The sequence below is a fragment of the Variovorax sp. V116 genome, assembly GCF_041154435.1.
GTDB lineage: Bacteria > Pseudomonadota > Gammaproteobacteria > Burkholderiales > Burkholderiaceae_C > Variovorax > Variovorax paradoxus.
Genome location: NZ_AP028661.1, coordinates 2,356,128 through 2,795,769 on the forward strand (window position 1 = coordinate 2,356,128; position 439,642 = coordinate 2,795,769).

The window sequence follows — 439,642 nt, forward strand, 5'->3', positions numbered from 1 at the left end:
AAGCCGTGGGCGCGTGCCAACGAACTGCCGTACTTCCTTCGCGATGCCTTCCAGTTCAGCGAACTGGAACTGCTGGGGCAGCCCATTGTCCTGGCGATCGGGCGCGCGCAGGCCAAGCAGTCCCTCAGCGAAGTCCGGACTTGGCTGGACAAGGTCCAGGCCTTGGCCGGTCAGCCGGCGGTCTACGTCACCGATGCACTGGCCTCCTACGACCGTCGACGCTTGATCGAGCAAAAAGTCCCGTTCATCGTGCCGGGCAACCAACTCTATCTGCCGGACCTGGGTCTGGACCTGCGCGAGTATTTTCGGCGGCGCACGCCGGCCACGGAAGCGCTGAGCCCTTCCGCGCAAGCCATGCTGATCACTGCCTTGCTGCGCCAGCCATGGCAATCCGATTGGCAGCCCTCTGAGATCGCAGTCGCCTTAGGCTACACGCCCATGACACTGTCACGCGCGGTCAAGGAACTGACTGCGGCCGGGCTGGCGACGGCATACACGGTCGGCCGCTCGCGCTGGCTGCGAATGGAACTCCCGCCGGGGCAGGTCTGGGAGCGTGCGAAGCCCGCACTGCGGACGCCGGTCAGGCGTACGGTCTGGGTGGCCGCCCATGGCACCGTTGCGCACCGGCCCAGCCGCCTCGCGGGTCTGAGCGCGCTCGCGCGCTATTCCATGCTGACCGAGCCGAAATGGCCGGTGTTTGCGTTGGCCGCCGCTGACTGGAAGGCTGCGACGGATGCCGGCGTTCGCGAGTTGCCTGAGCCCGAAGCGGGCGCCCAAGAATGGCAGCTGTGGAGCTACAGCCCGGCGTTGGTGCCAGACGCCGACACCGTGGACCCGCTCTCGCTGACGCTCAGCCTGCAGGAGAACGCCGACGACCGAATCCAGCTCGCACTGGATGAACTGAAAGGACGACTTCCATGGTGAGAGGCTTGGACATTTTCCGGGAGCGCTTTGCGGCATACGTCGACCAGTACGTCCTGATTGGCGGCACGGCCGCGACCTTGACGATGGAGGAGGCCGGGCTGGAATTCCGCGCCACCAAAGACCTGGACATCGTCCTGCATGTGGAGGCGCTGACCCCGGCATTTGGCGAGGCCTTCTGGAAATTCGTCGAGGACGGTCGCTATGAAATCCGCCAGGGCAGCGACACCGGAAAACCAATCTTCTATCGGTTCCAGAAGCCCGCTGATGCTCGCTACCCGGCGATGGTCGAGCTGTTCGCGAGAGCCCCCGACGGATTGCAACCGGCTGATGGCAGTCAGCTGACACCCATACCGCTCGACGAAGCCGTCTCCAGCTTGTCTGCCATCTTGCTGGACGAGGTCTACTACGCATTCATCATGGCTGGGCGCCGCGAAGTCGATGGCCTGCCCTGGGTCGGCGAAGACCGCCTGATCCCGCTCAAGGCCATCGCGTGGCTGGAACTCACGGCGCGAAAAGAGCAGGGCGCTAAGGTGGACGCCAAGGACGTGCGCAAGCACCTCAACGATGTTCTGCGCCTTTCACAACTGCTCGCACCCGCCACACGCATCGCGGTCGATGAAAAGATCAGCGCCGACATGACGCGGTTCCTTGTTGCCGTTGCTGCGGACACATCCGTCGACCCGAAAACGCTGCAGCTCGGCAACGTCGCCGTCGCCGAATTGGTAGCCCGTATCGCCCAAGCATACGAAATTGAACTGCCTGCGCAGGCGGCGGGATGACGGACGAGAAGTCAAGCGGAGCGGGTCGGTGGGCAGCCAGTCTGACCGGAACTCACAAAGAACGGAGGAGGAGACATGGCATTGTTCAAGGCTTGGTGCGCTGGCACTGAGGACAAAAGCAAGAAGAAGACATTCCGAACGTACTTGGAAAAAGATGGCGGCCGTGCAGCCGCTCTTACGCAGCCGGGCGAAACCGTCAAGACGCACTATGGCCAGGCTGACCCGATCGCTGACGATGTTGCCCGCCTCGGATACGACGGCGCCTCCGAAATTCTGAGGGGCACTGCTGCCTCAGTCGAAGCGCGCGCGCTCCGGTGATCTCGGCGAAATCCTGGCCTCTGAACTGGTCGAGGAGGACATGGGCTTTCGTGTTCCCGTTTGGCGGATGCGATTCAAAGATGACGGCGAGACCGCCCATCGCGTTGCGGCTTGAGGCTATGCCAACGCACATGCAGCGCAGGGGCGGGCCCGGTTTGACGGCAACCCGGCGTTGCTGGCTTGACGCCGATTTTTTACTGCCATTTGCTTGTGCAGAACGAGGCCGCGTGCTGGCCCTGGAGGATGCCGCCACGAAACTACTGAAGCCGGAGAATGCGTGAGCATGGGTACGAGGAAAGCGCTGAGTTGGAGCGACGTCAAGGACAAGCTTGCCGACTTCGACCGCCCGGGCTTGCGGAGGTGTCTGGCGGTGCGCTGGCGAAGGCGTCGGGGATTTCTGCTTCGATGCTTTCCCGGATCGAGCGCGGTTTGGTCTCGCCTTCGGTGGAGACCTTGGAGCGTCTCGCGCAGGGCCTGCATGTGCCGACCTCGCGCTTCTTCAGTGACCAGGCGCGGCGCACGGACTTCTGCCACGTGCGTGCAGGACACGGTGTTTTGGTCGATCGAGTCGGTGCCGTTTCGGATTACCGCTACGAACTGCTGGGCCACCTGCTGTCGGGCAACCTGTTCGTCGAGCCCTACCTGGTCACGCTGCTGCCCGGCGCGGATCCCTACGTGACCTTTCAGCATCCAGGTCTCAAGTTCCTGTACCTCCTGTCCGGAGAGGTCACCTACCGCTACGGCGCGAAGTCGGTTGCGGTGAGGACAGGGGACTCGCTGCTGTTCGATGCGACCGCGCTGCATGGGATCGAGACCATTCAGACCCAGCCGGTCTGTTATCTGTCAGTGGTGTTCACGCTGCGAGAGTAGGCTGTTCTTGGCGGCCTTGCCGCGCAGCGCGCGGCGATGCGGATGCCCATTCGATGGTTCCCCCCCGAATTCGCTGCGTGCCGAGTCCACCTCTGTGCCCGGCTCTATTTCTAGGTGTTCGGCGTGCCGAACACCTAGAAAGCCTCGAACGGTAGCAACAGCGGGGGTCTTCCACTTGATGAGCTGTGAGGAAATTTATACAGCGGCCGTGTGGGCTTGCTCTGCGAGCGGAATGAACTTTCGATTTCGGTAGCCTGGACGCGGCGGTCGCAGGACGACGTCGAAACTTCGAGGGCAAAGTCCTTGTACGGCCATGAGGGCGGGATCGTCCCGTCTACCTCCGCAATGTTCGGCATGCCGAACATCGATGGAGGGCGCCGAACTGACCATCGACCGCAACGCTCCGGAATCGGCGAAACGGCGAGGCGAGCTCGACGCTGGAATTCCGAGGGCAACGTCCTTGTGCGGCCATGAGGGCGGGATCGTTCCGTCTACCTCCGCAATGTTCGGCATGCCGAACATCGATGGAAGGCCCGAACTGCCGATCGACGACAACGCTCCGGAGCCGCGAAACGGCGAGGGGAGTTCGACGCTGAATTCCGAGGGCAAAGTCCTTGTGCGGCTATGAGGGCGGGATCGTTCCGTCTACCACCATCAATGTTCGGCATGCCGAACATTGATGGTGGTCTTCGAGCTGTCGATCGACGGCAACGCTCCGGAGCCGCGAACCGGCGAGGTGAGCTCGACGCTGGAATTCCGAGGGCAAAGTCCTTGTGCGGCTATGAGGGCAGGATAGACTGCCGTCAGACATTGTTAACAGCGACGGCGTTGCAATGACCAAGACCTCTCGATCGAGCCGCGTGATCGCCACCCGGGTGCCGCCCGAGACGAGGGCGCGCTTCGCCGCGCTGGCTGCCCGTCATCATCTCAGTGCGTCGAGCCTGCTCGCGAAGATGGTCGACCAGGTCCTCAAGACCCACGGCGACATCTCGCCGGGCTCGGGCGCACAGCGATTCCCAGACGAATCGGAATACCGCCCCAGCGTGGCGGATCGCATCACGCTGCGGCTTCGCCAAGGCGATCGCGCGCTGGCGACACAGCGAGCCCGCGTCCGTGGAATGAAGACAGCCAGCTACCTCGCCCTGCTGATCCACAACCATGTGCGTGACGCGGCCGTGCTGCCGCCGAACGAACTGGACCAGATCAAAGTGACCGGCGCCCGACTGGCTGCGCTGCAACGACAGCTTCGAATGTTCGGCATGCCGAACACACTGCCCGGGCCGGTGGCGTCGGACCTCGGCGAAGCGATCGCGTCGGTCCGGCGGGACGTCGAGGCGGCACGCGAAGCCACGGCCGCCCTCGTGCGGCGCAACCTGATCAGCTGGGAGACCGGCGCCGGGAGTGCCCATGCCTGAACAGAGCGTGCGCGCAGGCAAAAGCGGCCGCGGCCCGGCCGGTGCGCCGCGCGACATGACCCTGGACATCGTGAGCTACGGCCGGCGAGGACCGGGCGGCCAGTTGCGCTTCGGCACCGAGCAGATCGCGCAGATCCAGCGCACCGTGGGGCGCACGCCCGAGGTGATGGTGAAGGTCTCCGGCGGCGGGCGGGACATCGGCGGCGTCGAGGCCCATCTGCGCTACATCGGCCGGCACGGCAAGCTGCCGATCGAAACCGACGAGGGGCTGATGCCGCAGGGCCGGGGCGCTCCCAAGGAGATCACGGCCGACTGGCAGCTGGAGCTCTGCAGAAGCCAGTACAAGCCAAGACCCGCGCCGGGGCAGAAAGACACGCGTGCGAAGCTGGTCCACAACATCGTCCTGTCCATGCCCGCCGGCACGCCGCCGGACAAGGTACTGGCGGCAGCCCGCGTCTTTGCGCGCGAGAACTTCGCGCTGCAATATCGCTACGCCATGGTGCTGCACACCGATCAGCCGCACCCGCATGTGCATCTGGTGGTCAAGTGCGAGCACGAGTTCGAGCCCGGCAGGCGCCTCTACATCCGCAAGGACACGCTGCGCCAGTGGCGGGAGCAGTTCGCCACGCTGATGCGAGAGCAGGGCGTGGCGGCCAATGCCACGCCGCGCCAGGTGCGAGGGCAGACCCGCAAGCCCTACAGGGATGCGATCCATCATCGGCTCCGCGCGCTGCGGGCATTCGGCCAACTGCCGCCCAGCGACCGGACCGGGCTTCGACCGCCGAAGACCTCGACCTTCATGCGCGCCAAGCTGGAGAGTGTGCTCCAGGCCTTACAGACCAAGCGAGGCACCCTGGATGCCGGCAAAGACACCATGCAGCGCACGCGGGAGGAGGTGGTGGCGGGCTGGCACGCAGTTGCGGATGCGCTTCGAAATCAGGGCCAAGCCGAGGCGGCCAATCGGGTGGAGCGCTTCGTCGCGCGCATGCCGGCTGTGCAGACTGATGCGCGGCGAATGGCGGATCGATGGAGGGAGACAGAGAGAAGTCGAACGCCGGAGCGCGCGGATGCCCACTCGTCTGGACCACGTGTCCGATGATGCTTGCGGCGCCTGCCGAGCAGCACCCCCAGTTCCGAGCTCGTAGCATGTTCGCGCCGGCAGGCTTCTGCGCCGCGTGGGATGGCGATTTTTACTATTCCGTCCATCCGTTGCCGACGTGGAGTGGATGGATTTGCAAGTCGCGTCTTCGACCTGGCTGCGCGACACCCTGCGCCGCCACGGCATCCCGTTCTCACTTGAGGCTGGCGTTGCGCGTTTGGAGTTACACGCGACCCGGTCTACAACCAGAATGGCAGTAGGCATCCGCGATCTTGACGCTGCGTCATACCGAGAGAAGTGGCGGCTCAAGACCTCTCGCCAAATAACCCGTAGCTTCTGGTGGGATTGACTAAACAAACGCAAGTTGCGCTGGATAGGTTGGTTGAACCGTAGGCCGGCATTGCGTCAAGCCCAACCACGAAGGTGTTCCCGGCCTGGTTGCCATGTGGCGGTTCTCCGAACAAATTCGTCGAGGCTGCTATGGTTGCAATTATCAGTGGGAATAGTCTGGGTCTGAGCTTGGGCTCGTTGGCTGCGTTGGGCCAACGCGGTCAGGTGGGGACGGCAGGGCAAGGCCGAAGCGGTGAGCAGTCCTTCGTCAACATCGCCAACGGCAACCTCGTGCTGCAAGGTCGCGACGACGTCCTGATCGGTCGCGGGCTCGACGTCCAAGCCGTACGCACCTACAACAGCCAGGGCCTGCTCACCGACGATAACGGCGACAATTGGAGCGTCGGCGCCTTTGGCCAGAAGGTCGTCCTGACCTCCGGCACCGTGGGCACGGCCGGCAGCACCCTGATGCGCACCGACCGCGACGGTGCCCAGGCCATCTACACCTGGGATGTCGGCCGAAACGGCTATGTCAGCCCCGCCGGCTCCGGCGCTTTCGACACCATCGCCTACAACAATGGCGCCGCACAGTTCATCTGGACCGACGGCGACACCGGCCGTGTCGAACGCTATCAGTCCAGCGGCGTCGGCCGCCTGATCTCCATCACCGACGCGGATGGCAACACAGTCAGCTACGCCTACAACGCCAACGGCACCGTGTTGTCCGTCACCGATGCCAATGGCGACATCACCTACTACGACTACAGCGGCACGAATCTCACCCAACTGCGTACCGTCGCGAAATCGACCGATGGCCAGACCAACGTCACGCTCACCCGGGTGCGGTATGCGTACGACAGTTCCAACCGACTGTCGACGGTTATCGTCGACTTGAGCCCCGAAGACAACGCCGTCGCAGACGGCAAGACCTACGTCACCACCTACACCTACGACGGCACCAGCAAGCGCATCGCCTCGGTCACGCAGGGCGATGGCACCAAGCTGAGCTTCACCTACGTCCAGGCGGGCGGCAGCTACAAGGTCGAGACCGTGACCGACGCGCTCGGGCAGGTCACCCGCTTCACCTACAGCGCAACGACCGGCACGACCACCGTGACCGATCCGCTGGGCGCGCAGAGCACTTATCTCTACGACGCCCAAGGCCAACTACTGCAGATGCACCAGGGCGTCACTGCTGGCAATCTGTCGGGGCTGTCGCAGGTCAGCTACCGCTACGACGACGCCGGCAACGTCACCGGCGTGACCGATGGAGAAGGCCGGGAGGTCGCCTACGAGTACGACGCCAATGGCAACCTGCTGAAGGAGACCGACTCCGCCGGCAACCTCCACACCCGCACCTACAACGCCGCGAACCAGCTGCTCACCGACACTGTCTACGCCGATGCGGCGGTCAGCCGTGGTGTCTTCAGCAAGGAAGCGTCGTTGGCAGAAATCACCCGCTACGTCTACGCACAGGGGAACCCCCGGCTGTTGCGCTTCAGCATCAGCGCGCAGGGCGACGTCACCGAGCATCGCTACGACAGCTATGGCCAAGCGGTCACCACCGTCCGCTACACGGGCGGTGGCTACAACGTCTCCCCGCTCGGCGCGACCGCCGTGCCCACGGAAGCGCAGATGACCACCTGGGCTGCTAGCAGCAGCACCCAGGACCTGCGCCGCACCGAGCGCACCGACCGTGTCTATGACGCGCGCGGTGCGCTGAGTTCCTCCACGACCTATGGCGAAATCGACGCGACCGGGGCGGGCATCGCCGCCTCGGCGGCGAAGACCCAGTACGTGTACGACCAGCATGGCTGGCTGCTCAAGACCATCGAGCCGACCGGCGGCGGCACCACGACCTATGTGTACGACGGCTTGGGCCGCGTGCTCAGCGTCAGCGCGCCCTCGCTCGACGGCGGGACCACGGCCAACACCACCGTCACGAGCTATGACGATGCGGGCGGCAAGACCAGCGTGACCATCGCCACCGGGCTGGTCACCGTCTCGGCCTACGACAAGGCCGGACGTCTCGTGAGCGCCACCCAGCAGAGCACCGGCACCGGCGTGCTGGGCACCACCATCTACGCCTACGATAAGGGCGGCAACCTGCTGATGACGCAGGACCCAACGGGCGTGCGCAAGTGGATGCTGTATGACGAGGCGGGTCGCAAGATCGTGGACATTGATGCGACCGGGGCGGTGATCGAATACGTCTACAACGCCAGCGGGCAGTTGCGCCAGACCGTGGCCTATGCCACGAGGCTCACAGCCCCGAAGCTCGCGCAATTGGTAGATGGGGCGGGTCTGCCGACCACGGCGTGGAGTGCGACGAACACGACGACTAGCCTTGCGGGGTTGCGGCCGGCAGCCAATACGGCGCAGGACCAGAAGGTTTGGCGCTTCTACGACAACGCGGGGCGCCTGGCCTGGCAGGTGGATGCGTTTGGGTATGTGACGCAGACGACTTATGACGGGGCCTCGCGCATCCTTTCCGTCACGAAGCTGGCCAAGCCGATCGATGTGGCGCCACTACTCAATGGAGCGGATGTCAACCTGGGGGTGGATCCGAGCACGCTCGGGGGAATTGCGTTGAGCTTGAATGATCCTGGACCTACAGCCTTGGCGCGTTTGGCAGTCCTGACGGCCGCAGTCGAAGGCGCTGAAAACGGAGGCATGGTCACCTTCTTCGATGGCGAGACGGTCATCGGCAGTGCCTTGGTCATCGATGGCAAGGCCGTATTTGCGCTAGATCGATTTTCTGTGGGAACTCACAGCTTGCGCGCAGCGTACTCGGGCGATCTTTGGCGGCCGGCCAGCGTCTCTAAGGCTGTTCAGAAAATCATCACTCCAGCGACAACCGCTGCCACGTTGAGTGCACAGCGAAACCCGACTGCTGGTGCTCAAGCGGCAATTCTTTCGGTCGGATTGACTACTCCGGAGAGGACGGATCTGGCATTGGCCTCTGGACTGGTCACGTTCTACAACGGAAGCAAGGTGCTGGGAGTTGGAATTGTCATTAATGGAGTGGCAACATTGGCGGTGAATGAACTGCCCAAAGGCATATTGGCACTTCGCGCCGAATATAACGGCGATGCAACGCATATAAAAGCGACATCATACTTGGAGTGGTCCACAGACGGGCTAATTCCGACAGCGACGACGCTGAAGATTGCGGGGATTCCAAGTACGCGAATTGGATTCTTGGGGCAATTTGACTCCTATACGTTAAGCGCATTTGTCACGAATGTTGGAGGAGCATCATCAGCTGTTCCGGCCGGGACTGTATCTTTCTATAACGGAACGGCCTTCATTGGTAGCGCTGCGGTGGTCAATGGCGTTGCCACGCTTCAAATCAGCAGTTTCTCTGCAAATCCCCTGAGAGCAGTGTATTCCGGAGGTGGCGGCAATGCCGGCAGCAGTACTCCGATCGACCAGTACGGGAGTGCAGTTCCATCCCCCACCAATCTCACATTGACGGCCCAACCCTATTTCAATTCGTCAGGATTGTTCTACTTGACAGCGCGTGTGGCGGGAGCGATCCCCACTGGCGTCGTGACTTTCTTTGCAGGAACACAGCTGCTGGGTAGTAGTAATGTGGGCTCTAGCGGCGAGGCCCTCCTCCCGACCACTTTTTTGCCACTTGGGACTAGCACTGTGCTGAAGGCGGTGTATTCGGGAGATGCAAACAATGCGAATTCCATCCTCAACGAGGGGGCGGCCGTAGCAATCCCCTCCACCAAAACATCATTGCCTCGAGGCGATTACCTGTCGCCTGATGGCCCTGTAACATTCATCCATTCACCAAATGGGCGTTTTATTTTTGGCGTGGGATATGGAAGTGTTGGTGTTAGTGGCGTCAACGAGCAAAGGACGTATCAAAGTAATTGGGCTGTAACTGCACCAGTAAATCCTGCGGACGAGGGAAATGAGCGTGAGCATTACTCATTTCGCTTCGATAGCGACGGAAGGCTCGCAATCTATACGGACGGTGGCATGGTGGCGGTGGACTTCGGCACTGCTGGCAAGGGCGGTCAGTCTCTGGAATTGCAGGATGATGGCAATTTGGTGCTGTACACCTCCGACAGAAAAGTCGTGTGGTCCACAGGCCCGGCCACTGCCCCGTTCCAGCCGACGCAAAAGGAGCCCAGAGAACTGACCAATGCGGTCGACTTACTTCTCGCGCAGGAAGCGGTGGTGGGGCTGCCAATGCCAGCGAGCATTTCCTTGGTTGCGCCTCCGAATGTTCCTTCCCCCTCGGCGACTCTCAGCGTCTTCGACGGGCAGAAGTTGATTGCCAGCTTCTCAAATCCCTACGCAAATGGGTTCAGCCTTCCGCCGATGTCTTTGGGCATTCATCCACTCAGGCTGGTGTACGTGAACGGAGCCTTCGCTGCCTCGCGCACGATTGAGTTGAACGTGAAGCCTGCGGTTAGCGAAATTGTCGTGAATGCTTCGAAGTCTGTTGTCCCCTTCGGCTCGCCGGCGGTCTTGACCGCTCAAGTCGCGCTTGCGGCGGCTCTGAGATCCGACGCGTTCGTGGGCCGCATGGCTACTGGAGTCGTGACGTTCTATCGCAATGGCGTAGCGCTGGGAACGGCCCAGGTGGTCAACGGCGTAGCCACGCTTTCCATCAGCGATCTTCCAGCGGGGGTGGCCAGTTTTACTGCCAGTTATGGGGGTGATGAGAATTACCGGAGTTCGCAAACATCCAGTGACTCTTGGGTGAAGATGGAGGGCTTTTCCGTCAGCCTGATCAACCTGACGACACCAACGATTGCGCAAGACGGCGGCTTGTCAGTCCAAGTGACGGGCAAAACTCCTACCGGCTTGGTGAGCTTCTACAGCGGCACGACTTTGCTGGGCACGGTAGCGGTGAGGGAAGACGGCACGGCCATCTTGCGTGGCGTCCCCATCCCCGTTGGTACTCACACTTTCAGTGCCGTCTATTCGGGCGACGAATCCAACGCCGACGGCGCGATCACTTTTACGCAAAGCGTCACGGGCACATCCATTCCCACCGTACTGGTCGGCCTTGATGCGGCGCAGGACCGCACCACCACCCAACTGTACAACCGCAACGGCCAACTCCAGGGCACGCTGGACGCCGAGGGCTACCTCACCGAATACAAGTACAACGCAGCCGGCGAGCGCATCGAGACCATCCGCTACGCTGATCGTGCAGCCAACTTCACCAGCGTGTCGGTACGCATGGCGGCGGTGGCCATCGCGCGCGCCAGCGGCGACCTCAAGGGCCTGCGCCCTGTCGGCAGCAACCCCGACGACATCCGCACCTACGCCTTCTACAACGCCCGCGGCCAGCTCGTGGGCCAGGTGGACGGCGAGGGATATCTCACCGAAACCATCTACGACGCACGCGGCAACCTCGCGCAGACCAAGCGCTACTACAACCTCGCCAAGACCCCGGGCAGCGCCACCGCAACCCTTGCGACCATTCGCCCGGATCTGCACGCGCAGGATCAAAGCGTCACCCAGACCTGGAGCGCCGCGAACCAGTTGCTCAGGGTGTGGGCATCGCTCTGGGTATTCAGGATTCGTTCAATTGGAAGGGGGTTGCGCTCGGAGCGCTTGGCGCGGGCGTGGGTGCCAGCGTGGGCGCCTTGCTCAATGTGCCTGGCGGTTTGCTGGAGGGGTCTGGCAAATGGGCCACCGCCGGGCGCATGGCCGTGGGCAACGTCGCCACCCAGGGGTTGAGCATCGTCACCGGGTTGCAAAAGTCCTTTGACTGGCGGGGCGTCGCGGCAAGCGCGGCTTCGGGCTATGTGTCGGCATCCGCCGGCGCTTGGACCAAGGGCCTGGATTGGAGTCCGGCGGGCCAGAGCTTGGCCAGCAGCATGGCCGGAGGCATGGCAAGCGCTGTGGTGCGTGGAGGCAGCATCGGACGCGCATTGCCCGGCATTATTGGCGACGCGCTGGGAGCGGCTTTGACCGTGGGCAACCAACTGGGGGGCGACATCGCGGCAGGCAGTCGCATCGACCCTGCGAACCCTTATGGATATCAGGGCGCTGGCGGCGGTATCTCCAACTGGCGAGACAGCGCACCTGCGACCATCCCATCGAACGCGCAGCTTTCCAATGAAGACGTGGCTTGGCTGTACGCCGAAAACAGTTGGCTCGGGCTCGATGCGCCTCCATCGGGCGTGCAGTACGCCGATTCATCGAAGGTTCTGAATACCGGGGTGGCGACGGATGCTGGTCCCACGAGCCTCGCCGATCCTGGCCGCAAGCTCATCACCCCTCTTCGGACAGGCGTCGGAATACGTCCAAGCGTCTCTGCGGTAAGTGACTTTACCGATGCCATCGATCTGACGTTGGATATCGCGCAGGACGCCGCCGAGGCGCCCAGTAGCATGCGCCGAGTAGATTACAGCCTGCTTCCGCAGGGCACTTCGATTCGCTGGCTACCTGAGGGCCGCCACTCGGCTGGAGAGGCGGTCTGGGATAGCGTCAAAGCAGGTTGGAATAGCGTGGTAGTCAGCACGGTGCAACTGGGCGCCGACGTGTTTTCGGCTTATGCCCGAACCTCGGCCAATTACCAGGAAACCTTGGGTGCTGGCTGGATCGGTCCTCGCATGGCCGCACCCTACAGCAGCGAAGGCGCGTTCAAGCTGAGTGTGCCCGCCGCAAACTACGACACGCCCTATGGTCCGACAGTCGAGCGGCTGGCCGATGTGGCACAACTCTTTATGGGCGGCTACGGCGGGTTGAAGTGGGCCGGTCTTGGCGCAAAGACGCTGACTGTGGGGACTGGTCTCGCCTACTCCAGCGATGCCGATGCCAGCCTGTTGGGGAGTACGCGCAAGCTGCTGATACCCGCGCTCGGCGATAGCGTAGTCTTGGAGCGCATGACCAACTCGGGCGATGCCATAATTCGCACTGCCGAGATGTCGTATGCTCAACTTGGACGGAAATCCCTAACGCAGGATTACCGTAATTCGCTTGCAGAACTCCGCGATCTGGACCCTTTGGCTCAGAGATTCCAAGCTGCGGTGCAGAACATTCGAGATCGATTGACCTTTAATGATTTGTCAGAACAGTGGCGAACTACCATCACCGAAGCACGCCTAACGCGGCCCAAGGAACCCTGGATCGCGAATCGGTGGGAGGCCGCCGCCTTTGGAACGGAAACGCACGAAGGATTCGCCAGAATGCTTGGCAAAATTCCTGACGGGCACCTTTACGAATACAAGCGAGTCGGCCCAGATCTGGTCCCAAAAAATCCATTAGGACTGAAAATGGAAATAACGAATTACACCCCAAGCCTGAACGCCGTAGCAGCACACGCGCAAAAGTATTCCGCGCAAACATTGCGTTTTATTCTCTACAAAAGCCGTTAAAAATGCTGATTTCTGACGATGACGCAATTATTCGAGAGCGTCATTTGAAAAATGAGACGCTTAAAATTGATGGTCGGCATCTGCTTTCCATTGTCAATTGCCAGCTAGAAAACTGCAATATTTTAATTGATTCGCCAAATGGCGAAGACGGATTTCTAGATTGTCAACTGGATAATTGTGTCATTGAAGTCAATAAAAAAAGAAAACGCTCGGTGTTTTTTGGATCTGAATTTGAAAACTGCATTTTTAAAGGGGGAATAAAAGATGCAGATTTCGGACGCAGTCGTCCCGATCATCCGGTGTTTGAAAAGTTCAATCGGCTAGGCAGCATCGTGGATTGCGATTTCACGCAGGCTACGCTAGACATGTGTCGATTCTTCGAAGTGGATCTAAGTCGCCAGAAGTTCGCGCCATGGCCTCAGTTTGTGGTGCCACATGAAAAGAGACTGACCGCCGCCAAGTTGCAGAAGTCTTGGCCCGGCAAGATCGGGCTGTATCTTGCGGTTGCGGCGCAGGACCAGCGAACGACATTGTCTGGCGTAACAGGTACCGTGGCCTACTTCAAGAAGCATTACGCCGTCACCGAAGACGAACTGCGGCAGGTGCTAGACGAACTCGGAGTAGCGATGCCGTTGAAAGATTAAGAGGAGCACCGATCGAAGGTCATTGGAGTGGGCCGGAGGCCGAGACGATGACCGACGCTGGTGTGATGCGAGCAAGAGCCGCCGCGATAAAGTCCCTCCGGCGCCGTCTTTGCGGCTTTTACAAGCCGTCCCGATGCCAAGCAGAAACGCAGATCATGCTGCAGCTTGAGGTGCCGATCCACGTTCTGCTGGTCTTATTCCAGGCCATGAAGCACTGCGGGCACGCCTTGCCGACGATCTCTGAAGACGTCCAGGAAACCTGCTTGCAGCGGCTGACGGCGACGATGCAGTTCACCGGGGGCGTGCCACCAGACTTCGTTGCGCAGATGATCACAAAGTTCTGCGTCGACCACCCCGAGCGCTACTTGTTGGCGTTCGTGTACGGCCACCTTGGCCAGCACGACCTGCTGCGCGTGAGAACTGACGCCGAGAAGTTCTTGTTGCTGGCCGCCCTTAACCTCGTAGAGTGCGTTGCCTACGTTGGAGCGCAGTTGCAGTCCAAGTGACCCGCTTGCGGCCGGTCAAGATGGGATGACTGGACGCTCACGACTGGTTGAACAGATCGGCGATGCTCAGACGTCGAGCACTTGGCGCAGCGCATGGAATGGGACCCGCCAAGTCACCCCATCACCGGTGGCGAGGGTGGCCGTGCGTTGGTTAATGCGCACGATCACTCCGGTGATGTTGCGACCGTCTCGGTCGTCGAAGGTCGCGGTATCTCCGCGTTGGAACTCGCGCGCATGGCTTGTCGCCCGGGTGGCGCGGTCGGCGTCGGCCAGATCCTCTTGCCGACATCTTTGACGCCGAGGTCGTACCGCTGCTCGAATCGGCTCCCGGAATTCGGCCTGTCGCGATATTCGACCAGTTGAAGCGGCGCCACCAAGATCTGGCAGCCGGGGTTCGTCGAACGCTGGAGCGCCGGAGTCGAGCGTGGCGCGCATTGCACGGTGAGGAACGCGAAGTGATCTTCCGGCAGGTGCACGAGGCGGGCCGTATGGGACTGTCGGACTTCACCGAGATGGGCGACCTCGTCATCACGGTGGCCGGCGTGCCGTTGGAGCATCGCCTCTACTACTTCCGGCTGGCCTGCTCAGGCTTCGAGCATGCCCACGTGATCCTTGGTGGCGAGAGCTATGTCGCGCTGGCCGGGGGGCTGCAGAACGCGCTGTGGATCCTTGGCGGCGCACCGCGCGAGCATCGCAGCGACAGCCTGTCTGCGGCGTTCCGCAACCTGGACCGGCATGCACGCGAGGACTGACCACGCGCTATGACGCGCTGTGCGCTCACTACCGGATGGAGCCGAGCCGCAACAACCGTGGCGTCGCGCACGAGAATCCGTTCCCGTTGCCAGAGTCCTCTCGCGAGGAATAACGGGAATCTCGATCATTCCGTGCACCGCCGAGACGCCAGACTTGTGGGTAATTGAAAGCTTGAGGCCACGCTTACCCACCAACCGCTGTTCCGGTTGGAGGCCATCATGAGCCTGATGCAAACGGCTCGGCTCAACGGGCTGGAGCCCATGCGTATCTCAAGGATGTGCTGGAACGACTGCCGACGCAGACCGCGTCGGCAATGACGGACCTGCTGCCATACCGCCGATCGGCCGCGACCTGAACGCTGACGCCCGGCGTCGAGGGGAGTTATTGGACGCATAAGCCCAAAACCTCAGGGCAGCACCGCTCGCGGCAATGATTGACTTCGAGCTTCTAAAGGCTGCGCTTCAATTGCTGCCTTGTCAACGACGGACCAGACCCGAGCGATCTTGTCATCGCGAAGTTCGTAGAACACGTTCTCCGAAAATACGACCCTCTTGCCGTTGACGGGCAGACCCAAGAACTTGCCTCGAGGCGAGCAGTCGAATCGAAGTCGGCCGCCCACGCAGTTTGTATTGACGACCAATAGCTCAACCTCGTAGCGAAGATCAGGAATATTTGCGAAGTCGTTTTGAAACATCACCCGATAGCCCGCCACACCGAGTGGGCGGTCGTTGTGACGCACATCGACCTCAACGAAGTCGGCAAGGCGAGACCAATCTTGCGCATTCAGACAAGCGATATACGCGAGGTAAAAGTGTTCGATCTCTGTTGCCTGCATTTCCGTTCTCCAAAGCATCGGCGCTCGCCCCACCGGCCCATCTTCGCGGAGCATCTTACGGCGCTCCGGTCAATTCAAGATGGCTTGGGCGGACGCATACCGAAACATCAAACAATCGAGATCCACATCGGCTTCGGGCTCGGCCCATCGCAGGTTCCCACACACCCTGTCGGAACTGACAGTTGACCGCCCGTGGACTTGATTGCACGCTCGCCGAACCCTGCCAAAAAACACCACCCGGGACGGGGAAGGCAGCGGAATGCTGGTGACGTGTGGCGGAATGGCGCTGCTGCGCTGCCCTCTGCACGAGCGTTTGTGCTCCGCCCGAGTTCTCCAAGGAAGGCATTCCTCTTCAAACGCAAGCCGCCTTGAGGGTCGGGCTCTTTTTCGAGGATTTGTCATGCATATCGAACCCCATGCCAACCGCGGCGATGTTGATGTTCAGTCGGCGGCCGGCCCTGCATTCTTTCGCATGGCCGATGTGATCCGGATCACTGCGCTGAGTCGTACCACCGTGTACCGGCGGATCGCCGAGGGCAAGTTCCCGCCTCCCGTGCATTTGGGAGGGCGCGCCAGTGGATGGCCGCGAGCCGCGCTTCAGCGGTGGATCGATGACCCGGACGGCTACTCGAACTCGCCCGTCACGCACCTGCGCCGAATGAACTGAGCGGAGCGGGGCGCTCCGGGGCCTTCCCGCGGGACCCGGATGCCTTCCGATCCTCGCCCTGTTGGATTTCGCCGACCTCTGTCTCCCTTCAATAGAGACGCGGCAGGGTGGACTTCTGGGGTGCGTTCGTCGAGATGAGCTTCTCAGGACGGAAGTCATGGATGAAGAGGGGCAATCTTCGCGACGCGCCACTGGACAGGAGCGCTTCGCCCCGTAAAGTCAGGAGCAGCAAACAGACGCGGGCCACCCCTTGCACGAGTCAGGGCTCGCGGTCGCAGCAGATGGCCGCCAGAGGTGCAGCAGCGGCTGGTCGAGATCCTGTGATCGTCGTCGATGGGCCGCGCGCGCCGGCCCGTCGGCGTCACGCAGCAGCGCCACCCGGCGCTTCGGGCTGCAGCCGACGGACCTGACCATGGCGCGCATCGTCTGGTCGCCCAAGGGGTGCGCCGGCGCGAACGCCGGCATCTCGGCAGGTGGACCGCTCGTGGTGTACGGCGGCCGCTTGATCGCGTCGTGCATCCATCCGGAATGGCTTGGCTCACAGCTGCCCATAGCGGCTTCCCTCGGCTCGTGCAGGCCGCGCGGCCGCTGGGTTGACAAGCGGTGGTGGTTATCGGTTCCCGCCTCCGGCGGCCGATCAGCGGCTGTGCCGGTGGATGGTGTTTTCCCCCGAGATCGAGCACCACCTGGCCAGGCCGCGTGCCCCCTGAGAGTTGCACGCGCGAGAGGCGCAGGCTGCATGAGCGCGCCGGCGACGGCCGAGCGGGCACGCTCACGCGTGGCGCCGTTGTCGGGCTGGTCGATCAGCTCGGGGAACTGGCTGCCGTAGGTGCGCCGCATCAGGCGGCTGTCGATGGGCATGCCCAGGATGTCGGCCGCGCTCTGGCGCAGATGCTCGATGTCGTCCAGCGGCTTGCCAGTGGGCGAGTGGGCGCGCTGATGGCACACGCGCGTCGCTGAGGTCGTCACCCTTGAGGACGCCGGACGTCCGGCGGTGCAGGAGGCTGATGTTGCCAGCGACGATGGGCCGCCGTCCGTCGCCAGGCCGTTGCCGTTGATGAACACCATGTCGCCGTTGATCTGCGCGGTCTTGCCGCCAGGTCGGCGCCGGAGCCAGCCATGCCGACCGTGTCGGTGAGCTGCGAGTGCACCTTGGCGTTTTCGCTGGCCGTCGCATCGGCGGTCTTGCAATGCACCCTGACCGAATCGGGCACGGTGATGTCAGCGGGGCCGCCGCCGGGCAGCGTGGCTTTCAGCGCATGCGCCGCATGGTCGTATTCGATGATCGCGCCATCAGGGTAGGTGGTGCGCTCAACGTCGCCGCTGCTGCCATTGGCGGGGACCGTGTCGCGGAAGATGCCGACCAGTACGAAGGCGGAAGTCATGTGCCGCCGAGCGAGAGCACCACGCATTGCTCGCCGGCCATGCTGCTTGACGCTATCCAAGTACAAGCGCGCCGAAGTCATGCTGCGCACCGAGGACGGCGACTGAATGATTTCGCCTTCATCGTTGTGTTTCTTGCTTCAGTTCGTTTGGGAGTTTGGCGGATCCTCTGCGAGGCCCACGGGCGGAGGCCACTGCAGCCATTGGGCTGGAAATTCTGGAGTGGTGCGACCCGAGCATGCGCCATTCAATACGCATGTTCGCTATGAAAGTGGAACTTACTAAAAAAGCATTAAATCAATGCAAGGAACAGGAGCATGAATCCCTCTCATTAGGGACTTATTTGGCAAAAAAGAGACTTATGTGAGTTCTTTTTTCCGCTCCCCGGCTGCAACTGAGCATCCTGGTGCCGTTTCCCCATAGACTTGTATCAATACTTTTCAATTGTGAGGGCTCTGTGCCCTAAAGCTTGAGTTCCGGGGGGCGCATGCACGCTGATTTGGCCTTGAAGATGATGTCCGATCTGTTCTGGACAGGGCTTCTGCTATGCCTTCCCGTGCTCGGATTGACGATGCTGGTAGGGGTGGCAGTCAGCGTGCTGCAGGTCGTGACCCAGATCCAGGAAATGTCATTGACATTCGTCCCCAAGCTCTTTACCGCAGGCGCGGTAATGATTCTTGCCGGACCCTGGATGCTCCGTAAGCTGACTCAATTCACCGTGCAGCTCTGGAGCGGCATTCCTTCGATGTTCTGATTTGCGAACTCGTTGTGAACCCCCTGCAATTGCAATCTGCGGCCGCAGTCCTTGCGCCCGAGATCGGTGGCACATGGCTGGCCTTTGTCGGGCTTTTGGCCTTGCGCGTGGCTGCAACGTTTGCCATGACACCCATTTTCTATGCGGTGCCGCTGCCGGCTTCGGTGCGCATGCTGCTGGTCCTGGGGTTGTCTATAGCGCTGGCTTTCGGTCTTTCAGCCCCGGTTGGCGCATGGATGGGCTGGAGCGAACTGCTGTTCTCAGCCCTGGCTGAGCTTGCGCTGGGCGCCACGCTCGGCCTCGGGATCCTGCTGGCCTTTGGGGCGTTTTCCATCGCGGGGCAGTTGCTGGACGTTCAATTGGGTTTCGGCATTGCGCAAGTCATCGATCCGGTGACGCAGCGCCCCATTCCGGTGCTGACGTCGGCCTTCAACTACCTCGCGGTCCTGGTGTTCTTTCTTCTCAACGGGCATCACGCGCTGCTGCGGGGCATCAGCTACAGCCTGGAGCGCTTCCCCGTGGGCGCTTCCTGGTCTATCGGACATGCGGTTGCTCCGGTGCTGAAGCAGGCGGCGGGACTCTTCAGCCTGGGCTTTGCGCTGGCGGCACCGGTGGTGTTCTGCATCCTGCTGGTGGAGTTTGCTTTGGGCGTTGTGGGCCGCAACCTGCCGCAGATGAACATGTTCACCATGGGCATTCCGGTGAAGATCCTGGTTGGCCTGGTGGCGCTTTCATTCTGGTTTGCCGGCATCGGCTCGGTCATGACGCGCGCCTAGGGGCTATTGCCGTTGGGGCTACAACGCTGCTTGGAGGGGATGCGCGGGCGCAGCAAGCCGCGTTGGGGTTGGGGACGGCTGCCGATGGCTTGCTCGTGGCTCGAGCGGGCCTCGCTGGGCGCGTCACGGCGTATTCAGGAGCACAAACTACTGTTGCACCTGACAACGTAATCGTCTATCGGGCAGAGGGAAAAACTCCTGGCGCTCGCTCACAGAGAGTATTTATCGATGCCGAGAATAATGTGACCATTCCTGAGGCACTTACTCAAAAAGGACGTGGCGCAGAGAGGAACTTATACGTTGGATTCGATGCTGCGAGAGCTACTAAGAAGCGCTACCCCGTATGAGCCAGTACAGGGACCTCGCAGCCGAGATCTTGAAGTCGTTTCATGAGGCGACGGATGGTTTTGGTGCGATCCTGGCGGTCGAAGTGCTCGCAGCCGAGGTCGTTGTACTCGGTGCCGTCACGAAGCATGTGGTACGCGGCGGTGAGCATCGAGGCGGCCACCGCGAGGATGGCCTTCTTGGCTCCGCGACGTGCCTTGATACGCAGGAACTGCGCTCGCAGGTAGCTGGACTTGACGCGCACCGCGGCCCAGGCGGCGGTCACCAGGGTGGTCTTGATCCAGGTGCCACTCTTGCGAACGCGGGTGGATCGGCGCTTGCCGGCGCTCTCGTCGCTGCGCGGGCACAGGCCTGCCCAGGAGATCAGATGCCCGGCAGTGGGGAAGCGCGACATGTCCACGCCGATCTCCGCCACCACGACACTGGCCGTCAGGTCACTGACCCCGGGCATCGTCGTGAGCAGGCGGGCGCGCTGCCGGATCGGCGCCAGCGCTTTTCCCACGGCCGCATCCAGTTCGGCCAACGTGTGGTGCAAGGCGTCGATCACCTGCAGGTGCAGCCGCAGCATGGTCCGGTGGTGCTCGGTGATGCGCCCGCGCAGTGCCTCGCGCAATTCGGCGCTCTTGTTGCGCGCCGTGCCCTGAGCCAGCGCAGCCAGTTGCGCCGGATCGCTCTGGCCGGCCACGATGGCATCGAGCATCGCGCGGCCGCTCTTGCCCAGCACGTCCGACAACACACTGCCCAGCTTGAGGTTAGCGTCCTCCAGCACCTTCTGGATGCGCAGCGAGTGCTGGGAGAGCTCCCGAACGAGTTGCTTGCGGGTGCGCGTGAGGTCGCGCAGCTGCTGGATCGCCTGCGGCGGCACGAAGCTGGAGCGGATCAGGCCGTGCGCCAAGAGATCGGCAATCCACATCGCGTCGTTGACGTCGCTCTTGCGGCCGGGCACGTTGCGGATGTGCGCGGCGTTGGCCAGCACCAACTCGAACTCAGCCTCCAGCACGTGCCACACCGGCTTCCAGTACACGCCGGTGGCCTCCATCGCCACATGGGTGCAGTCGTGCTCGGCCAGCCAATCGCCCAGCGCGAGCAATTCGGTGGTGGTGGTGCCGAAGCTGCGCACCTCCTGATGCATGGGCGGGGAGACGCATCGCACGCAGGCCACGATGGTGTCCTTGTGCACGTCCAGGCCCGCACAGCGCGGATAAAGCACTTGCATGAGAACCTCCTGACGGTTGAGGGGCACCGCAGGCAGTCCTCGTCGTCGAACTCTACTAAGCGTGCTTCGGGGCGTCGCCGCCCTCTGCCACATTCCGGGGTGCTCGCAGGACTGCGGGTCCAACTACTGAACGGGTTCGCAACACCAAGCAAACGCCGACCTCGTCAGCAGTGCCGAGCTCCATCCTATGACCATGCGTCATCGATCGCCAGCCACGACCCACGCTTCATGCCCCGGGGTCGGGCCTGCCCGATGACAAACTACTGAGTTTATGCAGCAGAGAATAAATAGAACAGGCGATGGGACGGTGAGGTCTTTTGAGGTTCCGCGCTCTTTTCTTAATGAGCTAAGGAAGACGGCTGTGCCAGAGGATTTGCGCGGACAGTACCCTGATCGGCCAGTAATTGCGGACCCGACAAAGGCCCCAGATCAGTATGGGCTAGGGCCGAAACAAATAGAGCAAATAAGAAGTATGATCATCCCTGCTTCAGGAAAGACTATTTATTGAATATGAATAATGAAAATAATCTATACGAAGTCCCGCTTCGAGTATTGAACAGCGAAGGCTGCGGATTGCCCAAAGAACTGGCGGGCGCAGTTGTCGCATGTTACGTCAGTGCTCCCGATTTTATGGCGGCAGTAAAAAGGGCAAAGCTTACCGTGGAAAGTCTCGGCTATAAATTTGATGATCTTGTCGGGAATAGCGTAAAGGAAATTCCAATTGAAGAATGGAGTTCCTATATTGCCGCTGCATGGCCTGAAGATGTCGACTCCTTCCCCACTCAGGAGGAGCTTCCAGATTTAATTGAAAAAGGAATTTCCTTTTTGGGTCCCTTGGTCGGATTTTTAGAATAATTGATTGGTTCTGGGGTGAGCTGTTTGATCTCGTCAAATTTCCAATCTGATCTGGCGTTTTTCTGTAATTCCCGTTGCAACTAACGCTGCAAGACAGCTGAGATGCCTTTGGCAATGCGTTGGGGGACTCCATCGCAGCGGCGAATGGGCAGAGTTCGGGCAGCAGTGGGGGCCAAGGCGACAACGAGCTTGACGCGCTCTTCAGGCGGAACAACAACTGGGCTGGGGTATCGGCCTCGCCGGCCCTGTCTGTCAACCAGTCGCCCGACTTCAGCTGGATCACTGCGGGCAACGCGCCTGTCAATCCGTATGCCAATCTGTCGATGGCAGGTGGCGTGCAGTTGGCCGCCGGGCCGGGCTACAGCGGCGGTGTGGACTCGAACAGGTTGAGCCTTGACATGCTCAATCCGAACGACCAAGTGCCGGCTGGAGGCTCGTTTCGCGGGATGACGAAAGAGGAATTGCTGGCACGGGGCAATGCGTTGCTCGCAAGCGGAAATTCCTCGATGCCGCTTGGTGGCCCTGTGGTCGACACAGGGATCACTCTACGTGAGATCACAGTCGATGCTTCGGCCGAGGACGACGGTTCATACGACGCCAGCGAAGCGGCACGGCTGTCCAACTACCCGGCGCCAAGTTCTGGAAACTCGTATCCCTTCGCCAACATTGACTTCATGGCGGCGTCGAGGACAAGCGTAGAAGCAGACAAGGCGTATGCGGTCAGCGAACCCCGTCCTTGAGCCGCAGGCTGTGACCTGACAGGCTACGTTCCCACGTAGATGAACGCGGGAACGTAAATGACAGACGATTTGGAAGACCTCAAGCGCCGGCTGGTGGTGGGGCACAAGAGCGACGGACGCAGCGTGTATGACGAAGCCGCGAAGTCGCAGTTGGTGGCACGGTGCCTGCAGCCAGGCGCCTCGGTGTCGCGCCTGGCGCGCGAGTGCGGTGTCAACGCCAACCAGGTAAGTCGGTGGCTTCGCGAGCATGGCCACGGTGGTCGTGCGCGCAAAGCCGTTGCCAGCGTGGTGCCGGCGCCTGCGGCGTTCGTGGCGGTCTCGGTCCCACCGACGGTGCCAATGGGGATCCCAGGCGGCGGCGACATCGTCGCCGCGATGGACGTTCAGGCACGCTTGCCCAATGGCGTGGCGATCGACCTTCGCGGTGTCCAACTGCGCCACGTCGGCGAAGTGATCGAGGCGCTTGGGAGGCTGCGGTGTTCCGCTTCGACGAAGGGTTGAAGGTCTACCTGCATCGCGAGGCCATCGACTTCCGGATCGGTCTCAACGGTCTGGCGATCCTGGTCGAGCAAGCCCTCGGGTTGGATCCGTTTGCCGAGGCGCTGTACGTCTTTAGGAATCGGCGACGTGATCGCGTAAAAATTCTGGGCTGACAGCGAAACGGCTTCTGGATGTTGATGAAGCGTCTCGAGCAGGACAGGTTCATCTGGCCCGATGTCGCCACCGTGCCCACGTTGACGGTGGAGCAACTGCACTGGTTGCTCGATGGCATTGATCTCGCGGTGGTCCAGAAGCACCCCCGTCGCTTCTACGAGCGAGTGGCTTGAGTGCTCACTGGCAGCTTGAAAAAATAGTTGCCAGAATCTTCCTCGACAATGCGATGTTCGAGGAACGCCTGCACGTCATGTCGATCGAAGCAGGCAATGGTTCAGATGCCTACCGCCGAAGAATTCGCAGCCCTGCAGCAAGCCCTGGCCGAGGCCACTCGGCGCAGCGAATCTCTCGCCGGCGAACTGCGCGTGGTGACCACCGAACGGGACCTGGCGCTGGAGCGTTTGCGAGCGTTGCAGCGCCAGCTCTTCGCCGCCAAGAGCGAGGCCCGCAGCACCGACCAGAAGGACCTGTTCCTCAACGAGGCCGAGGCGCTCGCGCCGACCGCGCAAACACTGCCGGCCGAAATCGATGATGAAGACTCGACGCCGGTCGCTGGCCACCAGCGCAAGAAGCGCGGCCGCAAGCCGCTGGATCCGGCGCTGCCGCGCGACATCGTGCGCCACGAGCTTCCCGAGTCCGAGCGTGTCTGCGCGCACGACGGCCACGCGTTGGTCGAGATCGGCGCCGAGGTCAGCGAGCAGATGCACGTCATCCCGGAGCAACTGCGCGTGCTCCAGCACCACCGCATCAAGTACGCGTGCCCTTGCTGTGTAAGCCGTCAATAAACCACGCCCTTGCACGCGGCGCCGGAATCGATGCGCGCGCAGACCGTCGACGACTACGAGGCGCTGTTGCCCTGGAACATCGCGCTGCCAACCTCGTAGCCCAACCCCTGCACATTGATGGCCTCCCATGAAGCTGTCCCGCGCCAAGCTTCGGAAACTGATCGAGGACGCGATCGTCGACGCGTACAACGACTCCGAGCAGCGTGTCGGCTTCCTGACCATGATCCAGGAAAACCTCCAATTGCCGTTCAAGACCCATGTGCTCGGTATCGAGGTGCTCGTCGAACGGGTCGACATGACCGCGAGCGAGCAAATCGTCGCGGTGTGCCGCAATGGGCGGACGCGGCAGCGAATTGCGATTCTCGACCTACCACTTCCAAGTCCATTGCCCCATGGCGTCGAATGGATCGAGGCCTACCGTCATTGGGACCGCAGCGTCAACTAGACCCCTTCGCCAAGCGGCGCAAGGACGGGGTTCACTGATCGCGTACGACAAGGCAACGACGCTCATGAACTTAAGGCGCGCATCGCTAGGGATGGTCTGCAAAACAGGCCCGGGCCTTGCATGATCTGAACCCATGATTGCCAAACGCGTAGTGCCGCCGAGTCAACTCGGCCTGGGCCTGAATCTGTCGACGAAGAAGACGCGCAAGCGCGAGTTCCTCGATGAGATGGATCGGGTGGTTCCGTGGGGCGCACTGGTGCAGATCGTCCAGCCCCACAGCCCGCGGGCCAAGACGGGGCGCCCGCCCTTTGCCATCGAGACGATGCTGCGCATTCACTATCTGCAGCAATGGTTCGGGCTGAGTGATCCGGCCATGGAAGAGGCGCTGCACGACGTACCCCTGTACCGCGAGTTTGCGGGTCTGGGTGACGGCGTGAGCCGTCTGCCCGACGAGACCACCATCCTGCGGTTTCGTCACCTGCTGGAAGCCCATGACCTGGCTGTCGACATGCTGCGCGTGGTCAACGACATCTTGCAGGCCAAGGGCCTGATGTTGCGCACGGGAACGGCTGTGGACGCCACCTTGATCGCGGCGCCCAGCTCGACCAAGAACGCCGAAGGCGAACGTGATCCCGAGATGCATCAGGTCAAGAAGGGCAACCAGTGGTACTTCGGGATGAAGGCGCACATCGGTGTGGATGCCGCGTCGGGCTTGGTACACACGGTAGTGGGGACAGCGGCGAACGTCAGCGACATCAACGTCGCTGGCGCGCTCTTGCATGGGCAGGAGCACGCGGCGTTCGGTGACTCGGGCTACCAGGGCGTACACAAGCGAGCGGAGGCTGCGGGTCCGACCTGGCACGTGGCGATGCGCCCGGGCAAGCGCAGGCTGCTGAATCCGTTCATCGAGCCTGAGTTCATGGCTGAGCGAGTGGAGAAGATGAAGGCCAGCATCCGAGCCAAGGTCGAGCACCCGTTCCGAGTGATCAAGCAGCAGTTCGGGTTCACGAAGGTTCGCTACCGAGGCTTGATGAAGAACACGGCGCAGATCGTCACGCTGTTTGCGCTGTCGAACCTGTGGATGGCGCGCAAGCGGTTGATACAGGCCGGGGGATGAGTGCGCCTGCAGCACTCGAATCGGGCTCGCCAAGCCCGCGTGATGAGCGTCTGACGCAGCAGATCGATGCTGGGGCTGCCCGATCTGATCGCCGCAATGGCTCGCCACCACACTATTCATTCAGCCGCGATCGCAAATCGCGTTTTGCAGACAATCCCTAGAGGTCCGGTTCTGACGCCAACAAGAGGCTTGCCAGCACGACAACTCACCGCCGGAGAAGTGGCGCGCGCAAACAGCTTCCAAATGCAGGCTGGGCGCAGCACGGCTCAAGCGATCGAGCTGGGGGCGATGGCCTCGCCGCCAGGACTTGTAGCCAGGACGGGCGTGGCGGCCTTCGGTGCAACGACCAACTTGCAGCAGGGCAACTATGGCGCTGCTGCGTGGAATGCGGCCGAGATCGGCATGAACTTCGCTGGTGCGGGAGTGCTGAGCAAGATCGGCAAGCCCGCCGCGCTTGGCGACAGCCCTGAGACGGCATTGAGTTCGCTGCTGAGAAGTGGGACTGTTCCGGAGTCGCTGGGGCGCACAACCATTGCGCCTACTGCACAGACTGCTATTGGTGTGCTTGTGACTCGATCGGCTAACCCTCTGAGTCCCGTGCGGGAGTTCGATGCATTCGGCAATGAGATCATTTACCGGTCGATGTCGCGGCCGGACTTCGAACACTTAGAAAACTTTGGCGTCTTACGTCCAACTAAGGAAACCTTCATCTCGCCTGACTTCGGTTATTCGTCGAAGTACACTGACAACAAGAGCGTGACCGTGCGCTTTGCCACCGAGCCGGGTACCTCGGCTGCATTGCAAGAGATAGGGATTGCTGCTGGTCCGCGGGCAGCGCAAGAACTGGGTTTGGTGGAGCGTAGCGGCGATTGGATGCAAACCAACACGCGTTTTAAGGTGGAAAAGGGCGTGATGAATACTGGACTTGGTCAAGGTCCAGGCATCACAATCTTCAACCGCGGCATCGTTGACTTCGAGCGTGTGCGCTAAAGGAAAGACTCATGTTTCTACAGCTCGATCAATCCGGCGTTCCAATGAAGCGTGTGTACCTGCTCTCAGAGGAATTAAAGGCAGACCCTGATCGAATCGCTTTGGCGCAAGCCTTGACCCTAAATGCCGCCAAGCCACGGATGGGCCTAAAAGGCACGCTGGGACTCTTCGGATCGCCCGAGTGGTGGGCCAACATAGAGCAACGGAAGATGCCCGTGCGATTCCTCTCTGGCGTGATTCAACGTGCGTATGTTGTGGGTCAAGACGAATCCGTGGTGATGAACAACGAGATCGAGCTGCGGCTAGATGATGGCTCTGTGCAGGCAGAAGGCATTTACGTCAGCAATGAAGACGATGTGAACCTGTTTCGTATGGGCCATCTGGTCGAAGTCGCCTACGCGCTGGATGAATTGAAGCGGCAGCCAGCAGCTGATGGTGGAGTAAATTATTCACGAGTCACTCTCGAAATGGCCGTCTCCCTGGAGCCCGTCAAGTAGCCTGCTGACCAGGATAGGCCCGCTCCATCGGCAGCTTACTGGCAGCTTTTTGAAGCTGCCCCTGCTGCACCAATGCCTGCACCTCGTGCGCCAGCGCCGTCATCTCCGTGATCTTGCACGTCCACTCGTTCACATACAGCCGCACAGCCTCCCTGCTCAGCCCAATCTGAATGGCCCGATGTGCCAGCGGCTGCAAATGCAAATCGCGCTCCGGGTCCCATTGCACGCGCACCGGACAGCGTTGTTTGAGCGCGGCGTATTCTTCGCCCGACATACCTTCTGGCGAGTGGCTCGGACAGCTATGCGCCAGCGCCCACTCGAAGCCTTCGCGCGTGATGTCGATCGCCAGAATGCGCTTTTGGCCTTCGTCCTTCAATCCCCACCCGGCGCGGTACATCATCCACAGAAAAGACGGTTTGATCCACGTCATGCGCTCCAGCTTGAACGGAGGCGAGACGAGGCGGCCCTGCGCCAGGGCCGAGTCGGCAATCGCATCGCTGTACGCCTGATAAACCCGAATGGTGTCGGCGTCGTACATGGCGCGGATTTGGTTATGGGGAATCACGTCGGTCTTCATGCGTGCCTGTCTCAATCTCTAGCTCACCACCCCGACCACTGCGGCCGCGATTCGTGAGGGCTTCTTCGTTGCGGTGCTGCGCGTTCAGCCGGCCGCTCTGGTCCGTCGCTCGTCCTGTGCGCCTGCCCGGTTCATGTCGGCCAGCAAGGTCCTCATGTCCTCATAGCTGATGCGATTGGTATTGAACACCGCGTAAGTTGGTGTGCCGGGGTGAGTGCCCTCGCTGCTGGCAGTCGTCATCAGTTCGATGTCATTGAGCCGACCGGGCATCAGCAATTTGAAGAGCGCATCGAAATCTTCTCGGCGCGTTTGGTTCACGCTTGATCGAATGAAGCCCAGGCCTTCTTCGTGGTCCACATCCGTCACATAGCCTCGCTCGGACAGCACCTCCACCAACCGCTCAAAGTTCAATTCACCGCGGCGCACACGGCCGATCAGGCTCAGGTCGGAGCGATCCATCACGTTCTCGCCTCCTGCTTGGTCAACACCGTCTCCAGCATCTCGCTGGCGAATCCCTGCCTGGCTTTGGGCAGTTGCGCAATCGCCTCCATCTGCTGCTCCCACTTGGGCACCGGCCCGCGCCTGGTACGCGCCGCCTGCTGGCCTTTGCCGAACAGTTCCTCCAACGTCACCGACAGCGTGCGCGCCACCGTGGGCAGCGCCGACACTGGGATGCGCCGCGTGCCGGCCTCGTAGGCCTGCAGCGTCTGCTGCGCCACGCCCAGGGCCTCGGCCAGCTGAGTCTGGGGCAGGCTGCGCGCTTTGCGCAGCTGAGCGATGCGCTCGCCCATGGCCACAAAAAATTGGCGCTCTTCAGTGCTGATGGTCACGGCTGGTGGAGACAGGGTCGATGGAAAGAGAGCCACAACGATATCCAAGGGTGTTGCGGAACGCTGTCAAGATTACCGCATAGCAACCTGATACAGATAGTCTGCCCAGCGCTGCATCATGTCCTTGCGCTTGTCCATGAACTCCGCGCGGTCGTAGGCCGCACCCAGCGGCCCGCTCTTGCCATGGGCAAGCTGTGCCTCGATGACGTCGGGCGAAATGCCGTGCAATTGCTCCGCCATGACCGTGCGGGCCATTGCCCGAAAGCCATGGGCGGTCATCTCGTCGTTGGTGTATCCCAGCCTTCGCAACGCCGCGTTCACGGTGTTTTCGCTCATGGGGCGCTCTCCCGTGCGGATGCTGGGGAACACGTATCGGCCATGGCCGGTCAATGGCGCAATTTCCTCCAGTGTCTGCAGTGCCTGCTTCGCCAGCGGCACGAAGTGGGGACGGCCGTTGCGCTTTTCATGGAGCCTGCGCTTCATGTCCTGCGCCGGGATGGTCAGCATCGCCTTGTCGAGGTCGATCCAGGCCCATTCCATCGCACGGATGTTGCCGGGGCGCTGGAAGAGCAGGGCGGACAGGAGGAGGGCGGCGCGGGTGATCGGCTGTCCGCTGTAGCCGTAGATGGCGCGCATCAGTTCTCCGACCTTCTGCGGCTCCAGAACGGCGGCCATGCTCTTGGTGATCACCGGTCGGAGCGCCCCGTGTAGGTCGGGCGCCGGATTGCTCGCGCAACGGCCTGTCTGCACACCGTAGCGGAACACCTGTCCGGCGCACTGGCGCAAGGTGTGGGCCGTCTCGATGACGCCTCGGCTTTCGGCGCGCTTGAGCGCGTGCAGAAGATCCTTGGCCTGGATCGTGGCGATCGGCAGCTTGCCGATGTAGGGGAACAGGTCCTTGTCCATGATGCGCATCCAGCGCTCCGAATAGGACGCACTCCAACTGCTGGCCTTGGTGGCGTGGAATTCCCGCGCCAACGCCTCGAAGGTGTTCGCCGCTTCCACCGCCCGGGACAGTTTCTCCGCGCGCTTCGCGAGGCCGGGATCGACGTTGTCGGCAAGCAGCTCGCGGGCCTTGTCGCGCCGCTGCCGTGCCTTCGCGAGCGAGACCGCGGGGTAGACGCCCAAAGCCAGCGTCTTCGCCTTGCCGTTGAACCGGTAGTCCATGCGCCAGTACTTGCCAGCGGCCTTGACGCGCAGATACATGCCGCCACCATCCGCGTAGCGCTCGCCGATCTCACTGCCCTTGTGCTTCACTTGCCTCACGAAAGTGTCTGTCAGCATTGGATTTTTCTCCTTGCTGTCGGTACCTGGCTTTGGCAGCCGGGCAGATACCTGCAGAAGTACCGACAAAGTACCGACAAGACATGCTATGCCCCGATCTGTCGTGGCACAAAGAAAAACCCGCTTCTCCTCGAAGGAGAGCGGGTTTCAGGATGGTTCTGAGCTACTTGAAACTGGAAATTGGCCTGCCCGGAGGGGATCGAACCCCCGACAACCTGCTTAGAAGGCAGGTGCTCTATCCAACTGAGCTACGGGCAGATTCCGGGCCGAACGGAGCCCCGGATTCTACCCACATCCACCCTGGAGCCCGGCGTGCCGGAGGGCGCTCAGATCTGGACGAAATCGCCGACCGGCTCGAAGTTCTGGGCGGCCCATGCGCGCAGCAGATCGAGCGTCTGCGCTTCCGAGGGCCCGTAGGTCTGGTGCTGTGCCAGCGGCGTGGAATTGATCTCTTCCGTGGCGCGCAAGGGGCGGCGGCGGGGCATCCAGTACAGCGTGGCAGTGTGCGAGACGAGGTCCTGCGTGACCTGGACCAGGCCAGTCTGGTTGCCAATCTTCAGTTCGTAGTAGGACACGCCAACCCCGGTCAGTGATGATGTTGAATCGACTGTACGCGAGGAATTCACCGCAGGCTTTGTTTTTGCCGCGGCCGAAAAACAAGATGCCTGCAACAACGTGAGTCATTGCAGGCATTCGTATTTTTCTTGGTCGGGGCGAAAGGATTCGAACCTTCGACCCTCTGGTCCCAAACCAGATGCGCTACCAGGCTGCGCTACACCCCGACAAGCCTTCTATTCTAGCCCGAATAACTGCGCCCTCAGCGCTTCGCGTATTGGGTCTTGCCGAAAAGGATCTCGCGCTCCTTGTCGCCGGTGATCGGCTGGCGCAGGTCGGCCAGCACTTTCACGCCGCGCTGCACGGCGGGGCGCGCGGCAATGCCGTCGAACCATGCCTTCAGGTGCGGGTAGTCGGTGAGCGTGATGCCCTGGTTTTCCCAGCTGCGCAGCCACGGGAAGATCGCGATGTCGGCAATCGAATAGGTCTTGCCGGCAATGAACCTGTTCTTCGACAGCTGCTTGTCGATCACGCCGTAGAGGCGCTTGGCTTCGTTGCTGTAGCGCTCGATGGCGTAGCCGATCTTTTCGGGGGCATACATGCGGAAGTGATGCGCCTGGCCGAGCATGGGGCCGACGCCGCCCATCTGGAACATGAGCCACTGCAGCACGTCGTAGCGCTCGCGGTCGGTCCTGGGCAGCAGCTGGCCGGTCTTGCCGGCCAGGTAGACGAGGATGGCGCCCGATTCGAAGAGCGAGATCGGCTTGCCGTCCGGACCATCGGGGTCGGTGATGGCGGGGATCTTGTTGTTGGGACTGATCTGCAGGAACTCGGGCGCGAACTGGTCGCCCTTGCCGATGTTGATCGGGCGGGCGTTGTACGGCAGGCCGCACTCCTCCAGCATGATGTGAATCTTGTGGCCGTTGGGCGTGGGCCAGGAATAGACCTCGATGGGCGATGCAGGCATGTCGCGGGCTCTCCGTTGTTGGGGTTGGTCGTGATGCGAGGCAGGCAGCATATACGCGGCCATCCGCACGTGTGCAGCGCCGGGAATTACGGGCGCAGCGCGGTCATGCAACGGCCGAGTTGGACGACAGGTGCTGGTGGATCAGCGCGACCACGGCCGCGCCTTCGCCGATGGCACCGCCCACGCGCTTGACCGAACCCGAGCGCACGTCGCCCACGGCAAAGACGCCCTGCACGCTGGATTCCAGCGCAGTGGAGGGTCGGGCCGGAAAGCCGCTGCTGGCCGCATCGCCCGTCAGCACGAAGCCATGCTTGTCGACCGAGACGCCGCAGCCGTCGAGCCAGCTGGTCTCGGGCTCGGCGCCCACGAAGAGGAAGATGTTGCGCGCATCGCAGTCGTGCTCGTTGCCCGTGGTCTGGCAGCGCCAGGTTGCACCGGTCAGTCCTTCGCCGGAATCGCCGTTGAGCTTCACCAGCTGGGTATGCGGATGCAGTTCGATGTTGGGCGTGGCCTCGATGCGGTCGATCAGGTAGCGCGACATGCTGGCCGCGAGCGACGGGCCGCGCACCAGCACGTTGACCTTGGCCGCATGGCGCGACAGGAACACCGCGGCCTGTCCGGCCGAGTTGCCGCCGCCGACCAGCGCAACCTCCTGCTGCGCGCAGAGCTTGGCCTCGATGGCCGAGGCCCAGTACCAGATGCCGCGGCCCTCGAACTCGGACAGCCTCGGCACGTCGGGCCGCCGGTAGCGTGCGCCGCTGGCAATCACCACCGTGCGCGCGTTGATGGTGCGGCCATCGGCCAGTGCGATGCGCAGCGCGTCCATGGGGTTGTCGCGCGAGCAATCGAGCGACGTCACCTTGGCCGGGATCAGCATCTCGACACCGAACTTCTGGGCCTGCACGAAGGCCCGGCCCGCGAGCGCCTGGCCCGAGATGCCGGTGGGAAAGCCCAGGTAGTTCTCGATGCGCGCACTCGCGCCGGCCTGCCCGCCGAAGGCGCGGCAGTCGAGCACGATCACGCGCAGCCCTTCGGAGGCGGCATACACCGCGGTGGCGAGGCCGGCAGGGCCGGCGCCGACCACCGCCACGTCGAACAGCTCGTTGTGCTCCGCGGTATCGACCATGCCCAGGCAGCGGGCCAGCGCGTCTTCGGCGGGGTTGACCAGCACCGAGCCGTCGGGGCACACGGCCAGCAGCTTGCAGGTGCCGTACTGTTCCAGCAGCGCGGCGGCGCCCGGGTCTTCGGCCGCGTCGACCAGGTGGTAGGGATGCCCGTTGCGGCGCAGGAAGTTCTCCAGCCGCGCCATGTCGGGCGATTCCGGCCGGCCGATCAGCACCGGCCCGCTGGCGCCGGATTCGATCAGCGCCACGCGCCGCAGGATCAGCGCGCGGGTGATGCGCTCGCCAAGGTCGGCCTCGGCCACCAGCAGCGCGCGCAGCTGCGCGGGCGGCACGATCAGCGCTTCCACTTCTTCCTCGGCATGGCCGTCGACCAGGGCAGGGCGGCCGCTCAGTTGGCCGACTTCGGCAAGGAACTCGCCCGGGCCCTGGCGCACGATGGGCACCACGTGCCCGAGCCCGTCGCGCTGCGTGACCGCCACCACGCCCTTGAGCAGAACGAACATGCCGGGGCCCGTTTCGCCGGCGGTGAACAGCCGCTCCCCGCGGGCGAAGCGCTGCACGGTGCCGAAGTGCGCGATGCGCGCGATTTCGGTATCGCTCAGGACGGGAAAGGTCTGGTGGAGGCGGTTGTCGAAATTGCTGCTTGCGGCTGTGGCCATTTGAGAAAACTCCATGTCGCGACCCACCGCATTAGACATCCAGGAAGCCTCAAAACACGCGGTAACACCGTCATGCAACTGCAATGGCGCTGACATACCCGTTTCACCGCGGGTGCAGAGACTCCTTCAGCAGAAAGGGTCTCCATGAAAGAACTGCCCAACCCGACGTTCCCGCTGTCGCAGCTCGGCCTGCGCGCCGCCCTGTGGCCCGTCCCTGCGGCCACGCCCGCATCGGCGCCCGCTGCCGTGCTCGCGCCGCCGGCCATCGTCGATGCCAGGCAAGGCATCACCGTGAGCTGGGCCCGCCACCTGGACGACGTGCGCGCAGCACAGCGCCTGCGCCACGAGGTGTTCGTCGGCGAAATGGGCGCCCGCGTGAGCACGCCGCTGGCCGGCCACGACATCGATTTGTTCGACGACTTCTGCGAGCACCTGCTGGTGCGCGAGGAACGGACCGGGCAGGTGATCGGCACCTACCGCGTGCTCACGCCGGCCCAGGCCCGGCGCGTGGGCAGCACCTACAGCGACACCGAATTCGACCTGACCCGGCTGCGCGACCTGCGCGAGCGCATGGTCGAGCTGGGCCGCAGCTGCGTGCATCCCGACCACCGCCAGGGCGGCGTGATCCTCGCGCTGTGGGGAGCTCTTGCGGGCTTCATGCACCGCAACAAGCTCGACACCATGATCGGCTGCGCGAGCATTCCGATGTCGCACAACGGCGTGACCAGCGGCGATGCGGCGGCCAGCATCTGGCGGCAGCTGTCGGCCAGCCACATGGCGCCGATCCAGTACCAGGTGCAGCCGCGCCTGCCGCTGCCGGTGGAACGGCTCGACGGCGCGCTCGACGTCGAGCCGCCCGCGCTCATCAAGGGCTACCTGCGCTTGGGTGCCAAGGTGCTGGGCGCGCCGGCCTGGGACCCGGACTTCAACACGGCGGACCTGCCGATGCTGATGCGCATCGACGACCTGCCGCCGCGCTACCGCAAGCACTTTCTGGGCGCATGAAGCCAGCGGCCGCCCGGCCCGATGCCGGGCCGTCCGCCTCTTCGCCCGGCACGGGGCTGCCCAAGGGTGGCCCGCAGGCGTCACACGGCGGTCACGAAAACGTCACAAACGAGGGCGACACTGTCATATTTCAGCCTACATGTGCTCCCGTGCCGCTTGCCCCAGAATCAGTGCCCATGCAACCTGCTCCCGCTGACCGCACGCCCGCGGTCGCGGCAACGGCCCTCACGCTGCTCGACCGCGATCACAGCATCCTGTCGTTCAACGAGCGCGTGCTCGACTGGGCCCGCAGGCCTGAAGTGCCGCTGGTCGAGCGCCTTCGCTACCTCTGCATCGTTTCATCGAACCTCGATGAATTCTTCGAGGTGCGCGCCGCGCCGCACCTGATTGCCAGCAGCGCCGGCGACCAGAAGGGCGCCTACACGATCGAATCGTTCGAGCGCCTGGCCGAGGCCGCCCATGCGCTGGTGGCGCGCCAGTACGCGCTCTACAACGACGAGCTGATGCCGACCTTCGCAAAGCACGGCATCCACATCATTTCGCACGGTGAACGCAATCCGGCGCAGCGCAAGTGGGTCAGCGAATATTTCGAGCGCGAAGTGCGCCCGCTGCTGATCCCGGTCGGGCTGGACCCGGCGCACCCGTTTCCGCAGGTGGCCAACAAGTCGCTCAATTTCATCGTGCGGCTCGGCGGCAAGGACGCCTTCGGGCGCGAGAACCCGATCCAGATCGTGAAGGTGCCGCGCGTGCTGCCGCGCGTGATCCGCATGCCGGCCAAGGTGTCGGACGGCAAGACGCTGTTCGTGGCGCTGTCGAGCGTGGTGCGCGCCCATCTGTCGAGCATGTTCCCGGGGCGCGAGGTGGGCGATTTCTCGCAGTTCCGCGTCACGCGGCATTCCGACCTGGCGGTCGACGAGGAAGACGTCAAGAACCTGCGCACCGCATTGCGCCAGGGGCTGCAGCACCGGCACTACGGGCAGGCCGTGCGGCTCGAGGTGTCGGCCAGCTGCGCGGAGTCGCTCGCGAGCTTCCTGCTGGCGCAATTCAACCTGCCGCCGCAGGCGCTCTACCGCGTGCACGGCCCCGTCAACCTGGCCCGGCTGACCCAGCTGATCGACCTGCTGGAGGAGCCGCAGCTGCTGTTTCCGCCGTACTCGGCCTCCTACCCGGTCACGCTGTCGCCGGCGCAGTCGTTCTTCGAGCGGCTGCAGCACGGCGACGTGCTGATCCACCAGCCCTTCGAGAGCTTCGACGGCGTGCTCGCGTTCCTGCGCGAGGCTGTGCTGGACCCGCAGGTGCTGGCCATCAAGCAGACCATCTACCGCACGGGCACCGATTCCGAGCTGATGGACCTGCTGCGCGAGGCCGTGCGCCGCGGCAAGGAAGTGACGGTGGTGGTGGAGCTCAAGGCCCGCTTCGACGAAGAGGCCAACATCAACTGGGCCGAAATGCTCGAGTCGATCGGCGCGCAGGTGGTGTATGGCGTGGTGGGCCTGAAGACGCACGCCAAGATGCTGCTGGTGACGCGCCGCGAGGGCAAGCAGATGCGCCGCTACGGCCATCTTTCCACCGGCAACTACAACCCGCGCACCGCCAGGCTCTACACCGACATCAGCCACCTGACGGCCGATCCGCTGCTCACGGCCGACATGGAGGCCGTGTTCGTGCACCTGGCAAGCCAGAGCCGGCTGCCCAAGCTCAACCGCATGTGGCTCGCGCCGTTCGACCTGCACAAGAACCTCATTGCGCAGATCGACGCGCTCAGCCTGGCCGCGGCCACCGGCGAGCCGACCCGCATCGTCGCCAAGATGAATGCGCTGACCGACGACGCCCTGGTGGCCGCGCTGATGCGCGCCGGCCAGAACGGCGTGAAGATCGACCTCATCGTGCGCGGCGCCTGCACGCTGCCCGCGCAGGTGCCGGGCCTGACCGACAACATCCGCGTGCGTTCGGTGATCGGGCGTTTTCTCGAGCACTCGCGCGTTTTCTACTTCCGCAATGGCGAGGACGAGTCGCTCTACCTGTCGAGCGCCGACTGGATGAACCGCAACATGATGCGGCGCATCGAGCTGGCCTGGCCGGTGACCGACCCCGGCCTGCGCCAGCGCCTGATCGACGAATGCCTGGTTGCCTACCTGCACGACGGCCGCGACGCTTGGGACCTGGGCGGCGACGGCATCTACACGCGCGTCGACCACGACACCCACGCCGGCGAGGCGGGCGCGTCGCGCGCCGTCGAGGCGCACGGCGCACAGGCGGCACTCATGAACCGGTATGCATCGCGAGGCCATCACGCCGATGCACCCAGCAACTGACGACCGAAAGACGACAACCATGGACTTGATCTTCTGGCGCCATGCCGAAGCCGAGGACTGGACCGAGGGCTGCGACGACCTGCAGCGTTCCCTGACCGCGCGCGGCGAGAAGCAGGCCAAGCGCATGGCCAGCTGGCTCGACCGGCAGCTGCCCGACGGCACGCGCATCATCTGCAGCCCCGCGCGGCGCTGCGAGCAGACCGCGCTTGCGCTCGGCCGCAAGTACAAGCTGCGTGCTGAACTCGCCCCAGACACCACCGCCGAGGCCATGCTGGCTGCGGCCGGCTGGCCCAACGGCAAGTCGGTGGTGTTGATGGTCGGGCACCAGCCTTCGGTGGGGCAGGCGATTTCGCTGCTTCTTGGCCTGAAGCAGGACAGCTGCCCGGTGCGCAAGGGTTCGCTCTGGTGGATTCGCACGCGTGAACGCGATGGCGACGTGCAGACCGTCGTGGTGACGGTGCAGTCGCCCGAGCTCCTCTGAGCTGAAGGATCCAGGGGCTGAAAATTTGCCCGAATCTGTAAACTAATTGACGAATTCGGTGGGGCGCGGCAGTGCCATGTAGGCACAATGATTGCGTGAGATGCATTTAGACACAAATTGCATCTTTAACTTACATCCGCCCCCATGAAGACGCTTGTTTCGCTGCTGATCTCTGCAGCTCTGCTGGCCGGCTGCGCCACGAGCCCACCCGAACCCGCGCCGCAGGCTCGCCGCGATGCCACCCGCTCGATCACCAGGATCGAACTCGTCTACAACGAGCAGGACCAGCTGTCCGTGATGGATGGCGGTGGCTCGGCGATCGTGGGCTGGGCCGGGATCTTCGGGCCTGTCGGCACGCTGGTGGCCCTTGGCGTGGAGGTCGGCACCCGGGTGACGCTGGCCAGCCGCACCGAGCGGCGCAGCAAGGAGTTCACGGCCGCCGTGAAAAGCAGCGGGGCGATGCCGCTCAACAGGCAGTTCGCGGAGCAGCTGGCGGCGCGCCTGCGGTCCGGCGGCCGCGAAGTGAAGCTGACACCCGCCGCGCGCATGGACGGCGAGCTCGCCCAGATGAAGGCGCCCGGCTTCGAACCCACCCCGGGCTACAGCACCTTGCTCGTGCGGGTCACCACGACCTACGGGGCTCCCGACATGACGTCGAGCTTCAAGCCCTTCGTGGCGATCGAGCAGTCGCTGCAGGACGAACAGCAGGCCGTTCTTCACCAGACCACCCACACCTCCGACCTGGAGGAGCCGGCCTACCTGGCCTACGACGGCCTGCTGCAGGACACGGCCAGGGCGCAGGACGGCCTGCGGCAAGGCCTTGCCCGGATCGTCCAGCCTGCCTACGCCGGCATGTTCGGCGAAGACGCGCCGCCGCGCCTCGCCAGTTCGGACACCACCCGGACCGCCAGCCTCCTCGCCAAGTGAAGCGGCCCTGCTAGCCGCAGCCAGAGGCCGCGGGCAGGCGCTTTGTCATGGCCGCGCGCAGGGGTGGCGGGGCGCTTGTCTCCCGGCAAAAAGTGCGCACCGCTCATGTGCGCGGGCGGCGCGATTCCTACAGTGGTTCACATCGGCCAAACCACTGGGGAACACGCATGAAACTGCCCAACCCGCTGCCAAGAAGCTTCATGGACCTGCTGCGCCTGGACGCGGGCATGTCGTTGCAGAAGCTGACCTCCCTGATCGTCGCCACCGCCCTCCTGGCGGGGTGTGCGGCCGATGCGTCCAAACCCACGCTGCTGGCGCGCCAGGAAGCCACCCGGTCGGCCGCAAAGGTCGAACTCATCTACAACGAGGAAGACCAGCTGATCGTCACGGATGGCGGCGGCTCGGGGCTCACCGGATTTGCCGGGCTGCTCCTGGGGCCCATCGGCGCGCTGCTCGCCCTCAGCATCGACACCAACAGCCGGATGACCATGGCCGCCCGCACCGACCAGCGCAGCAAGGAGTTCACGGCGGCCGTCAGGAACAGCGGCGCGGCCATGACGCTCAACAGGCAGTTCGCGGAGCGCCTGGCGGCGCGCCTGCGCGAAAGCGGCCGCGAAGTGAAGCTGACGCCCTTCATGCGCGCCACCGGACCGGCCGGCGAGATGAAGGTGCCGGAGCTCCAGCCCACGCCCGGCTACAGCACCTTGATCCTGCGGATCACCACGGCGTACGGCGCGGCCGATGCAACCTCGAGCTTCAAGCCCTTCATTTCGGTGGAGCAGCTGCTCAGGGACGAGCGGCAGTCCGTCGTGCACCAGACGGCGCATACCGCCGACGTGACCGAGCCCACCTATTTCAGCTACGACGGCCTGCTCAAGGACACCGCGATGGCCCACGAGGGGCTGAAGCAGGGGCTGGACCGCATCGTGCAGCCCGCCTACGCCGGCATGTTCGGGGGCGACCAGCCGCGCGCGATTCCTGCGGAAGCCACCCGCACTGCCGGCCTCGACGCGAAGTAGTCCGAAATGAGGCGAAGTGGGCCGAAGTGAGGCGGCTCAGGCCCCGCTGAGCTCCACGCGCCAGCTGCTGGTCTTCTGCCAGGCCAGCACTTCCTCGCGCAGCAGGTGCGCGGACTGCGGATAGGCTTCGGCCCAGTCGGGCGCGCAGGCAATCGTGAAGGCCCTGGCGCCCAGCGCCGCAAGGTGCAGCGCCTGTGGATCGGGATCGCGGCGCGCATGGCACAGGATCACCGCCAGCCGCAGCGACAGCAGCTGCGTCACGAAGGTCTCGTCGTCGAGCGCGGCGTCGAGCTTGCGCAGCTTCCCGCGCTGGCCCAGCACCAGCTGGCCGAGCGCATGCAGTTCGTTGACGGCAAAGCCCGGGGCGTCGGTGTTGTCGAGGATGTAGGCGCCGTGCTTGTGATAGTCGCTGTGCGAGACCAGCGTGCCGATCTCGTGCAGCTGCGCGGCCCAGCCGAGCTTGCGCAGCGCCCGCCCGGCGCGGCTGCCGGGGCTGCCGCCGCGCGCTGCCGGGGTGAGCTGCACGAACAGGGCCGCCGCGGTGTCGCCCACCCGCCTGGCCTGCGCCGCATCGACCGCGAACCGGCTCGCCAGCCGCGCCACGGTGGCCGTGCGCATGTCGGCCACGCTCTCGTCGCGCTCCAGCAGTTCATAGAGCACGCCGTGGCGAAGCGCACCCTGGGCGACTCGCATCTCCTCGATGTCGAGCAGGTCGAACACCGCGCGCAGCACGCTCACGCCGCCGCCGATGACCGGCTTGCGGTCTTCGCGCATGCCGTCGATGCGCAGCTTGTCGGTGCTGCCGGCCTTCAGGAGGCGGTCGACCAGCCAGTCGAGGCCGTCGCGGGTGATGAGCCCTGGCTCGCCGCCCGCCGCGGCCAGCACGTCGCCCACGGCGCCGATGGTGCCGGAGGCGCCATAGGCCACGTCCCACTGGTCGCGGGTGTAGCTGGACAGCGCGTCGTCCAGCACCGCCTTGGCGGCCACCTCGGCGGCGCGGAATGCGCCCTGGGTGAAGAGGCCTTCCCCGAAGTGCTTCATCGACCAGGCGACGCTGCCCACGCGGTAGGACTCCATCAGCTCGGCGTCGAGCGCGCGGCCGATGATCATTTCGGTGGAGCGCCCGCCGATGTCCACCACCAGGCGGCGCTCGCGGTCGGAGGCGTCGGTGTGCGGCAGCATGTGCGCCACGCCCTGGTAGATCAGGCGGGCTTCCTCCCGGCCCGGGATCACGTCGATGCCGAAGCCCAGGATGGTGCGCGCGCGCAGCAGGAATTCCTCGCGGTTGCGTGCCTCGCGCAGTGTCTGGGTGGCGACGGCGCGCACCTGCGAGCGCTTGAAGCCGGCCAGCCGCTCGCCAAAACGGGCGAGCGCGTCCCAGCCCCGCTGCATGGCCTCGGCCGTGAGATTGCGGGCGCTGTCCAGGCCGTTGCCCTGGCGCACCGTTTCCTTCAGGTACTCGGTGCGGTGGATCTGGCCGTGGTCGACCTGTCCGATCTCGAGCCTGAAGCTGTTCGAGCCGAGATCGACGGCGGCGAGGCGGGTGCCGTTTTGCATGTAGTTGTCGTGGAAGAAGGCGGGTGGCTTCGATCGTAGCGCCGTGGCGGGCGCGCGGCCTTCCGGATCGCCGGTGGCGAGGCTCGCAAGGCTAGGCGCGGCGAATGACGGTTGTGTGACAGCGTCACACGAGCCGCAGGGGAAAGGGCGGCATTTTCCCTCGACAGCGGGGTGTCACACCGATGTCACACAAGCTTTCTAGAGTCCGTTCCAAGCCCGAAAGGGACTACTTCTTACTTCTAAAGGAAGCCTCCATGAAAACGACTTTCAAGTTTGCAGCCGCCGGCCTCGTGGCCGCGGTGTTTGCCCAAGTTCCTGCCTTTGCACAAGACGTGACCGGCGCCGGCGCCAGCTTCCCGGCACCGCTGTATGCCAAGTGGGCCTCCGATTTCAACAAGGCCACCGGCGTCAAGATCAACTACCAGTCGGTCGGCTCGGGTGCCGGCCTCAAGCAGATCGAAGCCAAGACGGTCGATTTCGGCGCGTCCGACGCGCCCCTGAAGGACGAAGAACTCCAGGCCAAGGGCCTGATGCAGTTCCCCACCGTCATCGGCGGCGTGATTCCCGTGGTGAACATCCCCGGCATCAAGCCCGGCGAGCTGAAGCTCAACGGCCAGGTGCTGGGCGACATCTACCTGGGCAAGATCACCAAGTGGAACGACCCCGCCATCAAGGCGCTGAACGGCTCGCTGGCCCTGCCTGACGCCGCCATTGCACCGGTTCGCCGCGCCGACGGCTCGGGCACCAGCTTCCTGTTCACCAACTACCTGAGCAAGGTCAACGCCGAGTGGAAGACCAAGGTCGGCGAAGGCACGGCCGTGAACTGGCCCACCGGCGCGGGCGGCAAGGGCAACGAAGGCGTCGCAGCCTTCGTGAACCGCCTGCCCAACTCGATCGGCTACGTCGAGTACGCCTACGTCAAGCAGAACAAGATGACCTACGCCCAGCTGCAGAACGCGGCCGGCAACTTCGTCTCGCCCGAGGACACGGCCTTCAAGGCCGCCGCCGCCGCCGCCGACTGGAACAAGAGCTTCTACCAGGTGCTGACCAACCAGGCCGACAAGGGCGCATGGCCCATCACCGGCGCGACCTTCATCCTGATGCACAAGGTGCAGGACAAGCCCGCCAATGCCACCACGGTGCTCAAGTTCTTCGACTGGGCCTACAAGGGCGGCGACAAGACGGCCGACGACCTCGACTACGTGCCGATGCCCGATGGCGTGAAGGCCACGATCGCCAAGGCATGGGGCGAAGTGAAGGACGCGTCGGGCAAGCCGGTCGCGTTCAAGTAAGCAACCCCATCAAGCCCAGGACGGCGCACCCATGAGCAGCACTTCGCTCGAGGATGCGCCGCTTTCGTCATTGCCGGAGCGACCCGTGTCATCCACCTATCCTGCCTCCGCATCCACGCTCGACCTCGCGGCCGAACGCGGCCGCGCCACCGCACCACCGCCCGCCAAGGCACCGCGTTCGGGCCCCATGGCCGACCGCCTGTTCGGCTGGGCCGCCAAGGGCGCCGCGCTGCTCACGCTCGCGATGCTGATCGGCATCCTGCTGTCGCTGATTGCCGGCGCATGGCCCGCCATCTCGAAGTACGGCCTCGGCTTTCTGACCAGCAGCGTCTGGGACCCGGTGCAGAACGAGTACGGCGGCCTGGTCATGATCTACGGCACGCTGGCCACCTCGGTCATCGCGCTGGTGATCGCGGTGCCGGTGAGCTTCGGCATTGCGCTGTTCCTGACCGAGCTCTCGCCCAGCTGGCTCAAGCGTCCGCTGGGCACGGCCATCGAACTGCTCGCCGCCGTGCCGTCGATCGTGTACGGCATGTGGGGCCTGCTGGTGTTCGGGCCGATCCTTTCCACCTGGGTGCAGCAGCCGCTGCAGAAGCTGCTTGCCGGCGTGCCGTACCTTGGCGCGCTGGTGTCCGGCCCGCCCGTGGGCATCGGCATTCTCTCGGCCGGCATCATCCTCGCGATCATGATCATTCCGTTCATCGCCTCGGTGATGCGCGACGTGTTCGAAGTGACGCCGCCGCTGCTCAAGGAGTCGGCCTACGGCCTGGGCTCCACGACCTGGGAAGTGGTGTCGAAGGTCGTGCTGCCCTACACCAAGGCCGGCGTGATCGGCGGCATCATGCTGGGCCTGGGCCGGGCGCTGGGCGAGACGATGGCGGTCACCTTCGTGATCGGCAACATGAACCAGCTCAACTCGCTTTCCGTGTTCGAGGCGGCCAACAGCATCACCTCGGCACTGGCCAACGAATTCGCCGAGGCCGGCGCGGGCCTGCACCAGGCCGCGCTGATGTACCTCGGCCTGGTGCTGTTCTTCATCACCTTCGTCGTGCTGACGCTGTCGAAGGTGCTGCTGGCCCAGATGAAGAAGAGCGAAGGGACCAAGGCATGAGCACCGCTCAAAACCTGCTGAATGCGAAGGCGCTCGCCGAAACGCGCCAGGCCAAGTTTGCCGCGCGCAACCGCGTCAACAAGATCGCGCTCACGCTGTCGCTCGCGGCGATGGTGTTCGGCGTGTTCTGGCTCGTCTGGATCCTGTGGGAAACGCTGCGCCTGGGCCTGGGCGGCCTGGCGCTCGCCACCTTCACCGAGATGACGCCGCCGCCGAACGAGGCGGGCGGCATCGCCAACGCGATCTTCGGCTCGTTCGTGATGGTGGCGCTGGCCACCTTCGTGGGCACGCCCATCGGCATCATGGCCGGCATCTACCTGGCGGAGTACAACCCCAAGGGCTGGCTGTCGTCGGTGACGCGCTTCGTCAACGACATCCTGCTGTCGGCGCCGTCGATCGTGATCGGCCTGTTCATCTATGCGGTGGTGGTGGCGTACTTCAAGACCTTCTCGGGCCTGGCGGGTGCGCTGTCGCTCGCGCTGATCGTGATCCCGGTGGTCATCCGCACCACCGAGAACATGCTGCAGCTGGTGCCGCCGGGGCTGCGCGAAGCGGCCTATGCGCTCGGCACGCCCAAGTGGAAGGTCATCCTGAGCATCACGCTGCGCGCGGCGCGCGCCGGCGTGGTCACGGGCGTGCTGCTGGCGGTGGCGCGCATCGCGGGCGAAACCGCGCCGCTGCTCTTCACCGCGCTCAACAACCAGTTCTGGACCGCCGACATCAGCCAGCCGATGGCCAGCCTGCCGGTGACGATCTTCAAGTTCGCGATGAGCCCGTACGAGAACTGGCAACAGCTGGCCTGGGCCGGCGTGTTCCTGATCACCGTGGCCGTGCTCGCCCTCAACATCCTGGCGCGGGTCCTCACGCGCAACAAACTCTGATTCAAGAAGAAGTAGCAACCATGCCAAACATCGCCGCACAACCGTCGCGCTCGAAGATCTCGGTCAAGGACCTGAACTTCTACTATGGCAAGTTCCATGCGCTCAAGGGCATCAACCTCGAGATCCCCGAAAACAAGGTGACGGCCTTCATCGGCCCGTCGGGCTGCGGCAAGTCGACGCTGCTGCGCACCTTCAACCGCATGTTCGAGCTCTACCCCGAGCAGCGCGCCGAGGGCACCATCGCGCTGGACGGCGAGAACCTGCTCACCTCCAAGCAGGACGTGGCGCTGATCCGCGCCAAGGTCGGCATGGTGTTCCAGAAGCCCACGCCGTTCCCGATGTCGATCTACGACAACATCGCCTTCGGCGTGAAGCTGTTCGAGAACCTGAGCGCGAGCGAAATGGACGACCGCGTGGAATGGGCGCTCAAGAAGGCCGCTCTCTGGACCGAAGTGCGCGACAAGCTGCAGCAAAGCGGCTCGGGCCTCTCGGGCGGCCAGCAGCAGCGCCTGTGCATTGCACGCGGCATTGCCATCAAGCCCGAGGTGCTGCTGCTCGACGAACCCTGCTCCGCGCTCGACCCGATCTCCACGGCAAAGATCGAAGAGTTGATCGCCGAGCTGAAAAACGAGTACACCGTGGTCATCGTGACGCACAACATGCAGCAGGCTGCACGCTGCAGCGACTACACCGCCTACATGTACCTGGGCGACCTGATCGAGTTCGGCGCGACGGAACAGATGTTCTTCAAGCCGCAGCGCAAGGAGACCGAGGACTACATTACCGGCCGTTTCGGCTGATGCCAAGGAGGCACACATGACTGAAAAACATCTCTCCAGCCAGTTCGACAGCGAACTCAACGGCGTCTCGTCGCGCGTGATGGAGCTCGGCGGCATGGTCGAGGCGCAGATCCACCAGGCGGTGTATGCGCTCTTGCAGTTCGACCCCGACGCTGCCGACCGCGTGATGGAAACCGAGACGCGCGTCAATGCGATGGAGATCGAGATCGACCGCGAGCTGTCGTCGATCATCGCGCGGCGCCAGCCGACGGCGCGCGACCTGCGCCTCTTGATCGCCATCTCCAAGACCACGGCCAACCTGGAGCGCGTGGGCGACGAGGCCAACAAGATCGCGCGCATGGTCAAGTCGATCATCGAGAGCGGCTCGGCCCGCGCGCTGCCCTCGAACGAGCTGCGCATCGCGGCCGACCTGGCCTCGGGCCTGCTGCGTACCGCGCTGGACGCGTTCGCTCGGCTGGACACGGCCGCGGCGCTGTCGATCCTGAAGGACGACGACCTGATCGACAAGGAGTTCGACGGCTTCGTGCGCAAGCTGGTCACCTACATGATGGAAGACCCGCGCACGATCTCGGCCAGCCTCGACCTGCTGTTCCTGGCCAAGGCCATCGAACGCATCGGCGACCACGCCAAGAACATCGCCGAGTTCATCATCTACATCGTCAAGGGCGCCGATGTGCGGCACACTTCGATGCAAGAGATCGAATCGGCGCTGCAGTAACAGAGCGAGCGCAAGTCTCCCAAAGAAAGCATGAAGAAACCCCGAGTCCTGATCGTCGAAGACGAGTCCTCGATCGCCGAGCTGATCGCCGTCAACCTGCGCCACAACGGCTTCGAGCCGATCTGGTCGGAAGACGGCGCGGCAGCGCAACGCGAGATCGACGCCTTCCTGCCGGACCTGATCCTGCTCGACTGGATGCTGCCCGGACAGAGCGGCCTGCAACTCGCGCGCCAGTGGCGCAAGGACCCGCGCACCAAGGCCATCCCGATCCTGATGCTCACCGCGCGCGGCGACGAGCCCGACAAGGTGGCCGGCCTCGATGCGGGCGCCGACGACTACATCACCAAGCCGTTCTCCACCCAGGAAATGCTCGCGCGCATCCGCGCCGTGCTGCGCCGCCGCGCGCCCGAGGTGGTGACCGAGCGCGTGGAGATCGGCGAGCTCGCGCTCGACACCGCCACGCACCGCGTCACCTGGCAGGGCAATGCGCTCAAGGTGGGGCCGACCGAGTTCAAGCTGCTGGCCTACCTGATGCAGCACGCCGAGCGCGTGCACAGCCGGGCGCAACTGCTCGACAAGGTCTGGGGCGACCACGTCTACATCGAGGAACGCACGGTCGACGTGCACGTCAAGCGCCTGCGCGAATCGCTGGGCGCCGCCTCGCCGATGGTCGAGACGGTGCGCGGCGCGGGTTACCGCCTGACGGCCCAAGTCACGGTTTGAGCCCCGCTGCTTTCACGGGCCGCGGGCGCGGATAATCGCCCGCCATGCCTTTCCGTATTGCTACTTTTCTAATAGCGTCCCTCGTAATGGGAGTGGGCGCTGCAGCCATTTTCGGCTGGAAGTTCGGATGGCTGGGCGCCTGGCTGGGCGCGGTGCTGTGGCTCGCGCTCGACGCCTGGCGGGCCGAGCGCCTGCTCAAGGTGCTTCGCAACAACGCGGCGGGCCTGCCGACGCGCGGCGCCGGCGTGTGGGGCGAGCTCGCGGAGCGCATCCGCAAGCTGCTGCGCGACCGCGAACAGCAGACCCGCCAGGCCGAAGACCGCCTGCAGGAATTCCTGGCCGCCATCCAGGCCTCTCCCAACGGCGTGATCCTGCTCGACGAGCAGGGCCGCATCGAGTGGTGCAACCAGACGGCAGCCGGCCAGTTCGGCATCGATGCCGAGCGGGATCTGCTGCAGCATCTTGCGAACCTGGTCCGCGACCCGGCCTTCGTGGCCTACCTGGCCTCGTGGAACTACAGCCGCGATGTGGTCATCGATGCCTCAGGCCCCGGGCAGGGGCACCAGCGCAGCCATCCGGTGCGCCTGTCGGTGCAGGTGCATCCCTATGCGGGCAACCGCCGCATGCTGCTGACGCGCGACATCACGGCGGTCGAGCAGGCCGAAGCCATGCGGCGCGACTTCGTCGCCAACGTGTCGCACGAGATCCGCACGCCGCTCACCGTGCTGGCGGGCTTTGTGGAAACGCTGCAGAACCTGCCGCTCGATGCGGACGAGCGCGCGCGCTACCTCTCGCTCATGAGCCAGCAGTCGCATCGCATGGAAACCCTGGTCAACGACCTGCTGACGCTGTCGCGGCTCGAGGGCAGTGCGGCGCCATCGGGCAACCAGTGGATCCGCATCCGTGCGCTGCTCGCCCAGTGCGAAGACGAGGGACGGGGGCTGTCGGGCCGGCTCGCGCCGCAGGGGCATCGCCTTTCCTTCGCGATCGAGGCCGAATCTGAAATCTCGGGCGCCCCGACAGAGCTGCAAAGCGCCATGTCGAACCTGCTGAGCAACGCCATCCGCTACACGCCCGGCGGCGGCGAGGTCGCGGTGAGCTGGCGGCTGCTGCCCGACGGGCGCGGCGAATACGCGGTGCGCGACACCGGCCCCGGCATTGCTGCCGAGCACATCCCGCGCCTGACCGAACGCTTCTACCGCATCGACCGCAGCCGCTCGCGCGAAACCGGTGGCACCGGCCTGGGCCTGGCCATCGTGAAGCACATCGCGCAGCGGCATGGCGCCGAACTGCGGATCCAGAGCACGGTGGGCAAGGGCTCGCGTTTCGCGCTGGTGTTCCCGGCAACCCGCGTGCGGGAAGCGCGGCTGCTAGCGAAGTGAGCGGCGCATCGTCCAGCGCAGCAGCGCTCCGAACAGCAAGGCCGTGAGCGCGAGCGCTCCGGCGCTCATGAGCCAGAACGCCAGCGGCGACTGCATGGCGGGCCAGGGCCCCAGCCCGCGGTAGGCCAGCAGGTAGCTGCCGCCCAGGCCCACTCCCCAGAGCAGCGTGCAATAGACCACCAGCGGCACCAGCGTGACGCGGTAGCTGCGCAGCACGAACACGCACAGCGTCTGCAGCGCATCGGCAAAGTGATAGGCCGCCACCACCAGCAGCAGCGCCGCGGCCACTGCGATGACGGCCGGATTGTCGGAATACACGTGGGCCAGCCTGAAGCGCAGCGCCACCATGGCGCCCGCGAAGAACAGCGCGCAAAGGGCAGTGAGCTCGAAGCCCAGGCGGCAGGCGCGGCGGGCCTTGGCGGCCTTTCCGGCGCCGAGCCAGAAGCTCACGCGCGCGCTGGTGGCAATGGCCAGCGAGAGCGGCACCATGTAGGCCACCGCCAGCAGGTTCGAGGCGATCTGGTGCGCGGCGGCGGCGGCGGTGCCCAGGCGCGCAATGAACAGCGCCATCAGGGTGAACGAGGTCACTTCCACCAGCACGGCCAGGCCGCCGGGAATGCCCAGGCTCGCGAACTGGCGGATCTGCCGCCAGTCGGGCGCTTCGATGCGTTCCCAGAGCCGGTAGTCGCGGTAGAAGGCGCTGCTGCGCAGCAGCCACACGGCGCAGGCCAGCATGGCCCAGTTCACGCACAGCGTGGCCCAGGCGCAGCCCACCAGGCCCATGGCCGGCAGGCCCGCGCCGCCGAAGGCGAACCAGATCGACAGCGGCAGCTTCACGCACAGCGAGCCCAGCTGGAGCCAGGTCACCACCTGCGGCTTGCCCAGGCTCTGGTTCAGGGTGCTGAACAGGCGGAACAGCAGGGCCGGCGGCAATGCGAAGGCGAGCACCCCCAGATAGGTTTCCACTTCGCCGCGCATCGCGGGCGGCACCTGGGTCCAGCGCAGCACCGCGCCCGGCAGCAGCAGCACGGCCATGCCGACGGCAATCGCGATGGCAGCCAGGTAGAGCGACTGCCGCACGGAGCGGCCGACTTCGCTTCTGCGGTCCGCGCCGTGCAGCTCCGCCCAGACCGGCAGCAGCGCCTGCAGCACGCCCATCAGCGAGACGAACACGCTGATGAAGACGGCCGCGCCCACCGACAGCGCGGCCAGCGCGTTCTCGGAATAGCGGCCGGCCACGATGGTGTCGGTCACGCCGAACGCCATCACGGCCAGCTGGCCCACCAGCACCGTGCCGGCGTGCCGCGCAATCAGGCCTCGTTCGCCGCTCACTTGCTAGGGCGCAATCTTCTGGTAGAGCAGCAGGTCGTCGCTCGCGCTACTGGGCCGCCGCAGCGTGCCGCTGAAACGCCAGTGCTCCAGGCGGATGATGGTGTGCAGCCGCTCGATGGTTTCGGGGCTGACCAGCAGCCAGGGGCAATCGGTGCCGAGCAGCAGCGGCTGCAGGTTGAACTGGCCGTGATGCCGCAGCGCCGCAATGTGCGCGCGGCTCAGCGCAAGCTCGGCGATGCAGCTCGGCTGCCCGACCCGCTCGGCCACCGCCCGCACCTGAGGCGCGTAGCTGCGCGCGTAGTCGATCGGAGGCAGCCACAGCGTCATCAGCAGCATCCAGCACAGAGCGGTGCCGCCGGCCGGCAGCACCAGCGTTTTCCAGAGCGCCGCGCGGTGGCGCCCGGTGCGCCAGCGCACCACCCAGCACCAGGTGATGGTGGCGGCCAGCGCCAGCGCGAATGCGGTGGGCGAGAACCCTGGCACGAACCCGGGCACCAGCCGTGCCACGCTGGCGGCCGGCTTGGTCGGCACGCCGGTCTGCATCGCGATCCAGTAGATCCATCCGAGCACGGCCAGTCCGCTGAAGAACAGCACGTTGAACCAGTCGATCAGCGCCGCCGCGCTGCGCCGGAAGGTCGGCAGGGCAAAGGCGGCCAGCGTCGCGAGTGCGGGCAGCGCCAGCAGCAGCGAGCGGTCGGAATAGTCGGTGGTCCAGGTCGCGGCCAGCGGCACCAGCGCAAACCAGAACGGCAGCGCCACATGGCGCGCGGTGAGCTGGCGGCGCCAGCGCCACAGCGTCCAGATCGCGAGCGGCCAGACCGGCCAGGTGAACCACACCAGCAGCTTGGCCTGGCTGCGCACGTCGCCCAGCACCGAGGTGCTGCTCGGATGATGGCCCGGCAGCTGGATCTTCCATTGCAGCAGGCCCAGCCCGAGCGCCAATGCCGCGGCCACCAGCGCCACCGCGCTCATCGTGGCGAGCGCACCGCGGGTGTAGCCGGGGCTTTCGTCGGAATCGGCGCTGGCGGTGCGCCGCTCGTAGGCGATGAATAGCGCGCTGCCCACCGCCAGCGCGAGGCCGACCGTGGGACCGCCGCTCAGGGTCATGCCGATGGTGCCGACCAGCAGTGCGATGACCGGTCCGGTGCGCCGGTAGGGCAGTGCCGCCACGCCATAGAACAGATGCGACGCGAAATACAGCTGTGCCAGCGCCGGCGTGGTTTCATGGCCCAGCTGGGCGAGGCCCAGGCAGGCGATCAGCGCCAGCAGGCCGCCGTCGGCAATGGCGCGGGCGTAGTCGGTGGGCCGCGCCTCGCCGCCGAAGGCGAACGCCACCGGCTGGGCCCGCGAGGTGCGCGCGAGGTAGTAGACCGCGTACCAGGTGGCGGTGAAGGTGCCCCAGAGCAGCAGCGCAAAGACGATGCGCACCGCCAGGTCGGGGTTCACCCAGGAGGGCGCGATCTTGATGGCCCAGGCGCCGATCCAGTAGGGAAGCAGCGCCGGCGTTTCAGGGCGCAGGCCCAGCAGCAGGGGATCGAACCAGCGGGAGATGCCTTCGGTGTTGCGCGCCAGTTCGGCCATGTAGCCGAAGGAGGTGATGTCGGCGCTTTTCCAGGGGCCGCGCCCCACCAGGCCCGGCAGCAGGTAGGCGGCGCACAGCAGCAGCAGTGCCAGGCGCGGCAGCCGGCGCACGGCGCTCTGGGCAACGATCGCGGGAGTGGGCTGATTCACAGGGTGGGAATGAACGTCGGTCTTGGGAAAGAAAAAAAGGGCAGCGCGGTAAACCGGGCTGCCCTCGATGCGAAAGCGCGTGCTTTACTTGGAAGCAGCGCCGGTGGTCTTGCCGAAGCGGTTGCGGAACTTCTCGACGCGACCGCCCATGTTGTCGACCGACTTTTGCGTGCCCGTGTAGAACGGATGCGATTCGCTCGTGGTGTCGAGCTTGAACAGCGGCAGCTCGCGGCCGTCGTCGGTTTTGCCCATTTCCTTGGTGTTCGCGCACGAACGGGTCACGAACTTGAAGCCGTTCGACATGTCGACGAACAGGATTTCGCGGTAGTTCGGGTGGATGCCTTCTTTTGCCATGGTCTTTCCTTTGGGGTCGATGCGAGAGCCACAAGCGTGCCCAAGAGGGGCAAGCCGTTCCCAGGAGGGAATTCGCAGGGCAAGACGCCCGGCTGCACTTTTCGCGGAGCCGGCGATTATCGCATACTGTCCTGATTTGAGCGAAGGACGGCCCTCCAGATGACCTCCAGAACCCTGCGCGCCGGCCTCGTCGGCTATGGCTTTGCCGGCCAGACCTTCCATGCGCCGGTGCTTTCGGCCGTGCCCGGGCTCGAACTGGCGGCCGTGGCAAGCTCCCGCCCGCACAAGGTCCACGCCGACTGGCCTGGCGTGGCCGTGGTGCCCGATGCGGCCGCGCTCGTGGGCCGGCCGGACATCGACTTGGTGGTGGTGGCCACCCCCAACGCCCAGCACCATCCCGTGGCCAAGGCGGCCCTGGAGGCCGGCAAGCATGTGGTGGTGGACAAGCCGTTCACGCTCGACGTGGCCGAAGCCAGGGAGCTCGAATTGTTGGCTCGGCGCAACAATCGTGTGCTGGCGGTCTATCAGAACCGGCGTTTCGACGCCGACTACCTCACGCTCAAGGACCTGCTGGCGAGCGGAGAACTCGGCCGGCTGGTGTACCTGGAATCGCATTTCGACCGCTTTCGCCCCGAGGTGCGCGACCGCTGGCGCGAGCAGAAAGTGCCGGGCGCGGGCCTTTGGGTCGACCTGGGCGCTCATCTGGTCGACCAGGCGGTCCAGCTGTTCGGAAGGCCCGACACGCTGCAGCTCGACACCGCGGCCTTGCGCGACGGCGCGCAGGTCGAGGACTATTTCCACGCCGTGCTGCGCTACGAAAGCGGCCCGCATGCACCGCTGCGCGTGGTGCTGCACGCCACCACGCTCGCGGCCCATGCCGCGCCGCGCTACATCGTCCATGGCACGCGCGGCAGCTACATCAAGCACGGCGTCGATCCGCAGGAAGACGCGCTGCGCGCCGGCCAGCGGCCGCCGATGGCGGGGTGGGGCGCCGATCCGCAGGACGGCGAACTCGTGGTGCCCGCCAGCGACGGCGGCGAGCCGCAGCGCCGGGTCTGGCCCACGCGGGCCGGCAACTACCTCGACTACTACGCCGCGGTGCGCGACGCGATCCTGGGCAACGGCCCGAACCCGGTGCCGCCCGAGCAGGCTGTCGCGCTGATGGAACTGCTCGACATCGGCCAGCAGAGCGCGGCCGAGGGCCGGGCGATCCGCATCATCGACCGCCCATGAAAAAAGCGCGTTGACCCGAGGGCCAACGCGCTTTTGCGGCGAGCGTGGTGCTCAGCCTCCGCGACGCATCATGTCGAAGAATTCGACATTCGTTTTCGTCGCCTTCATGTTCTTGAGCATGAGCTCCATCGACTCGATCTCGTCCATGTTGTACATGAGCTGGCGCAGGATGCGGGTCTTCTGCAGGATCTCGGGCGCCAGCAGCAGCTCTTCGCGGCGCGTGCCGCTGCGGTTGAGCTGGATCGACGGGAACACGCGCTTTTCGTACAGGCGGCGGTCCAGGTGGATTTCGGAGTTGCCGGTGCCCTTGAACTCTTCGAAGATCACTTCGTCCATGCGGCTGCCGGTGTCGATCAGCGCGGTGCCGATGATGGTCAGCGAGCCGCCTTCCTCGACGTTGCGCGCGGCGCCCAGGAAGCGCTTGGGGCGCTGTAGCGCGTTGGAGTCGACGCCGCCGGTCAGCACCTTGCCCGACGAGGGCACGACATTGTTGTAGGCGCGCGCGAGGCGGGTGATCGAGTCGAGCAGGATCACCACGTCCTTCTTGAGCTCGACCAGGCGCTTGGCGCGCTCGATCACCATTTCGGCCACGTGCACGTGGCGCGCAGCGGGCTCGTCGAAGGTCGAGGCAATGACCTCGCCCTTCACGGTGCGCTGCATTTCGGTCACTTCTTCGGGCCGCTCGTCCACCAGCAGCACCATCATGTGCACTTCGGGGTAGTTGGCGCTGATCGCGTGGGCGATGTGCTGCATCATCACCGTCTTGCCGCTCTTGGGCGGCGCCACCAGCAGGGCGCGCTGGCCCTTGCCGATGGGGGCGATGATGTCGATGATCCGGCCCGTGATGTTCTCGTCGCTCTTGATGCCGTCGCGCTCCAGCTTCATCTGCTCCTTGGGGAACAGCGGCGTCAGGTTCTCGAACATCACCTTGTGCTTGTTCTGCTCGGGCGGACCGTCGTTGACCTTGTCGAGCTTGGTCAGCGCGAAGTAGCGCTCGCCGTCCTTGGGCGTGCGCACTTCGCCTTCGATCATGTCGCCGGTGTGCAGGTTGAAGCGGCGCACCTGGCTCGGCGAGATGTAGATGTCGTCGGTGCTGGCCGTGAAGCTGGTGTCGGGGCTGCGCAGGAAGCCGAAGCCGTCGGGCAGGATTTCGAGCACGCCGTCGGCAAAGACCTGTTCGCCGGCCTTGGCGCGCTTCTTGATGATCGCGAACATCAGCTCCTGCTTGCGCATGCGGCCGACGTTTTCGATCTCAAGCGCTTCAGCCTGCTTGAGGACTTCAGACACGTGGAGTGCCTTGAGTTCGTTTAAGTGCATGGAATGACCCCTTGCGGGGCAATCGATCGGAAAAACGGGGGGAGGTTTGATGTGAGGCGAGAGCTGCCTCACAAACCGGGGAACTCGAACCGGTTACCTCGAAGGGGCCGGTGATCTGTGGGAGATTATGACAGCAAAAAACCGTCCGGCCAACGCATTGCGCGCTGGCCGGGTGAAATGCCTCAGGCGAGCTGCTGGTCGATGAAGGCCGTGAGCTGCGCCTTGCTCATGGCGCCGACCTTGGTGGCGGCCAGCTGGCCGTCCTTGAACAGCATGAGCGTGGGGATGCCGCGGATGCCGAACTTGGCCGGGATGTCGCGGTTCTCGTCGACGTTGAGCTTGGCGATCTGCAGCTTGCCTTCGTAGGCGGTCGACACTTCGTCCAGGATGGGTGCGATCATCTTGCAGGGGCCGCACCATTCGGCCCAGTAGTCGACCAGCACGGGCTGGCTGGACTTGAGCACGTCGGCTTCGAAGGAAGAATCGGAGATGTGTTTGATCAGGTCGCTGGCCATGTGATGTGTCCTTGTGCGCGGAGAGTTTCGGTGCAGCTAAAGTGCTGGTCATTGTGACAGAAACCAAGGGGTGGGGTGCCATGCGGGAACGCTATGGCGCCGATAGCAAAAGCCCTTTGCGCGTTGCGCCTCCACGCCCTCCAACCCCTCGATAGAACATGAACGAAGGCCACCCCGTCCAGGCCCTGTGGTGCGACCCCGCCGAGGGCGTCGTCGCGCGCATTGCCGGCGCCGTTGCGCAGCACGGGCTGCATGCGGCGCGCACCGTGGTGCTGGTGCCGTACGCGCAACTGATGGGTGTGGCCCACGGCATGTGGTCGCGCTGCGGCAGCCCCGGCTTCGCGCCGCGCTTCGAGACCACGCGCAACTGGGCACGCAGCGCAGGGGGCTTCCTGCCCACGGGCTACGACATCGCCTTCGACATGGCGCGCGACCTGGTCACGGCCCAAGCGCTGCTGTCGCAGGCCGGCTTTGCCGCCGAACGCTTCGCGCTGGCCGGGCGCGTGGTCGAGCTGGCCTACCAGCTGGCGCCCCTGGCGGCCGCCGCGCTGCCCGAGGTACGCGGCGGCGAATGGGCGCAGCGCGCGGCCCAGGTGGCCGATGCGGGCAGCGAGTCGGAATGGTTCCGCATTGAAAGCGCGCTGATCCGCGTCGCGGTGGCCTGGGCCGCCAACTCGGGCTATGCCACCGATGTGCTGCTGCGCGACACGGTGCGTGCGCAGGTCGATGCGCTGATCGTGCTCGAAGGCTTCCAGGCCGATCCGCTCACGCAGACGCTCTGCAGCCTGTGGGGCGACCGCGCCATCCATCTCTCGCTGGTGCCCGTGAGCCCTGCGGCCATCACGGCGGCCGCGCATGTCGCCGCCGACCCTGAAGACGAGGCGGAACTGGCCGCCGCCTGCGTGCTGCGGCACCTGGCCGAGGGCCGCGCGCCGGTGGCACTGATCGCGACCGACCGGGCGCTCACGCGGCGCATCGGCGCGCAGTTGCAGGCGCAGGGTGTCACGGCGCACGACGAAACCGGCTGGAAGCTTTCCACCACGCGCGCCGCCGCCACCGTGATGAGCGCGCTGCGCGCCTGCGCGCACGACGCCGGCAGCGACCAGGTGCTCGAATGGCTCAAGAGCGGCGCCGACGGCGATGCGCTCGCCACCCAGGCCCTCGAAGCCCGGCTGCGGCGCGAAGGCGTGCGCGAGTGGTCCGCCTGGTGCGGCCAGGCCGCGCGCAGCGAGAAGCCGCAGGACATCGCGCTGCTGCCTTTCACCGAAGCCGTCGAAGGCCGCCGCATGGCCATGGCCCGCTCGCGGCCCCTGGCCGACTGGCTGCGCGCGCTGCGCGAACTGCTCGAGGCCGGGGAGCAATGGGAGCCGCTCGCAGCCGACATGGCCGGCGCCAAGGTGATCGGCGCCTTGTGGCTCGATGCCGATGCCCACGGCGACGACGACGAATTTCCCGGCGGACGCCACACGCTGGCCGAGTTCACGGCCTGGGTGCGCGACGTGCTGGAGGACGCCAGCTTCGTGCCGCCCGCCGGCAACGAGGCGCCGCAGGTGGTGGTGCTGCCGCTGCACCAGTTGCTGGGCCGCGCGTTCGGCGCCGTGGTCATTCCCGGCTGTGACGACCGGCGCCTGCCCGCATCGCCCGAGCCGCCCGGCAACTGGAGTGCCGCGCAGCGCGCCGAACTGGGCCTGCCCGCGCGCGAAACGCTCGAGGCCGCGCAACGCTCGGCCTGGGCCGCGGCCTTGTGCAACCCGCGCTGCGAAGTGCTGTGGCGCCAGTCGGATGCGAGCGGCGAGCCGGTGCGTCCGAGCCCGCTGGTGCAGGCGCTGCAACTCGACCACGCCTTGCAGATGGCGGCGGACCCGCGCACGCCGCGCGAGGTGGCGCTGCAGCCGACCGCCTACCCGACGCCGTCCGGGGCGCTGCTGCCACTGCGCAACATCTCGACCAGCGTCTATGAAGACCTGCGCCGTTGCCCCTACCGCTTCTTCGCGCTGCGGCAGCTGGGCCTGCGAAGTGCCGACGAGCTCGATGCCGAAGTCGACAAGCGCGACTTCGGCAACTGGCTGCATGCCGTGCTGGGCCATTTCCACGAGGCGCTGAAGGAGAAGCCGACCAGCGATGCCGCCGAGCGTGTGGCGTACATCAGTGCAGCGGCCGAGCGCGCCACACGCGAGTTCGGACTGTCCGATGCCGAGTTCCTGCCCTTCGCCGCGGCATGGCCGGCGGTGCGCGACGGCTATCTTCAATGGCTTGCCGGACACGAGGCGAGCGGCGCCGTGTTCGCCGAATCCGAGCCCTGGATGGAACAGCCGCTGGGCAGCCTGCAGCTGGTCGGCCGGCTGGACCGCATCGACCGCATGCCGGACGGCCAGGCCTTCGTGATCGACTACAAGACCGAATCGGCCGCTGTCACCAAGGAGCGCGTGAAGGACCCGACCGAGGACACGCAGCTCGCCTTCTATGCCGCGCTGGTGGCCGACGACACGCTGCGCGCGGCCTACGTCAACGTCGGCGAGAAGTCGTCCGGCACGCAGACCGTCGAGCAGCCCGTGGTGGTGGAGGCGCGCGATGCGCTGGTGGCCGGCATCCTCGACGACTTCACCCGCATCGCCGAGGGCGCGGCGCTGCCGCCGCTGGGGGAGGGCGCCGTCTGCGACTACTGCGCGGCGCGCGGCCTTTGCCGCAAGGATTTCTGGGAGATCGAACAGGCCCCGCTTTCGTCTTTGGCCGAGGGAGGGCCCGCGAAATGAACGGCGCCGCCTACGAACACAACGGCCGGCACGTCACGCGCGAGGCCTTCTATACCGTCGCCTGCGATCCGCGGCGCTCGGTGGCCGTCGAAGCCTGCGCCGGCGCGGGCAAGACCTGGATGCTGGTGTCGCGCATCCTGCGCGCGCTGCTCGAGGAAGGCGAATCCGCCTGCGAGCCGCACGAGATCCTGGCCATCACTTTCACCAAGAAGGCCGCCGGCGAGATGCGCGAGCGGCTCGACCAATGGCTCGAGCAGTTCGCCGAACGCAGCCCCGAGGAGCTGGTGCGCGAGCTCGTGATCCGCGGCGTCGGGCCCGATGCCGCGCTGGCCGCCGTGCCGCGTCTGCAAGGCCTCTACAGGCGCCTGCTCGAAGGCGGCCGGCCGGTGCAGTTCCGCACCTTCCACGCCTGGTTCGCGGGCCTGCTGCGCAATGCGCCGCTGGCGGTGCTGCGCGAACTCGGCCTGCCCGCGAACTACGAACTGCTCGAGGACGATGCCGAGGCGCGCTCGCGGACCTGGCGCCCCTTCTTCGAAGCGGTGACGGCCGACAAGGAAGCGCTGGCCGACTACTACGCCGTCGTCGCCACCTACGGCCGGTCGCAGACCGCCAAGGCCCTGGGCGAAGCGCTCACGCGCCGGGTCGAGTTCTCGCTGTCCGATCCGGCGTCGGCGGTGCAGCATTTCAGCGCCATGCATCCGTCGCTCGAAGGCCTGGACGAACCGACCGAGGCACTGCGCGGCGAGCAGGCCCGGCGCCGCTGGCTCGACCGCGCCGCCGCGCTCGGCCGCGAAGCCAACAAGACGCCGCAGAAAGCGGCCGATGCGGTCATCGACGTGTTCGGCACCGGCGAGCCGCCGCAGGAGTCGCTCGCGTCCGCGCTGGCGCACCTGCGCAAGAACTTCTTCGTCGCGACCGAAGACCGGCTCAACAAGAACCTGCAGAAATATCCCGCCGCGCAAGAGGCCGAGGCCGAGCTGCAGACGCTCTGCGCCGCGCAGGCCCAGCACGCGGCCTGGCTCTACCAGCAGCGCATGACGCGACTCACGCGCCTTCTGATCGCAGCCTTCGCCGAGGTCAAGCGCGCCCATGGCTGGGTCGACATGAACGACGTCGAACAGGCCGCACAACTGCTGCTGGGCCAGTCGGCGCTGTCGGGCTGGGTGCAGGAGCGGCTCGATGCGCGCATCGCGCACCTGCTGATCGATGAGTTCCAGGACACCAATCCGCTGCAGTGGCAGGCGCTCTACGGTTGGCTCAGTGCCTACACCGGCGCGGGCGGCAAAGCGCCGCGCGTCTTCATCGTGGGCGACCCGAAGCAGAGCATCTACCGCTTCCGCCGCGCCGAGCCACAGGTGTTCATCGCCGCGAAGAAATTCGTGCGCGAAGGGCTGGGCGGCGAGCTGCTCAATTGCGACCACACCCACCGCAACGCGCGTGCGGTGGTCGGCCTCGTCAACCAGGCGATGCTGGCCGCGCAGGACGCCGGCGAGTTCGACGGCTACCGCGCGCACACCACCGAACGCAACGACCAGGGCGAGCTGCTCAAGCTCCCGCCCATCGATCGCGGCGCCCTCGATACCACCGCCGAGGCCGCGCCCGCGGACGACGGCATGCTGCACTGGCGCGACAGCCTCGTCACGCCGCGGGTGCTGCCCGAAGAGCAGCTGCTGCAAAAGGAATGCGAACAGGCCGCGCGCTGGGTCGCGCAGCGTATTGCCGATGGCACGCCGCCGCGCCAGATCATGGTGCTGGCGCGCCGCCGCAACCGGCTGTCCGCCATGCAGGACGCGCTGCGCCAGCGCCACATTCCCGTGCAGCAGCCCGAGAAGAACGAATTGCACGATGCCCCCGAAGTGCAGGACGTGGTGGCGCTGATCGATGCGCTGGTGTCGCCCGCGCACGACCTCTCGCTGGCGCGCGCGCTCAAGTCGCCGCTCTTCGGCATTGGCGACGATGCGCTGGTGCAACTGGCGCTGCGCCAGCGCGAGCACCCGTCGTCGAGCTGGTTCGCGCTGGTCCAGAAAGGCGAGGGCCTGCCGGCGGAACTGGCCGCGGCCGGCGCCAGGCTCAAGCAGTGGCAGCGCTGGCTCGCCGCACTGCCGCCGCACGACGCGCTCAGCGCGATCTTTCACGATGGCGATGTGCTGGCCAGGTTCGGCGCCGCCATGCCTTCGGCCATGCGCCAGAGCGCGCTGGCCAATCTGCGCGGGCTGCTGGCGGCCTCGCTCGAGATCGAGGGCGCGCGCTTTGCCACGCCCTATGCGCTGGTGCGCGCGCTGCGCGCCGGCGGCGTCAGGGCGCCATCCGTCGCCGTGCCCGATGCAGTGCAACTGCTCACCGTGCACGGCGCCAAGGGCCTGGAGGCCGACACCGTGCTCATGCTCGACTGCGACGCGCCGCCGCCGCGCGCCCAGACCATGGGCGTGCTGGTCGAATGGAAAGGCAGCGACAGCGCGCCCACGCGCTTCGTGTTCCTGGCGAGCGAAAAGACGCCGCCGGGCTGCGCGGCCACGCTGCTCGAGGAAGAGCAGCGCGCGCGCCATCGCGAGGAGCTCAACGGCCTCTACGTCGCAACCACGCGGGCACGCGAGCGCCTCGTGCTGTCGTCGGTGCAGCCGGCCCGGGCCAACGAGGGCAGCTGGTGGTCGCGGCTCGAATCGATGTGCGAACCCGTCGAAGCCGATGAGCCGCTGCTCGCGTTGCCGGTGGAGACCGGGGGCGGCAGTTTCTCGATGAAGAAGATGCCCGTGCTCGCGCCTGCGGCCAAGGAATCACCGGCCACCAGGAAAGCCGCAAGCGCTACCGTCGATGCGCGGGCTGCCGCCTTCGGCCAGGCGATGCACCGGCTGCTCGAATGGGCGCTGCCGGGCGAGGCGCTGCCGCCCGCGCATGTGCGCGCCGCGGCCCGTGAATTCATGCTCGACGCGCAGCAGGCGCGCGGCGCCGCGGTGCTGGCCGAGCGCATCCGCGCGGGCGCCGGCGCCTGGGCGTGGGATGAGCGCATGATCGACTGGCACGGCAACGAAGTGACGCTGGTCCACGAAGGCGAGACGCTGCGCATCGACCGGCTGGTGCGCGAGCGCGCCAGCGGTGCCTGGTGGATCCTCGACTACAAATCCGCTGCGCGCCCCGAACGGGACGCGGAATTGATCGCACAGATGCAGCGCTATCGCGCGGCCGTGCAACATGCCTATCCCGGTGCCTTGGTGCGCGCCGCGTTCCTGACCGGGCAGGGCGAACTGGTAACTCTCGAATGACTCTTTCCCAAACCGTCGCCGTGATCGGCGGCGGACCGGCCGGCCTGATGGCGGCCGAAGTCCTGAGCGCGTCCGGCGTGCAGGTGCACGTCTACGACGCCATGCCCTCGGTGGGCCGCAAGTTCCTGCTGGCTGGCCGCGGCGGGCTGAACCTCACGCACTCGGAGCCCTTCGATGTGTTCATGAGCCGCTTCGGCGAGCGCCGTGCGCAGCTCGAACCGATGCTCGCCCGCTTCGGTCCGCAGCAGGTGCGCGAATGGGCGGCCGGCCTCGGCATCGAGACCTTCGTCGGCACCTCGGGCCGCGTGTTTCCGACCGACATGAAGGCCGCGCCGCTGCTGCGCGCCTGGCTGCACCGGCTGCGCGCGGCGGGCGTGCAGTTCCACATGCGCCACCGCTGGCTCGGCGATGCATCGCTGGCCGCCGCCTCGCTGCGCTTTGCCACTCCGACGGGCGAGGCCCTCGTGAAGGCCGATGCGGTGGTGCTCGCGCTCGGTGGTGCGAGCTGGGCGCGGCTGGGTTCCGATGGCGCATGGGCGCCGTGGCTGCAGGCGCGCGGTATCGATGTCGCGCCGCTGCTGCCTGCCAACTGCGGCTTCGACGGGGCAGGATGGAGCGAGCATTTCGCGAGCCGTTTCGCGGGCCAGCCCTTCAAGTCGGTCGCGATTTCGTTCACCGACAGCCAGGGCCGCCGCTTCGCGCGCAAGGGCGAATTCGTTGCCACCGCCACCGGCATCGAAGGCAGCCTGATCTATGCGGCTTCGGCCCTGCTGCGCGACGAGATCGCCGCGCACGGCAGCGCCACGCTGCTGCTCGACCTGCTGCCCGACCGCAGCGCCGAGCAGGTGCTGGCGGCCGTGAAGCATCCGCGCGGCGCCCGCTCGCTCAGCAGCCACCTGAAGAGCCGGCTCGGACTGGAAGGCATCAAGGCCGGCGTGCTGCACGAGGCGCTGGGCCGCGAAGCGATGCAAGACCCGGCGCAGCTGGCGGCAACGATCAAGGCCCTGCCGCTGCGGCTGGTCGCAACCCGGCCCATCGACGAAGCCATCAGCACCGCAGGCGGCGTGCGCTTCGAGGCGCTCGACGAAGTGCTCATGGCCAGCGCGGTGCCGGGCGTGTTCGTGGCGGGGGAAATGCTCGACTGGGAGGCACCGACCGGCGGCTACCTGCTGACGGCGTCGATGGCCAGCGGGGCGGCCGCGGCGCGGGGCGCGATCAAGCAGCTGGGCCTTTGAAGGTATAACTGAATACTTTTGTATTGTTTATTGCGCGTACAAGGAATAAGCTGCGACCTGACAAAAATAAAGGAGCAGCGATGACCAGCGTTCCATCGCCGCGCGCCGCGCGCGGGCTTGCTTATGCATCCCTGGTGTTCCTGGTCTGGTCAGGCGGTGACGCAGGAGGCGGCGCCCGCGCGCAGGGCGCAAATCCGAAGCTGGCGGGCACGTCCTCCGCATCGGCAAGCAAGCCGGTGCCACCAGACGGACAGCCGGCGTCCCTCACCAGTCCGTCCCCCGGCACCAAGTTCGCCACCCGCAGCGCGACCTTCGTCTGGAACAACACGGGTGCCACCCAGTACGGCTTGACGATCCTGTCGGCCTCCTCGGCGACACCCGTGGTGGACACGTCGACAAGTGCGACAACGCTGACGGTGAACAACCTTCCCATCGACGGCGCGGGGCTCGTGGTCCGGCTGCGCTCCCGATTCAAGGGGAAGTGGCTGCCGGCCAACGAGTACCTGTTCACGGCAGCCGGATACACCGCGGCGCAATCGACCGCCGCGGTCAAGCCCTGGTCCGATCTGATCGCGCTGCCACTCGTGCCCGCATCGGCCGCCAACCTCCCCGATGGCAAGCTGCTGCTGTGGGCAGCCCGCTCGCCCACCAGCTTCAGCACGAACAGCAGCGAGGCGTACACCTACACCTCGGTGTTCGACCCCGTCACGCGAAGCGCCAGCCCGCTGGTGGTCACGGCCACAGGCCACCAGATGTTCTGCCCTGGCCTGAGCATGCTGGCCGATGGCAGCGTGCTGGTCAGCGGCGGCAGCGATGCGACGAAGACCTCGATCTACGACCCGGCGCTGGGCGGCTGGGTGACGGGTGCGCAACTCGGCATTGCACGTGCCTACCAGGCGAGCACGACGATGTCCGACGGCTCCGTGTTCACAGTCGGCGGTTCGTGGAACGGCGGGCAGGGCGGCAAGTACGGCGAGGTGTGGTCGGCCGCCACCAAGACCTGGCGCACGCTGTCCGACGTACCGGCCAACATGCCCGATGCGAGCAATGTCTCGGACCCACCGCTGGCCGGCCCGGACGCGGCCGGGGTCTACCGGGGCGACAACCACATGTGGCTGTTCGGCGCCGCCAACGGCTGGGTATTCCACGCCGGGCCTGCTGCCGCAATGCATTGGATCGACACGCGCGGCAGCGGCGCCATCCTGCAGGCCGGGCTACGCAGCGACGACCCCTATGCCATCACCGCCAGCGCCGTGATGTACGACATCGGCAAGATCCTCAAGCTCGGCGGCGCGCCCAACCACGACAGCGGCGACGCCTTCAAGACCGCCTACATCATCGACATCAGCGCTGGCGCGCCGGCGGCGCCCACGGTGCGCAAGCTTTCGCCGATGGCCTATGCCCGAACCTTCGTCAACAGCGTGGTGCTGCCGAACGGCGAGGTGTTCGTGATAGGCGGACAGACGCAGCCCGTTCCGTTTTCCGACTCCTACAGTGTGCTGGCGGCCGAGCTGTGGAGCCCGGTGCTGGAGAGCTTCATCACGGTGCCGCCGATGCAGAAACCGCGCAACTATCACAGCGTGGCCCTTCTGCTGCTGGACGGACGCGTGCTGGCGGGCGGCGGCGGGCTGTGCGACTGTGCGGGCGACCACCCGGATGCGGAGATCTACACGCCACCGTACCTGCTGGCGAGCGACGGTTCGCCGGCGTCCCGCCCGGCCATCACGGCCGCGCCGGCCAGCGCCACATGGGGGAGCCAGATCACCGTGGCGACCGACCGCGCGGCGGCCCAGTTTGCGCTGGTGCGCATGGCATCGGCCACTCACTCGGTCAACACCGATCAGCGCCGCATCCCGCTGTCATTCACGGGCACGGCAGGCAGCTACCAGCTGGGCATTCCGACCGATCACGGGACCGTGCTGCCGGGCAACTACATGCTGTTCGCACTCGACAGCAGCGGCGTGCCGAGCGTGGCGCGCACCATCAACATCCGGTAGCGGCCCGGCGCTTCGCGAAGCCGAGGCTTTCGATGATGATGATGCTGGTACTCGCGCTCGGAACCGCTCTGGCCGTTGGTCCGGAGCGGTCCGCAAAGCCGGAAGCCGCCGTGCCTTCCTCCGTGGCGCGTGGCGCCCGCCTGTTCGACGGCACCGAGCCGCTCGCCGGCACGCTGTCCGGCCACAGCGCGCCGCTGCCGGGCGCAGCGACGCGCTGCATCCAGTGCCACGCGGGCCCCGGCAAGTCCACTGCCGCTGTCTCCGGTTTCGCGCCGCTGCTCGACCGGCGCCAATTGCGCGAAATCCTCCCGCGCCGCGGCGGCCCGCCTGTCGCGTACGAGCGCACATCCTTCTGCCGCACGCTGCGCACCGGCATCGACCCGGCCCATGTCACGCTGCCCCGAGCCATGCCGCGCTTCGATGCCGACGAAGACCAGTGCGCGGCGTTGTGGGACTACCTGACGCAAGCCCTTTCTCAATGAACCCAATGAACGCGCGGGGCCCCTTCATATCCTCGCGGGTTGCATCCCGCGGGCGCCGGCGCCTGCTTGCCGCCGGTGCACTGGCGTGGCTGGGTGTGCCTGCGGCGCGCGCAAACACCAGCATCGGACCGGTGCTGCCGGCGGTGTCGGTTCCGGCCCTGCCGCTGCGGCGCCACGACGGCGCCACACCGATGCTTGCGGCGCAGTTACGAGGCGCCCCAACCGCCGTTCAATTGATGTTTACCGGATGCAGCACGGTCTGCCCGATCCAGGGAGCCTTGTTCTCGACGCTGCAGGCGGCATTGCTGTCGGAGCGCTACACGGCGGTGCGCCTGCTGTCGCTGAGCATCGACCCGCTGGCCGACGACCCTGTGGCACTGAGCGCCTGGTTGCGGCGCTTCGGCGCAAGGCCAACGTGGAGCGCGGCGGCGCCAGCCCCCGAGGCGCTTGAGTCGATGTTCTCGCTGTTCACGGGAGGCGCGGCAGCGGGCGACCGCCATACCGGCCAGGTTTATCTGTTCGATCGTCAGGCCCGGCTGGTCTGGCGAACCAGCGAGTTGCCGCCGGCCGAAGAGGTCATGGCCGGACTGCGGCAGATGGGCTAGCTGGATGCGGCGGCTGAGGACTCAGCGCCGGTGAGGTGGCTGCCTGCCATGCCTCGTATCTTTGATGTTAGGTTGACGAGCCTTACCCCTGGCACTGACTACGCAGTTAGGGCTGCTTGGTTCCCCACCTGACCCGGTTGGCCACTTCACCATGCAGGGAGGCCCGTCAGCACGTATTGTAACCCCCCAGGCTGCGCGCACTTCGTGTCGCTTCGCCCACCCCCCTGCTGGGGGCGACACCAGAGGCCCGGCGAAGCCGGTTCCTCGGTGTCCCACGAAAAGTCAGGTCTTTTTTTGATCGGGGGGTGAAGGCGAGGCCGGTGCAGCGCCTTTTAGAATGCCCGCAATGTCTTATCTCGTGCTCGCTCGCAAGTTCCGTCCGAAAACCTTCGGTGAGATGGTTGGCCAGGGGCATGTGGTGCAGGCGCTCGAGAACGCGTTGACCACGCAGCGCCTGCATCACGCCTATCTTTTCACCGGGACGCGGGGCGTGGGCAAGACCACCGTCTCACGCATCCTGGCCAAGTCGCTCAATTGCCAGGGCCCGGACGGGCAGGGCGGCATCACGGCCACGCCTTGCGGGGTGTGCCAGGCCTGCAAGGACATCGATTCGGGCCGCTTCGTCGACTACACCGAGCTCGACGCGGCATCGAACCGCGGCGTGGACGAGGTGCAGTCGCTGCTCGAGCAGGCGGTCTACAAGCCGGTGCAGGGGCGCTTCAAGGTCTTCATGATCGACGAAGTGCACATGCTCACCAACACCGCGTTCAACGCGATGCTGAAGACGCTCGAGGAGCCGCCGGAATACCTCAAGTTCGTTCTGGCCACCACCGATCCGCAGAAGGTCCCGGTCACGGTGCTGTCGCGCTGCCTGCAGTTCAACCTGCGGCCGATGGCGCCCGAGACGGTGCTGGAGCACCTCACGGGCGTGCTGCAGGCCGAACAGGTGCCGGCCGAGCCGCAGGCGCTGCGCCTGCTGGCGCGTGCGGCACGCGGCTCGATGCGCGACGCGCTGTCGCTCACCGACCAGGCCATCGCCTTCGGCAACGGCGAACTGCTCGAAGCCGGCGTGCGCCAGATGCTCGGCAGCGTGGACCGTGGCCATGTGTTCAAGCTGATCGAGGCGCTGGCGCTGGGCGATGGCAGGACGGTGGTCGACACCTCCGAGGCGCTGCGGCGCGACGGCATGTCCGCCGCGTCCACGCTGGAAGAAATGACCGCGGTGCTGCAGGCCATGGCCGTGCTGCAGGCGGTGCCGTCGCGGGCGGAATCGGCCGATTCGGCCACCGATCCCGACGCGGCCGATACGGCGCGCCTCGCGTCGCTGATGCCGGCCGACGAAACGCAGCTGCTCTACAGCCTGTGCCTGCACGGGCGCAGCGAGCTGGGGCTGGCGCCCGACGAGTACGCGGCGCTGACCATGGTGCTGCTCAGGCTCCTGGCCTTCAAGCCTTCCAACGCGGCCGCTTCTTCGGCCTCCGCGGAAAAAAAAACTCTGAATGAAGCCGCCCGGGCGGCTTCGGTCCCTGCGCCCGTAGCGCCGGCTCATCAAGACACGGCGGCGATCGTCGCGCCGCCAGCGTCGATTTCCGTCGCTGCGCCGGTGCCTCCTCGATCCAATCCGGCGCCGGCCGGCCAGCGCCTGGCCGTGGTCAACGAGCCCGTGCGGCCAAACGGGCCCAGGCCTTCCGCAGAAATTGAGCCCTCGCCGGCTGCCGAGGCGCCCCGGGTGCTTGCCGTTCCCATGCGCGTGCAGCCGCCGCCGAGCCAGCGCGACGCGCCGCGCCCCGATGAGCAGCGCGGCCCGGCACCGCCCATTCCGCCGAGCGAGGACGGCGACTTCTGGCACGCCACGGTCACGCAGATGATCGCGGCCGAGAGCATCAACGCCCTCGCGCGCGAACTCGCGCTGCAGTCGCAGCTGGTGGCGCGCGACGTCGACCAGTGGATACTTCGCGTCGAGCGCGAGCTGCTCAACCAGCCTTCGGCCCGCGAGAAGCTCACGGATGCACTGGCCGCGCTGGGTCACGGCGTGAAGCTCGCCATCGAGATCGGCGCCGTGGTCGACAGCCCCGCGCGCCGCAACAAGCAGGCGGCCGACGAGCGCCAGCGCGTGGCCGAGGAGGCCATCCGCAGCGATCCCGAAGTGCAGATGCTGATGCGCGAATTCGATGCGAAGATCGTGCCTGGAACACTCAAGCCCGCCTGACGGAACGCCACTGAAAAACCGTGCCGGCTCCTGCGGCATTCGGCATCGGCCGCCATCTCTCTTATCCTTCCCCCATTCCAACCAATCAGGACCAACGATGTTCAACAAAGGACAACTGGCCGGCCTCATGAAGCAGGCGCAGGCAATGCAGGACAACCTCAAGAAGGCCCAGGAAGAACTGGCCACCATCGAGGTCGAAGGCGAGTCGGGCGCGGGCCTCGTGAAGGTCGTGATGACCTGCAAGCACGACGTCAAGCGCATCACCATCGACCCGAGCCTCCTGGCCGACGACAAGGACATGCTCGAAGACCTGGTGGCCGCCGCCTTCAATGCCGCGGTGCGCAAAGCCGAGGAAACCAGCGAGCAGAAGATGGGCAAGCTCACCGCAGGCATGCCGGGCCTCCCGCCCGGCATGAAGCTGCCGTTCTGAGCCATTGATGGCCGACGCCAGTTCGCTCGATGCGCTGGTCGATGCGCTGCGCCGCCTGCCCGGCGTCGGCGTCAAGTCGGCCTCGCGCATGGCCTTCCACTTGCTGCAGCACGACCGCGAGGGCGCGCAGCTGCTTGCGCGCGCGCTGCAGCAGGCGGCCGGCAACGTGCGGCATTGCGAACGCTGCAACACCTTCACCGAAGCACCGGTCTGCAGCGTGTGCCTCGACACGCGCCGCGACGCAAGCAAGCTCTGCGTGGTCGAGACGCCGGCCGACCAGGCCGCGCTCGAACGCACCGGGGCCTTCCGCGGCTACTACTTCGTGCTGATGGGCAAGCTCAGTCCGCTCGACGGCATCGGACCCAAGGACATCGGCCTGCAGAAACTCTTCGACCGCGCACTGGACGGCACCGTGAGCGAGGTCATCCTGGCCACCAACTTCACGGCGGAGGGCGAAGCCACCGCGCACGTGATCGGCGAAGCGCTCCGGCAGCGCGGCCTCAACGTGACGCGCCTCGCGCGCGGCGTGCCTGCCGGCAGCGAGCTCGAATACGTGGATCTCGGCACCATCGCGCATGCCCTGGTGGACCGCCGATAGCGCGCGGCGTTCGTTCGCTGCGCCAGCTCTCCATCGAACGTAGACAACCCGCATGACTCTTTCCTTGCTCACCGTCGCCTACTGGTGCGTGTTCATCGCCTGCGGCCTGCCGTATCTCGCGGCATGGATCGCCAAGGCCGGCAGTTTCGGTCCGCGCGACAACGTGCAGCCGCGCGACTGGGCCGCAAAGCAGAGCGGCTGGCGCGCGCGCGCCAACAGCGCGCAGGCCAACAGCTTCGAAGGCCTTCCGTTCTTCATCGGCGCGGTGATCATTGCGCACCAGCTCGGCGCCAATCAGGCGCGGCTCGACATGCTGGCGGCGGCCTATGTCGTACTGCGTGCGATCTATATCGCGGTCTATATCAAGGGCATCGGCTCCGTGCGCAGTGCGGTATGGGCGCTCGGTTTCGTGGTCAATATCGCGATCCTTTTTATCGCGCGCTAAGAGCGATAAAAGCCTCTGCGCCAGTGCGCAGCAGGCCATTCGGCACAGGCCTCGTGGAGGCCTTCATGCTTACGTGGAAACCCGCACGGGATGACCCCGATGCAGGCAACGGGGGCGCACCCCTAAGCTCGATTCAGTCCACCAGAATCAAGCGCCCGCAGGATTGCTCCATGCTCCACCGCAGAACCCTCATGACAGTCTCCGCAGTCGCTGCGGCAACCATTGCGTTGCCGCGGGTCTTTGCGCAAGCCAAGCTCGAGAAGACGAAGATTTCCATTGCAGTGGGCGGCAAGGCGGCGTTCTACTATTTGCCGCTCACCATCTCCGAACAGCTCGGCTACTTCAAGGCCGAAGGCCTCGACGTCGAGATCTCCGATTTCGCAGGCGGCGCACGCGCGCTGCAGGCCGTGGTGGGCGGATCGGCGGACGTGTGCTCCGGCGCCTACGAGCACACCATCAACCTGCAGGCCAAGAACCAGTTCTTCCAGGCCTTCGTGCTGCAGGGCCGTGCGCCGCAGATCGCGGTGGGCGTGTCGACCAAGAACATGGCGGGCTACACTGGAATTTCCGATCTCAAGGGCAGGAAGATCGGCGTCTCGGCGCCGGGCTCCTCGACCAACATGGTGGCCAATCTCGTGCTGTCGCGCGGCGGCCTCAAGGCCAGCGACGTGAGCTACATCGGCGTGGGCGTGGCGGCCGGCGCGCTCACGGCGCTGCGCTCGGGCCAGATCGACGCCATCAGCAACACCGACCCCGTCATGACCATGCTCGAGCAGAAGGGCGACGTGAAGATCATCAGCGACACGCGCACGCTCAAGGGCACGCAGCAGGTGTTCGGCGGACCGATGCCCGCGGCCTGCCTCTACGCGCCGGTCGACTTCATCCAGAAGAATCCCAACACCTGCCAGGCACTGGCCAATGCCATCGTCCACGGCCTCAAGTGGCTGCAGACAGCCGGCCCCGGCGACATCATCAAGACGGTGCCCGAGACCTACCTGCTCGGCGACCGCGCGCTGTACCTCGCGTCCTTCGACAAGGTGCGCGAATCGATCGCCACCGACGGCCTCGTGCCGGCCGACGGTCCCAAGACGGCGCTCACCGCGATCTCGAGCTTCGACACGGCCGTGAAGCCCGACAAGATCGACCTCATGAAGACCTACACCAACGATTTTGCTAGGCGCGCGAAAGACAGGTTCAAAGCCTGACTCCGAACGTCCCCGCGACCCGGCTTCGGCCGGGTTTTTTCTTGTGGCGGCCAATGCCAGAATTCTCGCCAGACATGTCCGACTACGCACTCGAGCTTCTCTCCATCAGCTGCACCTTCCATTCGAAGGACGATCCGGGCCAGCGCTACACCGCGGTGGCCGACACCACGCTGCGCGTGCGGGCTGGGGAATTCGTCTCGGTGGTGGGCCCCACGGGCTGCGGCAAGTCGACCTTGCTGAACGTGGGCGCGGGCCTGCTCGAACCTTCGTCGGGCACCATCAAGGTCTTCGGCCAGACGCTGGCGGGCGTGAATGCGCGCGCCGGCTACATGTTCCAGACCGAGGCGCTGATGCCGTGGCGAAGCGCCATCGACAACGTGATGGTGGGGCTGCAGTACCGCGGCGTGCCCGATGCCGATGCACGCGGGCAGGCCGAGGCCTGGCTTTCGCGCGTGGGCCTCTCGGGCTTTGGCGACCGCTATCCGCACCAGCTCTCGGGCGGCATGCGCAAGCGCGTGGCGCTCGCGCAGACGCTGGTGCTCGACCCCGACATCATCCTCATGGACGAGCCCTTCAGCGCGCTCGACATCCAGACGCGCCAGCTGATGGAGAACGAGGTACTCGACATCTGGAGCGCGCCGAGCCGCGCAGCGCCCGGGGGCTCACAAGGTCGGAAGGCCGTGCTCTTCATCACGCACGATCTCGACGAAGCCATTGCAATGAGCGACCGCGTGGTGGTGCTGTCGGCTGGCCCGGCCACGCATCCGATCGGCGAGTTCGCCATCGACCTGGCGCGGCCGCGCGACGTGGCCGAGGTGCGCACGCAGCCGCGCTTCGTCGAGCTGCACACCCAGATCTGGGAGGTGCTGCGCGACGAAGTGCTCAAGGGCTATGCGCAGCAGCTCAGGAAGGCCGCATGATGCCGCGCCTGAACGAACGCAATGCGCGCTTCTGGCAGCTGGTGCTGCTCGCGATCATCCTGGTGGGCTGGCACCTGGCGTCGCGCAACCAGCAGATCGCCTTTTTCCTGGGCGAGCCGATCCAGGTGGCGGGGCGCATCTGGAGCTGGTTCCTGCCGTTCGAGGTGCCGCCGAACCTGCTGTTTCCTGAAGGCCTGAAGGGCAATGCCGACATCTACCGGCACCTGGGCACCACGCTGCTCGAGACGGTGCTGGCCTTCGGCATCGGCACCGTGCTGGGCCTGGCCTGCGGGCTCTGGCTGGCGCTGGCACCCACCGCGAGCCTGATCCTCGATCCCTACATCAAGGCCGCCAACTCGATGCCGCGCGTGATCCTCGCGCCGATCTTCGCGCTGTGGTTCGGCCTCGGCATCTGGAGCAAGGTGGCGCTGGCCGTCACGCTGGTGTTCTTCATCGTGTTCTTCAACGTCTACCAGGGCGTGCGCGAGGTGAGCCCGGTGGTGCTGGCCAACGCGAAGATGCTCGGCGCCAACCAGCGGCAGCTGCTTCGCACGGTCTACCTGCCGAGCGCGACGAGCTGGGTGTTCTCGAGCCTGCACACTTCGGTGGGCCTGGCCTTCGTCGGCGCCGTGGTCGGGGAGTACCTGGGCTCGGCGCGCGGCGTGGGCTACCTGATCCTGCAGGCCGAGGGCACCTTCGACGTGAACACCGTCTTTGCCGGCATCGTGGTGCTGACGGCCTTTGCGCTCTTGCTCGACGGCCTGGTCGGCCTCATCGAGAAGCGCCTCATGAAGTGGCAGCCGCGCAGCGGCGAAACCGAAAAGCTCTAGCGTCCGCGCTTCGGTTGCCGCCGGCTCGCGGGCAAGGCTCAGCGCTTTTTCTTCGACGGCGTGCCGCCGCGCTTCTCGCGCACCACCTGCTTGCCTGCCGGCGTCTTCACCACCACCACGTTGCGGCCGCGTGCGGCAACCGCCTTCACGGGGCCGCCGCCGCGCTTGTCGGCAACGGCGGTGCGGCCGTGCGCCCGTGCCGCGCCCGTGCCGACGCGCGCTTCGGGTGCAGCGCGGACCGGCAGGTACACCACCACGCTGTAGCCGCGCTTGAACGAATGGTTGAGCTTGACGTCGTTCCACTCGGCCACGCTGTCGGGCTTGAGCTTGTAGCGGCGCGCGATGCTGGCCACGCTGTCGTTGCGTCCGGCCTTGACGGTGGTGCGGCGATTGACGATTTCGGGCTGGAAGCTCAGGTGGCCGCTGTCGGCCACCAGCGCCGTCACGTCTTCCTTGACGCGCGCGCCGCGCGGCACGATGAGCGTGGAGCCGGCCTTGATGAGCATGCGCGGCGGAATGCTGTTGAGTGCGCGCAGGTCGGCTTCGCTCATGCCCGAGCGCTGGGCTGCGTCGGCCACCGTCATCGTGTTGGGAACCACCCATGCCGTCCAGCTGGCGTACTGGCCTTGCGAGTACGCATCGAAGTTGCGCTGGAACACGGCCGCGTTGTCCCAGGGCAGGAGGATCTGCGGCGTGCCGGCCGCCAGCAGCACCGGCTTGTGCGCGGCCGGGTTGAGGGCGCGGAAGTCCTCGAGGCGGATGTCGGCCAGCTTGGCCGCCAGTTCGACGTCGAGGTCGCGCGTGAGCGTTACGGTCTGGAAGTACGGGTGGTTCGCGATCAGCGGCAGCTCGGTGTTGAACGCCTGCGGATTGGCCACGATGTTCTTCACCGCCTGCAGCTTGGGCACGTAGAGCCGCGTTTCGGCCGGCATGGAAAGATCGCTGTAGGTGGTGGGCAGGCCCAGGCGCTGGTTCTTGGCGATGGCGCGGCTCACGCTGCCTTCGCCCCAGTTGTAGGCGGCCAGCGCGAGCTGCCAGTCGCCGAACATGCCGTAGAGCTTTTGCAGGTAGTCGAGTGCGGCGCGCGTCGAGGCCACCACGTCGCGCCGGTCGTCGCGGAAGATGTTCTGCTTGAGGTCGAAGTCGGTGCCGGTGGCGGGCATGAACTGCCACATGCCCGCGGCGCGTGCGCTGGAAATGGCCTGCGGATTGAACGCGCTCTCGATGTACGGCAGCAGCGCGAGTTCGGTCGGCATGTTGCGCCGCTCGAGTTCTTCGACGATGTGGAAGATGTACTTGTTCGAGCGCTCGGTCATGCGCTGGATGTAGTCGGGCCGGGTGGCATACCACTGCTCGCGGTCGCGCACCAGGTCGCTTTCGAGGTTCGGCATCTTGAAGCCGCGGCGGATGCGGTCCCACATGTCGGCGGGCGGCGCCAGCGTGACGACGCTCTGCGAATGGGCTTCGCTGCTGGTGATGGGGGTGAGCGGTCCGCCCGGGTAGACCGGCGCCGCGCTGCCGGAAGCCTTGGCGCCGGTGCCGCCGGCGGTGGATTGCGCGGATGTGGTGGTGGAGGAGGAAGACGGGCTGTTGGTGCCCGCGCAGCCCGCGAGCAACAGTGAGCCTGCAAGGCAGACAGCAGCGATAAGTTTCATCGGAAGTCGTTTTTCCATTGGCGCAGCGCAGCGAACACCTCGGCTTCGGCCGCATCGGCGGAAAGCTCGGCGTGCTCGCGCACCGCTCTAAGGACAGTGGCTTCGCGGCTGCGAAGAAAGGGGTTGATCCGGCGTTCGGTGGCCAGTTGCGAGGGCAGCGTGGGCCGCCCCTGCGCGCGCAGGCTTTCGCAGTGCGCGCTGTACTGAGTCAGATCGGCATTGCCGGGTTCCACCGCGCGGGCGAAACGCAGGTTAGCAAGTGTGTATTCGTGCGCGCAGCACACGCGGGTGTCGCCCGGCAGCGCCGCCAGCGCATCGAGCGAGGCCAGCATCTGCGCTGGCGTGCCTTCGAACAGCCGGCCGCAGCCGCCGGAGAACAGCGTGTCGCCGCAAAAAAGAAGCGGCGCCCGGCCTGCGCTTGCGGGCAGGAAGTAGGCGATGTGGCCGGCCGTGTGGCCAGGCACGTCGATGACCGAAAAGCGCAGCCCGAGCACCTCGGCGGTGTCGCCATGCGACAGCGGCTTGAAGGGCTGCGGAATGCGTTCGCGTGCCGGACCGAAGACCGGCGCGCCGGTGGCGGCATGGAGCGCGGCCACGCCGCCCGTGTGATCGGGGTGATGGTGCGTGACTAGAATCGCGGCGAGCTGCAGCTTGTCGCGCGCCAAGGCGTCGAACACCGGTTGGGCGTCGCCCGGGTCCACCACGATCGCGTTGGACCCGTCCTGCAGCATCCAGATGTAGTTGTCAGCGAAGGCGGGCAGCGGAACAAGGGTCATGAGCGGTCAAATTATAGGTTTGCAGGATTGGTTCGCGACCCCCCCCGGCCGCTACCTGCTCGCGTGGGAGCAGGCCCAGTTCGACGAAGCCGTGGCGGATGTTTTCGGCTACCACGCGCTGCAGCTCGGCGCTGCCGGGGTCGATGGCCTGCGCACCAACCGCATGCCGCACCGTTGGCTGGCGCTGCCCGACCCCGGCCAGCCGTCCGGCAGGGCTGCGCTGTACACCGATTTTGCGGCGCTGCCGTTTGCCGCCAACAGCCTCGACCTGGTGGTGCTGCCGCATGCGCTGGAGCTGAGCCAGGACCCCCACGCGGCCCTGCGCGAAGTGGAGCGGGTGCTGGTGCCCGAGGGCCGCGTGGTGATCTGCGGGCTCAATCCGGCCAGCCTCTGGGGCATGAGGCAGCGCCGCGCGCACTTGTACCGCCGGCTCGGCCTCGGCGATCTCTTTCTGCCCGAGGGCGGCGAGTTCATCGGCTACTGGCGCATGCGCGACTGGCTGCGGCTCCTGAGCTTCGAGGTGGAGTCGGGGCGCTTCGGCGTCTACCGGCCCGCGGTGCGCAGCGAGGCATGGCTCGAGCGCTGCCGCTGGATGGACGCCGCCGGCGAGCGCTGGTGGCCCATCTTCGGCGCGGCGTACTTCCTGGTGGCCGTCAAGCGGGTGCGCGGCATGCGCCTGCTGAGCGCCGATTGGCGCCGCGCGGCGGCGCGCGCCACCGCGCCGGTACCCATTGCAGGCAAGATGCACAGGGCCAAGGCCGACCGCGCCGATTGAACATTGAATATTGAATATTGAATATTGAATATTGAAGAAGAAGGAAAAGAGCGTTTTGAACGAAGTCGTGATCTACACCGATGGTGCGTGCAAAGGCAATCCCGGCCCTGGCGGCTGGGGCGCGTGGCTCAAGTCGGGCGCCACCGAAAAGGAACTGTTCGGCGGCGAACTCAACACCACCAACAACCGGATGGAGCTCACCGCCGTGATCGAGGGCCTGGCCGCGCTCAAGCGGCCCTGCAAGGTCATCCTCTACCTGGACAGCCAGTACGTGCGCATGGGCATCACCGAATGGATCCGCGGCTGGAAGGCCAAGGGCTGGCGCACCTCGACCAAGCAGCCGGTCAAGAACGTCGAGCTCTGGCAGAAACTCGACAAGCTGGTGGCCGAAGGAGGCCACGTGATCGAATGGCGCTGGGTCAAGGGCCACTCGGGCGACGTCGGCAACGAGCGTGCCGACATGCTGGCCAACAAGGGCGTGGACAAGGCGCTGGGCCGGATCTGAGCCGCTGCCTGCCGAGTGCGCGGCCCGTGGCGGGCTACGCCTCCAGCATCATCACGTCGACTTCGTCGCCCGCGGCCACATTGCCCTGGTCGTGGTGCAGCACCACGAGCCCGTTGGCCTCGACCATCGAGCTCAGCACGCCGGAGCCCTGGTTGCCGGCAATGCGGACCTCGGGCAGCGCACCGGCCACGGCCCGCACGAAGCCGCGCTGGTATTCGGTGCGGCCGGGCTTCTTGCGGATGGCGCTCGCGGCGCGCGCGCGCAGCAGCGGCGCCGGCGCGGCGGCAATCTCGTGGCAGCCCATCATGCGCAGCAGGGCGGGCCGCACGAAGGCGAGGAAGGTGACCATGACGGCCACCGGATTGCCGGGCAGGCCGAAGAGCACCGCCGAGCCTGGCGCGGCCTGCTGGCTGCGAGGAACGAGCCCCACCGCCATCGGCCGGCCGGGACGCATCGCCACGCGCCAGAAAGCCATGTCGCCGAGCTGCTGCATCACGGCGCGCGTGTGGTCGGCGGCGCCGACGCTCACGCCGCCGCTGGTGATGATGGCGTCGGCCTGGCCCGCGGCATGCTGCAGCGTGGCGGCGAGCGTGGCCGGGTCGTCGCGCACCAGGCCCAGGTCGATCACTTCGCAGCCCAGCCGCGTGAGCAGGCCGAACACGGTGTAGCGGTTGCTGTCGTACACCGCGCCTTCGCGCGGCGGCTCGCCAAGGCTCAGGATCTCGTCGCCGGTCGAGAAATAGGCCACGCGCAGCCGCCGCAGCGCGGGCACCGAAGGCAGGCCCAGGCTGGCGACCATGCCCAGCGCGGCAGGCGACAGGCGCTCGCCGCGGCGCAGGGCCGGCTGGCCCTGCATGAGGTCTTCACCCGCGAAGCGGCGGTTGTCGCCGCGCCGAAGCACCTTGGCGGGAAAGCGCACGCGGTCGCCGTCGACCTTGCAGAATTCCTGCGGGATCACGGTGTCGAGCCCTTCGGGCATGACCGCGCCCGTCATGATGCGAACCGCGTCGCCGGCGGCGAGCACGCCGCGCCAGGCCGTGCCGGCCAAGGCAGTGCCCACCACGCGCAGCTCGATGGAGGCGTCGGTCGGCGAATCGTCCCGCAGGATCGCGCCGTCGAAGGCAAAGCCGTCCATCGCGGAGTTGTCGTGCGGCGGCACGCTGACCGGCGAGATGATGTCTTCGGCCAGCACACGGCCGAGCGCTTCGCGCAGCGCGACTTCCTCGCGCTCGGCCACCACGGCGGGTGCTACCAGTTGCGCCAGGAAGGCCTGCACGCCCTGGACGCTCAGCGCCTGGGGGTCATAGCCGGCAAGGGCGGCGGCAATGTCGGCGATGCGGCTCATCGGTTTTCCAGCGCGTGCAGTTCGGCCAGCGTGTTGGCATTGAAGAAGGCGTCGGGGGCGTCGCCGGGGCGGTCGAAGGGCACGAGCACCGTGCGGTGCTGCGCGGTCCAGGCGTCGATCTTGCGTCCGCCGGACTGGGTGAAGTTCACCAGGCTTTCGAGCAGCGTGGTGTGCAGCAGGCAGAACACCGGCTGCGGCCGCAGCACCGGCGCTGCGCCGGGCTCGGCGGCGGCCTCGGGCGCGCTCACCATGGCGATTTCCGCGTTGTCGGCCACCAGGGCCTCGGCCAGCCGGCTCGCCAGGTCGAGCGGAAACAGCGGCGTGTCGCAGGGCACTGTGAGAAGGTAGGGCGTTTCGCAGCGTTCGAGCCCGGTCAGGAAGCCCGCGAGCGGGCCGGCATAGTCGGCCAGGCTGTCGGGCCACACCGGAACGCCGAAGGACTCGTAAGCCGCCAGGTTGCGGTTGGCATTGATCATGACCTCGCCCACCTGCATGCCCAGGCGCAGCACGGCATGCATGGCAAGCGGCGAGCCGTTGAAGTTCTGCAGGCCCTTGTCGATGCCGCCCATGCGGGAGCCGCGGCCGCCGGCCAGCAGCAGGCCGGTGATCTCGCCGGGGGAAATGGAATCTTGTGTTTTGGGGGTCATCCGCCGATGTAGCTCATTTCGACGCGGCGCGGCGCGGGGTTGTTGGCGTCGTGCTCGCCGCTGTCGGGGCCGCGCAGCGCGCGCAGTTCGGAATAGCGGTCGGCGCGGCCCTGCCAGATGTGGCCGATGGCGGAGCCGATGTCCTCGTCGGTGGCGGTGCCGCGCAGCAGGGGGCGCAGGTCGTGGCCCGCGCTCGCGAAGAGGCAGAGGTAGAGCTTGCCCTCGGTGGACAGGCGCGCACGGCTGCAGTCGTGGCAGAAGGCCTGGGTCACGCTGCTGATCACGCCGATTTCCCCGCCGCCGTCGGCGTAGGCCCATCGCTGGGCGGTTTCGCCCGGCGCGCTGGGCTCGAGCGGCACCAGCGGAAACTCGGCGCCGATGCGCGCAATGACCTCGGCCGAGGGCAGCACCTCGTCCATGCGCCAGCCGTTGGTGGCGCCCACGTCCATGTATTCGATGAAGCGCAGCACCACCTTGCCGCCGTGGTGGTCGCGGAAGTAGCGCGCCATCGGCAGGATTTCCTGCTCGTTGGTGCCGCGCTTGACCACCATGTTCACCTTCAGCGGACCGAGGCCCGCGGCCAGCGCCGCCTCGATGCCGGCGAGCACGTCGGCCACCGGAAAATCGACGTCGTTCATGTGGCGGAAGACCGCATCGTCCAGGCTGTCGAGGCTCACGGTCACACGCTGCAGGCCGGCGGCGGCCAGCGCGGCCGCCTTGCGCTGCAGCAGCGAGCCGTTGGTGGTGAGCGTGAGCGCGAGCGGTTCGCCGCCCGGGGTGCGGATTTCAGAGAGCTGCGCGATCAGCGCCTCGATGTTCTTGCGCAGCAGCGGCTCGCCGCCGGTGAGGCGGATCTTGCGCACGCCATGGGCCGCGAACAGGCGCGCGAGCCGGGTCATTTCCTCGAAGCTCAGCAGCGCGCTGTGCGGCAGGTACTGGTAGTCCTTGTCGAACACGTCCTTCGGCATGCAGTAGCTGCAGCGGAAGTTGCAGCGGTCGGTCACGCTGATGCGCAGGTCGGTGAGCGGCCGGCCCAGGCGGTCGAGCAGCCGCCCGGTGGCGGGCACGGCCACCTCCGGAACCGCCACGGCGGGGCGCGCGCGGCCGACCTCGGAGAGCGGAATGACGGTGGTGCTTTTGCGGTTCATGGACAGCGGCCAATTTACTCCATCGGGCGCGGGCCGATTCCGAAAAGGGCTACTCCTCGGCGAGCGCCGCCCGGAACCCGGCCCTGCACGCGGCGCGCGCCTCAGCCGTGCTTGATGGCCACCGTCTTGAGCGTGGTGAAGCCGTAGAGCGCTTCGAAGCCCTTTTCGCGTCCGTAGCCCGACGACTTGACGCCGCCGAACGGCAGTTCCACGCCGCCGCCGGCGCCGTAGTTGTTGATGAACACCTGGCCGCTGCGAACCCGCTTGGCCATGCGGAACTGGCGCGCACCGTCGGTCGTCCAGACGCCGGCCACAAGGCCGAACTGCGTGGCGTTGGCGAGCGCCACCGCTTCGTCCTCGTCGGCGAACTGCATCGCGGCGAGCACCGGGCCGAACACCTCTTCCTGGGCGAGGCGGTGGTTCACCGGCACGTCGCGCAGCAGGGTGGGGGCCTGGTAGAAGCCGGTTTCGGGCGCCTCGTCGACCACGATGCCGTGGGCCACCATCGGGATGCCCGCCACCTGGGCGTCGCTCAGGAAATCCCACACGCGCTGCTGCTGTGTCTGGCGGATCAGCGGGCCGACGTCCAGGTCCATGGCCGCGGGGCCGACGCGCAGGGCCTCGAAGGCACGGCCGAGGCGCTCGAGCAGCGGCTCGTAGATGCCGCGCTGGATCAGCACGCGCGAGCCGGCCGAACAGGTCTGGCCGGCGTTCTGCACGATGGCGTTGATGATCACCGGAATGGCCGCGTCGAGGTCGGCGTCGGCAAAGATGATCTGCGGGCTCTTGCCGCCGAGTTCGAGCGTGACCGGGCAATGCCGCTCCGCCGCCACCTGCTGGATCAGCGTGCCGATCTTCGGGCTGCCGGTGAAGCTGATGTGGTCGATGCCTTCGTGCCGCGCGAGCGCGTCGCCCACTTCATGGCCGTAGCCTGTCACGATGTTGAGCGCGCCGGCCGGAAAGCCGACCTCGGCCGCCAGCTGCGCCACGCGAATGAGGGAAAGGCAGGCATCCTCGGCCGGCTTCACCACGCACACGTTGCCGGCCGCCAGCGCGCCGCCCACGCTGCGCCCGAAGATCTGCATCGGGTAGTTCCACGGAATGATGTGGCCGGTGACGCCGTGCGGCTCGCGCCAGGTGAAGACGCTGTAGCCGTCCTGGTAGGGAATGGTCTCGCCGTGCAGCTTGTCGCAGGCGCCGGCATAGAACTCGAAATAGCGCACCAGCGCGAGTGCGTCGGCGCGGGCCTGCTTCACCGGCTTGCCGCAATCGCGCTGCTCGATGAGCGCGAGCTCGTCGACGTGCTCGGCAACCTTCTGCGAGAGCTTGTAGAGCAGGCGGCCGCGGTCGGCCGCGCTCACCTTGTGCCAGACGCCCTCGAAGCAGTCGCGCGCCGCGCGCACGGCGGAATCGATGTCGGCGGCATTGCTGCGCTGGATTTCGTCGAAAGGCTGGCCGTCGGAGGGGTCGAGCACCTGCAGGGTGCGGCCGGAGGATGACGGGACGTCGGCGTTGGCGATGAAGTTGAGTTGCATGGGACGGGATTTTGCACCCGCTACCGGGGTGCGCCTGCGCCCGGCCGCGGCAGCGCCCGGACCGCGTTGAGCATGCGCTCCACGTGCTTGTCCGGATTCAGGTTCTGGTAGTAATAGGCCACCTTGCCGTTCGGCGCGATCACGTAGGACAGTCGGTTGGCGAAGTCGGGCCGGGTCTGCATCAGGGCGTCGAAGCCGTTGATCACGGATTTGGATTCATCCGAAGCCACGGGAAAGCGGCTCTGGCACGACTTGACCGAGAACTTGGAGAGGGTGTCGATGTCGTCGGCCGACACGCCGATGACCGTGGCGCCGAGCGCGGCGAACTGGTCGACGGCTTCGGCGAAGGCATGCGCTTCGATCGAACAATCGCTGGAGTCGGCCGCCGGAAAGAAGTACACCACCACCGGGCCCTTGGCCAGCGCCTCGGCCAGCGAATAGCGGAAGGTCTTGCCGCCGAGCGCGGCGTTGGCGGTGAACTTGGGCACCGGATCGCCGATGTCCAGTGCAGCCCAGGCGGGCAGTGCCAGCCCGGCGGCGACCGACATCAGGGCAATGCGTGAGAGGATCGGTCTTGCCATGGTGTAACTCCGAGCAGGGGTGAAACGAATTCTAGGATGCCATCATGAACCTCTGGACCCCACTTCTGCGTATCTGTCTTGCCGGCGCCATGGCTGCGGCGCTGGCGGCGTGCGGCTCGCTGCCGCCGGCGCGCGAGCGGGCGGCGGTGAACGCCGCCGCGGCCGATCCGTCCACCACCCTGGCACGCATCGCAGCCGCCTCGACGCCGCCGGGCGAGCATTCGGGCTTCCGGCTGATGCCGCTCGGCGTGTATTCGCTCGACGCGCGCGTGCAGCTTGCAGAGCGCGCCCAGCGCTCGCTGGTGGTCCAGTACTACCAGTTCGAGAACGACGCCACCGGCCGCCTCCTGATGCGCGCGCTGCGCGAGGCGGCCGGGCGCGGGGTGCAGGTGCGGCTGCTGGTGGACGATCTCTACACAGTCAAGAGCCAGCAGCCGCTGCTCGCGCTTTCGGCCACGCCCAATGTGCAGGTGCGGCTGTTCAATCCGTTCTGCTGCGGACGCGGCGGTTTTCTCTCGCGCTTCGCGGCCTCGCCGCACGAGATCGGGCGGCTCAACCACCGCATGCACAACAAGCTCTTCATCGCCGACGGCGTCATGGCGGTGGTGGGCGGGCGCAACATCGCCGACGAGTATTTCGTGCTGAGCGAGGCGCAGAACTTCATCGACATGGACGCGCTGGTGGTGGGCAAGGTGCTGCCGCAGCTCGAATCGATCTTCGACGCCTACTGGAACAGCGAGCAGGTCTGGCCCATTGCCGACATCGTGCGCGGGGAGGGCGGCCGCACGCCCACGGCCGCCGACTTCGACGCCTGGATCGGCATGGCCGCGCCGCCGCCGAAGATCGTGCTGCCGCCGTCCGACGTGCTGGGCTACGGGCCGATCGCGGAAGAACTCGACGGTGGCCGCATGGGCCTGCTGTGGGGCGAGGCCCGCGCGATTGCCGATCCGCCCACCAAGCCCGCAACGATGACCGAGGACGAGGCCATTGCCACCAGCGTGACCATGAAGGTCTGGACGCTGCTGATGGACGCCAAGGTCGAGGTCGACCTGACCTCGCCCTACCTGGTGCCCGGCGAGCGCGGCATGGCGGCCTTCGAGGACCTTGCCAGGCGCAAGGTCAAGCTCACGCTCTTGACCAATTCGCTGGCCGCCAACGACGAGCCGCTGGTGCACACCGGCTATGCGCGCTACCGCGAGCGGCTGCTCAGGAGCGGTGCCGACCTGTACGAGCTGAGCCCGCAGCGCACCACCGCGGGCGAGCGCTTCGGCATGTTCGGCAAATCGCTGGGGCGGCTGCACTCCAAGACCGCCGCCATCGACAAGACCCGCATCTTCATCGGCTCGATGAACCTCGATCCGCGCTCGGCGAGCCAGAACACCGAGATGGGCGTGGTGGTCGACAGCCCGCAGCTGGCGCGCGAGATGCTGCGCGTCATCAACATCAGCAAGCTGCAGAATTCGTACCGGCTGCGCATTGCCAAGGACACCGGCACGCTGCAGTGGCTCACCACCGATGGCGAGAAGGAAGTCATCCTCACGTCGGAGCCGGAATCGAGCTTCTTCCAGCGCCTCCACAACCTGATCATTGCACCCCTGGTTCCCGAAATGCTGCTGTAGCCTCGGGGGATGGCGCAAAGCTTCATTTCGTTGTCGGCCCTCCAGGTGATGTGCTGGGGGCTGATCTTTTTCGGCGGCATCTACCTGGGATTCGGTGTCCTCAACTGGCTACTGGCCCGGCGGGTGCTGCCCGCGCTCGGCATCGGGCGCGTGCTCGACCCGCGGCCGCTGCAGCCGGGGCAGCTGCGCCGCGAACTGGCGCAGTCGGGCGTGTCGGTGCTCGTGTTCGGGCTGGGCATGGTGTTTCCGTGGGGCTTGCTCCAGCTGGGCTGGGCGCGGCTCGATGCCGACGCGGGCTGGCGCCAGGTCGCGGCCGAAATCCTGGTGCTCGCGATCTGGAACGACGTTCATTTCTGGTTCAACCACCGGCTGCTGCACACGCGCTGGCTGCGGCGCTTTCACGGGCCGCACCACCGCTCGGTCGTGACCACGCCATGGGCGACGTACAGCTTCCATCCGATCGAGGCGGCCATGCTCGGCAACGTGATCCTGCTGCCGATGCTGCTGCACGACTTCAGCTTCTGGTCGCTCGCGTCGGTGCCGCTGTTCAGCCTGTTCTTCAACAGCATCGGGCATTCGAACTACGACTTCTTTCCCCGGGCGTCGTACAGCCACTGGTTTGCCGCAAGCCGCCGGCACCATTTGCACCACGCCTGCCACAGCGGCAACTACGGCTTCCAGTTCACTTTCATGGACCGGTTGTTCGGCACGCGCATTGCCGCCGACGCGGCCGAGCCGCAGTTCCTGGCCTTCCGCGAGAAGCAGCAACGCCAACCGCAGCATGGCACGCCGGCCTGAGGCGCCGCGCCGGCCGGCGCGCCTTCGCCATGGGCGCGACTGGCAGAGCCTGGCGTACCTGGCGGCGCTCCCGGCGCTGGCGGCATGGCAGTGGATGCACGGCTTTGCCGTGCTGCTCTATGCGCCGATGCTGTTCCTGACGCTGGGCGTGGGCGTGATCCACCACAACCATGTGCATCTGCGCATGTGGCGCGGGCGGCGCATGAACCGGGTCACCGACTTCTGGATCACGCTGCTGCAGGGCCATCCAACCTTCGTCTTCTGGCCGGCGCACGTGGCCAACCACCATCGCCACCGGCACGGGCCGCGGGACGTGGCGCGCACCTACCGCTTCGGCGGCGACACCAACCATCTGCGGGGCTACCTGCTGCATCCGTTCCAGGCCGTGTGGGTGCTGGTGCCGGTGTTCTTCGGCTGGCTCGCGCGGCTTCGCAGGCGCCGGCCGGGACCCTGGCGCTACTGCATGGCGCAGTACGCCCTGTGGCTCGGCAGCTGGAGCGCGCTGCTGCTGCTCGACTGGCGCAAGGCCCTTCTGCTGGTGATCGTGCCGCAGCTGCACGGGCTGCACTGGCTGCTGGCCACCAACTATCTGCAGCACGCACATGCCGACGGACGCCGGCCCGTGCCGGATGTGGAGGCGCGGCGCGATACCGCGGGTACCCGCCTGAACTACGCGCGCAATTTCGAGGGGCTGGTGAACCCTTTGCTGTTCAACATCGGCCTGCACACCGCACATCACGAGAACCCGCATGTCCACTGGTCCGAGCTCACGCAGCTGCACCGCACGCGCTACCGCGCGCAGGTCGATCCTGCGCTCAACGAGCAGGGACTGGTGCCCTACATGGTTCGCGTGTTCGTGCTCGGAGCGCTGTGGCCGCGTTTTCGCAGCCGCCCGCTGATGCCGTCCGTGCCCGTGCCGCCCGAGTCTCCAACCCACTGAACCATGCCCGTCCCATTCCAACGCGTCTATATCGAGAGCGCCGGCTACTTCATGCCCGGCGAGCCCATTCCCAACGAGCGCATGGATGCCTACATCGCACCGCTCAACCGGATGTCGGAGCGCATCAAGCGGCGCATCCTGGCCGAGAACGGCATCCTCACGCGGCACTATGCGATCGACGAGGAGGGCATGACGCGCCACACCAATGCGCAGCTGGCGGCATGCGCGATCCGCGACTGCCTGCAGCGCGGCGGCGCCGAGCTGTCGCGCGTGTCGCTGCTGGCCAGCGGCTCTTCGGGCGGCGACACGCTGATGCCCGGCTTTGCCAACATGATCCAGGGCGAACTGGCGGCGCCGCCCATGGAGACGCTGTCGGTGCACGGCATCTGCGCTGCGGGCGTGTCGGCTATCCAGTCGGCCGCGCAGGGCATCGAGCTGGGGGCACACCGCAGCGCGCTCGCGGTGGCCAGCGAAATGCCCTCGCGGCTTTTCAAGCGCTCGCGCTTTGCGGCGCGCGGCTACGAAACCGACTTCGATTCGCACTTCCTGCGCTGGATGCTTTCCGACGGCGCGGGCGCGCTGCTGCTGTCGGACGGCGCGCCCGCGCTGGCCGGCAATCCAGGGCTGCGGCTGCGGCTCAAGTGGGTGCACCAGCGCGCGTTCTCGGGGGACTATCCGGTCTGCATGCAGCTGGGCCTGACCGAGGACCGCGCGCGCGGCCATCTGGACTTCGGCTCGTGGGCCGAGGCGGAGGCGGCGGGTGCCTTGTCGCTGCGGCAGGACATCCGCCTGCTGCCGCATCTGTTCGACATCGGCATCCATGAATACGCAACGCTGGTGCAGGGCGGATGGCTCGATCCGAAGCGGATCGACCACTTCCTGTGCCACTACTCGTCGGAGAAATTCATTCCCGTGGTCGAGGACCTGATGGCCAAGGCCGACCTCGCCATTCCGCGCGAGCGCTGGTGGAGCAACCTGGCCTGGCGCGGCAACACGGGGGCCGCGTCGATCCTGATCATGCTGTCGGAGTTCCTGCACACCAAGGCGTTGAAGCCGGGCGAACAGATCTTCTGCTACGTACCGGAATCGGGACGCTTCATGGCCGCCTACATGCTGCTGGAGGTCGAGGCCGCCGAGGCGCCCGCCCAGGCGCTGGCCGTTCCGCGCACCACGGCCGACGCGGCCCCGGACGACGAAGCCGCGATCGCTCCGCCGCACGACCCGGCCGCCGCGCCCGAAGGCCTCGGCGCGCTGCTGACCGAACTGGCCGGCATCTGGCACGACTACCGCTCGCGCGCCTGGCGCACGCCGCTGATCCGCCAGATCCGCGAGCGCCGCCTTGCCTTGCCCGACTACCTGAACTGGATGGAGCAGTGGATCCCGCAGGTGCGCGAAGGCAGCCGCTGGATGCGCGAAGGCGCCGCTTCGCTGACCGGCCCGTACCAGGCGCTGGCCGCGCTGATCGACGTGCACGCGGGCGAGGAGCAGGACGACTTCAACATTCTCTTCAGCGACTACCGCAAGGCCGGCGGCACCGTCGAGCGGATCGACGATCTGCGCCGCAACCCTGGCGGAGAGGCGCTCAATGCCTACCTGCACGGCCTGGCCGCCACGCGCAACCCGATCGGCCTGCTGGGCGCCATCTACATCATCGAGGGCACGGGCCAGCGCATCGTTCCCGCGCTGCTGCCGCTGATCAAGGCCGGCCTGAAGCTGCTGCCCGACGCCTTCCGCTTTCTCGAATACCACGGCCACAACGACGAGAACCACCTGAACCGCTGGCTCGCCGCGGTGGAGATGGTGATGGCCGTGGAAGGCGGCGAGGGCGCCGAAGGCCGGGGCCGGGCGGCCCGCCAGATCATCGATACCGCGCGCCACACGGCCGCGCTGTACCTGATGCAGTTTCAGCACATTACACAGCGGATGCCCCATGAGCCGAACGCCTGACTTTCTTGCGCAGGAACACGACGAGCGCGATCCCAGTCCCTGGCTTGCGCTCTACCTGGACCAGAGCACGCCGCTGCCCGACGAGGTCAAGGCAGCGTGGCTGGCCGATTCGAGTTCGGGCTCGCGCCAGTACCTGCTGCCGTTCCTGCGGCCAGTGGCGCGGCTCACGATCATCCTGATCCAGGTGGTGAAGGTGTTCGTGCCGCGCAACTGGTCGCACTCGAAGCTGCTGCACCGGCTGCTGGCCTGGGGACTGAAACGCTTCGTCTCGCCGGAAGCGAACTGGCTGATCCTGCGGCATTTCCACCTCGGCTCGCAGGTGCTGGGCTTCATCGGCCGCAATTCGCCGGTACCCGTGGGCACCTCGCCGCTGGAGCCGGCCGACATCGATGCGCTCAAGGACGAGACCTTCCTGAAGCACGACCTGAATCTCTTCAACTTCGTGATCCGGCTGAACCAGGCGCTGCGCGACAAGGGGCTGGTGCTGGCCAAGGCGCCCGAGGTCGATTTTTCGATGATCAGGGACCCGGGCCTGCGGCTTTCGGACATGCCGCGCGGCAGGCTCAACTTTCTCGACCTGCAGAGCGCCATCGAGCTTTTCACGCCGCTGTACCAGCTGATGCTGACCGACAACGACTTCTGGCGCGCCGCCAATTCGCTGCAGCTGGACGAAACCATCGGCATCTACGCGGCCACCTTGCTGGGCGCCCCCGAGCACCTCATCCTGGTGAACAACAAGCATCCGCTGGTGCCGCTTTCGACCCTGCGGGCCGGGCACCGGCTGGTCATTCACGGGCTGTCGACGGAGATGCTGCACAGCCTGCTGCGGCGCATGCAGGCCGCGCAGGGGGCAACCCCCACGCCGTAGCAGCCACTTGCATAAGCGTATGCTGCCCCCAGATGCAATCCATGAACACGACCCATAATCCGTCTTCCAAGACCGATCTGGCAGTGACCCACGTGCTGGCTCAACTGCTGGAGCGGCTTGAGCACAGCGCCGTCCCCGTAGGCGCCGAGCAGTACCGCTCGGTGGTAGAACACCTGGTGCACGAATTCAACGACGTTGAGCCGGGCGCCGACCTGGGGCGTCTGCTGGACGCCTATCCTGCCGCCGCCGAGGTCTACGAAAACCTCAATTACCAACATGCCGGCCTCTGCCGCTCGGCGCTCGACACGGCGCTTGCGGCCGAAGTCAGCGCGAGAGAAGCCATTGCACGCGCCATGCGCAACACCGAACCGAAAAAGGACAAAGCCGATGGCCAAAGCTGAGGTCAAGACCGCCGTTGTGGCCGATGGCCTGCGTTACAAATCGAAGGCACCGGGCTCGCCGTTCCGCGCTTCGGCGTCGTTCAGCGGGGCGACCATGTCCTGCTTCATGTGCGGAAAGCACCGCGTACGGTCGCAATTGCGCACCCGCCAGGTGCTGGGCAAGTCCCAGACCGTTTGCGCGCCCTCGTGCAAGGCGCTCGACGAATCGCTCGAATAAGCCGGACTCGCGGGCCTAGCATGGCGGCGCGACGCCTTGGCGACATGCCCGAGCGTGAGAATTGCAGATTTTCTTTCCAAATCGCCTGCAATAGATATACAGTTAGACACAATTGATGCATTTATTGCGTTAGTCAAAAGTTCTAATTTGTAGTCGACGGCAAATGATTTTGTGTATGTGCAATAACGCCCAGCGCCGGGCGATTTGCGGAAGGAATCTGCAATGAACAAGTCGCGCCACGTGGTCATGCAGGTGGTCAAGCGTTCCTCCGGCAGTGCGACGCACCATGTGGAATTCCTCATGGACAACATCTTTGCGGAGCGCCTGCGCCAATTGCGCTCGCTGGTTCCGCCGCTGGGCAGCCTCAACAAGCAGCGCGACCTGGTGATCGACAAGGTGCGCGCGCGCCTTCCGAACGCCGTCTGGCGCACCGGAAGCCATGTCGACGAGGGCGTGGAGGGCTCCTGCATCGTCATTGCTGCGGAAGGCTCGTTCAATTGCGGCGGCAAGGACCGCCTGACGCGTGAAAAGCTGGTGACCTACAACTTTTCGATTTCGCGCCTGATCGAATTGCACGCCGAACGCCCCGACGGCGAAACCCTCTACATCCGCGACGGCACCTTTGCCAACGACGAGCCCGCCGACTCGGCCGCGGGCCTCTGGGTGGCCTCGCTGACCGAGCAGGAAACCGTGATGCGCATTCCGGATGCCCCTTCGGACTTCGACACCCTGCACGACCTGGCAATGCGCCCCGAACAGCGGGCCGCCGCCACTCCCCCCAGCCACAGGGCCAGTTTCTACTGAAGAGCCTCGGCCGCCGCGCCTACCGCCGTGTAGTGTGCGCGGTTGTTCTCGAGCCAGCGTGCCGACAGGCTGCTGTCCTGCTGCGCCGGATGGAAATCGGCGCGAAAGTAGCTGCGCCAGGCCTGCCGGTTGCCTCTGAGCAGGCCGCCTTTGCCAAGCAGGATGCGCGCGGCGCTCTTCCAGGTCGCCCATTTCCACAGCTGGCCTTCGCGGCGCAGGTTGTCGGCGGTCTGGCGCATGAGGTCGCCCAGGAACATCAGCGTCACGCGCCGGAACCAGCGCCTGCGCCAGGCGTCGGACCCTTGCGCAGCCTGGTAGATGTCGAACGCCACGGCCTTGTGCTCCAGCTCTTCGGCGCTGTGCCAGAGCCACATGGTGCGCAGCCGCGGCTCGGCGCCGTCGAGCACCTGGGGGTGGGCGAGCAGCCATTCGGCGAACATGGCGGTGAAGTGCTCCGTGGCTGCGGTGGCTGCCAGCGCATGGCGCGGATCGGCGCCCTCCAGCAACTGCATGCGCCTGGCGGCGCGGGGAGTCCAACCGTCCACCAGGCCCTGGTCCTGCAGGTGGGTGTTGAAAAGCGAATGAATGCGCCGGTGCGTAGCCTCCTGGCCGATGAAGCCGCGCACGTCGGCGCGAAGCGCTTCCTGTGCTTGCGCCGGCAGCGTGGCCGCGGCGTCGCGCACGGCATCGATGAAGAACTGCTCGCCGAACGGAAAGCTCATCGACAGCGCATTGAAAAAGGCGGTGGAGAATGCGTTGCCGCCGCACCAGTTGCGGCCGAACGGCGTTTGCAGGTCGATCAGAAGGCGGCGCACGACAAGGTCGGCCATGGCGGATGTTCCTTGGAAAATGCGATGCGGTACACATTCGTACCAATTTCCTGGAATGGTGCGCGCCACGGCTGGTACCGTCAAGTACCAATGCGGAGGACAATGTCTTTTCCATGAGCATCGCGACTGAAAAACCAGCCCTTGAGGCCGCCTCCGCAGAGCCGGCCCACGAGCACTACGCCCGGCTGCTGGAAGGCATGGCGCGCGCCGTGGCCGCCAAGGGCTACGCGGACACCACCATTGCCGACATCGTGCGCGAGGCCGCCGTGTCGCGCCGCACCTTCTACGAGCATTTCACGACCAAGTCGGAGTGCCTGATCGCGCTGTACGAGGCAGCCAGCAAGCTGGCGCTGCGCGCGGTGAGCGAAGCCTTCGATCCGGCCCAGCCCTGGCATGCGCAGGTGGAGCGGGCGATCACCGCGTATTTCGACTACCTTGCGCAGGATCCGGCGCTGCTGCGCACACTGTTCGTCGAGATCCTCGGCCTGGGCATGCCGGGGCTGGCGGCGCGGCGCCGGGTGAACGGCGAAATCGCCGGCTTCATCCAGGCGGCCATCAACAACGGCCCCGCGGCGCACCTGACGAGCGAAATGGCGATGACCGTGGTGGGCGGCATCAACGAACTGGTGCTGCAGGCCATCGAACAGGACCGGGTGGGTGAGCTCGGCCAGCTGGTGCCGCCGGCCACGCGCCTGGTGCGCGCGGTGGCGGCGGAGAGCGCCAGGTAGTACCAGCTAGCAAAGAGCGTCAGGTGGGCCTGGCCTGCGCCGGATCGTAGAAGAACTCTTCCTGGGCGATGCGCTCGCCCTCCCAGCGCTGCCAGGCGAGTTCTTCCATGCGCATGGCCTTGCCGTCCTTGAAGCGGAAATCGAAGACCCAGCGGATCACCACGTGGTCGCCGTTCACGAACACCGGGCGCACGCAGGTCGAAACCACCGAGGCGGTGCGGTCCAGCGTCGCCTGCTCGCGCGCAACCAGCGCGCTGCGGCCGCGCCGGGGCTCGGCCTGGTTCTCGCGCATGGTCGCGTCCTCGGTGTAATAGTCCTCGATGGCCTGGGCGTGCGCACCGCTTTCCACGGCGGCAATGAAGGCCTCGAGTCTTTCCGTGATGGGCATCAGGCCTTGACCTTCACTTCGACGCGGCGGGCTTCGCTCGCGGGCCCGTCCGCCTGGGTCTGCTCGGGCTTGGCAAGCTCGATCTTGTCCGCGGGGGCGCCGGCGGCCTTGAGCGCATCGCCCACGGCCACGGCGCGCTGCTTGGCGAGCTCGGCGTTCTTGGCCGGATCGCCGCTTGCATCGTGGTAGCCGCTCACGAGCAGCACGCTGCCGCTCTGCACGGCCTTGATGACATCGGCCAGTGCTTCCTTGGCATTGGGCGCGACCTCGGCCTTGCCGCTCTCGAAGTAGAACTTCACCACGCCGTTCTCGACCTTCACGGCCGCGGCGTCGGCGGCTGCCACGGTGCCGGAGGCCACTGCCGCCACCGGCGCTGCGGGCGCGGAGGGCTGGGCAGCGGCGGCCGGCGCGGTCGCTGCCGGAGGCATCTCGACCTTGTGCGGCACGGCCGCGGCCGCATCGCCGGCATGGAACTTGACCACCAGCGGCACGATCAGCAGCGCCACGATGTTGATGATCTTGATCAGCGGATTCACCGCCGGGCCGGCCGTGTCCTTGTAGGGGTCGCCCACGGTGTCGCCGGTGACGGCCGCCTTGTGCGCCTCGGAGCCCTTGCCGCCGTGGTGGCCGTCCTCGATGTACTTCTTGGCGTTGTCCCATGCGCCGCCGCCCGTGCACATCGAGATGGCGACGAACAGGCCGGTCACGATGGTGCCCATCAGCAGGCCGCCCAGCGCCTTGGGCCCGAGCACCAGCCCGACCAGGATCGGCACCACCACCGGCAGCAGCGAGGGGATCATCATTTCCTTGATGGCCGCGCCGGTCAGCATGCCCACGGCCTTGCCGTACTCGGGCTTGCCGGTGCCTTCCATGATGCCGGGGATCTCGCGGAACTGCCGGCGCACCTCCTCGACCACCGCGCCGGCCGCCCGGCCCACGGCCTCCATGGCCATGGCGCCGAACAGGTAGGGAATCAGCCCGCCGATGAACAGGCCGACGATCACCATCGGGTCGCTCAGGTTGAAGCTGATGTTCAGCCCGAAGCTCTCCAGCTTGTGGGTGTAGTCGGCAAAGAGCACCAGCGAGGCGAGGCCGGCCGAGCCGATCGCGTAGCCCTTGGTCACGGCCTTGGTGGTGTTGCCCACGGCATCGAGCGGGTCGGTCACGGCGCGCACGCTGTCGGGCAGCTCGCTCATCTCGGCGATGCCGCCGGCGTTGTCGGTGATGGGACCGTAGGCGTCGAGCGCCACCACGATGCCCGCCATGCTCAGCATGGCCGTGGCGGCCACCGCAATGCCGAACAGCCCGGCGAGCGCATATGAGGCCATGATGGCCACGCAGACGCAGATCACCGGCCATGCCGTCGAACGCATCGAGACGCCCAGGCCCGCGATGATGTTGGTGCCGTGGCCCGTGGTGGAAGCCTGCGCGATGTGCTGCACCGGCTTGTACTGCGTGCCGGTGTAGTACTCGGTGATCCACACCAGCGCGGCCGTGAGCGCCAGGCCCACGAAGCAGGCGCCGAACAGCTTGAGCTGGCTGCCGCTCGGGGCAATGGCGTTGTCGGGGATGAGCCAGCTCGTGACGAACCAGAACGCGATCAGCGACAGGAGGCCCGCCACCGCCAGCCCCTTGTAGAGCGCCGGCATCACGTTGGTCATGCCCGGCGAGGCCTTGACGAAGAAGCAGCCGATGATCGACGCGATGATCGACACGCCGCCCAGTGCCAGCGGATAGAGCACCGCATTGAGCGGCGCCGCCGTGACCATCAGCGCGCCCAGCACCATGGTGGCGATCAGCGTGACGGCATAGGTCTCGAACAGGTCGGCCGCCATGCCGGCGCAGTCGCCGACGTTGTCGCCCACGTTGTCGGCAATCACCGCCGGGTTGCGCGGGTCGTCTTCCGGAATACCGGCCTCGACCTTGCCCACCAGGTCGGCGCCCACGTCGGCGCCCTTGGTGAAGATGCCGCCGCCCAGCCGCGCGAAGATCGAGATCAGCGAGGAGCCGAAGGCAAAGCCGATCAGCGGATTGAGGATGGCCGAGAGGCTGCGGTCCGGCGTGAGGTTGCCGTTGCCCGCCAGGAACCAGTAGAAGACCGAGACGCCCAGGAGGCCCAGCCCCACCACCAGCATGCCCGTGATGGCGCCGCCGCGGAATGCGACGTCCAGCGCCGGGCCGATGCCTTGCGTGGCCGCCTGCGCGGTGCGCACGTTGGCGCGCACCGACACGTTCATGCCGATGAACCCGCAGGCGCCCGAAAGCACCGCGCCCACCACGAAGCCGATGGCCGTGGTCGCGTCCAGGAAGATGCCGATGAGAATGGCCAGGACCACGCCGACCACCGCGATGGTGGTGTACTGCTTGGCGAGGTAGGCCGATGCGCCGGCCTGGATGGCGGCCGCGATTTCCTGCATCCGCGCGTTGCCCGGGTCCTTGGCGAGAATCCAACTTCGGGCCCAGAAACCGTAGCCGACGGCCACGAGGCCGCAGACGATGGCGAGTATCAGGGGGGTGTTGCCGATCATGCTTTGCTTCTCCATTCGTTCGTTGTGACTAGTGGAGACGGACAGCATGGGTCCTGCGCGCAACGCGTACGGGACCCAGGTTTTCCGTCGCGTTGCTTCCTCGAAGCTCGCAGCACCGAGGTGCGGAGCCGATTGGCCAACGGGTGCAATTTACAGGCAAAAACAAGAACGCGTGCGACCGGGCCGTGACACGGAAAGTAAACTCCGGGTTTGTCCCCATCTCCCCTCATACTTTTCAACTACTCGAAAACGTCATGTCCTTCGACAAAGTCTCCCCCGGCAAGAACATCCCCGACGCCTTCAATGTCGTGATCGAAATCCCGATGAATGCCGACCCGATCAAGTACGAAGTCGACAAGGAATCGGGCGCGATCTTCGTCGACCGCTTCATGACGACGGCGATGTACTACCCGGCCAACTACGGCTACGTGCCGCAGACCCTCTCCGGCGACGGCGACCCGGTCGATGTGCTGGTGATCGCGCCGTACCCGCTGCTGCCGGGCGTGGTCGTGCCCTGCCGCCCCCTGGGCATCCTGATGATGGAGGACGAAGCCGGCGTCGACGGCAAGGTGCTGGCCGTGCCCACCGACAAGGTGCTGCCGATCTACAGCCACTGGAAGTCGGTCGACGACGTGAACCCGATGCGCCTGAAGGCCATCAGCCACTTCTTCGAGCACTACAAGGACCTGGAAGCCGGCAAGTGGGTCAAGGTGCTGGGCTGGGAAGGTATCGACGCGGCCAAGAAGGAAATCGTCGACGGCATCGCCGCCTACAAGAAGTAAGCGGCTTCCCGGGTGTTCGCGGCCGGCTGCTCAGCCGGCCTTGAAGGGGCTGCGTTCGCCCAGGTGGTCCATGTAGTTCTCGATGCCTTCGCCCTCGCGCTCGAGAAAACGTTCGACCGCGTCGGCGAAGCCGGGGTGCGCGAGCCAGTGCGCGCTGGTGGTCTTCACCGGCATCAATGCGCGCGCCATCTTGTGCTCGCCCTGCGCCCCGCCTTCGAAGCGCCGGGCGCCGTGGGCAATGCACCAGGCCAGCGGCTGGTAGTAGCAGGCCTCGAAATGCAGGCAGTCGACGCGCTCCACGGCGCCCCAGTAGCGGCCATAGGCCACCAGCGCGTCGTCCCCGTGGGTGGACAGCGCGATCAGGCTCGCCGCGATGGGCTTTCCTCCGCGCTCGGCGACGAACAGCAGCCAGGCTTCGGGCATGGTGTCGGCCATGCGCTGGAAGAAGTCGCGCGAAAGATAGGGCGGGTTGCCATGCTCGCGGTAGGTGCGCGCATAGCAGCGGTAGAAGAAATCCCAATCCGACCGGGCGATGTCTGCGCCGCGCGACCAGCGAAAGGTCACGCCGGCCTCGGCCACCTTGCGGCGCTCCTGCCGGATCTTCTTGCGCTTGTCGTGCGACAGGCTGGCAAGAAAGGCTTCGAAGTCCGCGTAGCCGGCTGTCTCGCCTGATTCCCCCGGGGCGGCATTCGTCCAGTGGAACTGCACCGTGTTGCGCAGCATCAGGCCCGCTTCGGTGCAGGCGGCAATGTCGGCGTCCGCGCCGAACAACAGATGCAGCGACGACAGTTCTTCCTTCCTGCACCAGGCCACCAGTGCCTGCACCAGCAGCGTGCGGTCCTGCGCATCGCGCGCCAGCAGGCGTGCGCCGGGCACCGGCGTGAACGGCACGGCCACCACCGCCTTGGGATAGTAGGCAAGCCCATGCTGCTCGTAGGCGTTGGCCCAGGCCCAGTCGAAGACATATTCGCCATAGGAGTGGGTCTTGATGTAGGCCGGGCAGGCCGCCCGCAGTTCCTCGCCGCGCCACAGGGTGATGAACTGCGGCATCCAGCCGCTTTCGGGCGAGGCGCTGCCGCTGTCGTGCAATGCCGAAAGGTATTCATGGCGCATGAAGGGCGAGGGCTGCGCCTCGGCCGCGAGGAGGGCGTTCCATGCTTTCGGGTCCAGGTCCGACAGCGACGCCACCACCCGAATGACATAATCGTTCAAGCCTTTTTCTTCCTTCCGTATGACGCTCAAGCTCGCCATCGCGCAACTCAATTTTGTGGTGGGCGACCTCGCCGGCAACGCCAGGAAAATCGTCGATGCCGCGCGCCAGGCCCACGCCCAAGGTGCACGCCTTCTGCTGACGCCCGAACTCTCGATCGCCGGCTATGCGGCAGAGGATCTTTTCCTGCGTCCCGCCTTCACCGAAGCTTGCGATGATGCCGTGAAAGGCATTGCCGCCGCACTGGCCGATCTCAAAGACATGGTCGTGGTGGTGGGGCATCCGACCGGCGGCAGCCTGCGCAGCCGCTCGGTGGCAGTGCAGATGCGCTACAACGCCGCCAGCGTGATCAAGGAAGGCCGCATCCTCGAAACCTACGCCAAGCGCGAGCTGCCGAATTACCAGGTGTTCGACGAGCGCCGCTATTTCACGCCGGGGCAGGGCACCTGCGTGTTCGAGGCCGGCGGCGTCTCGGTGGGCGTGCTGATCTGCGAGGACGCCTGGTTCGACGAACCGGCCGAACTGGCCCGCGCGGCGGGTGCCGAAGTGCTGGCCGTCATCAACGCGTCGCCGTACCACGTCGGCAAGGAAGGCGAGCGCGTGGCGCGGATGGCCGACCGGGCGCGCGCCGTCGGGCTGCCGCTGGTCTATGCGCACCTGGTGGGCGGGCAGGACGAAGTGGTCTTCGATGGCGCCTCCTTTGCGCTGCAGGCCGATGGCGCGCTGGCCATGCAGGCCGAGAGTTTCAAGGAGAGCCTGGTCTTCATGCAGATGGAGCGCTCGCCCCAGGGCGTGGAAGTGGTGGCGGCGCCTTCGGCCATCGCTGCGCCGCGCGAAGCGGAAGCCCAGCTGTGGGATGCACTGGTACTGGGCGTGCGCGACTACATCGGCAAGAACGGCTTTCCTGGCGCCATCCTGGGGCTCTCGGGCGGCATCGACTCCGCATTGGTGCTTGCCATCGCGGTCGATGCACTCGGCAAGGACAAGGTGCGCGCCGTCATGATGCCTTCGCCCTACACCGCCGACATCAGCTGGATCGACGCGCGCGAAATGGCCACCCGCCTGGGCGTGCGCTACGACGAGATCTCGATCAAGCACACCTTCGAGTCGTTCAAGGGCGCACTCGCTGATGAGTTCAAGGGCCTGCCCGAGGACACGGCGGAGGAGAACATCCAGGCCCGCATCCGCGGCACGCTGCTGATGGCGCTGTCGAACAAGTTCGGCTCGATCGTTCTCACCACCGGCAACAAGAGCGAGATGGCCACCGGCTACTGCACGCTCTATGGCGACATGGCGGGCGGCTTCGCGGTCATCAAGGACCTGCTGAAGACCACGGTGTTCGCGCTGGCCCGCTGGCGCAATGCGCACGACCCGTACGGCACCGGCGCCTCGCCGATTCCCGACCGGATCATCACGCGGCCCCCGAGCGCCGAGCTGCGGCCTGACCAGACCGACCAGGACAGCCTGCCGCCCTACGACATCCTCGACGGCATCCTGGCACGCTACATGCAGGACGACGAGGGCATCGACGAGATCATCGCCGCCGGCTACGAGCGCGCGGTGGTCGAGCGGGTTGCGCGGCTCATCAAGATCAATGAATACAAGCGGCGCCAGGCGCCTGTGGGCATTCGGGTGACCCACCGGAGTTTCGGCAAGGATTGGCGTTACCCTATCACCAGCAAGTTCAACGAAACCGCCGGAGCGCAAAAACCATGAAGCAGATCACCGCCATCGTCAAACCCTTCAAGCTCGAGGACGTACGCGAAGCCCTGGCTGAGGTGGGCGTTACCGGCCTCACAGTGACCGAGGTCAAGGGCTTCGGACGCCAGAAGGGGCACACCGAGCTCTATCGTGGTGCGGAATACGTGGTCGACTTCCTGCCGAAGATGAAGGTGGAAGTGGTCGTCAACGAAGGCGACGTGGAGCGCTGCATCGAAGCCATCGTCAATTCCGCGCGCACCGGCAAGATCGGCGACGGAAAGATCTTCGTCACCGGCGTGGAGCGCATCGTGCGCATCCGCACCGGCGAGGAAAACGAGAACGCCGTCTGAAAAAGGCCCGCTCCGGGAAGCGCGCTACAGGTTTTCGGCCAGCCGGTCGTTGCGGGGGTGCAGGGGCACCTCGGCGCGCAGCGCGCTGAGCAGTTCGGTGGGGTTGGTGCCGGTGCGGATCAGTTCCATCTGCCAATCGCCCATGAAGCCCTCGCGCACGCTGTGCGCCAGGAAGCCCAGCAGGCCGTCGTAGTAGCCGGCGGTATTGAGGATGCCGGTGGGCTTGTCGTGGTAGCCGAGCTGGCGCCAGGTCCAGATCTCGAACAGTTCCTCGAAGGTGCCAATGCCGCCCGGCAGCGCGACGAAGGCGTCGGCGCGCTCGCCCATCATGGCCTTGCGCTCGTGCATGGTGTCGACCACGTGGAGCTCGTCGCACAGGGGATTGGCCAGTTCCCGGTCGACCAGCGCCTTGGGAATGATGCCGACCACGCGGCCGCCGGCGTTGCGGGTGGCCTCGGCCACCGTGCCCATCAGGCCGGTGCGTCCGCCGCCGTAGACCAGCTGGCCGCGGTGCGCGCCGATCCACTGGCCGACCGCTTCCGCGGCCTTGGAAAACTCGACTCGCTCGCCGGGTCGCGAACCGCAATACACACAGATCGAAAATTCAGGATTCATGCCGCCATCATGCCTCGTGCGGCGGGCATCTTCATGACGCGAAGCGATGCCACAGCGCCGCCAGCCAGATGCCGCCGCACAGGGTGAGCGACAGCAGCACGGCGGCGCTGCCCATGTCCTTGGCGCGCTTGGAGAGGTCGTGCCATTCGGGGCCGATGCGGTCGATGGCGGCTTCGACTGCGGTGTTGAGCAGCTCGACGATCATCACGAGGATGGCGCTGCCGGCGAGCAGGGCCACTTCGACCCAGCTGCGGCCGAGCCAGAAGGCCGCCGGGATCATCACGACGGCCATGATGGCTTCCTGGCGGAACGCCGGCTCGCTCCAGCCCGCGCGAAGGCCGTGCAGCGAGATCAGGGTGGCATGCCACACGCGCTCGAGGCCCTTGCGGGCCTTTTGCGGGTTCACGGCGGGGTCGGGAAGCTTGGGCAGGGCACTCATCGGCGGCTCATCGGCTTGGAGGTTATGAGCCGCGTACCGGCCCAGGCGTCGTGCCAGAACTGGCGCTCGGGGTGAAAGCGCGCCAGCAATGCCCAGACGGCGACCCATCCGAAGATCAGCACCGTGGATTCTCCGCCCGAAAGCTTGAAAGGCGCGATGGCGGCCAGCGGCGGCAGGAACCAGATCCAGCTGAGCAGGTAGCGCAGGAGCGCGCGGGCCTGGGTGAGCGGGCGTCCGTGCGCATCGACGATGCGGATGTTCCAGGTCTTCATGGCCAGCGTCTGGCCCCGGGTCCAGAACCAGACGAAATAGACGCCGAACACCACGAACAGGAAGGCCTGGAGCAGGTGCCGGCGGGAATCCATGGCGTCCCGCATCTGGCCGAGCGTGCTGAACAGCCAGCCCGCAACGAACACCACGGCGAACAGCAGCATGCCTTCATACAGCCAGCATGCCATTCGCCGCCACAGGCCGGGCACTATCAGAAGAGGAGCGCTGGAGGGGGTATCTGCGAGCGATGAAGAGGGATTCGATTCCGAGAACTCGGAAGAATTTGAAGCCATCGAAACCTTGGGAATCAGGGGGGCAAGGGCTGCTCGGCGCCACGGCCTGCAGGGTTGGAGGCGGACGGTGATGGCGACGATGGCGGCGAAACCGGGGCGGCCGCCGATGATGGCATGGGTACCTGGGCCTCGGCCGGAGTCGGCTGCGACATGGTGGCGGATGGGGAGGGCGCGGAGACGGCGGACGGGATGCGTTCCGGCGGGGACGCCACCATGATGGCGGCGGGCACCGTGGCTGGCACGGAAGCGGCAGGCGGGGCCAGCATGATGCGGGGGGTGTGCTGCCCCGCCGGCGTCACGGCCGGCACCGTCACCAGCTTCTGCGCAGGAACCGGGCGCACCGGAATGGCAGCGCCGCGCGGCTTGGCGGGCGCGCGCTCCGCCAGCCGGCGCTTTTCTTCCTCGCTCAGGGCCTGGTACTCCTCCCACTTGGCCTTGCGTTCGTCGGCAGGGACGCGTTTCACCTCGGCAAAGTTGAGGCGCGCCTGGGCCCGCTGCTGATTGCTCAGGGCGGCCCATTCGATCATTCGGCTGTGCAAGGTGGCTTGGTCATCGGCCGACATGTTCGCGTAGTTGCGTGACAGTGCCAGCCATTTGCGCTTGTGCCCCGGGTTCAGGGCGTGCCAGTGCGGCGCGAGCGGCCGCAGCGCCTGCTGCTGCTTCGCGCTGAGTTCGCTCCAGTACGGCCGGGTGGCCGGGGCGGTTTTCGAGGCGGATGGCGGCGAACCCGCCGCCTGTGCGCCGCTGCCGGCGGATTTGAGCGGCTGCTCCGAATGCGTCTGGGCGCTGGCGAGCGTCAGGCCGAACAACGCGGCGGCAAGGACACCCGCCCAAATGACAGCGCCCGACGTTGGCGGGCGCAGCGGGCGAGGCGTATCGGTGCGGGAAACGGGAGGGCGTCGCATTCGTTCAACAGAGAAATGACTCAGTCGGAAGCGCCATCCGCCTTGACCTTGAGAAACTGGGCAAAACCAGGGTCGGTGTAGGCGGCAGGGGGAAGATCGTCCGTCAGCAGGGCGGAATCGACTTCGGCCAATTCGCTCGCCCGGTCCTCGTCCTGCATCACGCTGATGGTGATCAGCCCTGCAGCCAGTGCAAGCAGGGGCACCACCGAGCCGATGCGGGTCCACCAGCCGCCGCCCATCGTTGCCACATGGCCGGACTGCATGACCGTCGAGGCCGCCCGCAGCTGGGGTGCCTGCTTGCGCATGGCGACGGCTTGCGCGCGCGCGACCCGCAGCCGCTCGCCGATGTCGTGCGGTAGCTCCTGGTTGCCCTCGGACAGCCGCGCAGCGATGCGCCGGCCGAATTGATCCTCGGCAGCAAAAGAAGAGGTTGGAACCTTAGTGTTCATAGCGAAATTCCCTTGGCTTTGAGCGCCTTGCTCAGGGCGTGCACGGCCCGCGAACAATGGGTTTTGACGCTGCCTTCGGAGCAGCCCATTGCAGCGGCCGTCTCCGCCACATCCATTTCTTCCCAGTAACGCATCAGGAAAGCCTCGCGTTGACGACCTGGCAAAGCCGCGATCTGTTCTTCGATCTCGTGGAAGATCTGGGCGCGGCGGGTCGTGTCCTCGGCACTCTCCGTTTCTCTGGAGTCGGTTGGCGAGACGAAGTTCTCCAGCAGATCGAAATCTCCGTCGTCTCCGGCAGATTCGAAGTCGCCGAGGTTGGAGAACAGGGCGCGGCGGGTCTTCTGACGGCGGAACCAGTCGAGGGTGCAATTCGAAAGAATGCGCTGGAACAGCATCGGCAGCTCTTCCGGCGGCTTGTCGCCGTAGTGCTGCGCCAGCTTCATCATGCTGTCCTGCACGATGTCGAGCGCGGCTTCCTCGTCCCGCACGTGGTAGACCGAGCGCTTGAAAGCGCGCCGTTCGACGCTCTTCAGAAAGTCGGAAAGTTCTTGTTCAGTGGCCAAGCGAGAGGGGGCGCCGGGGGGCGCCGCGTGGGGAATGGATGTCGGGAAGCGCTTATGTTTTTCTGCCGCGGATTATGCCCCGGTGCCTTTTCACCGGGTTTTTTGCGCGGCGGCTGGCTCATCAATGTCATAATCCGCGCTGCAAGTCAAAAGGCAAACGGGTCAAGGTCCGGCGGAACATCAGTCCGCTCATGGCTTTGGCCTCAAGTCCTGGCGCGGCCCCACAAGGGCTGGCAAGGGGCACCCAAGGTTTTTCGTTCCCGAAAAAACTCCAAAGGTTGATCATGGAAATCTCGAAGGCGGAACTCGCTTCCGCAGCAGCCGCGTCCTCTGGCGCCGGCAACCCAACGCAAGAACTCATGGGCGCTGAAGTGCTGGTCAAGGCACTGCAGGCCGAAGGCGTCCAGTACATCTGGGGCTATCCCGGCGGCGCGGTTCTGTACATCTACGACGCGTTCTACAAGCAGGACACCATCCAGCACGTGCTGGTGCGCCACGAGCAGGCAGCCGTCCACGCGGCGACGGCTATGCGCGCGCCACCGGCGAGGTCGGCGTGGCGCTGGTTACCTCGGGCCCCGGCCTCACGAATGCCGTCACCGGCATCGCCACGGCGTACATGGACTCGATCCCGATGGTGATCATCTCGGGCCAGGTACCCACCGCCGCCATCGGCCTGGACGCCTTCCAGGAATGCGACACCGTGGGCATCACCCGCCCCATCGTGAAGCACAACTTCCTCGTCAAGGATCCGAAGGATCTGGCCATGACGATGAAAAAGGCCTTCCACATCGCACGCAGCGGCCGCCCCGGCCCGGTGGTGGTGGACGTGCCCAAGGACGTTTCCTTCAAGAAGACCCCGTATGCCGGCTATCCCGACAAGGTCGAGATGCGCTCGTACAACCCGGTGCGCAAGGGCCACGGCGGTCAGATCCGCAAGGCGCTGCAGCTGCTGCTGAACGCCAAGCGCCCCTACATCTACACGGGCGGCGGCGTGCTGCTGGGCAACGCCTGCAACGAACTGCGCACGCTGGTCGACATGCTCGGCTACCCGGTCACCAATACGCTGATGGGCCTGGGCGCCTATCCGGCGAGCGACCGCAAGTTCCTGGGCATGCTGGGCATGCACGGCACCATCGAAGCCAACAACGCCATGCAGAACTGCGACGTGCTGCTGGCCGTGGGCGCGCGCTTCGATGACCGCGTGATCGGCAATCCCAAGCACTTCGCGACGAACGAACGCAAGATCATCCACGTCGACATCGATCCGTCGAGCATCTCCAAGCGCGTGAAGGTCGACATCCCGATCGTCGGCGACGTGAAGGACGTGCTCACCGAGCTGATCTCGATGATCCGCGAGAGCACCACCAAGCCCGACGCCGGCGCGCTGGCCGACTGGTGGAAGACCATCGAGGCCTGGCGCTCGCGCGACTGCCTCAAGTACGACCGCGGCAACAAGGACGTGATCAAGCCGCAGTACGTGGTCGAAACGCTCTGGAACATGACCAAGGACGCCGACGCGTACATCACCTCGGACGTGGGCCAGCACCAGATGTGGGCGGCGCAGTACTACCGCTTCGACGAGCCGCGCCGCTGGATCAATTCGGGTGGCCTGGGCACCATGGGCGTGGGCATTCCGTACGCCATGGGCATCAAGCTCGCCAAGCCCGATTCGGAAGTGTTCACCATCACCGGCGAAGGCTCGGTGCAGATGTGCATCCAGGAGCTCTCCACCTGCCTGCAGTACAACACGCCGATCAAGATCTGCTCGCTCAACAACCGCTACCTGGGCATGGTGCGCCAGTGGCAGGAGATCGAATACTCCGGCCGCTATAGCCACAGCTACATGGATGCGCTGCCCAATTTCGTGAAGCTGGCCGAGGCCTACGGGCACGTCGGCATGCTGATCGAACGTCCACAGGACGTGGAGCCGGCGCTGCGCGAAGCACGCAAGCTCAAGGACCGCACGGTGTTCATGGACTTCCGCACCGACCCCACCGAGAACGTGTTCCCGATGGTCAAGGCCGGCATGGGCATCACCGAGATGCTGCTGGGCTCCGAAGACCTCTGACCGGTCTGCGGCGCATTTGCTTTTAACCCTTTACTGACGAATCTATTGCCCGCCGAGCCTGCGCATTACCGTGCGCGGGGGAGGGCGGCGAAAGCGAAAGCTTCCGCGCAGGCGAAAAGAGGAGTCACGCAAACATGAAACACATCATTGCAGTGCTGCTGGAAAACGAGCCGGGTGCTCTTTCCCGCGTGGTGGGCCTGTTCTCGGCCCGCGGCTACAACATCGAATCGCTGACCGTCGCGCCGACCGAGGACGCGAGCCTCTCGCGCATGACCATCGTCACCGCCGGCTCCGACGACGTGATCGAACAGATCACCAAGCATCTCAACCGGCTGATCGAAGTGGTGAAGGTCGTCGACCTGACCGAAGGCGCGTATACGGAGCGCGAGCTCATGATGGTGAAGGTGCGCGCAGTCGGCAAGGAGCGCGAGGAAATGATGCGCATGGCCGAGATCTTCCGCGGCCGCATCATCGACGTCACGGACAAGAGCTACACCATCGAACTCACCGGCGACCACGGCAAGAACGACGCTTTCCTGGAAGCGATCGACCGTAGCGCTATCCTCGAGACTGTCCGCACCGGTGCCAGCGGCATCGGGCGCGGCGAGCGCATCCTGCGCGTGTAGGGGGTGAAGATCCCCTCAGTTCCACTGTTCTAAACCAAGGCACGAGGAGAAGGTAATGCAAGACTTGCTGGGCTTCGAGAAGATGGTCACCCCGATCGTCATCCGGATACTGTATTTCCTGGGATTGCTGGTGGTATTGATTTCCGGCGTGGGCGCGCTCTTCAGCGGCGGCTTCAGAGGCATTCTTACCGGCTTCGCGATCCTGATTTTTGGCGCGATCATGGTTCGCGTCTACAGCGAATTGCTGATCCTGCTGTTCCGCATTCACGACAACCTCGTGTCCATCAACCAGCAAATGAAGGACCGGAATCCCTCCGGCCAACTGTGAGTGAACGCACCCCTGCGCAGGGGGTGCCAGAGATTAAATAGGAAAGACGCATCATGAAGGTTTACTACGACAAGGACGCCGACCTCAGCCTCATCAAGGGCAAGACGGTCGCAATCATCGGTTACGGCTCGCAAGGCCATGCGCATGCGCAGAACCTGAACGACAGCGGCGTCAAGGTCGTGGTCGGCCTGCGCAAGGGCGGCGCCTCCTGGCCCAAGGTCGAGAAGGCCGGCCTCAAGGTCGCCGAAGTGGCCGACGCCGTGAAGGCCGCCGACGTGGTCATGATCCTGCTGCCCGACGAGCAGATCGCCAGCGTCTACAAGAACGACGTGGCACCGAACATCAAGGAAGGCGCTTCGCTGGTCTTCGCGCACGGCTTCAACGTGCACTACGGCTTCGTGCAGCCGCGCGCCGACCTCGACGTGTGGATGGTCGCTCCCAAGGCCCCCGGCCACACCGTGCGCAGCACCTACACGCAAGGCGGCGGCGTGCCCCACCTCGTGGCTGTGCACCAGGACAAGAGCGGCAAGGCGCGCGACCTCGCGCTGAGCTACGCCACCGCCAACGGCGGCGGCAAGGCCGGCATCATCGAGACCAACTTCCGCGAAGAAACCGAGACCGACCTGTTCGGCGAACAGGCGGTTCTGTGCGGCGGCACGGTCGAGCTGATCAAGGCCGGTTTCGAGACGCTGGTGGAAGCCGGCTACGCGCCCGAAATGGCGTACTTCGAATGCCTGCACGAGCTCAAGCTGATCGTCGACCTGATCTATGAAGGCGGCATCGCCAACATGAACTACTCGATCTCGAACAACGCCGAATACGGCGAGTACGTCACGGGCCCGCGCATCGTGACCGAAGAGACCAAGAAGGTCATGAAGCAAGTGCTCAAGGACATCCAGACCGGCGAATACGCCAAGAGCTTCGTGCTGGAAAACGCTGCCGGCGCTCCCACGCTGATCAGCCGCCGCCGCCTGAACTCCGAGCATCAGATCGAAGTCGTCGGCGAGAAGCTGCGCGCGATGATGCCGTGGATCAAGAAGAACAAGCTGGTCGACCAGACCCGCAACTGATCCGCCAATGAAGCGGGTGCCGCGGCACCCGTTTTCCGAGGGCCACCCGCCGGGGTGGCCTTTTTTCATGAGGGGGCGGACCATCCCCCCTGAACTACACTGCGAACCCATGCGATTTACAGACCAGGAAGCTATCGGATGGATAGCTGTTCGCGCAGTGCCCACGAGGGACGGAGGCAAATTCAATGCATGACGACACGGTTCCCGACGAAGTGCCGCCGCGCAAGCGCCGCAAGGGCATCTACATACTGCCGAACCTGTTCACGCTCGCTGCGCTGTTCGGGGGCTTCTATTCGATCGTGATGGCGATGAATGCGCGTTTCGACCTCGCGGCGATCGGCGTGTTCGCCGCAATGATCCTCGACAGCCTGGACGGCCGCGTGGCCCGCATGACCAACACGCAAAGCGCGTTCGGCGAGCAGATGGATTCGCTGTCCGACATGGTGTCGTTCGGCGCCGCTCCTGCGCTCATCGCCTACGAATGGTCGCTCAAGGGACTGGGCCGCTGGGGCTGGATCGCGGCCTTCGTCTACTGCGCCTGCGCGGCGCTGCGGCTGGCGCGCTTCAACGTCAATACCGGCGTGGTCGACAAGCGCTGGTTCCAGGGGCTGCCGTCCCCGGCGGCGGCGGCGCTCGTGGCCGGCTTCATCTGGCTCATGACCGAGTGGGGCAAGCGCGGCGGCGAGGTGCTGTATCTCTCGTGGACGCAGATCACGTGGATCACCTTCGCGTTCACGCTCTACGCCGGACTTTCCATGGTCACCAATGCGCCGTTCTACAGCTTCAAGGACGTCCAGATGAAAAAGAGCGTGCCCTTCGTGGTGATCGTGCTCATCGCGCTCGGCATCGCGGTCATCAACATCCATCCGCCCACGGTGCTTTTCGGCCTCTTCGTGGCCTATGGCCTGAGCGGCTATGTGGTCTACGCGTGGCGCAAGGCCAAGGGGCAGCAGGCGAGCGTGATCAGCACCTCGACCGAAGAGCCCGACGAGCGGGGCTTGCATAACTGAAGCCGGCTTGTGCTACATTCACAACCCTCATGACCAAGATTTCGCTGCTGGCCCTACTAGCCCTCCCTCACGGGCGGAGACGGTAGCGCACGCGCAAATCCCTCACCACGGCCCGTTCGCACCAGCAACGGGCCGTTTGTTTTTGGGGTTGCTGGTTGATTCCAACCATCACAGAGAAATCGACATGCTGAAGCAACCTCAAGCCAAATACCGCGCATTCGCCCCGATCGGCCTCAAGGACCGCACCTGGCCCGATGCCGTGCTGACCAAGGCCCCGATCTGGCTGTCGACCGACCTGCGCGATGGCAACCAGGCGCTGGTCGAGCCGATGGACATCGCGCGCAAGATGCGCATGTTCGAGACGCTGGTGGCGATCGGCTTCAAGGAAATCGAAGTCGGCTTTCCCTCTGCCTCGCAGATCGAATTCGACTTCGTGCGCAAGCTCATCGAGGAAGACCGCATTCCCGACGACGTGACGATCCAGGTGCTGACGCAGGCGCGCGACCACCTCATTGCGCGCACCTTCGAATCGCTGCAGGGCGCGCCGCGCGCCATCGTCCACCTCTACAACGCGGTGGCTCCCGTGATGCGGCGCGTGGTGCTCGGCATGGACGAAGACCAGATCGTCGAACTCGCGAGCAGCCATGCGCGCATGTTCAACGAGTTTGCCGCGAAGCAGCCGAACACGCAGTGGACCTTCCAGTATTCGCCCGAAATGTTCTCGGGCACCGACGTCGTGTTCTCCAAGCGCGTGGTCGACGCGGTGACGGAAGTCTGGGCGCCGACGCCAGAGCGCAAGTGCATCGTCAACCTGCCCACCACGGTCGAGCATTCCACGCCGAACATCTTTGCCGACATGATCGAGTGGATGCACCGCAACCTCGCGCGCCGCGATTCGATCGTGCTGTGCGTGCATCCGCACAACGACCGCGGCACCGGCACGGCGGCCGGCGAACTGGCGCTGATGGCGGGGGCCGAGCGCATCGAGGGCTGCCTGTTCGGCAATGGCGAGCGCACCGGCAATCTCGACCTCGTGAACGTCGCGCTCAACCTCTACACCCAGGGCGTTTCGCCCGAGCTCGATTTCTCGAACATCGACGAGATCCGCGCGACGGTCGAGCATTGCAACCAGATCCCGGTGCATCCGCGCCATCCGTATGTGGGCGATCTCGTCTACACCTCGTTCTCGGGTTCGCACCAGGACGCGATCAAGAAGGCCTTCGCGGCGCGCAAGGACGGCGACATCTGGGACATGCCCTACCTGCCGATCGATCCGAAGGACGTGGGCCGCAGCTACGAGGCCGTGATTCGCGTGAACAGCCAGTCGGGCAAGGGCGGCATGGCCTACCTGCTCGAGAGCGAATACGGCCTCGAGATGCCGCGCCGCCTGCAGATGGAATTCATGCAGACCGTGCAGCGCGTGATGGACGTGGCCGGCAAAGAGCTCACTGCCGCCGACCTCTGGGAACTGTTCGTGCGCGAATACGGCCTCGAGGCCGCGCATTCTTTGCAGCACCGCGTGATCGAGGAAGAAGGCGAGGGCGCCAGCGCCTCGGTGGTGCTGCGCGGCGACCTGCCCTGGGACGGCGAGATCCGCGCCATCGAAGGCCGCGGCAACGGGCCGATCGACGCCTTCACCCAGGCGCTGAGCAAGGCCACGGGCCATACCGTGCGCGTGATGGACTACCACCAGCACGCCATCGGCGCGGGTGCCGATGCCAAGTCGGTGGCGTACCTCGAGCTGCGCGTGGACGAGGCGCAGACGCTGTTTGGCGTGGGCATCGACGCGAACGTGATCTCCGCTTCGCTGAAGGCCATTGTCTCGGGCGTGCAGCGCTCGCGGACCCGCGGCGCGCACAGCGCACAATCGGTGGTTGAGCTCGCCTGACGCCGTCCCCCGCCGTATGCGCAAGGTGCGAAATGATCAAGAGGAACCAAGGAGATCCACGATGACCGACCAACTCATTATTTTCGACACCACCTTGCGCGACGGCGAGCAGTCGCCCGGCGCCTCGATGACGCGCGACGAGAAGATGCGCATCGCCAAGCAGCTCGAGCGGCTCAAGGTCGACGTCATCGAAGCGGGCTTTCCAGCCAGTTCGAACGGCGACTTCGAGGCCGTCAAGGCGATCGCCGACATCATCAAGGAATCGACCGTGTGCGGCCTGTCGCGCGCCAACGACCGCGACATCTCGCGCGCCGCCGAGGCGCTCAAGGGCGCGGCGCGCGGGCGCATCCACACCTTCATCGCGACTTCGCCGCTGCACATGGAAAAGAAGCTGCGCATGTCGCCCGACGAAGTGCACGAGCAGGCGAAGCTTGCCGTGCGCTTTGCGCGCAACCTCGTGTCCGACGTGGAGTTCAGCCCCGAGGACGGCTACCGCAGCGATCCCGACTTTCTCTGCCGCGTGCTGGAGACCGTGATCAACGAGGGCGCCACCACCATCAACGTGCCCGACACCGTGGGCTACGCCATTCCCGAGCTCTACGGCAACTTCATCAAGATGCTGCGCGAGCGCGTTCCCAATAGCGACAAGGCGATCTGGTCGGTGCATTGCCACAACGACCTTGGCATGGCCGTGGCCAACTCGCTGGCGGGCGTGAAGATCGGCGGCGCGCGCCAGGTCGAATGCACGATCAACGGCCTGGGCGAGCGTGCGGGCAACTGCTCGCTCGAAGAGGTGGTGATGGCGGTCAAGACGCGCAGGGACTACTTCGGACTGGACCTCAACATCGACACCACGCACATCGTGGCTGCGAGCCGCATGGTGAGCCAGACCACCGGCTTCGTGGTGCAGCCCAACAAGGCCGTGGTGGGCGCCAACGCCTTCGCGCACGCCTCGGGCATTCACCAGGACGGCGTGCTCAAGGCCCGCGACACCTACGAGATCATGCGGGCCGAGGACGTGGGCTGGGCCGCCAACAAGATCGTGCTGGGCAAGCTCAGCGGGCGCAATGCATTCAAGCAGCGGCTGCAGGAACTGGGCGTGACCATGGCCAGCGAAGCCGACATTAACGCCGCCTTCTTGCGCTTCAAGGAACTGGCGGACCGCAAGTCCGAAATTTTCGACGAGGACATCCTCGCGCTCGTCAGCGCTGAAGAGCACTCGAACGTTGACGAACAGTTTGCTTTTGTCTCGCTCTCGCAGCACAGTGAAACCGGTGAACGTCCCCAGGCCAAGGTTGTCTTCACCGTCCAGGGCAAGGAAGTCACTGGTGAATCCGATGGCAATGGCCCGGTCGATGCTTCTCTCAAGGCCATCGAATCGCATGTCAAGAGCGGCGCCGAAATGGTGCTTTACTCGGTGAATGCGATCAGTGGCTCGACAGAAAGCCAAGGAGAAGTTACAGTTCGGTTACAAAATGCGGGGCGGGTGGTCAACGGTGTCGGGGCAGATCCAGACATCGTGGTCGCGTCGGCAAAGGCTTATTTGAGTGCGCTCAACAAGTTACAGAGCCAAGCTGAGAAAGTGGCGGCACAAGGTTAGGTGACAGGCGATTCTTGTTATTCGATTGAAGAACAGGACGCAAGTAACTGATATTGCGTGCCTTTTTTGATTTGGATACACTGCGGTTCTCAATTTCGCCGCTGGAGATTTATTAATGCCCGAAACCCGCCCCCGCCGAGTTTCCAGCCAGCGGTTCTTGCCCGCAGTCAAATTCGTCGCCGTCGCGCTCTGCGCCACGGCGTTTTTGCTGTCCGGTGCACAGGCCGCCAAGAAGGAAAAAACAACCGCAGCCAAGACCTCCGTGGCCAAGAAGTCCGCAGGACCGGTGCCGGTGGAAGTCAAACGCTCCGGCAAGGCGCCGCGTGGCGTCAAGGTCGCCGACAGAAGCGAGAAGGTCGTCCGTGGCGGCCGCAACGTGGTGGCTTCCATTCGCCAGAAGAACGGCAAGACCGTGGTTGCCGTGCAGCGACGCTCGGTGGTTCGCGTCGAAACGCCGGCGCGCCAGTCCTTCGGGCAACTGGCCGGCCTGCACGGAACCGACGACGCGCTCGACCTGAAGTCGAGCGTTGCGCTGGTGATCGACCAGGACACGCACGAAGTGCTGTTCAGCAAGAACGACCATGCGGTGCTCCCGATCGCATCGCTCACCAAGCTGATGACCGGCCTCCTGATCAGCGAAGCGCATCTGCCCAACGACGAACTGATCACCATCACGCAGGACGACGTCGACACCGAAAAAGGCAGCCGTTCGCGCCTGACGGTCGGCACCACGCTGTCGCGTGGCGAGCTCCTGCACCTGGCCCTGATGTCGAGCGAGAACCGTGCGGCGCATGCACTGGGCCGCACCTATCCCGGCGGCCTCGCAACCTTCGTGAGCATCATGAATGCCAAGGCGAAGATGCTCGGCATGAAGGACACGCGCTACGTGGAGCCCACCGGCCTGTCGAGCCGCAACCAGTCGAGCGCGCAGGATCTCGCGCTGCTCGTCAATGCCGCCTATTCCGACGCCACGGTGCGCTCGCTGTCGACCTCGCCTGAATACCAGGTCGAGGTGGGCAACCGCGTGCTGCAGTTCAACACCACCAACCGTCTCGTGAAGAGTCCGGATTGGGAAATCGGCGTGCAGAAGACGGGCTACATCTCCGAAGCCGGCCAGTGCCTCGTGATGCAGGCCAAGGTGGCGGGGCGCAAGCTGATCATGGTGTTCCTGGATTCGGCCGGCAAGTTCAGCCGCATTGCCGATGCGGAACGTGTTCGCCGCTGGGTCGAGGCCACGCACGCCTCGACGGGCTCGCCGGCTGCATCGCGCAGCACTGCGGCCTACCAGGTCGCCGGCTGATCGAACCCGCCGCCCCGAACAGGGGCGGCATGTCGAGAACCGCCGGCGGGGCCGGCCGATCAGCCCCCGCTGGGGCCTGAAGCGCTGCTGGCACCGATTGCCGCAGGGCCCGCGGCCGCCGCCGCTGCGGCATCCTTGTAGCCCAGCGCTCCCGAGATCTCGTTGGCCGTGGCCTGCAGCTTGGGCAGCCATCCTTCGTCGAGCCGGTCCGCGGGTGCGGAAATCGACAATCCCGCCACCAGTTTGCCCTGGTCGTCGTAGATGCCGGCGGCCATGCAGCGCACGCCCAGCTCGAGCTCCTCGTTGTCGCGTGCAATGCCGTACTGGCGCGCCTTCGACAGCTCGCGCTCGAGCGCGGGCAACTGCGTGATGCTGTTGCGCGTGTGGCCGGCCAGGCCGGTTCGCGTGGCGTAGCTGCGCACGCGCTGCGGATCGTCGGCCGCCAGGAACAGCTTGCCGGTGGAGGTCAGGTGCAGGGCGGCCCGCCCGCCGATGGCGCGCACCACCTGCATGCCCGAACGCTCGCTGTAAGAGCGCTCGATGTAGACGATCTCGTCGCCCTGGCGCATGCTGAGGTTGACGGGCTGCTGGGTGAGCTTGTGCAGCTCGCGCATCGGCCCGAGGGCTGCGTCGCGCACGTTGAGCCGGCCCTTGACGAGGTTGCCGAGTTCCAGCAGCCGCATGCCGAGACGGTAGCTGCCGGCCTCGGGCCGGTCGACAAAGCGGCCGACCGCCAGGTCGTTGAGGATGCGGTGGGTGGTGGAGGGGTGCAGGCCCGTCTTCTCGCTGATTTCCTTCAGCGAAATGGCCTCCTCGCGGGAGGCGAGCACGTCGATCAGCGCGAACATGCGCTCGATCACCTGGATGACTGGAACGGCAGGAACGTCGGATTGGTTTTTTCTCATGGCGCGATGCGGTGTGGACCGGGCGCCATTTTACCTTGTGAAATCGGATGGTGCTTGCCAGCGTCCGTCGATCAGCAGCTCGTGCGGCGCAAAGCGCGCCTTGTAGTTCATCTTGGCGCTGCCTTCGATCCAGTAGCCGAGATAGACGTGCGGCAGGCCGAGCTTGCGCGCCTGCTCGATCTGCCACATCACGCTGTAGGTGCCGTAGCCGGCGCTGCTGTCGGGTTCGTAGAAGGTGTAGACCGCGGAGATACCGTCGTTCAGCACGTCGAGTATCGACACCATCTTGAGCGCGCCGGCCGTGCCGTCGGGCAGCGCCTCGCGGAATTCGACCAGCCTGGAGTTGACGCGGCTTTGCAGCAGGAACTGGGTGTACTGGTCGATGCTGTCGTGGTCCATGCCGCCGCCGGCGTGGCGGCCGGTTTGGTAGCGCAGGTAGAGCTTGTAGTGCTCGGGCACGAAGCACAGCTTGAGCACGCGCGCCAGCAGGTTCTGGTGCTGCTTCACGGCGCGGCGCTGGCTGCGGCTGGGCTGGAAGCTGTTGACCAGCACGCGCAGCGGTATGCAGGCGCGGCAGCCGTCGCAATAGGGCCGGTAGGTGAACATGCCGCTGCGCCGGAAGCCGCTGAGCACCAGGTCGGAGTAGGCGTCGTTGTGGATCAGGTGGCTGGGCGTGGCCACCTGCGAGCGGGCCTGGCGGTCCGGCAGGTAGCTGCAGGGATAGGGCGCCGTCGCGTAGAACTGCAGCGTGTGAAGCGGAAGATCCTTGAGGTGCGTCACGTCGGTCCGGAAGGTCGCGCGGAAAGGAGTTCTGCCCAGTATACGGGCTCGAAATGCCACTGTGGGCCCTGTTGTTCCCGGGCCCGGGCGACGTGCGCCACGAAGCGGCTGCGCGACATTTCGCGGGCGCCCAGGCTGGCCAGGTGCGAGGTGTTCTGCTGGCAGTCGATCATCTTCACCTGGAAGCGGCGGCACAGGCATACCAGCGCGGCCAGCGCGATCTTGGAGGCGTCCGGACGGCGCGTGAACATCGATTCGCCGAACACCGCGCGCCCCAGCCCCACGCAGTAGAGGCCGCCCGCGAGCTGGCCGTCGATCCAGGTCTCCACGCTGTGCGCGTGGCCGGCCCGGTGCATCGCCATGTAGGCCTGCACCATGTCCGGCACGATCCAGGTGCCCGATTGGCCGGTGCGCGGCGACTGCGAGCAGGCCGCGATGACCGAGGCGAAGTCATGGTCGATGCGCACCTCGCAGCCGGCGGTCTGGGTGAACCGCGCCAGCGTCTTGCGCAGCGACCGGTGGAGCTTGAATTCGGCCACCTGCAGCACCATGCGCGGATCGGGGCTCCACCAGAGAATCGGCTGGTCTTCGCTGAACCAGGGGAACACGCAGCGGCCGTAGGCGTGCACCAGGGTGTCGACGTCGAGCGCTCCGCCGGCGGCGAGCAGGCCGGGTACGGGATCGTGCTCGCCCCAGGCGGAGGCGGGGTCGGGCAGTGCGTCGCCGGGTTCGAGCCAGGGCAGTTGTTGCATGGCCGTAGGTATACACGGCTTCGCCCGGGCTTCGGCCGAGGCCGGGAAAATGCCCGTCCCGCAGCGGGAAGGCAAACGATTGCGGCCCGGGCGCCACAGGCGCTGCCCGTGAAGCGCACAAGACTATCCGAAGCCCATATAGTGCTGCTTCCCATTTGCACACTCCATGCGGACCCGCCGGGCCGGCGTCGCCCGGTACAGGCCTGCCCAAGAGGACCACGTTGACCACTGATTCCATCCCCACCCGTTTCGGCAGCGGCCAGGCAGTGCGCCGCCTCGAGGACGAGAGCCTGCTGTCCGGCGCAGGCCGCTATACCGACGACGTCGCGCTCCCCGGCCAGACGCATCTCGTCTTCCTTCGGTCTCCCTATCCGCATGCGCGCATCGTGTCGATCGACACGGCCGCCGCTGCCGCCATGCCCGGCGTGCTGCGCGTGATCACCGGCGCCGAGCTGGCCGAGGCCGGCGTCAAGCCGATGCCGGGCGCCGTGGGCTTCAAGCGGGCCGACGGCAGCGATTGCGCCAGCCCTCCGCGCCTGGCCCTGGCGCATGGCACAGCCCGCTTCGTGGGCGAGGCCGTGGCCGCGGTGGTGGCCGAAACCGTCCAGCAGGCACGCGATGCCGCCGAGGCGGTGGTGGTCGACTACGAAGCGCTTCCCATGGTGGTCGACCTCGCAAGCGCCACCGCCGACGGCGCGCCGCTGCTGTGCGAGGAGGCCACCGGCAACGTCGCCGCCGAAATGCGCCATGGCAGCAGCGACGCCGCAACCGCCGCCTTTGCCAAGGCCAAGCACGTGGTGGCGCTCGACGTGGTCAACCAGCGCGTGGTGGCGCTGACCATCGAGCCGCGCTCGGTGCTCGCCGCGCCTGACGCCGAATCGGGCCGCCTCACCATCCGCATGAGCACCCAGATGCCGTCGGGCGTGCGCGATTCGGTGTGCGCCGCCATCGGCCTCGCCAAGGAAAAGGTGCGCGTGGTGGTGGGCGACGTGGGCGGCGGCTTCGGCATGAAGACCGGCGCCTATCCGGAGGACATTGCCGTTGCGTTTGCGGCGCTGCAGGTCGGGCGCCCCGTGAAGTGGGTGGCCGACCGCAGCGAGGAGTTTCTTTCGAGCGCGCACGGCCGCGACATCGAGGCCAGGGCTGAGCTCGCGCTCGATGCGGACGGAAAGATCCTTGCGCTGCGCATCAGGACGCTGGCCAACGTCGGGGCCTATGCCACCGGCACCGGCGTTGCGATCCAACTGCTGATCGGCCCCTGGGTGCAGACCAGCGTCTACGACATCCAGACCATCGACTTCCATTTCAAGGCGGTGCTCACCAACACCGCGCCCACTGGCGCCTACCGCGGTGCGGGCCGTCCCGAGGCGATCTTCACCATCGAGCGCCTGATGGACGAGGCCGCCCGCCAGATCGGCATCGACCGCATCGCGCTGCGCCGCCGCAACTTCATCCGCCCCGAGCAGATGCCCTACAAGAACCCGATGGCGCAGACCTACGACACCGGCAAGTTCGAGTCGGTGATGGACCAGGCGCTGGCGCTGGCCGACTGGCAGGGTTTCGACGCCCGGGCCGCCGAGTCGGCGAACAACGGCAAGCACCGCGGCCTGGGCATTGCCACCTTTCTCGAATGGACCGGCGGCAATGTGTTCGAGGAGCGCGTCACGGTCTCGGTGCAGGCCGATGGCGTGATCGAGGTGTTCTCCGCCGTCAACGCCATGGGGCAGGGCATTGCCACCTCGCTTGCGCAGCTGGCGGTCGATGCCTTCGGCGTGCCGATCGAGAAGGTGCGCGTCGTGCTCGGCGACACCGACCGCGGCGACGGCTTCGGCAGCGCTGGTTCGCGCTCTCTCTTCACCGGCGGCTCGGCGGTCCGCATCGGCGCCGAACGCACCATCGACAAGGCGCGCGCACTCGCAGCCCAGGAGTTCGAAGCCGCCATCGACGACATCACCTACACCCGCGGTGTCTTCACGGTGGCCGGCACCGACCTCGAACTCGACCTGTTCGCCCTGGCAGGCAAGCAGCCCGAGCGCGAGATATTCGTCGACTCCACCAGCACCGTGGCCGGTCCGACCTGGCCCAACGGCTGCCACGTCTGCGAGATCGAGATCGATCCGCCCACGGGCGAGATCAGCGTGGTGGCCTACAGCTCGGTCAATGACGTGGGCCGCGTGATCAACCCGATGATCGTTCGCGGCCAGCTCGAAGGCGGCGCGGTGCAAGGCATCGGCCAGGCGCTGTACGAGCAGGTGGTGTACGACAACGAAACCGGCCAGCCGCTCACCGGCAGCCTCATGGACTACGCGGCGCCGCGCGCGGACATCGTCCAGGCCATGTTCCACATGGAGATGGACGAGTCGACGCCGTGCGCCAACAACCCGCTGGGCGTGAAGGGCGTGGGCGAGCTGGGCACCATCGGCGCCACGCCCGCCATCGTGAACGCCGTGGCCGACGCCTTCGCGCGCAACGGCCTTGCGGCCAGCGCTCCGCGCCTGCACATGCCGCTGAGCCCGGCGCGCGTGTGGCAGGCCATGCACACCGTCGATTGAGCATCCTCGGGCCGGGTGATCGAAGGGCGCACACACCATGCTCGTCACCACCGAACTGCAGACCGATGCGATCCGCGTGTCGAGCTACCGCTGCGACGCCCAGCCTGGCGCGCGGCCGTTCACCGAGGTGCACGCCGAGTATTCGGTCTCGTACGTGCGCAAGGGCAGCTTCGGCTACCGCACGCGCGGCAATGCTTATGAACTGGTGGCCGGCTCCGTGCTGGTGGGTTGCCCGGGCGATGAATACGTCTGCACTCACGACCACCATGTCTGTGGCGACGAATGCCTGGCGTTCCATTTGTCGCCGGGCTTCGTCGACCTGGTCGGCGGCGACCAGCGGACCTGGCGCACGGCAGGGCTTCCGCCGCTGCCCGAGCTGATGGTGCTCGGCGAGCTTGCGCAGGCCGCGGCCGAGGGGCGCAGCGATGCAGGCCTCGACGAGCTGGGCGTGTGCTTCGCGAGCCGTTTCGTCGAGGTGGTGGAAGGGCGCAGCAAACCCGCGCCGCAATCCGCTGCGGCACGCGACAGGCGCCGTGCGGTCGACGCGGCGATGTGGATCGACGCGAACTCGCACGGCGATATCGGCCTCGAAACCGCGGCCTTCGAAGCGGGACTGAGTCCGTTCCACTTCCTGCGCCTGTTCTCGCAGGTGCTCGGCGTCACGCCGCACCAGTACCTGGTCCGTTCGCGCCTGCGCCACGCGGCGCGGCTGCTGGCGGACGACGACCGGCCCGTGACCGACGTGGCCTTCGAGGTCGGCTTTGCCGACCTGAGCAACTTCGTTCGCACCTTCCACCGCGCGGCCGGGGTATCGCCGCGCGGCTTTCGCCAGGCCGCCAAGGGCGACCGCAAGATTTTCCAAGACCGCCTGGCCGCACTGTTCGATGATGACCGCCTGATCCACCCATCGAGCAGAAAGCCATCGCCATGTACGACCTGATCGGACTGAAACCCGAAGACCTTGCCGCAAGCCGGTGCTGCGATGCGGCGGCCTGCCCCTGAAGGCGCACGACCATGGCAACGATCTACAAGGAATTCATCGTCGAAGCCGATGCCTCGCGCGTCTGGGACGCACTGCGCGACTTCGGCGCCGTGCACACGCGCCTCGCGCCCGGCTTTCTCACCGGCTGCGAGCTGGACGGCAAGGGCGCGCGCATCGTGAGCTTTGCCAACGGCCTGGTGGCGCGTGAACTGCTGGTGGGCATCGACGAGGCCAACAGTCGGCTGGCCTATACCGTGACCGGCGGCAAGGCGAGCCACCACCACGCCTCGGCCCAGGTGTTCGCGCTGGGCGAAGGGCGCTCGCGCTTCGTCTGGATCACCGATGTGCTGCCCGACGAACTGGCCGCCTACATCGAACCGATGATGGTGCAGGGCGGCGTGGCGATGAAGAAGACGCTCGAGGCGGCCGGCTAGAAGTCTTCGAGCGGCAGGCCGACGTAGTTCTCCGCCAGCGCGGTGGAGGCCGCGTGCGAATGCACGAGGTAGTCAAGTTCGGCTTCCTGGATCTTCTGGCCGAAGGCGCCGGTCTCGGGGAAGCGGTGCATCAGCGAGGTGAACCACCACGAGAAGCGCTCCGCCTTCCAGACGCGGCGCAGGCAGAGGTCGGAATACCGGTCGAGCGCGGAAGCCGATCTTTCGCCGTAGAAGATCTCGAGCGCGCGCGAGAGGTAGCCCACGTCGGCCGTCGCCAGGTTGAGCCCCTTGGCGCCGGTCGGCGGCACGATGTGCGCGGCGTCGCCGGCCAGGAACAGCGCGCCGAAGCGCATCGGTTCGGCCACGAAGCTGCGCAGCGGCGCAATGCTTTTCTCGAGCGAAGGGCCGGTCACCAGCCGCTCGCGGGCCTCGGGGTCGAGCCGTGCGCGCAGCTCATTCCAGAAGGCCTCGTCGCTCCAGTTCTGGACCTTCTCGTCGGCCGGCACCTGCACGTAGTAGCGGCTGCGGTGCGCGCTGCGCATGCTGCACAGCGCAAAGCCGCGTTCGGTGTTAGCGTAGATCAGTTCGTGCGACACCGGCGGCACGTCGGCCAGCACGCCGAGCCAGCCGAAGGGATAGATCTTTTCGTAGGTCTGGATGGCGTCGGCCGGCACGCTGGCGCGGCTCACGCCGTGGTAGCCGTCGCAGCCGGCGATGAAATCGCACTCGATCTCGTGCGTCTGGCCGTCTTTTTCGTAGCGCACGCGCGGGCGCTGCGAATCGAAGTCGTGCAGGCTGACGTTGGCGGCGCTGTAGATGGTGGCAAGGCCTTCGGCCGAACGCGCTTCCATCAGGTCGCGCGTCACTTCGGTCTGGCCGTAGACCGTGACCTGCTTGCCGTTTGTCAGGCCGTGCATGTCGATGCGGTGCCGCGCGCCCTTGAACAGCAGTTCGATGCCTTCGTGCGGCAGCCCCTCGGCCTTGGCGCGCGCATCGACACCCGCGCGTGCCAGCAGGTCCATGGTGACCTGCTCGAGCACGCCGGCGCGGATGCGTCCGAGCACGTAGTCGCCGCTCTGCCGCTCGACGATGACGTTGTCGATGCCGGCCTTGAAAAGCAGCTGTCCGAGAAGCAGGCCTGCCGGGCCTGCGCCGATGATCGCGACCTGTGTGCGCATGTTCGTGTCTCCAATGGGTTTTCCGAGAGCGTAGGGCGTGCGCGGCCGGCTGTCGCGGCGTGCGGCAAGGCTCTGTGCGATCATGCGAATGGCTGCGCGATCATCGCGCAACACTTCGCAGATTGACCGAAATGACCATCGCCAAGGCCGACTTCATCGAGGGCATCGCCAAGGGAATGGCGGTGCTCGAAAGCTTCGACACCGAGCGCCAGCGCCTCAACGCCACGCTGGCCGCCGAGCGCGCCGGCCTCACGCGCGCCGCCGCGCGCCGGCACCTGCTCACGCTGGCCCACCTGGGCTACCTGGAGACCGATGGCAGCTATTTCTGGATGGCACCCAAGGTGCTGCGCTTCTCGGGCAGCTACCTGGCCTCGTCGCGGCTGCCGCGCGCGCTGCAGCCCACGCTGAACCGGCTGGCGGCGCAGACCGGTGAATCGTTCTCGGCCGTGGTGCTCGACGGCGAAGAGGCGGTCATCATTGCGCGCAGCGGCGCCTACGGCACGCCGACGCGCGTGCTGGCCTATGGCCTGCACCTTGGCGCGCGCCTGCCGGCCCATGCCACCTCGACCGGACGGGTGCTGCTCGCGGCCATGGCGCCGGCCCAGTTCACGCAGTGGCTCAAGGGACGCCACCTCGCGCGGCTCACGCCGCACACCACCACCCAGGCGCGCGGCCTGCGCCAGCTGATTTCCCGCGTGCGCAAGGACGACTACTGCTTTGCCAGCGAAGAGCACGAACTCGGCGTGCAGGCGCTCGCGGTGCCGCTGCGCGACATGCAGGGCCGCACCGTGGCCGCGCTCAACGTGGTGCTGTCGGGCACGCGCTACCAGGAAGAGACGCTCCAGCGCGAGATGCTGCCGCTGCTCTTCGAGGCGGCGCGCGAAGTGCGCTCGCTGCTGTGAGCTGAACTTCCGCGCGGCCGCCGCCTCGAATCCCGAAACGGACACAACAAGACCATGCGACTCCTGCTTCTCGAAGACGACGTGATGATCGGCGAGGCCGTGCTCGACCTGCTGCGCGCCGAGCAGTACGCGGTGGACTGGGTGAAGGATGGCGAGGCGGCCGAATCCGCATTGCGCACCCAGCAGTACGACCTCGTGCTGCTCGACCTGGGCGTGCCGCGCCGCGACGGGCTTGAAGTGCTGCGCAGCCTGCGCGCCCGCAAGCAGCGCATGCCGGTGCTGATTGCCACGGCACGCGACTCGGTGCAGCAGCGCATCGAAGGGCTCGACGCGGGCGCCGACGACTACGTGCTCAAGCCCTACGATCTCGACGAGCTGCTGGCGCGCATCCGCGCCCTGCTGCGCCGCGCCGCGGGGCGCGCCGAGCCGGTGTACGAGCACATGGGCGTGAGCATCAACCCGGCCACGCGCGAGGTCGCGGTGGAGGGCCAGCCGGTGGTGCTTTCGGCGCGCGAATGGGCCGTGCTCGAACCGCTGATCGCGCGGCCCGGCATGGTGCTGTCGCGCGCCCAGCTCGAGGAAAAGCTCTACAGCTGGAAGGACGAGATCAGCAGCAATGCGGTCGAGGTCTACGTGCACGGCCTGCGCAAGAAACTCGGCGCCGAACTGATCCGCAACGTGCGGGGCGTCGGCTACATGGTGCCGAAGGCATGATCCGCGCGCTGACCGGATCGCTGCGCGCGCGCCTGCTGTGGTTCCTGCTCGCGGCCATCGTGCTGGCCGCCGGCGCGCAGGCGCTGGTGGCCTACCGCACGGTGCTGAAGGAGGCCGACGAGATCTTCGACTACCACATGCAGCAGATGGCGCTGTCGCTGCGCGCCGGCCTGCCGCCGAGCGCGGCCGTGGGCGGCCTGGGCAGCGGCGAGCAGAACTTCGATTTCGTGGTGCAGGTGTGGACCGCGGACGGCGTGCGCATCTTCGAATCGGCCGAACAAGCCGCGCTGCCGCAGCTGGCGGTGCTGGGCTTTGCCGACGTGCGCGCGCGCGGCACCACCTACCGCGTGTTCTCGATGCAGACCAGCGGGCTCGTGATCCAGGTGGCGCAAGACATGGCGGCGCGCCGCAACATGGCCGGCGCGCTGGCGCTGCGCACCATCGCACCGGTGGCTTTGATGGCGCCGCTGCTCATGCTGGTGGTGTGGTGGGTGGTGAGCCGGTCGCTTGCGCCGGTGTCGCGCGTGCGTGGGCAGGTCGCCTCGCGGCAGGCCGACGATCTTTCCCCCGTGAGCGAGGAGAACCTGCCCGACGAGGTGCGCCCGCTGGTGCAGGAGCTCAACCTGCTGTTCGACCGGGTGCGGCATGCCTTCGATGCGCAGAAGCACTTCGTCGCCGATGCGGCGCACGAACTGCGCTCGCCGCTGGCCGCGCTGAAGCTGCAGGTGCAGGGCCTGCAGCGCGCGTCCGATGCCGCGTCGCGCGAGCTGGCCGTGAGCCGGCTGGTCGCGGGCATCGACCGCGCGACGCGCCTGGTCGAGCAGATGCTTGCGCTGGCCCGGCATGAGGCCAGCATGGCGGCGGGGGCAAAGTCCGAACCGGTCGACATGGGCGAAGTGGCGCGCCTGGCCATCTCGGACGCGGTCGCGGCGGCGCAGGCCCGGCGCATCGACATCGGCATCTCGCATGCCGACCCGGCCGTGGTGAACGGCCAGCCCGAGGCGCTGCGCATGCTGCTGCGCAACCTGATCGACAACGCCGTCAAGTACACGCCCGAAGAGGGGCGGGTCGACGTCGGCATTGCAAGCCTGGGCACGGCGGTGGAGCTGAGCGTGGACGACAGCGGCCCCGGCCTGCCGGAAGAAGAGCGCGAACGCGTGCTCGACCGCTTCTACCGCTCGGGCGAGCCGCAGGCGCCGGGCAGCGGGCTCGGCCTGGCCATCGTGAAGTCGATCGCCCAGATGCACGGCGCCACGGTGGCGCTTGCGGCCTCGCCGACGCTGGGCGGGCTGCGGGTGCTGGTGCGATTTGCCGCCAAGGCCTGAATCGCCGCGCGGTTCGTTGTTTAAGCCGCGCTTAAGCCAACGGGCCGACATTCCTTTCATCGTGTTTGCGTGCAGACGCATTGAAAGGAAAGCTAGAAATGAACACCCGACTGACTTCCCCCCATGCCCTGGTGCTTGCCTTGGCGACCGCCGGGGTCATCGGTGCCGTCGGTGCCGGCGCCTACACCAGTGCCCGCGCCGTGAATGCGCCGACCACCAACGCCACGAGCGTGGCGCCCGCGGCCATGGTGACGCTGCCCGACTTCTCCACCATCACTTCGCGCGACGGTCCCGCGGTGGTCAACATCAGCGTGACGGGCACCGCCAAGGCGTCCGAGGACCAGGCCGCGGCCGAGATCCAGGGCATCGATCCGGACGATCCGATGTTCCAGTTCTTCCGCCGCTTCCAGGGCCAGATCGGCCCGCGCGCCCAGCAGCGCGAAGTGCCGGTGCGCGCGCAGGGCTCGGGCTTCATCGTGAGCCCCGACGGCATCATCATGACCAACGCGCACGTCGTGAAAGACGCCAAGGAGGTCACCGTCAAGTTGACCGACCGGCGCGAATACCGCGCGAAGGTGCTCGGCGCCGACGCCAAGACCGACATCGCGGTGCTCAAGATCGATGCCAGGAACCTGCCCACGCTCGCGCTCGGCAACACCAAGGACCTGAAGGTCGGCGAATGGGTGCTGGCCATCGGCTCGCCCTTCGGCTTCGAGAGCACGGTGACGGCCGGCGTCGTGAGCGCCAAGGGCCGCTCGCTGCCCGATGACAGCTACGTGCCGTTCATCCAGACCGACGTCGCGGTGAACCCCGGCAACTCCGGCGGCCCGCTGCTGAACACGCGCGGCGAAGTGGTCGGCATCAATTCGCAGATCTACAGCCGCAGCGGCGGCTACCAGGGCGTGTCGTTCGCCATTCCGATCGACGTGGCGGTGCAGGTGAAGGACCAGATCGTCGCGACCGGCAAGGCCACGCATGCGCGCCTTGGCGTGGCGGTGCAGGAAGTGAACCAGGCCTTTGCCGACTCCTTCAAGCTGGACAAGCCCGAGGGCGCGCTGGTCTCCAACATCGAGAAGGGCGGCCCCGGCGACAAGGCCGGCCTGAAGGCGGGCGACGTGATCCGCAAGGTGGACGGCCAGCCCATCGTCTCGTCGGGCGACCTGCCTGCGGTCATCGGGCAGCAGACGCCGGGCAAGAAGGTCACGCTCGAAGTCTGGCGCCAGGGCGAGCGGCAGGAGCTTTCGGCCAAGCTCGGCGATGCGAGCGACAAGCCCGCGCAGGTCGCCAAGAACGAGAGCGCGGCGGGGCAGGGCAAGCTCGGCCTTGCGTTGCGGCCGCTGCAGCCGCAGGAAAAGCGCGAAGCCGCCATCGAGAACGGGCTGCTCGTCGAGGATGTGGCGGGCCCGTCCGCCATGGCCGGCGTGCAGGCGGGCGATGTGCTGCTGGCCATCAACGGCACGCCCGCCAGGAGCCTGGAGCAGGTGCGCGAGGTGGTGGCCAAGGCCGACAAGTCGGTCGCGCTCTTGATCCAGCGCGGCGAAGACAAGATCTTCGTGCCGGTGCGGATCGGGTGAAGCCCGCGCCAGGACAAAAAAAGATGGCTTCATCCGCGGGCGGCCTTTCGGCGCACATCCTGCCCACGTCGGCCACCATGATCGGCGTGTGCATGACCGTGATGTCGATCGGCCACCTGGGCCCGCGCGACGACCTGCGGCTCCTGATCGACCGCCTGCTGGCCATCGACGCGCTGGTCTTCCTGGCCAGCGCGCTGCTGTCTTTCATCTCGATGCGCTCGCGCAGTTCGGGCGTGCGGCTGGAGGCCTGGGGCGAGATGGTCTTCATCGCGGGCCTCGCGCTGCTGGCCCTGGGCGCGGTGACGCTGGCGTTTGCGCTGCGCTGAGCTGAGGCCGGCGCCCCGGTTCAGGATTCCTTGTCGCCCCGATCCTTGTCGGGAGCCTGCGCATCGAGTTCGTCCTTGATGGACCGGTTTCCTCGAAGGACCAGGAAGAGCACGGCACCCAGGCCAATGGCAACGATCACGGCAATGAATCCGCCGCCGGAGGCCCACCACCAGAACAGGCCGCCCGCAACGAGCAGGAGCGCGGTGATGAGTAGAGGTTTCAAGTGCATGGCGCGAGGCAATAGTACGTTGGCGCTAATGTACGCGTCGTTACCGTTCGGCGACCGATTTGTGGTTTGGGAAATACCCTCTTTTTGACATTTCTGAATCTGCACTAGACGGTGGCCCGCTCCGCGCGAGGGATCCGTCGGCGAGCAGACGAATTCGAAGGAAGGGATGAGCCGCTCGTCCCAGACCGGAAGAACCTGAAGCGGGTGAAGGGGGCGGTCACCCGTACGCCAGTGCGAGTTCCGTGATTCCTTCCGAAGTGATCTTCACGACCACCGCGGATTCGTAGTTCCTGAACGAACTGCGAAGATCGAGCGGCGGGGTGATGTCGGCTTCGACGCAGCCCAGCGCCTTGAGCGTCGCGATGGCCTGGATCAACTCCGGATCCCGGACATGAACCGGGAACCTGGCATGTTCGAGTTCGAGCAGGTACTCAATGGGTGTAGCTGGCACGATGGGAACATCATGGCCCAACCGCGGCGGCTTGTGTTCAGCCTGCGTTGACGAGATTCGTGCGGATCACCCTACAGGCGTCGGACTCTGGGAGGGGGCAACTAGCGCTAGTCCCAATTTGGGACTAAACTTTCTCCTGATGCACGTAGTCGCAAACTCGAACCTCATCGGTTTCTACCAAGATCCGAGTTATCGAGATGCCGAACCCGGATTAAGGGCGTGGTACGAAGAGGCAAAAAATGCAAAGTGGGCGACACCCGCTGTCGTGAAGGCCCAGTACGCCAACGCCAGCATCATTGCGAACAACCGCGTGGTGTTCAACATCAAGGGGAACGACTACCGCCTGATCGTCGCCATCGCCTACAGGATGCAGTACGTCTTTATCAAGTTCATCGGTACGCACGCGCAATACGACCAGATCGATGCTGCGACCGTCGACCAGTTCAAATAAAGGAGTCCGACCATGGAAGTCAGAGCCATCCGCACCGATGCCGACTACCGCGCGGCGCTGCGCGAGGTGTCTGCACTGATCGACCTCGATCCTGATCGCGAATCGCCCGAGGGTGAACGTCTCGAAGTGATCGGCACGCTGGTGCAAGCTTACGAAGCCGAGCACTACCCCGTCGACCCGCCCGATCCCATCGAGGCGATCCGCTTCCGCATGGAGCAGTCGGGTTTGGGAGTGCGCGACCTCGTGCCATACATCGGCCCGCTGAACCGCGTCTACGAAGTGCTCGCGCGCAAGCGCCCGCTGACGCTGCACATGATTCGCCGCCTCAACAAGGGTTTGGGCATTCCGGCCGACGTGCTCATTGGCCAAGAGCGAAATGCGCCCATCGCGGCCTGACACCGGGCCGTGCGCGTGGACGGCGGATGCCGAGCAGCGCCGACATGCCGCGCCATGCCAAGCGGGCCGGGTCGAGCAAGCGCTGGTCCAGGCTCGCGATCGATGCAACCCAATCGGGGAATAGCGGCGCAGTCCGGCAGGATTCGTACTCAGACCGCCCGCACGTCGAAGAACGCTTCATCGGTGTCTCCAAGGTCGCGAAAGCCGGCGGTTCGGGCTGCGTCATAGGCCTTCATCCAGCGCCTGGCGAGCGCCATCTCTTCTCTCGTGAGGTCGGTTTCGCTGGATTCGCTGGCATTGTGGAACGCGCGCAGCGCACGCGTGACGTCGCCGCCGAGCTGCCGGTCGAGCTCGCGCCGGAAGCGCTGCTCCGAAACCTTGACGGCGTCCGCAGCCGGATGCGGGTAGTCGGCAAGCCGCACGGTGTAGGCAACCCGCGGTTCGGGCTCGATGTCTTCGAACCTGAAAGGCGGCTCTTCCGAAACATCGGCCTGCGGGAGCGCGGCCTCGTGGGTTGGAGCCGCAGCCTGCGGGTAGAAAAGTTCGGCCTGGTTCATGTGCATTTCTCCTCTGCCTTCTTGCTGGAAAGCGCCTGACCTTCGAACGGGTATCTCGACCGTCCGCATCAAAGCTGTATGAATATACAGTAATATCAGGACTCCGAGCCAATGCTCGAATCCCCTTTGCAGTTGCCCCCGAATCTTGGTTTTGCGGGGCCCTTGGCGACATCGCCAGGGATTCCGCCCAGCCGCGTGCTGGGCGTTTTTTTGCCTGATGGCGATCGGAGAGTCGAGCTTGTCCGACGTGCCGAAGCGCGGATCGGGGCGAGCATCGCGCCATGCAGCTTCTCCGCCGGATCGCCGTCACCGTGATCGAAGAGGAAGAGGGCGCCTACCGCTGGCGCCTGGTCGAACTCGAGGGCGAGGGCTGGCATGTCCTCAGCCAGCAGGCGAGGTCCATGAAGACCTACAAGGCCGCGATGGCCGCCGGGCTGCTCGAGCTGCAGAAGATGGTCGACGATCTCGACATCGGGCCGCGCGAGGATGAGCCCGAGCCCGCGCGGGCCAAGAAGAAGAGCGGCTCTGTCTTCGGCTTCGGATTCGGGCTGCCGAAGATGGGGTGAGGTGCCCCAAAAGGAAATGCCCCGCTACCTTTTGGGTAGCGGGGCATCCAGAGGCCTTGCGGCATGTAGTGGCTCCTCGACCTGGGCTCGAACCAGGGACCTACGGATTAACAGTCCGGCGCTCTACCAACTGAGCTATCGAGGAACAAGCCTCAGATTATAGCGTGATTTTTTGGGCCTTTCGAGCGCACCAATGTGGCCGCCATAAATTTCTGAAAAAAATTCGGGCACTCATTCAGAGCGACACGCTCAAGCCCAGGCGCAGCGTGCGCGGTGCACCTGGAAAGAGATAGACGTGGCCGAACTGGTAGGGCGATTCCTTCCAGTAGCGGCGATCGAACAGGTTGTCGATGGCGATGCTCCAGCTCGTGTTCACGCCGCGCAGCCGGGTGTCGTAGCGCAGCACGGCATCGACGCGCGTCCATGAGGGCAGGGCGATCGAACCATCGGGCAGCACGTTGCGCCGGCCTTCATGCGAGAGCTGTCCGAGCAACTCGAGGCCCGGCACCGAAGCCACGCGGTAGCCGGCCTGCGCGCGCAGCACCTGCTTGGGCACGTTGGTGGGCGACTGGCCGTTGGTGGCCGGCTCGGCGGTGCTTCCGCGGCGCTTGGCATCGATCAGCGTGACGCTGCCTGCAAGGCGCCAGGGCCCCGTGTTCCACTGTGCGCCCGCTTCGAGCCCGCGGTGCACGGCGCTGCCGTCGTAGCGTCCGTCGCAGGGTGTGGTGCCGAGACGGTTGCAGGCATCGAGGTTCGTCATCGGGCGCTTGATGTCGAACCACGCGAGCTGCCAGGCGAAGACGTCGCTTCCGCCCTTGAGGCCCAGCTCCCACTGGCGCGAGGTCAGCGCGGGCAGCGCCTCGCCGGCGTTGTTGTACTGCGAACTCTTGTTCGGCACCACCTGCGACTCGACGCCCTTGCCCCAGCTCGCATAGGCCAGCAGGCCCGGCTGGATGGCGAAGCTGGCGGCGATCCATGGGGTGGTGATGCCGTCCTTGTAGCCGGTGGGGCGCGTGCCATCGGTGCGGATGCTGTCGCGGTCCAGCCGCGTGTGGCGCACGCCGAGCCAGGTGGTGAAGCGGCTGTTCCAGCGGATCGCGTCCTGCACCGAGAGCTCGGTGGAACGCTCGTCGCGGTTGGTGTTGGCGTCGGTCAGCGTGGGGTCGGGCGGCACCACGGCCGTGGCCCACACGTTGCCGGTGCCGACGTAGTTGTAGGCCTGGTCCTGGAAGCGGTTGCGCACGTGGCTCGCGAGCAGGCCGAAGCCGAGCTCGTGCCGCACGCTGCCGGCCGTCACGTTGCCCTTGAGGTTGAGGCTGCCGGCCGTTTGCGTGCGCCGCTCGTTTTCGCTGCGGAAGTCGTAGAAGTCGAAGGTGCCGTCGGGGCCGTAGCGATCACAGTAAGAGAAGTTGCTTTCAGGGTGGCAATCGAAGCCGAAGGCATAGGCCAGGCGGTCATCGGTCTTGAGCCTTTGCTGGCCGATCTGCGCGCTCCAGCGCCAGTCGGCATTGAGCGCCTGGCTGAAGCGCACGCTGCCGGTGAGCGCGTTGAATTCCGAAGGCTGCGACCACGGCTGGTTGTTGAGGTTGATCCTCGGATCGACCGGCACCGGCAGCGTGCTGCCCAGCAGGCTGAAGCCGTTCTGGCTCGGCTGGGTCTTGTGGCTGCGCTCGATCTCGAACTCGAGCACCGAATCGCGCGTGATGCGCCAGTCGCCCGCCAGCGAGAACAGGTTGCGGTTGCCGTCGAGGTTGTGCACGAGCGGCTTGAGGTTTTCGCTCGCGATGTTGAGCCGGTAGCCGAACTCGCGGTTCGCACCGAAGCGCCCGCCCAGGTCGAGCGCGCCGAGCACGCTGCCGCGGCTGGTGGTTTCGATGCGCAGCGTGCGCAGGTCCTGCTCGGTGGGCCGCTTGACCACGTAGTTGACCAGCCCGCCCGGCGCGCTGGTGCCGGCCTGGATGCCGCTGGTGCCGCGCAGGATCTCGATGCGCTCCTTGTTGTCGAGCGGGATCGATGTCTCGGCGCTGATCGGCAGGCCTTCGCGCCGGTAGTTGAAGCGGTTGTCCAGCACGAAGCCGCGCACCGTGAGGTAGTCCCAGTAGCCGGCCGAGTTGTAGGCATCGGTCACCGAGGAATCGAACTGCGTGAGGTCGGCGAGGCGGCGCGCGCCGCTCGTGCGAAGCTGCGTGCTGTCGATCACCGTGGCCGAGAGCGGCAGCTCGCGCAGCGGCACGTCGCCGAAGCCGCTCACTTCGGCTTGCGGGGCGGCGCTGCTTTCGTTCACCGTGATGGCGGGCAACTGCTCGGTTGGCTGCTGGGCTTGCGCGCCGCCGGCCGCCAGAAGAAGAAAGGTGGTGGCTACTGCACGAGAGACCGGCGTCAGCGGCCAGGATCGGAATTTCTTTTGTGTCATTGCTTCGTTCATGTGGCGGCGGCTATCGACGCCATCCATTGCGCGGCCGTGGCCTCGGGATCTTCTGCGGCGACAAGCGCGCGCACCACGGCGACGGAGCCGACGCCGGTGGCCAGCACCTCGGGCAGCCGCACAGCGTCGATGCCACCGATGCCCACCTGCGGATAGCCGCGCAGCAGGCGCGCATAGGCCGCTAGCCGCGCCACGCCCTGCGGTGCGGTCGCCATCTTCTTGAGGGTGGTCGGATACACCGCGCCCATCGCGATGTAGCTCGGGCTCACCGCATCGGCGCGCACCATCTCGGCATAGCCGTGGGTGCTGACGCCGAGCCGCAGGTCCGCATCGCGGATCTGCTGCACCTGTTCGGGCGCGAGCGCGTCGAGGTCTTCCTGGCCCAGGTGCACGCCGTAGGCACCCGCGGCAATGGCCGTCTGCCAGTGGTCGTTGATGAAGAGCAGCGCGCCGGTGCCGCGCACCGCGTCGACGGCCGAATGCACTTCGCGCTCGGTGGCTGCCGCGTCGTCCGACTTGAAGCGCAGCTGCACCGTGGGAACGCCGGCGCGCGCCATGCGGCCGACCCATTGCGCATCGGGCAGCACGGCGTAGAGGCCGAGCCGTTCGGGGCAGGGCGCGAAGGCGTCGTCGCGTTCGGTGGGCGGGAACGCGCGCATACCGAAATCGACGGGCGTTTCGGGCCACTGGTTGGCATCGAAAGCACCGGTGCGCGCCGTCTGCGCCTGCCAGGCGCGTGCCAGGCATTCGGCATCGATCTCGATGAAGCCGAGCGCCGTGCAGGCCTGCTTTGCGCCGCGGTACACCGGCTCGTCCGAGGAAAAGCGGCCCGCTGAAATGGCCGCGGGCATGTTGGTGCCGAAGCGCAGCCCGTGCGTCGCGACGATGGCCTGCGAGATGGCGCGGGCGTCTGTCGAAGCGCTCATGGTGCGTGATGCCAGAAGGGCGTGCCGAGCACCGGCGTGCTGGGCTGCGCGGAGTCTTGCGCGGCCATGGCACCGGCGCGGTGGGCGGCGCGGCCAGCCTGCACGGCGTCGGCGAAGGCGCCGGCCATCGACACCGGGTCTTGCGCCAGCGCCACGGCGGTGTTGAGCAGTACGCCGTCGTAGCCCCATTCCATGACCTGGCAGGCATGCGAGGGCAGGCCGAGGCCCGCATCGACCAGCATCGGCACGCTGAGCCGCTCGCGCAGCAGCTGCAGCGCGTAGGGGTTGACCGGTCCGCGGCCGGTGCCGATGGGCGCCGCCCAGGGCATCACGGCCTGGCAGCCGACGTCGACCAGCCGCTGGCACAGCACGAGGTCCTCGGTGCAATAGGGCAGCACCTGGAAACCGTCGCGGATCAGCTGCGATGCGGCATCGACGAGGTTCAGCGTGTCGGGCTGCAGCGTGTAGTCGTCGCCGATCAGTTCGAGCTTGATCCATGGCGTGTCGAACAGCTCGCGCGCCATCTGCGCGGTGGCGATCACCTCCTGCACGCTGTGGCAGCCGGCGGTGTTGGGCAGCACCGGCACCGCGAGCCGGCGCAGCAGCTCCCAGAAGCCGTTGCCGCTGTCGCTTGCGCCGGGGCTGGCGGACTGGCGGCGCAGCGAGGCCGTCAGCATGGCGGGCTTGGCGCGCTTCACCGCGGCTTCGAGCAGGTCCGGCGAGGGATAGCGCGCGGTGCCCAGCAGCAGGCGGCTATGGAAGGTCTGGCCGTAGAGAACCAGCGGATCGTTGTCCGGAATTGCAGATGCGGTCGTCATGGTGCGTGTTGTCTCCATCTCTGTGGGTTGCTTGTTCAGCCGCCGGTCACGGGGCGGATCACTTCGATGCGGTCTTCGGGCTGCAGCGCGCGCGCCGCATGGGCCGAGCGCGGCACGAACTCGCGGTTCACGGCCACCGCGAACGGCGGCACCGCATCGAGTGCGGCCAGCGCGTCGACCACGGTGGCGCCGTCCGGCAGCGTGTAGGGCTTGTCGTTGATCAGGACATTCATCGTCATGCTTCGGGTGTCTCCAGGCCGAGCTTCTGCGCGAGCGCAGAGCGGCCGTGCACGAGCAGCTCCATGGCGGCGTCGAGCACGGCGGGCGCAATCATGAAACCGTGGCGGTACAGGCCGTTGATCTGCAGCACGCGCGGCTGCGGCTGGCGGATCGCGGGCAGGTTGTCGGGCAGCGTGGGGCGGCATTGGGTCGCGATCTCGAGGATGCGGGCTTCGGCGAAGCCGCTGTGCACCGCATAGGCCGCGCTCAGCAGCTCGAGCGTGGAGCGCACGCTGGCGGGCGACATGTCGTCGGATTCGATCTCGGTCGCGCCGATCACGAACACGCTGCCGGGCTTGGGTGCGATGTAGAGCGGATAGCGCGGATGCACCAGCCGCGTGGGCCGCTGCAGCCTCACCTCGGGCGCATGCACGCGGACGACTTCGCCGCGCACGCCGCGCAGCGCGTTCCACTGCGGCTTGGCGCCGAGGCCGCGGCAGTCGATCACCCAGTCGGGCTGGCCCGGCGTGCCCGGAGAAAAATCGCCAGGCGTGCGTGGCGACTGCCAATGCAGCTTCACCCCGGGGCTGGCCTGCAGCGTGGCCAGCAGCGAAGCCAGCAGCGCGCGGTTGTCGAGCTGGCCTTCGCCCGGAAGGAACAAACCCTGCGCGAAGCGCTGGCCGAGCGACGGCTCGAGCGCGGCAATCCCGCTGCCGTCGAGCGTGCGCATGGGGGCGAGCTCAGGCACCTGCGTGCCGGTGCGCGCCAGCACGCGCGCGAGCCGCGCGGCCTCGGCGGCGTCCTGGCGGTGCCACAGCACCAGCGTGCCTTCGCGCTGGAAGAACACGGGCTGCGCCAGCGGTGCCAGCAACTCGGGCCAGCGGCCCAGCGCGTACTGCCCCATGCGCACGAGCGGCACCGGCGCCACGGCCGATTCGGCCAGCGGCGCGAGCATGGCGGCCGCCACGCGCGCGGCGGCGCCTTCGGCTTCGGGGCTGCCCGCTTCGAACAGCTCGACCTTGCAGCCGGCCCGCGCCAGCGTGACCGCGAGCAACCGGCCCATGAGGCCCGCGCCGAGGATGGCGGCGGATTGGAATGGGAGGCTCATGGTCTTGCTTCTTCCCCCGCCGGGGGAAGGTGGGGAGGGGGGCCACCGGAGCGCCCCGTGGATGCGCCGCGCGCCCCCGCCCCGGCCCTCCCCCGGAAGGGAAGGGAGCAAGGCAGGGCCAGTCGCCGATAATTTTCAGCATGACCCAAGCACTTTCCGACGCGCCCCAGGGGCCCCTGCGCTACGCACGCGTGCTCTCGATCGCCGGCTCCGACAGCGGCGGCGGTGCCGGCATCCAGGCCGACCTGAAGACCTTCGCGGCGCTCGGCTGCTACGGCATGACGGCCATCACGGCGCTCACCGCGCAGAACACGCTCGGCGTGTCGGGCATCCATGGCGTGCCGCCGGCTTTCCTCAAGGCGCAGATCCAGGCGGTGGTCGAGGACATCGGCGTGGATGCGGTCAAGCTCGGCATGCTGCATGCGCCCGAGGTGGTCGAGGTGGTGGCCTGGGCCATCGATCACTACCGGCTGCCCAACGTAGTGCTCGACCCGGTGATGGTCGCCACCAGCGGCGACCGCCTGATCGCCTCCGAAACCGTGCAGGTGCTGGTGCGCGAGCTGTTCCCGCGCGCCGTGGTGGTCACGCCCAACCTCGACGAAGCGGCCTTGCTGATCGGCCATGCGATCGGCGGCATCGATGCCCTCGACGATGCGGCCAACGAACTGCTGGCGCTCGGCGCGCAGGCCGTGCTGCTCAAGGGCGGGCACTTGCCGGGCGACGAGGTGGTCGACGTGCTGCTGCAGGCGGGCGGCGCTCGAAAGCGGCTGGCCTCGCAGCGCATCGCGAGCCGCAACCTGCATGGCACGGGCTGCACGCTGTCGTCCGCCATTGCCGCGCACCTGGCGCTGGGGCTTGCGTTGCCCGAGGCCGTCGAATGCGCGCGCGCCTACATCCTCGGCGCGATGGCCGCCGGTGCGCATGTGAAGACCGGCGCGGGACACGGTCCGCTCAACCACGGTTTTGCGCCAGTGCCGACGCACCGCCTGCCGCCGTCGGCGTAGCCTTGGGCCGGCTGGCCCAGGCCAGCAGGAATGTCGCGGCCAGCGTGGGCAGCGCCGAGCCGAATTGCGGCGCCCACTTGGCGAGCGCGTGGTAGGCCGCGATGCCCGCAATCCAGATCAGCGCCGCGCCCAGGTCGACCCGGCGCGTGCCCACCGACAAGACCGCCTGGCCCGTGCCCAGCCGCCCCAGGATTACGCCGTAGAGCGGCACGAACACCGAACTCAGCATCAGCAGGAACGGCTCGAGCGTGTGCATCGGCAGCACCAGCGCGAGCGCCGTGCACAGCGCCGCCAGCAGGAGGCCCCAGCGCCGCACGCTCCAGCGCGGCAGCAGGCTATGGGTGGACACCGAGCCCGAATACACATCGCCGTACGCGTTGTCGAGCTCGTCGATCAGGATCAGGCCCAGCGCCACCAGGCCGCCTTGGGCGAGCAGCAGCGCGGTGACCAGGCCGGTGCCCGGCTCCGCCACGCTCACCACCATCACGCCGAGCGCATAGCACCAGACGTTGGCCAGCGCATAGCCGATCCAGGTGCCGCTGAAGGCGCTGCCCAGGCCGCCTGCGCTGCGCTTGCCGTGGCGCGCGTAGTCGGCCACCAGCGGCAGCCACGAGACCGGCATCGCAATCACCAGGTCGAGCGCGCTGAACATGCCCATGCCGCCGTCGCCGGGGCGCGCCCAGAAGGCGTCGAGGCCCTTGGCTTGCAGGCGCGTCGCGAACTGCCAGGTCAGCCAGAGCAGAGAAAGCACCACCAGCGGCAGGCCGAAGCGGCTCACGAAGCGCCGCACCAGCTTGACCATGGAGCCGGCCAAAAGCGCCAGCAGCACCGCGCCCCAGAGCAGCGTGGTGAGGGCGCCGCCCAGCGGCCCGCCGAGCGCCAGGCCGAAGGCCTGCTGGCCGATCGCCTGCGTGCCTTCGCGCATGATGACGAGCTCGAAGGTGGTCCAGCCCACCAGCTGCACGATGTTGAGCAGCACCGGCAGCCGTGCGAAGGCGCTGCCGTAGGTGGCGTGCATCAGCCCGGCGCTCGCCAGGCCGCTCTCGCAGCCGAGCCGCGCAGTCCAGGCCAACAGGCCTGCGCCGAGCAGCGAACCCAGCACGATCGCGATGGCCGCGTCGCGCGTGCCCACCGCCGGCACCAGGTAGGCACCGATCTGCATCACCAGCAGCCCGACGCCCAGGCTGAACCAGAGCGATGCGTGGTCGTGCCAGCCGAACACGCGCTGCGACGCGGGCAGGGGCGCCAGCGCCTCGTTGGCGGAAGAAAGTTCGTCGTCGTGTGCCATCCAGTTGCTCCAGTGCAAAAGGTTTGGCAGGTGGGCGAGGCTCCGGCGGTGGAGCCATCGCGCGAGACAACGCGACAGGCCGCCGGACCAGCTTCCCTGCGCGAGGATTACCTCAGTCAGGTTCAAAGGGACTCTCTCAGTCAGCCCCGGAACGGATCCCGGTTCGACACCCCTAGCGGTGGTGCTCCGCGCCGTGGCGCAAAGCGGAAACTATTGTACGAGCCTGTGCGCCCAGCCTCCAAACCATGGATGATGGTCCGGATATGGCAATCCGCATGCCGCCACTTCGAGGATGTGTTCCATGAGCGATTCCGCAATCGACCAGTCCCTTGCCCAGGCCTTCCAGCGCTTCACCGAGGCCAACCCGGCCAGCCGGCGCCAGTTCGAGGCGCAGGTGCGCTACATGCCCGGTGCCAACAGCCGCTCGGTGCTGTTCTATGCGCCGTTTCCGCTCACCATCGCCAAGGGCGAGGGCGCTGCGCTCTGGGATGCCGACGGCCACCGCTATGCCGACTTCATCGCCGAATACACGGCCGGCGTCTACGGCCACTCGGCACCCGAGATCCGCGATGCCGTCGTCGAGGCAATGCAGGGTGGCATCAACCTCACGGGCCACAACCTGCTCGAAGGAAGGCTCGCCAAGACCATCTGCGAGCGCTTTCCGCAGATCGAGCAATTGCGCTTCACCAACTCGGGCACCGAGGCCAACCTGATGGCGCTCACGGCCGCGCTGCACTTCACGGGGCGGCGGAAGATCGTGGTGTTTTCGGGCGGCTACCACGGCGGCGTGCTCGGGTTCGGCGCCAAGCCGCTGCCGACGACCGTGCCCTTCGACTTCCTGGTGCTGCCCTACAACGATGTGCAGGCTGCGAGCGAACAGATCGAGAAGCACGGGTCGGAGATCGCCGCGATCCTGGTCGAGCCGATGCAGGGTGCGAGCGGCTGCATTCCGGGGCGCCTCGACTTTCTGCAAGCACTTCGCGAGGGTGCGACGAAGGTGGGCGCGCTGCTGGTCTTCGACGAGGTCATGACCTCGCGCCTCGCACCGAACGGCCTCGCCAACAAGCTGGGCATCCGGTCGGACCTGACCACGCTGGGCAAGTACATCGGCGGCGGCATGTCGTTCGGCGCTTTCGGCGGGCGCTCGGACGTGATGGCGCAGTTCGATCCGCGCACCGGGTCGCTCTCCCATTCGGGCACCTTCAACAACAACGTGATGACCATGGCGGCCGGCTATGCGGGCCTCACGAAGCTGTTCACGCCCGAGGCGGCAGGCAGGCTGGCCGAGCGCGGCGAGGCGATGCGTGCGCGGCTCAATGCGCTGTGTGCGAAAGAGGATGTGGCCATGCAGTTCACCGGCGTCGGTTCGCTGATGAACGCACATTTCGTGCGCGGGGAAGTGCGGCGCGTGGACGACCTGGCGGCGGTCGACGGGCGGCTGCGGCAGTTGCTGTTCTTCCACCTGCTGGGCGAGGGCATCTACGCCTCGCCGCGCGGCTTCATCGTGCTGTCTCTGCCGCTGACCGATGCGGACATCGACCGGTTCGCCGCCGCCATCGGCCGCTTCATCGGCGAATACCGCGCGCTGCTGCCTAGCGCGAAGTAGCCACGCCCAGCAGCTCGTGCAGCCGCGTGCTGGTGGTCGTGTACTGCAGCGGAATCGCCTTGCCCGGGAACACGATGGCGGTGGCGCCCCAGGCCGCCAGCGTGGCTTCATGGAAGCCGCAGACGATGAGCTTCTTCTTGCCCGGATAGGTGTTGATGTCACCCACCGCGAACACGCCGCGTTCACGGGTTTCGTACTTCTCGGTGTCGACCGGCACCTGCTTGCGCTCCAGTTCCAGGCCCCAGTCGGCAATGGGGCCGAGGCGCGGGGAGATGCCCAGGCAGGCGATCAGCGCGTCGAGCGGCAGGTCGACGGTGGTTGCGTCGGGCGTGGTGATCTGCAGTTGCCTGCCGTCGAAAGCGGTGGGTTGGCCGACCTTGAACGCGAGCTTGCCGTCGGCCACCAGCGCGCGCATCGACGCGACCAGCGCCTCGTCGGCCTGGAACCCGTCGCGCCGGTGGACCAGCGTGACCTGCTTCGCAATGGCCGTGAGCGCGATGGCGGTTTCCAGCGCCACGTCGTCGCCGCCATTCACCACCACCGCCTGCCTGGCAAAGCGGTCCAGCGAATCGGGGTGGTAGAAAAGCGAGCGGCCTTCGAACTGCGCAATGCCTTCGAGCGCGATGCGCTTGGGCACGAAGGCACCGACACCGGCCGCGATGAACACGGTCTTCGCCAGGAAAGCCGTGCCGGCGGTGGTGGTCAGCAGCAGGCGCTCGTCGGCCTGCCGTTCGAGCGTGGCCACCTGCTCGCCAAAATGGAACTGGGGCTTGAACGGCTCGACCTGCTTGAGCAGCGACTGCGCGAGTTCGCTTCCGTTGGTGACCGGCGTGCCCGGAATGTCGTAGATCGGCTTGCCGCCGTAGAGCGCCACGCACTGGCCGCCCGCGGTGGGCAGTGCATCGACGATATGGCAGGAGATCTCGAGCAGGCCGAGCTGGAAGGCCTGGAACAGCCCGACCGGACCGGCGCCGATGATCAGCGCGTCGGTTTCGACGGGGGCTCGGCCTTGGGGGTTCAACGGACCAGTTCGCCGACCTTGTCGGTCTTGTCTTTCCATTCTTCGGCGTCGGGCAGCGCGGGCTTGCGCTTGGTGATGCTCTTCCAGCCATCGGCCACCGCGAGTTCGGCGTTGAGCTTGATGAACGCGATCTGGTTGGCCGGAAGGTCTTCCTCGGCATAGATCGCGTTGACCGGGCACTCGGGGATGCAGACGGCGCAGTCGATGCATTCGTCCGGGTCGATCACCAGCATGTTGGGGCCTTCGCGGAAGCAATCCACGGGGCATACGTCCACGCAGTCGGTGTATTTGCAACGGATGCAGGCTTCGGAGACGACGTGGGTCATTTGTCTTCTAACGTCAGTGTGAGGTCGGGGAAAACCCCAGATTTTAGGCCTTTGCGGCGGCAGGCTGCACGAGCACGGCGGCAGCGGTCTTGTGGGAGGCCGTATCGACCAGCACCAGCGAGCCCAGGGCGCGCGATTGCGTGAAGGGCAGCACGGCCAGCGGCTGCTGCAGCGAAAGCACCACGTCGCCGATGGAATTGGCTTCCAGCTGCGTTGCGGGCTCGGATTCGAGCGTGGTGATGTTCACCCGGTCGACGATGCGCGCCACCTTGGCCTTGACCCAGCGGTGGCCCTGCAGCGCCCAGTAGACGCGGCCCGCGACCAGCGGCTCGTCGTCGAGCCAGGCCACGGTGGCGGTGATCTCGCGCACCGGCTCGAAGGCGCCGGGCGCCAGCAGCCAGTCGCCGCGCGAGACGTCGACCTCGCGGTCGAGCACGATGCCGGCGCTGTGGCCCGCATGCACCACCTTCGGCTGCCGCGTGTGGCTCAGCACCTGCGCGACCGTGGCGGTCTGGTTGCTCGGTAGCACGGTCACGCGCTGGCCCGGTTCCACATGGCCGGAAGCCACGCGGCCCCAGAACACGCGGCGGCCCTGCGAGGTGTCGGCCGAGGCCGAGAACTTCTCGACCCACTGCACCGGGAAGGCGAAGGGCACGTCCTCGTCCTGCGCGGTGACCGGCAATTCCTCGAGCAGTTCGAGCAGGCTCGGGCCCTCGTAGCCGACCCAGTCGCCATGGCGCGTGGCCACGTTCCAGCCCTTGAGCGCCGAGATCGGCACGATGGCCGCCACCTGCACGCCGGCCGCTTCGGCAAAGGCGTTGAGCGCGGTCGAGATGCGCTCGAAGGCCAGGCCCGCGTCGTCGATGGCGTCGAGCTTGTTGACCGCGAACACGATCGACTGCACGCGCAGAAGGTGGCACAGCAGTGTGTGGCGGCGGGTCTGCGGCAGCAACTCGCGCTTGACCACGGTGCCGTCTTCCACTTCGGCGGCCCAGGCCAGCTTGGTGGCATCGACCAGCACCACGGCGGCATCGGCAGCCGAGGCGGCCGTGACCATGTTGCGGGTGTACTGCTCATGGCCCGGCGCGTCGCCGATGATGAACTTGCGCTTGGCGGTCGAGAAGTAGCGGTAGGCCACGTCGATCGTGATGCCCTGCTCGCGTTCGGCCGAGAGACCGTCGGTCAAAAGGGCCAGGTCGGTTTCGCCGCCGCGCTGCACGCCGGCGAGCTGGTCCTGCAGCACGGTCTTGCTGTCGACCAGCAGGCGGCCGATCAGCGTGCTCTTGCCGTCGTCGACCGAGCCGCAGGTGATGAAGCGCAGGGCGGTGCCGGTGTCGCCGTGGAGGGCGGTGTTGTCAAGGGTTGCCGTTGTCGTGCTCATCAGAAATACCCGTCTTTTTTGCGCTTCTCCATCGAAGCTTCCGAAGTCATGTCGTCCATCCGCGTCGCGCCGCGCTCGCTGACGTCGACGCTCAGCGTCTCGAGGACCACGTCGCCCGCGTCGGCCGCCAGGCTCTCGACCGGGCAGGTGGTCGTGATGTCGCCCACGGTGCGAAAGCGCACGTCGCGCACCTGCACGGTTTCGCCGTCGCGCGGCGGGGTGAGTTCGGTCACGGGCACCAGCAGGCCGCGGCGCTCGACCACTTCGCGCTTGTGCGTGTAGTAGATCGACGGCAGGCCGACGTGCTCGCGCTCGATGTACTGCCACACGTCGAGCTCGGTCCAGTTGGAGATCGGGAACACGCGGAAGTGCTCGCCCGGTGCGAGGCGGGTGTTGAACAGCGTCCACAGCTCGGGGCGCTGGTCCTTGGGCTGCCATTGGCCGAAGGAATCGCGGTGCGAAAAGATGCGCTCCTTGGCGCGCGCCTTTTCCTCGTCGCGGCGCGCGCCGCCGATCAGCGCGTCGAAGCGGAATTCTTCAATGGCCTCGAGCAGCGTGACCGACTGGTGCGCATTGCGCGATTCGCCGGGGTGGGCGAGGCGCACGGTGCCGCGCGCCATCGAATCTTCCACGCTGCGCACGATGAGTTCGGCGCCCAGTTCCTTCGCGCGCTGGTCGCGGTAGGCCGTCACTTCGGGGAAGTTGTGACCCGTGTCGATCATCAGCAGCGGGTACGGAATGCGGCCGGCGCCAAAGGCCTTTTCCGCGCACTTGAGCAGCACCAGCGAATCCTTGCCGCCTGAGAACAGCAGGGTGGGGCGCTCGAAGGCGGCCGCCACTTCGCGCAGGATGAAGACGGTTTCCTCTTCCAGCGCATCGAGATGGGTGTTGGACAGGCGCGCGGGAGAGTGCATGGGCGGCAGCAGCAGTTCGGTTTCGGTACGGGCGTTCATCGGGGTGGGTGCTGGATGCGGAGGATCGGCGAGGCGTGGGCGCTCAGTGCGAGAGGTGCAATCCGCACTCGCGGTTGTCTTCGCCCTTGGTCGGGTCCACGTAGTCGAAGTTGTTGGGCAGGCCATGCGCTTCGCAGTACGTGTACAGGTCCTTGGACGACCAGTGCAGGAGCGGCGCGACCTTGATCAAGCCGTCCGGATTGACGCTGACCGGGTCCATCTGCGCGCGCACGGCCGTGTCGGTGGCCCGAAGCGCGGTGAACCAGACCTGCGGTGCCGTCTCGCGCAGCGCGCGGGCAAAGGGCTCGAGCTTCACTTCCTCGGTAAAGGCGGCATGGCGCGGATCGTCGAGCGCCGGCGTCGGGCCTTCCACGGCTTCGCGATGCGCACGCGAACGGCGCGGCAGGTAGATGTACAGGTCCAGGCCCAGCTGCCTGGTCACCTCGTCGGCAAAGCGGTAGGTGGCCTCGGTGTTGTAGCCGTTGTCCATCCAGACCACAGGAACATCGCGCTTGGCGCGCGTGACCATGTGCAGGATCACCGCCTCGAACGGGCGGAAATTGGTGGTGACGATCGCGCGCTGGCCGAGGCCGATGGCCCAGTCCACCAGGCCCTCGGCGTTGCGGCCGAGTTCGGCGTTGATGCGTGCAAGATCGATGTTCGTGGCGATGCTCATGTCGATGGTTCCGTGCGGGCTCAGGTGCCGGCCGCGAAGTGCGGCGCGGGCTTTATTGCATCGCCCTGATAGAAGGCCGAGAAGCGGTCGAACTGGCGCTGTGCGTCGGTGGCGTCCACGCCTTCCTTGAGCACGGCGCTCGAGAAGCCGGTGCGTTCCATCTGCACCAACTGGTCGATCAGCACGTCACCGGTGGCGCGGATGTCGCCCTTGAAACCGAGCCGGCGGCGCAGCAAAAAGGCCTGGCTGTAGGCGCGGCCATCGGTGAACTTCGGAAAGTTCAGGTCGATGCGCTCGATGTCTTCCAGGCACACCTCGATGGCGAGCGGATCGGCATCGTTGGGCAGCTGCAGCACCTTCGGGTCGCCGTCGTCGATATGTTCCTCGGCGGCAAGGATGTTGAGGCGCCGGTTCATGCCGCTTCCTCCACCTTGAAGCGCGCACCGTTGGCCGCGGCCTTGAACGGGTCGTGGCCGACGCGGCGCAGCGTGTCGATGAAGGTCTCGCCGCCTTCGCGGGTGTCGCGGTAGGTGGTGAGCACGGCCTCGATCACGCCCGGCACTTCGGCCGCCGAGAACGAAGGGCCGACCACCTTGCCGGCCTGCGGCGTGCCGCTGAGGGCCGAGCCGTCGGAGCCGCCAAGGGTGACCTGGTACCACTCCTTGCCGTCCTTGTCGACGCCCAGGATGCCGATGTGGCCGCTGTGGTGGTGCCCGCAGGAGTTGATGCAGCCGCTGATGTGCAGGTCGATCTCGCCCAGGTCGTCGAGTTCGTCGAGGTCTTGATAGCGCTCGGTGATGGCTTCGGCAATGGGAATGGAGCGCGCATTGGCCAGCGCGCAGAAATCGCCGCCGGGGCAGGCGATCATGTCGGTCAGCAGGTGCACGTTGGCGCTGGCAAAGCCGGCCGCGCGGGCAGCGAGCCACAGCGCGTGCAGGTCTTCGGCATGCACCCAGGGCAGCACGATGTTTTGGTCGTGCGTGACGCGGGCCTCGCCGGCCGAGAAGCGGTCGGCCAGTTCGGCGAGCGTGTCGAGCTGGTCGGCCGAGGCGTCGCCGGGCGCCTGCTTCAGGCGCTTGAACGACAGCGTGACGGCACGCAGCGCGGGGTTCTTGTGCGCGGCCACGTTGCGGGCCAGCCAGCGCGCGAACATCACGTCGTCGTCGGCGTGGGCACGCAGCTCGGCGTCGGTCTTCTCGGCGCTTTGCAGCACGCGGGTGGCGAGCGTCGGCGGCACGAAGGAGGCGGCCACACGGTCGTACTCTTCCTGCGTGATGGTGTGCGGCGCGCCGTCGTGCTCGATGATCTGCTTGTACTCGGCCTCGACATCGTCGATGTAGCGCTGGCCTTCGGCCTTCACGAGGATCTTGATGCGCGCCTTGTAGATGTTGTCGCGGCGGCCATAGCGGTTGTAGATCCGGATCACCGCTTCGAGGTAGTTCATGATCTGCTGCCACGGCAGGAACTCGCGCAGCACGGTGCCGATGATCGGCGTGCGGCCCATGCCGCCGCCCACCTGCACACGAAAACCGATCTCGCCCGCTTCGTTCTTCACGAGCTTCAGGCCCACGTCGTGCCAGCCGGTGGCGGCGCGGTCTTCGGCGGCGCCGGTGATCGCGATCTTGAACTTGCGCGGCAGGAACGCGAATTCAGGATGCAGCGTGCTCCACTGGCGCATGATTTCGGCGTAGGGGCGCGGATCGGCGATCTCGTCGACCGCGATGCCGGCGCGCTCGTCGCTCGTGATGTTGCGGATGCAGTTGCCGCTGGTCTGGATGCCGTGCATGTCGACCGAGGCCAGCAGGTCCATCACGTCGGCCGACTTCGACAGCGGAATCCAGTTGTACTGGACGTTCTGGCGCGTCGAGAAGTGGGCGTAGTGCGTGGGCAGCTTGTGGCTGCCGAGCAGGCCCTGCGTCTCGACGGCCTTGCGGTAGACCTCGGCTTCGGGCTCGTCGTACTCGCGGGCGATGCGGGCGAGCACGCGCAGCTGGCGGCTCGAAAGCTCGCCGTAGGGCACGGCCACGCGCAGCATCGGCGCGTAGCGCTGCACATACCAGCCGTTTTGCAGCCGCAGCGGACGGAACTCGTCTTCGTGCAGGCGGCCCTTCTGCCAGCGCTCGAGCTGGTCTCTGAACTGGGCAGCCCGTTGATGGACGAACTGGCGATCGAATTCTGTGTATTGGTACATCGTGCGTGTGATCTTGAAGAAGTGCGGTGCCGCACGTACAACGGGGCGCCCCAGCAAGAAGCGGAGATTCTGAAACCGGGGCTTATGGAAGCAAACTATTTTTTGGTTCGGGCTTTATGCGGATAAGCTTATTCTTCAGTGTTCATGCGGGTTTGCGGGCGGTTGGATGCTTATTCTGGATAAGGGCGATAGGGGTTTTTTTGGGGGGCGACGTGGGTTGATTTTTTTCCGGGGCCGGGTCTCGCCCCGGCGGGCGAGCTACTTTCTTTTGCTTCGCTGTATGGACCGGGGACCTGGGTAACAGGTGTGCGGGGACATAGTAAACACCTTGGACGCTCAGGTTGGAGTGGCGAGGTTGCGCAGGTCCAGCCGCATGAAGCGGTGGTGGCAGAAGAAGGCGTCGAAGCAGCCGTCAACCTTGGGGGCCGGCCGCATCGCCACGGGCAGCCTGTGCAAGGCACTGGACAGGCGCAGCTTGCGACCCTCGAAGTGCACCCAGCCGTTCCAGCCCACCGTGAGCACCTGGTCATCGGGTCCATATTCGATCGGTGCCAGCACGGCAGGCAGGGCCCGAGGGCTCACCTGATAGCGCGCTGCGGGTGTTTGCATGCCCAGCGCCTCGTGCGGGCGCTCGTGGTTGTACACGCTGCGCCAGTGCTCGAAGGCGTCCTGAGCCTGAGCCAGGTCCATGAAGCTGCGTCCGTTGAGCACCTCGGCCTTGAGCGAACGATGGAAGCGCTCCAATTTGCCATTGGTCTGCGGGTGGTAGGGCGCGCTGTGGCTGATGCGAATGCCCAAACGAATGAGCCACACGCTGAGCGCCGACAGCCCGTGCTCAGCCTTGGCGGGACTGCCCCAAGGGGCGCCGTTGTCGGCGTTGATGCGTACGGGCAAGCCGTAGCGCAGGAACACCCGCTGTAGATGATCCTGCACGCGGGCGGTGTTCGTCTGGGAGCACGCAGCGATCGTCAGGTTGAAGCGCGAGTGGTCGTCAATCACCGTCAGCGGATGGCAGCGCCCCGCACCCGTCTCGAAGTGGCCCTTGAAATCGATTTGCCACAGGGCATTGGGCCGCTCGTGCTCGAAACGCTGCCAATGCTCGGCCGCCTGGCTGGCTTCAGGGGTGATCAGTCCGTGGCGATGCAGGATGCCGGTGATGGTGCTGGGTGCGGGCACGCCGCTGAAGCCCAGATCGCTCAGGCGCTGGGCGATCTTGCGGCCACCCCAGCGGGGGTGCTGGCGGCGCAGTTCGATGACAGCTTGCTCGATCGCAGCGCTGCTGCGCGCAGGACTGTGGTGCGGGCGGGTGCTGCGCGGCTTGCACGCATCACCCATGCCTTGGAGTGCATGGCGGCGCAGCAGTGCATAGCCCGTCTTGGGGCTGATGCCAAAGCGCCGGCACAGTTCGCGGCGGTTGGCTCCTTCTTGCAAGGCCAGTTCCAGGAATTCGCGTTTGGTGTCCATCAGGTCTCTCGGTTGCCAGGGCATGGGCCGCTTCCTCGGTCGTCTCGACCTCGAAAGTGTTTCCTATGTCCCCGCACACCTGTTACCCAGGTCCCCGGTCCATACACTTCGCCAAAAGAAAGTAGCCAAAGAAAAGGCGACCCCACTGTCTGCGACCCTCCGCTTCGCTGCGGGCAACCTGCGGTGCTCGCGTTTCGCGGGGTCTCGCCCAAACTCGCTTCGCTCAAACAAGGGCGAGCCCTGATCCGCGAAACGCTGCGCTCCTCGGCGCATACAGAGGGGAGGGCGAACCACACGGGCCTTTGCTTCGCTCGGCCACCAAGCCACTGCGGCGCGCAGCGCCGCGGTGGTTGGTATTGAGTTGGGCTCTTGGTATTGGGCCGAGCGAAGCGAAGGCCGCCCGCTCCCACCCCTTCTGTATGCGCCGAGGAGCGCAGATGGAGGCGGGATCAGGGCCGCAGCTGTTTGAGCGAAGCGAGTTCTGCGGACCCCCGCCGGAATCGAGCACCGCAGGTTGCCCGTAGCGAAGCGGAGGGACGCAGACAGTAGGGTCGCCTTTCTTTTGCCTACGTTTCTTTGGCGAAGCAAAGAAAAGTAGGTCGCCCGCCGGGGCGAGACCCGGCCCCGGAAAACAACCCCCAAGCAAAACTCAAAGAATCAACCAGCCGTCCGCTCCACCAGATCATCATCAATATGCGGATCAGCCGGCAGCCCCCGCAGCTTGCGCACCGTCCGCCGCATCCAGTGCTCGATGTCGTCCACATAAGTGAACACCGCCGGCACCACCAGCAGGCTCAGCACCGTGGAAGTGATCAACCCGCCGATCACCGCCATCGCCATCGGCGAGCGGAAGCTTGAATCCGCGGTGCCAAGGCCCACCGCAATCGGCAGCATGCCGGCGCCCATGGCCAGCGTGGTCATGATGATGGGCCGCGCGCGCTTGTGGCAGGCGTCGCGCAGCGCGTCCCAGCGGCTCATGCCGTGGTCGCGGCGCGCCACGATGGCGTATTCCACCAGCAGGATCGAGTTCTTGGTGGCAATGCCCATCAGCATGATCAGGCCGATCAGCGACGGCATCGACAGCGCCTTCTGCCCGATCAGGAGGCCCACGAAGGCGCCGCCGAGCGCCAGCGGCAGTGCGCAGAGGATCGTCACCGGATGCAGGAAGTCCTTGAACAGCAGCACCAGCACGATGTAGATGCACAGCACGCCTGTCAGCATCGCAAGGCCGAAGCTGTTGAACAGCTCGGTCATCACCTCGGCGTCGCCCACTTCGGTCACGCGCACGCCGGGCGGCAGCTTCTGGATCGAGGGCAGCGCCGTAACCGCGGTCTTGGCATCGCCCAGGCCCACGCCCGACAGCTCGATCTCGAAGTTGACGTTGCGCGAGCGGTCGTAGCGGTCGATGACGGCGGGGCCGCCTTCCATCGTGAGCGAGGCCACCTGGCTCAGCATGACCGGGCCGCGCGCGCCGGGCACCGAGAGGCGGCCGAGCAGGTCGAGGTTCTGCCGCGCCGAGTCCTCCAGCTTCACCACGATGGGCACCTGCCGCTGCGCGAGGTTGAGCTTGGCCAGCGCCTGGTCGTAGTCGCCCAGCGTGGCCACGCGCAGCGTCTCGGCGATGGCCGAGCTGGTCACGCCCAGGTCGGCGGCGCGCGCGAAGTCGGGGCGCACGGCGATCTCGGGGCGGATCAGGCTTGCGGTGGAAGTGATGTTGCCGAGGCCGGGCACCGTGCGCAGGTCTTTCTCGACTGCGCTGGCGGCGCTGGCCAGCGCGGCGGGGTCTTCACCCGTGAGCGCGAGGATGTATTTTTCGCCCGAGCCGCCCAGGCCCACGGTGCTGCGCACGCCGGGCAGCGTTTCGAGCGCGGCGCGGATCTGGTTCTCGATCACCTGCTTGCGCGGCCGGTCGCCGCGCTCGTCGAGCTTGATGGTGAGCGTGGCCTTGCGCGTCTCGGGCGTGCCGAAGTTGGCGAACGGATCGCCGCCCGCGCTGCCGCCGGCCACGGTGGTGTAGACGCTGCGCACATGGTCGATCTTCATCACGCGGTGGCGCGTTTCCTCCGCGGCCGCGGTGGTCTGCGCAAGCGTGGAGCCGGGCGCGAGCGACAGGTAGATCTGCGTCTGCGAGTTGTCGTCGGGCGGAATGAAGCCGGTCTTCAGCAGCGGAATCATCGCCAGCGAACCGAAGAAGAACAGGGTGGCGAGCACCATCGTCTTGAAGCGGTGGTGCGTGCTCCATTCCACGGCGCGCATGTAGGCCGTGAGCCAGCGCGGCTCCTTTTCGGCGCCCACCACGGGCTTGAGGATGTAGGCCGCCATCATCGGTGTGAGCACCCGCGCCACCACCAGCGAAGCGAACACCGCCAGCGAGGCCGTCCAGCCGAACTGCTTGAAGAACTTGCCGGCCACGCCGCTCATGAAGGCGGTGGGCAGGAACACCGCGATCAGCGTGAAGGTGGTGGCGATCACCGCCAGCCCGATCTCGTCGGCCGCCTCCATGGCCGCCTCGTAGGGCGACTTGCCCATGCGCAGGTGGCGCACGATGTTCTCCACTTCCACGATGGCATCGTCCACCAATATGCCGACCACCAGCGAGAGCGCGAGCAGCGAGATCACGTTGACCGAAAAGCCCAGCAGGTGCATGCCGATGAAGGCCGGTATCACGGACATGGGCAGCGCCACGGCCGAGACGAAAGTGGCGCGCCAGTCGCGCAGGAACAGCCACACCACGATCACGGCCAGGATCGCACCCTCGTACAGCAGGTGCAGCGAGCCTTCGTACTCTTCTTCCACCGGCTCGACGAAATTGAATGCCTCGGTCAGCTCGATGTCGGGGCGCTGCGCGCGCAGCTCGGCCAGCGCCTTCTGGATCGCGCGGCCCACCTCGACCTCGCTCGCGCCGCGGCTGCGCGCCACCTCGAAGCCGACCACCGGCTTGCCGTTGAGCAGCGCCGCGGCGCGCGGCTCGGCGATGGTGTCGCTGATGCGCGCCACCTGGTCGAGCCGGATGCGGCGGCCGTCGGAAAGCGCGATCTGCATGTCGGCCAGCTGGTCGGCCGACTGCACGGTGGCCAGGGTGCGCACCGGCTGCTCGCTGCCGCCCAGGTCGATGCGGCCGCCCGCGCTTTCGGTCTGCACCTGGCGCAGCTGGCGCGAGATGTCGGCCGCCGACGCGCCCAGCGCCTGCAGCTTGGCCGGATCGAGGTCGACGTGCACCTGGCGCGTGACGCCGCCCACGCGGTTCACTGCGCCCACGCCGGGCAGCGCGAGCAGCTTCTTGGTGATGTCGTTGTCCACGAACCAGCTCAGCGCCTCGGCGTCCATGCGCGACGAGGCGATGGTGAAGGCCAGCACCGGCTGCGCCGCGAAGTCGAGCTTGGTGACCACCGGGTCGCGCACGTCGGCCGGCAGGTCGGCGCGCACGCGTTGCACTGCGGAGCGCACGTCGTCCACGGCTTCCTGCACCGGCTTCTCGAGGCGGAACTCGACGATCAGCGTGGCGGCGCCGTCCTGCACCTTGGTGGTGATGTGCTTGAGGCCCTGCACCGTGGCAATGGAGTTCTCGAGCTTGCGCGCGACGTCGGTCTCCAGCTGCGAAGGCGCGGCGCCGGGCAGCGAGGCCGAGACCGTCACGGTCGGCAGGTCGATGTCCGGAAAGTTCTGCACCTTCATGGCGTTGAAGGACAGCAGCCCGCCGAAGGAGAGCAGCACGAACAGCATCACCGCCGGAATCGGGTTGCGGATGGACCAGGCGGAGACGTTCATGGGCGTGCCCTCGTTTCGCCGTTGCCCTGGCCACCCGCGGCAGCCGAGGCCGGCGCTGCGGCGGGCCGGGCGCCTGCGGCTGCCGGCGCCGGCGGCGCCACCACGCGTACCAGGTCGCCGTCGTTCAAAAAGCCTGCGCCCTGCACCACGATCTGCGCGCCCTCGGGCAGCGCGCTGGTGATCTCCACGCGCTCGCCGACGCGGCGGCCGGTCTGCACCTTCAACTGCACCACGCGGTTGTCGGGCTGCAGCACGAAGACGTTGTTGAAGCCGTCGCGCGGAACGATGGAGCTCTGCGGCACGGTGGGTGCGGAGCTGCGCCCCAGTTCGAATTCGCCGCGCGCGAACATGCCGGCCTTGATGCCGGTGTTCTGCTGCACGTTCGGCAGGTCGACATAGACCAGCGCCGCGCGGGTCTGCGGATCGACCGTGGGCGCGATGCTGCGCACCTTGCCGCGCACCTGCGCGCCGCTCGCGCTCACCACGAAGGCGGTGGTGCCCACGGCAATGCGGCTGAGCTCGGCCGAGGTGACTTCGGCGCGCCATTCGAGCCGGCCCTGGCGGATCAGGCGGAACAGCTCGGTGCCGGCGGCCACCACGCTGCCGACCGTGGCGGTGCGAGAGGAGATCACGCCGTCGTCGGGCGCCAGCACCTGCGTGTTGCGGCCGCGCACTTCCTGCGCCGCGAGCACGGCTTCGGCGGCCTCGACGCGCGCCTTGGCGGTCTGCTCGGCCGTCTGGTACTGGTTGATCTGCTGCTGGCTCAGTGCGCCGGTGGCCTGCAGCGTGCGGGCGCGCGCCGCGTTGCCCGCGGCATCGGCCGCGGTGGCCCTGGCCTCGGCGAGCGAGGCGCGCGATTGCGCAATGTCCGCGCGCACCGTCTCGGGCGAGAACACGGCCAGCAGCTGGCCCTTCTTGACCACGTCGCCCACGTTCACGCGCACCTCGGCAAGCCGGAGGCCGCTGGACTCGGAGCCCACGCTGGCCTCCTGCCAGGCCGCCACGTTGCCGTTGGCCGCGAGCGTGAGGGTCAGCTCGGTGGCTTCGGGTTTGGCCACGGTCACGGTCAGCGTCGGCCGGGAGGCGGGCGTGGCGGCCTTGCCCTTGGCGGCGGCGGCCGGCGTGCCGGCTTCGTTCGAGGGCTTGCGGGTCAGCCACACGGCCGCGGCGATGATGACGACCAGCGCCAGCAGCGCGATGGCAAGGGTGGAGCGTTTGATTCTTTTCATGGCGACGTCGCGACCTTGGCGGCCGGGTTGGAAGTCATTGAGGGCGATTCGGGGCGGGTCCAGCCGCCGCCCATGGAGCGGTACAGCGCCACCCAGGCTTCGGTGCGCTCGCGCTGCAGCGAGACGCGCGCGGTCTGCGCGGCAAAGAGCGTACGGCGTGAATCCTCGAGCTCGAACAGGCTGGCCAGGCCGCTTTGGTAGCGCGCCTGGGTGGCGTCGAACGAGGCCTGGTAGTTCTTCACCGCCGCATCGGCATCGGCTGCGCGCGCATCGGTGGCCTCGAGGTTGACCAGCGCTTCCTCCACCTCGCGCACCGCCTGCCGCACGTTCGCGCGGTAGAGCGACACGGCCTCGGTGTAGCGCGCCTTGGCCGCGTCGCTGTTGGCCGCACGGGCACCGCCGTCGAGCAGCGGCACGGTGAGCGACACCGGTCCGATCGTCCAGGTGTCGAGCGACTCGCGGAAGCCGCTGGTGCGGATCTGCATGCGGCCGATCGAACCCGAGATGCTGAGCCTGGGATAGCGCTCGGCCTCGGCGGAGCCCACGTCGGCGCTGGCCGACGCCACGCCGAGTTCGGCTGCGTACACGTCGGGCCGCTGCGAGATCGCCTCGGCCGGCACGCTGGCGATGCTGCCAACCGCGGGCAGCGTGCGCTGCGCGGGCGAGGCGGCGAGCTTGCGTTCAAGCGTGGGTTCGTCGATGCCGCTGAGCGCCACCAGCGCCTTGCGCTGCACCGCGCACACCGCGCGCTGCTGGGTCAGGCGGCCCGAGGCGTCCGAGGCGCTGGCGCGTGCGAGCGCGGCATCGGCCGGCGCGGTGAAACCGGCGCGCGCCGACAGGTCGGTGAGGCGTGCGGTTTCGCCGCGCGACTTGGCGTCGGACTCGGACACGCGCAGCTGCTGCTGGCAGGCACGTTCGGCGAAGTACGCGTTGGCCGTTTCGGCCGCGACGGCCACGCGGGCCTCGTGCCACTTGGCGGTGGCGCTGCTCAGCTTCTGCTCGGCCGAATCGCGGTCGGCACGCAGGCGGCCGAACAGGTCGATTTCCCATTTGGACTGCAGGCCGGCCTGTAGCGTGGTCAGCGGCGCGATGGCAGCCGTGCTGCTGCTGGACGAGGAAGCCGCGCCCCCCGAGCCGAAGGAGGAGCCCGAGACGCCGCGGCTGGCTGATGCCGTAGCGTCCAGGTTGGGCAGCAGCGCCGCGCCGGCCTGCACGCGCGTCGAACGCGCCTCGGCCACGCGCGCCGCGGCGCTGGCGAGATTGGGGCTTGCGGCCTCGGCCGCGGCAATCAGCTCGACCAGCAGCGGATCGTCCAGCTGGCGCCACCAGTCGGCCAACGATGCCAGCGAACCGCCGTGCGGCAGCGGTGCATGCCATTGGGCCGGGAAGGGCGCCTCGACCGCGGCCGGCGGACGCGTCAGGCCGCAGCCCGCAAGGCCGAGACCCAGGCCCAGCGCCAGGCCAAGGGCGGCAATCGATCGGAGTCGTCTCATGTCTTCTTTCTCCCGGAACGGGCGGGCGCGGCCGCGGGCTTGGCGGCGGTTTGGCGGCGCAGGGCTTCGGCCTCGACCAGTGCAACGGCATAGCCCGTGAGGCGCTGCGCCCAGGTGTCCACGCTGCGCGGCGTGTTCAGCAGGGAGGGGCGTATCGCCTCGACGAGGTCCTGGCTCACGAAAAGCTGCATCGCCAGGCCCGTGATGGCAAAGCTCAGGCGGTGCACGTCGTCGTCGGGCCGCGCGAGGCCCAGGCGCCGGCACAGGATGCGCGCAATGGCATTGTGCGGACCCTTGATGTCGCGCTCCATCTCCTCGGCCCACTGGCTGGTCGGCTCGAGCATTTCGCGCAGGTGCAGCTGGATGCACTGGCGCACGATCTCTCCCTGCTTGAGCGGCTCGATCATGCGCGTGAAGAAGATCTGCAGCGCCTCTTCCAGCGGCAGCTCGGGCGCGGCATAGAGCGAGATGAAATCGCCCGCATTGCCGCCCATCGGCTCGCCGAAGGTGGCGGCATACAGCCCGGCCTTGTCGCCGAAGTAGTAGCTGATGGCCGAGATGTTCACGCCCGCGGCGCGCGCGATCTCGCGGGTCGAGGTCTTGGCGAAGCCATTGGCGGCGAACAGCGCGAGGGCGGCGTAGAGCAGGCGCTGGCGTGCTTCGACGCCGTCGCTGCGCGGTGCGCGGGCGGAAAGTGCTTGCAGGGCGGAGGCGCTCATGCCGGCGATTAGACCATGCAGCAAATCAAACGTTTGATTTACTTATGGCGGGATGAGGGCTTTCTTCGCATGGGCGGCGAATGTGCTTTTGACGCATTTCCGCCGGCCGCATCGATGCCGCCGCAAGCGGCCCCGGCGAGCGGCCGAATGAGGCGCGCTACGATCCGCCCATGTCCGCCGTTCCGCCCGCCGCCGCATCGCCCGCCCTGCCTCTGGATGCCGAAGGCATCCTTGCGCTGGCCGCGCGCTCGATGTTCCATCTGTTCTCGAGCATCAGCCAGGGCATGTTCCTGGTGGACCGCAGCGGGCGCATCGTGTGGGTCAACGAAGGCTATCGCCGCTTCCTGCCGGCGCTGGGCTTTTCCTCGATCGACCAGTTCCTCGGACACATGGTCGAGGACGTCATTCCCAACACGCAGATGCGGCGCGTGCTCGAGACCGGCGAGCCGATCCTGGTCGACCTGCTCGACAACAAGGCGGGCACCTTCGTGGTCAGCCGCATCCCGCTGCGCGCCGAAAGCGACGGGCGCGCGGGGCGGGCGGGAGAAGTCATCGGCGCCATCGGCATCGTGCTGTTCGACCAGCCCGAGACCACGCTGCAGCCGCTCATCAGCAAGTTCGCGCTGCTGCAGCGCGACCTCGACGACGCGCGGCGCGAGCTCGCCACCCAGCGCAACAACCCGCTCTACCAGCACGCCGCCGACGGGCAGCGCCGCTCCAAGTACACCTTTGCCAGCTTCATCGGCAGCAGCCCGGCCGCGGTGGAGGTCAAGCGCCATGCGCGGCGCGCCGCGCAGTCCGCGAGCCCGGTGCTGCTGCTGGGCGAAACGGGCACCGGCAAGGAACTGCTCGCACATGCCATCCATGCGGCCTCGGCGCGGGCCAAGGGGCAGTTCGTCAGCGTCAACATCGCGGCCGTGCCGGACACCTTGCTGGAGGCCGAGTTCTTCGGCTTCGCGCCGGGTGCCTTCACCGGCGCCGACAGGCGAGGGCGCGAGGGCAAGTTCAAGCTGGCCGACGGCGGCAGCCTGTTCCTCGACGAGATCGGCGACATGCCGCTCGGCCTGCAGGCCAAGCTGCTGCGCGCATTGCAGGAGGGCGAGATCGAGCCGCTCGGCTCCAACAAGCTGGTGCCCTTCGATGCGCGCGTGATCGCCGCCACCTCGCGCGACCTGCCCGAGCTGGTGCGCCGCGGCCAGTTCCGCGAAGACCTGTACTACCGCCTCAACGTGCTGCCCTTGCGCGTGCCGCCGCTGCGCGAGCGGCGCAGCGACATTCCGGCGCTGGTCGAAGCGCTGGGCGAAGACATGGCGCTGCGCAGCGGCGAAGCGCCGCCCGAGCTCACGCCCGATGCGCTCGCGCTGCTGGCCGGCCAGCACTGGCGCGGCAACATCCGCGAGCTGCGCAACGTGCTGGAGCAGGTCACGATGCGCAGCGACTCGCAGCGCATCGACGCCGCGCAGCTCGAGCGCATCCTGCGCGAAGCCGGGCTGGAGCAGATCGAATTGCCCGCCACGCTGCAGAGCGCGCACGACGCCGACGAAGAGGCGCTGCTGCTGCGGCCGCTCGCGCAGCAGGTGGCCGAGCTGGAGCGCAAGGCGATTGCCGCGGCGCTCACGGCCACCGGCGGCAACAAGCTGGCCACGTCGAGGCTGCTCGGCATTTCGCGCGCCACGCTCTACGAGCGCATGACGAACCAGGAGCGGCCGGCGTGAAGCCGCCGAGCCTCGCGCGCCGCATCGGCCCGGAGCGAGCGAACCCGTGAGCGTGCGTGCCCTGCGTTCCACCTTCGGCCCCAACTGCCATTGGTGCGGCCTGGCCATGGACTTCGACGAGCCGCACGGCAGGCCCGAGTCCGCGACCATCGAGCACCTGGTCGATTCGACGCTCGGCGGCGTGCGATCGCAGAAGCACCGCCGGCTCGCGCATGCCGCCTGCAACCATGCGCGCAACGAGTTCCGCATGCAGGCCGAACGCCAGTTCCAGAGCTGGATCGCGGCGCGCCAGGCCTCCGAGAAAACCCTGACCGATAAATAGACAGTTGATTGAAATTCATACACTCCAAGTGTTCTGAATTCAGTCGAAAGGCGCATCTTCCCAATGAAGAAGCGTTTGGTATCAAGGGGTTAGCAGATGGCACGAAGTGTGCAATATTCAGTCACCTATTTCAGGAGACACAGAATGAACCGTCGCCACCTCGTCGCCCTGGCTGCACTCGCCGCCGGCGCCGCCGCAGCCCCCGCCTGGGCCCAGTCCAACGAAATCCGCATCGCCCACATCTACAGCAAGACCGGTCCGCTCGAGGCCTACGGCAAGCAGACCCAGACCGGCCTGATGATGGGCCTGGACTACGCCACCGGCGGCACGATGATGGTCAACGGCAAGAAGCTCGTGGTCATCGAGAAGGACGACCAGGGCAAGCCCGACCTGGGCAAGTCGCTGCTCGCCGCCGCGTACTCCGACGACAAGGCCGCGCTGGCCGTGGGCCCCACGGCTTCGGGCGTGGCGCTGGCCATGCTGCCGGTGGCCGAGGAATACAAGAAGATCCTGGTCGTGGAGCCCGCGGTGGCCGACTCGATCACCGGCGACAAGTGGAACAAGTACATCTTCCGCACCGGACGCAATTCGAGCCAGGACGCGATCAGCAACGCGGTGGCCGCCGACGCGAGCGACATCTCCATGGTCATGCTGGCGCAGGACTGGGCCTTTGGCCGCGATGGCGTGAAGGCATTCAAGGACGCGCTGAAGAAGACCAAGATCGTCCACGAGGAATATCTGCCGCCAGCCACAACCGACTTCACCGCGGGCATTCAGCGCATGGTCGATGCGCTGAAGGACAAGCCCGGCCGCAAGGTGATCGCCGTGGTGTGGGCGGGCGCCACCACCCCTTTCAACGCGCTGGCCGATGCCGAGCTGAAGAAGCGCTACAACATCGACGTGGCCACGGGCGGCAATATTCTGCCCGCCATGACTGCGTACAAGCGTTTCCCGGGCATGGAAGGCGCTACGTACTACTACTTCGGCATCCCGAAGAACCCCGTCAACGAGGCGCTGGTGGCCGCGCACTACAAGCAGTTCAAGGCACCGCCGGACTTCTTCACGGCCGGCGGCTTCTCGGCCGCAATGGCGGTGGTCACAGCGCTCAAGAAGACGGGCGGCGACACCGGCACCAACAAGCTCATCGGCGCCATGGAAGGCATGAGCTTCGACACGCCCAAGGGCAAGATGACCTTCCGCAAGGAAGACCACCAGGCGATGCAGTCGATGTACCACTTCAAGATCAAGGCCGACCCGGCCTTCGCCTGGGGCGTGCCGGAGCTCGTGCGCGAGATCAAGCCTGAAGAGATGGACATTCCCATCAAGAACAAGAGGTAGGGCTCGCCCTTTCAATTCGTGCGAATTCGCCCCGGCATGGCCGCCGGGCGAAGCGCCAGCCTGCGCGCCCAGCGGCCGATTCGTCAGCAATCCAGCAAGCGTTCGATAGACCTGCAACAGAAGGAGACAGCGATGGCAGCGATGCGATGGAAAAACTGGAAGGGATGGGCCGCGGCTGCGGCGATCACGATGGCGGCAGGGCAGGCCGCGACGGCGGCGGTGCCATTGCCGTCGCTCGGCGCCAACCCGGCGGAGGTGAGCGTGTCCGGCCTGTCGGCGGGCGGCTTCATGGCCGTGCAATTGCACGTGGCCTATTCGGCCACCTTCAAGCGCGGTGCCGGCGTGGTGGCCGGCGGGCCGTACTACTGCGCAGAGGGCTCGGTGCTCAACGCCACCGGCCGCTGCATGGCGCACGGCAGCAGCATTCCGGTGTCGACACTGGTCAGCACCACCAACAGCTGGGCCGCCAGTGGCGCGATCGACCCGGTGTCGAACATGGCGAGCTCGAAGGTGTACCTGTTCTCGGGCACTTCGGACAACACCGTCAAGACCGCGGTGATGGACGACCTCAAGACCTACTACCAGAGCTTCGTGCCCGCGGCCAACACGGTCTACAGGAACAACATCGGCGCCGGCCACGCGATGGTCACCGACGACTACGGCGGCGCCTGCGGCACCACCGCCGCGCCCTACATCAACAACTGCGGCTTCGACCTGGCGGGCGAGATCCTCACGCAGCTCTACGGTCCGCTGAACCCGCGCAACAACGGCACGCTGGGCGGCAGCTTCACCGAGTTCAACCAGTCGGAATTCATCACCGGCCACGGCGTGGCGGCCACCGGCTGGATCTACGTGCCGCAGGCCTGCACCACCGCGTCATGCCGCGTGCACCTGGTGCTGCATGGCTGCAAGCAGAACTACACCGACGTGGGCGACCAGTACGTGAAGAAGACCGGCTACAACCGCTGGGCCGACACCAACAACATCGTGCTGATCTACCCGCAGACCAGCACCGGCGCCACCAACAGCTGCTGGGACTGGTGGGGCTACGACAACGCGAACTACGCAAAGAAGTCGGGCCCGCAGATGGCGGCGCTCAAGGCCATGGTCGACCGCGTGACCGGCTCCGGCGGCGGCTCGTCGCTGCCCGCGCCCACCGGCGTGGGCACCTCGGGCGCGACCAGCAGCAGCATGGTGATCGGCTGGGCCGGCGTCACGGGTGCGAGCGGCTACAACGTCTACCGCGGCGGCAGCAAGGTCAACGCGGCGCCGGTGGCCGGCACCAACTACACCGACACCGGCCTGGCCCCGTCCACCACCTACAGCTGGACCGTGGCGGCGCTGGACGCCGGCAATGCGCAAGGCGCGATGTCGGCCGCGGCCACGGGCACCACGCTCGCTGGCAGCGGTGGCGGCGGAACCTGCTACACCGCCAGCAACTACGCGCACACCGTGGCGGGCCGCGCCTACGCGCTGTGGGGCCTTACCTATGCCTATGGCTCGGGCCAGTCGATGGGCCTGTGGAACGTCTACGTGACCACCACGCTCAAGCAGACCGGGCCCAACTACTACGTGATCGGCACCTGCTGAGGCCGATCCGCACTACCTTTCTTATTTGCCATGACCCACGATGCTTGAGACCAAAGACCTGACCATCCGCTTCGGCGGGCACGTGGCCGTCAACGGCGTGAGCTGCGCCTTCGCGCCGGGCACGCTGACGGCCATCGTCGGCCCCAACGGCGCGGGCAAGACCACCTACTTCAACCTGATCTCGGGCCAGCTCAAGGCGAGCGCGGGCACGGTGTCGCTCGACGGGCAGCTGCTGTCGGGCCTGTCGCCGTCAGCGCGCACGCACGCGGGGCTGGGGCGGGCCTTCCAGCTCACCAACCTGTTCCCGAACCTCACGGTGCTGGAGAACGTGCGCCTCGCGGTGCAGGCCACGCGGGAGGGCGCGCACCGGCGCGGCCTCAACCTCTGGAGCATCTGGAGCGACCACAAGGCACTGACCGAGCGCGCCGACCAGATCCTCGCGGACGTGGCGCTGAAGTCGCGCGAGCACGCGACGGTGGCGAGCCTGCCGCACGGCGACCAGCGCAAGCTCGAGGTGGCGCTGCTGATGGCGCTCGAACCCAAGGTCTTCATGTTCGACGAGCCCACGGCCGGCATGAACGCGGCCGAGGCGCCGGTCATCCTGGACCTGATCCGCAGGCTCAAGCAGGACAAGACCAAGACCATTCTCCTGGTCGAACACAAGATGGACGTGGTGCGCGAACTCGCGGACCGCATCATCGTGCTGCACAACGGCACGCTGGTGGCGGATGGCGAACCGGCGGAGGTGATTGCCTCGCCGGTGGTGCAGGAAGCCTACCTGGGCATTGCGAAGGAGGCTGCGGCATGAAGACAGCCCTGACGAATTTCTCCCTCCCCTCCCGGGGGAGGGCAGGGGTGGGGGCTCGCGGCCCTGACACCGCCGCCGCCTTCCAAGCGCCGCTCGCCCCCATCCCAACCTTCCCCCGGAAGGGGAAGGAGCAAGACCGATGAGCACTCAGAACCTGCTGACCCTCGAAGGCGTGCACACGCACATCGGGGCGTACCACATCCTCCACGGCGTCGACCTGGCGGTGCCGCGCGGCCAGCTCACCATGCTGCTGGGCCGCAACGGCGCGGGCAAGACGACCACGCTTCGGACCATCATGGGCCTGTGGCATGCGTCAGAGGGCCGGGTGCGCTTTGGCGACAAGGACATCGCTGCGATGCACACGCCGCAGATCGCCGAACTCGGCATTGCCTACGTGCCCGAGAACATGGGCATCTTCTCCGACCTCACGGTGAAGGAGAACATGCTGCTGGCCGCGCGCGGGGCCAAGAACGCGGCGCAGATCGACGACACGCGCCTCAAGTGGATCTTCAAGCTCTTTCCCGCGGTGGAGAAGTTCTGGAACCATCCGGCCGGCAAGCTCTCGGGCGGGCAGAAGCAGATGCTCGCGGTGTCGCGCGCGATCGTCGAGCCGCGCGAGCTGCTGCTGATCGACGAGCCCAGCAAGGGCCTGGCGCCCGTGATGATCAACAACATGATCGACGCCTTCGCCGAGCTCAAGGCCAGCGGCGTGACGATCCTGCTGGTGGAGCAGAACATCAACTTCGCCCAGCGCCTGGGCGACAACGTCGCGGTGATGGACAACGGCCGCGTGGTGCACAGCGGCTCGATGGCGGCGTTTTCCGCGGACGCGCAATTGCAGCAATCTTTATTGGGTCTCGCGCTATGACGTATTCGATGTCTTGTCCCCTCTCCCGCTTGCGGGAGAGGGCCAGGGTGAGGGCAGGCGGCCTGCGCAAAGGCCATGCCCTCACATCGGTGCTGCTGGCCCTCACCCCAACCCTCTCCCGGAGGGAGAGGGAGCAAGAAAGGAAAGCGCAGAAATGAAAGCACTCGACTTCGACTGGAAGCCGCTGCTTCTCGCCCCGATCCTCGCGCTGGCCGCGCTGCCGCTCACGGGCTCGTTCTCGACCTGGCTCACGCTCACGGTCGCGGGGCTGGCGATGGGCATGATCATCTTCATCATCGCCTCGGGCCTCACGCTGGTGTTCGGGCTGATGGACGTGCTCAACTTCGGCCACGGCGTGTTCATTGCGCTCGGCGCCTTCGTGGCCAGCAGCGTGCTCGGCCTGATGGGCGACTGGACCGGTTCGGGCGAGCTGTGGCGCAACCTCGTTGCCGTGTTCCCCGCGATGCTGGTCGCCATGGTGGTGGCCAGCGCGGTCGGCCTTGCGTTCGAGCGCTTCATCGTGCGGCCGGTGTACGGCCAGCACCTGAAGCAGATCCTCATCACCATGGGCGGCATGATCATCGGCGAGGAGCTCATCAAGGTGATCTGGGGCCCGGCGCAAATCCCGCTGCCGCTGCCCGAGGCGCTGCGCGGCTCGCTGTTCGTGGCGGACGCGGCCATCAGCAAGTACCGGCTGCTCGCGGTGGCGGTGGGCGTGGTGGTGTTCGGGCTGCTCGCATGGACGCTCGCGCGCACCAAGATCGGCCTCCTGATCCGCGCCGGCGTGCAGGACCGCGAGATGGTCGAGTCGCTGGGCTACCGCATCGGCCGGCTGTTCGTCGGCGTATTCGTGGTGGGCAGTGCGCTGGCGGGCCTGGGCGGCGTGATGTGGGGGCTGTTCCAGCAGAACCTGGTGCCGCAGATGGGCGCGCAGGTCAACGTGCTGATCTTCATCGTGATCATCATCGGCGGGCTCGGCTCGACGGGCGGCGCGCTCATTGGCGCGCTGCTGGTGGGGCTCATGACCAACTACATCGGCTTCCTGCTGCCCACGCTCACGCAGTTCGCGAGCATCCTGCTGATGGTGGCGGTGCTGCTGTGGCGCCCGCAGGGCGTGTACCCGGTGGCGAATCGTTGAGAAAGAAGAAGCTGCCATGTTCCTGAAACGACTTCTCTCCAACGACATGCCCCGAAGCCGCCTGCTGGCGCTGCTGCTGGTGGCGCTGTTCATCGCGCTGGCGTTGGCGCCGTTCATCTTCCCGGGCGTGAAGGCGCTCAGCGTGGCGGCCAAGGTCCTGGTGTTCGTGGTGCTGGTCGCGAGCTTCGACCTGCTCCTGGGCTACACCGGCATCGTGAGCTTCGCGCACACCATGTTCTTCGGCATCGGCGCCTATGGCATTGCCATCTCGGCGTCGCGGCTCGGGCCCAATTGGGGCGCGGTGCTGCTCGGGCTCGCGGCATCGCTCGCGGTCTCGCTGGTGCTCTCGTTCGCCATCGGGCTGTTCTCGCTCAGGGTGCGCGCGATCTTCTTCGCGATGATCACGCTGGCGGTGGCCTCGGCCTTCCAGACGCTGGCCTCGCAGCTGTCGGACTTCACCGGCGGCGAGGACGGCCTGACCTTCAAGCTGCCCGAGCTGATCTCGCCGAGCTTCGAGTTCTCCGAAGACCCTTTCCTCGGCGTCTCGCTCGATGGCCGGCTGCTGTGCTACTACCTGCTCTTCGTGGCTGCGGTGGTGCTGGTGCTCGCGCTGCTGCGCATCGTGAATTCGCCCTTCGGCCGCGTGCTGCAGGCCATCCGCGAGAACGAATTCCGCGCCGAGGCCATCGGCTACCGCGTGGTGGTGTACCGCACCACGGCGGCCGTGCTATCGGCACTCTTTGCCACGCTGGCCGGCGCCATGCTCGCGATCTGGCTGCGCTACAACGGGCCCGACACCTCGCTGAGCTTCGAGATCATGATCGACGTGCTGCTGATCGTGGTGATCGGCGGCATGGGCACGATCTACGGCGCGGCCATTGGCGCGGTGCTGTTCGTGGTGGCGCAGAGTTACCTGCAGGACCTGCTGCGCGTGGGCAGCGAGGCCGCGAGCGGGCTGCCATGGCTCGCGGCGTTGTTGTCGCCCGACCGCTGGCTGCTGTGGCTGGGCGTGCTGTTCGTGCTCTCGGTCTATTACTTTCCGACCGGCATCGTCGGCAAGCTTCGGGCGAGGGCCGCGCGATGAGCAGCGATCTTCCGGTTCCGTCTTCCCACTACGCGCAGCTCGCGGACCGCGAGATCCATTGGCTCGACTGGGGCGCACCGGACGCGCCGGTCGTCATTGCCTGGCACGGCCTTGCGCGCACCTGCCGCGACATGGACGAGCTGGCGCAGCACTTTGCCGCGCGCGGCTTCCGCGTGATCTGCCCCGACACCATCGGCCGGGGCCTGAGCCAGTGGAGCCCGCTGCCCGACGAGGAGTACCAGCTCTCGTTCTATGCGCGCATGGCCGGTGCGCTGTGCGACGAGTTGCGGCTGGACCGCGTGCATTGGGTCGGCACCTCGATGGGCGGCGCCATCGGCACGGTCTGCGCGTCGGGCCTGTTCGAGCCGCGCATGAAGGCGCGCATTGCGAGCCTCACGCTCAACGACAACGCGCCGCAGCTCGCGCAGGCGGCCATCGAGCGCATCCGCGCCTATGCCGGCGAGCCGCCCGCCTTCGGCACGGTGGCCGAGCTGGAGGCGTTCTTCCGCACGGTCTACAAGCCCTATGGCTGGCTCAGCGATGCGCAGTGGCGCCGCCTGACCGAAAGCTCCACGCGCCGCCTGCCCGACGGCCGCGTGACGCCGCATTACGACCCGGCGATGGTCCGGCAGTTCAGCGCGCACGACAACGACTACCTGATCTGGCCGCACTACGACGTGATCGAGGCGCCGGTGCTGTGCCTGCGCGGTGCCGAGTCGGACCTGGTGCTGCCCGAGGTGACACAGCAGATGCAGCAGCGGGGGCCGGGCGCCGCCGGACTGCTGAAGGTGGTCGAAATCCAGGGGTGCGGCCACGCACCCGCGCTCAACGTGCCCGAACAACTGCAGCTGATCGAAGGGTTTATCCGGTCCGCCGGCCGCTAGGCGCGCGTCGGCGAGACAATCGCCGCCGATTTCCAACCACAAGGATCCACGCCATGGCGCTTTCGATGTACGACCTTTCCGTGCCGGTCTTCTCCCGCGGACTCGGCCAGCTGACCCACCTGCTCGAGAAGAGCCTGGCGCACGCCAGGGCCAACGACATCGATCCGGCCACGCTGGTGGACGCGAGGCTGGCACCGGACATGCTCACGCTGGCCGGCCAGATCCAGCGCGCGAGCGATGCCGCGAAGCTCGGCGTGGCGCGCATCGCGGGCATCACGGCGCCGAGCTTTCCCGACGAGGAAAAGACCTACGACGATCTGCTGGCCCGCATCGCGAAGACGCAGGAGTTCCTCGCGACCGTGGAACGCACGCTGGTCGATGGCCAGGAGGAGCGCGCCGTGACCATCAAGACGCGCGAGGGCGAGGCGCATTTCACCGCGCAGCGCTACCTGCTGCAGTTCGCGCTGCCCAACTTCTTCTTCCATGTGACCACCGCCTACGACGTGCTGCGCCACAAGGGCATGCCGATCGGCAAGATGGACTATCTGGGCAAGCTCTGAGCGCTGGCGGCGGGCCGGGTGGGCCAGCCCGCCAGGTTGCGCTCGGCAATGCCCCCCAGCGCGGTGATCCATGCCGGGCTGTCATTGAGGCAGGGGATGTAGCTGAAGGTCTGGCCGCCCGCATGCAGGAAGGCTTCACGGCCCTCCATGGCAATTTCTTCGAGCGTCTCGAGGCAGTCGGCCGGAAAGCCTGGGCAGACCACGTCGACACGCTTCACGCCGCTTGCGCCGAGCTCGCGCAGGGTCGGCTCGGTGTAGGGCTCGAGCCACTTGGCGCGGCCGAAACGCGACTGGAAGGTGACGCGGTATCCCGTCGCCGCAAGGCCCAGCCGCGCCGCGAGCAGGCGCGCGGTTTCGAGGCACTGGGCCTGGTAGGGATCGCCAAGCGCGATGTTGCGCACCGGAATGCCGTGGAAGCTCATCAGCAGCAGCTCGCCGCGGCCCTCGCGCTTCCAGTGCGCTTCGATGCCGAGTGCCAGTGCCTCGATGTAGGCCGGATCGTCGTGGTACTGGTTGACGAAGCGGAACTCCGGGATGCGGCGCTGGCCGCGGCCCCAGTCGTTCACCGCATCGATCACGCTGGCCGTGGTGGTGGCCGAATACTGTGGATAGGCCTGCAGCACCAGCACGCGCGTGGCGCCTTCGGCCTGCAGCGCATCGAGCCGCGAAGCGATCGACGGGCTGGCGTAGCGCATGGCGTCCTGCACCGCCACGCGGTGGCCGCGCTCGCCGAGCCAGCCGGCGAGCAGCGTGGCCTGCTTGCGGGTCCACACCTTCAGCGGCGAACCCTCGGCCATCCAGATGCTCGCGTACTTGGCGGCCGATTTGGCGGGCCGCACGCGCAGGATGATGCCGTGCAGGATCAGCGCCCAGAGCAGCCTGGGAATCTCGACCACGCGCGGATCGCCGAGAAACTCCGCCAGGTAGGGCCGCACGGCGGCCGCGGTCGGGGCATCGGGCGAGCCCAGGTTGCACCAGAGGATGGCGGTGCGTTCGATGGCGCGCTGGGGGTCGATGGAACCGCGGTTCCCGTTGTCTTGAGGCATGCGATATTCTCGGGCATGACCTCCGCTTCCACGGCGCCGGCAAGCGCCGCGCCCCTCGACATCAAGCGCATCTCGGCGATCTCGCTCGACCTGGACGACACCCTCTGGCCGATCTGGCCGACCATCGAGCGCGCCGAGACCGTGCTGCAGCAATGGCTGCTGCGCGAGGCACCCAAGACCGCCTCGCTGCTGCTGACGCCGGGCGTCTTGCGCGAGCTGCGCGAAGCCACCGCCAAGGAGCGCTCCGACCTGGCGCACGACCTGAGTGCGTTGCGCCGCGAGTCGATCCGCGCGGCACTCAGGCACGCGGGCGAAGACCCGGCGCTGGCCGATCCGGCCTTCGATGCCTTCTTTGCCGAACGCCAGCGCGTGACGCTCTACGAAGACGCGCTGCCGGCCCTCAAGTGGCTCAGCGAGCGCTATCCGCTGGTGGCGGTGTCGAACGGCAATGCGGACATCCACCAGACCGGCGTCGGCCGATGGTTCCGCACCGCGTTCAACGCGCGCGCCTTCGGCAGCGGCAAGCCGCATGCGCCGATCTTCCGCGCCGCGGCCGCATCGGTCGGCCTGTTGCCCAAGGACGTGCTGCACGTGGGCGACGACGCCGAGCTCGACGTGGTCGGCGCGCTCAACGCCGGCATGCAGGCGGCCTGGCTGGTGCGCGACGAGCGCCCGTGGGTGCATGGCGCGCGGCCCCAGCTGATCGTGCCGAACCTGCACGCGCTGTGCGTGGCGCTCGGCGCCTGAACTACGAAAAGACCGGCCGGAAGAAGCTGCGCTCGTAGCTCAGGATGCACCGGGTGTCCTCGGCGTACCTGAAGGCAGCCTGGCAGTCGGCGTCCTGCATCGAATCGGCGCGGTACTGCTCGTAGGCGGCCAGGCTCGGAAAGCTGAACATCGCGAGCGCCACGTTGTTCGCGCCTTCCGACGGCAGGAAGTAGCCATGGTGCTGGCCGCCGAACTTCTCGACCAGCGGAATCCACAGCTTGCCGTAGTGCTCGAATTCCTTGAGCTTGTAGGGATCGACGATGTAGCGCAGGTAGCAGGTGACCATGGTTCTTTCCGTGGGAACAGGGAAGGCCTCAGTCCAGGCCGAAGTGCGCGCGCAGCGCGGCGCAGAAATCTGGCGTGCCGCTGAGCGAGAAGGTCACCGTGTCCAGCTCCGGCGCCTCGCGGGTCTGCTGCAGGTCGAAGTCCCAGGCCGCCCCGTCGTCGAGCGCGCCGCGCGCATCGGGAAAGGTGGCATCGGCCCAGGCCAGCACCTGGGCGATCTCGGCCAGCACTTCGTGCGTTCTTGCAGGCGCGGTCGAGGCCATGGCATCGAAGGTGCCGTGGCCCTCGGTGTCTTCGCTGTAGTCGAAATCCAGGTAGCGCAGTTCGGTCATGGTGTTGTCGATGCCTTGGCGGCAGCCAGTCCGCTCAGGACCGCGCCTTCGAGTGTCGCAGGGTAGGGGCCTTCGGTGTAGTCGCCGCAGGCGTGCAGGCCGGGTGCGATGCGCATCGGCGGCCGTGCGAGCGCAGGCGTGCAGGCGAAGGTGGCGCGCTTTTCGACCACGGTCTGCACGATGTGCAGCGCCGCCTGGCCGAGCTGCACGGCGGCTTGCGCAAGCGCCTGCTGCTCCAGCGTTTCGCGCGGCGTCTCGTTCGCGCTCACCACCATGGCGAGCACGCCTTCGGGTCCGCCGAGCTGGCCGCGATCGAACACGAACTGGGCCGGCGCGGTGGCGGGATGGCTGCGCAGCGCCAGCATCGGCTCCGCAAGCGGCGAGGCGCCGCGCACATAGACCGTGGCAATGGCCTCGAAGCGCAGCGCCTCGGTGCTTTCGCACCAGCGCTGCGCCGCCGCGCCGGACGCGCGCACGAGCCGAGCCGCGTCCCAGGGCGCACACGCCAGAACGACGTGGTCGAAGCGCTCGCCGTCGACTCGCCATGCCGCGCCCTCGGGCGAGATGGCGTGCACGCGCGTGCCGATGCGCAGCGTTGCGTCGTGCTGCGCAAGCCACGCCAGGGCCGCGTCGGGAAAGAGCGCGCCCAGGTCGACGCGCGGCAGCAGCAGGTCCGCGCCGCCGCTGCCGCTGAAGAGGGCGTCGTGCAGCACGCGCAGGAACACCTCGCCGCTCGACTGGTCGACCGGCGTGTTGAGGGCGGACACGCACAGCGGCTCGATCAGCTCCTCCATCACGCGCGGCGTGAGGCCGGTGCAGAGCGCGGCCACGGTGGTGCCGGCGGCGCAGCGGAATCCGGTGAGGCGCCATTGCACGGCGGTGCGCAGCAGCGTGGACTTGTCCCGCCACGTCCAGCCACGCGCCGTGAAGATGCCGGCCAGCAGGTCGAGCGGTGCAGGCAGCCGCGGCAGCTTCAGGCCGCCGCCATCGGCAAAGCGCAGCGAGAGCGGCAGCCGCAGCAGCGCCTGGCCGGCATCGATGCCCACTTCGCGCATCAGCCTGAGCGTTGCGGCGTAGGCGCCGATCAGGATGTGCTGCCCGTTGTCGAGCACCAGCCCGTGCATGTGGTCGACCCGCCGCGCGCGCCCGCCCGCCATGTGCGCCGCTTCATAAAGCGTCACGGCATGGCCGAGCCGCGTGGCTTCGACGGCGCAGGCGAGGCCGGCCCAGCCGGCACCCACGATGGCTGTTCTCAAATGCGCCCCAAGGCTTGAACCTTCCACGCCAGCCAGAACTTGCGCACCGGCGTCAGGCTCACGCGCTGGTTCAGCACCTGGAAGTTGTCGCGCTCGATCTCGCGCAGCAGCGTGCGGTAGATGCTGGCCATCATGAGGCCGGGCTTCTGGGCGCGGCGGTCGGGGGCGGGCAGCAGGGCGAGGGCTTCGTCGTATGCCGCATGCGCGCGCTCGGCCTGGAACTTCATGAGCGCGACGAAGCGCTCCGAATGCACGCGGTTCAGGATCTCGTGCGCCTTGACGTCGAATTTCTGCAGTTCGTTCACGGGCAGGTAGATGCGGCCGCGCAGCGCGTCCTCGCCAACGTCGCGAATGATGTTGGTGAGCTGCAGCGCCAGCCCGAGCTTGTGCGCATAGGCGGTGGTCTGCGGGTCGGTCTGGCCGAAGATGCGCGCAGCGACTCGTCCCACCACGCCGGCCACCAGGTGGCAGTAGCGCGCGAGGCCGGGAAAGTCGAGGTAGCGGGTCTGCTCGAGGTCCATCTGGCAGCCGTCGATCACCTCGTTGAGCTGGGCGGGCTCGATGCCGTAGGTGGCGGCATGCGGCACCAGCGCCTGCATCACGGGGTGGCGCGGCGGTCCCGCAAAGGACTGCGCCACCTCGGTGCGCCACCAGGCGAGCTTGGTCGCGGCCACGCCGGGGTCGCTGACCTCGTCGACCACGTCGTCGATCTCGCGGCAGAAGGCATAGAAGGCCGTGATCGCGGCGCGCCGCGGCTTGGGAAGGAACAGAAAGGCGTAATAGAAACTGCTGCCCGAGGCGGCGGCCTTGTCCTGTACGTATTGCTCGGGAGTCATCGGAGGGGCGCTTTCATGGGCCGCAATTGTCTCCGCATCCGAAGGGCGCGCCAGGCCAGCAGCGGAGCGTCGGCCTTGCCTATTTTCGGGCGCTGCGAAAAGGTGTCGAAGCCCAGGTCCTCGATCTTGTCGAGAATGCGCAAACCGCCCTGCACGACGAAGCGCAGCTCCCAGCCGGCGCGGCCCGGCAGGCGATGGACCAGCGGCGCGCCTTCGGCCATCAGCTCCCGCGCCCAGGCGCTTTCGACGGCGATCAGGTTGATGGCTTCCTGCGGCGGCGGCGCGCCGGCCAGCGGCATGAAGACCTTGAAGCTCTCGCGCGTGAGGCCGCGCCGTGCGCAATCGGCCAGCGGCGGGTAGAAGCGGCCGCGCGGCAGGTCCACGCTCGGGTCCTGCCAGAAATTGATGAGTTGCAGCGCGCTGCAGATGGCGTCGCTTTGCGCCAGCGCCTGCGCATCGTTCACGCCATACAGATGCAGCAGCAGGCGGCCGACCGGGTTGGCGGAGCGGCGGCAGTAGTCGAGCAGTTCGGCGCGGTCGGCGTAGGTTCCGCCGTCGCGGGTCTTCTCGATGTCCTGCATGAAGGCGCTCAGCAGGTCGGCGAGCAGTTGTTCGGGAAGCTTGAACTGCGCGATGCTGTGTGCGAGCGGGCCGAACACCTGGGGCCAGCGCGAGGAGGGCGCCACCTCTCCGTGCGCGGCGGCTGCCAGCTCCTCGCGGTAGGCGCGAAGATCGGCCAGCCGCTGGCCGGGCGAGGCGTCGCCTTCATCCGCGATGTCGTCCGCGGTGCGCGCGAAATGGTAGATCGCGGCAATCGGCGGCCGCAGATGCGGCGGGCACAGCCAGGAGGCCACGGGGAAATTCTCGTAATGCGCCGGCGGCGCGGCAATATGGGGTGGTGCAGGCACGCCGCGATTGTCCGCGACACGCGGCGCGGACTATGCTCGCGGCGTCGCCAACATCTCACTTCCTTCTCATTCATGAATGCACCCACGCAGGCTCCCGCCGTCCCGAGTCCAGCGCCAGGCGAGGCGCCACATGCGGCGGGGCCGGGCCTGATGATCGCGGCGCTGGGGGTGGTTTTCGGCGACATCGGCACCTCGCCGCTCTACGCCTTCAAGGAAACGCTCAATCCCGAGCACGGCGTGGCGTTCACGCCCGATGCGGTGCTGGGCCTGCTCTCGCTGATCTTCTGGGGCCTGATGTTCGTGGTCACGCTCAAGTACGTGGTGTTCGTGCTGCGCGCCGACCACGACGGCGAAGGCGGCATCCTGGCGCTGCAGGCGCTCGCGCGCAATGCGGTGGCGGGCCCGCGGACCCGGCCCTGGGTGTTGAACGTCATTGCGGGGCTCGGCCTGGTCGGCGCGGCCATGTTCTATGGCGACAGCCTGATCACGCCGGCCATCTCGGTGCTGTCGGCGGTTGAGGGGCTGGAGGTGCAGGCGCCGGTGCTGCAGCGCGTGGTGATCCCGATCACCATCCTGATCCTGCTCGGGCTCTTCGCGGTGCAGCGCAAGGGCACCGGCGCGGTGGGCAAGGTGTTCGGGCCCGTCATGCTGCTGTGGTTCCTGGTGCTGGCCCTGGCGGGCGGCTGGCAGGTGCTGCAGCATCCGCAGGTGCTGGCGGGGCTCGATCCGCGCCGGGCTGTCGCTTTCCTGGCCGAGCACCGGCTGCAGTCGCTGGCGGTGCTGGGCGCGGTCTTTCTTGCCTTTACCGGCGGCGAGGCGCTGTATGCCGACATGGGCCATTTCGGCGCGCGCTCGATCCGCCTCGCCTGGCTCTTCATCGCGCTGCCCGGGCTGGTGCTGAACTACTTCGGCCAGGGCGCGCTGGTGCTGGCGCAGCCGGCGGCGGTCGACAACCCCTTCTTCCGGCTCTTTCCTCCATGGGGCGTGGTGCCGATGGTGGTGCTGGCCGCGATGGCGACCGTCATCGCGTCCCAGGCCGTGATCTCGGGCGCGTTCTCGCTCACCGCCCACGCCATGCGCATGGGCTACCTGCCGCGCATGCGCGTGGTGCAGACCTCGGGCTCGGCCATCGGCCAGATCTACGTGCCGGTCGTCAACTGGATGCTGATGACGGGCGTGCTGCTGCTGGTGCTGGGCTTTCGCAGCTCGGGGGCGCTGTCGGCGGCCTACGGCATCGCGGTGTCGATCACGATGGTGACCACCACGCTGCTGGCGGGCGTCGTGGCCTGGGGGCTGTGGCGGTGGAACAGGGTGGCAGTGGTCGTGGGGGTGGTGGCTTTCGCCGCCGTGGACCTGGCCTTCGTGCTTGCCAACAGCCTCAAGATCGCCGAAGGGGGTTGGCTCACGCTGGCGGTGGCGGCGGCCGTGATGCTGCTGTTCACCACCTGGGCCAAGGGGCGCCGGCTGGGCCTGGAGGCGGCCGCGGCCGAAAGCCTGCCGCTCAAGTCCTTCGTCGAATCGCTGGCGCTCCACATGCCGCACCGCGTGCGCGGCACGGCCGTATTCCTGAACGCCGATGCCACCGCCGTGCCCCACGCGCTGCTGCACAACCTCAAGCACAACCAGGTGCTGCACGAGCAGGTGATCGTGCTGCGGGTGCTGGCCTGCGACACGCCGCGCGTGGACGCGCGGCAGCGCATCGAGGCCGAGCAGCTGATGGACGGCATCTGGGTGGTCACGGCGCGCCACGGCTTCATGGAGCGGCCCGACGTGCCCGAGTTCATCCGCATCCTGGCCTACCAGAAGACGCTGGCCATCGATTCGATGACCACCTCCTACTTCGTCTCGCGCGCCTCGGTGGGGGAGGAGCACCTGCCCGGCATGAACCCCGTGCGCCGCGCGCTCTTCGGCTGGCTGCAGCGCAACGCGGGCCGGGCGTCCGACTATTTCGAGCTGCCGGACAACCGGCTGGTCGAAATGGGGCAGAGGACCTGACAACCCCCGAATCTCGATTGACAGTCCCTGAGGTTTACCCTAAATTACTAACCAGTGGGTCAGTAATGACCGGGTTCGACCTTTCTAGGGTGTCTCATGACTGCCTCCTCCGGCTTTTCTCCTCTTGCCCGCAGTGCCGCCTGGCTGCTGCTTCCCGCCTTGTTCCTGGCCGGCTGTTCGCAGTCGAAGCCGGCCGAGGAACCTGTGCGCGCGGTCAAGCTGGTGACTGTGGGCACCAGCGATTTCGACGCCCAGCCCGAGTTCTCGGCCGAAGTCCGGGCGCGCGTCGAATCGCGGCTGGGCTTCCGCGTGGCGGGCAAGATCACCAAGCGCCAGGCCGAGCTCGGCCAGCACGTGCAGGCCGGCCAGGTGCTGGCGCAGCTCGATCCGCAGGACTACCGGCTGGCCGCTGAAGCGGCGCGCGCGCAGCTGGCGGCGGCCCAGACCAACCGCGATCTCGCGGCAGCCGATCTCAAGCGCTATACCGAACTGCGTACGCAGAACTTCATCAGCGGCGCCGAGCTGGAGCGCCGCGAATCCACCTGGAAGGCCGCGCAGGCGCAGCTCGAGCAGGCGCAGGCCCAGCTCTCGTCGCAGGGCAACCAGGCCAGCTACACCACGCTGGTGGCCGACGTGGCCGGCGTCATCACCGCCATCGAGGCCGAGCCCGGCCAGGTGGTGCAGGCGGGCACGCCCGTCGTGCGCATTGCGCAGGACGGCGCGCGCGACGTGGTGTTTGCGGTGCCCGAAGACCGCGCCGCGCTGATCAAGCCCGGCTCGCCGGTCACGGTGCGCGGCTGGTCGGGCGGCAGCGAGCTGCAAGGCCAGGTGCGCGAGGTGGCGGCCAGCGCCGACGCGGTCACGCGCACCTATGCGGTCAAGGTGGCGATCGATGCCGCCACCTCGCCGGCGCTCGGCGCCACCGTGTATGCCCGCCCGCAGGCGCTGGCACGCACCGGCGGCGCGGTCATGAAGCTGCCGACCAGCGCCTTGCGCCAGGAAGGCAAGGGCACGGCGGTTTGGGTGCTCGACAAGTCGACCATGACGGTGCGCTCACAGCCCGTGCAGGTGGCCACGGCCGACGGCAACGAGGCCGTGATCGGCGCCGGCCTCGCGCCCGGCATGATGGTCGTGGCGGCGGGCGTGCACGTGCTCTCGCCGGGGCAGAAGGTCACCATCTACCAGTCGAAGGAGGCTGCCGCGGCGGCCGCCAACGCGAAGGAATCGGCGCAGCCGGTCGAGGCCGTGGCGGCCTCGAAGAAGGAGATCGCTGCAGGTGCTTCCAAATGACGGAAGGCGCAGCAACCACCGCCAAGCCCGCCGGCTTCAATCTTTCCAAATGGGCGCTGGACCACGCGCCGCTCACGCGCTACCTGATGGTGGTGCTGATGGTGCTGGGCGCCTTCGCGTACTTCCAGCTCGGCCAGGACGAAGACCCGCCGTTCACCTTCCGTGCCATGGTGGTTCGCACCTTCTGGCCCGGCGCCACTGCCCAGCAGGTGGCCGAGCAGGTCACCGACAAGCTCGAGCGCACGCTGCAGGAGGCACCGTACGCCGACAAGATCCGCAGCTATTCGAAGCCGGGCGAGTCGCAGATCATTTTCCAGATCAAGGACTCGTCCAAGGCCGCCGACGTGGCCAATGTCTGGTACACGGTGCGCAAGAAGGTCGGCGACATGCGCAACACGCTGCCGCCGGGCGTGCAGGGGCCGTTCTTCAATGACGATTTCGGCGACGTCTATGGCGTGATCTACGCGCTGGAGAGCGAAGGCTTCAGCCAGGCCGAGCTCAAGACCCTGGCCGACGAGGTGCGCCAGCAGCTGCTGCGCGTGAAGGACGTGGCCAAGGTCGACCAGTTCGGCGTGCAGGACCAGAAGGTCTACATCGAGATCTCCCAGAAGCGCGTCGCGCAGCTGGGGTTGGACTTCAACGCGGTGCTGGCCCAGCTCGGCTCGCAGAACGCGATCGAGAGCGCAGGCACGATCCAGTCGCCGCTCGACGTGGTGCAGGTGCGCGTGGGCGGGCAGTTCACCAACGTCGAGCAGCTGCGCGAGATGCCGATCCGCGGCAGCTCGGGCAACCAGCTCAGGCTCGGCGACATCGCCGAGATCCACCGCGGCTACATCGATCCGCCGGCCGTGAAGGTGCACCACCAGGGCAAGGAAGTCGTCGCGCTCGGCGTTTCCATGGCCAAGGGCGGCGACATCATCGCGCTGGGCAAGGCGCTGCGCGCCACCACCGCGGAGATCGACCAGCGCCTGCCGGCCGGCGTGAAGCTCGCGCAGGTGCAGGACCAGCCGGTGTCGGTGTCCAGCTCGGTCAACGAATTCGTCGGCGTGCTGATCGAGGCGGTGGCGATCGTGCTGGCCGTGAGCATCATCTCGCTGGGCCTGCACAAGGGCGGGCGATTCGGCTGGTACATCGACATCCGGCCGGGGCTGGTGGTGGCCATCACGATCCCGCTGGTGCTGGCCGTGACCTTCCTGTCCATGAACTATTTCGGCATCGGGCTGCACAAGATATCGCTGGGGTCGCTGATCATCGCGCTCGGCCTCCTGGTGGACGACGCGATCATCGCGGTCGAGATGATGGTGCGGAAGATGGAGGAGGGCTACGACAAGGTGCGCGCCGCCACCTTCGCCTACGACGTCACGGCCAAGCCCATGCTGACCGGCACGCTCATCACGGCCGCGGGCTTCCTGCCGATCGGCATCGCCAAGTCGGTCACGGGCGAATACACCTTCGCTATCTTCGCGGTAACGGTGATCGCGCTGGTGCTGTCGTGGATCGTCTCGGTGTACTTCGTGCCCTACCTGGGCACGCTGCTGCTCAAGGTCAAGCCGCACGACCCCGATGCGCCGCCGCACGAGCTGTTCGACACGCCGTTCTACAACAACTTCCGCCGCGCGGTGAACTGGTGCGTGCAGCACCGGTGGCTGACCATCGGTGCCACGGTGCTGATCTTCGCGCTCGGCATCTTCGGCATGGGCAAGGTGCAGCAACAGTTCTTCCCGGATTCGAGCCGGCCGGAGATCATGGTGGACATCTGGTTCCCCGAAGGCACCTCGTTCGCGGCCAACGAAGAAGTCGCCAAGCGCGTCGAGCAGCGCATCATGAAGGAAGAGGGCGTGAAGACCGTCAGCACCTGGATCGGCTCCGGCGTGCCGCGCTTCTACCTGCCGCTGGATCAGGTCTTTCCGCAGACCAACGTCTCGCAGCTCATCGTGCTGGCCAAGGACCTGAAGGTGCGGGAGACCCTGCGCATCAAGCTGCCCGCGCTCTTGGCGCAGGAATTTCCCGAAGTGCGCGGCCGTGTGAAGCTGCTGCCCAACGGGCCGCCGGTGCCGTATCCGGTGCAGTTCCGCGTGATCGGCACCGACCCCGCCCAGCTGCGCGCGCATGCCGACGAGGTCAAGGCCGTGCTGCGCGAGAACGCCAACATGCGCGGCGTGAACGACAACTGGAACGAATCGGTCAAGGTGATCCGCCTGGAGGTCGACCAGGCCAAGGCGCGCGCGCTCGGCGTCACCAGCCAGGCGATCGCCCAGGCGTCCAAGACCATGTTCTCCGGCACCACCGTGGGCCAGTACCGCGAGAACGACCTGCTGATCGACATCGTGCTGCGCCAGTCGGCCGACGAGCGCGAGGCCATCTCGGACATCGGCAACGCCTACCTGCCCACCACCTCGGGCCGTTCGATTCCGCTGACCCAGATCGCCCGGCCGGTGTTCAGCTGGGAACCCGGCGTGATGTGGCGCGAGAACCGCGACTACGCCATCACGGTGCAGGGCGACGTGGTCGAAGGCCTGCAGGGCGCCACGGTGACCGAGCAGCTGCTGCCGAAGCTGCGCCAGCTCGAGGCCGGCTGGCACGCAGCCGGCGAGGGCGGCTACCGCATCGAGGTGGCGGGCGCGGTCGAGGAAAGCAGCAAGGGCTCGGCGTCCATCGTGGCGGGCGTGCCGATCATGCTGTTCCTGGTGTTCACGCTCCTGATGCTGCAGCTGCACAGCTTCAGCCGCTCGCTGCTGGTGTTCATCACCGGCCCGATGGGCATCGCCGGCGTGGCCGGTGCGCTGCTGCTGCTGAACCGTCCGTTCGGCTTCGTGGCGCTGCTGGGCGTGATCGCGCTGATGGGCATGATCCAGCGCAACGCGGTGATCCTGATCGACCAGATCGAGAGCGACCGCGAGGCCGGCGTGCCGGCCTGGGATGCGATCGTGGAATCGGCCGTGCGGCGCCTGCGGCCGATCGTGCTGACGGCGGCCGCGGCGGTGCTGGCGATGATTCCGCTCTCCCGCAGCGTGTTCTGGGGGCCGATGGCCGTGGCCATCATGGGCGGGCTGATCGTGGCGACCGTATTGACCCTGCTGGCGCTGCCGGCAATGTACGCCGCCGCCTTCCGCGTCAAGCGGGAGCCGAAAGAGCTCCCGATTAGCGCTTAAAATACGCGGTTGACCGATTTCAGGCGGACGGTCTTTGGGCGGCAGGCATCCGGCAATCGGGGGTCCGCGGCACCAGGGCCGTCCGCCTTTGCATTCACCTGAAAAATTGGCAAGCGCGGGTGGCGAAATTGGTAGACGCACCAGGTTTAGGTCCTGACGTTCGCAAGAACGTGCCGGTTCGAGTCCGGCCCCGCGCACCAGCCACACCCCTCACAAGGAAGACACCATGACCGTGACCGTTGAAACTCTCGAGAAGCTCGAACGCAAGATCACGCTGACCCTGCCGGTCGGCACCATCCAGTCCGAAGTCGATTCGCGCCTCAAGAAGCTCGCGCGCACCGTCAAGATGGATGGCTTCCGTCCCGGCAAGGTGCCCATGAACGTCGTGGCCCAGCGCTACGGCTACTCGGTGCACTACGAAGTCATGAACGACAAGGTCGGCGAAGCCTTCTCGCAGGCCGCCAACGAAGCCAAGCTGCGCGTGGCCGGCCAGCCCCGCATCACCGAGAAGGAAGAGTCGCCCGAAGGCCAGCTCGCCTTCGACGCGGTCTTCGAAGTGTTCCCCGAAGTCAAGATCAACGACCTGTCGAACGCCGAAGTCGAGAAGCTCTCGGCCGAAGTGGGCGAGGACGCCATCGACAAGACGCTGGACATCCTGCGCAAGCAGCGCCGCACCTTCGCGCAGCGCGCCCAGGACGCCGTGGCCCAGGACGACGACCGCGTGACGGTCGATTTCGAAGGCAAGATCGACGGCGAGCCCTTCCCGGGCGGCAAGGCCGAAGACTTCCAGTTCATCGTCGGCGAAGGCCAGATGCTCAAGGAATTCGAAGACGCCGTGCGCGGCATGAAGGCCGGCGACAGCCGCACCTTCCCGCTCTCGTTCCCGGCCGACTACCACGGCAAGGACGTGGCCGGCAAGCAGGCCGACTTCATGGTCACCGTGAAGAAGATCGAAGCCTCGCACCTGCCCGAAGTCAACGAACAGCTCGCCAAGTCGCTCGGCATTGCCGAAGCCACGGTCGAGGGCCTGCGCGCCGACATCAAGAAGAACCTCGAGCGCGAAGTGAAGTTCCGCCTGCTGGCGCGCAACAAGAACGCCGTGATGGACACCCTGGTGGCCAACGCCGAGCTCGACCTGCCCAACGCGAGCGTGCAGTCCGAAGTCAACCGCATGGTCGAAGGCGCCCGCGCCGAGCTCAAGCAGCGCGGCATCAAGGATGCCGACAAGGCACCGATCCCCGACGAAGTGTTCCGTCCCCAAGCAGAGCGCCGCGTGCGCCTGGGCCTCGTGGTGGCCGAGCTGGTGCGCGCCAACAACCTGCAGGCCAAGCCCGAGCAGATCAAGGCCCACATCGACGAGCTGGCCGCCAGCTACGAAAAGCCGGCCGACGTGGTGCGCTGGTACTTCAGCGACAACAACCGCCTGGCCGAAGTCGAAGCCGTGGTCATCGAGAACAACGTGACCGATTTCGTGCTCGGCAAGGCCAAGGTCAAGGAAAAGTCGGTGTCGTTCGACGAGCTGATGGCGCAACAAGGCTGATCCACTGCCGCCCGCGACGCCAATGGGGCTTGTGCTTTGCGGCACGAGCCCCATTTCACTCAGGCGTACAGTAAATTCGAACAGCGAACGAACCCTTTTCCGGAGAGCAATTCAATGAGCGCACAGGAAATCAAAGGCCTCGGCATGATCCCGATGGTCATCGAGCAGTCGGGCCGCGGCGAGCGGTCCTACGACATCTATTCGCGCCTCCTCAAGGAGCGCATCATTTTCCTGGTGGGCGAGGTGAACGACCAGACCGCCAACCTCGTGGTGGCGCAGCTGCTGTTCCTCGAGAGCGAGAACCCGGACAAGGACATTTCGTTCTACATCAACTCCCCGGGCGGCAGCGTGAGCGCCGGCATGGCCATCTACGACACCATGCAGTTCATCAAGCCAGACGTTTCCACCATGTGCATCGGCTTTGCGGCCAGCATGGGCGCCTTCCTGCTGGCGGCCGGAGAAAAGGGCAAGCGCTTCTCGCTGCCCAATTCGAAGATCATGATCCACCAGGTGCTCGGCGGCGCGCGCGGCCAGGCCACGGACATCGAGATCCACGCCCGCGACATCCTGCGCACCAAGGACCAGATGAACCGCATCCTGGCCGAACGCACGGGCCAGCCGCTCGAAAAAGTCAAGTCGGACACCGAACGCGACTATTTCCTCACGGCCGACGAAGCCAAGGACTACGGCCTGGTGGACCAGGTCATTGCGAAGCGCAGCTGAGGCATTGAGCCCCTGCCGCGGCGCCGGCGGCGCCAAAAAGGCAAAAACCGGCGTTTTCCACACGGGAAACGCCGTTTTTGTTTAGTTATCATTGTCCCCACCCCTTTACGAGGCACCTGTCCATGGCCGAAAAAAAAGGCTCCTCCAGCGAAAAAACGCTTTATTGCTCGTTCTGCGGCAAGAGCCAGCATGAGGTCAAGAAGCTGATCGCGGGCCCTTCGGTCTTCATTTGCGACGAGTGCATCGACCTTTGCAACGAAATCATCCGCGACGAGCTCCCGGCCGGTGAAGAGGCGCGCGAGGCGCGCAGCGACCTGCCCACGCCGCTGGAAATCAAGACCAACCTCGACAACTACGTGATCGGCCAGGAGCCGGCCAAGCGCATGCTGTCGGTGGCGGTCTACAACCACTACAAGCGCCTGCGCCACAAGGAAAAGGCCAAGGGCGACGACGTCGAGCTCAGCAAGAGCAACATCCTCCTGATCGGCCCCACGGGCTCGGGCAAGACGCTGCTCGCGCAAACGCTCGCGCGCATGCTCGACGTGCCCTTCGTGATGGCCGACGCCACCACGCTGACCGAAGCCGGCTACGTGGGCGAGGACGTCGAGAACATCATCCAGAAGCTGCTGCAAAGCTGCAACTACGAAGTCGAGCGCGCCCAGCGCGGCATCGTCTACATCGACGAGATCGACAAGATCTCGCGCAAGTCGGACAACCCGTCCATCACGCGCGACGTGTCGGGGGAGGGCGTGCAGCAGGCGCTGCTCAAGCTCATCGAAGGCACCATGGCCAGCGTGCCGCCACAGGGCGGGCGCAAGCACCCGAACCAGGACTTCCTGCAGATCGACACGACCAACATCCTGTTCATCTGCGGCGGCGCCTTTGCCGGCCTCGAGAAGGTCATCGAGAACCGCACCGAGGCCTCGGGCATCGGCTTCGGCGCCTCGGTCAAGAGCAAGGCGCAGCGCAGCATCACCGAGGTGTTCCGCGAGGTCGAGCCCGAAGACCTGATCAAGTTCGGCCTGATCCCCGAACTGGTGGGCCGCATGCCCGTGGTCGCCTCGCTGGCCGAGCTCAGCGAAGACGCGCTGGTGCAGATCCTGACCGAGCCCAAGAACGCCGTGGTCAAGCAGTTCACCAAGCTGCTGCAGATGGAAGGCGTCGACCTGGAGATCCGTCCCGCGGCGCTCAAGGCCATTGCACGCAAGGCGCTGGCCCGCAAGACCGGCGCGCGGGGCCTGCGTTCGATCCTCGAACAGTCGCTGATCGACACCATGTTCGAGCTGCCGAATGCCACCAACGTCGACAAGGTTGTGGTCGAGGAATCCACAATTGATGAAAACAAGCCGCCGCTGCTCGTGTACCGCGAAGCGGCCAAGAAGGCCTGAGTGAACGCGGCGCCGGCACTTTCCAGCAAGGCGTCCGGCGCCTTCGACAAAGACCGGGTGCACGGGCTTGAAATGCCCGAACACCCATCCATCTTTGCCTGATCAATCAAAGGATATTCATGTCCGGTCATACCCCCCTGCCTGCCGACGCGATCGACCTGCCGCTGCTGCCGCTGCGCGACGTGGTCGTGTTCCCTCACATGGTGATCCCGCTGTTCGTGGGTCGCCCCAAGAGCATCAAGGCGCTCGAACTGGCCATGGAGGCCGAGCGCCGCATCATGCTGGTGGCCCAGAAGGCCGCCGCCAAGGACGAGCCCTCGGTCGAGGACATGTTCGAGGTGGGTTGCGTCTCGACCATCCTGCAGATGCTCAAGCTGCCTGACGGCACCGTGAAGGTGCTGGTCGAAGGCCAGCAGCGCGCCCGCGTGAACCGCATCGACGACGGCGAGACCCACTTCTCGGCCAACGTGACGCCCGTCGAGGCGGCCGCGAGCAGCGAGAAGGGCACCGAGGTCGAGGCGCTGCGCCGTGCCGTGATGCAGCAGTTCGACCAGTACGTCAAGCTCAACAAGAAGATCCCGCCCGAGATCCTCACGTCGATCTCCAGCATCGACGATCCGGGCCGCCTGGCCGACACCATCGCCGCGCACCTGCCGCTCAAGCTCGACAACAAGCAGGCCGTGCTCGACCTGGACGACGTCAAGTCGCGCCTGGAGAACCTGTTCGGCCAGCTCGAGCGCGAGGTCGACATCCTCAACGTCGACAAGAAGATCCGCGGCCGCGTGAAGCGCCAGATGGAAAAGAACCAGCGCGACTTCTATCTCAACGAGCAGGTCAAGGCGATCCAGAAGGAGCTCGGCGAAGGCGAAGAGGGCGCGGACATCGAGGAGATCGAGAAGAAGATCAAGCTCGCCAAGATGCCCAAGGAAGCGCTCAAGAAGGCCGAGGGCGAGCTCAAGAAGCTCAAGCTGATGTCGCCCATGTCGGCCGAGGCCACCGTGGTGCGCAACTACATCGACGTGCTGGTCGGCCTGCCCTGGAGCAAGAAGACCAAGATCAAGCACGACCTGGCCAATGCCGAGGCGGTGCTCAATGCCGACCACTACGGCCTGGAGAAGGTCAAGGACCGCATCCTCGAATATCTCGCGGTGCAGCAGCGCGTCGACAAGGTCAAGGCGCCCATCCTGTGCCTCGTGGGCCCGCCCGGCGTGGGCAAGACCTCGCTCGGGCAGTCGATCGCCAAGGCGACCGGCCGCAAGTACACCCGCATGGCGCTGGGCGGCATGCGCGACGAGGCCGAGATCCGCGGCCACCGCCGCACCTACATCGGCGCACTGCCGGGCAAGGTGCTGCAGGGGCTGAGCAAGATCGGCACGCGCAATCCGCTGTTCCTGCTCGACGAAATCGACAAGCTGGGCACCGACTTCCGCGGCGACCCGTCGAGTGCGCTGCTCGAGGTGCTCGACCCCGAGCAGAACCACACCTTCGGCGACCACTACGTCGAGGTCGACTTCGACCTGTCCGACGTGATGTTCGTCGCCACCTCGAACTCGATGAACATCCCGCCGGCGCTGCTCGACCGGATGGAAGTCATCCGCCTCTCGGGCTACACCGAGGACGAGAAGACCAACATCGCGATCAAGTACCTGCTGCCCAAGCAGATGAAGAACAACGGCGTCAAGGAAGACGAACTGCTCGTCACCGAAGAGGCCGTGCGCGGCATCGTGCGCTACTACACGCGCGAAGCCGGTGTGCGTTCGCTCGAGCGCGAGCTTTCCAAGATCTGCCGCAAGGTGGTCAAGGGCCTGCTGCTCAAGCAGATGACGCCCAAGGTCACGGTGGATGGCTCCAACCTCAACGACTTCCTGGGCGTGCGCAAGTACAGCTTCGGACTGGCCGAGAAGCAGAACCAGGTGGGCCAGGTGGTCGGCCTGGCCTGGACCGAGGTGGGCGGCGACCTGCTCACCATCGAGGCGGTCACCATGCCCGGCAAGGGCGTGATCAGCCGCACCGGATCGCTGGGCGACGTGATGAAGGAATCGGTCGAGGCCGCGCGCACCGTGGTGCGCAGCCGCTCGCGCCGCCTGGGCATCAAGGACGAGGTGTTCGAGAAGCGCGACATCCACATCCACGTGCCCGATGGCGCAACGCCCAAGGACGGCCCGAGCGCGGGTGCGGCCATGACCACGGCCTTCGTGTCGGCGCTCACGGGCATTCCCGTGCGTGCAGACGTTGCCATGACGGGCGAGATCACGCTGCGCGGCGAGGTCACGGCCATCGGCGGCCTGAAGGAAAAGCTGCTGGCCGCATTGCGCGGCGGCATCAAGACCGTGTTGATTCCCGAGGAAAACGCGAAGGACCTGCAGGACATTCCCGAGAACGTGAAGAACGGCCTCGAGATCGTGCCCGTGAAGTGGATCGACAAGGTCCTGGAGATCGCGCTCGAGAAGATGCCCGAGCCGCTGTCGGACGAGGAGGTTGCCGCCTCCGCGGCCGCCGTGGCCGAGCTGGCCAAGCAACGTGCGGGCACGCCGGCTTCAGAGGGTTCCGTCAAACATTGATCGGCAGAACTTGCCGAGCCCCGAAAAAATGTTCTATAATTCAAGGCTCGAAACGCGGGAATAGCTCAGTTGGTAGAGCGCAACCTTGCCAAGGTTGAGGTCGAGAGTTCGAGACTCTTTTCCCGCTCCAGTTTTGAAAAAGGGAAGCACTGCTTCCCTTTTTTTCGCGAATTCGATTTCGTTTTCAGCAGCGTGGCGCGATAGCAAAGCGGTTATGCAACGGATTGCAAATCCGTCTAGCCCGGTTCGACTCCGGGTCGCGCCTCCACCTTCTCCCTCTCTGATCAAGCTCGATCCGCCCTCCACCGAAAAAAACCAGCCCCGCCAACCTGCGTTGCCGGGGCCCGTTTCGTTTGGGTTATCGTCGATGTTCAACCCGAGGCCCGGATGGTGAAATTGGTAGACACATCGGACTTAAAATCCGCCGCTTCCTTAATCGGGGCATACGGGTTCGACCCCCGTTCCGGGCACCACATTTAGACAAGGGAGCACTCCATGCCTCGTTACAACGCTCCATTTGAAATCCATGTGCACGGCGACGTGCCCTTGCGCTCCGACGTCGGCTTCGACCAGATCCAGGAAGCGCTCAAGCCGCTGTGGGCCTACGCAGGCGCCAAGTCGCTGGCCGACGGCGCGACCAGCACCTACGAAGAAGAACCCGGCATCCGCTTCGAGCAGAAGGACCACATGCTCCAGATCTGCTGGACGGTGCCGGGCGACGAAGACTTTCGCCAGGCGCTCGACGAGATGTGCATGGCCCTGAACGAACTGTCCGAGCGCGGCGCCGCCATCGAGGTCACCTTCTACGACACCGACTTCGACGAAGAAGAGGGCGACCCCGACGAAGAGTCGCGCGACGATTTCCTGATGCTGTTCGTCGGCCCCAACCCGGCCGCGATCATGCAGGTGCAGCGCGACCTGCTGGTGGAAGACGTCGTCAACCTGATGGAGCGCCACTTCGATGGCGCCGAGCTCGGCGGCGTGGTGTCCGAGATCGACCGCCTTTTCAGCGACCGCTTCGATGCGCTCGTGAATTCGCTCGAGATCGGCAAGCGCCCGCGGGGCACGGGCGGCAGTGGCAGCGGCGGTGGGCATGGCGGCGGCCGCCGCCCGCGCCACCTGCACTGATCCGATCGGGCCAAGGCTGCGTCCGGCGCCCGGTCGATCATCCGTCGCCGCATGGCGCTGTTTCCGTCATCTGCCCTGAACGCCGGCGTGCGCAAGCGCGAGGTGTTCGGCTGGGCCATGTACGACTTTGCGAATTCCGGCTACACCACGGTCGTCATCACGGCCGTGTTTGCCGCCTACTTCGTGGGCGGCATCGCCAAGGGGGCGCCGTGGGCCGCATTCGCCTGGACTGCGGCGCTCAGCGCGTCCTATGCCGTCGTCATGCTTTCGATGCCCGCGATCGGCGCCTGGGCCGACCGGCGTGCCGCCAAGAAGCGCGTGCTCGCCGTGGCGACGCTGGGCTGCGTACTTGCCACGGCGGCGCTCGCATTCACGCCGAGGTTCTCGGGGGCCATGGGCGTTGCGGTTGCGATGGCGCTGATCATCGTCTCCAACACCTTCTATTCCTACGGCGAGTCGCTGACCGGCGCCTTCCTGCCTGAACTCGCGACCGCCGAGGGCATGGGCAAGGTCAGCGGATGGGGCTGGAGCTTCGGCTACGTCGGCGGCATGCTGGCGCTCGGGCTGTGCCTGGCCTACGTGCTGTCGGCCCAGGCCAAAGGCCTGCCTGCATCGCATTTCGTCCCGGTCACGATGCTGATCACCGCGGCCATCTACGGCGCAGCCGCCTGCGCCACCTTCGCGCTCCTGCCCGAGCGTGCGCAGCCCCGTGCGGCCGGCAGCGCAGTGGGCGCATGGCAGCAATTGCGCGCCACCTTCGGGCAGGCCCGCGCCTACCGCGATTTCATGCAGCTGCTGGTCTGCACCGTCTGCTACCAGGGCGGCGTGGCAGTGGCCATCACGCTCGCCGCCATCTATGCCGAGCAGGTCATCGGCTTCGTGGCGAGCGAGACCATGGTGCTGATCTTCGTGCTCAACATCGCGGCCGCTGTCGGCGCCTTCGGCTTCGGCTACGTGCAGGACCGCATCGGCCACAAGATCTCGCTGGCCGGCACGCTGGTGGCCTGGATCGCGGTCTGCGTGATTGCCGCGATGGCGACCACCAAGGGCACCTTCTGGTGGGCCGCCGCCATTGCAGGGCTTGCGATGGGCTCGAGCCAGTCGGCCGGCCGCGCGATGACGGGCTTCCTGGCGCCGCCGCGGCAGCTTGCGGAGTTCTTCGGGCTCTGGACCTTTGCCACGCGGCTCGCGGGCATCATCGGTCCGCTGATGTTCGGCGCCATCACCTGGGCCGCGGGCGGCAACCAGCGCATTGCGATTCTCTCGACCGCGGCGCTGTTCATTGCGGGGCTGCTGCTGTTGCTGCCGATCGACATGGCGCGCGGCAGGGCGGCCGCGCTGCGCGGCGCCTGAACCGGCCGGCTCAGGGCGGCTGCTGGCGCAGCGACTTGGGCACGCGGTAGCGCTCGCCGTCGTAGCGCAGCGTCACGGCATTGAAGCGCGCGGGCATGGCCTTCTCGGTGCAGCTCTGGTCTTCCTGCATCTGCGCGCGGCCCTGCACCAGCGTGCGCGACAGCTGCAGATCGGCATAGCCGTTGCTCGCCGACTTGCCGACCGAAAGCATGGTGCGAAGCTGCTCGAAGCGGCCGGTGCAACTGCTGTCCCATTCGCCGCTGTCGTGGTCGAGCTCGACTTCCTGCAGCACCTCGCGCAGCTTGCTGCCGTGGTGCACGTAGAGGCGGATGGTTTCGCTGGCCACCGTGCTGCCCGGCGCCGTGCCCCGGTAGCGCACGCGCAGCCCGAAGGCGCGCGTGTCGGACGACAGCACGTAGCGCGAGGTGTCGATGCGGATGTCCTGGATGGCGGTGGCGGCGTCTTCGTCGAGCGCCTCGGGCTGGAAGATGCGGCCGATCACCGTGTCGCGCTCGGTGTTGCCGTTGTCGGGCCGCTGGATCAGCAGCAGCTCCAGGTCGAAGACCTTGGCGCCCGTGCTGCTGGTTTCGCGCGGCACGGGCAGCACCACGATGCTGCGGCCCGGAAAGGCGGGCCAGGGCTTGCAGGCGGCCAGGCGCTCGTCGAGCGGGCGGTTCGGATGGAGCTTGGCATGCATGCGCTCGGCAAGGCCGCTCTCGCAGGCCGCATGGCCGAGGCCTGCTGCCGAGAGGCCGAGCAGCAGCAGGGCGCAGCGCAAGAGACGAAGACGCATGTTGTTGTCGGATCGGCTTCAGGCAGCGGTTGCGGCAGCAGCCGGAGCAGCTTGGGGCTGTTGCAGCCAGTGCGCAGCGGCGGCTTCGAGCACGGCGGCGTCGCCGCTGCCCTGCAGGACCAGCCCGCCTTCGCCGCTGGGCGCGAGGCGGCCGAGCGAAGCCAGCACGCGCCGGGCCTGCTGCGCGACCGGCGCGCCGGTGTCGATGAAGCGCAGCGCGGGCGGCGCATGGCGCTGAAGTTCATTTTTCACGAGTGGGTAGTGGGTGCAGCCGAGCACCACGGTATCGACCTGGCCGGGTCCATCGCCGAGGGGGCCGGCTTCGGCCATGTAGCGGGCGCAGAGTTCGGTGATGGCCGCGGTGTCGAAGCCCTCGATCGCCTTCACGAGCCCGTCGCAGGGCACGGCGCGCACATTGGCTGTTCCTGCGAAGGAGTCGCGCAGCGCCGCGTATTTGGCGCTGGCCAGCGTTCCGCGCGTGGCCATCACCGCGATGTGGCCGGTGCGGCTGGTCGCCACGGCGGGCTTGAGCGCAGGCTCCAGGCCGACGATGGGCAAGGCCGGATGCTCGGCGCGCAGCAGGTGGATCGCGGCCGTGGTGGCCGTGTTGCAGGCCACCACCAGCGCCTTGATGCCGTGCTCGGCCATCAGTTGCTCCGCCACCTTGCGCGAGCGCTCGATCACGTAGGCATCGCCGCGTTCGCCATAGGGCGCGAACGCGGTGTCGGCAAAGTACACGAAGCGCTCGTGCGGCAGCTCGGCGCGCAGCGCGGCCAGCACGCTGAGCCCGCCGACGCCGCTGTCGAAGACGCCGACCGGGTGGTTCAAGCCTCTTCCATCATGATGGTCTTGAACTCGCCGCTCGCAATGCGCTTCTGCCACTCGGCCGGGCCGGTGATGTGCGCGCTGGTGCCGCCGGCATCGACCGCCACCGTCACCGGCATGTCGACCACGTCGAATTCATAGATGGCTTCCATGCCCAGGTCCTCGAAGCCCACCACCTTGGCGGTCTTGATCGCCTTGCTCACGAGGTAGGCGGCGCCGCCCACGGCCATGAGGTAGGCGCTCTTGTGCTTCTTGATGGCATCGATGGCAACCGGGCCGCGCTCGGCCTTGCCGATCATCGCGATCAGGCCGGTCTGGGCCAGCATCATCTCGGTGAAGCCGTCCATGCGCGTGGCGGTGGTCGGGCCGGCCGGGCCCACGGCCTCGCCGCCCACCGGATCGACCGGGCCGACGTAGTAGATGACGCGGTTGGTGAAATCGACTGGCAGCTTCTCGCCCTTGGCCAGCATGTCCTGGATGCGCTTGTGCGCGGCATCGCGGCCGGTGAGCATCTTGCCGTTGAGCAGCAGTGTGTCTCCGGGCTTCCAGCTGGCCACTTCGGCGGGCGTGAGCTTGTCGAGGTCGACGCGCTTGCTCTTCTTTTCGTCGGGTGCCCAGTTGACGTCGGGCCAGAGGTCGAGCGAGGGCGGGTCGAGGTAGACCGCGCCGCTGCCGTCCATCACGAAGTGCGCATGCCGCGTGGCCGCGCAGTTGGGGATCATTGCCACGGGCTTGCTGGCCGCGTGCGTCGGATACATCTTGATCTTGATGTCCAGCACGGTGGCCAGGCCGCCCAGGCCTTGCGCGCCGATGCCCAGCGCATTGACCTTCTCGTACAGCTCGATGCGCAGCGCCTCGACCTTGCTCAGTTCCGCGCCCGAGGCCTTCTTGGCCTGCAGCTCGTGCATGTCGAGGTCGTCCATCAGGCTTTCCTTGGCCATCAGCGCGGCCTTCTCGGCCGTGCCGCCGATGCCGATGCCCAGCATGCCCGGCGGGCACCAGCCGGCGCCCATGGTCGGCACGGTCTTGAGCACCCAGTCGACCACGCTGTCGCCGGGGTTCAGCATCACGAGCTTGCTCTTGTTCTCGCTGCCGCCGCCCTTGGCTGCGACCGTCACCTCGACGGTGTTGCCCGGGACGATCTCGGTGAAGATCACCGCGGGCGTGTTGTCCTTGGTGTTCTTGCGGTCGAACTGCGGATCGGCCACGACCGAGGCGCGCAGCGTGTTGTCGGGATGGTTGTAGCCGCGGCGCACGCCTTCGTTGATGGCGTCGTCCAGGCTGCCGGTGAAGCCGCCCCAGCGCACGTCCATGCCCACCTTGAGGAACACGTTGACGATGCCGGTGTCCTGGCAGATCGGGCGGTGGCCCGTGGCGCTCATCTTGCTGTTGGTGAGGATCTGCGCGATGGCGTCCTTGGCGGCGGGGCTTTGCTCGCGCTCGTAGGCCTTGGCCAAGTGGGCGATGTAGTCGGCGGGATGGTAGTAGCTGATGTACTGCAGCGCGGCGCTGATCGATTCGATCAGGTCGGCCTGCTGGATCGTGGTCGTCATGGTGGGGGGTGTTTTTTGGAGTGTGGAAACGCCCCCCGATTATCTCAGCCGCCGCGTTCTACCTTGCGGCGGCCCGGGCTTGCTCGATCCAGCCATCGAACAGCGGCCGGTGCGCCCGGATCCAGCCGTCAGTGTGGCGCTCCAGGTCTTGCTGCGTGTTGGCGCCCTGGCTCATGCGCAGGTTCTGGGCGTTGATGTCGCCGATCGGCAGTTTCATCACCTCGAACAGCCGGCCGGCGGCCGGGTTTTTCTCGACGAAGGCCCGGTTGGCGACGATCTGCTCCTGGTTGGCCTGGAAGCCGTAGTTCTTGCCGTTGGGAAGCTGCGTGTCCGCGTTGCCGCCCTGGGAGGACGAGAAGGGCACCTGCAGCCACACCACGTCCGCACCGGGCCGCAGCACCGCGCTGACCCAGTAGGGCGTCCAGGTGTAGTACAGCACCGGCTTGTCCTGCTTGAAGCGGGCGATGGTGTCGGCCATCAGCGCGGCATAGCTGCCCTGCTTGTGCGTGACGGTGTCGCGCAGCTGGTAGGCCGTCAGGTGGTTCTCGATCGCCAGTTCGCAGCCCCAGCCGGGGTTGCAGCCCGTCAGGTCGGCCTTGCCGTCGCCGTCGGCATCGAACAGCCTGGCGATGGCCGGGTCTTTCAGCTGCGCGATGCTGCGGATGTTGTACTGCTCGGCCGTCTTGCGGTCGATCAGGTAGCCCTGCACCGCGCCGTCCGAGTACACGCCCTTGCGCCACAGCTTGGCGTCGCCGCCGCTGTTCTTGTAGAAGTCGGCGTGCAGCAGGCTCCAGTGGTTGGCCATGAAGGTGGCGTCGCCATTGGCGATGGCCAGGTGCTCGGTGGCGGGTTCGAGGTCCTTCATGGGCTCCACCGTGTAGCCGAGCTTCTCGAGCGCGCGCATCACGAGCAGCGTCTGGAACGCCTCTTCGGCGAGCGAGCTCTTGAGCGGCTGCACGGTGACGCCCTGGCCGGGCAGGTCATTGGCGGCCTGTGCGCCCATGCCGAAGGCGGCGAAACCGAGGGCCAGCAGGCCGCGGGCAAGGATGAGACGGGTTCTTTTCTTCATGCGTTGATTTCCTGCGTGACGGCTCATTGCGCTTGCGTGGCGAGGGCGGGAACGGGCTCGTTCGCACCGTCACCGCGGGGCGGCGTACCCACGAGGCGCTGCAGCAGGCGCAGCGCCAGGCCGGCCGGCCCGGTGTGCCACCAGCGGCGCCCGGCGCTGCGGCGCGACTTGCCCATGGCCTGCGTGAGCCGGTCGAGCGAGATCGCCAGCAGCACGATGCCCAGGCCGCCCACGGTCGCGAGGCCCATGTCGAGCCGGCCGATGCCGCGCAGCACCATCTGGCCCAGGCCGCCGACGGCGATCATCGAGGCGATCACCACCATCGACAGCGACAGCATCAGCGCCTGGTTGATGCCCGCCATGATCGAAGGCATGGCCAGCGGCAGCTGCACCTTCACGAGCATCTGCCAGGGCGAGGCGCCGTAGGCGCGCGCGGCCTCGATCAGGTCGGGCCGCACCTGGCGCAGGCCCAGGTTGGTCAGGCGCACCAGCGGCGCCAGCGCGAAGATGATGGTCACGATCACGCCCGGCACGTTGCCGATGCCGAACAGCATCACCACCGGCACCAGGTAGACGAAGGCGGGCGTGGTCTGCATCGCGTCGAGCACCGGGCGCATGAGGCGCTGCGCGCGGTCGCTGCTGGCCAGCAGCACGCCGAGCGGCAGGCCGATGATCATGCAGAACACCAGCGAGGTCAGCACCAGCGACAGCGTCACCATCGCCTCGGGCCAGATGCCCAGCATGGCCACGAGCAGCAGCGCCGCCGTGGTGCCGATGGCCAGCGCACGGCCGGCGAACTGCCAGGCGAAGAGGCCGATCAGCGCGATCATCGCGAGCGTCGGCAGGCCGGTCAGCAGGCCCTGGACCCAGTTCAGCGTGCTGTCGATGGGCAGGCGCAGGGTCTGGAAGAAGGGGCGGAAATGCTCGACCACCCAGCCGAGGCCCTGGTTGATCCAGGATTCGACGGGCAGGGAGCCGTCCCACAGGCGGTGCAGCTGCAAGCCGCTGGCCGTGGCATCGGCCGAGCCGGCCAGCTGGTGGGCCGCGTCGGCGGGCGCATCGAGCCAGGCGCTGGTGGCCGAGGTGTCGGGCGCGGCAGAGAGCGCTTCCCACGGATCGGCGAAGGCGGGAGTTGCGGGCGTGCTCAGGTCGGAAGGAAGTGTGTTGTCGTTCATCGTTCAGGGGGCCTTCGTGAATTCTTCAGTGCGGCTCGGCGGCGAGCGCGGGTGCGGCGTTGGGCAGGACGGGCTCGATCGGCGGCGTGTCGCGGTCGAGGAACTTGAGCAGCGTCGTCTTGCTGATCGCACCGCAGAAGCGGCCATCGTTCGCCACCACCGGCAGCGCGCACGGCGCCTGCGCGAGCTGGCCGATCAGGCCTGCCACCGGGGCTTCGGCATCGATGCGCGGCAGGTCGCCAATGAATGCGTGCTGCAGCCCCAGCGAGCCTGAATGCCCGTCGAGCGCGCCGCGCAGCGTGTCCGCCGACACCACGCCGAGGAAGCGCTTGTTCGGGCTCGTCACGTAGGCGAAGTCGCGGTCCTGGTCTTCGAGCAGCTTGAGCGCCGCGCGCGCACCGCGCTCGGGGTGCTCGCACACCACCGTGAGCGACTTGCGCGCGATGTCCGCCGCCTTGAACACAGCCGCCGCATCGACGCCGCGCACGAAGCTGCGCACGTAGTCGTCGGCCGGGCTGCGCAGGATCTCGTCGGGCGTGCCGACCTGGATCACCTGGCCGTCCTTCATGATCGCGATGCGGTCGCCGATGCGCATGGCCTCGTCGAGGTCGTGCGAGATGAAGACGATGGTGCGCCGCTGCTCCTTCTGCAGCCGCAGCAGCTCCGACTGCATCTCGGTGCGGATGATCGGGTCGAGCGCCGAGAAGGCCTCGTCCATCAAGAGGATCGACGGGTCCGAGGCCAGCGCGCGCGCCAGGCCCACGCGCTGCTGCATGCCGCCCGAGAGCTCGTCGGGATAGCTGTCGCCCCAGCCCGCGAGGCCCACCTGCGCGAGCGCCAGGTCGGCCTGCGCGAGGCGTTCCTTCTTGCTCGTGCCCGACAGTTCGAGGCCGAAGGCGGTGTTCTCGCGCACCGTCATGTGCGGCATCAGCGCGAAGGACTGGAACACCATGCTGATGTCCTTGCGGCGCAGCGCGCGCAGCCTGGCGTCGGAGTGCTCGTTGATGTCCGCGCCGTCGATCACGATGCGGCCTGCGGTCGGCTCGATCAGCCGGTTCAGCAGGCGCACCAACGTCGACTTGCCCGAACCCGAGAGGCCCATGATGACGAAGATCTCGCCGGCCTGGATCTCGAAGGTGGCATCGAACACGCCGATCGACTGGCCCGTTTGCGCAAGGATCTCCTTCTTCGAAAAACCTTGGCGCACGAGTTCGAGCGCCTGTTCGGGCGCGTCGCCGAACACCTTGAAGACATGGTCGATGAGAATTCCTTTGGCCATACGCCGGGGCTCCTTGTGTGAAGGTTGGACACAGCGCCGCTGCGACAAAGCGCGAAGCGGCAACGGTCACGCCATCAGCCGACAGGCTGCGAACACAGAGCGCGAGCGAACGCGTGCAATGGCCCGGCGAGCCCTGGAGGCTGCCGACAGGCACTGAAGACGACGTGGCGACGAAACCAGTGCCCGCCGAAAGGTGGCGTGGCAGTGGGGCCGGAACGATCCGGCCGGTTCGCCGGACAGGGCCCGGCGGGGAGAACCTCGCACCGCGACGGGATTCGGAGATCCGCGAGTAGTGCAGGGCCGACCAACCATGATTTACATGACTTGTTGGTCGTCTGAAGCCCACGATTATAACTTTTTGACATGACGCGAGTCAACCCGACGGGCGTAACGTGATGTCGGCGGCGGCTCAATGGCCCCGTCAGATGCGAGCTATTCTTGTTGGCCGATACTCGGGCCCGCGCCCGATCAGGCGGCGCGACCATCCATGACTGCGGAGTTTTTCTCATGACGACTTCCCCCAAGACCCGTGCCGAGCGCGATACCTTCGGACCGATCGACGTGCCGGCCGACAAGCTGTGGGGTGCGCAGACGCAGCGCTCGCTGCAGAACTTCGACATCTCCGGCGAGCAGCAGCCGCGCGAGATCATCAAGGCGCTGGCGCAGGTCAAGCGCGCCTCGGCCGTGGTCAACCACGCGCTGGGCCTGCAGGACGAGAAAAAAACCAAGGCCATCGTGGCCGCGGCCGACGAGGTCATTGCCGGCAAGCATCCGGGCGAGTTTCCGCTGGTGGTCTGGCAGACCGGCTCGGGCACGCAGACCAACATGAACGTCAACGAGGTGCTGGCCAACCGCGCGAGCGAACTGCTCGGCGGCGAGCGCGGGGAAGGGCGCCTCGTGCACCCGAACGACGACGTGAACCGCAGCCAGTCGAGCAACGACGTGTTCCCCACCGCCATGCACGTGGCGGCCGTCGAGGCCATCACGCACAAGCTGCTGCCGGCCATCGCCAGGCTGCGCAGCACGCTCGAGCAGAAGTCGAAGGACTTTGCCGACATCGTGAAGATCGGCCGCACCCACCTGCAGGACGCCACGCCGCTCACGCTGGGCCAGGAGTTCTCGGGCTATGTGGCGCAGCTCGCGCATGGCGAGGCGCATGTGCGCGCCGCGCTGCCGCACCTGTGCGAACTGGCGCTGGGCGGCACGGCCGTCGGCACCGGGCTCAATGCGCCCAAGGGCTATGCCGAGCAGGTGGCGGCCGAGCTGGCCAAGCTCACGGGCCTGCCGTTCGTGACCGCGCCCAACAAGTTCGAAGCCATGGCCAGCGTCGATGCGCTGGTGCATGCCCACGGCGCGCTCAAGACACTTGCCGCCAGCATGAACAAGATTGCCAACGACGTGCGCTGGCTCGCGAGCGGCCCGCGCAGCGGCATCGGCGAACTCAGCATTCCAGAGAACGAACCGGGCTCTTCGATCATGCCGGGCAAGGTCAACCCGACACAGAGCGAAGCCGTCACGATGCTGGCCGCGCAGGTGTTCGGCAACGACGTGGCCATCAACATCGGCGGCGCCTCGGGCAACTTCGAACTGAATGTGTTCCGCCCGATGGTGGCGCACAACTTCCTGCAGAGCGTGCGCCTGCTGGCCGACGGCATGGTGAGCTTCAACGACCACTGCGCCGTGGGCATCGAGCCGAACCGCGAACGCATCACCGAGCTGGTGCAGCGTTCGCTGATGCTGGTGACGGCGCTCAACACGCACATCGGCTACGACAAGTCGGCCTACATCGCGAAGAAGGCGCACAAGGAAGGCACCAGCCTGCGCGAGGCCGCGATTGCTTCGGGCCACCTCACGGCCGAGCAGTTCGACCAGTGGGTGGTGCCGGAGAACATGACCGGCCGTTGATCAGTACCCGATGGTGTAGCGCTGGCGCGAGTGCGCCGGTTTTTCGAGCTCGTCGATGAACGCGATCGCGTAGTCCTCGAAGGTGATCCAGCTGCGCCCCTCGGCGCTCACGAGCAGGTCGTCCTTGCCCAGGCGGAACTTGCCCGTGCGCTCGCCTTCGACGAACTCGGCCGAGGGCGAGAGAAAAGTCCAGTCGAGTTCCTTCTCGTTGCGCAGCGCCTCCAGGAACACGCCGCCGGCTGTGGCCTCGGCCTTGTAGGCCTCGGGGAAGTTCGGCGTGTCGATCACCTTCAGGCCCGGCGCCGCGAACAGGCTGCCGGCGCCGCCGACCACCAGCAGGCGCTTCACGCCTGCGCGCTTGGCCGGCTCGATGATGGCCGCGGGCGGCACGGTGGAGAAGTGCGCGGCGCTGAAGACGGCGTCGTGGCCGGCCAGTGCCTTTTCGAGCGCGGCGCTGTCGAGCACGTCGAGGTCGATGGCCTTCACGTTGGTGCGGCCCGAGAGTTTTTCGCTCGCCTTGCGCGCGATGGCCGTCACGGTGTGGCCGCGGCGCAGGGCCTCTTCGAGAAGGCGGCCGCCGGCGCGTCCGGTGGCGCCGATGATGGCGATGTGGCTCATTGGATGGCTCCAGAAAGTGGTTGGGATGAAGCGCATCTTAGGTTTCTGCTTTCGAAAGAAATACCTCGAATTGCGCGCTTGTTTATTCCTAAAATCGTTCGAATGGACCGATTGAATGCAATGCGCGTGTTCGTCACCGTGGTGGATTCGGGCAGCCTTTCGGCCGCGGCCGACAAGCTCGACCTCTCGCGCCCGGTGGTCACGCGCTACGTGGCCGAACTCGAGCAATGGACGGGTGCGCGCCTCTTGCACCGCACGACGCGCCGGCTGAGCCTCACGGCGGCGGGCGAGGAACTGCTGCCGCGCTGCCGCCAGGTGCTCGAGCTCGCGGGCGACATGCAGGAGGCCGTGCGGCAGCCGGCCGAGGCGCCGCGCGGCCAGCTGCGCATCACGGCCAGCACCTCGTTCGCACAGGCGCAGCTGGCCGATGCCGTGGCCGACTACGTGCGGCTCCATCCCGGCGTGGCGGTCGACCTGGTGCTGCTGGACCGGGCGGTGAACCTGGTGGACGAGCGCATCGACCTGGCGATCCGCGTGGCGGTGGAGATCGATCCCAACCTGATTGCGCGGCGGCTCACCGATTGCCGCTCGGTGGTGTGCGCATCACCCGGCTACCTGAAGGAGCACGGGCAGCCGCTGCGCGTGGAGGAGCTGGCCCAGCGCAACTGCCTCACGCACTCGTACTTCGGGCGCAGCCTCTGGAATTTCACGCGCAGGGAAGACGGCACGCCCGTGTCGGTGGCCGTGGGCGGCAACGTGTCGACCAACGATGCCGCGAGCCTGATGCACCTGGCGCGGGCCGGGGCCGGCATCGCGATGCTGCCGACCTACCTGACCGCCGGCCTGCTGCAGGCCGGCGAACTGGTGCGGCTGTTCCCGGAGTTCGAGCCGCAGGTGGTCGGCATGTATGCGGTGTATGCCTCGCGCAAGCACATGCCGGCCACGCTGCGCACAATGCTCGACTTTCTTGCCAGGCGTTTTACCGGCGTGCCCGCCTGGGACCTGCCGCAGGCAGGCCCGGCGCTCAGTGCGAACCGCCGCCCTGCGGCACGGCGGGCGCCATGAGCCTGTCGGTGTAGGCGATGGCCATGGCCGAGAACAGGAAGGCGATGTGGATCACGGTCTGCGCAATCAGCACGCGGTCGGTGTAGTTGTCCGCGTTGATGAAGGTCTTCAGCAGGTGGATCGAGCTGATGCCGATGATGGCGGTGGCCAGCTTGACCTTGAGCACCGAGGCGTTCACATGGCTCAGCCACTCGGGCTGGTCGCGGTGGCCTTCGAGGTCCATGCGGCTCACGAAGGTTTCGTAGCCGCCCACGATCACCATGATCAGCAGGTTGGAGATCATCACCACGTCGATCAGCGCCAGCACCACCAGCATGATCACTGTTTCGTTGAGCGTGCCCACCGGCGCGGTGGTCTTGTAGCCGATGCTGGTGATCAGCGCCTGCAGCGCGTCCTTGCTGCCGAAGGCCGCCTCCACCAGGTGCAGCAGCTCGACCAGGAAGTGCACCACGTACACCGCCTGCGCCACGATCAGCCCCAGGTAGAGCGGCAGCTGCAGCCAGCGGCTCGCGAAAATCAGCTTGGGCAGCGGCCGCAGCGGCGAGCCGCGGGCTGGAACAGGCGTATTCGGGCGGTCGAAGGATTCGGGTGCGGACATGGAGAGGATGGTTGGAAACGACCGGCGATTCTAGAGGTGCCCCCATGTCCGACTCGTGATAACCCTGCGAACTAACATCGCAACCGTCAGTGGCCCGTAAGTGGGCCCGCCGACATTACGGCCGCACCTAGATCAAGGAGACAAGAAAATGAGCAGCAGCGCATCGAAGAACATCGAATCCGTCCTGGTCGAGAACCGCGTGTTCCCCCCCGACGCCCGCGCCAGCGCTGGCGCGCGCATTGCCGGCATGGCCGCCTACGAGGCCCTGTGCCAGGAGGCCGAACAGGACTTCGAAGGCTTCTGGAGCCGCCTGGCGCGCGAGAACCTGAGCTGGACCCAACCCTTCACGAAGACACTCGACGAATCCAACGCCCCCTTCTACCAATGGTTCGGCGACGGCGAACTCAACGCCAGCGCCAACTGCCTGGACCGCCACATCGGCACCCCCGTCGAACACAAGACCGCCATCGTCTTCGAAGCCGACGACGGCGCCGTCACCCGCGTCAGCTACAAGGAACTGCTCGCCCGCGTGAGCCAGTTCGCCAACGCCCTGAAGGCCGCCGGCATCGGCAAGGGCGACCGCGTCATCATCTACATGCCCATGACCATCGAGGGCGTGGTCGCCATGCAGGCGTGCGCGCGCATCGGCGCCACCCACAGCGTCGTGTTCGGCGGCTTCTCCGCCAAGGCCCTGCAGGAGCGCATCATCGACGCCGGCGCCGTGGCCGTCATCACCGCCAACTACCAGCTGCGCGGCGGCAAGGAGCTGCCCCTCAAGGCCATCGTCGACGACGGCATCGCCCTGGGCGGCTGCGAATCCATCCGCACCGTCTTCGTCTACGAACGCACCCCCAGCGCCTGGCCCCGTGTCGAAGGCCGCGACAAGACCTTCGCCGAGGCGCTCCAGGGCCAGAGCACCGACTGCCCGCCCGTGCCGGTCAACGCCGAGCACCCCCTCTTCATCCTCTACACCTCCGGCTCCACCGGCAAGCCCAAGGGCGTGCAGCACGCCACCGGCGGCTACCTGCTGTGGGCCCGGCTCACCATGGACTGGACCTTCGACATCCGGCCCGAGGACGTCTTCTGGTGCACCGCCGACATCGGCTGGATCACCGGCCACACCTACGTCGCCTACGGCCCGCTCGCCGCCGGCGCCACCCAGGTCGTGTTCGAGGGCATCCCCACCTTCCCGCACGCCGGGCGCTTCTGGCAGATGATCGAAAAACACCAGGTCAGCGTCTTCTACACCGCCCCCACCGCCATCCGCTCGCTCATCAAGGCCGCCGAATCGGACGAGAAGGTGCACCCCAGGAACTGGAACCTGGACAGCCTGCGCATCCTCGGCTCGGTCGGCGAGCCCATCAACCCCGAGGCCTGGATGTGGTACCACCGGAACATCGGCCATGAGAAATGTCCGATCGTCGACACCTTCTGGCAGACCGAGACCGGCGGCCACGTCATCACGCCCTTGCCGGGCGCCACGCCGCTGGTGCCGGGCTCGTGCACGCTGCCGCTGCCGGGCATCATGGCCGCCATCGTGGACGAGACCGGCAAGGACCTGCCCAACGGCGCGGGCGGCATGCTGGTCATCAAGCGGCCCTGGCCCTCGATGATCCGCACCATCTGGAACGACCCCGAGCGCTTCAGGAAGAGCTACTTCCCCGAGGAGATGGGCGGCACCATCTACCTGGCCGGCGACGGCGCGGTGCGCAGTGCCGACCGCGGCTACTTCCGCATCACGGGGCGCATCGACGACGTGCTGAACGTCTCGGGCCACCGCCTGGGCACGATGGAGATCGAATCGGCGCTGGTGTCCAAGACCGACCTGGTGGCCGAGGCGGCGGTGGTGGGGCGGCCCGACGACGTGACGGGCGAGGCGGTGTGCGCCTTCGTGGTGCTCAAGCGCGGGCGCCCGAGCGGCGAGGAGGCCAAGCAGATCGCCAACGAACTGCGCGCCTGGGTGGCCAAGGAGATCGGCCCGATCGCCAAGCCCAAGGACATCCGCTTCGGCGAGAACCTGCCCAAGACGCGCAGCGGCAAGATCATGCGGCGCCTGCTGCGCAGCATTGCCAAGGGCGAGGCCATCACGCAGGACATCTCGACGCTGGAAAATCCGGCGATCCTGGAGCAGTTGTCACAGACCAACTGATTCGATCTGTAGGACATGGCCGTAAGTGGGAAGCAGGGGCCATGGCGGCCCGCGGCCTGAGGTAAAACCGGCGCAGTTGCCATGCACCTCGACGTGCATGGCGGGTTCACTGTGTTCGATCTTTACGAAGGAGGCCCCCATGGGCGTGAGATCTGCTTTCCTTTTCGCCATCCTGCTGCTGATCGCGGCGCTCGCCGCGCTCAACTGGGGCACGCTCTCGGCACCGGTGCCGGTGTCGCTGGGCTTCATGACCGTGTCGGCGCCGCTGGGCCTCATGATGCTGGGCCTGACCGTGGCCCTGGGCGTGTTCTTCCTGGTCTACGTCCTGTACCTGCACAGTTCGGTGCTGCTCGATGCCAAGCGCCACAACAGGGAAATGCAGGTGCAGCGCGACCTGGCCGACAAGGCCGAGGCCTCGCGCTTCACCGAGCTGCGCAATTTCCTCGAAGCGCAGGAAACCAAGCACATGGCGCAGAACGCCGATCGGCATGCCGCGCTGCTGACCCGGCTGGGGCAGCTCGAGAGCGTGATCCGCCAGCGCTCGGAGCAGTCCGACAACACCGTGGCCGCGCACATCGGCCAGCTCGAGGACCGCATCGAGCGCAAGCCGCTGCCCACGGACATCGATCCGCGGATCTGACGAGCCGCCGCGTCAGCGCGCCAGCAGCACCCAGGCCGCGAGCTTCTTGGCGTCGGCTTCGCTCACCTGGGTGTTGGCCGGCATCGCCAACGGCCCCCACACGCCCGAGCCGCCCTTGATGATCTTTGCCGCCAGCATGTCGACGGCACCGGCGTTGCCCTTGTACTTGGCGGCCACGTCCTTGAAGGCGGGGCCGAGCACCTTGCGGTCCACCGCGTGGCAGCTCATGCAGTTCTTCGACGTCGCCAACGCCAGGTCGGCAAAGGCGGGCGCCGCCAGGCCGAGGCCGAGAACCGCGAATGACAGGAGTCTTTTCATGGGGCTTGATTCGTAATGGCTGGGTTACATTCGATGCAACGCGATTGTAGGTAGCGCCGTGCACCGGCGTCCGGAAGCGTTGCCAACAAAAACCCGGAGGGATTCGCGATGCTTTTTCTGCTGTTGGGCCTGCTCGGCGTGGGCCTCAAGTATTTCGAGGTGGGCATGGTGGCCGGCTGGAGCTGGTGGATCGTGCTGTCGCCCTTTGCCATGGCCGTGGCATGGTGGGCATGGGCCGACTCGTCGGGCTACACCAAGCGCAAGGTCGTCGAGCGCGAAGAGGCGCGCAAGCAGGCGCGCATCGACCGCCAGCGCAGCAACATGGGCCTGCCCGGCAGCAAGGGCCAGCGCCCCAAGCGCTGACCCGGCAGGCGCTGGCCGGCCTCAGAACTTGTCGAGCACCGCGCCCGAGCTGGCGCTCGAGGCATTGAACGCGAACTTGGCCTGCACGCCGCGCGTGTAGCGCGGCGCCGGCGGCTTCCAGCCTTCGCGGCGCTTGGCCAGCTCGGCTTCGGGCACATTGAGTTCGAGCACCAGCTTGTGCGCATCGATGGTGATCGAGTCGCCCTCGTTCACGAACGCAATGGTGCCGCCCGCGGCTGCTTCAGGCGCGACGTGGCCCACCACCATGCCCCAGGTGCCGCCCGAGAAGCGGCCATCGGTGATCAGGCCCACGCTTTCGCCGAGGCCCGCGCCGATCAGCGCGCCCGTGGGGGCCAGCATCTCGGGCATGCCCGGGCCGCCCTTGGGGCCGAGGTAGCGCAGCACCATCACGTCGCCGGCCTTGATCTTGCCGTCCAGGATGGCCTTGAGCGCCGACTGCTCGTCGTCGAACACGCGCGCCGGGCCGGTGATGACCGGGTTCTTGAGGCCGGTGATCTTGGCGACCGCGCCTTCGGGCGAGAGGTTGCCCTTGAGGATGGCCAGGTGGCCTTCTTCGTACATCGGCTTGTCGATCGGGCGGATCACGTCCTGGTCGGCGCGCGGCACGTCGGGCACGTCCTTCAGCACTTCGGCGATCGTCTGGCCGGTGATGGTGATGCAGTCGCCGTGCAGCAGGCCCGCGTTCAGCAGCACCTTCATGACCTGCGGGATGCCGCCGGCCTGGTGCAGGTCGACCGCGAGGTACTTGCCCGAGGGCTTCAGGTCGCACAGCACCGGCACCTTCTTGCGCATGCGCTCGAAGTCGTCGATGGACCACTCGACGCCGGCCGCATGCGCAATGGCCAGGAAGTGCAGCACCGCGTTGGTGGAGCCGCCGGTGGCCATGATCACCGCCACCGCGTTCTCGATGGCCTTCTTGGTGACGATGTCGCGCGGCTTGATGTCTTTCTTGATGGCCTCGATCAGCACCTTGGCCGATTCCTTGGCCGAATTGGCCTTCTCGTCGTGCGGGTTGGCCATGGTGGACGAGTAGGGCAGCGAGATGCCCAGCGCCTCGAACGCGCTGGACATGGTGTTGGCCGTGTACATGCCGCCGCAGGAGCCGGTGCCGGGGATGGCGCGCTTCTCGATCTCGTGCAGGTCCTCGTCGCTCATGTTGCCGGCGGCGTTCTGGCCCACGGCCTCGAACACGCTCACGATGTTGAGGTCCTGTCCCTTGTAGCGGCCCGGCAGGATGGTGCCGCCGTAGACGTAGATGGCCGGCACGTTGGCGCGCAGCATGCCCATGAGGCCGCCCGGCATGTTCTTGTCGCAGCCGCCGACCACCAGCACGCCGTCCATCCACTGGCCGCCCACGCAGGTCTCGATGCAGTCGGAGATCACTTCGCGGCTCACCAGCGAGTACTTCATGCCTTCGGTGCCCATGGCCATGCCGTCGGAGATGGTGGGGGTGCCGAACACCTGCGCGTTGCCGCCGGCTTCCTCGATGCCCGCCATGGCCGCGTCGGCCAGCTTCTGCAGGCCCGAGTTGCAGGGCGTGATGGTGCTGTGGCCGTTGGCGACGCCGACCATCGGCTTCTTGAAGTCGGCCTCTTCGTAGCCCATGGCATAGAACATCGAGCGGTTGGGCGCGCGGCTCTTGCCTTCGACGATGTTGGCGCTGCGGCGGTTGATCTGGATTGGCTTGGTGTCCATGGTGTCTCTTGTGTCGTGGGGAGATCGAGGGGAATTCCAAGTATCGGACTTCTCATTGATTCATTCCAATCCATTTTTGTGCGCCGATTGATATGCTTGGCATATGAAAGATGCCTTGATCGACCTGCGCGCCTGGCGCCAGTTCGTGGCCGTGGCCGAGGAACTGCACTTCGGCCGCGCCGCGCTGCGGCTGCACATGACCCAGCCGCCGGTGACGCAGGCCATTGCCCAGCTCGAGAAGACGCTGGGCGTGGTGCTGTTCGACCGCACGCGCCGGCGCGTGGCGCTCACGCCGGCCGGCGAGGCGCTGCTGCCCGACGTGCGCGAACTGCTGGCGCGCGCCCAGGCGCTGCCGGCGCGGGCCCGTGCGGCGGCGGCGGGGCAGGTGGGGCGCGTGCGCATCGCCTTTGTCTCGACTGTCGGCTTCGAGCAGCTGCCGGCCTGGGTGCGCGAGTTCCGCGTGCGCTGCCCGGAGGTGGCGCTCGAGCTGGTCGAAGCCACGGGCGACGTGCAGCTCGAGGCCTTCGCGCGCGGCGAGATCGACGCCGGCCTGATGCTGCATTCGCCGGGCGCCGCGCCGCCCGGGCTCGCGCGCCTGCCGGTGGAGGAAGAGGCGCTGGTGCTGGCGCTGCCGTCGCAGCACCGGCTCGCGCGTGCGCGGCCCGTGCCGCTGGCCGAGGCGCTGGCCGAGCCGCTCGTGATCTTTCCGCGCCGCATCGTGCCGTCGCTGCACGATGCGGTCTTCGACCTCTATCACGCGGCGGGGCGCACGCCGCAGGTGGCGCAGGAGGCGATCCAGATGCAGACCATCGTCAACCTCGTCTCCGGCGGCATCGGCGTGGCCTGGGTGCCGCACAGCGTGATGCAGTTCCGGCGCGCCGGGGTGGTCTATCGGCAGGCCGGCGAGTTCAAGGGCACGGGCCGGCGCCGCGTGGCGCTGCCAGCCTGCGAAACCAGCCTCGTGTGGCCCGCGCAGGCCGCGCATCCGGCGCTCGCGCGCTTCGTGGAATTCGTGCGCGAGCGCACGGGGCGGGCAACGTAGGGCCGCCTACCTGCGCGGCGTTCGTGGGCCGGCCGGCCGCGGTGCTGCGGGCGTATCGAGCGAGGCGGCGAGCAGCGTCTCGAGCCAGCCCGCGAAGGCTTGCATGCGGCGCGAGAGATTGCGCCGGTGCGGATAGACCAGGTGCACCGGCAGCGGTTGGGCGCGTGCTTCGGGCAGCACCTCGGCCAGCTCGCCGGCCGCGAGGTGTTCGCGCACGTCGTAGGCCGGGATCTGGATCAGCCCGAGGCCTGCCAGCGCGCAGGCGATGTAGGTCTCGGCGTTGTTTGCGCTGACCTGGCTGCGCATGCGCAGTGTCGCGGTCTCGCCGTCGCGCTGCCACTCCCAGGGCGCCGCGCGGCCGCTGGTCGGCGAGGCGTAGTTGACCGCGATGTGCTCCGGCAGGTCCGCCGGCGTGCGCGGCGTGCCATGGCGCGCCAGGTAGGCCGGGCTCGCGCAATTGATCAGCGTGAAATGCCCGAGCGGCCGCGCGACCAGGCTGCTGCTCGCCAACGGACCCACGCGCAGCGCGCAATCGACACCTTCGAGCACCAGGTCCACCGCACGGTCGCTGGAGCCGAGCTCGAGCTCGATCGCCGGGTAGCGCTCGAAGAAATCCGGCAGCGCCGGCGCGATGAGCCGCCGCGCGATGCGGCTCGGCACATCGACCTTGAGCCGTCCGCTCACCTGGCTGCGCGAGGGCAGGAACTGCTGCTCGATGTCTTCCATGTCGGCCACGAGCGTGCGGGCGCGTTCCAGCAGCACCTCGCCGTCGGGCGTGAGGCCGACGCGCCGCGTGGTCCGGTGCAGCAGGCGCGAGCCCAGCTTCGCCTCGAGCTGCTGCACCGCCGTGGAAATGGTGGCGCGCGGCAGCGCGAGCCGATCGGCCGCACGCGTGAAGCTGCCGGTTTCGGCCACGCGCAGGAACACCTTGAGAAGGTCGATGCGGTCCATGCGTGCCAGTCGAATTGTTCGTGGTTCTGCGAACAGTCTAGCGCCCGATTGTTGATTTATTCCGGAACTTGCCATCAATAGACTGAAGCTTCCCGATTCACATCAACGCTCTTCAGCAGGAGGCCATTCCATGTCCGCACGCACTCTCCAGAACAAGGTCGCCGTCATCGCCGGCGGCGGCAAGAACCTCGGCGCGCTCATCGGCCATCAACTGGTCGATGGCGGCGCCCGCGGCATCGCCATCCACTACAACAGCGATGCCTCGCGCAAGGAGGCCGAGAAGACCGCCGCCGAGCTCGAGGCCAAGGGCGCCGGCACGCTGCTGGTGCAGGGCGACCTTGCCGTGGTGGAGAACAACGTCCGGCTGTTCGACCAGGCCGTCAAGCACTTCGGGCAGGTCGACATCGCCATCAACACCGCGGGCGTGGTGATCAAGAAGCCGATCCTCGATGTCACCGAAGCCGACTACGACAAGAGCTTCGACGCCAACGCCAAGGCCGCGTTCTTCTTCATCCAGCAGGCCGGCCGCACGCTGGCCGACGGCGGCAGCATCGTGTCGCTGGTGAGCTCGCTGCTGGCGGCCTACACGCCGTTCTACGCGATCTATCCGGCCTCGAAGGCGGCGGTGGAGCACTACACGCGCGCGGCTTCCAAGGAGTTCGGCGAGCGCGGCATCTCGGTCAACGCGATCGGCCCCGGACCGATGGACACGCCGTTCTTCTACGGCCAGGAAAGCAAGGAAGCCGTCGAGTACCACAGCAGTGCGGCGGCGCTCAGCAAGTTCTCGAAGAAGGGCCTCACCGACATCGAGGACATCGCGCCCATCGTCCGCTTCCTGGTCACCGAAGGCTGGTGGATCACCGGCCAGACCATCTTTGCCAACGGTGGCTACACCACGCGCTGATCCAGCCGGATCGCGCTCGGGGCCGGCTGCTCGGCGGGGTTTCGGGCACTGACATCGCCCTGAACGCCCCCGTGCCGGCCGCGACATTCGGGCCGGGCACAATCCGCGGATGCTCATGTATCCGCAGATCAATCCTGTCGCCCTGCAACTCGGGCCCGTGGCCATCCACTGGTACGGCCTGACCTACCTGGCCGCGTTCGCGCTGTTCTATTTTCTCGGCACCCGCCGGCTGCACCACGAACCGTACCGCTCGCTGGTCGGGCAGGGCGCCTGGCAGCGCAAGGACATCGAGGACATCCTCTTCCTGGGCGTGATGGGCGTGATCGTGGGCGGGCGGCTCGGCTATTGCCTGTTCTACAAGCCCGAGTTCTATCTCTCGCATCCGCTCGAGATCCTCTACGTGTGGCAGGGCGGCATGAGCTTCCATGGCGGCCTGCTGGGCGTGATCGGCGCGATGATCTGGTTCGCGCATTCGCGCGCGCGGCCGTTCTGGCAGGTGATGGATTTCGTCTCGCCCTGCGTGCCCACGGGCCTGGCGGCGGGGCGCGTCGGCAACTTCATCAACGGCGAGCTCTGGGGCCGCTTCAGCAGCCCCGACCTGCCCTGGGGCATGGTGTTTCCGCAGAGCGGCTCGATGCTGCCGCGCCATCCCTCGCAGGTGTACCAGTTCCTGCTCGAGGGGCTTCTGCTGTTTGCCATCATGTGGCTGTACGCCCGCAAGGAACGCAAGCAGGGGCAGGTGGCCGCGGTGTTCCTGATCGGCTACGGCGTGCTGCGCTTCATCGCCGAGTATTTCCGCGAGCCCGACGATTTCCTGGGCCTGCGCGCGCTGAACCTGAGCCAGGGGCAGTGGCTCAGCGTGCCGATGGTGATCTTCGGCATCGGCCTGTGGATCTGGGCCGCGCAGCGCCGCCAGCCGGCGAGCGCCTGAGCATCGCGTCCTCAGGGTAAGCACGGGCCGCGCAGGGGATGCGCGGCCTTGCGGCTCCTTCGGGCGCGCCTCACAATTACGCGTAATTACAGAAAATTACGCGAGCCGGATTTCCTCCAACCGCCATGCGCCTGGTCCCCAACTCCCTGCACGACGAAGTCGCCGCCACGCTGCGCGAGCAGATCTTCGCGGGCGCGCTGGTGCCGGGCAGCTTCCTGGACGAGGCCGCGCTGTGCGAGCGGCTGTCGATCTCGCGCACGCCCTTGCGCGAGGCGCTCAAAGTGCTCACGGCCGAAGGCCTGCTGCGCCACGAGCCGCGGCGCGGCTGCTTCGTGCGCGAGGTGACGGAGCGCGATCTGGACGAGATATTTCCCGTCATCGCGCTGCTCGAAGGCCGCTGCGCCTACGAGGCGGCGCGCAACGCCAGCGATGCGGAACTCAGCGAGCTCGACGTGCTGCACGAACGGCTGGTGCGCCACGCCAAGGCCAAGCGCATCAACGACTACTACGCCACCAACCACCAGATCCACGAGGCCATCATCCAGCTGGCCGATAACAAGTGGCTGGCGCAGGTGATTGGCGATCTGCGCAAAATTCTCAAGCTGGCGCGGCTTCAGCAGCTGCATGCGCCGGGCCGGCTCGAGCAGAGCCTGTCGGAGCACCTGGCGGTGTTCGCGGCGCTCAAGGCGCGCGACAGCGAGGGCGCGGACGCGGCCATGCGCACGCACCTGACGCGCCAGCGCGAGGCGCTGCGCGCGGTGGCGCGGCAACAGAAATCGAGGGTGATGTCGTGAGCCGCCTGAAAGAAGACGGCATTCCCGCAGCCCACAGCATTGGAGCTTGTCGATGAGTGCGACCGAGTGGTTCCAGGCGCGATTGCGCTCTGGCGAAAAGTCCGGCGAAAAGGCCGCAGCCAGGGTGCCCGTGGCATCCGACGGCGCGGCCCGCGGCGCACCCAAGTCGGCCGCAAGACCCAGCATGCGCTCGACCGCCGAGCGGCTGCAGGCCACGCTGCGCAAGGCCGACGAGGCCCTGTCGCCGCGCGCGCTGCGCCGCGTGCTCACGGCGCTGCAGGCGGTGATCGATCCGCGCGTGAGCGAGGTCGAGGGCGGGCGCCGGGCCCATGCCATTGCACGCGAATATGCCGCCGCCACGCCCGAGGAGCGGCGCGACTACTGGGCGCTCATGAGCGAGCATTTCGCGGCCGATCCGCACAAGCTCAAGTCCGCGCGCGACCAGCACCAGGCCGCCGTGGGAACGCCCGACGAAGGACAGGCCGAACTGCGGCTGAGGCGCGCGCTGGTGTCGCCGCGCATGCGCCTCTTGCAGCGTTTTGCAGTCGAGCCCGAGGGCATGCGCTTCCTGGTCGACCTGCGCGCCGAGCTGCTGCCGTTCCTCAAGTCGGACAAGCGGCTGCTCGCGCTCGATGCCGAACTGGAGCACCTGTTCTCCACCTGGTTCGACGTCGCCTTCCTTGAATTGCGACGGATCGACTGGCATTCGCCGGCGTCGCTGATCGAGAAGCTGATCCGCTACGAGGCCGTGCACGACATCAAGAGCTGGACCGACGTGAAGAACCGGCTCGACGACAGCGACCGCCGCTGCTACGGCTTCTTCCATCCGCGGCTGCCCAACGAGCCGCTGATCTTCGTCGAGGTGGCGCTGGTCGACCGTATCAGCGACGGCATCACGCCGCTGCTCGACGAGGCCGCCGTGCCGATCCAGCCGGCCAAGGCCACCACCGCCATCTTCTATTCGATCAGCAACACGCAGACCGGGCTGCGCGGCGTGAGCTTTGGCGATTCGCTCATCAAGCGCGTGGTCGAGACGCTGCAGGAAGAGCTGCCGCGCCTGAAGACCTTTGCCACGCTGTCGCCGATCCCGGGCTTTCGCAGCTGGCTCGCCCGGAATGCCGCCGAGCTGCTGCCGCGCCTGGACGAGAAGCGCGAGGCCGAGCTCGGCCGCCTCGTCGGCTCGCTGCCGCCGACCGCCGAGCGGCTGCTTGCCGCGGTGGAGGCGCCGGCCACGCTCGATGCCAAGTCGCCGCTGCGCCAGTGGCTGCTGCAGGCCGCGGCCGAATACCTGGGCCGCACGCTGGTCGACGGCACGCCGGCCGATCCGGTGGCGCGTTTTCACCTGGGCAACGGCGCGCGCGTGGAGCGCCTCAACTGGGCCGGCGATCCTTCGCCCAAGGGGCTGAAGCAGTCCTACGGCCTGATGGTCAATTACCTCTACGATCTCAAGCGCCTCGACAAGCATCGGGCATGGATCGCCGAGGGCAAGGTGGCGGTTTCGGGGGATGTGGAAAGCCTGTTCTTCAAAAAAGGCTGAGTTCTGGAAAGAAGTCCGGCGCGTGCTGCGCCGGCCCGCATGGTGCGGCAATCTACAACGACAGGAGATGACAGATGACTCAGAGTTTTCAGAGACGCGAGGTGCTGCGCCTGGCCGCGGCCGGTGCCGCCGTTCTGTGCGGCGGGGCAGCGGCGCAGGGAGGTAATTGGCCGACGCGGCCGGTCAACATGGTGGTGCCGTTCCCGGCCGGCGGCGGCACCGACGCCTTCGCGCGCCCGCTCTCGGCCCAGTTCGCCAAGGTCACCGGCCAGACGCTGGTCATCGACAACCGCGGCGGCGCGGGCGGCACCGTGGGGGCCAGCATCGCCGCCAAGGCCCAGCCCGATGGCTACACGCTCTTCATGGGCGCGGTGCACCACGCAATTGCGCCGTCGATCTACCCCAAGCTCGACTACGACCTCGAGAAAGACTTCGTGCCGCTGATGCTGCTGGCCAACGTGCCGCAGGTGGTGGTGGTCAACCCGCGCCGCGTCACGGCCAATACGCTGCAGGAACTCGTGGCCGCCGCCAAGCGCAGCCCCGGCAAGCTCAACTACGGCTCGGCCGGCGCAGGCACCTCGCACCACCTGGCGGGCGAGCTGTTCAAGCTGCAGACCGGCACTTTCATCACGCACATTCCCTACCGCGGCGCGGGGCCGGCGCTGTCCGACCTGATCGCCGGCAACGTCGACCTGATGTTCGACGGCCTCGGCTCCTCGGCCCAGCACATCAAGGGCGGGCGCATCAAGGCGCTGATGGTTGCCGGCAGCAAGCGCAACCCGGCGTTCCCCGACGTGCCCTGTGCGGCCGAGGTCGGCCTGCCCGACTACACGGTCACCACCTGGTACGGCCTGTGGGCGCCCAAGGGCACGCCGGCCGAGCTGCAGGCACGGATCGTCGACAGCATGAAGAAGGCCCTTCAGAGCGACGAGCTCAAGGCCATCTGGGCCCAGAATGGCTCCGAGATCCCGAACCTCACCATGGCCTCGTACGGCGGCTTCGTGAATTCCGAGATCAAGCGCTGGGCCTCGGTGGTGAAGGCCTCGGGCGCCAAGCTCGAGTAGCGGGCGGCAGCCAGCCTCCACGTCACACCGAATATCCGAAGCACCTGCCCGATGAAGACGAAAGCCAATTCCAACCTGTTCGCCGCCCTGCGCGCGGCCTTTCCCGCCGAGCTCGGCCGCACGGCCGTGGAAACCGACAACGGCCTGTTCTATTCGTGGCAGGACCTCGACCGCGCCAGCGCGATGATGGCCAACCTGTTCGGCGCGCTGGGGCTCGCGGAGGGCGCCCGCATCGCGGTGCAGGTCGAGAAATCGGTCGAGGCGATGATCCTCTACCTCGCCACGCTGCGCGCCGGCTACGTGTTCCTGCCGCTCAACACCGCCTACCAGAGCGCCGAGATCGAATACTTCATCGGCAACGCCGAGCCGGCCGTGGTGGTGTGCACCAGCCGCAATGCCGCGTGGGTCGGACCCATCGCGAGCGCGGCGGGCACCCGGCATGTGTTCACGCTGGACGACGACCGCACCGGCACGCTGCTGGAGCTTGCCGCGCAATGCAGCGACCGGCATGAAGCGGCGCGCAAGAACGCGGACGACCTGGCCGCCATCCTCTACACCAGCGGCACCACCGGCCGCAGCAAGGGCGCGATGCTCACGCATGGCAACCTGCTGTCGAACGCCGAGGTGCTCAAGGACTACTGGGGCTGGACGGAGGGCGACGTGCTGATCCACGCGCTGCCGATCTTCCATGTGCACGGCCTCTTCGTTGCGCTCCACGGTGCGCTGCTCAACGGCAGCAAGATGATCTGGTTCTCCAGGTTCGACCCGAAGCGCGCGGTCGAGAAGCTGCCCGAGGCCACCGTGTTCATGGGCGTGCCCACGCTCTATGTGCGCCTGCTGGCCGAGCCCGGCCTCACGCGCGAGGCGGTGCGCGGCATGCGGCTCTTCATCGCCGGTTCCGCGCCGCTGCTCATCGAGACCTTCGAGGAATGGCGCGAGCGCACCGGCCACACCATCCTGGAGCGCTACGGCATGAGCGAAACCATCATGCTCACCTCCAACCCCTACAGCCCCACACAGGGCGAGCGCCGCGGCGGCACCGTCGGCTTTGCGCTGCCGGGCGTGCGGCTGCGCGTGCGCGACGACGCCGGCCGCGACTGCACCACCGACGAGATCGGCAACATCCAGGTCAGCGGCCCGAACGTGTTCGCGGGCTACTGGCGCATGCCGGAGAAGACGAAGGAAGAATTCACCGCCGATGGTTTCTTCAAGACCGGCGACGTCGGCAAGATCGACGGCCGCGGCTACGTCACCATCGTCGGACGCAGCAAGGACCTGATCATCAGCGGCGGCTACAACGTCTATCCCGCCGAGATCGAGGGCTACATCAACGAGCTGCCGGGCGTGGCCGAAAGCGCGGTGGTCGGCGTGCCCCACCCCGACTTCGGCGAGGTGGGCGTGGCCATCGTCATTGCCAAGGGCAATGGGGCGCTCGACCCCGATGCCATCGTGGCGGAGCTCAAGTCGAAGCTCGCGAACTTCAAGATTCCCAAGCGCTGCTTCGTGGTGCCCGAGCTGCCGCGCAACACCATGGGCAAGGTGCAGAAGGCGCTGCTGCGGGAGCAGCACAAGGGGTTGTTCGGCTAGGGCTTTGCCACCTTCGGGGCGAGCGCGGTGACGCGGGGTTCGTGGAAGATCATCGCGTCTACTGCGTCGGGCCAAGGCCGGCGGAATTCCACGCCGAAGCCATCGAGCGTGTCGACGCGGAAGCTGCGTCCATCGGCCGGCAGCAAGCGATAGGTCGGCTGGCCAGGGATCGTCATGGCGAGCTCGCCGCGCGCATCGAGCCTGATCTCGATCACGCGGCCGCTGTGCAGGTAGTCGCCGGCGCACAGCTGCCGAAAGCCCGGGTCCAGCACGTCGCCGGCTGCGACGCGATGGAACACGATGTCGTCCACCATCTCCTCGAACGGTATCTCGATGCGGTCGATGCGGCCTTGCCGGTCGTAGCGGAAGGTGAGCGTCCGGTTGCTGGGGTGCAGCACCGTCGGGCGGTCGGGGGTGATGAACACGTCGTAGTGGCGGTGCTCGAGCTTCTCCTCGACACCGCGCCAGCGCCATGCGAGCCCGTCCGCCTCCCGGTCGATGCGCAGGCGCCCGTAGGCCGGATGCTCGTAGTCGCCGACATGCTCGTCGAGCGGATGGCTCGGCTGGGTTCCGCTCCTGCGGACTTCCGCGCTCACCTTCCTGTCGAGCGCCTGCTGTTCGATGGCCTGCCTGCGCTTGGGTGCCAGGCGCCCGAACCAGTCGACCGTCTCGCGGCCGCAGATGCGGTCGAGCACCGCATAGGTGAGGATCGCGTGCACGCTCCCCGGCGTGCGGTTCGTCAGCACCACGACGCCTGCACGGCGCTCGGGCTGCATCGTCATGAGCGTGCTCCAGCCGGTCCACGAGCCCGAGTGCGCGACGATGCGCTCGCCGCGGTACTGCTCGCAGAAGAGGCCGAGGCCGTAGTGCGAGTCGCCGATCTCGGCGTAGGGGGAGCGCCCCATGTGCACGCGCGGGATCGTCATTTCGCGCAGCGCCTGGGTCGAAAGCAGTTGCTGCCCATGCGCCTTGCCATCGAGGAGAAAGCGCGCCCATTTCGCAAGATCGGCCACCGAGGCGTTGATGCCGCCGGCCGGCGTCGCGCGGATCGGCGACAGCGGCGTGCGGTAGCGCTCGTCGCCATCCATCGCATGCGGACGGGCGGCGTCTTCGGCGGCCGCGAGGGCCTCGATGGAGAAGCCGAAGTGGCTGAAGCCCAGCGGCTTCATCAGGCGCTCGGTGGTGAAGTCCTGGTAGCTCCGGCCGCTGATGCGCTCGGTGACCATGCCGGCGGCCAGGTAGCCGAGGTTCGAGTACTGGAAGGCGTCGCGCAGGTCCTTGTTCGGCGCCAGGTGCCTGAGGGCGGCCAGCATCTGCGCGTTGCTCAGGTCGCCGGGCATGTGGATCCAGTCATGCCGCGGCAGCCCGCTGTGGTGGCACAGCAGGTCGCGCACGGTCAGCCGCTCGGTCGCCACCGGATCGTGCAGGCGGAATTCGGGAATCACCTCGCGCACCGGCCGGTCCCAGTCGAGCTTGCGTTCGTCCACCAGCAGGCCGAGACCGGCCGCGGTGAACGACTTGGTGATCGAGCACAGCAGGAATTGCGTGTCGATGGTCACGGGCAGGCCCGTGTCGGTGTCGCGCACGCCATAGCCCTTGAGCACGGCGATCTCGCCATCCTGGATGACGGCCAGCGCGAGTCCCGGTACCTTCCATTCCTGCATCGAGGCTTCGACGAGACTGTCGAGATCGCTCCACATGGTCGGGGTCCTTGCCTTTGTGTAGGGCCGCGCATCCTACGGCATCCCCGGAGCGAGGGGCCCGCTACACCTCGCCCAGCCCGTTCATGAGCCCGCTGCCCGCATGGCAGTTGATGTATTCGTAGCTCTGTTCGTCGGCCTTCAGCACCGACACCTCGTGGTACACGCGCAGCTGCAGCTGGAAGTTCAGTGCCTGCACGTAGCGCATGAAGCTGCCGAAGATCGCGACGTGCGTGGGATGCGACTCGGCCCAGCGCTCCATGTCGGCGAGCGAGTGCCAGAAGCTCAGGCCGAAGGATTTCTCCAGCGGCGCCCCCTTGGCATCGAGGTGCTGCATGTAGCGGTTGCTGTAGCAGCCGATGTGAAGCCCCTGGTCGCGCAGGAAGTCCATGCCTTCGCGCAGCACGGGTTCCATCTCGCCGAGATAGAGCGCGCGTTCCTGTCCCGTGGTGTCGGCCCACTCCTGGCCGGAGCGGATCATGGCGATGTTCTCGTGGCCTGCGATGCGCACGCGCTGGCCGGGTGCCGGCGCGCCGGCAATGACGGCGCGCGTGCCCGAGGGCGCCATGGCGTCGGTCTGTGACAGCGGAATGCGGTCGCGCATCGAACCCCAGTAGCCGTGCTCCTGCAGTTCGCCGCTCACGCCGCCCATCACCACGCCCACGCCTTCGAGGCGGTCGGGCGTGTTGAACATGGTCTCGAAGTGCTCGGCGCGCGGCGCAACGATTTCGCGGAAGTAGCCGAGGCCGTCCGCCAGCCGCTCGTCGGAGCGCCACCAGGCATCGACCTCGGGCGCCGTGCACCAGCGCGCATGGGCCGCAGGGTCGTTCCAGTAGGCGATGGCGACCATGTTGTCGCAGCCGGCGGCGTCGACATGGTGCGCGAAGTCGTGGTGGCCGGGCCCGTCGGGCAGCGCAAAGCCGGCGGCGATCTTCATCAGCGCCGCACACGCGCGGCCCTGCATCCCGGCGCCGCGCGACTGCACGCCGAAGTAGCCCATCACGACCTGCCTGACCGCGCCCGGCGCGCGCGCCGACCAGGCGGGGTAGGGCGGCGCGTAGTCGTCCTCCACGCGGCGATGGCGCGTGCGGGGGCACTTCAGGTGCTCGGCAATGGCGGATTCCATGGCGTGGCTCCGGTGCTTCAGGCCGCCAGCGGCTGCTGGCGCGCGGCCGCCGGTGCCGGCTCGGGTGCGGCGACGATGGCCTCGAAGGCACCGCGCTCGACCTCGGGCGCACGCTGCAGCACCACGGGTTCGCGGCGCGTCTTGTTCAACAGCAACTGCGTGACGTCGGGCCGCGAGTAGTGGCCGCTCGGGTCGGCGGCCGCCTTGGAGAGCGCGATCATCCCCAGGTCGATGTCCGCAATCACCAGCCCCTCCTGGTCTTCGGCCAGCGGCGTGCCCAGCGGCGAACCGTCGGGCGCATAGATGCGCGCAAAGCCGCCGCCCACGCGCAGCATCTGCTGCTTGCCGGCGTCGGTGCACATCAGCTCGCTCATGGACTGCGAAACCGTGGCGCACGGCGCAATCACGAAGCACTGGCCCTCGGCCGCGTACACCTGGCTCGCGGCGTTGTTGAGTTCGGGGCCGAGCGCATAGGCCGCGCCGCGATAGAGCGAAAAGCTCGGCCAGGCGCCGCAGTGGATCTGCTCGTTCTGCGCATACATCGCGTACTTGCTGAGCGGCTGAAGATGCTCCCAGCACGAGAGCGATCCGATGTTGCCGATGGGCGTTTCGACCACGGCCAGGTCCGAGCCGTCGCCCTCGCCGAACACGGTGCGCTCCACATGCGTGGGCTTGAGCTTGCGGCGCGTCTGCACCGTGCGGCCCTGGTCGTCGATCAGCGCCTGCGCAATGTAGAGGCTGCCGGCGGCCTTTTCGCTGTAGCCGAGCGAAACCCAGATGTTGTGCTTGCGCGCGGCCTCCCGGACGCGGTCGAATTCGGCCGAGCCCACGACCAGTGCGTTGTCGTGGTAGCGCTGCACGAACTGCATGCCCCAGGCCGGCGAGTCGAGCCAGATCCACCACGGGTAGCCGGGCACCCAGGTCTCGGGAAAGGCGATGAGCTTCACGCCCTGGCCGGCGGCCTGGGCCATGAGGTCGATGGTCTTGTCGATGGTGCCGTCGAGATCGAGGAACACGGGCGCTGCCTGCACGGCGGCAACGCGGAGCTTGGGGTGAACGGTGGCGGGCATGGCGGGGTCTCCGGAAACGGGTTGAAAGAAACAACTTCGCACACCTCGCACCGGGTTTGCGCGGTGGCATGCGGGTTGCTTCAAGCGTAGATTCGCCGCCGCGAAACGCCTTGACCCGAACTTGCGGCGTTCTTGTTCCAGCGTTGCAGGCCGACTTCCGAAGGAACCCCGATGACCCCGTTGCTCAGCACCGATGCCGTTCCGCGCGGCCAGCGGCTCGCCTACTGGACCGACATGATCTGCAACGTCTACGTGCAGCTCGGATGCGATCCGGTGCGCGAAGGCGATAGCGGCAATTTCGAAGGCAGCATCCGCCAGCACACGCTGCCGAGCCTGGACGTGTCGGTGGTCAGGTCAGGACCGCAGAAGGTGATGCGCACGCCGGGCCACATCTCGCGCTCGGGCGACGACTGCTTTCTGGTCAGCATCCAGGCGCGCGGCCAGGGCGTGGTGCGGCAGGATGGGCGCGACGCCGTGCTGGCGGCGGGCGACTTCGCGCTGTACGACAGCACGCGGCCCTACCAGCTGCTGTTCGACGACAGCTTCGAGCAGATCGTGCTCAAGCTGCCGGGCGAGCGCCTGCGCAGCGAGCTGCACCACACCGAAGCGCTGACGGCCACCACCGTGTCGGGGCGCGAGGGCGCGGGGCACCTGCTGCTGGGCATGATCCGCACGCTGCGCGAGGACATCGACACCTTGCAGCCGGCGTCGGCCCTGGCGGTGGCCAACGGCGTGCAGAGCATTCTCGTGGCCGGGCTGCAGACGCTGCCCGCGGCGCGCTCACCGGGCCTGAGCAGTCTCACGGCCTACCACCTGGCCCGCGTGAAGCGGCGCATCGACGAGCAGTTGGCGGATCCTTCGCTGTCGGTGGGAAGCCTCGCGGCGCAGCTGGGCGTCTCGGCGAGCCACATCCACCGCGTCTTCAAGAGCGAGCCGCTCACGCCTTCGCAGTACATCTGGGAGCGCCGGCTCGAAGCCTGCAGCCGCGACCTGCTCGAGGCGCGCCTGGCCGGCCGGCCCGTGGCCGAGATTGCCTACGGCCGCGGCTTCAACGACGCGGCGCATTTCAGCCGCGCGTTCCGCGAACGCTTCGGCTGCTCGCCGCGCGAATGGCGGCAGCAGCGCGTGCAATAAAAAGGGGAAGAGAAAAACCCGGCTACTGCACCAGCAGCACCGAGGTGTCGGTCTCGGAGATCACCTTGGTGGCCACCGAGCCCATCAGCGCGCGGCCGAAGATGCCGTGGCCATGGGTGCCGAGCACGATCAGCTGCGCATGCGCCGCGGCCGCCGACTTGAGGATTTCCTCGGCCGCATGGCCATGGCGCTTGTCGATCGTGTAGTTGCTCACGCCGTTCTGCGCAAGCAATGCCGCCACGGGTTCGAGCACCTTGGCGTTCTCCTCGGCGTAGTAGTCGGCGATGACCTCCTTGCTGAGGTGGCGCGCCACGTGCCCCGAGATGCCGGTGCTGACATGCACGATGACCAGCTCATGGCCATCCACGAACATCGCGCGGTTGGCCAGCAGGTAATTGAGCGCCTTCTGCGTGTAGGCGCTGCCGTCGACAGCAATGAGGATTTTCATGCGCCCGTTATACGGCCGGGCCTGCCGCCTCGCAACGGATCCCACCCGGGACCCGAGGGGCTTTCAACGCGCCCGGCGGCTCAGCCCTGCAGGCCCTTCCAGAGCATGTAGGCCGCCAGCAGGTACAGGATGCTCGCAAATACGCGCTTGAGCTTCTTCACCGGCAGGTTGTGCGCCGCCTTCGCGCCGAGCGGCGCAGTGAGCACGCTGCACAGCGCAATGACCACCAGCGCGGGCAGCCAGATGTAGCCGAACGAGCCGGCCGGAAGGCCCTGCACCGACTGCCCGCTCACCACGTAGCCCAGCACGTTGGCCACCGCAATCGGAAAGCCGAGCGCGGCGCTGGTGGCCACGGCGTTGTGGATGGAGATGTTGCACCAGGTCATGAACGGCACGCTGACAAAGCCGCCGCCCGCGCCGACCAGGCCCGAGATGAAGCCGATGGCGCCGCCCGCCGACAGCTGCCCCGCGGTGCCCGGCATCTGGCGCGTGGGCTTGGGCTTGCGGTCGAGGAACATCTGCGTGGCCGAGAAGCCCACGAACAGCGCAAAGACGATGGCCAGCACCGTGCCCTTGAGCAGCGCGAACACGCCCAGGCTGCCCAGCAGGCTGCCGATGACGATGCCGGGCGCCAGGCGCCGCACGATGTCCCAGCGCACCGCGCCGCGCTTGTGATGGGCGCGCACGCTGGACACCGAGGTGAAGATGATCGTGGCCATCGAGGTGGCGATCGCCATCTTCACGGCAAGATCGGAGGCCACCCCGCGGTGCCCCATGATGATCGTGATGAACGGCACCATGAGCATCCCGCCGCCGATGCCCAGCAGGCCCGCCAGGAAACCGGTGCCCAGGCCGAGCGCGGCCAATTCGGCGATCAGGAGGGGGTCGAGCAGGGAAGTCACGCAGCGGAGCCTTGAAAAAAAGCAACGGCCCCGTGCAGCGCATGCAGGGGCCGTATGAACGGAAAAAGGTGTCTGCAAGTGGGCGCCGAACCCGCATCCTGAACCAGGGTTCAGGTGGGCGAGGGCAGCAAGACTTCGGGTTCATCTGACGCGAGATGATCACACCCGTCAAGCGATGTACCAAGCCCGGCTCCGGAGAGCATTGGAACAAGGAAATATTAAGCCCGACGCGCACCGCAGACAGTTCGGATTTTACGCCCCGGACGGGCCGGGTGCTTCCGCTCAGAGTAAATGGTCATCGCCCGCGAGGGCTTGATCGAGTTTCTGAATGAGCTGGGCGGCCTTGGCATCGGCGTCGCCGCCCTCTGCCGAGGAGGCCGCGGCCAGGGGAGGCGGCGCGGCCGCGGCGGCCGCCTGCTGGGCCGCCAGGTCGAAAGCCAGGTTCAGCGAAGCGAGCACCGCGATGCGGTCGCGCGCCTTCACCTTGCCCGCATCGCGGATCTTGCACATGGCCGCGTCCACGCGCTCGACGGCTTCGCGCAGCTGCGCCTCGCCGCCTTCGGGGCAGCCGAGCAGATAGCTCTGGCCCATGATCTGAACTTCAATCTGCTTCATGCGGGGGAATCTTGGGAAGGTGGTTCGGCCGGCAGCCGCTCGAGCAGCGCATCGAGGCGCGTGCGGGCCGCGGCCAGCCGCGACTTCAACGCGTCGCGCTCGCGCGTGAGCGCTTCGACCTGCTCCTGCAGCAGCGCATTGGTGCGCTGCACCTCTTCATGACGCACGAGCAGGCGTTCCACACGCTCGGCGATCTGGTCGATGGGGCTGGAGGCGGGCATGGTTGGCGATTGTAGTTTCCCCGGCGGACGGCAGGCGGCGCAACTTTTGGCTTACTGCGCTGGCCGAGGCCCTAAAATCCTGCGCGTTGGTGCCTGCGGCGTGGTTCACACGCCGCGGTTCAACGGGAAGCAGGAGTGAACGCCCCCGGAAACGGAACAGGGCCGAAGCCGCCTGCGCTGCCCCCGCAACGGTCAAGCAGTCGACGCCGCAAGCGTCAACCTCATCCATCAAGCCACTGGGTGCCCTGAAACAGGCGCCTGGGAAGGCGGTGGGGTCGCACTGCCAGCCCGGATACCGGCCAACAAGGCGGCTGCCGCATGCGCGATCGATTTTCGATTCGGCGCGCAAGGCAGCCATTGCGCCCAAGCGCCGGCGGGGAAGCCGGCGACGGGCATAGACGTTCGTTCGCTCCATTCATGACTTCCTGTGGTTTCCTTTCCCTCGGCCGTGCGCCTGCGCGCCGCCGCCTTGCCTGCCTGCCGCTCGCGCTGGCCTCTGCTTTCGGCGGCATGGCGCTGCTTCAACTGCCGGCCGTCGCGCATGCCCAGCAGGATGCGCCGGCACTCGGCGAAACCGTGGTCACCGCCAACCGCACGCCGCAGCCGCTGTCGGACCTCGTGGGCGACGTGTCCGTGGTCGACCGCCAGACCATCGAGCGCAGCGGCGCGGTCGGCGTGGCCGACGTGCTGGCGCGCCTGCCCGGCATCGAGATCACGCGCAACGGCAGCGTGGGCAACACCACCAGCCTGTACATCCGCGGCGCCGAGACCCGCTTCACGGCCGTCTACGTCGACGGCGTGCGCGTCGATTCGCAATCGACCGGCGGTGCCGGCTGGGAAAGCATTCCGCTCTCGCAGATCGACCGCATCGAAGTGCTGCGCGGCCCGGCCGCCGCGGTGTACGGCTCCGATGCCGTGGGCGGCGTGATCCAGCTCTTCACCAGGCGCGGCGAAGAAGGCGTGGCGCCTTACGCGGGCATCGGCTTCGGCAGCCACGGCCTGCGCAAGGCGGAGGCGGGCGTGAGCGGCAAGTCGGGCGCCTTCGACTATTCGCTGGGCGCGGCGCACGAGGAAAGCCGGGGCTTCAACGTGCTGCCGATGGACAAGCGCACGCCCTCCAAGGACGGCTTCACCAGCCCCGACCGCGACGGCTACCGCAGCAATTCCGGCAACCTGCGCCTGGGCTACCAGCTCACGCCGAACCAGCGGCTGGAAGCCACGCTGCTGTACAGCGACATGGAAGCCGGCTACGACCCGCCGGTGAGCTTCAGGACCAAGCCGCCGATCCTCTTCCGGAACGACATCTCGAACAACACGCTGCGCACGGCCGGGCTCTCGTGGTCGGCCAAGTGGAACGACATCTACAGCACGCGCGTGCAGGTCACCGATTCGCAGTCGGTCTACAAGACCCAGCCTTCGTTCTACCGCACCGAAACCAATCTGCGCGGCTACCTGTTCCAGAACGAATTCCGCTTCGGCCCGCACCTGGTGACGGCCACGCTCGAGCGCCGCGAAGACGCGCTCGAGAATGCGCCCACCATCAGCAGCGGCCTGCTCTCGAGCAAGCGCTCGCAGGACGCGGTCTCGCTCGGCTATGGCTTCGTGCAGGGCGCGCATTCGCTCCAGCTGCATGTGCGCCATGACGACGACAGCGAATTCGGCGGCAAGGCCACCGGCAGCGCCGCCTACGGCTACGCGATCACGCCGCGCCTGCGCGCCACCGTCTCGGCCGGCACCGCCTTCCGCGCGCCCACGCTCTACCAGCGCTTCAGCGAATACGGCGTGGCCAGCCTCAAGCCCGAGTCGAGCCGCAACGTCGAACTCGGCCTGCAGTACACCGACGGCGGCACGCATGCGGGCATCGTCGTCTACCAGAACCGCGTCGAGAACCTGATCGTGTTCGACGGTTCGGCCACCAACTGCCGCTCCGGCTTCGGCTGCTATGCCAGCACCGCGCGCGCCCGCTACCAGGGCGTGACGCTGTCGGGCGGGCACCGCATCGGTGACGTGAGCCTGCGCGCATCGCTCGACTTCCAGGACCCGCGCGACCTCGACACCGACCACCTGCTGGCCCGCCGCGCGCGCCGCCACGGCACGCTGGGCGCCGACTGGCGCATTGCCGGCTGGACGCTGGGCGCCGAGCTGCAATCGTCGAGCAAGCGCTTCGACGACGCGGCCAACACCCGCACGCTGGGCGGCTACACCGTGCTGAACCTGGTGGCCAGCACGCAGATCACGCGCGACATCGGCCTGGTGGCCCGCGTCGACAATGTGGGCGACAAGGACTACACGCTTGCACGCGGCTACGCCACCGGCGGCCGCAACGCATACATCGGCCTGAAGTGGACACCGCAATAAGCCAGCCCCGCAACAACGGCGAACCGATCGCCGCGCACAGCTGCGCCGCCGTGCTGGTGGCGGCACCGGCTTCGGGGCAGGGCAAGACCACCGTCGCGGCCGCGCTGGCGCGCCTGCACGCGCGCCAGGGCCGGCGCGTGCGGGTCTTCAAGTGCGGGCCCGACTTTCTCGACCCGTACTGGCTGGCGCTTGCCAGCGGCGCGCCGGTGCATTCGCTCGACCTCTGGATGACCGGCGAGGCCGACTGCCGCCGGCGGCTGCATGCGGCCGCGGCCGAGGCCGACCTGCTGATCGTCGAGGGCGTCATGGGCCTGTTCGACGGCAGCCCCAGCGCGGCGGACCTGGCCGAGCGCTTCGGCCTGCCGGTGCTGGCCGTGATCGATGCGCAGGCCATGGCCGGCACCTTCGGCGCGCTGGCCTACGGCCTGCAGAACTTCCGTCCCGCGCTGCCCTGGGCCGGCGTGCTGGCCAACCGCGTGGCCGGCGAGCGGCATGCCGGCATGCTGAAGGAGGCCTTGCGCGAACCGGCGCAGTGGCTCGGCAGCCTGCCGCGCGGCGCCGGTTTCGAACTGCCCGAGCGGCACCTGGGGCTGGTCGCTGCGCATGAACTCGGCGACGCGACGGCGCGGCTCGATGCGGCGGCCGACGCGATGGCCGCCACGCCCCTGGGCAAGCGGCCGCTTTCCGATTGGCCGCAGGTGCGCTTCGAGGCTGCCGCGGCCGAGCCGCCGGCGCGCATCGATCCGCTGCTGCAGGGGCGCACCATCGCGGTCGCGCGCGATGCGGCCTTTGCCTTCATCTATCCGGCCAACCTCGACGTGCTTGCGGCGCTGGGCGCGCGGGTCGTGTTCTTCTCTCCGCTCGCCGGCGATGCGTTGCCCGCATGCGATGCGCTCTGGCTGCCCGGCGGCTACCCCGAGCTGCATGCGAAGGCGCTGTCCGCCAGCGAATCCCTGCGCGCGTCGCTGGCCGCGCACGCCGCCGCGGGCAAGCCGGTATGGGCCGAGTGCGGCGGCATGATGTCGCTGTTCGAGCAACTGGAAACGGCCGATGGCGCATCGCACGCGCTCTGGGGGCTGCTGCCGGGCCGGGTCGCGATGCACAAGCGGCTGTCCGGCCTCGGGCCGCAGCAGCTCACACTGGGTGCCCACACGCTGCGCGGCCACACCTTTCACTATTCGAGCTGCGAAACGCCGCTGGTGCCGGCGGCCTTCACCGGCAGGCCCGGCGCGGACGCCCGCGCGGGAGAGGCCTTCTATGTGCACGGCCCGGTGCGGGCGAGCTATTTTCATGCGTGGTTCGCGTCCAGCCCCGAAGCCACGGCCAGGCTGTTCGGCGCGATGCCGATCGAGCTCGAACACGAAACCCCGGAGGCCGATGCGCATGCGCGTTGAACATGAATTCATCCTCGGCGGCCAGAAGAGCGGCAAGTCGCGCCGCGCCGAGCAGCGCGCCGCCGACTGGCTGGCCGAGGCGCCCGCCATGCGGCGCGCCGTGCTGATTGCCACCGCCCAGGCGCATGACGAAGAGATGCAGGAGCGCATCGTGCGCCACCAGGCCGACCGCGCCCGCCGCGTGCCCGCCATGCGAACCGTGGAAGAACCCGTCGAACTGGCGCGCGCCATCGTCACGCAGAGTTCGCCCGACACGCTGGTGGTGGTCGACTGCCTCACGCTCTGGCTCACCAACCTGCTGATGCCGCTGCGCTGCGAGACCGCGCAGCCGGTCACGCGCACGCCGGCGGCGCATGCCGCGATGCTGCTGATGGCGCTGCGCGAAGCGCGCGGGCCGGTGGTGCTGGTCGGCAACGAGATCGGGCTGGGCGTGATTCCGCTCGGCCGCGAAACGCGCGCCTTCGTCGATGCGCTGGGCCGCATGAACCAGGACGTGGCGGCCGCCTGCGACCGCGTCACGCTGATGGCGGCCGGCTTGCCGCTGACCCTGAAGGCACCCGCATGACCGCCCGCTGGATTCGGTGCTTGTCCGCGGCGCTTGGCCTCGGCCTCTTCGCGCTGGCCGCGCATGCCATCGACGTGGTCGACGAGCGCGGCGTGACGGTGAGCCTGCCGCAGCCGCCGCAGCGCATCGTCACGCTGCTGCCGTCGCTGACCGAAGGCGTCTGCGCGCTGGGTGCGTGTTCGCGGCTGGTGGGCGTCGACAACTATTCCAATTCGCCCGACGCGGTGCGCGCCTTGCCGCAGCTGGGCGGCGGGCTCGACCCGAACGTCGAAGCCATCGTGGCGCTGCGGCCCGATGCGGTGCTGCTCGCCAAGTCCTCGCGCGTGACGCAGCGGCTCGAGGCGCTGGGCCTCAAGGTGCTGGTGCTCGAACCCAAGAGCCATGCCGACGTGCGGCGCGTGCTCGACAAGCTCGACCAGGTGCTCGGCACCCGCGAGGCGCCGAACATCTGGCGCGCGATCGATGCGGGCGTGTCGGCCGCCGCGCAGTCGCTGCCGGCCGGGGCGAGGGGCCAGCGCGTCTACTTCGAGGTCAACAGCGCGCCCTATGCGGCCGGCGAGTCGTCTTTCATCGGCGAGACGCTCGCGCGCCTGGGCATGAAGAACATCGTGCCGGCTTCGCTCGGGCCCTTTCCCAAGCTCAACCCCGAATACGTGGTGCGCGCCAATCCCGATCTCATCATGGTCAGCGTGCGCAGCGCGGCGGGCATGGAGCAGCGCCCGGGCTGGGGCGGCATCCGCGCGGTGCGCGAGGGGCGCATCTGCCGCTTCGACGCCGCGCAGTCGGACGTGCTCGTGCGTCCCGGCCCGCGCATGGACGAAGCCGCACGGCTGATGGCGCGCTGCATCGCCGAGAAGGCCGGCTGAGCGCGGGTGGACTTCATGCACACCCGCCATCAGCGCCGCGTCTGGCTCTTCGGCATCGCCTTGCTGGTGCTGGGCGGCGCGCTGGCGGTGCTCGGCCTGGGCATCGGCAGTACCGGCTTCGAAAGCCTGCGCGCGGCATGGCGCGATCCGGTGGCGCTGCGCATCGTCTGGGACATCCGGCTGCCGCGCACGCTGGGCGCGTGGCTCGCGGGCGCACTGCTCGGGCTCGCGGGCTCGGTGGCGCAGGGGCTGTTCCGCAATCCGCTGGCCGATCCTTATCTGCTGGGCAGCGCCTCGGGGGCTTCGCTCGGCGTGGCGGTGGCGCTGCTGCTGTTCGGCGGCTCGGCCGCCAGCACGCAATGGGCGATGCGCCTGGGGCTCACGGGCGCGGCCTTCGTGGGCGCGGTGCTCGCGGTGATGCTCACGCTGGTGCTCGCGCGCGGCGTGCAGCAGACGCTGCGGCTGCTGCTCGCGGGCGTGATCGTCGGCGTGGTGCTCGGCGCCGCCAAGGACCTGATCACCATCGCCTCGGCCGACATCCTGCAGGCCATCCAGGGCTTCATCCTCGGCAGCACAGGCCTGGTCGGCTGGAGCGCATGCGCGGTGATGGCCGCGGTCGGTGCGGTGTGCCTGCTGCTGGGCTGGGCGCTCGCGCCGGTGCTCGACGGCCTTGCGCTCGGCGAAGCGACGGCCCGCAGCCTCGGCCTGCCGCTGGGCGCGATGCGCGCCACGCTGGTGGTGGTGCTCGCGCTGGGCACCGGCGCAGCGGTGGCGCAGACCGGGCTCATCGCCTTCGTCGGCCTGGCCGCGCCGCACCTCGTGCGCTCGGTGGTCAAGACCACGCATGCCGGGTTGATCGTGCTGTCGGCCGCGATGGGCGGCCTGCTGCTGATGGCGGCCGACCTGCTGGCGCGCTGGCTCATCGCGCCGCAGGAACTGCCCGTGGGCGTGCTCACGGCGGTGCTCGGCGGCAGCTACCTGCTGTGGCTGATGCACAGGCGCAGCGCGCGGGGCGGGGTGGCATGAGCCAGGAGATCCCCGCACTCGAAGCCCGCGGCCTGGGCGCCACGCTCGGCAACACCGAGGTGCTGCACGGCATCGACCTGAAGCTCGGCGCGGCGCGCTGGACCAGCGTGGTCGGGCCGAACGGGGCGGGCAAGTCGACCCTGCTCAAGGCGCTCGCGGGCCTGCTCGCGCACCGCGGCGAAGTCTTTCTTTTTGGCGAACCGTCGGCCAGGGTGCCGGGCCGCCTTCGCGCGCAGCGCCTGTCGTGGCTGGGCCAGAGCGGCGCGGCGGGCGAGGGCAGTGCCGACGACCTGATGGTCTACGACATCGCCATGCTCGGCCGCCTGCCGCACCAGCGCTGGCTCGCGGCGCCGAGCCCGGCCGACCGCGCGGCGGTGGAGCGTGCCTTGCGCAGCACCCAAGCGTGGGACTGGCGCGAACGGCCGCTCGGACAGCTCTCGGGCGGCGAGCGCCAGCGCGTGCTGCTGGCGCGCGCGCTTGCGGTCGAGGCCGAGCTGCTGCTGATGGACGAGCCGCTCGCCAACCTCGACCCGCCGCACCAGGCCGACTGGATGCAGACCACGCGCGCCCTGGTGGCCGAAGGCCGCACCGTGGTCAGCGTGCTGCACGAACTGCCGATGGCGCTGGCCGCCGACGAGCTGGTGGTAATGAACCACGGCCGCGTGGTGCACCGCGGCGGCAGCAGCGACCCGGCCACCCACGCCGCGCTCGAACAGGTGTTCGACCACCGCATCCGCGTGCACCGCGTGGCCGAGCAGTGGATCGCGCTGCCGAACTGACCGCCCCCCATCAACACGGAGCCCGTCTCATGCAAATCGAAACTCCCCCCAGCGAGAAGCCGTACGACAAGGCCGAAGGCGAACGCCGCGGCATCGTCATCGTCAACACCGGCGACGGCAAGGGCAAGAGCACCGCGGCCTTCGGCCTCGCGCTGCGCGCGCACGGCCGCGGCAAGGCGGTGAAGATCTACCAGTTCATGAAGGTGCCTTCGGCGCGCTTCGGCGAGCACCGCATGTTCGAGCAGATCGGCATTCCGATCGAGGGGCTGGGCGACGGCTTCAGCTGGAAGAGCCAGGACCTCGAACACTCGGCCCAGCTCGCGCGCGATGGCTGGGAGAAAGCCAGGGCGGCCATTCTTTCGGGCGAGTTCTTCCTGGTGGTGCTCGACGAGATCACCTATCCGCTGATCTACGGCTGGCTGCCGCTCGAGGGCGTGCTCGAAACGCTGCGCACGCGGCCCAAGCACGTGCACGTGGTGCTCACGGGCCGGCGCTGCCCGCCCGAAATCGTCGAGCTGGCCGACACCGTGACCGAGATGGCCATGGTCAAGCACGCATTCAAGGCCGGCATTCCGGCGCAGCGCGGCATCGAGGACTGATTTCGATGTCGCAAGCCTTCGCGGCCGACGAGGTGAGGGCGGTGTACCGCGCCATCCATGAGCGGCGGGACATGCGTCACTTCGCAGGGGGGCAGGTGGCGCCCGAGTTGCTGCGCCGGCTGCTGGAAGGGGCGCACCACGCGCCCAGTGTCGGATTCATGCAGCCGTGGCGGTTCATTCGCGTTCGCGACGGTGCCTTGCGTCAGCGTCTGCACGATGTGATCGAGCGCGAACGCGTGCTGACGGCCCGCGCCCTCGGCGAGCGCGAAGACGCGTTCATGCGGCTCAAGGTGCAGGGCGTGCTCGATGCGGCCGAACTGCTGGCCGTGTCGCTGGCCGACGGCCGTGAGCGGCATGTGTTCGGCCGACGCACCTTGCCGCAGATGGACCTGGCCTCGGCGTCCTGCGCCATCCAGAACCTCTGGCTTGCGGCGCGTGCCGAAGGGCTGGGCATGGGCTGGGTCTCGCTGTTCGATCCCGCCGAGGTGTCGGCCCTGCTGGGCCTGCCCGAGGGGGCGGAGCCGATCGCGCTGCTGTGCCTGGGCCCGGTGCACGATTTCTACGAAGAGCCGATGCTGCAACGCGAACGCTGGGCCCGGCGCGAGCCCTTGTCGGCGCTGGTGTTCGACGAACGCTGGGGCCAGCCGTCGGACCTGTTTCCCACCCCGTCTTCGCGAGAATGACGGCTCCCATGCCCCCCTTTCCCCTCGAACACGCCCTGGCCGTCGTTGCCGCGCTGTGGCTTGCGCTTGCCATCGACTGCTGGCTGGGCGAGCCCGCTGCGTGCTGGCATCCGGTGGTGTGGATGGGGCAGTACCTCGGCTGGATCGGCTCGCGCATCGCACCGCCGGCGGCCAAGGCGAAGCCGCGCGACCTGCCGCTCTTCTTGATCGGGGCGCTGGCGTGGTGCGTGGGCGCGATGTGCGTGGGGGTGGTCGCCGCCGGCGTGCAGGCTGCGATGGTGCAATGGCTGCCCGCATGGGCGCTGGCGGTGGCGATGGCCTTTGCGCTGAAACCGCTTTTCGCGTGGCGCATGCTGCACGACGAAGTGCTCGCGGTCGAGGCGGCGCTGGGCGTTTCGCTCGATGCGGGGCGCGCGCAGCTGGGCCGGCTCGTCAGCCGCGATGTCTGCGCGCTCAGCGAGCGCGAGGTGCGCGAAAGCGCCATCGAATCATTGGCCGAGAACCTTAACGATTCGCTCGTGGCGCCGCTGTTCTGGTTCGTGCTACTGGGCTTGCCGGGCGCGGCGGTCTACCGCTTCGCCAACACGGCCGATGCGATGTGGGGCTACCGCGGCGAACGCAATGGCCGCGAGTGGAGCTGGTTCGGCAAGTGGGCCGCGCGCGCTGACGACCTGCTCTCGTGGCTGCCGGCGCGGCTCACGGCGCTGCTGCTTGCGCTTGCGGCATGGCGCTGGCCGCGCGGCGTGGCAGGCGAGGCGCGCCGCACGCCGTCGCCCAACAGCGGCTGGCCGATGGCGGCGATGGCACTGCTGCTCGGCGTGCGGCTTGCCAAGCCCGGCGTCTATGCCTTGAATGCCGAAGGACGGCCCGCCGATGCGGCCGATACGCAGCAGGCCGCGCGATGGGGCGGCAGGGCGGTGCTGGCCACGGCCGCTTGTGCATCATTGGCCATCTTCTTCGCGGCAACCGACTGGGCATGACACCGGAACACACGACATCCACCGGCCTGTTGCATGGCGGGCCCGACGCCATCGGCACCGCCTGGCACGATTTCTCGACCAACGGCAATGCCACGGGCTCATGCCCCGCTGTGCTTACCGCACTGCGTGCAGCCGATGCGGCGCACTACCCGGACCCGGGCTACACGGCGCTGCGCCGCGCATTGGCAGGCTTTCACGGCGTGGCCGCCGAACGCATCGTGATCGCGGCCAGTGCCAGCGAATTCATCCACCGCATCAGCGCCGCTTTTGCGCAGGGCGGCGGCCGGCAGGTGGTGCTGCCGGCGCACAGCTATGGCGACTACGAGCGCGCGGCATCGGCCTGGGGTTTGCAGGTGCTGCGGCCGCCAGCGCCGCATGACGGAGCAGCGCTGCGCTGGTGCTGCGAGCCGTCGAGCCCGCTGGGCCAGGCCGAGGCCAATCTCGCGCTGCACGCCGCGGCCGGCGGCCCCTGCGTGCTCGACCTGGCCTACGAAGCGCTGCGCCTCGAAGGCGCGGCATCGCTCGACGCGGCGCAGCGCAACCGTGTCTGGCAGCTGTGGACGCCCAACAAGGCCATGGGCCTGACCGGCATCCGCGCCGCCTATGCCATTGCGCCCGAAGGCGATGCCGCCGCATTGCTGAAGCAGCGCCTCGAGCGGCTGGCCCCCTCGTGGCCGGTGGGCGCGCATGGCGTGGCGCTGCTCGAAACCTGGATCGGCGAGCCCGCCCAAGCCTGGCTTGCCCGAAGCCTGCGCACCCTGCGCGAATGGAAGGCGCAGCAGCGCGCCCTTTGCGAATCGATGGGATGGCAGTGCCTGCCGAGCGAGGCCAACTTCTTTTGCGCGCGCACCGATGCGCCTTATCCGCAGCGGGCCGCCCGGCTGCGCGCCGAAGGCATCAAGCTGCGAGACTGTGCATCATTCGGCCTGCCGGGCCATGTGCGGCTCGGCGTGCTGCCGCCGCAGAGCCAGCAGGCGCTGAAAGAAGCCTGGACGCGCGCCGCGGCTTCGGCCGAACCTTGAAAGCCAGGACATCCGCATGCTCTACGCCATCACCACGCTCTTTCTTTGCCAACTGGCCGGCGAACTGCTCGTGCAGTGGCTGGGCTTGCCGATTCCCGGCCCGCTGATCGGCATGCTGCTGCTGTTCATCGTGCTGCTCGTGCGCGGCGGCGTGCCCGAGGCGCTGAACGAGACCTCGGGCCATCTGCTGCGCAACCTCATGCTGCTGTTCATTCCCGCGGTGACCGGCGTCATGCTGCATTTCGAACGGGTGGGGCGCGAATGGCTTCCGTTCCTTGCGGCGGGCATCGTGGGCGCGGCCTTCACCATGGCCGTGACCGCGCTCACCTTGCGCTGGATGATCCGCATCACCGGCAAGGATGCCGAATGACCCCGCCCGCCAAGCTGTCCGAGATCTGGGTCTTCCTGGCGCAGTCGCCGCTGCTGTGGCTGTCGCTCACGCTGCTGGCCTACCTGGGCGCGCTGTGGCTGCACCGGCGCAGCGGCGCCAACCCGGCGGTCAATCCGGTGCTGGTGTCGGTGGTTGTCATCGTGGGCGTGCTGCTCGCCACGCGCACGCCCTACGACACATATTTCGAAGGCGCCAAGTTCGTGCACTTCCTGATCGGGCCGGCCACCGTGGCACTGGCCGTGCCGCTGTATGGCCAGCTCGGTCGGCTGCGGCGCCTCTGGCTGCCGATCGGCGTGGCGCTGCTGGTGGGCTCGGCGGCGGCCATCGTGTCGGCCATCGGCATTGCCTGGGCGCTGGGCGGATCGCACGAGCTGCTGATGTCGCTCGCGCCCAAGTCGGCCACCATGCCGATCGCGATGGGCGTGGCCGAGAAGATCGGCGGGCTGCCGTCGCTGGCCGCGGTGGCGGCCGCCGTGGCGGGCATCTCGGGCGCGATCATGGCCACGGGTCTCCTGAACCTGCTGCGCATCAAGGAGCCCGCGGTGCGCGGCTTTGCCGTGGGCATGGCGGCGCACGGCATCGGCACCGCGCGGGCCATCCAGGTGAACGAAACGGCAGGCGCCTTCTCCGCGCTGGCGCTGGGGCTGAATGGCATCGCGACGGCGCTGCTGGTGCCGCTTTTGATCAGGCTCGCCGGCTTCTTCTGACGCAGAATGGCGCCTCCTCTTTTGGCTCTGGAGAGCAAGGCATGGCCCAGTACACCGCAGGAATCCTCTGGCAGCGAGGCGAGCAGGACTTCCTCGGCAACAGCTACAGCAGAAGGCATTCGCTGCGCTTCGATGGCGGCGCGGAAGTGCCGGGCTCCTCGTCGCCGCACGTGGTGCCGCTGCCGTTTTCCGATGCGGCGGCGGTCGATCCTGAAGAGGCCTTTGTCGCGTCGCTCTCGAGCTGCCACATGCTGTGGTTCCTCACCATGGCGGTGAAGCGCAAGTTCATTGTCGACCGCTACTTCGATGCGGCGAGCGGCGTCATGGAAAAGAACGCCGAGGGCAAGCTCGCGATGAACGTGGTCACGCTGCGTCCCGAGGTCACGTTCTCGGGCGAGAACCTGCCCACGCGCGAGCAGGTCGAGCACATGCACCACCGCGCGCACGAAGAGTGCTTCATCGCCAACTCGGTGAAGACCGAGGTGCGCTGCGAGCCGGTGTTCGCTCCGGCCGGTTGAGGCGCGTCAGGCGCAGTTCAGCGCCGCTGCAGCCGCGGGTTCTTCGCGAACAGCTCCGCCGCCCAGTCCACGAAGGCCCGCACCTTCGCGCTCAGGTGGCGGTTGGGCGGATAGACCACGTGGATCGGAAGCGGCTCGCGCTGCCAGTCGGGCAGCACCTCGATCAGCTCGCCGCTTGCGAGCAGCGGCTCGGCCATGAAGGTGATGCACTGCGAAATACCGAAGCCGCCGAGCACCGCCGCCATGTGGGCGTTGCTCTCGTTGACCGACACGCGGTAGGGCCCGTTGAGCTCGATGTATTCGTCGCCCTTCCTGAACTCGTGCGGATAGATGCGCCGCGTGGTGCCCGAAAAATAGCTCACCACGTGGTGGCGCTTCTCGATGTCGTTCGGATGCTGCGGAATGCCGTAGCGCTTGACGTAGGCGGGCGATGCCACGGTCACGAAGTGCAGCGTGCCGATGCGCCGGGCCACCAGCGACTGGTCGCTCAGTTCGCCGGCGCGGATCACGCAGTCGACGTTGTCGCTGATGAGGTCGACCGTGCGGTCGCTCACGCCCAGGTCGACCTGGATCTCGGGGTAGCGGTCGCAGAAGGTGGCCAGCGCGGGCAGGATGATCTGCCGCGCCACCGAGGTGCCGACGTCGATGCGCAGCCGCCCCGTCGGGTTGGCCTGCGCATTGGTCATGCTGGCTTCGATGTCGTCGAAGTCGTTCAAGAGGCGCGCGGCGCGTTCGTAGTAGGCCGCGCCGTCCGGCGTCACGGTCACTCGCCGCGTGGTGCGGTTGAGCAGCTTCACCCGCAGGCGCGATTCCAGCGCCTGGATCTGCTTGGTGACCGTCCCCTTGGGCAGGGCGAGCGAGTCCGCCGCCCGGGTGAACGTGCCCGCTTCCACCACGCGGACAAAGATCCGCATTGCCTGGATTTGATCCATTGATGACTGTTCCTGGGAGCCCGGCCATTGCCGGGAGGACGCGGATTCTCACACAAGGTGACAATCCCCGGCGTTTCCTGGATTGTTAGCTGTTTGGAAACAGAGTAGGGGCAGCTTGCCTGTTTAACGCCACACTGGCCGCCTTATATTTCGACTATCGCCAATCCTCCTGAGGTTGCCCCCATGTCACCGCGCCCATCGTCCCGCTCTGCCGAAGCCGCTGCTCTCGCCGCGGCGCAAGGCGTGGAAGCCGATCTGTCGATCGAGCTGCCCGGCCGCGAGCCCGTGGGCGCCCGGGTCTACGGACAGCGCCCGCGCGGCGAGACGGTGCCGCTGGTGCTGCACTTCCATGGCGGCACCTTCATCTGCGGCAACCTGGACAACGGGCGCAACGTGGCCCGGCTGCTGGCCGGCGCGGGCGCGGTGGTGGTGTCGGTGGACTATCCGCTGGCGCCCGAGTCGCCTTTCCCCGAGCCCATCGAAGTGGGCTATGCCGCGCTCGAATGGCTCTACAAGCAGCGCGTGAAGCTCGGCGGCAAGGGCGCCCAGGTGTACCTGGCCGGCGAAGAGGCCGGCGGCAACCTGGCCGCCGGGGTGGCGCTGATCGCCCGCGACCGGGCGCATCCGCCGCTGGCCGGGCAGATCCTGCTGTCGCCCATGCTCGACCCGTGCGCGGGCACCGCGTCGCTGCGCAAGGCCACCAACGACTCGGCCGAATGCCGCTGGGCCACGGGCTGGGAAAAGTACCTGAGCTGCCCGTCGAACGCGATGCACCCGTATGCGGTGCCGAGCGGGTCGCTGCGGCTGTCGTCCCTGGCGCCGGCCCTGGTGCTGGTGGGCCCCGACGACGCCATGCGCGACGAGGCAATGACCTTTGCCGGGCGCCTGCGCGCGGCCGGCATCGACGTCACCAGCAGCGTGCTGCCCGGCGCCGCCAACTGGCCCAGGGCGCTGTACGACCCCGAGCCCTCGGGCTGCAAGGCCTGCGAAGCCAGCGTGCAGCAGCACTTCCGCGAATTTTTCAGTGCCACCACGCCGCCCCCGGTAGCACCCAAGCCCAGCTAGGCGGGCCGGTCGCGGCAGCCCTCTGCTGACGACGCGACGCCGCCCCTCGGCCCACCGGTAACCCCGGTCATTTTCGAGTTCCGCCTCCTGGCGCCAAAAGCGCCGGGATGGCCTGTTGCATCCCAAGAAGTCATCGAGAAGGACGAACCATCATGTCGAACAACAAGCAAAACCTTTCTTCCGCCGCCCGCAAGGGCCTGTGGCCCGCAGTGACCGGCCTCACCGCACTGCTGGCGGTGGCCGCCGCGGTGCTCGGCATGCACAGCTTCAAGGCGGAGGCCACGGCACCGGCCGCGGCGCAGCAGGGCACGCCGGTCTCGGTGGCCACCGTGGCTTCGAGCGAGATCAATGCCTGGGACGAGTTCTCGGGCCGGCTCGAGGCGGTGCAGCGCGTCGACGTGCGCTCCCGCGTGGCGGGAGCCGTGCAGTCGGTGCACTTCCGCGAAGGCGCGCTGGTGAAGCAGGGCGACCTGCTGATCACCATCGACCCCGCGCCGTACGCGGCCGAGGTGGAGCGCGCCGAAGCGCAGGTGGCCTCGGCCCAGGCCCGCCAGGCCTTCAGCCGCAGCGAGCAGGAGCGCGCCAAGCGCCTGTGGGACCAGCAGGCCATCGCCCAGCGCGAATACGACGAGCGCGTGAACGCCGCCCGTGAAGCCGAAGCCAACCTGCGCGCCGCGCAAGCGTCGCTGCAGTCGGCGCGGCTGAACCTGGGCTACACCCAGGTGCGGGCGCCGGTGGCGGGCCGCATCGGCAAGCTCGAAGTGACGATGGGCAACCTGGTGGCCGCCGGCCCCGGCGCGCCGGTGCTGACCACGCTGGTGTCGGTGAGCCCGATCTACGCGAGCTTCGATGCCGACGAGCAGGTGATCACGCGGGCCCTGAAGGACCTGCCGAGCGGCGCCAGCGCCCGCGGCCAGATCGAGAGCATTCCCGTGCAGATGGGCACCGCCGGCCTCGAAGGCACGCCCTTCACCGGCAAGCTGCAGCTGATCGACAACCAGGTCGATGCGCGCAGCGGCACAGTGCGTGTGCGGGCCTCGTTCGACAACAAGGACGGCGCCCTCATTCCGGGCCAGTTCGCCCGCATCCGCATGGGCCAGGCGCGCAGCGACTCGGCCCTGCTGGTGAGCGAGCGCGCCATCGGCACCGACCAGAACAAGAAGTTCGTGATGGTGGTGGGCGAGGACAACAAGGCCACGTACCGCGAAGTCACGCTCGGCGCATCGATCAACGGGCTGCGCGTGGTGAGCAAGGGCCTGAAGGCCGGCGACCGCGTGGTGGTCAACGGCCTGCAGCACATCCGCCCCGGTGCGCTGGTGGTGCCGCAGACCGTGACGATGGACGCCAAGGCCGACACCAAGCAACAACAACCGGAACGCGTCGCGGAAGCCGCGAAGTCCTGAACTCGGTGGGGAGCGCATTTGCGCTCGCCGGAGAAACAACATGAATCTCTCTAAATTCTTCATCGACCGGCCGATCTTTGCCGGCGTGCTGTCGCTATTGATCCTGATAGCCGGCCTGATCGCGCTGCGCGGGCTGCCGATCTCGGAGTACCCGGAAGTTGCGCCGCCCTCGGTGGTGGTGCGCGCCCAGTACCCGGGCGCCAACCCGAAGGTGATCGCCGAAACCGTGGCCACGCCGCTCGAAGAGCAGATCAACGGCGTCGAGGGCATGCTCTACATGGGCAGCCAGGCCACCACCGACGGCGTGCTGACGCTCACCGTCACCTTCCGCCTCGGTACCGACCCGGACAAGGCGCAGCAGCTGGTGCAGAACCGCGTCTCGCAAGCCGAGCCGCGCCTGCCGGAGGAAGTGCGCCGCCTCGGCATCACGACCGTCAAGAGCGCGCCCGACCTGACGATGGTGGTCCACCTCGTCTCGCCGAACAACCGCTACGACATCAACTACCTGCGCAACTACGCTGTGTTGAACGTGAAAGACCCGCTCGCGCGCATCGAAGGCGTGGGCCAGGTGCAGATCTTCGGCGGCGGCGACTACTCGATGCGCGTCTGGCTCGACCCGCAGAAGGTCGCGCAGCGCGGCCTCTCGGCGAGCGACGTGGTGGCTGCCATCCGCGGCCAGAACGTGCAGGCCGCGGCCGGCGTGGTCGGCGCTTCGCCGGGCCTGTCGGGCGTGGACATGCAGCTCTCGATCAATGCGCAAGGGCGCCTGCAGAGCGAGGAAGAGTTTGGCGACATCATCGTCAAGAGCGGCACCGACGGCGCCGTGACGCGCCTGCGCGACATCGGCCGCCTCGAGATGGGCGCCGCCGACTACTCGCTGCGTTCGCTCCTGAACAACGACCCGGCCGTCGGCATGGGCGTGTTCCAGGCACCGGGCTCCAACGCGCTCGATATTTCGTCGAACGTGCGCAAGACGATGGCCGAGCTCAACAAGAACATGCCCGAAGGGCTGGAGTACCGCATCGCCTACGACCCGACGCAGTTCGTGCGCGCATCGATCGAATCGGTGATCCACACGCTGCTCGAAGCCATCCTGCTGGTGGTGCTGGTCGTGATCCTGTTCCTGCAGACCTGGCGCGCGTCGATCATTCCGCTTTTGGCCGTGCCGGTGTCGGTGATCGGCACCTTCGCGGTGCTGCATGTCCTGGGCTTCTCGATCAATGCGCTGAGCCTGTTCGGGCTGGTGCTGGCGATCGGCATCGTGGTGGACGACGCCATCGTGGTGGTGGAGAACGTCGAGCGCAACATCGAGGCGGGGCTCACGCCGCGTGAAGCCACCTACCGTGCGATGCGCGAAGTGTCCGGCCCCATCATCGCTATCGCGCTGGTGCTGGTGGCCGTGTTCGTGCCGCTGGCCTTCATCAGCGGCCTCACGGGGCAGTTCTACCGCCAGTTCGCGGTGACGATTGCGATCTCGACGGTGATCTCGGCGATCAACTCGCTCACGCTGTCGCCCGCGCTCGCCGCCTTGCTGCTGCGCGGCCATGACCAGCCCAAGGACGCATTGACGCGCGGCATGGACAAGGCCTTCGGCTGGCTGTTCCGCGGCTTCAACAAGCTCTTCAGCCGTGGCGCGGAAGCCTACAGCGGCGGCGTCAAGGGCGTGATCTCGCGCAAGACGCTGATGCTGGTGATCTACCTCGCGCTGATCGGCGTGACCTTCGGCCTGTTCAAGGCCGTGCCCAGCGGCTTCGTGCCGGCGCAGGACAAGCAGTACCTGATCGGCTTTGCCCAACTGCCCGACGGCGCCACGCTCGACCGCACCGACGAAGTGATCCAGCGCATGGGCGAGATCATGAAGAAGAACCCGAACGTGGAAGACGCCATCGCCTTCCCGGGCCTGTCGATCAACGGCTTCACCAACAGCTCGAACTCGGGCATCGTGTTTGCCACGCTCAAGCCCTTCGACCAGCGCAAGCGCGCCGACCAGAGCGGCGGTGCGGTGGCCGGGCAGCTCAACGGCGCCTTCGCCAGCATCCAGGACGCCTTCATCGTGATGTTCCCGCCGCCGCCGGTGGCGGGCCTGGGCACCACGGGCGGCTTCAAGCTGCAGATCGAAGACCGCGCCTCGGTCGGCTACGACCAGATGGACGCGGCGGTGAAGGCCTTCATGGCCAAGGCCTATGCCGCGCCGGAGCTCACGGGCATGTTCACGAGCTGGCAGGTCAACGTGCCGCAGCTGTATGCGGACATCGACCGCACCAAGGCGCGCCAGCTCGGCGTGCCGGTGACGGACATCTTCGACACCATGCAGATCTACCTCGGCAGCCTGTATGCGAACGACTTCAACAAGTTCGGCCGCACCTACAGCGTGCGCGTGCAGGCCGATGCGCCGTACCGCGCCCGCGCCGAAGACGTGGGCATGCTGAAGGTGCGCTCGACCACGGGCGAGATGGTGCCGCTGTCGGCGCTGATGAAGGTCAATTCGACCTTCGGGCCGGAACGCGCCATGCGCTACAACGGCTACCTGGCGGCCGACATCAACGGCGGCCCGGCCCCCGGCTATTCGTCGGGCCAGGCGCAGGACGCGATCACCAAGATCGCGGCCGAGACGCTGCCCAAGGGCGTGAGCTTCGAGTGGACCGAGCTGACCTACCAGGAAATCCTGGCCGGCAACTCCGCCTTCCTGGTGTTCCCGCTGGCCATCCTGCTGGTGTTCCTGGTGCTGGCCGCGCAGTACGAGAGCCTGACGCTGCCGATCGCCATCATCCTGATCGTGCCCATGGGCATCCTGGCCGCGATGACCGGCGTATGGATATCGGGGGGTGACAACAACGTCTTCACGCAGATCGGCTTGATCGTGCTGGTGGGGCTGAGTGCGAAGAACGCGATTTTGATCGTGGAGTTTGCGCGCGAGCTCGAGTTTGCCGGCAGAACGCCCATACAAGCGGCGATCGAAGCCAGCCGCCTGCGCCTGCGCCCGATCCTCATGACCTCGCTGGCCTTCGTGATGGGTGTGCTGCCCCTCGTGCTGTCGACCGGCGCGGGCTCGGAGATGCGCAAGGCCATGGGCGTGGCGGTGTTCGCCGGGATGATCGGCGTGACGGCCTTCGGCCTGTTCCTGACGCCGGTGTTCTATGTGCTGCTGCGCCGCCTGGCGGGCAACCGCGCGCTCAAGCTGCATGGCGAAGTGCCGCATGGCGAGGAGTTTGTCTCGGCGGGCCATCCGGTCGCTGCGGCACCCTCGTCGCACGGTGGTTCGGGCGGCGGCGGGCTGCACCCGGTGCCGGCCTCGCCGCGTCCTTCGCATGACTGATCGCCTGGTCGATCAAGAAGAAAGTTCATCATCATGAAATTCGCATTTCAACCCTGGGCCCGCACTGCCTTGCTGCCGCTGGTCGCAGCCCTGGCGCTGGCCGGCTGCGCGAGCGTGCCCTCGGGCGTGCCCGAGATCCAGACCACTGCCGAGTTCAAGGAGCAGGGCGCCGCCCCGCCCGCGGGCTGGACGCGTGCCGTGCCCTCCGAAGCGCAGGCGCGCGGCGCCTGGTGGCTGGCGTTCAACGACCCGGTGCTCAATGCGCTGGTCGAGAAGGCCGACGTCAGCAACAACAACATCCAGGCCGCGGCGGCGCGGCTGGCCGAGGCCCGCGCGCTGGCGCGCAGCGCCAATGCCGACCGCATGCCGCAGATCGGCCTGGGCGCGGGCGCCAACCGCGGCGCCGGCCTCGACAAGGCCACGGCCAGCACCCGGCCGGCCACCATGACCAACATCGGCGCCACCTTCTCGTACGAGGTCGACCTGTTCGGCCGCCTCTCGGGCGCGAGCAATGCGGCCAAGCTCGATGCGCAGAGCCGCGAGGCCCTGCTGCAGAGCACGCGCCTCGCGGTGCAGGCCGAAGTGGCCCAGACCTACCTGCAGCTGCGTGCGCTCGACGCCGAGCGCGCGCTGGTGCGCGAGCAGGTCGAGGCCTACCGCGACACGCTGCGCCTCTCGCAGCGCCGCCAGCAGGCCGGCGACATCGCCGAGCTCGACGTGGCGCGCGTGCAGACCGAGGTCTCGTCCACCGAGTCGGACGCGCTCGCGCTCGACCGGCAGCGCGCCCAGGTCGAGCATGCGCTCGCGGTGCTGGTGGGCGACTCGGCCTCGAGCTTCGGCCTGCGCACCGACGACTGGGCCACCGCGCTGCCGTCCGTGCCGCCCGGCGTGCCGGCCACGGTGCTCACGCGCCGCCCCGACGTCTCGGCCGCGCAGAACGCGGTGCTCGCGGCGCAGGCCCGCGTGGGCGTGGCGCAGGCGGCGTGGTTCCCGGACATCTCGCTGACCGGCGCGGCCGGCTATGCATCGCCCGAGATCGGCGACCTGTTCAAGTGGTCGGCCCGCTCGTGGGGCGTGGGTGCGCTGCTCTCGCTGCCGATCTTCGACGGCGGCCGCCGCGAAGCCGGCGTGCAGGGTGCCAATGCCCAGCTCGACGGCGCGCTCGCGAACTACCGCAACCAGGTGCTGGTGGCGTTCCAGGAGGTCGAAGACCAGCTGTCCGCGATCCGCATCCTGCAGGAGCAGTCGGCGGTGCAGGCGCAGGCCGTCACCTCGGCGCAGCGCGCGACCAGCCTGTCGGACACGCGCTACCGCAACGGCTACATCAGCCAGCTCGACCTGCTCGACGCCCGCCGCAGCGAATTGCGCAACCGGCGCCAGGCGCTGCAGGTGAAGTCGGCGCAGTACCAGGCGGCCGTGGGGCTGATCCGCGCCATCGGCGGCGGCTGGGAGGTGCCGGCGGCCACCGCAAAGGCGCCGCCCCAGGACGGGGCAGCCGCGGTACAGACCGCGGCGCGCTGAAAGAAAAACCAAGGGGCGCAAGCCCCTTTTTCTTTGCCTCTTCGCGGCTGCCGCAAGAGGGCTGCGGCGACAACGGACAATAGCCGCATGACAACCCGATGCGTGATGGTTCTCGGCACGACCAGTGGCGCCGGCAAGAGCTGGCTGACCGCCGCGCTGTGCCGCTGGTACGCGCGCCAGGGCCTCAAGGTGGCGCCCTTCAAGGCGCAGAACATGAGCAACAACGCCCGCGTGGTGGGCGGCGGCGAGATCGGCAGCGCGCAGTATTTCCAGGCACTGGCCGCGCGTGCCGTGCCCGACGTGCGCATGAACCCGCTGCTGCTCAAGCCCGAGCGCGACACCCACAGCCAGGTGGTGCTGATGGGGCAGGTGAGCGCGGAGCTCACGGCCATGCCCTGGCGCGGACGCAGCGAGCGCGTGTGGCCGCAGATCGCGCAGGCGCTCGACGCGCTGCGTGCCGAGAACGACGTGGTCGTGATCGAAGGCGCCGGCTCGCCGGCCGAGATCAACCTGATGGCCAGCGACATCGTCAACCTGCGCGTGGCCCGCCATGCGGATGCGCGCTGCCTGCTGGTGACCGACATCGACCGTGGTGGCGCCTTCGCGCATCTGTACGGCACCTGGGCATTGATGCCCGAAAGCGACCGCGCGCTGCTGCGCGGCTTCGTGCTCAACAAGTTCCGCGGAGATGCTTCGCTCCTGGCGCCGGCGCCGCAGCAGCTGCAGGCGCTGACCGGCATCGCCACCGTCGCCACGCTGCCGATGTGGCGGGAGCACGGCCTGCCGGAAGAAGACGGCGTGTTCGATGACCGAAGCCATGCGAGCGGTGCGGTGACCCGCACCGTTGCGGTCGTGGCCTACCCGCGCATCAGCAACCTCGACGAATTCCAGCCGCTCAAGAACGTGCCCGGCGTCCGCCTGGCCTGGGCGCGCACGCCGGCGGAGCTGGCCGGCGCCGACTGGATCGTGCTGCCCGGCTCCAAGCACACCAGCGGCGATCTCGCGTGGCTGCGCGCGCAGGGGCTGGACCGCGCCATCGCGGCGCACGCGGCCCGCGGCGGCGCCGTGCTGGGCGTCTGCGGCGGCCTGCAGATGCTGGGCGAGGCGCTGGTCGATCCGCACGGCATCGACGGCAATGCGCCCGGCCTGGGCCTGCTGCCGCTGGTGACGGTGTTCGAGCGCGAAAAGACCGTGCGCCACCGGGCGGCCGTCTTCGGCCAACTGGGCGGCGCATGGGCGTCGCTCTCGAACGTGCCGGTGGCGGGCTACGAAATCCATCACGGCCAAACCGCCATCCACCCCCAGATGGCGCAGGACGGCCATGCCGTGATGCCCGAGGGCCTGGCCTGGCAGAACGCGCGCGGCAACGTGCTGGGCCTCTATCTGCACGGCCTGTTCGAGGACGCGGCCGCGCTCCACGCACTCTTCGGTGCCGCGGCACCCACGCTCGACGCCACCTTCGACGGCCTGGCCGATTTCATCGACAACCACTTCGAGGCCGGCGTACTGCAGGGCCTGATCGCATGACCGACAGCAACCAGACCATTCCTTCCATCTCCGACATTCATGACGGCGCTCTTGCGGCGCGCCTGCAAAGCGCGCTCGACAACAAGACCAAGCCGCTCGGCGCGCTCGGCCGGCTCGAGAGCCTGGCCTTGCGGATCGGCCTCGTCCTGGGCAGTGAAACGCCGGTGCTCGAAGCACCGCAGATGCTGGTGTGCGCGGCCGACCATGGCCTGGCGGCGCGCGGCGTCTCGGCCTTTCCGAGCGACGTGACCTGGCAAATGGTCGAGAACTTCCTGGCCGGCGGCGCGGCCGTCAGCGTGCTGGCGCGCCAGCACGGCCTCGCGCTCACCGTGGTCGACTGCGGCGTGCGGCGCGACTTCCAGGCCCGCCCCGGGCTGGTCTCGCGCCGGATCGCCGCCGGTACCGCCGATGCGTCGGCCGGGCCCGCCATGACCGCGGAGCAATGCGCGCAAGCCATCGCCAACGGGCGCGAGGTGGTGCGCGCGCTGCCGGGCAATGCCTTGCTGCTCGGCGAAATGGGCATCGGCAACAGCTCGGCCGCAGCGCTGCTGCTGGCGCGCCTCGCGGGGCTGGACATCGATGGCTGCACCGGCTCCGGCACCGGCCTCGACGCCGCGGGGCTCGCGCGCAAGCGGGAGGTGCTGCGCGACGTGCTGGCGCTGCATGCGGCTGCGAGCGAGCCGCTCGATGCACTCGCGGCGTTCGGCGGCTTCGAGATTGCCACGCTGGTCGGCGCGGTGCTGCAGGCGGCGCAGGAGCGGCGCGTGATCGTGATCGATGGCTTCATCGCGAGCGCCGCGGTGCTGGTGGCGCAGGCGCTGCAGCCGCATGTGGCGCAGCGCTGCGTGGCCGCGCACAGCTCGGCGGAACCCGGGCATGCGCTGCTGCTGAAGCACCTCGGCCTGGAGCCCTTGCTGAACCTGGACCTGCGCCTTGGCGAAGGCTCGGGCGGTGCGCTGGCCTGGCCGCTGCTCGAATCGGCTTGCCGCATCCTGCGCGAGATGGCCAGCTTCGAAGCCGCCGGCGTGTCGCGCAAGGACAGTTGAACCCATGAACGGTGTCCGCCACTACCTGCTGGCGCTGCAGTTCTTCACGCGCGTACCGGTGACCGGCCGGCTCGCCGAATGGATCGGCTTCAGCCCGCAGATGCTGCGCGCAAGCGCGGCGCATTTTCCGGGCGTGGGCTGGCTCGTGGGTGGCGTGGGCGCAGCTGTTTTCGTGCTCGCGCTGCAGGGTTTGCCCGGCGTGGCCGGCGCGCTGGCCGCGGCGCTGCTGAGCATGGCGGCAACGGTGCTGCTGACCGGCGCCTTTCATGAAGACGGGCTCGCCGACGTGGCCGACGGCCTGGGCGGATCGGCCGACCGCAGCCGCGCGCTCGAGATCATGAAGGACTCGCGCATCGGTGCCTTCGGCGCCATTGCGCTGGTGCTGGCGCTCGGCCTCAAGGCCGCGCTGCTCGCGTCGATGGCGGGGCAGGGCGCGCAGGCGGTGGCCGGTGCCATCGTCGGCGCGCATGTGCTGTCGCGCCTGGCGCCGCTGTTCCTGATCCGCTGGCTGCCCTACGTGGGCGACAGCGGCGCGAGCAAGGCCAAGCCCTTGGCCGATGCGATCGGCGGCGGTGCCTTGCTGGTCGGCGTGCTCTGGTCGGTGCCCGCTGCCCTGCTGATGCTGGCGACGCAGGGCCCCGCACGAACGATCGCCATGGCGGTGGCATGCGCCCTGGCGGCGCTGGTCATGGCGCGCATGTTCCGGCGCCGGCTGCAGGGATTCACCGGCGACGGGCTCGGCGCGACGCAGCAGCTGTGCGAGCTCGCCATCTACCTGGCGCTGGCGTGGCAGGCATGAAGCTGTGGCTGGTGCGCCATGCGCAGACAGACGCCGCGCCGGGCCTTTGCTACGGCCGCACGGATGTGGGCGTGCCGGCCGAGGCGACGCTGGCGGTGGCGCATGCGGTGGCTTCGCGCCTGCCCGCGGACCTGGCGCTGGCGCACTCGCCCCTGCGGCGCTGCGCCGAACTCGCGCAGACCATCGGCAGGCTGCGTCCGGACCTTGCCACGCGCGCCGATCCGCGCCTCGCCGAGATGGATTTCGGCGCCTGGGAAGGCCGGCCCTGGTCGTCGATTGCCCGCGCCGAGTTCGAGGCGTGGACCTGCAATTTCGCCGAAGGGTGCCCGGGTGGGCATGGCGAAAGCACGGCCCGCTTCATGCAGCGCATCGGCACGGCCTTCGATGAATGGCGCGCGTCGGGGCAGGACGCGGTGTGGGTCACGCATGCGGGCGTGATGCGGGCGGTGGAGCTGCTGCATCGCGGCGTGCGGCGCGTCGACGATGCCGCGCAGTGGCCGTCGGCGCCCATTGACTATGGGGCGTGCCAGCTGATCGAATGCAGCTGATGCACGGCGGCACCCGCTGCCGCGCGCCACGGTCCGCCAACGCGATGCCGACACTGCCCAAGAACGAACGCTTGTACCTGCGCCTCGACGACGACCCCTTGCACGGGCCGGAGGCCGGCATGCCCGCGGACACGCTGCGCGCCTTTTCGGTCGCCGAGCCGCTGCGGATGCACGTTGCGCACATTCTTCTCTACAGGGAAACGCTGCCCGAGGGCCGCGAGGTGCTGGAGCGCGTGCTGCCCGATGGGGCGGTGCGGCTGGTCTTCAACCTGGGCGATGCGCCCTCGGCGGGCGAGAGCGCCGGACATGCGGTCGAGGCCATCGGCGCGTCGGCGGCGCCGGCCCTCGTGCGCCTCTGCCGGAAGATGGAAGGGCTGTCGGTGACCCTGCGCCCCGGCGCGGCCGCGGCGCTGCTCGGAAGGCCGGCCAGCGAGATCGCAGGCACTGCCGTGCACCTGGACGAACTGTGGCGCGGCCGTGGTGCCGAACTGCTGGAGCGCATCGCGCTGCAGCCGGACGACGCGTCGCGCGTGTCGGTGCTGTGCGCGGCCCTGCAGCGCCGGCTGGCCGATGGCGACGGCGCCGTCCACGTGGCGGCCATGCGCGCGGCGCAACTCATCGCCACGTCGGGCGGACGGCGTCCGCTGCGCGAGGTGGCGCAGGCCGTCGGGCTTGGCGAGCGGCGGCTGCAACAGGTCTTTCGGCAGCAGGTGGGCCTGTCGCCGCGGGCCTGGAGCCGGCTCGCGCGGCTGCATGCCTGCGTGCGCGCCTTGCGCCTGCAGCGCGAGCCCGCCTGGGCCAGCCTTGCGCTGGATGGCGGCTTCTATGACCAATCGCACCTCATCAACGAGTTCCAGGCGCTTTGCGGCCTCACGCCGACGGAGTTTCTGGGTCGCGCGATTTCGGGTTCTTCCAAGACGGCGGATTGACGCGGCCTTACCGTCGTCGTCTCTCACTCGCAACGAAAGGACAGGACGATGCCAGCTGAATGCAGGGAGCGACAACTGAAGGGCCGCGTGGCCGTGGTGACCGGAGCGAGCCGCGGCGCCGGCCGCGGCATTGCGCTGGAACTGGGCGCCGCGGGCGCCACCGTGTACGTCACCGGGCGAAGCACGCGCGGGCAGCCGGCAAATACCTATGGCCAGCTGCTCGCGCTCTCGGAGCTCGAAGCCCTGCCGGGCAGCATCGACGAAACCGCCGACGAGGTCACACGGCTGGGCGGACGCGGCATCGCGGTGCGCTGCGACCACACGCAGGAAGACGAGGTGAAGCAGCTCTTTGCGCAGGTGCAGCGCGAGCAAGGCCGCGTGGACCTGCTGGTCAACAACGCCTGGGGCGGCCACGAAACTTTCACCGGCGTCTTCGAGGCGCCGTTCTGGGAGCATCCGCTTTCCAACTGGGACTCGATGTTCGACCGCGGCGTGCGCAATCACCTGCTGGCCAGCCGCTTCGCCGCGCCGCTGATGGTGGCGCAAAAGAGCGGGCTGATCGTGACCACCACCTTCTGGGACCGCGGCAACTACCTGCGCGGGAACCTGTTCTACGACCTCGCCAAATCGGCCATGACCCGGCTGGCCTTCGGCATGGCGCAGGAGCTTCGTCCGGACGGCGTCGCTTCGCTGGCCGTGTCGCCGGGCTGGATGCGCACCGAGTTCGTGCTGGCGGCCCACAAGACCGACGAGGCGCATTGGCGCGAGCACCCGGCCTTGGCGCGGACCGAGTCGCCGCGCTATCTCGGCCGCGCGGTGGCTGCGCTCGCGGGCGATGCGCGGGTGCTCGAGAAAAGCGGCGGCGTGCATCGCGTGGCCGACCTGGCGCGCGAATACGGCTTCACCGACATCGACGGCCGGCAGGTCGAGGCATTCGAGCTGTAGCTGGGGAACAGGCCGGGCTCAGTACGGCCTCAGGCCGACTTGGGCCGCGGCGTCTTCGGCTTGTAGTCGCAAAAGGGTGCCACCGCGCATTCCCAGCACTTCGGCGTGCGTGCCACGCAGATGTAGCGCCCATGCAGGATGAGCCAGTGGTGCGCATGCAGCCGGAATTCGAACGGCACGCGTTTCTCCAGCTTGAGCTCCACTTCGAGCGGCGTCTTGCCCGGCGCGAGCCCGGTGCGGTTGCTGACGCGGAAGATGTGCGTGTCGACCGCGATCGTCGCTTCGCCGAACGCCACGTTGAGCACCACGTTGGCGGTCTTGCGGCCGACGCCCGGCAGCGCCTCGAGCTCGGCGCGCGTACGGGGCACTTCGCCGCCGTGCTTTTCCACCAGGATGCGGCAGGTCTCGATCAGGTGCTTGGCCTTGCTGCGGTACAGCCCGATGGTCTTGATGTAGTCCTCCAGGCCCTCCACGCCCAGCCTGAGGATCGCCTGCGGCGTGTTCGCCACCGGAAACAGCTTGCGCGTGGCCTTGTTCACGCCCACGTCGGTCGCCTGCGCCGAGAGCAGCACGGCGGCCAGCAGTTCGAATGGCGTGGCGTATTCGAGCTCGGTTTCGGGGGTGGGGTTGGCCGCCTGCAGGGTGGCGAAGAAGAGGGGGATGTTGTCTTTTTTCATGGGGTTCCGGGCAAGGCGCCCAATATATCGCCCGCGGCCCAAAGCCGACCGCGGCGCACGCCGCCGCACTTTCGCCACAATAGCGACCCAGAAAGTGAGACTTCCCATGCAATTCGCTTCCCGCCTCGACAACGTCGAAACCTCCGCCATCCGCGAACTCTTCAAGCTGCTGGGCAAGCCCGGCATCATCAGCTTTGCGGGCGGCTTCCCCGACAGCGCCATGTTCGACGTGGAGGGCCTGAAGGAGGCGAGCCAGAAGGCGCTGACCGAGGAGCCCGGCGGCGCGCTGCAGTACGGCGCCACCGAAGGCTACGAGCCGCTGCGCACGCAGCTTTCTGCCTTCATGAAGACCAAGGGCGTCGACGTGGACCCGAGCGGCCTGATCGTCACCACCGGCAGCCAGCAGGCGCTCGACCTGCTCGGCAAGACCATGATCTCGCCCGGCGACAAGGTGATCGTCGAGGGCCCGACCTTCCTGGCCACCATCCAGTGCTTCCGCCTCTACGGCGCGCAGCTCATCAGCGCGCCCATCGACGCCAACGGCGTGAAGACCGACGAGCTCGAAAAGCTCATCGCCGAGCACAAGCCCAAGTTCGTCTACCTGATTCCCACCTTCGGCAACCCGAGCGGCGCCATGCTGAGTCTGGAGCGCCGCAAGAAGGTGCTCGAGCTGGCGGTCAAGTACCAGACGCTGATCGTCGAGGACGACCCCTACGGCGACCTCTACTTCGGCGAAGCGCCGCCGCCTTCGATCCTGGCTTTGGCCAAGGACGTGCCGGGCAGCCGCGAGCTGCTCGCGCACTGCGGCAGCCTGAGCAAGGTGCTGAGCCCGGGCCTGCGCATCGGCTGGATGATCGCGCCGGCCGAACTGCTCGCCAAGGCCACGATGTGCAAGCAGTTCAGCGATGCGCACACCAGCACCTTCTCGCAGGCCACGGCCGCGCAGTACCTCAAGAGCGGCCGCATGCCGGCCACGCTGGCGCATGTGCGCGAGGTCTACGGGCAGCGCGCGCAGGCCATGGGCGCGGCGCTCGAGCGCGAACTGGGCGATGCGGTGAGCTTCACGCAGCCGCAGGGCGGCCTGTTCTTCTGGGCCCGCCTCACGGGCGCCAACGGCAAGCTGGCCGATGCCAACGAATTGGCCAAGCGGGCCATCGAGAAGCTCGTGGCCTTCGTGCCCGGAGCGCCGTTCTTTGCGGAGAAGCCCGATGTCGCAACGCTGCGCCTGAGCTTTGCGACGGCCGACGTGGCCAAGATCGAAGAGGGCGTGAAGCGCCTGGGCCAGGCCCTGTAGGCCTCCCGACTCAGGGCGAGCGGTGCAGGCGCGGCGCCGCCAGCAGCGCGAGGTTGTCCGCAATGGCCGCATCCACGTTCGGATAGCGGCCTTTCATTTTCGATAGCGTCATGATGGTCTGCAGCGCCTTCAGGTCCTTGACCGAGGGTGCGACCTTGATCTGCGCGATGGCCGCCGATGCGTTGCCGCCGTTGACCAATGCCATCACCTTGCTTGCCCAGTCGTTTGCGCGCGCCATGTCTTCACCTGCTTTCGTTTGAACCACCGCCGACTGTACACAGGCCGCGGGTTAGGATCGACCATGAGAAAAACCTTTCAGCTTCAGGTCGAGGGCAAGCACCCCGACCGACTCCTCGAAGCCATCAAGCACGAGATCCGCAAGTACATCAAGCGCGAGCGGCGCCGCGTCCTGCCCGAAGGCGCAGACTTCTGGGACTTCGACTGCAGGTTCGGCACCTCCGAAGAAACCGCCGAGGCCGTGCACCTGTCGGCCATCACGGGCCTGATCGACGGCATCGCCAAGGAAGGCGGCAAGCAGTTCTACGTCGAGGTCGTCGCCAAGCCCGGCAAGCGCAAGCCGCGCGCAGCCGGGGAGCCGGCGCAAGAAGAGCCGCCCGAAGAAATCTAGCCAGCTATCTCAGAGCAGCGCCTGCGCAAGGCGCAGGCCGTGGCGCTGCTCCGCATCCTGCAGCGACCGCGCGATCGACGGGTGCAGGCGCACCCCGTTCTTCGACTGCGCATCGCGGCGCTTCAAGCCGCCTTCGCCTGGCATCCGCACGGGCCTTGCCGGATCGATCGGCCTGTTGTTGCGGCACTGCGCAGCCACATGGTCCATCTGGCGCAGGAAAGCTTCCTTGCCGCCAAAGGCATGCAGATCGTGCAGCGTGACGTGCACCGTCGCGCCCCAGCCTTCGGGCGGGTCGGCGCGGCCATGGCCCGCGAGGCCGGCGGTCAGCGTCTCGACCAGCAGCGCCATGCCGTAGCCCTTGTGCCCATGGCTCAATCCGCCCACGGGCAGCAGCGTGCCGGGCGGCTGGTCGAACAGCACCTGCGGGTTGTTCGACGGCTTGCCGGCGGCGTCGATCAGCCATTCCTCCGCAAAGGTTTCGCCGGCGGCGCGCTTGCGGTTGCTCATGCCGTTGGTGGTGATGGAGGCCGAGATGTCGACCATCACGCCGCCTTGCGAGAGCGGAAAGCCCATGGCCAGCGGATTCGGCGTGAACACCGCCTGCGTGCCGCCGAAGGGCGCGACGCTGGCGGTGTTGGGGTCGGAGCAGGCGAGCAGCATCAGCATGTCTTCCTCGAGCGCGCGCAGCATGTAGACGGCGAGGCAGGCGATGTGGTGGCTGCGGCGGATCACGAGCGAGGCGGTGCCGAGTTCGCGGGCGCGCGGAACCAGCAGGTCCATGCCCTGGTCCATGAGCCAGGGGCCGGGCAGGCGCTTGCCGTCCCAGAGCACGGCGGCCGGGCGGTCCGACAGCACCTCGGGCGCGCCTTCCCGCGTCATGCCGCCGGACTCGAGTTCCTTCACGTAGCCGGCCAGCAGCGCGAGACCGTGCGTGTCGTGGCCCAGCAGGTCGCCTTCGACGAGGGTGCGGGCGACGCTGTCGGCCATCGGAGCGGCGAGGCCGGCCTTCTGCAGCAGGGCGCCGGCGTAATCCTTGAGCGCCTCGGCGCGGTAGAGGGGGGCGGTGGTGTCGGTCATGTCATGTCTCCATCAAGCTGATTGCTGCGAGGGGTGCTTGTGATTTGTGTGCTGGTTCGGGTGGTTTTGTTTCAGGGCGCTGTTGTTCAGGGCGCTCTTGTTCAGGGCGCGTGCACAGGCCACCGGGTACTCCCCTCCGCGAATGTCCCCCGGCCTTCGGCCTCCTCCTTGATTTCGCTGCGGGGAGCACCCGATGCCCTGTGCACCAGGGCACGCTGCCGGTGTGCCGCTGATCAACCAGCGCCCTGAACAAATCACGTCAAGCACAACGCGAGGCAAAGAGTCACTCCAGAAGCTCCAACAGCCGCTCAAGCCCGCCTTCGTTGATCGCCACCATGGCCTGCTCGCGCACCTTCGGCTTGGCGTGGTAGGCCACGGAGAGGCCGGCTTCGCCCATCATCGGCAGGTCGTTCGCGCCATCGCCCACGGCAATGGCTTCCTGCGGAGAAATGCCCAGCAGGGATGCAACCTCGAGCAGCGTGCGGCGCTTCTCGGCGCCGTCGCAGATGTCGCCCCAGCTTTGCTGCACCACCTGGCCGGTGAGCTTGCCATCGGCCTCGTCGAGCAGGTTGGAGCGTGCGAAGTCAATGCCCAGGCGGTCCTTCACGCGGTTCGCAAAGAAGGTGAAGCCGCCCGACACCAGCAGCACCTTGAGCCCGGCCGCCTTGCAGGCCGCCACCAGTTCCGCCGCGCCCGGATTGAGCTTCAGCCGCTCGTCGTAGACCTGCTGCAGCGCCTCGACCGGCACGCCCTTGAGCAGCGCCACGCGCCGCCGCAGGCTTTCCTTGAAGTCCTTGATCTCGCCGCGCATCGTGGCTTCGGTGATCGCGGCCACCTCGGCTTTCTTGCCGACCGCGTCGGCGATTTCGTCGATGCATTCGATGTTGATCAGCGTCGAGTCCATGTCGAACGCGATCAGCTTGAAGTCGGCCAGCTTCAGCGGCGGCTTCATGCGCTGGATGACGAGGCCGGGGGAGATTTCTGTGATTGCGCTCATGCGGGGGCGGGTTCCTTGACGATCGGTTGTCCGAGGCTGCGCAGCACGTCGCGCACCATTTGCGCACGCTCCTTGGGCTCCTTCAGCTCGCGCTCGATGCGCAGCTTCTCGTTGCCCGCGAGCTTGATGTGCTTGTTCTTCTGGATCAGGTGGATGATGGCCATCGAGTCGACCGGCGGATCCTTCTTGAACGTGATGTGGATCACGCCCGGCGCCGCATCCACCTTCACCACGCCGTACGGCCGTGCGAGCACGCGCAGCCGGTGCGTGTCGATCAGCGTCTGCGCCTGCGGCGGCAGCTTGCCGAAGCGGTCGACGATTTCTTCGAGCAAGGTGTCGATCTGCTCGGGCGTCTTCGCGGTGGCCAGCTTCTTGTAGAACGACAGGCGCAGGTGCACGTCGCCGCAGTAGTCGTCGGGCAAGAGGGCGGGGGCGTGCAAATTGATCTCGGTGGTGACCGACAGCGGCGCGAGCAGGTCGGGCTCCTGCCCGGCCTTGAGCGCGCGCACCGCCTCGCTCAGCATCTCGTTGTAGAGCTGGAAGCCGATCTCCATCATGTTGCCGCTCTGGTTCTCGCCCAGCACTTCGCCCGTGCCGCGGATCTCCAGGTCGTGCATCGCAAGATAGAAGCCCGAACCCAGTTCTTCCATCTGCTGGATGGCGTCGAGCCGCTGCGCCGCCTGCTTGGTCAGGCCCTCGGTGTCCGGCACCATCAGGTAGGCATAGGCCTGGTGGTGCGAGCGCCCGACACGGCCGCGCAGCTGGTGCAGCTGCGCGAGGCCGAACTTGTCGGCGCGGCTCATCACGATGGTGTTGGCGGTCGGCACGTCGATGCCGGTCTCGATGATGGTCGAGCACAGCAGGAGGTTGTAGCGCTGCGCCACGAAGTCGCGCATCACGCGCTCGAGCTCGCGCTCGGGCATCTGGCCGTGGGCCACGGCGATGCGGGCCTCGGGCAATATCTCCTCGAGCTTTTGGCGCCGGTTCTCGATGGTCTCGACCTCGTTGTGCAGGAAGTACACCTGCCCGCCGCGCTTCAGTTCGCGCAGCACGGCTTCGCGGATCACGCCCGTGCCCTCGTTGCGCACGAAGGTCTTGATGGCGAGGCGCCGCTGCGGCGCGGTCGCGATCACGCTCAGGTCGCGCAAGCCCTCGAGCGCCATGCCCAGCGTGCGCGGAATCGGCGTGGCGGTGAGCGTGAGCACGTCGACCTCGGCGCGCATGGCCTTCATCGCCTCCTTGTGGCGCACGCCGAAGCGGTGCTCCTCGTCGATGATGAGCAGGCCCAGGTTCTTGAACTTGACCGACTGCGAGAGCAGCTTGTGCGTGCCGACCACGATGTCGACCGTGCCTTCGGCCAGGCCCTTGGCCGCCGCGGTGATCTCCTTGGCCGAGCGGAAGCGGCTCATCTCGGCCACCTTGACCGGCCACTTGGCGAAGCGGTCGACCAGCGTCTGGTAGTGCTGCTCGGCCAGGAGCGTGGTAGGCGCGAGGAAGGCCACCTGCTTGCCGCCGGTGATCGCGATGAAGGCGGCGCGCAGCGCCACCTCGGTCTTGCCGAAGCCCACGTCGCCGCAGACCAGGCGGTCCATCGGCTGGGGCGAGATCATGTCCTGCACCACGGCGTGGATCGCGGCCTTCTGGTCGGCGGTTTCCTGGAAGCCGAAGTCGTTGGCGAACACTTCGTAGTCGGCGGCCGAGTAGCGGAAGGCATGGCCCTGCCGCGCGGCGCGGCGGGCGTAGATGTTGAGCAGCTCGGCGGCCGAGTCGCGCACCTGCTCGGCGGCCTTGCGCTTGGCCTTTTCCCACTGGCCGGAGCCCAGCTTGTGCAGCGGCGCCTCGTCGGCGCTGACGCCGGTGTAGCGGCTGATCTGGTGCAGCTGCGAGACCGGCACGTAGAGCGTCGCCTTGTCGGCGTACTCCAGGTGCAGCATTTCCTGCAAGAGCGGCTTGCCTTCGGCATCGGTGCCCTGGCCCAGGTCCATGTGGATCAGGCCGCGGTAGCGTCCGATGCCGTGCGCGGTGTGGACCACCGGGTCGCCCACGTTGAGCTCGGACAGGTCCTTGATCAGCGCCTCGACGTCGCTGACCTGTTCCTGCTTCTTGTTGCGCCGGCGCGTGGTGGGCGCGGTGGCGAAGAGCTCGGTCTCGGTGACGAAGTCGATGCCCTGCTCGCGCCAGGCAAAGCCCGAGGCGAGCGCGGCGGTGGCGATGCCGATCTTCTCGTCGGCCGAGGCTTCGAACTCGGCCAGCGAATCGAAGGCCGGCGGGCTCACGCCGCTGGCGCGCAGGAAGTCGAGCAGGCTTTCGCGCCGGCCTTCGCTTTCGGCGATCAGCAGCACGCGGTGCGGCGTGGCCTTGATATGGGCCTTGAGGCCGACCAGCGGGTCCTCCGCGCCGCGCACCACGGCAAAGGGCGGCAGCCTGTCGAACTCGGCGTAGGGCGTCTCGGCAGCAATGTCTCCGCCGCCCGCGTTTCCGCGGATCGCGAGCTGCGCATGCGGCTTGGCGCGCTGGTAGAACTGCTCGGCACTCAGGAACAGCGCCTCGGGCGGCAGCGCCGGGCGTTCGGGGTCGCCGCGCACCAGGCGGTAGCGCTCGCTCGTGTCCTGCCAGAAATGCTGGAACGCGGGCTCCAGGTCGCCGTGCAGCACCACGGTGGCGTCCGCACCCAGGTAGTCGAACACCGTGGCCGTCTCGTCGAAGAACAGCGGCAGGTAGTACTCGATGCCGGCGGTGGCCACGCCGTTGCCCATGTCCTTGTAGATGCGGCTCTTGGTCGGGTCGCCTTCGAGCAGTTCGCGCCAGCGGCTGCGGAAGCGCGCGCGGGCGTCGTCGTCCATCGGGAACTCGCGGCCGGGCAGCAGCCGCACCTCGGGCACCGGATAGAGGCTGCGCTGGGTGTCGGGGTCGAAGGTGCGGATCGAGTCGATCTCGTCGTCGAACAGGTCGACGCGAAACGGCACCAGCGAGCCCATCGGAAAGAGGTCGATCAGGCCGCCGCGCACCGCGTATTCGCCCGGGCTCACCACCTGTGTCACGTGGCTGTAGCCGGCCAGCGTGAGCTGGGCCTTGAGCTTGGATTCCTCGAGCTTCTGCTTGGCCTTGAAGTGGAAGGTGTAGCCGGCCAGGAAGGCCGGCGGCGCGAGCCGGTAGAGCGCGGTGGTGGCGGGCACCAGCACCACGTCGGCCTCTTTCTGGCTGATGCGCCAGAGCGTGGCCAGGCGCTCGCTGATCAGGTCCTGGTGCGGGGAAAAGCTGTCGTAGGGCAGCGTTTCCCAGTCGGGGAACAGGGCGCAGCGCAGCTCGGGCGCGAAGAAGGCGATCTCGTCGATCAGCCGCTGCGCGTCGTTGGCGTCGGCCGTGAACATCGCGGTGGCGCGGCCCGCGGCCTTCTCGCGCATGCCCAGCTGCGCCAGCAGCAGCGCATCGGCCGACAAAGGAGGACGCGGCAGCGTGAATCGCTTGCCCGCCGTGAGGTGGGGGAGGTCCATGGAACGCTTAGAAAATGCAGAACACCCCGCGCTGAGGGCGAGGGGTGTATGAGACGGTCGATTCTAGAATGGCGGCCCTTTATCCGCTTGCCGGCCGCCGGCCGTGCCGCACCCCATGTCTTCTTCCCGATTTTTCGTGCTGATTCCCTGCGCCGGCTTCGGCCACCGTGCAGGTGGCGCCCAGCCCAAGCAATACCAGCGGCTGGCGGGATCGTCGATGGTGGCCCACACGGTGGCTGCGTTCCGCGCGCTGGCGGGGCGCTTTGCCGGGCTGGCGGTGGTGGTGTCGCCGGACGACCGCGAGGTGCAGACGGCGCTGCCGCGCTTTCCGGCCGACAACGAATTCCTGCTGCGCGTGGGGGGCGTCACGCGCGCCGCCACGGTGCGCAACGGTCTCGCGGCGCTGCGCCAGAAGGGTGCCGGGGCGCATGACTGGGTGCTGGTGCACGATGCGGCGCGCTGCCTCGTCACCTCGAGCCAGATCGAGGCGCTGATCGCGGCCTGCGAGCACGACGCCGTCGGCGGGCTGCTGGCGCAGCGGCTGGCCGACACGCTGAAGGCCTCCTCGGCCGACAGCCGCGTCTCCCAGACTCTTTCGCGGGCCGACAAGTGGCTGGCCCAGACGCCGCAGATGTTCCGCATCGGCATGCTGCTCGATGCGCTGGAGCGGGCGGGCGACGCGGTGACCGACGAGGCCGGCGCCATCGAGGCCATCGGCCTGTCGCCCTTGCTGGTGCCGGGCAGCGCGCAGAACTTCAAGGTGACCTTTCCCGAGGACTTCGCCCTGGCCGAGGCGGTGCTGCTCGGCCGCCGAAAGGCCATCGCATGACGGCCGCGTTCAACCTCCGCGTGGGCGAGGGCTGGGACGTTCACCAGCTGGTGGCGGGACGCAAGCTGATTCTCGGCGGCGTGGAGGTTCCGCACACCACCGGCCTGCTGGGGCATTCGGATGCCGACGTGCTGCTGCATGCCATCACCGACGCCTTGTTCGGTGCGGCGGGCCTGGGCGACATCGGCCGGCATTTTCCCGACACCGACGCGCAGTTTCGCGGCGCCGATTCGGCCGTGCTGCTCGGCGAAGCGGCACGCCGCGTGCGCGCTGCGGGCTGGGAGATCGGCAACGTCGACAGCACGGTGATTGCGCAGGCGCCCAAGCTGGCGCCGCACATCCCGGCCATGTGCCGGCGCATCGCCCAGGTGCTGGGCCTCGCGCCCGAGCAGGTCAACGTGAAGGCCAAGACGGCCGAAAAGCTCGGCCCGGTCGGCGAAGGCCGCGCGATGGAAGCGCGCGCGGTGGTGCTGCTGCACCGCCAGGGCTGATCGACTCAGGCCCGCCGGCCCTGCTGCGCTTCCGCCGCCGGCCTCGGCTCGGGCATGGCGCGCGGCATGCGGATGTGCGCCGCCAGGCCGCGCCCGGGCGTGCTGGTGAGCGCAAAGGTGCCGCCCATGCGCTCGATGTTCTTTGCCACGATCGACAGGCCGAGCCCGGCGCCGGCCGCGGAGGTGCGCGCCACGTCGCCGCGGAAGAAGGGCTTGGTCAGCTGCGAGAGCAGGGCGGGCTCGACGCCCGCGCCGTGGTCGCGCACCTTGATCAGCACCGCGTCGTTGTTCGATTGCGCCTGGATCACCACGTCGGCAATGCCGGTGGAGGGTGTCTTGCCGTAGCGCCGCGCGTTCTCCACCAGGTTGGAGATCACGCGCGTGAGCTCGACCTCGTCGCCCAGCACGCGCAGGTCGGGCGGCACGTCGACGCGGATGTTCATTTCTTCGTAGTCCTGCACGGCGTAGGTGCAGGCATCGACCACGTCGCGCAGCAGCACGGGCTTGGGGTCGACATGGTCGGGGCGCGCGTAGTCGAGGAACTTGTCGATGATGGCGTCGAGCTGGGCGATGTCGGCCGCCATGTGGTCGCGCGCGTCCTCGTCGGACACGCTCATCTCGGTTTCGAGCCGCAGCCGCGCGAGCGGCGTGCGCAGGTCGTGCGAGATGCCGGCCAGCATGATGGCGCGGTCCTGCTCGATCTTGGCGAGCTGGTCGGCCATGCGGTTGAAGCCGATGTTGACCGCGCGGATCTCGTTGGTGCGGGCGCTCTCGTCGAGCCGGTGCGCCTCGTATTCGCCTTCGCGCACCTGCATGGTGGCGCGCGACAGCTGCTTGAGCGGCAGGTTGATGAGCCGCGTGATCAGCGCCGCGCCGGCCAGCGACAGCGCCATGGCGGTGCTGAGCCAGACCAGCCAGGTGCGTCCGCCCACGCGGCTGAAGCGGGTCGGGTCGAGCAGCAGCCAGTAGGTGTCGCTCTCGATGGTGAAGCCGATCCACAGGCCCGGCTCGTCGTTGACGCGGCTGGCCACCGTGGTGCCTTCGCCGAGCTGGTCGATCAGCTCCTCGGTCACGCGCTGGTCGAGCGCGCCGCTGGTGTAGGGCTGGAAGCGGTCGTTGGGCTCGCGCGGCAGGATGCGCACGCCCTCCTGGTCGGCCAGCGTCTTGATCAGCGACACCCGCGTGATCGCATCCGAATACACCAGCGCCGCGCGCGTGAGGTTCACGAGCGAGGCGATCTGGTGTGCCGTCTGGATGGCGCGCGGCTCGTATTCGAGCGAGCGGAAGGTCTGCAGCCAGGCGACCGTACAGCCGATCAGCAGCAGCGCGAGCAGGAAGAATGTGCGCCAGAAAAGGCTGAAGCCGAGCTTCAGGCCCGGTCGCCGGTCACGCTGGCCGCTGCCCTCCAGGGGGCTTGGCATGGTGACCTGCGCGCCGTCCTCCTGGGCTGGGCTGGGTCTGGCGGATTGCAGGCCGATGGCCACCTCAGGGTGTCGTTCAGGCCGTGCCGTCCGGCACGAACACGTAGCCCACGCCCCACACGGTCTGGATGTAGCGGGGCGCCGCCGCATCGGCCTCGACCAGCTTGCGCAGGCGCGAGATCTGCACGTCGAGGCTGCGGTCGAAGGGCTCGAACTCGCGGCCGCGGGCCAGTTGGGCCAGCTTCTCGCGCGACAGCGGCTGGCGTGGATGGCGCACCAGCGCCTTCAGCATCGCGAATTCGCCGGTGGTCAGGGAGAGTTCCTCGCCGTCCTTCTTGAGCGTGCGCGAACCCAGGTCGAAGGCAAAGGGCCCGAAGGTGACGGTCTCGTTCTCGGTGGAAGGGGCGCCGGGCGCTTCGAGTGGCGGACGGCGGCGCAGCACCGCATGCACGCGCGCCAGCAGTTCGCGGGGGTTGAACGGCTTGCCCAGGTAGTCGTCCGCGCCGACCTCGAGGCCGACGATGCGGTCGACGTCCTCGCCCTTGGCGGTGAGCATGATGATCGGCGTGCGGTCGTTGGCGGCACGCAGGCGGCGGCAGACCGACAGGCCGTCTTCGCCGGGCATCATCAGGTCGAGCACGATCAGGTCGACCGTGTCGCGCAACAGGATGCGGTTGAGCGCCTTGCCGTCCTCGGCCACGATCACTTCGAAACCTTCCTGGGTCAGGTAGCGGCGAAGCAGGTCGCGGATGCGGGCGTCGTCGTCGACGATCACGATCTTGTCAGTGCGGGCGGGAACTTGAGTCATTTCTACAACGTTGAATTTGTAACAGCGCCGATTCTGAAGGCGTTGAGCCCCCGTTGAGCCGGTTTTACTTATGGTTTGACACTAAGTTACAAAACTTGCGGTCGCTCGCTGTCTAGTCATCCGACGTTCGCCCGGCGGTGGCAAAGTCCGCCCAGTGCTATGACTTTTGTTCAATGAGAACCCTTCTTCCCGTCCTGCCGATCCTAGTTGCTTGCAGCTGCGGCCCTGCCTTGGCAAACGCCGGCGAGTTTCTCAGGGTCGGTGATTCGCGCCGCAGCGAGGTACGCGAGGCGGTAGCGGCCCACCGTGCCGCGCAGCGCGACGAAATCCGGCGGGAGGAGGCCGTGGCCGGCAGGCGCCTCACGGCGGCCGAACTCTTCGAACTGCGCCAGCAGGTGCGAAGGCAATGGACGCCGCCCGGCACACCCCACGTGCTGAATTCGGCAGAATCGCAGCCGGCCGAGCGAATGGTGCCGGAGCCGATGTCGGCCGCGCGCGCCCTGACCTTGCCCCGCAGCCAGCGCCGCTGAAGCGGCGAGGGCTGTGTGCTCTCGCGTTCTCGAATACCAACCCAGGGGAGTTAGCTCGTCTTGAAAAAAATCAGTTTGATCGCCGCCTTTGCCGCACTGGCTGCGGCTGGCACCGCCGGCACCGCCATGGCCCAGAACATGGTCCCGCCGCCGCAGAACGTGCTGCAGCTCACGGCCTCCGGCACAGTGGAAGTGCAGCAGGACATGCTCAGCATGACGCTCACCACCACGCGCGACGCAGCCGATGCCGCCACGGTCCAGTCGCAGCTCAAGGCCGCGGTGGACGCGGCCCTGGCCGAGGCCAAGAAAAACGCCCAGCGCGGCCAGCTCGACGTGCGCACCGGCAATTTCAGCCTGTCGCCGCGCTACACCCGCGAAGGCAAGATCAACGGCTGGCAGGGCTCCGCCGAAATGGTGCTCGAGGGCCGCGACTTCGCGCGCATCACGCAGACCGCAGGCCGCATCACCACGCTGAACGTCGGCAACGTGGGCTTCGCGCTCAGCCGCGAGCAGCGCGCCAAGAGCGAGACCGAGGCCCAGACCATCGCCATCGAGAACTTCAAGCAGAAGGCCACCGAACTGGCCAAGGGCTTCGGCTTCGGCGGCTACACGCTGCGCGAAGTCTCGGTGAACGCGAACGACAGCGGCCCGATCCGGCCGCGCGTCATGGCGGCGGCGGCCAAGTCCTTTGCGGCCGATGCGCCGGTGCCGGTGGAAGCCGGCAAGGCCAGCGTGGTCGTCAACGTCTCGGGATCGGTGCAGCTCAAATAGCTTCTTCTCTTATTGAGCGGTCCAGCCGCCGTCCATCTGCCAGGCGACGCCGCGCACCTGGTCGGCGGCCGGCGAGCACAGGAACACCGCCAGGCCGCCGAGCTGCTCGACCGTGGTGAACTGCAGCGAAGGCTGCTTTTCCCCGAGCAGCTCGTTCTGCGCCTGCGTGGCCGAGATGCCTTCGCGCGCCGCGCGGTCGTCGATCTGCTTTTGCACCAGCTGCGTCAGCACCCAGCCTGGGCAGATTGCATTGCTCGTGATGCCGGTGGTTGCGGTTTCGAGCGCCACCGACTTGGTGAAGCCCACGATGCCGTGCTTGGCCGCCACGTAGGCCGACTTCTGCGCCGAGGCCACCAGGCCGTGGGCCGATGCCACGTTGATGATGCGGCCCCAGTTGGCCTCGCGCATCGCGGGTATGGCGAGCCGGGTCGTGTGGAATGCGCTCGTGAGGTTGATGGCGATGATGGCGTCCCAGCGTTCCGGCGGGAAGTCCTCGACCTTTGCCACGTGCTGGATGCCGGCGTTGTTCACGAGGATGTCGACGCGCCCGAATCTGGACGCGGCGAACTTCATCATGTCCTCGATCTGAGCGGGCTGGCTCATGTCGGCGCCGTGGTATTCGGCGCGCACGCCGAGCGCCTCGATCTGGGACTTGGGGGTTTCGGCGTCGCCGAAACCGTTGAGCACGATGTTTGCGCCTTGTTGTGCAAGCGACTTGGCAATGGCCAAGCCAATGCCGCTGGTGGACCCCGTGACAAGCGCGGTTTTGCGTTTGAGCATGAAGATCAATCTCCGGATGAATTAGGATGCGACGAGACCATTATCCGCACCAGGACGACTTCGTTTTCATGACAGAACCGACGCTTCATTACGTGGCGTGCGATGACGCCCAGGGCGGTCACCGCATGGCCTACTGGCAATGGGGCGACGCGCGCAGTGCGCGCGTGGTGGTCTGCGTGCACGGCCTCACGCGGCAGGGACGCGACTTCGACGTGCTCGCCGAGGCCCTCGTGGCACGCGCCGCCGGCGACGTGCGCGTGGTCTGCCCCGACGTGGCGGGGCGCGGCCAGAGCGACTGGCTGCGCGACCCGGCCCTCTACCAGGTGCCGGTCTATGCGGCCGACATGCTGGCGCTGGTTGCGCAGCTGCACCGCGAACGACCGATCAACACGCTCGACTACCTGGGCACCAGCATGGGCGGGCTGATCGGCTTCGTGCTGGCGGGGCACAAGCAGCTGCCGCTGGCCCGGCCGATCCGCCGCTTCGTCGTGAACGACGTGGGCCCGACGATCGAGGCCGCCGCGCTGCAGCGCATTGGCGCCTACGTGGGGCAGGGCGGCCGCTACGACAGCGTGCAATCGGCGGCCGATGCCATGTGGACGATCTCGACCAGCTTCGGCCCCCATACACCGGACCAGTGGCTTTCGCTGTCGCAGCACATGGTGGTGCCTGCGTCGCAGCGCACGCCCGATGGCGCCGGCAAGGTGGAGGCCAGCGAATCCCATGGCGACGCAGCCGGTCCCTGGCTGCTTCACTACGACCCGGCCATTGCCGTTGCGCTGCGCGCCATCACGCCCGAGGCTGCGGTCCAGGGCGGTGCCGTGATGTGGAGCCTCTACGACGCCATCGATGCGCGCACGCTCGTGACGCGCGGCGCGCAGTCGGACCTGCTCTCGCGCGAAACGGCCCTGGCCATGACGCAGCGCGGTCCGCGCGCGGCGCTGGTCGAGTTCGAAGGCGTGGGCCATGCGCCCACCTTCGTCGACCCCGTGCAGGTGGGCGCCGTCACCAACTTCCTGTTCGATTGAGGCCAACGTGAAGCGCGAGTCTTCGAGTCTTCAAACGGCGCACGCCTCCGATACGGCGGTGGTGGACTATCCCTTGTCCGCTGCCACGGCCGACCGCACGCCGGTCATGGAGAACATGCTCGCCCGTGCACGCGCTTTCGCCGAGCCGCTGATCGCCGACGAAAAGCTCGACACCGGCGAGAACACGCTGGCGCATGCCGATGCCGTCGCCGCCATCGTCGCCAAGATGGGTGGCTCCGAGGCCATGCAGGCTGCGAGCTACCTGGTCTACGCCTGCCAGCACCTCAACCGCCCGCAGGAGGTGATCGCCAAGGTGTTCGGCGACAACTTCGCGGCGCTGGCGGTCGAAACCACCAAGCTGGTGCGCGTGCAGGAGCAGGCCCGCTCGGCTTCGCAGGGCCATCACCTGGCCGAAGGCGCAGCGGGTGCGCAGACCGAGAACGTGCGCAAGATGCTGCTCGCGTTCTCGCGCGACCTGCGCGTGGTCATGCTGCGCCTCGCATCGCGGCTGCAGACCCTGCGGCACGCCGCCGCCAGCAAGCAGCCGGCGCCCGAAAGCGTGGCGCGCGAGTCGCTGCAGGTGTTCGCGCCGCTCGCCAACCGGCTCGGCATCTGGCAGGTGAAGTGGGAGATCGAAGACCTCTCGTTCCGCTTCCTGGAGCCCGAGACCTACAAGCTGATTGCGCGCCTGCTCGACGAGAAGCGTGTCGAGCGCGAAGGCCACGTCGAGCAGCTGCGCTCACAGCTCGAACGCGAGCTGCAGGCCGAGGGCGTGCGCGCCACGGTGCAGGGGCGGCCCAAGAACATCTACAGCATCGTCAAGAAGATGCGCGGCAAGTCGCTCGACTTTGCGCAGGTGTTCGACATCCTCGCGCTGCGCGTGGTGGTGCCCGACGTGAAGGACTGCTACGCGGCGCTGGCCTGGGTGCACTCGCACTTCCTGCCGATCGACGAAGAGTTCGACGACTACATCGCGCGGCCCAAGCCCAACGGCTACCAGTCGCTGCACACAGTGGTGCGCGAGATGGTCGACGGCAAGCCCGGCAAGCCGATCGAGATCCAGATCCGCACCGAAGAAATGCACGACCATGCCGAGCACGGCGTGGCGGCGCACTGGGCCTACAAGGAGGCCGGGCACAAGGGCTATGCGGGCGTGTGGGCGAGCGGCGAATACGACGCGAAGATCGCCGTGCTGCGGCAACTGCTGGCATGGGAGCGCGACCTTTCGGGCGGCTCGCAGGGCCAGGGGCTTTTCGACGACCGCATCTACGTGCTCACGCCCGACGCGGCCATCGTCGAACTGCCGCAGGGCGCAACGCCGGTCGACTTTGCCTACACCGTGCACACCACGCTGGGCCACCGCTGCCGCGGAGCGCGCGTCGATGGGGCCATGGTGCCGCTCAACACGCCGCTGTCGAACGGCCAGACGGTGGAGATCATCGCGGCCAAGGAGGGCGGGCCTTCGCGCGACTGGCTCAATGCCGAGCTCGGCTACCTTGCAAGCCACCGCGCGCGCGCCAAGGTGCGCGCATGGTTCAACGCGCAGATCACGCACGAAACCGTGGCGCGCGGGCGCGAGGCGGTCGAGAAGCTGCTGCAGCGCGAAGGCAAGACCTCCACGCGCCTCGAGGACCTGGCTTCTCAGCTGGGCTTCAAGTCGGCGGACCACTTGTTCGAAGTGGTCGGCAAGGACGAGTTCTCGCTGCGCAACATCGAGGTGCTGCTGCGTCCGCCCGAGCCCGCGCCCAACCCCGACGACGGCGTGCAGATCAAGAAGCCGCGCGCGAGCGAGAAGTCCGGCAAGGGCGGTGTGCTGGTGGTGGGCGTGTCTTCGCTGATGACGCAGCTCGCCAAGTGCTGCAAGCCCGCGCCGCCCGATGCCATCCGCGGCTTCGTGACGCGCGGCCACGGCGTGAGCGTGCACCGCGTCGACTGCAGCAACTTCCGCATGATGGCCTCGCGCGACAGCGAGCGCGTGATCGATGTCGAATGGGGCGCCGCGAAGGGCGGCGAAGCGCCGGTCTATGCAGTCGACGTGTCCGTCGAGGCGGCCGACCGCCAGGGCCTGCTGCGCGACATCTCCGATGTGTTCGCACGCGAGAAGATGAACGTGATCGGCGTGCAGACCCAATCGGTCAAGGGCACGGCATGGATGACCTTCACCGTGGAAATCTCCGATGCGGCGCGGCTCACGCAGGTGCTGGGCGTGGTGACGGCGGTTGCCGGTGTGCGATCTGCACGTCGGCGCTGAAAAAGCGCGTTTTCTCCTGCTACAATAGCTGCTTCTCGGACACATCCTTAGGCGCGTAGCTCAGCTGGTTAGAGCACCACCTTGACATGGTGGGGGTCGTTGGTTCGAGTCCAATCGCGCCTACCAATTTCTGTTTCGACTTCCGGCCAACCACCGGGTCTGTCGAACAGAGCTTTCACCGGGTTCCCCGGTGATCCAATCGTCCTAGCGGTGAAGCAGACAAAGACCATGGCCATGTTGTTGTGCTACCTTGGCCGCTCTGCAAACCTTTTTCAAATTTCTTGACAAGCGATCTGATGAATACGCGATCAACGCTGGTTGATCGGGCTCATGCCGACATGCGCCTGGCCGCATTGCTCAGGCAGGCTCCCATCGAATTTGCGCGCGCGGTCTATGGCATCAACGACCACGCAAGCGGCCGCACCGACACCATGGCGGCACGCGAAATAGCCCGCGCCATCCGGCAGGGCACGCCCGTGACGCAGGAGCGCGCCGAGCAGCGCTCGCGCGCCTACTTGCCCACGGCAGGCCAGGAGCACTGTCCGCGCTGCTGGGTGGTCTATGGCCACAAGAGTCCGCTGCGTTTCAGGGAAGCCACCGAAGAACGCCCCGAGACCGCCACCTGCAGCGCCTGCAGCGCCGAGTACGCGACAACGCTCGGTTGAAGCGGCGCAGGCACGGTCAGGGTAAACCTTGTCGCGATGCAGCAAAACCGCTACCTAGAATCATCGGATGACATGGGCATCCATGTGAAGGAGTCCGCAGTGCAGAGCAAGAAGTCCGGGGTCAAGCCGGTGCAACGTGTAATCAAGAAGTACCCCAACCGAAGGCTCTACGACACCGAGACATCCACGTACATCACGCTCACCGAGGTGAAGCAGCTGGTCATACAGAATGCCCAGTTCGTGGTGCGCGATGCCAAGACCGGCGACGACCTCACGCGCAGCATCCTGCTGCAGATCATCCTCGAGGAAGAGGCGGGCGGTGCGCCCATGTTCACCGAGCAGGTGCTGGCCAACATCATCCGCTTCTACGGTCAGGCGATGCAGGGCTACATGGGTCCCTATCTCGAGAAGAACATCCAGGCCATGACCGAGGTACAGGCCCAGCTCACCGAAAAGGCCGAAGGCCTCACGCCCGAGATGTGGTCGCGCTTCATGACCATGCAGTCGCCCATGCTCCAGGGACTCATGGGCAACTACGTCGAGCAGTCCAAGAACGTGTTCCTGCAGATGCAGGAGCAGATGCAGAAAAATACCGAGCAGGTCCTGGGCGCATTCGGCATCAAACGCCCCTGAAATCCCGTCCGCGGCCGATAGCTGGGACAATAGGGGCATATATGAGCGAAGTTGCCTCCCCCGAACGTGCCGCCACGACGGCCGCCCCCAAAGTCGGCTTTGTGAGCCTGGGCTGCCCCAAGGCCCTGACCGATTCCGAACTGATCCTGACCCAGCTGAGCGCCGAGGGCTACCAAACGGCCAAGACCTTCGAGGGCGCCGACCTGGTGATCGTCAACACCTGCGGCTTCATCGACGATGCCGTGAAGGAAAGCCTGGACACCATCGGCGAGGCGCTGGCGGAAAACGGCCGCGTGATCGTCACGGGCTGCCTGGGCGCCAAGACCGGCGACCAGGGCGGCAACCTGGTGCGGCAAATGCATCCGAGCGTGCTGGCCGTGACCGGTCCGCATGCCACGCAGGAAGTGATGGACGCGGTCCACGCCAACCTGCCGAAGCCGCACGACCCGTTCGTCGACCTGGTGCCCAACACCTTCGGCATCGCGGGCCTCAAGCTCACGCCGCGGCACTATGCCTATCTGAAGATCAGCGAAGGCTGCAACCACCGCTGCACCTTCTGCATCATTCCCTCGATGCGCGGCGACCTGGTGTCGCGGCCGGTCGGCGACGTGCTCGGCGAGGCCAAGGCCCTGTTCGAAGGCGGCGTGAAGGAACTGCTGGTGATCAGCCAGGACACCTCGGCCTATGGCGTGGACGTCAAGTACCGCACCGGCTTCTGGGACGGCAAGCCGGTCAAGACGCGCATGCTCGAACTGGTGCGCACGCTGGGCGAAATTGCCGAGCCTTATGGCGCCTGGGTCCGGCTCCACTATGTGTATCCGTATCCGAGCGTGGACGAGATCATTCCGCTGATGGCCAGCGGCCAGGTGCTGCCTTACCTCGATGTGCCGCTGCAGCACAGCCACCCCGACGTGCTCAAGCGCATGAAGCGGCCGGCCAGCGGCGAGAAGAACCTGGAGCGCCTGGCGCGGTGGCGCGAGGTCTGCCCCGAGCTGGTGATCCGCAGCACCTTCATCGCGGGCTTCCCTGGCGAAACCGAGCAGGAGTTCGAGCACTTGCTCGACTTCATCCGCGAGGCGCAGATCGACCGCGCCGGATGCTTCGCCTACAGCCCTGTGGCAGGCGCCACCGCCAACGACATCCCCGGCATGCTGCCGCCGGCGGAGCGTGAAGCGCGCCGCGCCCGCTTCATGGAAGTGGCCGAAGCGGTGTCGATCGCCAAGCTGCGCCAGCGCATCGGTGCAACCATGCAGGTGCTGGTGGACTCGGCACCCGGCATGGGGCGCAAGGGCGGCGTGGGCCGCACCTACGCCGACGCCCCCGAGATCGACGGCACCGTGCGCCTGCTGCCGCCCGAGAAGATCAGCAAGACGCTCAAGGTGGGTGAATTCACGCGGGCCCGCATCGTGGGCGCCGAGGGCCACGACCTGATCGCGCTGCCGATCTGAACCGTCGCCATCCTGGCGAGAGCAAGAGAGAGCAAGGCGGCGATCGCCGACTTGCGAACCACGGACTGAGCGACAGGCGAAAAAGTTGTACGCCTACAGACGCATGCACCCGGGCATTTGAACGTGGCGGCTTGTGTTCTCCAGGAGGTCCCATGTTCTTCCAGCTCTTTCAATCCGGATCCAGCCTTCATCTCAAAAGGGCTGCCACGCTGCTTCACGAAGCCCAGATGGCGCGTCTCGAGCACCAGGCTGCAGCGGAGCATCACGCGGCCCTGGCCAAGATGTATGCGGAGCGTGTGAAGCGCCTTTCCGGCGAGGTCTATCCGCTACCAGCTCCCAGCAGCGAGGCGGCGGCTACGAAGACCGAGCAGGACAAGCCGGCGATCTATTCGATCGAGAGCAATCGCAGGCCCAAGTCGAACCTGCTGACGTAGTTCAAGAAAAGGAAAAGCCCGCTGCGAGCGGGCTTTTCGATGGGCATGGACAGGGCTGCAAGGGCCCGGCCGTTCTTCTTCTCAGTCATCCGAGCGAGAAACGACCAGGAGGCTCATGAACAACGCCCCGAGGAACATGCCGACTAACAAGGTGAATGCTGTGATCACAATGGTCTCCGCTAAATTTGATATTTTCAAATCAAACGTAACCTTGTGTACGCATTCAAGTTACCTTTTGAATCGTTTTTGACGTGAAAGTGTGACTTTTGCTACACGTCGGAGCCGAAAGTCGGCAGTGCATCCTTGCTCTTGGGCGGATGGCCTGGATACAGGTACCTGGAATACTCGCCCGACTGGCCGTACAGCCGTGCCGCGAGTTCCACGGGGTCCTCGTTGCGGTGTTTCTCATAGAGCACAGGGCCCCAGATGATGAATCCATCGATGCTCAGCGAATGAGGTGCCGGCTCGATGGCCTTCCATGCATGTGCGAACTTTGAAATCCATGCCAGTGCTTCGGCCAGCGCATGGTTGCGAGCAGGGGAGGTGATGGGTTCGGATCTCGACATGGCGGTTATCCTTTGTGAAAAGACTGTACAAATATACAGTAAAATTCACGATGTCGAGAGTTGTTGCCGCCATTGACGGCCTACTTTTGCCTGCCGAACCAGGCCCAGAGCGCAGCACCAGCACCGATCCAGACCGCCAGGACGAGCACGGCCCCCGCAATGCTTCGGGGCTTCGCGCCCTGCTCCTTCATCCACAGGTCGGCGCGCTGGCGGCATTCCTCGAGTACATCGGCCGGAATGAGCCGGATGTTCAGCCAGATCAGGCCGGGCAGCAGCAAGGCGTCGTCGAGGTAGCCCAGAACGGGAATGAAATCCGGGATGAGGTCGATCGGGCTCAGCGCATAGGCGACGACGAAGGCCGCGAGCAGCTTGGCGAACCAGGGCGTGCCCGGATGGCGGTAGGCGAACCACAGGGTCACGCCATCGCGCTTGATGCGCGACGCCCATTGCCTGATGCGTTGGAAAATGGCCATGCTCACACGCTGTCGAACCGGTGCATTGCTTCGCGTGTTAAGGTGCACCTCGGCTTCAAAGCCGTCGCAACCCACGCAGATCCGCCGGCGATCCACTGCTGCGAGCCCATACCGCGCTCATCGGCTTGGGTTGTGCGGTTCACCTCTACTGCCAACACGGTGTTATTGATTCGGTTGCTCTGCTTCTCGAGACTCTGCGCGATCATTCGTCGATGTACTGCGTCAGAATGGTGGAAAGCCGCTTCTTCAGGAGCGGGTTGCTGCATCATTCCATGAGACGAAGCCCGTTCCATTTGTTCGAATCCGTGCCGCCGACAAGCGCTTCGCAGAATGTTCCGCTTCAGGATCACGACGCCGTGCGCGAACGCGGCACACAACCGTCGGTGCGGCCAAGCTTGGCCGCGATCGGCATCCGTGAGGGAGAACATCCCTCGATCATGTTCCCAGGGAAAAGAAAAAACCCCTGTAAATCGATGATTCACAGGGGTTTCAGCTTGGTAGGGGTGGTGCCCAGAAGAGGACTCGAACCTCCACGATGTTACTCGCTAGTACCTGAAACTAGTGCGTCTACCAATTCCGCCATCTGGGCCCACATAGCTGCCGAAGCAGTTATGTTTTGAATTTCAGGAAAGAGAGAATCATATCAAAAATAATGGCACTTCCAGCGGTCTGCTGGATGAATTTGAAGGAACTGTTCAAGGGCATCGCGACGGACACGGTTTCGTGCAGCGCGACGACGGCGAAGCCGACATCTATCTGCCCCCGAACGAGATGCGTGCAGTGCTGCACAAGGACCGTGTCAAGGCGCGCGTGGTGCGGCAGGATCGGCGCGGACGTCCCGAGGGGCGGGTGGTCGAAATCGTCGAGCGCCCCGAGCAGCCGATCATCGGCCGCCTGCTGCATGAAGGCGGCGTCTGGCTCGTCGCGCCCGAAGACAAGCGCTACGGACAGGACGTCCTGATTCCAAAGGGCGCCACCGGCCCCGCCAAGGTGGGGCAGGTGGTCGTGGTGCAGCTCACCGAGCCGCCGGCGCTGTTCGGCCAGCCGGTCGGGCGCGTGAAGGAAGTGCTGGGCGAGATCGACGACCCCGGCATGGAGATCGAGATTGCGGTGCGCAAGTACGGCGTGCCGCACGAGTTTTCCGAGGCCTGCCTCGCCGAAGCCAAGGCGCTGCCCGAGAAGGTTCGCCCCGCCGACAAGAAGGGGCGCATCGACCTGACCGACGTTCCGCTGGTCACCATCGACGGCGAGGACGCGCGCGACTTCGACGACGCCGTGTACTGCGAGCCCGCCAAGGTCGGCCGCGGCAAGGGGTGGCGCCTGCTGGTGGCCATTGCCGACGTCAGCGCCTATGTGCAGACCGGCTCGGCCATCGACATCGATGCCTACGACCGCGCGACCAGCGTCTACTTTCCGCGCCGCGTGATTCCGATGCTGCCCGAGAAGCTCTCGAACGGCCTGTGCTCGCTCAACCCCGAGGTCGAGCGCCTGTGCATGGTGTGCGACATGCTCGTGGCCGCCGACGGCGAGATCTACGCCTACCAGTTCTACCCGGCCGTGATGTTCAGCCATGCGCGCTTCACGTACACCGAAGTGGCCGCCATTCTTGGCAACACGCGCGGCCCCGAGGCTGCCAAGCGCAAGGACCGCGTCAAGGACCTGCTGAACCTGGCCGACGTCTACAAGGCGCTGCTCAAGCAGCGCGGCAAGCGCGGCGCGGTCGACTTCGAAACCACCGAGACGCAGATCATCTGCGACGACGCGGGCCGCATCGAGAAGATCGTGCCCCGCACGCGCAACGAGGCGCACCGCCTCATCGAAGAAGCCATGCTCGCGGCCAACGTGTGCAGCGCCGACTTCATCGCCGAAGGCAAGCACCCGGGCCTGTTCCGCGTGCACGAAGGCCCGACGCCCGAGAAGAAGGAAATCCTGCGCGGCTACCTGAAGGCCATGGGCGTGGGCTTGAGCATCACCGACGATCCGCGTCCCGGCGAGTTCCAGGCGATTGCCGAAGCCACCAAGGAGCGCCCCGACGCGCAGCAGATCCACACCATGCTGCTGCGCTCGATGCAGCAGGCGATCTACACGCCCATCAACAGCGGCCATTTCGGCCTGGCGTACGAGGCCTACACGCACTTCACGAGCCCGATCCGGCGCTACCCCGACCTGCTGGTGCACCGCGTGATCAAGGCCATTCTTGGCAAGACGCGCTACCAGCTGCCGATGCTGCCGACGCCGGGCGAGGCGCATGCCAAGCTCGCCAAGCGGCTGGCTTCGCGCGTGAAGGCGCCGACCACCAAGCCGCAGAAAGCCACCGTCGCGCCGACCAAGGAAGTGCTGGCCTGGGAAGCGGCCGGCCTGCATTGCAGCGCCAACGAGCGCCGCGCCGACGAAGCCAGCCGCGACGTCGAAGCCTGGCTCAAGTGCAAGTACATGCGCGAGCACCTTGGCGAAGAGTACGGCGGCGTCGTCACCGCGGCCACCACATTCGGCATCTTCGTGACGCTCGATGCGATGTACGTCGAGGGGCTGGTGCACATCACCGAACTCGGCGGCGAATACTTCAAGTTCGACGAGATGCGCCAGGAACTGCGCGGCGAGCGCACCGGCATTCGCTACGCCATCGGCACCCGCGTGCGGGTGCAGGTGAGCCGTGTCGACCTGGACGGGCGCAAGATCGATTTCCGCCTGGTGCGCGAGGGCGAAGACCTCACCACGCGCGCCATGAAGGACAAGGGCGCAGCCCCGGCCGGCGTGCCGGTCAAGGCATCGGCCAAGCGCAGTTCGCGCCACAAGGCCGAAGCCGTGTCCGAGCAGCGCGTCGAGCGCAGCGCGACCGTCGCGGCGGCGGGCCCCCAGTCGGCAATGCAGGCTTTCAAGTCGGCCGTCAAGAAGGCCGCCAACAAGATGAAGGGCCGCAAGCCGCGGCGCGCATGATGCGCGCCGCAGCATTGCATCCCATCCATACAGACAAACCGAGAAGGAGACAACGAGCATGAGCGTGGAAAACAACAAGGGCCGCATTGCGATCGTCACGGGCGCCGGCACCGGCATCGGCCGCGCTGCGGCGCTGGCGCTGCTGGCCGACGGCTGGAGCGTGACCCTGGCGGGGCGCCGCCTCGAGCCGCTGGAACAGGTGGCGGAAGAGTCCGGCGCCGGTGCGCGCGCCTTCGCAGTGCCCACCGACGTGGCCAATGCGCAATCGGTGCAGGCGCTGTTCGCCGCCGCGGTGGAGCGCTTCGGCCGGGTCGACCTGCTGTTCAACAACGCCGGCGTGGGCAATCCGCCGGGGCCGTTCGAAGACTGGACGCCCGAGCAGTGGCGCGGCGTGGTCGACATCAACCTGAGCGGCATGTTCTTCTGCATCCAGCAGGCGTTCCGCACGATGAAGGCGCAAACGCCGCGCGGCGGCCGCATCATCAACAACGGCTCCATCTCGGCCACCGCGCCGCGGCCCAATTCCGCGGCCTACACCGCGACCAAGCATGCGGTCGAGGGCCTCACCAAGACCGCTTCGCTCGACGGGCGCAAGTACGACATCGCGGTCGGCCAGATCGACGTGGGCAACGCCATGACGGAACTGGCCGCGCGCATGGCCAAGGGCGTGCCGCAAGCCAACGGCGAGCTCGCGATCGAGCCGCTGATGGACGTGAAGATCGTGGGCCAGTCGGTGCTCTACATGGCGAACCTGCCACTGGAGGCCAACGTGCTGTTCCATACGGTCATGGCGACGAAGATGCCCTTCGTCGGGCGCGGCTAGAACCCGTCAGCAGGGCGCCTGGCGCGCCAGTGCGCCGGCCGTCAGCGGCGGCGCGCCGGCCGGCCAGGCGTCGGCCATGCGGCCGTGGCGCCAGACGGCTTCGCGCGCCGCCTCGAACGGCGGCCGCTGCGCCGCCAGTGCGGCGCCGATCATTCCCGCGAGCACGTCGCCGGTGCCGGCGGTTGCGAGCTTCGCGTTGCCGGTCAGGTTGAGCACCGGCGGCGTGCCGCCGCCTTCGGCAATCACCGTTCCCGATCCCTTGAGCACGGCGACCACGCCGTAGCGCGATGCGAGCTTGCGGGCGGCTGCGAGCCTGTCGGCCTGGATGTCGGCCGCCGCGCAGTCCAGCAGACGCGCGGCCTCGAGCGGATGCGGAGTGATCACCGTCGGCCTGCCGCGCCGCGCACGCGATGCCAACTGGGCCTGCAGCGCGCCGTCGACTGCGATGGCGTTCAATGCATCGGCGTCGAGCACCAGCGCGGCCGCCGTCGCCAGCACGCGCGGCAGCACCGCGCGGATGTCCGTGCCGCCGCCGCATCCGCAGACCGCCGTCATGCCCGAGAGATCGAGCGACCTGGCGTCACGCAGCATCAGCTCGGGTTGCGCCAGGTCGACCGGGGCCGCGCTCGCGTCGAGCAGGCCGACGAACACGCGGCCCGCGCCCGCATGCAGCGCGGCGGAGCCGGCCAGCAGCGCGGCGCCCGCCATGCCGGATGCGCCGCCGATCACCGCGACATCGCCATAGCTGCCCTTGTGCGAGGCGTGGCTGCGCGGGGTATCCGCCGGTGCGCCCGCCAGGCGCGCGACCGGCGGCTCACCGGCGCTGCTGCAGCCCAGGTCGTCGAACCAGACCGTGCCCGCCGCATCGCGGCCCTGCGCCGTGAACAGGCCGGGCTTGAGGGTCAGGAAGCTCAGGCAGAAGCGGGACGAAAGAGCACCCGGATGAGGCGCGGCGCTCGAAACGCCGGTGTCGGCATTCAGGCCGGAGGGCACATCGACGCTGAGTACCGGCGCGGCCATCGCATGCATCCGCCGCAACCAATCGGCCATGGCATTCGCGGGCGGTCGGCTCGACCCGATGCCGAGCAGCGCGTCGATCGCCAGCTCGCAGCCCGCAGGCGGCTCCGGCGCGAAGATCACGCCGGCATCGCGGGCCCGTTGCAGCGAGGCGCCGGCATCCGGCGGCAGCCGGTTTTCATCGCCCGCGAAGGTCACGATCGGCAGGAAGCCGCGCTGCTGCAGCTGCGCAGCAGCTTCGAAGCCGTCGCCGCCGTTGTTGCCCGGTCCGCAGGCGATCCAGATCGTCCGCGCATGCGGCGCCAGCGCCATCGCGAGGCGCGCCACGGCCAGGCCCGCGCGCTGCATCAGCGCATGAGGAGGCAGGGCGGCGGCCGCTTTCTGTTCGATGCGACGTGTTGCCGCAATGTCGAACAGGCCGCAGGCGGTGGCAGGCGTGATGCGTTGCATGGGCCGATTCTGCCCGCCTGAAGCTGCGGCTGCGCAGCCGCCGTCGTGCCTACTGGACGAGCCGCTCGACGCCGAGGCCTTCGAGGTCGACGCCCGCGTCGCGGCCGCCGATCAGGTCGGCCACCACGCGTGCGCTGCCGCACGACAGCGCCCATCCGCTCGAGCCGTGGCCCAGATTGAGCCAGACGCCCGGCACGCCGCTGGCACCAAGCACCGGCGGACCGTCGGGCAGCATCGGGCGCGCGCCCTTCCATTGCTGCACGCCCGACTGCAGCGTTGCGGCGCCCGGAAACCAGTCGTGCAGCACCTTGTAGAGCGTTTGCACGGCGGACGCATTCATGGAGCTCAGGGAGCCGCCGATCTCGGCGCCGCCGGCCACGCGCACGCGCTGGCCCAGGCGCGAGATCGCAACCTTGTAGCGTTCGTCCATCACGGCGCTGCGCGGCGCGTTGAGCGATTCGCGGATTGGCGCGCTGATCGAATGGCCGTACACCGGCGCCAGCGGAATCCGCAAGCCGAGCGGCCGCAGCAGCGTGGCCGAGGCAAGACCGGCGCACACCACCACCGCATCGAAGCGCAGCGGCTGCGAGCCGCTCGCGAGCGAAATGGAGGTGGGCGCCGCGCGGTGGATCGGCGCGATGTCGCAATTGAAATGGAACTGGGCGCCGAGCGCTTCGGCTTCCCACTTGAGAAGCAGCGCGAACTGGCGGCAGTTGGCCACTTCGTCCTCGGGCAGGTGGATGGCGCCTGCGAGCTCCGTGTCGGTGTTGAGCGCGGGTTCGATCCGGCGGGCCTCGTCGGCATCGACCTCCTTGAAGACGCTGCCGGTCGCGCGCAGCACCTCGAGGCCCGGCTGGACCAGTTTTTTCTCGCGCTTGGAGCGCAGCAGCACGAGGTAGCCGTCGCTGCGTTCGTAGCTCAGTTCGCGTGCTTCGGTCACTTCGTGCAGCCGGGTGCGGCTGTAGAACGCGAGGCGCTGCATGCGGGCGCGGTTGGCCAGGTAGGTTTCGAGCTTGCAGGCCTTCTGCCAGCGCGACATCCAGCCGAGGTCGCGCGAATTGAGCGGCCAGCGCAGCTTGATGGCGCCGTGCGGCGACAGCAGCGAGCGCAGCACCTTGGCGCGCATGCCCGGCGCCGCCCAGGGCGTGACGTAGCCCGGCGCGACCACCCCCGCATTCGCAAAACTGGATTCTTCGGCGGCGGCGCCGCGGCGCTCGAACACGGAAACTTCATGGCCGTCCGAAACCAGTTCCCAGGCGGTTGTGACGCCGATGATGCCGGCGCCCACGATCGCGATTTTCATTGAATTTTTGAGTAAGAAGAGATGGCCGCCGCCCGTCGATCGGTGCGCGAGGCTATTGTTTTTGCAGCGCTTTTTCTGCTTGCAGGGCGACCGCCAGGACGGCGTCGTCATGCAGCGCGGCATGCCACAGCATCAGGCCCACCGGCAGTTCGCCGGCGGCATGGCAGGGCAGCGAGATGGCGCAGCCGTCGAGCATGTTGACGATCGACGGGTTGCGCAGCAAGAGCGCATTGATGCGGAAGAATTCGTCGTCGCGCTCGGCGCCCGGCGCAACGCTCGCAATGGCGGGCGCGGTGATCGGCACGGTGGGCGACAGCACCGCATCGAAGGGCGACAGCGCCGCCTCGACGCGGGTGATCCAGTCATGGCGGGCGTGCACGAGATCGATGTATTCGTGCGCCTTCATGGTGGCACCCTTGAGGATGCGCTGCACCACGCGAGGATCGTAGCCGGCGCCGCTGCGCTCGAGCAGCAGCCGGTGCCAGGCGTAGGACTCGGCCGCCGAGAAACCGCCCGTGGCGTTGATGGCCTGCAACTGCGCGAGTTCCGGCAGCTCGATTTCCTCGATCCGGGCACCGCCATCGCGCAGTGTTTGCAGCGCATCTTCGAAGGCGCGGGCCACCGCGGGCTCGATGCCGTCCAGGAACACGTTCTTCACGACGGCAAGCCGGTATGCGCCCAGCAAGGCCGCACCGGCGGTCACGCGGCGTGCCGCGAGGACTTCATGCGCGGTGATGGCATCCCGCACCGAGCGCGTCATGGCGCAGACGGTGTCGAGCGTGGTCGACAGCGGCAGCGCGCCCTGGGCCGGCACCAGCCGGGCGGTGCTCTTGAAACCCACGATCCCGTTCAGCGCGGCCGGAATGCGGATCGAGCCGCCGGTGTCGGAGCCCAGGCCGATGAAGGCCGCCCCGGTGGCGACCGACACGGCGGCGCCGGAGGACGAACCGCCCGGGATGCGCGGCGTGGTCGCATCGCTGGCGTTGGCCGGCGTGCCGTGGTGCGGGTTGACGCCCACGCCGGAAAAGGCGAATTCCGTCATGTTGGTGCGGCCCGCCAGCACGCCGCCCGCGGCGCGCAGTCGCGCCACAGCCACGGCATCGGCCTTGGCGGCCGGCGCATGCGAGAGCACCATGGAGCCCGCCGGGGTCGGCTGCCCCTCGATGTCGAACAGGTCCTTGGCGGTGAAGGCGAGCCCGGCGAGCCGGCTTTGCGGCGCCGAACCGGCGACCTGCCGGCGGGCTTCGTCGAACAGCGTGCGGGTGAACACGTGGCGGCAGGCCGGGGACTGGGCGATGCCGATGGCGCGCTCCGTTTCGGTGCATGCATCGGTGCCACCTGCCAGAAGATTCAGACGGGTGGCGTGGAGGTCGTTCATGGGTGGGCTGCGAGGGCGCGGACGGCTCGGTTCCGGGGTGGGGCAAGGAGAAAGGGCGAGAGAGGGCCGTGCTATACTCTTTGGGTTTCGCTGAACATGTGACGGCTTTCGTCGCACCCAGCCAAACACATCCGCAAACCGGCCCAATCAAGGTGTTGTGATTCCATTCGAAGGAAGCACAAAACGGGCTGGATTTTAGACCCAACCTTTGGAGTAATTTTCAATGTCTACCACCATGCGCGAAATGCTGGAAGCCGGTGTCCACTTCGGTCACCAAACCCGCTTCTGGAACCCCAAGATGGCCCCGTTCATCTTCGGCCATCGCAACAAGATTCACATCATCAACCTGGAAAAGTCGCTCCCGATGTTCCAGGACGCGATGAAGTACGCCAAGCAGCTCACCGCCAACCGCGGCACGATCCTGATGGTCGGCACCAAGCGCCAGGCCCGTGAAATCGTGGCTGCCGAAGCCCGCCGCGCCGGCGTGCCTTTCGTCGACACCCGCTGGCTCGGCGGCATGCTGACCAACTTCAAGACGGTCAAGACCTCGATCAAGCGCCTGAAGGACATGAAGGCCCAGCAGGAAGCCGGCCTCGACAGCCTGAGCAAGAAAGAGCAGCTCACCTTCACCCGTGAAATCGAGAAGCTCGAGAAAGACATCGGCGGCATCCAGGACATGACCGCGCTGCCCGACGCCATCTTCGTGATCGACGTGGGCTTCCACAAGATCGCCGTGGCCGAAGCCAAGAAGCTGGGCATCCCGCTGATCGGCGTGGTCGACTCCAACCACTCGCCCGAAGGCATCGACTACGTGATCCCGGGCAACGACGACTCGTCGAAGGCCGTCACGCTCTACGCCCGCGGCATCGCCGACGCGATCATCGAAGGCCGCAACAGCGCCACCGGCGACGTGGTCAAGGCCATTGCCGAAGGCAGCGATGAATTCGTCGAAGTCGAAGAGGGCGCCTCGGCCTGATCGAGTGCTCTCACGCGCCTGAAGAAGGGGCTTGGTGCCCCTTTTTTTTAATCTGATTTTTTGGACACGGAGATAGAACAATGGCTGCAATCACCGCAAGCATGGTCGGCGAACTGCGCGCAAAGACCGACGCGCCGATGATGGAATGCAAGAAGGCCCTGACCGAGGCCGACGGCAACATGGAAAAGGCCGAAGAGCTGCTGCGCATCAAGCTCGGCAACAAGGCTGGCAAGGCATCGGGCCGCATCACCGCCGAAGGCGTGGTCACGGCGTTCGTCGACGGCGCTGCCGGCGGCATGATCGAGATCAATTGCGAAACCGACTTCGTCACCAAGAACGACAGCTTCCTGGCCATGGCCAACGCTGCCGCGATGCTGGTCGCCAAGCACAACCCCGCGGACATCGCCGCGCTCGGCGCGCTGCCCTATGAGCAGGACGGCTTCGGCCCCACGCTCGAGGACGTGCGCAAGGGCCTGATCGGCAAGATCGGCGAGAACATGAGCTTCCGCCGCTTCAAGCACTTTGCCGGCAACGGCAAGCTGGCTTCGTACCTGCACGGCACGCGCATCGGCGTGATGGTCGAGTTCGAAGGCGACGACACCTCGGCCAAGGATGTGGCGATGCACATCGCCGCCATGAAGCCGGTCGCCATCCAGGCATCGGACGTGCCTGCCGACCTGATCGAAAAAGAGCGCGCAGTGGCCGCCGGCAAGGCCGAGGAAGACCGCAAGACGGCCGAAGCCGAAGGCAAGAAGCCGCAGCCGGCCGAGATCGTTGCCAAGCGCATCGAAGGCGGCGTGCAGAAGTACCTCAAGGAAGTCTCGCTGCACAACCAGCCGTTCGTGAAGAACGACAAGCAGACCGTCGAGCAGATGCTCAAGGCCGCCAACACCAGCATCAAGGGCTTCACCCTGTATGTGGTCGGCGAAGGCATCGAAAAGAAGGTCGACGACTTTGCCGCCGAAGTTGCAGCCCAGGTGGCTGCCGCCAAGGCCGCCGCGTAAAAACTGTTACGCCCCAAAGCGGAGGTGCACGCGTGTGTGCCGCCGCTTTTTCACCGCCTCGTTCTACACTCGCCCCCGCCAACCCAAGTAAGGAAATTGCCCATGTCTGATCCCCGCCCAGCCCACAAGCGAATCTTGTTGAAGCTGTCGGGTGAGGCGTTGATGGGAGACGATGCCTTTGGTATTAACCGCGCCACCATCGTCCGCATGGTCGAAGAGGTGGCCGAAGTGGTGAACATGGGTGTGGAAGTCGCCGTCGTGATCGGCGGCGGCAACATCTTCCGCGGCGTTGCGGGAGGCTCGGTGGGCATGGATCGCGCCACGGCCGACTACATGGGCATGCTGGCCACCGTCATGAATTCGCTGGCCCTGGCCGACGCCATGAACAAGCAGGGGCTGGTGGCGCGCGTCATGTCCGCCATCGCCATCGAGCAGGTGGTCGAGCCCTACGTGCGGCCCAAGGCGCTGCAGTACCTCGAAGAGGGCAAGGTCGTGGTGTTTGCCGCGGGCACCGGCAATCCGTTCTTCACCACCGACACGGCCGCCGCGCTGCGCGGTGCCGAAATCGGTGCCGAGCTGGTGCTCAAGGCCACCAAGGTCGACGGCGTATATTCCGCCGATCCGAAGACCCATCCGGACGCAACGCGCTATTCGACGCTCACTTTCGACGAGGCAATCGCGCAGAATCTCGGCATCATGGACGCCACGGCCTTTGCGCTGTGCCGCGACCAGAAGCTGCCGATCAAGGTGTTCTCGATCTTCAAGAACGGCGCGCTCAAGCGCGTCGTCATGGGCGAGGACGAAGGCACGCTGGTGCATGCCTGAGGAGTAATTTGAGATGACGACCCCCACCATTGCAGAAATCCGCAGTGCGACCGATGCCAAGATGAATCAGTCGCTTGCCGCGTTCCAGAACAACCTCACCAAGATCCGTACCGGCCGTGCGAATTCGGCGCTGCTCGACTCGATCCACGTCGAGTACTACGGCTCGCAGGTTCCGCTGAGCCAGGTGGCCAATGTGTCGGTGCTCGACTCGCGCACGATCAGCGTGCAGCCCTGGGAAAAGGGCATGGGCGCCAAGATCGAGAAGGCCATCCGCGAAAGCGACCTGGGCCTGAACCCGGCCTCCATGGGCGACCTGATCCGCGTGCCGCTTCCCGCGATGAGCGAGGAGCGCCGCAAGGAAATGACCAAGCTGGTCCGCAACGAAGGCGAAAGCGCCAAGATCGCCACGCGCAACCTGCGCCGCGATGCGAACGAATCGGTCAAGAAGCTGGTGAAGGAAAAGCTCGCCTCCGAGGACGACCAGAAGCGCGCCGAAGCCGAGATCCAGAAGGTCACGGACCGCCACATCGCGGAAATCGACCGCCTGGTCGCGGCCAAGGAAGCGGAGATCATGGCCGTTTGAGGCTGCGCATGGCCTCGTCTTCGCTGCAGATTCCCCACCACATTGCCATCGTCATGGATGGCAACGGACGCTGGGCCACGCGGCGATTCCTGCCTCGCGTGGCGGGGCACAAGCAGGGCGTCGAGTCGCTCAGGCGCTGCGTCAAGGCCTGTGTCGACCGCGGGGTGGGCATTCTCACGGTCTTCGCCTTTTCGTCGGAGAACTGGAACCGTCCGCCCGAAGAAGTTTCGGGCCTGATGGAAATCATGGTGGGCGCACTCGCGCGCGAAGTGCCCAAGCTGAGCCGCGACGGCGTGCAGCTGCATTTCGTCGGCGAGCGCGCCGGGCTCTCCAAGAAAATGGTGCAGGGCCTGGTCGACGCCGAGAGCGCCACCGCGCAGAACACCAAGCTGATCCTGAACGTCTGCTTCAACTACGGTGGCCGCTGGGACATTGCCCGCGCCGCGGCCAGGCTGGCCGAGCAGGGCGAGGCGCTCACCGAAGCGAATCTCGACCGCGCCATGGCTCTCGCGCACGTGCCCGATCCCGACCTTCTCATCCGCACCGGCGGCGAGCAGCGCCTGTCGAACTTCCTGCTGTGGCAAAGCGCCTACGCGGAGCTTTTCTTCAGCGACAAGCTCTGGCCCGAGTTCGACCAGGCCGAACTGGATGCGGGAATCGCCGCCTTCCAGGCGCGCGAGCGCCGCTTCGGCAAGACCTCCGCACAACTCACGGCCGGCAGCGGCTCCGCACCCGATCGCCAGTTGGCCTGAGGGCCTCACGGTCCGACCCTCCAGCGCATGCTCAAACAACGCATCCTCACGGCCATCGTCCTGCTGGCGATCCTGCTGCCGGCGCTCTTCTACCCGTCGCACGTTCCCTTTGCCTGCGTGATGCTGGTGCTGATCGGTGCCGGGGCATGGGAGTGGGGCCGCCTCAACGGCTATGGCCAGCGGCTGTCGGTCTTCCTCGGCGTGGAAACCGTGGCGCTGTGTGCGCTCTCCTGGTGGCTCGGGCTGCTCGATCGATCGCTGCTGCTCATGTGGCTGCTGGCCAGTGCGGCCTGGGTGCTCGGCGGTGCCGCGCTGCTGCGTGTGGCCGTGCCGGGCTGGCCCCGCATTCCCCGCGGGCTGCGGCTGGTGGGCGGGCTGCTGGCACTCTGGGTGGCGTGGCTCGCGGCCGTGCAGGCGCGCATGGTCGGCATCAACTTCCTGCTGTCGATCCTCGTGCTGGTCTGGGTGGCGGACGTCTTCGCGTACTTCGCGGGCCGCGCCTTCGGCCTCAAGTTCACGCGCAGCAAGCTCGCGCCCGCCATCAGCCCCGGCAAGAGCTGGGAAGGCGTGTGGGGCGGCATGGCGGGCGTCGTGGTGCTGGCCTTTGCGTGGGTGTGGGCCGACAGGGCCGCCGGCGCGACGGTGGCCAGCCTCTACACCCGGCTGTACGAGCGCGGCTGGTGGCTGCTGCTGGTCGGCGTGCTGTTTCTCGCCGCCATCAGCGTCGTGGGCGACCTCGTCGAATCGCTGATCAAGCGCAGTGCCGGCGCCAAGGACAGCAGCAGCCTGCTGCCGGGCCACGGCGGCGTGCTCGACCGCGTGGATGCCCTCTTGCCGGCGCTTCCCATTGCAATGATGCTGGCTTTCCTGTGAACACACCCAAACAACGCATCACGGTGCTGGGCTCGACCGGATCGGTCGGCGTCAGCACGCTCGATGTCATTTCGCGGCACCCGGAGCGTTTCGAGGTCTTCGCGCTTTCCGCGTCGACCAAGGTCGACGAGCTGCTGGCGCAGTGCGCGCGGTTTTCGCCGCGCTATGCGGTCATGGCGAGCGCGCCGCATGCGGCGCTGCTGGCCGAAAAGATAGAACAGAACAATCTCAAGACTACCGTCCTGAGTGGCGGCGATGCTATTGAAAAAATAGCATCCCACGAAGAGGTCGATGCCGTGATGGCGGCCATCGTGGGGGCGGCCGGCCTCGGGCCCTGCCTGGCCGCGGCGCGCGCCGGCAAGCGGCTCCTGCTGGCCAACAAGGAGGCGCTGGTGGTCGGCGGCGAGCTCTTCATGCGCACCGTGCGCGAAGGCGGTGCCACGCTGCTGCCGATCGACAGCGAACACTCGGCCATCTTCCAGTCGCTGCCCGAAGATCCGTCGACCTGGCCGCGCCGCATCGACAAGATCATTCTCACGGCATCGGGCGGCCCGTTCCGCACGCGCGCGCCCGACACGCTGGGCACGGTCACGCCCGAGCAGGCCTGCGCGCATCCGAACTGGGTCATGGGCCGCAAGATCTCGGTCGATTCCGCCACCATGATGAACAAGGCGCTCGAGGTGATCGAGGCGCGCCATCTGTTCGGCGTGCTGCCCGAGCAGATCGAGGTGGTGATCCATCCCCAGAGCGTGGTGCATTCGATGGTCCAGTTCACCGATGCATCGGTCATTGCCCAACTGGGAACGCCCGACATGCGGGTGCCCATCGCGGTCGGACTGGCCTGGCCCGAGCGCATCGAGAGCGGCGCGGCGCGGCTGGATTTCCGCCGGATGGCGTCGCTGAGCTTCGACGCGCCCGATGCGGCGCTGTTTCCAGGGCTCGGCCTGGCCTGGCATGCGCTGCGCGCGGCGCCGGGGACCACGGCGGTGCTCAATGCCGCCAATGAAGTCGCGGTCGAGGCCTTTCTTGATCGGCGCCTGCGCTTCGACCGCATTCATGCGGTCAACATGGAAACTTTGGAAACCGTCAGCCCCTCCAAGCCCGCATCGCTGGCCGACCTGCTGGCGCTCGACGCCAGCGCCCGGGCGGCGGCCAATGCCGCGGCGCTGCGCTTCGCGGCCTGACACTCCCGCCAACAGAGGATCCGGATGCTTACCGTCATCGCTTTCGTGGTTGCACTCGGCCTCCTGATCGCCGTGCATGAATACGGCCACTACCGCGTTGCCGTCGCCTGCGGCGTCAAGGTGCTGCGGTTTTCGGTGGGCTTCGGCAAGACGCTCTACCGCTGGCAGCCCAGGCGCCAGCATCCGGGGCAGGAAACCGAGTTCGTCATCGGCGCGTTTCCCTTCGGCGGCTACGTCAAGATGCTCGACGAGCGCGAGGGGCCGGTGGCGCCCGAGGAGCGGCACCGCGCCTTCAACACGCAGCCGCTGCGCTCCCGCGCGGCCATCGTCGCTGCCGGGCCCATTGCCAATCTGCTGCTCGCCGTGGTGCTCTACACGGCCGTCAACTGGATCGGGGTCGAGGAGCCTGTTGCCAAGCTGGCGCGTCCGGTGGCGGCATCGCTGGCGGAAGCGGCGGGCCTGCGCGGCGGCGAGCACATCACGCGCGCCGGCTTCGAAGGCGAGCTGGAGCCCGTGCAGTCGTTCGAGGACCTGCGCTGGCGCATGACGCGCGGCGCGCTCGACGGCCGCGACCTGACGCTCGAAGTGGCGGGCGAGGGCGGCCGGCCCGGCCGCCAGGTCGTGCTGCCGCTCGGCCTCATGGAGGCCAAGGACGCCGACCCGCAGATGTTCCGCAAGATCGGCGTGCTCGCACCGCTGACGCGCCCCGAGATCGGCCAGGTGATGGCCGGCAGCGCGGCAGAACGCGCGGGCCTTCGCAGCGGCGATGTGGTCCGCAGCGTCGGCAATGTGCCCATCGTCGATGGACAGCAGCTGCGCGAGGCGATCCGCACCTCGATCGATGGCGACCAGCCGCGCACGCAGACCTGGCAGGTGCAGCGCGGCAGCCAGTCGATCGAATTGGAAGTCAGGCCCGAACTGCGCGAGGAGGGCGCCGCGAAGGTCGGCCGCATCGGCGCCTATGTCGGTGCGCCTCCCGAAATGGTGACGGTGCGCCAAGGCCCGATCGACGGCGTCTGGCGCGGCATCGTGCGCACCTGGGAGGTGTCGGCGCTGACCGTCCGCATGATGGGCAAGATGGTGATCGGCGAAGCCTCGCTCAAGAATCTGAGCGGGCCGCTCACGATTGCCGACTACGCCGGCAAGTCCGCGAGCCTCGGGCTGACCCAGTACCTGGTGTTCCTTGCACTGATCAGCGTGAGCCTTGGCGTGCTCAATCTCATGCCGCTGCCGGTCCTCGATGGGGGACACCTGATGTATTATCTTTGGGAGGGCCTGACCGGCAAGAGCGTCTCTGACGCCTGGATGGAACGGCTTCAGCGCGGCGGTGTCGCTTTGCTGCTGGTCATGATGTCGGTTGCGCTCTTCAACGACGTCACGCGGCTCTTTGGTTAACTTTCTGCCGGCCCTTTCCGCGCCGGCCCAATTCACAGATGAACACAAACTTCAGTCGCTTTCGCCTGCGTAGCGTTGCCGCGGTGGTGGCCAGCGCGTTGGCGGCCACGGCAGCCTGGGCCGTCGAGCCCTTCACGGTGCGTGACATTCGCGTCGAGGGCCTCCAACGCGTCGAGCCCGGCACGATCTTCGCATCGCTGCCGCTGCGAGTGGGCGATACCTACAGCGACGAGCGCGGATCGGCCGCCATCCGTGCGCTGTTCGACCTGGGGTTGTTCAAGGATGTGCGCATCGACGTCAACGGCAACGTGCTGGTGGTGATCGTCGAGGAGCGTCCCACCATTGCCGACGTCGATTTCGTCGGCGCCAAGGAATTCGACAAAGCCGCGCTCCAGAAGGCGCTGCGCGAAGTGGGCCTGGCCGATGGCCGACCCTACGACAAGGCGCTGGCCGACCGCGCCGAGCAGGAGCTCAAGCGCCAGTACGTGAGCCGCAGCCTCTACAACGCGCAGGTCGTGACCACGGTCACGCCCATCGAGCGCAACCGCGTCAATCTCACGTTCACCGTCACCGAAGGCGATTCCGCACGCATCCGCGAAGTGCGCGTGGTCGGCAACAAGGCCTTCAGCGAATCGACGCTCCTGAGCCTGTTCGACCAGGACAGCGGCGGCTTCATGAGCTGGTACACCAAGTCCAACCAGTACTCGCGCTCCAAGCTCAACGCCGACCTCGAAACGCTGCGCTCGTACTACATCACGCGCGGCTACCTCGAGTTCCGCATCGATTCGACCCAGGTCGCCATCTCGCCGGACCGCAAGGACCTGTCGGTGACCGTCAACATCACGGAAGGCGAGAAGTTCGTGGTGGCCGGCGTCAAGCTCGACGGCAACTATCTCGGCCGCGACGAGGAGTTCAAGTCCCTCGTGACCATCAAGCCCGGCGAGCCCTACAACGGCGAGCAGGTCACCGAAACCACCAAGGCCTTCACCGACTATTTCGGCACCTTCGGCTATGCGTTCGCGCGCGTGCAGGCACGCCCGGAAATCGACCGCGTCAACAACCGCGTCACCCTGACCCTGCAAGCCGAGCCCTCGCGCCGCGTCTATGTGCGCCGCGTGGCGGTGGGCGGCAACGCCAAGACGCGCGACGAAGTGATCCGGCGCGAGTTCCGCCAGTTCGAGGCCTCGTGGTACGACGGCGACAAGATCAAGCTCTCGCGCGACCGCGTGGACCGCCTGGGCTTCTTCACCGAAGTGAACGTCGAAACCCAGGAAATCCCGGGCTCGCCCGACCAGGTCGACCTGGTCGTCAACGTGGCGGAAAAGCCCACCGGCAGCCTGCAGCTGGGCGCCGGCTACTCGAGCGCGGAAAAGGTGGCTCTCACCTTCGGCATCTCGCAGGAGAACGTCTTCGGTTCGGGCAACTTCCTGGGCGTGCAGGTCAACACCAGCAAGTACAACCGCACGCTGTCGCTGACCACCACCGATCCGTACTTCACGAAGGACGGCATCTCGCGCACGATCAGCGTCTATCACACCACCACGCGCCCGTATTCGACCAACATCGACGGCGACTACAAGCTGGTGAACCAGGGCGCCTCGATCCGCTTCGGCGTGCCGTTCAGCGAAGTCGACACGGTCTTCTTCGGTGTCGGGCTCGAGCGCTACGCCTTCGATCCGAACACGTCGACCTCGTTCTCGGGACTCTTCACGCCGGCGTCCTACCTGCGCTACTTCCAGTGCTCGAAGGATGCGACCGGCTTGTTCGTGACCGGGTGCGACCAGAAGAGCGTGTGGGGCGTGCCGCTCACTGTCGGCTGGGGCCGCGACAGCCGCGACAGCGCGCTGGTTCCGACCACCGGCCGGCTGCAGCGTGCCAACCTGGAACTGGGCGCCGCCGGCGACATGAAGTACGTCAAGACGAACTACCAGTACCAGCAGTTCTTCGCGATCAACAAGCAGTACACCTTTGCGATCAACGCCGACGTGGGCTATGCCAAGCCCCTGGGCGGCAAGGTCTACCCGATCTTCAAGAACTTCTATGCCGGCGGCCTGGGTTCCATCCGCGGCTTCGAGCAGAACTCGCTCGGCCCGCGCGACGTGCCGCTCCTCGGCCAGACCGAAGGCGCCGCGCTGGGTGGCACCAAGAAGGCCGTCTTCAACGCCGAGCTCAGCACGCCGTTCCCCGGTGCGGGCAACGACCGCACGCTGCGGCTGTACACCTTCTTCGATGTCGGCAACGTGTTCGGTTCGCGCGCCCCGGGCCTCACCGACGAGCAGTACAAGGCGCAGAAGAAGCTGCGCGCCTCGGTGGGTCTCGGGATCAGCTGGATCTCGCCGCTGGGCCCGCTGCGCATCGCCTACGCCTTCCCCATCAAGTCCCAAAAGGAAGTGCTGGATCCGAATACCGGCCTCACTGTGATCCCGAAGGATAGAATCCAGCGCTTGCAATTCCAGATCGGAACGTCTTTCTAAATGAAGCATTTGATTCGCGCCGCCGTTGGCGCGTTGTTGGTCCCCGTTTTCGCGCTGGCTGCGGCGCCTGCCGCCCAGGCGCAGGAAACCTTTCGCATCGGCTTCGTGAATCCGGACCGCGTGCTGCGCGAGGCGCAGCCGGCCAAGGTTGCGCAAGCCAAGCTCGAGGCTGAATTCCTCAAGCGCGAAAAGGATCTCACGGCCCAGGGCGAAGCACTGAAGACGGCCTCCGAACGGTTCGAGCGCGAAGCGCCCACCCTGTCCGAAAGCCAGCGCACCGCGCGCCAGCGGGCGCTGGTCGACCAGGACCGCGATTTCCAGCGCCGCCGCCGCGAGTTCCAGGAAGACCTGAACGCGCGCAAGAACGAAGAACTCCAGCAGGTCTACGAACGCGCCAACCGCGTCGTGAAGCAGGTGGCCGAGGCTGAAAAGTACGACGCCATCCTGCAGGAAGCGATCTACATCAATCCCAAGCACGACATCACTGACAAGGTGATCAAGGCCCTGAACGCCTCGACCGCTGCTCCTTCGGCCGGCAAGTAACGCCGCGAATCGGCGTGGGACTGCAGCTCGGAGCCATCGTCAGCGCCCTTGGGGGCGAGCTTCACGGGGACCCGGCGCTGTCCATCGAACGGCTTGCGCCGCTGCAGAATGCGCAGCCCGATGCGCTCAGCTTCCTGAGCCATCCCAAATACCAGCAGGAACTGGCGGCCTCCAAGGCTGCCTGCGTGATCGTCGCGCCGGCCATGCGCGAGGCCGCGGCCTCGCGCGGGGCGTTCATCGTCGCGGCCGATCCCTACCTTTATTTCGCGCGCCTCACGCAGCTGTGGAAGGCGCATCATGCGCGGCCCGAGGCTGACCGCATCCATCCCTCCGCGGTGATCCATCCCGAGGCCGTGGTGGACGCCACGGCGCGCATCGGCGCCTTGTGCGTGGTGGAGCGGGGCGCGCGCATCGGCGCCGGCACGGTCCTCAAGTCGCGCGTGACGATCAGCGAAGACTGCGTGGTCGGCGAGCGCTGCCTGCTGCATCCGGGCGTGGTGATCGGCGCCGACGGCTTCGGCCTGGCGCCGCACGAAGGCGCCTGGGTCAAGATCGAGCAGCTGGGCGCGGTGCGCATCGGCAACGACGTCGAGATCGGCGCCAACACCTGCATCGACCGCGGCGCGCTCGACGACACCGTCATCGAGGACGGCGTCAAGCTCGACAACCTGATCCAGATCGGCCACAACGTGCGTGTCGGCAAGCACACCGCCATGGCCGGCTGCGTTGGCGTGGCGGGCAGCGCCACCATCGGTGCGCACTGCACCTTCGGCGGCGGTGCGATCGTGCTCGGCCATCTCACGGTGGCCGACGGGGTGCACGTGTCCGCGGCCACCGTGGTGACCCGCTCGATCCGCAAGGCCGGCCAGTACACCGGCATGTTCCCCATCGACGACAATGCGAACTGGGAAAAGAACGCGGCAACGCTCAAGCAGTTGCACAGCCTGCGCGAACGACTCAAGGCGCTCGAAAAGGCCCCTCAGAAAAAGTGAAGACGATGCAGGAACAGAAAATCATGACGACGACGACGCTCGATATCCATCAAATCCTCAAGCTGCTGCCCCACCGCTACCCGTTCCTGCTGGTGGATCGCGTGCTGGACATGGAAAAGGGCAAGCGCATCACGGCGCTCAAGAACGTGACAATGAACGAGCCGTTCTTCAACGGCCACTTCCCGCACCGTCCGGTGATGCCGGGCGTGCTCATGCTCGAAGCCATGGCGCAGGCGGCCGCGCTGCTGTCGTTTCATTCGCTGGACATCGTGCCTGACGACAACACGGTCTACTACTTCGCGGCCATCGACGGCGCGCGCTTCAAGCGCCCCGTGGAGCCGGGCGACCAGCTCACGCTCGAAGTCGAGATCGAGCGCATGAAGGCCGGCATCTCCAAGTTCAAGGGCCGCGCGCTGGTGGGCAGCGAGCTGGCCTGCGAGGCCACGCTGATGTGCGCGATGCGCCAGATCAACTGATCCTGCGGCGGTTACGACAAGGCATGACGCAGGTTCATCCCACAGCGCTCGTCGACCCGAAGGCACAGCTGGACGCCTCCGTTTCGGTCGGGCCCTACACCGTGATCGGTCCGCACGTGCGGGTCGGCGCCGGCACGACCATCGGTGCGCATTGCGTGATCGAAGGGCGCACCACCATCGGCCGCGACAACCGGATCTTTCAGTTTTCCTCGCTCGGCGCCATTCCGCAGGACAAGAAATACGCGGGTGAGCCCACCGAGCTGGTCATCGGCGACCGCAACGTCATCCGCGAGTTCTGCACCTTCAACCTCGGCGTGCCGGGGGCGGGGGGCGTGACGACCGTGGGCAACGACAACTGGATCATGGCGTACACGCACATTGCGCATGACTGCCATGTCGACAACCACACCACGCTGGCCAACAACACCACGCTGGCCGGCCACGTGCACCTGGCCGACTGGGTCACGATCGGCGGGCTGACGGGCATCCACCAGTTCGTCTCGGTCGGCGCGCATGCCATGGTCGGCTTTGCCAGCGCCGTGTCGCAGGACGTGCCTCCCTTCATGCTGGTCGACGGCAATCCGCTGGCGGTGCGCGGCTTCAACGTGGTGGGCCTGCGCCGGCGCGATTTTTCGGCGCCCCGCCTGGCCGCGGTCAAGCAGATGCACCGCCTGCTGTACCGGCAGGGCAAGACGCTCGAAGAAGCGCGCGCCGGCATCGCCGCCCTGGCCACCGAAATGCCGGAAGCGGCCGCCGACGTGGCGCTGATGGAGCAGTTCCTGGCCACATCGACTCGCGGCATCGCGCGTTGAAGTAAGCGAGACAGCCGCCATGGGCAAGGACGAACAGCGACGCTTCGCGCTGGTCGCGGGAGAAGCTTCCGGCGACCTGCTCGCAGGCCTTCTTCTCGACGGCCTGCAGGCGCGTTGGCCCTCGCTCCAGACCATGGGCATCGGCGGGCCCCGCATGCTCGCGCACGGGCTGCAGAGCTGGTGGCCGCAGGAAAAGCTTGCGGTGCGCGGCTACATCGAAGTGCTGCGCCACTACGCCGAGATCGCGGGCATCCGCCGGCAGCTCAAGGCGCGGCTGCTGCGCGAATGGCCCGAACTCTTCATCGGCGTCGACGCGCCCGATTTCAATCTCGATCTCGAAGCCGGGCTGCGCAGCCGCGGCATGAAGACCGTGCACTTCGTCTGCCCGTCGATCTGGGCCTGGCGCGCCGACCGCATCGAAAAGATCCGGGCCGCGGCCGACCACGTGCTGTGCATCTTTCCGTTCGAGCCGGCACTGCTGGCCGAACATGACGTGCAGGGCAGCTACGTCGGCCATCCGCTGGCCAATGTGATTCCGATGGTGCCCGACCGCGCCGGGGCGCGCGCGGCCCTCGGCCTTGCGCCGGATGCGCAGGTCGTGGCCCTGCTGCCGGGCAGCCGCCGTTCGGAAGTGCGCTACCTCGCTGCGCGGTTCTTCGCCGCCGCGGCGCAGATGCTGAAGGCGCGGCCCGCACTCCGCTTCGTCGCCCCCATCCTGCCGGGGCTGCGCGTCGAGGTCGAGGCGCTGCTGCAGGCCAGCGGCGCAGCGGGGCGGGTGCAACTGCTCGACGGCCAGTCGCATGCAGCGCTGGCCGCCTGCGACGCCACCCTGATCGCCAGCGGCACCGCCACGCTCGAGGCGGCGCTGTTCAAGCGGCCGATGGTCATCGCGTACAACATGAATGCGCTGTCATGGCGCCTGATGCAGCGCAAGCAGCTCCAGCCATGGGTCGGCCTGCCCAACATCCTGTCGCGTGAATTCGTGGTGCCCGAGCTGCTGCAGGAGGCCGCCACGCCGCAGGCGCTGGCCGACGCCACGCTCGCCTGGCTCGACGCGCCCGAGAAAACGCAGGCGCTGCAACAAAAATTTTCAGAGCTGCACGTGCAACTGCAGCGCGATACGCCCACACTTTGCGCCGATGCGATCCAGAAAGTTCTTGAAGGCTGAGCAGGCGGCCCTCGTGTGGGACGCGCCGGGCCTCGTTGCGGGCGTCGACGAGGCGGGCCGCGGGCCACTGGCCGGCCCGGTCGTCGCGGCAGCGGTCATCCTGGACGACCAGCGGCCGATCCGCGGCCTGGCCGATTCCAAGACGCTCACGGCCTTGCAGCGCGAACGCCTGAACGACCAGATCCTTGCCAAGGCGCTGTGCTGCTCGGTGGCCCAGGCCACGGTCGAGGAAATCGACACCCACAACATCCTGCAGGCCACCATGCTCGCGATGCGCCGCGCAGTCGAGGGCCTGCGCCTGAAGCCCGCCAAGGTGCTGGTCGACGGCAACCGCCTGCCCACGCTCGACGTGCTGGCCGAGGCCATCGTCAAGGGCGACGCGCGGATCAAGGCGATTTCCGCCGCCTCGATCCTGGCCAAGGTCCATCGCGACCGGCTGTGCGAGCAACTGCACCTGGAGTTTCCGCACTACGGCTTTGCCGGCCACAAGGGCTACGGCACGCCGGAGCACCTGGAGGCGCTGCAGCGCCATGGCGCGTGCATTCATCACCGCAGGTCGTTCAGCCCGGTGGCCGCGGCGCTGGCGCGCACGGCGGAGGGCGCCGCGGCGCTCGTGCTCGAGGCCTCGATGCAGGTTCCGGCCGAATTTCCGGCGGCCGAGACTGTGCACCTCGACCTGCGCACCGCGCCTTGAGCCGAAGCATGACCAGTCCCACCGGCGCGAATCACATCAGTTCGCGCGACAACCCCCTGCTCAAGGAGCTGCGCAAGCTGGCCCAGGACCCGGGCGCCTACCGCAGGCTCGGCCGGGTCTGGCTCGAAGGCGACCATCTCTGCCGGGCGGCGCTTGCGCGCGGCATCCGGCCTGCGGTCGCGGTCTTTTCGGAGTCCTTCTGGCCGTCGGCGCCCGCCGAATGGGCGAGTTCTGCTATCAAAACGGTAGTTGTCGACGACGATCTGCTGCGGGCCGTCAGCGGCCTGGAGTCGCCTGCGCCAATGGGCTTCGTGCTCGATCTGCCGGCGCGGCCGGAACTGCTTCCCGATGCGCCCAGCGTGGTGCTCGACCGCCTGCAGGACGCCGGCAACGCCGGCTCCATCCTGCGCAGCGCGGCGGCTTTCGGGTTCAAGCAGGTGATCGCGCTCAAGGGCACGGCCGCCCTGTGGGCGCCGAAGGTGCTGCGCGCCGGCATGGGCGCGCATTTCGGGCTGCGGCTGATCGAAGGCGTGGAGGCCGATGCGCTCGACGAACTCAAGGTGCCGCTCGTGGCCACCAGTTCCCACCGGGGCGACTGGCTGCATGAGGCGAGGCTGCCGCATCCCTGCGCATGGCTGCTGGGGCACGAAGGGCAGGGCGTTTCAGCGGCGCTGGAAGCCCGCGCCAGCCATCACATCCGGATTGCGCAGCCGGGCGGCGAGGAGTCGCTGAACGTGGCGGCTGCGGCGGCGATCTGCCTGCACGCGAGCGGCGCCGCGGCGCTTGTCCAGGCGGCTTCCTGATCCTCGAATGCCGCATAGGCATGAGGCGCGAATGTTTTCCGCCCCCGAGGCCCGAGAGGGCGATGCCGCCGGGCTACAATCGGGGGCTTACTCGCAATAGCGTCGCCCGGCCGCCTTTAACGCCAAAATCCCCTTAAGCAGCAGTCCGCAGGCAACGCGCCTGGGGCTCCGGGCGACCGTAACCATCCGGAGAACCCAGTGCTTTTGTCTCTCAAGGGAAGTTTCCCGCCCGCCATCCTGGCGCTCGCAGACGGCACGGTCTTTCAAGGCAATTCGATCGGAGCCGCCGGCTCCACGACCGGCGAAGTGGTGTTCAACACCGCCATGACCGGTTACCAGGAAATCCTCACCGACCCGAGTTACTGCCAGCAGATCGTGACGCTCACGTATCCGCACATCGGCAACTACGGCGTCAACGGGGAAGACATCGAAGCCGACAAGATCCATGCCGCGGGCCTGATCATCAAGGACCTGCCCCTCGTCGCCTCCAACTTCCGCAAGACCGCCACGCTGAGCGAATACCTCGTGGCCGGCAAGACGGTGGCCATCGCGAACATCGACACCCGCAAGCTCACGCGCCACCTGCGCACCCACGGCGCGCAGAACGGCTGCATCCTGGGCCTGGCCGCGGGCGAGGCCGTGACGCAGGCGCTGGTCGACAAGGCCATTGCCGCCGCCAAGGCCGCGCCCAGCATGGCCGGGCTCGACCTCGCCAAGGTGGTGTCGGTCACGCAGACCTACGAATGGACCGAGACCGAATGGAAGCTGGGCGCGGGCTACGGCGTGCAGATCACGCCCAAGTTCCACGTGGTGGCCTTCGACTACGGCGTCAAGAAGAACATCCTGCGCATGATCGCGCAGCGCGGTGCGCGCATCACCGTGGTGCCGGCGCAGACGCCCGCGGCCGACGTGCTCAAGCTCAAGCCCGACGGCATCTTCCTGGCCAATGGCCCGGGCGACCCGGAGCCCTGCGACTACGCCATCAGCGCGGTCAAGGAACTGATCGAGACCGGCATTCCCACCTTCGGCATCTGCCTGGGCCACCAGATCATGGCGCTGGCCTCGGGCGCAAAGACCTTCAAGATGAAGTTCGGCCACCATGGCGCGAACCATCCGGTGAAGGACCTGGACGACGGCCGAGTGAGCATCACCAGCCAGAACCACGGCTTCGCGGTCGACGAGAAGTCGCTGCCCGCCAACCTGCGCGCGACCCACATCAGCCTGTTCGACAACACGCTGCAGGGCCTTGCGCGCACCGACAAGCCGGCGTTCTGCTTCCAGGGCCACCCGGAAGCCTCGCCCGGCCCGCACGACATCGGCTACCTGTTCGACCGCTTCACCGCGCTCATGGAGCAGGCACGTGGCTGATGCACCCGCGGTGCTCGACGTCTCGGTCATCGCCGCATTGCGCGATGCCGAGGGCAAGATCTATGTGCTGCGCGGCCTCAAGGTCATGCTGGCGCAGGACCTTGCCGCGCTCTACGGCGTCGAGACCCGGGTGCTGTTGCAGGCCATGCGCCGCAACCTCGATCGTTTTCCGGCGGACTTCGCCTTCACCCTCGAGAACCACGACCTCGAGGCTTTGAGATCACAGCTTGTGATCTCAAAACCCGAGAGGCCCGGCTCCGGCGGCGCGCGCTACCGCAGCGTGGCCTTCACCGAGCAGGGCGTGGCCATGCTGTCGAGCGTGCTGCGCAGCGAACGCGCGGTGGCCGTCAACATCGAGATCATGCGGACCTTCGTCAAGCTGCGCAGCATGCTGTCGGAGCATGCCGATCTCAAGCGCAAGCTGAATGCGCTGGAACAGCGATACGACCAGAACTTTCGCGATGTATTCAACGCGATCCATCAATTGATGGATGAGCCGAAGCCGGGCGCCTACAGCGGCCGCGGCATCGGTTTCACCAAGGACAAATAAGATGCCCAAGCGCTCAGACCTCCAATCCATTCTCATCATCGGCGCCGGCCCGATCATCATCGGCCAGGCCTGCGAGTTCGACTACTCCGGCGTGCAGGCTTGCAAGGCACTGCGCGAGGAGGGCTACAAGGTCATCCTGATCAACAGCAACCCCGCCACGATCATGACCGACCCGGCCACGGCCGACGTGACCTACATCGAGCCGATCACCTGGCAGACGGTCGAGAAGATCATCGCCAAGGAGCGCCCCGACGCGATCCTGCCGACCATGGGCGGCCAGACGGCGCTGAACTGCGCGCTCGACCTCTGGCGTCACGGCGTGCTCGACAAGTACACCGGCGCGGCCACCAACAAGCCGGTCGAACTGATCGGCGCCACGCCCGAAGCCATCGACAAGGCCGAGGACCGCCTGAAGTTCAAGGACGCGATGACCAAGATCGGCCTCGGCTCGGCGCGCTCCGGCATCGCCCACTCGATGGACGAAGCCTGGGCCGTGCAGAAGTCGGTCGGCTTCCCGACGGTGATCCGCCCCAGCTTCACGCTCGGCGGCACCGGCGGCGGCATCGCCTACAACCCGGAAGAGTTCGAGACCATCTGCAAGCGCGGCATCGAAGCCTCGCCGACCAACGAGCTGCTGATCGAAGAGTCGCTGCTCGGCTGGAAAGAGTATGAGATGGAAGTCGTGCGCGACAAGGCCGACAACTGCATCATCGTCTGCTCGATCGAGAACCTCGACCCCATGGGCGTGCACACCGGCGACTCGATCACCGTGGCCCCTGCGCAGACGCTCTCCGACAAGGAATACCAGATCCTGCGCAACGCCTCGCTGGCCGTGCTGCGCGAGATCGGCGTCGATACCGGCGGCTCGAACGTGCAGTTCTCGATCAACCCGAAGGACGGCCGCATGGTCGTCATCGAGATGAATCCGCGCGTGTCGCGTTCGTCGGCGCTGGCCTCCAAGGCCACGGGCTTCCCGATCGCCAAGGTCGCGGCCAAGCTGGCCGTGGGCTACACGCTCGACGAGCTGCGCAACGAAATCACGGGCGGCGCCACGCCCGCGTCGTTCGAGCCGTCGATCGACTACGTGGTCACCAAGATCCCGCGCTTCGCTTTCGAGAAATTCCCGCAGGCCGATTCGCGCCTGACCACGCAGATGAAGTCGGTGGGCGAGGTGATGGCCATGGGCCGCACCTTCCAGGAGTCGTTCCAGAAGGCGCTGCGCGGCCTCGAAGTGGGCGTGGACGGCCTCAACGAGAAGACGCAGGACCGCGAAGTGCTCGAGAAGGAACTGGGCGAGCCCGGCCCTGAGCGCATCTGGTACGTGGGCGATGCCTTCGCCATGGGCCTGAGCGTCGATGAAGTGTTCGCGCTGACCAAGATCGACCCGTGGTTCCTGGTGCAGATCGAGGAGATCGTGAAGATCGAGCTCGAGCTCGAAACCAAGTCGCTGGCCGACATCGACCGCGACACGCTGCTCGCGCTCAAGAAGAAGGGCTTCTCGGACCGCCGACTCGCCAAGCAGCTCAAGACCACCGACACGGCCGTGCGCGAAAAGCGCCGCGCCCTCGGCGTGCGCCCGGTCTACAAGCGCGTGGATACCTGCGCGGCCGAGTTCGCGACCAACACGGCCTACATGTACTCGACCTACGAGGACGAGTGCGAAGCCGATCCCACCGACAAGAAGAAGATCATGGTGCTCGGCGGCGGCCCCAACCGCATCGGCCAAGGCATCGAGTTCGACTACTGCTGCGTGCATGCCGCGCTCGCGATGCGCGAGGACGGCTACGAGACCATCATGGTCAACTGCAACCCCGAGACCGTGTCGACCGACTACGACACCTCCGACCGCCTGTACTTCGAGCCGCTCACGCTCGAGGACGTGCTCGAGATCGTCGACAAGGAAAAGCCGCTCGGCGTGATCGTGCAGTACGGCGGCCAGACGCCGCTGAAGCTCGCGCTCGACCTCGAGGCCAACGGCGTGCCGATCATCGGCACCTCGCCCGACATGATCGACGCGGCCGAAGACCGCGAGCGCTTCCAGAAGCTGCTGCACGAGCTGGGCCTGCGCCAGCCGCCGAACGCCACGGCGCGCACCGAGCCCGAGGCGCTCGAAAAGGCCGCGGCGCTGGGCTATCCGCTGGTGGTGCGCCCGAGCTACGTGCTCGGCGGCCGCGCGATGGAAATCGTGCACGAGCAGCGCGACCTCGAGCGCTACATGCGCGAGGCGGTGAAGGTCAGCAACGATTCGCCGGTGCTGCTCGACCGCTTCCTCAACGACGCCGTCGAATGCGACGTCGACTGCATCCGCGACGCCGAGGGCCAGACCCTGATCGGCGGCGTGATGGAGCACATCGAACAGGCCGGCGTGCACTCGGGCGACTCCGCCTGCTCGCTGCCGCCCTACAGCCTGAGCGCCGAAACCATTGCCGAACTGAAGCGCCAGAGCGCCGCGATGGCCGCCGCGCTCAACGTGGTGGGCCTGATGAACGTGCAGTTCGCGATCCAGCAGAAGGACGGCAAGGACGTCATCTACGTGCTCGAAGTGAACCCGCGGGCTTCGCGCACCGTGCCCTACGTGAGCAAGGCCACCGGCATCCAGCTCGCCAAGGTGGCGGCGCGCTGCATGGCCGGCCAGTCGCTCAAGTCGCAGGGCGTGACCAAGGAAGTCACGCCGCCGTACTTCAGCGTGAAGGAAGCCGTGTTCCCGTTCGTCAAGTTCCCTGGCGTGGACACCATCCTCGGCCCCGAGATGAAGTCGACCGGCGAAGTCATGGGCGTGGGCAGGACCTTCGGCGAGGCCTTCGTGAAGTCGCAGCTCGGTGCCGGCACGCTGCTGCCGAAGTCGGGCAAGGTCTTCATCTCGGTGAAGAACAACGACAAGGCGCGCGCCGTGGAAGTGGCGCGCGGCCTGGTCAAGCTGGGCTTCGAGATCATCGCGACCAAGGGCACGGCCGCCGCCATCGGTGCCGCGGGCATTGAATGCGCGACGGTGAACAAGGTGACCGAGGGCCGCCCGCACATCGTGGACATGATCAAGAACAACGAGATTGCGCTGGTCATCAACACGGTGGAAGAGCGCCGCAACGCGATCAACGATTCGCGCCAGATCCGCACCTCGGCGCTGCTGGCCCGCGTGACCACCTTCACCACGATCTTCGGCGCCGAAGCCGCGGTCGAGGGCATGGGCTTCATGGACGAGCTCGGCGTGATCTCGGTGCAGGAGATGCACGCGCAGCTGGCTGCCGCCTGAGCGTGGCCATGGAAACGCAGCTCGTCGAACTGGATCTGAGCGACTGGCGCGCGGCCACGCCCAACGAGGCGTGGATCGCGCAGCTGGAAGCGGGCAAGGTGCTGTATTTTCCGCGCCTGGGTTTCGAGCTGCTGCCCGAAGAGCGCAGCCTGCTGACGCCCAGCCTGCTGTCGCCCGACGTGCGCAACATCAGCCTCGATGCCAACGGCAAGCTCAAGGGCGCCGTCGGCGACGAGGCGGTGCAGCGCACGGCGGCGGCGATGGTAGGGCGGTTTCGCGCGCAGGCGCAGCAGCTGATCCACGGCCTGCTGCCGCACTACACGCCGGCACTGCGCCTGGCGCCGACCAGCTACCGGCCGGCACAGGTCGAGACGCGCGTGCAGTCGTGGCGCGCCGACGACCGGCGCCTGCACGTCGACGCCTTTCCGTCGCGGCCCAACTACGGCGAGCGCATCCTGCGCGTCTTCACCAACGTCAACCCCGAGGGCGCACCGCGCGTGTGGCGCGTGGGCGAGCCTTTCGAGGACATCGCCAGGCGCTTCCTGCCGCGTGCCAAGCCCTATGTGCGCTGGCAGGCCAGGCTGCTGCAGGCGCTGCACGTGACCAAGTCGTTTCGCAGCGAATACGACCACCTGATGCTGCAGCTGCACGATGGCATGAAGTCGGACATGGCCTACCAGGAGAATTCGCCGCAGGAGAGGGCCGAATTTCCGCCGGGGTCGGTGTGGGTGTGCTTCTCGGACCAGACCTCGCACGCCGTCATGGCGGGCCAGTACATGCTCGAGCAGACCCTTCATCTGCCCGCGTCGAAGCAATACAATCCTGATTCGAGCCCGCTCGCCATCCTGAGCCGGCTGACCGGACGCACACTCGTCTGATCCTGTCCCCCAATCGACCGCCGAACGGCAGCGTTCGGCGGTTTCGCTTTATGGAGAACCAAACATGGCCACCATTCCAATTACCAAGCGCGGTGCCGAGAAGCTGCGCGCCGAGCTGCATCAGCTCAAGACCGTGGACCGCCCCTGGGTCATCAATGCCATCTCCGAAGCCCGCGCGCAGGGCGACCTGAGCGAGAACGCCGAATACGAAGTCGCCAAGGACCGCCAGGGCTTCATCGAGGGCCGCATCCAGGAAGTCGAGGGCAAGCTTTCGGCCGCCCAGATCATCGACCCGGCCGAGCTCGACGCCGGCGGCAAGGTGGTGTTCGGCTCCACGGTGGAACTCGAGGAAGAAGAATCGGGCGAGGCCGTCAAGTACCAGATCGTCGGCGAGGACGAGGCCGACCTGAAGCTGGGCCTGATCAACATCTCCAGCCCGATCGCGCGCGCGCTCATCGGCAAGGAAGAAGGCGACACCGCCGAGGTGCAGGCGCCCGGCGGCCTCAAGCGCTACGAGATCGTGGCGGTGCGCTACATCTGACAGGCAGGATGAAAGACCGCCTCGCGCTGCTGCTGGCCGCCTTCTGGTGGGGCAGCCTCACGACGATCGGTTTCATTGTGGTGCCGATGCTCTTCGCGCGGCTCGGCAACCCCGCGGTGGCCGGCAATTTCGCGGGCCAGCTGTTCGAGGCGCAGAGCTGGATCGCGATTGGCTGCGGCCTGCTGCTTTTGGTTCACTTCCGCACGAAGATGGACCAGCGCATCGACAGCGCCTCGATGGCCGCCATCTTTTTGATCCTGGGTGCGCTGCTGCTGGCTTTGCTCCAGCAATATGCCGTGGCGCCGCGCATACTCGCGCGCGACAACCTCAAGCTATGGCACGCCGTGGGAAGCGGCATGTACGTGGTCCAGTGGCTCTGTACCGGCGCGCTGCTGTGGCGCATGGGCGGCCGGGCGCCTGCCACGGCCTGAACGCCTACGGCGGCAGGACGACTTGCACCGTCCCTGCCGCTATCTCCCGTTCATTCCTTCCAGAACCTGGCGACCCAGTTCGCCGGCCGGATGTAGCGGAAAGCCCGGTTGCGCCGGCCCGCCAGCGCGTCGGGCGGATTGCATTCGCCGTGGAACACCATGATGCGCGCACCCTCGGGCACGAAGGGCTCTTCCCAGTAGTTGGCCGGCCACATCGGGATGCCGTGGTACTTGAAGCTCGGACACCAGGCCGCGGGCCAGTAGCCCAGCTTGCCTTGCTTGTGCAGCATGGCGGACAGGTACGTCTGCTCGTTGCGGTACTCGGCCTGGACCTTGTCCATGTTGTCGCGGAAATACGCCAGGATGTCGGCATGGGCGCCGAGCTCGAAGCGGTAGACCGACGAGTTTCCCGTGATCCGCTCGCGCCGCCAGGGGCGCGCGTAGTCGTGGATGATCAGGAACTCGCCGGGGTATTCGAAGAAGGCATCGAGGCTGCCGACCACGACCACGTCCACATCCAGGAACAGGGCGGTGCCGCGCAGGCCGTGCAGGTCTTTTTCGAAGGTGGTGAGCTTCTTCCAGGCGCCATCGCGCTGGCCGGGCGCCAGCTGCAGGTTGAGCGGCGGGATCGGCAGGCAGGTCACTTCGGGGCGGATGCCGGTGCCGTCGTCCGTCAGGCACACGAACTTGAAGTCGCCGCTGAGATTGCGGCGCACCATCGCGTAGAGGCGGTTGACGTACTCGGGGCCGTATTTCGTGCCCCACTTCATGCAGAGAATGTGGCGCTGTGCGCCTTGCGCTGGCACCAAGTTCAGTCTGCCTGGTTGCGTTTCTTGGCCGAGAGCGGCCGCTTGGCCTTGGCGCGCTTGATGGTGCCGCCGGGCGTGAGGCGCTGGTTGCCGAGCACGCGCAGGGTCTTGATCTCGGGCCGCTGGCCGCCGCGCTTGCTGTACTTCAGCACCTTGATGTCGCGCGGGCCGGGCATGCGGTCTTCATCGACCACGCGCTCCTTCTCGGGCTTGGGGCGCCACAGCACCAGCAGCTTGCCGATGTGCTGGATGGGGGCGGCACCGAGCTCGTCGGCGAGCTCTTGCAGCATGGCATCGCGGGCCAGGCGGTCGTCGGAGAAGACGCGGATCTTGATCAGGCCATGGGCCTTGAGCGCCGCGTCGGCTTCTTTCTTCACGGCAGGGGTGAGCCCGTCTCCACCGACCATGACGATCGGATCCAGGTGGTGAGCTTCGGCGCGGTGCACCTTGCGCTCGGCAGGGGTAAGTTGAATGGCGGGCATCCCCGTATTATCGACGCGTTACAAAGACCTCCATGAGCACCAAAGCCAAAAGCAAAAAAGTCAACAAAGCCTGGCTGCACGACCACATCAACGACCCGTATGTGAAACTGGCCACGCGCGAGGGATACCGCGCACGCGCCGCCTACAAGCTCAAGGAAATCGACGAATCGCTCGGGCTGGTCAAGCCGGGCCAGCTGGTGGTCGACCTGGGTTCCACGCCCGGAGCCTGGAGCCAGTACCTGCGCCGGCGCATGTCGCCCGAGGGCGCCGCGGCCGGCGAGCTGAACGGCACCATCATTGCGCTGGACATCCTGCCGATGGAGCCGATCGAGGGCGTGACCTTCCTGCAGGGCGATTTCCGCGAGGCGGAACTGCTGGAACAGGTGCTGGGCGTGCTGGCCGGCCGGAAGGCCGACCTGGTGGTTTCCGACATGGCCCCGAACCTGTCGGGCATCCATTCGGCCGATGCGGCCCGCGTGGCGCACCTGATCGAGCTGGCCATCGACTTTGCCCAGCACCACCTGAAGCCCGAGGGGGCACTGGTGGCCAAGCTCTTCCATGGCAGCGGCTATGACGAGCTGGTGAAGCTGTTCAAGGCGAACTTCCGCACCGTGAAGCCCTTCAAACCCAAGGCCTCGCGTGACAAATCATCGGAAACCTTCCTTGTCGGCATGGGTCTGAAGGCTCAGGAAACGCTTTGATACCTTGACGCCGGGCCCCGCAAAGCGTGCCCATGGGGCGCAAACCCTTGTCCGGCTATGGCTGCTTTAGGGAAATGCCCGCTTTTCGCAGCTTGAAAAGCCTAAAATGGGGCGCAATTGCGTATCCATAGCGCGTTCTTTTCACAATCTTGTCACGCGCTTTCGACTGGAGCTTCGTTTGAACAATCAGTGGTTTTCCAAAGTTGCCGTATGGCTCGTCATTGCCATGGTGTTGTTCACTGTGTTCAAGCAGTTCGACACCCGCGGCGGCGTCGGCTCAGGGACGGTGAGCTATTCGGAGTTCCTGGATCAGGTCCGAAACAACCAGATCAAGAGCGCCGTCATTCCTGAAGGTGCGGGCGGCGGAGAGATCGTGGCCGTCACCAACGAGGATCGCAAGATCCGCACGACCGCCACCGTGCTCGACCGCGGCCTGGTGGGCGACCTGATCGACCACAACGTCAAGTTCGACGTCAAGCCGCGCGAAGAGGGCTCGCTCCTCATGACGCTCTTGGTGAGCTGGGGGCCGATGCTGCTCCTGATCGGGGTCTGGATCTACTTCATGCGGCAGATGCAGGGCGGCGGCAAGGGCGGGGCGTTCAGCTTCGGCAAGAGCAAGGCCCGCATGATGGACGAGAACAACAACACGGTCACTTTTGCCGACGTCGCGGGCTGCGACGAGGCCAAGGAGGAGGTCCGCGAGGTGGTCGACTTCCTGAAGGACCCGCAGCGCTTCCAGAAGCTTGGCGGCCGCATTCCGCGCGGCCTGCTGCTGGTCGGCCCTCCGGGCACCGGCAAGACCTTGCTGGCCAAGTCGATTGCAGGTGAAGCCAAGGTGCCGTTCTTCTCGATCTCGGGTTCGGACTTCGTCGAAATGTTCGTCGGCGTGGGCGCGGCGCGCGTGCGCGACATGTTCGAGAACGCCAAGAAGAACGCGCCCTGCATCATCTTCATCGACGAAATCGATGCGGTGGGCCGCCAGCGCGGTGCCGGCCTGGGTGGCGGCAACGACGAGCGCGAGCAAACGCTGAACCAGATGCTGGTGGAGATGGACGGCTTCGAAACTAACCTGGGCGTGATCGTGGTGGCTGCCACCAACCGCCCGGACATCCTGGACGCCGCGCTGCTGCGCCCGGGCCGCTTCGACCGCCAGGTGTACGTGACGCTGCCCGACATCCGCGGCCGCGAGCAGATCCTGGGCGTTCACATGCGCAAGGTGCCGCTCGGCCAGGACGTGAACCCGAGCGTCATTGCGCGCGGCACGCCCGGCATGTCCGGCGCCGACCTGGCCAACCTCTGCAACGAAGCCGCACTGATGGCTGCACGCCGCAATGCGCGCGTGGTCGAGATGCAGGACTTCGAGAAGGCCAAGGACAAGATCTTCATGGGCCCCGAGCGCAAGAGCATGGTCATGCCCGAGGAAGAGCGCCGCAACACGGCCTACCACGAGTCCGGCCACGCGCTCATCGGCAAGCTGCTGCCCAAGTGCGATCCGGTCCACAAGGTCACCATCATCCCGCGTGGCCGGGCCCTGGGCGTGACCATGAGCCTGCCGGCGCAGGACCGCTACAGCTATGACCGCGAATACATGCTGAACCAGATCAGCATGCTGTTCGGCGGCCGCATCGCCGAAGAAGTGTTCATGCACCAGATGACCACCGGCGCCAGCAACGACTTCGAGCGCGCGACCTCCATCGCCCGCGACATGGTCACGCGCTACGGCATGACCGACGCGCTGGGACCGATGGTCTATGCCGAGAACGAAGGCGAAGTGTTCCTCGGCCGCTCGGTCACCAAGACCACCAACATGAGCGAGCAGACCATGGAAAAGGTCGACGCCGAAGTGCGCCGCATCATCGACGAGCAGTACGCCCTGGCGCGCCGCCTGATCGAGGAAAACAGCGACAAGATGCACGTCATGGCCAAGGCCCTGCTCGAATGGGAAACCATCGACACGGAACAGCTCGACGACATCATGGCCGGCCGCGCACCGCGCCCGCCCAAGGACTGGACGCCGCGCATTCCGCCTTCGGGCAGTGGCGGCAGCGGCGGCACGCCGGCAGTCAATCCGGATCCGGCACCCACAGTGGCCTGAAGTGAATCCGGTGTTCAACACCAACGGGGCCATGGGCCCCGTTTTCGATGATGAAGGTGCCGCATGACGATGGCCCCCGCGGTGGTCTGGCAGGCCGGCCGTTTTGCAATCGATCTCGCGCAGCCGCGCGTGATGGGCATCGTCAACGTCACCCCCGACTCCTTCTCCGACGGCGGCGCGCATGCTTCCACCGAGGCCGCGCTGCGGCATTGCGAGCAGTTGCTGAAGGAGGGCGCCGACATCCTCGACATTGGGGGCGAGTCGACCCGCCCCGGCAGCCCGGCCGTGCCGCTCGATGCGGAACTTGCACGCGTGTTGCCGGTGGTCCGGGAAGCCGTCAAGCTCAACGTGCCGCTGTCCATCGACACCTACAAGCCGGAAGTCATGCGCGCGGTGCTCGAACTGGGCGCCGACATCGTCAACGACGTCTGGGCGCTGCGCCGGCCCGGTGCGCGCGAAACGGTGGCGGCGCATCCCTCGTGCGGCATCTGCCTGATGCACATGCATCGGGATCCGCAGACCATGCAGACCGCGCCCATGCAGGGCGATGTGGTGCCCCAGGTGCTGTCGTTCTGGGCGGAGCAGGTGGCCCGGTTGCAGGCGCTGAAGGTCGATCCGTCGCGGATCACGCTGGACCCGGGCATCGGCTTCGGCAAGACCGTGGCGCAGAATTTTGCGCTGCTGGCGCGCCAGCGCGAACTGCTCGATGCCGGCTGTCCGCTGCTGCTGGGCTGGTCGCGCAAATCGTCGATCGGCACGGTCAGCGGCATTCCGGCGGCCGCCGAGCGCCTGGTGCCCAGCGTGACTGCGGCGGTGCTGGCCGTGGACCGCGGCGCGGCCATCGTGCGGGTGCACGACGTGCGCGACACCGTGGCGGCCATCGCCGTGTGGCGCGCCATGAAGGCCGAAGAGACACATCCATAACAAAACCCGAGAACAAGAACGAATCCATGACCCGCAAATACTTTGGCACCGACGGCATCCGCGGCACGGTCGGCCAGTCGCCCATCACGCCCGATTTCGTGCTGCGCCTCGCGCATGCCGTGGGCCGCGTGCTCAAGAAGAGCGAGGCGCGCCCCACGGTGCTGATCGGCAAGGACACGCGCATCTCGGGCTACATGCTCGAGTCCGCGCTGGAGTCGGGCTTCAACTCCGCGGGGGTCGACGTGGTGCTGCTGGGGCCGCTGCCGACGCCCGGCGTCGCCTACCTGACCCGCGCCCAGCGCGCGAGCCTGGGCGTGGTGATCAGCGCCAGCCACAACGCCTATCCAGATAACGGCATCAAGTTCTTCAGCGCGCAGGGAACCAAGCTCGACGATGCATGGGAGCTTGCAGTGGAAGCCGCGCTCGAGGAGGCTCCCGTGTGGGTCGACTCCGCCAATCTCGGCAAGGCACGCCGCCTCAACGACGCGCCGGGCCGCTACATCGAGTTCTGCAAGAGCACCTTCGCCAACGACCTGACGCTGCGCGGCATGAAGCTCGTGGTCGATGCGGCGCATGGCGCGGCCTACCAGGTGGCGCCGAATGTGTTCCACGAACTGGGTGCCGAGGTCAGCAGCATCGGCTGCGCACCCGACGGCCTCAACATCAACAAGGGCTTCGGCGCGACCCATCCGGCCGCGCTGGTCGAGGCCGTCACGGCGCAGAAGGCCGACTACGGCATCGCGCTCGACGGCGACGCCGATCGCCTGCAACTGGTCGACGCCAGCGGGCGGCTGTTCAATGGCGACGAGCTGCTCTACCTCATGGTGGCGGAGCGCATCGCGCGCGGCGACAAGCCGGCAGGCGTGGTCGGCACGCTCATGACCAACAAGGCGATCGAGGTGGCGCTGCGCGGGCAGGGCATCGAGCTGGTGCGCGCCAAGGTGGGCGACCGCTATGTGCTCGAGGAACTCGAAAAGCGCGGCTGGCTCCTGGGCGGCGAGGGCTCGGGCCACCTGCTGGCGCTCGACCGCCACACCACCGGGGACGGCATCGTGAGCGCGCTGCAGGTGCTGCAGGCCTGCGTGCGCAGCGGCAAGACGGTGGCGCAGCTGCTCGCGGAGATCACGCTGTTTCCGCAGGTGCTGATCAATGTCCGCCTGACGCCGGGACAGGACTGGAAGAACAACGATGCGCTGGCCGGCGAAACGCGCCGCATCGAAGCCGAGCTCGGCGACAGCGGCCGTGTGCTGATCCGTGCGAGCGGCACCGAACCGCTGGTGCGCGTGATGGTCGAGGCGCGCGATGCGAAGCAGGCGCAGTCTTGCGCGCAGCGGCTTGCCGCCACCCTGGAACCTGCACGGTGACGATGGTCGAGGTCGTGCTGGCGGACTACCGCAACGCCGCGCACGCGGCTGCGCTGGTCGGCCTGCTCGACGCCTACGCACGCGATCCCGCGGGCGGCGGCACGCCGCTCGAAGCGGGTGTGCTGGCCGAGCTGCCTGCGGCGCTGGCCGCGAGGCCGCAAGCCTTCAGCGTGCTCGCGTACGACGGGCCAACGCCCGTGGGCCTGGTCAACTGCATCGAAGGCTTCTCGACCTTCGCCTGCAAGCCGCTGGTCAATGTGCACGACGTGGTCGTGCTGCCCAGCCATCGCGGCCGGCGCATCGCGCAGCGCATGCTTGCGCGGGTGGAGCAGGAGGCCCGCGCGCGCGGCGCCTGCAAGCTCACGCTCGAGGTGCTGTCGGGCAATGCGCCGGCGCTGCGCAGCTATGAACGCGAGGGCTTCGCCGGCTATCAGCTCGATCCGGCGTTCGGGCACGCCGTCTTTTTGCAGAAGAAGCTCTGAAAGAGAAAAGGGCCGAGGCGCATGGTTCGCCGTCGGCCCTCACAAATCAGAAGCGCGTGACGGGCATGTCGGCATCGCCCTTGTTCGGCGCGTACTTGCCCAGCTCCCACTTGGCGATCGCATTGCGGTGCACTTCGTCCGGGCCGTCCGCGAAGCGCAGCGTGCGCGCGCCGGCATAGGCGTAGGCGAGCGGGAAGTCATCGGACATGCCGCCGCCGCCGTGGACCTGCATGGCCCAGTCGATCACCTGGCAGGCCATGCTGGGCGCGACCACCTTGATCATCGCGATCTCGTTCTTGGCGACCTTGTTGCCGGCCACGTCCATCAGCCATGCGGCCTTGAGCGTGAGCAGGCGCGCCATGTCGATCTTGCAGCGCGCTTCGGCGATGCGCTCCTGCGTGACGGTCTGCGAGGCGACGGTCTTGCCGAAGGCCACGCGCGAGGAGGCGCGCTTGCACATCAGCTCGAGCGCGCGCTCGGCCAGGCCGATCAGGCGCATGCAGTGGTGGATGCGTCCGGGGCCGAGGCGGCCCTGGGCAATTTCGAAGCCGCGGCCTTCGCCGAGCAGCATGTTGTCGGCCGGCACGCGCACGTTCTCGAAGTACATCTCGACGTGGCCGTGCGGCGCGTCGTCGTAGCCCATCACGTTGAGCGGCCGCACGATGCGGATGCCCTTGGCGTCGGCCGGCACGATGATCATGCTCTGCTGCGAATGCCGCGGCGCGTCGGGGTCGCTCTTGCCCATGGTGATGAAGACGGCGCAGCGCGGATCGGCAGCGCCCGAGATCCACCACTTGCGGCCGTTGATGACGTACTCGTCGCCCTGGCGCTCGATGCGGGTCGAGATGTTGGTCGCGTCGCTGGAGGCGACATCGGGTTCGGTCATGGCGAAGGCCGAGCGGATCTGGCCTTCGAGCAGCGGCTTGAGCCAGCGCGCCTTGATGGCTTCGGAGCCGTAGCGGGCAATGGTCTCCATGTTGCCCGTGTCCGGCGCCGAGCAGTTGAAGGCTTCCGAGGCCCATGGCACGCGGCCCATGATCTCGGCCAGCGGCGCGTATTCCTGGTTGGTGAGGCCGGCGCCTTCGTAGCCCGAGGCGGCCGCGCTGTCGACCGGCAGGAACAGGTTCCACAGGCCCTGGGCCTTGGCCTTTTCCTTGAGCTTCTCGACGGTCTTGAGCGCGGTCCAGCGCTTGCCTGCGGCCGTGTTGGCGGCCAGCTCGGCGGAATACTCGGCTTCGGCCGGATAGATGTGCGCATCCATGAATGCGCTCACGCGCTTCTGGAGCTCCTTGGTTTTTGCCGAGTATTCGAAGTCCATCGTCTGTCTCCTGGTGGGGTGTGGGGGCGGTTATGCCTTCTGGGCAAACTGCCAGGCCATTTCGGCCATGGGGCGCGCGCCGCGGGCCGAAGCCACGGCCTGCTCGCTCGATGCGGTGCCTGCCTCGACCCGCTTGGCAATGCCTTGCAGGATCGCGGCCATGCGGAACAGGTTGTAGGCCTGGTAGAAATTCCAGTCGGGCGCCAGCGCCTCGGGCGTGGTGATGCGCGTGCGCTCGCAGTAGCGGCGGATGTATTCGCTCTCGGTGGGTATGCCCAGCGCCGCGACATCCACGCCGCCGATGCCGCGGCCCGTGGTGGGGGGCATGTGCCAGGACATGCAGTGGTAGCTGAAGTCCGCCAGCGGATGGCCCAGCGTGGAGAGCTCCCAGTCGAGCACCGCGATGATCCGCGGCTCCGTGGCATGGAACATCACGTTGTCCAGGCGGTAGTCGCCATGGACGATCGAAACCTTGGTCTCGTCGCGCGCGCTCGCCGGCATATGGGCGGGAAGCCAGTCGATCAGGCGCTCCATGGCCTCGATCGGCTGCGACAGTTCACCGGCGCCATCGGCCGAGGCCTTGTACTGCTTGCTCCAGCGGCCGATCTGGCGCTCGAAGTAGTTGCCGGGCTTGCCGTAGTCCGCAAGGCCGCGCTCGGCGAACTTCACGGTGTGCAGCGCCGCGATGACGCGGTTCATCTCGTCGTAGATGGCCGCGCGCCCGGCGTTGTCCATGCCGGGCAGGGCCTGGTCCCACAGCACGCGGCCCTGCATGAACTCCATCACGTAGAAAGCGCGGCCGATCACGGCTTCGTCCTCGCACAGGCAATGCATGCGCGGCACGGGCACGCCGGTGCCGGCCAGGCCGCTCATGACCTTGAATTCACGCTCCACCGCATGGGCCGAGGGCAGCAGCTTGGCAACCGGGCCCGGCTTGGCGCGCATCACGTAGCTCTGCGTGGGCGTGACGAGCTTGTAGGTCGGGTTCGATTGCCCGCCCTTGAACATCTCGACCGTCAGCGGTCCCTGGAAGCCGTCGAGGTTCTTCGCCAGCCACGCGGCGAGCGCCTCGACGTCGAAGGCATGCTGCTGCGAGACCGCACGGGTGCCGATGAAGTTGGAGAAGTCCTGGCTCATGTCAATGATCTGCTTCCGAGACGCGCATCAATGCTGCGCGGTCCAATACGACCAGGCCGCCCGGCTCGATGCGGATGGTGCCCTCGCGTTCCATGGTCTTGAGTTCCTGGTTGACGCGCTGGCGCGAGGCGCCGAGCAGCTGGGCGAGTTCTTCCTGCGCCAGCTGCAGGCCGATGCGCATCTGGCTGCCGTCTTCCAGGTTGGGCACGCCGTAGCTGCGCACCAGGTGGATGAGCTGCTTGGCCAGGCGTGCACGCAGGGGCAGGGTGTTGAGGTCTTCCACCAGCCCGAACAGCGTGCGGATGCGGCGCGCCTGCAGCCGCATCAGCGCTTCGTACAGCTCCACGTGCGCAGCCAGGATCTTCTGGAAGTCGGCCCGCGCCACGCACAGGATGGTGGTGTCCCCATGCGCATAGGCATCGTGCGTGCGCCGGTCCCCGTCGAACATCGCCACGTCGCCGAACCAGATGCCCGGCTCCACGTAGGTCAGCGTCACCTGCTTGCCCGAGACGGCCGTCGAGCTGACGCGCACCGCGCCCTTGGCGCAGGCGATCCAGTGGTCGGGAGGGTCGCCGCGGGCAGCGATCAGGTCGCCGTCCTTGAAGCGTTTGACGAAAGCACATCGGAGGATGTCGTGCCGTAGCGATGGAGAAAGAGAAGAAAACCAGCGACCACTGTTGATCGCTTCACGTTCTTCGATGGTAAGAATGGGGTCGTCCATTGGTCTGTCCTGTCGGCGACTGAAAAACTGAGGGGTGTCGCAGGAGCGACGGCGTGCCGCTACTCGTAGTGCGGTGGTTTCTTGTCGATGAACGCGGCAATGCCGACGCCCGCATTCGGGTGGTGCAGGTTGCGAACGAAATGGTCGCGCTCCTGCGAGAGCTGCGACGCGAAGGTGGCGCCGGGCGCTTCGCTCAGCAGCTCCTTGATGCTGGCCAGCGAATTGGGCGCGCGTGCATTGAGCCGGGCCGCCAGCGCCAGGGCGCTTGCAAGCGCCTGGCCGTGCTCGCTCAGTTCGTTGACCAGCCCGAGCGCATGCAGCCGCGGCGCGCCGATGCGCTCGCCGCACATCAGCCACTCGCTGGCCAGCTGGCGCGGCAATGCACGCGCGAGCTGCCAGCTCAGGCCGCCGTCGGGCGAGAGCGCCACGTTGCTGTACGACGCCGCAAAGACCGCGTCGCGCGCGGCCACCACGAAATCGCAGGCCAGTGCCAGCGAGAAGCCGGCACCTGCGGCCGCGCCTTCGACCGCCGCGATGATGGGCTTGGGGAAGGCGCGGATCGAGTCGATCCAGTTGTGCAGGCCCTCGATGCTTTCGGCCTGCACCGAAGGATCGCGCTGCCGGTTGTCGGACAGCCGCTGCAGCGAGCCGCCGGCGCAGAACCATGCGGCTTCGCCCACGATGACGACGCTGCGGATCTCATCGCTGCTCTCGGCGCCGTTGAGCGCCTCGATGCCTGCGGCGTAGATCTCGGGGCCCAGGGCATTGCGCTGGGTCGGGTTGGCGATCGTCAGCACCATGGTGCGTCCCTCGCTGGTGCTCTTCAGTTCGGCGGTCATCGCTGTGATGCTTTCGTTTTTTGGTGTTGGTCTGCTTATTCTTCTTCGTGCAGCAGGCTCAGGCCGATCGCACCGCGGCGGCGCAGCCAGGGGCTGGGGCGGTAGCGCGGATCGCCGTAGACGGTCTGCAGGTTGAACAGCACTTCGAGCATGTTGGTCGGGCCGTACAGGTTGCCCATGGCCAGCGGGCCGCGCGGATAGCCCAGGCCCAGCTGGACCGCGGTTTCGAGGTCGGCCGGCGAGCAGACGCGCTGCTGGCACATGTCGGCGGCAATGTTCACGATGGTGCCGATCACGCGCTGCGTCACGAAGCCGCCGCTGTCGCGGATCACGCTCACCGCCTTTGCATCGCGCGCGAAGAGCGCATGCGCCGCATCGCGGATGTCGCGCCGCGTGGCGGGGTTGGTGGCGAGCACGCGGCGCTTGGTGGCGGCATCGTCGATCAGCATGTCGATGCCCATCGTGCGCGTGGCGTCCAGCCGCTCGACCGCGGCCACCGTGGTCACGTCGAAGCCCAGCGGGGCCACCAGGATCAGCGACGTGGGCGCCGCCGTGGCGCCGCTGTCGATCTGCGCGCCCAGTGCGTTCACCAGCCGCAGCAGCTCGGCCCGGCGCGCAGCGCGCGGCGAAACCCAGACCGAGGGCATCGCCGCCACCACCGGCACCGCCGGCTCGGCGGGCTGCTGCATCACGCCGTCGTTGTAGCGGTAGAAGCCTTCATTGGTCTTGCGGCCCAGCACGCCGGCCGCCAGCCGCTGGGCGGTGATCACGCTCGGACGGAAGCGCGGCTCCTCGTAGTACTGGTGGTAGATCGATTCCATCACCGGATGCGACACATCGAGCGCGGTCAGGTCCATCAGCTCGAAGGGGCCCAGGCGAAAGCCGGCCTGCTCCTTCAGGATGCGGTCGATGGTGGCGAAATCGGCCACGCCTTCGCCGACGATGCGCAGTGCTTCCGTGCCGTAGCCGCGGCCCGCGTGGTTGACGATGAAGCCCGGCGTGTCCTGCGCCTGCACGGCGCTGTGGCCCATCTGCACCGCATAGCCCGCGAGCTGCTTGCAGACCTCGGCCGAAGTCTTGAAGCCGGCCACCACCTCGACCACCTTCATCAGCGGCACCGGGTTGAAGAAGTGAAAGCCCGCCACGCGCTCCGGATGCGCGAGCCCGGCCGCAATGGCCGTGACCGACAGCGACGAGGTGTTGGTGGCCAGCGTGGTCGTGGGCGCGACCACTGTTTCGAGTTCGCGGAACAGCTTGCGCTTGACTTCGAGGTCTTCGACCACCGCTTCGATGACCAGGTCGCACTGGGCCAGTGCCCCGACCGAGTCGACCGCCTTCACGCGGGCGATTTGCGCATCGCGCGCCGCGGCGTCGATCTTGCCCTTCTCGTGCAGCTTGTTCCATTGGGCCGCGAGGGCTTCGCGCCCGCGTTCGGCGGCACCTGCAAAACTGTCGAGCAGCAGCACTTCGCTGCCCGCCTGGGCCGCGATCTGTGCGATGCCTCGGCCCATGGCGCCGGCGCCGACGACGCCGATCCGGGTGTAGTTGACTGTCATTGGAAAAGATCTTCGCTGGTTGGAGGGTGTCCGGGGCCGCCTGCAGGCACCGGGCCCGGAGTTTGCGCAGCCTTCGATTTTGCAGCCATCGGCCGCAGGGGCATGCCGGGTTTTACGCGGGGCCGCCGCGCGGTCAGGCCGGCCGGCGGCTGCGGTCGATGGCCACGCTCAGGCCGATGGCCGCGAGCAGCAGGGCAAAACCGGCCCAGTTCATCCACGCGACCGCGTCGTTGGCAAGCAGCCATCCACCCAGCCCGGCACCCACCGCCTGGCCGACATAGATGCCGGAACTGTTCAGCGCCACCGAGCCCGGCGCGAGCGCGGGGGCCAGGCCGACCAGCCGCGCCTGCTGCGCCGAATTGGTCGCGAAGCAGCCCAGCCCCCAGGGCACGAGCACCGCCGCCAGCCACGGCAGCGTACCGGCCCATGGCCAAAGGAAGAGGCTCAGCGCGATCAGCGAACTCGTCAGCAGCACCATGCGGCCCGCGCCCACGCGGTCGATGAACCGGCTCACGAGCATGTTGCCCGCAAGGCCGAACACGCCGAACAGCGCCCACATCAGGCTCAGCATGGTGGGGTCCGCGCCGAAGTCCCGCTTCAGGATCGGCCCGAAATAGCTGAACAGCACGAACTGGCCAGCCCCCTGCAGCGCTGTGACCGAGACGATGCCCATCAGCACCGGGCTGCGCAGCACGCGCGCCCAGGCGGCCGCCGTCAGCGCCGCGGGGCGGATGCCCTGCGGCAGGGTCAGCCAGATCGATGCCGCACTGGCGATGCTCAGCAGCGCGATCGCTCCGAAAGCCATGCGCCAGCCGAGATGGCCGCCCACCAGCGCACCGATGGGCAGCCCGAGCACCGAGGCCAGCGACCAGCCCAGGAAGACGAAAGTCACGGCGCGGCCGCGATGCTCCGGCGGCACCAGCATGCCGGCGCAGGCCGCAGCCTGGGGCGTGAAGATGGCGGGCGCCACCACCGTGAGCATGCGCACCGGCAGCAGGGCACCGAAGCTCGGCATCAGCGCCGCAATGGCATGCCCGGCCGCGTACCAGAGCAGGGTGAGGGCGAGCAGCTGGCGGCGGTCCCAGCCTGCGACAGCTGCCGCCAGCAGCGGCGCGCCCAGGCACATCACGACCGCGGCCACCGTGATCAGCTGGCCCGCAGTCGCCACAGAGACAGACAGCGACGCGCTGATTTCATTGAGCGTGCCGGGCACCACCATCACGCCCGTGCCGATCACGAAATTGCCGGCCAGCAAGGCCCACAGTGCGCCCCGGGGCGCGGCCCGGCGGCTCATGGATTCACCGGCGAACCTGCAGCGCGCCGGGGTTCACGATGTTGGTGGGGTTGCCCTTGATGAAGCTCACGACATTGTCGAAAGCCTGGCCGAAATAGCTTTCGTAGCTGTCCTGCTCGACATAGCCGATGTGCGGCGTGCAGATGCAGTTCTCCAGCCGCAGCAGCGCATGGCCCTGCAGCGGCGGCTCGCTCTCGAACACGTCGACCGCCGCCAGTCCGGGCCGGCCGCGGTTGAGCGCAGCAAGCAGCGCATCGGCCTCGACCAGTTCGGCGCGCGAGGTGTTGACGAAGAGCGCGGTCGGCTTCATGCGCGAAAGATCCTCGAGCTTGACCAGACCGGTGGTTTCCTCGTTGAGCCGCAGATGCACCGACAGCACGTCGGCCGCGGCGAAGAACTCGTGGCGGTTCTGCGCCACCTGGAAGCCGTCGGAGCGTGCCTTGGCACAGCTTGCCTCGCGCCCCCAGATCACCACCTGCATGCCGAAGGCCTGTCCGTAGCGCGCCACCAGCTGGCCGATGCGGCCGTAGCCCCAGATGCAGAGCGTCTTGCCCTTGAGCACCGAGCCCAGCCCGAAATTGGGCGGCATGGAGGCCGACTTGAGCCCCGATTGCTGCCAGGCCCCGTGCTTGAGGTTGCTGATGTACTGCGGCAGGCGGCGCATGGCCGCCATGATCAGTGCCCAGGTCAGCTCGGCAGGCGCCTGCGGCGAGCCGGTGCCCTCGGCCACCGCCACGCCGCGCTCCGTGCAGGCCGTGACATCGATATGGCCGCCCACGCGCCCGGTCTGCGAAATGAGCTTGAGCTTGGGGAGCTTTTCGATCAGCTGGCGAGAGATGTGGGTGCGCTCGCGGATCAGCACGATCACGTCGGCATCCTTCAGCCGCACCGAGAGCTGCCCGATGCCCTTGACCGTGTTGGTGTAGACCTTGGCTGCATACGCGTCCAGCTTGGCGGCGCAGCGCAGCTTGCGCACGGCGTCCTGGTAATCGTCGAGGATCACAATGTTCATGGCGTGCCATTGTGCCTCGCAGCATTGGCATGGCGCGCGTGTGAACGTTTGGATACCCACCCCGGGTAGCGGTCACCGGGGGTGCACGGGTTCAGTGCAGCTGGGTGGAGCGGGGCGAGGGGCTGATGGCTTCCATCGCCTCGAGTGCCGCCAGCCGGTCGAGCTCGGCGCAGACATCGGCCATGCGGCCCGAGATCACCATGCGGTTGGTGCTGCGTTTGTCGCCTTGGCGGCCGTCGACCACCCGGATGACGCGCAGCGGCCGCACGGGCGCCGGCGCTGCGCTGGGCGCTGCCGCCTGCGCGCGGGCCGTGCAGGCCGGCCGGACCGCGACGTAGCGCAACCCGGCGGATGTGCCGGCGGCGTCGCGACGGGCCGGGCGGCGCGCTGGCAGCAGCCGGCTTGCAAGCGATTGCAGCGGCATCCACAAATCAGCGATGGCGAGGAGGGCGATTCCCATGTGAACTCCAAAAAAGTCTGAGGTTGAACACAGGCAGGATTTCTTTGAATGGACGCAACAGGGTGATGGCGACAAAGCGCCATACGCCCGCCACCTGTTGCGGCCGGATGGGGTGCAGGCCGCGCGGCCTACATCAGCATGGTGTTGCGGATGAGGCCCACCGCCAGGCCTTCGATCTCGAAGGGCTCGCCGGGCTGGACCACGATGGTCGGGTAGTCGGGGTTTTCAGCGTGCAGCTCGATGACCTGCTTGTTGCGCTTGAGGCGCTTGACCGTGACCTCGTCGCCCAGGCGTGCCACCACGATCTGGCCGTTGCGCGCCTCCTTGGTGGCCTGGACCGCGAGCAGGTCGCCGTCCATGATGCCGGCATCGCGCATGGACATGCCGCGCACCTTGAGCAGGTAGTCGGGCTGGCGCTGGAACAGCGTGTTCTCGACGTAGTAGGTCTGGTCGACGTGCTCTTGCGCGAGGATTGGCGAGCCCGCCGCCACACGGCCGATGAGGGGCAGCGCGAGCTGCGACATGCCGGGCAGCGAGAGGGAGAACTGGCCGCCTTCGCGGTGGCGCGACTCGTTGAGCGAACGCAGCGCGTCGCCCTTGAGCCGGATGCCGCGCGAAGTGCCGCTCACGAGTTCGATCACGCCCTTGCGGGCCAGGGCCTGCAGGTGCTCCTCGGCGGCATTGGCCGACTTGAAACCCAGCTCATTGGCGATTTCGGCCCGCGTAGGCGGCGCGCCGGTACGGGCGATGGCGCTCTGGATCAAGTCCAGGATCTGCTGCTGGCGGGCGGTAAGCTTCACGGCGAACTGCATATGTGGTTCCTTGCGGCACTGGCTGAATATCCAGTACCTGTATTTTTAACCAGTTTTTAAAAGTTGGCAACCCATGGTTAATTCCCTTTCCTCCGGCCTGCGGCGCATCGTGGTCCTGGGCACCGGCGGCACCATCGCAGGCCGGGCCGCGAGCGGTGCCGACAACATCGGCTACACCGCCGGAGAAGTGGGTGTGGCGGACCTGCTCGGCGGCATCGATGCGCCCGCAGGGCTGGCGCTCGTGGCGGAGCAGGTGGCGCAGCTCGACAGCAAGGACATGGCTTTCGACGTCTGGCTGCAGCTCGCCAGGCGCTGCGCCTCCTGGCTGGCCGAGGCCGACGTGGCGGGCGTGGTGATCACGCACGGCACCGACACCATCGAGGAAACGGCTTTCTTCCTCCAGGCGGTGCTTGCGGCCGGCAAGCCCGTGGTGCTGACCTGCGCCATGCGCCCGGCCAGTTCGCTTTCGCCCGACGGTCCGCAGAACCTGCGCGATGCCATCGCCGTGGCGGCCACGCCGGCGGCGCACGGCGTGACGGTGGTCTGCGCGGGTGCCATCCACGGCGCGCTCGATGTGCAGAAGGTGCACACCTACCGCCCCGACGCGTTTTCATCGGGCGATGCCGGGCCGGTCGGCTATGTGGAAGAGGGGGCAGTGCGGCGCCTGCGCGACTGGCCGCAGCCGATGGGCGCGGTCCCGAAAATTCCTGAGCCAAAGGCAGGCGCGGCGGTGCGCTGGCCCCGGGTCGAGATCGTCACCAGCCATGCGGGTGCAAGCGGCGCGCTCGTCGACCTGCTGCTGCAGGAGCGGGCATCGGGCGTTGCCGAGCCGGTTCGCGGGCTGGTCGTGGCCGCGACCGGCAATGGCACGGTGCACCATGCGCTGGAGGCTGCGGCGCTGCGGGCTCAGGATGCCGGCGTGGCGGTGCTGCGTGCCACCCGCTGCGCAAACGGACGCATCCTGCCGAAGTCCGGCGATCCGCTGCGGGACGCCGGTGCGCTCACGCCCGTCAAGGCGCGCATCGCGCTGATGCTGGAACTGATGGAAACGGTGGCCGCCTGAACGGCGGCCGCGCGCAGCCGACGAGATTCAGCTGCTGAGGGCCGCGAGTGCGCGCTGCTTGATCTCTTCGACGCTGCCCACGCCCTGGATGGCGCGGTACTTCGGCGCCGAGGCCGGATCGGCCTTGGCCCAGGCCGAGTAGTAGTCGACCAGCGGACGCGTCTGCTGGCTGTAGACCTCGAGCCGCTTGCGCACGGTTTCTTCCTCGTCGTCCTTGCGCTGGATCAGGTCTTCGCCCGTGATGTCGTCCTTGCCTTCGACCTTGGGCGGATTGAACTTGACGTGGTAGGTACGGCCCGACGCAGGATGCGAGCGGCGGCCGCTCATGCGTTCGATGATGTCGCTGAACGGCACGTCGATTTCGAGCACGTAGTCGAGCTTGACGCCGGCCGCCTTCATGGCGTCGGCCTGCGGAATGGTGCGCGGGAAGCCGTCGAACAGGAAACCGCCGGCGCAATCGGGCTGCGCGATGCGTTCCTTCACAAGGTTGATGATCAGGTCGTCGCTCACGAGCCCGCCGGACTCCATGACGGCCTTGGCCTGCTGCCCGAGCGGGGTGCCGGCCTTGACGGCGGCGCGCAGCATGTCGCCGGTCGAAATCTGAGGAATGCCGTATTTCTGGCAGATGAAGGCTGCTTGCGTGCCTTTGCCCGCCCCGGGCGCGCCCAGCAAAATTAGTCTCATGGTGTCCTCGGAGGGTTCTTCGATCTTGTGTCGCGCCCAGCGTCAGCCCGGGAGCGGGGCAAGGCGGAATTGCGTCGAGGATAGCATGCGACAGCGTGAAGAATTTCCGCTGCCGCCCTCGCAGCAGCGCACTTTTTCAGCGCGCCGGATCGGCGGCGAAGACCGCGCGCACGCGCTCGAGGTCTGCGGGAGTATCGACGCCAGGCCCCGGCGCGACATGGCTGACGTGCACCGCGATGCGATGCCCGTGCCACAGCGCGCGCAGTTGTTCGAGCGCTTCGGTGGCCTCGACGGGTGCGGGTGCCAGCGAAGGAAAGCTGCGCACGAAGCCGGCGCGGTAGCCATAGATGCCGATGTGCCGCAGCGGCGCCGGTGCGGGCAGCACGGAAGGCGGCGCACCGTTGGCGGAACCGTCGCGCCACCACGGAATGGGCGCGCGGCTGAAGTACAGCGCATTGCCCTGCGCATCGAGCACCGCCTTCACCACGTTCGGGTTCAGGAAGTCGTCGAGCGAGTCGATCTCGTGGGCCGCGGTGCTCATGGCGGCTTCCGGGTGGGCGGCCAGCGCGGAGGCCACGGCGTCGATGAGCGCAGGGTCGATCAGCGGCTCGTCGCCCTGGACATTGACGATGATGTCGCTGCCGTCCAGCCCCAGTTGCTCGCAGGCTTCGGCCAGGCGGTCGGAGCCGCTCGGGTGGTCCTGGCGGGTCAGGATGGCTTCCACGCCATGCCTTGCGCAGGCCTCGACGATGGCCGCGTCGTCGCCCGCCACCACCACGCGCGCGGCGCCGGATTGGCTGGCACGCCGGGCCACGCGCACCACCATGGGCAGGCCGGCAATGTCGGCCAGCGGCTTGTTGGGCAGCCGCGTCGAAGCCAGCCGGGCCGGCACCAGGACGGTGAAGCTCACAGCCCCAGCTCTTCGTCGGACAGGGTGCGGGCCTCGTTCTCGAGCAGCACGGGGATGCCGTCGCGCACCGGATAGGCCAGGCGTGCGCTGCGCGAGCAGAGCTCCTGCTTCTCCGGGTTCCAGGTCAGCGGGCCCTTGGTGACGGGGCAGACGAGCAGTTCAAGCAGCTTGGTATCCATCGAGCGATGATAGCTTTGCGTCGAGCGCCGCGAAGAATTCCGGCGAGGGTGCGAAGTCCAGCGGCACCGCCAGCGCGTCGGGGGCCCTGGGCCACAGCTTGACGGCATCTTTTTCGGTGCAGACGAGGCGCTGCCCGGTGCCGGCGGGGCGCTGCCAGCCTTCGAAATCGTAGTGGTCCGGCAGGGCGATCGTCTCGGCAAGCGTCAGCCCGCGTGCCCGCAGCATGCCGAAGAACGCTTCGGGCCGCGCAATGGCCGCCAGCGCGATCAGCGGTTCGCCGGCGAGAGCGTCGAGTGGCGTGCGTCTGCCGTCGCTCGCCACGGCGTCGCGCGCGAGCGAACGGGTGGCGGTGTAGCCGCCCTTGAAGGCGGGACGTTCCCCGCTGTGGAGCACCAGGTCGCACGGGCGCGGCCAGCGCTCGCGCAGCGGACCCGCGGGCAGCCGCCAGCCGTTGCCCACGCCGCGGTCGTCGAACACGCAGATCTCGATGTCGCGCGCCAGCGCCAGGTGCTGCAGCCCGTCGTCGCTCACGATGACCTGCGTGGCCGGGTGCCGGGCGAGCAGGGCGCGCGCGGCCTCGATGCGGCGCCGCGCCACGAACACCGGTACGCCGGTGGCGCGGCGAATCAGCAGCGGTTCATCGCCGACATCATGGGCGTTGCTCTCGGCGAGCACTTCGCGGCAGTCGCCGGTGCGGCGGCCGTAGCCGCGCGACACCACGCCAACCTGTAGCCCGCGGGCCTGCAGGTGCCGCACGACCGCCATCACGACCGGCGTCTTGCCCGCGCCGCCGGCAACCACGTTGCCAACCACGATCACCGGCACCGGGACGCGTTCGGTCGTGCGCCATCCCATCCGGTAGAGCCAGCGCCGCAGCCCGAAAAGCGCCGCGTAGAGCAGCGACAGGGGCCACAGCAGGCAAGCCAGCGCGCCGCGATGCAGCCAGGCGCGCTGCAGCCGCGAGGCCGGCACAGCGATCGGGCCGGTCGTGCCGATGGTGCTGCGGCCCTGCGACGGCACTCAGTGCCCTGCTTGCTGCGCCGAAGACTGGGCTGCGAACGTGATCTGCACCAGTCCCACGCGGCGAGCGGCTTCCATCACCGTGATCACAGCCTGGTGCGGGCTGCTGGCGTCGGCGCTGATGATGACCACGCTGTCCTTGCCGCCCGTGGCGGCCGCGCCCAGTGCGGCGGCCACGGTGTCCACGTTGCGGTCGGCCACCGGCTTCTTGTTGATCGAGTAGCGGCCGTCGGCGGAGACCGCCACGATCACCTCCTTGGGATAGTCGCGCTGCGAATCCACGTCCGCCGTCGGCAGCCGAAGCTGCATTTCGGTGAACTTGCTGTAGGTGGTCGACAGCATCAGGAAGATCAGGATGACCAGCAGCACGTCGATGAACGGGATCAGGTTGATCTCCGGCTCGTCGCGCGCACCGTGGCGAAACTGCATGCGGCCGCGGCTCATGGCAAGCCTCCGCGAGGCGGCGTGGCGCAGGCAGTTGCAAGCGATGCGAAGCCCATCATTTGCGCAATGCGTTCAAATGGCGCGCGAAGCGCTCGCCCGACAGTTCGAGGTTCAGCAGGTATTCGTCGACCCGGCTGCGGAAATAGCGCCAGAAGATCAGCGTCGGAATGGCCACGATCAGGCCGAAAGCCGTGTTGTACAGCGCAATCGAAATGCCGTGCGCCAACTGCGCGGGGTTCCCGGAGCCCACCGCGCCGCTGCCGGGCGACTGCGAGCCGAAGATCTCGATCATGCCGATGACCGTGCCCAACAGGCCGAGCAGCGGTGCCGCCGATGCAATGGTGGCCAGCGCCGGCAGGTAGCGTTCCAGCTTGTGCGCCACGGTGCGGCCCGAGGCCTCCATGGCGGCGCGCAGGTCGTCCTCGGTGCAGCGCGGATTGGCGTTGAGCGCCCGCAGGCCGGCGGCCAGCACCTGGCCGAGCATCGAATTGCGTTCGAGCTTGGTCACCACGTCGGGCCCCGGCACGGAACCGTGCGACACGGTGATGGCTTCGTCGAGCAGCTTGGGCGGCAGGACCCTCACGGTCTTGAGGCTTGTGAAACGTTCGATAACCAAGGCGAGCGCAATGATCGAACAGGCGAGCAATGGCCAAATCGGCCAGCCCGCGGCAACTATGATGGAAAACAAGGAATCCTCCGGCCCCGTAGACTGCAAATGCGCGGCGATTATCCACCGAGGCCACCATCGCCACGCGGCTTGTTTGCATGTCAGCGAAGACGCACAGATTCTGTGGATAACTTTGTGATTAACCCGCTGCGCAAGTTGTCCGGACCCGCATGGGACGGGCCTCCCGCTAGATCGATTGAATTTTGAGCAGTTCTTTTTCCAATGAAATCAACAGCTTGCACGACAAACCGTGCACCTGTTCCGTGCCCGGACCGCGGCACCAAGGCGGGGCAACCCACTGTGGAAGAGTGGCCGCCGGCCGCGCGGGTGTCCTGTGAACCTGCGTGACTCGAATCCAACGCCGGGCCCGCGGATCTGGGCTGTGGGCGCGCTGTGCCGGGCGGTGGCCGACGCGCTCGATGCGCGCTTCAACCCGGTCGCGGTGCGCGGCGAGATTTCCGGCTTCTCGCGCGCGTCGAGCGGACATTGTTACTTCGCGCTCAAGGATTCGTCCGGCCAGCTGCGCTGCGCGATGTTCCGGCGCGCCGCGGGCCTGCTCGATTTTTCGCCGCGCGACGGCGACCAGGTCGAAGTGCGCGGGCGGCTCGCGGTGTACGAACCGCGCGGCGACCTGCAACTGGTGGTCGAAAGCCTGCAGCGCGCCGGCCAGGGCGCGCTGTTCGAGCAATTCCTGCAGCGCAAGGCGCGGCTCGAGGCCGAAGGGCTCTTCGATCCGGAGCGCAAGCGGGCGCTGCCGGTCATGCCGCGCGCGGTCGGCCTCGTCACCTCGCTCGGCGCCGCGGCGCTGCACGACGTGGTCACGGCGCTGCGGCGCCGCGTGCCGCACATTCCCGTGGTGCTGGCGCCGGCGGCGGTGCAGGGCGCCAACGCGCCGGCGGAACTCGTGCGCGCGCTGCAATCGCTGTACGCACTGGAACCGGCCGTCGACGTGATCCTGCTGGTGCGCGGCGGCGGCTCCATCGAGGATCTCTGGGCGTTCAATGATGAAGCCCTGGCGCGCACCATCGTCCAAAGCCCGGTTCCGCTGATCTGCGGCGTCGGCCACGAAACCGACTTCACCATCGCCGACTTCTGCGCCGACCTGCGCGCGCCCACGCCCACGGCCGCGGCGGAGCTCGTCAGCGCGCCCCAGGCGATGTGGCTCGGTGCGATCGATCTGCTGGATGAACGGCTCGACAGCGCACTGGGTGCGCGCCTCGATGTACTGGGGCAGCGCCTCGACCAGGCGGCAGCGCGCCTGGGCCGGCCCTCCGGGCTGGTGGCGCGCCAGCAGCTGCGGCTCGCGCATCATTCGCAGCGGCTGCGCTATGCGCTGCTGTCCAGGGCCGAGCGCCTGGCCCAGGTGCCGCGCGCGATTGCTGCCGATTTTCCGCTCAGGCTCGAGCGCGCGATGGCGCAGCGGCGCGAGCGGCTGGAACGCGTCGCCCTGCGCCTGCGGCTGCTCGATCCTGCGCTGGTGCTCCAGCGCGGCTATGCCTGGCTCACCGATCCCGACGGCCGCGCGATCGTCAGCGCCAAGAAGCTGAGCCCGGGCGATGCCGTGGTCGCGCGGCTCGCCGATGGTTCGGTCGACCTGGCCGTCGTGCCCGGCAAAACGGGAACGCGTCCGACGCCGGGCGCGTAATTCCTTTCTAGAATCCTTTATTCCCCACAACCAACCCACGAGAAAAAACCATGGAACATGTGCTCCCACCCCTGCCATACGCCCTTGACGCGCTGGCACCCGAGTACTCGAAGGAGACCCTCGAGTACCACTACGGCAAGCACCACAATGCCTACGTGGTGAACCTCAACAACCTGCAAAAGGGCACCGAGTTCGAGTCGATGCCTCTCGAGGACATCGTCAAGAAGTCCAGCGGCGGCATCTACAACAACGCCGCCCAGATCTGGAACCACACCTTCTTCTGGAGCTGCATGAAGCCCCAGGGCGGCGGTGCCCCCACGGGCGCGCTGGCCAAGGCCATCGATGCCAAGTGGGGCAACTACGACGCCTTCAAGGAAGCCTTCGTGAAGTCGGCCGTGGGCAACTTCGGCTCGGGCTGGACCTGGCTGGTGAAGAAGGCCGACGGCTCGGTGGACATCGTGAACATGGGTGCCGCGGGCACGCCGCTGACCACCGGCGACACCCCGGTGCTGACGGTGGACGTCTGGGAGCACGCCTACTACATCGACTACCGCAACCTGCGCCCCAAGTTCGTCGAGACCTTCCTGGCCAAGCTGGTGAACTGGGACTTCGCGGCCAAGAACTTCGGCTGAAGAGCCGGGTTCTCCCAATGAGAAAGCCGACCCTCGGGTCGGCTTTTTCGTGGGCTGGCGTCAGGCGGGCGCTCAGCGCTTCGAAGCGGCGAACAGCTCGCCGCCGAGCTTGGCGCCCTTCTTGATGTTCTTCTTGGCGAACCAGCCTTGGTTCATCTCGAGCACGAAGCGCACCGGCTCCTCGGAGCAGTGGGAGTTCTCGGTCATGGGCTGCATGTCGGCCAGGTTGACGATGCGGCCATCGTCCGCCACGAAGGCGGCGGTCAGCGGCAGCAGCGTGTTGCGCATCCAGAAGCACTGGGTGGCCGGCTGGTCGAAAACGAAGATCATGCCTTCGGCCTGCGGCATCTCCTTGCGGAACATCAGGCCGATTTCCCGCTGGCGGGGCGTCTGCGCGACCTGCGCATCGATCTTGTACAGGCCAACGGACAACTGCGTGCGTTGCAGATCGGTCTGGGGCTGCTGCTGGGCCTGCGCGGATCCCATCAGGGCAGCGGCAAGCAGGAGCAGGGCGGCAAAACGCTGGAGCATCGGAAGGCTTCCTTCGAGGGCGGGTTCAAGGGCGCGAGGCCAATAAAAATGCCCGCTGATGCGGGCATTTGCCGGTGAGCGTGGAAGCTTACACCTTCTTGGCTGCAGCTGCGTGCGCCTTGGCCACGTGGCGAACCTTGTGCTTCTTGACGGCGTGCTTCATCGGCTTTGCCTTGTGAACGGCGGCAGGTGCAGCCGGTGCGGGGGCGGGTGCGGGCGGAGTTTGCGCAAAAGCGCCGGCTGCGAAGAGACCGGCGACGAGGGCTGCGAGCAGCTTGTTCATGAGACATCCTTTGAAATTCGTTGATATGGACCACCTCCCTTCGGAAGGTGAACATTCAACGCGGCAGCCGCTCATGCCGGTTGACAGCAGTTTCGTTGCCGCAAGCGAAAAAAAGCGCTCCGTGGAGCGCTCTTTCGTACGGCCTGGGCCGACTTACTGGGGCGTGCCGCCCTGGGTCGACTTGCGCTTCACGCTGCCATCCTTGTTGCGGCGGCGGTCGTCGCGGGTCTTGGCGCGCTTTTCGCCGGCAACGCCAGCCTTGTCGGCGCCGAACGTGCCGCCTTCGGGCGTCTTGGCGATGTCGCCAGTGGGAGCAGCCACTTGGCCTGCGGGCTTGGCTTCCTTCTTCGCTTCGGCGCGGGCTTGCGGCTTGCTGTTGGTGGCGTTCCCTTGCTCGGGCGTGGTGCCGGTGGGGTTCTGGGCGTAGGCGCCAGCGGCGAACAGGCCAGCGATCATGACTGCGAGAATTTTGCTCATTGATGATTCCTCTATCGAGAATTGGTTGGAAACGCCTCCCGGCGAGCAGAAGGTCAGCCACTAACGAGACCATTGTCTCTTAGGTTGACAAACGCCAGCTGATGGGTTGCGTCTAAAATGTACAGCGATTTGTTCGCGGGCTGTACAGCGATTCCCCATCGCTGTCTGAATTCGCAGACAGTCGTCCGAATTACGTCACTCCCGGAGTCATTCCCCCTCATGTCCAGCTACCAGCACATCAAAGTCCCGGCCGAAGGCCAGAAGATCACGGTCAACGCCGACAACTCGCTCAATGTGCCTGATCAGCCGATCATTCCCTTCATCGAAGGCGACGGCACGGGTCTGGACATCACTCCGGTGATGCTCAAGGTGGTGGATGCTGCAGTGGCCAAGGCCTACGGCGGCAAGAAGAAGATCCACTGGATGGAAGTCTATGCCGGCGAAAAGTCGACCAAGGTCTACGGCCCCGACGTCTGGCTGCCCGAGGAAACGCTGCACGCCGTGCGCGACTACGTGGTGTCCATCAAGGGTCCGCTCACCACGCCCGTCGGCGGCGGCATCCGCTCGCTGAACGTTGCGCTGCGCCAGGAACTCGACCTCTACGTCTGCCTGCGCCCCATCCAGTATTTCGAGGGCGTGCCCAGCCCGGTGCGCGAGCCGCACAAGACCAACATGGTCATCTTCCGCGAGAACTCGGAAGACATCTATGCCGGCATCGAGTTCGAAGCCGAAAGCGACAAGGCCAAGAAGCTCATCAAGTTCCTGCAGGACGAACTGGGCGTCAAGAAGATCCGCTTCCCCAACACCTCGGGCATCGGCGTCAAGCCCGTGTCGAAGGAAGGCACCGAGCGCCTCGTGCGCAAGGCGCTGCAGTACGCGGTGGACAATGACAAGCCCAGCGTCACGATCGTGCACAAGGGCAACATCATGAAGTTCACCGAAGGTGGCTTCCGCGACTGGGCCTATGCCCTGGCGGCCAAGGAGTTCGGCGCCGAGCTGATCGACGGCGGCCCCTGGATGAAGTTCAAGAATCCCAAGACGGGCAAGGAAATCACCGTCAAGGACAGCATCGCCGACGCATTCCTGCAGCAGATCCTCCTGCGCCCCGCCGAATACAGCGTGATCGCCACGCTCAACCTGAACGGCGACTACGTGTCCGACGCGCTGGCAGCCCAGGTGGGCGGCATCGGCATTGCCCCGGGCGCGAACCTGAGCGACACCGTCGCCATGTTCGAAGCCACCCACGGCACGGCTCCCAAGTACGCCGGCAAGGACTACGTGAACCCCGGTTCCGAAATCCTCTCGGCCGAGATGATGCTGCGCCACATGGGCTGGACCGAAGCGGCCGACCTGATCATCAGCTCGATGGAAAAGTCGATTGCCAGCAAGAAGGTCACCTATGACTTCGCCCGCCTGATGGACGGCGCCACGCAGGTGAGCTGCTCGGGCTTCGGCCAGGTCATGATCGACCACATGTAATTGCGCGAGCAGCGGCGCTCCGGCGCCGCGCGGCCCAAGCCCTCGAGACCGCCCGGTCTCGAGGGCTTTTCTTCATCCGGCACGGCACGGCGGGCCAGGTTGAGAAATGGCACACCTTGCGCCAAATACCCATTTTTTTCCGGCCGGGTGCCGCGTAATATTTATGCTGCGGCGCAGGCGGAAGGCAGATTTTTTTGCATCCTCTGTGGTGTCGTGCACGACGCAAGCCCCTTGATTTGTCGAATACGCGCCACCAAGTCTTCTTGCGCCGGCACGGTGCTTGCACGCTCTATAGAATCTTTTTTATGGCAACGAGAATTCCCAAGACTCCCAGCACTCCGCCGGCCCAGAAACCGGCCGGGGACGACGGAGATTCGGTCGTTCTGGAGCGGCGGCCGCAAAAAACCGCGCCGCCCCAGATGTACCAGGTCGTCATGCTGAACGACGACTACACGCCCATGGAGTTCGTGATCGTCGTGCTGCAGGAATATTTCAACAAGGATCGCGAAACCGCGACCCAGATCATGCTCAAGATCCACCTCGATGGCCGCGGCGTTTGTGGGGTCTATTCCCGCGACCTGGCGGCCACCAAGGTCAATCAGGTGATGGAGGCCGCGCACCAGGCCGGGCATCCGCTGCAATGCGTCAGCGAACCCATTGCGTGAACCAGTTGAATTGCGCGCGCTCAAACCCATCTGAGAATTTATTTACAGCAAGGCAAAAGGAAATCACATGATTGCCCAGGAACTGGAAGTCAGCTTGCACATGGCCTTCGTCGAGGCCAGGCAGCAGCGCCACGAGTTCATCACCGTGGAGCATCTGTTGCTCGCTTTGCTGGACAACCCGAGCGCCGCAGAGGTCCTGCGCGCCTGCTCGGCCAACGTCGACGACCTGCGGGCGTCGCTCACCAACTTCATCAAGGACAACACGCCCCAGGTGGCGGGGACCGACGATGTAGACACCCAGCCGACGCTGGGGTTCCAGCGCGTGATCCAGCGCGCCATCATGCACGTGCAGTCCACCGGCAACGGCAAGAAGGAAGTCACCGGCGCCAACGTGCTGGTCGCGATCTTCGGCGAGAAGGACTCGCACGCGGTGTACTACCTCCACCAGCAGGGCGTGACCCGCCTGGACGTGGTGAACTTCATTGCCCACGGCATCAAGAAGAGCGATCCGCCCGAGGCCGTCAAGGGCAGCAGCGAATCGCCTTCGGGCGAGGGCGAAGAGGGCGGCGCCGAAAAGAACGAGAAGGCTTCGCCGCTCGAGCAGTTCACGCAGAACCTCAACCAGCTTGCCAAGGACGGCAAGATCGATCCGCTGATCGGCCGCGAATACGAGGTCGAGCGCGTCATCCAGATCCTGTGCCGCCGGCGCAAGAACAACCCGCTTCTGGTGGGTGAGGCCGGCGTGGGCAAGACCGCGATCGCCGAGGGCCTGGCCTGGCGCATCACGCAGACCGACGTGCCCGAGATCCTCGCCGAGGCGCAGGTCTACTCGCTCGACATGGGCGCGCTCTTGGCCGGCACCAAGTACCGCGGCGATTTCGAGCAGCGCCTGAAGGGCGTGCTCAAGTCGCTCAAGGACAAGCCGAACGCGATCCTGTTCATCGACGAGATCCACACGCTGATCGGTGCGGGCGCAGCCTCGGGCGGCACGCTCGACGCGTCGAACCTGCTGAAGCCGGCGCTCTCGAGCGGCCAGCTCAAGTGCATCGGCGCCACCACCTTCAGCGAATACCGCGGCATCTTCGAGAAGGACGCGGCCCTGTCGCGCCGTTTCCAGAAGGTCGACGTGGTCGAGCCGACGGTGCAGGAAACCGTCGACATCCTGAAGGGCCTGAAGTCGCGCTTCGAAGAGCACCATGGCGTCAAGTACGCGGTGGCGGCCCTGCAGGCTGCGGCCGAGCTGAGCGCCAAGTACATCAACGACCGCCACCTGCCCGACAAGGCCATCGACGTGATCGACGAGGCCGGCGCTGCCCAGCGCATCCTGCCGGCCAACAAGCGCAAGAAGACCATCAGCAAGACCGAGGTCGAGGACATCGTCGCGAAGATCGCGCGCATTCCCCCGGCCAACGTCAGCAACGACGACCGCGGCAAGCTGCAGACCATCGAGCGCGACCTCAAGAGCGTGGTGTTCGGCCAGGACAAGGCGCTCGAGGTGCTGGCCTCCGCCGTCAAGATGGCGCGTTCGGGCCTCGGCCGCGAGGACAAGCCGATCGGCTCGTTCCTGTTCAGCGGCCCCACCGGCGTCGGCAAGACCGAGGCGGCCAAGCAGCTGGCCTACATCATGGGCATCGAGCTCATCCGCTTCGACATGTCCGAATACATGGAGCGCCATGCGGTGAGCCGGCTGATCGGCGCGCCTCCGGGCTACGTCGGGTTCGACCAGGGCGGCCTCCTGACCGAAGCCATCACGAAGAAGCCGCACGCGGTGCTGCTGCTCGACGAAATCGAGAAGGCGCATCCGGACATCTTCAACGTGCTGCTGCAGGTCATGGACCACGGCACCCTGACGGACAACAACGGACGCAAGGCCGACTTCCGCAACGTGATCATCGTGATGACCACCAACGCGGGTGCCGAGACCATGAACAAGGCGACCATCGGCTTCACCAACCCGCGCCAGGCGGGCGACGAGATGACCGACATCAAGCGCCTGTTCACGCCGGAGTTCCGCAACCGCCTGGACGCGATCGTGAGCTTCAAGGCGCTGGACGAGCAGATCATCCTGCGCGTGGTCGACAAGTTCCTGCTGCAGCTGGAAACGCAGCTGGCCGAGAAGAAGGTCGACGTCACGTTCAGCGACGGGCTGCGCAAGCACCTGGCGAAGAAGGGCTTCGATCCGCTGATGGGCGCCCGCCCGATGCAGCGCCTGATCCAGGACACGATCCGCCGTGCACTGGCCGACGAGCTGCTGTTCGGACGCCTGATCGATGGCGGCCGCCTGTCGGTCGACATCGACGACAAGGGCGAAGTGCAGCTGGACATCCAGCCGCTGCCGAAGAAGGAAGGCAAGTCCAAGCCGGAAGCCGAAGAAGCCGCTGCCGGATAAGGCGGACCGGCAAGGCCGGTTCCGCGCTGTCCCTGGCAGTACCCAAAAGGCCGGTAGCATTCGCTGCCGGCTTTTTTTTTGGCCGGAATCTATTCGTACGCAGTCTTACTTTGATCCTCCCCGAGCTCAGTCAGGAATGGAAAACCGGCCTCTCTCTGGCCTGGAGCGGCTATATCGCCGTGCTGTCGGTCTGGATCGTGATGCAGAAGCGTGCGCCGGTGTCCACCATGAGCTGGATCCTGTCGCTCGCGCTGCTGCCGTTCGCGGGCTTCGTCATCTATTACTTCCTCGGGCCGCAGCGCCTGCGCAAGCAGCGCGTCAAGCGCCTGCGCAGCCGGGCCAGCGCGCACACGCAGGCCGACCTGGCGCGGCTGCGCGACGCGGCGCAGAACGCGCCGCCGGCGCTGCAGCAGATGGCGCGGCTGGGCACCGCGGCCTGCGGGCTGCCGGTTTCCAGCGCGACGGGCGTGGCGCTGCTCTCGGGCGGCGCGCGCACCTTCGACGCCATCTTCGACGCGGTGCGCGCGGCGCGCGACCACGTTCACCTCGAGTACTACATCTTCGAGCCCGACAGGATCGGCACCGCGCTGCGCGACCTGCTGGTGGAGCGCGCCGGCCAGGGCGTGTCCGTGCGCCTGCTGCTCGACGCACTGGGTTCCAAGCGCATCGGCCGCAAGTTCATGGCGCCGCTGCATGCCGCGGGCGTGCAGGTTGCGCTCTTCCACGACACGCGCATCGGCCGCCGCCTGCGCCCGGTGACCAACTACCGCACCCACCGCAAGATCGTGGTGTGCGACGGCCGCGTGGGCTTTACCGGCGGCGTCAACATCACCGACGAGGAAGACAAACGCACCCGGCCCGACGCCTACCATGACGTCCACCTGCGCATCGAGGGCAGCGCGGTGCGCTGGCTGCAGACCACCTTCCTGGAGGACTGGACCTATGCCACCGGCGAAGACCTGCGCGACATCGACCACCTGATGGGCGCCATGCTGCCGCAGGTCGAGGCCGGCGACATTCCCGTGCAGATCGTGACCAGCGGCCCCGACAACATGCTGGAACCCATCCACCGCATGCACGTGGAGGCGATCCATTCGGCGAGCGAGCGGGCCTGGCTCACCACGCCGTACTTCGTGCCCGGCGAGCCCGCCATGATGGCGCTCACCAGCGCGGCGCTGCGCGGCGTGGATGTGCGCCTGCTGGTGCCGCGGCGCAGCGATTCGGCCATTGTGAGCGCGGCCGCGCGCTCCTACTTCGACGAGCTGATTGCGTCGGGAGTCAAGGTCTGGGAATACAAGGCGCGCATGCTGCATTCCAAGACCTTGGTGGTCGACGACCATTGCGCGATGATCGGTACCGCGAATTTCGACAACCGCAGCTTCAGGCTCAATTTCGAAGTGAGCGCGGTGGTCTACGGCCCCGAGCTGGCACGCCCCCTGGCCGCGCAGTTCGAGACCGACCTGCACAGCTCCGGCGCAGTGCGCGCCCACCGGCCGCAGAGTTTCTGGCGCCGCCTCGGCGACGCGCTTGCACGATTGTTTTCCCCCTTGCTCTGAATGAACCACACCTTTCTCTGGCACGACTACGAAACCTTCGGCGCCGTGCCGCGCCGCGACCGGCCATCGCAGTTCGCCGCCATCCGCACCGACGCCGAGCTCAACGAGATCGGCGAGCCGCTGATGATCTATTGCAAGCCGGCGCCCGACTACCTGCCCAGCCCCGAGGCCTGCCTGATCACCGGCATCACGCCGCAGCTCTGCCTGGAGCGCGGCATTCCCGAGCACGCCTTCGCCGCGCAGATCGAGAAGGCCTTCTCGCAGCCCGGCACCATCGGCGTGGGCTACAACACCATCCGCTTCGACGACGAGGTCACGCGCTTCCTGTTCTGGCGCAACCTGATCGACCCGTACGCCCGCGAATGGCAGAACGACTGCGGCCGCTGGGACCTGCTGGACGTGGTGCGCCTGACCTACGCGCTGCGGCCCGACGGCATCGAGTGGCCGAAGAAGGAAGACGGCAAGCCCAGCTTCAAGCTCGAGGACCTGGCGCGCGCCAACGGCCTGCTGCACGAGTCCGCGCACGATGCGCTGTCCGACGTGCGCGCCACCATCGCGCTGGCGCGGCTCATTCGCGAGCGCCAGCCCAAGCTCTTCGAATTCGCCTTCGGCCTGCACAAGAAGGACCGCGTCGCCAGCGAGCTCGGCCTGCCGGCCATGCGCGAGACGGCGCGGCCTTTCCTGCACGTGTCGGGCATGTTCCCGGTCGAGCGCGGCTGCCTCGGCGTGATGTGGCCGCTCGCGAGCCATCCGACCAACAAGAACGAACTGATCGCCTGGGACCTGGCCCACGACCCCAGCGAGCTGCGCGACCTCGACGTCGAGACCCTGCGCCTGCGCCTGTTCACGCGCACCGCCGACCTGCCCGAAGGCGTGGTCCGCCTGCCGGTCAAGGGCATCCACCTCAACAAGTCGCCGATGGTGGTCGGCAACCTGCGCACGCTGGCGCCCGCCATGGCCGAGCGCTGGAACGTCGACCTTGACGCGGCGCTGCGCCACGCGGCCATCGCGCGCGACCTGCCCGACATGAGCGCCATCTGGTCGCAGGTGTACGCGCGGCCCAAGGAGGCGGTGCCCGATGTCGATGAAGACCTCTACGGCGGCTTCGTCGGCAACGGCGACCGGCGCCGCCTGAACCAGCTGCGCGCGCTGTCGCCCGAGGAGCTCGCCAAGGATCGCACCGGTTTCGACGACGGGCGGCTCGAGGAAATCCTCTTTCGCTACCGCGCGCGCAACTGGCCCGAGCTGCTCAGCTCGGAAGAGGCCGAACGCTGGGAGGCGCTGCGCGCCGCGCGGCTCTTCAAGGGCGAGGGCGGGGCGCGCACCATCGAGATGCTGTTCAGCGAAGTCGATGCGCTGTCCGAAACCGCGGACGAGCGGGGCGAAGAGATCCTGGGCGCACTCTACGAGTACGCCGAGGCCATCGCGCCCGAAGCCTGAGGCGCTAGGACTTGCGGCTCATCCAGCTGGTGGACTGCGCGCGCCCCGGCAGGTGCAGCGCGGCCGTCGCGGCCGGCGTTTCCGCCAGCAGGCGCCCCTTGCGGAACACCTTGAGCCGCGTCGCGCGCAGCCGGATCGCTTCGACCGGGTCGCGCGCCTGCAGCAGCACGAAGCTCGCGTCGCAGCCCGCCTCGAGGCCGTAGCCTTCGAGGTGCATCACGCGCGCGGCGTTCGTGGTCACCGCGTCGAAGCACTGGCGGATGCCGGCCTGGCTGGTCATCTGCGCCACGTGCAGGCCCATGTGCGCTACTTCGAGCATGTCGCCCGATCCCATGCCGTACCACGGGTCCATCACGCAGTCGTGGCCGAAGGCGACGTTCACGCCGGCGGCCATCAGCTCGGGCACGCGCGTCATGCCGCGGCGCTTGGGATAGCTGTCGTGGCGGCCCTGCAGCGTGATGTTGATGAGCGGGTTGGAAACCACGCTGACGCCGCTCTGCGCGATCAGCGGCAGCAGCTTGCTCGCGTAGTAGTTGTCCATCGAATGCATCGAGGTGCAGTGCGAGCCGGTCACGCGGCCCTGCATGCCGAGGCGCCAGGTCTCGGCCGACAGGGTTTCGATGTGGCGCGAGAGCGGATCGTCCGACTCGTCGCAGTGCATGTCGACCAGCTTGCCGCGCTCGGCCGCCAGCTCCATCAGCAGCTTCACGCTGGCGGCGCCATCGGCCATGGTGCGCTCGAAATGCGGAATGCCGCCGACCACGTCCACGCCCTTGTCGAGCGCGCGCTTCAGGTTGTCGACGCCGCCTGCCGAGCGCAGCACGCCATCCTGCGGAAAGGCCACGAGCTGCAGGTCGAGGTACGGCGCGACCTTGCGCTTGACCTCGAGCAGCGCATCGACCGCGAGCAGGCTCGGGTCGCTCGTGTCCACATGCGAGCGCACGGCCAGCAGGCCCTTGGCCACCGCCCAGTCGCAATACGCCAGCGCACGCTCGATGAGTGCGTCGGCCGTGAGCAGCGGCTTGAGTTCGCCCCACAGCGCAATGCCTTCGAGCAAGGTGCCGCTCTGGTTGATGCGCGGAAGGCCATAGCTCAGCGTGGCGTCCATGTGGAAGTGCGGATCGACGAAATGCGGCGCAACCAGCAGGCCCTGGGCATCGAGCTTGTCGAGCGCCGGCGCGTCGAGCCCGGCGGTGACTTCGGCAATGCGGCCGCCCTGCACGGCAATCGACATGCCCGAGCGGCCGTCGGGGAGGGTGGCGTTGATGACGAGGAGGTCGAGCATCGTGAGGGTCTCCGGAAGCGGGTGCGGGGATTTTCGTTTGCGCGGGCGGTGCTGCGCGGGTGGTCGTGAAGGAAATTCGTTCAGCGCGTGCGCTGCGCCCGATACCGGTACTGCCCCGGCGCCGGCCCCGCCTCGATGGTCACGCGGCGCAGCTTGTCGTCGTGGCCGGAGGCGGCGCGCGCCGTCACCACGATGCCGCGCGGCGTGGCGCGGCAGCCGAGGTCGGTCAGGGCGATTTCCGCGTGGTCGTTGTCCAGTTCGGAGATGGCTGCGGTGTGTGCGGCGTTCAGGCGGCCGTTGGCATCGCGCGCCATCCACTGCACGTAGAGAAAGGACTGCGCGTCCTGGCTGGCATGGATCACCCGGTACGTGCCCTGGTGGTCCTTGCCCCAGGCGCCGCACAGCTGAACCCAGCTGACCGCATCGGGTGTCTTGAAGCCGTCGTAGCCGTGGTCGCTGCCCAGCGCGTGCGCGCCGGCGGCGCACAGCGACAGCGCGGCCGCGAGCAAGGTTGCAGCGCCTGTCTTCGCCATGATCAACGCTCCCCCTTGCGATAGGGCTTCATCAGCGCCTGCGGATAGCTGGCCTTGCGCGCCACCAGCACCAGCGCGAGGATCGAGAGCAGGTACGGCAGCATCAGGTAGATGTGGTAGGGCAGCACGGCATCGCCCGATTGTTGCAGCCGCAGCTGCAGCGCATCGAAGAACGCGAACAGCAGCGCGCCGAGCAGGGCCTTGCCCGGCCGCCAAGAGGCGAACACCACCAGCGCCACGCAGATCCAGCCGCGGCCGTTCACCATGTTGAAGAAGAAGGCGTTGAAGGCCGAGAGCGTGAGGAAGGCGCCGGCCACGCCCATCAGCGCCGAGCCCGCCACAATGGCGCCGGTGCGCGTGGCCGCGACCGACACGCCCTGGCTCTCGGCGGCCTGCGGGTTCTCGCCCACCATGCGCACGGCGAGCCCGAGCGGCGTGCGGTACAGCACCCAGGCGATCGCCGGCACCAGCAGCAGCGCGAACAGCGTGAGCGCGGTCTGCGCATTGAGGATGGGCACCGGCAGCCACTCCATCGGCGCGAAGGGCGCGATGGTCGGCGGCGTGTTCACCTTCGGAAAGCTCACGCGGTAGCCGAAGTAGCTGAGCGCCGTGGCCAGCAGCGTGATGCCCAGCCCCGAGACGTGCTGCGACAGCGCCAGGCCCACCGTGAGAAAGGCATGCAGCAGCCCGAACACCATGCCCGTGAGCGCGGCGACGCCCACTCCGGCCCAGAGCGGCGCGCCCGCATACACCGCGAGCCAGCCGGTGAAGGCGCCCGCGACCATGATTCCCTCGATGCCGAGGTTGAGCACGCCCGCGCGCTCGCACAGCAGCACGCCCAGCGTGCCGAGGATCAGCGGCGTGGCGATGCGCAGCACCGCGACCCAGAACGCCGGATTGGTCAGGATGTCGAGCAGGTCTGTCATCTGGTGTTTCTCCCTCCCCTTCCGGGGGAGGGTGGGGGTGGGGGCACGCGGCGCTCGATGTGGGCGCCGATGCCCCCATCCCAGCCTTCCCCCGGCGGGGGAAGGAGCAAATGCGCAGGCGCCAACTCGGTCATTTCATCCGCACCCGGTATTGCGTGAGCAGCGTCGCCACCAGCACCGCGACAAGCGAGGCCGCGACGATCACGTCGGCGATGTAGGTCGGCACGCCCACGGCGCGGCTCATGGTGTCGGCGCCGACCAGCACGCCGGCCACGAACACGCCCGCGGCGATCACGCCCAGCGGATGCAGCCCCGCGAGCATCGCGATCACGATGCCCGTGTAGCCGTAGCCCGGCGACATGTCGAGCGTGACATAGCTGGTGCGTCCCGCCACTTCGATGGCACCCGCAAGGCCCGCCAGCGCACCCGAGAGCAGCGCCACCGTCACCACCGTGCGCGTGACCGGCACGCCGGCGAAGGCGGCGGCGCGCGCATTGGCGCCCACCGCGCGGATGTCGAAGCCCAGCACCGTGTACTTGAAGATCGCCCACACCATCACCGCGAGCGACACGGCCCAGACGAGTCCGGTGTGCACGCGGGTCTGCGCAACGAGCTTGCCGAGTTCGAGCTCGGCCTGCAGCGACACGCTCTGCGGCCAGCCCATGGCGCTCGGGTCCTTCATCGGCCCGTCGAGCAGCGCCGACACGCCGAGCAGCACGATGAAGTTGATCAGCAGCGTGGTCACCACCTCGTCGACGCCGAGCCTGTTCTTCATGAGCGCCGGGCCGAGCAGCAGCAGGGCGCCCGCCGCGGCGGCGGCCAGCATCATCAGCGGGAACAGCAGCCAGGGCGGCAGCTCGAAACCCGTGCCGCCATGCATGCCGCCCACGGCCACGGCGGCGAGGGCACCCGCGAACAGCTGACCCTCGGCGCCGATGTTGAAAAGCCGCGCCTTGAAGGCGACGGTCGCGGCCAAGCCGGTGAGGATCAGTGGAATGGCGCGCGTCAGCGTTTCGCTCCACGCGAACACCGAGCCGAAGCCGCCCTGCAGCAGCAATGCGTAGGTGCGGCCGACCGGCGCACCGGCCCAGAGCACGAGCAGCGCGCTCACCACCATGGTGAAGGCCACTGCGCCGATGGGTGCCAGCACCAGCGCGGCGCGCGAGCTTTGGTGGCGCCGTTCGAGCCGCATCATGGCGTAGTCCCTGCGCGCTGCTGCTGCTGCTGCTGCGCCGCCGCGCCGGCCATCGCCAGCCCGATGGCTTCGCGCGTCCAAGCCGCGGCCGGGCGCGCTTCGCCGAGGTGGCCGCCGTGCATCACGGCCACGCGATCGCCGAGCGCGAGCACCTCGTCGAGGTCGTCGGAAATCACCAGCACCGCCGCACCCGCATCGCGCGCGGCAATGAGTTGCTGCTGCACATAGGCGACGGCGCCGATGTCCAGGCCCCAGGTCGGCTGGTGCGCAACGATCAGGCGCGGCGCACGCGTCGGGTATTTCCTGTTGTCCGGGTCTTCTTCGTCCTGCTCGGGCGCCAGCAGCGCGCGCCCGAGGATCAGCTTCTGCATGTTGCCGCCCGAAAGCGAACGGGCCGGCGCCATCAGCCCCGCGCCGCGCACGTCGAACGCCTTTTCGATGCGCCCTGCATGCAGCCGCGCGGCCGCACGCCGCACGAACCACGACCAGCGCGAGAAGACGGGGCTGCGCAGCCGTTCCGACACCGCGTTCTCCCACACCGGCAGGTCGCCGACCACGCCGACCGCGTGCCGGTCCTCGGGAATGCGCGCGACGCCGCGCTGCACCAGCCGTGCGGGCGAGGGCGGCAGCGCGCGGCCCATCAGCAGGGCCGTGCCCGAGGTGGCGCGGCGCGTGCCGCACAGCAGTTCGGCCAGCGCCACCTGGCCGTTGCCCGAGACGCCCGCGATGGCGGTGATTTCGCCGGCGCGCAGCGTGAGCGACACCTCGCGCAGCCGGTTCTGCGCCTGGTCCTTGTCCGACGCGGTGCTCACATGGTCGAGCACGCAGACCGCGTCGCCCACCGACCTGGCGGGCCGGCGCTGCGGCGCCTCCACGGCATGCCCGACCATCCACAGCGCGAGCTGCGCCTGCGTGGTTTCGGCGGTGCGCGCCTCGGCCACCAGCTTGCCGCCGCGCAGCACCGCGATGCGCTGCGACACGCGCAGCACCTCGCCCAGCTTGTGGCTGATGAAGATCACCGACAGGCCCTGCGCCACCATCTGCGCGAGCGTGGCGAACAGCGCTTCGCTTTCCTGCGGCGTGAGCACGGCGGTCGGCTCGTCGAGGATCAGGATGCGCGCGCCGCGGTACAGCGCCTTCAGGATCTCGACGCGCTGCCGTTCGCCGACCGAGAGGCTGCCGATCTTCGCGTCGGGCTGCACCGGCAGGCCGAAGCGCCGTGCCACCTCGAGCAGCTTCGCGCGTGCGGCCGCCCGGCGCGAGACCGGGCGCCAGAGCGGTTCGGTGCCCATCATCACGTTGTCGAGCACGCTGAGGTTGTCGGCCAGCGTGAAGTGCTGGTGCACCATGCCCACGCCCGCGGCCAGCGCCGCCTTGGGATTGCCCGGCGGCAGCGGCGCGCCGAAGACTTCGATGCCGCCTTCGTCCGCGACGTAGTGGCCGAACAGGATGGACATGAGCGTCGACTTGCCCGCGCCGTTCTCGCCCAGCAGCGCGAGCACTTCGCCCGCGTGCAGGTCGAGGGAGATGGCGTCGTTCGCGACGAGGGTGCCGAAGCGCTTGGTGATGCGCTGGAGGCGCAGGACGGTCGTGCTGTTCATGAAGGTCTTGCTCCTTCCCCTTCCGGGGGAAGGCCGGGATGGGGGCGGGCAGCGCCCGCAGCGCCATGGTGATCGATCGAAGGCCGCGTGCCCCCACCCCAACCCGCCCCCGGAAGGGGAGGGAGAAAAGGCAGGATCATTTCCATGCAGCCAGGAACGCCAGCATCACCTTGGCCGAGTTGTCGGCCGCAATGCCCATGAAGGTGCCCATCTCGTTCTCGCCTTCGCCGCCGCCCGCCAGGTCGCTGAGGGAGCGGAAGGCGATGTAGGGCACGCCGTTGCTGTAGGCCACCATGCCCACGGCCGCCGTTTCCATGTCGAGCACGTTGGCCTGGAAGGTCTTGAAGGTGTATTCGCGCAGGGCCTTGTTGTCCATGAAGGCCTGGCCCGAGACGCCGTTGCCGCCGACGACCAGATGGGGCTTGCGCGCCAGGCACTTGCCGGCGCTGCAGTTCGCCAGGTCGACATTGCGGATGCTGCGCGCCACCTCGAGCATCTTCGGGTCCGCCTCGAACCAGAACTTGCGCACGATCTGCGGATGTGCCGCGGAGCGCACTTCCACCGGGCGCGGATGCATCATGCCGAAGTTGGGCAGCGTGGCATCGGTGATGAAGGGCGGCGCGGTGAACTTGCCCGGCGCGGTTTCGCGCGCCATCAGCACTTCGAGGTACTGGCCCCATTGCGCGGGCACCGTGACGTCGCCCACGTGCAGCTGCGGATTCACGCCGCCCGCGATGCCGCTGAACACGATGTGGGTGACGCGAAAGCGGTCGAGCACCAGCTGCGTGTTCATCGTCGCGTTGGTCATGCTGATGCCGGAGAGAAACAGCACCACCGGCTTGCCTTCGAGCGTGCCGGTGGTGAACTCGACGCCGTTGACGCTGTGCTTGGCCGGCTGCTGGAGCCGGTTCAGCAGCAGCGTGAGCTCGGGCTGGAAGGCCGAGACCACCGCGATGCGCGGCGTGTCGTCCAGCCGCACGCTGCCGTCGGCGGCGCCCGGGCTCTTGTAGACACCGGCACAGCCCGCGAGGCCGAAGGCCAGCACGCCGGCCGCGAGAAGAGAGCGCCAGCGCATCGTCATCGGGCCCTTCACTTCGCGGTCGACTTGGGCTGCGAGTCGTCGACCTTGATGGTGACCTTGCCCGAGAGAATGTCGGCCTGCTTGGCCTTGACCTTGGCGACGATGTCCGCCGGCACCTTCTTCTCGAAGGTGCCCAGCGGCGCGAGTTCGGAGCCCTTGTGCTTCATCATCGAGTAGGGGCCGTAGTCCTCGGCGGTGAACTTGCCTTCCTTCACGAGCTTGATCGCGCGGTCGGCCGAGGGCTCGAAGTTCCACAGCGCCGAAGCCACCACCGTGTCGGGGTACTGCGCCTGCGTGTCGATCACGTTGCCGATGGCGAGCTTGCCTTTTTCCTTGGCCGCGTCCGAGACGCCGAAGCGCTCGGCGTACATCACGTCGGCGCCCTTGTCGATCATCGCGAAGGCCGCTTCCTTGGCCTTGGGCGGATCGAACCAGCTGTTGATGAAGCTCACGCTGAATTCGACCTTCGGGTTGGTTTCCTTCGCGCCCGCCATGAAGGCGTTCATGAGCCGGTTCACTTCAGGAATCGGAAAGCCGCCGACCATGCCGATGCGGTTGGTCTTGGTCATGCCGCCGGCCACCATGCCGCTCAGGTAGGCCGGCTCCTGGATGTAGTTGTCGAACACGCTGAAGTTGGGCGCCTGCGGCTTGAGCGAGGAGCCCATGAGGAAGGCGACCTTGGGAAAGTCCTTCGCGACCTTGCGCGCCGCCGCTTCCACGCCGAAGACCTCGCCGAGGATCAGCTGGTTGCCGCCGGTGGCGTACTCGCGCATCACACGCTCGTAGTCGGCGTTGCTGACGTTCTCGGTGGCCTTGTATTCGATCTCGCCGCGCGCCTCGGCCGCCTTGAGCGCCTTGTGGATACGGCCGACCCATTGCTGCTCGAAGGGCACGGTGTACACCGCCGCCACCTTGAGCTTGGCCTGCGCGAGCGCGAAGCCGGGCGTGCCGGCCGCAAGCGCTGCTGCGGCCATGGCGGCGGAACGAATGATCAACTGACGGCGTGCTGTCACGGTGCTTCTCCTCGAGGTATGGAAATCTTCTTGTCGCTGCCCGAGGGACAGCGTGTCGGCCGCCGGGGGCCTCACTTAGTGCCGAAAATCCTGTCGCCCGCGTCGCCGAGGCCCGGCAGGATGTACCCATGGCTGTTGAGCTCCCGGTCGATCGCCGCGGTGTAGACCGGCACGTCGGGGTGGGCCTTCTGCATGGTCGCGAGGCCTTCGGGGCAGGTGAGCAGGCAGACGAACTTGATCGACTTGGGGTTGAGTTCCTTGAGCCGCTCGACCGCGGCCACCGCCGAGTTGCCGGTGGCCAGCATCGGGTCGACCACGATCACGTCGCGGTTCTCCATCTCGCCGGGCATCTTGAAGTAGTACTCGACGGCCGTGAGCGTCTTGGGGTCGCGGTACAGGCCGATGTGGCCGACGCGCGCGCCCGGCACCACCGTGAGCATGCCGTCCAGGATGCCGGTGCCCGCGCGCAGGATCGACACCAGCACCAGCTTCTTGCCGTCGATGACCTTGGCCTGCATGGTTTCGAGCGGGGTCTCGACCTCGATGTCCTGCATCGGCATGTCGCGCGTGACCTCGTAGGCCATGAGCATGCTGATTTCGTTCAGGAGCCGGCGGAAGCTGTTGGTGGAGGCGTCCTTGCGGCGCATCAGCGTGAGCTTGTGCTGGACGAGGGGGTGGTCGACGAGGTGGACGTTGCTCATTTGGTTTTTCTGCCGTTGCTGAATGGACCCGCGAGTCTAAAAGACGGTGCCGTCGCTTTCGATCAGGAGCGGTGGCGATCCGTCTCGCAAGCGCTGTGCCAGCACGCGCCCCGCGGCCCAGGTGCCGCCCTCGAGCACGCAGGCCAGCGGCAGCTCTTCGTCGGTGCGGTCGAGGATCTTGCGCACGCGCGGCGCCAGTTCGTCGAGCAGCGCCACGGTGAGGGCACGCCATTCGACGATGAACTCGTCGCCGGCCTTCCAGGTGCGCGAAAGAAAGGCCGGGTCCTTCGGCACGATCACGCCGCTGTCGATCAGCAGGCCGCCGTTGCGGTATTCGGGCAAAGCGGTGAGCGCGTCGAGGTGGCGCACCTTCACGCCGGCCCGCTCGAAGGGTTCGAGCAGTGAATAGGTGAGCCACTGCGACAGCTTGTGGAACGGCATCCAGCCGTTGGTGAGGCCGGGGCCGCGCACCGCGCCGTGGCGCCAGCAGTCGCCCAGCGCGAGCGCCGGGTCGCTCGAGCCGATGCCGCCCGTGGTGTCGCTGCCGTCGAGTGCGATGCTGTCGATGGCGTTGGCCGAGGGCCAGATGCGCGAGAGCGTCTCGAGCAGCAGCGAAAGGATCTGGTGCGCCGTGATCTCGGCCGTGGGCGGCGCGGCCGCGCCGAACGGGGCGACCAGCGCATCGAACATGCCGGCGGGCCGGCCCTCGTCGCCGAAGGTCTCGGGCTGCTCGCTCATCGCCTCGCCGAGCCGGCGCAGCAGCACCGCGCGGCCGGCCAGGCCCACCAGCGGATTGACGTCGCTGACCTGGAAGGCGTCGCCGAGCCGGTCGGTCACCAGTCCGCGCAGGCCGGCGGCATCGACCTGCAGCGGATGGTCGGGGTTGGACGAGAACAGCCCGCTCGTGAAGGCATGGAAGCTCGCGACGGCCAGGCCCTCGGAACGCGTGTAGCGCTCGCCGGTGGCGGGCTCGGTGTAGTGCCAGCCGGGCCCGGCGCCGGCATCGAGCAGCACGCTCACCAGCACGAGGTCGATGTGGGCGCTGGCGCGCTGCCGCGCATCAACGCCCTTGCCGAGCAGTTCATCGAGCTGCTTCAGCCGGTCGACGCCGCCGGCCTCGAAGTGGCGCCAGCGGCTGTGGTACGGAATGGTGTCCCAGGGGTAGCGCTCGCGCGTGACTTCGGCCACGGTGCGCGCCGCGTCTTCGAGCACGTCGCTGCCGGCGATGCGGAACCACTGCGACTCGCCCCGGCGCGCGCGCGCCAGCAGCGCGGCCGCGCGCTCGCGGATGGCGGCGGTGGTGCGCAGCACCGTGGCGGCGCCCGCGGGATGGCTGGTGTCGGGCGCGAACTCGATCGCCGGGTCGATGTCGCCCGCGCCGCCCGGTGGCAGGCTGCCCGAGCCGTCGGCGGGCAGGTGGTCGCTGCTGCTGTTTTCCTTGCTGTTGCTCATTCGCTCAATCCCCGGCCCTTGGCCTTCTTGAGTTCCTCGGCGTCCGGCACCGGGCCGGGCGTGAAATAGCCGGCGGCCATCTTGGCGTCCATCTCGACGCGGGCGTCGGCCGGAATCAGTTCGTCCGGAATGTTCACGCGCTCGCCGATCTCGATGCCCGAACCGGTGATGGCGTCGAACTTCATGTTGCTCATCGACACGAGCCTATGGATCTTCTTGATGCCGAGCCAGTGGAAGACGTCGGGCATCAGTTCCTGGAAGCGCATGTCCTGCACGCCGGCCACGCATTCGGTGCGCGCGAAATACTGGTCGGCCGTGTCGCCGCCGACCTGGCGCTTGCGCGCGTTGTAGACCAGGAACTTGGTCACCTCGCCGAGCGCGCGGCCTTCCTTGCGCGAGTAGGCGATGAGGCCCACGCCGCCGCGTTGCGCGCCCTGGATGCATTCCTCGATGGCGTGCGTGAGGTAGGGGCGGCAGGTGCAGATGTCGGAGCCGAACACGTCGGAGCCGTTGCATTCGTCGTGGATGCGCGCCGTCAGCTCGACCTCGGGGTTGGCGAGGTCGCGCGGGTTGCCGAAGATGTAGAGCGTCTGCCCGCCGATGGGTGGCAGGAACACCTCGAGGTCGGAGCGCGTGACGAGCTCGGGGTACATGCCGCCGGTTTCCTCGAACAGCGTGCGGCGCAGGTCGGTTTCGGAGCAGCCGAAGCGCCGCGCCACCTCGGGCAGGTACCACACGGGCTCGATGGCGGCCTTGGTCACCATGGCTGCGCCGCCGGCGGTGAGGAAGTGGCCGTCGGCCTTGAGGCGGCCGCTCTGCAGCGCCTCGATCACCTCGGGCAGGATCACGTGGGCCTTGGTGATCGCGATGGTCGGGCGGATGTCGTAGCCCGCGGCCAGTTCCGTGGAGAACACATCGGCCACCAGCGCGCCCCAGGGGTCGAGCGAGACGATGCGTCCGGGCTCGCTCCACTGCGGGTACGGGCCGATCACGTCGGTGGGCGCGGTGTTGGTCAGGTCGGCCTTGTGCTCGCGCTTGAGCGCGCCGGCCGCCACGGCCAATGCGCGATAGACGCTGTAGGAGCCGCTGTGCGTGCCGATGACGTTGCGGTGCGCCCGCTTCGTGGTGGTGCCGACCACGGGTCCGCGCTCGGCGGCGGTGGCCGCGCCCCAGCGGATGGGCAATGCGCCGAAGCCGCCGGCATGGGAGGTCAGCCGGATGTGGCCGGTCGACGAGGAAGGGTGGAGCGGGGGAAGGGGCGAGACGGAGATCGCTGAAGTCGCAGGGACGGCGGGGATCGCGGAAATCTCGGGAATTTCGGAAGGGGTCGCTGTGCTATCTGCGGACATTGGAGGCCCTCAAAAAATGCAATGTACCGATCACTCGCGCGGCTGGCAAGCAGGGCGCGAGGGTCGTCAATGCCGCCGGGGGCCGCGGCCATGGCGCCGCGGCCGGTGCGCCGATCAGGCCGGCGAGGAGCGCAGGCCGTAGGCCTTGCCGCCGACGAACAGGTATTCGGCGCGCAGCACCGGATCGCCTTTTTCACCGGTGTAGGTGAAACCCAGCGCGGCCACCGGGGTGCCGGGCTTGATCTCCTCGACCCCCCAGGCCTGCAGCCGCGTGAGCGGTGCGAGTTCGATCAGCCACTTGCGGTCGCGCCGCGTCGGCAGCTGCGCCTTGGCCAGCAGCGCGGGGCCATCGACGTTCGCGCTTTGCCTGGGCAGCGGGCGCTGCTTCAGGTCGGCCGGCAGGGTGGGGTTCTCGGGCAGTTCAAGCTCCACCTCGCCATGCGGATTGCGCCACATGACCTTGGTCGCGCGCCCCTCCAGGTAGAGCGGGCGGTCCTGGTCGAAGCTGCTCCATCCGTGGTGCGCCCAGGAGGGCAGGGCCAGGCCCAGCGAGCCGGCAACGAACAAGCGTCTCTCGATCATCTCGGTCTCCTTGCTCAGACGTAGGCAATCCAACGCCCGCAGATGATGACAGCGAGCCAAAACCCCAGCGACAGCAGGCATTGCGCCCTGGACATCGCGCCGGTGGCGGCCAGGCCGCCCCGAAGATGGAACCAGATCGCGTTGGCGCCCGCCAGGCCGATCAGCAAGAGCTTGATGCGGAAGGCGGAATTGGCCAGCAGCTCGCCGGGCTGCGTGGAAAACATCGTGAGGCCGGTCGCGGCGCACAGGCCGAAGCCGACGAGCGCCGGCAGCAGCGTCAGGCGCGCCAACTGCCTTTGCGGCAACTCCCGGCCCAGGCCGAGCACGCGCAGTTCGAACACCAGCAGCCCGCCGAACAGCAGCGCAATGCCGACGATGTGCGCCGTCTCCAGCGCCGGATAGGCCCAGGGGTGCGAAACCAGCCCGGCCAGCATCGGCGTCAGCTCCGGGCGGCGGACTGTTCAAGGGCACGAAGGCATGGACCGGCAGGTTGCATGGGGCGCTCCTTCCATGGGTTCGGGGGAGCTTAGCCGAGGACGCATCCGGCGTCTGCGCCGGGCACGGCACAATCCGGCGGGATCTTTTTTCCGAAAGGGCTGTAACCAGCCGGTCCGATGGCACGAAACACAATGGACAGCAGTTCGCGAACAAGCGACGCCGAAGCCGCGCTGCGCAGCCTGTTCCTGCGCGGCCTGGACGGCGACGCGGCCGCCTATCGCGAATTTCTGCAAAAACTCAGCGCGCATCTGCGCGCCTTTCTGGGCAAGCGCCTGTTCGGCTGGCCCGATGAAGTGGAAGACCTTGTCCAGGAATGCCTGCTCGCCATGCACAACCAGCGCCACACCTACCAGAGCGACCAGCCGCTGACGGCCTGGGTGCATGCGATTGCGCGCTACAAGATGATCGACCTGCTGCGCGCCAAGTCGGCGCGCGAAGCACTGCATGACCCGCTGGACGACGACCTGGCGGTGTTCGCCGAATCGGCCATCGAGGCCAGCGATGCCCGGCGCGACCTGGGCGGCCTGCTGCAGACCCTGCCGGACCGCCAGCGCCTGCCGATCGTGCACGTGAAGCTCGAAGGCCTCTCGGTGGCCGAGACGGCAAGCCTCACCGGCATGTCCGAATCGGCCGTGAAGGTGGGCATCCACCGCGGACTCAAGGCGCTTGCCGCCAGGCTCAGGAGCCGTGCGCCATGAAGACCGACGATCTCGTGGCCATGCTGGCGGCCGGCGCCTCGCCCGCGCCGCGCCGCGCCGCAGGGCGCCGCCTGGCCCTTGCGCTGCTCGCCGGGCTGCCGCTGTCGTTCGCGATCCTGTTCACCGAATACGGATTGCGCCGCGACCTGGTGCAAGCCATGTTCTGGCCGATGTTCTGGGTCAAGGTGCTGTTTCCGCTGTGCATTGCGGCGGCCGCCTTCGTGGTGGTGCAGCGCCTCGCGCGGCCGGGCGTGCCGGTGCGGCGCGCCTGGATCGGCATCGCGGTGCCGGTGCTTGCCGTGTGGGTGATGGCGGCGCTGGCCTGGTTCAACGCGCCGGCCGAAGAGCGCATGCCCTTGCTCATGGGCGAGTCGTGGCGCGTTTGCGCGGTCAGCATCGGGCTCATGGCGCTGCCGGTCTTTGCGGCGGCGCTGCTGGCCCTGAAGGGGCTGGCGCCCACGCGGCCTGCGCTGGCCGGTGCGGCCGCCGGTGCGCTGGCCGGCGGGGTGGGTGCGGCGGTCTATGCGCTGCACTGCATGGAGTTGACGGCACCTTTCCTCGCGGTCTGGTACGTGAGCGGCATCGGGCTGCCGGTGCTGGTGGGCGCCGTGCTCGGGCCGCGCCTGCTGCGCTGGTAGCCAGCCAGCGGGGCCCGGCTGGCTCAGCGCTTCTTGGCGCCGAAGATGCCGCCCAGCACGCCGCGCAGGATTTCCTTGCCGACCGAGGTGCCCATGGTCCGCACCGCCGACTTGGCCATGGTCTGCACGAGGCCGTCGCGCTTGCCGCCGCGCGGGCCCGTGCTGCCGAAGAGCAGGTCGTTCAGCATGCTGCTGCCTTCGGACGCTTCGGCCGCACCCTTGCCGGCGCCCGCCGTCTTGGGCTGCGGTGCATCGGGCGCGGTTTCGGCCCGGCCCTTGAGTTTTTCGTAGGCCGATTCGCGGTCCACGGTCTTCTCGTACACGCCAGCGACGAGCGAATTGGCAATGACCGCCTGGCGCTGCGCGGCCGTGATGGGGCCGATCTGGCTGCCGGGTGGCACCACGAACACGCGCTCGGTCACGCTCGGGCGGCCCTTGGCATCGAGAAAACTCACCAGCGCCTCGCCCACCGCGAGCTCGGTGATCGCGGTTTCGATGTCCAGTCCCGGCTTCTGGCGCATGGTGGTGGCCGTGGCCTTGACGGCCTTCTGGTCGCGCGGGGTGAAGGCGCGCAGCGCATGCTGCACGCGGTTGCCCAGCTGGGCCAGCACCGAATCCGGAATGTCCAGCGGGTTCTGCGTCACGAAATAAACCCCCACGCCCTTGGAGCGCACCAGCCGCACCACGAGCTCGATGCGCTCGACCAGCGCCTTGGGCGCCTCGTTGAAGAGCAGGTGGGCCTCGTCGAAGAAGAAGGCGAGCTTGGGCTGCTCGGGGTCGCCGATCTCGGGCAGCTGTTCGAACAGTTCGGACAGCATCCAGAGCAGAAAGGTGGCGTAGAGCCGCGGCGAATTCATGAGCTTGTCGGCCGCCAGGATGTTGACCACGCCCTTGCCGCCCACCGTCTGCATGAAGTCGGCGATGTTGAGCATCGGCTCGCCGAAGAACTTGTCGCCGCCCTGGGTCTCGATCTGCAGCAGGCCGCGCTGGATGGCGCCCACGCTGGCGGCGCTGATGTTGCCGTACTCGGTGGTGAACTGGCTCGCGTTCTCGCCCACGTACTGCAGCATGGCGCGCAGGTCCTTCAGGTCGAGCAGCAGCAGGCCGTTGTCGTCGGCGATCTTGAACACCAGGTTCAGCACGCCGGCCTGCGTTTCGTTCACGTCGAGCATGCGGCCCAGCAGCAGGGGCCCCATGTCGGAGACGGTGGCGCGCACCGGGTGGCCCTGTTCGCCGAACACGTCCCACAGGGTGACGGGGCAGGCCTGCGATTCGGGCAGATCGATGCCCCGTTCCTTCAGCGTGGCCGCCATTTTTTCGCCGATGCTGCCTTTCTGGCTCATGCCGGTCAGGTCGCCCTTGACGTCGGCCATGAACACGGGAACGCCGATGCCCGAGAGCTTTTCGGCCATGGTCTGCAGCGTGACCGTCTTGCCGGTGCCGGTGGCGCCGGTGATGAGGCCGTGGCGGTTGGCCAGGCTGGGCAGCAGGGTGCACTCGATGGTGTCGTGGCGCGCGATCAGAAGGGGGTCGGCCATGAAGGGCTCCGGGTCGTATCGAAGCGGGCAGTCTAATCAAGCTGCCCTCCTATAATCCACGGCCCCCGAGGTAGTTACGGAAAAAGTTTCAGGAGGTTTTTTTGTCATCGACTGCTCAGCCCCCCATTCCCGCCGCCGGCGATTCACCTGAACAGTCGCCGATTGAAAAAGAGTTGGCCGTCCTGCTGGTGAACGCGCTCAATCTCGAAGTCGCACCCGAAGACATCGTGCCCACCGATCCGCTGTACGGCGAAGGCCTGGGCCTCGATTCCATCGACATCCTCGAAGTCGCGCTCGAGGTGTCCCGGCGCTATGGCTTCCAGCTGCGCTCGGACGACGAGCGCAACCAGCAGATCTTCCAGTCGCTGCGCACGCTCGCGACCCACGTCGCCCAGCATCGCAGCGCTTCCTGATCCATGTCTCGATGGCGACTGGCGCTCCTGCTGCTGGTGGGGGTGGCCTATGCCGGCCTCTCTCACTGGATGATGCTGTTCCACCCCACCGAGCCGTGGGCCGTGGTGGTGCTGCTCGGTCCGCTCTGGCTGGCCGCCATGGGTTTTGCCGCAAGCAAGTTCGGCCGCTGGGGTTTTGCCGCGGCCATGCTGCTGGGCATCGGGGGCTTTGCGCTCGTGTTCCTGGGTGAGGCGGGCGACACCAACCGGCTCTATGTGTTTCAGCATGTCGCCATCAACGGCCTCCTGTGCGGCTGGTTCGGCGCCTCGCTGCGCGGGCCCGGCCTGCCGCTGATCACCCAGTTCGCCCAGCGCGTGCATCCGCTCAAGGGCCAGATGCTGGCCTACACGACCACGCTCACGCGCATCTGGACCGCGTACTTCGCGCTGGTGGTGGTGTCGTCGATCGTGGTGTATTTGACGCTGCCTTTCTCGGCCTGGTCGCTGCTCGCGAACGTGCTGACGCCGCTGTCGGTCACGCTTCTTTTCGTGGGCGAGCACCTGGTGCGCTACCGGCTGCACCCCGAATTCGAGCGCACGCGGCTCATCGATGCAGTGCGCGCCTTCCAGGGCGCTTCGCCCGTCGACCACGGCAGCGGCAGCCGTTGAAGCAAGGGGCCCATTGCGTGAGCGCCGATACCCGCCTGCTGCCGCTGATCGCCAACCGGGACCTCGATGCACCGCTGGCCTGGCGCGCCGGCGTGCCGGTGAGCACGCGCCAGTTCCTGGCCGACGTGGCCCGCTTCGCGCCGCTGCTGCCGGCCGAGGGCCGGGCCGTCAATCTCTGTGTCGACCGCTATGCGTTTGCGGTCGGCCTGGCCGCTGCGCTGGTGCGCGGCCATGCGAGCCTGCTGCCGCCCGACGCGCGGCCCGACACGCTCGCGCGCCTGCTCGAATCCGGCGGCTCGAATCTTTTCGCGCTGACCGATGACGCCGCGCTCGCCACGCCCGGCATGCCGCGCCTGCTGGTCGAATACCGCGGCGGCTCCGAAGGCGATGCGGGCCTCGAGCTTCCGGCCATCGACGGCGCCATGCACGCGGTGAGCCTGCTGACCTCCGGCTCCACCGGTGCGCCGCAGCCGCATGCCAAGCGCTGGGACACGCTGGTCGGCGACGTCGCGGTGGCGGTGGAGCGGCTCTCCAGCCTGCTCGGTCTGCCATCGCTCGCCGGCCTGACGCTGGTGGCGACCGTGCCCGTGCAGCACAGCTACGGGCTGGAATCATCGGCGCTGCTGGCCATGCTCGGCGGCGCCGCGTTCGACAGCGGACGGCCGTTCTTTCCAGCCGACGTGGCCAAGACGCTGGCTTCGGTGCCACGCCCCCGCGCACTGGTCACCACGCCTTTCCACCTGAAGACGCTGCTGCTCTCGGGCATCGAGCTGCCGCCGGTCGACCTGGTGCTTTCCGCCACCGCGCCGCTCTCGCCGCAGCTCGCGGCCCAGGCCGAGCAGGCGCTCGGCGGCGTGCTGATCGAGATCTACGGCAGCACCGAGTCCGGCCAGGTCGCCACCCGCCGCACCACGCAGAGCGAAGTCTGGGAGACCTTCGGAGATATCCGCGTGCACGCCCAGCCAGGGGAGGGCGACGGGGCCGAGCGCTTCATCTTCAGCGGCGACTTCCTGCCCGAGCCCACGCCCATGGCCGACGTGCTCGAACTGCTCGACGCACGGCGCTTCCGGCTGCTGGGCCGCGCCAACGACCTGATCCATGTCGCGGGCCGGCGCAGCTCGCTCGCGCACTTGAACTACCACCTCAACAGCATCGCGGGCGTCGAGGACGGCGCGTTCTGGCTGCCCGACGAAGTGGCCGACGGCGTGGTGCGTCCGGTGGCCTTCGTGGTCGCGCCCACGCTCTCGGCCGGCCAGATCATTGCCGCGCTGCGCCAGCGGCTGGAGCCGGTGTTCGTGCCGCGCCGCGTGGTGCAGGTGAAGGCCTTTCCGCGCGAAGGCACCGGCAAGCTCACGGCGCGCGCGCTGCGCGAATTCGCGCTCGCGCAGCTGGCAGAAGACGACACACCGGTGCAGCTGGCCCATGCGGTGCCGGTCGACCATCCGGCATTCGCGGGCCACTTCCCCGGCCAGCCGCTGCTGCCGGGAGCGCTGATACTGGCCGAGGTCATGGAAGCCGTGCAGCGCGTGCCCGCGCTGGCCGCCCGGCTGGGTGCCCATCCCACGCTCGCGGCCGCCAAGTTCCTGGCACCCGTGCGGCCGGGCAGCATGCTCTCCATCGAGCTGCAGCCCGAGTCCGGCGCCGCGCGCGGCGTGCGCTTCGACGTGCGCTGCGACGGCGTGCTGGCTGTCACCGGCCGCTGGGCCGCCGTGCCAGAGTCTGCGTGATGGATCACACCGACGCCGAGACGCGCGCCGTGAAAGACGCGGCGCAGGCAGGCCAGCGCGGCGACTGGGCGCACACCCCCGAGCGCAGCAACATGCTGGCGCTGCGCTTCATCTGCCTGATGGCACTGGTGTGCGGGCGCCGCATCACGCGCCTGCTGCTGCCGCCGATCAGCCTGTACTTCCTGCTGTTCGCACCCGCGCCGCGGCGCCACATCAAGCGCTACCTGTTCAGGGCCATCGGTCCGCATGCCGGCTGGCTCGACGGCTACCGCCTGCTGCATGCCTTTGCCTCGACGGTGCTCGACCGCGTGTACTTCCTGCGCGGGCGCATGGACCTGTTCGACGTGAGGGTCGAGGGCAACCAGGCGCTCGAAGCCGAGGCGCTGAAGGGGCGCGGCGCCTTCCTGCTCGGCGCGCACGTCGGCAGCTTCGAGGCCATGGGTGCCTGCAAGCACAACAGCCTGCACAAGCACGAGCTGCGGTTGGCGATGCTGATGTACCCCGACAACGCGCAGCGCATCACGGCCATCCTCAACGCCATCAGCCTGCCCGGGCTGCGGCCGCACGTGATTGCGCTGGGCCGCCCGCATTCGATGCTCGCGCTGCGCGACTGGCTCGACGGCGGCGGCCTGGGCGGCATGCTGGTCGACCGCACCCTGCCTGGCAGCGAGAACCAGCCCGCGCAGCAGCGCGGCAACAACATCGTGCTGCCGTTCCTCGGCCATCCGGCCAGCTTCGACGACGGCCCGTTCCGCCTGGCCGCGCTGCTGCGGCGCAAGGTGTTCTTCATGGCCGGCCTCTACGGCGGCGGGGCGCGCTACGATGTCCGGTTCGACCTGCTGGCCGACTTCAGCGAGCGGGCGCCCGACCCCGCCGAGCGGGAACGCCGCATCCGCGCGGCGGTCGAAGCCTACGTGGCGCGCCTGGATGCCCTGTGCCGCGCCTATCCCTACAACTGGTTCAACTTTCATGATTTCTGGCTCGAAGATTCGGTTTGACTGGCTTTGCAGGAGCCTGCTGCTGGCACTGGCCTTCTGCGCCGCGCCGGCGTGGGCCTTCGACCTGCCCGACCTGATGGTGCTGCTTGCCAAGCAGAAGAGCGGCGAGGCCCGCTTCACCGAGCAGCGTTTCGTGCACGGCCTCGAAGGCCCGCTCGATGCGCGCGGCACGCTGAGCTTCGATGCGCCCGACAAGCTGGTGCGGCGCACCTTGTCGCCGCGCGTGGAAACCATGGCGGTCGAAGGCAACACGCTGACGCTCTCGCGCGGCGGCCGCAATCGCACGCTGACGCTCGACAGCATGCCCGAGCTGCTCGGCCTGGTCGAAGCCATGCGCGGCACGCTGACCGGCGATGGCGCCACGCTGCAGCGCTATTTCCGCAGCACGGTGAGCGGTTCGGCCGCCAACTGGACGCTCGACCTCCTGCCGGCCGACAGCCGGCTCGCGGCGCAGGTGCGCAGCATCCGCATCAGCGGCCGTGCCGGCGAGGTGCTGGGCCTTGAAATGGAGTTCGTCGGCGGCGACCGCTCGGTGATGAGCATCACGCCCGAGCGCCCGGGTGCCGCTGGACGCACCACGCCGTGAAGGAGCGCGAGACCGGGGAGCGCGGCCCGCCGGGCTGGCAGCGCCGGGCGCTGGTGCTGCTGGTCTGGGCGCTGGTGCTGCTCGGCGGCGCGCTGCAGATCGCGCGCACGCAGTTCAGCGCCGACCTTTCCGCCTTCCTGCCCAAGAGCCCCGACGCGCGGCAGCAGGTGCTCATCGAGCAGCTGCAAAGCGGCGTGGCCTCGCGCACGCTGATGCTCGGCATCGAGGGCGGCGCGAGTGCCGAGCAGCGCGCGGCCGTATCGCGCGCCGTGGCCAAGTCCATGCGCGAGAGCCGGCTCTTCGACCTGATCCAGAACGGCGACACCGGCGACTGGAGCGAGGCCGGCACCTGGGTCTTCGCGCACCGCTACCAGCTTTCGCCGGGCGTCCGGCCCGAGCATTTCACCGCCGAAGGCCTGCGCGACGCGATCTACGAAACGCTGTCGATGCTCGGCACGCCGGCCGGCAACGCGATCAAGCCCTTGCTCGACCGCGATCCCACCGGCGAGACCCAGCGCATTGCCGTCGAGCTGACGCCGGCCAGCGCGCCGCGCAGCGAAGACGGCGTCTGGATGTCGCGCAGCGCGCCGCGGGCGCTCATGATCGTCACCACGCGCGCGGCGGGCAGCGATCTCGACGCCCAGGCGCAAACCATTGCAAGCGTGCACGCGGCCTTCGATGCCGCCACGCGCGGCATGGAAGAGGCCACCCGGCCGAAGCTGCTGCTGAGCGGCCCGCCCGTGTTCTCGGTGCTGAGCCGCGACAAGATCAAGACCGAAGCGATCCACCTCGCGATCGTGGGCGGCATCGTGATGGGCGGCCTGCTGCTGCTGGCCTTCGCGTCGCCGCGCGCGCTGGTCATCGCGTTCCTGCCCGTGGCCACCGGCGTGGTGGTGGGGACCGCGGCGGTCAGCGTGGTGTTCGGCTCGGTGCACGGCATGACGCTGGGCTTCGGCAGCACGCTGATCGGCGAGACCGTCGACTACGCCATCTACTACCTGATCCAGGCGCGCGGCGCGGCCGTGGCCGGCACCGGCTGGGCGCGCTGGCGCGATGTGCACTGGCCCACCGTGCGGCTCGGGCTGCTGACCTCGGTGTGCGGCTTCGCGGCGCTGGTGTTCTCGGGATTCCCGGGCCTGGCGCAGCTGGGCGTGTTCTCCATCGCAGGGCTCGTGGCCGCGGCGCTGGCCACGCGCTACGCATTGCCCATGCTCGCGCCCGATGGCGCCACCGGCATGGGCATGCGCCGCTACATGGCGCGCGCGGCCGGCGTGCTCGTGCGCGGCCTGCCGCACCTGCGCTGGATGCTTGCGGGGCTCGGCGTGGCTGCGCTGGTGCTGGTCATCTGGCAGGGCGGCCATCTGTGGCGCGCCGACCTCGGCGCCATGAGCCCGGTGCCCAAGTCGGCCCAGCAGCTCGACGAGATGCTGCGCGCCGACATCGGCACCGGCGACGGCGGCACGCTGGTGGTGGTGTACGGCGCCGATGAAGAAACCGCACTGCGCAACACCGAAGCCGCCACCGCGCGGCTCGAAGCCCTGGTCGACAAGGGCGAGCTCGGCGGCTTCGAGGCCGTGACGCGCGTGCTGCCGAGCATCGCGACGCAGTCGGCCCGGCTCGCGAGCCTGCCCGACGGCGAGACGCTGCGCAGCCGGCTGGCCGAAGCCACCCAAGGCTCGCCGCTGCCGGCCTCGCGCCTCGGCCCTTTCCTGGCCGATGTCGAAGCCGCGCGCAAGCTCGCGCCCGTGCGGCGCGCCGACCTGGCGGGCGGGCCGCTCGGCTCGGTCGTCAACACGCTCATGTACCAGCGCCCGGGCGGCGGCTGGTCGACGCTGGTGGTGCTGCACCCCGGGGCAAAGTTCGACGCGCGCCGGCTCGAAGCGGCGCTGGCGGGCGTGCCCGAGGTGCAGGTGGTCGACGTGGGCCGCGAACTCGCGGGGCTCTATCAGCGCTACCTGCACGAGGCCTTCGTGCAGGTGCTGCTCGGCGCGCTGGCGGTGGTGGTGCTGTTGGGCATCTACCTGCGCTCGGGCCGGCGGCTGCTCGCGGTGTGCCAGCCGCTGCTGTTCGCGGTGGTGCTCACGCTGGGCGGCATGGCCGTGCTCCAGGTGCCGCTGGGCATCCTGCACCTGGTGGGGCTGCTGCTGATCGTGGCGGTGGGCTCCAACTACGCGTTGTTCTTCGACCAGCTGCGCGTGGCCGGGCGGGCCGACGAGGACACGCTGGCGTCGCTGATGCTGGCCAACCTCACCACGGTGGTGTCTTTCGGGCTGATCGCGATCTCGGACATTCCGGCGCTGTCGTCGATCGGCCGCGTGGTGGCGCCGGGCGCCTTGCTGGCGCTGCTGCTGTCGGCCGCGTTTGCGCGCCGCGTGGCGCCCACGCCGCCCGCCGCGCGCGGCTGATGGGAAAATCCCGCGCCATGCCGTCCGCCTCTGCCGCTCCGTCCGAATCCTGGCCCTGGCCGCTTGCCATTCGCGCCAGCGCGGCCTGGCACGTGGCGGCCATTGGCGCCGGCGCGCTGGTGCCGGGCGCCATGCCCTGGGCCATCGGCGCCATCGTGCTGAACCATGCGCTGATCACCGGCGCGGGACTCACGCCGCGCAGCAGCCTGCTGGGCCCCAATGTCACGCGCCTGCCCGCGGCGGCCGCTGCCCGGCGCCAGGTGGCCATCACCATCGACGACGGGCCCGACCCCGAGGTCACGCCCCGCGTGCTCGACCTGCTCGACGCGCACGGCCAGCGCGCCACCTTCTTCTGCATTGCCGAGCGCGTGCTGGCCCACCCGGCGCTGGCGCGCGAGATCGTGGCGCGGGGCCACAGCATCCAGAACCACACGGCGCGGCACCGGCACAATTTTTCGTTCCTCGGGCCGCGCGGCTTTGCGAGCGAGATCGCGCGCGCGCAGGACATCCTGGCCGACACCACCGGCCAGCGCCCGACCTGCTTCCGCGCGCCGGCGGGCCTGCGCAATCCGTTCCTCGAGCCGGTGCTGCACCGGCTCGGCCTGTCGCTCGTGAGCTGGACGCGCCGCGGCTTCGACACGCGCGAAGGCGATCCCGCCAAGGTCATGGCGCGCCTGGACCGCAAGCTGCAGGCGCGCGACATCCTGCTCCTGCACGACGGCAACGCCGCGCGCACCCCTTTGGGAAACCCTGTATTGCTGGAGGTACTGCCCTTGCTTTTCGAACGCCTGCGCGCCGAGCGCCTGCACGCCGTCACCCTGCCGGAAGGCCTTGAACCATGAGCGCGGTGCTGCCTTCTTCGTCGTCGTCGTCTTCTTCCACCGATGCCGCCTGGCGCGAGCTGCATGAGGCCGCCACCGTTCCCTACAAGAAGGGCGGCAGCTTCGCCTGGCATTTCGCGCGCGGCAAGCTGGGGCGCGATCCGGTGTTCCGCGGGCTGCTCGAACGCGGGCTGATCGATGCAGCTCACCGGCGCGTGGTCGACATCGGCTGCGGGCAGGGGCTCTTCGCGAGCCTGCTCGCGTCGATGAGCCGCATGCAGGCGCACGGCCGCTGGCCCTCGTCGTGGAAGCCCACGCCGCCGGCCGCCGACTACACGGGCATCGAGCTGATGCCCAAGGACGTGGCGCGCGCCGAGGCTTCCATCGGGCACCTGCAGCCGGCGCCGCGGCTGGTCTGCGCCGACATGTGCTCGGTGCCGCTGCCCGAATGCGACCTGGTCGTGATCCTCGACGTGCTGCACTACGTGGGCATCGACGCGCAGGACGGCGTCCTGCGGCGGGTGCACGACGCGCTTCGGCGCGGCGGCAGTGCGAACGCCCGGCTGCTGCTGCGCGTGGGCGATGCATCGAGCAAGCGCGGCTTTGCCATCAGCCAGTGGGTCGACCGCACCGTGACGCGCGTCCGAGGCCACAAGGTGTCGCCCACCTGGGGCCGTCCGCTGTCCGACTGGGTGGCGGCGCTGCAGCGGCTGGACTTTCGCGTCCAGAGCATTCCGATGAGCAAGGGAACGCCCTTTGCCAACGTGCTGCTGGTGGCCGACCTGGAGCATCGGGCGTGACCACGGCGCCGCAGACGCTCGACCGCGCCGGCATTGCCAAGCGCATTCCGCACAGCGGCAGCATGTGCCTGCTCGACCGGCTCGAACGCTGGGACGCCGAGTCCATCCACTGCAGCACCCGCACGCATGCGCAGCCCGACAATCCCTTGCGAACGGCGGGCGGCCTGCTTGCACCCAATGCCATCGAATACGCGGCGCAAGCGATGGCGCTGCACGGCGGTTTGCTGGCTGCCGAGGGAAGCTCGCCGTCGGCCGGATTCCTGGCGAGTGCGCGCAGCGTGCGCCTGTCGGTGGCGCGGCTCGACGACATCGACGGTGCGCTGCAGGTGCAGGCGCGGCGCCTGTCGGGCGACACCCACCAGATCCTCTACGAATTCGCGGTGAGCGACAGCGGCGCCCGCGTGCTGGCCGAAGGCCGCGCGGTGGTGGTGCTGAACACGCCGCTGGCAACTGGAGCCCACGCACCATGACGCTCGAAGGAAAACGCGCACTCATCACCGGCGCCAGCGGTGCCCTGGGCGCTGCCATGGCCGAGCGCCTCGCGCGCGACGGCGCCACGGTGCTGCTGCACGCCAACTCGCGGCCCGAAGCGGTGGAGCAATTGGCAGCCACCATCGCGGCCGCGGGCGGCAAGGCCGAGTGCCACCTGTTCGACCTGCGCAGCGACGAGGCCTGCCGCGTGGCCTGCGAGCGCATGCTCGAAGGCGGGCCGGTCCAGATCGTGGTCAACAACGCGGGCGTGCATGACGACGCCGTGCTGCCCGGCATGCGTGCCGACCAGTGGCACAAGGTCATCGACATCTCGCTCAACGGATTCTTCCGCGTGACGCAGCCCTTGCTGCTGCCGATGATGCGCACGCGCTGGGGCCGCGTGCTCAATATCTCGTCGGTCTCGGCGCTGACCGGCAACCGCGGGCAGGTCAACTACGCCGCCGCCAAGGGTGCGCTCAACAGCGCGACCAAGGCGCTGTCGCTCGAAGTGGCCTCGCGCGGCGTGACGGTCAACGCCATTGCGCCCGGCATCATCGCCTCGCCCATGGCCGATGCCGCCTTCGACCCCGCCATGGTCAACCAGATGGTGCCGATGAAGCGCGCCGGAACGCCGCAGGAAGTGGCGGCGCTGGCTTCATTCCTCGCCAGTGACGAAGCGGCCTACATCACGGGGCAGGTGATTTCGATCAATGGCGGAATGATCTGAGTTTGGCTGCCGGGGCGCGGCGATGGGGGTTGAGCCGCTGGGCGGCCGACGTCACCGGCCGCTCCGCGGCTTCCCTGCGCTGCTCGCGTCAGGCGGGGTCTCGCAGAACTCGCTCCACTGCGTTTCGCTCAGACAGCTGCGAGCCCTGATCCGCCTGTCGCTGCGCTGCTCGGCGGTGCCTCAACGGCCACCCAGCGGCTCAACCCCCATCGCCGGGACAGCACCGCCGTTGGTTCTCCTCACTTCGAGGCCGCATTTGCGTCTTGCTCCCTCTCCCTCCGGGAGAGGGCTGGGGTGAGGGCAGCGGCATCAACGTCACGGCAAGTGCCCGGCAGGCGGTGCGGTGTGGACGGCCCCTCTGTGCCGCCGAAACGCGAGCACCGCAGGGCAGCCGCGAAGCGGCCGGCATAGTGGGGCCGACCGCGCCGCACCGCTTGCCGGGCACTCCCCAACAACGAGCAAACTCTATTTCTGAAACGGCGCAATCCCGCGCAGCTTGCGGAAAACCAGCCCCGGCAGCCGCACCACGAACTCGACCATCAACCGCGCGTGCATCCACGTCAGCAGCACGTTGTCGCGCCCATAGCGAAAGTGCGAGACCCCGCCTTCCTCGGCGCTCAGGTACTTCACCGGCGCGTCGATGTTCACGGGCTTGACGCCGCGCCAGGCCAGCCGCACGACGGCCTCGGTGTCGAAGTCGAAGCGCCGCATCCAGGGCTGTCGCGCCATCACAGCGATCAGGTCGGCCACCGGGTACACGCGGAATCCGTAGAGCGAATCGCCGACGCCGGCAAACAGGGTTTCGAGCTGGGTCCAGCCATTGGACACGCGCCGTCCGCGCACGCGCAACAGCGGGGCGGAGGCATCGAACACCGGGCGGCCCAGCACCATGGTCTCGGGCCGTGCCTGCGATGCCTTCATGAAGGCGGGAATCAGGTCGGCCGGATGCTGGCCATCCGAGTCCATGGTCAGCGCATGCGTGAAGCCGGCCTCGCGCGCCGCGCGCAGGCCGTGCAGCACGGCCGCGCCCTTGCCCTGGTTCTGCGGCAGCAGCCAGACCCGAAGGCCCGGGTCGCCGGCAGCCATCTGCTGCAGGCGCTCGCCGGTGCCGTCGGTGCTGCCGTCCACCACCACCCAGACCGGGCTCCACTGCGCGCGTGCCGCTTCGACCGTGGAGAACAGGCGTTCGCCCGTGTTGTAGCTGGGGATCAGGACAAGGTGTGTGCGCGAGGCGTCTGGCATGCGGGGGACGCGTCGGTTGCGCGCTGTTCCATGTGTTGGCGAAAGTATTGTTCGAGCTCCGATTGCAGCACGTGGCTGTCCTGCATGGGCGCGAAGCGCTGGCCCAGCCGGAGCCTGAAGACGATGGGCAGCGGCGGCACGCGCCACAGCGGCCAGCCCTTGCTGAGGTAGGGCGAGTCGGTCTCGATGAACACGGTCTGGATCGGGGCCTGCGCGAGCTTGGCGATCAGCGTCACGCCGGGGCCGAAGGGATTGAGCGGCGGCGTCACGGTGCGCGTGCCTTCCGGAAAGATCACCAGCTGGCCGCCATTGCGCAGGTCGGCCACCGCCAGGCGCACCATGGTGCGGGCCGACTCGTTGCTGATGTAGCGCGCCAGCCGTGCGCCCGCGCCCAGGAAGATGTTGCGCAGCAGGTCGGCCTTCATGATGCAGGCGCTGCGCGGCAGCCGCGCCACCAGCAGCAGCGCGTCGAGCATGGTGGGGTGGTTGGCCACGAAGATCACGCCCGGCTCGTTGCGCATCGGGTCCAGGCAGCTGGCGTCGATGCGCATCATCCCGGTCACCGAGGCCAGGCCCCAGAACATGCGGTAGGCGAAGGCGATGGTCAGGCGGCCCAGCGTGCGCGCGGGCGCCTCGGGCATCACCGGGTAGAGCAGCATCGCGACGAGGTTCCAGGCCAGCGAAATCAGCCCCAGGAACAGCAGCAGCGCGTAGAGCATCAACGCAAGCGGAATGGCCGTGAGAATGCGCAGCACGCGGGTCATCGACATGGGGTCGCCGGTCCGATCGATCGCGCCGGGTCAGGCCCGCAGGCGACCCGGTGCGACGGCGTGGGCTTCGATCTCGACCAGCAGGTCGCTGCGGCAGATGTCCGCTTCCAGGTAGACCGCGTGGCGGATCATCGGCGCGTCGGCGCCGAGCGCGCTCTCGAGCACGCCGCGCACCTTGTCGGTATCCCCCGGATGCCGCACGTAGACCACGCAGTCGAGCATGGAGAGCGCGAAGCTGGCCGTGGCCTGGCCGTTGGCGGCCGCGATCACGGCTTCGAGGTTGCGCAGCGTTTCGCGCGTCTGCTCCAGCACGTCGCCATGGTGCACGGTTTCATGGCCCACGATGCTCGCGGTGCCCGATATGAAAAGCGCCACCTCGCCATTGCCGATCTCGGCCAGCGCGGCGCGCGAGAAGGTGGGCGAGCGCGGGCCGTAGGTTTCGGGGTAGCGGTAGGCCGAGACCTGGCGCGGGTTCTCGACCGGCATGGGCGCGGTCTGGCCGGCCAGGAAGCGGATCGACAGCGCACCCTGGTGGATGCCCAGCGCACATGCCGCGGGCGCGCCCTCGAAGGCGGCGCGGCCAGCCTCGAAAAATGCTTCCTGGCGCCCGAGGTTGAACTGGCGGTAGCGCTCCAGCCCGCCGCCGTCGGCATTGATCTGCGGCAGGTAGTTCCAGATGCGCAGCAGGTGCGGCGTGCCGGCCTGGTCGAGGGTCTTGAACAGGTCGCGGTAGGCGCGGTGCGAGAGCTCGGCAAGATCCTGCTTCTCGACCGATTCGTCGAGGTCGATGGCGCCGAGCAGCCAGTGTCCGTCGCTGCGCCAGCGGGCGATGCCGGTGGTGCTCGATGCCACCCGCCCACCGCTCACGTGCCACACGTCCGCCATGGCGCCTTGCTCGGAAAGAACGCGTGCATTGACGGTCGGCATCCATGCCAGTTCATGCGGCGTGCCGTAGCCGAGCGCCGCGAAAGGCGCGCGGCCGTCGGCGGCCAGCGCAAGGCTGGCGGGCAGCGAAAGGCGCTCGACGCGCAAGGAGGAGGTGTTTTCGCCCTGGACTTGCACGGTCAGCCGGCCTCGACGGTGTTTTCTGGTTTGCGCGCCATGTATTCGGAGAACACGCCGAGGCTCGCGTGGCGGCGCACGTCGGTGAAGCCCGCGGCGCGCAGTGCCTCGAGCACGCGCTCGGGCGGAATGCAGGCCTCGATGGTGTCCCAGTAATAGCGCCACAACTCGGAGGTGTTGCTGCGGCGGCCGACCACGCGCGCGATCAGCGGCACCACGGCGCGCATGTAGGCCTTGAGCAGCGCGGTGGCGATGCGGCCGTTCGGCTTGGTGATCTCGAGCACCACCAGGCGCCCGCCCGGGCGCAGCACGCGGTGGAACTCGCCGAAGGCGGCCGCCACGTCGCTGATGTGGCGCATGGCGTAACCCATGCTCACGAAATCGCAGCTGGCATCCGGGCGGGGCAGCGCTTCCGCCACGCCCTGGACCAGCTCGACGCCGGGCAGGTCGACCTGTTCCATCATGCCCACGCTGGGATCGACGCCCACGAGCCGGCCCGCCGGCCCGATGATCCTGAGCGCCTCGCGGGCGACCAGCCCGGTGCCGATGCCGACGTCGAGCACCTGCGCGCCCGCAGCGAGCCCGGCCTGCGAGAGGGCGGCGCGGCGGTACGACGGGCCGGTGCCGAAGGCCAGCACGCTTTCGATGCGGTCGTAGTCGGCGGCGGTGCTGTCGAAGATGCGCCGCAGGAACGCCTGGTGCTCCGCCTCGTTCCTGTAGTACAGCGGCAATGGGGTGTGCGGCGGCAGGATGGTCGGATTCCCGGGCCCGACGGAAGGCGATGGCGTCATCGAAGGATTATCACCAAAAGACCTTGCCGCTTTGGCGCTGGCGCGCCGGCCGTTGTGCGCGCCGGACAGTAAACTCGGAGCTTGCTTTTGAAAACACAAGACAGCGAGATAGAAAGCCATGGCCGGACACAGCAAATGGGCGAACATTCAGCACCGCAAGGGCCGCCAGGACGAGAAGCGCGGCAAGCTCTGGACCCGCGCCATCCGTGAAATCACCGTGGCTGCCCGCGCCGGCGGGGGCGACCTCAGCGCCAACCCGCGGCTGCGGCTGGCGGTCGAGAAGGCCAAGGCGGTCAACCTGCCGATCGACACCGTCAAGCGCAACATCGACAAGGCCACCGGCAACCTCGAAGGCGTCAATTACGAAGAAATTCGTTACGAAGGGTACGGCATCGGCGGCGCGGCGATCATCGTCGACACCATGACCGACAACCGCGTGCGCACCGTGGCGGAAGTACGCCACGCCTTCTCCAAGCACGGCGGCAACATGGGCACCGAAGGCTCGGTGGCCTTCCAGTTCAAGCACTGCGGCCAGATCATCTTCGCCCCTGGCACCAATGAAGACAAGGTGATGGAAGCCGCGCTCGAAGCCGGCGCCGAGGATGTGGTCACCGATGACGACGGCGCCATCGAGGTGATCACCGCCGTCGCCGACTTCGAAGCCGTCAAGAATGCGCTCGAAGCCGCCGGCCTCAAGCCCGAGGTGGCCGAGGTCACCATGCGCGCCGAAAACACGATCGAACTGACCGGCGAGGACGCAGCCAGGATGCAGAAGCTGCTCGATGTGCTCGAAGACCTGGACGACGTCCAGGAGGTCTATCACAACGCCGCGCTCTCCGAATGAATGAACATTGATCCACAGCGAATGAAGAAGGCCCACGAATGAAGGTACTGGTAATTGGAGGAGGGGGCCGGGAGCACGCACTGGCGTGGCGGCTGGCGCAGGCCAGCCGGGTCAGCCGCGTGTACGTGGCGCCGGGCAACGGCGGCACCGTGAGCGACGAGCGCTACGACTGCATCGACATCACCGAGCCCGCCGCGCTGCGCGAGTGGGCTGCCAAGGAAAAGATCGCGCTCACCGTCGTCGGGCCCGAGGCGCCGCTGGCAGCGGGCGTGGTCGACGAATTCCGCGCGCACGGCCTGCGCATCTTCGGCCCCACGCAGGCCGCCGCGCAGCTCGAGAGCTCCAAGGCCTTCTCCAAGGCCTTCATGAAGCGCCACAAGATTCCCACGGCCGAGTACGAGGCCTTCACCGATGCCGCGGCGGCGCACGCCTACATCGACGCCAAGGGCGCGCCGATCGTCGTCAAGGCCGACGGCCTGGCCGCCGGCAAGGGCGTGGTAGTGGCCATGACCGCGCAGGAGGCGCACGAGGCGGTCGACTTCATGCTGGTCGACAACAAGTTCGGCGTCTCGCACAACGACGGCGGCGCGCGCGTCGTCATCGAGGAATTCCTGCAGGGCGAGGAAGCCAGCTTCATCGTGCTGTGCGACGGCAAGAACGTGACCGCGCTGGCCACCAGCCAGGACCACAAGCGCCTGCTCGACAACGACGAAGGCCCCAACACCGGCGGCATGGGCGCCTACTCGCCCGCGCCCGTGGTCACGGCCGAGGTGCATGCGCGCGCAATGCGCGAAATCATCCTGCCGACCATCCGCGGCATGGAAAAGGACGGCATCCCGTACACCGGCTTCCTCTACGCCGGCCTCATGATCGACGCCACCGGCCATCCCAAGACGCTCGAGTTCAACTGCCGCATGGGCGACCCCGAGACGCAGCCGATCATGATGCGGCTCAAGTCCGACCTGTTCGAGGTGTTCTGGCATGCCACCGACGGCACGCTCGACCAGGTCGAGCTGCAGTGGGACCGGCGCGTGGCGTTGGGCGTGGTGATGGCGGCGCACGGCTATCCGCTCTCGCCGCGCAAGGGCGACCGCATCACCGGCATTCCGCCCGAGGCGCCCGATGCCGTGGTGTTCCACGCGGGCACCACCCAGCAGGACGGCGAGCTCAAGACCAGCGGCGGCCGCGTGCTGTGCGTGACCGTGCTGGCCGACAGCGTGAAGCTCGCGCAGCAGCGGGCCTACGAGGTTGCCGCGCGCATCGGCTTCGACGGCGCGCAATACCGCAAGGACATCGGACACCGCGCGGTCCACGCGCGCAACACCCCGCACGCCTGATGCAACAGACCAACCCGGCAGCGGTCGGCGACTACCTGCGCAAGCTGCAGCAGGAGATCGTCGCGGCCGTCGAGGCGGCCGATGGCGGTACCTGCGTGCGCGATGCCTGGCAAAAGGAGCCTGGCGAGGCGCTGCAGGGCAGCGGCCTCACCTGCATTCTGGAAGGCGGCGCGCTGTTCGAGCGCGCGGGCTGCGGCTTCTCGCAGGTGCGCGGCCCCAGGCTGCCGCCTTCGGCCACGCAGAACCGGCCCGAGCTCGCCGGCGCGCCCTTCGAGGCCATGGGCGTTTCGCTGGTGTTCCATCCGCGCAATCCCTACGTGCCCATCGTCCACATGAACGTGCGCATGCTGGCCGCGCTGCCCGAGGGCAAGGACCCGGTGTGCTGGTTCGGCGGCGGCATGGACCTCACGCCCTGCTATGGCTTCGAGGATGACGCGGTTCACTTCCACACCGTGTGCCGCGATGCGCTGGCCCCTTTCGGCGACGACAAGTACCCGCGCTTCAAGACCTGGTGCGACGAGTATTTCTTCCTCAAGCACCGCAACGAGCAGCGCGGCATCGGCGGCATCTTCTTCGACGACTTCGCCGAGGGCGGATTCGACAACGGCTTTGCCTTGCTGCGCTCGGTGGGCAATGCCTTCCTGCCGGCCTACCTGCCCATCATCGAGCGGCGCCGCGCCATGCCCTGGGGCGAGCGCGAGCGGGCGTTCCAGCTGTACCGGCGCGGGCGCTACGTGGAGTTCAACCTCGTGTGGGACCGCGGCACGCACTTCGGGCTGCAGTCGGGCGGGCGCACCGAATCGATCCTGCTGTCGATGCCGCCGCTGGCCAGCTGGGCCTACCAGCAGCAGCCGGAGCCGGGCAGCCCCGAAGCCGCGCTGTACAGCGACTTCATCGTGCGGCGCGACTGGTTGTGAATCCTTCCGGCACGGCCCCGCGCATCGGCATCTTCGGCGGCGCCTTCGACCCGCCGCACAACGCCCATGTCGCGCTGGCCGAGGCCGCATTGGCGCAGCTCGACCTCGCCGAACTGCACGTTGTTCCCACGGGCCAGGCCTGGCACAAGAGCAGGGCGCTGACGCCGAAGGAAGATCGCCTGGCAATGGCCCGCCTGGCTTTCGGCGGATTGAAGGGCACGGTCGTCATCGACAGCCGCGAAGTGTTGCGCGACGGCCCCACCTACACGCTCGACACCCTGCATGAATTGCAGCGGGAACAGCCCGGCGCCCAGCTGGTTCTCATCATGGGTGCCGACCAGGCCGGCGCATTGCCGACATGGCACGGCTGGCAGGCTATACTCGGCATTGCTATTGTTTCTGTAGCGTATCGCGCATTATCGACGGGCGGCACTGCTCGTTTTGATCCGAAGATGCTGCCCGGCCTGCCGGCTGGCGCGCGTTTCGAGGCGCTCGAATTGCCGGCCATGGACACCAGCGCCACCGACATCCGGCGGCGTGCGGCGCTTGGCGAGGACATTTCCTCGCTGGTTCCGTCCGCCGTTGCACGCTATATTGACCAACACCACCTTTACCGCCCTGCCTGATGACCACTGAAGCCGCCGCCAAGAAAGACACCCAGAAACTCCAGCGAGCCATCATCGATGGTCTCGAAGACGTCAAGGCGCAGGACATCCAGGTTTTCGACACCGAGCATCTCTCGCCGCTGTTCGAGCGCGTGATCGTGGCTTCGGGCACCTCCAACCGGCAGACCAAGGCGCTGGCCGCCAGCGTGCGCGATGCCGTGCGCGAAGCCGGCTTCGGCAAGCCGCGCATCGAGGGCGAGGACAACGGCGAGTGGATCATCGTGGACTGCGGCGCCGCCGTCGCGCACATCATGCAGCCGGCCATCCGCCAGTACTACCACCTCGAGGAGATCTGGGGCGACAAGCCGGTGCGCGCCAAGCTCGGCGGCACCAAGCCGGCCCTTGCCACCGCCTCCAAGGTGATCGAGGAGAAGAAGCCGGTCGCGGCCAAGATGCCCAACCTGCGCCGCGCGAGCGCGGCCAAGACCGCCATCCGCGCGGCCGAGCAGGAAGCCAAGGCCGAGAAGGCCGGCCGAAGCCCGGCAAAGAAGACTGCCGCCAAGAAGGCGCCCGCGCGGAAGACCACCACGGCGCGCGTGCCGGTCAAGGTGGTCGGCAAGCCCGCCGCCAAGAAGCCAGCCGCAAAGAAGGCGCCTGCCAAGAAGGCGCCTGCCCGCCGCGCATGAAGCTGCTGGTGGTCGCCGTCGGGCAGCGCATGCCCGACTGGGCGCAGACTGCCTGGGACGACTACGCCAAGCGCTTCCCGCCCGAGCTCAAGCTCGAACTGCGCGCCGTCAAGACCGAACCCCGCGGCTCCAAGTCGCTCGAGACGCTCTATGCGGCCGAGCGCGAACGCATCGAGGGTGCCATTGCCAAGGGCATGCGCATCGTCGTGCTCGACGAGCGCGGCACCGCACTCACCACCAAGGCGCTGGCCGCGCGCCTGCAGGCCTGGCAAGGCGAGGGCGACGACGTGGCCCTGGTGATCGGCGGCCCCGACGGGCTCGACCCCGCCTTCAAGGCCGCAGCCCACGAACGCATCCGCCTGTCCGACCTGACCCTGCCGCATGCGATGGCGCGCGTGCTGCTCGTGGAGCAGCTGTACCGGGCCTGGTCGGTCAACGCGGGCCATCCGTACCACCGGGAATGAGCACCGGCTTCATCTATCTTGCATCGCAGAGCCCGCGCCGCGCCCAACTGCTCGGCCAGTTCGGCGTCCGTCACGAACTGCTGCTGGCCGGTGCCGACGAAGACGCCGAATCGCTCGAAGCGGTGCTGCCCGGTGAATCGCCGACCGCCTACGTGCAGCGCGTGACGGGCCTGAAGCTCGATGCGGCGGTCGCGCGGCGCCAGCGCCTCGGACTCGCCGATGCACCGGTGCTTTGCGCCGACACCACCGTGGCCCTCGGCCGCACCATCCTCGGCAAGCCCGAGGATGCACGCGATGCCGAGCGCATGCTCGCGCTCTTGTCGGGTGCCACGCACCGCGTGCTGACGGCCGTGGCGCTGCAGCATGGCCGCCGGCGCCATGCGGCGCTCAGCGTGTCACGCGTGCGCTTCGCCGACATGACCCGCAAGCAGATCGCGCGCTATGCCGCCAGCGGCGAGCCGCTCGGCAAGGCCGGCGCCTATGCGATCCAGGGTGCGGCGGCCGCATACATCGAGCACATCAGCGGGTCCTATTCGGGCATCATGGGACTCCCGATGTTCGAGACCGCGCAGCTTCTTCGCCGCGCCGGTTTCATTATTTAAGACCTCATGCAAGACATCCTGATCAACTGGTCCCCGCAGGAGACCCGTGTGGCGCTGGTCGAGCACGGCGCGGTGCAAGAGCTGCACGTCGAACGCACGCTGGAGCGCGGGCTGGTCGGCAACATCTACCTTGGCAAGGTGTCGCGCGTGCTGCCGGGCATGCAGTCGGCCTTCATCGACGTCGGCCTCGAGCGCACGGCCTTCCTGCACGTGGCCGACATCGTGGCGCCGTTCACGCCGGGCTCGCGGCCCAGTGCACCGGCCCCCGAGCGCGACCACCGCAACGGCGGGCCGATGGTGCCCATCGAGAAGCAGGTGTTCGAAGGCCAGTCGCTGCTGGTGCAGGTGATCAAGGACCCGATCGGCACCAAGGGCGCGCGGCTCTCCACGCAGATCAGCATTGCCGGCCGGCTGCTGGTGTTCTTGCCGCAGGACAACCACATCGGCGTTTCGCAGAAGATCCCTTCGGACCAGCGCGAATCCTTGCGCACGCGCATGCTCGCGCTGATCGAGGCCGCAGCCGCGGCCGACAGCGGCGGCGTGGTGCCTGCCAACACCGGTGGCTTCATCCTGCGCACCAACGGCGAAGATTCGTCCGACGCCGAGCTGGCAGAAGACATCGCCTACCTGCGCAAGACCTGGTCGCGCATCCGCGAGGCGTCAAGCAAAATGCCGCCGATGTCGCTGCTGCACCAGGACCTGAGCCTGCTGCAGCGCGTGCTGCGCGACATGACCAGCGAGGACACGCAGACCATCCGCATCGATTCGCGCGAGCAGTTCGAGGCGCTGCTCAAGTTCGGGCTCGAATACATGCCGCAGGCGGCCGGCAAGCTGCAGCACTACAAGGGCGAGCGGCCGATCTTCGACCTGTATTCGGTCGACGAGGAAATCGCCAAGGCGCTGGGCCGGCGCGTCGAACTCAAGTCGGGCGGCTACCTCGTGGTCGACCAGACCGAGGCGCTCACCACGGTGGACGTGAACACCGGCGGCTTCGTGGGCGCGCGCAATTTCGACGACACCATCTTCAAGACCAACCTCGAGGCGGCGCAGGCCATCGCGCGCCAGCTGCGGCTACGCAACCTGGGCGGCATCATCATCGTCGACTTCATCGACATGGGGCGCGACGACCATCGCGAGCAGGTGCTGGCCGAGTTCCGCAAGCAGCTCGCGCGCGACCGCGTCAAGACCACGGCGGGCGGTTTCTCGCAGCTCGGCCTGGTCGAGATGACGCGCAAGCGCACGCGCGAATCGCTGGCCCACATGCTGTGCGAGCCCTGCGCGGCCTGCGGCGGGCAGGGCATCGTGAAGACGGCGCGCAGCGTGGCCTACGACGCCATGCGCGAGATCCTGCGCGAAGCGCGGCAGTTCACGCCGCGCGAGTTCCGCATCGTGTCGTCGCCGCAGGTGATCGAGCTGTTCCTCGACGAGGAAAGCCAGCATCTCGCGGGGCTGAGCGACTTCATCGGCAAGCCGATCTCGCTGCAGTCCGAGCCCGCGATCGGGCAGGGCCAGTACGACATCGTGCTGCTCTGAAGGCTCGTCAGAGCGTCGGGTCCTGGCCCGGCGTCGCGCTGCGCACCGCCAGCGTCTGCAGCCGGGCATAGAGGCCGTCCAGCGCCATCAGCTGCGCGTGGCTGCCTTGCTCGGCGATGCGGCCCTGCTCCATCACGATGATGCGGTCGGCATGCTGGATGGTCGAGAGCCGGTGGGCGACGATCAGCGTGGTGCGGTTCTGCATCAGGCGCTGCAGGGCGTCCTGCACCAGCCGTTCCGATTCGGTGTCGAGGGCCGAGGTGGCCTCGTCGAGCAGCAGGATGGGCGCGTTCTTGTAGAGCGCGCGTGCAATGGCCAGGCGCTGGCGCTGGCCGCCGGAAAGCTGCGTGGCGTTGTGGCCGAGCACCGTGTCGATGCCCTGCGGCAGGCTTTCGACGTGGGAGGCGAGGTTGGCGGCTTCTATGCACTGCTGCACGCGAGCGCGATCGACGGCGGCGCCCAGCGCCACGTTGGCGGCCAGCGTGTCGTTGAGCATCACCACGTCCTGGCTCACCATCGCGAACTGCGCGCGCAGGCTCTTGAGCTCCCATTCGCTGGTGTCGTGCCCGTCGAGCAGCACCTGGCCGCCGCTCGGCAGCACGAAGCGCGGCAGCAGGTTGACCAGCGTGGTCTTGCCGGATCCCGAAGGCCCGACGAAGGCCACCACCTGACCCGGCTCGATCATCAGGTTCACGCCGTCGAGCGCGCGGGCCTCGTCCTCGCCGCGGTAGCTGACCCTGGCCTCGCGCAGTTCGATGCGGCCTTGCGCATGGTCGATGGCGAAGCTGCCCTGCGGCTCTGGCGCCACTTCGTCGATCAGCACCAGGCCGCGTTCGAGCGCTGCAAGGCCGCGCGTGATGGGCGCGGCCATGTCCGCCAGCCGGCGGATCGGCGCGATCAGCATCAGCATGGCCGTGATGTAGGCAACGAAGCCGCCCACGGTCAGGCCCTGTTCGCCGCTCTGCCAGAGCGCGATCATCACCACCACCGACAGTGCAAGCGCGGCCATCATCTGCGTGAGCGGCGTGGTGGCGGCCTGCGCAATGGTCGATTTCACGGCCAGGCGGTTCAGGCGCTGGCTCAGCTGTTCGAAGCGCTCGCCCTGCGCCGCCTCGGCCCCGTGCAGCCGCACCATGCGGTGCGCGAGCACGTTCTCTTCCACCACATAGGCGAGTTCGTCGGTGGCCTGCTGGCCCTGCTGGGTCAGGCGGTACAGGCGCTTGGAGAACACCTTCATGATCCACGAGATGCTCGGCACCAGGAAGGCGACGATGAGCGTGAGCTTCCAGTTCAGATAGACCAGGTAGGCGAGCAGCGCCACCAGCGTGAAGCCGTCGCGCGAGAGCCCGAGCAGGGCCTGCACCAGCAGCATGGAGCCGGTCTGCACCTCGTACACCACGGTGTTGGAAAGCGCGCTGGCCGACTGGCGCGAGAACAGCGCCAGCTCGGCCGCCAGCAGGCGCTGGAACAGCACGCGGCGCAGCCGCTGCATGCCTTCGTTGGCGATGCGCGAGAGCGCATATTGGGAAATGAACTGCGCGATGCCACGCACCGCGAACAGCAGCAGCACGGCCGCCGGCACGATCCACAGCGCGAGCTGGCCGCGGTTGAAGCCGCGGTCGAGCAGCGGCTTCAGCAGGGCCGCCATCAAGGGCTCGGTGACGGCCGCCAGCAGGGCGCCGATGAGCCCGACGGCCCACCAGTGGCGCGAGCCGCCGAACCAGGTCATGAGTCGCGCCAGCCGGCGTGTCAGGGGAGGGCGTGCGGTCTCACTGCCGGGGGATGCTTGCATGGCGGCGGATTCTACGGGGCCCACCGCAGGGCCCTTGGAGGGCCGCGCTGTAGGACCACATCGCCCGATACACGTTTTGTGACGGCACGATCGAACCAGTGTGTAACATGTGGCCCGTCGCACCGGGTAGAACTTTTTGACCCGAAACATCTCCGAACCGCATGAACAAGCCGTTGCCAGTTTCCATTCCAACTCCTTCTTCATCGTTTTTTGCACGCCGCGCCTTGATTGCGGCTCTTGCTGCAACTCCCATGCTGCCCGCGCTCGCCCAGTTCCGGGTCGAGGTGTCGGGCGTCGGACTCACGCAGCTGCCCATTGCGCTGGTTCCCTTCAAGGGGCAGGACGCCTCGCCGCAGAAGATCTCCGAGATCGTGCAGGCCGACCTGGAGCGCAGCGGCCAGTTCCGCGGCGTCGATGCCTCGGGCCAGGCGCTGGACGAAGCCTCGCGCCCCGACCTCGCGCTGTGGCGCCAGCGCACGGCCGATTCGCTCGTGGTGGGCAGCGTCACGCGCCTGGCCGACGGCCGCTTCGACGTGCGCTTCCGCCTGTGGGACGTGGTGCGCGGACAGGACCTCGGCGGCCAGAGCTACACCGTGCCGCAAGGCGATCTTCGGCTCGCCTCGCACCGCATTGCCGACTACGTCTATGAAAAGCTGACCGGCGACAAGGGCATCTTCTCGACCCGCATCGCCTACGTGACCAAGGGCGGCAGCCGCTATTCGCTGTGGGTGGCGGATGCCGACGGCGAGAACGCGCAGGCCGCGCTCGCCAGCCCCGAACCCATCATCTCGCCGGTCTGGTCGTCCAACGGGCAACAGCTGGCGTACGTGTCCTTCGAGTCGCGCAAGCCGGTGGTGTACGTGCACAACGTGGCGAGCGGGCAGCGCCGCCTCTTGGCCAACTTCCGCGGTTCCAACAGCGCGCCGGCATGGGCGCCCGATGGCGGCTCGCTGGCCGTCACGCTCAGCCGCGACGGCGGCTCCCAGCTCTACACGATCCCGGCGAGCGGCGGCGAGCCGCGCCGCCTGACCCAGAGCGCCAGCATCGACACCGAGCCCGTCTACTCGGCCGACGGCAGCACGATCTACTTCGTGAGCGACCGAGGCGGTGCGCCGCAGATCTACAAGATGAGCGCCAGCGGCGGCGCGCCGACGCGCGTCACCTTCAGCGGCACCTACAACATTTCTCCTTCTGTCAGCGGCGATGGCCGGTGGTTGGCCTACATCTCCCGCGTTGGCGGCGCCTTCAAACTCCATGTGATGGAGTTGGCCACCGGCAATGTCTCGGCCATCACCGACACCTCGGCAGACGAGAGCCCGAGTTTTGCCCCCAACAGCAAGCTGATCGTCTACGCAACGCACCTGCAAGGCCGCGAAGCGCTCATGACGACCACGCTGGATGGAAAAATAAAGGCACGTCTGGCGGGACAGGGCGGAGACATAAGAGAACCGGACTGGGGTCCGTTTCAAAAGCAATGACCAAGGTTTATTTGAGGAGTACCCAATGTTGAAACGTACGATTTATTCGCTGGCCATCGTGGCTCTGATTGCCGGCTGCTCGTCGGGCACCAAGCTCAACGACACCCCGGTGACCGACCGCTCCGGCACCGCCGGCGGCCAGCAGGGCAGCGCGAGCGCCGTGGCGCCCGTCACCATCGATCCCAATGCCGGTACCGCTCAAGGGCCGGTCGGTATCGAACGGATCGTCTATTTCGACTACGACAGCTATACGGTCAAGCCCGAGTTCCAGTCCCTGATCGACGGCCACGCCCGTTTCCTCAAGGCCAACCCGCAGCGCCGCGTTTCCATCGAAGGCCACACCGACGACCGTGGCGGCCGCGAGTACAACCTTGCACTCGGCCAGAAGCGCTCCGAGGCCGTCCGCCGCGCGCTGACGCTCTTGGGCGTGAGCGACGCCCAGATCGAAGCCGTGAGCTTCGGCAAGGAAAAGCCCGCGGTCCAGGGCTCGGGCGAAGAAGCCTGGGCACAGAACCGCCGCGCTGAAATCCGCTACACCCGGTGATGCAACACGCCCTGTTGCGAGGCGCGGCGCTGGCTGCCGCCTTGCTTTGCGTTTCGGCCGGCTCGCAGGCCGCGTTGTTCGAGGATGACGAGGCACGCCGCGCCATCCTCGACCTGCGCCAGCGGGTGGAGGCCATGCGCCAGCAGACCGACCAGCGGCTGACCGACGAAAACGGCCAGCTGCGCCGCAGCCTGCTCGACCTGCAGAACCAGATCGAGCAGATGCGGGGCGATCTCGCGCGCATGACCGGCCAGAACGAGCAGCTGCAGCGCACGGTCAGCGAGATGCAGTCGCGCCAGGCCACCATCGACGACCGGCTCAAGCAGAACGAGCCGACGAAGGTTTCGGTCGACGGCCGCGAGTTCACCGCCGATCCCAAGGAAAAGGCCGACTTCGACGCCGCGCTCGGCATCTTCCGTGCGGGCCAGTTCGCGCAGGCGCAAACCGCGTTTGCCGAATTCGTCAAGCGCTACCCGCAAAGCGGCTACAACGCCTCGGCGCTGTTCTGGCTCGGCAATGCGCAGTACGCCACGCGCAACTACAACGAGGCCATCGCGAACTTCCGCTCCATGCTGTCGCTTGCGCCCGACCACGCCAAGGCTCCCGAGGCCGTGCTGTCGATCGCCAACTGCCAGATCGAGCTGAAGGACACGCGCGCCGCGCGCCGCACGCTGGAAGACCTGACCAAGGCCTATCCGCAATCCGAAGCCGCCCAGGCTGGCCGCGAGCGTCTCTCGCGCCTGCGCTAGCAACGGCGAAGCCCTCCGCTTGAGCGCAGCCATCCTTCCCGATGCGTCGATCGCTGCCGCAGGTGTCGTGACCGACACCGCGGCGCCCGACTTCGCGCGCCGCTTCGGCGGCCTCGAGCGGCTGTACGGCGTGGCCGGTGCCGCGCGCATCCGCAACGCCCACGTGCTCGTCGCCGGCATCGGCGGCGTGGGCTCGTGGGCGGTCGAGGCGCTGGCGCGCAGCGGCGTCGGGCGGCTCACGCTGATCGATCTCGACCACGTCTCGGAGTCGAACATCAACCGGCAGATCCACGCGCTCGATGCGACCGTGGGTCAGGCCAAGGTCGAGGCCATGCGCGACCGCATTGCGCAGATCAATCCCGGCTGCCAGGTGCTCGCGCTCGATGAGTTCGTCGAGCCGGGCAACTGGATGGCATTGCTCGATGCGGCGCAGGCGGCCAACGGGCCCGCGACGGCCGTGATAGACGCCTGCGACCAGGTCAAGGCCAAGCTCGCGATGGCCGCGTGGGCGCGCGCGTCGCGCAGCGCTTTCGTGACCGTGGGCGCGGCCGGCGGCAAGCGGCAGGCGCACAAGGTCGACATCGACGATCTCGCGCTCGTCACGCACGACCCGCTGCTGGCCCAGCTTCGCCAGCGCCTTCGCAAGGAGCATGGCGCTCCGCGCGAGGGCCGCAAGATCGGCGTGGCCTGCGTCTTCAGCCGCGAGAGCGTCGCACCGCCCGATGCCTCCTGCGCCATCGAAGAAGGCGACGGTTCGCTCAACTGCCATGGCTATGGTTCGGTGGTGAGCGTGACCGCGACATTCGGCCAATGTGCAGCAGGTTGGGTTCTCGACAAGATTGCGAGCAACGCCACGCTATAATCTTTGGCTTTGCCGGATTCAACACCGGTTAAGAAAAACCGAAAAAGAAGAAATTGGTTCCGGGACGTTAGCTCAGTTGGTAGAGCAGCGGACTTTTAATCCGTTGGTCACTGGTTCGAATCCAGTACGTCCTACCAGACCCCTCCAAGAAGCCGCTCCACCGAGCGGCTTTTTTATTGCCCGCGGATCGCAGATCGCGTCAGCCAAAAAAACAGCCCGCGCGAGGGCGGGCTGGAAGATGGCCTGCTGGAGGAGGGAGGATCAGAGGATTGCAGGCCACAGGAGAGCCTTCACTATGTTCCCCCAACCTGCACGCAACCTGACCTCGGCGCGTGCCTTGAACGCGCGCGCCATGCAAGGCTCGGTCAGTCCTCGTCTTCCCACTTGCCCACCACGGTGCCGAGCACCGTGAAGGCGCTTCGGATCGGCTCGTGCTTCGGATTCAGCGGCAGCAGCCAGCGGCGGCCGTCTTCCTGCTTGAAGACCTTGAAGGTGACTTCGTTGCTCGCGTCGAGCCTGGCGATGATGCGCTCGCCGTCTTCGGGCGTCGTGCGCTGCGTGTCGACGAAGATGATCGACTCCGCGGGATAGCTCTTCAGGTGGCCGCTCGGTGCGGTCATGCTGTCGCCGCGCACGCGCAGCGCGTAGGTGTTGCCGGGGCTGTGATGCGCAACGCAGGGAAGCCAGCGCTCGGCCTGGATCGTTCCTTGCGCGGCGCCCTTCCATGAGGCGACCTGCGTCCACGCGATCAGGGGCACGGTGCCGGGCGTGCCGGGATTGAAGGAGGGGCCCGACGGCGGCGTGCGCGTGACCCGGTAGGCACCCGGAGGTTCGCTGGCGTTGTCGCGCGCCGTGCCTGGCTGGGGTGGGTCCCATGGCGCGGGGCCATCGCCGGTGTCGAGCCAGTTGGGGTCGACGCGGTAGGTGCGTGCCAGCGCGAGCAGGGCCATCGAGCGGCCGGTGTCGCCGCGTTCTATTTTCGAGATGTTGGATTGCTTGACGCCTGAAGCCGCTTCGGCTTGCTTCTGAGTCATTCCGGCGTATTTGCGCGCTGCCAATGCGCGCGCTGCAATAGTCTCCATGGGCGCCGATTTAAGCGCAGGCGAATATTCACTTTGGACTCTAGAATAGTTGAAAGGGAGTATTTGCCATGAAACCACGCAAGTTGGTGCTGGCGCCCAAAGCCGTGAGGCCGAAGCACAAACAAGCCAATCGAAGCGAAGAGCGAAGCCATCGCGCATGCGATGCGGCGCCGCGCTCAGCCCGTATTCACCTGTTGAGCTGAGCTGTGCGCAGGCTCCTGCCGCCGGGCCTGTGGCTGGACCGCGCGCTGTGCGTGCTGTTGGCGCTGCTGTCCGCCGCGGCTCTTTTCCATGGGTTTCGTTCGCAGGACGATGGCCTGGCCGGCCTGGGGATCGCGGGCCTCGTTGCCGCGGGGTGGATCGGGACCGCGCTGTTCGACGACAGCGCCTTCAGGCGGGCGCGTGCGGTCCGGGAGGCGGTAAAGAAAGCGTCGCGCTCACGCGCACGCAATCCTTGATGTGCTGCTCGCCGAGAGCGCGCAAGGCAGCGTAGCCGAGCGCAGCGGAGACGATCTGCCCGGCAATCGGCACGTACTTGGCGGCCTGCTTGGCCGTGAGCTTCACGCCCGCGTGCCGCGCGAGCTTGATCAGCAGGTCGCGCGTGACGAGCCGGCCGACCAGCAGCGCACCAACGGTCGTGGCGGCCTTCTGGATGCGTTCGCGCTGGTGCGGCGCGAGCTTTTCGACCTGGGTGACGGACAGGCCGAACTCGGCGCTGATCTGCGGCACCAGGCGCGAGAGCAGGGCCGCGTCGGCCGCCCAGTCGATGCCCGGCAGGGGCACGGCGCTGGCGGCCGCGGCCATCAGCGCCTTGCGGCCGATCAGGCGGCGGCTGCGGTGGATGGCCGCGATCAGCTTTTCGTCACCACGGGCCAGTTCGATGGCGGACGGCATGCAGGGCGTCTCCTTGGCAGAGAGTTCAGGCCGCGAGCGCCTCGAGCTGGTCCGACAGGGCCAGCCAGCGCTCTTCGAGGCGTCCGATTTCGTCGTTGAGGGCTTTCAGCCGCTTGCCCGCCTCGGCAATCTCGGCTGACGGCAGGGGCTGCGCCAGGCGCGCCTCGAGCGCGGTGCGCTCGGTGCCGGCCGCAGCCAGCCGTTCGTCGATCTGCGCGATCTCGCGCTTGATCGGCTTGGCCTGGTCGCTGCGCTGCTGGCGGTCCTGGATGTCCTGCTTGGGCACCTGGGCGGCCGTGTTGGCGGCTTCGCGCACGGCGACCTTGGCTTCCTCGCGCAGCCGCTTGGCTTCGTCGAGCAGGTAGCGCTGGTAGTCGTCCAGGTCGCCATCGAAATCGGCGACCACGCCGCGGCCCACGAGCCAGAACTCGTCGCACACCGAGCGCAGCAGCGCGCGGTCGTGGCTCACCAGCATCAGCGTGCCTTCGAACTCGTTGAGCGCCACGGCCAGCGCCTCGCGTGTGGCCAGGTCCAGGTGGTTGGTGGGCTCGTCGAGCAGCAGCAGGTTGGGGCGCTGCCAGACCATCATCGCGAGCACCAGGCGCGCCTTCTCGCCGCCGCTCATGGTGCCCACGGGCTGCTTCACCATGTCGCCGCTGAAGTTGAAGCTGCCGAGGAAGCCGCGCAGCGCCTGCTCGCCGGTGCTTTCCTTGACGGCGCTGCCCAGCTCGCGCGCCATGCGCACCATGTGCTCGAGCGGGTTGTCCTGCGGGCGCAGCACGTCGAGTTCCTGCTGCGCGAAGTAGCCGATGTTCAGGCCCTTGCCCTCGGTGACCTGGCCGGCCAGCGCGCCCATTTCGCGTGCAATGGTCTTCACCAGCGTCGACTTGCCCTGGCCGTTGGCGCCCAGGATGCCGATGCGCTGGCCCGCGAGCACCGAGCGGCTCACGCCGCGCAGGATGGTCTTGGGTTCTTCGCCCTCGATCTCATAGCCGAAGCTCGCATTGCTGATCGAGAGCATCGGATTCGGGATGTTGCCCGGCTCCTTGAACTCGAAGGTGAAGTCGGCCTCGGCCAAGAGCGGCGCGACTCTTTCCATGCGCTCCAGCGCCTTGACGCGGCTTTGCGCCTGCTTGGCCTTGCTGGCCTTGGCCTTGAAGCGGTCGATGAACTTCTGCAGGTGGGCGATCTTGTCCTGCTGCTTGGAGAAGGCGACCTGCTGCTGCTCCATCTGCAGCGCGCGCATGTCCTCGAACTTGCTGTAGTTGCCGCCGTAGCGCGTGAGCTGGGCGTTGGCGATGTGCAGCGTGACGTCGGTCACGGCGTCGAGGAACTCGCGGTCGTGGCTGATGACGATCATGGTGCCGGCGTACTTCTGCAGCCAGGCTTCGAGCCACACCAGTGCGTCCAAGTCCAGGTGGTTGGTGGGTTCGTCGAGCAGCAGCAGGTCGCTCGGGCACATCAGCGCGCGGGCCAACTGCAGACGCATGCGCCAGCCGCCCGAAAAGCTGTTGACGGGCTCGTCGAGCTCGTGCGACTTGAAGCCCAGCCCGAGCACCAGCGCCTGCGCGCGCGGCACGGCGTCGTGCTCGCCGGCGTCGGCCAGGTCGGTGTAGGCGTGGGCCAGCTCCATGCCGATGTCGGCGTCGTCGGGGTTGGCTTCGTAGGCGGCCTCGATGGCCGCCAGCGTGGCGCGCAGCTCGGTCAGCCGCGAGTCGCCGCCGACCACGAAGTCGGTCGCCGACTCCTCGGTTTCGGGCATGTCCTGCGCCACCTGCGCCATGCGCCACTGCTTGGGCACGTAGAAGTCGCCGCCGTCTTCGTGCAGCGAGCCGTTGAAGAGCGCGAACAGGGTCGACTTGCCGGCGCCGTTGCGCCCGACGAGGCCGACCTTCTCACCGGGGTTGATGGTGACGGTGGCGCCGTCGAGCAGAACCTTGGCGCTGCGGCGAAGAATGACGTTTTTGAGAGTAATCATGAAATAGGAACCGTAGGGGCGATTATCCCGCCCGGCCCGTGGCGGCCTGGCGCGAAGGGGCAAATGGGGAGGACACCACCCGGAAAAGGAGGGGCGCAGCCGTGGCTGCGGAAAAGCGGCGGAAAGGGACGTGGGCGGGCGCAGCTAACGCGCGCCGGCGCCAGCCAGCAGCGCGGCTCGGGTCACGAGCAGGACCTGGTCCTCGCCTGCGGAGGTTTCCAGCCACACCACTTCGAGCTGCGGGAAGGCGGCTTCGAAGTAGTCGCGCTCGTTGCCGATTTCCAGCACCAGCACGGCCTCTTCGCTCATGCGCGAAGGCGCGTCGGCGAACAGCTGGCGAACGAAGTCCATGCCGTCGGTGCCGCCGGCCAGCGCCAGTTCGGGCTCGGCGCGGTATTCGGCGGGCAGGGCGGCCATGCTCGCGCTGTTCACGTAGGGCGGATTGCACAGCACCAGGTCGTAGGGACCGGGCAGCCTGGCGAGGCCGTCGGACTCGACCAGCCGGATGCGTGCATCGAGCTGGTGCCGGGTGACGTTGATGGCCGCCACCTCGAGCGCCTCGGCCGACAGGTCGGCGGCATCGACCCTGATGTCCGGATAGGTCATGGCCGCGAGCACTGCCAGGCTGCCGTTGCCCGTGCACAGGTCGAGCACGCGCTGCGTGTGCTCGCCGAGCCAGTAGTCGATGCTGCCGTCGGCGATCAGTTCGGCGATGAAGCTGCGCGGCACGATGGCGCGCTCGTCCACGTAGAAGGGCACGCCCTGCAGCCAGGCCTCCTTGGTGAGATAGGCAGCGGGCTTGCGCGTGGCGATGCGTTCATCGAGCAGCGCCGCGACCTTGCCGGCATCGGCCGGCGAGACGGCCTTGTCGGCCACCGCGTCGATGTCGTCCAGCGGCAGCTTCAGGCGCCAGAGCACCAGCCAGGCGGCTTCGTCGAAGGCGTTGGCGGTGCCGTGGCCGAAGGCGACTCCGGCTTCTTCCAGCCGCCTGGCGCCGGCCTCGATCAGCTCGATGACAGTGCTCATCGGGCGAGCGACGCTTCGAGGCGCTCCAGCGTGCGCTTGTAGATGTTCTTCAGCGTCTCGATCTCGGCCACGTCGATGTGCTCGTCGATCTTGTGGATGCTGGCGTTGACCGGGCCGAGCTCGACCACCTGCTTGCAGATCTTGGCGATGAAGCGCGCATCGCTGGTGCCGCCGCTGGTCGAGAGCTCGGTGGCGATGCCGGTTTCGTCGGCAATGGCCGCCTGCACCGCGCTGACGAGTTCGCCCGGCGTCGTGAGGAAGGGCAGGCCGCCGATGGTCCAGGCGAGCGTGCAGTCCACGCCGTGCGCATCGAGCACCGCATGCACGCGCTTTTGCAGCGACTCGGGCGTCGATTCGGTCGAGAAGCGGAAATTGAAGTCGATGACCGCGCTGCCCGGAATCACGTTGCTTGCACCGGTGCCCGCGTGAAAGTTGCTGATCTGCCAGCTGGTGGGCTGGAAGTAGGCATTGCCCGCGTCCCAGCCGCCCGCGGCGTTGATGGCCACCAGTTCCGCCAGCGCGGGCGCCACGGCATGCACCGGGTTCTTTGCGAGGTGCGGATAGGCGATGTGGCCCTGCACGCCGTGGACCGTGAGCTTGCCGCTCATGGTGCCGCGGCGGCCGTTCTTGATCATGTCGCCGCAGCGCTCGACGGCCGTGGGCTCGCCGACGATGCAGTAGTCGATGGTTTCGCCGCGCGCGGCCAGCGCGTTGCAGACGATGACCGTGCCATCGACGCCCGGGCCTTCCTCGTCGCTGGTGAGCAGGAGCGCGAGCGTGAGCCTGGGATCGGGCGTGGCCGCAAGGAATTCCTCGATGGAGACAACGAAGGCCGCGACCGATGTCTTCATGTCGCATGCGCCGCGGCCATAGAGCTTGCCGCCGCGGTGGGTGGGCGTGAACGGATGGCTGGTCCACTGCTCGACCGGCCCCGTGGGCACCACGTCGGTGTGGCCTGCGAACACCAGCGTCTTTGTCGGCGCGGTGCCGGCCGGACGGCGCACCGCCCACAGGTTGGTCACGCGAAAATCGGCCGGGCCGCTTTCGATGGTTTCGAGCGTGAAGCCCAGCCGTGCCAGCCGTTCGCCGAGGATCTGTTGGCAGCCCGCATCGTCGGGGGTGACCGAGGGGCGCGAGATGAGTTGTTCGGCGAGCTGGAGGGTACGGGACATCGGGGAAAGGCTGGGTTCAGAACTTCACGTCGAGCGTGATGTCGGTGAAGGTGGGTTCGTCGACCTGGTCCGTCAGGTTGCGGTCTTCGGTCTTCTGCTTGGGCGCGGCGCGGTTCTGCAGCCGCCACATCAGGTTGGTGGGCGAGTCGGCCTGGGCCAGGCCTTCCTCGCGCGTCACGCGCTCTTCGGTGATGAGGCGGGCAATGTCTTCCTCGAAGGTCTGCGAGCCTTCGGCCATCGATTGCTCCATGGCCTCCTTGACGGCGGAGAAGTCGCCCTTTTCGATCAGTTCGGCCACCAGGGCCGTGTTGAGCATGACCTCGAGCGCCGGCACGCGGCCGCCGGTGGGCGTGCGCAGCAGCCGCTGCGACACGATGGCGCGCAGCGCCGAGCCCAGGTCGCCCAGCAGCGTGGGGCGCACCTCGACCGGGAAGAAGCTCAGGATGCGGTTGAGCGCGCGGTAGCTGTTGTTGGCATGCAGCGTGGCCACGCACAGGTGGCCCGACTGCGCGTAGGCAATGGCAGCCGTCATGGTTTCGCGGTCGCGGATCTCGCCGATCTGGATCACGTCGGGCGCCTGGCGCAGCGCATTCTTGAGCGCAACCTGCAGCGACTCGGTGTCGCTGCCCACGTCGCGCTGGTTCACCAGCGACTTCTTGTTGGTGTAGGTGAACTCGATGGGTTCTTCCACCGTGAGGATGTGGCCCGTGGCGTGCTCGTTGCGGTAGTCGAGCATCGAGGCCAGCGTGGTGGTCTTGCCGGCGCCGGTCGCGCCCACCATCAGGATCAGCCCGCGCTTCTCCATGATGAGCGTCTTGAGGATGTCGGGTAGGTTCAGGTCGGCAAAGCTCGGAATGGTCGAGGCGATGTGCCGCACCACCACCGCATAGCTGCCGCGCTGGCGCATGGCGCTGATGCGGTAGTTGCCGGCGCCCTCGAGCATCACGGCCATGTTGAGTTCGCCGGTTCGCTCCAGCTCCTGGATGCGGGCTTCGGGCACCACCTCGGCCAGCAGCGCGAGCGGCGCGTTGGCCGGCAGCACCTGGGCGTTGATCGGCACGCAGGTGCCGTTGAGGCGGATCAGCACCGGGGAGTGCGCCGAGAGGTAGATGTCGGAGGCCTTGCGCTCGGCCATCAAACGAAGAATCCGCTCCATCATGTTCATCGGTCTCTCTCCTCGGGTGCTGTTGTTTTCTCGATCAGTCGCGCAGCAGGTCGTTCAGGCTGGTCTTGGAACGCGTTTGCGCATCGACCGTCTTGACGATGATTGCTGCGTAGGTGCTGTATTCCTGGCCCGACTTGGTCTTCTTGGGCAGGTTGCCGCTGATCACGACGCTGCCGGACGGCACGCGGCCGAAGGACGTCTCTCCGGTGTCGCGGTTGAAGATCGGGGTGCTCTGGCCGATGTACACCCCCATGCCGAGCACCGAGTTTTCCTCGATCACCACGCCCTCGACCACTTCGGAGCGCGCGCCGATGAAGCAGTTGTCCTCGATGATGGTCGGGCCGGCTTGCAGCGGCTCCAGCACGCCGCCGATGCCGACGCCGCCCGACAGGTGCACGTTGGCACCGATCTGCGCGCAGGAACCCACGGTGGCCCAGGTGTCGACCATGGTGCCTTCGCCCACGTAGGCGCCGATGTTCACGTAGGAAGGCATCAGGATCGCGCCCTTGGCGATGTAGCTGCCGCGGCGGGCCACGGCCGGCGGCACGATGCGAACGCCCGATTCCTTCAGCTCGTTTGCCGACAGGTGCGAGAACTTGGTGGGCACCTTGTCGTAGAAGCCCAGCGAGCCGGCCTGCATCTGCTCGTTGTCCTTCAGGCGGAACGACAGCAGCACGGCCTTCTTGATCCACTGGTGCACGGTCCACTGGCCCACGCTTTCGCGCGTGGCAACGCGCAGCTTGCCGTTGTTGAGCTCGGAAATCACGTGCTCGACGGCATCGCGCACCTCGGCAGTGGCGGCGCTGGACGAGATGTTGGCGCGGTCTTCCCACGCGGCGTCGATGATTTGTTGCAGTTGCTGGGTCATGGAGAAAGTCTCGTGTGAAAAATGGGTGCGGGCGGAAAAGCGGGTCAGCGGCGGGCGTCCTTGCAGAAGCGGACGATGCGCTGGGCGGCCTCCACGCATTCGGCTGTTTCGGCGACCAGTGCCATGCGGATGCGGCCGCGGCCTGGGTTGGCGCCGTGGGCGGTCTCTCGCGCCAGATAGCTCCCCGGCAGAACCGTCACATTGTATTGAGCGTAGAGCGCGCGGGCGAAGGCTTCGTCGTCGCCAGCCCACACTTGGGGAATGCCGGCCCAGAGATAGAAACTGGCGTCGGGCAGGCGCACGTCGAGCACGGGTTCGAGCAGCGGCGTGACGGCCGCGAACTTGGCGCGGTACTGGGCGCGGTTGTCCACCACATGGGACTCGTCGCCCCAGGCCGCGATGCTGGCTGCGGCCACGGCGCCGCTCATGGCGCTGCCGTGGTAGGTGCGGTAGAGCAGGAACTTCTTGATGATGGCCGCGTCGCCCGCCACGAAGCCGCTGCGCAGGCCGGGCACGTTGCTGCGCTTGGACAGCGAGGTCAGCGCAATCAGGTTCCGGAAATCGGGCCGCCCGAGCTTCACCGAGGCCTCGAGTCCGCTGAGCGGGGGCTCGTCGCGGAAATAGATCTCGCTGTAGCACTCGTCGGCGGCAATCACGAAGCCGTGGCGGTCCGACAGGTCGAAGAGCCTTTTCCATTCGTCCAGCGACATCACCGCACCCGTCGGGTTGCCCGGCGAGCAGACGAACACCAACTGCGTGCGGGCCCAGACGGCCTCGGGCACGCTGTCCCAGGCCACGGCGAAATTGCGCGCGGGCACGCTGGCCACGTAGTACGGCTCGGCGCCCGAAAGCAGGGCCGCGCCCTCGTAGATCTGATAGAACGGATTGGGCGACATCACCACCGGCTGCGGCGAGGCGGTGGGGTCGACCACGGTCTGCGCCAGCGAGAACAGGGCTTCCCGCGAACCGTTGACAGGCAGCACCTGCGTGGCCGGGTCGAGGGTGAGGCTGTAGCGGGTTTTCAGCCAGTCGGTGAAGGCGGTGCGCAGGGTCAGGTCGCCCGCGGTCGCGGGGTAGGCGGCCAGCGCGCCGAGGCTGGCGCTCAAAGCGTCCTTGATGAAGCCTGGCGTGGCGTGCTTGGGTTCGCCGATGCCCAGGCTGATGGCCGGGAACTCGGGGTTGGGCGTGACGCCCGCGAACAGTTGCTTCAGCCGCTCGAAGGGATAGGGTTGCAACCGGGAAAGCAGGGGATTCATGCCCGGGATTATCGGTGACAGGTGTTACCGTTCCTGCCGAAGCGGCTACTGGCAGCCATGACGGCTGGCAGGCGTCAGGCCGCGCTGCGCCGGTAGAAGGCGAGCGAGCCCGCCAGTGCCAGCAGCATGCCGCCGCAGGCGCGGTCGATCCAGCGCGTTGCCGATGCCGTCAGCACCCGGATCGCGCGGGCGCCGACGAAGGCGTAGGCCAGCATCACCAGCGTGTCGAGGCCCGCGAAGATCAAGGCAATGATCAGGTACTGCGGCGCCTGCGCAGCCGCCGGATCGATGAACTGCGGCAGGAGCGCCGAGCAGAAGATGTAGCCCTTGGGGTTGGTCACCGCCACCAGGAAGGACTTGAAGAAGATGCGCCGGCTTTCGCCCGCCGTCACCGTGGCGGCCGCGTCCGCATCCGGCAGCTTGAAGCCGCCCTTGGAGCGCAGCATGCGCAGCCCGAGCCAGGCCAGGTAGGCGGCGCCCACCCACTTGAGCATCGAGAACCAGAACTCCGACGCCGCGAGCAGCGCACCCAGGCCAAGCGCGACGGCGCCCACCAGCACGAAGTCCGACAGCACCGCGCCGAGCATGCCCGGCAGCGCCCGGCGCACGCCGTGGCGGGAGCCGTTGCTCAGCGCCAGCAGCACCGTGGGGCCGGGCGTGGCGATGGCGGTGAAGGCGACCAGGGTGAACAGCAGGGCGGTGGCGAGCGTCATGGCGGCGGGGCGTCCTTCTTCCAGCTTCAGATTTTCTTGACCAGCACCTGGCTCTTGCGGTCCCAGTTGTACTTGCGCTTGCGGGCTTCGGGCAGCCAGTCGGGGTTGACCTGCTGAAAGCCGCGCTTGAGGAACCAGTGCATGGTGCGCGTGGTGAGCACGAAGATGCTTTCCAGGCCCATGGCCTTGGCGCGGTGCTCGATGCGCTTGAGGATGCGTTCGCCGTCGCCCTGCGACTGCGACTGGGGCGAGACGGTGAGCGCGGCCATCTCGGCGGTCTTGGCCTCGGGGTAGGGGTAGAGCGCCGCGCAGCCGAAGATCACGCCGTCGTGTTCGATGACCGTGTAGTGGCCCACGTCGCGCTCGATCTCGGTGCGGTCGCGCTTGACCAGCGTGCCGTCGCGCTCGAAGGGCTCGATCAGCTGCAGGATGCCGCCGATGTCGTCGACCGTGGCTTCGCGCAGGCTCTCGAGCTTCTCGTCGATCACCATGGTGCCGACGCCGTCGTGCACGTACACCTCGAGCAGCAGCGCGCCGTCCAGCGCAAAGGGCAGGATGTGGTTGCGCTCCACGCCGCCCTTGCAGGCCTTCACGCAGTGCTGCAGGTAGAAGGCGGTGTCGGTGGGCTTTTGCGGCGGCGGCAGCGAGGCCAGCAGCTTCTCGGCCGCGGCGAGCGGCAGCTCGGTGTCGATGGGGTTGTCTTCGCTCTCGGGCAATTCACTGTCGATGCGGATGCCAGGGATCTCGGTCAGGAAGATCAGCTTGTCGGCCTGGATGGAGATGGCCACGCTGGTGGCGACTTCTTCCATCGTCAGGTTGAAGGCCTCGCCCGTGGGCGAGAAGCCGAAGGGCGACATCAGCACCATGGCGCCGAAGTCGAGCGTGCGGCGGATGCCCACGGCGTCGACCTTGCGCACCAGGCCCGAATGCTTGAAGTCCACGCCGTCGACCACCCCGACGGGGCGCGCGGTGATGAAGTTGCCCGAGATCACGCGCACCGTCGATCCGGCCATTGGCGTGTTCGGCAGGCCCTGGCTGAAGGCGGCCTCGATCTCGTAGCGCAGCTGGCCGGCGGCTTCCTGCGCCGAATCCAGCGCCACCTCGTCGGTGATGCGGATGCCGTGCGAGTAGCGCGCCTCGTGCCCCTTGGCCGCGAGCTGCTCGTTGACCTGCGGGCGGAAGCCGTGCACCAGCACGATCTTGACGCCCATGCTCTGGATCAGCGCAAGGTCCTGCGCAATGTTCTGCAGCTTGCCCGCCGCGATCGCCTCGCCTGCCAGCGCGACCACGAAGGTCTTGCCGCGGTGCGTGTGGATGTAGGGCGCGACCGAGCGGAACCAGGGCACGAAGGTGAAGTTGAAAACGGTGGACATGGAGCGTGATTGTGCATTCTTGGAGGGCGGTTCGCGCGGGGCGGCCTATCGCCCGCAGCGGCCGGGCGGCGCCGCAAGGCGTGCAACAGCCGCGGCGCGCGCCGATAATGTGCGGTTTGCCTGCCGCGCCTTCCCGAACAGCCTTCCCCTTGACGACCACGACACCTTCCGCCCCCTTGCGCATCGACTTTCCCGAATCGCTTCCGGTCTCCGGCCGGCGCGATGAAATCATGGCCGCCATCGCGGCGCACCAGGTGGTGATCGTCTGCGGCGAAACAGGCTCGGGCAAGACCACCCAGTTGCCGAAGATCGCGCTGGCGCTCGGCCGCGGCAAGCTCAATGCGCCGCCGGGCCAGGGCCGGCTCATCGGCCACACGCAGCCGCGGCGCATTGCCGCCAGCTCGGTGGCCAAGCGCATCGCCGAAGAGCTGAAGACGCCGCTGGGCGACGTGGTCGGTTTCAAGGTGCGCTTCCAGGACCGGCTGAGCCGCGACGCGTCGGTCAAGCTCATGACCGACGGCATCCTGCTGGCCGAGACGCAGACCGATCCGCTGCTCAAGGCCTACGACACGCTGATCATCGACGAGGCGCACGAGCGCTCGCTGAACATCGACTTCCTGCTCGGCTACCTGCGCGAGATCCTTCCGCGCCGGCCCGACCTGAAGGTGATCGTGACCTCGGCCACCATCGACGCCGAACGCTTCGCGCAGCATTTCGCCTCGGCGAAAGGCCCGGCGCCGACGATCATGGTGTCCGGGCGCACCTTCCCGGTCGAGCAGCGCTACCGGCCCTTCGAGGAGTCGCGCGAGCACGACCTGAACGACGCCATTGCCGACGGCGTCGACGAGCTCTGGCGCGATCCGCACAACGCCGGCGACATCCTGGTCTTCCTGCCCGGCGAGCGCGAGATCCGCGAGGCCGCCGACCACCTGCGCCGCCACCTGAGCCACCAGCCGCTGCTGCGCAACGCCGAGGTGCTGCCGCTGTTCGCGCGGCTGTCGGGCCCCGAGCAGGACCGCATCTTCGACAGCCATTCGGGCCGGCGCATCGTGCTGGCCACCAACGTGGCGGAAACCTCGCTCACCGTGCCGGGCATCCGCTACGTGATCGACACCGGCACCGCGCGCGTGAAGCGCTACAGCTTCCGCAGCAAGGTCGAGCAGCTGCTGGTCGAGCCGATCAGCCAGGCAGCGGCCAACCAGCGCGCGGGCCGCTGCGGCCGCGTGGCCAATGGCATCTGCATCCGGCTCTACGACGAGAAGGATTTCGAAGGCCGGCCGCGCTTCACCGACCCGGAAATCCTGCGCTCGTCTCTCGCGGGCGTGATCCTGCGCATGAAGTCGCTGCGGCTGGGCGACGTGGCGCGCTTTCCGTTTCTCGAGGCGCCTTCGCCGCGCGCGATTGCCGACGGCTACCAGCTGCTCAACGAGCTCGGCGCGGTCGACGACGCCAACGAACTCACGGCCACGGGCACCGAGCTCGCCAGGCTGCCGCTCGATCCGCGCGTGGGCCGGATGATTCTTGAAGCCCGCACGCGCGGCGCGCTCGAAGAGGTGCTGGTCATCGCGTCGGCGCTCAGCGTGCAGGACGTGCGTGACCGGCCGATGGACGCGCAGCAGCAGGCCGACCAGGCGCATTCCAAGTTCGACGACGAGAAGAGCGAGTTCAGCGGCTACCTGCGGCTGTGGAAATGGATCGCCGATGCGCGCGGCGGCCATGGAGACACCCACAAGCTCAGCAACAGGCAGTACGAGCAGCTGCTGCGCCAGAACTTCATCAACATCCGCCGCGTGCGCGAATGGCGCGACATCCACTCGCAGCTGCTCACGGTGGTCACCGAGCACAAGTGGCGCATCAACGCCGAGCCGGCCGGCTACGAGCCGCTGCACCTGTCGATGCTCGCGGGCCTGCTCGGCAACGTCGGCTGGAAGCTGGAAGACGACGAGGCCTACCTGGGGGCGCGCGGCATCAAGTTCTACAAGCATCCGGGCGCGCACCTGAAGAAGAAGCCCGGCCGCTGGATCGTCGCGGCCGAGCTGGTCGAGACCACGCGGCTCTTCGGCCGCGGCATCGCCAACATCGAGCCGCAGTGGCTCGAACAGGTGGCCGGCCACCTGCTGAAGAAGCAGCTGCTCGATCCGCATTGGGAGAAGAAGGGCGCGCAGGTTTCGGCGCTGGAGCGCGCAACGCTCTACGGCCTCGTGGTGTACAGCGGGCGCCGCGTCGACTTCACGAAGGTGGACCCGGTGGCGGCGCGCGAGATCTTCATCCGCGAAGCGCTGGTCGGCGGGCAGTGGGAGAGCAAGTTTCCGTTCCTCGCGGCCAACCGCAAGCTGGTGCGCGAGGTCGAAGGGCTGGAGCACAAGGCGCGCCGGCAGGATGTGCTGGTCGACGACGAGCTGATCTTCGCCTTCTACGATGCGCAGCTGCCCGCCGACGTGGCCGGCGGCATCAGCTTCGAGAACTGGTACCGCCATGCCTCCAGGGAGCAGCCGCGCCTGCTCTTCCTCACGCGCGAGGAGCTGATGCGCCATCAGGCCGCGGGCATCACCACGCAGTCCTTTCCGCCCACGCTGCGGCTGGGCGGCGTCGACTGCGCTGCAAGCTACCTGCACGCGCCTGGCGACGCCAAGGACGGCCTCACGGTCAGCGTGCCGCTCTTCGTGCTCAACCAGGTGAGCGAAGAGCGCTGCGAATGGCTGGTGACCGGCATGCTCAAGGACAAGATCCAGGCGCTGCTCAAGAGCCTGCCGCAGCGGCCGCGCTCGCGGCTGGTGCCGCTGCCCGAGTCGGCGGCCAGGCTGGCGGAAGAACTCTCGGCGCCCGAAGTGTTCGGCCATGGCTCGCTGACCGACGTGCTGCTCAAGCGCGTGCGCGACGCGACCAGCATCGACGTCAAGCGCGCCGACTTCAAGCTCGACATGCTGCCGCCGCACCTGTTCATGAACCTGCGCATCGTGGACGAGCACGGTCGCCAGCTTGGCATGGGGCGCAACCTGGGCGCGCTCAAGGCGGAACTGGGCGCGCAGGCGCGCGGCGCTTTCCAGGCGCTGGCCGGCCTCAACGTCAAGGCGTCGGCGGACCGCAAGCCGGCCGACGCTGCCGAGGGGCGCGGGCAGGCCAAGGGCAATGCCGCTGCACCAGTCCCCGCCGCGCCCAGCCTGCCTGCCGGCCAGCGCTACACCAACTGGAGCTTCGGCGAACTGCCCGAGCTGATGGAAGTGCGGCGCGGATCGCAGTCGCTGATCGGGTTTCCGGCGCTGCGCGACGAGGGCGATGCCGTCACCATCGAGGTGTTCGACGAGCCCGCCGTGGCGGCCGCCAAGCACCGCGCCGGGCTGCGCCGCCTGTTCGCGCTGCAGCTGAAGGATGCGCTCAAGTACCTCGAGAAGAACATCCCCGACCTGCAGAAGATGGCTGTGGCCTACATGCCGCTGGGTACCTCGGAGGAGCTGCGCACGCAGATCATCGACGTGGCGATCGACCGGGCCTTCCTGCAGGAGCCGCTGCCGACCGACGAGTTCGCCTTCAAGCGCCGCCTCGAAGAGGGCCGCGGCCGGCTCACGCTGATCGCCAACGAGGTGGCGCGGCTGGCCTCGGCCATCCTGGCCGAATACGCGGCCGCCGCGCGCAAGATCAAGGACACGAAGATCCAGCCCGAGGCCGTGCAGGACGCCGCGCAGCAGCTGCAGCGCCTGGTCGGCAAGCGCTTCATCGCGGACGCGCCGTGGACGCAGCTGCAGCATTTCGCGCGCTATCTCAAGGCCATCGTGCTGCGGCTCGACAAGCTGCGCAGCGACCCCGCGCGCGATGCCGCTAAGCTGGCCGAGCTGCGGCCGCAGGAGCAGCGCTACTGGCGGCTGGTGGCCGAGCGCAAGGGCGTGGTGGACGAGCGCATGCTGGAGTTCCGCTGGCTGCTCGAGGAGCTGCGCGTGAGCTTCTTCGCGCAGGAGCTGCGCACGCCGCAGCCGGTCAGCATCAAGCGGCTGGACAAGGCCTGGGCCCAGCTGCAGGCCTGATCGGCGGCCGGCAAAAAAGAAGCCCGCTTCTCGCGGGCTCCTTTCAGGTGCACGAGGGGCCGGGCAGCGTCATATGCGGCCCATGAGCACCAGGATGATGACGATCAGCACGACCAGGCCCAGCCCGCCGCTGGGCCAGTAGCCCCAGCTCCGGCTGTAGCCCCAGCTCGGCAGCGCACCGATCAGAAGCAATATCAGGATGATCAGCAGAATGAACGAGAGGGACATGCGTTTCTCCTGGACCTTGTTGTTACGAGCATTCATGCTCGGTGCCAGGAGACCGGGCCCGCGCCGGATAGCCGCTTCTTCGGCGGTCAGGGCTTTCCTACCGGGGCCGTCGGCATTCAAGCCGCGCGAGCCGGGTCAAAGCCGTGCGAGCCGATCCAGCGCCGCGAGCAGCGTCTCGTCCTTCTTGGCGAAGCAGAAGCGGACCACGCGCTGGTCGAAGCCGTTGCCGTAGAAGGCCGACAGCGGAATCGCCGCCACGCCGATCTCGCGCGTGAGCCACAGGCAGAACTCGGCTTCGGACAGGTCGCTGACCGCCGAGATGTCGACGCACTGGAAATAGCTGCCCTCGCTGCGCAGCAGCCTGAAGCGGGTCTTCTGCGCCAGGCCGGCTGCGAACAGGTCGCGCTTGCGCTGGTAGAAGGCGGGCAGCTCGAGGTAGGGCCCCGGCTCGGCCATGTACTGCGCGAGCGCATGCTGCATCGGCGTGTTGACGGTGAACACGTTGAACTGGTGCACCTTGCGGAACTCGGCCATCAGCGGCGCGGGCGCGGCCACGAAGCCGACCTTCCAGCCGGTGACGTGGTAGGTCTTGCCGAAGCTGCTCACGATGAAGCTGCGCGCCGCCAGGCCCGGGAAGCGCGCCACGCTTTCATGCTGCGCACCGTCGTAGACCATGTGCTCGTAGACCTCGTCGGCAATCACGAGGACGTCGGTCGGTGCCAGCAGCTCCTCGAGCTTGCGCATCTCGGCGGCGGTCCAGACCGTGGCGCTCGGGTTGTGCGGCGTGTTGACGATGATCGCCCGCGTGCGCGGGGTGAGCGCCGCGGCGATCTTGTCGAAGTCGGGGCGGAAGGTGCCGGGCACCAGCGGCACGCGCACCACGCGGCCGCCGGCCAGCTCGATGTTGGGCACATAGCTGTCGTAGCAGGGCTCCAGGACGATCACCTCGTCGCCCGCGCGCACCACCGCAAGAATGGCGGTGATGATCGCCTGCGTGGCGCCGGCGGTGACGGTGATCTCCTCGGCGGCGCTGTAGTCGTGGCCATAGAGCGCAGAGATCTTGCGCGCGATGGCCTCGCGCAATGCCGGGATGCCGGGCATCGGCGGGTACTGGTTGTGGCCCGCGGCCATGGCGGCCGTGACGTCTTCGAGCAGCTTCGGGTCGCAATTGAAATCGGGGAAGCCCTGGCCGAGGTTCACCGCGTTCTTCTCTGCCGCGAGCGCGGACATCACGGTGAAGATGGTGGTGCCCACGGCGGGCAGCTTGGTGGCGATCTCCGGGGTGCGGGGGGAGGAGGAAAGGGCGCTCATGGTGGTGCTCGGAATCGGATTCGGAATCGGGGTCTGGATCAAAGTTCGTAGTCTTGCTGGTGGCCGCTCAGGGCCTTGGCAATCAGATTGCGGTCGAGACGGTCGGACAGCAGTTCGGCAAACTTGAAGACGAAGTTGCGCAGGTAGGCGCTGCGCTTGAAAGCCACGCGCGCGATGTTCTGGCCGAACACATGGCCCATGGGGCGCACCACGAGATCGGCGTTCGATTCGTCGCGCACCGCCATCTCGGCCACGATGCCCACGCCAAGGCCCAGGCGCACGTAGGTCTTGATCACGTCGGAGTCGATCGCTTCGAGCGCGATGCGCGGCGTGAGCTTCTTCTGCGCAAAGGCATGGTCGATGCGCGTGCGGCCGGTGAACGACGGGTGGTAGGTGATGATGGGCTCGTGCGCCAGGTCTTCCAGCGAGATGCGCTCCTTGGCCGTCAGCGGATGGTCCTTGGGCAGCACCAGCACGTGCTGCCATTCGTAGCAGGGCAGGGTCACGAGCTCGGTGTAGTCCGAGAGCGACTCGGTGGCGATGCCCACTTCGGCGATCTCGTCGATCACCATGCGTGCCACCTGGTCGGGCGAGCCCTGGTGCAGGCTCACGTTGACCTTGGGATAAGCCTCGCGCAGCTTGGCCACCGGCACCGGCAGCACGTAGCGCGCCTGGGTGTGGGTGGTGGCGATCGAGAGCGTGCCGCTGTCCTGCGCGCTGAACTGCTCGCCGATGCGCTTGAGGTTGCCGACTTCGCGCATGATCAATTCGATGCTCGCGATCACGTGCTGGCCCGGCTCGGTGACCCGCTTCAGGCGCTTGCCATGGCGCGCGAAGATCTCGACGCCGAGCTCTTCCTCGAGCTCGATGATCGCCTTGGACACGCCCGGCTGCGAGGTGTGCAGCGCCTTCGCCGCCTCCGTCAGGTTCAGGTTGCGCCGCACGGCTTCCTGAACAAACTTGAACTGGTGCAGATTCATATCAAATTCCGTCTTATTGCGGAATTCATTATGCCTTCGGAGTCTATGGAAATTGCTGCAAGTTCAAGATTTGCTTGCAATTCTGGCCAGCAGATCGACCAGCTCGGGCTCTTCGCCAACGATGCCGGCCAGCTGGAAGTCGACCTGCGGCCAGGCCTGGCGCAGCGCATCCACCTGAAGCGGCAGGTCTTCGCGGGCATGCTTGCCCATGCCGAGGAAGAGCGGAACCACCCGAAGTCTCCTGGCGCCGCTGGCAATCAGGGCCGCGGCCGCGGTGCGCAGGTCGGGCGCCGCAAGCTCCATGTAGGCGCAGGCCACGCGGGCCTGCGGGTCGAGCGCCGTCACGCGTGCGGCCACCGCCTCGATGGGCTCGCGCCAGCGCTCGTCGCGCGAACCATGGGCCAGCAGCACGATGCCCCTTGCATTCCCCGTGGCCATCTTCGCTACCTTCGAAGCACCAGCCAGCTGAAGGCAGCCAGCGACATCACCGAATAGATGAGCCCGGGCGCCGCCGCCGTGAGCCATGGCGACCAGTTGCTCAGGTTGCCGAGATAGCCGAAGACGTTGTTCAGCAGGAAGAAGCTGATGCCGATCATCACGCCGCCGAACACATAGGTGGTGATGCCGGCCTGGCGGAAGTGCAGGTAGGCGAAGGGCAGGGCGAGCACCACCATCACCAGGCATGAGAGCGGGTAGAAGACCTTGCGCCAGAACTGGATCTCGTAGCGCTGCGCGGTCTGGCCGTTGGCCTCCAGGTGCCGGATGTAGTCGAACAAGTCCAGCGTGCCCATTCGGTCGGGCCGCAGCAGCGCCACCGACACCATTTCGCTGGTCAGCGTGGTCGGCCAGTCGAGCTGCGGCACCTTGGTGGTCACGATACGGGCCTTTTCTGCCGAGATGCGCGTTTCGTAGTCCTGCAGTTCGACGTCCGACAGCTGCCAGTGGTCGTCGAAGATGCGTGCCGAGGACGCGACGAGCTGCTTGCGCACATAGCCGTTGGCGTCGAACTCGAAGATGCGCGCATTCTTGAGCGAACCGTCGCGCGCGATGGACAGCACGTTGACGGCATAGGACACGTTCTCGCGCTTTTCCTTGAGCCATGCGCCCGTGTTGCCGACCAGCGAGTAGGAGCCCTGGTAGCGCGACTTGAGCAGCTGGCCGGTGCGCTCGGACGCCGGCGCGATGTAGTCGCCGATGGCAAAGGTCAGGAAGACGAAGCCCACGCCCAGCAGCAGCAGCGTGCGCAGCGCGCGCCACGGCCCCAGGCCGCTGGTGCGAAGAATGGTGTATTCCGAGCTTTGCGCAAGGCGCGCCATCACGAAGATGCAGCCGATCAGCACCGTGATCGGGAGCAGTTCGTAAAGGTGGCTCGGAATCAGCAGGGTCACGTAGATCAGTGCCTGCGCAGGGCCGTAGGCAAGGCTTTCGGGCCGGCCGATCGACTGCAGCTCGTCGACGAAGTCGAAGAAGAAGAACAAGCTCAGGAAGCCGAGGGTCACGAAAGCCACGGCCTTCAGTGCCTCGACATAGATCAGGCGTCGGATTGTTTTCACGAGGTCGGGTCGATTTTCGAGGGCGGCGAAGGCGGCAGGCCGCCGGCCATGACGTGCTCGGTCCTGCGCCTGCGGCCCCAGTTGTTGTTGCGCAGGAGCAGCCATGCCACGCCGATCAGCAGGACGCCGCCGTGCAGCAGCAGCATGAACGAGCCCATGCTGAAGCGCCCGGAGCTGATCCAGCTCTGGCCCAGGTTGAGCATGTTGTAGTAGACGACGAAGGCGAACAGCGCGAACAGCAGGTTGCCGCTTCGCCCCACGCGCGGGTTGACGCTCGACACCGTCAGCGCCAGCAGCACGAAATTGATGGCCGCCAGCAGCATGCCGATGCGCCAGGCCAGTTCGCCGTGGCTGGCGTCGCCGGGCTCGCGCAGCAGCTGGAGCGTGGGCTTGGCGCGCGCCGGCGTGTTGTCGGCGGAGAAGTCGGAGGTGCCGCCGGCCCGGGTGCCATAGGTCTCGAATTCGCTGATCTTGAGCCCCGCGGTGGGCAGCAGCGGCCGCTCCAGCCGCTGCCCGTTGCTCAGCATCAGGAAGCGGTTGTTGCCGACGTTCTCGATGCGTCCGCTGCGCGCCGAGGTGGTGATCTGCAGGCCGCGCTCGACCGCCCAGATGAACACGTTGGTGGCCGTGGCGCCATCCGGCGTGTCCTTGTCGATGAAGAAGACCCGCATGCGCCCGGACGATTCGCGGAATTCGCCCGGCGTGACCCGCTCGATGTCGCTGCGCCCTTCATATTGCGCCCGCATGCCGATGGTCTGCGAGTTGGCCCACGGCCAGCCCAGCAGCGCCATCACCGCGATCAGCACCAGCACCGGCCAGGCGAAGCGGAACAGCGGCTCGACGAAATCGGCCAGGCCCCGTCCGCTGGAAAACCAGATCACCATCTCGCTGTCGCGGTACATGCGCGACAAGGTGCCGACAATGGCGATGAACAGGCTCAGGCTCAGGATGGTCGGCATGTAGCCGAGCACCGTGTACGCCATCACGAGGAACACTTCGGACGGGTTCACGCTGCCCTTGGAGGCGAGCCCGAGCGTGCGGATGAGCATCATGGTCATCACGATGGTGACCAGGACCACGAGGGTCGCTCCGAAGCTGCGCGACAGCTCCTTGCGTAGGGAAGAATGGAATAACATCGTTCGAGGAAAAAAAGGATTATGGACTTTCAGCTCAAGACCCTCACCGTCGCCCGCGCCGCGGCCGAAAAATCCGACCTGCTGATCGTGCTCGTCGGCAGCGCGCCCATCACGGCCAAGGACCCCCTGTCCGCGCTGATCGCCAGCGCCCGCAAGGCCGGCGACCTGCCCGACAAGGCCGGCAAGCTGCTCGCGCTCTACCACCCCGACGAGGTGGTGGCCTCGCGCGTGGTGCTGGCCGCCATCGGCGACGGCAAGCCCGCCTCGGTGCGCAGCGGCGTCATTGCGGCGGTCAATGCGGCCAAGGCCTACGGGCCCAAGCGGGTGGTCATGGCCTTCGCGCAAGAGGCCGACGGCGCTGCCGTGGGCAGCGCGGTGGCCGCCGCCGCCGACGCCAGCTACGTCTACACCACCACCAAGGCCAAGGCCTCGAACGGCGAGAACGGGCGCACCATCCGCCACCTGACGCTCGGCGTGGCCGACGCGGCAGCGGTGGGCACGGCCTTCGGCGAAGCCCGTGCCACCGTCGCCGGCATCGAGCTCGCCAAGGAGTGGGGCAACCGCCCCGGCAACTACTGCACGCCCACGCTGCTGGCCGAGGCCGCCAAGGAGCTCGGCAAGCTGCCCCGCGTCAAATGCGAGGTGCTGGGTCCCAAGGAAGTGCAAAAACTCGGCATGGGCTCGTTCGCGGCCGTGGCGCAGGGCTCGGCCGAACCGCTGCGTTTCATCGTGCTGCGCTACCAGGGCGGGCCCAAGGACCAGGCGCCCGTGGTGCTGGTCGGCAAGGGCATCACCTTCGACACCGGGGGCGTCTCGCTCAAGCCGGCGGCCGAAATGGACGAAATGAAGTTCGACATGTGCGGCGCGGCCAGCGTGCTGGGCACCTTCCGCGCGCTTGGCGAGATCCAGCCGGCCATCAACGTGGTGGGCCTCGTGCCCTCGTGCGAGAACATGAACGACGGCCGCGCGATCAAGCCCGGCGACGTGGTGACCAGCATGAGCGGCCAGACCATCGAAGTGCTCAACACCGATGCCGAAGGCCGCCTCATCCTGTGCGACGCGCTCACCTATGCCAAGCGCTTCGAGCCCGCGGCCGTGATCGACATCGCCACGCTCACCGGCGCCTGCGTGGTGGCGCTGGGCGGCGTGCGCAGCGGCCTGTTCACCAGCGACGATTCGCTGGCCGAGGCGCTCCAGGCGGCCGGCGAGCAGTCGCAGGACCGCTGCTGGCGGCTGCCGCTGGACGACGAATACGCCGAAGGCCTGAAGAGCAACTTTGCCGACGTCGCCAACGTGGCCGGCCGAGCCGGCGGCGCCATCACCGCGGCCAAGTTCCTGCAGCGCTTTGCCGGCGATTTCACCTGGGCCCACCTGGACATCGCAGGCACGGCCTGGAAGAGCGGGGCGGCCAAGGGCTCGACCGGCCGGCCGGTGGGCCTGCTGGTCTCCTATCTGATGGAACGCGCGCGCAGCGGCGCGGCCCAGGCGGTATCGCCCAAGAAGGCGGCGCGCAGGGAGCCCGGCGCGGCCGCGCGCAAGGCCCGGTCCGCGCAGTGACGGAAATCGGCTTTCACTTCAATCTGCCGGACAAGGCGAACTACGCCTGCCGGCTGGTGCGCAAGGCCGTGAGCGTGCGCGGCTTGCGGGTGGTCGTGGTGGGCGAGCCGCAGATGCTGGAGGCGGTCGATGCGGCGCTCTGGCAGCTCTCGCCCTGCGACTTCATCGCGCATTGCCGCGGCGATGCGCAGCCCCACCTGGTGGCGCGCTCGCCGGTCATTCTTTGCGCCGAGGGCGCGGACGCCGCGGGGCTCGCGCACCGCGAGATGCTGGTCAATCTCGGGCCCACGGTGCCCGTCGGCTTCGAGCGCTTCGAGCGCCTGGTCGACATCGTGAGCAACGAGGCCGACGATCGGCAGATCGGCCGCTCGCGCTGGCGCCACTATGCCGACCGGGGCTATTCGATCCAGCCGCACGACTTTGCAAGGAGCGCCTCCTGATGGCCAGCACGCTGCGCACGCCGCCCCGGTTCGTTCCCACGCTGACCACGGTGCTCGACCTGCCTGCCGAGCCGCTGGGCGCCGCCGAGGCGGCAACGCCCGCCAGCGCGCCGCCACCACCGGCGGTCGACCCCGCCGAAGCCGTGGCATTGCCTCCGGCCGAGCAGCGCTCCGAGGCCGAAATCGTCCGCCTCGAAGAGCAACTTCTGCACCGCGTGCTGCAGCGCGTCGACCTGTCTTTGGAAGAGCGCCTGAGCGACACGGTCTCGGCCGCCGTGCAGCAGCAGCTCGATGCGATGGTGCCCCGGCTGCGCGAGGAAATCGAGGCCGTGCTGCGTGCCTTGGTGATCGAAGCCATGGCCGCCGAGCTCTCTGAAAACACAGGGTCTACGCCAGCTTCCAGCGCATAAAGCTTCAGCTAAACTGCGCGCCAGGTCGATGGGGCGGGAGGGTGCCGCTGGTCTGCGGCGCGAAACTTGCGAGGTCTTCGCGCCCGGATCACACGACCGGTTTTTGGTTTATTCATCAATGTTCTGGAGGTTCTCATGCAATTGAAATGGACTGCGGTCGCACTGGCTGCTCTCACGCTTGTGGCTTGCGGCAAGAAAGAAGAAGCTGCTGCGCCCGCCGCTCCGGCGCCCACGGCAGCGGCCCCCGCACCTGCAGCGCCTCCGGCAGATGCATTGATCGTCAAGATCGGCCACGTCGGCCCCACCAGCGGTGCCATTGCCCACCTGGGCAAGGACAACGAGCTCGGCGCCAAGATGGCCATCGAAGACCTCAATGCCAAGGGCCTGAAGATCGGCGACAAGGTTGCCAAGTTCGAACTGCTGGCAGAAGACGACGCCGGCGATCCGAAGCAAGGCACCGCAGTGGCCCAGAAGCTGGTCGACAGCAAGGTCAACGGCATCGTCGGCCACCTGAACTCGGGCACGACCATTCCTGCTTCCAAGCTCTACAGCGACGCCGGCATTCCGCAGGTCTCGCCGTCGGCAACCAACCCCAAGTACACGCGCCAGGGCTTCAAGACCACGTTCCGCGTGGTGGCCGACGACACCCAGCTCGGCGGCACGCTCGGCAAGTACGCCGTCGAAACGCTCAAGGGCAAGAACATTGCCGTGATCGACGACCGCACGGCCTACGGCCAGGGCGTTGCCGAAGAGTTCGAGAAGGCGGCCAAGGCTGCCGGCGGGACCATCGTGGGCCACGAATTCACCACCGACAAGTCGACCGACTTCAACGCCATCCTGACCAAGCTCAAGTCCGCCAAGCCTGACGTGCTGTTCTTCGGCGGCATGGACGCCGTCGGCGGCCCGATGCTCAAGCAGGTCAAGCAGCTCGGCCTGAACGTCAAGTTCATGGGCGGCGACGGCCTGTGCACCGGCGAACTGCCCAAGCTGGCTGGCGACGCCATCGGCGAAGAGATGGTGGTCTGCGCCGAGGCCGGCGGTGTCGACGGCGACTTCAAGCAGCCGCTGGAAGACTTCAAGGCCAGGTTCAAGACCAAGAACGGCGTGGACGTGCAGATCTACGCGCCGTACGTCTACGACGCGGTCAACGTGCTGGCCGAAGCCATGGTCAAGGCCGGTTCCGCCGACCCTGAAAAGTACCTGCCCGAAGTCGGCAAGGTGCAATACAAGGGCGTGACCGGCCCGATCGCCTTCGACGAAAAGGGCGACATCAAGAACGGCGCGCTGACGCTCTTCACCTACAAGGGTGGCGTGCGTACGCAGATCGCCGTGGTTCGCTGATCCAGGCGCGCAAAAGAGAAAAGGGCCTTCGGGCCCTTTTTTTGTGCCTGCCGGCCGCGATTTTCAGGCCAGGCTTGCGAAGCCCGAGGGCCGGTCGGTGTTGCAGTATTCGATGAAGGCGTCGAGATCGCGCGACTTGTCGAACACCGCATCGGCACCCAGCGCTTCGCAGCGTGCGCGGATGTCGGCGGTGACGTAGTTGCTCAGCACCACGACGCGCTGGCCCGGACCGCGTGCCTTGCAGCCCGAGAGCACGCCCAGGCCGGAGCCTTCCTTCAGGAACAGGTCGACGATGAGCAGTTGCCAGTCATGGGGATGAACGGCGAGCCAGGCGAGCGCATCCGTTTCGGTTTCGGCAAAGCCGACGACCTGGCCGTTGACCAGATCTTCGAGGGCCGGGACCAGGTTGTCCCTGATGGTCTTGTTGTCCTCGACGAGGAACGTGATGAGGGCCATGCCGTGGTTTCGTTCTGAGAACCAATAGCGTAGCGTGCCGGACGCGGCCGCAGCGTAGGAGAAGGGATACGGACAGCGCGTTCTGGCGCGGCGCTGCGCTCAGTGCTTGTTGTCGGAGCGGATCCTTGCCTTGAGCTCTTCGGCCAGCGCCTGGCTTTCATCGCGCTCGGCCGTCACTTCGCGGCGCTTCTCGATTTCCTCGCTCAGTGCCGCGTTGACCTCGGCCAGCTTCTCGGCCGACTTGGCGAGCTTCTGCTCGAGCTGGCTCGTCTGCTCGATGGCCTGCGCCACCTCGCCAACCTGCACTTCGTCCGGCAGCTCCTGTTCGAGCACCGTGTTCACGACGGCGAGATTGTCCGAGGCCCGCTGCACATCGGCGGCCACTTCTTCGCTCTTCTTGAGCGTCTTGTCGAGCGACGTCTTGCCACGCGGCACGGTGGGGGGCTGTGCAGCCATCGAGGCTCCTCCTTTTGCAGGCTTGAAAGTAAGACCTTTGGATGGTAGCGCCAGACGAAGCGGGCTGGGCCAATCTCCCAGTTGCGCCAAGGCAACGCGCTTTTCCAACAAAAAACCCATCAAGCGTTTCTGCATTGATGGGTTTGATGCGGGTCAACATGCTGACGGGCTGGAAACCCGCATGAAACCCATGACTTCTCTGGCGGAGCAGGCGTCTGCCACTGCCAAGTCCCGGGGGTGCCAATCGATTCCACTGGATTGGCCCGTGTCGAGGGGAGTTGCGAGAAAAGTCTTCCCGCAGACTCCATTGCGTTCCAATCGAATAGCAACTACATTGTGGGGTAAGTTGTTGAGCAGAGGGGTCGCATGCCGCGCAAGAGTCGAGAACTGAGTGCCATCGAAGTCTCCCGCCTGAAAGCGCCGGGGTACTTCGCAGTGGGCGGCGTTGCGGGGTTGCATCTGCAGGTGAGCGCGAGTGGTGCGCGGTCTTGGATCTTGCGAGTCATGGTCGGAGGTAAGCGGCGTGACATGGGCTTGGGCGGGTTTCCGGACGTTCCTTTGGCCCAGGCGCGCGAGAAGGCGAGGGCGGCGCGCGAAAAGATCGATGCTGGCATCGATCCGGTGGAGGCGCGGCGGATTGCCAAGAGCGCAATGCTCGCGTCCGCGGCCGCTGCGAAGACGTTCATCGAATGCCGTCGCGCGTTCGTTGATGCCAAAAGTGGAGAGTGGCGGAACGCGAAGCATGAGGCACAGTGGAAAAGCACCCTTGAGCGTTTCGCCGACCCCGTGATTGGCGAGATGCTCGTCCGGGACATTGGCCTTCCGCATATCCTTGAGATCCTTGAGCCGATCTGGAAGACGAAAACCGAAACCGCCACTCGGGTGCGCGGCCGGTTGGAACAGGTGCTCGACTGGGCTACTGTGCGTGGCTACCGGGCAGGGGAGAACCCGGCCCGCTGGAAAGGCCACCTCGACCACCTTCTGCCAAAGCCGCGCAAGATCACGAAGGTGCAACACCATGCGGCGGTCCCCGTCGATGGCGTGGCGGCCTTCCTGTCTAGCGTGCGGAGCATAGAAGGTATGGGGGCTCGAGCACTGGAGTTCGCCATCCTGACGGCGGCGCGCTCTGGAGAGGTGCGTGGCGCCCGTTGGTCCGAGTTCGACTTTGACGAGAAGGTGTGGACCGTGCCTGGCGAGCGCATGAAGGGCAAGGTAGAGCATCGCGTGCCGCTGTCGAAGCAGGCGATCAAGCTATTGAAGGCCCTCCCGCGCTTCGAGAAGGTCGAGGTCGTCTTTCCGGGCTTGAAGGGGCAGGTGCTCAGCGACATGACGTTGTCGGCCGTGATGCGCCGCATGGAGGTCGATGCCGTGCCACATGGGTTCCGCAGCACGTTTCGCGACTGGGCGGCGGAGCGGACCAACTTCCCGCGGGATCTGGCCGAGATGGCGCTGGCGCACGTTATCGAGTCGAAAGTGGAGGCTGCTTATCGCCGTGGCGACATGCTCGCCAAGCGCCTGAAGATGATGCAGGCATGGGCCGACTTCTGCGACACCATTCCGAAGACCGGGAATGTAGTACCGCTCAAGGCGGCGTAAGGCTTCGTCAGGCGGAGGCGACCTCATTCATCTTGATGGCACAAGGCTCAGTCGAAACACCTGCAAGGTCCAAAAGCCCGGCAAGGCAAAGAACGGCATAGACATCAAGCGCCTGTAGAAGACCTGCCACCTCCGCGTCAGGGTGAGCGGCGCCGATGCCGTCCGCGTCAACCCAACGGGCGATCTGTCTTTGCTCGCCGTGCGCGTAGTCAGACATCCACTCCCATGCTGAGCGCTTCACTCGCGAGAAGGCTCCTTTGGTCTGGGGCAGGGCATCCAGCTTCTTGACCATCGTCTCCACCTTCGACATATGGCCGCCCGCCTCTATGCGCTCGATCTCGGCCGGTGTTGCGCAGACCTGTGCCCAAGTTCCACGCACCCACGATTCATAAATTGACCGGACGAGCGCGAAAGCGGCGCTCCGAGCATCACGCTCCAACAGAAGCAGGATCGCTTCTCGGTGATCGAGGGCGATCGCGTAGCAAATGGCTGCAATCCTTCTACCGCCGCTCGCATCGATCCTCCTGGGATGGTGAGCTTGGACCCATTCGGATAGCTGGTGCGATCTGGTCAACGCCGCCGAAACGGTAGCAGTAGAGGTCATCTGTAGTCCTTGGACTGGCGCATTCTGCTTTGGGTTCGTTCCACGCGAAACGTGCAAGGGACTCAAAATCCTCTGCCGCCTCAATTGGCGCCTGCGTGTGGCCCGCTGGGGGGTATGTGTGACGCTCAAAGACAACGTTTCTTATCAGGCGTTGTCACGGGAAGTTGTGGCCACCCTGGTTCCTCAAGTCGTCTCAACTTTCTTGAGCGAGGTTGTGCAGCCTGCTTGCGCAACCCAGCTTTCGGCGGGTGCGTCGCTTCTTGCCGGTTCGATTCCGGCCCCGAGAACCAAGATGGAAGCGTTGTTGCCGTCTAGAACTTCGGCCACCAGTCGAGAAAATTCTTGCGTCATCTTGAAAAAGGTTTACCATTTCAAAATGGAAGCAAAGAACACACATGGTGGCGCACGGGCCGGGGTCGGGAGAAAGCGGCTTCAGCCTGGCGTTGCAACCGTGCCCGTGATGATCAAGATGACCGAGCTGCAGAAGGGAAAGCTGAAGCGGCTCGGCGGCGCTCCTTGGGTGCGCAATCGCATTGACGAGGCTCCTGAACCCACGGATCAACAGCTGCCAATCAAGAAGAGGTAGTCATGGAATATCAAAACGCCGCCGCTCTTGCCTCCACCAGCCGAGCAGAAGCGCGTGCGCGCTGTGCTGCAGTGGCGTACCTCATCATCAGCGTCATGGGAAGCCTCTGGTTCTCGGGGCTGTTCACCGTCGTGTGGCAAGTCACTTTCTTGGCGTGCGCGCTGCCGCTCGCTTTCATGGGAGCCAAGGCGATACACGACGCCGTGCTTGTCCGCATGCTGGAGCGCTGAACGAACTGACCGGCCTCGCTGCATAAATGCGAGGCACAAAAGGCGACGGCCGCAGGGCTCTGACCTCCTGCAGCCGTCAAGACCACAACGTGCAACCCGCGAAAGGAAACGCACATCATGGCCACCCCGAAGTCTACTAAATCCCCGCGCAAGCCAGCGCCCCTCTCCAACGTCCTGCCATTCCCGGCGCGGCCTGCTGCAACGTCAGCCGCGGGCGCTCGCAAAGGCCGGAAGCCTAAGCGGGAAAACGTGGTGCCCTTCACGGGTGTCATGCGCAATAACTACGACGTGAAAACAGAAATGGCGGAATGGAAAGAGGCAATGCTGAAGGAGCTGGGAAAAATCTACTTGAGTGTCAGCAACGGGGAAATTACAGGACTGGTAATCGCTCGCGCCGTCGGCGTGCCGACCGATGACGGGGATCCCGAGGGAGGAAAGCTCGACCTGCTAGGTCTTTTCGCGAATGATTTTGCTTACACGGCGCGGGTGTCCGACTTCATCGGGAACATCGCCCGCAAACGAGCGGAGAAGCAGCCGGCGCGTGCAATTTGAGATCAATGGAGGGGCAAAAGATGGCTACAAAGGTTGACTCAACATGACGAACGCCAGCGATAACCCGCCACCGGACGACAAGCGACCGGCGCGTCGTGCTGTGCCGATGAGCTGGATGATCGCCGACCTAAAAGGGGAAGAACGCACCCTCGGCTGGTACGTCGATCACGCTGAGCAAGGAGATCGCGATGCCGCATTGCGGGCGCTGCAACTCTGCATGCAGTCTCTTGCGCCGGCCACACTGGCGCAGAACGGCGTGCGCATGCCTCATGATCTGGCCGATGCATTGCGTAGGATCATCGGCCCTGCGGTTCATACCGGCGATTCGGCTGTGATGCGTGCCGCTCGCGGTAGCCCGCTGGCGCGCATCCCTGATGCGAACACCACCAACATTGCGTGGTGGCGCTGCTATGAAATGCACAAACTGCTGAAAGAAACGCCAGGGCTGAGCCAGATCAAGGCCGCAGCTAAGGTGCTTGAGGGCGAGAACGGCGGGGAGCCGGCATCGCTGCAGAAGCGCTATCGCGCGCTAAAGCCGCAACTCGAAATCTACTTTCAAGAGAACGAGGCAGACGCCGCGGAAAAATAGACGGGGGCCTGTCATCCGCGCCAAGAGCGCGCGTCGCCGAGACGATACGCATACCAACCACTACCCAAGAGGTATGCGCAATGAGCGAAGCACAAATTCAGGCCACCTGGATCAGAGGGCCCCAACTCCGCAAGCGCTGGGCAGACATGCCCACCGCCACGTTCTACAACCGGCTGAACAAGGGCAAGATCCCGAAGCCTCAATATCCGTTCGGCCCTGACACGCCATATTGGTCAATGTCGGAAATCGAGGCCTTCGAGCAGCAGGCCGGCGAGAAGATGGCTGCCTGAGGTGCGCGTCATGACGAGCACCAAAAATAAACCCCAGGGCCGCGGGAACGGCTCTAGGGCAGCAATCGAAAAAGGAATGCAGGCGGATGGTAGCGCAGTTCTCGCGTCGAAGTCCACGGCAACTGAACAGCAGCGCGCGCGCATCCTGGAAGCGCTTCGCTCGAGGCCGCAGAGCACCGAGGACCTTCGGCGCCTTGGCATCTATCAGGCGCCGGCTCGCGTGAAAGAGCTTCGTGACCTGTTCGGCTATTCAATCGAGACGCACCGTGTCACGCTCGTAGATCGCGATGGCTTCACGCATTCGCGTGCCGCGCTGTATCGCCTGCGCAGCGAGCCGGAAGGGGTTGCGTGATGCATGGCCTCCAAGTTCAAGAAGGACAGGCGCGACGCCGGCCGATTCATCCTGGTGCCCGTGCCAGTGATGGAAAGCGTTCCCTACAAAGCATTGGGCTCTTCCGCGCGGGCTCTGATGTGGGACATTGCCAGCCAATATGTCGGCGAGAACAATGGCCGTCTGCTGGCGGGGTGGAAGTTCATGAGCGAGGAGCGGGGTTGGCGCGGCAAGCACACGCTGATCGACGCGAAGCGCGAATTGCTTCAGTCGGGCTCGCTGGTTGTGGAGACGCGAATGGGCGCCTTCCCCAGCACCTCAGCTTGGTTCGCGTGCACCTGGTGGCCGCTCGACTGGTGCGAGGGGATGGACATGGCAGTCAGAGACTTTCCCCGCGGCCAGTACAAGAGCGTGAAGCCGTGAATGCCGGTGTACATGGCTTCTCTAGATGTTGTGCTGTTCTGGCACTAGGCAAAGGCAAAAAGGGCCTTGCTACAAGTGCTGAAACAGCACCTACGAGCGGATGCCCTAGTGCTGAAACAGCACCTGTAGGGAGCCCTCTTGTGCTGTTTCAGCACCAAGGCCCGCGTTTTCTGAAGGGAGGCGAGGCATGAACACCGAGATCCCGCACCTGAAGATCGAGCAGCTGGAAAACGGCTGCATCCGGCTGGAGAACGAATCGGTGGGCGACAGCTACGTGGTGGACATCCATCCGCTGCATCTCCGCTACATGGCCGAGAAGCTGGGCCTCGTCCGCGAAATGTCTGCATCGGAAGCGGACGCGTTGCGGACGGTGGACAAGCTGGCTCGTCGGCTGAGAGTGCTGCACGAGCGTGTGCTGCAGTTGGATCAGTGGCTGTGGGAGCACCAGGACGCAACGAACGCCGACATCAGCGTCGAAATTTGGTACAGCGCTGGAACGCTCGATCTGTCGAACGAGTTCCAAGCGGAGATGGCCGAATCGCGCGCGGTCGTCACGCCACGTCACGCCGAGTCACGCAGCGCCACGAATGATGATCCGGTTCCTTGCGCGAAACCCAAGACGAACCCGCCAGGAACCCAGCGGGTTCCACGGGTCAGCCTTGCGCCTCAGTTGGACCTTGGGGTTGGCCATGAGTGAAGCACCAATGCCCACCATTGGTGAAAGCAAGACCCCCGAAAGCGGGTGCCTTGAAGTAAGCCCAAAACTGGGTGTCTTCGAACGGTCCCAAAAACGGAACCGTTCCGAAAACGGGACCGTTACCACACACGTCACCGGCCGCGCCGGCCCGGAGGAATTAATCATGACCGCAACCATTGCGCCCATTGCTGGCGCATACGACGGCCTCGTAGAGCCCGCCACCTTGGAAGACGTGCCTCGGCTGGCGCAGATGGGAGAGGAACTGCATGCAAGCTCGGATCACCGGGTGCTGGGCTTCGACCGCCAGAAGGTCGAGCGCCTGCTTGCCACTTTGATTGCCGATCCGAACGGCGTCATCTTCGTCTCGCGACGGGAAAACGTCATCGTCGGCGCATTTGCCGGTGCGGTAGTTCCGAACTGGTTCAGCGATGACCTGATCGGCGTGGACTATTCGTTCTTCGTGCTGCCCGACGCGCGCAAGGACATGCGCGGCACGACATTGATCCTCGCCTTCGTGCGGTGGTGCGAGCGCCGCGGCGCCAGGCAGGTGAAGGTCGGGATTACGACGGGCATTGAGGTTGAAAGCACCTCGCGGCTCTATCGCTCATTGGGTTTCGCCGACGCCGGTGTCGGCTTTTCGAAGGAGGTGAATCATGGGAGTCGTTGAAGGAGGCGTTCTCGCCTATGCCGCTGCCGCGGCCTCTGTCGTCGGCACGGCCGTCTCGGTCTACAGCCAGATGGAGCAGGCCGACCAGGCCGACAAGATCGCCAAGCAGCAGCAGGACCAGGCGCGCGAGGATGCGCAGTTCGCATTGAGCGAGGCGCAACTGCAGGCCAAGGCCATTCGCAAGGCGGCCGACAAGCAGCGGGCCGAAGCGCGCGGCGCGCTCGCAGCGTCCGGGGTCACGGTGGGCGTTGGTACTGCAGAGCAGATCGATGAAGAGATCCAGGCCGGCGGCGAAGAAGACGCGCTCATGGCGATCTATGACGGCACGAACCGCGCTCGAGCGATCAACCAGGGCGGCGAGATCTCTGCATCCCGCAGCCGCAATGCCGCGACCGCTTCCCGCTACGGCGCCGCAACCTCTGCGCTGCAGGGTGGGGCGGGGGCGGCGCGCGGCTGGACTATGAGCGCGGCAAAGGCATCCAAATGATCCATCGCGAGAGCCTCGCACGCGGCGTGCTGCGCGTTCTGAAAGCGGTGGGTCAATGATGTCGCCGGAACGAGCGGCGGAACTCACCGCAAGCCGCAACAGCCTCACCGCGTCCATTCAGGCGCTAAAGGACGCGCCGCCCCAGGATGATGGAACCAAGAAGGCGAAGCGGGCGATCAAGGACTGGCAGTTTGATTTGTCTGGCTTCGAACGAATGGTGGCGCAGATCGACGGCATGCTGGCCGCCAAAACCCCAAGGGAGCCACCTGCGCCCGAGGTGGTGCCCTGGGTCCAGATGGGAACCACAATCGCGGCGATTCCGAAAGGCCGACGCGCGGAGCTTCGGGTGTCGGTGAACGAGTGGAGGGGGCTTCGAACCGTCGATCTGCGGCTTTGGTTCATGCCGAAGGACGGCGGCGCGTGGGGTCCAAGTCGCAAGGGGGTTGCGATTGACGCGGCGAAGGTGGATGCGCTGCTTGAGGCGCTGACGCTGGCAAAGAAGCACCTTCAGTGAGGGGGCGTTATAGCCTCGAAGCGATCATTCCGACAGCTCGCTTACGTGCGGCTCAAAACCGAGCCACATGAAGAAGAACCCAAGCGCGAGTGCTGAAGCGATACCTGCTATCCACCCCAGCCATTGGCGCCTAAATGCAGTGCCGGTCTCCCATCCGAGCCAGCCGCCCAGGAGCATAGAGGCGAACAGCAACAACTCGGAGACGACGCCGTGCAATGCCGAGCGCACACACGACCGGAGCGGCCAGGAGGCAGAAAGGCTGCAGCCGATGAGTGAACCTAGTATCAACAGCACTACGGCTGAGCCCACGAGCTTCCAATGAAACGGTTTCACTAGCCTCCTGCTTCGGTCATAGATGCCGCCTTGCGGTCGCGCGCTCTCCCTCTCGCCCGCGCGCGCATTTTCACATGTAAGCGCTTGGAATGAGCGCCTCAAACGATCTGGTCGTCGTTTCCACTCTCGGACCGCAACACCCTAGGCTGAATAGAGGGGTGGATGCTCAGCCCACACGAAACCCTTTTTGATCAGATCACGAACTTCCCGCTTGGCCTGCTTCGAGGGTCCGGCAAGTTGATAGGGGTCAAACTCTTCCGGACATTGTCGAACCTGGCTTGGTCTGCTTGCTTGAAGTCGATGTCTGCCATTAGTCCGATTGCCTGCCCCTGCACTGATTTCGGAATCGTTTGATCGCTTTGTAGAAATGCAACGAGCTTGGCGATGCGCTCAGCCGGGGGTGTCTCGATCTGACCGAACATGTCGTGATTGGAGAGATGCTCGTCAATTGCTGGGCCAACCTTCGATTCGCAAAGTTCCACGAGCTGTATCACGTATGTCAGGGGTGATTTGAGCTGCGTCGTCCCACTGCGATTCGTGACAGCCGGTGCGTGGAGCATTGGGAAGTTTTCCCAGAAATCAGCTCGAGCTGAAATGTCCTCGTTGCGGTGAACGATCGCATTTCGTAACTCGCGTAGATAGCGCAAGTTCGCCGCGCCATCTTCTAGGCCAGCCGCGACTAGGCGTGAACACAGCAGCGCATTGAACGCTGGGCCGTCTTTGCTTTCCGTAACTACATCAACTGCAGACATCAGCGAGACAAAGTACTGTGAATACCCATACCGCAGTTGGCGCTGTTGCTCAGCACTCAATGGCGCGCGGAGACTGAGCACAGTAGCAAGGGACAGCGCTTTTGCCTCGAAGTACCAGGTTATGGCGCCGAGAAGCTCAAGGCGGTCTTCGTCGTTCATAGAGTTCTTCATACGTCATCGTGGAGTGGTTGTTGGTATATCGCCTCCCCTCAATGTAGCCCGGCTGCCGGAGGTCGGAGGCCGCCGCAACAGCATTGATCATGCGGTCGCAACGATGCCGCATTGATCACGCGGCACCGGTTGGCATCCGCACCATCGCGGATGCCCGCCAGAATGGACGGATGACCACCTACCATCAGTACGCCTCGGCACTTCGCCAGTTCGAAGGAGCCGTAAGCCACTTCATGCAGCGGACGGATTACTCGACGATTGGCTTCCCCGAGCCTGGCCACGAAGGCAGGCCCGAACTGGAGAACACATTTCTCCAGATGCGGCAGGCGCTGGTCGAGCTTGAGCGCGTGTTCAAGATAGAAGCTGCCGGGTAGACGTTGCGAAGTCTTAGCCTTTGAGGCTGTTGCGAGCGAATCGGCCTTGGCTACCTACTGGCACTACTGCCGAGACGTATTGAAGGGTGGGCGGCCGCTGCAGGCCGGCAATTATTCGCACTAGAACCGCATTTCGGTTGTCGGCAGCTCTTGTTTGCCGCAGACGTGTCGGGTTCAGTACATGTCTTGCTGCCGCCGAGCGCACGAACTCGCATCTAGGGAAGCGCAAGCGACCAAAAGGGCGAAGGCATCTGCCGCGCGAACAAAAAACCCATCAAGCATTTCTGCGTTGATGGGTTTGATGTGGGGTAAATATGCTAATGGGCTGGAAACCCGCATGAAACCTAGTTCTCTGGCGGAGCAGGCGGGATTCGAACCCGCGGAGGGCTATTAACCCTCACACGCTTTCCAGGCGTGCGACTTAAACCGCTCATCCACCGCTCCTGAGCCCTCGATTGTAGCAGTCGCTCAGGCCGGATTCTGCGGCTTGCCGGCCTGGACCATGCGCATCGCGGAGGCGATGAGGGCGGCGGTTTCGGTCATGTTGCTGGGCACGATCAGCGTGGTCTTGGAATCGGCCGCGACCTTGCCGTAGGCGTCGACCGCGCGCTCGGCCACCTTGAGCTGCACGGCCTGTTCGCCGCCGGGCTGGCGGATGGCGGCTGCCACGCGTTCGATGGCGTCGGCCGTGGCGGTGGCCACGGCCGTGATGGCGGCGGCCTCGCCCTGGGCATTGTTGATCTGGGCCTGCTTCTCGCCTTCGGAGCGGGCGATGAAGGCCTCGCGCTCGCCGGTGGCGATGTTGATCTGTTCCTGGCGGCGGCCTTCGGAGGCGGCGATGAGGGCACGCTTGCCGCGCTCGGCGGTGATCTGCGCCTGCATGGCCAGCAGGATTTCCTTGGGCGGCGTCAGGTCCTTGATCTCGTAGCGCAGCACCTTCACGCCCCAGTTGAGCGCCGCCTCGTCGATGGCCGCGACCACCTGCGCGTTGATGACGTCGCGCTCCTCGAAGGTCTTGTCGAGTTCGAGCTTGCCGATCACGCTGCGCAGCGACGTTTGCGCCAGCTGCGTCACGGCCACGATGTAGTTCGACGAGCCGTAGCTCGCGCGCATCGGGTCGGTCACCTGGAAGTACAGGATGCCGTCGACCTGCAGCTGGGTGTTGTCGCGCGTGATGCAGATCTGGCTCGGCACGTCGAGCGGGATTTCCTTCAGGCTGTGCTTGTAGGCGACCCGGTCGATGAACGGGATCAGGAAGTTGGGGCCGGGCGTCATGGTGCCGTGGTACTTGCCCAGGCGCTCGCGCACCCAGGCGTTCTGCTGCGGCACGAACTTGACCGACTGGCTGATGAAGATGATCGCGATGACCAGGATGATGATGGGGACCGAAAATTCCATGGTTTTCTCCTCTAGGGTTCTGTTCTGTTCTGATCAGGTCTTGTCGACCACGAGGCGGCTGCCGACCACCTCGACCACGCGGTGCTCGCCGGTGGTGGGGGCCTGGCCCGAGCGCGGGATCACGGTCCACTGGGCGCCGCGGTAGCGAACGGTGGCGGTGCCGTCGGGGTTCCAGGCCTCGACGTGGATGATCTCGCCGATGTCCAGATTGACATCGCGGTTCGATGTCGTAGGCGGTGCGGCCGGGCGGCGGCGCTGAACGGCATACCAGACCAGGACCGCGCCCACGCCCACGACGGCCGCCACCACCAGTTGCGCGACGGTGCCGGCGCCCAGATGCGCCGCAATGGCCGCCGCTGCGAAACCGGTCGCCAGCAGCAACAGGTAGACCGTGCCGGAAAGCAACTCCAGCACGATGGCGGCCCCCGCTATCAGCCACCAGATGGTGGAATTCGCCATGACTTCTCCTCTTTGGTGAATGCACGACATTCTGTGTCAAAACCTGACTCAATCCTTCATCCGAATTCCGTACACTTCGCGCCTCATTGCCTGTCCGGAGCCCTGCCCATGAAATTTCGCTTCCCCATCGTCATCATCGACGAGGACTTCCGCTCCGAAAACACTTCGGGCCTCGGCATTCGCGCGCTTGCGCAGGCCATCGAGACGGAGGGCTTCGAGGTGCTGGGCGTCACGAGCTACGGGGACCTGAGCCAGTTCGCGCAGCAGCAAAGCCGCGCCAGCGCCTTCATCCTGTCGATCGACGACGAGGAATTCACGGTCGGCCCCGACCTCGATCCCGCGGTGCTGAGCCTGCGCAACTTCATCGGCGAGGTGCGGCGCAAGAACGCCGACGTGCCGATCTACATCTACGGCGAAACCAAGACCTCGCGCCACATTCCCAACGACATCCTGCGCGAGCTGCACGGCTTCATCCACATGTTCGAGGACACGCCGGAGTTCGTGGCGCGCCACATCATCCGCGAGGCCAAGAGCTACCTCGAAGGCGTGCAGCCGCCGTTCTTCAAGGCGCTGATCGACTACGCCGAAGACGGCTCGTACTCGTGGCACTGCCCGGGCCATTCGGGCGGCGTGGCGTTCCTGAAGAGCCCCGTGGGCCAGATGTTCCACCAGTTCTTCGGCGAGAACATGCTGCGCGCCGACGTCTGCAACGCGGTGGAAGAACTCGGCCAGCTGCTCGACCACACCGGCCCGGTGGCGGCCAGCGAACGCAACGCCGCGCGCATCTTCAACGCCGACCATTGCTTCTTCGTGACCAACGGCACCAGCACCAGCAACAAGATGGTCTGGCACCACACGGTGGCGCCCGACGACGTGGTGGTGGTCGACCGCAACTGCCACAAGTCGATCTTGCACGCGATCATCATGACCGGCGCGATCCCGGTGTTCATGAAGCCCACGCGCAACCACTTCGGCATCATCGGACCGATTCCGAAGAGCGAGTTCGAGCAGAGCGCCATCAAGGCCAAGATCAAGGCCAACCCGCTCTTGGCCGACGTGGATCCCAACAAGGTCAAGCCGCGCGTGATGACGCTCACCCAGTCGACCTACGACGGCGTGATCTACAACACCGAGACCATCAAGAACATGCTCGACGGCTACGTCGACACGCTGCATTTCGACGAGGCCTGGCTGCCGCATGCGGCCTTCCACCCGTTCTACGGCGCCTATCACGCGATGGGCAAGCGCCGCGTGCGGCCCAAGGAGTCGCTGGTGTTTGCCACGCAGTCGACCCACAAGCTGCTCGCGGGCATCAGCCAGGCCAGCCACGTGCTGGTGCAGGACTCGCAGAACCGTGCGCTCGACCGCGACCTGTTCAACGAGGCCTACCTGATGCACTCGTCGACCAGCCCGCAGTACGCGATCATCGCGAGCTGCGACGTGGCCGCCGCCATGATGGAGCCGCCCGGCGGCACCGCGCTGGTGGAAGAGAGCATCCTGGAGGCGCTCGACTTCCGCCGTGCCATGCGCAAGGTGGAAGACGAATTCGGCAAGGACGAGTGGTGGTTCAAGGTCTGGGGCCCCGAGAAGCTCGTCGACGAAGGCATCGGCCGCGCCGAAGACTGGATCATGACGGGCGAGAAGAACGGCAAGCAGAGCAAGAACAAGAAGTCGCCGCGCAACTGGCACGGCTTCGGCGAACTGGCCGACGGCTTCAACATGCTCGACCCGATCAAGTCGACCATCGTGACGCCGGGCCTCGACCTGGAAGGCAACTTTGCCGAGACCGGCATTCCCGCCAGCGTGGTGACCAAGTTCCTGGCCGAACACGGCGTGATCGTGGAGAAGACCGGGCTCTACAGCTTCTTCATCATGTTCACCATCGGCATCACCAAGGGCCGCTGGAACACGCTGCTCACGGCGCTGCAGCAGTTCAAGGACGACTACGCGCGCAACCAGCCGATGTGGCGCATCCTGCCGGAGTTCTGCCAGCAGCACCCCGGCTACGAACGCCTGGGCCTGCGCGACCTGTGCCAGCACATCCACCAGCTCTACGCACGCTACGACGTGGCGCGCCTGACGACCGAGATGTACCTGAGCGACCTCACGCCCGCCATGAAGCCGAGCGACGCCTTCGCCCACATTGCGCACCGCAAGACCGAACGCGTGGAGATCGACGAGCTCGAAGGCCGCATCACCACGAGCCTGATCACGCCGTACCCGCCGGGCATTCCGCTCCTGATTCCGGGCGAGGTGTTCAACAAGAAGATCGTCGACTACCTCCGGTTCTCGCGCGAGTTCAACTCGCAGTGCCCGGGCTTCGAGACCGACATCCACGGCCTGGTGGCGCGCATCGACGAAACCGGTAAGAAGCGCTACTACGCGGACTGCGTGGCCGCGCCGAAGAAGTAGGCGGCAAGAAGCGGGGAGGGCGCGCGCCGCGCTTCAGGAGGGCCGGTCGCTGCGCACCCGCATGAAGCGCGCGAACCTGGGCAAGCCGCCCGGGTTGGTGCCGTTGTAGCGGTAGGTCACCCAGCTGCCGATGGCGGGCGGGTTCTCGCGCTCGGCATCGGTCAGGCCGCTGCCGAGCTTGAAGCGCTTGCCCTCGGGAGTTTCGACCAGCAGCGCGCCCAACCGGCCGCTGTGCCGGCCCTTGCCGGGCATGTGGCCGACCACGCGGGCCTCGGCGTCATCGTGGGTCTTGACCTTGAGCAGGTCGCTGTTGCGCTCGGCGCGGTAGAGCGATCCGCCCCGGTGCAGCATCAGGCCCTCGCCGCCCATCTTCACGGTCTTGGCGAGCAGGGCCTGCAGATCCGCATGGGTGGTGGCGCGCTCCTGCGGCACGGGCACCACCCACGGCGCATCGGTGATCGGCAGCAGCTTGCGCAAGACGGCCAGCCGCGCCGTGAAATCGCCGCCCTGGGCCGGGAGGTCGAACACCATGAAGCGCATGCTGTGCCAGGCGGTGTCGTTGGGCGTCTGGCTGCGCACGGTGGAAACCGCATGCGCGAACTGGCCCCTGCCGGCCCACAGCTCGCCGTCGAGCGGCTGCTTGGGCAACGGCGCGATGAACCAGGCGGGCGCCACCACCGGTTCGCCGCCACGCGTCCACAGCTGCTTGCCGTCCCAGTAGCCGCGCACGCCGTCGAATTTTTCGCTGACCCAGTAGTCGTCCAGCGACATGCCGGGGCGGTAGACCTCGGCCAGCATCAAGGCCGGCGCGGTCTCGCGCGCGGCGGCCACGCGGGCCGCCAGCGCGCCGAGGCCGGCGAGCAGGAGGGAACGTCTGTTCAGCAAGAGGCCGCTGCCGATCGATTACTCGGCCGAGGATTACTCGGCCATGCCCGCCACGACGTTGCTGAAGCCGCCGTCCACATAGGTGATCTCGGCGGTGACGCCGCTGGCCAGGTCGCTCAGCAGGAAGGCAGCCACGTTGCCGACTTCCTCGATGGTCACGTTGCGGCGGATGGGCGAGGCGTCGGCCACGGCGGACAGCATCTTGCCGAAGCCCTTGATGCCGCTGGCCGCCAGCGTCTTGATCGGCCCGGCGCTGATGCCGTTGACCCGCATGCCCTTGGGGCCGAGCGAAGCCGCGGTGTAGCGCACCGAGGCCTCGAGCGAGGCCTTGGCCAGCCCCATGGTGTTGTAGTTGGGCAGCGCGCGCTCGGCGCCCAGGTAGGTCAGCGTGAGGAGCGCCGACTTGTCGTTGAGATAGGGCAGGGCCGCCTTGGCCATGGCCGGGAAGCTGTAGGCGCTGATGTCGTGCGCAATCTTGAAGCCCTCGCGCGACAAGCCTTCGAGGAAGTCGCCCGCAATGGCCTCGCGCGGCGCAAAGCCGATGCTGTGCACGAACCCGTCGAACCTGGGCCACGCCTGCGCCAGATCGGCAAAGAGCTTGTCGATCTGCGCGTCGTCGCCCACGTCGCAGTCAAAAATAAGCTTGGAGCCGAAGTCCGCGGCGAATTCGGTGATACGGTCCTTGAATCGCTCGCCGACGTAGCTGAAAGCAAGCTCGGCGCCTTGTTCGTGACAGGCCTTGGCTATGCCGTAGGCAATGGAGCGATTGCTCAACACGCCGGTGATCAACAGTTTTTTGCCGGAAAGAAAGCCCATGAAGTTGCCTCGTGAAAATCTTGGGCAGAATTCTCGCATGCGGGTTTGGCTGCTTCTTTTTCTGGCGCTCTCGGCGGCTCCTTCATGGGCCGCCCATGCCTACGCGCAGTTCGGCGACATCAAGTACCCGCCCGGCTTCACCCACTTCAGCTACGTCAATCCGAACGCGCCCAAGGGCGGCGAGATCCGGATGGTGCCGCCCACGCGGCCCACCAACTTCGACAAGCTCAACCCGTTCACGCTCAAGGGCACGGCGCCTTCGGGCATCGGCTCGCTGATGTTCGAGAGCCTGATGACGGGCAATTCCGAAGAGCCGACCACGGTCTATGGCCTGCTTGCCGAAGACGTCGAGGTGGCGCCCGACCGCCTTTCGGCCACCTTCCGCCTGAACCCCAAGGCGCGCTTCAACGACGGCTCGCCGGTGCTGGCGGCCGACGTGGTGCATTCGTTCAACACCCTGACCGGCCCGCTGGCCGCGCCGCAGTACCGCACCATCTACGCCGAAGTGAAGAAGGCGACAGCCACCAGCGAGCGCGTCGTGCGCTTCGACTTCGCGAGTCCGAACCGCGAGCTGCCGCTGGTGATTGGCGGCATGGCGGTCTTCAGCCGCCAATGGGGCGGGGGCAAGCCCTTCGACCAGATCGTCACCGAGATGCCGATCGGCTCCGGCCCCTACAAGCCGGCCAGCGACCGCCTGGGCCGCGACATCACCTACGTGCGCCGCGCCGACTACTGGGGCGCCGACCTGCCGGTGCGCAAGGGGCTGTACAACTTCGATCGCATCACCTTCCGGGTCTACCTGGACGAAACCGCGCGCTTCGAGGGCCTGAAGGCCGGGGAGTTCGACTTCATGCGCGAATTCACCTCGCGCAACTGGGCGCGCCAGTACAAGGGCAGGCAGTTCGACAGCGGCGAGATCGTCAAGCGCGCCTTCGAGAACCACAACCCCGGCGATTTCCAGGGCTATGTGTTCAACATCCGCAAGGACAAATTCAAGGACGTGCGCGTGCGCCAGGCCATTGGTTTGGCCATGGATTTCGAGTGGCTCAACCGCCAGCTGTTCTACGGCCTCTACACGCGGGTGCAGGGCTACTTTCCGAACAGCGAGTTCCACGCCGAGGGCCTGCCCAAGCCCGACGAACTGGCGCTGATGGAGCCGCTGCGCAGCAAGCTCAAGCCCGAGGTGTTCGGCCCGGCCCCGCAGCCGCCGAGCACGGCGCCGCCCAACAGCCTGCGCGAGAACCTGCGCAAGGCGAGGGCGCTGCTGGAGGAGGCCGGCTGGACCTACCGCGGCGGCGCGCTGCGCAACGCGAAGAACGAGGCCTTCACGATCGAGTTCCTCAATGACCAGCCCGGGCTGATCCGCGTCGTGACACCGCTGCAGACGGCGCTGCGCAAGCTCGGCATCGAGATGACGTTCCGCACGGTCGATTTCTCGCTCTCGCAGCAGCGCATGCAGAACTTCGATTTCGAGATGACCTCGCTGCGCCTGCCCGGCAACAGCGCGCCGGGCGGCGAACTGCTCGAGCTGTTCGGCTCCAAGGCGGCCGACACGACGGGCTCGTCCAATATCTGGGGCATTGCCGATCCGGCGGTCGACGCAGTGGTCGGCAAGGTGCTGGCGGCCACCACGCGGCCCGAGCTGGCCACGGCCATGCGCGTGCTCGACCGGGTGCTCTCCAACGGCTACTACTCGATTCCGCAGTACTACGGCAATGCGTTCCTGGTCGGCTACCGGCCGGCGCCGTTCGTGCTGCCGCCGACCATTCCGCCGTACTACGATGCCGGCGACTGGGCGCTCACCACGTGGTGGGCTTCGCCCATCAACAAATGACGCGGCCGCACCGGACATGAACACCGAATGACCAGCTACATCCTCAAGCGCCTGCTGCTGATGATCCCCACGCTGCTGGGCGTGCTCGTCATCACCTTCGGCGTGATCCAGTTCGTGCCGGGCGGCCCGGTCGAGCAGATGGTGGCGCAGTTGCAGGGGCGCGATTCGGGTGGCGAGCGGGCCGCGGCCAGCGGCGCCGGCTACCGCGGCCGCCAGGGACTCGACCCGCAGCGCGTCGAGGACATCCGCAAGCTCTACGGCTTCGACAAGCCCGCCCACGAGCGCCTGTGGACCATGCTGAAGTCGTTCGCACGCTTCGACCTGGGCACCAGCTTCTACCAGCGCAAGGACGTCTGGCAGCTCATCAAGGAGAAGATGCCGGTGTCGATCAGCCTCGGCCTCTGGACCTTCTTCATCAGCTACCTGATCGCGGTGCCGCTCGGCGTGGCCAAGGCGGTGAGGGCCGGCACGCGCTTCGACTTCATCACCACGCTGATCGTGCTGGTCGGCTATGCCATTCCGGGCTTCGTGCTGGGGGTGGCGCTGCTCGTGATCTTCGGCGGGCAGCTGCAGTGGTTTCCGCTGCGCGGCCTCACGTCGCCCAATTGGGAGAGCATGAACTGGGGCGCGCGCATCGTCGACTACCTGTGGCACATCGCGCTGCCGGTGACGTCGATGGTGCTCGGCAGCTTTGCCGTCACCGCCATGCTCACGAAGAATTCCTTCCTCGAGGAAATCCGCAAGCAGTACGTGCTGACGGCACGTGCCAAGGGGCTGTCGCAGCGGCAGGTGCTCTGGAAGCATGTGTTCCGCAACGCGCTGATCCCGATCATCACGGGCTTTCCGTCGGCCTTCATCGGTGCGTTCTTCACCGGCTCGCTGCTGATCGAGACGCTGTTCACGCTCGACGGCCTGGGCCTGCTGAGCTACGAGAGCGTGATCCGCCGCGACTATCCCGTGGTGCTGGGCACGCTCTACCTGTTCACGCTGATCGGCCTGGTCACCAAGCTGATTTCCGACCTCTGCTACGTCTGGGTCGATCCGAGGGTCAAGTTTGACTAGCGCCGCCGTTGTTTCCGCGAGCCCGGGCCGCCGCGCCTGGCGCCGCTTCCGCCGCAATCCGCTGGGGTTCTGGAGCCTGGTCGTCTTCTCGATCCTGGTGGTGCTGAGCCTGTTCGCCGAACTGCTGTCCACCGAGAAGCCGCTGGTCGTGCGCTACGCCGGGCAGACCTACTTTCCCGTGCTGCGCGACTACTCCGAGAAAACCTTCGGCGGCGACTTCGAAACGCCCGCCGACTACCTCGACCCGTTCATCCAGAAGCGCATCACCGAGGGCGCCAACTGGGCGCTCTATGCACCCAACCGCTACGGCCCGCGCACGCTGAACTACTTCGCCTCCCAGCCCAATCCCGCGGCGCCTTCGCGCGAGAACTTCTTCGGCACCGACGACCGCGGCCGCGACCTGCTCGCGCAGCTGATCTACGGCTTTCGCGTGAGCGTGCTGTTCGGCCTGGCGCTGACCGTCATTGGCACCGTGCTGGGCGTGGCGGCGGGGGCGGTGCAGGGCTACTTCGCGGGCAAGATCGACCTCGCGTTCCAGCGCTTCATCGAGATCTGGGCCTCGATGCCCGAGCTCTACCTGCTGATCATCTTCAGCGCCATCTTCGCGCCCAGCGTGGCGCTGCTGCTGATCCTGCTGAGCCTGTTCGGCTGGATGGGCCTGGCCGACTACGTGCGCGCCGAATTCCTGCGCAACCGCCAGATGGACTACGTGCGCGCCGCGCGCGCCTTGGGCGTGGGCAACCTGCAGATCATGTGGCGCCACATCCTGCCCAACAGCATGGTGCCGGTCGTCACCTTCCTGCCGTTTCGCATGAGCGCGGCCATCCTGGCGCTCACTTCGCTCGATTTCCTGGGCCTGGGCGTGCCGCCGGGCACGCCGTCGCTCGGCGAACTGCTGAGCCAGGGCAAGGCCAACATCGACGCCTGGTGGATCTCTCTTTCGACCTTCGGCGTGCTGGTCGTGACGCTGATGCTGCTCACCTTCATGGGCGACGCGCTGCGCGATGCCCTCGATCCGCGGAAGGCCGACAAGTGAGCCAAATCAAGCATCTCCAGCCGCTGCTGGACGTGAAAGACCTGCGCGTGGCCTTCGGCGGCAAGGAGGTGGTGCATGGCATCGACTTCCGCATTGCCGCGGGCGAGAAGCTCGCGCTGGTCGGCGAATCGGGTTCGGGCAAGACCGTGACGGCGCTGTCGCTGCTGCGCCTGGCGCAGAACGCCGACGTGGCCGGCACCGCGACCTTGTTCGGCTCCGCAGATGCGCCAAGCGGGCGCGACCTGCTCTCGATTCCCGAACGGGCGCTGCGCGGCATCCGCGGCAAGGAGATCGCGATGATCTTCCAGGAGCCGATGACCGCCCTCAACGCGCTCTACACCGTGGGCGACCAGATCGCCGAGGTGCTCGAACTGCACGAGGGCCTGTCGGCGCGCGCGGCCCAGGCGGCCGCCGTGCAGCTGCTGGCCGACACCGGCATTCCGGAGCCGGCGCGGCGGGCGAGGGCGTTTCCGCACCAGCTCTCGGGCGGCCAGCGCCAGCGCGCGATGATCGCCATGGCGCTCGCCTGCAAGCCGCGCCTGCTGTTGGCCGACGAGCCGACCACCGCGCTCGACGTCACGGTGCGCGCGCAGATCCTCGAGCTGCTCGCCGATCTGCAGCGCAAGCATGGCATGGCCGTGCTGCTCATCACGCACGACCTCAACCTGGTGCGCCGCTTCGCCGACCGGATTGCCGTGATGGAAGACGGCCACGTGGTGGAGCAGGGCGCCGTGGCGGCCGTGTTCGAGGCGCCGCAGCACGCCTACACCCGCAAGCTGATCGACAGCCATCCGCAGCGCGATGTCATCGCCGTGCCCGCGGGTGCCGGCGCGCGGCCGGTGCTCGAGGCCACGGGCCTGCGTGTGAGCTACCCCGTGCCGCGGCCCGGTTTTGCCGGCTGGTTCCGCAAGGGCGAATTCATTGCGGTGCAGAACGCGGATTTCCGCATCGCACCGGGCGAAACGCTGGGCGTGGTCGGCGAGTCCGGATCGGGCAAGTCCACGCTGGCGCTGGCCGCCCTCGGGCTGCTGAAGCACCAGGGTGCGCTCAAGGTGGATGGCAAGGGCTGGGCGGTGGACCGAAGCTCCGACCTGGCCTTGCGCCGGGTCATGCAGGTGGTTTTCCAGGACCCGTTCTCCTCGCTCTCGCCGCGCATGACGGTCGAGCAGATCGTGGGCGAGGGGTTGCGCGTGCACGCGCCTGAGCTCGACACGGCGCAGCGCCGCGCGCGGGCGCTGGCGGCGCTGGCCGACGTGGGCCTGGGCGAGGCGCAGTTTCCCTCGCTGCTCGACCGCTATCCGCACGAGTTCTCGGGCGGACAGCGCCAGCGGCTCGCGATCGCGCGCGCGCTCATCGTCGATCCGCAGCTGCTGGTGCTCGACGAACCCACCAGCGCGCTCGACGTGACGATCCAGAAGCAGGTGCTGGGCCTCTTGCAGCGCCTGCAGCGCGAGCGCGGCCTGAGCTACCTGCTGATCACGCACGACGTCGAGGTGATCCGCGCCATGGCGCACCAGGTCATCGTGATGAAGGACGGCGCCATCCTCGAAGCCGGCGCCGTGGAGCGCGTACTCGACGCGCCCGAGCACCCCTACACCAAGAAACTGGTGGCCGCCGCGCTGCTGGAATAGAACAACGGAATCGCAGGAAATGTCGGATATCGGACGGGACAGGCGCGGTGCCTGGCGCGCGGCACTGGCGTGCATGGTGACCTTGGCCGTTGCCATGGGCCTGGGGCGCTTTGCCTTCACGCCCATGCTGCCGATCATGTTGCACGAGGGAAAGCTCCAGCTCGAGGCCGGCGGCGTGCTGGCTTCGCTCAATTACCTCGGTTACTTTCTGGGCGCGGTCAGTTGCGCGGCCATCGGCATCCAGGCCAAGCGCATGGTGCGCGGCGGCCTGGTGGCCACGGCGGCGCTGCTGGTGGGCATGGGGGTGCTCCACAGCTTCACGAGCTGGGGCATCCTGCGCACCGCGGCCGGCGTGATGAGCGCCTGGGTCTTCGTCTTTGCGTCGGGATGGGGGCTGCGGCGGCTCGCCGAAACCCATTCCCCGGCGCTGGCCGGCGTGATCTACACCGGCCCCGGCATCGGCATCGCGATGACCGGCCTGCTCGGCGGCGCCCTGGGGCGCTGGGGTTCCGAGGCGGGATGGATCGGCCTGGGCCTGCTGGCGGTGGTGCTGGTGGCGCTGATCTGGCGCGTGTTCGACGATGGCGAACTGCCCTCGGGGCAAGGCTCCGCGGGCGCGCCTTCCGCCCAGGCCGGTGCGGCCGCGTCGCCTTCCGCGCGCAGCGACGCCGTCTGGCTGGTCGCGCTCTATGGGCTGGCCGGCTTCGGCTACATCATCACCGCCACCTTCCTGCCGGTGATCGCGCGCCAGGCACTGCCGGGCTCGCCGTGGCCCGACTTCTTCTGGCCGCTGTTCGGGCTGGCGATCATCCCCGGCGCGCTGATCGGCGCCCGCGCGCCCGTGCACTGGGACAACCGGCTGCTGCTGGCCGCGGCCTATGCGCTGCAGGCGCTGGGCGTGGTGCTGTCGGTGGCCTGGCCCACCATCACCGGCTTTGCGCTCGGCAGCCTGCTGCTGGGCATGCCTTTCACGGCCATCACACTTTTTGCGATGCGGGATGCGCGCCGGCTGCGCGGCAATGCCGCAGCCGGGCTGATCGGCTATGCGACCGCTTCCTATGGCGTCGGGCAGATCATCGGCCCGCTGTTTGCGGCGCCGCTGGCCCAGCGGACCGGGTCTTTCGAGCTCCCGCTGCTGGTGGCGGCCGCCGCCTTGGCGCTCGGTTCGGTGCTGTTTGCCGTCGTCTGGTCAAAATCCCGGCGCAAAGTGGCGCTTTGAGCAGCCCAAGCCACTTCATTTATCACGGGAATAGCATATAATTCGAGGCTCACGACCAAACGGGCGGGTACCAACCGCCCGTTTTTTTTGGTCTATGCAATTTCGATGCGTGACACCCGTGGCGGGCGGGTGGCACGCATAAGCATTTTTACAAGGCAAATTCAAACACGTGGCATTGCAGCAGACAGTGGAACAAACCGTTGCCGGTCTCGGCTACGACCTGGTCGAGATCGAACGCTCGGCCGGGGGATTGCTGCGCGTGACAATTGATTTGCCCTGGACTGCCCCCACATCGGAAGCTGTGGCTGCAGGCATTCCCGAACCCTTCGTGACGGTCGAGGATTGCGAGAAGGTCACGCGGCAGTTGCAGTTTGCGCTCGAGGTCGATGGTGTCGATTACAAGCGGCTCGAGGTTTCCTCGCCGGGTATTGACCGTCCGCTTCGCAATGAGCAGGATTTCGAGCGTTTCGTGGGCGAGGTGATCGACATCACGCTCAAGGCGCCCATGGGTGCCGCGGCGGCGGGGCAGGTGTCTGCCACCCGCAAGAAGTTTCGCGGCACGCTGGAGCGCGTGGCGGGGGCCGACGGGGCCCCGGGCTGGCAAATCGTCTGGAGCGATGCGCCGGAGCCCAAACCGGGTCAAAAAGTCAGCAAGAAGCGCGCGCCTGCAAAGTTGCATGCGCTGGGTTTCGTGCTGGATGAGCTGCGCGATGCGCGGCTCGCGCCAATTGTGGATTTCAAGGGCCGCAAGGCCAAAACCCAACCGGGTTTTTCGGATATTGACGACGGAACCAACGTTCCGGACTGACTAGAGGAGTGGGTGGCATGAATCGCGAAATGTTGATGTTGGTGGATGCGATCTCGCGCGAGAAGAACGTCGAGCGCGACGTGGTTTTCGGCGCGGTCGAATCCGCGCTGGCGCAAGCCACCAAGAAGCTCCACCAGGGCGACGTGGACATCCGCGTCTCGGTCGACCGCGACAGCGGCGACTACGAAACCTTCCGCCGCTGGCACGTCGTCCCCGACGAAGCCGGCCTGCAGCTGCCCGACCAGGAAATCCTCCTGTTCGAAGCCAAGGAAGAAATGCCCGACATCGAGGTCGGCGAGTACATCGAGGAAGCGGTGGACTCGGTGCCGATCGGCCGCATCGGCGCCATGGCGGCCAAGCAGGTCATCCTGCAGAAGATCCGCGACGCCGAGCGCGAGATGCTGCTCAACGACTTCATGTCGCGCGGCGACAAGATCTTCGTGGGTACCGTCAAGCGCCTGGACAAGGGCGACATCATCGTGGAGGCCGGCCGCGTCGAAGGGCGCCTGCGCCGCAGCGAAATGATCGCCAAGGAAAACCTGCGCAACGGCGACCGCGTGCGGGCCATGATCATGGAGGTCGACCTGACGCTGCGCGGCGCGCCGATCATCCTGTCGCGCTCGGCGCCCGAGTTCATGATCGAGCTGTTCCGCCAGGAAGTGCCCGAGATCGAACAGGGCCTGCTCGAAATCAAGAGCTGCGCCCGCGACCCCGGTTCGCGCGCCAAGATCGCCGTGCTCTCGCACGACAAGCGTGTCGACCCGATCGGCACCTGCGTCGGCGTGCGCGGCACCCGCGTCAATGCCGTGACCAACGAGCTCGCCGGCGAGCGCGTGGACATCGTGCTGTGGAGCGAAGACCCGGCCCAGTTTGTGATCGGCGCCCTGGCTCCGGCCAACGTGTCGTCGATCGTGGTCGATGAAGAAAAGCACGCCATGGACGTGGTGGTCGACGAGGAAAACCTCGCCATCGCGATCGGCCGCGGCGGCCAGAACGTGAGGCTCGCCTCCGATCTGACCGGCTGGAAGATCAACATCATGGACGCCAATGAATCGGCCCAGAAGCAGGCGAGCGAAACCGACGCCAGCCGCAAGCTGTTCATGGAAAAGCTCGACGTCGACGAGGAAATCGCCGACATCCTGATCTCCGAGGGCTTCAACAGCCTCGAGGAAGTCGCCTATGTGCCGATCTCCGAAATGCTGGAGATCGAAGCCTTCGACGAAGACACCATCAACGAGCTTCGTTCGCGCGCCAAGGATGCGCTGTTGACCATGGAAATCGCCAAGGAAGAGGGCGTCGAGACCGTCTCGCAGAATCTGCGCGACCTCGAAGGCCTCGACCCCGAGCTGATTCCCAAGCTGGCCGAGGCGGGTGTGCACACCCGCGACGACCTCGCCGACCTCGCGGTCGATGAACTCACCGAGATCACCGGCCACAGCGCCGATGACGCCAAAGCCCTCATCTTGAAAGCCCGCGAACATTGGTTCGCCGGCCAAGAGTGATGGTCATGGAGGCACGAAACCAATATGTCCAGTACCACTGTCGCCGAGTTCGCGAACGAGCTCAAGAAGACTCCCGAAACCTTGCTTGACCAGCTCAAGAGCGCAGGCGTGCCCAAGGCGGCACCCACCGATGCACTCACCGAGGCTGACAAGCAGCGCCTGCTCGGCTTTCTCAAAGCCAGCCATGGCACCGCCGAGCCCGAGCGCAAGAAGATCACGCTGACGAAGAAGTCGACCAGCGAGATCAAGCAGGCCGACGCCACCGGCCGCGCCCGCACCATCCAGGTCGAGGTGCGCAAGAAGCGCACCTTCATCCAGCGCGACGACGGCCACCCGGCCACGCCCGAAGCGCAACCGGTGGCCGAAGCGCCCGCCGCGGCACCTGCCGCACCCCGCATCGACGAAGCCGAACTGGCCCGCCGCGAGGAAGAGGCGCGCCGCCAGGCCGAGCTGATCCGCCGCCAGGAAGAAGAACTGGCCGAGAAGCGCCGCCTGCGTGAAGAAACCGAAGCCCGCGAACGCGAACAGGCCGAGAAGGCCGAGCGCGCAGAGCAGGCCGAGCAGGAAGCCGCGCGCGCTGCCGCCGAGAAGAAGGCTGCCGCCGAAGCCGCGGCCGCGCCCGCCAAGGAAGCGGCCAAGCCGGCCGCAGCGCCTGTTGCAGCCGCTGCAGCCGCCGCCGAACAGCAGGCCGCCGACACCAAGCTGGCTGCCCAGACCGCCGCCACGCAAGCCAAGGAAGACGCCAAGGCCAAGGCCGCCGCCGAATCGAAGGCCCGTGCCGACGAGGAAGCCGCCCGCGCCAAGGACCTGGACGAGCGCCGCCGCAAGGCCCTGGCCGAAGCCGAAGCCATCCGCGCCATGATGAACGCACCGGCGCGCGTGCTGGTGCCGCACAAGGCGCCCGAGAAGCCGCAGCCCGAAAAGGCCGCGGTCAAGGGCACGCTGCACAAGCCGGCCGCGCCCGCAGCGCGCCCCGGCGCGCCGGCCGCACCGGGTGCTGCCGCAGCCCCCGGCGCCGCCGGTGCCGGCAAGGAAGTCAAGTCGGCCAAGCTCTCCTCGAGCTGGGCGGGCGATCCTGCCAAGAAGAAGGAAATCAAGACCCGCGGCGATGCCAGCGGCGGTGTCGGCCGCGGCAACTGGCGCGGAGGCCCGCGCGGCCGCCGTGGCAGCAATGACCGCGGAGGCCACGAAGAGCACGTGCAGGCCGCACCGGTGGAGGCGCGCATTCTCGAAGTGCACGTGCCCGAAACCATCACGGTGGCCGAGCTCGCGCACAAGATGGCCGTCAAGGCACAGGAAGTCATCAAGCAATTGATGAAGCTGGGCCAGATGGCGACCATCAACCAGTCGCTGGACCAGGACACCGCCATGATCCTGGTGGAGGAAATGGGCCACAACGCGGTCGTTGCCGCGCTGGACGACCCCGAAGCCTTCACCGACGAGGACGTGTCGGCGCAAACCGCCGAAGCCCTGCCGCGCGCACCGGTCGTGACCGTCATGGGCCACGTCGACCACGGCAAGACCTCGCTGCTCGACTACATCCGCCGCGCCAAGGTTGCAGCGGGCGAAGCCGGCGGCATCACGCAGCACATCGGTGCCTACCATGTGCAGACCGAACGCGGCATGGTGTCCTTCCTCGACACCCCGGGCCACGAGGCCTTCACGGCCATGCGTGCCCGCGGTGCGCAGGCCACCGACATCGTCATCCTCGTGGTGGCGGCCGACGACGGCGTCATGCCGCAGACCAAGGAAGCCATCAAGCACGCGAAGGCTGCGGGTGTGCCGATCGTGGTTGCCATCAACAAGATCGACAAGCCCGATGCCAGCCCGGACCGCGTGAAGCAGGAACTGGTGGCCGAAGAGGTGGTGCCCGAAGAGTACGGCGGCGACGTGCCGTTCGTGCCGGTGTCCGCCAAGACGGGCCAGGGCATCGACGACCTGCTCGAGCAGGTGCTGCTGCAGGCCGAAGTGCTGGAACTCAAGGCGCCGGTGGATGCCGCCGCCAAGGGCCTGGTCATCGAAGCGCAGCTCGACAAGGGCCGCGGCCCGGTCGCGACCGTGCTGGTGCAGTCCGGCACGCTCAAGACCGGCGACGTGGTGCTGGCGGGTTCGACCTATGGCCGCGTGCGCGCCATGCTCGACGAAGACGGCAGGACCATCAAGTCGGCCGGCCCGTCGATCCCGGTCGAGATCCAGGGCCTGACCGAAGTGCCGCAGGCGGGCGACGAGTTCATGGTGATGAGCGACGAGCGCCGTGCGCGCGAAATCGCCACCTACCGTGCCGGCAAGTTCCGCAACACCAAGCTGGCAAAGGCCCAGGCCGCGAACCTGCAGAACATGTTCACCGACCTCTCGGCCGGCGAAGTGCAGACGCTGCGCATCATCATCAAGGCCGACGTGCAGGGCTCGCAGGAAGCGCTGGCCCAGTCGCTGCTCAAGCTGGCGACCGACGAGGTCAAGGTGCAGATCGTGTACGCCGGCGTGGGCGGCATCAGCGAAAGCGACATCAACCTGGCGATCGCCTCCAAGGCCATCGTGATCGGCTTCAACGTGCGTGCCGATGCCGGCGCGCGCAAGCTGGCCGAAGGCAATGGCGTGCAGCTGAACTACTACAGCATCATTTACGACGCCGTGGACGAGATCAAGGTCGCGATGTCGGGCATGCTGGCACCGGAGCGCCGCGAGGAAATCATCGGCTCGGCCGAGATCCGCACGGTGTTCGTGGCCTCGAAGATCGGTACGGTCGCGGGTTCCTACATCACCTCGGGCTCGGTCAACCGCAGTGCGCATTTCCGCCTGCTGCGCGACAACGTGGTGATCTACACCGGCGAAGTCGACTCGATCAAGCGCATGAAGGACGACGTCCGCGAAGTGCGCGAAGGCTTCGAGTGCGGTATCAAGCTCAAGAACTACAACGACATCAAAGAGGGCGATCAGCTCGAGTTCTTTGAAATCAAGGAGATCGCCCGTACGCTGTAACAAGCGTTCGATGCGACCGTATCCATGCCCAAGAGAAAAGCCGCCGCCCCCAACCGCGCGTTCAAGGTTGCCGACCAGATCCAGCGCGATCTGACGGAGCTGATCGCGCGCGAGTTGAAGGACCCGCGCGTGGGCATGGTCACGATCCAGGCGGTCGAGGTCACGCCCGACTATGCGCACGCGAAGATCTACTTCAGCATGCTCACGGGCGACGTGACCGAGACCACCGAAGCGCTGAACCAGGCCGCGGGGTTCCTGCGCAACGGCCTGTTCAAGCGCCTGCACATCCACACCGTGCCGACGCTGCACTTCCTGTTCGACCGCACCACCGAGCGTGCGGCCGACATGAATGCGCTCATCGCGCAGGCCGTCGCTTCGCGTTCGAAAGACGACTAGCGATGAATGCGCCACGCACAAGGGTGCAGCGGCGCCCTGTGCATGGGGTGTTGTTGCTCGACAAGCCGCTGGGACTCTCCAGCAACCAGGCCTTGCAGAAGGCCAAGTGGTTGCTGCGCGCCGAAAAAGCGGGCCACACCGGCACGCTCGATCCGCTGGCCACAGGCGTGCTGCCGCTGTGCTTTGGCGCGGCCACCAAGTTCAGCCAGCTGCACCTCGATGCCGACAAGACCTACGAGGCCACGGCACGCCTTGGGATCAAGACCTCCACCGGCGACGCCGAGGGCGAGGTGATTGCCGAGCGCCCGGTGCATGTCACGCCTGAAGACTTGGCCCGCGTCGAGGCGCAGTTCACCGGCCCGATCCGCCAGGTTCCGCCGATGCACAGCGCGCTCAAGAAGGACGGCAAGGCGCTGTACGAGTACGCGCGCGAAGGCATCGAGATCGAGCGGGCGCCGCGCGACGTGGTCATTCATGCCTTGAAGATCACGCAGGCTGCCGCCGAATCGGCAGGCCTTGCCATCAAGATCGTGGCTTCCGTGAGCAAGGGCACCTACATCCGCACGCTGGGCGAAGACATCGGCGAGGCGCTGGGCTGCGGCGCGCACCTCACGTCGCTGCGCCGCACGGCCACCGGTGGTTTCGGCGTGGCGCAGTGCATCACGCTCGAAGCGCTCGAGGCCATGGGCGAGGAAGAGCGGCTGGCGCAATTGTTGCCTGCCGAATCCCTGGTCGAGGGCCATACGGTCGTCACGCTCGGCAGCGAAGATGCAGGGCGCTTTCTGTCCGGCCTGCGCCGCCGCGGTACCTGGCCCGATGCCGACCATGTGGCGGTGTTCGGCGAAGCGCCTCCGGCCTTCCTGGGCACGGCGCACATTGCCGCCAATGAATTGATCCCGGGGCGCTTGCTGAACCCCATCGAAATCCAGCAAATTCTTTTGAACGCACAACAGACCGAAGCGACACCATGAGTACCAAGCAAATCCGCAATATCGCCATCATTGCCCACGTCGACCATGGCAAGACCACGATGGTCGACCAACTGCTGCGGCAGTCGGGCACCTTTGCCGAGCACGAAAAAGTGGTCGACACGGTGATGGACAACAACGCCATCGAAAAGGAACGTGGCATCACGATCCTGGCCAAGAACTGCGCCGTGACCTGGGAAGGCACGCACATCAACATCGTCGACACCCCCGGCCACGCGGACTTCGGCGGCGAAGTGGAGCGCGCGCTGTCGATGGTCGACGGCGTGGTGCTGCTGATCGACGCACAGGAAGGCCCGATGCCGCAGACGCGCTTCGTGACCAAGAAGGCGCTGGCCCTGGGCCTGAAGCCGATCCTGGTCGTGAACAAGGTCGACAAGCCGGGTGCCAACCCCGACAAGGTGGTGAACGCCGCCTTCGACCTGTTCGACAAGCTCGGCGCCACCGACGAACAGCTGGACTTCCCTGTGGTGTACGCCTCGGGCATCAATGGCTGGTCGTCGCTCGAAGAGGGTGCGCCCGGCGAGCAGTGGGGCCCCGACATGTCGGCGCTGTTCAACACCATCCTGAAGCATGTGCCGGCGCAGAAGGGCGATCCGGACGCACCGCTGCAGCTGCAGATCTCGGCGCTCGACTTCTCGACTTTCGTCGGCCGCATCGGCGTGGGCCGCATCAGCCAGGGCACGCTCAAGCCCATGATGGACGTGCTGGTGATGGAAGGTCCGGACGGCAAGACCGTCAAGGGCCGCGTCAACCAGGTGCTGACCTTCCAGGGCCTGGACCGCGTGCAGGCCACCGAAGCCGGCCCGGGCGAGATCGTGCTGATCAACGGCATTGCCGACATCGGCATCGGCGTGACCGTGACCGATCCGGCCAATCCGTCGCCGCTGCCCATGCTCAAGGTCGACGAACCGACCCTGACCATGAACTTCTGCGTCAACACCAGCCCGCTGGCCGGCCGCGAAGGCAAGTTCGTCACCAGCCGCCAGATCTGGGACCGCCTGCAGAAGGAACTGCAGCACAACGTGGCGCTGCGCGTGAACGAGACCGACGAAGAAGGCATCTTCGAGGTGATGGGCCGCGGCGAACTGCACCTGACCATCCTGTTGGAAAACATGCGCCGCGAAGGCTATGAAATGGCCGTGTCCAAGCCGCGCGTGGTGTTCCGCACCGTCAACGGCGAGAAGCACGAGCCGATCGAGCTGGTGACGGCCGACATCGAAGAGCAGCACCAGGGCGGCGTGATGCAGGCTCTCGGCGAGCGCAAGGGCGAGCTGGTCAACATGGAACCGGACGGCCGCGGCCGCGTGCGCCTGGAGTACCGCATTCCGGCGCGCGGCCTGATCGGCTTCACCAACGAATTCCTGAACCTGACGCGCGGCTCGGGCCTCATCAGCAACATCTTCGACAGCTACGAGCCGCACAAGGGCGAGATCGGCAGCCGCAAGAACGGCGTGCTGATTTCCATGGACGACGGTGAAATCTTCACCTACGCCCTGGGCAAGCTGGACGACCGCGGCCGCATGTTCGTGAAGGCGAACGATCCGGTGTACGAAGGCATGATCGTGGGCATCCACAGCCGCGACAACGACCTGGTGGTGAACGCCACGCGCACCAAGCAGCTGACCAACTTCCGTGTCTCGGGCAAGGAAGACGCGATCAAGATCACGCCGCCGATCGAACTCACGCTGGAATACGGCGTGGAATTCATCGAGGACGACGAGCTGGTCGAGATCACGCCCAAGAGCGTGCGACTGCGCAAGCGTTTCCTCAAGGAAAACGAGCGCAAGCGCGCCAGCCGCGAAATGGCGAGCTGATCGCCATCCAGCCGTGCTGCTGCGCCTGACCCACGGCGGAGCCGTGTGGCTGATGGTTGCCGTGACCCTGATGTGGGCCACGGCGGGCGTTGTCACGCGGCACCTGGCGCAGGCCCACAGTTTCGAGATCACCTTCTGGCGCAGCTTCTTCACGATGCTTGCGCTGCTGGTGATCTTGCCGCTTTGGCGGGGCCGGGCGGTGTTCTCGCAGATCCGCTCGGGCGGGCGCGAGCTCTGGATCTCGGGCGTCTGCTGGACCGTGATGTTCACGGCCTTCATGGTGGCGCTCACGCTGGCTTCGACGGCCAGCGTGCTGGTCACGATGTCGCTGGGCCCATTGCTCACCGCGCTGGCCGCGCGCCTGTTCATCGGCCACCGCCTGCCCGTGCGGACCTGGGTGGCCATCGTGGTGGCGGGCCTCGGCATCGCGTGGATGTACGGCACGCAACTGATGCAGGGCGGAGCGGCGGGCGGATCGCTGCTCGGAACGCTGGTGGCGCTGTGCGTGCCGCTCGCGGGCGCCACCAACTGGACGGTGGTCCAGCATGCGCGCGCCAAGGGACATGACATCGACCTGGTTCCCGCGGTGCTGATCGGCGCGGCGCTGAGCGCGCTGCTCACGCTGCCTTTTGCCTTGCCGTTCCAGGCCAATGCGCACGATCTCGGCCTGCTCGCTTTCCTCGGTGTTTTCCAGCTGGCCATTCCCTGCGTGCTGGCGGTCCTGTGCGCGCAGGTGCTCAAGGCGCCCGAGGTGGCGCTGCTCGCGCTGCTCGAGGTGATCTTCGGCATTGCACTGGCCTGGATCGGCGCGGGCGAGGAGCCGGCTGCGAGCGTGCTGACCGGCGGCGCGCTGGTCATCGGTGCGCTGGTTTTCAACGAGCTGCTGGCGCTGCGCGGGCGCCGCGCCACCGTGGCCGACGACGCGCTTCCCACCGCCCACTGAGCCGCTTGCGCGAGCCAAAAAAGAAAAGGCCCCGACATCTGCCGGGGCCTTCGAGTTGGAGCGCGATCAGGCGATCACGGGATCAGGGGCGGGCCACCTTCCAGGCGCCGTTCAGGACGCCGTCGCCGGTCTTGTCGCCCGGCTTGCTGTCCTTGGTCCAGTAATAGAGCGGCCAGCCCTTGTAGGCCCACTGCCTCTTGCCGTCTTCGCGCACGATGATGGTGTAGCCACCCATCGGCTTGGCCGTTTCGGCCACCGGCAGCGGCGGCCAGTTGGCGGCGCACTGGGCGTTGCAGGCGGAGGTGCCTGCACCGGCCGTGTCGCGGGCGAAGGTGTACAGCGTCATGCCATTCGGGCCGACCAGCACGCCATCGGCGGTGCGGGTGGGGGTGTCGGGGGCGCTGGCGGTCTTGTTGGACATGCCGCCGCAGCCGGCGAGCAATGCCGCCGCGAGGATCGAGGCGCTGAGCAATTTCATGCAGTTTCTCCTTCAGTTGAAAAATCGCGAAAACAAGGCAGTGGTTGCGCGACACGGCAGTTTATGCCGGCCTCACGACAAATCGCGGTAGGCGAGCGTCGCGAGTTTCAGCAAAACTTCACGCGGTAGCTTGCCGGCAACGGCATAGCCGAAGCCCTGGTCGATCCAATAGAAGCTGGGCACCGGTCCTTCGGACGCGAAACGGAAGGCTGTTTCGCGCGATGCGGCGGTGCCGGCGGCGGCCTGGCTGTCGAGGGTGCCGATGTAGAGCGTGATGCGTTCGCCGGCCGCGTCCTCGAACATGAACTGGGCGCGCGCGCCGCTTTCCCCGGGCAAGAGGCGGCCGCCGACGAGCGTGTAGCCCATGGCGGTCAGGTCCGGCACCTTGAGCGGCCTGTCCAGGCGCTTGGACAGCCACTGCACGAGGTGCTGCTGCTCGCTGGCAGCCACCTCGACCGGGTGCCTTTTTTCCGGCGCATAGACGGCGTGGGCAATGGAGGCGTCGTGCACGAACTCGCGCATCGCAGGCGCCCTGGCCAACTGGGCCGAAGCGGCGCGCTGCATCGACCACTGGGCATTGCCGAGCCAGCCGGCGGCAAAGGCGACCAGCACGCCGGCCGCCATGCCGCCCCATCGCATCCAATGGCCTCGCCGGGCCTGGCTGCGATCGAGCGCGTTCATCAGGGGCGCGGGCACGGGCTCTACCAGCAGCTCTCCATGCAGCCGGCGCAGTGCGTCGCGCTGGGTGCGCCAGGCCGCCACCCGCGCCGCAAGGGCCGGATCGTGCGCGACGGCGTCCTCGAGCTCGGTGCGGCGTTCCGGTGCCAACTGGCCATCGATGAGCGCATGCAACTCGTCGTCGGTGGGGGGCGGGGCAGGGCGATTCATGATGGAGCGGCAGGTTTCACTTGAGGCGGCGCAGTCCGGGGCGATGCGGCGCAGCGGCGCCGTCCATCAGCTCCTGCAGCCGGACGCGGGCGCGCGACAGGCGCGACATCACGGTGCCGGCGGGGATGCCGAGCACCTTGGCCACCTCGGCATAGGAAAGGTCTTCGAGCGTGACGAGCAGCAGCACGGCGCGCTGCTCTTCAGGCAGCTGCATCAGGCAGCGCTGCAGGTCCAGGCCCATGCCGGGGTCGCGGCCCGGATCGGCGGCGCCATGCAGCTCCTGCACCGCGTCCTCCAGCGGCACCACGCTGTGCGGCGGCGGCGTGCGCCGCAGTTGGCTCGCAAAGATGTTGTGCATGACCGTGAACAACCAGGCGCGCAGGTCGCTGCCCACCACCCAGAGCCGCCACTTGCTGCAGGCCCGCTCGAGCGTGTCCTGCACCAGGTCGTCGGCCGCCCAGGCGTTGCCCGTGAGCGCGCGCGCATAGCGGCGCAGGCTCGGGATCTGGTCGGCCAGCAGGCGGGCGTCCATGGGGAGCGGGAGCGCGCGCGAGGATCAGGGCTTGGCGGTTTTCCAGGCGCCGCCGACGCCGTCGCCGGTCTTGTCGCCCGGCTTGCTGTCCTTGGACCAGTAGTAGAGCGGCCAGCCCTTGGCGGCCCATTGCTTCTTGCCGTCGTCGCGCGTGACGATGGTGAAGTCGCCGGAGGGCTTGTCGCTGTCGGTGGCCATGAAGGGCGGCCAATTGGCCGCGCAGCCGCCGTTGCAGGCCGACTTGCCGCTGCCGGCCGTGTCCTTGTCGAAGGTGTAGAGCGTCATGCCGTTGGGGCCGACCAGCGCACCGTCGGCGGCCTTGGGCTGTGCGAACGAGGGAAGCGCGAGCAGGCCGGAAAGCAGCGCGGCGGCAAGGCCGGCGCAGGAAAGGCGAAGAGGCGACATGGAAGACTCCTGGAAGTTGGCGGCACCGAGGATCCGATGACACCGCACAAACGCCTGCAAGCGGCGTTTTATTCCATGCCGCGCAAAAAAAGAACTAGCGGCTGCGGCTCTTCATCGCGCGCTCGACCTCGCGCTTGCCTTCGCGGTCCTTGATGGTGTCGCGCTTGTCGTGCTCGGCCTTGCCCTTGGCGAGCGCAATTTCGCATTTCACCTTGCCGGCCTTCCAGTGCAGGTTGAGCGGCACCAGCGTGTAGCCCTTTTGTTCGACCTTGCCGACCAGGCGGCGGATCTCTTCCTTGTGCAGCAGCAACTTCTTGGTGCGGATGGAGTCAGGGTTGACGTGGGTCGAGGCGCTCTTGAGCGGGTTGATCTGCAGGCCCACGACAAAGAGTTCGCCGTCGCGGATCACCACGTAGCCGTCGGTCAGCTGGACCTTGCCTTCGCGCAGGGACTTGACCTCCCAGCCTTCGAGCACGATGCCGGCCTCGAAGCGTTCTTCGAAGAAATAGTTGTACGCGGCCTTCTTGTTGTCGGCAATGCGGGAGGAGGTATCTTGTTTCTTGGTGGCCATGGCTCGGAAAGGTGGGGGCGCATGGCTTCAATACAATCCGTCGCGCACGCTGTCCCGATTCTATGAAAACCGTCAACAAGTCCGTCCTCATCTGGTACAGCGCCGAAGAGATGTACGCGCTCGTCACCGACGTGGAGAAATATCCGCAGTTCCTGCCCTGGTGCGACAAGTCCAGGGTCATCGAGGAAGACGAGGCCGGCATGACCGCCGAAGTGGGCCTGGCCTTTGCCGGCCTGCACCAGAGCTTCACCACCCGCAACACGCACGTGCCGGGGCGCGAGGTGCACCTCAAGCTGGTCGATGGACCCTTCTCCAACCTCGACGGTCTCTGGAAGTTTGCACCCGTGGGCGAACCCGGCGAGCGCGCCTGCCGCGTCGAGCTGCACATGAGCTACGGCTTCAGCAACTTTGCTTTGCAGGCGCTGGTGGGGCCGGTGTTCGACACCGTGGCCTCCAGCCTGGTCGAAGCCTTCGTCAAGCGCGCCGAGCAGGTCTACGGCACGTCCTGATGATCGAAGTCACGCTCTGCTGCTCGCCCGCGCCGCGCGAGGTGTTCGAGCAGGTGCTGCGGCTCGCGTCCCAAGCCACCGTGGCCGATGCCGTGAAGGCCAGCGATCTTTTGCAGCGCTTTCCGCAGCTCGATTGGCGCGAGGCCATGACGCCGGGAATCTGGGGCAGGGAAGTCGGCTGGGAGCAGCCGCTCGAGGACGGCGACCGCGTCGAATTGTGCCGGCCCTTGGCGGTCGATCCGAAGGTGGCGCGCCGCGAGCGCTTCCAGCGCCAGGGTGCGCGCGGCACCGGTCTTTTCGCGAACCGCCGCAAGGGCGGCAAGGCCGGCTACTGAACCGGCGCGGGCTGCTTATTTGCAGTCGCTTTCGATGATCGACTGAAGACGCTTCTGCTCGGCGGCCCGGGCCGCGTCGTCCATGATTTCGCGTTCGCCCTTGGCGTTGATCTTGGCCACGCGGATGCCGCTGTCGAAGGTGGCCTTGCCCTGGCGCGCGCGATCGCAGTTGTCGGCCTTGGCCTTGGCGTTCTTCTCTGCCTCGGCGGCCTGCTTGGCCTTTTCCTCGGCCTGCGCCTTCTTCGTCTTTTCCTCGAGTTCCTTGTCGACGCCCGCGGGCTTGGGCGCGGCCGCGGCCTTGGGTACCGCGGCGTCGGGCGCATCGGCATCGGCAGCGGCCGGCGCCGAACCGCCTCGGGGCGGCGGAGAGCCCGCGCGGCGCAGGATGTTCTTTTCCGGCACGTCCGTGGGCGGCGGCTGGTCGCTGAAGACCTTCTTGCCGCTCTTGTCGATCCATTGCCATTGCGCGCTGGCCGAGAGCGGCAGCAGGCAAACACATCCCAGTACGAGCCAATGCGCGAATTTCATGCGGCGAGTTTAGCCTTCCTTACGTTTTGCAACATGAGAGCGCCCGGCTTTCGTTGCCGGCGAGTTGGGATTTGGCTACGTTTTCGCCGCCTTGCCGGCCCGGCCACGGCCGGCTGAAGCCCCTGGCAGGGCGGGTAAGTACCGACGGTCGCTACAATCCGTCTTTTGGAGCTTCACCCATGCGCCTTCTCGGCAAAGCGCTCACCTTCGACGACGTGTTGTTGGTGCCAGCGTTCTCCCAGGTCCTGCCCAAGGACACCTCCCTCGCCACCCGTTTCTCCCGCAACATCACGCTGAATCTGCCGCTGGTCTCCGCCGCGATGGATACGGTGACCGAAGCACGCCTCGCGATCGCGATCGCGCAGGAAGGCGGCATCGGCATCGTGCACAAGAACTTCACCGCCGCCGAGCAGGCCGCGCAGGTGGCCAAGGTGAAGCGCTACGAATCGGGCGTGCTGCGCGATCCCGTGGTGATCACCCCCACGCACACCGTGCTGCAGGTCATGCAACTGTCCGACGAACTCGGCATCTCGGGCTTCCCGGTGCTCGACGGCGGCAAGGTGGTGGGCATCGTGACCGGGCGCGACCTGCGCTTCGAGAACCGCTACGACGTGCCGGTGAGCGAGATCATGACGCCGCGCGACAAGCTCATCACCGTGCCCGACGGCACCACGCTGGCCGAGGCCAAGGCGCTGCTCAACAAGCACAAGCTCGAACGCCTGCTCGTCATCAACAGCGCATGGGAGCTCAAGGGCCTGATCACCGTCAAGGACATCACCAAGCAGACCAGCTTTCCCAACGCCGCGCGCGATCCGAGCGGCCGCCTGCGCGTGGGTGCGGCGGTCGGCGTGGGCGCGGGCACCGAGGAGCGCGTCGAGGCGCTGGTGAAGGCCGGCGTCGACGCCATCGTGGTCGACACCGCGCATGGCCACAGCGCCGGCGTGATCGAGCGCGTGCGCTGGGTCAAGAAGAACTATCCGCAGGTCGACGTGATCGGCGGCAACATCGCCACCGGCGATGCGGCCCGCGCGCTGGCCGATGCCGGCGCCGACGCGGTCAAGGTCGGCATCGGCCCTGGATCGATCTGCACCACGCGCATCGTGGCAGGCGTGGGCGTGCCGCAGATCATGGCGGTCGACAGCGTGGCCACCGCGCTGCAGGGCACCGGCATTCCGCTGATTGCCGATGGCGGCATCCGCTATTCGGGCGACATCGCCAAGGCCATTGCCGCGGGCGCGAGCACCGTGATGATGGGCGGCATGTTCGCAGGCACCGAAGAGGCGCCCGGCGAGATCGTGCTGTTCCAGGGCCGCAGCTACAAGAGCTACCGCGGCATGGGCTCCATTGGCGCCATGCAGCAGGGCAGCGCCGACCGCTACTTCCAGGAATCGACCACCGGCAATCCCAACGCCGACAAGCTGGTGCCCGAGGGCATCGAAGGCCGCGTGCCGTACAAGGGCTCGATGGTATCGATCGTCTACCAGATGTCGGGCGGCTTGCGCGCGAGCATGGGCTACTGCGGCTGCGCCACCATCGAAGAGATGAAGAACAAGGCCGAGTTCGTCGAGATCACCACGGCCGGCATCCGCGAAAGCCACGTGCACGACGTGCAGATCACGAAAGAAGCGCCGAACTACCGGGCTGAATAAGTGATGAGCAAGCCCAATCTGGCCAGACCTTGAAAGTCAGGCCAGATTGGCATTAGAATTCAGGCCAGATTCAAATTTTCTGGCCCAAATGCAATCCATCGGCATCGCTGAAGCCAAGAACAACTTCTCGGCCCTGATCGAGCTGGTCGAAAAGGGCGAGGAGGTTCGCATCACCCGCCACGGCAAGGAGGTGGTGCGCATGCTGCCGGTGCGGCGCAAGCCGGTCATCACCGACGAGCAGATCGAGCGCGAACTCGGCCAGATCGACGCGCTGCACGCCACCATCCAGCCCGGCCACCCGGTGCGGGCACTCCTCGACGAAGGGCGCCAATCGTGACAGCCTTCGTCATGGACGCCTCCGTCACCGCCGCCTGGCTCTTGCCCGACCAGGCCAGCGAACACACCCGCAAGCTCTACGCCGCCATCCGCCGCGACGAGGTGGAGCCGCAGGCGCCCAACGCCTGGCAGTGGGAGTGCGCCAACATCCTTGCCAACGGCGTGCGCAGCGGCCGCATTCCGGCGTCCGCGGTCGAGGGGCTGTGGAGCGTGCTCGACGCCATCCGCCATCGCGTCGAGCTGCACGAACTCGCACCCGCGCAGCACAAGGCGGTGCTGGCCGTGGCCATCGACGCCGGGGTGTCGCTCTACGATGCGGGCTACCTCTGGCTCGCGCGCTCGCTCAATCTCCCGCTCGCGACCTTCGACGAGCAACTCCTCCAGGCCGCGCCCAAGGCGGGCGTCAAGCTGTTCGACATTTCAACGCTCTGAGTCCTTTCGCCATGCAACACGACAAGATCCTCATTCTCGATTTCGGCTCGCAAGTCACGCAGCTCATCGCGCGCCGCGTGCGCGAGGCGCATGTGCTGAGCGAAGTGCATCCCTGCGACGTCAGCGACGAATGGGTGCGCGAATACGCAGCCGACGGCCACCTGAAGGGCGTGATCCTCTCGGGCAGCCACGCGAGCGTGTACGAAGAGACCACCGACAAGGCCCCGCAGGCCGTGTTCGACCTGGGCGTGCCGGTGCTCGGCATCTGCTACGGCATGCAGACCATGGCGCACCAGCTCGGCGGCAAGGTCGAGGGTGGCCACAAGCGCGAGTTCGGCTTTGCGTCCGTGCGCGCGCATGGCCACACCGCGCTGTTGAAGGACATTGCCGACTTCACCACGCCCGAAGGCCACGGCATGCTCAACGTGTGGATGAGCCATGGCGACAAGGTCACCGAGCTGCCGCCCGGCTTCAAGCTCATGGCCAGCACCGACAGCTGCCCCATCGCCGGCATGGCCGACGAGGCGCGCCGCTACTACGCGCTGCAGTTCCACCCCGAAGTCACGCACACGGTGCAGGGCAAGGCGATCCTCGAGCGCTTCGTGCTCGGCATCTGCGAGGCGAAGCCCGACTGGGTCATGCGCGACCACATCGCCGAAGCCGTGGCCAAGATCCGCGAGCAGGTGGGTGATGAGGAAGTCATCCTCGGCCTCTCGGGCGGCGTCGATTCGAGCGTGGCGGCCGCGCTCATCCACCGCGCCATCGGCGACCAGCTGACCTGCGTGTTCGTCGACCATGGCCTCTTGCGCTTGAACGAAGGCGACATGGTCATGGAGATGTTCGAGGGCAAGCTGCACGCGAAGGTGATCCGCGTCGATGCGAGCGAGCTGTTCCTCGGCAAGCTGGCGGGCGTGAGCGACCCCGAAGCCAAGCGCAAGATCATCGGCGGCGAGTTTGTCACTGTGTTCAAGCAGGAGGCCGCCAAGCTCAAGGCCGCAGGCGACGGCGGCAAAAATGGAGTTGACGGCCGACCGGCCGTCAAGGGCGCCACCTTCCTCGCGCAGGGCACCATCTACCCCGACGTCATCGAATCGGGCGGCGCCAAGAGCAAGAAGGCCGTCACCATCAAGAGCCACCACAACGTGGGCGGCCTGCCCGAGCAGCTCGGCCTCAAGCTGCTCGAGCCGCTGCGCGACCTGTTCAAGGACGAGGTGCGCGAACTCGGCGTGGCACTCGGCCTGCCGCCCGAAATGGTGTACCGCCACCCGTTCCCCGGCCCGGGCCTGGGCGTGCGCATCCTCGGCGAAGTGAAGAAGGAATACGCCGACCTGCTGCGCCGCGCCGACGCGATCTTCATCGAAGAGCTGCGCAACTTCAAGGACGAGAGCGGCAAGAGCTGGTATGACCTCACGAGCCAGGCCTTCACCGTGTTCCTGCCGGTGAAGAGCGTCGGCGTGATGGGCGACGGCCGCACCTACGACTACGTGGTGGCGCTGCGCGCCGTGCAGACCAGCGACTTCATGACCGCCGACTGGGCCGAGCTGCCGTATGCGCTGCTCAAGAAGGTGTCGGGGCGCATCATCAATGAAGTGCGCGGGATCAATCGCGTGACCTACGACGTGTCGAGCAAGCCGCCGGCGACGATCGAGTGGGAGTGAAGAACGATGCCGCGTCCGGCCGCTGCCGCGCAGCCTGACACTCTGATCGGAAGAATTCGACCAGCCGCCCTCCCGCGAATGCGGAGGGTCTTCCGACTCAGCGGCTCTTCTCCATCCCGCTAGGACAAAGTTTCGCGCTTGGCGAAGATGCTTGCCACTTCCGCCATGTGCTCGGTTCCCCAGGTGCACAGCGGAACGATCGCTTCGGCCAGGCTGCGGCCCAGCGGGGTCAGCGCGTAGTCCACGCGCGGCGGCACCTCCTTGTAGTCGGTCCGCGCCAGCACGCGATCGGCCTCCAGATCCTTCAGATGCTGGATCAGCACCTTGTCGCTGACGCCTTCGATCAAGCGCTTGAGCTCGCCGTAGCGCCTCGGGCCGTCGCGCAGGAAAAACAGGATCAACGGTTTCCACTTGCCCGAGATGATGCGCAGCGTGGCGTCGAGCCCGCAGGAGAAGCCACCGGTACCGCAGGTTGGATGAGAAGAAGGCGTCGTCATTTTTTCATACTTACCAAAAAGTGCATACTTGTCCTTAGGTTATCAGAACTCCATACTTGTTCTCAAGCAGTTCCCTGCTTCCGTGCAACTTCAACTATGGATCCCATGACATGACCAGACTGAATGGAAAGACCGCCGTGATCACCGGCGGCGCCACCGGCATCGGCCGCGCCGCGGCAAAGCGCTTCATCGAGGAGGGCGCCTTCGTCTTCATCTTCGGCCGCCGGCAGGAAGCGCTCGACGCCGCCGTGGCCGAACTCGGGCCCAATGCCCGCGCCGTGAAGGGCTCGGTCTCCGACGAGGCCGACCTCGACCGGCTCTACGCGGCGGTGAAGGCCGAGCGCGGAACGCTCGACGTCGTCTTTGCCAATGCCGGGGCGGGAAGCCCGCTTGCGCTCGGCAAGATCACCGCCGAGCACATCGACGAAACCTTCGACACCAATGTGAAGGGCACGATCTTCACGGTCCAGAAGGCGCTGCCGCTGATGAGCAAGGGCGGCTCGATCATCCTGACCGGTTCGAGCGCCGGCACCACGGGTGCCCCGGCCTTCAGCACCTACAGCGCGAGCAAGGCGGCCGTGCGCAACCTCGCGCGGACTTGGGCGGAGGACCTGAAGGGCACCGGCATCCGGGTCAACGTGCTGTCACCCGGGCCGACAGCGACCGACCTCGCGAGGGCAGTGCTGGGCGAGGAGGGCATGAAGGTCTTTGCCTCGATGAATCCGCTCCAGCGCATGGCCGATCCGGCGGAGATCGGCGCGGCGGCTGCCTTTCTCGCGTCGCAGGACAGCAGCTTCATGACCGCCAGCGAGGTCGCGGTCGACGGCGGCCTGGCGCAGATCTGACGCCAAAACCAAAAGGAAAATTCATGAGCTACGCAATCATCGGCTTCGGCAGCATCGGCCAGGCCCTGGCCAAGGCGTTTGCCCGAAGCGGCATCGAGGTATCCGTTGCAACCACGCGCGACCCGGAAAGCTTTGCATCCGCCGCGGCCGCGATCGGGCCCGAGGTCATTCCCAAAACCCTGGCGGAAGCCGTCAAGGCGGACGTCGTCTTTCTGGCTGTCCGATTCGAGTCGCACAAGGATGTCGCGAAGGCGCTGCCCAGCTGGCAAGGAAAGACCATCGTCGACGTGACCAATGCCTACGGCGTGTCCCCCGAGGAACTGGGAGGACAGCCTTCTTCCAAGGCCGTCGCGCAGGCCTTCTCTGGTGGACGGCTGGTCAAGGGTTTCAACCATCTGGCCGCCGCAGTCCTTGAACAAGACCCGGCCGTACATGGCGGCAGGAGAGTCGTGTTCCTGGCGAGCGACGATGACGGCGCCGCGGCGGAGATCGGTGCGCTTGCGGAAAACCTCGGTTTCGCGCCGATCAAGCTTGGCGGGCTTTCGGAAGGTGGACTGCTTGTGCAGGCGCGCGGAAATAGCTGGGGTCAGCTGATCTTCAAGGACTTGGTCAAGTTCGATTGATGATGAATCGGGATCGCAAATTTCGGTGCGATCCCGCCTCGTGGATAAGGGGCGGCCACGATTCGCCAGGAGGCCCCACCCCCTCAAGCAGGCGCGGCCGTCCCCAGCGCCTCGGCCAGCACCGCAGCAAGGCCGCTGCCGGCGCTGCCGTCCCCGTCGAGGCGCGGGTTGTAGATGGTGACCTCCATGCCGACGGCCTTTCCGCTCGCCAGGATGAGCCGGAGCGCGGTCGACAGTTCGTCCCATGACAGCCCGCCCGGTACGCGGAAATCGACCGCCGGCATGAGGGCATCGTCGAGGCAATCGGCGTCCAGGTGGATGAAGAAGCCGTCGAGCTCGGGCCGCGTCAGGTGGTCGATGGCCGCACGGGTTGCGGCTTCGACACCCAGGCGGCGGATGGCGGGGAGATCGCAGGCCATGAGCTCCGCCGGCAAAGGCTGGCTGCCGAATTGGGCCTGGTCTTCGTGGTCGCGGAATGCAAAGGCGACGGTGTCCTCGGGCCGCACCAGCGGACGGCGGCCCTCCAGGTCGGTCAGCAGCGCCGGCCCGTGGCCGGTGACGAAGGCCAGGTCCATGGACGCGCCTTCGCCGTTGGGTTCGGCTTCGGGCTGGAAGAAATCCGCGTTGCCGTCGATGAAGAACAGGCCGTAGCGGCCGCGCCGGCGCAGCGCGAGCATCGAACCCAGCACGATCGTGCAGTCGCCGCCGAGCACTATCGGAAACTCGCCCGCGTCCAGGACCTTCTCCACCGCATCGGCGAGCGTGGGCGACCATGACGCGATCGCATCGGCATTCAGCACCAGGGTGGATGGATCGGGCTTCGGGTCTTTCGGCGGAACGGCCAGTCGCCCGGCACGGCGCGCATGGATGCGGTCTGCTAGGCCCAGTTCCAGCAGCCGGCCGGGCAGGCGCTCCACACCGTCGGTCGACAGGCCGAGCGTGGAGGGCGCTTCAAGAATGGCATAGCGTCGGGTCGGCATCAGGTGCTCCACGGCAAGATGGGTTCTTTCATTGGACGCCTCGCATTTCGTGAAGTGGACGAAGGGCCGGCGGCGCGAGGTGCCGCTGCAAAAAGTCCTGCACGGCCGCAGCCACCTCGCCAGGGTGCGTCTCGAGAAGCCAGTGGCCGCCGTCGAAGTATTCGATCGCGGCGTCCGGCAGGTCCTGGCGAAAGGCCTCCGCCTGCGCTGGCCGGTAGTACTGATCGCACCGTCCCCAGAGGATCAGGGTCGGAAGGCGAGAGCGGCGCAGGTGCGCCTGGATCGCAGGATAGAACGCGACGTTGCTCCCATAGTCGCGATGAAGATCGAGCAGCGCATCGGCCACGCCCGGCCGCTGGACGTGGTCGCATGCCAGGCGGATGACCGCGGGATCGATGCGCTCGGCGATGTGCGCGGGAAGCTGCTCGACGAACTCGCGGCGGATGCCATCTTCGTTGAGAAGCGAAGCACGCATCCTCTCGCGGTTGGCGTCCGAGGGATCGCGCCAATAGGCTTCGGCGGACGACCATGCATCGGTACGGCCCGCATCGAAATAAGCCTCGCTGTTCTGGATGACGAGAGCCGCCGGCCGCAGGGCCGCGCTTGCCAGCAGCCGGAATCCGGCCTGCGCTCCATAGTCGTGAAGGTAGAGGGCGCGAGGCTCGATGCCCATGGCCCGGACAAAGCCTTCGATCACCTCGGCAAGATGAGCGAAGGTGTAGGCGAAATGGCGGTGGTCGGGGACGGCGCTGAATCCAAAGCCCGGCAAGTCGGGTGCGACGAGCCGCCATCGATGGGCCAGCGTCCACAAGAGATGGCGGAACTGCACGGACGACGACGGAAACCCATGGAGCAGAAGAAGCGCCGGCGCATCCGGCGGCCCCGCCTCGCGGTAGAAGATCTGCGTGCCGCCGACGCTGATGTATCGGTGCCTTGGCGAAGACATGGCGCCATGTTCCACCTCCTGCAGACCGCAGCCAAGCCCTTGACCCTGCGGGCATTGGGGACCTGTTGATCAGGGCGCGATGGCGCGCGCCTCGGCCAGATACCGCTGGTTGTCGAACACGCCGGGCCGATCCCCCGCGAAGCGCCACATCTGCCTCTTCGTGTGCAGCAGATTGCCGAGGTACACATGCAATGCGCCCGAACGCGCCGTGCCCGGGTTCGCCACCGCGTGCACGGTATCGGGAGGCAGGTGAACCACCTCGGGTGCGATGGCTTCGCGCCGCTCCGGCACCTGCAGCCGACCGTCGGACAGCGGGTAGATCAAGTTTGTCTCTCTGCCCCGGTAGATGCCGATGAGGGCATCCATCAAGTGGTTGTGAGGCGGGTACTGCAGGCCCGGCGTGAGGGTGATGTGATAGATCGTCAGCGTGTCGTTCGCGCACAGCAGGACTTCATCGTCGCTTGCCTCATGGACCAGCTCGCCGAGCGCGTGGAAGCGGGCGGTGATGTCGCGCAGCACCGCGGCGACGCGATCGAGGCGATCGGCTTTTGCGGCGGCGTCGACGATCTCGTCGATCGCGGTCTGAAGGGTAGAACTGATGGGAAAGGGCGAAGTCATCTTGAATCGGCGGAACCGCGGCAGGATAGATCAGGTGCGTGGGTTCGGTCCAGGGGCGAACGCTGCATCAGCTGCCCGGTGCATCGGCGCCGCGTTCGCGCATCCAGCGCCAAAGCGTCGAGCGGCTCACGCCGAGTTGCCGGGCCGCGGCCTGGCGGTTGCCGCCCTGCGCCTGCAGCGCCGCGGCCACGCGTGCAGCGCTCAGCCCAGTGTCGTCGGCCACCTCGCTTGCGGTGGCATCGGCGAAAAGCTCCGGCAGATCGTGCCGCAGGTCGTCGTAGCGAACGTCCTCGAGGCGGTCGAACTGCATGAGGAACACCGCGATGCGCTCGCCGAGGTTTTCCAGCTCGCGGATGTTGCCGGGCCAGTCGTAGGTGCGCAGACGCGGCAGCAGCGGCGCCAGCGCGCGCGCCGGGTCCAGGCGCGTGCCCAGGCGCTGCAGGCAGCGCCCGACCTGCGCTTCGGCCAGCGGCGCGATGTCTTCGCGGCGCTCGCGCAAGGGCGGCAGCGGCAGGCGCAGCGTGTTGAGGCGGTAGAACAGGTCTTGCCGGAAACGGCGCTCGGCAATCATGTCGTTCAGCGGCTGGTGCGTGGCGGCGATCACGCGCACATCGACCGGAATGGCGGCCGTGGCGCCGAGCCGCGTGATCTCGCGCTCCTGCAGCACGCGCAGCAGTCGCGTCTGCAGTTGCAGCGGCATGTCGCCGATCTCGTCGAGAAAGAGGGTGCCCGTGTGCGCCGCCTCGAACAGGCCGCGCTTGCCGCCGCGGCGTGAGCCGGTGAAGGCGCCTTCCTCGTAGCCGAACAGCTCGCTTTCCAGCAGGGCTTCCGGAAAGGCGGCGCAGTTGACGGCGACGAAGGGCCGCCCCGCGCGCACGCTCTCGTTGTGGATGGACTGTGCAAACAGCTCCTTGCCGACGCCGCTCTCGCCGGCGATCAGCACCGTGAGGTCGGTACGCGCAAAACGCCGCGCTGTCTGCACCGCGCGCAAGAAGGCCGGGCTCTGGCCGATGAGGTTGGCGAAGCGGTGGCGCGCCGCGCTCTGGCGCCGGCCCTGCTGGATGCGCAGGCTGGTGTCGGCTTCCTGGATGGTGCGCGCGTCGTACAGGGTGAGGGCGGCACCGACGATCTCGCCGTGCTCGCGGATCGGCGTGCGGTTGACCACCCAGTCGCGCTGCGCAAAGCGCTGCACCACGGCGCGCTCGACCTGCCCGCTGTCGAGCGTGGGCTGCAGCGACAGCTCGGGTTCGATCGCCTCCAGCGACTGGCCGATGAGCCGCGCGTGCGGCGGGCCGAGCAGTTGCTGCATCGGCGGGTTGACCGCGATCACGCGGTTGTCGCGGTTCACCGCCAGCACCGCCTCCTGCAGGTTGTGCAGCACGCCGTTGAGCTGCTCGTAGCGGCCGGCTTCGAGCCGCGCGACGCGCGCGAGTTCGAGTGCATCTTCGAAGCCCTTGCGCACGCTGCCCAGCGAGTAGGCGAGCAGCCCGTGCAGGCCGGCCTGCTCCGCGAGCTCGACGACCAGGCTGGAACCGACGATCACCTCGAAGCCCTCGCGGCGCAGCTGCTCGAAGCGCTGGCGCGCGTCGTCGGGCGTCTGGTAGGCGTGCTGCACCACCTCGATGTTGAGCAGGTCCTTCACTTCGTCGAGTTCGGGGATGGTCTGGCCGTACATGACGACGCCGACGCGGCTGGACATGCGCCGCGCCTTGATGAGCGCCTGCAGCAGGTCGAAGCCGCTCAGCTGGATGGTGGCGACCGGCGCCTGCAGGCCGGCACGCAGGATGCTCGCGTTCGAGCCCGCGCTCACGAAGGCGTCGACGAGGCCGCGCTCCAGCCGGTCGCGCGCGATGGCGAGTGCGTCGCCGAAGGTGCCGTCGACCACCTCGATCTCGGCGCGGCCGGTGTATTCCGCCACCACCGGCATCGCGAACCCGCGGATCTGCCGGTAGCTCAGGAAGCACAGGCGTGGCAGCTCGCCGCTGCGTACGGGAGCCGGGAAGAAGTGGGAGGAGGGGCGATCGCTGGGCATGTCGCATTGAAACATATCAATGTTTCATGGGCGTCGCATTGCAACGCAAGGAGGTGATCGGAGAAACGACAATCCCTTTCAAATCAATCACTTGCGCGCGTCTCGAACGCTGGCACGGCCCCTGCGATAGCTGGGCATTCGCCAACCTTTCGGAGACATTGAACGTGGCACTCGAACACATCACCGTGCTGGACCTGACGCACATGCTGTCCGGTCCCTACGGCACCATGCTGCTGGCCGACCTCGGCGCACGCACCATCAAGGTCGAGCCGCCCGGCAGCGGCGAAGGCACCCGCCGGCTGCTGGAGAACGACCCGCACTATTCGCGCGACGGCATGGGGGCGTACTACCTCACGCTCAACCGCAACAAGGAGAGCGTGTGCGTCGACCTCAAGACGCCGGCCGGCAAGGCGGTGTTTCTGGACCTCGTGCGCAAGGCCGACGTGGTGTTCGACAACTTCAGCGTCGGCGTGACCGGGCGGCTCGGTATCGACTACGCCTCGCTTGCCGAGGTGAACCCGCGCATCGTCACCTGCTCGGTCACCGGCTTCGGCCAGACCGGCCCGCAGACGCAGCGCCCGGCCTTCGACCAGGTGGTGCAGGCGATGGGTGGCGGCATGTCGATCACCGGCACGCCCGAGACGGGCCCGACGCGCAGCGGCATCCCGATCGGTGACCTCGGCGGCGGCATGTTCGGCGCAATGGGCGTACTGGCCGCGCTGGTGCAGCGCGACCATACCGGCGTGGGCCAGCATGTCGACATTTCGATGCTCGACGCGCAGATATCGCTGCTCAACTACATGGCGACGATGCATCTGCTGTCGGGCCACGTGCCCGAAGGCATCGGCAACGGGCACTTCGTGCATGTGCCGTACAACAGCTACCCGACGGCCGACGGCCACGTGATCATCGCGTGCATCGGCGACCCGTTCTTCGACCGCTTCGTCGAGTTCATCGACCTGCCGGCGCTGCGCAAGCCCGAGTACCGCCAGCAGCCGGTGCGCTTCGCGGCCAAGGCCGAGATCGATGCGGTGGTCGGCGAAGCGATGCGCAAGCAACCGACCGCCCATTGGCTCGAGCGTCTGCGCGAGGCGCGCATTCCGTGCGGCCCGGTCAACAACTTCGAGCAGGCGCTGAGCGATGCACAGGTGCTGGCGCGCGACATGGTGGTCGAGGTGCCGCTGAAGACCGGCGAACGCGTGCGCATGCCGGGCAACCCGATCAAGCTGTCGGCAGCCGACAAGGGCAGGGCGTTCACCTGTCCGCCGGCGCTCGGCGAAAACACGCGCCAGGTGCTCGGCGAGCTTGTCGGCTACGCACCCGACAAGCTCGAAGCGCTGCGTGCCGAAGGGGCGATTGCATGAGCGCGAGGGAAGCGATCCACATCACCGACGTCGCACCGCGCGACGGCTTGCAGAACCAGGCGATCCGCGTCGGCACCGAGGGCAAGCTGCGCCTGATCGAACTGCTGGCCGAGGCCGGCCTGCGCAGCATCGAGGCGGCCAGTTTTGTCTCGCCGAAGGCCGTGCCGCAGATGGCTGACGCCGGCGAACTCCTGCCGCAGGTGCAGGCGCGCTTTGCGGCGCTGCGCACCTCGGTGCTGGTGCCCAACCTCAAGGGGCTGGAGCGCGCGCACGCGGCCGGCGCGAAGGAGATCGCCGTCGTGCTTTCGGCCACCGAGACCATGAACCGCAAGAACATCAACATGGGCCTGGACCAGGCGACCGAAGTGAGCGAGCAGACGATCGCCGCCGCGCGCGCGCTGGGCTTGCGCACGCGCGCCTACGTGGCCGTGGCCTTCGACTGCCCCTTCGAGGGCGAGACGCCACTCGACGAGGTGCTGCGCCTGTCGGCCCGCATGCACGCCGCCGCGGCCGACGAGATCGTCATCGCCGACACCATCGGCTCGGCCTCGCCGGGCCAGGTGAAGGAGCGCATTTTGGCGTTGCGCGGCGTGGTGCCCATCGAGCGCCTCGCGGTGCACCTGCACGACACGCGCGGCATGGGCGTGGCCAATGCATGGGCGGCGCTCGAAGCCGGCGTGCGCCGCTTCGATGCGAGCGTCGGCGGCATCGGCGGCTGCCCGTTCGCGCCCGGCGCTGCAGGCAACGTGGCGACGGAAGACCTCGTGCTCGTGGCCGAGCGCAGCGGCTTCGCCACCGGCATCTCGCTCGCCGGCCTACTCGCGGCGGTGGACTTCGCGCAGGACGAATTGCAACGGCCGCTTGGCGGCCGCGCCATCACCTGGCTGCGCCGCCAGCGTGACAAGGACACACAAGACAACACCAGGAGACTTGCATGAACCCGACCTTCACCCTTCCTCATCCCAACCGCCGCCAGATGCTCGCCGGCCTCGCCTCGCTCGCGGCCGTCGGCACGGCCGGCACTGCCTTCGCGCAAGGCGCCAAGTACCCGAGCAAGGCCGTCACGCTCGTGGTGCCTTACTCGGCCGGCGGCGGCACCGACATCGTGGGCCGCCTCATGGCGCAGCGCCTGTCGGAGCTGTGGGGCCAGTCGGTGGTGGTCGACAACCGCACTGGCGCCAACGGCGTGATCGGCTCCAGCACCGTGGCACGCTCGGCGCCCGATGGCCACACGCTGCTGCTGGTGGTGGGCTCGCATGCGGTCAACCCGGTGCTGATGAAGTCGCTGCCCTACGACACCGACAAGGCCTTCACGCCCATCACCAACATCGCGAGCTCGCCGTCGGTGCTGGTCGTGCAGGCCAACGGCCCCTACAAGACGCTGGCCGACCTGCTGACCGCGGCACGCAAGGAAGAGCTGGGCTGCGGCTACTCGGAAGGGCAGACGCGCCTGACCGGCGAACTGATCCGCCAGGTCGGCCACCTCAAGCTGACCGGCGTGCCCTACAAGGGCGGCGCGCCGATCATGGTCGACATCATCGGCGGCCACCTGCCGATGGGCGTGACCAGCGTGCTCACCGCGCTGCCGCACGTGCGCTCGGGCGCGCTGCGCGTGGTGGGCGTTGCGGCCGATCGCCGCATGCCGCTGTTCCCCGATGCGATGACCTTCAAGGAGGCGGGCTTGAACGGTGTCGAGTCGCTGAGCTGGTATGGCCTGTTCGGACCGGCCGGCCTGCCGGCCCCGATCGTTGCGCAGATCAACCAGGACCTGAAGAAAGTCACGGCCGATCCCACTGTGCAAAAACAGATGCACGACCAGGGCGCCGACATCACGCTCACGCCACCGGCCGAGTTCCGCACCTTCCTGGCGAGCGAGACGAAGAAGTGGTCGCTCGTCGCGCAGCGCGGCGGCATCACGGCGGAGTAAGCGGGCATGGCGAATCCCATCCTCCGGCAGAAGCTCGACCGCGGTGAATTCATCGTCGCGCCCGGCCTGCACGACATGATTGCCGCCACGGTGGCGAACAAGGTCGGCTTCGACATCGTCTACGGCACGGGCTACTGGCTCACCGCCTCCAGCCTGGGCCTGCCCGACGCGGGCATCGCCACCTACACGCAGATGCTCGACCGCATGGCGACGCTGGTGCGCACGAGCAAGGGGGCAGTCATCGCCGATGCCGACACCGGCTACGGCGGGCTGCTGAACGTGCACCACACGGTGCGCGGCTACGAGGCGGCCGGCGTCACGGCCATCCAGCTCGAGGACCAGGAGTTTCCAAAGAAGTGCGGCCACACGCCCAACAAGCGCTGCGTGCCCATGCAGGACATGGTCGAGAAGATCAAGGTGGCCGCCGAGGCGCGCGAGGACAAGGACAACTTCCTCATCATCGCCCGCACCGATGCGCGCGCATCGCTAGGCGTCGACGAGGCGATGCGCCGCCTGGAGGCGTATGCCGAGGCCGGGGCCGACATCCTGTTCTTCGAGGCGCCGCAGTCCGAAGAAGAGATGCGCAGGGCCTGCGCCGCATTCGACACGCCGATGCTGGCCAACATGGCCGATGGCGGCACGACGCCGATCCTGCCCGCGAAGGTGTTGGAGGAGATCGGCTTTGCGCTGGCCATCTACCCCTCGCTCACCAGCCTGTCGGCCGCAGCCGCGATGGAGCGCGCGCTGAGCCACCTCAAGGACAGCGGCCTGAGCCAGGCGCCCGAGGTGCCGCTGTTCGACTTCAACGAGTTCTGCGGTCTCATCGGCTTTCAAGAAGTGTGGGATTTCGACAAGCGCTGGGCGCGCTGAAGATTCAATCAACAAAAGGACGGAGACAAAACCCATGACGAACACCTACAACGCTTCGCGCCGCCGCTTGCTGGCGCTGGCAATAGCCACTACCAGTGCGCTCGCCATCGCAGCAACGCCGGCGCACGCTCAGCAGGACTACCCGAACAAGCCGATTCGCCTCATCGTGCCTTTCACACCCGGCGGCGTGACGGACACCGGCGCGCGCGTCGTGGCCGAGCGCCTCGGGGCCCGGCTGGGTCAGCAGGTGGTGGTCGACAACCGGCCCGGCGCCTCCGGCAACATCGGCACGCAGATGGTCGCTGCCGCCGCGCCCGACGGCTACACGTTGGTGCTGGGCTTCGACGGCACGCTGGTCATCAATCCGCACGTGTTCGCGAAAGTGCCGTTCGACACCGTGAAAGACTTCGTGCCCGTCAGCAAGATCGGCGATGCAGTGCTCGTCATCGTCACGCATCCGTCGGTGCCCGCGAAGACCTTGCCCGAGCTGATTGCGTACTCGAAGAGCAACCCGGGCGGCTTGTCCTACGGCAGCTCTGGCACGGGTGGCACGCCCCACGTCGCCGCTGAAATGCTCAAGGTGAAGACCGGCGCCAACTTCGTCCATGTGCCCTACAAGGGCGGCGGCCAGGCCATGACCGACGTGGTCGGCGGCCAGCTGCCGATGCTCTACACCGCCGTGGCCGGCGCGCTGCCCTTCATCGAGAGAGGGCAGGTGCACGCCATCGCGATTTCGAGCGCGCAGCGACTGCCATCGCTCCCCGACGTGCCCACCGTGGGCGAAACCGTGTCGGGCTTCGAAGCGAGTTCCTGGATCGGCATCCTCGCGCCCGCCAAGACCCCCACGCCCATCATCGACCGCATTCAGCGCGAGTTGCATGCCGTGGTGAACGAGCCTGCGGTCAAGGAGCGCCTGGCCAAGCTCGGCATCACGTCGGTGGGCAATACGTCGGCGGAGTTCGGGCAACAGATCCAGGCGGATTTGAAGAAGTACGCGGATGTAGTGAAGGCGGCCGGGATCAAGATTGATTGAGGCGGGGCATCGGCGGCGCCCTGGCGATCAAGCCAACGGAGATCGGCTATTGCCTCGCGAGCTCTTGTCGCCGCCGGTAGGGCAGGCGTCAAGCATTCGCCAACTCGGCAAGATGGCTTGAAAAGTCGCTCCCGGCACCAGCGGCATTCACATGCTCGAAATGGTCGTACCAACCCGATGCCTTGATGCCTGCGAGCAGGGC

Annotated in this window: 425 protein-coding genes, 11 tRNA genes, 1 other RNA gene, 5 pseudogenes and 2 riboswitches (2 of these 444 only partly in view); of the genes and pseudogenes, 264 read left to right on the forward strand and 178 right to left on the reverse strand. The window is 67.0% G+C overall.

Annotated features, from left to right (window positions below):
• From ACAM58_RS11140 to ACAM58_RS11195, 12 genes and pseudogenes are all read left to right on the forward strand, one after another.
• Positions 1 to 924: the 3' portion of a MarR family transcriptional regulator gene (locus tag ACAM58_RS11140; RefSeq protein ID WP_369664440.1), read on the forward strand. 69 nt of this gene lie to the left of the window's left edge; only the last 924 of its 993 coding nucleotides appear in the window; its start codon lies off the left edge, out of view; it ends in the stop codon at positions 922 to 924.
• Entirely contained in the window at positions 918 to 1,703 is a 786-nt protein-coding gene (locus tag ACAM58_RS11145; RefSeq protein WP_278879708.1) for a hypothetical protein, read from the forward strand. Before ACAM58_RS11140 ends, ACAM58_RS11145 begins: the two co-directional genes overlap by 7 nt.
• A gap of 75 nt (positions 1,704 to 1,778) precedes the next feature.
• Positions 1,779 to 2,021 (forward strand): hypothetical protein, encoded by a 243-nt coding sequence (locus ACAM58_RS11150; protein ID WP_369664441.1) that lies wholly within the window; start codon positions 1,779 to 1,781, stop codon positions 2,019 to 2,021.
• Between the two features lie 306 nt (positions 2,022 to 2,327).
• Positions 2,328 to 2,891: a helix-turn-helix domain-containing protein gene (locus ACAM58_RS11155; protein ID WP_369664486.1), complete on the forward strand. Its 564-nt coding sequence runs from the start codon at positions 2,328 to 2,330 to the stop codon at positions 2,889 to 2,891.
• A gap of 833 nt (positions 2,892 to 3,724) precedes the next feature.
• Positions 3,725 to 4,306 (forward strand): hypothetical protein, encoded by a 582-nt coding sequence (locus ACAM58_RS11160; protein ID WP_369664442.1) that lies wholly within the window; start codon positions 3,725 to 3,727, stop codon positions 4,304 to 4,306.
• Positions 4,299 to 5,405, forward strand: a complete 1,107-nt coding sequence (locus ACAM58_RS11165) for a relaxase/mobilization nuclease domain-containing protein (protein WP_369664443.1) — start codon at positions 4,299 to 4,301, stop codon at positions 5,403 to 5,405. Before ACAM58_RS11160 ends, ACAM58_RS11165 begins: the two co-directional genes overlap by 8 nt.
• Positions 5,406 to 5,885: 480 nt before the next feature.
• Complete coding sequence (locus ACAM58_RS11170) at positions 5,886 to 11,447, forward strand: Ig-like domain repeat protein (RefSeq protein ID WP_369664444.1); 5,562 nt, start codon at positions 5,886 to 5,888, stop codon at positions 11,445 to 11,447.
• Complete coding sequence (locus ACAM58_RS11175; protein WP_369664445.1) at positions 11,420 to 13,090, forward strand: hypothetical protein; 1,671 nt, start codon at positions 11,420 to 11,422, stop codon at positions 13,088 to 13,090. Before ACAM58_RS11170 ends, ACAM58_RS11175 begins: the two co-directional genes overlap by 28 nt.
• Positions 13,091 to 13,092: 2 nt before the next feature.
• Positions 13,093 to 13,734, forward strand: a complete 642-nt coding sequence (locus ACAM58_RS11180) for a hypothetical protein (RefSeq protein ID WP_369664446.1) — start codon at positions 13,093 to 13,095, stop codon at positions 13,732 to 13,734.
• Positions 13,735 to 13,781: 47 nt separating this feature from the next.
• Complete coding sequence (locus tag ACAM58_RS11185; RefSeq protein ID WP_369664447.1) at positions 13,782 to 14,240, forward strand: hypothetical protein; 459 nt, start codon at positions 13,782 to 13,784, stop codon at positions 14,238 to 14,240.
• 254 nt (positions 14,241 to 14,494) lie between these two features.
• A pseudogene (locus ACAM58_RS11190) lies at positions 14,495 to 15,069 on the forward strand (IS21 family transposase); the annotation flags it as partial.
• Positions 15,070 to 15,205: 136 nt separating this feature from the next.
• Positions 15,206 to 15,348 (forward strand): annotated as a pseudogene (locus ACAM58_RS11195) (transposase domain-containing protein); the annotation flags it as partial.
• Positions 15,349 to 15,399: 51 nt separating this feature from the next.
• On the opposite strand, the gene ACAM58_RS11200 reads toward ACAM58_RS11195, so the two are convergent.
• Entirely contained in the window at positions 15,400 to 15,828 is a 429-nt protein-coding gene (locus ACAM58_RS11200) for an ester cyclase (RefSeq protein WP_369664487.1), read from the reverse strand.
• A gap of 400 nt (positions 15,829 to 16,228) precedes the next feature.
• Here ACAM58_RS11200 and ACAM58_RS11205 point away from each other — a divergent pair, with 400 nt between their 5' ends.
• Positions 16,229 to 16,495, forward strand: a complete 267-nt coding sequence (locus ACAM58_RS11205; protein ID WP_369664448.1) for a helix-turn-helix transcriptional regulator — start codon at positions 16,229 to 16,231, stop codon at positions 16,493 to 16,495.
• Between the two features lie 219 nt (positions 16,496 to 16,714).
• Here the strand turns inward: ACAM58_RS11205 and ACAM58_RS11210 are convergent, their stop codons facing one another.
• Entirely contained in the window at positions 16,715 to 17,563 is an 849-nt protein-coding gene (locus ACAM58_RS11210; protein ID WP_369664449.1) for a hypothetical protein, read from the reverse strand.
• On the reverse strand, positions 17,461 to 17,880 hold the full coding sequence (locus ACAM58_RS11215) for a hypothetical protein (protein WP_369664450.1): 420 nt from the start codon (positions 17,878 to 17,880) through the stop codon (positions 17,461 to 17,463). Before ACAM58_RS11215 ends, ACAM58_RS11210 begins: the two co-directional genes overlap by 103 nt.
• Before the next feature lie 509 nt (positions 17,881 to 18,389).
• On the opposite strand from ACAM58_RS11215, the gene ACAM58_RS11220 reads away from it, so the two are divergent.
• Positions 18,390 to 18,632, forward strand: coding sequence for a flagellar biosynthetic protein FliQ (locus ACAM58_RS11220; protein WP_319441726.1), 243 nt, complete (start codon positions 18,390 to 18,392; stop codon positions 18,630 to 18,632).
• Positions 18,633 to 18,646: 14 nt separating this feature from the next.
• Positions 18,647 to 19,408: a flagellar biosynthetic protein FliR gene (locus tag ACAM58_RS11225; RefSeq protein WP_369664451.1), complete on the forward strand. Its 762-nt coding sequence runs from the start codon at positions 18,647 to 18,649 to the stop codon at positions 19,406 to 19,408.
• A gap of 334 nt (positions 19,409 to 19,742) precedes the next feature.
• Here the strand turns inward: ACAM58_RS11225 and ACAM58_RS11230 are convergent, their stop codons facing one another.
• On the reverse strand, positions 19,743 to 20,969 hold the full coding sequence (locus tag ACAM58_RS11230) for an IS110 family transposase (RefSeq protein ID WP_015866363.1): 1,227 nt from the start codon (positions 20,967 to 20,969) through the stop codon (positions 19,743 to 19,745).
• Between the two features lie 504 nt (positions 20,970 to 21,473).
• Here ACAM58_RS11230 and ACAM58_RS11235 point away from each other — a divergent pair.
• The 9 genes and pseudogenes from ACAM58_RS11235 to ACAM58_RS11275 all read left to right on the forward strand — a co-directional run bounded on the left by ACAM58_RS11235 (position 21,474) and on the right by ACAM58_RS11275 (position 27,052).
• Positions 21,474 to 21,824: a hypothetical protein gene (locus ACAM58_RS11235; protein WP_167313226.1), complete on the forward strand. Its 351-nt coding sequence runs from the start codon at positions 21,474 to 21,476 to the stop codon at positions 21,822 to 21,824.
• Between the two features lie 119 nt (positions 21,825 to 21,943).
• A complete protein-coding gene (locus ACAM58_RS11240; protein ID WP_150106769.1) occupies positions 21,944 to 22,564 on the forward strand; it encodes a hypothetical protein in 621 nt (206 codons plus the stop codon).
• A 57-nt stretch (positions 22,565 to 22,621) separates the two neighbouring features.
• A complete protein-coding gene (locus ACAM58_RS11245; RefSeq protein WP_012747404.1) occupies positions 22,622 to 23,065 on the forward strand; it encodes a transposase in 444 nt (147 codons plus the stop codon).
• Positions 23,041 to 23,391 (forward strand): annotated as a pseudogene (gene tnpB / locus ACAM58_RS11250) (IS66 family insertion sequence element accessory protein TnpB). Before ACAM58_RS11245 ends, tnpB begins: the two are co-directional and overlap by 25 nt.
• 96 nt (positions 23,392 to 23,487) lie before the next feature.
• Positions 23,488 to 23,988 (forward strand): annotated as a pseudogene (locus ACAM58_RS11255) (IS66 family transposase zinc-finger binding domain-containing protein); the annotation flags it as partial.
• 142 nt (positions 23,989 to 24,130) lie between these two features.
• The gene (locus ACAM58_RS11260) at positions 24,131 to 24,448 is read left to right on the forward strand and encodes a calcium-binding protein (RefSeq protein ID WP_012747406.1); all 318 of its coding nucleotides are present in this window, start codon (positions 24,131 to 24,133) and stop codon (positions 24,446 to 24,448) included.
• Positions 24,449 to 24,581: 133 nt separating this feature from the next.
• Positions 24,582 to 25,565, forward strand: a complete 984-nt coding sequence (locus tag ACAM58_RS11265) for an IS5 family transposase (protein ID WP_012747407.1) — start codon at positions 24,582 to 24,584, stop codon at positions 25,563 to 25,565.
• Between the two features lie 66 nt (positions 25,566 to 25,631).
• Positions 25,632 to 26,555, forward strand: coding sequence for a hypothetical protein (locus tag ACAM58_RS11270; RefSeq protein WP_012747408.1), 924 nt, complete (start codon positions 25,632 to 25,634; stop codon positions 26,553 to 26,555).
• Between the two features lie 11 nt (positions 26,556 to 26,566).
• Entirely contained in the window at positions 26,567 to 27,052 is a 486-nt protein-coding gene (locus ACAM58_RS11275; RefSeq protein WP_012747409.1) for a hypothetical protein, read from the forward strand.
• Here the strand turns inward: ACAM58_RS11275 and ACAM58_RS11280 are convergent.
• The 9 genes from ACAM58_RS11280 to ACAM58_RS11320 form a co-directional block, all read right to left on the reverse strand.
• A complete protein-coding gene (locus ACAM58_RS11280; protein WP_369664452.1) occupies positions 27,045 to 27,629 on the reverse strand; it encodes a DUF4291 domain-containing protein in 585 nt (194 codons plus the stop codon). The two genes, ACAM58_RS11275 and ACAM58_RS11280, sit on opposite strands and share 8 nt — an antisense overlap.
• Before the next feature lie 84 nt (positions 27,630 to 27,713).
• A complete protein-coding gene (locus ACAM58_RS11285) occupies positions 27,714 to 28,088 on the reverse strand; it encodes a hypothetical protein (RefSeq protein WP_012747411.1) in 375 nt (124 codons plus the stop codon).
• On the reverse strand, positions 28,088 to 28,459 hold the full coding sequence (locus tag ACAM58_RS11290; protein ID WP_049826085.1) for a helix-turn-helix transcriptional regulator: 372 nt from the start codon (positions 28,457 to 28,459) through the stop codon (positions 28,088 to 28,090). Before ACAM58_RS11290 ends, ACAM58_RS11285 begins: the two co-directional genes overlap by 1 nt.
• Positions 28,460 to 28,531: 72 nt before the next feature.
• Positions 28,532 to 29,743, reverse strand: coding sequence for an integrase arm-type DNA-binding domain-containing protein (locus ACAM58_RS11295; RefSeq protein WP_012747413.1), 1,212 nt, complete (start codon positions 29,741 to 29,743; stop codon positions 28,532 to 28,534).
• A 181-nt stretch (positions 29,744 to 29,924) separates the two neighbouring features.
• Positions 29,925 to 30,001, reverse strand: a tRNA-Arg gene (locus ACAM58_RS11300).
• Positions 30,002 to 30,069: 68 nt separating this feature from the next.
• A complete protein-coding gene (locus ACAM58_RS11305) occupies positions 30,070 to 30,318 on the reverse strand; it encodes a hypothetical protein (protein ID WP_018906141.1) in 249 nt (82 codons plus the stop codon).
• A gap of 130 nt (positions 30,319 to 30,448) precedes the next feature.
• Positions 30,449 to 30,525, reverse strand: a tRNA-Pro gene (locus ACAM58_RS11310).
• Between the two features lie 35 nt (positions 30,526 to 30,560).
• Complete coding sequence (locus ACAM58_RS11315; RefSeq protein WP_018906140.1) at positions 30,561 to 31,265, reverse strand: glutathione binding-like protein; 705 nt, start codon at positions 31,263 to 31,265, stop codon at positions 30,561 to 30,563.
• A 103-nt stretch (positions 31,266 to 31,368) separates the two neighbouring features.
• On the reverse strand, positions 31,369 to 33,048 hold the full coding sequence (locus ACAM58_RS11320; RefSeq protein WP_230537907.1) for an FAD-dependent oxidoreductase: 1,680 nt from the start codon (positions 33,046 to 33,048) through the stop codon (positions 31,369 to 31,371).
• A gap of 144 nt (positions 33,049 to 33,192) precedes the next feature.
• On the opposite strand from ACAM58_RS11320, the gene ACAM58_RS11325 reads away from it, so the two are divergent.
• The 5 genes from ACAM58_RS11325 (at position 33,193) to ACAM58_RS11345 (ending at position 38,795) form a co-directional block, all read left to right on the forward strand.
• The gene (locus tag ACAM58_RS11325) at positions 33,193 to 34,053 is read left to right on the forward strand and encodes a GNAT family N-acetyltransferase (protein ID WP_018906138.1); all 861 of its coding nucleotides are present in this window, start codon (positions 33,193 to 33,195) and stop codon (positions 34,051 to 34,053) included.
• Between the two features lie 176 nt (positions 34,054 to 34,229).
• Positions 34,230 to 36,368: a polyphosphate kinase 1 gene (gene ppk1 / locus ACAM58_RS11330; protein ID WP_230537906.1), complete on the forward strand. Its 2,139-nt coding sequence runs from the start codon at positions 34,230 to 34,232 to the stop codon at positions 36,366 to 36,368.
• Between the two features lie 19 nt (positions 36,369 to 36,387).
• Complete coding sequence (locus ACAM58_RS11335; RefSeq protein WP_018906136.1) at positions 36,388 to 36,849, forward strand: histidine phosphatase family protein; 462 nt, start codon at positions 36,388 to 36,390, stop codon at positions 36,847 to 36,849.
• 144 nt (positions 36,850 to 36,993) lie between these two features.
• Entirely contained in the window at positions 36,994 to 37,776 is a 783-nt protein-coding gene (locus ACAM58_RS11340) for a hypothetical protein (RefSeq protein ID WP_018906135.1), read from the forward strand.
• A gap of 167 nt (positions 37,777 to 37,943) precedes the next feature.
• The gene (locus tag ACAM58_RS11345) at positions 37,944 to 38,795 is read left to right on the forward strand and encodes a hypothetical protein (protein ID WP_012747420.1); all 852 of its coding nucleotides are present in this window, start codon (positions 37,944 to 37,946) and stop codon (positions 38,793 to 38,795) included.
• Positions 38,796 to 38,831: 36 nt separating this feature from the next.
• Here the strand turns inward: ACAM58_RS11345 and ACAM58_RS11350 are convergent, their stop codons facing one another.
• On the reverse strand, positions 38,832 to 40,352 hold the full coding sequence (locus ACAM58_RS11350) for a Ppx/GppA phosphatase family protein (protein WP_018906134.1): 1,521 nt from the start codon (positions 40,350 to 40,352) through the stop codon (positions 38,832 to 38,834).
• A 254-nt stretch (positions 40,353 to 40,606) separates the two neighbouring features.
• On the opposite strand from ACAM58_RS11350, the gene pstS reads away from it, so the two are divergent.
• Genes pstS through phoR form a run of 7 tightly spaced genes read left to right on the forward strand, consistent with a single transcriptional unit; the run spans position 40,607 to position 47,259 of the window.
• Positions 40,607 to 41,644, forward strand: a complete 1,038-nt coding sequence (pstS, locus tag ACAM58_RS11355; RefSeq protein WP_012747422.1) for a phosphate ABC transporter substrate-binding protein PstS — start codon at positions 40,607 to 40,609, stop codon at positions 41,642 to 41,644.
• Positions 41,645 to 41,675: 31 nt separating this feature from the next.
• On the forward strand, positions 41,676 to 42,755 hold the full coding sequence (pstC, locus tag ACAM58_RS11360; protein ID WP_012747423.1) for a phosphate ABC transporter permease subunit PstC: 1,080 nt from the start codon (positions 41,676 to 41,678) through the stop codon (positions 42,753 to 42,755).
• Complete coding sequence (gene pstA / locus ACAM58_RS11365; RefSeq protein ID WP_018906133.1) at positions 42,752 to 43,636, forward strand: phosphate ABC transporter permease PstA; 885 nt, start codon at positions 42,752 to 42,754, stop codon at positions 43,634 to 43,636. The genes pstC and pstA overlap by 4 nt, the downstream gene beginning before the upstream one ends.
• A gap of 20 nt (positions 43,637 to 43,656) precedes the next feature.
• Positions 43,657 to 44,436 (forward strand): phosphate ABC transporter ATP-binding protein PstB, encoded by a 780-nt coding sequence (pstB, locus tag ACAM58_RS11370; protein WP_012747425.1) that lies wholly within the window; start codon positions 43,657 to 43,659, stop codon positions 44,434 to 44,436.
• Positions 44,437 to 44,452: 16 nt separating this feature from the next.
• A complete protein-coding gene (gene phoU / locus ACAM58_RS11375; protein WP_012747426.1) occupies positions 44,453 to 45,154 on the forward strand; it encodes a phosphate signaling complex protein PhoU in 702 nt (233 codons plus the stop codon).
• A gap of 30 nt (positions 45,155 to 45,184) precedes the next feature.
• Entirely contained in the window at positions 45,185 to 45,877 is a 693-nt protein-coding gene (gene phoB, locus ACAM58_RS11380) for a phosphate regulon transcriptional regulator PhoB (protein ID WP_012747427.1), read from the forward strand.
• Between the two features lie 44 nt (positions 45,878 to 45,921).
• Positions 45,922 to 47,259: a phosphate regulon sensor histidine kinase PhoR gene (gene phoR, locus ACAM58_RS11385; RefSeq protein ID WP_080642539.1), complete on the forward strand. Its 1,338-nt coding sequence runs from the start codon at positions 45,922 to 45,924 to the stop codon at positions 47,257 to 47,259.
• On the opposite strand, the gene ACAM58_RS11390 is transcribed toward phoR, so the two are convergent.
• From ACAM58_RS11390 to ACAM58_RS11400, 3 genes are all read right to left on the reverse strand, one after another.
• Entirely contained in the window at positions 47,248 to 48,591 is a 1,344-nt protein-coding gene (locus ACAM58_RS11390; RefSeq protein WP_018906131.1) for an MATE family efflux transporter, read from the reverse strand. The two genes, phoR and ACAM58_RS11390, sit on opposite strands and share 12 nt — an antisense overlap.
• Before the next feature lie 3 nt (positions 48,592 to 48,594).
• Positions 48,595 to 50,322 carry a membrane protein gene (locus tag ACAM58_RS11395; protein WP_018906130.1) on the reverse strand — a complete coding sequence of 576 codons (1,728 nt, stop codon included), beginning with the start codon at positions 50,320 to 50,322 and terminating at the stop codon, positions 48,595 to 48,597.
• 84 nt (positions 50,323 to 50,406) lie between these two features.
• Positions 50,407 to 50,676 (reverse strand): type B 50S ribosomal protein L31, encoded by a 270-nt coding sequence (locus tag ACAM58_RS11400; protein ID WP_007836661.1) that lies wholly within the window; start codon positions 50,674 to 50,676, stop codon positions 50,407 to 50,409.
• A gap of 159 nt (positions 50,677 to 50,835) precedes the next feature.
• Between ACAM58_RS11400 and ACAM58_RS11405 the strand changes: the two genes are divergently transcribed.
• Entirely contained in the window at positions 50,836 to 51,909 is a 1,074-nt protein-coding gene (locus ACAM58_RS11405) for an oxidoreductase (RefSeq protein WP_012747431.1), read from the forward strand.
• A gap of 51 nt (positions 51,910 to 51,960) precedes the next feature.
• On the opposite strand, the gene rho is transcribed toward ACAM58_RS11405, so the two are convergent.
• Together rho and trxA are read right to left on the reverse strand one after the other, a co-directional pair.
• Complete coding sequence (rho, locus tag ACAM58_RS11410; RefSeq protein WP_012747432.1) at positions 51,961 to 53,226, reverse strand: transcription termination factor Rho; 1,266 nt, start codon at positions 53,224 to 53,226, stop codon at positions 51,961 to 51,963.
• Positions 53,227 to 53,408: 182 nt separating this feature from the next.
• Positions 53,409 to 53,741 carry a thioredoxin TrxA gene (gene trxA / locus ACAM58_RS11415; RefSeq protein ID WP_012747433.1) on the reverse strand — a complete coding sequence of 111 codons (333 nt, stop codon included), beginning with the start codon at positions 53,739 to 53,741 and terminating at the stop codon, positions 53,409 to 53,411.
• Positions 53,742 to 53,899: 158 nt separating this feature from the next.
• On the opposite strand from trxA, the gene ACAM58_RS11420 reads away from it, so the two are divergent.
• The 6 genes from ACAM58_RS11420 (at position 53,900) to ACAM58_RS11445 (ending at position 64,073) form a co-directional block, all read left to right on the forward strand.
• Complete coding sequence (locus ACAM58_RS11420) at positions 53,900 to 56,494, forward strand: PD-(D/E)XK nuclease family protein (protein WP_018906129.1); 2,595 nt, start codon at positions 53,900 to 53,902, stop codon at positions 56,492 to 56,494.
• The gene (locus tag ACAM58_RS11425) at positions 56,491 to 59,754 is read left to right on the forward strand and encodes an exodeoxyribonuclease V subunit beta (protein WP_018906128.1); all 3,264 of its coding nucleotides are present in this window, start codon (positions 56,491 to 56,493) and stop codon (positions 59,752 to 59,754) included. The genes ACAM58_RS11420 and ACAM58_RS11425 overlap by 4 nt, the downstream gene beginning before the upstream one ends.
• Positions 59,751 to 60,989, forward strand: a complete 1,239-nt coding sequence (locus ACAM58_RS11430; RefSeq protein ID WP_018906127.1) for a TIGR03862 family flavoprotein — start codon at positions 59,751 to 59,753, stop codon at positions 60,987 to 60,989. The genes ACAM58_RS11425 and ACAM58_RS11430 overlap by 4 nt, the downstream gene beginning before the upstream one ends.
• 80 nt (positions 60,990 to 61,069) lie before the next feature.
• A complete protein-coding gene (locus ACAM58_RS11435; RefSeq protein WP_018906126.1) occupies positions 61,070 to 62,986 on the forward strand; it encodes a galactose oxidase-like domain-containing protein in 1,917 nt (638 codons plus the stop codon).
• Between the two features lie 32 nt (positions 62,987 to 63,018).
• Positions 63,019 to 63,468: a hypothetical protein gene (locus ACAM58_RS11440; RefSeq protein WP_018906125.1), complete on the forward strand. Its 450-nt coding sequence runs from the start codon at positions 63,019 to 63,021 to the stop codon at positions 63,466 to 63,468.
• Positions 63,465 to 64,073 carry an SCO family protein gene (locus ACAM58_RS11445; RefSeq protein ID WP_051128040.1) on the forward strand — a complete coding sequence of 203 codons (609 nt, stop codon included), beginning with the start codon at positions 63,465 to 63,467 and terminating at the stop codon, positions 64,071 to 64,073. Before ACAM58_RS11440 ends, ACAM58_RS11445 begins: the two co-directional genes overlap by 4 nt.
• A gap of 71 nt (positions 64,074 to 64,144) precedes the next feature.
• Here ACAM58_RS11445 and ffs read toward each other — a convergent pair.
• An RNA gene (gene ffs, locus ACAM58_RS11450) (signal recognition particle sRNA small type) lies at positions 64,145 to 64,241 on the reverse strand.
• Positions 64,242 to 64,419: 178 nt separating this feature from the next.
• On the opposite strand from ffs, the gene dnaX reads away from it, so the two are divergent.
• The 7 genes from dnaX to ACAM58_RS11485 all read left to right on the forward strand — a co-directional run bounded on the left by dnaX (position 64,420) and on the right by ACAM58_RS11485 (position 70,710).
• On the forward strand, positions 64,420 to 66,282 hold the full coding sequence (dnaX, locus tag ACAM58_RS11455; RefSeq protein WP_018906123.1) for a DNA polymerase III subunit gamma/tau: 1,863 nt from the start codon (positions 64,420 to 64,422) through the stop codon (positions 66,280 to 66,282).
• 97 nt (positions 66,283 to 66,379) lie between these two features.
• On the forward strand, positions 66,380 to 66,712 hold the full coding sequence (locus ACAM58_RS11460; RefSeq protein ID WP_012747441.1) for a YbaB/EbfC family nucleoid-associated protein: 333 nt from the start codon (positions 66,380 to 66,382) through the stop codon (positions 66,710 to 66,712).
• A 7-nt stretch (positions 66,713 to 66,719) separates the two neighbouring features.
• The gene (gene recR / locus ACAM58_RS11465; protein ID WP_018906122.1) at positions 66,720 to 67,310 is read left to right on the forward strand and encodes a recombination mediator RecR; all 591 of its coding nucleotides are present in this window, start codon (positions 66,720 to 66,722) and stop codon (positions 67,308 to 67,310) included.
• Between the two features lie 52 nt (positions 67,311 to 67,362).
• Positions 67,363 to 67,755 carry an MAPEG family protein gene (locus ACAM58_RS11470; protein WP_012747443.1) on the forward strand — a complete coding sequence of 131 codons (393 nt, stop codon included), beginning with the start codon at positions 67,363 to 67,365 and terminating at the stop codon, positions 67,753 to 67,755.
• Positions 67,756 to 67,925: 170 nt separating this feature from the next.
• Positions 67,926 to 68,960: an ABC transporter substrate-binding protein gene (locus ACAM58_RS11475; protein WP_018906121.1), complete on the forward strand. Its 1,035-nt coding sequence runs from the start codon at positions 67,926 to 67,928 to the stop codon at positions 68,958 to 68,960.
• 74 nt (positions 68,961 to 69,034) lie between these two features.
• Positions 69,035 to 69,880, forward strand: a complete 846-nt coding sequence (locus tag ACAM58_RS11480) for an ABC transporter ATP-binding protein (RefSeq protein WP_012747445.1) — start codon at positions 69,035 to 69,037, stop codon at positions 69,878 to 69,880.
• A complete protein-coding gene (locus ACAM58_RS11485) occupies positions 69,880 to 70,710 on the forward strand; it encodes an ABC transporter permease (RefSeq protein ID WP_167313242.1) in 831 nt (276 codons plus the stop codon). Before ACAM58_RS11480 ends, ACAM58_RS11485 begins: the two co-directional genes overlap by 1 nt.
• A 38-nt stretch (positions 70,711 to 70,748) precedes the next feature.
• Here ACAM58_RS11485 and ACAM58_RS11490 read toward each other — a convergent pair whose 3' ends face one another.
• Together ACAM58_RS11490 and gloB are read right to left on the reverse strand one after the other, a co-directional pair.
• Positions 70,749 to 72,365, reverse strand: coding sequence for a transglycosylase SLT domain-containing protein (locus tag ACAM58_RS11490; RefSeq protein ID WP_012747447.1), 1,617 nt, complete (start codon positions 72,363 to 72,365; stop codon positions 70,749 to 70,751).
• Positions 72,362 to 73,141, reverse strand: a complete 780-nt coding sequence (gene gloB, locus ACAM58_RS11495) for a hydroxyacylglutathione hydrolase (protein WP_012747448.1) — start codon at positions 73,139 to 73,141, stop codon at positions 72,362 to 72,364. The genes ACAM58_RS11490 and gloB overlap by 4 nt, the downstream gene beginning before the upstream one ends.
• Between gloB and ACAM58_RS11500 the strand changes: the two genes are divergently transcribed.
• Positions 73,140 to 73,916: a class I SAM-dependent methyltransferase gene (locus ACAM58_RS11500; RefSeq protein ID WP_369664453.1), complete on the forward strand. Its 777-nt coding sequence runs from the start codon at positions 73,140 to 73,142 to the stop codon at positions 73,914 to 73,916. The genes gloB and ACAM58_RS11500 overlap by 2 nt on opposite strands.
• Before the next feature lie 55 nt (positions 73,917 to 73,971).
• Positions 73,972 to 74,421 carry a ribonuclease HI gene (rnhA, locus tag ACAM58_RS11505; protein WP_012747450.1) on the forward strand — a complete coding sequence of 150 codons (450 nt, stop codon included), beginning with the start codon at positions 73,972 to 73,974 and terminating at the stop codon, positions 74,419 to 74,421.
• A gap of 34 nt (positions 74,422 to 74,455) precedes the next feature.
• Here the strand turns inward: rnhA and glp are convergent, their stop codons facing one another.
• The 5 genes from glp to ACAM58_RS11530 form a co-directional block, all read right to left on the reverse strand.
• On the reverse strand, positions 74,456 to 75,766 hold the full coding sequence (glp, locus tag ACAM58_RS11510; protein ID WP_012747451.1) for a gephyrin-like molybdotransferase Glp: 1,311 nt from the start codon (positions 75,764 to 75,766) through the stop codon (positions 74,456 to 74,458).
• Complete coding sequence (gene mobA / locus ACAM58_RS11515; RefSeq protein WP_012747452.1) at positions 75,763 to 76,413, reverse strand: molybdenum cofactor guanylyltransferase MobA; 651 nt, start codon at positions 76,411 to 76,413, stop codon at positions 75,763 to 75,765. Before mobA ends, glp begins: the two co-directional genes overlap by 4 nt.
• Positions 76,410 to 77,561: a GTP 3',8-cyclase MoaA gene (gene moaA / locus ACAM58_RS11520; RefSeq protein ID WP_012747453.1), complete on the reverse strand. Its 1,152-nt coding sequence runs from the start codon at positions 77,559 to 77,561 to the stop codon at positions 76,410 to 76,412. The genes mobA and moaA overlap by 4 nt, the downstream gene beginning before the upstream one ends.
• Positions 77,562 to 77,662: 101 nt before the next feature.
• Complete coding sequence (locus ACAM58_RS11525; protein WP_012747454.1) at positions 77,663 to 79,096, reverse strand: aldehyde dehydrogenase family protein; 1,434 nt, start codon at positions 79,094 to 79,096, stop codon at positions 77,663 to 77,665.
• A gap of 20 nt (positions 79,097 to 79,116) precedes the next feature.
• Positions 79,117 to 79,677: a peroxiredoxin gene (locus tag ACAM58_RS11530; RefSeq protein ID WP_012747455.1), complete on the reverse strand. Its 561-nt coding sequence runs from the start codon at positions 79,675 to 79,677 to the stop codon at positions 79,117 to 79,119.
• Between the two features lie 44 nt (positions 79,678 to 79,721).
• On the opposite strand from ACAM58_RS11530, the gene ACAM58_RS11535 reads away from it, so the two are divergent.
• The 8 genes from ACAM58_RS11535 to ACAM58_RS11570 all read left to right on the forward strand — a co-directional run bounded on the left by ACAM58_RS11535 (position 79,722) and on the right by ACAM58_RS11570 (position 87,271).
• Positions 79,722 to 81,296 carry a phospholipase D family protein gene (locus ACAM58_RS11535; RefSeq protein WP_012747456.1) on the forward strand — a complete coding sequence of 525 codons (1,575 nt, stop codon included), beginning with the start codon at positions 79,722 to 79,724 and terminating at the stop codon, positions 81,294 to 81,296.
• A gap of 9 nt (positions 81,297 to 81,305) precedes the next feature.
• Entirely contained in the window at positions 81,306 to 82,094 is a 789-nt protein-coding gene (locus ACAM58_RS11540; protein ID WP_012747457.1) for a sterol desaturase family protein, read from the forward strand.
• Positions 82,078 to 83,034, forward strand: coding sequence for a fatty acid desaturase (locus ACAM58_RS11545; RefSeq protein ID WP_012747458.1), 957 nt, complete (start codon positions 82,078 to 82,080; stop codon positions 83,032 to 83,034). The genes ACAM58_RS11540 and ACAM58_RS11545 overlap by 17 nt, the downstream gene beginning before the upstream one ends.
• 3 nt (positions 83,035 to 83,037) lie before the next feature.
• The gene (locus tag ACAM58_RS11550) at positions 83,038 to 84,981 is read left to right on the forward strand and encodes a beta-ketoacyl-ACP synthase III (RefSeq protein ID WP_012747459.1); all 1,944 of its coding nucleotides are present in this window, start codon (positions 83,038 to 83,040) and stop codon (positions 84,979 to 84,981) included.
• Complete coding sequence (locus tag ACAM58_RS11555; RefSeq protein ID WP_012747460.1) at positions 84,965 to 85,849, forward strand: hypothetical protein; 885 nt, start codon at positions 84,965 to 84,967, stop codon at positions 85,847 to 85,849. The genes ACAM58_RS11550 and ACAM58_RS11555 overlap by 17 nt, the downstream gene beginning before the upstream one ends.
• Before the next feature lie 32 nt (positions 85,850 to 85,881).
• On the forward strand, positions 85,882 to 86,250 hold the full coding sequence (locus tag ACAM58_RS11560; RefSeq protein ID WP_012747461.1) for a hypothetical protein: 369 nt from the start codon (positions 85,882 to 85,884) through the stop codon (positions 86,248 to 86,250).
• A complete protein-coding gene (locus ACAM58_RS11565; RefSeq protein ID WP_012747462.1) occupies positions 86,237 to 86,467 on the forward strand; it encodes a hypothetical protein in 231 nt (76 codons plus the stop codon). Before ACAM58_RS11560 ends, ACAM58_RS11565 begins: the two co-directional genes overlap by 14 nt.
• A 222-nt stretch (positions 86,468 to 86,689) precedes the next feature.
• A complete protein-coding gene (locus ACAM58_RS11570) occupies positions 86,690 to 87,271 on the forward strand; it encodes a hypothetical protein (RefSeq protein WP_012747463.1) in 582 nt (193 codons plus the stop codon).
• On the opposite strand, the gene ACAM58_RS11575 is transcribed toward ACAM58_RS11570, so the two are convergent.
• Positions 87,265 to 88,101, reverse strand: a complete 837-nt coding sequence (locus tag ACAM58_RS11575; RefSeq protein WP_012747464.1) for a metal-dependent hydrolase — start codon at positions 88,099 to 88,101, stop codon at positions 87,265 to 87,267. The genes ACAM58_RS11570 and ACAM58_RS11575 overlap by 7 nt on opposite strands.
• 113 nt (positions 88,102 to 88,214) lie before the next feature.
• Here ACAM58_RS11575 and ACAM58_RS11580 point away from each other — a divergent pair, with 113 nt between their 5' ends.
• On the forward strand, positions 88,215 to 88,829 hold the full coding sequence (locus ACAM58_RS11580; RefSeq protein ID WP_012747465.1) for a TetR/AcrR family transcriptional regulator: 615 nt from the start codon (positions 88,215 to 88,217) through the stop codon (positions 88,827 to 88,829).
• A 19-nt stretch (positions 88,830 to 88,848) separates the two neighbouring features.
• Here ACAM58_RS11580 and ACAM58_RS11585 read toward each other — a convergent pair whose 3' ends face one another.
• Together ACAM58_RS11585 and ACAM58_RS11590 are read right to left on the reverse strand one after the other, a co-directional pair.
• Positions 88,849 to 89,217, reverse strand: coding sequence for a nuclear transport factor 2 family protein (locus ACAM58_RS11585; RefSeq protein WP_012747466.1), 369 nt, complete (start codon positions 89,215 to 89,217; stop codon positions 88,849 to 88,851).
• Positions 89,217 to 91,745, reverse strand: coding sequence for a sodium-translocating pyrophosphatase (locus ACAM58_RS11590; protein WP_012747467.1), 2,529 nt, complete (start codon positions 91,743 to 91,745; stop codon positions 89,217 to 89,219). The genes ACAM58_RS11585 and ACAM58_RS11590 overlap by 1 nt, the downstream gene beginning before the upstream one ends.
• A 254-nt stretch (positions 91,746 to 91,999) precedes the next feature.
• On the opposite strand from ACAM58_RS11590, the gene ppa reads away from it, so the two are divergent.
• Complete coding sequence (ppa, locus tag ACAM58_RS11595) at positions 92,000 to 92,527, forward strand: inorganic diphosphatase (protein WP_012747468.1); 528 nt, start codon at positions 92,000 to 92,002, stop codon at positions 92,525 to 92,527.
• 30 nt (positions 92,528 to 92,557) lie between these two features.
• Here the strand turns inward: ppa and ACAM58_RS11600 are convergent, their stop codons facing one another.
• Entirely contained in the window at positions 92,558 to 93,739 is a 1,182-nt protein-coding gene (locus ACAM58_RS11600) for a GNAT family N-acetyltransferase (RefSeq protein WP_012747469.1), read from the reverse strand.
• A gap of 19 nt (positions 93,740 to 93,758) precedes the next feature.
• Between ACAM58_RS11600 and ACAM58_RS11605 the strand changes: the two genes are divergently transcribed.
• Together ACAM58_RS11605 and ACAM58_RS11610 are read left to right on the forward strand one after the other, a co-directional pair.
• Entirely contained in the window at positions 93,759 to 95,453 is a 1,695-nt protein-coding gene (locus ACAM58_RS11605; RefSeq protein ID WP_012747470.1) for an NAD+ synthase, read from the forward strand.
• Entirely contained in the window at positions 95,450 to 95,788 is a 339-nt protein-coding gene (locus tag ACAM58_RS11610; RefSeq protein WP_012747471.1) for a P-II family nitrogen regulator, read from the forward strand. The genes ACAM58_RS11605 and ACAM58_RS11610 overlap by 4 nt, the downstream gene beginning before the upstream one ends.
• Positions 95,789 to 95,812: 24 nt before the next feature.
• Here ACAM58_RS11610 and ACAM58_RS11615 read toward each other — a convergent pair whose 3' ends face one another.
• Genes ACAM58_RS11615 through ACAM58_RS11640 form a run of 6 tightly spaced genes read right to left on the reverse strand, consistent with a single transcriptional unit; the run spans position 95,813 to position 99,322 of the window.
• A complete protein-coding gene (locus tag ACAM58_RS11615) occupies positions 95,813 to 96,403 on the reverse strand; it encodes a TIGR00730 family Rossman fold protein (RefSeq protein ID WP_012747472.1) in 591 nt (196 codons plus the stop codon).
• Positions 96,404 to 96,434: 31 nt separating this feature from the next.
• Positions 96,435 to 96,842, reverse strand: a complete 408-nt coding sequence (locus ACAM58_RS11620) for a diacylglycerol kinase (protein WP_012747473.1) — start codon at positions 96,840 to 96,842, stop codon at positions 96,435 to 96,437.
• Entirely contained in the window at positions 96,839 to 97,405 is a 567-nt protein-coding gene (locus ACAM58_RS11625; RefSeq protein ID WP_026284176.1) for an RDD family protein, read from the reverse strand. The genes ACAM58_RS11620 and ACAM58_RS11625 overlap by 4 nt, the downstream gene beginning before the upstream one ends.
• A gap of 14 nt (positions 97,406 to 97,419) precedes the next feature.
• Positions 97,420 to 98,310, reverse strand: coding sequence for a DUF3106 domain-containing protein (locus tag ACAM58_RS11630; RefSeq protein ID WP_012747475.1), 891 nt, complete (start codon positions 98,308 to 98,310; stop codon positions 97,420 to 97,422).
• A 20-nt stretch (positions 98,311 to 98,330) separates the two neighbouring features.
• The gene (locus ACAM58_RS11635) at positions 98,331 to 98,759 is read right to left on the reverse strand and encodes a DUF3619 family protein (RefSeq protein WP_012747476.1); all 429 of its coding nucleotides are present in this window, start codon (positions 98,757 to 98,759) and stop codon (positions 98,331 to 98,333) included.
• On the reverse strand, positions 98,756 to 99,322 hold the full coding sequence (locus ACAM58_RS11640; protein WP_012747477.1) for an RNA polymerase sigma factor: 567 nt from the start codon (positions 99,320 to 99,322) through the stop codon (positions 98,756 to 98,758). The genes ACAM58_RS11635 and ACAM58_RS11640 overlap by 4 nt, the downstream gene beginning before the upstream one ends.
• Positions 99,323 to 99,606: 284 nt before the next feature.
• Between ACAM58_RS11640 and ACAM58_RS11645 the strand changes: the two are divergent.
• The 8 genes and pseudogenes from ACAM58_RS11645 (at position 99,607) to ACAM58_RS11680 (ending at position 109,212) form a co-directional block, all read left to right on the forward strand.
• Positions 99,607 to 101,390: pseudogene (locus tag ACAM58_RS11645) on the forward strand (acetolactate synthase 3 catalytic subunit).
• Between the two features lie 134 nt (positions 101,391 to 101,524).
• Entirely contained in the window at positions 101,525 to 102,016 is a 492-nt protein-coding gene (gene ilvN, locus ACAM58_RS11650) for an acetolactate synthase small subunit (RefSeq protein WP_012747479.1), read from the forward strand.
• A gap of 55 nt (positions 102,017 to 102,071) precedes the next feature.
• On the forward strand, positions 102,072 to 102,344 hold the full coding sequence (locus tag ACAM58_RS11655) for a DUF4282 domain-containing protein (protein ID WP_012747480.1): 273 nt from the start codon (positions 102,072 to 102,074) through the stop codon (positions 102,342 to 102,344).
• 53 nt (positions 102,345 to 102,397) lie between these two features.
• A complete protein-coding gene (ilvC, locus tag ACAM58_RS11660; protein ID WP_012747481.1) occupies positions 102,398 to 103,414 on the forward strand; it encodes a ketol-acid reductoisomerase in 1,017 nt (338 codons plus the stop codon).
• 185 nt (positions 103,415 to 103,599) lie between these two features.
• Positions 103,600 to 104,424, forward strand: coding sequence for a CDP-diacylglycerol--serine O-phosphatidyltransferase (pssA, locus tag ACAM58_RS11665; protein ID WP_012747482.1), 825 nt, complete (start codon positions 103,600 to 103,602; stop codon positions 104,422 to 104,424).
• A 184-nt stretch (positions 104,425 to 104,608) separates the two neighbouring features.
• Positions 104,609 to 106,312 carry a 2-isopropylmalate synthase gene (leuA, locus tag ACAM58_RS11670; RefSeq protein WP_012747483.1) on the forward strand — a complete coding sequence of 568 codons (1,704 nt, stop codon included), beginning with the start codon at positions 104,609 to 104,611 and terminating at the stop codon, positions 106,310 to 106,312.
• Between the two features lie 61 nt (positions 106,313 to 106,373).
• Positions 106,374 to 107,912, forward strand: a complete 1,539-nt coding sequence (locus tag ACAM58_RS11675; RefSeq protein ID WP_012747484.1) for a 2-isopropylmalate synthase — start codon at positions 106,374 to 106,376, stop codon at positions 107,910 to 107,912.
• A gap of 115 nt (positions 107,913 to 108,027) precedes the next feature.
• On the forward strand, positions 108,028 to 109,212 hold the full coding sequence (locus tag ACAM58_RS11680; RefSeq protein ID WP_012747485.1) for a serine hydrolase: 1,185 nt from the start codon (positions 108,028 to 108,030) through the stop codon (positions 109,210 to 109,212).
• Between the two features lie 59 nt (positions 109,213 to 109,271).
• On the opposite strand, the gene ACAM58_RS11685 is transcribed toward ACAM58_RS11680, so the two are convergent.
• Genes ACAM58_RS11685 through aat form a run of 3 tightly spaced genes read right to left on the reverse strand, consistent with a single transcriptional unit; the run spans position 109,272 to position 111,649 of the window.
• Positions 109,272 to 110,117, reverse strand: a complete 846-nt coding sequence (locus tag ACAM58_RS11685) for an IclR family transcriptional regulator (protein ID WP_012747486.1) — start codon at positions 110,115 to 110,117, stop codon at positions 109,272 to 109,274.
• 30 nt (positions 110,118 to 110,147) lie between these two features.
• Positions 110,148 to 110,897, reverse strand: a complete 750-nt coding sequence (locus tag ACAM58_RS11690; RefSeq protein WP_012747487.1) for an arginyltransferase — start codon at positions 110,895 to 110,897, stop codon at positions 110,148 to 110,150.
• Complete coding sequence (gene aat, locus ACAM58_RS11695; protein WP_012747488.1) at positions 110,894 to 111,649, reverse strand: leucyl/phenylalanyl-tRNA--protein transferase; 756 nt, start codon at positions 111,647 to 111,649, stop codon at positions 110,894 to 110,896. The genes ACAM58_RS11690 and aat overlap by 4 nt, the downstream gene beginning before the upstream one ends.
• 221 nt (positions 111,650 to 111,870) lie before the next feature.
• Here aat and ACAM58_RS11700 point away from each other — a divergent pair, with 221 nt between their 5' ends.
• The 3 genes from ACAM58_RS11700 (at position 111,871) to ACAM58_RS11710 (ending at position 115,617) form a co-directional block, all read left to right on the forward strand.
• Positions 111,871 to 114,201 (forward strand): xanthine dehydrogenase family protein molybdopterin-binding subunit, encoded by a 2,331-nt coding sequence (locus ACAM58_RS11700; protein ID WP_012747489.1) that lies wholly within the window; start codon positions 111,871 to 111,873, stop codon positions 114,199 to 114,201.
• A 37-nt stretch (positions 114,202 to 114,238) separates the two neighbouring features.
• Complete coding sequence (locus ACAM58_RS11705; RefSeq protein ID WP_012747490.1) at positions 114,239 to 115,141, forward strand: AraC family transcriptional regulator; 903 nt, start codon at positions 114,239 to 114,241, stop codon at positions 115,139 to 115,141.
• Between the two features lie 74 nt (positions 115,142 to 115,215).
• Entirely contained in the window at positions 115,216 to 115,617 is a 402-nt protein-coding gene (locus tag ACAM58_RS11710) for an SRPBCC family protein (protein WP_012747491.1), read from the forward strand.
• Here ACAM58_RS11710 and pobA read toward each other — a convergent pair.
• Positions 115,614 to 116,795 carry a 4-hydroxybenzoate 3-monooxygenase gene (gene pobA, locus ACAM58_RS11715; RefSeq protein WP_012747492.1) on the reverse strand — a complete coding sequence of 394 codons (1,182 nt, stop codon included), beginning with the start codon at positions 116,793 to 116,795 and terminating at the stop codon, positions 115,614 to 115,616. The two genes, ACAM58_RS11710 and pobA, sit on opposite strands and share 4 nt — an antisense overlap.
• A gap of 131 nt (positions 116,796 to 116,926) precedes the next feature.
• On the opposite strand from pobA, the gene ACAM58_RS11720 reads away from it, so the two are divergent.
• The 5 genes from ACAM58_RS11720 (at position 116,927) to ACAM58_RS11740 (ending at position 121,636) form a co-directional block, all read left to right on the forward strand.
• Positions 116,927 to 117,697: an IclR family transcriptional regulator C-terminal domain-containing protein gene (locus ACAM58_RS11720; protein ID WP_012747493.1), complete on the forward strand. Its 771-nt coding sequence runs from the start codon at positions 116,927 to 116,929 to the stop codon at positions 117,695 to 117,697.
• Positions 117,698 to 117,751: 54 nt separating this feature from the next.
• Positions 117,752 to 118,411 (forward strand): response regulator, encoded by a 660-nt coding sequence (locus ACAM58_RS11725; RefSeq protein ID WP_012747494.1) that lies wholly within the window; start codon positions 117,752 to 117,754, stop codon positions 118,409 to 118,411.
• The gene (locus ACAM58_RS11730) at positions 118,408 to 119,736 is read left to right on the forward strand and encodes an ATP-binding protein (RefSeq protein ID WP_012747495.1); all 1,329 of its coding nucleotides are present in this window, start codon (positions 118,408 to 118,410) and stop codon (positions 119,734 to 119,736) included. The genes ACAM58_RS11725 and ACAM58_RS11730 overlap by 4 nt, the downstream gene beginning before the upstream one ends.
• Positions 119,737 to 119,834: 98 nt before the next feature.
• Entirely contained in the window at positions 119,835 to 121,310 is a 1,476-nt protein-coding gene (locus tag ACAM58_RS11735; protein WP_012747496.1) for a DegQ family serine endoprotease, read from the forward strand.
• Between the two features lie 23 nt (positions 121,311 to 121,333).
• Positions 121,334 to 121,636, forward strand: a complete 303-nt coding sequence (locus ACAM58_RS11740; protein WP_012747497.1) for a hypothetical protein — start codon at positions 121,334 to 121,336, stop codon at positions 121,634 to 121,636.
• Between the two features lie 20 nt (positions 121,637 to 121,656).
• Here ACAM58_RS11740 and ACAM58_RS11745 read toward each other — a convergent pair whose 3' ends face one another.
• Both ACAM58_RS11745 and ACAM58_RS11750 read right to left on the reverse strand, forming a co-directional pair.
• Positions 121,657 to 121,866, reverse strand: coding sequence for a hypothetical protein (locus ACAM58_RS11745; protein WP_012747498.1), 210 nt, complete (start codon positions 121,864 to 121,866; stop codon positions 121,657 to 121,659).
• Between the two features lie 217 nt (positions 121,867 to 122,083).
• The gene (locus ACAM58_RS11750; RefSeq protein WP_150106772.1) at positions 122,084 to 122,317 is read right to left on the reverse strand and encodes a hypothetical protein; all 234 of its coding nucleotides are present in this window, start codon (positions 122,315 to 122,317) and stop codon (positions 122,084 to 122,086) included.
• Positions 122,318 to 122,456: 139 nt separating this feature from the next.
• On the opposite strand from ACAM58_RS11750, the gene ACAM58_RS11755 reads away from it, so the two are divergent.
• Positions 122,457 to 122,768, forward strand: a complete 312-nt coding sequence (locus ACAM58_RS11755; protein WP_369664454.1) for a type II toxin-antitoxin system HigB family toxin — start codon at positions 122,457 to 122,459, stop codon at positions 122,766 to 122,768.
• 12 nt (positions 122,769 to 122,780) lie between these two features.
• Positions 122,781 to 123,164: a DNA-binding protein gene (locus ACAM58_RS11760; protein ID WP_012747501.1), complete on the forward strand. Its 384-nt coding sequence runs from the start codon at positions 122,781 to 122,783 to the stop codon at positions 123,162 to 123,164.
• A 149-nt stretch (positions 123,165 to 123,313) separates the two neighbouring features.
• Here ACAM58_RS11760 and ACAM58_RS11765 read toward each other — a convergent pair whose 3' ends face one another.
• Complete coding sequence (locus tag ACAM58_RS11765) at positions 123,314 to 123,721, reverse strand: hypothetical protein (RefSeq protein WP_012747502.1); 408 nt, start codon at positions 123,719 to 123,721, stop codon at positions 123,314 to 123,316.
• 281 nt (positions 123,722 to 124,002) lie between these two features.
• Here ACAM58_RS11765 and ACAM58_RS11770 point away from each other — a divergent pair, with 281 nt between their 5' ends.
• Positions 124,003 to 124,287 carry a hypothetical protein gene (locus ACAM58_RS11770; RefSeq protein ID WP_012747503.1) on the forward strand — a complete coding sequence of 95 codons (285 nt, stop codon included), beginning with the start codon at positions 124,003 to 124,005 and terminating at the stop codon, positions 124,285 to 124,287.
• A gap of 69 nt (positions 124,288 to 124,356) precedes the next feature.
• Here ACAM58_RS11770 and ACAM58_RS11775 read toward each other — a convergent pair.
• From ACAM58_RS11775 to ACAM58_RS11800, 6 genes are all read right to left on the reverse strand, one after another.
• Positions 124,357 to 124,432: transfer RNA gene (locus ACAM58_RS11775), tRNA-Asn, on the reverse strand.
• A gap of 90 nt (positions 124,433 to 124,522) precedes the next feature.
• Positions 124,523 to 126,700, reverse strand: coding sequence for a TonB-dependent siderophore receptor (locus tag ACAM58_RS11780; protein WP_369664455.1), 2,178 nt, complete (start codon positions 126,698 to 126,700; stop codon positions 124,523 to 124,525).
• Between the two features lie 8 nt (positions 126,701 to 126,708).
• Positions 126,709 to 127,638: a thiamine phosphate synthase gene (gene thiE, locus ACAM58_RS11785; protein WP_012747505.1), complete on the reverse strand. Its 930-nt coding sequence runs from the start codon at positions 127,636 to 127,638 to the stop codon at positions 126,709 to 126,711.
• The gene (locus ACAM58_RS11790) at positions 127,635 to 128,438 is read right to left on the reverse strand and encodes a thiazole synthase (RefSeq protein ID WP_208856317.1); all 804 of its coding nucleotides are present in this window, start codon (positions 128,436 to 128,438) and stop codon (positions 127,635 to 127,637) included. Before ACAM58_RS11790 ends, thiE begins: the two co-directional genes overlap by 4 nt.
• Before the next feature lie 53 nt (positions 128,439 to 128,491).
• The gene (gene thiS / locus ACAM58_RS11795) at positions 128,492 to 128,695 is read right to left on the reverse strand and encodes a sulfur carrier protein ThiS (RefSeq protein ID WP_012747507.1); all 204 of its coding nucleotides are present in this window, start codon (positions 128,693 to 128,695) and stop codon (positions 128,492 to 128,494) included.
• Positions 128,692 to 129,783 (reverse strand): FAD-dependent oxidoreductase, encoded by a 1,092-nt coding sequence (locus tag ACAM58_RS11800; protein ID WP_012747508.1) that lies wholly within the window; start codon positions 129,781 to 129,783, stop codon positions 128,692 to 128,694. The genes thiS and ACAM58_RS11800 overlap by 4 nt, the downstream gene beginning before the upstream one ends.
• A gap of 140 nt (positions 129,784 to 129,923) precedes the next feature.
• On the opposite strand from ACAM58_RS11800, the gene thiD reads away from it, so the two are divergent.
• On the forward strand, positions 129,924 to 130,787 hold the full coding sequence (thiD, locus tag ACAM58_RS11805) for a bifunctional hydroxymethylpyrimidine kinase/phosphomethylpyrimidine kinase (protein ID WP_012747509.1): 864 nt from the start codon (positions 129,924 to 129,926) through the stop codon (positions 130,785 to 130,787).
• On the opposite strand, the gene ACAM58_RS11810 is transcribed toward thiD, so the two are convergent.
• Complete coding sequence (locus ACAM58_RS11810) at positions 130,735 to 132,075, reverse strand: cytosine permease (protein WP_012747510.1); 1,341 nt, start codon at positions 132,073 to 132,075, stop codon at positions 130,735 to 130,737. The genes thiD and ACAM58_RS11810 overlap by 53 nt on opposite strands.
• A gap of 76 nt (positions 132,076 to 132,151) precedes the next feature.
• A riboswitch (TPP riboswitch) is annotated at positions 132,152 to 132,259 on the reverse strand.
• Between the two features lie 117 nt (positions 132,260 to 132,376).
• On the opposite strand from ACAM58_RS11810, the gene ACAM58_RS11815 reads away from it, so the two are divergent.
• Positions 132,377 to 133,681: an aminotransferase class III-fold pyridoxal phosphate-dependent enzyme gene (locus tag ACAM58_RS11815; protein ID WP_012747511.1), complete on the forward strand. Its 1,305-nt coding sequence runs from the start codon at positions 132,377 to 132,379 to the stop codon at positions 133,679 to 133,681.
• Here ACAM58_RS11815 and ACAM58_RS11820 read toward each other — a convergent pair.
• The 12 genes from ACAM58_RS11820 to ACAM58_RS11875 form a co-directional block, all read right to left on the reverse strand.
• Complete coding sequence (locus tag ACAM58_RS11820; RefSeq protein ID WP_049826086.1) at positions 133,668 to 134,741, reverse strand: NAD(P)/FAD-dependent oxidoreductase; 1,074 nt, start codon at positions 134,739 to 134,741, stop codon at positions 133,668 to 133,670. The two genes, ACAM58_RS11815 and ACAM58_RS11820, sit on opposite strands and share 14 nt — an antisense overlap.
• Positions 134,699 to 135,028: a ferredoxin FdxA gene (gene fdxA / locus ACAM58_RS11825; protein ID WP_012747513.1), complete on the reverse strand. Its 330-nt coding sequence runs from the start codon at positions 135,026 to 135,028 to the stop codon at positions 134,699 to 134,701. The genes ACAM58_RS11820 and fdxA overlap by 43 nt, the downstream gene beginning before the upstream one ends.
• A 43-nt stretch (positions 135,029 to 135,071) precedes the next feature.
• A complete protein-coding gene (locus tag ACAM58_RS11830) occupies positions 135,072 to 136,409 on the reverse strand; it encodes a sulfate adenylyltransferase subunit 1 (protein WP_369664456.1) in 1,338 nt (445 codons plus the stop codon).
• Positions 136,409 to 137,362: a sulfate adenylyltransferase subunit CysD gene (cysD, locus tag ACAM58_RS11835; RefSeq protein ID WP_012747515.1), complete on the reverse strand. Its 954-nt coding sequence runs from the start codon at positions 137,360 to 137,362 to the stop codon at positions 136,409 to 136,411. Before cysD ends, ACAM58_RS11830 begins: the two co-directional genes overlap by 1 nt.
• A gap of 43 nt (positions 137,363 to 137,405) precedes the next feature.
• On the reverse strand, positions 137,406 to 138,038 hold the full coding sequence (locus ACAM58_RS11840) for a phosphoadenosine phosphosulfate reductase family protein (RefSeq protein WP_012747516.1): 633 nt from the start codon (positions 138,036 to 138,038) through the stop codon (positions 137,406 to 137,408).
• A gap of 20 nt (positions 138,039 to 138,058) precedes the next feature.
• Positions 138,059 to 138,454, reverse strand: coding sequence for a DUF934 domain-containing protein (locus ACAM58_RS11845; RefSeq protein ID WP_012747517.1), 396 nt, complete (start codon positions 138,452 to 138,454; stop codon positions 138,059 to 138,061).
• Positions 138,451 to 140,229 (reverse strand): nitrite/sulfite reductase, encoded by a 1,779-nt coding sequence (locus ACAM58_RS11850; protein ID WP_369664457.1) that lies wholly within the window; start codon positions 140,227 to 140,229, stop codon positions 138,451 to 138,453. The genes ACAM58_RS11845 and ACAM58_RS11850 overlap by 4 nt, the downstream gene beginning before the upstream one ends.
• Positions 140,230 to 140,565: 336 nt before the next feature.
• On the reverse strand, positions 140,566 to 141,717 hold the full coding sequence (locus ACAM58_RS11855; protein ID WP_012747519.1) for an IS481 family transposase: 1,152 nt from the start codon (positions 141,715 to 141,717) through the stop codon (positions 140,566 to 140,568).
• 633 nt (positions 141,718 to 142,350) lie between these two features.
• The gene (locus ACAM58_RS11860) at positions 142,351 to 145,461 is read right to left on the reverse strand and encodes an efflux RND transporter permease subunit (RefSeq protein WP_012747520.1); all 3,111 of its coding nucleotides are present in this window, start codon (positions 145,459 to 145,461) and stop codon (positions 142,351 to 142,353) included.
• Complete coding sequence (locus tag ACAM58_RS11865) at positions 145,458 to 146,690, reverse strand: efflux RND transporter periplasmic adaptor subunit (protein ID WP_369664458.1); 1,233 nt, start codon at positions 146,688 to 146,690, stop codon at positions 145,458 to 145,460. Before ACAM58_RS11865 ends, ACAM58_RS11860 begins: the two co-directional genes overlap by 4 nt.
• A complete protein-coding gene (locus ACAM58_RS11870) occupies positions 146,687 to 148,183 on the reverse strand; it encodes an efflux transporter outer membrane subunit (RefSeq protein ID WP_012747522.1) in 1,497 nt (498 codons plus the stop codon). The genes ACAM58_RS11865 and ACAM58_RS11870 overlap by 4 nt, the downstream gene beginning before the upstream one ends.
• On the reverse strand, positions 148,180 to 148,902 hold the full coding sequence (locus ACAM58_RS11875; protein ID WP_012747523.1) for a CerR family C-terminal domain-containing protein: 723 nt from the start codon (positions 148,900 to 148,902) through the stop codon (positions 148,180 to 148,182). Before ACAM58_RS11875 ends, ACAM58_RS11870 begins: the two co-directional genes overlap by 4 nt.
• 170 nt (positions 148,903 to 149,072) lie before the next feature.
• Here ACAM58_RS11875 and ACAM58_RS11880 point away from each other — a divergent pair, with 170 nt between their 5' ends.
• From ACAM58_RS11880 to ACAM58_RS11925, 10 genes are all read left to right on the forward strand, one after another.
• Positions 149,073 to 150,617 carry a sigma-54-dependent Fis family transcriptional regulator gene (locus tag ACAM58_RS11880; protein WP_012747524.1) on the forward strand — a complete coding sequence of 515 codons (1,545 nt, stop codon included), beginning with the start codon at positions 149,073 to 149,075 and terminating at the stop codon, positions 150,615 to 150,617.
• 46 nt (positions 150,618 to 150,663) lie between these two features.
• Positions 150,664 to 150,939, forward strand: a complete 276-nt coding sequence (locus ACAM58_RS11885) for a hypothetical protein (RefSeq protein WP_041945495.1) — start codon at positions 150,664 to 150,666, stop codon at positions 150,937 to 150,939.
• 144 nt (positions 150,940 to 151,083) lie between these two features.
• Positions 151,084 to 152,277 (forward strand): substrate-binding domain-containing protein, encoded by a 1,194-nt coding sequence (locus ACAM58_RS11890; RefSeq protein ID WP_012747525.1) that lies wholly within the window; start codon positions 151,084 to 151,086, stop codon positions 152,275 to 152,277.
• Positions 152,278 to 152,409: 132 nt separating this feature from the next.
• Positions 152,410 to 153,867 carry a PHB depolymerase family esterase gene (locus tag ACAM58_RS11895; protein WP_012747526.1) on the forward strand — a complete coding sequence of 486 codons (1,458 nt, stop codon included), beginning with the start codon at positions 152,410 to 152,412 and terminating at the stop codon, positions 153,865 to 153,867.
• 40 nt (positions 153,868 to 153,907) lie between these two features.
• Positions 153,908 to 154,675 carry an ABC transporter ATP-binding protein gene (locus tag ACAM58_RS11900; protein ID WP_012747527.1) on the forward strand — a complete coding sequence of 256 codons (768 nt, stop codon included), beginning with the start codon at positions 153,908 to 153,910 and terminating at the stop codon, positions 154,673 to 154,675.
• Positions 154,676 to 154,814: 139 nt separating this feature from the next.
• The gene (locus tag ACAM58_RS11905; protein WP_012747529.1) at positions 154,815 to 155,543 is read left to right on the forward strand and encodes an ABC transporter ATP-binding protein; all 729 of its coding nucleotides are present in this window, start codon (positions 154,815 to 154,817) and stop codon (positions 155,541 to 155,543) included.
• A gap of 154 nt (positions 155,544 to 155,697) precedes the next feature.
• Complete coding sequence (locus ACAM58_RS11910) at positions 155,698 to 156,681, forward strand: branched-chain amino acid ABC transporter permease (RefSeq protein WP_012747530.1); 984 nt, start codon at positions 155,698 to 155,700, stop codon at positions 156,679 to 156,681.
• A 16-nt stretch (positions 156,682 to 156,697) separates the two neighbouring features.
• Complete coding sequence (locus ACAM58_RS11915) at positions 156,698 to 157,765, forward strand: branched-chain amino acid ABC transporter permease (RefSeq protein ID WP_012747531.1); 1,068 nt, start codon at positions 156,698 to 156,700, stop codon at positions 157,763 to 157,765.
• Positions 157,762 to 158,649 (forward strand): alpha/beta fold hydrolase, encoded by an 888-nt coding sequence (locus ACAM58_RS11920; protein ID WP_012747532.1) that lies wholly within the window; start codon positions 157,762 to 157,764, stop codon positions 158,647 to 158,649. The genes ACAM58_RS11915 and ACAM58_RS11920 overlap by 4 nt, the downstream gene beginning before the upstream one ends.
• A 53-nt stretch (positions 158,650 to 158,702) precedes the next feature.
• Positions 158,703 to 159,209 (forward strand): DUF1993 family protein, encoded by a 507-nt coding sequence (locus ACAM58_RS11925; RefSeq protein ID WP_012747533.1) that lies wholly within the window; start codon positions 158,703 to 158,705, stop codon positions 159,207 to 159,209.
• Here ACAM58_RS11925 and hemH read toward each other — a convergent pair.
• A complete protein-coding gene (gene hemH / locus ACAM58_RS11930) occupies positions 159,191 to 160,255 on the reverse strand; it encodes a ferrochelatase (RefSeq protein WP_012747534.1) in 1,065 nt (354 codons plus the stop codon). The two genes, ACAM58_RS11925 and hemH, sit on opposite strands and share 19 nt — an antisense overlap.
• A gap of 15 nt (positions 160,256 to 160,270) precedes the next feature.
• Here hemH and ACAM58_RS11935 point away from each other — a divergent pair, with 15 nt between their 5' ends.
• Positions 160,271 to 161,002, forward strand: coding sequence for an HAD family hydrolase (locus ACAM58_RS11935; protein WP_012747610.1), 732 nt, complete (start codon positions 160,271 to 160,273; stop codon positions 161,000 to 161,002).
• 1 nt (position 161,003) lies between these two features.
• Here the strand turns inward: ACAM58_RS11935 and ACAM58_RS11940 are convergent, their stop codons facing one another.
• Genes ACAM58_RS11940 through hpnC form a run of 5 tightly spaced genes read right to left on the reverse strand, consistent with a single transcriptional unit; the run spans position 161,004 to position 164,586 of the window.
• The gene (locus ACAM58_RS11940; protein WP_012747611.1) at positions 161,004 to 161,309 is read right to left on the reverse strand and encodes an NIPSNAP family protein; all 306 of its coding nucleotides are present in this window, start codon (positions 161,307 to 161,309) and stop codon (positions 161,004 to 161,006) included.
• Positions 161,310 to 161,337: 28 nt separating this feature from the next.
• Complete coding sequence (locus tag ACAM58_RS11945) at positions 161,338 to 161,640, reverse strand: hypothetical protein (protein ID WP_012747612.1); 303 nt, start codon at positions 161,638 to 161,640, stop codon at positions 161,338 to 161,340.
• Complete coding sequence (hpnE, locus tag ACAM58_RS11950) at positions 161,637 to 162,896, reverse strand: hydroxysqualene dehydroxylase HpnE (RefSeq protein WP_041945508.1); 1,260 nt, start codon at positions 162,894 to 162,896, stop codon at positions 161,637 to 161,639. The genes ACAM58_RS11945 and hpnE overlap by 4 nt, the downstream gene beginning before the upstream one ends.
• Positions 162,893 to 163,732, reverse strand: a complete 840-nt coding sequence (hpnD, locus tag ACAM58_RS11955; protein ID WP_369664459.1) for a presqualene diphosphate synthase HpnD — start codon at positions 163,730 to 163,732, stop codon at positions 162,893 to 162,895. Before hpnD ends, hpnE begins: the two co-directional genes overlap by 4 nt.
• Positions 163,729 to 164,586, reverse strand: coding sequence for a squalene synthase HpnC (hpnC, locus tag ACAM58_RS11960; RefSeq protein ID WP_012747615.1), 858 nt, complete (start codon positions 164,584 to 164,586; stop codon positions 163,729 to 163,731). The genes hpnD and hpnC overlap by 4 nt, the downstream gene beginning before the upstream one ends.
• 204 nt (positions 164,587 to 164,790) lie before the next feature.
• Here hpnC and ACAM58_RS11965 point away from each other — a divergent pair, with 204 nt between their 5' ends.
• The 13 genes from ACAM58_RS11965 to ACAM58_RS12025 all read left to right on the forward strand — a co-directional run bounded on the left by ACAM58_RS11965 (position 164,791) and on the right by ACAM58_RS12025 (position 179,770).
• A complete protein-coding gene (locus ACAM58_RS11965) occupies positions 164,791 to 166,635 on the forward strand; it encodes a potassium transporter Kup (protein WP_012747616.1) in 1,845 nt (614 codons plus the stop codon).
• Positions 166,636 to 166,731: 96 nt separating this feature from the next.
• On the forward strand, positions 166,732 to 167,925 hold the full coding sequence (locus ACAM58_RS11970) for an efflux RND transporter periplasmic adaptor subunit (RefSeq protein ID WP_012747617.1): 1,194 nt from the start codon (positions 166,732 to 166,734) through the stop codon (positions 167,923 to 167,925).
• Positions 167,922 to 171,077, forward strand: a complete 3,156-nt coding sequence (locus tag ACAM58_RS11975) for an efflux RND transporter permease subunit (RefSeq protein WP_012747618.1) — start codon at positions 167,922 to 167,924, stop codon at positions 171,075 to 171,077. Before ACAM58_RS11970 ends, ACAM58_RS11975 begins: the two co-directional genes overlap by 4 nt.
• A 113-nt stretch (positions 171,078 to 171,190) precedes the next feature.
• Positions 171,191 to 171,277: transfer RNA gene (locus tag ACAM58_RS11980), tRNA-Leu, on the forward strand.
• A gap of 26 nt (positions 171,278 to 171,303) precedes the next feature.
• Positions 171,304 to 172,617, forward strand: coding sequence for a trigger factor (gene tig, locus ACAM58_RS11985; protein ID WP_012747619.1), 1,314 nt, complete (start codon positions 171,304 to 171,306; stop codon positions 172,615 to 172,617).
• 114 nt (positions 172,618 to 172,731) lie between these two features.
• A complete protein-coding gene (gene clpP / locus ACAM58_RS11990; RefSeq protein ID WP_012747620.1) occupies positions 172,732 to 173,340 on the forward strand; it encodes an ATP-dependent Clp endopeptidase proteolytic subunit ClpP in 609 nt (202 codons plus the stop codon).
• 122 nt (positions 173,341 to 173,462) lie between these two features.
• The gene (gene clpX, locus ACAM58_RS11995; protein ID WP_012747621.1) at positions 173,463 to 174,728 is read left to right on the forward strand and encodes an ATP-dependent Clp protease ATP-binding subunit ClpX; all 1,266 of its coding nucleotides are present in this window, start codon (positions 173,463 to 173,465) and stop codon (positions 174,726 to 174,728) included.
• A 119-nt stretch (positions 174,729 to 174,847) separates the two neighbouring features.
• Complete coding sequence (gene lon, locus ACAM58_RS12000; RefSeq protein ID WP_012747622.1) at positions 174,848 to 177,289, forward strand: endopeptidase La; 2,442 nt, start codon at positions 174,848 to 174,850, stop codon at positions 177,287 to 177,289.
• A 54-nt stretch (positions 177,290 to 177,343) separates the two neighbouring features.
• Positions 177,344 to 177,419: transfer RNA gene (locus tag ACAM58_RS12005), tRNA-Gly, on the forward strand.
• Positions 177,420 to 177,483: 64 nt separating this feature from the next.
• A tRNA-Cys gene (locus ACAM58_RS12010) sits at positions 177,484 to 177,557 on the forward strand.
• A 113-nt stretch (positions 177,558 to 177,670) separates the two neighbouring features.
• Positions 177,671 to 177,762, forward strand: a tRNA-Leu gene (locus ACAM58_RS12015).
• A gap of 22 nt (positions 177,763 to 177,784) precedes the next feature.
• Positions 177,785 to 178,417, forward strand: a complete 633-nt coding sequence (locus ACAM58_RS12020) for a DUF6806 family protein (protein WP_012747623.1) — start codon at positions 177,785 to 177,787, stop codon at positions 178,415 to 178,417.
• A 51-nt stretch (positions 178,418 to 178,468) separates the two neighbouring features.
• Positions 178,469 to 179,770 (forward strand): MFS transporter, encoded by a 1,302-nt coding sequence (locus tag ACAM58_RS12025; protein ID WP_012747624.1) that lies wholly within the window; start codon positions 178,469 to 178,471, stop codon positions 179,768 to 179,770.
• A gap of 10 nt (positions 179,771 to 179,780) precedes the next feature.
• On the opposite strand, the gene ACAM58_RS12030 is transcribed toward ACAM58_RS12025, so the two are convergent.
• The 6 genes from ACAM58_RS12030 to proV are packed head-to-tail and all read right to left on the reverse strand — an operon-like array spanning position 179,781 to position 186,464.
• Positions 179,781 to 180,563, reverse strand: a complete 783-nt coding sequence (locus ACAM58_RS12030; protein WP_012747625.1) for a hypothetical protein — start codon at positions 180,561 to 180,563, stop codon at positions 179,781 to 179,783.
• A gap of 18 nt (positions 180,564 to 180,581) precedes the next feature.
• Complete coding sequence (gene murI / locus ACAM58_RS12035; RefSeq protein ID WP_012747626.1) at positions 180,582 to 181,391, reverse strand: glutamate racemase; 810 nt, start codon at positions 181,389 to 181,391, stop codon at positions 180,582 to 180,584.
• Complete coding sequence (locus ACAM58_RS12040) at positions 181,388 to 182,941, reverse strand: fumarate hydratase (RefSeq protein ID WP_012747627.1); 1,554 nt, start codon at positions 182,939 to 182,941, stop codon at positions 181,388 to 181,390. The genes murI and ACAM58_RS12040 overlap by 4 nt, the downstream gene beginning before the upstream one ends.
• A 58-nt stretch (positions 182,942 to 182,999) precedes the next feature.
• Positions 183,000 to 184,010, reverse strand: coding sequence for a glycine betaine/L-proline ABC transporter substrate-binding protein ProX (gene proX, locus ACAM58_RS12045; RefSeq protein WP_012747628.1), 1,011 nt, complete (start codon positions 184,008 to 184,010; stop codon positions 183,000 to 183,002).
• A 23-nt stretch (positions 184,011 to 184,033) separates the two neighbouring features.
• Positions 184,034 to 185,185: a glycine betaine/L-proline ABC transporter permease ProW gene (gene proW / locus ACAM58_RS12050; protein WP_012747629.1), complete on the reverse strand. Its 1,152-nt coding sequence runs from the start codon at positions 185,183 to 185,185 to the stop codon at positions 184,034 to 184,036.
• A 25-nt stretch (positions 185,186 to 185,210) separates the two neighbouring features.
• Positions 185,211 to 186,464, reverse strand: coding sequence for a glycine betaine/L-proline ABC transporter ATP-binding protein ProV (proV, locus tag ACAM58_RS12055; protein WP_012747630.1), 1,254 nt, complete (start codon positions 186,462 to 186,464; stop codon positions 185,211 to 185,213).
• 507 nt (positions 186,465 to 186,971) lie between these two features.
• Here proV and fumC point away from each other — a divergent pair.
• Positions 186,972 to 188,369, forward strand: coding sequence for a class II fumarate hydratase (gene fumC / locus ACAM58_RS12060; RefSeq protein ID WP_012747631.1), 1,398 nt, complete (start codon positions 186,972 to 186,974; stop codon positions 188,367 to 188,369).
• Here the strand turns inward: fumC and ACAM58_RS12065 are convergent, their stop codons facing one another.
• Positions 188,370 to 188,987, reverse strand: coding sequence for an NAD(P)-dependent oxidoreductase (locus tag ACAM58_RS12065; RefSeq protein WP_012747632.1), 618 nt, complete (start codon positions 188,985 to 188,987; stop codon positions 188,370 to 188,372). It abuts the gene before it with no gap.
• Between the two features lie 102 nt (positions 188,988 to 189,089).
• Between ACAM58_RS12065 and ACAM58_RS12070 the strand changes: the two genes are divergently transcribed.
• Complete coding sequence (locus ACAM58_RS12070; protein WP_012747633.1) at positions 189,090 to 190,052, forward strand: LysR family transcriptional regulator; 963 nt, start codon at positions 189,090 to 189,092, stop codon at positions 190,050 to 190,052.
• On the opposite strand, the gene ACAM58_RS12075 is transcribed toward ACAM58_RS12070, so the two are convergent.
• Positions 190,012 to 190,650 carry a YqhA family protein gene (locus ACAM58_RS12075; protein ID WP_012747634.1) on the reverse strand — a complete coding sequence of 213 codons (639 nt, stop codon included), beginning with the start codon at positions 190,648 to 190,650 and terminating at the stop codon, positions 190,012 to 190,014. The genes ACAM58_RS12070 and ACAM58_RS12075 overlap by 41 nt on opposite strands.
• A 148-nt stretch (positions 190,651 to 190,798) precedes the next feature.
• Here ACAM58_RS12075 and acs point away from each other — a divergent pair, with 148 nt between their 5' ends.
• Both acs and ACAM58_RS12085 read left to right on the forward strand, forming a co-directional pair.
• On the forward strand, positions 190,799 to 192,799 hold the full coding sequence (acs, locus tag ACAM58_RS12080) for an acetate--CoA ligase (protein ID WP_369664460.1): 2,001 nt from the start codon (positions 190,799 to 190,801) through the stop codon (positions 192,797 to 192,799).
• A gap of 139 nt (positions 192,800 to 192,938) precedes the next feature.
• Positions 192,939 to 193,439 carry a hypothetical protein gene (locus tag ACAM58_RS12085; RefSeq protein ID WP_012747636.1) on the forward strand — a complete coding sequence of 167 codons (501 nt, stop codon included), beginning with the start codon at positions 192,939 to 192,941 and terminating at the stop codon, positions 193,437 to 193,439.
• A 12-nt stretch (positions 193,440 to 193,451) separates the two neighbouring features.
• Here ACAM58_RS12085 and ACAM58_RS12090 read toward each other — a convergent pair whose 3' ends face one another.
• Positions 193,452 to 193,757 carry a c-type cytochrome gene (locus ACAM58_RS12090; RefSeq protein ID WP_012747637.1) on the reverse strand — a complete coding sequence of 102 codons (306 nt, stop codon included), beginning with the start codon at positions 193,755 to 193,757 and terminating at the stop codon, positions 193,452 to 193,454.
• A gap of 108 nt (positions 193,758 to 193,865) precedes the next feature.
• Between ACAM58_RS12090 and ACAM58_RS12095 the strand changes: the two genes are divergently transcribed.
• Positions 193,866 to 194,120, forward strand: coding sequence for a TIGR04438 family Trp-rich protein (locus ACAM58_RS12095; RefSeq protein WP_012747638.1), 255 nt, complete (start codon positions 193,866 to 193,868; stop codon positions 194,118 to 194,120).
• A 21-nt stretch (positions 194,121 to 194,141) separates the two neighbouring features.
• Here ACAM58_RS12095 and ilvD read toward each other — a convergent pair whose 3' ends face one another.
• Positions 194,142 to 195,836: a dihydroxy-acid dehydratase gene (gene ilvD / locus ACAM58_RS12100; RefSeq protein WP_012747639.1), complete on the reverse strand. Its 1,695-nt coding sequence runs from the start codon at positions 195,834 to 195,836 to the stop codon at positions 194,142 to 194,144.
• A 103-nt stretch (positions 195,837 to 195,939) separates the two neighbouring features.
• On the opposite strand from ilvD, the gene ACAM58_RS12105 reads away from it, so the two are divergent.
• On the forward strand, positions 195,940 to 196,878 hold the full coding sequence (locus tag ACAM58_RS12105) for a LysR family transcriptional regulator (RefSeq protein WP_012747640.1): 939 nt from the start codon (positions 195,940 to 195,942) through the stop codon (positions 196,876 to 196,878).
• A gap of 6 nt (positions 196,879 to 196,884) precedes the next feature.
• Here the strand turns inward: ACAM58_RS12105 and ACAM58_RS12110 are convergent, their stop codons facing one another.
• The gene (locus tag ACAM58_RS12110; RefSeq protein WP_012747641.1) at positions 196,885 to 197,829 is read right to left on the reverse strand and encodes a LysR family transcriptional regulator; all 945 of its coding nucleotides are present in this window, start codon (positions 197,827 to 197,829) and stop codon (positions 196,885 to 196,887) included.
• Between the two features lie 130 nt (positions 197,830 to 197,959).
• Here ACAM58_RS12110 and ACAM58_RS12115 point away from each other — a divergent pair, with 130 nt between their 5' ends.
• The 6 genes from ACAM58_RS12115 (at position 197,960) to ACAM58_RS12140 (ending at position 204,646) form a co-directional block, all read left to right on the forward strand.
• Positions 197,960 to 198,733, forward strand: a complete 774-nt coding sequence (locus ACAM58_RS12115) for an SDR family oxidoreductase (RefSeq protein ID WP_012747642.1) — start codon at positions 197,960 to 197,962, stop codon at positions 198,731 to 198,733.
• Positions 198,734 to 198,842: 109 nt separating this feature from the next.
• Entirely contained in the window at positions 198,843 to 199,664 is an 822-nt protein-coding gene (lgt, locus tag ACAM58_RS12120) for a prolipoprotein diacylglyceryl transferase (RefSeq protein WP_041945511.1), read from the forward strand.
• Positions 199,665 to 199,789: 125 nt separating this feature from the next.
• Positions 199,790 to 200,458, forward strand: a complete 669-nt coding sequence (locus tag ACAM58_RS12125) for a GntR family transcriptional regulator (protein ID WP_012747644.1) — start codon at positions 199,790 to 199,792, stop codon at positions 200,456 to 200,458.
• 52 nt (positions 200,459 to 200,510) lie between these two features.
• Positions 200,511 to 201,995, forward strand: coding sequence for a malonyl-CoA decarboxylase (locus tag ACAM58_RS12130; RefSeq protein ID WP_012747645.1), 1,485 nt, complete (start codon positions 200,511 to 200,513; stop codon positions 201,993 to 201,995).
• A gap of 74 nt (positions 201,996 to 202,069) precedes the next feature.
• Entirely contained in the window at positions 202,070 to 203,059 is a 990-nt protein-coding gene (locus tag ACAM58_RS12135) for a tripartite tricarboxylate transporter substrate binding protein (RefSeq protein ID WP_012747646.1), read from the forward strand.
• A gap of 51 nt (positions 203,060 to 203,110) precedes the next feature.
• Complete coding sequence (locus ACAM58_RS12140; RefSeq protein ID WP_012747647.1) at positions 203,111 to 204,646, forward strand: malonyl-CoA synthase; 1,536 nt, start codon at positions 203,111 to 203,113, stop codon at positions 204,644 to 204,646.
• Here the strand turns inward: ACAM58_RS12140 and ACAM58_RS12145 are convergent.
• The 3 genes from ACAM58_RS12145 to ACAM58_RS12155 all read right to left on the reverse strand — a co-directional run bounded on the left by ACAM58_RS12145 (position 204,643) and on the right by ACAM58_RS12155 (position 208,542).
• The gene (locus tag ACAM58_RS12145; RefSeq protein ID WP_012747648.1) at positions 204,643 to 206,346 is read right to left on the reverse strand and encodes a serine hydrolase; all 1,704 of its coding nucleotides are present in this window, start codon (positions 206,344 to 206,346) and stop codon (positions 204,643 to 204,645) included. The two genes, ACAM58_RS12140 and ACAM58_RS12145, sit on opposite strands and share 4 nt — an antisense overlap.
• A 64-nt stretch (positions 206,347 to 206,410) precedes the next feature.
• Positions 206,411 to 207,472 carry a phenylacetaldoxime dehydratase family protein gene (locus tag ACAM58_RS12150; protein ID WP_012747649.1) on the reverse strand — a complete coding sequence of 354 codons (1,062 nt, stop codon included), beginning with the start codon at positions 207,470 to 207,472 and terminating at the stop codon, positions 206,411 to 206,413.
• Positions 207,473 to 207,489: 17 nt separating this feature from the next.
• On the reverse strand, positions 207,490 to 208,542 hold the full coding sequence (locus tag ACAM58_RS12155) for a carbon-nitrogen hydrolase family protein (RefSeq protein ID WP_012747650.1): 1,053 nt from the start codon (positions 208,540 to 208,542) through the stop codon (positions 207,490 to 207,492).
• Between the two features lie 171 nt (positions 208,543 to 208,713).
• On the opposite strand from ACAM58_RS12155, the gene ACAM58_RS12160 reads away from it, so the two are divergent.
• Positions 208,714 to 209,676, forward strand: coding sequence for a helix-turn-helix domain-containing protein (locus ACAM58_RS12160; protein WP_012747651.1), 963 nt, complete (start codon positions 208,714 to 208,716; stop codon positions 209,674 to 209,676).
• Between the two features lie 22 nt (positions 209,677 to 209,698).
• On the opposite strand, the gene ACAM58_RS12165 is transcribed toward ACAM58_RS12160, so the two are convergent.
• From ACAM58_RS12165 to ACAM58_RS12180, 4 genes are all read right to left on the reverse strand, one after another.
• A complete protein-coding gene (locus ACAM58_RS12165) occupies positions 209,699 to 210,124 on the reverse strand; it encodes a universal stress protein (RefSeq protein ID WP_012747652.1) in 426 nt (141 codons plus the stop codon).
• Positions 210,125 to 210,204: 80 nt separating this feature from the next.
• Positions 210,205 to 211,026, reverse strand: a complete 822-nt coding sequence (locus ACAM58_RS12170; RefSeq protein WP_012747653.1) for a sulfite exporter TauE/SafE family protein — start codon at positions 211,024 to 211,026, stop codon at positions 210,205 to 210,207.
• Between the two features lie 282 nt (positions 211,027 to 211,308).
• Positions 211,309 to 211,641, reverse strand: coding sequence for a cell division protein ZapA (locus tag ACAM58_RS12175; protein ID WP_012747654.1), 333 nt, complete (start codon positions 211,639 to 211,641; stop codon positions 211,309 to 211,311).
• Positions 211,638 to 211,862, reverse strand: a complete 225-nt coding sequence (locus tag ACAM58_RS12180; RefSeq protein ID WP_012747655.1) for a hypothetical protein — start codon at positions 211,860 to 211,862, stop codon at positions 211,638 to 211,640. Before ACAM58_RS12180 ends, ACAM58_RS12175 begins: the two co-directional genes overlap by 4 nt.
• A gap of 70 nt (positions 211,863 to 211,932) precedes the next feature.
• Positions 211,933 to 212,181: riboswitch (cobalamin riboswitch) on the forward strand.
• Positions 212,182 to 212,279: 98 nt separating this feature from the next.
• Here ACAM58_RS12180 and ACAM58_RS12185 point away from each other — a divergent pair.
• Genes ACAM58_RS12185 through ACAM58_RS12245 form a run of 13 tightly spaced genes read left to right on the forward strand, consistent with a single transcriptional unit; the run spans position 212,280 to position 223,750 of the window.
• Positions 212,280 to 214,220 (forward strand): TonB-dependent receptor, encoded by a 1,941-nt coding sequence (locus tag ACAM58_RS12185; RefSeq protein WP_041945512.1) that lies wholly within the window; start codon positions 212,280 to 212,282, stop codon positions 214,218 to 214,220.
• Positions 214,205 to 215,614: a cobyrinate a,c-diamide synthase gene (locus ACAM58_RS12190; protein WP_012747657.1), complete on the forward strand. Its 1,410-nt coding sequence runs from the start codon at positions 214,205 to 214,207 to the stop codon at positions 215,612 to 215,614. Before ACAM58_RS12185 ends, ACAM58_RS12190 begins: the two co-directional genes overlap by 16 nt.
• Positions 215,604 to 216,179: a bifunctional adenosylcobinamide kinase/adenosylcobinamide-phosphate guanylyltransferase gene (locus ACAM58_RS12195; protein WP_012747658.1), complete on the forward strand. Its 576-nt coding sequence runs from the start codon at positions 215,604 to 215,606 to the stop codon at positions 216,177 to 216,179. Before ACAM58_RS12190 ends, ACAM58_RS12195 begins: the two co-directional genes overlap by 11 nt.
• Positions 216,176 to 217,045 carry a helical backbone metal receptor gene (locus tag ACAM58_RS12200; RefSeq protein WP_012747659.1) on the forward strand — a complete coding sequence of 290 codons (870 nt, stop codon included), beginning with the start codon at positions 216,176 to 216,178 and terminating at the stop codon, positions 217,043 to 217,045. Before ACAM58_RS12195 ends, ACAM58_RS12200 begins: the two co-directional genes overlap by 4 nt.
• Before the next feature lie 15 nt (positions 217,046 to 217,060).
• Positions 217,061 to 218,071 carry an iron ABC transporter permease gene (locus ACAM58_RS12205; protein WP_012747660.1) on the forward strand — a complete coding sequence of 337 codons (1,011 nt, stop codon included), beginning with the start codon at positions 217,061 to 217,063 and terminating at the stop codon, positions 218,069 to 218,071.
• Complete coding sequence (locus ACAM58_RS12210) at positions 218,068 to 218,850, forward strand: ABC transporter ATP-binding protein (RefSeq protein ID WP_012747661.1); 783 nt, start codon at positions 218,068 to 218,070, stop codon at positions 218,848 to 218,850. Before ACAM58_RS12205 ends, ACAM58_RS12210 begins: the two co-directional genes overlap by 4 nt.
• A gap of 29 nt (positions 218,851 to 218,879) precedes the next feature.
• On the forward strand, positions 218,880 to 219,449 hold the full coding sequence (gene cobO / locus ACAM58_RS12215; protein WP_012747662.1) for a cob(I)yrinic acid a,c-diamide adenosyltransferase: 570 nt from the start codon (positions 218,880 to 218,882) through the stop codon (positions 219,447 to 219,449).
• 5 nt (positions 219,450 to 219,454) lie between these two features.
• Positions 219,455 to 220,132, forward strand: coding sequence for a 5,6-dimethylbenzimidazole synthase (gene bluB, locus ACAM58_RS12220; RefSeq protein WP_012747663.1), 678 nt, complete (start codon positions 219,455 to 219,457; stop codon positions 220,130 to 220,132).
• Complete coding sequence (gene cbiB / locus ACAM58_RS12225; protein ID WP_012747664.1) at positions 220,129 to 221,112, forward strand: adenosylcobinamide-phosphate synthase CbiB; 984 nt, start codon at positions 220,129 to 220,131, stop codon at positions 221,110 to 221,112. The genes bluB and cbiB overlap by 4 nt, the downstream gene beginning before the upstream one ends.
• Positions 221,109 to 222,134, forward strand: a complete 1,026-nt coding sequence (locus tag ACAM58_RS12230) for an aminotransferase class I/II-fold pyridoxal phosphate-dependent enzyme (RefSeq protein ID WP_012747665.1) — start codon at positions 221,109 to 221,111, stop codon at positions 222,132 to 222,134. The genes cbiB and ACAM58_RS12230 overlap by 4 nt, the downstream gene beginning before the upstream one ends.
• Positions 222,135 to 222,150: 16 nt before the next feature.
• Positions 222,151 to 222,504: a CidA/LrgA family protein gene (locus ACAM58_RS12235; RefSeq protein WP_012747666.1), complete on the forward strand. Its 354-nt coding sequence runs from the start codon at positions 222,151 to 222,153 to the stop codon at positions 222,502 to 222,504.
• Complete coding sequence (locus ACAM58_RS12240; RefSeq protein WP_012747667.1) at positions 222,501 to 223,232, forward strand: LrgB family protein; 732 nt, start codon at positions 222,501 to 222,503, stop codon at positions 223,230 to 223,232. Before ACAM58_RS12235 ends, ACAM58_RS12240 begins: the two co-directional genes overlap by 4 nt.
• Before the next feature lie 41 nt (positions 223,233 to 223,273).
• Positions 223,274 to 223,750: an OsmC family protein gene (locus ACAM58_RS12245; protein ID WP_369664461.1), complete on the forward strand. Its 477-nt coding sequence runs from the start codon at positions 223,274 to 223,276 to the stop codon at positions 223,748 to 223,750.
• A gap of 17 nt (positions 223,751 to 223,767) precedes the next feature.
• On the opposite strand, the gene ACAM58_RS12250 is transcribed toward ACAM58_RS12245, so the two are convergent.
• On the reverse strand, positions 223,768 to 224,682 hold the full coding sequence (locus ACAM58_RS12250) for a LysR family transcriptional regulator (RefSeq protein WP_012747669.1): 915 nt from the start codon (positions 224,680 to 224,682) through the stop codon (positions 223,768 to 223,770).
• A 183-nt stretch (positions 224,683 to 224,865) separates the two neighbouring features.
• Between ACAM58_RS12250 and ACAM58_RS12255 the strand changes: the two genes are divergently transcribed.
• The 10 genes from ACAM58_RS12255 (at position 224,866) to ACAM58_RS12300 (ending at position 237,781) form a co-directional block, all read left to right on the forward strand.
• Positions 224,866 to 225,747: an alpha/beta hydrolase gene (locus tag ACAM58_RS12255; RefSeq protein ID WP_012747670.1), complete on the forward strand. Its 882-nt coding sequence runs from the start codon at positions 224,866 to 224,868 to the stop codon at positions 225,745 to 225,747.
• 152 nt (positions 225,748 to 225,899) lie between these two features.
• Complete coding sequence (locus ACAM58_RS12260) at positions 225,900 to 227,150, forward strand: efflux RND transporter periplasmic adaptor subunit (protein WP_012747671.1); 1,251 nt, start codon at positions 225,900 to 225,902, stop codon at positions 227,148 to 227,150.
• Between the two features lie 40 nt (positions 227,151 to 227,190).
• Positions 227,191 to 230,466, forward strand: a complete 3,276-nt coding sequence (locus tag ACAM58_RS12265) for an efflux RND transporter permease subunit (protein ID WP_012747672.1) — start codon at positions 227,191 to 227,193, stop codon at positions 230,464 to 230,466.
• Between the two features lie 33 nt (positions 230,467 to 230,499).
• Positions 230,500 to 231,987 (forward strand): efflux transporter outer membrane subunit, encoded by a 1,488-nt coding sequence (locus tag ACAM58_RS12270; RefSeq protein ID WP_012747673.1) that lies wholly within the window; start codon positions 230,500 to 230,502, stop codon positions 231,985 to 231,987.
• An 87-nt stretch (positions 231,988 to 232,074) separates the two neighbouring features.
• Entirely contained in the window at positions 232,075 to 233,514 is a 1,440-nt protein-coding gene (locus ACAM58_RS12275) for a cobyric acid synthase (protein WP_012747674.1), read from the forward strand.
• Positions 233,511 to 234,560: a nicotinate-nucleotide--dimethylbenzimidazole phosphoribosyltransferase gene (gene cobT, locus ACAM58_RS12280; protein ID WP_369664462.1), complete on the forward strand. Its 1,050-nt coding sequence runs from the start codon at positions 233,511 to 233,513 to the stop codon at positions 234,558 to 234,560. The genes ACAM58_RS12275 and cobT overlap by 4 nt, the downstream gene beginning before the upstream one ends.
• Positions 234,561 to 234,564: 4 nt before the next feature.
• Entirely contained in the window at positions 234,565 to 235,359 is a 795-nt protein-coding gene (locus ACAM58_RS12285; RefSeq protein WP_012747676.1) for an adenosylcobinamide-GDP ribazoletransferase, read from the forward strand.
• Positions 235,356 to 235,907 (forward strand): histidine phosphatase family protein, encoded by a 552-nt coding sequence (locus tag ACAM58_RS12290; protein ID WP_012747677.1) that lies wholly within the window; start codon positions 235,356 to 235,358, stop codon positions 235,905 to 235,907. Before ACAM58_RS12285 ends, ACAM58_RS12290 begins: the two co-directional genes overlap by 4 nt.
• 44 nt (positions 235,908 to 235,951) lie before the next feature.
• On the forward strand, positions 235,952 to 236,836 hold the full coding sequence (locus tag ACAM58_RS12295; protein WP_307595357.1) for an AraC family transcriptional regulator: 885 nt from the start codon (positions 235,952 to 235,954) through the stop codon (positions 236,834 to 236,836).
• Positions 236,837 to 236,884: 48 nt separating this feature from the next.
• Positions 236,885 to 237,781 (forward strand): SDR family NAD(P)-dependent oxidoreductase, encoded by an 897-nt coding sequence (locus tag ACAM58_RS12300; RefSeq protein WP_012747679.1) that lies wholly within the window; start codon positions 236,885 to 236,887, stop codon positions 237,779 to 237,781.
• Between the two features lie 29 nt (positions 237,782 to 237,810).
• On the opposite strand, the gene nth is transcribed toward ACAM58_RS12300, so the two are convergent.
• Positions 237,811 to 238,458 (reverse strand): endonuclease III, encoded by a 648-nt coding sequence (gene nth, locus ACAM58_RS12305; RefSeq protein WP_012747680.1) that lies wholly within the window; start codon positions 238,456 to 238,458, stop codon positions 237,811 to 237,813.
• 106 nt (positions 238,459 to 238,564) lie between these two features.
• On the opposite strand from nth, the gene ACAM58_RS12310 reads away from it, so the two are divergent.
• The gene (locus ACAM58_RS12310) at positions 238,565 to 239,752 is read left to right on the forward strand and encodes a PLP-dependent aminotransferase family protein (RefSeq protein ID WP_012747681.1); all 1,188 of its coding nucleotides are present in this window, start codon (positions 238,565 to 238,567) and stop codon (positions 239,750 to 239,752) included.
• Positions 239,753 to 239,762: 10 nt separating this feature from the next.
• On the opposite strand, the gene ACAM58_RS12315 is transcribed toward ACAM58_RS12310, so the two are convergent.
• Positions 239,763 to 239,990 carry a hypothetical protein gene (locus tag ACAM58_RS12315; protein WP_012747682.1) on the reverse strand — a complete coding sequence of 76 codons (228 nt, stop codon included), beginning with the start codon at positions 239,988 to 239,990 and terminating at the stop codon, positions 239,763 to 239,765.
• 63 nt (positions 239,991 to 240,053) lie between these two features.
• Here ACAM58_RS12315 and ACAM58_RS12320 point away from each other — a divergent pair, with 63 nt between their 5' ends.
• Positions 240,054 to 240,380, forward strand: a complete 327-nt coding sequence (locus ACAM58_RS12320) for a DUF6172 family protein (RefSeq protein ID WP_012747683.1) — start codon at positions 240,054 to 240,056, stop codon at positions 240,378 to 240,380.
• 9 nt (positions 240,381 to 240,389) lie between these two features.
• Here the strand turns inward: ACAM58_RS12320 and ACAM58_RS12325 are convergent, their stop codons facing one another.
• From ACAM58_RS12325 to mfd, 3 genes are all read right to left on the reverse strand, one after another.
• Positions 240,390 to 241,457 carry an Ldh family oxidoreductase gene (locus ACAM58_RS12325; protein WP_369664463.1) on the reverse strand — a complete coding sequence of 356 codons (1,068 nt, stop codon included), beginning with the start codon at positions 241,455 to 241,457 and terminating at the stop codon, positions 240,390 to 240,392.
• A gap of 283 nt (positions 241,458 to 241,740) precedes the next feature.
• On the reverse strand, positions 241,741 to 242,454 hold the full coding sequence (gene serB, locus ACAM58_RS12330; RefSeq protein WP_012747686.1) for a phosphoserine phosphatase SerB: 714 nt from the start codon (positions 242,452 to 242,454) through the stop codon (positions 241,741 to 241,743).
• The gene (gene mfd, locus ACAM58_RS12335; protein ID WP_012747687.1) at positions 242,451 to 245,948 is read right to left on the reverse strand and encodes a transcription-repair coupling factor; all 3,498 of its coding nucleotides are present in this window, start codon (positions 245,946 to 245,948) and stop codon (positions 242,451 to 242,453) included. Before mfd ends, serB begins: the two co-directional genes overlap by 4 nt.
• 115 nt (positions 245,949 to 246,063) lie before the next feature.
• On the opposite strand from mfd, the gene ispD reads away from it, so the two are divergent.
• Positions 246,064 to 246,777: a 2-C-methyl-D-erythritol 4-phosphate cytidylyltransferase gene (gene ispD, locus ACAM58_RS12340; protein ID WP_026284068.1), complete on the forward strand. Its 714-nt coding sequence runs from the start codon at positions 246,064 to 246,066 to the stop codon at positions 246,775 to 246,777.
• Complete coding sequence (gene ispF, locus ACAM58_RS12345) at positions 246,774 to 247,268, forward strand: 2-C-methyl-D-erythritol 2,4-cyclodiphosphate synthase (protein ID WP_012747689.1); 495 nt, start codon at positions 246,774 to 246,776, stop codon at positions 247,266 to 247,268. The genes ispD and ispF overlap by 4 nt, the downstream gene beginning before the upstream one ends.
• Positions 247,269 to 247,273: 5 nt before the next feature.
• Here the strand turns inward: ispF and ACAM58_RS12350 are convergent, their stop codons facing one another.
• Together ACAM58_RS12350 and ompR are read right to left on the reverse strand one after the other, a co-directional pair.
• Positions 247,274 to 248,689, reverse strand: a complete 1,416-nt coding sequence (locus ACAM58_RS12350; RefSeq protein WP_012747690.1) for a sensor histidine kinase — start codon at positions 248,687 to 248,689, stop codon at positions 247,274 to 247,276.
• 76 nt (positions 248,690 to 248,765) lie between these two features.
• Positions 248,766 to 249,497, reverse strand: a complete 732-nt coding sequence (gene ompR, locus ACAM58_RS12355; RefSeq protein ID WP_012747691.1) for a two-component system response regulator OmpR — start codon at positions 249,495 to 249,497, stop codon at positions 248,766 to 248,768.
• 230 nt (positions 249,498 to 249,727) lie between these two features.
• Here ompR and ACAM58_RS12360 point away from each other — a divergent pair, with 230 nt between their 5' ends.
• Both ACAM58_RS12360 and ACAM58_RS12365 read left to right on the forward strand, forming a co-directional pair.
• On the forward strand, positions 249,728 to 250,027 hold the full coding sequence (locus tag ACAM58_RS12360; protein ID WP_369664464.1) for a hypothetical protein: 300 nt from the start codon (positions 249,728 to 249,730) through the stop codon (positions 250,025 to 250,027).
• 60 nt (positions 250,028 to 250,087) lie between these two features.
• A complete protein-coding gene (locus tag ACAM58_RS12365) occupies positions 250,088 to 250,798 on the forward strand; it encodes an SIMPL domain-containing protein (RefSeq protein WP_012747693.1) in 711 nt (236 codons plus the stop codon).
• 9 nt (positions 250,799 to 250,807) lie between these two features.
• Here the strand turns inward: ACAM58_RS12365 and ACAM58_RS12370 are convergent, their stop codons facing one another.
• Positions 250,808 to 251,578 carry a 3-hydroxybutyrate dehydrogenase gene (locus tag ACAM58_RS12370; RefSeq protein ID WP_012747694.1) on the reverse strand — a complete coding sequence of 257 codons (771 nt, stop codon included), beginning with the start codon at positions 251,576 to 251,578 and terminating at the stop codon, positions 250,808 to 250,810.
• Between the two features lie 26 nt (positions 251,579 to 251,604).
• On the opposite strand from ACAM58_RS12370, the gene ACAM58_RS12375 reads away from it, so the two are divergent.
• The 7 genes from ACAM58_RS12375 to ACAM58_RS12405 all read left to right on the forward strand — a co-directional run bounded on the left by ACAM58_RS12375 (position 251,605) and on the right by ACAM58_RS12405 (position 258,037).
• Complete coding sequence (locus ACAM58_RS12375; protein WP_080515742.1) at positions 251,605 to 252,606, forward strand: alpha/beta fold hydrolase; 1,002 nt, start codon at positions 251,605 to 251,607, stop codon at positions 252,604 to 252,606.
• A 106-nt stretch (positions 252,607 to 252,712) separates the two neighbouring features.
• Complete coding sequence (locus ACAM58_RS12380) at positions 252,713 to 254,857, forward strand: bifunctional (p)ppGpp synthetase/guanosine-3',5'-bis(diphosphate) 3'-pyrophosphohydrolase (RefSeq protein WP_230537838.1); 2,145 nt, start codon at positions 252,713 to 252,715, stop codon at positions 254,855 to 254,857.
• A 49-nt stretch (positions 254,858 to 254,906) separates the two neighbouring features.
• A tRNA-Val gene (locus ACAM58_RS12385) sits at positions 254,907 to 254,983 on the forward strand.
• A 170-nt stretch (positions 254,984 to 255,153) separates the two neighbouring features.
• A complete protein-coding gene (locus tag ACAM58_RS12390) occupies positions 255,154 to 255,522 on the forward strand; it encodes a hypothetical protein (RefSeq protein ID WP_244883808.1) in 369 nt (122 codons plus the stop codon).
• A gap of 72 nt (positions 255,523 to 255,594) precedes the next feature.
• Positions 255,595 to 256,155 carry a polyhydroxyalkanoate synthesis repressor PhaR gene (phaR, locus tag ACAM58_RS12395; RefSeq protein WP_018905029.1) on the forward strand — a complete coding sequence of 187 codons (561 nt, stop codon included), beginning with the start codon at positions 255,595 to 255,597 and terminating at the stop codon, positions 256,153 to 256,155.
• Between the two features lie 41 nt (positions 256,156 to 256,196).
• Entirely contained in the window at positions 256,197 to 257,603 is a 1,407-nt protein-coding gene (rimO, locus tag ACAM58_RS12400) for a 30S ribosomal protein S12 methylthiotransferase RimO (protein WP_012747699.1), read from the forward strand.
• 152 nt (positions 257,604 to 257,755) lie between these two features.
• The gene (locus ACAM58_RS12405) at positions 257,756 to 258,037 is read left to right on the forward strand and encodes a hypothetical protein (protein ID WP_012747700.1); all 282 of its coding nucleotides are present in this window, start codon (positions 257,756 to 257,758) and stop codon (positions 258,035 to 258,037) included.
• 269 nt (positions 258,038 to 258,306) lie between these two features.
• Here the strand turns inward: ACAM58_RS12405 and ACAM58_RS12410 are convergent, their stop codons facing one another.
• The 4 genes from ACAM58_RS12410 to ACAM58_RS12425 all read right to left on the reverse strand — a co-directional run bounded on the left by ACAM58_RS12410 (position 258,307) and on the right by ACAM58_RS12425 (position 259,665).
• Positions 258,307 to 258,603, reverse strand: a complete 297-nt coding sequence (locus ACAM58_RS12410) for a hypothetical protein (RefSeq protein ID WP_012747701.1) — start codon at positions 258,601 to 258,603, stop codon at positions 258,307 to 258,309.
• A gap of 80 nt (positions 258,604 to 258,683) precedes the next feature.
• A complete protein-coding gene (locus tag ACAM58_RS12415; RefSeq protein WP_012747702.1) occupies positions 258,684 to 259,076 on the reverse strand; it encodes a YkvA family protein in 393 nt (130 codons plus the stop codon).
• 2 nt (positions 259,077 to 259,078) lie between these two features.
• Complete coding sequence (locus ACAM58_RS12420; protein ID WP_150106779.1) at positions 259,079 to 259,504, reverse strand: hypothetical protein; 426 nt, start codon at positions 259,502 to 259,504, stop codon at positions 259,079 to 259,081.
• A 76-nt stretch (positions 259,505 to 259,580) separates the two neighbouring features.
• Positions 259,581 to 259,665, reverse strand: a tRNA-Leu gene (locus ACAM58_RS12425).
• Positions 259,666 to 259,745: 80 nt separating this feature from the next.
• Here ACAM58_RS12425 and rnr point away from each other — a divergent pair.
• Both rnr and ACAM58_RS12435 read left to right on the forward strand, forming a co-directional pair.
• Positions 259,746 to 262,013: a ribonuclease R gene (rnr, locus tag ACAM58_RS12430; RefSeq protein WP_049808409.1), complete on the forward strand. Its 2,268-nt coding sequence runs from the start codon at positions 259,746 to 259,748 to the stop codon at positions 262,011 to 262,013.
• 58 nt (positions 262,014 to 262,071) lie between these two features.
• Positions 262,072 to 262,836: an SDR family oxidoreductase gene (locus ACAM58_RS12435; protein ID WP_012747703.1), complete on the forward strand. Its 765-nt coding sequence runs from the start codon at positions 262,072 to 262,074 to the stop codon at positions 262,834 to 262,836.
• Between the two features lie 6 nt (positions 262,837 to 262,842).
• Here ACAM58_RS12435 and ACAM58_RS12440 read toward each other — a convergent pair whose 3' ends face one another.
• From ACAM58_RS12440 to ACAM58_RS12450, 3 genes are read right to left on the reverse strand one after another with little or no spacing between them, the layout of a single operon-like run.
• The gene (locus tag ACAM58_RS12440) at positions 262,843 to 264,303 is read right to left on the reverse strand and encodes a bifunctional ADP-dependent NAD(P)H-hydrate dehydratase/NAD(P)H-hydrate epimerase (protein WP_012747704.1); all 1,461 of its coding nucleotides are present in this window, start codon (positions 264,301 to 264,303) and stop codon (positions 262,843 to 262,845) included.
• 49 nt (positions 264,304 to 264,352) lie between these two features.
• Positions 264,353 to 265,606, reverse strand: coding sequence for a D-amino acid dehydrogenase (locus ACAM58_RS12445; RefSeq protein ID WP_012747705.1), 1,254 nt, complete (start codon positions 265,604 to 265,606; stop codon positions 264,353 to 264,355).
• Positions 265,607 to 265,658: 52 nt separating this feature from the next.
• Positions 265,659 to 266,984 carry an amidase gene (locus tag ACAM58_RS12450; protein WP_012747706.1) on the reverse strand — a complete coding sequence of 442 codons (1,326 nt, stop codon included), beginning with the start codon at positions 266,982 to 266,984 and terminating at the stop codon, positions 265,659 to 265,661.
• Between the two features lie 223 nt (positions 266,985 to 267,207).
• Between ACAM58_RS12450 and rpsB the strand changes: the two genes are divergently transcribed.
• The 22 genes from rpsB (at position 267,208) to ACAM58_RS12560 (ending at position 289,556) form a co-directional block, all read left to right on the forward strand.
• Positions 267,208 to 267,960 (forward strand): 30S ribosomal protein S2, encoded by a 753-nt coding sequence (gene rpsB, locus ACAM58_RS12455; RefSeq protein WP_012747707.1) that lies wholly within the window; start codon positions 267,208 to 267,210, stop codon positions 267,958 to 267,960.
• Positions 267,961 to 268,040: 80 nt separating this feature from the next.
• Positions 268,041 to 268,964, forward strand: coding sequence for a translation elongation factor Ts (tsf, locus tag ACAM58_RS12460; protein WP_012747708.1), 924 nt, complete (start codon positions 268,041 to 268,043; stop codon positions 268,962 to 268,964).
• Between the two features lie 102 nt (positions 268,965 to 269,066).
• The gene (pyrH, locus tag ACAM58_RS12465) at positions 269,067 to 269,789 is read left to right on the forward strand and encodes a UMP kinase (RefSeq protein ID WP_012747709.1); all 723 of its coding nucleotides are present in this window, start codon (positions 269,067 to 269,069) and stop codon (positions 269,787 to 269,789) included.
• Between the two features lie 13 nt (positions 269,790 to 269,802).
• The gene (gene frr, locus ACAM58_RS12470) at positions 269,803 to 270,372 is read left to right on the forward strand and encodes a ribosome recycling factor (RefSeq protein WP_012747710.1); all 570 of its coding nucleotides are present in this window, start codon (positions 269,803 to 269,805) and stop codon (positions 270,370 to 270,372) included.
• Positions 270,373 to 270,380: 8 nt separating this feature from the next.
• Positions 270,381 to 271,124 carry a polyprenyl diphosphate synthase gene (gene uppS / locus ACAM58_RS12475; RefSeq protein ID WP_012747711.1) on the forward strand — a complete coding sequence of 248 codons (744 nt, stop codon included), beginning with the start codon at positions 270,381 to 270,383 and terminating at the stop codon, positions 271,122 to 271,124.
• 27 nt (positions 271,125 to 271,151) lie between these two features.
• On the forward strand, positions 271,152 to 271,997 hold the full coding sequence (locus ACAM58_RS12480; protein WP_012747712.1) for a phosphatidate cytidylyltransferase: 846 nt from the start codon (positions 271,152 to 271,154) through the stop codon (positions 271,995 to 271,997).
• On the forward strand, positions 271,994 to 273,181 hold the full coding sequence (ispC, locus tag ACAM58_RS12485) for a 1-deoxy-D-xylulose-5-phosphate reductoisomerase (protein WP_012747713.1): 1,188 nt from the start codon (positions 271,994 to 271,996) through the stop codon (positions 273,179 to 273,181). Before ACAM58_RS12480 ends, ispC begins: the two co-directional genes overlap by 4 nt.
• 24 nt (positions 273,182 to 273,205) lie before the next feature.
• The gene (gene rseP / locus ACAM58_RS12490) at positions 273,206 to 274,576 is read left to right on the forward strand and encodes an RIP metalloprotease RseP (RefSeq protein WP_012747714.1); all 1,371 of its coding nucleotides are present in this window, start codon (positions 273,206 to 273,208) and stop codon (positions 274,574 to 274,576) included.
• Between the two features lie 38 nt (positions 274,577 to 274,614).
• Positions 274,615 to 277,050 (forward strand): outer membrane protein assembly factor BamA, encoded by a 2,436-nt coding sequence (gene bamA / locus ACAM58_RS12495; RefSeq protein ID WP_012747715.1) that lies wholly within the window; start codon positions 274,615 to 274,617, stop codon positions 277,048 to 277,050.
• Positions 277,051 to 277,593, forward strand: a complete 543-nt coding sequence (locus ACAM58_RS12500) for an OmpH family outer membrane protein (protein ID WP_012747716.1) — start codon at positions 277,051 to 277,053, stop codon at positions 277,591 to 277,593.
• Between the two features lie 14 nt (positions 277,594 to 277,607).
• Positions 277,608 to 278,585: a UDP-3-O-(3-hydroxymyristoyl)glucosamine N-acyltransferase gene (gene lpxD / locus ACAM58_RS12505; protein ID WP_012747717.1), complete on the forward strand. Its 978-nt coding sequence runs from the start codon at positions 277,608 to 277,610 to the stop codon at positions 278,583 to 278,585.
• A 23-nt stretch (positions 278,586 to 278,608) separates the two neighbouring features.
• Positions 278,609 to 279,061 carry a 3-hydroxyacyl-ACP dehydratase FabZ gene (gene fabZ / locus ACAM58_RS12510; RefSeq protein WP_012747718.1) on the forward strand — a complete coding sequence of 151 codons (453 nt, stop codon included), beginning with the start codon at positions 278,609 to 278,611 and terminating at the stop codon, positions 279,059 to 279,061.
• Between the two features lie 23 nt (positions 279,062 to 279,084).
• Positions 279,085 to 279,873, forward strand: a complete 789-nt coding sequence (gene lpxA, locus ACAM58_RS12515) for an acyl-ACP--UDP-N-acetylglucosamine O-acyltransferase (protein WP_012747719.1) — start codon at positions 279,085 to 279,087, stop codon at positions 279,871 to 279,873.
• Between the two features lie 19 nt (positions 279,874 to 279,892).
• Complete coding sequence (gene lpxB / locus ACAM58_RS12520; protein WP_012747720.1) at positions 279,893 to 281,041, forward strand: lipid-A-disaccharide synthase; 1,149 nt, start codon at positions 279,893 to 279,895, stop codon at positions 281,039 to 281,041.
• The gene (rnhB, locus tag ACAM58_RS12525) at positions 281,013 to 281,735 is read left to right on the forward strand and encodes a ribonuclease HII (protein WP_012747721.1); all 723 of its coding nucleotides are present in this window, start codon (positions 281,013 to 281,015) and stop codon (positions 281,733 to 281,735) included. Before lpxB ends, rnhB begins: the two co-directional genes overlap by 29 nt.
• A gap of 8 nt (positions 281,736 to 281,743) precedes the next feature.
• Entirely contained in the window at positions 281,744 to 282,538 is a 795-nt protein-coding gene (locus tag ACAM58_RS12530; RefSeq protein ID WP_012747722.1) for an RNA methyltransferase, read from the forward strand.
• A 198-nt stretch (positions 282,539 to 282,736) separates the two neighbouring features.
• Positions 282,737 to 283,906: a glutamine-hydrolyzing carbamoyl-phosphate synthase small subunit gene (carA, locus tag ACAM58_RS12535; protein ID WP_012747723.1), complete on the forward strand. Its 1,170-nt coding sequence runs from the start codon at positions 282,737 to 282,739 to the stop codon at positions 283,904 to 283,906.
• Complete coding sequence (locus tag ACAM58_RS12540) at positions 283,899 to 284,456, forward strand: ORF6N domain-containing protein (RefSeq protein WP_012747724.1); 558 nt, start codon at positions 283,899 to 283,901, stop codon at positions 284,454 to 284,456. Before carA ends, ACAM58_RS12540 begins: the two co-directional genes overlap by 8 nt.
• A 1-nt stretch (position 284,457) precedes the next feature.
• A complete protein-coding gene (gene carB, locus ACAM58_RS12545; RefSeq protein ID WP_012747725.1) occupies positions 284,458 to 287,706 on the forward strand; it encodes a carbamoyl-phosphate synthase large subunit in 3,249 nt (1,082 codons plus the stop codon).
• Positions 287,707 to 287,714: 8 nt separating this feature from the next.
• Complete coding sequence (locus ACAM58_RS12550) at positions 287,715 to 288,584, forward strand: Kdo hydroxylase family protein (protein ID WP_012747726.1); 870 nt, start codon at positions 287,715 to 287,717, stop codon at positions 288,582 to 288,584.
• Between the two features lie 64 nt (positions 288,585 to 288,648).
• The gene (gene greA / locus ACAM58_RS12555; protein WP_012747727.1) at positions 288,649 to 289,125 is read left to right on the forward strand and encodes a transcription elongation factor GreA; all 477 of its coding nucleotides are present in this window, start codon (positions 288,649 to 288,651) and stop codon (positions 289,123 to 289,125) included.
• A gap of 8 nt (positions 289,126 to 289,133) precedes the next feature.
• Complete coding sequence (locus tag ACAM58_RS12560) at positions 289,134 to 289,556, forward strand: DUF4149 domain-containing protein (protein ID WP_012747728.1); 423 nt, start codon at positions 289,134 to 289,136, stop codon at positions 289,554 to 289,556.
• 50 nt (positions 289,557 to 289,606) lie between these two features.
• Here ACAM58_RS12560 and ACAM58_RS12565 read toward each other — a convergent pair whose 3' ends face one another.
• Together ACAM58_RS12565 and ACAM58_RS12570 are read right to left on the reverse strand one after the other, a co-directional pair.
• Positions 289,607 to 290,326: a hypothetical protein gene (locus tag ACAM58_RS12565; protein ID WP_049826162.1), complete on the reverse strand. Its 720-nt coding sequence runs from the start codon at positions 290,324 to 290,326 to the stop codon at positions 289,607 to 289,609.
• A gap of 41 nt (positions 290,327 to 290,367) precedes the next feature.
• The gene (locus tag ACAM58_RS12570) at positions 290,368 to 290,847 is read right to left on the reverse strand and encodes a YhbY family RNA-binding protein (RefSeq protein ID WP_012747730.1); all 480 of its coding nucleotides are present in this window, start codon (positions 290,845 to 290,847) and stop codon (positions 290,368 to 290,370) included.
• Positions 290,848 to 290,879: 32 nt separating this feature from the next.
• Here ACAM58_RS12570 and ACAM58_RS12575 point away from each other — a divergent pair, with 32 nt between their 5' ends.
• The 5 genes from ACAM58_RS12575 (at position 290,880) to ACAM58_RS12595 (ending at position 296,413) form a co-directional block, all read left to right on the forward strand.
• Complete coding sequence (locus ACAM58_RS12575) at positions 290,880 to 291,548, forward strand: RlmE family RNA methyltransferase (RefSeq protein WP_012747731.1); 669 nt, start codon at positions 290,880 to 290,882, stop codon at positions 291,546 to 291,548.
• 178 nt (positions 291,549 to 291,726) lie between these two features.
• Complete coding sequence (gene ftsH / locus ACAM58_RS12580) at positions 291,727 to 293,643, forward strand: ATP-dependent zinc metalloprotease FtsH (protein ID WP_012747732.1); 1,917 nt, start codon at positions 291,727 to 291,729, stop codon at positions 293,641 to 293,643.
• 63 nt (positions 293,644 to 293,706) lie between these two features.
• Complete coding sequence (folP, locus tag ACAM58_RS12585; protein WP_012747733.1) at positions 293,707 to 294,567, forward strand: dihydropteroate synthase; 861 nt, start codon at positions 293,707 to 293,709, stop codon at positions 294,565 to 294,567.
• A gap of 26 nt (positions 294,568 to 294,593) precedes the next feature.
• The gene (glmM, locus tag ACAM58_RS12590; RefSeq protein WP_012747734.1) at positions 294,594 to 295,931 is read left to right on the forward strand and encodes a phosphoglucosamine mutase; all 1,338 of its coding nucleotides are present in this window, start codon (positions 294,594 to 294,596) and stop codon (positions 295,929 to 295,931) included.
• Positions 295,932 to 295,933: 2 nt separating this feature from the next.
• A complete protein-coding gene (locus ACAM58_RS12595) occupies positions 295,934 to 296,413 on the forward strand; it encodes an N-acetyltransferase (RefSeq protein WP_012747735.1) in 480 nt (159 codons plus the stop codon).
• Between the two features lie 46 nt (positions 296,414 to 296,459).
• Here the strand turns inward: ACAM58_RS12595 and ACAM58_RS12600 are convergent, their stop codons facing one another.
• The 9 genes from ACAM58_RS12600 to lexA form a co-directional block, all read right to left on the reverse strand.
• Complete coding sequence (locus ACAM58_RS12600) at positions 296,460 to 297,731, reverse strand: acyl-CoA dehydrogenase family protein (RefSeq protein WP_012747736.1); 1,272 nt, start codon at positions 297,729 to 297,731, stop codon at positions 296,460 to 296,462.
• A 30-nt stretch (positions 297,732 to 297,761) separates the two neighbouring features.
• A complete protein-coding gene (locus ACAM58_RS12605) occupies positions 297,762 to 298,868 on the reverse strand; it encodes a phosphotransferase (protein ID WP_012747737.1) in 1,107 nt (368 codons plus the stop codon).
• Between the two features lies 1 nt (position 298,869).
• The gene (locus ACAM58_RS12610) at positions 298,870 to 299,589 is read right to left on the reverse strand and encodes a Crp/Fnr family transcriptional regulator (RefSeq protein WP_012747738.1); all 720 of its coding nucleotides are present in this window, start codon (positions 299,587 to 299,589) and stop codon (positions 298,870 to 298,872) included.
• A gap of 59 nt (positions 299,590 to 299,648) precedes the next feature.
• Positions 299,649 to 300,428, reverse strand: coding sequence for an oxepin-CoA hydrolase, alternative type (locus ACAM58_RS12615; protein WP_012747739.1), 780 nt, complete (start codon positions 300,426 to 300,428; stop codon positions 299,649 to 299,651).
• A 35-nt stretch (positions 300,429 to 300,463) separates the two neighbouring features.
• Positions 300,464 to 301,984 (reverse strand): 3-hydroxyacyl-CoA dehydrogenase, encoded by a 1,521-nt coding sequence (locus ACAM58_RS12620; RefSeq protein WP_012747740.1) that lies wholly within the window; start codon positions 301,982 to 301,984, stop codon positions 300,464 to 300,466.
• A gap of 133 nt (positions 301,985 to 302,117) precedes the next feature.
• Positions 302,118 to 303,278: an MFS transporter gene (locus ACAM58_RS12625; RefSeq protein ID WP_012747741.1), complete on the reverse strand. Its 1,161-nt coding sequence runs from the start codon at positions 303,276 to 303,278 to the stop codon at positions 302,118 to 302,120.
• A 4-nt stretch (positions 303,279 to 303,282) separates the two neighbouring features.
• Positions 303,283 to 304,290, reverse strand: a complete 1,008-nt coding sequence (locus ACAM58_RS12630; RefSeq protein ID WP_012747742.1) for a D-2-hydroxyacid dehydrogenase family protein — start codon at positions 304,288 to 304,290, stop codon at positions 303,283 to 303,285.
• A gap of 91 nt (positions 304,291 to 304,381) precedes the next feature.
• Positions 304,382 to 304,750, reverse strand: a complete 369-nt coding sequence (locus tag ACAM58_RS12635) for a hypothetical protein (RefSeq protein WP_012747743.1) — start codon at positions 304,748 to 304,750, stop codon at positions 304,382 to 304,384.
• A gap of 128 nt (positions 304,751 to 304,878) precedes the next feature.
• The gene (lexA, locus tag ACAM58_RS12640) at positions 304,879 to 305,562 is read right to left on the reverse strand and encodes a transcriptional repressor LexA (protein ID WP_012747744.1); all 684 of its coding nucleotides are present in this window, start codon (positions 305,560 to 305,562) and stop codon (positions 304,879 to 304,881) included.
• Positions 305,563 to 305,635: 73 nt separating this feature from the next.
• Between lexA and ACAM58_RS12645 the strand changes: the two genes are divergently transcribed.
• Positions 305,636 to 306,625: an asparaginase gene (locus ACAM58_RS12645; protein ID WP_012747745.1), complete on the forward strand. Its 990-nt coding sequence runs from the start codon at positions 305,636 to 305,638 to the stop codon at positions 306,623 to 306,625.
• Positions 306,626 to 306,652: 27 nt separating this feature from the next.
• On the opposite strand, the gene adk is transcribed toward ACAM58_RS12645, so the two are convergent.
• From adk to ACAM58_RS12675, 6 genes are all read right to left on the reverse strand, one after another.
• Positions 306,653 to 307,309, reverse strand: a complete 657-nt coding sequence (gene adk / locus ACAM58_RS12650) for an adenylate kinase (RefSeq protein WP_012747746.1) — start codon at positions 307,307 to 307,309, stop codon at positions 306,653 to 306,655.
• A 136-nt stretch (positions 307,310 to 307,445) separates the two neighbouring features.
• Positions 307,446 to 308,219 (reverse strand): 3-deoxy-manno-octulosonate cytidylyltransferase, encoded by a 774-nt coding sequence (gene kdsB, locus ACAM58_RS12655; protein WP_012747747.1) that lies wholly within the window; start codon positions 308,217 to 308,219, stop codon positions 307,446 to 307,448.
• A complete protein-coding gene (locus tag ACAM58_RS12660; protein ID WP_007836935.1) occupies positions 308,216 to 308,398 on the reverse strand; it encodes a Trm112 family protein in 183 nt (60 codons plus the stop codon). Before ACAM58_RS12660 ends, kdsB begins: the two co-directional genes overlap by 4 nt.
• Positions 308,379 to 309,419, reverse strand: coding sequence for a tetraacyldisaccharide 4'-kinase (gene lpxK / locus ACAM58_RS12665; protein ID WP_012747748.1), 1,041 nt, complete (start codon positions 309,417 to 309,419; stop codon positions 308,379 to 308,381). Before lpxK ends, ACAM58_RS12660 begins: the two co-directional genes overlap by 20 nt.
• Complete coding sequence (locus ACAM58_RS12670; RefSeq protein WP_012747749.1) at positions 309,420 to 309,863, reverse strand: biopolymer transporter ExbD; 444 nt, start codon at positions 309,861 to 309,863, stop codon at positions 309,420 to 309,422. It abuts the gene before it with no gap.
• A gap of 55 nt (positions 309,864 to 309,918) precedes the next feature.
• Positions 309,919 to 310,551, reverse strand: a complete 633-nt coding sequence (locus ACAM58_RS12675) for a MotA/TolQ/ExbB proton channel family protein (protein ID WP_012747750.1) — start codon at positions 310,549 to 310,551, stop codon at positions 309,919 to 309,921.
• Between the two features lie 313 nt (positions 310,552 to 310,864).
• On the opposite strand from ACAM58_RS12675, the gene xseA reads away from it, so the two are divergent.
• Both xseA and ACAM58_RS12685 read left to right on the forward strand, forming a co-directional pair.
• Entirely contained in the window at positions 310,865 to 312,175 is a 1,311-nt protein-coding gene (gene xseA, locus ACAM58_RS12680) for an exodeoxyribonuclease VII large subunit (RefSeq protein ID WP_012747751.1), read from the forward strand.
• Between the two features lie 50 nt (positions 312,176 to 312,225).
• Positions 312,226 to 312,807 carry a superoxide dismutase gene (locus tag ACAM58_RS12685; protein ID WP_012747752.1) on the forward strand — a complete coding sequence of 194 codons (582 nt, stop codon included), beginning with the start codon at positions 312,226 to 312,228 and terminating at the stop codon, positions 312,805 to 312,807.
• Positions 312,808 to 312,879: 72 nt separating this feature from the next.
• Here ACAM58_RS12685 and ACAM58_RS12690 read toward each other — a convergent pair whose 3' ends face one another.
• The 3 genes from ACAM58_RS12690 to ACAM58_RS12700 form a co-directional block, all read right to left on the reverse strand.
• The gene (locus tag ACAM58_RS12690; protein ID WP_012747753.1) at positions 312,880 to 313,338 is read right to left on the reverse strand and encodes a DUF192 domain-containing protein; all 459 of its coding nucleotides are present in this window, start codon (positions 313,336 to 313,338) and stop codon (positions 312,880 to 312,882) included.
• Between the two features lie 88 nt (positions 313,339 to 313,426).
• Positions 313,427 to 313,621, reverse strand: coding sequence for a hypothetical protein (locus ACAM58_RS12695; protein WP_012747754.1), 195 nt, complete (start codon positions 313,619 to 313,621; stop codon positions 313,427 to 313,429).
• A 153-nt stretch (positions 313,622 to 313,774) separates the two neighbouring features.
• Positions 313,775 to 314,098 (reverse strand): hypothetical protein, encoded by a 324-nt coding sequence (locus ACAM58_RS12700; protein WP_012747755.1) that lies wholly within the window; start codon positions 314,096 to 314,098, stop codon positions 313,775 to 313,777.
• A 219-nt stretch (positions 314,099 to 314,317) separates the two neighbouring features.
• Between ACAM58_RS12700 and icd the strand changes: the two genes are divergently transcribed.
• From icd to sbcB, 5 genes are all read left to right on the forward strand, one after another.
• Positions 314,318 to 315,577, forward strand: a complete 1,260-nt coding sequence (gene icd / locus ACAM58_RS12705) for an NADP-dependent isocitrate dehydrogenase (protein WP_012747756.1) — start codon at positions 314,318 to 314,320, stop codon at positions 315,575 to 315,577.
• Between the two features lie 305 nt (positions 315,578 to 315,882).
• Entirely contained in the window at positions 315,883 to 316,242 is a 360-nt protein-coding gene (gene clpS, locus ACAM58_RS12710) for an ATP-dependent Clp protease adapter ClpS (RefSeq protein ID WP_012747757.1), read from the forward strand.
• A gap of 67 nt (positions 316,243 to 316,309) precedes the next feature.
• Complete coding sequence (clpA, locus tag ACAM58_RS12715) at positions 316,310 to 318,631, forward strand: ATP-dependent Clp protease ATP-binding subunit ClpA (RefSeq protein WP_012747758.1); 2,322 nt, start codon at positions 316,310 to 316,312, stop codon at positions 318,629 to 318,631.
• A gap of 110 nt (positions 318,632 to 318,741) precedes the next feature.
• The gene (gene cls / locus ACAM58_RS12720) at positions 318,742 to 320,187 is read left to right on the forward strand and encodes a cardiolipin synthase (RefSeq protein ID WP_012747759.1); all 1,446 of its coding nucleotides are present in this window, start codon (positions 318,742 to 318,744) and stop codon (positions 320,185 to 320,187) included.
• A complete protein-coding gene (gene sbcB / locus ACAM58_RS12725) occupies positions 320,188 to 321,627 on the forward strand; it encodes an exodeoxyribonuclease I (RefSeq protein ID WP_012747760.1) in 1,440 nt (479 codons plus the stop codon). It abuts the gene before it with no gap.
• Positions 321,628 to 321,631: 4 nt separating this feature from the next.
• Here sbcB and ACAM58_RS12730 read toward each other — a convergent pair whose 3' ends face one another.
• The 12 genes from ACAM58_RS12730 to ACAM58_RS12785 form a co-directional block, all read right to left on the reverse strand.
• A complete protein-coding gene (locus tag ACAM58_RS12730) occupies positions 321,632 to 322,912 on the reverse strand; it encodes an amidohydrolase family protein (protein ID WP_012747761.1) in 1,281 nt (426 codons plus the stop codon).
• Between the two features lie 80 nt (positions 322,913 to 322,992).
• On the reverse strand, positions 322,993 to 323,445 hold the full coding sequence (locus tag ACAM58_RS12735) for a hypothetical protein (RefSeq protein ID WP_012747762.1): 453 nt from the start codon (positions 323,443 to 323,445) through the stop codon (positions 322,993 to 322,995).
• A gap of 2 nt (positions 323,446 to 323,447) precedes the next feature.
• Positions 323,448 to 324,371: an ABC transporter permease gene (locus ACAM58_RS12740; protein ID WP_012747763.1), complete on the reverse strand. Its 924-nt coding sequence runs from the start codon at positions 324,369 to 324,371 to the stop codon at positions 323,448 to 323,450.
• Positions 324,372 to 324,501: 130 nt separating this feature from the next.
• Entirely contained in the window at positions 324,502 to 325,563 is a 1,062-nt protein-coding gene (locus ACAM58_RS12745) for an ABC transporter permease (protein WP_196230445.1), read from the reverse strand.
• A complete protein-coding gene (locus ACAM58_RS12750; RefSeq protein ID WP_012747765.1) occupies positions 325,563 to 327,167 on the reverse strand; it encodes an ABC transporter ATP-binding protein in 1,605 nt (534 codons plus the stop codon). Before ACAM58_RS12750 ends, ACAM58_RS12745 begins: the two co-directional genes overlap by 1 nt.
• Positions 327,168 to 327,303: 136 nt before the next feature.
• The gene (locus tag ACAM58_RS12755; protein WP_012747766.1) at positions 327,304 to 328,248 is read right to left on the reverse strand and encodes a 5'-methylthioadenosine/S-adenosylhomocysteine nucleosidase; all 945 of its coding nucleotides are present in this window, start codon (positions 328,246 to 328,248) and stop codon (positions 327,304 to 327,306) included.
• Between the two features lie 8 nt (positions 328,249 to 328,256).
• Positions 328,257 to 329,222, reverse strand: a complete 966-nt coding sequence (locus tag ACAM58_RS12760; protein ID WP_196230444.1) for a BMP family protein — start codon at positions 329,220 to 329,222, stop codon at positions 328,257 to 328,259.
• Between the two features lie 110 nt (positions 329,223 to 329,332).
• On the reverse strand, positions 329,333 to 329,962 hold the full coding sequence (gene upp, locus ACAM58_RS12765) for a uracil phosphoribosyltransferase (protein ID WP_012747768.1): 630 nt from the start codon (positions 329,960 to 329,962) through the stop codon (positions 329,333 to 329,335).
• 36 nt (positions 329,963 to 329,998) lie between these two features.
• Positions 329,999 to 331,414 carry a URC4/urg3 family protein gene (locus ACAM58_RS12770; protein ID WP_012747769.1) on the reverse strand — a complete coding sequence of 472 codons (1,416 nt, stop codon included), beginning with the start codon at positions 331,412 to 331,414 and terminating at the stop codon, positions 329,999 to 330,001.
• Entirely contained in the window at positions 331,411 to 332,763 is a 1,353-nt protein-coding gene (locus ACAM58_RS12775; protein ID WP_012747770.1) for a GTP cyclohydrolase II, read from the reverse strand. The genes ACAM58_RS12770 and ACAM58_RS12775 overlap by 4 nt, the downstream gene beginning before the upstream one ends.
• 114 nt (positions 332,764 to 332,877) lie before the next feature.
• Complete coding sequence (locus tag ACAM58_RS12780) at positions 332,878 to 333,345, reverse strand: DUF6152 family protein (RefSeq protein WP_012747771.1); 468 nt, start codon at positions 333,343 to 333,345, stop codon at positions 332,878 to 332,880.
• A 14-nt stretch (positions 333,346 to 333,359) separates the two neighbouring features.
• The gene (locus ACAM58_RS12785; RefSeq protein ID WP_012747772.1) at positions 333,360 to 333,779 is read right to left on the reverse strand and encodes a hypothetical protein; all 420 of its coding nucleotides are present in this window, start codon (positions 333,777 to 333,779) and stop codon (positions 333,360 to 333,362) included.
• Positions 333,780 to 333,959: 180 nt separating this feature from the next.
• On the opposite strand from ACAM58_RS12785, the gene ACAM58_RS12790 reads away from it, so the two are divergent.
• Both ACAM58_RS12790 and ACAM58_RS12795 read left to right on the forward strand, forming a co-directional pair.
• Positions 333,960 to 334,541, forward strand: a complete 582-nt coding sequence (locus tag ACAM58_RS12790; RefSeq protein ID WP_230537828.1) for a sigma-70 family RNA polymerase sigma factor — start codon at positions 333,960 to 333,962, stop codon at positions 334,539 to 334,541.
• A complete protein-coding gene (locus ACAM58_RS12795) occupies positions 334,538 to 335,179 on the forward strand; it encodes an NrsF family protein (RefSeq protein WP_012747774.1) in 642 nt (213 codons plus the stop codon). Before ACAM58_RS12790 ends, ACAM58_RS12795 begins: the two co-directional genes overlap by 4 nt.
• A gap of 23 nt (positions 335,180 to 335,202) precedes the next feature.
• On the opposite strand, the gene ACAM58_RS12800 is transcribed toward ACAM58_RS12795, so the two are convergent.
• Complete coding sequence (locus tag ACAM58_RS12800) at positions 335,203 to 336,717, reverse strand: helicase HerA-like domain-containing protein (RefSeq protein WP_012747775.1); 1,515 nt, start codon at positions 336,715 to 336,717, stop codon at positions 335,203 to 335,205.
• A 101-nt stretch (positions 336,718 to 336,818) separates the two neighbouring features.
• Here ACAM58_RS12800 and ACAM58_RS12805 point away from each other — a divergent pair, with 101 nt between their 5' ends.
• Genes ACAM58_RS12805 through fabG form a run of 10 tightly spaced genes read left to right on the forward strand, consistent with a single transcriptional unit; the run spans position 336,819 to position 346,313 of the window.
• The gene (locus ACAM58_RS12805; RefSeq protein ID WP_012747776.1) at positions 336,819 to 337,130 is read left to right on the forward strand and encodes a phosphopantetheine-binding protein; all 312 of its coding nucleotides are present in this window, start codon (positions 336,819 to 336,821) and stop codon (positions 337,128 to 337,130) included.
• A gap of 3 nt (positions 337,131 to 337,133) precedes the next feature.
• Complete coding sequence (locus ACAM58_RS12810) at positions 337,134 to 337,778, forward strand: membrane protein (RefSeq protein ID WP_012747777.1); 645 nt, start codon at positions 337,134 to 337,136, stop codon at positions 337,776 to 337,778.
• A gap of 17 nt (positions 337,779 to 337,795) precedes the next feature.
• Complete coding sequence (locus ACAM58_RS12815) at positions 337,796 to 339,505, forward strand: AMP-binding protein (protein ID WP_012747778.1); 1,710 nt, start codon at positions 337,796 to 337,798, stop codon at positions 339,503 to 339,505.
• On the forward strand, positions 339,505 to 340,503 hold the full coding sequence (locus ACAM58_RS12820) for an acyl-CoA synthetase (RefSeq protein WP_012747779.1): 999 nt from the start codon (positions 339,505 to 339,507) through the stop codon (positions 340,501 to 340,503). Before ACAM58_RS12815 ends, ACAM58_RS12820 begins: the two co-directional genes overlap by 1 nt.
• Complete coding sequence (locus tag ACAM58_RS12825) at positions 340,475 to 341,089, forward strand: LolA-related protein (RefSeq protein ID WP_012747780.1); 615 nt, start codon at positions 340,475 to 340,477, stop codon at positions 341,087 to 341,089. Before ACAM58_RS12820 ends, ACAM58_RS12825 begins: the two co-directional genes overlap by 29 nt.
• Positions 341,086 to 343,494, forward strand: coding sequence for an MMPL family transporter (locus ACAM58_RS12830; protein WP_012747781.1), 2,409 nt, complete (start codon positions 341,086 to 341,088; stop codon positions 343,492 to 343,494). The genes ACAM58_RS12825 and ACAM58_RS12830 overlap by 4 nt, the downstream gene beginning before the upstream one ends.
• Entirely contained in the window at positions 343,494 to 344,336 is an 843-nt protein-coding gene (locus ACAM58_RS12835; protein ID WP_012747782.1) for a polysaccharide deacetylase family protein, read from the forward strand. Before ACAM58_RS12830 ends, ACAM58_RS12835 begins: the two co-directional genes overlap by 1 nt.
• Positions 344,333 to 345,115 (forward strand): class I SAM-dependent methyltransferase, encoded by a 783-nt coding sequence (locus ACAM58_RS12840; RefSeq protein ID WP_012747783.1) that lies wholly within the window; start codon positions 344,333 to 344,335, stop codon positions 345,113 to 345,115. The genes ACAM58_RS12835 and ACAM58_RS12840 overlap by 4 nt, the downstream gene beginning before the upstream one ends.
• A complete protein-coding gene (locus ACAM58_RS12845; protein ID WP_012747784.1) occupies positions 345,112 to 345,585 on the forward strand; it encodes a 3-hydroxyacyl-ACP dehydratase in 474 nt (157 codons plus the stop codon). Before ACAM58_RS12840 ends, ACAM58_RS12845 begins: the two co-directional genes overlap by 4 nt.
• Complete coding sequence (gene fabG, locus ACAM58_RS12850) at positions 345,582 to 346,313, forward strand: 3-oxoacyl-ACP reductase FabG (RefSeq protein ID WP_012747785.1); 732 nt, start codon at positions 345,582 to 345,584, stop codon at positions 346,311 to 346,313. Before ACAM58_RS12845 ends, fabG begins: the two co-directional genes overlap by 4 nt.
• A gap of 465 nt (positions 346,314 to 346,778) precedes the next feature.
• On the opposite strand, the gene ACAM58_RS12855 is transcribed toward fabG, so the two are convergent.
• From ACAM58_RS12855 to ACAM58_RS12870, 4 genes are read right to left on the reverse strand one after another with little or no spacing between them, the layout of a single operon-like run.
• On the reverse strand, positions 346,779 to 347,555 hold the full coding sequence (locus ACAM58_RS12855; RefSeq protein ID WP_012747786.1) for a glycosyltransferase family 2 protein: 777 nt from the start codon (positions 347,553 to 347,555) through the stop codon (positions 346,779 to 346,781).
• Positions 347,522 to 348,325 (reverse strand): 1-acyl-sn-glycerol-3-phosphate acyltransferase, encoded by an 804-nt coding sequence (locus ACAM58_RS12860; RefSeq protein WP_012747787.1) that lies wholly within the window; start codon positions 348,323 to 348,325, stop codon positions 347,522 to 347,524. The genes ACAM58_RS12855 and ACAM58_RS12860 overlap by 34 nt, the downstream gene beginning before the upstream one ends.
• A gap of 30 nt (positions 348,326 to 348,355) precedes the next feature.
• Positions 348,356 to 349,387, reverse strand: a complete 1,032-nt coding sequence (locus ACAM58_RS12865; protein WP_012747788.1) for a Rid family hydrolase — start codon at positions 349,385 to 349,387, stop codon at positions 348,356 to 348,358.
• A 2-nt stretch (positions 349,388 to 349,389) separates the two neighbouring features.
• Positions 349,390 to 350,178, reverse strand: coding sequence for a class I SAM-dependent methyltransferase (locus tag ACAM58_RS12870; RefSeq protein ID WP_012747789.1), 789 nt, complete (start codon positions 350,176 to 350,178; stop codon positions 349,390 to 349,392).
• A gap of 118 nt (positions 350,179 to 350,296) precedes the next feature.
• Between ACAM58_RS12870 and ACAM58_RS12875 the strand changes: the two genes are divergently transcribed.
• The 8 genes from ACAM58_RS12875 to rng are packed head-to-tail and all read left to right on the forward strand — an operon-like array spanning position 350,297 to position 357,166.
• On the forward strand, positions 350,297 to 351,022 hold the full coding sequence (locus ACAM58_RS12875) for a YebC/PmpR family DNA-binding transcriptional regulator (RefSeq protein ID WP_012747790.1): 726 nt from the start codon (positions 350,297 to 350,299) through the stop codon (positions 351,020 to 351,022).
• A 38-nt stretch (positions 351,023 to 351,060) separates the two neighbouring features.
• Positions 351,061 to 352,359, forward strand: coding sequence for a phosphoribosylamine--glycine ligase (gene purD, locus ACAM58_RS12880; protein WP_012747791.1), 1,299 nt, complete (start codon positions 351,061 to 351,063; stop codon positions 352,357 to 352,359).
• The gene (gene hemF / locus ACAM58_RS12885; protein ID WP_012747792.1) at positions 352,359 to 353,276 is read left to right on the forward strand and encodes an oxygen-dependent coproporphyrinogen oxidase; all 918 of its coding nucleotides are present in this window, start codon (positions 352,359 to 352,361) and stop codon (positions 353,274 to 353,276) included. Before purD ends, hemF begins: the two co-directional genes overlap by 1 nt.
• Positions 353,273 to 353,902 carry a nicotinate (nicotinamide) nucleotide adenylyltransferase gene (gene nadD, locus ACAM58_RS12890; protein WP_012747793.1) on the forward strand — a complete coding sequence of 210 codons (630 nt, stop codon included), beginning with the start codon at positions 353,273 to 353,275 and terminating at the stop codon, positions 353,900 to 353,902. The genes hemF and nadD overlap by 4 nt, the downstream gene beginning before the upstream one ends.
• Positions 353,902 to 354,567 (forward strand): ribosome silencing factor, encoded by a 666-nt coding sequence (gene rsfS, locus ACAM58_RS12895; RefSeq protein WP_012747794.1) that lies wholly within the window; start codon positions 353,902 to 353,904, stop codon positions 354,565 to 354,567. Before nadD ends, rsfS begins: the two co-directional genes overlap by 1 nt.
• On the forward strand, positions 354,564 to 355,031 hold the full coding sequence (rlmH, locus tag ACAM58_RS12900) for a 23S rRNA (pseudouridine(1915)-N(3))-methyltransferase RlmH (RefSeq protein WP_012747795.1): 468 nt from the start codon (positions 354,564 to 354,566) through the stop codon (positions 355,029 to 355,031). Before rsfS ends, rlmH begins: the two co-directional genes overlap by 4 nt.
• Positions 355,028 to 355,633 (forward strand): nucleoside triphosphate pyrophosphatase, encoded by a 606-nt coding sequence (locus ACAM58_RS12905; RefSeq protein ID WP_012747796.1) that lies wholly within the window; start codon positions 355,028 to 355,030, stop codon positions 355,631 to 355,633. The genes rlmH and ACAM58_RS12905 overlap by 4 nt, the downstream gene beginning before the upstream one ends.
• Positions 355,634 to 355,639: 6 nt before the next feature.
• A complete protein-coding gene (gene rng / locus ACAM58_RS12910; protein ID WP_012747797.1) occupies positions 355,640 to 357,166 on the forward strand; it encodes a ribonuclease G in 1,527 nt (508 codons plus the stop codon).
• A gap of 7 nt (positions 357,167 to 357,173) precedes the next feature.
• On the opposite strand, the gene msbA is transcribed toward rng, so the two are convergent.
• Positions 357,174 to 358,958 (reverse strand): lipid A export permease/ATP-binding protein MsbA, encoded by a 1,785-nt coding sequence (gene msbA / locus ACAM58_RS12915; protein ID WP_026284061.1) that lies wholly within the window; start codon positions 358,956 to 358,958, stop codon positions 357,174 to 357,176.
• A 251-nt stretch (positions 358,959 to 359,209) separates the two neighbouring features.
• Here msbA and tolB point away from each other — a divergent pair, with 251 nt between their 5' ends.
• From tolB to ACAM58_RS12940, 5 genes are all read left to right on the forward strand, one after another.
• A complete protein-coding gene (gene tolB / locus ACAM58_RS12920) occupies positions 359,210 to 360,436 on the forward strand; it encodes a Tol-Pal system beta propeller repeat protein TolB (protein WP_012747799.1) in 1,227 nt (408 codons plus the stop codon).
• 25 nt (positions 360,437 to 360,461) lie between these two features.
• Positions 360,462 to 360,980, forward strand: coding sequence for a peptidoglycan-associated lipoprotein Pal (gene pal, locus ACAM58_RS12925; protein ID WP_012747800.1), 519 nt, complete (start codon positions 360,462 to 360,464; stop codon positions 360,978 to 360,980).
• A complete protein-coding gene (gene ybgF, locus ACAM58_RS12930) occupies positions 360,980 to 361,729 on the forward strand; it encodes a tol-pal system protein YbgF (RefSeq protein WP_012747801.1) in 750 nt (249 codons plus the stop codon). Before pal ends, ybgF begins: the two co-directional genes overlap by 1 nt.
• 49 nt (positions 361,730 to 361,778) lie before the next feature.
• On the forward strand, positions 361,779 to 362,591 hold the full coding sequence (locus ACAM58_RS12935) for a ThiF family adenylyltransferase (RefSeq protein ID WP_049826163.1): 813 nt from the start codon (positions 361,779 to 361,781) through the stop codon (positions 362,589 to 362,591).
• Positions 362,592 to 362,652: 61 nt separating this feature from the next.
• Positions 362,653 to 362,728, forward strand: a tRNA-Lys gene (locus tag ACAM58_RS12940).
• A gap of 228 nt (positions 362,729 to 362,956) precedes the next feature.
• On the opposite strand, the gene ACAM58_RS12945 is transcribed toward ACAM58_RS12940, so the two are convergent.
• The 10 genes from ACAM58_RS12945 to argA form a co-directional block, all read right to left on the reverse strand.
• On the reverse strand, positions 362,957 to 363,673 hold the full coding sequence (locus tag ACAM58_RS12945; RefSeq protein WP_026284060.1) for a S24 family peptidase: 717 nt from the start codon (positions 363,671 to 363,673) through the stop codon (positions 362,957 to 362,959).
• Between the two features lie 390 nt (positions 363,674 to 364,063).
• Positions 364,064 to 364,567, reverse strand: coding sequence for a hypothetical protein (locus tag ACAM58_RS12950; protein ID WP_012747818.1), 504 nt, complete (start codon positions 364,565 to 364,567; stop codon positions 364,064 to 364,066).
• 25 nt (positions 364,568 to 364,592) lie between these two features.
• Positions 364,593 to 366,545 carry an ABC-F family ATP-binding cassette domain-containing protein gene (locus ACAM58_RS12955; protein ID WP_369662921.1) on the reverse strand — a complete coding sequence of 651 codons (1,953 nt, stop codon included), beginning with the start codon at positions 366,543 to 366,545 and terminating at the stop codon, positions 364,593 to 364,595.
• A 144-nt stretch (positions 366,546 to 366,689) separates the two neighbouring features.
• Positions 366,690 to 367,571, reverse strand: a complete 882-nt coding sequence (prmB, locus tag ACAM58_RS12960) for a 50S ribosomal protein L3 N(5)-glutamine methyltransferase (RefSeq protein ID WP_369662922.1) — start codon at positions 367,569 to 367,571, stop codon at positions 366,690 to 366,692.
• Positions 367,568 to 368,743: a succinyl-diaminopimelate desuccinylase gene (gene dapE / locus ACAM58_RS12965; RefSeq protein WP_369662923.1), complete on the reverse strand. Its 1,176-nt coding sequence runs from the start codon at positions 368,741 to 368,743 to the stop codon at positions 367,568 to 367,570. The genes prmB and dapE overlap by 4 nt, the downstream gene beginning before the upstream one ends.
• Before the next feature lie 16 nt (positions 368,744 to 368,759).
• Positions 368,760 to 369,908, reverse strand: a complete 1,149-nt coding sequence (locus ACAM58_RS12970; RefSeq protein ID WP_307595458.1) for a PilT/PilU family type 4a pilus ATPase — start codon at positions 369,906 to 369,908, stop codon at positions 368,760 to 368,762.
• Between the two features lie 34 nt (positions 369,909 to 369,942).
• A complete protein-coding gene (gene dapD / locus ACAM58_RS12975) occupies positions 369,943 to 370,776 on the reverse strand; it encodes a 2,3,4,5-tetrahydropyridine-2,6-dicarboxylate N-succinyltransferase (protein ID WP_319426098.1) in 834 nt (277 codons plus the stop codon).
• A gap of 44 nt (positions 370,777 to 370,820) precedes the next feature.
• Entirely contained in the window at positions 370,821 to 372,032 is a 1,212-nt protein-coding gene (gene dapC / locus ACAM58_RS12980; RefSeq protein WP_369662924.1) for a succinyldiaminopimelate transaminase, read from the reverse strand.
• A 74-nt stretch (positions 372,033 to 372,106) separates the two neighbouring features.
• A complete protein-coding gene (locus ACAM58_RS12985; protein ID WP_012747825.1) occupies positions 372,107 to 372,745 on the reverse strand; it encodes a LysE family translocator in 639 nt (212 codons plus the stop codon).
• Between the two features lie 26 nt (positions 372,746 to 372,771).
• The gene (argA, locus tag ACAM58_RS12990) at positions 372,772 to 374,118 is read right to left on the reverse strand and encodes an amino-acid N-acetyltransferase (RefSeq protein WP_012747826.1); all 1,347 of its coding nucleotides are present in this window, start codon (positions 374,116 to 374,118) and stop codon (positions 372,772 to 372,774) included.
• Between the two features lie 230 nt (positions 374,119 to 374,348).
• On the opposite strand from argA, the gene hrpA reads away from it, so the two are divergent.
• Complete coding sequence (hrpA, locus tag ACAM58_RS12995) at positions 374,349 to 378,137, forward strand: ATP-dependent RNA helicase HrpA (RefSeq protein WP_369664488.1); 3,789 nt, start codon at positions 374,349 to 374,351, stop codon at positions 378,135 to 378,137.
• 69 nt (positions 378,138 to 378,206) lie between these two features.
• Here the strand turns inward: hrpA and ACAM58_RS13000 are convergent, their stop codons facing one another.
• The 6 genes from ACAM58_RS13000 to lptF all read right to left on the reverse strand — a co-directional run bounded on the left by ACAM58_RS13000 (position 378,207) and on the right by lptF (position 383,345).
• Positions 378,207 to 378,365, reverse strand: coding sequence for a DUF3309 family protein (locus ACAM58_RS13000; protein ID WP_012747828.1), 159 nt, complete (start codon positions 378,363 to 378,365; stop codon positions 378,207 to 378,209).
• Between the two features lie 135 nt (positions 378,366 to 378,500).
• On the reverse strand, positions 378,501 to 379,676 hold the full coding sequence (locus tag ACAM58_RS13005) for a pyridoxal phosphate-dependent aminotransferase (protein WP_307595463.1): 1,176 nt from the start codon (positions 379,674 to 379,676) through the stop codon (positions 378,501 to 378,503).
• A 38-nt stretch (positions 379,677 to 379,714) separates the two neighbouring features.
• Positions 379,715 to 380,656 (reverse strand): CysB family HTH-type transcriptional regulator, encoded by a 942-nt coding sequence (locus ACAM58_RS13010; RefSeq protein WP_369662925.1) that lies wholly within the window; start codon positions 380,654 to 380,656, stop codon positions 379,715 to 379,717.
• Between the two features lie 63 nt (positions 380,657 to 380,719).
• Complete coding sequence (locus ACAM58_RS13015; protein WP_062367017.1) at positions 380,720 to 381,094, reverse strand: sirohydrochlorin chelatase; 375 nt, start codon at positions 381,092 to 381,094, stop codon at positions 380,720 to 380,722.
• 5 nt (positions 381,095 to 381,099) lie between these two features.
• Complete coding sequence (gene lptG / locus ACAM58_RS13020) at positions 381,100 to 382,209, reverse strand: LPS export ABC transporter permease LptG (RefSeq protein WP_012747832.1); 1,110 nt, start codon at positions 382,207 to 382,209, stop codon at positions 381,100 to 381,102.
• Positions 382,206 to 383,345 (reverse strand): LPS export ABC transporter permease LptF, encoded by a 1,140-nt coding sequence (gene lptF, locus ACAM58_RS13025; protein WP_012747833.1) that lies wholly within the window; start codon positions 383,343 to 383,345, stop codon positions 382,206 to 382,208. Before lptF ends, lptG begins: the two co-directional genes overlap by 4 nt.
• 21 nt (positions 383,346 to 383,366) lie before the next feature.
• Here lptF and ACAM58_RS13030 point away from each other — a divergent pair, with 21 nt between their 5' ends.
• From ACAM58_RS13030 to ACAM58_RS13045, 4 genes are all read left to right on the forward strand, one after another.
• A complete protein-coding gene (locus ACAM58_RS13030; protein WP_369662926.1) occupies positions 383,367 to 384,902 on the forward strand; it encodes a leucyl aminopeptidase in 1,536 nt (511 codons plus the stop codon).
• Positions 384,899 to 385,342 carry a DNA polymerase III subunit chi gene (locus tag ACAM58_RS13035; RefSeq protein ID WP_062367009.1) on the forward strand — a complete coding sequence of 148 codons (444 nt, stop codon included), beginning with the start codon at positions 384,899 to 384,901 and terminating at the stop codon, positions 385,340 to 385,342. Before ACAM58_RS13030 ends, ACAM58_RS13035 begins: the two co-directional genes overlap by 4 nt.
• The gene (locus ACAM58_RS13040) at positions 385,342 to 385,752 is read left to right on the forward strand and encodes a hypothetical protein (protein WP_369662927.1); all 411 of its coding nucleotides are present in this window, start codon (positions 385,342 to 385,344) and stop codon (positions 385,750 to 385,752) included. Before ACAM58_RS13035 ends, ACAM58_RS13040 begins: the two co-directional genes overlap by 1 nt.
• 135 nt (positions 385,753 to 385,887) lie before the next feature.
• Positions 385,888 to 387,093: a branched-chain amino acid ABC transporter substrate-binding protein gene (locus ACAM58_RS13045; protein ID WP_012747837.1), complete on the forward strand. Its 1,206-nt coding sequence runs from the start codon at positions 385,888 to 385,890 to the stop codon at positions 387,091 to 387,093.
• A 63-nt stretch (positions 387,094 to 387,156) separates the two neighbouring features.
• Here ACAM58_RS13045 and ACAM58_RS13050 read toward each other — a convergent pair whose 3' ends face one another.
• Together ACAM58_RS13050 and ACAM58_RS13055 are read right to left on the reverse strand one after the other, a co-directional pair.
• Positions 387,157 to 387,549: a response regulator gene (locus tag ACAM58_RS13050; RefSeq protein WP_012747838.1), complete on the reverse strand. Its 393-nt coding sequence runs from the start codon at positions 387,547 to 387,549 to the stop codon at positions 387,157 to 387,159.
• Between the two features lie 99 nt (positions 387,550 to 387,648).
• On the reverse strand, positions 387,649 to 388,005 hold the full coding sequence (locus ACAM58_RS13055; RefSeq protein WP_062367002.1) for a hypothetical protein: 357 nt from the start codon (positions 388,003 to 388,005) through the stop codon (positions 387,649 to 387,651).
• A gap of 366 nt (positions 388,006 to 388,371) precedes the next feature.
• Here ACAM58_RS13055 and ACAM58_RS13060 point away from each other — a divergent pair, with 366 nt between their 5' ends.
• The gene (locus tag ACAM58_RS13060; RefSeq protein ID WP_369662928.1) at positions 388,372 to 389,601 is read left to right on the forward strand and encodes a tyrosine-type recombinase/integrase; all 1,230 of its coding nucleotides are present in this window, start codon (positions 388,372 to 388,374) and stop codon (positions 389,599 to 389,601) included.
• Positions 389,602 to 389,608: 7 nt separating this feature from the next.
• On the opposite strand, the gene ACAM58_RS13065 is transcribed toward ACAM58_RS13060, so the two are convergent.
• Positions 389,609 to 390,205 carry a hypothetical protein gene (locus tag ACAM58_RS13065; RefSeq protein WP_369662929.1) on the reverse strand — a complete coding sequence of 199 codons (597 nt, stop codon included), beginning with the start codon at positions 390,203 to 390,205 and terminating at the stop codon, positions 389,609 to 389,611.
• A gap of 118 nt (positions 390,206 to 390,323) precedes the next feature.
• Here ACAM58_RS13065 and ACAM58_RS13070 point away from each other — a divergent pair, with 118 nt between their 5' ends.
• The 11 genes from ACAM58_RS13070 (at position 390,324) to ACAM58_RS13120 (ending at position 395,571) form a co-directional block, all read left to right on the forward strand.
• Entirely contained in the window at positions 390,324 to 390,791 is a 468-nt protein-coding gene (locus tag ACAM58_RS13070) for a hypothetical protein (protein WP_369662930.1), read from the forward strand.
• A 2-nt stretch (positions 390,792 to 390,793) separates the two neighbouring features.
• Complete coding sequence (locus ACAM58_RS13075) at positions 390,794 to 391,021, forward strand: hypothetical protein (protein ID WP_369662931.1); 228 nt, start codon at positions 390,794 to 390,796, stop codon at positions 391,019 to 391,021.
• A 117-nt stretch (positions 391,022 to 391,138) separates the two neighbouring features.
• On the forward strand, positions 391,139 to 391,573 hold the full coding sequence (locus ACAM58_RS13080; protein WP_369662932.1) for a hypothetical protein: 435 nt from the start codon (positions 391,139 to 391,141) through the stop codon (positions 391,571 to 391,573).
• Between the two features lie 43 nt (positions 391,574 to 391,616).
• Entirely contained in the window at positions 391,617 to 392,162 is a 546-nt protein-coding gene (locus ACAM58_RS13085) for a hypothetical protein (protein ID WP_369662933.1), read from the forward strand.
• Between the two features lie 80 nt (positions 392,163 to 392,242).
• Entirely contained in the window at positions 392,243 to 392,452 is a 210-nt protein-coding gene (locus ACAM58_RS13090) for a hypothetical protein (protein WP_369662934.1), read from the forward strand.
• Between the two features lie 10 nt (positions 392,453 to 392,462).
• Positions 392,463 to 392,804, forward strand: a complete 342-nt coding sequence (locus tag ACAM58_RS13095; RefSeq protein WP_369662935.1) for a helix-turn-helix domain-containing protein — start codon at positions 392,463 to 392,465, stop codon at positions 392,802 to 392,804.
• Between the two features lie 3 nt (positions 392,805 to 392,807).
• Positions 392,808 to 393,206 (forward strand): hypothetical protein, encoded by a 399-nt coding sequence (locus ACAM58_RS13100; RefSeq protein ID WP_369662936.1) that lies wholly within the window; start codon positions 392,808 to 392,810, stop codon positions 393,204 to 393,206.
• A gap of 187 nt (positions 393,207 to 393,393) precedes the next feature.
• Entirely contained in the window at positions 393,394 to 393,903 is a 510-nt protein-coding gene (locus ACAM58_RS13105) for a hypothetical protein (RefSeq protein ID WP_369662937.1), read from the forward strand.
• A gap of 163 nt (positions 393,904 to 394,066) precedes the next feature.
• Positions 394,067 to 394,570 (forward strand): N-acetyltransferase family protein, encoded by a 504-nt coding sequence (locus ACAM58_RS13110; protein WP_369662938.1) that lies wholly within the window; start codon positions 394,067 to 394,069, stop codon positions 394,568 to 394,570.
• Positions 394,557 to 395,057 (forward strand): hypothetical protein, encoded by a 501-nt coding sequence (locus ACAM58_RS13115; protein WP_369662939.1) that lies wholly within the window; start codon positions 394,557 to 394,559, stop codon positions 395,055 to 395,057. Before ACAM58_RS13110 ends, ACAM58_RS13115 begins: the two co-directional genes overlap by 14 nt.
• Before the next feature lie 55 nt (positions 395,058 to 395,112).
• A complete protein-coding gene (locus tag ACAM58_RS13120; RefSeq protein WP_369662940.1) occupies positions 395,113 to 395,571 on the forward strand; it encodes a transcriptional coactivator p15/PC4 family protein in 459 nt (152 codons plus the stop codon).
• 524 nt (positions 395,572 to 396,095) lie between these two features.
• Here the strand turns inward: ACAM58_RS13120 and ACAM58_RS13125 are convergent.
• Positions 396,096 to 396,815 (reverse strand): hypothetical protein, encoded by a 720-nt coding sequence (locus ACAM58_RS13125; RefSeq protein ID WP_369662941.1) that lies wholly within the window; start codon positions 396,813 to 396,815, stop codon positions 396,096 to 396,098.
• Between the two features lie 182 nt (positions 396,816 to 396,997).
• On the opposite strand from ACAM58_RS13125, the gene ACAM58_RS13130 reads away from it, so the two are divergent.
• Entirely contained in the window at positions 396,998 to 397,201 is a 204-nt protein-coding gene (locus ACAM58_RS13130) for a hypothetical protein (RefSeq protein ID WP_369662942.1), read from the forward strand.
• Between the two features lie 353 nt (positions 397,202 to 397,554).
• On the opposite strand, the gene ACAM58_RS13135 is transcribed toward ACAM58_RS13130, so the two are convergent.
• The 3 genes from ACAM58_RS13135 to ACAM58_RS13145 form a co-directional block, all read right to left on the reverse strand.
• A tRNA-Ser gene (locus ACAM58_RS13135) sits at positions 397,555 to 397,645 on the reverse strand.
• A 24-nt stretch (positions 397,646 to 397,669) separates the two neighbouring features.
• Positions 397,670 to 398,599, reverse strand: a complete 930-nt coding sequence (locus ACAM58_RS13140) for an SPFH domain-containing protein (protein WP_012747840.1) — start codon at positions 398,597 to 398,599, stop codon at positions 397,670 to 397,672.
• 33 nt (positions 398,600 to 398,632) lie between these two features.
• Positions 398,633 to 399,058 carry an NfeD family protein gene (locus tag ACAM58_RS13145; protein WP_369662943.1) on the reverse strand — a complete coding sequence of 142 codons (426 nt, stop codon included), beginning with the start codon at positions 399,056 to 399,058 and terminating at the stop codon, positions 398,633 to 398,635.
• 108 nt (positions 399,059 to 399,166) lie between these two features.
• On the opposite strand from ACAM58_RS13145, the gene ACAM58_RS13150 reads away from it, so the two are divergent.
• A complete protein-coding gene (locus tag ACAM58_RS13150; protein ID WP_369662944.1) occupies positions 399,167 to 401,470 on the forward strand; it encodes an Orn/Lys/Arg decarboxylase N-terminal domain-containing protein in 2,304 nt (767 codons plus the stop codon).
• Between the two features lie 33 nt (positions 401,471 to 401,503).
• Here ACAM58_RS13150 and ACAM58_RS13155 read toward each other — a convergent pair whose 3' ends face one another.
• Together ACAM58_RS13155 and fabI are read right to left on the reverse strand one after the other, a co-directional pair.
• Positions 401,504 to 402,355, reverse strand: a complete 852-nt coding sequence (locus ACAM58_RS13155; protein ID WP_369662945.1) for a DNA ligase — start codon at positions 402,353 to 402,355, stop codon at positions 401,504 to 401,506.
• A 33-nt stretch (positions 402,356 to 402,388) separates the two neighbouring features.
• Positions 402,389 to 403,171 carry an enoyl-ACP reductase FabI gene (fabI, locus tag ACAM58_RS13160; protein WP_012747844.1) on the reverse strand — a complete coding sequence of 261 codons (783 nt, stop codon included), beginning with the start codon at positions 403,169 to 403,171 and terminating at the stop codon, positions 402,389 to 402,391.
• 37 nt (positions 403,172 to 403,208) lie between these two features.
• Between fabI and ACAM58_RS13165 the strand changes: the two genes are divergently transcribed.
• The 12 genes from ACAM58_RS13165 to ACAM58_RS13220 all read left to right on the forward strand — a co-directional run bounded on the left by ACAM58_RS13165 (position 403,209) and on the right by ACAM58_RS13220 (position 419,384).
• On the forward strand, positions 403,209 to 405,005 hold the full coding sequence (locus ACAM58_RS13165; protein ID WP_369662946.1) for an extracellular solute-binding protein: 1,797 nt from the start codon (positions 403,209 to 403,211) through the stop codon (positions 405,003 to 405,005).
• A 27-nt stretch (positions 405,006 to 405,032) separates the two neighbouring features.
• On the forward strand, positions 405,033 to 406,067 hold the full coding sequence (locus tag ACAM58_RS13170; RefSeq protein ID WP_369662947.1) for a microcin C ABC transporter permease YejB: 1,035 nt from the start codon (positions 405,033 to 405,035) through the stop codon (positions 406,065 to 406,067).
• A complete protein-coding gene (locus ACAM58_RS13175) occupies positions 406,060 to 407,103 on the forward strand; it encodes an ABC transporter permease (RefSeq protein WP_124959587.1) in 1,044 nt (347 codons plus the stop codon). Before ACAM58_RS13170 ends, ACAM58_RS13175 begins: the two co-directional genes overlap by 8 nt.
• Positions 407,100 to 408,734, forward strand: coding sequence for an ABC transporter ATP-binding protein (locus ACAM58_RS13180; RefSeq protein ID WP_369662948.1), 1,635 nt, complete (start codon positions 407,100 to 407,102; stop codon positions 408,732 to 408,734). Before ACAM58_RS13175 ends, ACAM58_RS13180 begins: the two co-directional genes overlap by 4 nt.
• A 19-nt stretch (positions 408,735 to 408,753) precedes the next feature.
• Positions 408,754 to 409,953 (forward strand): YbfB/YjiJ family MFS transporter, encoded by a 1,200-nt coding sequence (locus ACAM58_RS13185; RefSeq protein WP_307595480.1) that lies wholly within the window; start codon positions 408,754 to 408,756, stop codon positions 409,951 to 409,953.
• Positions 409,954 to 410,122: 169 nt separating this feature from the next.
• On the forward strand, positions 410,123 to 410,761 hold the full coding sequence (gene rimP, locus ACAM58_RS13190; RefSeq protein ID WP_012747850.1) for a ribosome maturation factor RimP: 639 nt from the start codon (positions 410,123 to 410,125) through the stop codon (positions 410,759 to 410,761).
• Between the two features lie 17 nt (positions 410,762 to 410,778).
• Positions 410,779 to 412,263, forward strand: coding sequence for a transcription termination factor NusA (nusA, locus tag ACAM58_RS13195; RefSeq protein WP_012747851.1), 1,485 nt, complete (start codon positions 410,779 to 410,781; stop codon positions 412,261 to 412,263).
• 24 nt (positions 412,264 to 412,287) lie between these two features.
• Positions 412,288 to 415,242 (forward strand): translation initiation factor IF-2, encoded by a 2,955-nt coding sequence (gene infB / locus ACAM58_RS13200; protein ID WP_369662949.1) that lies wholly within the window; start codon positions 412,288 to 412,290, stop codon positions 415,240 to 415,242.
• 24 nt (positions 415,243 to 415,266) lie between these two features.
• Entirely contained in the window at positions 415,267 to 415,638 is a 372-nt protein-coding gene (gene rbfA / locus ACAM58_RS13205) for a 30S ribosome-binding factor RbfA (RefSeq protein ID WP_012747853.1), read from the forward strand.
• Between the two features lie 2 nt (positions 415,639 to 415,640).
• Entirely contained in the window at positions 415,641 to 416,609 is a 969-nt protein-coding gene (truB, locus tag ACAM58_RS13210) for a tRNA pseudouridine(55) synthase TruB (RefSeq protein WP_369662950.1), read from the forward strand.
• Positions 416,606 to 418,441, forward strand: coding sequence for a translational GTPase TypA (gene typA, locus ACAM58_RS13215; RefSeq protein WP_012747855.1), 1,836 nt, complete (start codon positions 416,606 to 416,608; stop codon positions 418,439 to 418,441). The genes truB and typA overlap by 4 nt, the downstream gene beginning before the upstream one ends.
• Positions 418,442 to 418,460: 19 nt before the next feature.
• On the forward strand, positions 418,461 to 419,384 hold the full coding sequence (locus tag ACAM58_RS13220) for a DMT family transporter (RefSeq protein ID WP_026284059.1): 924 nt from the start codon (positions 418,461 to 418,463) through the stop codon (positions 419,382 to 419,384).
• 82 nt (positions 419,385 to 419,466) lie between these two features.
• On the opposite strand, the gene ACAM58_RS13225 is transcribed toward ACAM58_RS13220, so the two are convergent.
• The 5 genes from ACAM58_RS13225 to smpB all read right to left on the reverse strand — a co-directional run bounded on the left by ACAM58_RS13225 (position 419,467) and on the right by smpB (position 422,258).
• Positions 419,467 to 419,862 (reverse strand): hypothetical protein, encoded by a 396-nt coding sequence (locus ACAM58_RS13225; protein ID WP_012747857.1) that lies wholly within the window; start codon positions 419,860 to 419,862, stop codon positions 419,467 to 419,469.
• 72 nt (positions 419,863 to 419,934) lie between these two features.
• Positions 419,935 to 420,750 carry an anti-sigma factor gene (locus ACAM58_RS13230; protein WP_369662951.1) on the reverse strand — a complete coding sequence of 272 codons (816 nt, stop codon included), beginning with the start codon at positions 420,748 to 420,750 and terminating at the stop codon, positions 419,935 to 419,937.
• Between the two features lie 16 nt (positions 420,751 to 420,766).
• Positions 420,767 to 421,282, reverse strand: coding sequence for a sigma-70 family RNA polymerase sigma factor (locus tag ACAM58_RS13235; RefSeq protein ID WP_062366975.1), 516 nt, complete (start codon positions 421,280 to 421,282; stop codon positions 420,767 to 420,769).
• A 24-nt stretch (positions 421,283 to 421,306) separates the two neighbouring features.
• Complete coding sequence (locus ACAM58_RS13240) at positions 421,307 to 421,687, reverse strand: hypothetical protein (RefSeq protein ID WP_012747860.1); 381 nt, start codon at positions 421,685 to 421,687, stop codon at positions 421,307 to 421,309.
• A 94-nt stretch (positions 421,688 to 421,781) separates the two neighbouring features.
• Positions 421,782 to 422,258, reverse strand: a complete 477-nt coding sequence (gene smpB, locus ACAM58_RS13245; RefSeq protein ID WP_012747861.1) for an SsrA-binding protein SmpB — start codon at positions 422,256 to 422,258, stop codon at positions 421,782 to 421,784.
• Between the two features lie 62 nt (positions 422,259 to 422,320).
• Between smpB and ACAM58_RS13250 the strand changes: the two genes are divergently transcribed.
• Positions 422,321 to 422,767 carry a type II toxin-antitoxin system RatA family toxin gene (locus ACAM58_RS13250; RefSeq protein WP_062366972.1) on the forward strand — a complete coding sequence of 149 codons (447 nt, stop codon included), beginning with the start codon at positions 422,321 to 422,323 and terminating at the stop codon, positions 422,765 to 422,767.
• Complete coding sequence (locus ACAM58_RS13255; protein WP_278880626.1) at positions 422,767 to 423,102, forward strand: RnfH family protein; 336 nt, start codon at positions 422,767 to 422,769, stop codon at positions 423,100 to 423,102. Before ACAM58_RS13250 ends, ACAM58_RS13255 begins: the two co-directional genes overlap by 1 nt.
• 15 nt (positions 423,103 to 423,117) lie before the next feature.
• On the opposite strand, the gene ACAM58_RS13260 is transcribed toward ACAM58_RS13255, so the two are convergent.
• Positions 423,118 to 423,630 carry a DUF4124 domain-containing protein gene (locus ACAM58_RS13260; protein WP_369662952.1) on the reverse strand — a complete coding sequence of 171 codons (513 nt, stop codon included), beginning with the start codon at positions 423,628 to 423,630 and terminating at the stop codon, positions 423,118 to 423,120.
• Positions 423,631 to 423,809: 179 nt separating this feature from the next.
• Between ACAM58_RS13260 and guaB the strand changes: the two genes are divergently transcribed.
• The 4 genes from guaB (at position 423,810) to guaA (ending at position 427,705) form a co-directional block, all read left to right on the forward strand.
• On the forward strand, positions 423,810 to 425,279 hold the full coding sequence (guaB, locus tag ACAM58_RS13265) for an IMP dehydrogenase (protein WP_012747865.1): 1,470 nt from the start codon (positions 423,810 to 423,812) through the stop codon (positions 425,277 to 425,279).
• Positions 425,280 to 425,367: 88 nt separating this feature from the next.
• Positions 425,368 to 425,616: a type II toxin-antitoxin system Phd/YefM family antitoxin gene (locus tag ACAM58_RS13270; protein ID WP_369662953.1), complete on the forward strand. Its 249-nt coding sequence runs from the start codon at positions 425,368 to 425,370 to the stop codon at positions 425,614 to 425,616.
• Positions 425,617 to 425,627: 11 nt separating this feature from the next.
• Entirely contained in the window at positions 425,628 to 426,047 is a 420-nt protein-coding gene (locus tag ACAM58_RS13275; protein ID WP_012747867.1) for a type II toxin-antitoxin system VapC family toxin, read from the forward strand.
• An 11-nt stretch (positions 426,048 to 426,058) separates the two neighbouring features.
• Positions 426,059 to 427,705, forward strand: a complete 1,647-nt coding sequence (guaA, locus tag ACAM58_RS13280) for a glutamine-hydrolyzing GMP synthase (RefSeq protein ID WP_369662954.1) — start codon at positions 426,059 to 426,061, stop codon at positions 427,703 to 427,705.
• A 119-nt stretch (positions 427,706 to 427,824) separates the two neighbouring features.
• Here the strand turns inward: guaA and ACAM58_RS13285 are convergent, their stop codons facing one another.
• Positions 427,825 to 428,202, reverse strand: a complete 378-nt coding sequence (locus tag ACAM58_RS13285) for a helix-turn-helix domain-containing protein (RefSeq protein ID WP_012747869.1) — start codon at positions 428,200 to 428,202, stop codon at positions 427,825 to 427,827.
• Between the two features lie 110 nt (positions 428,203 to 428,312).
• Between ACAM58_RS13285 and ACAM58_RS13290 the strand changes: the two genes are divergently transcribed.
• Both ACAM58_RS13290 and ACAM58_RS13295 read left to right on the forward strand, forming a co-directional pair.
• Positions 428,313 to 429,047 (forward strand): SDR family NAD(P)-dependent oxidoreductase, encoded by a 735-nt coding sequence (locus ACAM58_RS13290; protein WP_369662955.1) that lies wholly within the window; start codon positions 428,313 to 428,315, stop codon positions 429,045 to 429,047.
• A gap of 23 nt (positions 429,048 to 429,070) precedes the next feature.
• On the forward strand, positions 429,071 to 429,670 hold the full coding sequence (locus ACAM58_RS13295; protein WP_062366958.1) for an NADPH-dependent F420 reductase: 600 nt from the start codon (positions 429,071 to 429,073) through the stop codon (positions 429,668 to 429,670).
• A gap of 83 nt (positions 429,671 to 429,753) precedes the next feature.
• Here ACAM58_RS13295 and ACAM58_RS13300 read toward each other — a convergent pair whose 3' ends face one another.
• The 4 genes from ACAM58_RS13300 to prpR all read right to left on the reverse strand — a co-directional run bounded on the left by ACAM58_RS13300 (position 429,754) and on the right by prpR (position 434,246).
• Positions 429,754 to 430,650, reverse strand: coding sequence for an arginase family protein (locus ACAM58_RS13300; RefSeq protein ID WP_369662956.1), 897 nt, complete (start codon positions 430,648 to 430,650; stop codon positions 429,754 to 429,756).
• A gap of 28 nt (positions 430,651 to 430,678) precedes the next feature.
• Entirely contained in the window at positions 430,679 to 431,596 is a 918-nt protein-coding gene (locus ACAM58_RS13305) for an alpha/beta fold hydrolase (protein ID WP_369662957.1), read from the reverse strand.
• A 69-nt stretch (positions 431,597 to 431,665) separates the two neighbouring features.
• Entirely contained in the window at positions 431,666 to 432,214 is a 549-nt protein-coding gene (locus tag ACAM58_RS13310; protein ID WP_369662958.1) for an autotransporter, read from the reverse strand.
• Positions 432,215 to 432,281: 67 nt separating this feature from the next.
• Positions 432,282 to 434,246: a propionate catabolism operon regulatory protein PrpR gene (gene prpR, locus ACAM58_RS13315; protein ID WP_369662959.1), complete on the reverse strand. Its 1,965-nt coding sequence runs from the start codon at positions 434,244 to 434,246 to the stop codon at positions 432,282 to 432,284.
• A gap of 164 nt (positions 434,247 to 434,410) precedes the next feature.
• Between prpR and ACAM58_RS13320 the strand changes: the two genes are divergently transcribed.
• From ACAM58_RS13320 to ACAM58_RS13340, 5 genes are read left to right on the forward strand one after another with little or no spacing between them, the layout of a single operon-like run.
• On the forward strand, positions 434,411 to 435,610 hold the full coding sequence (locus ACAM58_RS13320) for a CaiB/BaiF CoA transferase family protein (protein ID WP_369662960.1): 1,200 nt from the start codon (positions 434,411 to 434,413) through the stop codon (positions 435,608 to 435,610).
• Positions 435,607 to 436,548: a hydroxymethylglutaryl-CoA lyase gene (locus ACAM58_RS13325; protein WP_369662961.1), complete on the forward strand. Its 942-nt coding sequence runs from the start codon at positions 435,607 to 435,609 to the stop codon at positions 436,546 to 436,548. The genes ACAM58_RS13320 and ACAM58_RS13325 overlap by 4 nt, the downstream gene beginning before the upstream one ends.
• Complete coding sequence (locus ACAM58_RS13330) at positions 436,545 to 437,537, forward strand: tripartite tricarboxylate transporter substrate binding protein (protein ID WP_369662962.1); 993 nt, start codon at positions 436,545 to 436,547, stop codon at positions 437,535 to 437,537. Before ACAM58_RS13325 ends, ACAM58_RS13330 begins: the two co-directional genes overlap by 4 nt.
• Positions 437,538 to 437,543: 6 nt before the next feature.
• Positions 437,544 to 438,407, forward strand: a complete 864-nt coding sequence (locus ACAM58_RS13335) for an oxaloacetate decarboxylase (RefSeq protein WP_062366945.1) — start codon at positions 437,544 to 437,546, stop codon at positions 438,405 to 438,407.
• A gap of 34 nt (positions 438,408 to 438,441) precedes the next feature.
• Complete coding sequence (locus ACAM58_RS13340) at positions 438,442 to 439,440, forward strand: Bug family tripartite tricarboxylate transporter substrate binding protein (RefSeq protein ID WP_369662963.1); 999 nt, start codon at positions 438,442 to 438,444, stop codon at positions 439,438 to 439,440.
• A gap of 88 nt (positions 439,441 to 439,528) precedes the next feature.
• Here ACAM58_RS13340 and ACAM58_RS13345 read toward each other — a convergent pair whose 3' ends face one another.
• Positions 439,529 to 439,642 carry the 3' portion of a DUF6616 family protein gene (locus ACAM58_RS13345; RefSeq protein WP_369662964.1) on the reverse strand. The gene runs 273 nt beyond the window's last position, so only the last 114 of its 387 coding nucleotides appear in the window; the start codon falls outside the window, past its right edge — the gene reads right to left on this strand; the stop codon is at positions 439,529 to 439,531.

Excerpts from the sequence above, each read along its gene's own strand:
- upp (WP_012747768.1), bottom strand. The coding sequence starts at position 329,962 with ATGAGCAACGTCCACCTCGTCGACCACCCCCTCGTCCAGCACAAGCTC.
- ACAM58_RS11635 (WP_012747476.1), bottom strand. The coding sequence starts at position 98,759 with ATGAACACTAAGGTTCCAACCTCTTCTTTTGCTGCCGAGGATCAATTC.
- ACAM58_RS11585 (WP_012747466.1), bottom strand. The coding sequence starts at position 89,217 with ATGCCCATCACGGAAAGACTCGAGGCCTTCATTGCCGCCGTGGAAAGC.
- rbfA (WP_012747853.1), top strand. The coding sequence starts at position 415,267 with ATGCCCAAGAGAAAAGCCGCCGCCCCCAACCGCGCGTTCAAGGTTGCC.
- ACAM58_RS11800 (WP_012747508.1), bottom strand. The coding sequence starts at position 129,783 with ATGAGCCTCCCATTCCAATCCGCCGCCATCCTCGGCGCGGGCCTCATG.
- ACAM58_RS11720 (WP_012747493.1), top strand. The coding sequence starts at position 116,927 with ATGACCATCGCCAAGGCCGACTTCATCGAGGGCATCGCCAAGGGAATG.
- ACAM58_RS11965 (WP_012747616.1), top strand. The coding sequence starts at position 164,791 with ATGATCGCGGCGCTGGGGGTGGTTTTCGGCGACATCGGCACCTCGCCG.
- ompR (WP_012747691.1), bottom strand. The coding sequence starts at position 249,497 with ATGACTCAAGTTCCCGCCCGCACTGACAAGATCGTGATCGTCGACGAC.
- ACAM58_RS12095 (WP_012747638.1), top strand. The coding sequence starts at position 193,866 with ATGCTTTTTCTGCTGTTGGGCCTGCTCGGCGTGGGCCTCAAGTATTTC.
- lexA (WP_012747744.1), bottom strand. The coding sequence starts at position 305,562 with ATGCAGTTCGCCGTGAAGCTTACCGCCCGCCAGCAGCAGATCCTGGAC.
- nth (WP_012747680.1), bottom strand. The coding sequence starts at position 238,458 with ATGAAAAAAGACAACATCCCCCTCTTCTTCGCCACCCTGCAGGCGGCC.
- ACAM58_RS12115 (WP_012747642.1), top strand. The coding sequence starts at position 197,960 with ATGTCCGCACGCACTCTCCAGAACAAGGTCGCCGTCATCGCCGGCGGC.
- ACAM58_RS12795 (WP_012747774.1), top strand. The coding sequence starts at position 334,538 with ATGAAGACCGACGATCTCGTGGCCATGCTGGCGGCCGGCGCCTCGCCC.
- ACAM58_RS11875 (WP_012747523.1), bottom strand. The coding sequence starts at position 148,902 with ATGAGCGCCTCCGCCCTGCAAGCACTTTCCGCCCGCGCACCGCGCAGC.
- ACAM58_RS12945 (WP_026284060.1), bottom strand. The coding sequence starts at position 363,673 with ATGGAGACTATTGCAGCGCGCGCATTGGCAGCGCGCAAATACGCCGGA.
- ppk1 (WP_230537906.1), top strand. The coding sequence starts at position 34,230 with ATGCAACCTGCTCCCGCTGACCGCACGCCCGCGGTCGCGGCAACGGCC.
- ACAM58_RS12615 (WP_012747739.1), bottom strand. The coding sequence starts at position 300,428 with ATGACCGCCGAACTGAAGAGCACCAGCGAGGGACGCACCATGGTGCTG.
- ACAM58_RS11905 (WP_012747529.1), top strand. The coding sequence starts at position 154,815 with ATGAGCACTCAGAACCTGCTGACCCTCGAAGGCGTGCACACGCACATC.
- ACAM58_RS11170 (WP_369664444.1), top strand. The coding sequence starts at position 5,886 with ATGGTTGCAATTATCAGTGGGAATAGTCTGGGTCTGAGCTTGGGCTCG.
- ACAM58_RS12970 (WP_307595458.1), bottom strand. The coding sequence starts at position 369,908 with ATGAACATGATGGAGCGGATTCTTCGTTTGATGGCCGAGCGCAAGGCC.
- thiS (WP_012747507.1), bottom strand. The coding sequence starts at position 128,695 with ATGACGATGAATGTCCTGATCAACGACAAGCCCTACACGCTGCCGGAC.
- ACAM58_RS12380 (WP_230537838.1), top strand. The coding sequence starts at position 252,713 with ATGGAGAACATGCTCGCCCGTGCACGCGCTTTCGCCGAGCCGCTGATC.
- ACAM58_RS12950 (WP_012747818.1), bottom strand. The coding sequence starts at position 364,567 with ATGCCGTCCGCCATCGAACTGGCCCGTGGTGACGAAAAGCTGATCGCG.
- ilvC (WP_012747481.1), top strand. The coding sequence starts at position 102,398 with ATGAAGGTTTACTACGACAAGGACGCCGACCTCAGCCTCATCAAGGGC.
- ACAM58_RS11760 (WP_012747501.1), top strand. The coding sequence starts at position 122,781 with ATGGAAGTCAGAGCCATCCGCACCGATGCCGACTACCGCGCGGCGCTG.
- ACAM58_RS11475 (WP_018906121.1), top strand. The coding sequence starts at position 67,926 with ATGCTCCACCGCAGAACCCTCATGACAGTCTCCGCAGTCGCTGCGGCA.
- ACAM58_RS11560 (WP_012747461.1), top strand. The coding sequence starts at position 85,882 with ATGCAATCCATGAACACGACCCATAATCCGTCTTCCAAGACCGATCTG.
- ACAM58_RS12410 (WP_012747701.1), bottom strand. The coding sequence starts at position 258,603 with ATGTCGAGATCCGAACCCATCACCTCCCCTGCTCGCAACCATGCGCTG.
- ACAM58_RS11920 (WP_012747532.1), top strand. The coding sequence starts at position 157,762 with ATGAGCAGCGATCTTCCGGTTCCGTCTTCCCACTACGCGCAGCTCGCG.
- pobA (WP_012747492.1), bottom strand. The coding sequence starts at position 116,795 with ATGCGCACACAGGTCGCGATCATCGGCGCAGGCCCGGCAGGCCTGCTT.
- ACAM58_RS12575 (WP_012747731.1), top strand. The coding sequence starts at position 290,880 with ATGAGCACCAAAGCCAAAAGCAAAAAAGTCAACAAAGCCTGGCTGCAC.
- ACAM58_RS12735 (WP_012747762.1), bottom strand. The coding sequence starts at position 323,445 with ATGGCGAAGACAGGCGCTGCAACCTTGCTCGCGGCCGCGCTGTCGCTG.
- ACAM58_RS13335 (WP_062366945.1), top strand. The coding sequence starts at position 437,544 with ATGGCGAATCCCATCCTCCGGCAGAAGCTCGACCGCGGTGAATTCATC.
- ACAM58_RS12635 (WP_012747743.1), bottom strand. The coding sequence starts at position 304,750 with ATGGGAATCGCCCTCCTCGCCATCGCTGATTTGTGGATGCCGCTGCAA.
- rng (WP_012747797.1), top strand. The coding sequence starts at position 355,640 with ATGCAAGACATCCTGATCAACTGGTCCCCGCAGGAGACCCGTGTGGCG.
- recR (WP_018906122.1), top strand. The coding sequence starts at position 66,720 with ATGGCCGACGCCAGTTCGCTCGATGCGCTGGTCGATGCGCTGCGCCGC.
- lon (WP_012747622.1), top strand. The coding sequence starts at position 174,848 with ATGTCCGGTCATACCCCCCTGCCTGCCGACGCGATCGACCTGCCGCTG.
- ACAM58_RS13340 (WP_369662963.1), top strand. The coding sequence starts at position 438,442 with ATGACGAACACCTACAACGCTTCGCGCCGCCGCTTGCTGGCGCTGGCA.
- ACAM58_RS11315 (WP_018906140.1), bottom strand. The coding sequence starts at position 31,265 with ATGCCTGCATCGCCCATCGAGGTCTATTCCTGGCCCACGCCCAACGGC.
- ACAM58_RS11820 (WP_049826086.1), bottom strand. The coding sequence starts at position 134,741 with ATGGAAAGACAAGACCGACAAGGTCGGCGAACTGGTCCGTTGAACCCC.
- ACAM58_RS11180 (WP_369664446.1), top strand. The coding sequence starts at position 13,093 with ATGCTGATTTCTGACGATGACGCAATTATTCGAGAGCGTCATTTGAAA.
- ACAM58_RS11530 (WP_012747455.1), bottom strand. The coding sequence starts at position 79,677 with ATGGCAAGACCGATCCTCTCACGCATTGCCCTGATGTCGGTCGCCGCC.
- ACAM58_RS11590 (WP_012747467.1), bottom strand. The coding sequence starts at position 91,745 with ATGATCGGCAACACCCCCCTGATACTCGCCATCGTCTGCGGCCTCGTG.
- serB (WP_012747686.1), bottom strand. The coding sequence starts at position 242,454 with ATGAGCGCAATCACAGAAATCTCCCCCGGCCTCGTCATCCAGCGCATG.
- ACAM58_RS13325 (WP_369662961.1), top strand. The coding sequence starts at position 435,607 with ATGAGCGCGAGGGAAGCGATCCACATCACCGACGTCGCACCGCGCGAC.
- ACAM58_RS11280 (WP_369664452.1), bottom strand. The coding sequence starts at position 27,629 with ATGAAGACCGACGTGATTCCCCATAACCAAATCCGCGCCATGTACGAC.
- glmM (WP_012747734.1), top strand. The coding sequence starts at position 294,594 with ATGACCCGCAAATACTTTGGCACCGACGGCATCCGCGGCACGGTCGGC.
- ACAM58_RS11680 (WP_012747485.1), top strand. The coding sequence starts at position 108,028 with ATGCCCGAAACCCGCCCCCGCCGAGTTTCCAGCCAGCGGTTCTTGCCC.
- ACAM58_RS11870 (WP_012747522.1), bottom strand. The coding sequence starts at position 148,183 with ATGAGACGACTCCGATCGATTGCCGCCCTTGGCCTGGCGCTGGGCCTG.
- ACAM58_RS12445 (WP_012747705.1), bottom strand. The coding sequence starts at position 265,606 with ATGAAAATCGCGATCGTGGGCGCCGGCATCATCGGCGTCACAACCGCC.
- ACAM58_RS12270 (WP_012747673.1), top strand. The coding sequence starts at position 230,500 with ATGAAATTCGCATTTCAACCCTGGGCCCGCACTGCCTTGCTGCCGCTG.
- ACAM58_RS13225 (WP_012747857.1), bottom strand. The coding sequence starts at position 419,862 with ATGAAATTGCTCAGCGCCTCGATCCTCGCGGCGGCATTGCTCGCCGGC.
- ACAM58_RS11470 (WP_012747443.1), top strand. The coding sequence starts at position 67,363 with ATGACTCTTTCCTTGCTCACCGTCGCCTACTGGTGCGTGTTCATCGCC.
- ACAM58_RS12560 (WP_012747728.1), top strand. The coding sequence starts at position 289,134 with ATGAAAGACCGCCTCGCGCTGCTGCTGGCCGCCTTCTGGTGGGGCAGC.
- ACAM58_RS11860 (WP_012747520.1), bottom strand. The coding sequence starts at position 145,461 with ATGAACGTCTCCGCCTGGTCCATCCGCAACCCGATTCCGGCGGTGATG.
- ACAM58_RS13250 (WP_062366972.1), top strand. The coding sequence starts at position 422,321 with ATGAAAACCGTCAACAAGTCCGTCCTCATCTGGTACAGCGCCGAAGAG.
- ACAM58_RS12070 (WP_012747633.1), top strand. The coding sequence starts at position 189,090 with ATGGACCGATTGAATGCAATGCGCGTGTTCGTCACCGTGGTGGATTCG.
- ACAM58_RS11900 (WP_012747527.1), top strand. The coding sequence starts at position 153,908 with ATGCTTGAGACCAAAGACCTGACCATCCGCTTCGGCGGGCACGTGGCC.
- adk (WP_012747746.1), bottom strand. The coding sequence starts at position 307,309 with ATGAGACTAATTTTGCTGGGCGCGCCCGGGGCGGGCAAAGGCACGCAA.
- ACAM58_RS13285 (WP_012747869.1), bottom strand. The coding sequence starts at position 428,202 with ATGACGACGCCTTCTTCTCATCCAACCTGCGGTACCGGTGGCTTCTCC.
- tolB (WP_012747799.1), top strand. The coding sequence starts at position 359,210 with ATGCTGCCCGCGCTCGCCCAGTTCCGGGTCGAGGTGTCGGGCGTCGGA.
- proX (WP_012747628.1), bottom strand. The coding sequence starts at position 184,010 with ATGAAGAAAAGAACCCGTCTCATCCTTGCCCGCGGCCTGCTGGCCCTC.
- ACAM58_RS12320 (WP_012747683.1), top strand. The coding sequence starts at position 240,054 with ATGAGAAAAACCTTTCAGCTTCAGGTCGAGGGCAAGCACCCCGACCGA.
- ACAM58_RS11525 (WP_012747454.1), bottom strand. The coding sequence starts at position 79,096 with ATGCAACTCAACTTCATCGCCAACGCCGACGTCCCGTCATCCTCCGGC.
- carB (WP_012747725.1), top strand. The coding sequence starts at position 284,458 with ATGCCCAAGCGCTCAGACCTCCAATCCATTCTCATCATCGGCGCCGGC.
- hrpA (WP_369664488.1), top strand. The coding sequence starts at position 374,349 with ATGGCCGCCATCGCGGCGCACCAGGTGGTGATCGTCTGCGGCGAAACA.
- ACAM58_RS13235 (WP_062366975.1), bottom strand. The coding sequence starts at position 421,282 with ATGGACGCCCGCCTGCTGGCCGACCAGATCCCGAGCCTGCGCCGCTAT.
- rho (WP_012747432.1), bottom strand. The coding sequence starts at position 53,226 with ATGCACTTAAACGAACTCAAGGCACTCCACGTGTCTGAAGTCCTCAAG.
- phaR (WP_018905029.1), top strand. The coding sequence starts at position 255,595 with ATGGGCATCCATGTGAAGGAGTCCGCAGTGCAGAGCAAGAAGTCCGGG.
- ACAM58_RS12785 (WP_012747772.1), bottom strand. The coding sequence starts at position 333,779 with ATGCTGGCCGGGCTGGTTTCGCACCCCTGGGCCTATCCGGCGCTGGAG.
- moaA (WP_012747453.1), bottom strand. The coding sequence starts at position 77,561 with ATGAACCGCAAAAGCACCACCGTCATTCCGCTCTCCGAGGTCGGCCGC.
- ACAM58_RS13125 (WP_369662941.1), bottom strand. The coding sequence starts at position 396,815 with ATGAACGACGAAGACCGCCTTGAGCTTCTCGGCGCCATAACCTGGTAC.
- dapC (WP_369662924.1), bottom strand. The coding sequence starts at position 372,032 with ATGAATCCCCTGCTTTCCCGGTTGCAACCCTATCCCTTCGAGCGGCTG.
- hpnD (WP_369664459.1), bottom strand. The coding sequence starts at position 163,732 with ATGACTCCCGAGCAATACGTACAGGACAAGGCCGCCGCCTCGGGCAGC.
- ACAM58_RS12390 (WP_244883808.1), top strand. The coding sequence starts at position 255,154 with ATGAATACGCGATCAACGCTGGTTGATCGGGCTCATGCCGACATGCGC.
- cysD (WP_012747515.1), bottom strand. The coding sequence starts at position 137,362 with ATGAACGCCCGTACCGAAACCGAACTGCTGCTGCCGCCCATGCACTCT.
- ACAM58_RS12440 (WP_012747704.1), bottom strand. The coding sequence starts at position 264,303 with ATGCAACGCATCACGCCTGCCACCGCCTGCGGCCTGTTCGACATTGCG.
- infB (WP_369662949.1), top strand. The coding sequence starts at position 412,288 with ATGTCCAGTACCACTGTCGCCGAGTTCGCGAACGAGCTCAAGAAGACT.
- ACAM58_RS12420 (WP_150106779.1), bottom strand. The coding sequence starts at position 259,504 with ATGTTCTCCCTCACGGATGCCGATCGCGGCCAAGCTTGGCCGCACCGA.
- ACAM58_RS12550 (WP_012747726.1), top strand. The coding sequence starts at position 287,715 with ATGGAAACGCAGCTCGTCGAACTGGATCTGAGCGACTGGCGCGCGGCC.
- ACAM58_RS11675 (WP_012747484.1), top strand. The coding sequence starts at position 106,374 with ATGACCGACCAACTCATTATTTTCGACACCACCTTGCGCGACGGCGAG.
- ACAM58_RS12030 (WP_012747625.1), bottom strand. The coding sequence starts at position 180,563 with ATGCGTCTTCGTCTCTTGCGCTGCGCCCTGCTGCTGCTCGGCCTCTCG.
- ACAM58_RS13240 (WP_012747860.1), bottom strand. The coding sequence starts at position 421,687 with ATGTCGCCTCTTCGCCTTTCCTGCGCCGGCCTTGCCGCCGCGCTGCTT.
- folP (WP_012747733.1), top strand. The coding sequence starts at position 293,707 with ATGACGATGGCCCCCGCGGTGGTCTGGCAGGCCGGCCGTTTTGCAATC.
- ACAM58_RS12210 (WP_012747661.1), top strand. The coding sequence starts at position 218,068 with ATGAGCCAGGAGATCCCCGCACTCGAAGCCCGCGGCCTGGGCGCCACG.
- icd (WP_012747756.1), top strand. The coding sequence starts at position 314,318 with ATGTCCAGCTACCAGCACATCAAAGTCCCGGCCGAAGGCCAGAAGATC.
- ACAM58_RS13005 (WP_307595463.1), bottom strand. The coding sequence starts at position 379,676 with ATGAGCGCCCTTTCCTCCTCCCCCCGCACCCCGGAGATCGCCACCAAG.
- ACAM58_RS11535 (WP_012747456.1), top strand. The coding sequence starts at position 79,722 with ATGAACCTCTGGACCCCACTTCTGCGTATCTGTCTTGCCGGCGCCATG.
- ACAM58_RS12855 (WP_012747786.1), bottom strand. The coding sequence starts at position 347,555 with ATGCCAGACGCCTCGCGCACACACCTTGTCCTGATCCCCAGCTACAAC.
- ACAM58_RS12025 (WP_012747624.1), top strand. The coding sequence starts at position 178,469 with ATGGCGCTGTTTCCGTCATCTGCCCTGAACGCCGGCGTGCGCAAGCGC.
- rseP (WP_012747714.1), top strand. The coding sequence starts at position 273,206 with ATGCTTACCGTCATCGCTTTCGTGGTTGCACTCGGCCTCCTGATCGCC.
- ACAM58_RS11655 (WP_012747480.1), top strand. The coding sequence starts at position 102,072 with ATGCAAGACTTGCTGGGCTTCGAGAAGATGGTCACCCCGATCGTCATC.
- ACAM58_RS11705 (WP_012747490.1), top strand. The coding sequence starts at position 114,239 with ATGCTCGTCACCACCGAACTGCAGACCGATGCGATCCGCGTGTCGAGC.
- ACAM58_RS11615 (WP_012747472.1), bottom strand. The coding sequence starts at position 96,403 with ATGAATCCTGAATTTTCGATCTGTGTGTATTGCGGTTCGCGACCCGGC.
- ACAM58_RS12175 (WP_012747654.1), bottom strand. The coding sequence starts at position 211,641 with ATGAAGCAGATTGAAGTTCAGATCATGGGCCAGAGCTATCTGCTCGGC.
- ACAM58_RS12155 (WP_012747650.1), bottom strand. The coding sequence starts at position 208,542 with ATGCCCGCCACCGTTCACCCCAAGCTCCGCGTTGCCGCCGTGCAGGCA.
- ACAM58_RS12150 (WP_012747649.1), bottom strand. The coding sequence starts at position 207,472 with ATGGAATCCGCCATTGCCGAGCACCTGAAGTGCCCCCGCACGCGCCAT.
- ACAM58_RS12780 (WP_012747771.1), bottom strand. The coding sequence starts at position 333,345 with ATGATCGAGAGACGCTTGTTCGTTGCCGGCTCGCTGGGCCTGGCCCTG.
- ACAM58_RS11970 (WP_012747617.1), top strand. The coding sequence starts at position 166,732 with ATGACTGCCTCCTCCGGCTTTTCTCCTCTTGCCCGCAGTGCCGCCTGG.
- ACAM58_RS12595 (WP_012747735.1), top strand. The coding sequence starts at position 295,934 with ATGGTCGAGGTCGTGCTGGCGGACTACCGCAACGCCGCGCACGCGGCT.
- fabZ (WP_012747718.1), top strand. The coding sequence starts at position 278,609 with ATGACGACGACGACGCTCGATATCCATCAAATCCTCAAGCTGCTGCCC.
- ACAM58_RS12605 (WP_012747737.1), bottom strand. The coding sequence starts at position 298,868 with ATGAGCCAGGACTTCTCCAACTTCATCGGCACCCGTGCGGTCTCGCAG.
- ACAM58_RS13170 (WP_369662947.1), top strand. The coding sequence starts at position 405,033 with ATGACCAGCTACATCCTCAAGCGCCTGCTGCTGATGATCCCCACGCTG.
- clpS (WP_012747757.1), top strand. The coding sequence starts at position 315,883 with ATGGCAACGAGAATTCCCAAGACTCCCAGCACTCCGCCGGCCCAGAAA.
- bamA (WP_012747715.1), top strand. The coding sequence starts at position 274,615 with ATGAACACAAACTTCAGTCGCTTTCGCCTGCGTAGCGTTGCCGCGGTG.
- ACAM58_RS13230 (WP_369662951.1), bottom strand. The coding sequence starts at position 420,750 with ATGAATCGCCCTGCCCCGCCCCCCACCGACGACGAGTTGCATGCGCTC.
- sbcB (WP_012747760.1), top strand. The coding sequence starts at position 320,188 with ATGAACCACACCTTTCTCTGGCACGACTACGAAACCTTCGGCGCCGTG.
- ACAM58_RS13080 (WP_369662932.1), top strand. The coding sequence starts at position 391,139 with ATGGCCACCCCGAAGTCTACTAAATCCCCGCGCAAGCCAGCGCCCCTC.
- ACAM58_RS11945 (WP_012747612.1), bottom strand. The coding sequence starts at position 161,640 with ATGACCGAACTGCGCTACCTGGATTTCGACTACAGCGAAGACACCGAG.
- prpR (WP_369662959.1), bottom strand. The coding sequence starts at position 434,246 with ATGCCCAGCGATCGCCCCTCCTCCCACTTCTTCCCGGCTCCCGTACGC.
- ACAM58_RS13010 (WP_369662925.1), bottom strand. The coding sequence starts at position 380,656 with ATGAATCTGCACCAGTTCAAGTTTGTTCAGGAAGCCGTGCGGCGCAAC.
- ACAM58_RS12240 (WP_012747667.1), top strand. The coding sequence starts at position 222,501 with ATGACCCCGCCCGCCAAGCTGTCCGAGATCTGGGTCTTCCTGGCGCAG.
- proW (WP_012747629.1), bottom strand. The coding sequence starts at position 185,185 with ATGAACGACAACACACTTCCTTCCGACCTGAGCACGCCCGCAACTCCC.
- pstA (WP_018906133.1), top strand. The coding sequence starts at position 42,752 with ATGAGCACCGCTCAAAACCTGCTGAATGCGAAGGCGCTCGCCGAAACG.
- ACAM58_RS13310 (WP_369662958.1), bottom strand. The coding sequence starts at position 432,214 with ATGACTTCGCCCTTTCCCATCAGTTCTACCCTTCAGACCGCGATCGAC.
- gloB (WP_012747448.1), bottom strand. The coding sequence starts at position 73,141 with ATGACCCTTGTTCCGCTGCCCGCCTTCGCTGACAACTACATCTGGATG.
- typA (WP_012747855.1), top strand. The coding sequence starts at position 416,606 with ATGAGTACCAAGCAAATCCGCAATATCGCCATCATTGCCCACGTCGAC.
- tsf (WP_012747708.1), top strand. The coding sequence starts at position 268,041 with ATGGCTGCAATCACCGCAAGCATGGTCGGCGAACTGCGCGCAAAGACC.
- ACAM58_RS12315 (WP_012747682.1), bottom strand. The coding sequence starts at position 239,990 with ATGGCGCGCGCAAACGACTGGGCAAGCAAGGTGATGGCATTGGTCAAC.
- aat (WP_012747488.1), bottom strand. The coding sequence starts at position 111,649 with ATGCAACAACTGCCCTGGCTCGAACCCGGCGACGCACTGCCCGACCCC.
- ACAM58_RS12905 (WP_012747796.1), top strand. The coding sequence starts at position 355,028 with ATGAGCACCGGCTTCATCTATCTTGCATCGCAGAGCCCGCGCCGCGCC.
- bluB (WP_012747663.1), top strand. The coding sequence starts at position 219,455 with ATGTCGCAAGCCTTCGCGGCCGACGAGGTGAGGGCGGTGTACCGCGCC.
- ACAM58_RS11815 (WP_012747511.1), top strand. The coding sequence starts at position 132,377 with ATGAGCGATTCCGCAATCGACCAGTCCCTTGCCCAGGCCTTCCAGCGC.
- ACAM58_RS12800 (WP_012747775.1), bottom strand. The coding sequence starts at position 336,717 with ATGGCCGACCCCCTTCTGATCGCGCGCCACGACACCATCGAGTGCACC.
- ACAM58_RS13060 (WP_369662928.1), top strand. The coding sequence starts at position 388,372 with ATGCCGCGCAAGAGTCGAGAACTGAGTGCCATCGAAGTCTCCCGCCTG.
- ACAM58_RS11830 (WP_369664456.1), bottom strand. The coding sequence starts at position 136,409 with ATGAGCACGACAACGGCAACCCTTGACAACACCGCCCTCCACGGCGAC.
- ACAM58_RS11710 (WP_012747491.1), top strand. The coding sequence starts at position 115,216 with ATGGCAACGATCTACAAGGAATTCATCGTCGAAGCCGATGCCTCGCGC.
- ACAM58_RS11810 (WP_012747510.1), bottom strand. The coding sequence starts at position 132,075 with ATGGCACACGACGACGAACTTTCTTCCGCCAACGAGGCGCTGGCGCCC.
- guaA (WP_369662954.1), top strand. The coding sequence starts at position 426,059 with ATGCAACACGACAAGATCCTCATTCTCGATTTCGGCTCGCAAGTCACG.
- ACAM58_RS11740 (WP_012747497.1), top strand. The coding sequence starts at position 121,334 with ATGGCTTCATCCGCGGGCGGCCTTTCGGCGCACATCCTGCCCACGTCG.
- ACAM58_RS12625 (WP_012747741.1), bottom strand. The coding sequence starts at position 303,278 with ATGAGCCGCCGGGCCGCGCCCCGGGGCGCACTGTGGGCCTTGCTGGCC.
- pstS (WP_012747422.1), top strand. The coding sequence starts at position 40,607 with ATGAAAACGACTTTCAAGTTTGCAGCCGCCGGCCTCGTGGCCGCGGTG.
- ACAM58_RS12730 (WP_012747761.1), bottom strand. The coding sequence starts at position 322,912 with ATGCTCGACCTCCTCGTCATCAACGCCACCCTCCCCGACGGCCGCTCG.
- ACAM58_RS11850 (WP_369664457.1), bottom strand. The coding sequence starts at position 140,229 with ATGTACCAATACACAGAATTCGATCGCCAGTTCGTCCATCAACGGGCT.
- lgt (WP_041945511.1), top strand. The coding sequence starts at position 198,843 with ATGCTCATGTATCCGCAGATCAATCCTGTCGCCCTGCAACTCGGGCCC.
- ACAM58_RS11150 (WP_369664441.1), top strand. The coding sequence starts at position 1,779 with ATGGCATTGTTCAAGGCTTGGTGCGCTGGCACTGAGGACAAAAGCAAG.
- ACAM58_RS11185 (WP_369664447.1), top strand. The coding sequence starts at position 13,782 with ATGACCGACGCTGGTGTGATGCGAGCAAGAGCCGCCGCGATAAAGTCC.
- ACAM58_RS11840 (WP_012747516.1), bottom strand. The coding sequence starts at position 138,038 with ATGAGCATCGCCACGAACATCGATCTTGCACGCATCAACGCCGAACTC.
- ACAM58_RS12745 (WP_196230445.1), bottom strand. The coding sequence starts at position 325,563 with ATGCGGCTCGAACGGCGCCACCAAAGCTCGCGCGCCGCGCTGGTGCTG.
- ACAM58_RS13000 (WP_012747828.1), bottom strand. The coding sequence starts at position 378,365 with ATGTCCCTCTCGTTCATTCTGCTGATCATCCTGATATTGCTTCTGATC.
- clpA (WP_012747758.1), top strand. The coding sequence starts at position 316,310 with ATGATTGCCCAGGAACTGGAAGTCAGCTTGCACATGGCCTTCGTCGAG.
- ACAM58_RS11245 (WP_012747404.1), top strand. The coding sequence starts at position 22,622 with ATGACAGACGATTTGGAAGACCTCAAGCGCCGGCTGGTGGTGGGGCAC.
- ilvN (WP_012747479.1), top strand. The coding sequence starts at position 101,525 with ATGAAACACATCATTGCAGTGCTGCTGGAAAACGAGCCGGGTGCTCTT.
- ACAM58_RS13065 (WP_369662929.1), bottom strand. The coding sequence starts at position 390,205 with ATGACCTCTACTGCTACCGTTTCGGCGGCGTTGACCAGATCGCACCAG.
- ACAM58_RS11435 (WP_018906126.1), top strand. The coding sequence starts at position 61,070 with ATGACCAGCGTTCCATCGCCGCGCGCCGCGCGCGGGCTTGCTTATGCA.
- ACAM58_RS11625 (WP_026284176.1), bottom strand. The coding sequence starts at position 97,405 with ATGGCTTCAAATTCTTCCGAGTTCTCGGAATCGAATCCCTCTTCATCG.
- ACAM58_RS12760 (WP_196230444.1), bottom strand. The coding sequence starts at position 329,222 with ATGGCCGCAGCAGCGCTTGCGGCCGGCACGCCCGGCTTCGCGCTCGCG.
- cobT (WP_369664462.1), top strand. The coding sequence starts at position 233,511 with ATGACCGACAGCAACCAGACCATTCCTTCCATCTCCGACATTCATGAC.
- ACAM58_RS11735 (WP_012747496.1), top strand. The coding sequence starts at position 119,835 with ATGAACACCCGACTGACTTCCCCCCATGCCCTGGTGCTTGCCTTGGCG.
- ACAM58_RS13295 (WP_062366958.1), top strand. The coding sequence starts at position 429,071 with ATGAGCTACGCAATCATCGGCTTCGGCAGCATCGGCCAGGCCCTGGCC.
- ACAM58_RS12820 (WP_012747779.1), top strand. The coding sequence starts at position 339,505 with ATGGATCACACCGACGCCGAGACGCGCGCCGTGAAAGACGCGGCGCAG.
- ACAM58_RS12755 (WP_012747766.1), bottom strand. The coding sequence starts at position 328,248 with ATGACGATGCGCTGGCGCTCTCTTCTCGCGGCCGGCGTGCTGGCCTTC.
- ACAM58_RS12195 (WP_012747658.1), top strand. The coding sequence starts at position 215,604 with ATGCGCGTTGAACATGAATTCATCCTCGGCGGCCAGAAGAGCGGCAAG.
- ACAM58_RS12020 (WP_012747623.1), top strand. The coding sequence starts at position 177,785 with ATGCCTCGTTACAACGCTCCATTTGAAATCCATGTGCACGGCGACGTG.
- ACAM58_RS12375 (WP_080515742.1), top strand. The coding sequence starts at position 251,605 with ATGCGACGAGACCATTATCCGCACCAGGACGACTTCGTTTTCATGACA.
- ACAM58_RS11345 (WP_012747420.1), top strand. The coding sequence starts at position 37,944 with ATGAAACTGCCCAACCCGCTGCCAAGAAGCTTCATGGACCTGCTGCGC.
- ACAM58_RS13120 (WP_369662940.1), top strand. The coding sequence starts at position 395,113 with ATGATGTCGCCGGAACGAGCGGCGGAACTCACCGCAAGCCGCAACAGC.
- tig (WP_012747619.1), top strand. The coding sequence starts at position 171,304 with ATGACCGTGACCGTTGAAACTCTCGAGAAGCTCGAACGCAAGATCACG.
- ACAM58_RS13085 (WP_369662933.1), top strand. The coding sequence starts at position 391,617 with ATGACGAACGCCAGCGATAACCCGCCACCGGACGACAAGCGACCGGCG.
- rlmH (WP_012747795.1), top strand. The coding sequence starts at position 354,564 with ATGAAGCTGCTGGTGGTCGCCGTCGGGCAGCGCATGCCCGACTGGGCG.
- ACAM58_RS11570 (WP_012747463.1), top strand. The coding sequence starts at position 86,690 with ATGAACAAGTCGCGCCACGTGGTCATGCAGGTGGTCAAGCGTTCCTCC.
- ACAM58_RS12630 (WP_012747742.1), bottom strand. The coding sequence starts at position 304,290 with ATGAACATTGTGATCCTCGACGATTACCAGGACGCCGTGCGCAAGCTG.
- ACAM58_RS11260 (WP_012747406.1), top strand. The coding sequence starts at position 24,131 with ATGAAGCTGTCCCGCGCCAAGCTTCGGAAACTGATCGAGGACGCGATC.
- ACAM58_RS13260 (WP_369662952.1), bottom strand. The coding sequence starts at position 423,630 with ATGAAATTCGCGCATTGGCTCGTACTGGGATGTGTTTGCCTGCTGCCG.
- phoR (WP_080642539.1), top strand. The coding sequence starts at position 45,922 with ATGCCTTTCCGTATTGCTACTTTTCTAATAGCGTCCCTCGTAATGGGA.
- ACAM58_RS12565 (WP_049826162.1), bottom strand. The coding sequence starts at position 290,326 with ATGAAGTGGGGCACGAAATACGGCCCCGAGTACGTCAACCGCCTCTAC.
- rpsB (WP_012747707.1), top strand. The coding sequence starts at position 267,208 with ATGTCTACCACCATGCGCGAAATGCTGGAAGCCGGTGTCCACTTCGGT.
- ACAM58_RS11165 (WP_369664443.1), top strand. The coding sequence starts at position 4,299 with ATGCCTGAACAGAGCGTGCGCGCAGGCAAAAGCGGCCGCGGCCCGGCC.
- ACAM58_RS12255 (WP_012747670.1), top strand. The coding sequence starts at position 224,866 with ATGTCACCGCGCCCATCGTCCCGCTCTGCCGAAGCCGCTGCTCTCGCC.
- ACAM58_RS12435 (WP_012747703.1), top strand. The coding sequence starts at position 262,072 with ATGAGCGTGGAAAACAACAAGGGCCGCATTGCGATCGTCACGGGCGCC.
- ACAM58_RS12130 (WP_012747645.1), top strand. The coding sequence starts at position 200,511 with ATGAGTGCGACCGAGTGGTTCCAGGCGCGATTGCGCTCTGGCGAAAAG.
- ACAM58_RS11425 (WP_018906128.1), top strand. The coding sequence starts at position 56,491 with ATGAACGGCGCCGCCTACGAACACAACGGCCGGCACGTCACGCGCGAG.
- ACAM58_RS11925 (WP_012747533.1), top strand. The coding sequence starts at position 158,703 with ATGGCGCTTTCGATGTACGACCTTTCCGTGCCGGTCTTCTCCCGCGGA.
- rimO (WP_012747699.1), top strand. The coding sequence starts at position 256,197 with ATGAGCGAAGTTGCCTCCCCCGAACGTGCCGCCACGACGGCCGCCCCC.
- ppa (WP_012747468.1), top strand. The coding sequence starts at position 92,000 with ATGTCCTTCGACAAAGTCTCCCCCGGCAAGAACATCCCCGACGCCTTC.
- acs (WP_369664460.1), top strand. The coding sequence starts at position 190,799 with ATGAGCAGCAGCGCATCGAAGAACATCGAATCCGTCCTGGTCGAGAAC.
- ACAM58_RS12450 (WP_012747706.1), bottom strand. The coding sequence starts at position 266,984 with ATGAACGACCTCCACGCCACCCGTCTGAATCTTCTGGCAGGTGGCACC.
- ACAM58_RS12840 (WP_012747783.1), top strand. The coding sequence starts at position 344,333 with ATGAGCGCGGTGCTGCCTTCTTCGTCGTCGTCGTCTTCTTCCACCGAT.
- ACAM58_RS11160 (WP_369664442.1), top strand. The coding sequence starts at position 3,725 with ATGACCAAGACCTCTCGATCGAGCCGCGTGATCGCCACCCGGGTGCCG.
- ACAM58_RS12740 (WP_012747763.1), bottom strand. The coding sequence starts at position 324,371 with ATGACAGACCTGCTCGACATCCTGACCAATCCGGCGTTCTGGGTCGCG.
- ACAM58_RS11340 (WP_018906135.1), top strand. The coding sequence starts at position 36,994 with ATGAAGACGCTTGTTTCGCTGCTGATCTCTGCAGCTCTGCTGGCCGGC.
- ACAM58_RS11210 (WP_369664449.1), bottom strand. The coding sequence starts at position 17,563 with ATGGTGTTCATCAACGGCAACGGCCTGGCGACGGACGGCGGCCCATCG.
- smpB (WP_012747861.1), bottom strand. The coding sequence starts at position 422,258 with ATGGCCACCAAGAAACAAGATACCTCCTCCCGCATTGCCGACAACAAG.
- truB (WP_369662950.1), top strand. The coding sequence starts at position 415,641 with ATGAATGCGCCACGCACAAGGGTGCAGCGGCGCCCTGTGCATGGGGTG.
- ACAM58_RS12480 (WP_012747712.1), top strand. The coding sequence starts at position 271,152 with ATGCTCAAACAACGCATCCTCACGGCCATCGTCCTGCTGGCGATCCTG.
- ACAM58_RS12185 (WP_041945512.1), top strand. The coding sequence starts at position 212,280 with ATGACTTCCTGTGGTTTCCTTTCCCTCGGCCGTGCGCCTGCGCGCCGC.
- ACAM58_RS12775 (WP_012747770.1), bottom strand. The coding sequence starts at position 332,763 with ATGTCCGCAGATAGCACAGCGACCCCTTCCGAAATTCCCGAGATTTCC.
- ACAM58_RS12690 (WP_012747753.1), bottom strand. The coding sequence starts at position 313,338 with ATGCTCCAGCGTTTTGCCGCCCTGCTCCTGCTTGCCGCTGCCCTGATG.
- ACAM58_RS13330 (WP_369662962.1), top strand. The coding sequence starts at position 436,545 with ATGAACCCGACCTTCACCCTTCCTCATCCCAACCGCCGCCAGATGCTC.
- ACAM58_RS12145 (WP_012747648.1), bottom strand. The coding sequence starts at position 206,346 with ATGTGGAGCGATCTCGACAGTCTCGTCGAAGCCTCGATGCAGGAATGG.
- glp (WP_012747451.1), bottom strand. The coding sequence starts at position 75,766 with ATGAGCCGCATCGCCGACATTGCCGCCGCCCTTGCCGGCTATGACCCC.
- ACAM58_RS12090 (WP_012747637.1), bottom strand. The coding sequence starts at position 193,757 with ATGAAAAGACTCCTGTCATTCGCGGTTCTCGGCCTCGGCCTGGCGGCG.
- purD (WP_012747791.1), top strand. The coding sequence starts at position 351,061 with ATGAAGGTACTGGTAATTGGAGGAGGGGGCCGGGAGCACGCACTGGCG.
- ACAM58_RS12700 (WP_012747755.1), bottom strand. The coding sequence starts at position 314,098 with ATGAGCAAAATTCTCGCAGTCATGATCGCTGGCCTGTTCGCCGCTGGC.
- dapD (WP_319426098.1), bottom strand. The coding sequence starts at position 370,776 with ATGACCCAGCAACTGCAACAAATCATCGACGCCGCGTGGGAAGACCGC.
- ACAM58_RS11745 (WP_012747498.1), bottom strand. The coding sequence starts at position 121,866 with ATGCACTTGAAACCTCTACTCATCACCGCGCTCCTGCTCGTTGCGGGC.
- ACAM58_RS12040 (WP_012747627.1), bottom strand. The coding sequence starts at position 182,941 with ATGACGACCACGATCCAGCAGGCCGACCTGATCGAATCGATCAGCGCC.
- ACAM58_RS13045 (WP_012747837.1), top strand. The coding sequence starts at position 385,888 with ATGCAATTGAAATGGACTGCGGTCGCACTGGCTGCTCTCACGCTTGTG.
- ACAM58_RS12125 (WP_012747644.1), top strand. The coding sequence starts at position 199,790 with ATGCGCCTGGTCCCCAACTCCCTGCACGACGAAGTCGCCGCCACGCTG.
- pyrH (WP_012747709.1), top strand. The coding sequence starts at position 269,067 with ATGTCTGATCCCCGCCCAGCCCACAAGCGAATCTTGTTGAAGCTGTCG.
- ACAM58_RS11730 (WP_012747495.1), top strand. The coding sequence starts at position 118,408 with ATGATCCGCGCGCTGACCGGATCGCTGCGCGCGCGCCTGCTGTGGTTC.
- ACAM58_RS11910 (WP_012747530.1), top strand. The coding sequence starts at position 155,698 with ATGAAAGCACTCGACTTCGACTGGAAGCCGCTGCTTCTCGCCCCGATC.
- ACAM58_RS12250 (WP_012747669.1), bottom strand. The coding sequence starts at position 224,682 with ATGGATCAAATCCAGGCAATGCGGATCTTTGTCCGCGTGGTGGAAGCG.
- ACAM58_RS12685 (WP_012747752.1), top strand. The coding sequence starts at position 312,226 with ATGGAACATGTGCTCCCACCCCTGCCATACGCCCTTGACGCGCTGGCA.
- fumC (WP_012747631.1), top strand. The coding sequence starts at position 186,972 with ATGACGACTTCCCCCAAGACCCGTGCCGAGCGCGATACCTTCGGACCG.
- ACAM58_RS11580 (WP_012747465.1), top strand. The coding sequence starts at position 88,215 with ATGAGCATCGCGACTGAAAAACCAGCCCTTGAGGCCGCCTCCGCAGAG.
- dapE (WP_369662923.1), bottom strand. The coding sequence starts at position 368,743 with ATGTCCCGTACCCTCCAGCTCGCCGAACAACTCATCTCGCGCCCCTCG.
- rsfS (WP_012747794.1), top strand. The coding sequence starts at position 353,902 with ATGACCACTGAAGCCGCCGCCAAGAAAGACACCCAGAAACTCCAGCGA.
- ACAM58_RS11335 (WP_018906136.1), top strand. The coding sequence starts at position 36,388 with ATGGACTTGATCTTCTGGCGCCATGCCGAAGCCGAGGACTGGACCGAG.
- nusA (WP_012747851.1), top strand. The coding sequence starts at position 410,779 with ATGAATCGCGAAATGTTGATGTTGGTGGATGCGATCTCGCGCGAGAAG.
- ACAM58_RS12835 (WP_012747782.1), top strand. The coding sequence starts at position 343,494 with ATGGGAAAATCCCGCGCCATGCCGTCCGCCTCTGCCGCTCCGTCCGAA.
- ACAM58_RS13145 (WP_369662943.1), bottom strand. The coding sequence starts at position 399,058 with ATGGCGAATTCCACCATCTGGTGGCTGATAGCGGGGGCCGCCATCGTG.
- ACAM58_RS11770 (WP_012747503.1), top strand. The coding sequence starts at position 124,003 with ATGCAGCTTCTCCGCCGGATCGCCGTCACCGTGATCGAAGAGGAAGAG.
- ACAM58_RS11545 (WP_012747458.1), top strand. The coding sequence starts at position 82,078 with ATGGCACGCCGGCCTGAGGCGCCGCGCCGGCCGGCGCGCCTTCGCCAT.
- proV (WP_012747630.1), bottom strand. The coding sequence starts at position 186,464 with ATGGCCAAAGGAATTCTCATCGACCATGTCTTCAAGGTGTTCGGCGAC.
- phoU (WP_012747426.1), top strand. The coding sequence starts at position 44,453 with ATGACTGAAAAACATCTCTCCAGCCAGTTCGACAGCGAACTCAACGGC.
- ACAM58_RS12075 (WP_012747634.1), bottom strand. The coding sequence starts at position 190,650 with ATGTCCGCACCCGAATCCTTCGACCGCCCGAATACGCCTGTTCCAGCC.
- ACAM58_RS13055 (WP_062367002.1), bottom strand. The coding sequence starts at position 388,005 with ATGGCTGCACAGCCCCCCACCGTGCCGCGTGGCAAGACGTCGCTCGAC.
- ACAM58_RS12295 (WP_307595357.1), top strand. The coding sequence starts at position 235,952 with ATGCCGACACTGCCCAAGAACGAACGCTTGTACCTGCGCCTCGACGAC.
- ACAM58_RS12300 (WP_012747679.1), top strand. The coding sequence starts at position 236,885 with ATGCCAGCTGAATGCAGGGAGCGACAACTGAAGGGCCGCGTGGCCGTG.
- ACAM58_RS11285 (WP_012747411.1), bottom strand. The coding sequence starts at position 28,088 with ATGGATCGCTCCGACCTGAGCCTGATCGGCCGTGTGCGCCGCGGTGAA.
- ACAM58_RS13015 (WP_062367017.1), bottom strand. The coding sequence starts at position 381,094 with ATGGCCACGGGGAATGCAAGGGGCATCGTGCTGCTGGCCCATGGTTCG.
- guaB (WP_012747865.1), top strand. The coding sequence starts at position 423,810 with ATGCGCCTTCTCGGCAAAGCGCTCACCTTCGACGACGTGTTGTTGGTG.
- ACAM58_RS13115 (WP_369662939.1), top strand. The coding sequence starts at position 394,557 with ATGGGAGTCGTTGAAGGAGGCGTTCTCGCCTATGCCGCTGCCGCGGCC.
- ACAM58_RS12290 (WP_012747677.1), top strand. The coding sequence starts at position 235,356 with ATGAAGCTGTGGCTGGTGCGCCATGCGCAGACAGACGCCGCGCCGGGC.
- ACAM58_RS11145 (WP_278879708.1), top strand. The coding sequence starts at position 918 with ATGGTGAGAGGCTTGGACATTTTCCGGGAGCGCTTTGCGGCATACGTC.
- ACAM58_RS11500 (WP_369664453.1), top strand. The coding sequence starts at position 73,140 with ATGAGCGGTCAAATTATAGGTTTGCAGGATTGGTTCGCGACCCCCCCC.
- ACAM58_RS11565 (WP_012747462.1), top strand. The coding sequence starts at position 86,237 with ATGGCCAAAGCTGAGGTCAAGACCGCCGTTGTGGCCGATGGCCTGCGT.
- pssA (WP_012747482.1), top strand. The coding sequence starts at position 103,600 with ATGCATGACGACACGGTTCCCGACGAAGTGCCGCCGCGCAAGCGCCGC.
- pstB (WP_012747425.1), top strand. The coding sequence starts at position 43,657 with ATGCCAAACATCGCCGCACAACCGTCGCGCTCGAAGATCTCGGTCAAG.
- dnaX (WP_018906123.1), top strand. The coding sequence starts at position 64,420 with ATGTCTTATCTCGTGCTCGCTCGCAAGTTCCGTCCGAAAACCTTCGGT.
- ACAM58_RS13275 (WP_012747867.1), top strand. The coding sequence starts at position 425,628 with ATGGACGCCTCCGTCACCGCCGCCTGGCTCTTGCCCGACCAGGCCAGC.
- ACAM58_RS12205 (WP_012747660.1), top strand. The coding sequence starts at position 217,061 with ATGCACACCCGCCATCAGCGCCGCGTCTGGCTCTTCGGCATCGCCTTG.
- ACAM58_RS12245 (WP_369664461.1), top strand. The coding sequence starts at position 223,274 with ATGGCCCAGTACACCGCAGGAATCCTCTGGCAGCGAGGCGAGCAGGAC.
- ACAM58_RS11940 (WP_012747611.1), bottom strand. The coding sequence starts at position 161,309 with ATGGTCACCTGCTACCTGCGCTACATCGTCGATCCCTACAAGCTCAAG.
- ACAM58_RS11295 (WP_012747413.1), bottom strand. The coding sequence starts at position 29,743 with ATGCTGACAGACACTTTCGTGAGGCAAGTGAAGCACAAGGGCAGTGAG.
- thiD (WP_012747509.1), top strand. The coding sequence starts at position 129,924 with ATGACCCAAGCACTTTCCGACGCGCCCCAGGGGCCCCTGCGCTACGCA.
- ACAM58_RS11880 (WP_012747524.1), top strand. The coding sequence starts at position 149,073 with ATGTCCGCCGTTCCGCCCGCCGCCGCATCGCCCGCCCTGCCTCTGGAT.
- ACAM58_RS11325 (WP_018906138.1), top strand. The coding sequence starts at position 33,193 with ATGAAAGAACTGCCCAACCCGACGTTCCCGCTGTCGCAGCTCGGCCTG.
- ACAM58_RS11205 (WP_369664448.1), top strand. The coding sequence starts at position 16,229 with ATGCATATCGAACCCCATGCCAACCGCGGCGATGTTGATGTTCAGTCG.
- ACAM58_RS13270 (WP_369662953.1), top strand. The coding sequence starts at position 425,368 with ATGCAATCCATCGGCATCGCTGAAGCCAAGAACAACTTCTCGGCCCTG.
- ACAM58_RS13095 (WP_369662935.1), top strand. The coding sequence starts at position 392,463 with ATGACGAGCACCAAAAATAAACCCCAGGGCCGCGGGAACGGCTCTAGG.
- ACAM58_RS13105 (WP_369662937.1), top strand. The coding sequence starts at position 393,394 with ATGAACACCGAGATCCCGCACCTGAAGATCGAGCAGCTGGAAAACGGC.
- ACAM58_RS11265 (WP_012747407.1), top strand. The coding sequence starts at position 24,582 with ATGATTGCCAAACGCGTAGTGCCGCCGAGTCAACTCGGCCTGGGCCTG.
- ACAM58_RS12825 (WP_012747780.1), top strand. The coding sequence starts at position 340,475 with ATGATTTCTGGCTCGAAGATTCGGTTTGACTGGCTTTGCAGGAGCCTG.
- greA (WP_012747727.1), top strand. The coding sequence starts at position 288,649 with ATGGCCACCATTCCAATTACCAAGCGCGGTGCCGAGAAGCTGCGCGCC.
- ACAM58_RS12180 (WP_012747655.1), bottom strand. The coding sequence starts at position 211,862 with ATGCCCGCCTCCAGCCCCATCGACCAGATCGCCGAGCGTGTGGAACGC.
- ACAM58_RS12770 (WP_012747769.1), bottom strand. The coding sequence starts at position 331,414 with ATGAGCAACAGCAAGGAAAACAGCAGCAGCGACCACCTGCCCGCCGAC.
- ACAM58_RS13255 (WP_278880626.1), top strand. The coding sequence starts at position 422,767 with ATGATCGAAGTCACGCTCTGCTGCTCGCCCGCGCCGCGCGAGGTGTTC.
- ispF (WP_012747689.1), top strand. The coding sequence starts at position 246,774 with ATGACGGCCGCGTTCAACCTCCGCGTGGGCGAGGGCTGGGACGTTCAC.
- ACAM58_RS13075 (WP_369662931.1), top strand. The coding sequence starts at position 390,794 with ATGGAATATCAAAACGCCGCCGCTCTTGCCTCCACCAGCCGAGCAGAA.
- ACAM58_RS11550 (WP_012747459.1), top strand. The coding sequence starts at position 83,038 with ATGCCCGTCCCATTCCAACGCGTCTATATCGAGAGCGCCGGCTACTTC.
- ACAM58_RS12415 (WP_012747702.1), bottom strand. The coding sequence starts at position 259,076 with ATGGCCATTTTCCAACGCATCAGGCAATGGGCGTCGCGCATCAAGCGC.
- ACAM58_RS11445 (WP_051128040.1), top strand. The coding sequence starts at position 63,465 with ATGAACCCAATGAACGCGCGGGGCCCCTTCATATCCTCGCGGGTTGCA.
- ACAM58_RS11780 (WP_369664455.1), bottom strand. The coding sequence starts at position 126,700 with ATGACACAAAAGAAATTCCGATCCTGGCCGCTGACGCCGGTCTCTCGT.
- pal (WP_012747800.1), top strand. The coding sequence starts at position 360,462 with ATGTTGAAACGTACGATTTATTCGCTGGCCATCGTGGCTCTGATTGCC.
- ACAM58_RS13030 (WP_369662926.1), top strand. The coding sequence starts at position 383,367 with ATGGACTTTCAGCTCAAGACCCTCACCGTCGCCCGCGCCGCGGCCGAA.
- phoB (WP_012747427.1), top strand. The coding sequence starts at position 45,185 with ATGAAGAAACCCCGAGTCCTGATCGTCGAAGACGAGTCCTCGATCGCC.
- ACAM58_RS11485 (WP_167313242.1), top strand. The coding sequence starts at position 69,880 with ATGCCGCGCCTGAACGAACGCAATGCGCGCTTCTGGCAGCTGGTGCTG.
- ACAM58_RS11440 (WP_018906125.1), top strand. The coding sequence starts at position 63,019 with ATGATGATGATGCTGGTACTCGCGCTCGGAACCGCTCTGGCCGTTGGT.
- ACAM58_RS12500 (WP_012747716.1), top strand. The coding sequence starts at position 277,051 with ATGAAGCATTTGATTCGCGCCGCCGTTGGCGCGTTGTTGGTCCCCGTT.
- ACAM58_RS12530 (WP_012747722.1), top strand. The coding sequence starts at position 281,744 with ATGACCAGTCCCACCGGCGCGAATCACATCAGTTCGCGCGACAACCCC.
- ACAM58_RS11270 (WP_012747408.1), top strand. The coding sequence starts at position 25,632 with ATGCTGGGGCTGCCCGATCTGATCGCCGCAATGGCTCGCCACCACACT.
- clpX (WP_012747621.1), top strand. The coding sequence starts at position 173,463 with ATGGCCGAAAAAAAAGGCTCCTCCAGCGAAAAAACGCTTTATTGCTCG.
- ACAM58_RS11765 (WP_012747502.1), bottom strand. The coding sequence starts at position 123,721 with ATGAACCAGGCCGAACTTTTCTACCCGCAGGCTGCGGCTCCAACCCAC.
- ACAM58_RS11405 (WP_012747431.1), top strand. The coding sequence starts at position 50,836 with ATGACCTCCAGAACCCTGCGCGCCGGCCTCGTCGGCTATGGCTTTGCC.
- ACAM58_RS11480 (WP_012747445.1), top strand. The coding sequence starts at position 69,035 with ATGTCCGACTACGCACTCGAGCTTCTCTCCATCAGCTGCACCTTCCAT.
- ACAM58_RS12750 (WP_012747765.1), bottom strand. The coding sequence starts at position 327,167 with ATGAACAGCACGACCGTCCTGCGCCTCCAGCGCATCACCAAGCGCTTC.
- ACAM58_RS12875 (WP_012747790.1), top strand. The coding sequence starts at position 350,297 with ATGGCCGGACACAGCAAATGGGCGAACATTCAGCACCGCAAGGGCCGC.
- ACAM58_RS12620 (WP_012747740.1), bottom strand. The coding sequence starts at position 301,984 with ATGACAGTCAACTACACCCGGATCGGCGTCGTCGGCGCCGGCGCCATG.
- ACAM58_RS12860 (WP_012747787.1), bottom strand. The coding sequence starts at position 348,325 with ATGTCGATGACCCGCGTGCTGCGCATTCTCACGGCCATTCCGCTTGCG.
- ACAM58_RS11845 (WP_012747517.1), bottom strand. The coding sequence starts at position 138,454 with ATGAACCGGCGCCTCAACATCCTTGCCGCCGAGGAACATATCGACGAC.
- ACAM58_RS12275 (WP_012747674.1), top strand. The coding sequence starts at position 232,075 with ATGACAACCCGATGCGTGATGGTTCTCGGCACGACCAGTGGCGCCGGC.
- ACAM58_RS11555 (WP_012747460.1), top strand. The coding sequence starts at position 84,965 with ATGAGCCGAACGCCTGACTTTCTTGCGCAGGAACACGACGAGCGCGAT.
- msbA (WP_026284061.1), bottom strand. The coding sequence starts at position 358,958 with ATGCAAGCATCCCCCGGCAGTGAGACCGCACGCCCTCCCCTGACACGC.
- ACAM58_RS12265 (WP_012747672.1), top strand. The coding sequence starts at position 227,191 with ATGAATCTCTCTAAATTCTTCATCGACCGGCCGATCTTTGCCGGCGTG.
- cbiB (WP_012747664.1), top strand. The coding sequence starts at position 220,129 with ATGACGGCTCCCATGCCCCCCTTTCCCCTCGAACACGCCCTGGCCGTC.
- ACAM58_RS11200 (WP_369664487.1), bottom strand. The coding sequence starts at position 15,828 with ATGCAGGCAACAGAGATCGAACACTTTTACCTCGCGTATATCGCTTGT.
- ACAM58_RS12645 (WP_012747745.1), top strand. The coding sequence starts at position 305,636 with ATGGTTAATTCCCTTTCCTCCGGCCTGCGGCGCATCGTGGTCCTGGGC.
- ACAM58_RS13130 (WP_369662942.1), top strand. The coding sequence starts at position 396,998 with ATGACCACCTACCATCAGTACGCCTCGGCACTTCGCCAGTTCGAAGGA.
- fdxA (WP_012747513.1), bottom strand. The coding sequence starts at position 135,028 with ATGACCCACGTCGTCTCCGAAGCCTGCATCCGTTGCAAATACACCGAC.
- ACAM58_RS11215 (WP_369664450.1), bottom strand. The coding sequence starts at position 17,880 with ATGACTTCCGCCTTCGTACTGGTCGGCATCTTCCGCGACACGGTCCCC.
- ACAM58_RS11685 (WP_012747486.1), bottom strand. The coding sequence starts at position 110,117 with ATGAGAAAAAACCAATCCGACGTTCCTGCCGTTCCAGTCATCCAGGTG.
- ACAM58_RS13100 (WP_369662936.1), top strand. The coding sequence starts at position 392,808 with ATGGCCTCCAAGTTCAAGAAGGACAGGCGCGACGCCGGCCGATTCATC.
- ACAM58_RS11230 (WP_015866363.1), bottom strand. The coding sequence starts at position 20,969 with ATGCAAGTGCTTTATCCGCGCTGTGCGGGCCTGGACGTGCACAAGGAC.
- ACAM58_RS13090 (WP_369662934.1), top strand. The coding sequence starts at position 392,243 with ATGAGCGAAGCACAAATTCAGGCCACCTGGATCAGAGGGCCCCAACTC.
- ACAM58_RS13150 (WP_369662944.1), top strand. The coding sequence starts at position 399,167 with ATGAAATTTCGCTTCCCCATCGTCATCATCGACGAGGACTTCCGCTCC.
- ACAM58_RS12870 (WP_012747789.1), bottom strand. The coding sequence starts at position 350,178 with ATGACGCCATCGCCTTCCGTCGGGCCCGGGAATCCGACCATCCTGCCG.
- lptF (WP_012747833.1), bottom strand. The coding sequence starts at position 383,345 with ATGTTATTCCATTCTTCCCTACGCAAGGAGCTGTCGCGCAGCTTCGGA.
- ACAM58_RS12110 (WP_012747641.1), bottom strand. The coding sequence starts at position 197,829 with ATGGACCGCATCGACCTTCTCAAGGTGTTCCTGCGCGTGGCCGAAACC.
- ACAM58_RS12135 (WP_012747646.1), top strand. The coding sequence starts at position 202,070 with ATGACTCAGAGTTTTCAGAGACGCGAGGTGCTGCGCCTGGCCGCGGCC.
- ACAM58_RS12325 (WP_369664463.1), bottom strand. The coding sequence starts at position 241,457 with ATGACCGACACCACCGCCCCCCTCTACCGCGCCGAGGCGCTCAAGGAT.
- prmB (WP_369662922.1), bottom strand. The coding sequence starts at position 367,571 with ATGAGCACTGTCATCGAGCTGATCGAGGCCGGCGCCAGGCGGCTGGAA.
- ACAM58_RS12985 (WP_012747825.1), bottom strand. The coding sequence starts at position 372,745 with ATGACGCTCGCCACCGCCCTGCTGTTCACCCTGGTCGCCTTCACCGCC.
- mobA (WP_012747452.1), bottom strand. The coding sequence starts at position 76,413 with ATGACCCCCAAAACACAAGATTCCATTTCCCCCGGCGAGATCACCGGC.
- ACAM58_RS11725 (WP_012747494.1), top strand. The coding sequence starts at position 117,752 with ATGCGACTCCTGCTTCTCGAAGACGACGTGATGATCGGCGAGGCCGTG.
- rnhB (WP_012747721.1), top strand. The coding sequence starts at position 281,013 with ATGCGATCCAGAAAGTTCTTGAAGGCTGAGCAGGCGGCCCTCGTGTGG.
- frr (WP_012747710.1), top strand. The coding sequence starts at position 269,803 with ATGACGACCCCCACCATTGCAGAAATCCGCAGTGCGACCGATGCCAAG.
- ACAM58_RS11605 (WP_012747470.1), top strand. The coding sequence starts at position 93,759 with ATGACGCTCAAGCTCGCCATCGCGCAACTCAATTTTGTGGTGGGCGAC.
- ACAM58_RS12670 (WP_012747749.1), bottom strand. The coding sequence starts at position 309,863 with ATGAGCCGCGGCCGCATGCAGTTTCGCCACGGTGCGCGCGACGAGCCG.
- ACAM58_RS13110 (WP_369662938.1), top strand. The coding sequence starts at position 394,067 with ATGACCGCAACCATTGCGCCCATTGCTGGCGCATACGACGGCCTCGTA.
- ACAM58_RS11915 (WP_012747531.1), top strand. The coding sequence starts at position 156,698 with ATGTTCCTGAAACGACTTCTCTCCAACGACATGCCCCGAAGCCGCCTG.
- ACAM58_RS11855 (WP_012747519.1), bottom strand. The coding sequence starts at position 141,717 with ATGCCCTGGCAACCGAGAGACCTGATGGACACCAAACGCGAATTCCTG.
- ACAM58_RS11490 (WP_012747447.1), bottom strand. The coding sequence starts at position 72,365 with ATGAAACTTATCGCTGCTGTCTGCCTTGCAGGCTCACTGTTGCTCGCG.
- ACAM58_RS12790 (WP_230537828.1), top strand. The coding sequence starts at position 333,960 with ATGGCACGAAACACAATGGACAGCAGTTCGCGAACAAGCGACGCCGAA.
- clpP (WP_012747620.1), top strand. The coding sequence starts at position 172,732 with ATGAGCGCACAGGAAATCAAAGGCCTCGGCATGATCCCGATGGTCATC.
- ACAM58_RS11975 (WP_012747618.1), top strand. The coding sequence starts at position 167,922 with ATGACGGAAGGCGCAGCAACCACCGCCAAGCCCGCCGGCTTCAATCTT.
- ACAM58_RS11420 (WP_018906129.1), top strand. The coding sequence starts at position 53,900 with ATGAACGAAGGCCACCCCGTCCAGGCCCTGTGGTGCGACCCCGCCGAG.
- ACAM58_RS12065 (WP_012747632.1), bottom strand. The coding sequence starts at position 188,987 with ATGAGCCACATCGCCATCATCGGCGCCACCGGACGCGCCGGCGGCCGC.
- ACAM58_RS13300 (WP_369662956.1), bottom strand. The coding sequence starts at position 430,650 with ATGCCGACCCGACGCTATGCCATTCTTGAAGCGCCCTCCACGCTCGGC.
- ACAM58_RS11575 (WP_012747464.1), bottom strand. The coding sequence starts at position 88,101 with ATGGCCGACCTTGTCGTGCGCCGCCTTCTGATCGACCTGCAAACGCCG.
- ACAM58_RS13290 (WP_369662955.1), top strand. The coding sequence starts at position 428,313 with ATGACCAGACTGAATGGAAAGACCGCCGTGATCACCGGCGGCGCCACC.
- ACAM58_RS12350 (WP_012747690.1), bottom strand. The coding sequence starts at position 248,689 with ATGCCAAGCCCCCTGGAGGGCAGCGGCCAGCGTGACCGGCGACCGGGC.
- ispD (WP_026284068.1), top strand. The coding sequence starts at position 246,064 with ATGTCTTCTTCCCGATTTTTCGTGCTGATTCCCTGCGCCGGCTTCGGC.
- cobO (WP_012747662.1), top strand. The coding sequence starts at position 218,880 with ATGCAAATCGAAACTCCCCCCAGCGAGAAGCCGTACGACAAGGCCGAA.
- ACAM58_RS13140 (WP_012747840.1), bottom strand. The coding sequence starts at position 398,599 with ATGGAATTTTCGGTCCCCATCATCATCCTGGTCATCGCGATCATCTTC.
- ACAM58_RS11865 (WP_369664458.1), bottom strand. The coding sequence starts at position 146,690 with ATGAAAAGAATCAAACGCTCCACCCTTGCCATCGCGCTGCTGGCGCTG.
- ybgF (WP_012747801.1), top strand. The coding sequence starts at position 360,980 with ATGCAACACGCCCTGTTGCGAGGCGCGGCGCTGGCTGCCGCCTTGCTT.
- ACAM58_RS11620 (WP_012747473.1), bottom strand. The coding sequence starts at position 96,842 with ATGAGTGCCCTGCCCAAGCTTCCCGACCCCGCCGTGAACCCGCAAAAG.
- ACAM58_RS12695 (WP_012747754.1), bottom strand. The coding sequence starts at position 313,621 with ATGAACAAGCTGCTCGCAGCCCTCGTCGCCGGTCTCTTCGCAGCCGGC.
- ACAM58_RS12405 (WP_012747700.1), top strand. The coding sequence starts at position 257,756 with ATGTTCTTCCAGCTCTTTCAATCCGGATCCAGCCTTCATCTCAAAAGG.
- ACAM58_RS12810 (WP_012747777.1), top strand. The coding sequence starts at position 337,134 with ATGTCTCGATGGCGACTGGCGCTCCTGCTGCTGGTGGGGGTGGCCTAT.
- ACAM58_RS11220 (WP_319441726.1), top strand. The coding sequence starts at position 18,390 with ATGATGTCCGATCTGTTCTGGACAGGGCTTCTGCTATGCCTTCCCGTG.
- ACAM58_RS13040 (WP_369662927.1), top strand. The coding sequence starts at position 385,342 with ATGGCCAGCACGCTGCGCACGCCGCCCCGGTTCGTTCCCACGCTGACC.
- ACAM58_RS11350 (WP_018906134.1), bottom strand. The coding sequence starts at position 40,352 with ATGCAAAACGGCACCCGCCTCGCCGCCGTCGATCTCGGCTCGAACAGC.
- ACAM58_RS12140 (WP_012747647.1), top strand. The coding sequence starts at position 203,111 with ATGAAGACGAAAGCCAATTCCAACCTGTTCGCCGCCCTGCGCGCGGCC.
- fabG (WP_012747785.1), top strand. The coding sequence starts at position 345,582 with ATGACGCTCGAAGGAAAACGCGCACTCATCACCGGCGCCAGCGGTGCC.
- ACAM58_RS12200 (WP_012747659.1), top strand. The coding sequence starts at position 216,176 with ATGACCGCCCGCTGGATTCGGTGCTTGTCCGCGGCGCTTGGCCTCGGC.
- hemF (WP_012747792.1), top strand. The coding sequence starts at position 352,359 with ATGCAACAGACCAACCCGGCAGCGGTCGGCGACTACCTGCGCAAGCTG.
- uppS (WP_012747711.1), top strand. The coding sequence starts at position 270,381 with ATGGCCTCGTCTTCGCTGCAGATTCCCCACCACATTGCCATCGTCATG.
- ACAM58_RS13050 (WP_012747838.1), bottom strand. The coding sequence starts at position 387,549 with ATGGCCCTCATCACGTTCCTCGTCGAGGACAACAAGACCATCAGGGAC.
- ACAM58_RS11935 (WP_012747610.1), top strand. The coding sequence starts at position 160,271 with ATGACCTCCGCTTCCACGGCGCCGGCAAGCGCCGCGCCCCTCGACATC.
- fabI (WP_012747844.1), bottom strand. The coding sequence starts at position 403,171 with ATGGGCTTTCTTTCCGGCAAAAAACTGTTGATCACCGGCGTGTTGAGC.
- ACAM58_RS12165 (WP_012747652.1), bottom strand. The coding sequence starts at position 210,124 with ATGAAAATCCTCATTGCTGTCGACGGCAGCGCCTACACGCAGAAGGCG.
- lpxB (WP_012747720.1), top strand. The coding sequence starts at position 279,893 with ATGGGCAAGGACGAACAGCGACGCTTCGCGCTGGTCGCGGGAGAAGCT.
- ACAM58_RS12660 (WP_007836935.1), bottom strand. The coding sequence starts at position 308,398 with ATGGATACCAAGCTGCTTGAACTGCTCGTCTGCCCCGTCACCAAGGGC.
- ACAM58_RS13165 (WP_369662946.1), top strand. The coding sequence starts at position 403,209 with ATGCGGGTTTGGCTGCTTCTTTTTCTGGCGCTCTCGGCGGCTCCTTCA.
- ACAM58_RS11610 (WP_012747471.1), top strand. The coding sequence starts at position 95,450 with ATGAAGCAGATCACCGCCATCGTCAAACCCTTCAAGCTCGAGGACGTA.
- pstC (WP_012747423.1), top strand. The coding sequence starts at position 41,676 with ATGAGCAGCACTTCGCTCGAGGATGCGCCGCTTTCGTCATTGCCGGAG.
- ACAM58_RS12160 (WP_012747651.1), top strand. The coding sequence starts at position 208,714 with ATGACCCCGTTGCTCAGCACCGATGCCGTTCCGCGCGGCCAGCGGCTC.
- ACAM58_RS12105 (WP_012747640.1), top strand. The coding sequence starts at position 195,940 with ATGAAAGATGCCTTGATCGACCTGCGCGCCTGGCGCCAGTTCGTGGCC.
- ACAM58_RS12600 (WP_012747736.1), bottom strand. The coding sequence starts at position 297,731 with ATGGACTTCGAATACTCGGCAAAAACCAAGGAGCTCCAGAAGCGCGTG.
- mfd (WP_012747687.1), bottom strand. The coding sequence starts at position 245,948 with ATGGACCTCCCCCACCTCACGGCGGGCAAGCGATTCACGCTGCCGCGT.
- ACAM58_RS12955 (WP_369662921.1), bottom strand. The coding sequence starts at position 366,545 with ATGATTACTCTCAAAAACGTCATTCTTCGCCGCAGCGCCAAGGTTCTG.
- ACAM58_RS12085 (WP_012747636.1), top strand. The coding sequence starts at position 192,939 with ATGGGCGTGAGATCTGCTTTCCTTTTCGCCATCCTGCTGCTGATCGCG.
- ACAM58_RS11755 (WP_369664454.1), top strand. The coding sequence starts at position 122,457 with ATGCACGTAGTCGCAAACTCGAACCTCATCGGTTTCTACCAAGATCCG.
- ilvD (WP_012747639.1), bottom strand. The coding sequence starts at position 195,836 with ATGGACACCAAGCCAATCCAGATCAACCGCCGCAGCGCCAACATCGTC.
- ACAM58_RS12610 (WP_012747738.1), bottom strand. The coding sequence starts at position 299,589 with ATGGACGACCCCATTCTTACCATCGAAGAACGTGAAGCGATCAACAGT.
- ACAM58_RS12235 (WP_012747666.1), top strand. The coding sequence starts at position 222,151 with ATGCTCTACGCCATCACCACGCTCTTTCTTTGCCAACTGGCCGGCGAA.
- ACAM58_RS12285 (WP_012747676.1), top strand. The coding sequence starts at position 234,565 with ATGAACGGTGTCCGCCACTACCTGCTGGCGCTGCAGTTCTTCACGCGC.
- ACAM58_RS11320 (WP_230537907.1), bottom strand. The coding sequence starts at position 33,048 with ATGGCCACAGCCGCAAGCAGCAATTTCGACAACCGCCTCCACCAGACC.
- ACAM58_RS11430 (WP_018906127.1), top strand. The coding sequence starts at position 59,751 with ATGACTCTTTCCCAAACCGTCGCCGTGATCGGCGGCGGACCGGCCGGC.
- ACAM58_RS12570 (WP_012747730.1), bottom strand. The coding sequence starts at position 290,847 with ATGCCCGCCATTCAACTTACCCCTGCCGAGCGCAAGGTGCACCGCGCC.
- argA (WP_012747826.1), bottom strand. The coding sequence starts at position 374,118 with ATGTCCACCGTTTTCAACTTCACCTTCGTGCCCTGGTTCCGCTCGGTC.
- ACAM58_RS12370 (WP_012747694.1), bottom strand. The coding sequence starts at position 251,578 with ATGCTCAAACGCAAAACCGCGCTTGTCACGGGGTCCACCAGCGGCATT.
- ACAM58_RS12230 (WP_012747665.1), top strand. The coding sequence starts at position 221,109 with ATGACACCGGAACACACGACATCCACCGGCCTGTTGCATGGCGGGCCC.
- ACAM58_RS13305 (WP_369662957.1), bottom strand. The coding sequence starts at position 431,596 with ATGTCTTCGCCAAGGCACCGATACATCAGCGTCGGCGGCACGCAGATC.
- lpxA (WP_012747719.1), top strand. The coding sequence starts at position 279,085 with ATGACGCAGGTTCATCCCACAGCGCTCGTCGACCCGAAGGCACAGCTG.
- ACAM58_RS12260 (WP_012747671.1), top strand. The coding sequence starts at position 225,900 with ATGTCGAACAACAAGCAAAACCTTTCTTCCGCCGCCCGCAAGGGCCTG.
- ACAM58_RS11630 (WP_012747475.1), bottom strand. The coding sequence starts at position 98,310 with ATGCGACGCCCTCCCGTTTCCCGCACCGATACGCCTCGCCCGCTGCGC.
- ACAM58_RS13185 (WP_307595480.1), top strand. The coding sequence starts at position 408,754 with ATGTCGGATATCGGACGGGACAGGCGCGGTGCCTGGCGCGCGGCACTG.
- ACAM58_RS11895 (WP_012747526.1), top strand. The coding sequence starts at position 152,410 with ATGGCAGCGATGCGATGGAAAAACTGGAAGGGATGGGCCGCGGCTGCG.
- ACAM58_RS11460 (WP_012747441.1), top strand. The coding sequence starts at position 66,380 with ATGTTCAACAAAGGACAACTGGCCGGCCTCATGAAGCAGGCGCAGGCA.
- ACAM58_RS11400 (WP_007836661.1), bottom strand. The coding sequence starts at position 50,676 with ATGGCAAAAGAAGGCATCCACCCGAACTACCGCGAAATCCTGTTCGTC.
- ACAM58_RS11890 (WP_012747525.1), top strand. The coding sequence starts at position 151,084 with ATGAACCGTCGCCACCTCGTCGCCCTGGCTGCACTCGCCGCCGGCGCC.
- thiE (WP_012747505.1), bottom strand. The coding sequence starts at position 127,638 with ATGAGCGCTTCGACAGACGCCCGCGCCATCTCGCAGGCCATCGTCGCG.
- ACAM58_RS12310 (WP_012747681.1), top strand. The coding sequence starts at position 238,565 with ATGCAATTCGCTTCCCGCCTCGACAACGTCGAAACCTCCGCCATCCGC.
- trxA (WP_012747433.1), bottom strand. The coding sequence starts at position 53,741 with ATGGCCAGCGACCTGATCAAACACATCTCCGATTCTTCCTTCGAAGCC.
- hemH (WP_012747534.1), bottom strand. The coding sequence starts at position 160,255 with ATGCCTCAAGACAACGGGAACCGCGGTTCCATCGACCCCCAGCGCGCC.
- leuA (WP_012747483.1), top strand. The coding sequence starts at position 104,609 with ATGCTGAAGCAACCTCAAGCCAAATACCGCGCATTCGCCCCGATCGGC.
- ACAM58_RS11275 (WP_012747409.1), top strand. The coding sequence starts at position 26,567 with ATGTTTCTACAGCTCGATCAATCCGGCGTTCCAATGAAGCGTGTGTAC.
- ACAM58_RS11540 (WP_012747457.1), top strand. The coding sequence starts at position 81,306 with ATGGCGCAAAGCTTCATTTCGTTGTCGGCCCTCCAGGTGATGTGCTGG.